Annotated in this window: 381 protein-coding genes, 1 tRNA gene, 6 pseudogenes and 1 riboswitch; of the genes and pseudogenes, 173 read left to right on the top strand and 215 right to left on the bottom strand. The window is 55.0% G+C overall.

Going from position 1 to position 406085, the window contains the following annotated elements; genetic code table 11:
- Window positions 1–434 precede the first annotated feature (434 nt).
- The 4 genes from ABLV08_RS08605 to ABLV08_RS08590 are packed head-to-tail and all read left to right on the top strand — an operon-like array spanning window position 435 to window position 5694.
- A complete protein-coding gene (locus ABLV08_RS08605) occupies window positions 435–2042 on the top strand; it encodes a BCCT family transporter (protein WP_348855752.1) in 1608 nt (535 codons plus the stop codon).
- A 37-nt stretch (window positions 2043–2079) separates the two neighbouring features.
- Window positions 2080–3204, top strand: a complete 1125-nt coding sequence (gene yeaW, locus ABLV08_RS08600; protein WP_020079182.1) for a carnitine monooxygenase, oxygenase subunit YeaW — start codon at window positions 2080–2082, stop codon at window positions 3202–3204.
- 18 nt (window positions 3205–3222) lie between these two features.
- A complete protein-coding gene (locus ABLV08_RS08595; protein WP_047054262.1) occupies window positions 3223–4671 on the top strand; it encodes an NAD-dependent succinate-semialdehyde dehydrogenase in 1449 nt (482 codons plus the stop codon).
- A 57-nt stretch (window positions 4672–4728) separates the two neighbouring features.
- On the top strand, window positions 4729–5694 hold the full coding sequence (locus ABLV08_RS08590) for a PDR/VanB family oxidoreductase (protein WP_032707732.1): 966 nt from the start codon (window positions 4729–4731) through the stop codon (window positions 5692–5694).
- 247 nt (window positions 5695–5941) lie between these two features.
- On the opposite strand, the gene ABLV08_RS08585 is transcribed toward ABLV08_RS08590, so the two are convergent.
- Genes ABLV08_RS08585 through ABLV08_RS08575 form a run of 3 tightly spaced genes read right to left on the bottom strand, consistent with a single transcriptional unit; the run spans window position 5942 to window position 9553 of the window.
- Window positions 5942–6970, bottom strand: coding sequence for an ABC transporter ATP-binding protein (locus ABLV08_RS08585; RefSeq protein ID WP_047054260.1), 1029 nt, complete (start codon window positions 6968–6970; stop codon window positions 5942–5944).
- A gap of 1 nt (window position 6971) precedes the next feature.
- On the bottom strand, window positions 6972–8546 hold the full coding sequence (locus ABLV08_RS08580) for an iron ABC transporter permease (RefSeq protein ID WP_348855751.1): 1575 nt from the start codon (window positions 8544–8546) through the stop codon (window positions 6972–6974).
- Window positions 8547–8569: 23 nt separating this feature from the next.
- Window positions 8570–9553 (bottom strand): iron ABC transporter substrate-binding protein, encoded by a 984-nt coding sequence (locus ABLV08_RS08575; protein WP_223848513.1) that lies wholly within the window; start codon window positions 9551–9553, stop codon window positions 8570–8572.
- Window positions 9554–10006: 453 nt separating this feature from the next.
- On the opposite strand from ABLV08_RS08575, the gene ABLV08_RS08570 reads away from it, so the two are divergent.
- From ABLV08_RS08570 to ABLV08_RS08555, 4 genes are all read left to right on the top strand, one after another.
- Entirely contained in the window at window positions 10007–10870 is an 864-nt protein-coding gene (locus tag ABLV08_RS08570; RefSeq protein WP_032711359.1) for a ChaN family lipoprotein, read from the top strand.
- Window positions 10867–11658, top strand: coding sequence for a TonB family protein (locus ABLV08_RS08565; RefSeq protein ID WP_227502108.1), 792 nt, complete (start codon window positions 10867–10869; stop codon window positions 11656–11658). The genes ABLV08_RS08570 and ABLV08_RS08565 overlap by 4 nt, the downstream gene beginning before the upstream one ends.
- Window positions 11659–11827: 169 nt before the next feature.
- Window positions 11828–14050, top strand: coding sequence for a TonB-dependent receptor (locus ABLV08_RS08560; RefSeq protein ID WP_032711355.1), 2223 nt, complete (start codon window positions 11828–11830; stop codon window positions 14048–14050).
- Window positions 14051–14078: 28 nt separating this feature from the next.
- Complete coding sequence (locus ABLV08_RS08555) at window positions 14079–15248, top strand: YncE family protein (RefSeq protein ID WP_032711353.1); 1170 nt, start codon at window positions 14079–14081, stop codon at window positions 15246–15248.
- Window positions 15249–15278: 30 nt separating this feature from the next.
- Here ABLV08_RS08555 and ABLV08_RS08550 read toward each other — a convergent pair whose 3' ends face one another.
- The 3 genes from ABLV08_RS08550 to ABLV08_RS08540 all read right to left on the bottom strand — a co-directional run bounded on the left by ABLV08_RS08550 (window position 15279) and on the right by ABLV08_RS08540 (window position 17777).
- On the bottom strand, window positions 15279–16001 hold the full coding sequence (locus ABLV08_RS08550; protein ID WP_015367280.1) for an RNA polymerase sigma factor FliA: 723 nt from the start codon (window positions 15999–16001) through the stop codon (window positions 15279–15281).
- Window positions 16002–16198: 197 nt separating this feature from the next.
- The gene (locus ABLV08_RS08545; RefSeq protein WP_042894795.1) at window positions 16199–17488 is read right to left on the bottom strand and encodes a flagellin FliC; all 1290 of its coding nucleotides are present in this window, start codon (window positions 17486–17488) and stop codon (window positions 16199–16201) included.
- 43 nt (window positions 17489–17531) lie between these two features.
- Window positions 17532–17777 carry a hypothetical protein gene (locus ABLV08_RS08540; protein WP_015367282.1) on the bottom strand — a complete coding sequence of 82 codons (246 nt, stop codon included), beginning with the start codon at window positions 17775–17777 and terminating at the stop codon, window positions 17532–17534.
- On the opposite strand from ABLV08_RS08540, the gene fliD reads away from it, so the two are divergent.
- The 5 genes and pseudogenes from fliD to ABLV08_RS08515 all read left to right on the top strand — a co-directional run.
- On the top strand, window positions 17771–19171 hold the full coding sequence (gene fliD, locus ABLV08_RS08535; protein ID WP_149271231.1) for a flagellar filament capping protein FliD: 1401 nt from the start codon (window positions 17771–17773) through the stop codon (window positions 19169–19171). The genes ABLV08_RS08540 and fliD overlap by 7 nt on opposite strands.
- Before the next feature lie 24 nt (window positions 19172–19195).
- On the top strand, window positions 19196–19606 hold the full coding sequence (fliS, locus tag ABLV08_RS08530) for a flagellar export chaperone FliS (protein ID WP_015704959.1): 411 nt from the start codon (window positions 19196–19198) through the stop codon (window positions 19604–19606).
- Window positions 19606–20013 (top strand): flagella biosynthesis regulatory protein FliT, encoded by a 408-nt coding sequence (gene fliT, locus ABLV08_RS08525; RefSeq protein ID WP_045397410.1) that lies wholly within the window; start codon window positions 19606–19608, stop codon window positions 20011–20013. Before fliS ends, fliT begins: the two co-directional genes overlap by 1 nt.
- 280 nt (window positions 20014–20293) lie before the next feature.
- Window positions 20294–20608, top strand: a complete 315-nt coding sequence (locus tag ABLV08_RS08520; protein ID WP_348855750.1) for a hypothetical protein — start codon at window positions 20294–20296, stop codon at window positions 20606–20608.
- Between the two features lie 15 nt (window positions 20609–20623).
- A pseudogene (locus tag ABLV08_RS08515) lies at window positions 20624–21079 on the top strand (DUF4225 domain-containing protein); the annotation flags it as partial.
- On the opposite strand, the gene ABLV08_RS08510 reads toward ABLV08_RS08515, so the two are convergent.
- Window positions 21080–21583: a hypothetical protein gene (locus ABLV08_RS08510; protein WP_262490792.1), complete on the bottom strand. Its 504-nt coding sequence runs from the start codon at window positions 21581–21583 to the stop codon at window positions 21080–21082.
- A 1006-nt stretch (window positions 21584–22589) separates the two neighbouring features.
- A complete protein-coding gene (locus tag ABLV08_RS08505; protein ID WP_228302114.1) occupies window positions 22590–23552 on the bottom strand; it encodes a hypothetical protein in 963 nt (320 codons plus the stop codon).
- A 47-nt stretch (window positions 23553–23599) separates the two neighbouring features.
- Here ABLV08_RS08505 and ABLV08_RS08500 point away from each other — a divergent pair.
- Window positions 23600–24179 (top strand): annotated as a pseudogene (locus tag ABLV08_RS08500) (tyrosine-type recombinase/integrase); the annotation flags it as partial.
- Window positions 24180–24211: 32 nt separating this feature from the next.
- Here ABLV08_RS08500 and fliE read toward each other — a convergent pair.
- Window positions 24212–24526: a flagellar hook-basal body complex protein FliE gene (fliE, locus tag ABLV08_RS08495; protein ID WP_015367290.1), complete on the bottom strand. Its 315-nt coding sequence runs from the start codon at window positions 24524–24526 to the stop codon at window positions 24212–24214.
- Window positions 24527–24825: 299 nt separating this feature from the next.
- On the opposite strand from fliE, the gene fliF reads away from it, so the two are divergent.
- From fliF to sra, 14 genes are all read left to right on the top strand, one after another.
- Entirely contained in the window at window positions 24826–26502 is a 1677-nt protein-coding gene (gene fliF, locus ABLV08_RS08490; RefSeq protein WP_015704955.1) for a flagellar basal-body MS-ring/collar protein FliF, read from the top strand.
- Window positions 26499–27491 carry a flagellar motor switch protein FliG gene (gene fliG, locus ABLV08_RS08485; protein ID WP_077203228.1) on the top strand — a complete coding sequence of 331 codons (993 nt, stop codon included), beginning with the start codon at window positions 26499–26501 and terminating at the stop codon, window positions 27489–27491. Before fliF ends, fliG begins: the two co-directional genes overlap by 4 nt.
- A complete protein-coding gene (gene fliH / locus ABLV08_RS08480) occupies window positions 27484–28185 on the top strand; it encodes a flagellar assembly protein FliH (RefSeq protein ID WP_348855749.1) in 702 nt (233 codons plus the stop codon). The genes fliG and fliH overlap by 8 nt, the downstream gene beginning before the upstream one ends.
- The gene (gene fliI / locus ABLV08_RS08475) at window positions 28185–29546 is read left to right on the top strand and encodes a flagellar protein export ATPase FliI (protein WP_348855748.1); all 1362 of its coding nucleotides are present in this window, start codon (window positions 28185–28187) and stop codon (window positions 29544–29546) included. Before fliH ends, fliI begins: the two co-directional genes overlap by 1 nt.
- 21 nt (window positions 29547–29567) lie before the next feature.
- Window positions 29568–30014, top strand: coding sequence for a flagellar export protein FliJ (gene fliJ, locus ABLV08_RS08470; RefSeq protein WP_015367295.1), 447 nt, complete (start codon window positions 29568–29570; stop codon window positions 30012–30014).
- Window positions 30011–31189 carry a flagellar hook-length control protein FliK gene (locus ABLV08_RS08465; protein WP_348855747.1) on the top strand — a complete coding sequence of 393 codons (1179 nt, stop codon included), beginning with the start codon at window positions 30011–30013 and terminating at the stop codon, window positions 31187–31189. The genes fliJ and ABLV08_RS08465 overlap by 4 nt, the downstream gene beginning before the upstream one ends.
- Before the next feature lie 162 nt (window positions 31190–31351).
- Window positions 31352–31840, top strand: coding sequence for a flagellar basal body-associated protein FliL (gene fliL / locus ABLV08_RS08460; protein WP_015367297.1), 489 nt, complete (start codon window positions 31352–31354; stop codon window positions 31838–31840).
- Between the two features lie 5 nt (window positions 31841–31845).
- Complete coding sequence (gene fliM, locus ABLV08_RS08455) at window positions 31846–32853, top strand: flagellar motor switch protein FliM (RefSeq protein ID WP_015367298.1); 1008 nt, start codon at window positions 31846–31848, stop codon at window positions 32851–32853.
- Window positions 32846–33262 carry a flagellar motor switch protein FliN gene (fliN, locus tag ABLV08_RS08450; RefSeq protein ID WP_015367299.1) on the top strand — a complete coding sequence of 139 codons (417 nt, stop codon included), beginning with the start codon at window positions 32846–32848 and terminating at the stop codon, window positions 33260–33262. The genes fliM and fliN overlap by 8 nt, the downstream gene beginning before the upstream one ends.
- Window positions 33262–33654, top strand: coding sequence for a flagellar biosynthetic protein FliO (fliO, locus tag ABLV08_RS08445; RefSeq protein ID WP_047044798.1), 393 nt, complete (start codon window positions 33262–33264; stop codon window positions 33652–33654). Before fliN ends, fliO begins: the two co-directional genes overlap by 1 nt.
- A 2-nt stretch (window positions 33655–33656) precedes the next feature.
- Entirely contained in the window at window positions 33657–34418 is a 762-nt protein-coding gene (gene fliP, locus ABLV08_RS08440; RefSeq protein ID WP_020079205.1) for a flagellar type III secretion system pore protein FliP, read from the top strand.
- A 17-nt stretch (window positions 34419–34435) separates the two neighbouring features.
- A complete protein-coding gene (gene fliQ, locus ABLV08_RS08435) occupies window positions 34436–34705 on the top strand; it encodes a flagellar biosynthesis protein FliQ (RefSeq protein ID WP_015367302.1) in 270 nt (89 codons plus the stop codon).
- A gap of 2 nt (window positions 34706–34707) precedes the next feature.
- Complete coding sequence (gene fliR, locus ABLV08_RS08430) at window positions 34708–35490, top strand: flagellar biosynthetic protein FliR (RefSeq protein ID WP_015367303.1); 783 nt, start codon at window positions 34708–34710, stop codon at window positions 35488–35490.
- 262 nt (window positions 35491–35752) lie between these two features.
- A complete protein-coding gene (gene sra / locus ABLV08_RS08425) occupies window positions 35753–35887 on the top strand; it encodes a stationary-phase-induced ribosome-associated protein (RefSeq protein WP_015367304.1) in 135 nt (44 codons plus the stop codon).
- 599 nt (window positions 35888–36486) lie between these two features.
- Here sra and ABLV08_RS08420 read toward each other — a convergent pair.
- Complete coding sequence (locus tag ABLV08_RS08420) at window positions 36487–37377, bottom strand: helix-turn-helix domain-containing protein (RefSeq protein ID WP_020079208.1); 891 nt, start codon at window positions 37375–37377, stop codon at window positions 36487–36489.
- Between the two features lie 100 nt (window positions 37378–37477).
- On the opposite strand from ABLV08_RS08420, the gene ABLV08_RS08415 reads away from it, so the two are divergent.
- Window positions 37478–37885, top strand: a complete 408-nt coding sequence (locus tag ABLV08_RS08415) for an MAPEG family protein (RefSeq protein WP_348855746.1) — start codon at window positions 37478–37480, stop codon at window positions 37883–37885.
- Between the two features lie 2 nt (window positions 37886–37887).
- On the opposite strand, the gene ABLV08_RS08410 is transcribed toward ABLV08_RS08415, so the two are convergent.
- Window positions 37888–38823, bottom strand: coding sequence for a LysR family transcriptional regulator (locus ABLV08_RS08410; RefSeq protein ID WP_020079210.1), 936 nt, complete (start codon window positions 38821–38823; stop codon window positions 37888–37890).
- 92 nt (window positions 38824–38915) lie between these two features.
- On the opposite strand from ABLV08_RS08410, the gene ABLV08_RS08405 reads away from it, so the two are divergent.
- Complete coding sequence (locus tag ABLV08_RS08405) at window positions 38916–39395, top strand: GNAT family N-acetyltransferase (protein WP_015704946.1); 480 nt, start codon at window positions 38916–38918, stop codon at window positions 39393–39395.
- A gap of 79 nt (window positions 39396–39474) precedes the next feature.
- On the opposite strand, the gene ABLV08_RS08400 is transcribed toward ABLV08_RS08405, so the two are convergent.
- Together ABLV08_RS08400 and ABLV08_RS08395 are read right to left on the bottom strand one after the other, a co-directional pair.
- Complete coding sequence (locus ABLV08_RS08400; RefSeq protein WP_047055924.1) at window positions 39475–40422, bottom strand: hydroxyacid dehydrogenase; 948 nt, start codon at window positions 40420–40422, stop codon at window positions 39475–39477.
- On the bottom strand, window positions 40419–41114 hold the full coding sequence (locus tag ABLV08_RS08395; RefSeq protein WP_348855745.1) for an RraA family protein: 696 nt from the start codon (window positions 41112–41114) through the stop codon (window positions 40419–40421). Before ABLV08_RS08395 ends, ABLV08_RS08400 begins: the two co-directional genes overlap by 4 nt.
- A 166-nt stretch (window positions 41115–41280) precedes the next feature.
- Here ABLV08_RS08395 and ABLV08_RS08390 point away from each other — a divergent pair, with 166 nt between their 5' ends.
- Window positions 41281–41997, top strand: coding sequence for an IclR family transcriptional regulator (locus ABLV08_RS08390; RefSeq protein WP_015704943.1), 717 nt, complete (start codon window positions 41281–41283; stop codon window positions 41995–41997).
- A gap of 39 nt (window positions 41998–42036) precedes the next feature.
- Here the strand turns inward: ABLV08_RS08390 and ABLV08_RS08385 are convergent, their stop codons facing one another.
- From ABLV08_RS08385 to ABLV08_RS08370, 4 genes are all read right to left on the bottom strand, one after another.
- Entirely contained in the window at window positions 42037–43371 is a 1335-nt protein-coding gene (locus ABLV08_RS08385; protein ID WP_015367312.1) for an MFS transporter, read from the bottom strand.
- Between the two features lie 58 nt (window positions 43372–43429).
- Window positions 43430–44698 (bottom strand): MFS transporter, encoded by a 1269-nt coding sequence (locus ABLV08_RS08380; RefSeq protein ID WP_015704942.1) that lies wholly within the window; start codon window positions 44696–44698, stop codon window positions 43430–43432.
- Complete coding sequence (locus ABLV08_RS08375) at window positions 44688–45743, bottom strand: amidohydrolase family protein (protein ID WP_020079213.1); 1056 nt, start codon at window positions 45741–45743, stop codon at window positions 44688–44690. The genes ABLV08_RS08380 and ABLV08_RS08375 overlap by 11 nt, the downstream gene beginning before the upstream one ends.
- Window positions 45744–46040: 297 nt before the next feature.
- Window positions 46041–47231 carry an MFS transporter gene (locus ABLV08_RS08370; RefSeq protein ID WP_348855744.1) on the bottom strand — a complete coding sequence of 397 codons (1191 nt, stop codon included), beginning with the start codon at window positions 47229–47231 and terminating at the stop codon, window positions 46041–46043.
- Window positions 47232–47401: 170 nt separating this feature from the next.
- Between ABLV08_RS08370 and ABLV08_RS08365 the strand changes: the two genes are divergently transcribed.
- Window positions 47402–48283 (top strand): LysR family transcriptional regulator, encoded by an 882-nt coding sequence (locus tag ABLV08_RS08365; protein WP_042892833.1) that lies wholly within the window; start codon window positions 47402–47404, stop codon window positions 48281–48283.
- On the opposite strand, the gene ABLV08_RS08360 is transcribed toward ABLV08_RS08365, so the two are convergent.
- Entirely contained in the window at window positions 48258–48764 is a 507-nt protein-coding gene (locus ABLV08_RS08360; RefSeq protein WP_348855743.1) for a DUF2938 domain-containing protein, read from the bottom strand. The genes ABLV08_RS08365 and ABLV08_RS08360 overlap by 26 nt on opposite strands.
- 74 nt (window positions 48765–48838) lie before the next feature.
- On the opposite strand from ABLV08_RS08360, the gene ABLV08_RS08355 reads away from it, so the two are divergent.
- Entirely contained in the window at window positions 48839–49237 is a 399-nt protein-coding gene (locus tag ABLV08_RS08355; RefSeq protein ID WP_077203216.1) for a helix-turn-helix domain-containing protein, read from the top strand.
- 655 nt (window positions 49238–49892) lie between these two features.
- Here the strand turns inward: ABLV08_RS08355 and flgL are convergent.
- From flgL to flgB, 11 genes are all read right to left on the bottom strand, one after another.
- Window positions 49893–50852, bottom strand: a complete 960-nt coding sequence (flgL, locus tag ABLV08_RS08350; RefSeq protein WP_348855742.1) for a flagellar hook-associated protein FlgL — start codon at window positions 50850–50852, stop codon at window positions 49893–49895.
- 21 nt (window positions 50853–50873) lie between these two features.
- Window positions 50874–52523 (bottom strand): flagellar hook-associated protein FlgK, encoded by a 1650-nt coding sequence (flgK, locus tag ABLV08_RS08345; RefSeq protein ID WP_015704937.1) that lies wholly within the window; start codon window positions 52521–52523, stop codon window positions 50874–50876.
- Window positions 52524–52705: 182 nt separating this feature from the next.
- Window positions 52706–53650, bottom strand: a complete 945-nt coding sequence (gene flgJ / locus ABLV08_RS08340; RefSeq protein ID WP_348855741.1) for a flagellar assembly peptidoglycan hydrolase FlgJ — start codon at window positions 53648–53650, stop codon at window positions 52706–52708.
- Window positions 53650–54750 (bottom strand): flagellar basal body P-ring protein FlgI, encoded by a 1101-nt coding sequence (locus ABLV08_RS08335; protein ID WP_015367323.1) that lies wholly within the window; start codon window positions 54748–54750, stop codon window positions 53650–53652. The genes flgJ and ABLV08_RS08335 overlap by 1 nt, the downstream gene beginning before the upstream one ends.
- 39 nt (window positions 54751–54789) lie before the next feature.
- Window positions 54790–55491: a flagellar basal body L-ring protein FlgH gene (gene flgH / locus ABLV08_RS08330; protein WP_015367324.1), complete on the bottom strand. Its 702-nt coding sequence runs from the start codon at window positions 55489–55491 to the stop codon at window positions 54790–54792.
- An 82-nt stretch (window positions 55492–55573) separates the two neighbouring features.
- Window positions 55574–56356: a flagellar basal-body rod protein FlgG gene (gene flgG / locus ABLV08_RS08325; protein WP_015367325.1), complete on the bottom strand. Its 783-nt coding sequence runs from the start codon at window positions 56354–56356 to the stop codon at window positions 55574–55576.
- Between the two features lie 34 nt (window positions 56357–56390).
- A complete protein-coding gene (locus ABLV08_RS08320; RefSeq protein ID WP_015704934.1) occupies window positions 56391–57146 on the bottom strand; it encodes a flagellar basal body rod protein FlgF in 756 nt (251 codons plus the stop codon).
- A 12-nt stretch (window positions 57147–57158) separates the two neighbouring features.
- Window positions 57159–58373, bottom strand: a complete 1215-nt coding sequence (flgE, locus tag ABLV08_RS08315; RefSeq protein ID WP_015367327.1) for a flagellar hook protein FlgE — start codon at window positions 58371–58373, stop codon at window positions 57159–57161.
- A 44-nt stretch (window positions 58374–58417) separates the two neighbouring features.
- Window positions 58418–59095: a flagellar hook assembly protein FlgD gene (gene flgD, locus ABLV08_RS08310; RefSeq protein WP_015367328.1), complete on the bottom strand. Its 678-nt coding sequence runs from the start codon at window positions 59093–59095 to the stop codon at window positions 58418–58420.
- A 12-nt stretch (window positions 59096–59107) separates the two neighbouring features.
- Entirely contained in the window at window positions 59108–59512 is a 405-nt protein-coding gene (flgC, locus tag ABLV08_RS08305; protein WP_015367329.1) for a flagellar basal body rod protein FlgC, read from the bottom strand.
- A 5-nt stretch (window positions 59513–59517) separates the two neighbouring features.
- Window positions 59518–59931 (bottom strand): flagellar basal body rod protein FlgB, encoded by a 414-nt coding sequence (gene flgB / locus ABLV08_RS08300; protein WP_348855740.1) that lies wholly within the window; start codon window positions 59929–59931, stop codon window positions 59518–59520.
- A gap of 159 nt (window positions 59932–60090) precedes the next feature.
- Between flgB and flgA the strand changes: the two genes are divergently transcribed.
- The 3 genes from flgA (at window position 60091) to flgN (ending at window position 61565) form a co-directional block, all read left to right on the top strand.
- The gene (flgA, locus tag ABLV08_RS08295) at window positions 60091–60741 is read left to right on the top strand and encodes a flagellar basal body P-ring formation chaperone FlgA (RefSeq protein ID WP_032711329.1); all 651 of its coding nucleotides are present in this window, start codon (window positions 60091–60093) and stop codon (window positions 60739–60741) included.
- Between the two features lie 63 nt (window positions 60742–60804).
- Complete coding sequence (gene flgM, locus ABLV08_RS08290; protein WP_015367332.1) at window positions 60805–61128, top strand: flagellar biosynthesis anti-sigma factor FlgM; 324 nt, start codon at window positions 60805–60807, stop codon at window positions 61126–61128.
- Window positions 61129–61130: 2 nt separating this feature from the next.
- Window positions 61131–61565 carry a flagellar export chaperone FlgN gene (flgN, locus tag ABLV08_RS08285; protein ID WP_032711327.1) on the top strand — a complete coding sequence of 145 codons (435 nt, stop codon included), beginning with the start codon at window positions 61131–61133 and terminating at the stop codon, window positions 61563–61565.
- 223 nt (window positions 61566–61788) lie between these two features.
- Here flgN and ABLV08_RS08280 read toward each other — a convergent pair whose 3' ends face one another.
- The 15 genes from ABLV08_RS08280 to flhD all read right to left on the bottom strand — a co-directional run bounded on the left by ABLV08_RS08280 (window position 61789) and on the right by flhD (window position 77504).
- Entirely contained in the window at window positions 61789–62193 is a 405-nt protein-coding gene (locus ABLV08_RS08280) for a flagellar protein FlhE (RefSeq protein WP_015367334.1), read from the bottom strand.
- Window positions 62193–64271, bottom strand: coding sequence for a flagellar biosynthesis protein FlhA (flhA, locus tag ABLV08_RS08275; protein WP_032711326.1), 2079 nt, complete (start codon window positions 64269–64271; stop codon window positions 62193–62195). The genes ABLV08_RS08280 and flhA overlap by 1 nt, the downstream gene beginning before the upstream one ends.
- Window positions 64264–65415: a flagellar biosynthesis protein FlhB gene (flhB, locus tag ABLV08_RS08270; RefSeq protein WP_015367336.1), complete on the bottom strand. Its 1152-nt coding sequence runs from the start codon at window positions 65413–65415 to the stop codon at window positions 64264–64266. Before flhB ends, flhA begins: the two co-directional genes overlap by 8 nt.
- Before the next feature lie 150 nt (window positions 65416–65565).
- Entirely contained in the window at window positions 65566–66210 is a 645-nt protein-coding gene (gene cheZ, locus ABLV08_RS08265) for a protein phosphatase CheZ (RefSeq protein ID WP_015367337.1), read from the bottom strand.
- 10 nt (window positions 66211–66220) lie between these two features.
- The gene (cheY, locus tag ABLV08_RS08260; RefSeq protein ID WP_015367338.1) at window positions 66221–66610 is read right to left on the bottom strand and encodes a chemotaxis response regulator CheY; all 390 of its coding nucleotides are present in this window, start codon (window positions 66608–66610) and stop codon (window positions 66221–66223) included.
- Between the two features lie 71 nt (window positions 66611–66681).
- Entirely contained in the window at window positions 66682–67731 is a 1050-nt protein-coding gene (locus ABLV08_RS08255; RefSeq protein ID WP_015367339.1) for a chemotaxis response regulator protein-glutamate methylesterase, read from the bottom strand.
- On the bottom strand, window positions 67731–68603 hold the full coding sequence (gene cheR, locus ABLV08_RS08250; protein WP_110916142.1) for a protein-glutamate O-methyltransferase CheR: 873 nt from the start codon (window positions 68601–68603) through the stop codon (window positions 67731–67733). Before cheR ends, ABLV08_RS08255 begins: the two co-directional genes overlap by 1 nt.
- Before the next feature lie 28 nt (window positions 68604–68631).
- Entirely contained in the window at window positions 68632–70242 is a 1611-nt protein-coding gene (locus ABLV08_RS08245) for a methyl-accepting chemotaxis protein (RefSeq protein ID WP_032714190.1), read from the bottom strand.
- An 83-nt stretch (window positions 70243–70325) separates the two neighbouring features.
- Window positions 70326–71996 carry a methyl-accepting chemotaxis protein gene (locus ABLV08_RS08240; RefSeq protein WP_015367342.1) on the bottom strand — a complete coding sequence of 557 codons (1671 nt, stop codon included), beginning with the start codon at window positions 71994–71996 and terminating at the stop codon, window positions 70326–70328.
- A gap of 132 nt (window positions 71997–72128) precedes the next feature.
- A complete protein-coding gene (gene cheW / locus ABLV08_RS08235; protein WP_015367343.1) occupies window positions 72129–72629 on the bottom strand; it encodes a chemotaxis protein CheW in 501 nt (166 codons plus the stop codon).
- A gap of 33 nt (window positions 72630–72662) precedes the next feature.
- Window positions 72663–74621 (bottom strand): chemotaxis protein CheA, encoded by a 1959-nt coding sequence (gene cheA, locus ABLV08_RS08230; protein WP_348855739.1) that lies wholly within the window; start codon window positions 74619–74621, stop codon window positions 72663–72665.
- A complete protein-coding gene (motB, locus tag ABLV08_RS08225) occupies window positions 74618–75541 on the bottom strand; it encodes a flagellar motor protein MotB (protein WP_047044759.1) in 924 nt (307 codons plus the stop codon). The genes cheA and motB overlap by 4 nt, the downstream gene beginning before the upstream one ends.
- Window positions 75538–76428 (bottom strand): flagellar motor stator protein MotA, encoded by an 891-nt coding sequence (gene motA, locus ABLV08_RS08220; protein WP_015704927.1) that lies wholly within the window; start codon window positions 76426–76428, stop codon window positions 75538–75540. Before motA ends, motB begins: the two co-directional genes overlap by 4 nt.
- Before the next feature lie 141 nt (window positions 76429–76569).
- Entirely contained in the window at window positions 76570–77151 is a 582-nt protein-coding gene (flhC, locus tag ABLV08_RS08215) for a flagellar transcriptional regulator FlhC (RefSeq protein ID WP_015367347.1), read from the bottom strand.
- Window positions 77152–77153: 2 nt separating this feature from the next.
- Entirely contained in the window at window positions 77154–77504 is a 351-nt protein-coding gene (gene flhD / locus ABLV08_RS08210) for a flagellar transcriptional regulator FlhD (RefSeq protein ID WP_015367348.1), read from the bottom strand.
- 1250 nt (window positions 77505–78754) lie between these two features.
- On the opposite strand from flhD, the gene ABLV08_RS08205 reads away from it, so the two are divergent.
- The 4 genes from ABLV08_RS08205 (at window position 78755) to ABLV08_RS08190 (ending at window position 83606) form a co-directional block, all read left to right on the top strand.
- The gene (locus tag ABLV08_RS08205) at window positions 78755–79678 is read left to right on the top strand and encodes an aminoimidazole riboside kinase (protein ID WP_047054247.1); all 924 of its coding nucleotides are present in this window, start codon (window positions 78755–78757) and stop codon (window positions 79676–79678) included.
- Between the two features lie 114 nt (window positions 79679–79792).
- Complete coding sequence (locus ABLV08_RS08200) at window positions 79793–81163, top strand: sucrose-specific PTS transporter subunit IIBC (protein ID WP_032714185.1); 1371 nt, start codon at window positions 79793–79795, stop codon at window positions 81161–81163.
- Complete coding sequence (locus ABLV08_RS08195) at window positions 81163–82563, top strand: sucrose-6-phosphate hydrolase (protein WP_348855738.1); 1401 nt, start codon at window positions 81163–81165, stop codon at window positions 82561–82563. Before ABLV08_RS08200 ends, ABLV08_RS08195 begins: the two co-directional genes overlap by 1 nt.
- 29 nt (window positions 82564–82592) lie before the next feature.
- A complete protein-coding gene (locus ABLV08_RS08190) occupies window positions 82593–83606 on the top strand; it encodes a LacI family DNA-binding transcriptional regulator (RefSeq protein WP_045386433.1) in 1014 nt (337 codons plus the stop codon).
- A 51-nt stretch (window positions 83607–83657) separates the two neighbouring features.
- Here the strand turns inward: ABLV08_RS08190 and cynS are convergent, their stop codons facing one another.
- The gene (gene cynS / locus ABLV08_RS08185) at window positions 83658–84128 is read right to left on the bottom strand and encodes a cyanase (protein ID WP_015704922.1); all 471 of its coding nucleotides are present in this window, start codon (window positions 84126–84128) and stop codon (window positions 83658–83660) included.
- A gap of 33 nt (window positions 84129–84161) precedes the next feature.
- Window positions 84162–84812, bottom strand: a complete 651-nt coding sequence (locus tag ABLV08_RS08180; RefSeq protein WP_015704921.1) for a carbonic anhydrase — start codon at window positions 84810–84812, stop codon at window positions 84162–84164.
- A 109-nt stretch (window positions 84813–84921) separates the two neighbouring features.
- Here ABLV08_RS08180 and cynR point away from each other — a divergent pair, with 109 nt between their 5' ends.
- The 4 genes from cynR to ABLV08_RS08160 all read left to right on the top strand — a co-directional run bounded on the left by cynR (window position 84922) and on the right by ABLV08_RS08160 (window position 88891).
- Window positions 84922–85809: a transcriptional regulator CynR gene (gene cynR, locus ABLV08_RS08175; RefSeq protein ID WP_049053163.1), complete on the top strand. Its 888-nt coding sequence runs from the start codon at window positions 84922–84924 to the stop codon at window positions 85807–85809.
- A gap of 220 nt (window positions 85810–86029) precedes the next feature.
- The gene (locus ABLV08_RS08170; RefSeq protein WP_015704919.1) at window positions 86030–86467 is read left to right on the top strand and encodes a DUF2231 domain-containing protein; all 438 of its coding nucleotides are present in this window, start codon (window positions 86030–86032) and stop codon (window positions 86465–86467) included.
- Window positions 86460–87764 (top strand): sorbosone dehydrogenase family protein, encoded by a 1305-nt coding sequence (locus tag ABLV08_RS08165; RefSeq protein ID WP_032711315.1) that lies wholly within the window; start codon window positions 86460–86462, stop codon window positions 87762–87764. Before ABLV08_RS08170 ends, ABLV08_RS08165 begins: the two co-directional genes overlap by 8 nt.
- A 194-nt stretch (window positions 87765–87958) precedes the next feature.
- Complete coding sequence (locus tag ABLV08_RS08160; protein ID WP_348855737.1) at window positions 87959–88891, top strand: LysR family transcriptional regulator; 933 nt, start codon at window positions 87959–87961, stop codon at window positions 88889–88891.
- A 613-nt stretch (window positions 88892–89504) separates the two neighbouring features.
- Here ABLV08_RS08160 and ABLV08_RS08155 read toward each other — a convergent pair.
- Window positions 89505–90011 carry a polyketide cyclase gene (locus tag ABLV08_RS08155; protein WP_043016095.1) on the bottom strand — a complete coding sequence of 169 codons (507 nt, stop codon included), beginning with the start codon at window positions 90009–90011 and terminating at the stop codon, window positions 89505–89507.
- A 133-nt stretch (window positions 90012–90144) separates the two neighbouring features.
- A complete protein-coding gene (locus ABLV08_RS08150) occupies window positions 90145–91053 on the bottom strand; it encodes a LysR family transcriptional regulator (protein ID WP_103770800.1) in 909 nt (302 codons plus the stop codon).
- 538 nt (window positions 91054–91591) lie between these two features.
- Between ABLV08_RS08150 and ABLV08_RS08145 the strand changes: the two genes are divergently transcribed.
- Window positions 91592–93568 carry an alkyl sulfatase dimerization domain-containing protein gene (locus tag ABLV08_RS08145; protein ID WP_201507245.1) on the top strand — a complete coding sequence of 659 codons (1977 nt, stop codon included), beginning with the start codon at window positions 91592–91594 and terminating at the stop codon, window positions 93566–93568.
- Between the two features lie 345 nt (window positions 93569–93913).
- Here the strand turns inward: ABLV08_RS08145 and arsH are convergent, their stop codons facing one another.
- Entirely contained in the window at window positions 93914–94612 is a 699-nt protein-coding gene (gene arsH / locus ABLV08_RS08140; RefSeq protein ID WP_047052018.1) for an arsenical resistance protein ArsH, read from the bottom strand.
- A gap of 85 nt (window positions 94613–94697) precedes the next feature.
- Between arsH and ABLV08_RS08135 the strand changes: the two genes are divergently transcribed.
- From ABLV08_RS08135 to arsC, 3 genes are read left to right on the top strand one after another with little or no spacing between them, the layout of a single operon-like run.
- The gene (locus ABLV08_RS08135) at window positions 94698–95018 is read left to right on the top strand and encodes a transcriptional regulator (RefSeq protein WP_348855736.1); all 321 of its coding nucleotides are present in this window, start codon (window positions 94698–94700) and stop codon (window positions 95016–95018) included.
- Window positions 95019–95062: 44 nt separating this feature from the next.
- Window positions 95063–96352, top strand: coding sequence for an arsenic transporter (locus ABLV08_RS08130; RefSeq protein WP_047041442.1), 1290 nt, complete (start codon window positions 95063–95065; stop codon window positions 96350–96352).
- Window positions 96353–96364: 12 nt separating this feature from the next.
- Complete coding sequence (arsC, locus tag ABLV08_RS08125; RefSeq protein WP_047041439.1) at window positions 96365–96790, top strand: glutaredoxin-dependent arsenate reductase; 426 nt, start codon at window positions 96365–96367, stop codon at window positions 96788–96790.
- A gap of 133 nt (window positions 96791–96923) precedes the next feature.
- Here arsC and ABLV08_RS08120 read toward each other — a convergent pair whose 3' ends face one another.
- The 26 genes from ABLV08_RS08120 to ABLV08_RS07995 form a co-directional block, all read right to left on the bottom strand.
- Window positions 96924–98060 carry a tail fiber domain-containing protein gene (locus tag ABLV08_RS08120; protein WP_348855735.1) on the bottom strand — a complete coding sequence of 379 codons (1137 nt, stop codon included), beginning with the start codon at window positions 98058–98060 and terminating at the stop codon, window positions 96924–96926.
- An 8-nt stretch (window positions 98061–98068) separates the two neighbouring features.
- Window positions 98069–98668, bottom strand: a complete 600-nt coding sequence (locus ABLV08_RS08115; protein WP_348855734.1) for a hypothetical protein — start codon at window positions 98666–98668, stop codon at window positions 98069–98071.
- 509 nt (window positions 98669–99177) lie between these two features.
- Window positions 99178–108504, bottom strand: coding sequence for a carbohydrate binding domain-containing protein (locus ABLV08_RS08110; protein ID WP_348855732.1), 9327 nt, complete (start codon window positions 108502–108504; stop codon window positions 99178–99180).
- A 66-nt stretch (window positions 108505–108570) separates the two neighbouring features.
- Window positions 108571–109161 (bottom strand): tail assembly protein, encoded by a 591-nt coding sequence (locus ABLV08_RS08105; protein WP_032722477.1) that lies wholly within the window; start codon window positions 109159–109161, stop codon window positions 108571–108573.
- Between the two features lie 52 nt (window positions 109162–109213).
- The gene (locus ABLV08_RS08100) at window positions 109214–109627 is read right to left on the bottom strand and encodes a hypothetical protein (RefSeq protein ID WP_348855731.1); all 414 of its coding nucleotides are present in this window, start codon (window positions 109625–109627) and stop codon (window positions 109214–109216) included.
- Between the two features lie 41 nt (window positions 109628–109668).
- A complete protein-coding gene (locus ABLV08_RS08095) occupies window positions 109669–110379 on the bottom strand; it encodes a C40 family peptidase (protein ID WP_348855730.1) in 711 nt (236 codons plus the stop codon).
- A 1-nt stretch (window position 110380) separates the two neighbouring features.
- The gene (locus tag ABLV08_RS08090; protein ID WP_348855729.1) at window positions 110381–111136 is read right to left on the bottom strand and encodes a phage minor tail protein L; all 756 of its coding nucleotides are present in this window, start codon (window positions 111134–111136) and stop codon (window positions 110381–110383) included.
- Window positions 111133–111471: a phage tail protein gene (locus ABLV08_RS08085; RefSeq protein ID WP_319840642.1), complete on the bottom strand. Its 339-nt coding sequence runs from the start codon at window positions 111469–111471 to the stop codon at window positions 111133–111135. Before ABLV08_RS08085 ends, ABLV08_RS08090 begins: the two co-directional genes overlap by 4 nt.
- Complete coding sequence (locus tag ABLV08_RS08080; RefSeq protein WP_348855728.1) at window positions 111471–114818, bottom strand: phage tail tape measure protein; 3348 nt, start codon at window positions 114816–114818, stop codon at window positions 111471–111473. The genes ABLV08_RS08085 and ABLV08_RS08080 overlap by 1 nt, the downstream gene beginning before the upstream one ends.
- Window positions 114819–115056: 238 nt before the next feature.
- A complete protein-coding gene (locus ABLV08_RS08075) occupies window positions 115057–115425 on the bottom strand; it encodes a phage tail protein (protein WP_348855727.1) in 369 nt (122 codons plus the stop codon).
- 64 nt (window positions 115426–115489) lie between these two features.
- Entirely contained in the window at window positions 115490–115957 is a 468-nt protein-coding gene (locus ABLV08_RS08070) for a phage tail protein (RefSeq protein WP_348855726.1), read from the bottom strand.
- Between the two features lie 34 nt (window positions 115958–115991).
- The gene (locus tag ABLV08_RS08065) at window positions 115992–116384 is read right to left on the bottom strand and encodes an HK97-gp10 family putative phage morphogenesis protein (protein WP_170926285.1); all 393 of its coding nucleotides are present in this window, start codon (window positions 116382–116384) and stop codon (window positions 115992–115994) included.
- A gap of 5 nt (window positions 116385–116389) precedes the next feature.
- A complete protein-coding gene (locus ABLV08_RS08060) occupies window positions 116390–116779 on the bottom strand; it encodes a hypothetical protein (protein WP_348855725.1) in 390 nt (129 codons plus the stop codon).
- Window positions 116760–117098: a head-tail adaptor protein gene (locus tag ABLV08_RS08055; RefSeq protein ID WP_032722463.1), complete on the bottom strand. Its 339-nt coding sequence runs from the start codon at window positions 117096–117098 to the stop codon at window positions 116760–116762. The genes ABLV08_RS08060 and ABLV08_RS08055 overlap by 20 nt, the downstream gene beginning before the upstream one ends.
- Window positions 117095–117412 carry a head-tail connector protein gene (locus ABLV08_RS08050; RefSeq protein ID WP_348855759.1) on the bottom strand — a complete coding sequence of 106 codons (318 nt, stop codon included), beginning with the start codon at window positions 117410–117412 and terminating at the stop codon, window positions 117095–117097. Before ABLV08_RS08050 ends, ABLV08_RS08055 begins: the two co-directional genes overlap by 4 nt.
- The gene (locus ABLV08_RS08045; protein WP_072383072.1) at window positions 117393–117656 is read right to left on the bottom strand and encodes a hypothetical protein; all 264 of its coding nucleotides are present in this window, start codon (window positions 117654–117656) and stop codon (window positions 117393–117395) included. Before ABLV08_RS08045 ends, ABLV08_RS08050 begins: the two co-directional genes overlap by 20 nt.
- Window positions 117657–117714: 58 nt before the next feature.
- Window positions 117715–119001, bottom strand: coding sequence for a phage major capsid protein (locus ABLV08_RS08040; RefSeq protein ID WP_072383074.1), 1287 nt, complete (start codon window positions 118999–119001; stop codon window positions 117715–117717).
- Window positions 119002–119076: 75 nt separating this feature from the next.
- On the bottom strand, window positions 119077–119997 hold the full coding sequence (locus tag ABLV08_RS08035) for a S49 family peptidase (RefSeq protein ID WP_348855724.1): 921 nt from the start codon (window positions 119995–119997) through the stop codon (window positions 119077–119079).
- A gap of 37 nt (window positions 119998–120034) precedes the next feature.
- Entirely contained in the window at window positions 120035–121300 is a 1266-nt protein-coding gene (locus ABLV08_RS08030; protein WP_032722457.1) for a phage portal protein, read from the bottom strand.
- Entirely contained in the window at window positions 121300–121479 is a 180-nt protein-coding gene (locus tag ABLV08_RS08025; RefSeq protein ID WP_047057811.1) for a hypothetical protein, read from the bottom strand. Before ABLV08_RS08025 ends, ABLV08_RS08030 begins: the two co-directional genes overlap by 1 nt.
- Window positions 121473–123182, bottom strand: a complete 1710-nt coding sequence (locus ABLV08_RS08020; RefSeq protein ID WP_348855723.1) for a terminase TerL endonuclease subunit — start codon at window positions 123180–123182, stop codon at window positions 121473–121475. The genes ABLV08_RS08025 and ABLV08_RS08020 overlap by 7 nt, the downstream gene beginning before the upstream one ends.
- Before the next feature lie 34 nt (window positions 123183–123216).
- Window positions 123217–123648: a P27 family phage terminase small subunit gene (locus ABLV08_RS08015; RefSeq protein ID WP_348855722.1), complete on the bottom strand. Its 432-nt coding sequence runs from the start codon at window positions 123646–123648 to the stop codon at window positions 123217–123219.
- A gap of 191 nt (window positions 123649–123839) precedes the next feature.
- Complete coding sequence (locus ABLV08_RS08010) at window positions 123840–124271, bottom strand: hypothetical protein (RefSeq protein WP_348855758.1); 432 nt, start codon at window positions 124269–124271, stop codon at window positions 123840–123842.
- Window positions 124268–124618: a hypothetical protein gene (locus ABLV08_RS08005; RefSeq protein ID WP_348855721.1), complete on the bottom strand. Its 351-nt coding sequence runs from the start codon at window positions 124616–124618 to the stop codon at window positions 124268–124270. The genes ABLV08_RS08010 and ABLV08_RS08005 overlap by 4 nt, the downstream gene beginning before the upstream one ends.
- A complete protein-coding gene (locus ABLV08_RS08000; protein ID WP_348855720.1) occupies window positions 124579–124941 on the bottom strand; it encodes an HNH endonuclease signature motif containing protein in 363 nt (120 codons plus the stop codon). Before ABLV08_RS08000 ends, ABLV08_RS08005 begins: the two co-directional genes overlap by 40 nt.
- Entirely contained in the window at window positions 124941–125228 is a 288-nt protein-coding gene (locus ABLV08_RS07995) for a hypothetical protein (protein WP_348855719.1), read from the bottom strand. The genes ABLV08_RS08000 and ABLV08_RS07995 overlap by 1 nt, the downstream gene beginning before the upstream one ends.
- A gap of 172 nt (window positions 125229–125400) precedes the next feature.
- Here ABLV08_RS07995 and ABLV08_RS07990 point away from each other — a divergent pair, with 172 nt between their 5' ends.
- Window positions 125401–125604 carry a hypothetical protein gene (locus ABLV08_RS07990; protein WP_348855718.1) on the top strand — a complete coding sequence of 68 codons (204 nt, stop codon included), beginning with the start codon at window positions 125401–125403 and terminating at the stop codon, window positions 125602–125604.
- A 10-nt stretch (window positions 125605–125614) separates the two neighbouring features.
- Here the strand turns inward: ABLV08_RS07990 and ABLV08_RS07985 are convergent, their stop codons facing one another.
- Genes ABLV08_RS07985 through ABLV08_RS07970 form a run of 4 tightly spaced genes read right to left on the bottom strand, consistent with a single transcriptional unit; the run spans window position 125615 to window position 127102 of the window.
- Window positions 125615–125764: a hypothetical protein gene (locus tag ABLV08_RS07985; RefSeq protein WP_186987202.1), complete on the bottom strand. Its 150-nt coding sequence runs from the start codon at window positions 125762–125764 to the stop codon at window positions 125615–125617.
- A 45-nt stretch (window positions 125765–125809) separates the two neighbouring features.
- Entirely contained in the window at window positions 125810–126286 is a 477-nt protein-coding gene (locus tag ABLV08_RS07980; protein WP_348855757.1) for a DUF2514 domain-containing protein, read from the bottom strand.
- A 32-nt stretch (window positions 126287–126318) separates the two neighbouring features.
- Entirely contained in the window at window positions 126319–126855 is a 537-nt protein-coding gene (locus ABLV08_RS07975) for a lysozyme (RefSeq protein WP_186599970.1), read from the bottom strand.
- Window positions 126833–127102: an HP1 family phage holin gene (locus ABLV08_RS07970; protein WP_023297382.1), complete on the bottom strand. Its 270-nt coding sequence runs from the start codon at window positions 127100–127102 to the stop codon at window positions 126833–126835. The genes ABLV08_RS07975 and ABLV08_RS07970 overlap by 23 nt, the downstream gene beginning before the upstream one ends.
- A gap of 943 nt (window positions 127103–128045) precedes the next feature.
- Between ABLV08_RS07970 and ABLV08_RS07965 the strand changes: the two genes are divergently transcribed.
- Complete coding sequence (locus ABLV08_RS07965; protein WP_338831277.1) at window positions 128046–129035, top strand: serine protease; 990 nt, start codon at window positions 128046–128048, stop codon at window positions 129033–129035.
- A 218-nt stretch (window positions 129036–129253) separates the two neighbouring features.
- On the opposite strand, the gene ABLV08_RS07960 is transcribed toward ABLV08_RS07965, so the two are convergent.
- The 14 genes from ABLV08_RS07960 to ABLV08_RS07895 all read right to left on the bottom strand — a co-directional run bounded on the left by ABLV08_RS07960 (window position 129254) and on the right by ABLV08_RS07895 (window position 138453).
- Window positions 129254–129604 carry an antiterminator Q family protein gene (locus ABLV08_RS07960; RefSeq protein ID WP_348855717.1) on the bottom strand — a complete coding sequence of 117 codons (351 nt, stop codon included), beginning with the start codon at window positions 129602–129604 and terminating at the stop codon, window positions 129254–129256.
- A gap of 12 nt (window positions 129605–129616) precedes the next feature.
- Complete coding sequence (locus ABLV08_RS07955) at window positions 129617–130648, bottom strand: DUF968 domain-containing protein (protein WP_348855716.1); 1032 nt, start codon at window positions 130646–130648, stop codon at window positions 129617–129619.
- Entirely contained in the window at window positions 130648–130851 is a 204-nt protein-coding gene (locus tag ABLV08_RS07950) for a hypothetical protein (protein WP_015367393.1), read from the bottom strand. The genes ABLV08_RS07955 and ABLV08_RS07950 overlap by 1 nt, the downstream gene beginning before the upstream one ends.
- Window positions 130848–131240, bottom strand: coding sequence for a DNA-binding protein (locus ABLV08_RS07945; protein WP_171825199.1), 393 nt, complete (start codon window positions 131238–131240; stop codon window positions 130848–130850). Before ABLV08_RS07945 ends, ABLV08_RS07950 begins: the two co-directional genes overlap by 4 nt.
- 342 nt (window positions 131241–131582) lie before the next feature.
- Window positions 131583–131816, bottom strand: coding sequence for a DinI family protein (locus ABLV08_RS07940; protein WP_015367395.1), 234 nt, complete (start codon window positions 131814–131816; stop codon window positions 131583–131585).
- Between the two features lie 153 nt (window positions 131817–131969).
- Entirely contained in the window at window positions 131970–132299 is a 330-nt protein-coding gene (locus tag ABLV08_RS07935; protein WP_032708415.1) for a hypothetical protein, read from the bottom strand.
- 1056 nt (window positions 132300–133355) lie between these two features.
- A complete protein-coding gene (locus tag ABLV08_RS07930) occupies window positions 133356–135278 on the bottom strand; it encodes a DNA cytosine methyltransferase (protein ID WP_348855715.1) in 1923 nt (640 codons plus the stop codon).
- Window positions 135275–135532, bottom strand: coding sequence for a hypothetical protein (locus ABLV08_RS07925; RefSeq protein WP_045389603.1), 258 nt, complete (start codon window positions 135530–135532; stop codon window positions 135275–135277). Before ABLV08_RS07925 ends, ABLV08_RS07930 begins: the two co-directional genes overlap by 4 nt.
- Before the next feature lie 2 nt (window positions 135533–135534).
- The gene (locus ABLV08_RS07920; protein WP_045389606.1) at window positions 135535–135879 is read right to left on the bottom strand and encodes a hypothetical protein; all 345 of its coding nucleotides are present in this window, start codon (window positions 135877–135879) and stop codon (window positions 135535–135537) included.
- Window positions 135876–136175: a helix-turn-helix domain-containing protein gene (locus tag ABLV08_RS07915; protein ID WP_348855714.1), complete on the bottom strand. Its 300-nt coding sequence runs from the start codon at window positions 136173–136175 to the stop codon at window positions 135876–135878. The genes ABLV08_RS07920 and ABLV08_RS07915 overlap by 4 nt, the downstream gene beginning before the upstream one ends.
- Before the next feature lie 13 nt (window positions 136176–136188).
- Window positions 136189–136734 carry a replication protein P gene (locus ABLV08_RS07910; protein ID WP_348855712.1) on the bottom strand — a complete coding sequence of 182 codons (546 nt, stop codon included), beginning with the start codon at window positions 136732–136734 and terminating at the stop codon, window positions 136189–136191.
- Window positions 136646–137629: a DnaT-like ssDNA-binding domain-containing protein gene (locus ABLV08_RS07905; RefSeq protein WP_348855711.1), complete on the bottom strand. Its 984-nt coding sequence runs from the start codon at window positions 137627–137629 to the stop codon at window positions 136646–136648. The genes ABLV08_RS07910 and ABLV08_RS07905 overlap by 89 nt, the downstream gene beginning before the upstream one ends.
- A gap of 51 nt (window positions 137630–137680) precedes the next feature.
- Window positions 137681–138235, bottom strand: coding sequence for a toxin YdaT family protein (locus ABLV08_RS07900; protein WP_012542198.1), 555 nt, complete (start codon window positions 138233–138235; stop codon window positions 137681–137683).
- A 2-nt stretch (window positions 138236–138237) separates the two neighbouring features.
- Window positions 138238–138453 carry a Cro/CI family transcriptional regulator gene (locus tag ABLV08_RS07895; RefSeq protein WP_012542199.1) on the bottom strand — a complete coding sequence of 72 codons (216 nt, stop codon included), beginning with the start codon at window positions 138451–138453 and terminating at the stop codon, window positions 138238–138240.
- 101 nt (window positions 138454–138554) lie between these two features.
- On the opposite strand from ABLV08_RS07895, the gene ABLV08_RS07890 reads away from it, so the two are divergent.
- From ABLV08_RS07890 to ABLV08_RS07865, 6 genes are all read left to right on the top strand, one after another.
- Complete coding sequence (locus tag ABLV08_RS07890; protein ID WP_012542200.1) at window positions 138555–138944, top strand: helix-turn-helix domain-containing protein; 390 nt, start codon at window positions 138555–138557, stop codon at window positions 138942–138944.
- 300 nt (window positions 138945–139244) lie between these two features.
- Window positions 139245–139367 carry a hypothetical protein gene (locus ABLV08_RS07885; protein ID WP_257850952.1) on the top strand — a complete coding sequence of 41 codons (123 nt, stop codon included), beginning with the start codon at window positions 139245–139247 and terminating at the stop codon, window positions 139365–139367.
- Between the two features lie 308 nt (window positions 139368–139675).
- Window positions 139676–139870 (top strand): DUF1482 family protein, encoded by a 195-nt coding sequence (locus tag ABLV08_RS07880; protein WP_348855710.1) that lies wholly within the window; start codon window positions 139676–139678, stop codon window positions 139868–139870.
- A 194-nt stretch (window positions 139871–140064) separates the two neighbouring features.
- Window positions 140065–142512 (top strand): 3'-5' exoribonuclease, encoded by a 2448-nt coding sequence (locus ABLV08_RS07875; RefSeq protein ID WP_348855709.1) that lies wholly within the window; start codon window positions 140065–140067, stop codon window positions 142510–142512.
- A gap of 69 nt (window positions 142513–142581) precedes the next feature.
- On the top strand, window positions 142582–142815 hold the full coding sequence (locus ABLV08_RS07870) for a DUF4224 domain-containing protein (RefSeq protein WP_071609812.1): 234 nt from the start codon (window positions 142582–142584) through the stop codon (window positions 142813–142815).
- Window positions 142799–143827 (top strand): tyrosine-type recombinase/integrase, encoded by a 1029-nt coding sequence (locus ABLV08_RS07865; RefSeq protein WP_047043804.1) that lies wholly within the window; start codon window positions 142799–142801, stop codon window positions 143825–143827. Before ABLV08_RS07870 ends, ABLV08_RS07865 begins: the two co-directional genes overlap by 17 nt.
- A gap of 102 nt (window positions 143828–143929) precedes the next feature.
- Here the strand turns inward: ABLV08_RS07865 and ABLV08_RS07860 are convergent.
- Together ABLV08_RS07860 and ABLV08_RS07855 are read right to left on the bottom strand one after the other, a co-directional pair.
- A tRNA-Ser gene (locus ABLV08_RS07860) sits at window positions 143930–144017 on the bottom strand.
- A 143-nt stretch (window positions 144018–144160) separates the two neighbouring features.
- Entirely contained in the window at window positions 144161–145789 is a 1629-nt protein-coding gene (locus ABLV08_RS07855; RefSeq protein ID WP_348855708.1) for an ABC transporter substrate-binding protein, read from the bottom strand.
- Window positions 145790–146054: 265 nt separating this feature from the next.
- On the opposite strand from ABLV08_RS07855, the gene yccA reads away from it, so the two are divergent.
- Both yccA and tusE read left to right on the top strand, forming a co-directional pair.
- Window positions 146055–146714 carry an FtsH protease modulator YccA gene (yccA, locus tag ABLV08_RS07850; protein WP_015367411.1) on the top strand — a complete coding sequence of 220 codons (660 nt, stop codon included), beginning with the start codon at window positions 146055–146057 and terminating at the stop codon, window positions 146712–146714.
- Between the two features lie 87 nt (window positions 146715–146801).
- Window positions 146802–147131: a sulfurtransferase TusE gene (tusE, locus tag ABLV08_RS07845; protein WP_015367412.1), complete on the top strand. Its 330-nt coding sequence runs from the start codon at window positions 146802–146804 to the stop codon at window positions 147129–147131.
- On the opposite strand, the gene yccX is transcribed toward tusE, so the two are convergent.
- On the bottom strand, window positions 147128–147409 hold the full coding sequence (yccX, locus tag ABLV08_RS07840) for an acylphosphatase (protein ID WP_015704915.1): 282 nt from the start codon (window positions 147407–147409) through the stop codon (window positions 147128–147130). The two genes, tusE and yccX, sit on opposite strands and share 4 nt — an antisense overlap.
- Before the next feature lie 182 nt (window positions 147410–147591).
- Between yccX and rlmI the strand changes: the two genes are divergently transcribed.
- Both rlmI and hspQ read left to right on the top strand, forming a co-directional pair.
- Window positions 147592–148794: a 23S rRNA (cytosine(1962)-C(5))-methyltransferase RlmI gene (rlmI, locus tag ABLV08_RS07835; protein WP_348855707.1), complete on the top strand. Its 1203-nt coding sequence runs from the start codon at window positions 147592–147594 to the stop codon at window positions 148792–148794.
- A 98-nt stretch (window positions 148795–148892) separates the two neighbouring features.
- Entirely contained in the window at window positions 148893–149210 is a 318-nt protein-coding gene (gene hspQ, locus ABLV08_RS07830; protein ID WP_015367415.1) for a heat shock protein HspQ, read from the top strand.
- 54 nt (window positions 149211–149264) lie between these two features.
- Here the strand turns inward: hspQ and ABLV08_RS07825 are convergent, their stop codons facing one another.
- The gene (locus ABLV08_RS07825; protein WP_015704912.1) at window positions 149265–149678 is read right to left on the bottom strand and encodes a CoA-binding protein; all 414 of its coding nucleotides are present in this window, start codon (window positions 149676–149678) and stop codon (window positions 149265–149267) included.
- Between the two features lie 157 nt (window positions 149679–149835).
- Here ABLV08_RS07825 and mgsA point away from each other — a divergent pair, with 157 nt between their 5' ends.
- Window positions 149836–150294 carry a methylglyoxal synthase gene (mgsA, locus tag ABLV08_RS07820; protein ID WP_015367424.1) on the top strand — a complete coding sequence of 153 codons (459 nt, stop codon included), beginning with the start codon at window positions 149836–149838 and terminating at the stop codon, window positions 150292–150294.
- A 30-nt stretch (window positions 150295–150324) separates the two neighbouring features.
- Here mgsA and helD read toward each other — a convergent pair whose 3' ends face one another.
- The gene (gene helD, locus ABLV08_RS07815) at window positions 150325–152379 is read right to left on the bottom strand and encodes a DNA helicase IV (protein WP_063420972.1); all 2055 of its coding nucleotides are present in this window, start codon (window positions 152377–152379) and stop codon (window positions 150325–150327) included.
- 123 nt (window positions 152380–152502) lie between these two features.
- Between helD and ABLV08_RS07810 the strand changes: the two genes are divergently transcribed.
- Window positions 152503–152949 (top strand): YccF domain-containing protein, encoded by a 447-nt coding sequence (locus ABLV08_RS07810; protein WP_020079238.1) that lies wholly within the window; start codon window positions 152503–152505, stop codon window positions 152947–152949.
- Window positions 152950–152966: 17 nt separating this feature from the next.
- Entirely contained in the window at window positions 152967–155102 is a 2136-nt protein-coding gene (gene yccS, locus ABLV08_RS07805; RefSeq protein WP_015367427.1) for a YccS family putative transporter, read from the top strand.
- On the opposite strand, the gene ABLV08_RS07800 is transcribed toward yccS, so the two are convergent.
- Window positions 155090–155713, bottom strand: coding sequence for a TfoX/Sxy family DNA transformation protein (locus tag ABLV08_RS07800; protein WP_026612357.1), 624 nt, complete (start codon window positions 155711–155713; stop codon window positions 155090–155092). The genes yccS and ABLV08_RS07800 overlap by 13 nt on opposite strands.
- Before the next feature lie 449 nt (window positions 155714–156162).
- Between ABLV08_RS07800 and sulA the strand changes: the two genes are divergently transcribed.
- Window positions 156163–156672 (top strand): SOS-induced cell division inhibitor SulA, encoded by a 510-nt coding sequence (gene sulA / locus ABLV08_RS07795; RefSeq protein WP_048228615.1) that lies wholly within the window; start codon window positions 156163–156165, stop codon window positions 156670–156672.
- A 352-nt stretch (window positions 156673–157024) separates the two neighbouring features.
- Window positions 157025–158077: a porin OmpA gene (ompA, locus tag ABLV08_RS07790; RefSeq protein WP_015704908.1), complete on the top strand. Its 1053-nt coding sequence runs from the start codon at window positions 157025–157027 to the stop codon at window positions 158075–158077.
- Between the two features lie 91 nt (window positions 158078–158168).
- On the opposite strand, the gene matP is transcribed toward ompA, so the two are convergent.
- Window positions 158169–158621 carry a macrodomain Ter protein MatP gene (gene matP / locus ABLV08_RS07785; RefSeq protein ID WP_015367432.1) on the bottom strand — a complete coding sequence of 151 codons (453 nt, stop codon included), beginning with the start codon at window positions 158619–158621 and terminating at the stop codon, window positions 158169–158171.
- 185 nt (window positions 158622–158806) lie between these two features.
- On the opposite strand from matP, the gene ABLV08_RS07780 reads away from it, so the two are divergent.
- Window positions 158807–160564: a Lon protease family protein gene (locus ABLV08_RS07780; RefSeq protein ID WP_032714175.1), complete on the top strand. Its 1758-nt coding sequence runs from the start codon at window positions 158807–158809 to the stop codon at window positions 160562–160564.
- Window positions 160565–160633: 69 nt separating this feature from the next.
- Window positions 160634–161152 carry a bifunctional 3-hydroxydecanoyl-ACP dehydratase/trans-2-decenoyl-ACP isomerase gene (fabA, locus tag ABLV08_RS07775; RefSeq protein WP_015704907.1) on the top strand — a complete coding sequence of 173 codons (519 nt, stop codon included), beginning with the start codon at window positions 160634–160636 and terminating at the stop codon, window positions 161150–161152.
- A 94-nt stretch (window positions 161153–161246) separates the two neighbouring features.
- Here the strand turns inward: fabA and rmf are convergent, their stop codons facing one another.
- The 6 genes from rmf to rlmKL all read right to left on the bottom strand — a co-directional run bounded on the left by rmf (window position 161247) and on the right by rlmKL (window position 169167).
- Window positions 161247–161414 carry a ribosome modulation factor gene (rmf, locus tag ABLV08_RS07770; protein ID WP_015704906.1) on the bottom strand — a complete coding sequence of 56 codons (168 nt, stop codon included), beginning with the start codon at window positions 161412–161414 and terminating at the stop codon, window positions 161247–161249.
- Between the two features lie 254 nt (window positions 161415–161668).
- Entirely contained in the window at window positions 161669–162232 is a 564-nt protein-coding gene (gene pqiC, locus ABLV08_RS07765) for a membrane integrity-associated transporter subunit PqiC (RefSeq protein WP_015367436.1), read from the bottom strand.
- Window positions 162232–163869, bottom strand: a complete 1638-nt coding sequence (gene pqiB, locus ABLV08_RS07760) for an intermembrane transport protein PqiB (RefSeq protein WP_015704905.1) — start codon at window positions 163867–163869, stop codon at window positions 162232–162234. Before pqiB ends, pqiC begins: the two co-directional genes overlap by 1 nt.
- The gene (pqiA, locus tag ABLV08_RS07755; RefSeq protein WP_032714173.1) at window positions 163859–165127 is read right to left on the bottom strand and encodes a membrane integrity-associated transporter subunit PqiA; all 1269 of its coding nucleotides are present in this window, start codon (window positions 165125–165127) and stop codon (window positions 163859–163861) included. The genes pqiB and pqiA overlap by 11 nt, the downstream gene beginning before the upstream one ends.
- A gap of 14 nt (window positions 165128–165141) precedes the next feature.
- Window positions 165142–167049 carry an ABC transporter ATP-binding protein gene (locus ABLV08_RS07750; RefSeq protein ID WP_049051543.1) on the bottom strand — a complete coding sequence of 636 codons (1908 nt, stop codon included), beginning with the start codon at window positions 167047–167049 and terminating at the stop codon, window positions 165142–165144.
- Window positions 167050–167061: 12 nt separating this feature from the next.
- Window positions 167062–169167, bottom strand: a complete 2106-nt coding sequence (gene rlmKL / locus ABLV08_RS07745; protein WP_020079245.1) for a bifunctional 23S rRNA (guanine(2069)-N(7))-methyltransferase RlmK/23S rRNA (guanine(2445)-N(2))-methyltransferase RlmL — start codon at window positions 169165–169167, stop codon at window positions 167062–167064.
- A gap of 98 nt (window positions 169168–169265) precedes the next feature.
- On the opposite strand from rlmKL, the gene ABLV08_RS07740 reads away from it, so the two are divergent.
- Entirely contained in the window at window positions 169266–170375 is a 1110-nt protein-coding gene (locus ABLV08_RS07740; RefSeq protein ID WP_020079246.1) for a YcbX family protein, read from the top strand.
- Here ABLV08_RS07740 and zapC read toward each other — a convergent pair.
- Both zapC and pyrD read right to left on the bottom strand, forming a co-directional pair.
- On the bottom strand, window positions 170372–170914 hold the full coding sequence (gene zapC / locus ABLV08_RS07735; RefSeq protein WP_015367442.1) for a cell division protein ZapC: 543 nt from the start codon (window positions 170912–170914) through the stop codon (window positions 170372–170374). The two genes, ABLV08_RS07740 and zapC, sit on opposite strands and share 4 nt — an antisense overlap.
- A gap of 169 nt (window positions 170915–171083) precedes the next feature.
- Window positions 171084–172094 carry a quinone-dependent dihydroorotate dehydrogenase gene (pyrD, locus tag ABLV08_RS07730; protein ID WP_015704900.1) on the bottom strand — a complete coding sequence of 337 codons (1011 nt, stop codon included), beginning with the start codon at window positions 172092–172094 and terminating at the stop codon, window positions 171084–171086.
- A gap of 248 nt (window positions 172095–172342) precedes the next feature.
- Here pyrD and ssuE point away from each other — a divergent pair, with 248 nt between their 5' ends.
- The 5 genes and pseudogenes from ssuE to ssuB all read left to right on the top strand — a co-directional run bounded on the left by ssuE (window position 172343) and on the right by ssuB (window position 176587).
- Window positions 172343–172918, top strand: a complete 576-nt coding sequence (gene ssuE, locus ABLV08_RS07725) for an NADPH-dependent FMN reductase (RefSeq protein ID WP_015704899.1) — start codon at window positions 172343–172345, stop codon at window positions 172916–172918.
- Window positions 172911–173910, top strand: a pseudogene (locus ABLV08_RS07720) (sulfonate ABC transporter substrate-binding protein). Before ssuE ends, ABLV08_RS07720 begins: the two are co-directional and overlap by 8 nt.
- Window positions 173870–175015, top strand: coding sequence for an FMNH2-dependent alkanesulfonate monooxygenase (gene ssuD, locus ABLV08_RS07715; protein ID WP_015367446.1), 1146 nt, complete (start codon window positions 173870–173872; stop codon window positions 175013–175015). Before ABLV08_RS07720 ends, ssuD begins: the two are co-directional and overlap by 41 nt.
- A gap of 10 nt (window positions 175016–175025) precedes the next feature.
- Complete coding sequence (gene ssuC / locus ABLV08_RS07710; protein ID WP_015367447.1) at window positions 175026–175817, top strand: aliphatic sulfonate ABC transporter permease SsuC; 792 nt, start codon at window positions 175026–175028, stop codon at window positions 175815–175817.
- Window positions 175814–176587 (top strand): aliphatic sulfonates ABC transporter ATP-binding protein, encoded by a 774-nt coding sequence (gene ssuB, locus ABLV08_RS07705; RefSeq protein ID WP_032714171.1) that lies wholly within the window; start codon window positions 175814–175816, stop codon window positions 176585–176587. The genes ssuC and ssuB overlap by 4 nt, the downstream gene beginning before the upstream one ends.
- A 97-nt stretch (window positions 176588–176684) precedes the next feature.
- On the opposite strand, the gene pepN is transcribed toward ssuB, so the two are convergent.
- Window positions 176685–179300, bottom strand: a complete 2616-nt coding sequence (pepN, locus tag ABLV08_RS07700; protein ID WP_015704896.1) for an aminopeptidase N — start codon at window positions 179298–179300, stop codon at window positions 176685–176687.
- A gap of 328 nt (window positions 179301–179628) precedes the next feature.
- On the opposite strand from pepN, the gene pncB reads away from it, so the two are divergent.
- The 4 genes from pncB to ABLV08_RS07680 all read left to right on the top strand — a co-directional run bounded on the left by pncB (window position 179629) and on the right by ABLV08_RS07680 (window position 185445).
- On the top strand, window positions 179629–180831 hold the full coding sequence (gene pncB / locus ABLV08_RS07695; RefSeq protein ID WP_015704895.1) for a nicotinate phosphoribosyltransferase: 1203 nt from the start codon (window positions 179629–179631) through the stop codon (window positions 180829–180831).
- Between the two features lie 164 nt (window positions 180832–180995).
- Window positions 180996–182396, top strand: a complete 1401-nt coding sequence (gene asnS, locus ABLV08_RS07690; protein WP_348855706.1) for an asparagine--tRNA ligase — start codon at window positions 180996–180998, stop codon at window positions 182394–182396.
- A 592-nt stretch (window positions 182397–182988) separates the two neighbouring features.
- A complete protein-coding gene (ompK35, locus tag ABLV08_RS07685; RefSeq protein WP_015367453.1) occupies window positions 182989–184068 on the top strand; it encodes a porin OmpK35 in 1080 nt (359 codons plus the stop codon).
- Window positions 184069–184254: 186 nt separating this feature from the next.
- On the top strand, window positions 184255–185445 hold the full coding sequence (locus tag ABLV08_RS07680; protein WP_015367454.1) for an amino acid aminotransferase: 1191 nt from the start codon (window positions 184255–184257) through the stop codon (window positions 185443–185445).
- A gap of 67 nt (window positions 185446–185512) precedes the next feature.
- Here the strand turns inward: ABLV08_RS07680 and ABLV08_RS07675 are convergent, their stop codons facing one another.
- The 7 genes and pseudogenes from ABLV08_RS07675 to cmoM form a co-directional block, all read right to left on the bottom strand.
- The gene (locus ABLV08_RS07675; RefSeq protein ID WP_015367455.1) at window positions 185513–186160 is read right to left on the bottom strand and encodes an MBL fold metallo-hydrolase; all 648 of its coding nucleotides are present in this window, start codon (window positions 186158–186160) and stop codon (window positions 185513–185515) included.
- Between the two features lie 13 nt (window positions 186161–186173).
- Window positions 186174–186725 (bottom strand): YcbK family protein, encoded by a 552-nt coding sequence (locus tag ABLV08_RS07670; protein WP_015367456.1) that lies wholly within the window; start codon window positions 186723–186725, stop codon window positions 186174–186176.
- Window positions 186726–186977: 252 nt separating this feature from the next.
- On the bottom strand, window positions 186978–188774 hold the full coding sequence (gene ldtD, locus ABLV08_RS07665) for a L,D-transpeptidase (protein WP_348855705.1): 1797 nt from the start codon (window positions 188772–188774) through the stop codon (window positions 186978–186980).
- A 184-nt stretch (window positions 188775–188958) separates the two neighbouring features.
- Window positions 188959–193407, bottom strand: a complete 4449-nt coding sequence (gene mukB, locus ABLV08_RS07660; protein ID WP_045367465.1) for a chromosome partition protein MukB — start codon at window positions 193405–193407, stop codon at window positions 188959–188961.
- Window positions 193407–194111 carry a chromosome partition protein MukE gene (mukE, locus tag ABLV08_RS07655; RefSeq protein ID WP_015367459.1) on the bottom strand — a complete coding sequence of 235 codons (705 nt, stop codon included), beginning with the start codon at window positions 194109–194111 and terminating at the stop codon, window positions 193407–193409. The genes mukB and mukE overlap by 1 nt, the downstream gene beginning before the upstream one ends.
- Complete coding sequence (gene mukF, locus ABLV08_RS07650) at window positions 194092–195414, bottom strand: chromosome partition protein MukF (RefSeq protein WP_015367460.1); 1323 nt, start codon at window positions 195412–195414, stop codon at window positions 194092–194094. Before mukF ends, mukE begins: the two co-directional genes overlap by 20 nt.
- A pseudogene (gene cmoM / locus ABLV08_RS07645) lies at window positions 195411–196215 on the bottom strand (tRNA uridine 5-oxyacetic acid(34) methyltransferase CmoM). The gene mukF and the pseudogene cmoM overlap by 4 nt, the downstream one beginning before the upstream one ends.
- 121 nt (window positions 196216–196336) lie before the next feature.
- On the opposite strand from cmoM, the gene elyC reads away from it, so the two are divergent.
- Complete coding sequence (gene elyC, locus ABLV08_RS07640) at window positions 196337–197116, top strand: envelope biogenesis factor ElyC (RefSeq protein ID WP_015704890.1); 780 nt, start codon at window positions 196337–196339, stop codon at window positions 197114–197116.
- Here elyC and ABLV08_RS07635 read toward each other — a convergent pair.
- From ABLV08_RS07635 to serC, 12 genes are all read right to left on the bottom strand, one after another.
- Window positions 197093–197986: a YcbJ family phosphotransferase gene (locus ABLV08_RS07635; protein WP_032706173.1), complete on the bottom strand. Its 894-nt coding sequence runs from the start codon at window positions 197984–197986 to the stop codon at window positions 197093–197095. The genes elyC and ABLV08_RS07635 overlap by 24 nt on opposite strands.
- Before the next feature lie 130 nt (window positions 197987–198116).
- Window positions 198117–198863: a 3-deoxy-manno-octulosonate cytidylyltransferase gene (gene kdsB, locus ABLV08_RS07630; protein WP_015367464.1), complete on the bottom strand. Its 747-nt coding sequence runs from the start codon at window positions 198861–198863 to the stop codon at window positions 198117–198119.
- Complete coding sequence (ycaR, locus tag ABLV08_RS07625) at window positions 198860–199042, bottom strand: protein YcaR (RefSeq protein WP_015367465.1); 183 nt, start codon at window positions 199040–199042, stop codon at window positions 198860–198862. The genes kdsB and ycaR overlap by 4 nt, the downstream gene beginning before the upstream one ends.
- A gap of 62 nt (window positions 199043–199104) precedes the next feature.
- Window positions 199105–200334 carry a winged helix-turn-helix domain-containing protein gene (locus ABLV08_RS07620; RefSeq protein ID WP_348855704.1) on the bottom strand — a complete coding sequence of 410 codons (1230 nt, stop codon included), beginning with the start codon at window positions 200332–200334 and terminating at the stop codon, window positions 199105–199107.
- Window positions 200335–200388: 54 nt separating this feature from the next.
- Complete coding sequence (gene lpxK, locus ABLV08_RS07615; RefSeq protein WP_032714164.1) at window positions 200389–201369, bottom strand: tetraacyldisaccharide 4'-kinase; 981 nt, start codon at window positions 201367–201369, stop codon at window positions 200389–200391.
- A complete protein-coding gene (gene msbA / locus ABLV08_RS07610; RefSeq protein ID WP_319840653.1) occupies window positions 201366–203114 on the bottom strand; it encodes a lipid A ABC transporter ATP-binding protein/permease MsbA in 1749 nt (582 codons plus the stop codon). Before msbA ends, lpxK begins: the two co-directional genes overlap by 4 nt.
- Before the next feature lie 45 nt (window positions 203115–203159).
- On the bottom strand, window positions 203160–205415 hold the full coding sequence (locus ABLV08_RS07605; RefSeq protein WP_320895667.1) for a ComEC family protein: 2256 nt from the start codon (window positions 205413–205415) through the stop codon (window positions 203160–203162).
- A gap of 205 nt (window positions 205416–205620) precedes the next feature.
- The gene (gene ihfB, locus ABLV08_RS07600) at window positions 205621–205908 is read right to left on the bottom strand and encodes an integration host factor subunit beta (RefSeq protein WP_004100704.1); all 288 of its coding nucleotides are present in this window, start codon (window positions 205906–205908) and stop codon (window positions 205621–205623) included.
- Between the two features lie 150 nt (window positions 205909–206058).
- On the bottom strand, window positions 206059–207732 hold the full coding sequence (rpsA, locus tag ABLV08_RS07595) for a 30S ribosomal protein S1 (protein WP_015367470.1): 1674 nt from the start codon (window positions 207730–207732) through the stop codon (window positions 206059–206061).
- Between the two features lie 137 nt (window positions 207733–207869).
- Window positions 207870–208553: a (d)CMP kinase gene (cmk, locus tag ABLV08_RS07590; protein WP_015367471.1), complete on the bottom strand. Its 684-nt coding sequence runs from the start codon at window positions 208551–208553 to the stop codon at window positions 207870–207872.
- Window positions 208554–208746: 193 nt separating this feature from the next.
- Window positions 208747–210030, bottom strand: a complete 1284-nt coding sequence (gene aroA, locus ABLV08_RS07585; protein WP_320895671.1) for a 3-phosphoshikimate 1-carboxyvinyltransferase — start codon at window positions 210028–210030, stop codon at window positions 208747–208749.
- A 75-nt stretch (window positions 210031–210105) separates the two neighbouring features.
- Window positions 210106–211194, bottom strand: coding sequence for a 3-phosphoserine/phosphohydroxythreonine transaminase (serC, locus tag ABLV08_RS07580; RefSeq protein ID WP_020079259.1), 1089 nt, complete (start codon window positions 211192–211194; stop codon window positions 210106–210108).
- A gap of 445 nt (window positions 211195–211639) precedes the next feature.
- Here serC and ABLV08_RS07575 point away from each other — a divergent pair, with 445 nt between their 5' ends.
- From ABLV08_RS07575 to pflA, 5 genes are all read left to right on the top strand, one after another.
- Complete coding sequence (locus ABLV08_RS07575) at window positions 211640–211867, top strand: hypothetical protein (RefSeq protein ID WP_045375643.1); 228 nt, start codon at window positions 211640–211642, stop codon at window positions 211865–211867.
- Between the two features lie 137 nt (window positions 211868–212004).
- Window positions 212005–213765: a 30S ribosomal protein S12 methylthiotransferase accessory factor YcaO gene (ycaO, locus tag ABLV08_RS07570; RefSeq protein ID WP_015367476.1), complete on the top strand. Its 1761-nt coding sequence runs from the start codon at window positions 212005–212007 to the stop codon at window positions 213763–213765.
- A gap of 380 nt (window positions 213766–214145) precedes the next feature.
- On the top strand, window positions 214146–215003 hold the full coding sequence (focA, locus tag ABLV08_RS07565; RefSeq protein WP_015367477.1) for a formate transporter FocA: 858 nt from the start codon (window positions 214146–214148) through the stop codon (window positions 215001–215003).
- A gap of 51 nt (window positions 215004–215054) precedes the next feature.
- Window positions 215055–217337 (top strand): formate C-acetyltransferase, encoded by a 2283-nt coding sequence (gene pflB, locus ABLV08_RS07560; RefSeq protein ID WP_015367478.1) that lies wholly within the window; start codon window positions 215055–215057, stop codon window positions 217335–217337.
- Window positions 217338–217528: 191 nt separating this feature from the next.
- The gene (gene pflA, locus ABLV08_RS07555) at window positions 217529–218269 is read left to right on the top strand and encodes a pyruvate formate lyase 1-activating protein (protein WP_015367479.1); all 741 of its coding nucleotides are present in this window, start codon (window positions 217529–217531) and stop codon (window positions 218267–218269) included.
- A 157-nt stretch (window positions 218270–218426) separates the two neighbouring features.
- On the opposite strand, the gene ABLV08_RS07550 is transcribed toward pflA, so the two are convergent.
- The 9 genes from ABLV08_RS07550 to lrp form a co-directional block, all read right to left on the bottom strand.
- The gene (locus tag ABLV08_RS07550; protein ID WP_015367480.1) at window positions 218427–219575 is read right to left on the bottom strand and encodes an MFS transporter; all 1149 of its coding nucleotides are present in this window, start codon (window positions 219573–219575) and stop codon (window positions 218427–218429) included.
- A 273-nt stretch (window positions 219576–219848) separates the two neighbouring features.
- Window positions 219849–220712: a dimethyl sulfoxide reductase anchor subunit family protein gene (locus ABLV08_RS07545; protein WP_015367481.1), complete on the bottom strand. Its 864-nt coding sequence runs from the start codon at window positions 220710–220712 to the stop codon at window positions 219849–219851.
- Window position 220713: 1 nt separating this feature from the next.
- Window positions 220714–221331: a DMSO/selenate family reductase complex B subunit gene (locus ABLV08_RS07540; protein ID WP_015367482.1), complete on the bottom strand. Its 618-nt coding sequence runs from the start codon at window positions 221329–221331 to the stop codon at window positions 220714–220716.
- 10 nt (window positions 221332–221341) lie between these two features.
- A complete protein-coding gene (dmsA, locus tag ABLV08_RS07535) occupies window positions 221342–223780 on the bottom strand; it encodes a dimethylsulfoxide reductase subunit A (protein ID WP_348855703.1) in 2439 nt (812 codons plus the stop codon).
- Window positions 223781–223974: 194 nt separating this feature from the next.
- A complete protein-coding gene (gene serS, locus ABLV08_RS07530) occupies window positions 223975–225267 on the bottom strand; it encodes a serine--tRNA ligase (RefSeq protein WP_015704878.1) in 1293 nt (430 codons plus the stop codon).
- 92 nt (window positions 225268–225359) lie between these two features.
- The gene (rarA, locus tag ABLV08_RS07525) at window positions 225360–226703 is read right to left on the bottom strand and encodes a replication-associated recombination protein RarA (RefSeq protein ID WP_015704877.1); all 1344 of its coding nucleotides are present in this window, start codon (window positions 226701–226703) and stop codon (window positions 225360–225362) included.
- A gap of 8 nt (window positions 226704–226711) precedes the next feature.
- Entirely contained in the window at window positions 226712–227323 is a 612-nt protein-coding gene (lolA, locus tag ABLV08_RS07520; RefSeq protein ID WP_015367486.1) for an outer membrane lipoprotein chaperone LolA, read from the bottom strand.
- A gap of 122 nt (window positions 227324–227445) precedes the next feature.
- Window positions 227446–231525, bottom strand: a complete 4080-nt coding sequence (gene ftsK / locus ABLV08_RS07515) for a DNA translocase FtsK (protein WP_348855702.1) — start codon at window positions 231523–231525, stop codon at window positions 227446–227448.
- A 135-nt stretch (window positions 231526–231660) separates the two neighbouring features.
- Window positions 231661–232155 carry a leucine-responsive transcriptional regulator Lrp gene (gene lrp, locus ABLV08_RS07510; RefSeq protein ID WP_000228469.1) on the bottom strand — a complete coding sequence of 165 codons (495 nt, stop codon included), beginning with the start codon at window positions 232153–232155 and terminating at the stop codon, window positions 231661–231663.
- Between the two features lie 532 nt (window positions 232156–232687).
- Here lrp and trxB point away from each other — a divergent pair.
- The 5 genes from trxB (at window position 232688) to infA (ending at window position 238584) form a co-directional block, all read left to right on the top strand.
- Window positions 232688–233656, top strand: a complete 969-nt coding sequence (gene trxB / locus ABLV08_RS07505; RefSeq protein ID WP_015367489.1) for a thioredoxin-disulfide reductase — start codon at window positions 232688–232690, stop codon at window positions 233654–233656.
- Window positions 233657–233770: 114 nt separating this feature from the next.
- A complete protein-coding gene (gene cydD, locus ABLV08_RS07500) occupies window positions 233771–235537 on the top strand; it encodes a cysteine/glutathione ABC transporter permease/ATP-binding protein CydD (protein ID WP_020079264.1) in 1767 nt (588 codons plus the stop codon).
- Window positions 235538–237259, top strand: coding sequence for a cysteine/glutathione ABC transporter ATP-binding protein/permease CydC (gene cydC, locus ABLV08_RS07495; protein WP_032707682.1), 1722 nt, complete (start codon window positions 235538–235540; stop codon window positions 237257–237259).
- Between the two features lie 42 nt (window positions 237260–237301).
- Window positions 237302–238006, top strand: coding sequence for a leucyl/phenylalanyl-tRNA--protein transferase (gene aat, locus ABLV08_RS07490; protein ID WP_015367492.1), 705 nt, complete (start codon window positions 237302–237304; stop codon window positions 238004–238006).
- 359 nt (window positions 238007–238365) lie between these two features.
- Window positions 238366–238584: a translation initiation factor IF-1 gene (gene infA / locus ABLV08_RS07485; RefSeq protein ID WP_001040187.1), complete on the top strand. Its 219-nt coding sequence runs from the start codon at window positions 238366–238368 to the stop codon at window positions 238582–238584.
- 83 nt (window positions 238585–238667) lie between these two features.
- On the opposite strand, the gene ABLV08_RS07480 is transcribed toward infA, so the two are convergent.
- The 3 genes from ABLV08_RS07480 to clpS all read right to left on the bottom strand — a co-directional run bounded on the left by ABLV08_RS07480 (window position 238668) and on the right by clpS (window position 241870).
- On the bottom strand, window positions 238668–239144 hold the full coding sequence (locus tag ABLV08_RS07480) for a hypothetical protein (RefSeq protein WP_032714159.1): 477 nt from the start codon (window positions 239142–239144) through the stop codon (window positions 238668–238670).
- A gap of 98 nt (window positions 239145–239242) precedes the next feature.
- On the bottom strand, window positions 239243–241522 hold the full coding sequence (gene clpA, locus ABLV08_RS07475) for an ATP-dependent Clp protease ATP-binding subunit ClpA (RefSeq protein WP_015367493.1): 2280 nt from the start codon (window positions 241520–241522) through the stop codon (window positions 239243–239245).
- A 30-nt stretch (window positions 241523–241552) separates the two neighbouring features.
- The gene (gene clpS / locus ABLV08_RS07470; protein ID WP_015367494.1) at window positions 241553–241870 is read right to left on the bottom strand and encodes an ATP-dependent Clp protease adapter ClpS; all 318 of its coding nucleotides are present in this window, start codon (window positions 241868–241870) and stop codon (window positions 241553–241555) included.
- Between the two features lie 324 nt (window positions 241871–242194).
- Between clpS and cspD the strand changes: the two genes are divergently transcribed.
- A complete protein-coding gene (cspD, locus tag ABLV08_RS07465) occupies window positions 242195–242416 on the top strand; it encodes a cold shock-like protein CspD (protein ID WP_015367495.1) in 222 nt (73 codons plus the stop codon).
- Window positions 242417–242484: 68 nt separating this feature from the next.
- On the opposite strand, the gene macB is transcribed toward cspD, so the two are convergent.
- The 3 genes from macB to ABLV08_RS07450 form a co-directional block, all read right to left on the bottom strand.
- Window positions 242485–244431 carry a macrolide ABC transporter ATP-binding protein/permease MacB gene (gene macB, locus ABLV08_RS07460; protein ID WP_348855701.1) on the bottom strand — a complete coding sequence of 649 codons (1947 nt, stop codon included), beginning with the start codon at window positions 244429–244431 and terminating at the stop codon, window positions 242485–242487.
- Complete coding sequence (macA, locus tag ABLV08_RS07455) at window positions 244428–245543, bottom strand: macrolide transporter subunit MacA (protein WP_045374057.1); 1116 nt, start codon at window positions 245541–245543, stop codon at window positions 244428–244430. The genes macB and macA overlap by 4 nt, the downstream gene beginning before the upstream one ends.
- A gap of 150 nt (window positions 245544–245693) precedes the next feature.
- Window positions 245694–247352 (bottom strand): ATP-dependent endonuclease, encoded by a 1659-nt coding sequence (locus ABLV08_RS07450; protein ID WP_045386697.1) that lies wholly within the window; start codon window positions 247350–247352, stop codon window positions 245694–245696.
- A gap of 396 nt (window positions 247353–247748) precedes the next feature.
- Between ABLV08_RS07450 and aqpZ the strand changes: the two genes are divergently transcribed.
- The 4 genes from aqpZ to hcr all read left to right on the top strand — a co-directional run bounded on the left by aqpZ (window position 247749) and on the right by hcr (window position 252237).
- Window positions 247749–248444: an aquaporin Z gene (gene aqpZ / locus ABLV08_RS07445; RefSeq protein WP_015704870.1), complete on the top strand. Its 696-nt coding sequence runs from the start codon at window positions 247749–247751 to the stop codon at window positions 248442–248444.
- A gap of 117 nt (window positions 248445–248561) precedes the next feature.
- Window positions 248562–249461 (top strand): lysine exporter LysO family protein, encoded by a 900-nt coding sequence (locus tag ABLV08_RS07440; RefSeq protein ID WP_348855700.1) that lies wholly within the window; start codon window positions 248562–248564, stop codon window positions 249459–249461.
- Between the two features lie 143 nt (window positions 249462–249604).
- Window positions 249605–251257 (top strand): hydroxylamine reductase, encoded by a 1653-nt coding sequence (hcp, locus tag ABLV08_RS07435; protein ID WP_015704869.1) that lies wholly within the window; start codon window positions 249605–249607, stop codon window positions 251255–251257.
- Between the two features lie 11 nt (window positions 251258–251268).
- Complete coding sequence (gene hcr / locus ABLV08_RS07430) at window positions 251269–252237, top strand: NADH oxidoreductase (RefSeq protein WP_048230734.1); 969 nt, start codon at window positions 251269–251271, stop codon at window positions 252235–252237.
- Window positions 252238–252516: 279 nt separating this feature from the next.
- On the opposite strand, the gene ABLV08_RS07425 is transcribed toward hcr, so the two are convergent.
- Complete coding sequence (locus ABLV08_RS07425) at window positions 252517–252951, bottom strand: DoxX family protein (RefSeq protein WP_348855699.1); 435 nt, start codon at window positions 252949–252951, stop codon at window positions 252517–252519.
- Between the two features lie 152 nt (window positions 252952–253103).
- On the opposite strand from ABLV08_RS07425, the gene poxB reads away from it, so the two are divergent.
- The 4 genes from poxB (at window position 253104) to ABLV08_RS07405 (ending at window position 258416) form a co-directional block, all read left to right on the top strand.
- Window positions 253104–254822: a ubiquinone-dependent pyruvate dehydrogenase gene (gene poxB, locus ABLV08_RS07420; protein WP_049052138.1), complete on the top strand. Its 1719-nt coding sequence runs from the start codon at window positions 253104–253106 to the stop codon at window positions 254820–254822.
- 38 nt (window positions 254823–254860) lie between these two features.
- On the top strand, window positions 254861–255862 hold the full coding sequence (gene ltaE / locus ABLV08_RS07415; RefSeq protein WP_015704864.1) for a low-specificity L-threonine aldolase: 1002 nt from the start codon (window positions 254861–254863) through the stop codon (window positions 255860–255862).
- A 10-nt stretch (window positions 255863–255872) separates the two neighbouring features.
- Entirely contained in the window at window positions 255873–257315 is a 1443-nt protein-coding gene (locus ABLV08_RS07410; protein ID WP_348855698.1) for a DUF2867 domain-containing protein, read from the top strand.
- 87 nt (window positions 257316–257402) lie between these two features.
- Window positions 257403–258416 carry an NAD(P)-dependent oxidoreductase gene (locus ABLV08_RS07405; protein ID WP_015367508.1) on the top strand — a complete coding sequence of 338 codons (1014 nt, stop codon included), beginning with the start codon at window positions 257403–257405 and terminating at the stop codon, window positions 258414–258416.
- A gap of 45 nt (window positions 258417–258461) precedes the next feature.
- On the opposite strand, the gene ABLV08_RS07400 is transcribed toward ABLV08_RS07405, so the two are convergent.
- Together ABLV08_RS07400 and ABLV08_RS07395 are read right to left on the bottom strand one after the other, a co-directional pair.
- Window positions 258462–259304 (bottom strand): N-acetylmuramoyl-L-alanine amidase, encoded by an 843-nt coding sequence (locus ABLV08_RS07400; protein WP_348855697.1) that lies wholly within the window; start codon window positions 259302–259304, stop codon window positions 258462–258464.
- Entirely contained in the window at window positions 259292–260431 is a 1140-nt protein-coding gene (locus ABLV08_RS07395) for a GGDEF domain-containing protein (RefSeq protein WP_126028467.1), read from the bottom strand. The genes ABLV08_RS07400 and ABLV08_RS07395 overlap by 13 nt, the downstream gene beginning before the upstream one ends.
- A gap of 365 nt (window positions 260432–260796) precedes the next feature.
- On the opposite strand from ABLV08_RS07395, the gene yahO reads away from it, so the two are divergent.
- The 8 genes from yahO to artJ all read left to right on the top strand — a co-directional run bounded on the left by yahO (window position 260797) and on the right by artJ (window position 267228).
- The gene (yahO, locus tag ABLV08_RS07390) at window positions 260797–261069 is read left to right on the top strand and encodes a DUF1471 family periplasmic protein YahO (RefSeq protein ID WP_020079275.1); all 273 of its coding nucleotides are present in this window, start codon (window positions 260797–260799) and stop codon (window positions 261067–261069) included.
- A 301-nt stretch (window positions 261070–261370) separates the two neighbouring features.
- A complete protein-coding gene (locus tag ABLV08_RS07385) occupies window positions 261371–262558 on the top strand; it encodes an outer membrane protein transport protein (protein WP_348855696.1) in 1188 nt (395 codons plus the stop codon).
- Between the two features lie 146 nt (window positions 262559–262704).
- Window positions 262705–263220, top strand: coding sequence for a lipoprotein (locus ABLV08_RS07380; protein WP_015704860.1), 516 nt, complete (start codon window positions 262705–262707; stop codon window positions 263218–263220).
- Window positions 263221–263446: 226 nt separating this feature from the next.
- Window positions 263447–264175, top strand: a complete 729-nt coding sequence (artP, locus tag ABLV08_RS07375) for an arginine ABC transporter ATP-binding protein ArtP (protein ID WP_015367515.1) — start codon at window positions 263447–263449, stop codon at window positions 264173–264175.
- Window positions 264176–264194: 19 nt separating this feature from the next.
- Entirely contained in the window at window positions 264195–264926 is a 732-nt protein-coding gene (gene artI, locus ABLV08_RS07370) for an arginine ABC transporter substrate-binding protein ArtI (RefSeq protein WP_348855695.1), read from the top strand.
- A 6-nt stretch (window positions 264927–264932) separates the two neighbouring features.
- Complete coding sequence (artQ, locus tag ABLV08_RS07365; RefSeq protein WP_015367517.1) at window positions 264933–265649, top strand: arginine ABC transporter permease ArtQ; 717 nt, start codon at window positions 264933–264935, stop codon at window positions 265647–265649.
- On the top strand, window positions 265649–266317 hold the full coding sequence (gene artM, locus ABLV08_RS07360) for an arginine ABC transporter permease ArtM (RefSeq protein WP_015704859.1): 669 nt from the start codon (window positions 265649–265651) through the stop codon (window positions 266315–266317). Before artQ ends, artM begins: the two co-directional genes overlap by 1 nt.
- 179 nt (window positions 266318–266496) lie before the next feature.
- Window positions 266497–267228 (top strand): arginine ABC transporter substrate-binding protein ArtJ, encoded by a 732-nt coding sequence (artJ, locus tag ABLV08_RS07355; protein ID WP_015367519.1) that lies wholly within the window; start codon window positions 266497–266499, stop codon window positions 267226–267228.
- Window positions 267229–267290: 62 nt separating this feature from the next.
- On the opposite strand, the gene ABLV08_RS07350 is transcribed toward artJ, so the two are convergent.
- The 12 genes from ABLV08_RS07350 to ABLV08_RS07295 form a co-directional block, all read right to left on the bottom strand.
- Window positions 267291–268763: a sensor histidine kinase gene (locus ABLV08_RS07350; RefSeq protein WP_338319237.1), complete on the bottom strand. Its 1473-nt coding sequence runs from the start codon at window positions 268761–268763 to the stop codon at window positions 267291–267293.
- Entirely contained in the window at window positions 268760–269476 is a 717-nt protein-coding gene (locus ABLV08_RS07345) for a response regulator transcription factor (protein WP_015704857.1), read from the bottom strand. The genes ABLV08_RS07350 and ABLV08_RS07345 overlap by 4 nt, the downstream gene beginning before the upstream one ends.
- Before the next feature lie 77 nt (window positions 269477–269553).
- The gene (rlmC, locus tag ABLV08_RS07340; protein WP_015704856.1) at window positions 269554–270681 is read right to left on the bottom strand and encodes a 23S rRNA (uracil(747)-C(5))-methyltransferase RlmC; all 1128 of its coding nucleotides are present in this window, start codon (window positions 270679–270681) and stop codon (window positions 269554–269556) included.
- A gap of 42 nt (window positions 270682–270723) precedes the next feature.
- Window positions 270724–271212 (bottom strand): YbjO family protein, encoded by a 489-nt coding sequence (locus ABLV08_RS07335; protein ID WP_015704855.1) that lies wholly within the window; start codon window positions 271210–271212, stop codon window positions 270724–270726.
- 182 nt (window positions 271213–271394) lie between these two features.
- The gene (gene potI, locus ABLV08_RS07330; RefSeq protein WP_015367524.1) at window positions 271395–272240 is read right to left on the bottom strand and encodes a putrescine ABC transporter permease PotI; all 846 of its coding nucleotides are present in this window, start codon (window positions 272238–272240) and stop codon (window positions 271395–271397) included.
- Window positions 272237–273190 carry a putrescine ABC transporter permease PotH gene (potH, locus tag ABLV08_RS07325; protein WP_045386674.1) on the bottom strand — a complete coding sequence of 318 codons (954 nt, stop codon included), beginning with the start codon at window positions 273188–273190 and terminating at the stop codon, window positions 272237–272239. Before potH ends, potI begins: the two co-directional genes overlap by 4 nt.
- Before the next feature lie 10 nt (window positions 273191–273200).
- Window positions 273201–274334 carry a putrescine ABC transporter ATP-binding subunit PotG gene (gene potG, locus ABLV08_RS07320; RefSeq protein ID WP_015367526.1) on the bottom strand — a complete coding sequence of 378 codons (1134 nt, stop codon included), beginning with the start codon at window positions 274332–274334 and terminating at the stop codon, window positions 273201–273203.
- 123 nt (window positions 274335–274457) lie between these two features.
- On the bottom strand, window positions 274458–275570 hold the full coding sequence (gene potF, locus ABLV08_RS07315) for a spermidine/putrescine ABC transporter substrate-binding protein PotF (RefSeq protein WP_015367527.1): 1113 nt from the start codon (window positions 275568–275570) through the stop codon (window positions 274458–274460).
- Window positions 275571–275900: 330 nt separating this feature from the next.
- Window positions 275901–276386, bottom strand: a complete 486-nt coding sequence (locus tag ABLV08_RS07310; protein ID WP_015367528.1) for a YbjN domain-containing protein — start codon at window positions 276384–276386, stop codon at window positions 275901–275903.
- Between the two features lie 88 nt (window positions 276387–276474).
- Complete coding sequence (gene rimK, locus ABLV08_RS07305; protein ID WP_045374099.1) at window positions 276475–277377, bottom strand: 30S ribosomal protein S6--L-glutamate ligase; 903 nt, start codon at window positions 277375–277377, stop codon at window positions 276475–276477.
- 66 nt (window positions 277378–277443) lie between these two features.
- A complete protein-coding gene (gene nfsA, locus ABLV08_RS07300) occupies window positions 277444–278166 on the bottom strand; it encodes a nitroreductase NfsA (protein WP_015704853.1) in 723 nt (240 codons plus the stop codon).
- The gene (locus tag ABLV08_RS07295) at window positions 278150–278440 is read right to left on the bottom strand and encodes a YbjC family protein (protein ID WP_015367531.1); all 291 of its coding nucleotides are present in this window, start codon (window positions 278438–278440) and stop codon (window positions 278150–278152) included. The genes nfsA and ABLV08_RS07295 overlap by 17 nt, the downstream gene beginning before the upstream one ends.
- A 191-nt stretch (window positions 278441–278631) precedes the next feature.
- Here ABLV08_RS07295 and ABLV08_RS07290 point away from each other — a divergent pair, with 191 nt between their 5' ends.
- Window positions 278632–278895, top strand: coding sequence for a GrxA family glutaredoxin (locus tag ABLV08_RS07290; RefSeq protein WP_015367533.1), 264 nt, complete (start codon window positions 278632–278634; stop codon window positions 278893–278895).
- 6 nt (window positions 278896–278901) lie between these two features.
- Here the strand turns inward: ABLV08_RS07290 and ABLV08_RS07285 are convergent, their stop codons facing one another.
- Window positions 278902–279285: an inner membrane protein YbjM gene (locus tag ABLV08_RS07285; protein ID WP_015367534.1), complete on the bottom strand. Its 384-nt coding sequence runs from the start codon at window positions 279283–279285 to the stop codon at window positions 278902–278904.
- A gap of 266 nt (window positions 279286–279551) precedes the next feature.
- On the opposite strand from ABLV08_RS07285, the gene ABLV08_RS07280 reads away from it, so the two are divergent.
- From ABLV08_RS07280 to ABLV08_RS07265, 4 genes are all read left to right on the top strand, one after another.
- Window positions 279552–281237, top strand: coding sequence for an aspartate:alanine antiporter (locus tag ABLV08_RS07280; protein ID WP_015704851.1), 1686 nt, complete (start codon window positions 279552–279554; stop codon window positions 281235–281237).
- A gap of 271 nt (window positions 281238–281508) precedes the next feature.
- Window positions 281509–281904 (top strand): hypothetical protein, encoded by a 396-nt coding sequence (locus ABLV08_RS07275; protein ID WP_348855694.1) that lies wholly within the window; start codon window positions 281509–281511, stop codon window positions 281902–281904.
- Between the two features lie 81 nt (window positions 281905–281985).
- Entirely contained in the window at window positions 281986–282720 is a 735-nt protein-coding gene (locus ABLV08_RS07270; protein WP_285177973.1) for a hypothetical protein, read from the top strand.
- Between the two features lie 84 nt (window positions 282721–282804).
- Window positions 282805–283038, top strand: coding sequence for a hypothetical protein (locus tag ABLV08_RS07265; RefSeq protein ID WP_285177972.1), 234 nt, complete (start codon window positions 282805–282807; stop codon window positions 283036–283038).
- 505 nt (window positions 283039–283543) lie between these two features.
- Here ABLV08_RS07265 and ABLV08_RS07260 read toward each other — a convergent pair.
- From ABLV08_RS07260 to ABLV08_RS07250, 3 genes and pseudogenes are all read right to left on the bottom strand, one after another.
- Window positions 283544–283852 carry a hypothetical protein gene (locus ABLV08_RS07260; RefSeq protein ID WP_285177970.1) on the bottom strand — a complete coding sequence of 103 codons (309 nt, stop codon included), beginning with the start codon at window positions 283850–283852 and terminating at the stop codon, window positions 283544–283546.
- 77 nt (window positions 283853–283929) lie between these two features.
- A pseudogene (locus ABLV08_RS07255) lies at window positions 283930–284157 on the bottom strand (phage regulatory CII family protein); the annotation flags it as partial.
- 32 nt (window positions 284158–284189) lie between these two features.
- Window positions 284190–284411 (bottom strand): hypothetical protein, encoded by a 222-nt coding sequence (locus ABLV08_RS07250; RefSeq protein ID WP_000804006.1) that lies wholly within the window; start codon window positions 284409–284411, stop codon window positions 284190–284192.
- Between the two features lie 92 nt (window positions 284412–284503).
- Between ABLV08_RS07250 and ABLV08_RS07245 the strand changes: the two genes are divergently transcribed.
- The 4 genes and pseudogenes from ABLV08_RS07245 to ABLV08_RS07230 all read left to right on the top strand — a co-directional run bounded on the left by ABLV08_RS07245 (window position 284504) and on the right by ABLV08_RS07230 (window position 287962).
- Window positions 284504–285097, top strand: coding sequence for a phage repressor protein CI (locus ABLV08_RS07245; protein ID WP_285177969.1), 594 nt, complete (start codon window positions 284504–284506; stop codon window positions 285095–285097).
- Between the two features lie 15 nt (window positions 285098–285112).
- Window positions 285113–286141 (top strand): hypothetical protein, encoded by a 1029-nt coding sequence (locus ABLV08_RS07240; protein ID WP_285177968.1) that lies wholly within the window; start codon window positions 285113–285115, stop codon window positions 286139–286141.
- The gene (locus tag ABLV08_RS07235; protein ID WP_348855693.1) at window positions 286138–286818 is read left to right on the top strand and encodes a hypothetical protein; all 681 of its coding nucleotides are present in this window, start codon (window positions 286138–286140) and stop codon (window positions 286816–286818) included. Before ABLV08_RS07240 ends, ABLV08_RS07235 begins: the two co-directional genes overlap by 4 nt.
- A gap of 95 nt (window positions 286819–286913) precedes the next feature.
- Window positions 286914–287962: pseudogene (locus ABLV08_RS07230) on the top strand (tyrosine-type recombinase/integrase).
- Between the two features lie 167 nt (window positions 287963–288129).
- On the opposite strand, the gene ABLV08_RS07225 reads toward ABLV08_RS07230, so the two are convergent.
- Both ABLV08_RS07225 and ABLV08_RS07220 read right to left on the bottom strand, forming a co-directional pair.
- Window positions 288130–288354, bottom strand: a complete 225-nt coding sequence (locus tag ABLV08_RS07225) for a hypothetical protein (protein ID WP_072201277.1) — start codon at window positions 288352–288354, stop codon at window positions 288130–288132.
- On the bottom strand, window positions 288317–288961 hold the full coding sequence (locus ABLV08_RS07220) for a hypothetical protein (RefSeq protein ID WP_348855692.1): 645 nt from the start codon (window positions 288959–288961) through the stop codon (window positions 288317–288319). Before ABLV08_RS07220 ends, ABLV08_RS07225 begins: the two co-directional genes overlap by 38 nt.
- Window positions 288962–289195: 234 nt before the next feature.
- Here ABLV08_RS07220 and ABLV08_RS07215 point away from each other — a divergent pair, with 234 nt between their 5' ends.
- Window positions 289196–289993 (top strand): SDR family oxidoreductase, encoded by a 798-nt coding sequence (locus ABLV08_RS07215; RefSeq protein ID WP_348855691.1) that lies wholly within the window; start codon window positions 289196–289198, stop codon window positions 289991–289993.
- Here the strand turns inward: ABLV08_RS07215 and ABLV08_RS07210 are convergent.
- Window positions 289986–290540 (bottom strand): TetR family transcriptional regulator, encoded by a 555-nt coding sequence (locus tag ABLV08_RS07210; protein WP_015704847.1) that lies wholly within the window; start codon window positions 290538–290540, stop codon window positions 289986–289988. The two genes, ABLV08_RS07215 and ABLV08_RS07210, sit on opposite strands and share 8 nt — an antisense overlap.
- A gap of 113 nt (window positions 290541–290653) precedes the next feature.
- Here ABLV08_RS07210 and ABLV08_RS07205 point away from each other — a divergent pair, with 113 nt between their 5' ends.
- Window positions 290654–291856, top strand: coding sequence for an MFS transporter (locus tag ABLV08_RS07205; RefSeq protein WP_015704846.1), 1203 nt, complete (start codon window positions 290654–290656; stop codon window positions 291854–291856).
- Window positions 291856–292668 carry a Cof-type HAD-IIB family hydrolase gene (locus ABLV08_RS07200; protein WP_015367542.1) on the top strand — a complete coding sequence of 271 codons (813 nt, stop codon included), beginning with the start codon at window positions 291856–291858 and terminating at the stop codon, window positions 292666–292668. Before ABLV08_RS07205 ends, ABLV08_RS07200 begins: the two co-directional genes overlap by 1 nt.
- Window positions 292669–292709: 41 nt before the next feature.
- On the opposite strand, the gene kdeA is transcribed toward ABLV08_RS07200, so the two are convergent.
- A complete protein-coding gene (kdeA, locus tag ABLV08_RS07195) occupies window positions 292710–293942 on the bottom strand; it encodes a multidrug efflux MFS transporter KdeA (protein ID WP_032714142.1) in 1233 nt (410 codons plus the stop codon).
- Between the two features lie 302 nt (window positions 293943–294244).
- Between kdeA and ybjG the strand changes: the two genes are divergently transcribed.
- Both ybjG and deoR read left to right on the top strand, forming a co-directional pair.
- Window positions 294245–294838: an undecaprenyl-diphosphate phosphatase gene (gene ybjG / locus ABLV08_RS07190; RefSeq protein WP_020079287.1), complete on the top strand. Its 594-nt coding sequence runs from the start codon at window positions 294245–294247 to the stop codon at window positions 294836–294838.
- Window positions 294839–294924: 86 nt separating this feature from the next.
- Window positions 294925–295683: a DNA-binding transcriptional repressor DeoR gene (gene deoR / locus ABLV08_RS07185; protein ID WP_015367546.1), complete on the top strand. Its 759-nt coding sequence runs from the start codon at window positions 294925–294927 to the stop codon at window positions 295681–295683.
- Between the two features lie 28 nt (window positions 295684–295711).
- Here the strand turns inward: deoR and dacC are convergent, their stop codons facing one another.
- Window positions 295712–296914 (bottom strand): serine-type D-Ala-D-Ala carboxypeptidase, encoded by a 1203-nt coding sequence (gene dacC, locus ABLV08_RS07180; RefSeq protein ID WP_348855755.1) that lies wholly within the window; start codon window positions 296912–296914, stop codon window positions 295712–295714.
- 256 nt (window positions 296915–297170) lie between these two features.
- On the opposite strand from dacC, the gene ABLV08_RS07175 reads away from it, so the two are divergent.
- Window positions 297171–297797, top strand: a complete 627-nt coding sequence (locus ABLV08_RS07175) for a glutathione S-transferase family protein (RefSeq protein WP_045364583.1) — start codon at window positions 297171–297173, stop codon at window positions 297795–297797.
- Between the two features lie 5 nt (window positions 297798–297802).
- On the opposite strand, the gene ABLV08_RS07170 is transcribed toward ABLV08_RS07175, so the two are convergent.
- Complete coding sequence (locus ABLV08_RS07170; protein ID WP_026612365.1) at window positions 297803–298906, bottom strand: PQQ-dependent sugar dehydrogenase; 1104 nt, start codon at window positions 298904–298906, stop codon at window positions 297803–297805.
- 104 nt (window positions 298907–299010) lie between these two features.
- Window positions 299011–299394 (bottom strand): biofilm formation regulator BssR, encoded by a 384-nt coding sequence (gene bssR, locus ABLV08_RS07165; protein ID WP_015367550.1) that lies wholly within the window; start codon window positions 299392–299394, stop codon window positions 299011–299013.
- A 257-nt stretch (window positions 299395–299651) separates the two neighbouring features.
- Between bssR and rimO the strand changes: the two genes are divergently transcribed.
- Entirely contained in the window at window positions 299652–300977 is a 1326-nt protein-coding gene (gene rimO, locus ABLV08_RS07160; RefSeq protein WP_015704839.1) for a 30S ribosomal protein S12 methylthiotransferase RimO, read from the top strand.
- A gap of 205 nt (window positions 300978–301182) precedes the next feature.
- Here rimO and gsiD read toward each other — a convergent pair whose 3' ends face one another.
- The 5 genes from gsiD to iaaA are packed head-to-tail and all read right to left on the bottom strand — an operon-like array spanning window position 301183 to window position 307447.
- On the bottom strand, window positions 301183–302094 hold the full coding sequence (gene gsiD, locus ABLV08_RS07155) for a glutathione ABC transporter permease GsiD (RefSeq protein WP_015367553.1): 912 nt from the start codon (window positions 302092–302094) through the stop codon (window positions 301183–301185).
- A gap of 1 nt (window position 302095) precedes the next feature.
- A complete protein-coding gene (gsiC, locus tag ABLV08_RS07150; RefSeq protein WP_015367554.1) occupies window positions 302096–303016 on the bottom strand; it encodes a glutathione ABC transporter permease GsiC in 921 nt (306 codons plus the stop codon).
- Window positions 303017–303062: 46 nt separating this feature from the next.
- Window positions 303063–304604, bottom strand: a complete 1542-nt coding sequence (gene gsiB / locus ABLV08_RS07145) for a glutathione ABC transporter substrate-binding protein GsiB (protein ID WP_015367555.1) — start codon at window positions 304602–304604, stop codon at window positions 303063–303065.
- Between the two features lie 33 nt (window positions 304605–304637).
- Window positions 304638–306491, bottom strand: coding sequence for a glutathione ABC transporter ATP-binding protein GsiA (gsiA, locus tag ABLV08_RS07140; RefSeq protein ID WP_015367556.1), 1854 nt, complete (start codon window positions 306489–306491; stop codon window positions 304638–304640).
- A gap of 14 nt (window positions 306492–306505) precedes the next feature.
- The gene (gene iaaA / locus ABLV08_RS07135) at window positions 306506–307447 is read right to left on the bottom strand and encodes a beta-aspartyl-peptidase (protein WP_230132960.1); all 942 of its coding nucleotides are present in this window, start codon (window positions 307445–307447) and stop codon (window positions 306506–306508) included.
- 179 nt (window positions 307448–307626) lie between these two features.
- On the opposite strand from iaaA, the gene moeA reads away from it, so the two are divergent.
- The 6 genes from moeA (at window position 307627) to ABLV08_RS07105 (ending at window position 315480) form a co-directional block, all read left to right on the top strand.
- Window positions 307627–308862, top strand: a complete 1236-nt coding sequence (moeA, locus tag ABLV08_RS07130; RefSeq protein WP_348855690.1) for a molybdopterin molybdotransferase MoeA — start codon at window positions 307627–307629, stop codon at window positions 308860–308862.
- A complete protein-coding gene (gene moeB / locus ABLV08_RS07125) occupies window positions 308862–309617 on the top strand; it encodes a molybdopterin-synthase adenylyltransferase MoeB (protein WP_059444694.1) in 756 nt (251 codons plus the stop codon). Before moeA ends, moeB begins: the two co-directional genes overlap by 1 nt.
- A gap of 156 nt (window positions 309618–309773) precedes the next feature.
- Window positions 309774–310673 (top strand): glycyl-radical enzyme activating protein, encoded by a 900-nt coding sequence (locus tag ABLV08_RS07120; protein ID WP_032711275.1) that lies wholly within the window; start codon window positions 309774–309776, stop codon window positions 310671–310673.
- Between the two features lie 3 nt (window positions 310674–310676).
- The gene (locus ABLV08_RS07115) at window positions 310677–313109 is read left to right on the top strand and encodes a formate C-acetyltransferase/glycerol dehydratase family glycyl radical enzyme (RefSeq protein ID WP_047049089.1); all 2433 of its coding nucleotides are present in this window, start codon (window positions 310677–310679) and stop codon (window positions 313107–313109) included.
- 150 nt (window positions 313110–313259) lie between these two features.
- A complete protein-coding gene (locus ABLV08_RS07110) occupies window positions 313260–314075 on the top strand; it encodes a Cof-type HAD-IIB family hydrolase (RefSeq protein WP_015367562.1) in 816 nt (271 codons plus the stop codon).
- A 139-nt stretch (window positions 314076–314214) separates the two neighbouring features.
- Complete coding sequence (locus ABLV08_RS07105) at window positions 314215–315480, top strand: DUF1479 domain-containing protein (protein WP_015704832.1); 1266 nt, start codon at window positions 314215–314217, stop codon at window positions 315478–315480.
- On the opposite strand, the gene ABLV08_RS07100 is transcribed toward ABLV08_RS07105, so the two are convergent.
- Window positions 315477–316550, bottom strand: coding sequence for a LacI family DNA-binding transcriptional regulator (locus ABLV08_RS07100; protein ID WP_020079297.1), 1074 nt, complete (start codon window positions 316548–316550; stop codon window positions 315477–315479). The two genes, ABLV08_RS07105 and ABLV08_RS07100, sit on opposite strands and share 4 nt — an antisense overlap.
- Before the next feature lie 296 nt (window positions 316551–316846).
- On the opposite strand from ABLV08_RS07100, the gene ABLV08_RS07095 reads away from it, so the two are divergent.
- Window positions 316847–318148 (top strand): MFS transporter, encoded by a 1302-nt coding sequence (locus ABLV08_RS07095; protein WP_213315410.1) that lies wholly within the window; start codon window positions 316847–316849, stop codon window positions 318146–318148.
- 15 nt (window positions 318149–318163) lie between these two features.
- Window positions 318164–320527: a glycoside hydrolase family 31 protein gene (locus ABLV08_RS07090; protein ID WP_348855689.1), complete on the top strand. Its 2364-nt coding sequence runs from the start codon at window positions 318164–318166 to the stop codon at window positions 320525–320527.
- Window positions 320528–320893: 366 nt separating this feature from the next.
- On the opposite strand, the gene ABLV08_RS07085 is transcribed toward ABLV08_RS07090, so the two are convergent.
- Window positions 320894–322486, bottom strand: coding sequence for an ABC-F family ATPase (locus tag ABLV08_RS07085; RefSeq protein ID WP_015367567.1), 1593 nt, complete (start codon window positions 322484–322486; stop codon window positions 320894–320896).
- A 179-nt stretch (window positions 322487–322665) separates the two neighbouring features.
- Between ABLV08_RS07085 and ABLV08_RS07080 the strand changes: the two genes are divergently transcribed.
- Window positions 322666–323448: a tyrosine-protein phosphatase gene (locus ABLV08_RS07080; protein ID WP_047054316.1), complete on the top strand. Its 783-nt coding sequence runs from the start codon at window positions 322666–322668 to the stop codon at window positions 323446–323448.
- 198 nt (window positions 323449–323646) lie between these two features.
- A complete protein-coding gene (gene ldtB, locus ABLV08_RS07075) occupies window positions 323647–324561 on the top strand; it encodes a L,D-transpeptidase (protein ID WP_015367569.1) in 915 nt (304 codons plus the stop codon).
- A 91-nt stretch (window positions 324562–324652) separates the two neighbouring features.
- Here ldtB and ABLV08_RS07070 read toward each other — a convergent pair whose 3' ends face one another.
- The 5 genes from ABLV08_RS07070 to mntR form a co-directional block, all read right to left on the bottom strand.
- Entirely contained in the window at window positions 324653–325369 is a 717-nt protein-coding gene (locus ABLV08_RS07070; RefSeq protein ID WP_020079300.1) for a GntR family transcriptional regulator, read from the bottom strand.
- 60 nt (window positions 325370–325429) lie between these two features.
- Window positions 325430–326806 (bottom strand): glycoside hydrolase family 1 protein, encoded by a 1377-nt coding sequence (locus ABLV08_RS07065; RefSeq protein WP_348855688.1) that lies wholly within the window; start codon window positions 326804–326806, stop codon window positions 325430–325432.
- A gap of 155 nt (window positions 326807–326961) precedes the next feature.
- Window positions 326962–328002 carry an aldo/keto reductase gene (locus ABLV08_RS07060; protein ID WP_015704826.1) on the bottom strand — a complete coding sequence of 347 codons (1041 nt, stop codon included), beginning with the start codon at window positions 328000–328002 and terminating at the stop codon, window positions 326962–326964.
- Between the two features lie 107 nt (window positions 328003–328109).
- Window positions 328110–329222: an anion transporter gene (locus tag ABLV08_RS07055; RefSeq protein ID WP_032707652.1), complete on the bottom strand. Its 1113-nt coding sequence runs from the start codon at window positions 329220–329222 to the stop codon at window positions 328110–328112.
- Window positions 329219–329686 (bottom strand): manganese-binding transcriptional regulator MntR, encoded by a 468-nt coding sequence (gene mntR / locus ABLV08_RS07050; protein WP_015367574.1) that lies wholly within the window; start codon window positions 329684–329686, stop codon window positions 329219–329221. The genes ABLV08_RS07055 and mntR overlap by 4 nt, the downstream gene beginning before the upstream one ends.
- Window positions 329687–329872: 186 nt before the next feature.
- Between mntR and mntS the strand changes: the two genes are divergently transcribed.
- Window positions 329873–329998, top strand: coding sequence for a manganase accumulation protein MntS (gene mntS, locus ABLV08_RS07045; protein ID WP_015367575.1), 126 nt, complete (start codon window positions 329873–329875; stop codon window positions 329996–329998).
- 268 nt (window positions 329999–330266) lie between these two features.
- Entirely contained in the window at window positions 330267–331844 is a 1578-nt protein-coding gene (locus ABLV08_RS07040) for a phosphoethanolamine transferase (RefSeq protein WP_045360002.1), read from the top strand.
- Between the two features lie 69 nt (window positions 331845–331913).
- On the opposite strand, the gene ompX is transcribed toward ABLV08_RS07040, so the two are convergent.
- Complete coding sequence (ompX, locus tag ABLV08_RS07035) at window positions 331914–332429, bottom strand: outer membrane protein OmpX (protein WP_015704823.1); 516 nt, start codon at window positions 332427–332429, stop codon at window positions 331914–331916.
- A gap of 352 nt (window positions 332430–332781) precedes the next feature.
- On the opposite strand from ompX, the gene rhtA reads away from it, so the two are divergent.
- The 6 genes from rhtA to ybiO all read left to right on the top strand — a co-directional run bounded on the left by rhtA (window position 332782) and on the right by ybiO (window position 339362).
- Window positions 332782–333669 carry a threonine/homoserine exporter RhtA gene (gene rhtA / locus ABLV08_RS07030; RefSeq protein WP_015704822.1) on the top strand — a complete coding sequence of 296 codons (888 nt, stop codon included), beginning with the start codon at window positions 332782–332784 and terminating at the stop codon, window positions 333667–333669.
- Window positions 333670–333907: 238 nt separating this feature from the next.
- Window positions 333908–334411: a DNA starvation/stationary phase protection protein Dps gene (dps, locus tag ABLV08_RS07025; RefSeq protein ID WP_015704821.1), complete on the top strand. Its 504-nt coding sequence runs from the start codon at window positions 333908–333910 to the stop codon at window positions 334409–334411.
- A gap of 390 nt (window positions 334412–334801) precedes the next feature.
- Window positions 334802–335548: a glutamine ABC transporter substrate-binding protein GlnH gene (gene glnH / locus ABLV08_RS07020; RefSeq protein WP_015367580.1), complete on the top strand. Its 747-nt coding sequence runs from the start codon at window positions 334802–334804 to the stop codon at window positions 335546–335548.
- 125 nt (window positions 335549–335673) lie between these two features.
- On the top strand, window positions 335674–336333 hold the full coding sequence (glnP, locus tag ABLV08_RS07015) for a glutamine ABC transporter permease GlnP (protein ID WP_015367581.1): 660 nt from the start codon (window positions 335674–335676) through the stop codon (window positions 336331–336333).
- Window positions 336330–337052 (top strand): glutamine ABC transporter ATP-binding protein GlnQ, encoded by a 723-nt coding sequence (glnQ, locus tag ABLV08_RS07010; RefSeq protein WP_015367582.1) that lies wholly within the window; start codon window positions 336330–336332, stop codon window positions 337050–337052. The genes glnP and glnQ overlap by 4 nt, the downstream gene beginning before the upstream one ends.
- 111 nt (window positions 337053–337163) lie before the next feature.
- Window positions 337164–339362, top strand: coding sequence for a mechanosensitive channel protein (ybiO, locus tag ABLV08_RS07005; RefSeq protein ID WP_348855687.1), 2199 nt, complete (start codon window positions 337164–337166; stop codon window positions 339360–339362).
- On the opposite strand, the gene rlmF is transcribed toward ybiO, so the two are convergent.
- The gene (rlmF, locus tag ABLV08_RS07000; protein WP_348855686.1) at window positions 339359–340273 is read right to left on the bottom strand and encodes a 23S rRNA (adenine(1618)-N(6))-methyltransferase RlmF; all 915 of its coding nucleotides are present in this window, start codon (window positions 340271–340273) and stop codon (window positions 339359–339361) included. The genes ybiO and rlmF overlap by 4 nt on opposite strands.
- A 97-nt stretch (window positions 340274–340370) precedes the next feature.
- Between rlmF and ABLV08_RS06995 the strand changes: the two genes are divergently transcribed.
- From ABLV08_RS06995 to ybiJ, 4 genes are all read left to right on the top strand, one after another.
- Window positions 340371–340985 carry a flavin reductase family protein gene (locus tag ABLV08_RS06995; RefSeq protein WP_015704818.1) on the top strand — a complete coding sequence of 205 codons (615 nt, stop codon included), beginning with the start codon at window positions 340371–340373 and terminating at the stop codon, window positions 340983–340985.
- A gap of 157 nt (window positions 340986–341142) precedes the next feature.
- The gene (locus ABLV08_RS06990) at window positions 341143–341406 is read left to right on the top strand and encodes a YdgH/BhsA/McbA-like domain containing protein (protein WP_074164477.1); all 264 of its coding nucleotides are present in this window, start codon (window positions 341143–341145) and stop codon (window positions 341404–341406) included.
- 119 nt (window positions 341407–341525) lie between these two features.
- Window positions 341526–341792 carry a DksA/TraR family C4-type zinc finger protein gene (locus ABLV08_RS06985; protein WP_015367587.1) on the top strand — a complete coding sequence of 89 codons (267 nt, stop codon included), beginning with the start codon at window positions 341526–341528 and terminating at the stop codon, window positions 341790–341792.
- A gap of 284 nt (window positions 341793–342076) precedes the next feature.
- Window positions 342077–342337 (top strand): DUF1471 family protein YbiJ, encoded by a 261-nt coding sequence (gene ybiJ, locus ABLV08_RS06980; protein WP_015367588.1) that lies wholly within the window; start codon window positions 342077–342079, stop codon window positions 342335–342337.
- Window positions 342338–342439: 102 nt separating this feature from the next.
- On the opposite strand, the gene ybiB is transcribed toward ybiJ, so the two are convergent.
- From ybiB to rhlE, 3 genes are all read right to left on the bottom strand, one after another.
- Window positions 342440–343408, bottom strand: coding sequence for a DNA-binding protein YbiB (gene ybiB / locus ABLV08_RS06975; protein ID WP_348855685.1), 969 nt, complete (start codon window positions 343406–343408; stop codon window positions 342440–342442).
- Window positions 343409–343458: 50 nt separating this feature from the next.
- Window positions 343459–345603 carry an ATP-dependent DNA helicase DinG gene (gene dinG / locus ABLV08_RS06970; protein WP_100279979.1) on the bottom strand — a complete coding sequence of 715 codons (2145 nt, stop codon included), beginning with the start codon at window positions 345601–345603 and terminating at the stop codon, window positions 343459–343461.
- 196 nt (window positions 345604–345799) lie between these two features.
- A complete protein-coding gene (gene rhlE / locus ABLV08_RS06965) occupies window positions 345800–347140 on the bottom strand; it encodes an ATP-dependent RNA helicase RhlE (protein WP_015704814.1) in 1341 nt (446 codons plus the stop codon).
- 259 nt (window positions 347141–347399) lie between these two features.
- On the opposite strand from rhlE, the gene cecR reads away from it, so the two are divergent.
- The 5 genes from cecR to ABLV08_RS06940 all read left to right on the top strand — a co-directional run bounded on the left by cecR (window position 347400) and on the right by ABLV08_RS06940 (window position 353116).
- Window positions 347400–348077, top strand: coding sequence for a transcriptional regulator CecR (gene cecR / locus ABLV08_RS06960; RefSeq protein ID WP_015704813.1), 678 nt, complete (start codon window positions 347400–347402; stop codon window positions 348075–348077).
- Complete coding sequence (hlyD, locus tag ABLV08_RS06955) at window positions 348074–349066, top strand: secretion protein HlyD (protein ID WP_015704812.1); 993 nt, start codon at window positions 348074–348076, stop codon at window positions 349064–349066. Before cecR ends, hlyD begins: the two co-directional genes overlap by 4 nt.
- Window positions 349059–350798, top strand: a complete 1740-nt coding sequence (locus tag ABLV08_RS06950) for an ATP-binding cassette domain-containing protein (RefSeq protein WP_020079305.1) — start codon at window positions 349059–349061, stop codon at window positions 350796–350798. Before hlyD ends, ABLV08_RS06950 begins: the two co-directional genes overlap by 8 nt.
- Entirely contained in the window at window positions 350788–351921 is a 1134-nt protein-coding gene (locus ABLV08_RS06945) for an ABC transporter permease (RefSeq protein ID WP_320895734.1), read from the top strand. The genes ABLV08_RS06950 and ABLV08_RS06945 overlap by 11 nt, the downstream gene beginning before the upstream one ends.
- A gap of 88 nt (window positions 351922–352009) precedes the next feature.
- Window positions 352010–353116 (top strand): ABC transporter permease, encoded by a 1107-nt coding sequence (locus ABLV08_RS06940; RefSeq protein ID WP_015704809.1) that lies wholly within the window; start codon window positions 352010–352012, stop codon window positions 353114–353116.
- Here the strand turns inward: ABLV08_RS06940 and ABLV08_RS06935 are convergent.
- The gene (locus tag ABLV08_RS06935; RefSeq protein WP_032712926.1) at window positions 353078–353488 is read right to left on the bottom strand and encodes a YbhQ family protein; all 411 of its coding nucleotides are present in this window, start codon (window positions 353486–353488) and stop codon (window positions 353078–353080) included. The genes ABLV08_RS06940 and ABLV08_RS06935 overlap by 39 nt on opposite strands.
- Window positions 353489–353619: 131 nt before the next feature.
- Between ABLV08_RS06935 and ABLV08_RS06930 the strand changes: the two genes are divergently transcribed.
- The 3 genes from ABLV08_RS06930 to ABLV08_RS06920 are packed head-to-tail and all read left to right on the top strand — an operon-like array spanning window position 353620 to window position 356584.
- Window positions 353620–354381: an endonuclease/exonuclease/phosphatase family protein gene (locus ABLV08_RS06930; protein WP_042895144.1), complete on the top strand. Its 762-nt coding sequence runs from the start codon at window positions 353620–353622 to the stop codon at window positions 354379–354381.
- Window positions 354378–355622, top strand: coding sequence for a cardiolipin synthase ClsB (gene clsB, locus ABLV08_RS06925; RefSeq protein WP_348855684.1), 1245 nt, complete (start codon window positions 354378–354380; stop codon window positions 355620–355622). The genes ABLV08_RS06930 and clsB overlap by 4 nt, the downstream gene beginning before the upstream one ends.
- Window positions 355619–356584, top strand: a complete 966-nt coding sequence (locus ABLV08_RS06920) for a lysylphosphatidylglycerol synthase domain-containing protein (protein WP_015367601.1) — start codon at window positions 355619–355621, stop codon at window positions 356582–356584. The genes clsB and ABLV08_RS06920 overlap by 4 nt, the downstream gene beginning before the upstream one ends.
- 93 nt (window positions 356585–356677) lie before the next feature.
- On the opposite strand, the gene ABLV08_RS06915 is transcribed toward ABLV08_RS06920, so the two are convergent.
- From ABLV08_RS06915 to moaA, 6 genes are all read right to left on the bottom strand, one after another.
- On the bottom strand, window positions 356678–357382 hold the full coding sequence (locus ABLV08_RS06915; protein ID WP_015367602.1) for a Bax inhibitor-1/YccA family protein: 705 nt from the start codon (window positions 357380–357382) through the stop codon (window positions 356678–356680).
- A 44-nt stretch (window positions 357383–357426) separates the two neighbouring features.
- Window positions 357427–357879, bottom strand: coding sequence for a molybdopterin synthase catalytic subunit MoaE (gene moaE, locus ABLV08_RS06910; protein ID WP_316515844.1), 453 nt, complete (start codon window positions 357877–357879; stop codon window positions 357427–357429).
- Window position 357880: 1 nt separating this feature from the next.
- A complete protein-coding gene (moaD, locus tag ABLV08_RS06905) occupies window positions 357881–358129 on the bottom strand; it encodes a molybdopterin synthase sulfur carrier subunit (protein ID WP_015367604.1) in 249 nt (82 codons plus the stop codon).
- Entirely contained in the window at window positions 358122–358610 is a 489-nt protein-coding gene (moaC, locus tag ABLV08_RS06900; RefSeq protein ID WP_015367605.1) for a cyclic pyranopterin monophosphate synthase MoaC, read from the bottom strand. The genes moaD and moaC overlap by 8 nt, the downstream gene beginning before the upstream one ends.
- Before the next feature lie 3 nt (window positions 358611–358613).
- Entirely contained in the window at window positions 358614–359126 is a 513-nt protein-coding gene (gene moaB / locus ABLV08_RS06895; RefSeq protein WP_015367606.1) for a molybdenum cofactor biosynthesis protein B, read from the bottom strand.
- Between the two features lie 23 nt (window positions 359127–359149).
- Window positions 359150–360139, bottom strand: a complete 990-nt coding sequence (moaA, locus tag ABLV08_RS06890) for a GTP 3',8-cyclase MoaA (RefSeq protein ID WP_059304916.1) — start codon at window positions 360137–360139, stop codon at window positions 359150–359152.
- Window positions 360127–360264: riboswitch (molybdenum cofactor riboswitch) on the bottom strand. It overlaps the preceding gene by 13 nt.
- 208 nt (window positions 360265–360472) lie before the next feature.
- Between moaA and yvcK the strand changes: the two genes are divergently transcribed.
- From yvcK to pmrB, 4 genes are all read left to right on the top strand, one after another.
- On the top strand, window positions 360473–361378 hold the full coding sequence (gene yvcK, locus ABLV08_RS06885) for a uridine diphosphate-N-acetylglucosamine-binding protein YvcK (protein WP_032712921.1): 906 nt from the start codon (window positions 360473–360475) through the stop codon (window positions 361376–361378).
- A gap of 110 nt (window positions 361379–361488) precedes the next feature.
- On the top strand, window positions 361489–363132 hold the full coding sequence (gene eptA / locus ABLV08_RS06880; RefSeq protein ID WP_348855683.1) for a phosphoethanolamine transferase EptA: 1644 nt from the start codon (window positions 361489–361491) through the stop codon (window positions 363130–363132).
- Window positions 363129–363800, top strand: a complete 672-nt coding sequence (gene pmrA, locus ABLV08_RS06875) for a two-component system response regulator PmrA (protein WP_032705592.1) — start codon at window positions 363129–363131, stop codon at window positions 363798–363800. Before eptA ends, pmrA begins: the two co-directional genes overlap by 4 nt.
- A gap of 4 nt (window positions 363801–363804) precedes the next feature.
- Window positions 363805–364902, top strand: coding sequence for a two-component system sensor histidine kinase PmrB (pmrB, locus tag ABLV08_RS06870; RefSeq protein WP_087867910.1), 1098 nt, complete (start codon window positions 363805–363807; stop codon window positions 364900–364902).
- A gap of 204 nt (window positions 364903–365106) precedes the next feature.
- Here pmrB and uvrB read toward each other — a convergent pair whose 3' ends face one another.
- From uvrB to bioB, 5 genes are all read right to left on the bottom strand, one after another.
- Window positions 365107–367122: an excinuclease ABC subunit UvrB gene (uvrB, locus tag ABLV08_RS06865; protein WP_015367612.1), complete on the bottom strand. Its 2016-nt coding sequence runs from the start codon at window positions 367120–367122 to the stop codon at window positions 365107–365109.
- A gap of 610 nt (window positions 367123–367732) precedes the next feature.
- Entirely contained in the window at window positions 367733–368413 is a 681-nt protein-coding gene (gene bioD / locus ABLV08_RS06860) for a dethiobiotin synthase (protein ID WP_063410642.1), read from the bottom strand.
- Window positions 368406–369161 carry a malonyl-ACP O-methyltransferase BioC gene (bioC, locus tag ABLV08_RS06855; protein WP_032712952.1) on the bottom strand — a complete coding sequence of 252 codons (756 nt, stop codon included), beginning with the start codon at window positions 369159–369161 and terminating at the stop codon, window positions 368406–368408. Before bioC ends, bioD begins: the two co-directional genes overlap by 8 nt.
- Complete coding sequence (bioF, locus tag ABLV08_RS06850; RefSeq protein WP_259925406.1) at window positions 369145–370302, bottom strand: 8-amino-7-oxononanoate synthase; 1158 nt, start codon at window positions 370300–370302, stop codon at window positions 369145–369147. Before bioF ends, bioC begins: the two co-directional genes overlap by 17 nt.
- Window positions 370299–371339, bottom strand: coding sequence for a biotin synthase BioB (bioB, locus tag ABLV08_RS06845; protein WP_049052508.1), 1041 nt, complete (start codon window positions 371337–371339; stop codon window positions 370299–370301). The genes bioF and bioB overlap by 4 nt, the downstream gene beginning before the upstream one ends.
- Window positions 371340–371424: 85 nt before the next feature.
- Here bioB and bioA point away from each other — a divergent pair, with 85 nt between their 5' ends.
- Window positions 371425–372714, top strand: coding sequence for an adenosylmethionine--8-amino-7-oxononanoate transaminase (gene bioA, locus ABLV08_RS06840; protein WP_015704793.1), 1290 nt, complete (start codon window positions 371425–371427; stop codon window positions 372712–372714).
- 70 nt (window positions 372715–372784) lie between these two features.
- Window positions 372785–373261, top strand: a complete 477-nt coding sequence (locus ABLV08_RS06835) for a kinase inhibitor (protein ID WP_015704792.1) — start codon at window positions 372785–372787, stop codon at window positions 373259–373261.
- 512 nt (window positions 373262–373773) lie between these two features.
- Here ABLV08_RS06835 and ABLV08_RS06830 read toward each other — a convergent pair.
- From ABLV08_RS06830 to hutI, 6 genes are all read right to left on the bottom strand, one after another.
- Window positions 373774–375156 carry an amino acid permease gene (locus tag ABLV08_RS06830; RefSeq protein WP_348855682.1) on the bottom strand — a complete coding sequence of 461 codons (1383 nt, stop codon included), beginning with the start codon at window positions 375154–375156 and terminating at the stop codon, window positions 373774–373776.
- 99 nt (window positions 375157–375255) lie between these two features.
- Complete coding sequence (gene hutH, locus ABLV08_RS06825; protein ID WP_015367622.1) at window positions 375256–376791, bottom strand: histidine ammonia-lyase; 1536 nt, start codon at window positions 376789–376791, stop codon at window positions 375256–375258.
- Window positions 376788–378476 carry a urocanate hydratase gene (hutU, locus tag ABLV08_RS06820; protein WP_032712917.1) on the bottom strand — a complete coding sequence of 563 codons (1689 nt, stop codon included), beginning with the start codon at window positions 378474–378476 and terminating at the stop codon, window positions 376788–376790. Before hutU ends, hutH begins: the two co-directional genes overlap by 4 nt.
- 142 nt (window positions 378477–378618) lie before the next feature.
- Complete coding sequence (locus ABLV08_RS06815; protein WP_045386626.1) at window positions 378619–379344, bottom strand: histidine utilization repressor; 726 nt, start codon at window positions 379342–379344, stop codon at window positions 378619–378621.
- A gap of 61 nt (window positions 379345–379405) precedes the next feature.
- A complete protein-coding gene (hutG, locus tag ABLV08_RS06810; RefSeq protein ID WP_020079323.1) occupies window positions 379406–380362 on the bottom strand; it encodes a formimidoylglutamase in 957 nt (318 codons plus the stop codon).
- Window positions 380359–381618, bottom strand: a complete 1260-nt coding sequence (hutI, locus tag ABLV08_RS06805) for an imidazolonepropionase (protein ID WP_188002848.1) — start codon at window positions 381616–381618, stop codon at window positions 380359–380361. Before hutI ends, hutG begins: the two co-directional genes overlap by 4 nt.
- A gap of 214 nt (window positions 381619–381832) precedes the next feature.
- Between hutI and ABLV08_RS06800 the strand changes: the two genes are divergently transcribed.
- Window positions 381833–383116: a putative acyl-CoA thioester hydrolase gene (locus ABLV08_RS06800; RefSeq protein WP_032714113.1), complete on the top strand. Its 1284-nt coding sequence runs from the start codon at window positions 381833–381835 to the stop codon at window positions 383114–383116.
- A 51-nt stretch (window positions 383117–383167) separates the two neighbouring features.
- On the opposite strand, the gene blc is transcribed toward ABLV08_RS06800, so the two are convergent.
- Complete coding sequence (gene blc / locus ABLV08_RS06795) at window positions 383168–383701, bottom strand: outer membrane lipoprotein Blc (RefSeq protein ID WP_020079325.1); 534 nt, start codon at window positions 383699–383701, stop codon at window positions 383168–383170.
- Window positions 383702–384092: 391 nt separating this feature from the next.
- Between blc and ABLV08_RS06790 the strand changes: the two genes are divergently transcribed.
- Together ABLV08_RS06790 and ABLV08_RS06785 are read left to right on the top strand one after the other, a co-directional pair.
- Complete coding sequence (locus tag ABLV08_RS06790) at window positions 384093–384305, top strand: hypothetical protein (protein ID WP_015367633.1); 213 nt, start codon at window positions 384093–384095, stop codon at window positions 384303–384305.
- A gap of 28 nt (window positions 384306–384333) precedes the next feature.
- Entirely contained in the window at window positions 384334–384888 is a 555-nt protein-coding gene (locus tag ABLV08_RS06785; RefSeq protein ID WP_020079326.1) for a helix-turn-helix transcriptional regulator, read from the top strand.
- Between the two features lie 53 nt (window positions 384889–384941).
- Here ABLV08_RS06785 and ABLV08_RS06780 read toward each other — a convergent pair whose 3' ends face one another.
- Both ABLV08_RS06780 and ABLV08_RS06775 read right to left on the bottom strand, forming a co-directional pair.
- A complete protein-coding gene (locus ABLV08_RS06780) occupies window positions 384942–385676 on the bottom strand; it encodes a MerR family transcriptional regulator (RefSeq protein ID WP_020079327.1) in 735 nt (244 codons plus the stop codon).
- A gap of 156 nt (window positions 385677–385832) precedes the next feature.
- Window positions 385833–387044: a diguanylate phosphodiesterase gene (locus ABLV08_RS06775; RefSeq protein WP_348855681.1), complete on the bottom strand. Its 1212-nt coding sequence runs from the start codon at window positions 387042–387044 to the stop codon at window positions 385833–385835.
- 310 nt (window positions 387045–387354) lie between these two features.
- On the opposite strand from ABLV08_RS06775, the gene ycgZ reads away from it, so the two are divergent.
- From ycgZ to ABLV08_RS06760, 3 genes are all read left to right on the top strand, one after another.
- On the top strand, window positions 387355–387600 hold the full coding sequence (gene ycgZ / locus ABLV08_RS06770) for a regulatory protein YcgZ (RefSeq protein WP_015367637.1): 246 nt from the start codon (window positions 387355–387357) through the stop codon (window positions 387598–387600).
- A gap of 65 nt (window positions 387601–387665) precedes the next feature.
- The gene (locus tag ABLV08_RS06765) at window positions 387666–387968 is read left to right on the top strand and encodes a hypothetical protein (RefSeq protein WP_348855754.1); all 303 of its coding nucleotides are present in this window, start codon (window positions 387666–387668) and stop codon (window positions 387966–387968) included.
- A gap of 47 nt (window positions 387969–388015) precedes the next feature.
- The gene (locus ABLV08_RS06760; RefSeq protein ID WP_015367639.1) at window positions 388016–388282 is read left to right on the top strand and encodes a biofilm development regulator YmgB/AriR family protein; all 267 of its coding nucleotides are present in this window, start codon (window positions 388016–388018) and stop codon (window positions 388280–388282) included.
- A gap of 60 nt (window positions 388283–388342) precedes the next feature.
- Here the strand turns inward: ABLV08_RS06760 and pgl are convergent, their stop codons facing one another.
- A complete protein-coding gene (gene pgl / locus ABLV08_RS06755; RefSeq protein WP_015367640.1) occupies window positions 388343–389338 on the bottom strand; it encodes a 6-phosphogluconolactonase in 996 nt (331 codons plus the stop codon).
- 180 nt (window positions 389339–389518) lie between these two features.
- Here pgl and ABLV08_RS06750 point away from each other — a divergent pair, with 180 nt between their 5' ends.
- Window positions 389519–390337, top strand: a complete 819-nt coding sequence (locus tag ABLV08_RS06750) for a pyridoxal phosphatase (protein WP_046884149.1) — start codon at window positions 389519–389521, stop codon at window positions 390335–390337.
- Here ABLV08_RS06750 and modC read toward each other — a convergent pair whose 3' ends face one another.
- From modC to ABLV08_RS06730, 4 genes are all read right to left on the bottom strand, one after another.
- Window positions 390338–391396 carry a molybdenum ABC transporter ATP-binding protein ModC gene (gene modC, locus ABLV08_RS06745; protein ID WP_348855680.1) on the bottom strand — a complete coding sequence of 353 codons (1059 nt, stop codon included), beginning with the start codon at window positions 391394–391396 and terminating at the stop codon, window positions 390338–390340.
- 2 nt (window positions 391397–391398) lie between these two features.
- A complete protein-coding gene (modB, locus tag ABLV08_RS06740; RefSeq protein ID WP_015367643.1) occupies window positions 391399–392088 on the bottom strand; it encodes a molybdate ABC transporter permease subunit in 690 nt (229 codons plus the stop codon).
- The gene (gene modA / locus ABLV08_RS06735) at window positions 392085–392861 is read right to left on the bottom strand and encodes a molybdate ABC transporter substrate-binding protein (protein WP_234276344.1); all 777 of its coding nucleotides are present in this window, start codon (window positions 392859–392861) and stop codon (window positions 392085–392087) included. Before modA ends, modB begins: the two co-directional genes overlap by 4 nt.
- 127 nt (window positions 392862–392988) lie before the next feature.
- The gene (locus ABLV08_RS06730; protein WP_015367645.1) at window positions 392989–393138 is read right to left on the bottom strand and encodes an AcrZ family multidrug efflux pump-associated protein; all 150 of its coding nucleotides are present in this window, start codon (window positions 393136–393138) and stop codon (window positions 392989–392991) included.
- 153 nt (window positions 393139–393291) lie between these two features.
- Here ABLV08_RS06730 and modE point away from each other — a divergent pair, with 153 nt between their 5' ends.
- The 7 genes from modE to gpmA all read left to right on the top strand — a co-directional run bounded on the left by modE (window position 393292) and on the right by gpmA (window position 401099).
- Complete coding sequence (gene modE / locus ABLV08_RS06725) at window positions 393292–394080, top strand: molybdenum-dependent transcriptional regulator (RefSeq protein ID WP_032712906.1); 789 nt, start codon at window positions 393292–393294, stop codon at window positions 394078–394080.
- A gap of 67 nt (window positions 394081–394147) precedes the next feature.
- Window positions 394148–395623, top strand: a complete 1476-nt coding sequence (gene modF / locus ABLV08_RS06720; RefSeq protein WP_126033335.1) for a molybdate ABC transporter ATP-binding protein ModF — start codon at window positions 394148–394150, stop codon at window positions 395621–395623.
- A 206-nt stretch (window positions 395624–395829) separates the two neighbouring features.
- Entirely contained in the window at window positions 395830–396846 is a 1017-nt protein-coding gene (galE, locus tag ABLV08_RS06715) for a UDP-glucose 4-epimerase GalE (protein ID WP_015367648.1), read from the top strand.
- 31 nt (window positions 396847–396877) lie between these two features.
- Complete coding sequence (gene galT, locus ABLV08_RS06710) at window positions 396878–397927, top strand: galactose-1-phosphate uridylyltransferase (protein WP_047046182.1); 1050 nt, start codon at window positions 396878–396880, stop codon at window positions 397925–397927.
- The gene (gene galK / locus ABLV08_RS06705; RefSeq protein WP_015367650.1) at window positions 397927–399075 is read left to right on the top strand and encodes a galactokinase; all 1149 of its coding nucleotides are present in this window, start codon (window positions 397927–397929) and stop codon (window positions 399073–399075) included. Before galT ends, galK begins: the two co-directional genes overlap by 1 nt.
- Complete coding sequence (gene galM / locus ABLV08_RS06700; protein WP_348855679.1) at window positions 399069–400112, top strand: galactose-1-epimerase; 1044 nt, start codon at window positions 399069–399071, stop codon at window positions 400110–400112. Before galK ends, galM begins: the two co-directional genes overlap by 7 nt.
- Before the next feature lie 234 nt (window positions 400113–400346).
- Complete coding sequence (gpmA, locus tag ABLV08_RS06695; protein ID WP_015367652.1) at window positions 400347–401099, top strand: 2,3-diphosphoglycerate-dependent phosphoglycerate mutase; 753 nt, start codon at window positions 400347–400349, stop codon at window positions 401097–401099.
- A gap of 111 nt (window positions 401100–401210) precedes the next feature.
- On the opposite strand, the gene aroG is transcribed toward gpmA, so the two are convergent.
- On the bottom strand, window positions 401211–402263 hold the full coding sequence (gene aroG, locus ABLV08_RS06690) for a 3-deoxy-7-phosphoheptulonate synthase AroG (RefSeq protein ID WP_015367653.1): 1053 nt from the start codon (window positions 402261–402263) through the stop codon (window positions 401211–401213).
- Window positions 402264–402577: 314 nt separating this feature from the next.
- Here aroG and ABLV08_RS06685 point away from each other — a divergent pair, with 314 nt between their 5' ends.
- Window positions 402578–402949: a YbgS-like family protein gene (locus ABLV08_RS06685; RefSeq protein WP_015367654.1), complete on the top strand. Its 372-nt coding sequence runs from the start codon at window positions 402578–402580 to the stop codon at window positions 402947–402949.
- A 114-nt stretch (window positions 402950–403063) separates the two neighbouring features.
- The gene (zitB, locus tag ABLV08_RS06680; protein WP_015367655.1) at window positions 403064–404002 is read left to right on the top strand and encodes a CDF family zinc transporter ZitB; all 939 of its coding nucleotides are present in this window, start codon (window positions 403064–403066) and stop codon (window positions 404000–404002) included.
- On the opposite strand, the gene pnuC is transcribed toward zitB, so the two are convergent.
- Both pnuC and nadA read right to left on the bottom strand, forming a co-directional pair.
- Complete coding sequence (pnuC, locus tag ABLV08_RS06675) at window positions 403999–404718, bottom strand: nicotinamide riboside transporter PnuC (RefSeq protein WP_015367656.1); 720 nt, start codon at window positions 404716–404718, stop codon at window positions 403999–404001. The genes zitB and pnuC overlap by 4 nt on opposite strands.
- Window positions 404719–404753: 35 nt before the next feature.
- Window positions 404754–405797: a quinolinate synthase NadA gene (gene nadA, locus ABLV08_RS06670; RefSeq protein WP_015704773.1), complete on the bottom strand. Its 1044-nt coding sequence runs from the start codon at window positions 405795–405797 to the stop codon at window positions 404754–404756.
- Window positions 405798–406085: the final 288 nt, after the last annotated feature.

Genomic DNA, 406085 nt, shown 5'->3' with positions numbered 1-406085 from the left:
GCGGGCTGCCCCGGCCTTCCGGGAACGTCTCAGCGATTTTGAGGCCACCAACACCAGCAGTTTCAGCCAGCGTGGTGAATAAATAAAAGGCAGGTCGCTCGGACCGTAGCCCGGGTAAGGCGTAGCCTCTACCCGGGAAAACTCGCGCCAACTCCCCTCTCTCCTCTGAATGCAGAAAACCCCACGATTGACAAGTGAACCGCATCACAGCGGCGAACTTTATTGATTCCTGAAAGGAAAGAACCTGCGCCAATTCACCTTTTATTATTTCCGTTCCGTGTTTTATTGCTTCACGAATCGGCCAATTGTTTAATTCATGTAACGAAGAAATAATCCAATTGTTAATAGCATTTTGCTACGAACCCTGACCCTACAGCGTGATAACAACGACAGGCTAAAGCCACCGACGGGCAACCGTGCCCAGGAGATCACTCATGTTGAGCAACGTAAAGAAAAAAGATGTGCCGCTGATTGTCATCAGCCTGGCGGCCATTGTTTTCATCGCCGCTACATTAAGTCTCTTCCCCCAACAAACCGCCCAGGCGGCTAATTCGATTTTTAACGGCGTCACCCGCCTGCTGGGTTCCGCGGTACAGGTGCTGGTGCTGCTGGCGCTGGGACTGGTGTTATATCTGGCCACCAGCAAATACGGCAATATCCGGCTCGGCGAAGGCAAAGCCGAGTACAGCACTCTCTCATGGCTGTTTATGTTTATCTGCGCCGGACTCGGCTCCTCTACGCTGTACTGGGGTGTTGCCGAGTGGGCTTATTACTACCAGACCCCTGGCCTGAATATTGCGCCGCATTCAGCAAAAGCGCTGGAATACAGCATCCCGTACTCTTTCTTCCACTGGGGCATTAGCGCGTGGGCGACCTACACCCTCGCCTCGCTGATCATGGCCTATCACTTCCACGTGCGGAAAAATAAAGGCCTCAGCCTTTCCGGGATCATTTCGGCGATCACCGGCGTCAATCCGCAGGGCTTTTGGGGCCGCCTGGTCGATCTGATGTTCCTGATTGCCACCGTCGGCGCGTTAACCATTTCGCTGGTAGTCACTGCCGCCACCTTCACCCGCGGCCTGTCAGCTCTCACCGGACTGCCGGATAACTTCACCGTCCAGGCGTTTGTGATCCTGCTCTCCGGCGGTATTTTCTGCATGAGTTCGTGGATTGGTATCAACAACGGCCTGCAGCGTCTGAGCAAAATGGTCGGCTGGGGGGCGTTCCTGCTGCCGTTGGTGGTATTACTGATCGGCCCGACCGAATTCATCACCAATAACATCATCAACGCCATCGGTCTGACGAGCCAAAACTTTCTGCAGATGAGCCTGTTTACCGACCCGCTCGGCGACGGCGCCTTTACCCGCAACTGGACCGTCTTCTACTGGTTGTGGTGGATCTCCTATACCCCTGGGGTGGCGATGTTCGTCACCCGCGTCTCCCGCGGCCGTAAGATTAAAGAGGTGATCTGGGGGCTTATCCTCGGCAGCACCGTCGGCTGCTGGTTCTTCTTCGGGGTGATGGAAAGCTATGCCATGCATCAGTTCGTCAACGGCGTGATTAACGTGCCGCAGGTCATGCAGACCCTCGGCGGCGAAACCGCCGTCCAACAGGTGCTGATGTCGCTGCCGGCGGGCAAGCTGTTCCTCGCCGCCTATCTGTTCGTGATGATTGTTTTCCTCGCTTCGCACATGGATGCGGTGGCTTACACCATGGCGGCGACCAGTACCCGTAACCTGCGCGAAGGCGAGGATCCGGATCGCGACATGCGCCTGTTCTGGTGCGTGGTGATAACCCTTATCCCGCTATCGATTCTGTTTACCGGCGCTTCGCTGGAAACCATGAAAACCACCGTGGTGCTAACCGCCTTACCGTTCCTTGCCATTTTACTGATCAAGACCGGCGGCTTTGTACGCTGGCTAAAACAGGACTACGCCCACGTGCCTGTGCATCAGATAGAAACCCATACGCCCGAGCCGATCGTTAAAGCCGAGACGCTGCCGGTTGGCGCGGTACTCAAAGGCGACGGCCAGTCGCTGTAAAAAACGCTTACTGACAATAATCACAAGGTGACCCTACATGAGCAATTTAAGCCCTGACTTTACCCTGCCGATTAACTTTTGTGCCAATCCGCAGGACGCCTGGACCATTCCGGCCCGTTTTTACACCGACAGCCAGGCGTTTGAGCACGAGAAAGAGCGTATCTTCGCCAATAGCTGGATTTGCGTCGCCCACGGCAGCGAAGTCGCCAGGCCGAACGATTACATTACCCGAGAGATCATCGGCGAAAATATCGTTATCGTCCGCGGGCGCGACAACATTCTGCGCGCCTTCTATAACGTCTGCCCACACCGCGGCCACCAGTTGCTGAGCGGCGAGGGTAAAGCCAAAAACGTGATTACCTGCCCCTATCACGCCTGGGCCTTCAAGCTGGACGGCAATCTCGCCCACGCCCGCAACTGCGAAAACGTGGAGAATTTCGATAGCGATAAGGCAACGCTTGTGCCGGTTCGCCTTGAAGAGTATGCCGGCTTTGTATTTATCAATATGAACCCGCAAGCGGAGAGCGTGGAAACGCAACTACCGGGGCTGCAGGACAAAGTGCTGGAAGCCTGCCCGGATGTTCATGAGCTGAAACTGGCGGCCCGCTTTACCACTCTTACCCCGGCGAACTGGAAAAATATCGTCGATAACTATCTGGAATGTTACCACTGCGGCCCGGCGCACCCGGGCTTCTCGGATTCCGTGCAGGTTGACCGTTACTGGCACACCATGCACGGCAAATGGACGCTGCAGTATGGCTTCGCCAAGCCCTCCGAGCAGTCATTTAAATTCGAAGAAGGCACCGACGCCGCGTTCCACGGCTTCTGGCTGTGGCCGTGCACCATGCTCAACGTCACGCCGATCAAGGGCATGATGACCGTCATTTATGAATTCCCGGTGGATGAAGAGACCACCCTGCAGAACTACGACATCTATTTCACCAACGAAGAGCTGACCGACGAGCAGAAAGCGCTGATTGAGTGGTATCGCGACGTGTTCCGCCCGGAAGATTTGCGTCTGGTGGAAAGCGTGCAGAAAGGGCTGAAGTCCCGCGGCTATCGCGGCCAGGGACGGATTATGGCGGATAACAGCGGCAGCGGGATCTCCGAGCACGGGATCGCCCATTTCCACAATCTGGTCGCCCAGGTATTCCAGCCGTAATCATTGAAGGAGTTGGCCATGTCCGTATTTCACTCAAATCTTTTTCGCCAGCAGGCGCTGATTGCCGGAAGCTGGCGCGACGCCGCCGACGGTACATCGCTTGCCGTCAGCAATCCCTCCACCGGCGCGACGCTCGGCCAAATCCCCAATATGGGACGAGCGGAAGCGCAGCAGGCGGTGGATGCCGCCGCAGCCGCGCTGCCGGCATGGCGCGCGCTTACCGCCGCCCAGCGCGCCGCGCTATTGAAGAACTGGCACCGCCTGATCCTCGAAAACAAGACCGCGCTGGCGCAGATAATGACCGCCGAGCAGGGCAAGCCGCTGGCGGAAGCGGAAGGCGAAATCGCCTATGCCGCCTCGTTTATCGAGTGGTTTGCCGAACAAGGGAAACGCGCCAACGGCGAAATAATCCCCTCCCCCGGCGCCGATAAACGCCTGATGGTGATCCGCCAGGGCGTGGGGGTCTGCGCGGCGATCACCCCGTGGAACTTCCCGGCGGCGATGATCACCCGTAAGACCGGCCCGGCGCTGGCCGCGGGTTGTACGATGGTAATTAAGCCTGCCAATGAAACGCCGTTTACCGCGCTGGCGATGGCGGAACTGGCGAATCAGGCCGGGATCCCGCAGGGCGTCATTAACGTTGTCACCGGCCAGTCGCGTGAGATTGGCGCGGTGTTCACCGGCGATGAGCGGGTGCGTAAGCTCTCCTTTACCGGCTCGACCGAAGTCGGCCGCGTGCTGATGCGCCAGTGCGCGGAATCCATCAAAAAGCTCTCTTTAGAGCTCGGCGGTAACGCGCCGTTTATCGTCTTTGACGACGCTGATATCGATAAAGCGGTCGAGGGGGCGCTGATCGCCAAGTTCCGCAACGCCGGGCAAACCTGCGTCTGCGTCAACCGCTTCTATATTCATCGCGCCGTCTACGACCAATTCTGCGATAAGTTCGTTGCCCGCGTCGCCGCTCTGAAAGTCGGCGATGGCAGCGAGTCCGATGTCCAGATTGGCCCGCTTATCAATGCCGATGCCGGACGCAAAGTGCAGTCCCTGCTCGACGACGCCATGAGCCGCGGCGCCACGCTGTTAACCGGCGGAAAAGCGCATCCGCTTGGCGGTAATTTCTTCACCCCTACGGTGATCGGCGACGTACAGCCGGGGTCACTGCTGCTGCAGGAAGAGATCTTCGGCCCGGTGGCCGCGCTGGTGAAATTTGAGGATGAGCAGCAGGTCATCGAGCAGGCCAATAACACCATCTACGGTCTCGCCTCCTATTTTTACAGCAACGATGCCGCCCGTATCTGGCGCGTCTCCGAGCAACTGGAATACGGCATGGTCGGCATCAATACCGGGCTGATTTCCAACGAAGTCGCGCCATTTGGCGGAGTGAAACAGTCGGGTCTTGGCCGCGAAGGCTCGGAACACGGAATCGAAGATTACCTGGAGATGAAGTATCTCTGCCAGGGGTTGTAAATGTCCTCTCCCGGCGACGGCACTGGCCACGCCGGGATTTTTTGATGGAGCTCCGCGATGTCTGATTATCAAATGTTTGAGACGATCGTTCGCGATGTTGAACAGATCACCGCCCAGGTTAAGCGTTTTACGCTGGTGTCGCCGACCGGCGCCCCGCTGCCGGGATTCAGCGGCGGTAGCCATATTATCGTCCAGATGCAGGATGGCGAGCAGCGCTACAGCAATGCCTATTCGCTCATGAGCTCACCGCTGGATACCACCAGCTGGCAGATTGCGGTGCGTCTGGAGTCGCCTTCCAAAGGCGGCTCGCGTTTTATGCATCAGCAGGTGCGACCGGGCGATACCCTGACGGTGTCCACCCCCAACAACCTGTTCGCCATCGAACCGCAGGCGCGCAAGCATCTGCTGATCGCCGGCGGCATCGGCATTACGCCGTTTTTAGCGCATATTCCTGAACTGGAACAGCAGCAGGCTGACTGGCAGCTGCACTACTGTTTCCACGACGCCGACAATAATGCTTTCGTCGATGCGCTCAGCGCAGCGCCGTGGCGCGACCGGGTCGATATTCACATATCAGCGCTCGGCAGCCGTCTCGACCTGTCGCGCCTGTTCGCCGATATCGAACCCGGCACCCACATCTATACCTGCGGCCCGGCAGCGCTTAACGAGGCGGTGAAAGCCGCCGCCGAACGGTATCAGGTTCCCGCCAGCCAGCTGCACTTTGAGCAATTTATCGTTGAAGATAAAGGCGGAGAGGCATTTACCCTGGTGCTGGCGCGTTCCGGACGCGAATTTACCGTGCCGCAGGAGATGACCATTTTGCAGGTGATCGAGAATAACAAAGCGGCGAAGGTGGAATGTCTGTGCCGCGAAGGGGTGTGCGGCACCTGCGAAACGATGATTCTGGAGGGCGAAGCCGACCACCGCGATCAGTATTACAGCGATGAAGAGAAAGCCAGCCAGCAGAGTATGCTGATCTGCTGTTCACGCGCTAAAGGCGGCCGGTTAGTGCTGGATTTATAGCACGCGCTCCGGCCAGCGCCGCTGGCCGGAGAGACAATCACAGTTCCAGCTCGCACCGCAATAAGAATGGACTGACCCCGCGGAAATATTCCAACGACCTACCACTCCATGGCGACGAGATCAGTGGCGCGGATACTAAAGCGTTCGCTGGTAGCGTAATTAGCACAATGTGCTACATCAGCAGCTAATAAACGCATTTCCGCGCCAAATCAATTTTTATCCCGGCTGAACGTTCAGCTTTTCGCCGCTACGCGCAAAATATCCGCGCCTGGCCAATAACCTCCAGACGAACCGTGGCGCCGGCTTGCCAGGCGGCCTGGCTGACGGTTTTCAACACCAACGGCATCGATTGCCCCGCCACCGTCACCGTCAGCGTCGAGATATGACCGGCGAAATCGACATCCACGATACGAAAAGCGCTCTCCTGCGGCGCGCACGGCGAAACCCGCAGTTGTTCCGGACGCAGCATCACGCGCCCGCGGCCGCTGGCGTGAGGATCGTCGGTCGGCAACTCGCCGATGGCGCAACGCGCGCGCCCTTCCGTGAGCTCGGCGTCGAGCACCAGCGCATCGCCAAGAAATAGCGCGGTGGCCTCGTCAACCGGACGCGAATAGACCTCGAACGGCGTCCCTACCTGAGCGAAACGCCCCTGTCGCATCACCGCGACCTGGCTTGCAAACGACAGCGCCTCCGTCTGGTCATGAGTGACCAGGATCGAGGCTACGCCAGCCTCGGCCAGCAGATCGGCGGTGGCTTTGCGCGTCGCCGCCCGCAGCCCGGTATCCAGCGCCGAGAAAGGTTCATCCAGCAACATCAGGGATGGCCGCTGGGCCAACGCGCGCGCCAGCGCAACCCGCTGCTGCTGGCCGCCGGAAATTTCATGCGGCCAGTGGTTCGCTAATGTCGCATCTAACGCCACCATCTCCATCAGTGCGGCCACCCGACGGCGTTTCTCTTCGCGACTGCAATCGAGTCCCCAGGCAATATTGTCCGCGACGTTAAGATGGGGGAACAGCGCCCCTTCCTGCGGCACGAAACCGATCCCGCGCTGATGCGCCGGCACAAACACGCCTTCGGCAAACAGGGTGTTGCCCTGCAGAACGATTCGCCCGTTATCCGGGGTTTCAAAACCGGCAAGAATCCGCAGCAGCGTGGTTTTACCGGAACCCGACGGGCCGACAATGGCGGTACGGCTTCCCGGCGCCACTGCCAGATTAAGGTTATCGAGCACCAGCGCGTCGGCGAAAGATTTCGAGATAGAAGACAATTCCAGCATGTTACAACCCTGCAATTTTTTTCGACTGCACATAAAGAACCGCCGTCAGCGGCAGCGAAATCACGATCATCAGCATCGCATAGGGCGCCGCGGCGACGTAGTCGATCTCGCTGGTCAACGCCCAAAAACCGGTCGACAGCGTGCGGGTGCCTAACGGCGATAGCAGCAACGTCGCGGTAAGCTCGTTGCTCACGCCAAGAAACACCAGCGCGGCGCCAGCGGCCGCTCCCGGCGCGGCCAGCCGCATGGTGACGCTCCATAAGGCGCGGGCCGGGCTGCGCCCAAGGCTACGGGCGACATTTTCCAGCTCAACCGGCGCCTGGGCGATACCGGCGCGCAGGTTAATCAGCGCTCGCGGCATAAACATCAGCAGGTACGCGAGGAACAGGGTCACCTCGGTCTGGTACACCGGACGGGCATAGTGGATGGTGACCGTCACCAGCGCCAACGCGGTGACGATACCCGGCAGTGAGCTGGTGATGTAATTACAGCCTTCCAGCAGGCGAAACAGCCGGCGCGGATAACGCGCGCCGAGCCAGGCGATAGGAATCGCGCAGGCGGTGGTCAGCAGCGCGCCGCCCGCTCCCAGCAGCAGGGTCTGGCGCAGCGAATGCCAAAGATCGGCATGCAGCCAGTTCTCCACCCCGCCAAGCCATAGCCAGCGGCACAACACCAGCAGCGGGACGCCCATCGCCAGCATCACCAGCGTCAACAGCAGCAGTTGCGCGCCCCATGCGGCCACATTGCCCAACGGACGACGCTTCTGTTCGCGCGCCGCGCCGGCGCCGATGCGCGCGTAACGCGCTTTGCCGCGCGAGACGCTTTCCAGTAGCAGAATCGCCAGACAACACAGCGCCAGCACCCCCGCCAGCATATTCGCCGCCGGGCCGCTAAAGGTGGACTGGAACTGGTCATAAATGGCGGTGGTGAAGGTATCGAAGCGAATCATCACATACAGGCCATATTCTGCCAGCAGATGCAGCGCCACCAGCAGCGCACCGCCGCAGATAGCCAACCGCAGCTGCGGCAGCACCACGCGGAAGAAAACCTTCCACGGCGGCGTACCCAACGAGGCGGCAACATCTTCCAGCGTCGGATCGAGACGACGGAGCACCGCCGCCACCGGCATGTAGATAAAAGGATAGTAGGCCAGCACCGAGAGGAACACCCCGGCGGACAGGCCGTGCAGCGAGGGAACCGCGCTGACCCAGGCATAGCTCTGGACAAATGCCGGGATAGCCAGCGGCGCGACCGCCAGCGCCGACCACAGCTGACGCCCGGCAAGCGCGGTGCGTTCAGTGAGCCAGGCCACCGCCACGCCCAGTACGATAGAGATAGGCACCGCCAGCAGCGTCAGCCACAGCGTATTGCTGAGCAGTTCAGCTACCCGCGGGCGAAACACCAGTGCTTTAATGGTCGGCCAGCCGGTCTCAATCCCCACCGCGGCCACAAAACCTAACGGCAGTAACGCCATTACTGAAAACAGTACAGCTAAGGCAACCATCGGAAATGCAGGACGCCTGCGCTCGGGCAGGCGTCCTGTTTTCTTTCCGAGTACCAGACTCAGGACAGACATAGATAAATCACTTCAGCATCAAATTACAGCAGGCCAGCCTGGGTCATCAGGTCGATCACTTTTTTGCTATTCAGCGTTGACGGCTCTACCTTCGGCGCGTCCAGCTCTTTCAGCGGCGTCAGTTTCGGGTTAGAGGCGGCATTCACGCCCACCGCATATTCGAAGGCGTTATTTGTGCGCAGCTCATCCTGACCCTGCTTGCCGGTGATCCATTTGATAAACGCCTGCGCCTGCTCTTTATGTTTGCTGGAAGCCAGTACGCCGCCGCCGGAGATACTCACGAAAGCGCCCGGATCCTGGTTTTTAAAGTAATACAGCCTGGTGTTTTTGCTGTTCTCGCCGGTTTTCGCCTGGTCGACAAAGCGGTAATAGTGGTAGATCACCCCACCGTCGATTTGTCCGGCGTTGACCGCTTTCATCACCGTGCTGTTGCCTTTGTAGGCCACGAAGTTCGTTTTCATCGCCTTCAGCCAGTCGAGCGTCGCTTTTTCGCCTTTCAATGCCAGCATGGCGCTGACGATGGCCTGGAAGTCTGCGCCCGATGGAGAGGCGGCCCAGCGCCCTTTCCACTCAGGTTTCGCCAGGTCCATCAGCGAATGCGGCAGCTGAGATTCGCTGATTTTCGCCGGGTTATAGACGAAAACGGTGCTGCGGGCAGCAATGCCAATCCAGCGGCCGTGCTCAGGACGATACTGCGGCGCGACCTGATTCAGCGTCGCGGCATCCAGCGGCGCAAACAGTTTGGCATTATCAACCAACACCATTGAAGGTGAGTTTTCGGTCAGGAAGACATCCGCCGGCGAGGCTGACCCCTCCTGCACCAGTTGATTACCCAATTCGCTATCGTCGCCGTTGCGCAGCGTGACTTTAATACCGGTTTCTTTGGTAAAGCCGTCAACCCAGGATTTCACCAGGTTTTCATGCTGGGCGTTATAAACCACAATGCCGTCGCCATTGTCAGCAGCCATAACCTGCGGAGCGGTAAACAGAGCCGAAGCAGCGAGCATCGCCGCGCAATATGCCGATAAGCGGAAATTCATAAGCTAATCCTTAGTATGGGTAGTCGAAAAGCCGTGGAGAAACCGGGTTGGCACGGATTAAATCACAGAGGAATGTGAATGATAATGAAAACAATTACCATCATTTTAAAAAAGTGAAAAACACCGCCAATTAGAATTTCCTGATGACAAAATGCTTATTTCAACACGCGACCGAAACAAACATTAAGACAACATTAAGCCAGCAGGTTTAAATATTATCGCTGTTTAAAATCTTGATCGTCTTCACAGATTCTCCCCGCGACACAGCAACGGCCAGCTGCTTGCCGGGTGAAATCATCACCCTTGCCAATAATTTTAAATGAGAATGATCTTGATAATCATTCTCAATATCACATATCATCCTGTTACAGTAGCAAGATACGAAGAAAAGACGACTAAAAAGCCGAAAATGGATATTTTATGTTTAAGGAACCCCTTTTAAAGACTCTGGTTATAGGCTGCGCGTGGTTACTGAGCGCCTGTCACAGCCCGGTTCACCCCCTCTCTCCTGCCGGGGAGCACGCGCTGGTAGAGAAGGCGAATATTCGTGATACCGCCAGCGGGCGCACCCTGACGCCGCAACAATTGCTGAACCAACTCGCCCAGGCGCCGCTGGTTATTGTTGGCGAAGAACATACCAACGCTCAGCATCACCAGATTGAGCGCTGGCTGCTGCAGAACCTCCACACCCTTCGCCCGCAGGGCAGCGTGCTGATGGAGATGATCGACCTAAGCCAGCAGGAGGCGGTCAATCGGGTCAAACGGGCCAGCCTCAGCGGGACGACCGTGAGCGCCACTCGCGCGGCGGAAACCCTGCGCTGGAACCCCGGCTGGCCGTGGGCGCTTTATCGCGACGTCGTGATGACCGCGCTGCAAGCACCTTATCCACTGCTGGCAGCCAACCTTAGCCGCCAGCAGGTGAGCGACATCTATCAGCATCCCACGTTTCCCCGCGGAACGCTCTCCAACAGCCCGCAGGTACATGAATCGCTATCGGCCATTATCTATCTGATGCATAACGGGCAAATCGATGGCGAGCAGGTCACCTCTATGCTCGCTATTCAGCAGCAGCGCGATCGCCTGATGGCGACGCAAATGCAAGCCGCGCCGCGCCCGGCGCTGCTGATTGCCGGCGGCTATCATGCGGCTAAAGATATTGGCGTACCGCTGCATCTGGCCGATCTCAAGGCGGAAAAACCGCTGGTGTTACTGCTGACCACCGACGGCACCACGCCGACGGCGAAGCAGGCTGATTACACCTGGTCGGTGGCGGCGGAAAAATGAATATCCCTCTCTCCACGCCATTGATAGCGTCGCGCCCTCGCTGGTTCACGGGAACAACGGCCAGCGTGCTGGGTCATCTGGCGCTGGCGGTGCCTTTTATCATTCATTTCGCCTCGCCGCCGGATGCCGCCCCCCCTGCCGCGGTGATGGTGGAGTACGCGCCGGAACTGGAAGTGTCATTGATTCATCCCGAGCTGCCGCCGGGCGTCACCCAGCAGCGCAAAGTCGAGGCGATGACCGAGCAGGAAACGGCCGCGGCGAAAGAGGCGCCGAAGCTGCATATTCACGAGAATGCGCAAATAAAGCTCTCCGCCAGCAAACCCCAACCGCAGCGGAAAAAGAAAATCGAGGTTAAAAAACAGTCCCGCCGTCAGCAGCAAGAGGAAAAGGGTAATTCAACCATCACCAGCTACGCCGCGCCCCCGGCGCCGGCCGTCCTCACTCAGCGCACCACCGCGCCGCTCGATAGCGATGCCGCGCGCCTGAGCGACAACAAGATCAGTTGGGAATCGCTGGTGAAAGGTAAAATCAACAAAATGCGCCACTACCCGGAAGATGCGCGCCGCCGTAAACGTACCGGTACCGTCATTATTACCTTCAGCGTCAACGAACGCGGCGAGGTGTTGCAATCGCAGTTGGCGAACTCATCAGGGACCCATTCGCTGGATCGCGCCGCGCTGATGGCGCTGGAAAATGCGCGTCCGCTTCCGCCGCCGCCAAAAGAGCTGCTGCGTAACGGTATTAATAAGGTCACCCTGCCGGTGGAGTTCGGCTTATTAAAAATATAAACCCAGGGTTCCCTGTTATTTATTCAGGCATCCTGGATGTTATTTATCACGGTCACTGACCGCTAATAATTTTTTATTTTGGGCAATGTGTCATCGCACTTAGCAATAAGCGCGATGCACGCTGCTGCCCTTTTTGTGCGTTAACTATTTATTACCTCAGGATTGGATTATGGAAAAATCACAAATAATCACGGGGCTCGTCACCGGGCTACTTATCGTCAACGGCCAGGCTTTTGCCGCCGAAAGCGAAGGGGAATCGGTTTTCTCTCCTATCACCATTACCGATAACCCGCTGGCGGAAAATACCGGCCAGGTCGGCTCCTCGGAGGAGAGCTATACCCGCCCCGGCGCTTACAGTTCGCGAACGCTCAATAAGAATCTGCAAAGCCTCGACGCCTCGCTGCGCAGCATGGCGGGCACCTATACGCAAATCGACCCGCTGCAGGGCACCATCAGCGTCAATATTCGCGGCATGAACGGGCTGGGCCGGGTAAACACCATGGTGGATGGTGTCACCCAGACCTTCTTCGGCATGGCGCCAGCTAACTACCACGGCGGGGCGAATACCGCCGCCGGGGTGCCGCTGGACCCCAACTTCCTGGCCGAAGTGGATATCACCCGCGGCAACAGCGCCGGTTCGCAAGGCGTCAACGCGCTGGCGGGCAGCGCCAACCTGCGCACCATCGGCATCGATGATGTGTTAAAACCGGGGCATCAGGTCGGCCTGCTGTCGCGTTTTTCCGTGGGCGATAACGGACTCGGCCGCACCGGTATGGTAACGGTAGCCGGCAAAACCGACACCTTCGATAACGGCGGCGGCCTTGGCGCGCTACTCGGCATCAGCGGCACCCGCACCTATGCGACCTATAAAAACGGCGGCGGACGCAGCAGCGAAGAGTTTATCGGCGAGGATAATAAATATTTGCGTCAGGAGCCGCGCTCGCAGCTATATAAAATCAATTTCAACGTTGATCAATTTAACCGCTTCGAGTTTTCCGGGCGTAATTACCGCAATAGTTTTACCCGTCGCGATATTAGCAGCGACGACTACTATCTGCGCTATAACTACGCGCCGCTCAATGAACTGGTCGAGTTCAATGTATTAGCCAGCACCAGCCGCGGCAATCAGGCATATAAACCGGAGTCGCTGTATAACTTTAACGACTCCTCGACCACCAATAAGTCCAACGCGCTGGACATGAACAACACCAGCCGTTTTCGTATTACCGACGATCTGTATGCCGCTTTCCAGCTCGGCGGCAAATTAATGGACACCCGCTATTCCCGCCGCTTCGTGCAGGATACCGAGACCGACCACAACGCCTTCGCCCCGGCGGGCAAGCAGAAGATCGCCTCGCTCTATAGCGGGCTGACATTAAACAAGGATATTTATCAGCTCGATCTTAATCTCAACTATACCCGCAGCCGGGTACAGGGCTATAAACCGGCCTGTGCAGATAACGAAAAGTGCTTCCCGCAAGGGGCCACCCAACTCAACGTCAAAGATAACGGTTTTAATCCCTCGGCGACCTTCTCCGCTCAGGTGACGCCATGGCTGCAGCCGTTTGTCAGTTGGAGCCGTTCCTCGCGTGCGCCGAACGTTCAGGAAGTGTTCTTCGCCAACGAGGGCGGCGCATCGATGAACCCGTTCCTGAAACCGGAAAAAGCCGAGACCTGGGAGGCCGGTTTTAACGTTATCAAACAAGGATTATTGAGCGAGCAGGATAGCCTGCATCTGAAAGCGCTGACCTACCGCTCGCGGATTAAAGATTACATCACCAGCGAATCCTTCCTGCTGTGCAGCAACGGCGGGCTGTGTAAAGATGTCGCCAATGCTTCGCCGGATTTCAACGCCAATATCTCGGTTAACGTCACCTCGCCGGTGACCACCGAGGGCTATGAGATTGAAGCCGGATACGACATCGGTTTTGCCTACGCCAATGTGTCGTGGAGCAAGCAGCGCACCGATCAGCCCACCTCTATTGCCAGCACGGTCTATAGCTTCGCCTATAGCGACCTGAGCGATCTCCCCAGCAGCTACGCCACGGTAGATGTCGGCGGGCGCCTGTTCGATCGCAAACTCACCGTCGGCAGCCTGGTGAAATTCACCGGTAAATCAAAACGCCTGAGTACCGAAGGCATTAGCCTCGACACCAATACGGTGCCTAAAGAGAGCATGCCGAATATCCCGACCATTATCGACCTCTATAGCAGCTGGCAGATGACCGAGAACGTGCTGCTGCGCTTTAGCGTGCAGAACGTAACGAATCGTGACTACTCCGAAGCGCTAAACCGTATGAACCAGAGTCTCGATAACGCCAAAGAGGGCGCGTCTGTTAACACCACCGCCCGCGGCCGCACCTATATTTTCGGCGGCGAAATCCAGTTCTGAGCCCTATTTGTCAACAAGGATAACCATCATGCCTAATCGCAACTTGATAAAACCGCTGGCTGCGCTACTGCTCGCCGCTCTACTCCCCCACCCGGCTTTCGCCATCGATCCGCCGCCGCGGGAAGCGTCGCGCTTTGCGATGAAAACCAATTACCTGCAGGAAGCCAACGAAGGGGTTTATGAGCTGGCGTTCGACAACGGCGACAACCTGCTATTCGCCGCGGCCACCGACCGGGTTAACCGCGCGGCCAATAAAGGTTATCTTTACGCCTTTAATCCGGCCACCCTGCAGGTTATCCAGCGCTATGATATGCCCTGGCGCGCCTTCTCGCTGGCGATGAATCAGCCAGCGCACGTGCTTTATGTCGGCCATACCCAGGCGGCTTCGCTGCGTATCAGCCAGTTCGACGCCGCCAGCGGTAAAATCACCCTCACCAGTCCGCGCCTGAGCTTCCCCACCGACGGCGCCGCCGATGCGCGCTTCGAACATCTGCGGCATATGGTATACAGCCGCGCCGCTAATCTGTTATTTGTCAGCTACAGCCATATGCTGAAAACCAAGGATGGAATGCGTCCGCTGCATAAATTGCTGATGCTCGACGGCACGACGTTGCAGCTGAAAGGTGAAGTCAAAGACGCCTATCGCGGCACCGCCTACGGCCTGACGCTGGATGAAAAGACGCAGAAGATCTACGTTGGCGGCCGCGACTATGTCAACGAGATCGATGCCAGAACCCAGCAGGTTGTCCGCACTATCCCGCTTAACGCGCCGCAGTTGGCCAGCGCGCAAAACCTGATCGTCGATTCCGACTCAGGGCGTATTTTCGTCGTCGCGTTCGATCACGACGATCGCAGCGGCCCTCATGACGGCCTGTATATTTTCGATCTGAAAGACGGCAAATCGCTGGGCTACGTGCGTACCGGCATCGGCGCTAACGCGGTGCGCTTCAATCCGAAATATAACGAGCTGTACGTCAGCAATTTCACCAGCGGCACCATCAGCGTTGTGGATGGCAAGACCTGGCGGGTGACTCATGAATTCCGCGCCCCGGTTTATCCTAATCAAATGGTGCTGTCGCCGGACATGGATACCCTGTACGTCGGCATTAAAGAAGGGTTCAATCGCGAGTGGGATCCTGAGGTATTTGTCGAAGGGGCGAAGGAGCGCATTCTGCGCATTGATTTGCGTAAATCGTAATCCGCTAACCACCTGTCCGGCAGGTGGTTATTAGCCTTCGTTGGCCAGCTTCGCGCGCAGGCGCTTAATCGCCTGGCTGTGCAGCTGGCTAACGCGGGATTCCCCCACCTCCAGCACCGCGCCGATCTCTTTAAGGTTGAGCTCTTCCTGGTAGTAGAGGGTAAGGACCATTTTTTCGCGCTCCGGCAAGGCTTCAATGGCCTCGATGACCCGCTGGCGCAGGCTGCCTTCCAGCAGATGATGTAACGGATTGGCCTCTTCGTGCCCTTCCAGCAGTCGTTCGGCATTCTCGCCCTGTTCTTCCCGCCATTCGTCATAGGAGAACAGCTGGCTGTTATTGGTATCCAGCAGGATTTGTCGGTACTCGGCAAGGGTGATACCCAGCCTCTGCGCAAGTTCGCTTTCCGTGGCCGGGCGGCCCAGATGCTGTTCCAGCTTCTGCATCGCCTGGGCGACTTCGCGGGCGTTACGCCGTACGCTGCGCGGCACCCAGTCGCGGCTACGCAGTTCATCGAGCATTGCGCCGCGGATACGTTGCACCGCATAGGTGGTAAAGGCCGTTCCCTGTAGCGAGTCGTAACGCTCGATGGCGTTCAACAACCCGATTCCCCCGGCCTGCAATAAATCGTCAAGCTCGACGCTGGCGGGCAGCCTGACCTGCAGGCGCAACGCTTCGTGCCGCACTAACGGAACGTAGCGCAGCCAGAGGGAATTTTTGTCCATCACGCCTTCGGCGGTATACAAATCGCTCACTATTTCTGAAACCTGCGGATAAGAGAGTCAGCGCTATTATGCGCAGGGGCAAAAATGCCAATCGCCGGAAAAACCGCATAAAAGCGTCTCTATTTACGACATGCTTTCTCATTCAGCCGTTTTGCCAGGCGGCTACGGGCAAAAAGCAAAAACCCCGCCGAAGCGGGGTTGCGATGCGACAGTAATCAGGCGTGCGATTAACGCAGCAGAGACAGGACGTTCTGAGTCGACTGGTTAGCCTGCGCCAGCACGGAGGTACCCGCCTGCTGCAGGATGTTCGCGCGGCTCATGTTGGACACTTCGGTCGCGTAGTCAGCATCCTGAATACGGGACTGGGACGCGGACAGGTTGTTCACGGTGCTGTTCAGGTTGTTGATAACAGAATCGAAACGGTTCTGTACCGCACCCAGGGAGGAGCGCAGTTGGTCAACCTGGGACAGCGCTTTGTCGAGGGTAGCCAGCGGATCGGCAGTTTTCGCTGAAGTCTGGATTTGATCGCCTTTCGTTACCTTACCAGTAGCTTCATCGATATTCGCTTTGAAGTAAGCATCGTTACCGTCTGCGTCCTTACCTTTGATGGCATAGCCGTTAGCATTGCCTTTCGCATCAGTCAGAGTACGTAACTCTTCACCAGTACCCAAACCTGAGACGGTTTTACCACCAGTAGTGGTGGTAACAGGTACGGTTGTCACTTTAGTTTCAGTACCAGTAGCTGTGATTTTAGTTGTTGCATCAGAAACATCGTAGGTATATTTACCTGTCGCAGGATCCATGGTCGCTTTGAAAGTATCAGCACCTTTCTTAACGTAGTAATCACCCGAACCACCCACGTCTTGATACAGATCCGCCGTATCAGCACCGGTGCTAGTCGTGGATACCGCTGTATTTGTTGTAGTAGATGTACCACCTACTTGAGTAACCGCGGTTGCACCGATCTGAGTTGCAGGATCCATCGGATTAGCCACGCTGAACTTATCCAGGCCCAGAGTCTTCGCATTGATATCTTTCAGATCGATATCGATGGTTTCGCCGTCGTTGGCGCCGACCTGGATGGTCAGCTTCTGGTCGCCGCTCAGGACTTTAACGCCGTTGAAATCGGTCTGTTCGGAGATACGGTTGATTTCAGACAGACGCTGGGAGATTTCATCCTGGATGGACTGCAGGTCGCTTGCGGAGTTAGAACCGTTCTGCGACTGTACGGTCAGACGGCGGATGTTCTGCAGGTTATCGTTGACTTCGTTCAGCGCGCCTTCGGTGGTCTGCGCCAGGGAGATACCGTCGTTAGCGTTACGGGAAGCCTGAGTCAGGCCTTTGATGTTAGCGGTGAAACGGTTGGAGATCGCCTGACCCGCGGCATCGTCCTTAGCGCTGTTGATGCGCAGACCGGAAGACAGACGCTCAATCGCCGTGCCCAGGGAAGACTGGGATTTGTTCAGGTTATTTTGCGCCATCAGCGACAGGCTGTTGGTATTAATTACTTGTGCCATTATATGCATTCCTTACGAGTCAGTTGCGTTCAGTGCAACGTGGTTAAAAGGTTCGGGCTTGCTTGCCCACGGCGTCAACCACCGTCCCTTCTGGTATCGACGTATCCTCTGCAACCTTTAGCCATTTTTTGAAAAATTTTTGCCCCTCCGCCAATGGCGAAAATAACGCGCTTTTTCCCTCTTCTATTACGCCATCGCCTTTTTCACTTTTTCGGTAAACTTTTTCTCCACTGGGCCGATAACGCAATAAGCGAATAACGTCATTAGTAAGGAGAAACACCAATGGCATCGATCAGTTCCTTAGGCATCGGCTCAGGACTCGACCTCAACGGTTTACTGGACAAACTCAGCAAGGCGGAACAACAGCGCCTGACGCCGTATACCACTCAGCAAACCAGCTATAACGCGCAGCTAACGGCTTACGGCACGTTAAAAAGCTCGCTGGAAAAATTCGATAACCTGAGCAAGGAGCTGGCCAAGCCGGAGTTTTTCAACAGCACCACCGCCACCAAGCACGACCAGTTCACCATCACCACTACCAATAAGGCGGTGCCGGGCAACTATAGCGTTGAAGTGCAGAAGCTGGCGCAGCCGCAAACCCTGACCACCCAGGCGACGATTACCGATCAGCAGGAAAAACTGGGTACCGCTGGCAATAGCAATCGCTCCATTACGATCACCGCCGGCGACCCGCCGAAAGAGACCACGATTCCGCTGAGCGACGACCAGACCTCGCTGCTGGAGATGCGCGATGCCATCAACGGCGCTAAAGCCGGCGTCACCGCCAGCATCATGCGCGTCGGCGACAATGACTATCAGCTGGCGCTGAGCTCCTCCACCACCGGCGAGAAAAACACCGTTTCGGTGCAGGTGAATAACGACGATAAGCTCGGCGCCATCCTCAACTACGACAGCAGCAGCAGCGGCGCGATGAAGCAGACCGTCGCCGGGCAGGATGCGGAGATCGTCGTCAACGGCACCAAAATTAAGCGCAGCACCAACTCGATTGCCGATGCGCTGCAGGGCGTCACCATCGACCTGAAAACCACCACCAAAGCCGGCGAACCGCAAAACCTGGTGATCAGCATCGATAAAAGCGGCACCGCCGACAAAATCAAAGAGTGGGTCGATAACTACAATTCGCTGCTCGACACCTTCGGCTCACTGACCAAATACACCCCGGTGAAAAGCGGTGAAGCGCAAAGCGCCAAGAACGGCGCGCTGCTCGGCGATAACACATTGCGCGGCATTCAGTCCTCGATTAAAAGCGCCCTCAGCGCCGCTCAGGACAACCCGGAGCTGAAAGGTCTTGGCAACCTCGGGATCTCAACCAATCCCAAAACCGGCAAGCTTGAAGTCGACAGCACCAAGCTCAATAAAGCGCTCGACGAGAAACCGGATCAGGTCGCCAACTTCTTCGCCGGCAACGGTAAAGACACCGGGATGGCTACCGAAATCCATAATGAAATCCAGAACTATATTAAAGCGGGCGGCATCATCGAGAACTCGACCAAAAGCATCAACACCAATCTCGATCGCCTGAATATCCAGATCGACACCGTTTCCGACAGCATCCAGAACACTATCGATCGCTATAAACAACAGTTTGTTCAGTTGGATACCATGATGTCCAAGCTGAGCAGCACGGGTAACTACTTACAACAGCAGTTCTCGTCCCAGTAACCCTTAATCAGGTAATGAAACAGCATGTATAACCGTAGCGGCACGCAAGCCTACGCACAGGTCAGTCTGGAAAGCAGCGCGATGAGCGCCAGTCCGCACCAGTTAATCGTAATGTTGTTCGACGGGGCGCTTAACGCCCTGCTTCGCGCACGCATCCTGATGAATCAGGGGGATATCGCCGGTAAAGGCCTGGCGCTGTCGAAGGCAATCAACATCATCGACAACGGGTTGAAAAGCGGCCTCGACCACCAGCAAGGCGGCGAAATCGCCGATAATCTGGCGGCGCTGTACGATTATATGAAGCGACGCCTGATGCAGGCCAACCTGCATAATGACGAAGCGGCGATCGTCGAAGTGGTCAAGCTGCTGGAGAATATCGCCGATGCCTGGCGACAAATTGGGCCAAACTATCAACCTGCTCAGGGTACATTGTGATGGAACGCCAACAGCAGCTTTTAGCCGCCTATCAGCAGATCCATACCCTGAGCAGCCAGATGATTGCCCTGGCGCGCGCCGGGCAATGGGAAGCGCTGGTGGAAATGCAGTTTGCCTACGTGACGGCGGTCGAGAAAACCGCCGAATTTACCGGCAAAGCGGGGCCATCGCTGGCTCTGCAAGAGATGCTCAACGCTAAGTTGAAGCAGATTATCGACAATGAGGGAGTACTGAAAGGGCTATTGCAACAGCGGATGGAACAATTAAAAACGCTGATCGATCAATCCACCCGCCAGAACGCGGTCAACAACGCTTACGGCCAGTTCGACGATCGTTCGCTCCTGCTTGGCGAACTGCAGTCCGATAACGTGGTCGCCATTAAGAGCAAAAGCGAAGAATTACAATAACAACAACCTTACAGCCTGATATTCCGGCCAGGAAGCGCATGATGGGTCTCACCAGGGCAATGCAGAGTGTTGCCTGGTAAGCCATCGGCGGGTTTTACAGGAGTGAATAAGCAATAATATATAATCAATTATTTCATTTACGCTTCATACATTCATCAATTAAATATTCTAAACATCGCGCCAGCTAAAATAAGCCACTCACAGGCTTAGGGAAATATGCCTGTAAAATAATCTATGTTATCTTGACCGGGTAAATCTGATATTACTCACGGGATAAAACATGGATGTATTCTTCGGGAAAACGCGTTTTTCCAATTACTTTATGACCATGGCGCAAGCTGAAACTAACGGATTAATGAATACCGCGCAGGCGGTTTCTGCTTATCACCTTCATGATCCCCTGACCCGAATCAGGTTTCAGGAAAGTGTTAAAAGATTTGCCCTTTCACAGATTAACATTATCCGTAATAGCAGTGATGATAAGCAGTGCCAGCAGTGCATTCAAGCAATCAGGCAAGAGCGGGGAAATCTGCTTATTCAGGACAGAATGTTGCGAACCGGTGAAGCCATGCTCACTGCCTCCGTGCGGTTCTAGCGGGAAAATGAAAAAGTCATCGGCTATATCATCGACGGAATCGGTGTTGTTCTTGGCGGTATGCAGGTTATCGGAGGAATAGGACTAGTGCTTGGTTCAGTAGGTACCGGAAATGTCATTGGTATTGTAGCTGGAGCAACGCTTGTATTCCATGGGGCGGGAACGATACGAGAGCATTTAGGTAAAGATAATTTTGCGATTAACGCATATCAGGATACAGCCTCCTTTTTAGGATTTGATAAAAAAGTAGGGTTACTAGCCTATCAGGTTGTTGATCTTTCAACGTCACTTTATGGAGCCTTTAAGCTAGCATTAAAACCCGAAGCATGGCGGCTATTTTATTATACCGGACCGGACTTTTATCGAAAAATAACTACGATGAGCGCCCCTGCGTTGGCTCTTAAAGGTGTTTCATCAACGGTAAAAGGAATACAAATAGGCAATACCATATATGAAATTGATAATAAGTAATCACTCGATTTTCAAGTAGATAAGATAAGCTTTAAAAGCCATCGGGAAAGGTGTTAATTTCCAAACAGCAATCAGGATAAAAATAATGATTAGCGGATAAGTAAAATCATTACTTTCGAAGTTAAAAATCCACGAAACGACTATGGCAAAGGCAATACAAACAACAATAACGCCGCCCCAAAAACGTTTTCGTAAACTGTCGATCAAAGTAGCATAGGTTTCATTGTTACTTTCTTGCCGCGTCATGATTTCACGTAAGCGGGCAATCTCTTTATCGGTGAAGCCATGTTCACGAAGATCATCTTCTGTTAGCTGCTTTCCCACGCCAGGCTCCTCCATGCTGGTTATATATTTGTCCAACGTTTCCGACTGAAGATACTCGTTATATCGCTCAACCAAATGCTCAGGTGTCATGCAGACAGCCGGGTTTACCACAGTCCGTGGAATATTGCCCCTGAAGTTGCCAGGGGTCAAGCGCGCGTTTATGCCATACAACAATTTCACGCCTGAGCCGCCAGAATGCTGTCAGTTTAAAAGAGATGCGTTACGCTACCGCCCCGCCTTCATCTTCCCAACGGCAGACCATGTGGTACATTTCCCGCTCGTCGTATTCATCGTGGAATCTATTCACAACTACCTCCAGAAGACCGTTAGCCATGCTCTAAGTTTAGTCACTGTTAAGGAGGGAGACAGATCAGAGGAAGTTGAAACGGCGGTTACTCGCTATCCTGTCGCCAGGTTTCATGAAACATCGCTATCGCGACAAAAGCTAAAACGACAAAAAATACAACGGCCTGAAGCCACAGCATAACGCCTCCGCGGAGCAAAATTTGCGCAGATTATTTGCCACCAGGCCGGAAAACGATAGTGAATTGCCATCCAAATTTAAATTTTCACCTTTCGCCGATAATACAAAGCAGATCTTTCTTGTACCTGACGGGGAGATACTAAATAACAGTAGAAACTTTTGGCGCTAAGCCAACGCTAAGGTAACAATCGTCGCAATGGTTCCCCAAAAGACCAACAAACCGAGAAAAATCCCAATCCACACCTTACGCCGTAATTGATGGTCTACTTTTTCGGACATCTGCTCTTCCAAATTAGAATTATTTTGGCAAGACAATACAGTTTGTAGTGCTAGTAGTCAGATCGTTTGTGTCGATCGATGAACGGCTATTGATCTGCATCCCCTATTAACTGTAATGATAATTTCAGATTACTCATTCACCAGTCGATGGGTCAAAATCAATGCAGAGGCGAGCAGTTTTTTGCCGTTGCCGCCGTAAATAGACAAAACCGCCAGCGTTAAGCATAGCGGTTTGCGGGAAGAGAATGCGCCGAGATTGTATGGCTAAACCGGCATCTCACTGAATCATCTCTCATGAATAGCGATATTTTGTCTCTTACAGTAGACAAACTCTCAGGTTGATTCGTCACCCACTATAGGTAACACAATAGAAGCCAATGTCTGGCCTCGCGTTCACCTAACAAAATTGCCAAATCGCTTTTATCAAGATCCAGTGGGTTGTGGTGGTGGGTTGCTCATCAACTCGTCACGAGTTAAATACGTTTTGCCACCACTTCTCGTGTAAGGGTTACTGGCTTCATAAAAATGATTACCGTTACTATCGAGAACGTCTGGGTTAACAACATTTGTGGCATAAAAATATTGTGGTGTAGAGGTAATGAATTTATAACGACTCCCGTACGCACCAGGAAGATAGTTCACACCAGTCAGATCTGAAGCTCTCACTGTTTCATTCGGATAGTAATCAGCCCCCATTGATAACAGTATCTGATCTTCCGGCCCCGTATCCGGTAGCCAAGCCTTTATCTGAGAGAAAACTGCCAGTATGTTTGCGCCTGAGCAATCATCATTGATACACACGATATCCGATCCACCATGCACAGGATGCATTTCATCATCGAGTTGATAAATCCGGTACGAGTTATCCGTGCTTAAATTTGCTGCATTATCAATATAATTGACTAAATCAAAATCGTAGCTTGCGGCCCAGGTTGGCAGCGAAGCAATTGTAATTTCTTTCCATTGAGCTTTGCTGATATCCGTTGGGTCATCAGCATCTGCAAAAAGAGCCCACAGCGCAATGTCACTGACAGCTACACGGACACCGCTGACAGGGTTAACTTCGTTATCTGCGGGATATACAACAAACCATGGGGTGATAGCGGTCCAGGGTCCTTCCAAATAGCCTTGAATATCAGGGTCGCCGCTGGCAATTATTGCATCCCGCCAGTAATCAGGAGCCGCCTCACCCAGGGGGACTCCCTGAACGACACTTCCGTGCAAAGGCCAAGTCCCACTGCTAGGAGAATTATATAATGCGGATTCATTTGGTAACATCATCGATGCAAATATTTCATCAACAAATATATCACTCATTTTCCCCCCTAGAATTTCTGGTGAACAGAGAAACTTATTCCCCTGAACGAAAAAGCATAGTTTGCTCATAACCAGAACATTTCCTTAGATGCGAAAAACTGTGATCTTGCCCGACCATAACCCTTGCGTGGGAGGACATAGACCTGAAGGCTGGGATAATGATCATCAGAAGGAACCTCACTTCTCAGAAGGAATTTACTCTTCCGAAAACAGAGGCTGGCACCGACAGAGTGATAAACCTGATTTCTCCGGCTGTCGATATCCTGAAAAATCAGGCGGAGATGACCAGGTTAAGAAAGCAGTATCAGATTGAGGTGAAACTGATGGAGGATGGGAGAAGCGAAATTCATCCATGTACTTTCGTATTCAACCCACAGATAGTGACGCGCAATGGCCTGGCTGGGCCATCATTATGCTGTCAGTTCTATCGGTCAAATGTGGGATACAGCGATAAGGCGTTCTGGGCCCTATCACCGCAAAGCATATCAGTCCAGGCATACATATGCGTGCTGGTCTTTAGCCGCGGGGGCTAACCCAGATTTCATCGCTAAACAAATGGGTCATGCAGATTCACAAATGGTTTATCGCGTGTACGGATCCTGGATGGCTGAAAATAACCAGGAGCAGGTAACAATGTTGAACCAGAAATTATCTGATTTTGCCCCATCCATGCCCCACACAATAGGCTCAAACTGACAAAGAATATATATTACATAGAGTTATCACACCTAAACTGGCATATTCATGATGTCCTGATAGGCCGCCACCAGCTTATTGCGCACCTGCACTCCCATCTGCAACGAAACTGAAGATTTCTGTAAATCGACCATCACATCATTCAGGCTGATACCCGGCACGCCCAGCTCGAAGTTTTGCGCCTGTTGACGCGCGGCCTGCTGGGTATCGCTGATTTTACCCAGCGCGGCGGTCAGTTCACTGGCAAAACTGACTCCCTGCGGTACGCTATTCTGCCCGTTATTTCCCGCCTGAATCGCCATCGCCTGCATCTGTTGCAGTACGCCTTCAATACCCTGAATCGCCATCTTTTCCTCAATACTGTCGTGATCGCCAGGCGCTATTTCACCCTGTACTTCTCCAATGCTGCACACCCTAACACAGCGATTTTTGCTTAAAGCGGTTAATTAGCCGCAAAAACCCCGGCTTATCGGGCAATCAGAATCATCTGATAAGACGAATAATGGCCTGCCCAGAAATGGGAGCGCCGCTATTGAGAAAAGATGTGTATCAGGGAGTCTGTTTTGTCACATAACGCTATCCATACCGTTCGTCAGCACGCCAGCGCGCGTCGCCGCCTGAACGCCAGCGAAGGATACCGCCAACCATGAGTGCCTCGTTATCCGCCGGCGAAAGCCGCGACAACGGCCTGCAGGCCATCTGGAGCCGTCTGCGCGCCAATCCAAAAATACCGCTGCTGGTGGCCGCCTCCGCCGCTATCGCCATTATCGTCGCGCTGCTGCTGTGGGCGAAAAGCCCGGATTATCGCGTGCTGTACAGCAATCTGAACGATCGCGATGGCGGCGCTATTGTCACCCAACTGACGCAGATGAACATCCCCTACCGCTTCGCCGAGAATGGCGCGGCGCTGATGATCCCGGCGGAGAAAGTGCATGAAACCCGTCTGCGTCTGGCGCAGCAGGGGCTGCCGAAGGGCGGCGCCGTTGGCTTCGAACTGCTGGATCAGGAAAAATTCGGCATCAGCCAATTCAGCGAACAGATTAACTATCAGCGCGCTCTTGAAGGCGAACTCTCACGCACTATCGAATCGCTGGGGCCGGTGCAGAATGCGCGGGTGCACCTGGCGCTGCCGAAGCCCTCGCTGTTCGTCCGCGAGCAAAAGTCCCCTTCCGCTTCTGTCACCCTGACGCTGCAGCCGGGCCGTGCGCTGGATGATGGCCAAATCAACGCTATCGTCTATATGGTATCGAGTAGCGTCGCCGGCCTGCCGGCTGGCAACGTCACCGTGGTCGATCAGGCCGGACGCCTGCTGACGCAGTCTGACGGCACCGGGCGCGACCTCAACGCCTCGCAGTTGAAATATGCCAGCGAAGTGGAAAGCGGCTATCAGCGACGCATTGAAACGATCCTGGCGCCGGTGGTCGGCAGCGCCAACGTTCGTGCTCAGGTGACCGCACAGATCGATTTCGCCTCCCGCGAGCAGACCGACGAACAGTACCAGCCGAACCAGCAGCCCGATAAAGCGGCGATCCGTTCGCAGCAAACCAGCAGCAACGAGCAAATCGGCGGACCGCAGGTGGGCGGTGTTCCTGGGGCGTTATCCAACCAGCCGAGCGCGCCGGCCACCGCGCCGATTGAAACCGCTAAACCGGCGGCCAATAACGCCAGCAACGCGACCAACACCCGTAGCGCCGCGGCCAACAGCGGCCCGTTAAGCACCCGACGCGACGCCACCACCAACTACGAACTCGATCGCACCATCCGCCATACCCAACAAAAAGCCGGGACGGTGGAGCGCCTGTCGGTCGCCGTGGTGGTGAACTACAGCCTCAACGCCGACGGTAAAGCGCAGCCGATGAGTAAAGAACAACTGGCGCAGATTGAAGCGCTGGTGCGCGAAGCGATGGGCTACTCCAGCAGCCGCGGCGATAGCCTGCAGGTGGTCAATACGCCATTTACCGACAATCAGATGACCGGCGGTGAGCTGCCGTTCTGGCAGAGCCAGGCGTTTATCGATTTGCTGCTCGAACTGGGACGTTATCTGCTGGTACTGCTGGTCGGCTGGGTATTGTGGCGCAAGCTGATTAAGCCACAGCTGCAGCAGCGTCAGGCCGCACAGCAAGCCGCGGTCGCCGCCGCCAGCGCGCCGGTCGCTAAAGCGAACGACAGCCATAAACCAAGCAATGAGGAGCTGGCGCTGCGCCGTAAATCGCAGCAGCGCGTCAGCGCAGAAGTCCAGAGCCAGCGCATCCGCGAACTGGCGGATAAAGATCCGCGGGTCGTCGCTCTGGTAATCCGCCAATGGATGAGTAACGAACTATGAGCCTGACCGGAACCGATAAAAGCGCCATTTTACTGATGACGCTGGGCGAAGACCGCGCGGCGGAGGTGCTCAAGCACCTCTCCTCCCGCGAAGTCCAGCTTTTGAGCGGCACCATGGCCGGCATGAGCCAGGTCTCGCATAAACAACTCGGCGAGATCCTGTCTGAATTTGAAGACGATGCCGAACAGTTCGCCGCCCTGAGCGTCAACGCCAGCGACTATTTGCGTTCGGTGCTGGTGAAAGCGCTGGGCGAAGAGCGTGCCGCCAGCCTGCTGGAGGATATTCTCGAATCCCGCGAAACCACCTCCGGGATGGAAACGCTCAACTTTATGGAGCCGCAGAGCGCCGCCGACCTGATCCGCGATGAACACCCGCAGATCATCGCCACCATCCTGGTCCATCTCAAGCGCGGCCAGGCGGCGGATATTCTGGCGCAGTTCGATGAGCGCCTGCGCAACGACGTAATGCTGCGTATCGCCACCTTCGGCGGCGTGCAGCCGGCGGCGCTGGCGGAGTTGACCGAAGTACTCAACAACCTGCTCGACGGCCAGAACCTCAAGCGCAGCAAAATGGGCGGAGTGCGTACCGCCGCCGAGATAATCAACCTGATGAAAACCCAGCAGGAAGAAGCCGTTATCGACGCGATGCGCGATTACGATGGCGAGCTGGCGCAGAAGATTATCGACGAGATGTTCCTGTTCGAAAACCTGGTGGAGGTCGACGATCGCAGTATCCAGCGCCTGCTGCAGGACGTGGACAGCGAATCGCTGCTGATTGCCCTGAAGGGCGCAGAGCAGCCGCTGCGCGAGAAGTTCCTCAAAAACATGTCGCAGCGCGCGGCCGATATTCTGCGCGACGATCTCGCCAACCGTGGGCCGGTGCGCATGTCGCAGGTGGAAAACGAACAGAAAGCGATTCTGCTGATAGTCAGACGGCTGGCGGAGAGCGGCGAAATGATTATTGGCGGCGGCGAGGACACCTATGTCTGATCGCATTAATTCCATGCCCTGGCAGCCCTGGTCGCTTAACGACCTCGGCGATGCAGGACCAGCTTTCGAACCGCCGCTACCGACGTTGGATAACGAAGCCTTGCAGCCTGACGCTCAGGAGGAACTGCAGCAGCAGCTTGCCGCCCTGCGCCTGCAGGCCGAGCAGCAAGGTCAGCAATCCGGTTATGCCGATGGCCAGCAAAAAGGCTATGAAGCCGGATTTCAGCAGGGACTTGAGGAGGGCCGCCAGCAGGGGCTGCTGGAAGCACAGCAGCAGCAACAGCCGCTGACCGACCACTGGCAGCAGCTGGTGAGCGAGTTTCAGCACACCCTTGATGCGCTCGATTCGGTCATCGCCTCACGCCTGATGCAGCTGGCGCTAACCGCCGCGAAACAGGTGCTTGGCCAGCCGCCGGTCTGCGACGGCACTGCCCTGCTGACGCAAATTCAACAGTTGATCCAGCAAGAACCGATGTTCAACGGCAAGCCGCAGCTGCGCGTACACCCGCAAGATTATGAGCGCGTTGAGCAGCAGTTAGGCACCACCCTCAGCCTGCACGGCTGGCGGTTGCTGGCGGATGGCGATCTGCATCCCGGCGGCTGTAAGGTCAGCGCCGAGGAGGGCGATCTCGACGCCAGTCTCGCCACCCGCTGGCACGAATTGTGTCGCCTCGCCGCGCCGGGAGATCTGTGATGACCGCCCGTCTCGGCCGCTGGCTGAATTCGCTTGAAGCGCTGGAGCAGCGTATCGCCCGAACGCCGACCGTACGACGCTATGGTCGTCTGACCCGCGCCACCGGTCTGGTGCTGGAGGCCACCGGCCTGCAGCTGCCGCTCGGCGCAACCTGCCTTATCGAGCGCGACGGCGGGGGCGGCGTGCAGGAAGTGGAAAGCGAAGTGGTCGGCTTTAACGATCAGCGGCTGTATCTGATGCCGCTGGAAGAGGTCGAAGGAATCGTGCCAGGGGCGAGAGTTTACGCCCGCAGCGCGGCGGACGGCCAGCACGCCGGTAAACAACTGCCGTTGGGCCCGGCGCTGCTGGGACGCGTGCTCGACGGCGGCGCCAGGCCGCTTGATGGCCTGCCCGCGCCGGAAACCGGCTATCGCGCGCCGCTGATTACCGCGCCGTTTAACCCGCTGCAGCGTACCCCTATCGAGCAGGTGCTGGACGTCGGCGTACGCACCATTAACGGCCTGCTGACCGTTGGGCGCGGCCAACGTATGGGGCTGTTCGCCGGCTCCGGCGTCGGTAAAAGCGTGCTGCTGGGCATGATGGCGCGCTACACCCAGGCCGACGTTATCGTCGTCGGCCTGATCGGCGAACGCGGCCGGGAAGTCAAAGACTTTATCGAGAATATTCTCGGCACCGAAGGACGCGCGCGTTCAGTGGTGATCGCCGCCCCGGCAGACGTATCGCCGCTGCTGCGCATGCAGGGCGCCGCTTACGCCACCCGCATCGCCGAAGATTTTCGCGATCGCGGCCAGCACGTGCTGCTGATCATGGATTCGCTCACTCGCTATGCGATGGCGCAGCGTGAAATCGCGCTGGCGATCGGCGAACCACCGGCTACCAAAGGCTATCCGCCATCGGTATTCGCCAAACTGCCGGCGCTGGTTGAACGCGCGGGCAACGGTATCAGCGGCGGCGGTTCGATCACCGCCTTCTATACCGTACTCACCGAAGGGGACGATCAGCAGGATCCGATTGCCGATTCGGCGCGCGCGATCCTCGATGGTCACGTGGTGCTGTCCCGACGGCTGGCGGAGGCCGGTCACTACCCGGCCATCGATATTGAAGCCTCGATCAGCCGCGCGATGACGTCACTTATCGATGACGAACATTATCGCCGGGTACGCACCTTTAAACAGATGCTGGCCAGCTTCCAGCGCAACCGCGATTTAATAAGCGTCGGCGCCTATGCCACCGGTAGCGACCCGCTGCTGGATAAAGCCATTACCCTGTATCCGCAAATGGAGACCTATCTGCAGCAGGGAATTTTCGAGCGCTGCGGTTATGACGAAGCCTGTCTGCAGCTACAGCAGTTGATTGTTTAACGCCATCGGAGACGCCACGCGATGAAAGCACAGTCCCCTTTGATTACCCTGCGCAATCTGGCCCAGGAGGCCGTCGAACAGGCGGCGCAGCGCCTGGGCCAGGCGCGCCAGGCGCAACAGGCCGCCGAGCAACAGCTGACGATGCTGCTTAACTATCAGGACGAGTACCGGCAAAAGCTCAACAGCACCCTTTCCGGCGGCATGGAAAGCTCGCGCTGGCAGAACTACCAGCAGTTCATTGCCACCCTCGAACAGGCTATCGAACAACAGCGCCAGCAGCTTCTGCAGTGGGGGCAAAAGGTGGATCACGCCGTGAAGCAGTGGCAGGACCATCAGCAGCGGCTGAACGCCTACGATACCCTGCACACCCGCGCGCAAAACGCCGAGCTGCAGTTGGAAAACAAACGTAATCAAAAATTGATGGATGAGTTCGCGCAACGCAGTACACAAAGGAATACCGCTTCATGAATCTCAATGCTTTGCCCGCCCTTAGCCTACCCGGCGACGCCAGCGCCCTGCCGGTTCTGGCGCTCGACGACGTTCAGCTGTCGTCTGCCTTTGCGCAACTGCTCGGCGCGCGCTTCACGCCCGCGCAAAGCGGCACGCTGCCGCCGGCGGCGCTGAGCGCCGACGATGAAAGCGCCCCGCCGCTAAGCCGTAACCAGCTTAACCAGCTGCTGGCGGCGCTCGGCGAACGCGGCGCGCTGCTGGTCAATGCGTTACCGCCATCGGCGGGAAACGCCGTCGACGCAACAGCGAAAAAAGAGGATAGCGGCCCGCATACGCCGCCGCTCAGCGAGGCGAAAACCTTAGATCCGGCGACGCTGCAGGCGCTGTACGCCATGCTGCCGGCGGCAATCGTCGCCCCGCCGCCGCAGACCGCGCTACCGCAGGCTCAACCAGCTGCGACCAGCGGCGATAAAACCGCGCTCCACATCGGCAACGCGGCGACTCAGCATGTCGCGAACCTGCCGGAAGCCGAACCGGCGGCGAAGCCGCAGCCGGGCACGGATCCCCTTAGCGGGCAAAATCTGCCTTCTCCTGTTGTGCAGACCGCGACCACGCCGCAGCACGATATGGCCGAACCTCCGGCGGAGAATACTCCGGCGCAGCCAGCCGCCGTCGCTTTCGCCGCCGCCAGCCCCAGCCAGAGCGCCACGCCCGCCAGTGCGCTGGTAACCGCGCCGCCGACGCCGCAGCTTAATGCCCAGCTTGGTAGCCCGGAATGGCAGCAGGCGCTGAGCCAGCAGGTGCTGATGTTCCACCGCAACGGCCAACAGAGCGCCGAACTGCGCCTGCATCCGCAAGAGCTGGGGGCGCTGCAGATCACCCTGCAGCTCGACGATAAACAGGCGCAGCTGCACATCGCTTCCGCACACGGTCAGGTACGCGCGGCGGTCGAGGCGGCTATGCCGCAGCTACGTCACGCGCTGGCTGAGAGCGGAATCAACCTCGGTCAGAGCAGCGTTGGCGGCGAGGCGACGCCGCAGTGGCAGCAGCAAAACGGTAACGGTGAAGGCCGCGCCAGCTACGCTGAACGCCATGGCGGCGGCAGCGATGCCGCGCCGATTGAGCCAGTCAGCGCCCCAGCAGCCCTGCAGCGAATGGCCAACCAGCTCAACGGTGTCGATATTTTCGCCTGAGGGGCGCTAAACGGCCAATCTGGCCCCCATTTGCCCGTTTATTCCGGCTATTGCCTCGCGCGTTAGCCGCGATAATACCTTTATATGTCATACGTGCGGCGCCGCCGCGCGTGATGCCCGTCAGCAACGCGGCGGGCGGAACAACAGGAATTTGATTTGGCTATGTCTCAAAACTCCCTTCCGGCAACCGCGCCCAAACGCCCCTTACTGATCATCCTGCTGACGATCGTCGCCGTGGCCGCCTGCGCAGCCGCAGGTTACAGCTGGTGGCTGCTGCAACAGCGCGACGGCGGCGCGCAAACCGCCATCGAAAAGGAAAAACCGCCCGCGCCGCCAGTATTTATGCCGCTGGATACCTTCACCGTCAATCTGGTGACCCCGGACAACGATCCGGACCGCGTACTGTATATCGGCCTGACGCTGCGCCTGCCGGATGAAGCAACCCGCCGCCAGCTTAATGATTTCCTGCCGGAGGTACGCAGCCGCCTGCTGATGCTGCTCTCGCGTCAGGAGGCCGGTCATCTGGCCAATGAGCAGGGCAAGCAGCAGCTGGTCGCGCAGATCAAAGAGACGCTGAGCGCGCCGCTGGTTAAGGGACAACCGAAGCAGGTGGTCAGCGATGTGCTGTTCACCGCCTTCATACTGCGGTAATCACCATGGGCGATAGCATTCTTTCACAGGCAGAGATCGACGCCTTGCTCAACGGCGACAACACGGGCGACGAGCCCGAGACGGTTGTCGGCGGTAAAGAGAGCGAGGTTAAGCCTTACGATCCGAATACCCAGCGCCGCGTGGTGCGTGAACGCCTGCAGGCGCTGGAAATTATCAACGAGCGTTTTGCCCGGCAGTTCCGCATGGGATTGTTCAACCTGTTGCGCCGCAGCCCGGACATCACCGTCGGGCCGATTAAAATTCAGCCGTACCACGAGTTTGCCCGCAACCTGCCGGTGCCGACCAACCTTAACCTGGTACACCTGAACCCGCTGCGCGGCACGGCGCTGTTTGTCTTCGCGCCGAGCCTGGTATTTATCGCCGTCGATAACCTGTTCGGCGGCGACGGGCGTTTCCCGACCAAGGTCGAAGGCCGCGAATTCACGCCCACCGAACAGCGGGTCATCAAACGCATGCTGCGCCTGGCGCTGGACGCCTACGGCGACGCATGGAGCGCAATCTATAAGATTGACGTCGAATATGTGCGTGCGGAAATGCAGGTCAAATTCACCAACATCACCACCTCGCCGAACGATATCGTGGTGACCACGCCGTTCCAGGTGGAGATTGGCGCGCTAAGCGGTGAATTCAATATCTGTATTCCTTTCGCCATGATTGAGCCGCTGCGTGAACTGCTGACCAATCCGCCGCTGGAGAATTCCCGCCAGGAAGATAGCCAGTGGCGCGAAACGTTGGTCAAGCAGGTGCAGCACTCCGAGCTGGAGCTGATTGCCAACTTCGTCGATATCCCGATGCGCTTATCGAAAATACTTAAGCTGCAGCCAGGCGACGTTTTACCGATAGATAAACCGGATCGCATTATCGCCCATGTCGACGGCGTGCCGGTGCTGACCAGCCAATATGGCACCTTAAACGGGCAGTACGCCCTTCGTGTTGAACACTTGATTAACCCTATTTTGAATGCTCTGAGTGAGGAACAGCCCAATGAGTGATCCTAAGCAACCGTCTGGCGCAGGAAAGGAATCCGTAGACGATCTGTGGGCTGATGCGCTTAATGAACAGCAGTCGTCTGAGAAATCCAGCGCCACCACCGATGGGGTGTTCAAATCGCTGGAGGCCCAGGATGCGCTCGGCAGCCTGCAGGATATCGATCTGATCCTCGATATTCCGGTGAAGCTGACCGTTGAACTGGGGCGCACCAAAATGACGATTAAAGAGCTGCTGCGCCTGTCGCAGGGATCGGTTGTCGCGCTGGATGGCCTGGCGGGCGAACCGCTGGATATCCTGATCAACGGCTATCTGATAGCCCAGGGCGAAGTGGTGGTGGTGGCCGATAAATTCGGCGTGCGCATTACCGATATCATTACCCCGTCCGAACGTATGCGTCGGTTGAGCCGCTAATGACCGCCCCCGTTACCGTGCAGGCCAGCCAACCGGTTACCGAACCGGCAATATCCGGCGGCTCGGCGCTCATGCAGGTAAGCAGCGCGCTCGGCGCGATTCTGCTCCTGATCCTGCTGGCCGGTTGGTTGTTCCGCCGTCTCGGCTTTGCGCCGCAGGCGCGCAACGCCCGGTTGCTTAACCTGCGCGCCAGCTGCCAGGTTGGCCAGCGCGAGCGCGTGGTGGTGGTAGAAGTCGATAATACCCTGCTGGTGCTGGGCGTCACCGCCCAGCAGATCACCCCGCTTCATCAGTTCCCGGCGCCGCCGCGCGATGAAGATAACACGGCGGTCACGCCTGCTAACGACTTCCGCCAGTTGATGCAAAACGTCCTCAAACGCCCGGAAAAATAGCCATGTTCCCTACTCTGTTCGCTTGCCTTCGCCGTCGAGCGCCGTGGCTCGCCGCCGCGTTACTGCTGCTGAGCCCAGCCGCCTTCGCACAGCTGCCGGGGCTTATCAGTCAGCCGCTTGCCAACGGCGGCCAGAGCTGGTCGCTGCCGGTGCAGACGCTGGTGCTGTTGACCTCGCTGACCTTCCTGCCGGCGATGCTGCTGATGATGACCAGTTTTACCCGCATTATCATCGTACTGGGTCTGCTGCGTAACGCGCTGGGCACGCCTTCCGCGCCGCCGAACCAGGTGATGCTTGGGCTGGCGCTGTTCCTGACCTTCTTTATCATGTCGCCGGTGTTCGACAAGGTCTATCAGGAGGCGTACCTGCCCTTCAGCCAGGACAAGATCGGCCTTGATACGGCGCTGGATAAAGGCGCGCAGCCGCTGCGCGAATTTATGCTGCGCCAGACCCGCGAAAGCGATCTGGCGCTGTACGCTCGTTTGGCCAACCAGCCGCCGCTGGCCGGGCCGGAGGCGGTACCGATGCGTATTCTGCTGCCCGCCTACGTCACCAGCGAACTGAAAACCGCCTTCCAGATTGGTTTTACGGTGTTTATTCCGTTCCTGATTATCGATTTAGTGGTCGCCAGCGTGCTGATGGCGCTGGGGATGATGATGGTGCCGCCGGCGACGATCTCGCTGCCGTTTAAGTTAATGCTTTTTGTGCTGGTGGATGGCTGGCAGCTGCTGCTGGGCTCGCTGGCGCAGAGCTTCTATTCCTGAACCGCCGGAGAACAATCATGACGCCGGAATCCGTGATGGCCATTGGCACCGAAGCGATGAAGGTCGCCCTGGCGCTGGCCGCCCCGCTGCTGCTGGCAGCGCTAATCAGCGGGCTGGTGGTCAGCCTGCTGCAGGCCGCCACCCAGATTAACGAGATGACCCTATCGTTCATCCCCAAAATTCTCGCGGTAGTGGCGACGATTATTATCGCCGGGCCGTGGATGCTGAACCTGCTGCTGGACTATATGCGCACATTATTCAGCAACCTGCCTAATATTATTGGCTAGCCGTGATCCCCTTTGACAGCGCGCAGCTTAGCGAATGGCTCAGCCAGTATTTCTGGCCGCTGCTGCGTATTCTGGCCCTCATCAGCACCGCGCCGGTGCTGAGTGAAAAGCAGATAAGCAAAAAGGTGAAAATCGGCCTCGGCGGCCTGATTGCGATACTGATCGCCCCAACGCTGCCCGCCAACACGATCCCCATTATCTCTGCTGCCGGTTTATGGTTGGCGATTCAGCAGATCCTGATCGGCGCGGCGCTGGGGCTAACGATGCAGCTGGCTTTCGCCGCGGTACGCCTCGCCGGCGAAGTCATCGGCATGCAGATGGGGCTATCGTTCGCCACCTTCTTCGACCCCAGCGGCGGCCCTAATATGCCGGTGCTGGCGCGACTGCTGAACCTGCTGGCAATGCTGCTGTTTTTAAGCTTTGACGGCCACCTGTGGCTGATCTCGCTGCTGGCCGACAGCTTCCATACCCTGCCGATCCAGAGCCAGCCGCTGAACGGCAACGGTTTCCTGGCGCTCGCCCAACTGGGTTCGTTAATCTTTATCAACGGCATGATGCTGGCATTACCGCTGATTTGTCTGTTGCTCACGCTCAATATCGCCCTGGGTCTGCTCAACCGTATGACGCCGCAGCTATCGGTATTCGTGATCGGTTTTCCGGTGACCATGACCTTTGGCATTATGACCCTCGGCATGATGATGCCGATGCTGGCCCCCTTCTGCGAACACCTGTTTGGCGAGATGTTCGATCGCCTGGCAGCCGTTATCGGCGGTATGACGTTTTAACCTTGCCGTTATTTCCCTCTTTTTCGCCGGACAAAATGGCAATAAAAACCGTTTACTGGGATAAAAGCCTGGAAAAACGTTTTTATTGCTACTAAGGTCCGAATGTTCATAGCGGCTTGAATTAAAAAATAGTCACCCTACAATAAAGCCTGAATTTAATTGTTAGTGAATTTTATTTTTTAGAAAAATTGAAACCTCGGGAAACGCAGAATATTTTCATGCGTGGGTTTAGTGCATCTTTAATAAAATAAGGAGCGACATCATGATTAAGGCGAAAGGTAACCGTATAGCGCGGCGCATATTAGGCCTGCCCCACTGGGAAAGTAACCGATTTAAAATCGTGCTGGCCGATACTGCCGCTGGCGGAAAATGGAAAGTGGTGAAGAAAAAGAAATAATCCTGACTGGCAATTGATCTATTCGCAACATAATTCCAAATTGCACAGTGCCGTAGCCCCGGTAAGCGCTCGCGCCACCGGGGATTTTGAGGCCACCGGCAGTTTCAGTTCACAATGGTACGGGTCGTAAACCGTAGGCCGGATAAGGCGCAGCCGCCATCCGGCGCGAAAGTAGCTCTTTACTCGCGGTTATTGCCCGGCGGCGCTACGCTTGCGCGGGCCTACAGATCACATGCCGTGGTAGATACTGTTATCGGTTTGCAACTTTTTTAATGGTTTTTCCCGGACGCGGCGCGTTGCGCCTTCTCCGGGCTACCAAATCGCAAAGCGCAGTAGCCCCGGTAAGCGCTCGCGCCACCGGGGATTTTGAAGCCACCAACACCGGCAGTTTCAGTTCGCAATGGTACGAGTCGTAAACCGTAGGTCGGGTAAGGCGCTAGCCGCCACCCGACAAAAAATATTCCTGTCGGTTTCCATTCTACATTTGACCATAGAAGATATAGATATTGCCTGGTTCGGAAAAACAAAAGAATTAATAAAACAATCAAGGAGAAATAACTCCTCTTTACTCTATAATTACTTTCTTTAAACGAATACGCTCACACAGCATGACGCAGCGCCCGTATTCCCTTTCCAGTCTGACGACGCAGCAGCGCAAGCAGCGTTGACACTTCCGAATAACCCACGTCAGCGGTAATCGTCTCAATATCTTTCCCCTCGGCAAGCAGCTGCTTTACTCGTTCGACCCGCAATTGCTGAAAAAAAGCCAACGGTGATTTACCCAGCGCGGCCTCCGTTCTGCGCTGCAAGGTTCGTGGATGCACGTTAAGCGCACCGGCGGCGGCCTGCAGGGAAAATCCCTGCGCCAGATGCGCCCGCGACCAGTGCTCAAAGCGGTTTATCAGGTCATCGGCATGCTGAGGATAACCTGCCGGCAGGCGTGAAACCTGAGGATGGCGGATATCAGCCGCCATCGCTGTCGTCAGCAAATCCGCAAGCGGCGGGCTGCTCTGGCGAATCAACCACAGCGCCAGCTCCACATGGCCCATCATAGCGCCGGGAAGCATTGGCGGGGCCGCATTGAGCCATGACGTTGTGGCGGCCTGCTCATTGAGCAAACGGCTATCAGCCAGGATAAAGGTATTTAAACAGGCAGCGGCAATTTTAACGCCGTGCTTCGCCATGTTTTGCAAAAACCGCTTAGCGGCAGCAATTTCGTGCCAGCCATCCGGTGGCGATTGTCGTGCGTGAACGTTGATCGCCGGCACCACAATCCAGTCGGGATAATCCAAACCCGATGCCTGATGAGCAGGAATACTCAGCCCATGGGCTGATTTAACCTGCCCGGTCATTGCAATCATTTGCACATCAAAGCGAGAAATATTCATGCTCTGGCGTCGCGCCATATCATTGGCCGCGGCGAACGTATCCAGCAACGTCGCTAAGCCGGTGTCGAAAACGCCATCCAGAGCCAGAATATTTATCTTCATGTCGTTAATGGTATTGAAATTGTCATTTTTGCATATGGTTCTATTTTAACCTTAGCCATAGACTTTCCTCTATCGTTATTAATTACCAGAGCCAAATAACATGAAAAATAACCCTGAACTGATTATCCTTACGTTAATTTGTCTGCTAACGGTTATGATGTGGATCCCCTATATTATTGCCAGAGCCACACGTGCTAACGTCGCGCCCGCAGCGGGTAATGGCCATTCGCCATCAATCGGGACGGCGCCCTGGGCGCAGCGTGCGCAAAAGGCGCACGCCAACGCGGTAGAAAACCTCGTTATTTTTGCCCCACTGGTTGTGGCCGCCGCGTTGCTAAACGTCAATAACGCCTTAACGTTAATTGCGGCTACAATTTATTTGCTCGCGCGCATCGTCCATTATATTGCGTATACCGCCGGGATCCCCGTTATCCGGACTCTCGCCTTTCAGACCGGTTTTGTCGCGACGGTTACTATTGCGATAGTTATTTTAAGTTCGGTTTTTTGAGGTTAAAAACTCCCGGCGTTCTCTGCCAACGCCAGGCTTTGTAGCGCCGTCTTCAGCCATTTGGTTGCCCCTCGCTGCCCGCCGCGTTTATGGGAAAAGATCTTCACGGTGAACGGGCTGATGGCGAACGGCAAAGGAAAAATCGCGATCGGGGCGGCATGAAGGAACTTCTCTGCGGCATAACGAGGAATCGCCATTAACAGATCGCTTTGCGCCACAATAAACGGCGCGCTAAGCATTGAGGGGGTTTTGAGCGCTATCTGCCGGGTATAGCCTAATTCCTGCAGACGTAAATCCAACACCCCCTGCTTTTCGTTCCACGGCGTGACCACCAGATGCCGCGCGGCGAGATAATCCGCCAGCGTCAGCGCCGTGCGACGGGTATGGCTGATAACCACATACTCATCCTCAAACCAGTCAATTTCCTCCAGTTCATGATGACGAATATCTTCAGCGGTGCTGAAGCCCAGCGCCAGATCCACCTCCCCCGCCAGTAGCTCCGTCAGCGCCGGGCTATGTGGCAAATAACGGAGCTCAAAACGCAGGCCCGGCGCTTCATGCTGCAGCTTTTGCATTAGCGCAGGGAAAATGCATAACGCGGTGAAATCGGTAATGGCTATCTGGATCCGCTCTGTGCTGTCGGCGGCACTAAATTCTGGCTGTCGCGTGAGTTCCTGATTAAGCAATTTCAATACTGAAGCGATGGAGGGCGCGAGTTGCGTGGCATAGACGCTCGGGCACATCCGATGCCCTTCGCGAAAAAACAACGGATCGTTCAGCGCCACGCGCAGCCGCGACAGCGCGTGGCTCAACGCGGATGTACTCATCGCCAGCTCATCGGCGGCGAGACGAACGGAACTGTGGCGATAGATGGCATCAAAAACAAGCAACAGATTGAGATCGAGGCGTCTGAGCGCCGGATGCATAATATTCATCATTGGGTGATTTCATTGCACTTAATTCTTCTGACAATACCCCCTATGCTTAGCGTCATCAATATCATTAACGTGTGAATACGAGAGGAAAAATAATGAGTATTACGATTCGACAGGCCCGTCCGGACGATGCTTCTGCCATCTACAACATGATTTATGAGCTGGCGGTGTATGAAAAAGCCCCGCAGGAAGTGGTTACTACCCCCGACGAGATCCGCGAAACCTTGTTTGGCGACGACAGTAAGACCGAAGCGCTGATCTGCGAAATTGACGGTAAAACGGCGGGCTATGCCGTGTTCTTCACCAGCTATTCAACCTGGCTCGGACGCAACGGTATTTATATGGAAGATTTGTATATCTCACCGGACTATCGCGGCCAGGGCGCGGGTCGAGCGCTGCTAAAAACCATTGCCCGGTATGCGGTTGCGCGCCGCTGCGGACGCCTTGAGTGGAGCGTGCTGGACTGGAACCAGCCGGCCATTGATTTTTACCTCAGTATTGGCGCCGCGGCGCAAAGCGAATGGGTCCGCTATCGCCTCGATGGCGAAGCGCTGGTTAATTTTGCGGAGCAATAACATTGGTTACAGCATCACTCAGCTTGCTCTTTGCAAAAAGCACAGCAGCCCCGAAAGAGCGGAGCTGCTGAAAGGCAAGTTAGTACGCTGTTTCAGTCTGCGATGAATCCTGCACTACCTGTAGAATATTGGCCGCGGCGGCGGTACCCATTTTGACGTAAGAGGCGTCGCTTACGCCGCCAACGTGCGGAGACAGAATGACATTTTCGACCCGCTCCCAGATGTGCGGCGTAGTGAGTGGTTCGCTGTTAAAGCTATCGAGCGCCGCCCAGCGCAATGCCCCCCCTTTTAATGCCGCTGCCAGCGCTGCATCGTCGATTAATCCGCCCCGCGCGGTATTAACCAGGATGGCGCCGGGTTTACACTGTGCCAGCGTAACGGCATTTATCATTCCCCGATTTTGCGGCGTTAAGGGACAATGAAGGGAGACAACATCAGCCTGCGCGAGAAGGTCTTCGAGTACATCAACACGTTCGCATCCGGGAGGAACCGTGGCGGCATAAGGATCGTAAGCCAACACCTTCATACCGAAGGCGCCGGCAATTTTCGCCACCCGACTGCCAATCGCCCCCAGACCAATCAGCCCCAGCGTTTTGCCTTCCAGTTCGAGCGATTTATGCGTCGATTTATCCCAGTGCCCTTCGCGCAGGCGGCGGTCAAGCGGAATGATTGACTTGGCACAGGCCAGAATTAATGCCCAGGCGTGTTCTGAAACCGCCGCGGCGTTAGCGCCTGTCGCCGCGCGAACCATGATGCCGCGCGCCGCCGCCGCTTCGACGTCAATGACATCAATGCCGCTGCCATGCTTGGAAATGACCTTCAACGCCGGAGCGGCATCCATCACAGATGCCGTAATCTTGCCATAGCGCACTAATATGGCGACCGGATTATGCTGCTGACATAATGCTATCAATTGGTTTTCTGTTGGTTGGCGGCCAGCAAACACGAGCTCATAATCTTCCAGCATGCCGAGCGCCGCTTCGGCCAAATCGCTGCCGGTTACCAGTACGACTTTTTTAGCGCTCATGGCAATGCCTCCCCTTCGCTCAGCATACCCGCCTGACGCAACGCATTCTCCAGCCAGTGTGGGCGAAGATCGCCATCGTGGATAGCCGACAGACGTTTGACTTCCCCTTCCAGTTTATCTTTCGCCAGCTCAATGATGGTACCTACTTCATCGCGGGGGATAACCACCACGCCGTCAATATCCCCTACCACCAGGTCACCCGCCTGCACCGCGGCGCCCGCGACCGAAATAGCATGATTGACCCGGCCTGGAATGAACTTGGTGGGACCACACGGATTAAGACCGGCTGCGAAAACAGGAAAGCTTTGTTTACTTAAGGTTTCAGCATCGCGAACTGCGCCGTCAATGATGATACCTGCGATGCCGCTGGCCTGCGCCTGCGTGGCCATGATCTCACCCAGTAAAGCGCAGGAGAGATCGCCCTTGCCGTCTATCACTAACACATCGCCAGGTTTGGCGACGGCCATCGCCGCGTGAATAGCCAGATTATCTCCCGGACGGACCTCTACGGTAATCGCCGGGCCGGCCACTGCCATGTGTGGCGCCAGTGGCTTGATACGGCCATGTAATGTGCCGCGTCGTCCGGCCACGTCGGCGAGAATCGCCGCCTGATATTCAGCGGCCTGACGGACCTCCTCCGCGCTAACGCGTTCAATATCCACATTGATTAATTTCTGTTGTGATGCAGGCATGGTTAGTCTCCATTTGTTTTACTATGTACAACACAGATGTACTATATAAAACAACTATACGAGCATTGCTTCTCTTTTCGCCAGCGCTGAGAGCGTGTTTGTGATGTAAACACGATGTTAATCACAAAATTCAGGTACAATTTTGTTCGGCCAAAAGGAGAAAATGATGGGGAATGAAGGCGTAATTGCCGTTGAAAAGGCGCTCGCTTTACTGGATTGCTTCCGGCCCGGTAATGACAGCCTGACGTTAACTGAGCTGGCCCAGCTTTCGGGATACCACAAAACCACCGTTTATCGCTTAATGAATTCGCTTGAGCGTATGAACTACATTATCCGGCATGATGATGGCACCTATACGCTCGGCCACCGTCTGCTCTATCTCGGCAAGCTTTATGAGCAATCATTTCAGCTTGCGAGAATTGTACAACCGGAATTGCAGGCGCTGTCTCAGGCCTCCAGTGAAAGCGCGAGCTGGTATGTGATAGAGGGCGGCCAACGCCTGTGTCTGTTCCGCGCCGAAGCGTCAGAGGGATTACGCCATAGCAACCTGCCCGGCAGTCAATTTCCACTGGATGGCTCCGCGATCAGCAAAGTTTTACGTCATTGGGGACTGGGTGAGGCGCTGTCGGAAGACGAAGAAACGCTGCCGTTCTATACCTCTGGCGCGCGCGATCCGCACACCGCGGCCTTCGCGATGCCGGTTTTTGGCGTCCACGATAACCCCATCGCGGCACTGGCGCTGACAGGACCGTCATCGCGTCTGACTGCGGACCGCAAAGAGAGCGGCCTCAGCCAGCTAATGCGCGAGACGGCCAACCGCCTGTCGATCAAGTTAGGAGCCAGTAAATCCTTCTGCGAGACGTTTTACGATATAAAAGAATAACGTATGTTGAAAAGGCGGGAAAAATCCCGCCTTTGCTTATTAATGGGTGACCGGTTTTTCCTGACCGGCAGGCTGCGAGTAACGGCGTCCCATGATCAGCACCGCGATACCGCCTGCCAGGCACAAGCCAGCCAGTGGTAGCATCGCCAGCGTATGGCTTCCTGTCTGTTCGCTAATCACACCATAGGCATTCACCATCACCACTCCGCCAATCAGATTAGCTATCGCGCCGATTGCCGCCAGCCCCGCGGCGGCTGAGGTGCTGCTCATCCAGCCTGAGGCCAGCGCCCAGAATGGCCCCTTCGCCGAATAAGCGCCAATTAATATGGTACTGAGAATAACAATGGTAATCGGCAGCGAGAGATTGATGAACGCCGCGAACACGCCAGCCGCAATCATAAAGAGGGTGAGAGCCGTGTGCCAGCGACGTTCATTAGTGCGATCCGAACTCCGACCCCAGACAATCATCAGCACCGAGGCCAGGCCATAGGGGATAGCATTAAGCAGCCCGGTAGTCAGGTTATCAAGATGGAAAGACTTCAGTAGCTGTGGCGACCAGACGCTAAGCGTGGTGCCAGCAGACGACGCGCCGGCATAAATCAGCGCCATGAGCCAGATTTGGCGGTGCTTCAACAGCTGCCATGTGCTGATGTGGCCGATCTGTTTCTGCTGTTGACGCTCTGCCTGAAGGGTGTTTTCCAGCCACGCTTTCTGCCGCTCGTTCAACCAGCCAGCCTGATGTGGGCGGTCCCGCAGGATAAAAAATGCGGCTATCCCCAGCAGCACCGCAGGCAGCCCCTCAATAATGAATAACAGATGCCAGCCGCGCAGCCCAAACCAGCCATCCAGCGTCAGGATCAAACCTGAAAGCGGTGAGCCAATAAAGTTAGCCAGCGGAATGGCCACCATAAAAGAGGCAATAATACGCGCCCGGTAACGCGAAGGGATCCACCAGGTAAGATAGAGCACCACGCCCGGGAAAAAGCCCGCTTCCGCCGCTCCCAGCAGAAAACGCACGATATAAAGGGAGGTTGTATTTTGCACCAGCGCCATGCACATCGATACCACTCCCCAACTGATCATTATCCGCGGGAGCCACAATCGCGCGCCCACCTTCTGCATCGCCAGGTTGCTGGGTACCTCAAATATAAAGTAGGCGACAAAATATAAGCTGCTGGCGAAGCCAAAAGCCGCCTTGCTCAGGCCCAGATCCTCATTCATCTGTAGCGCAGCCATACCTATATTGCCCCGGTCAATAATCGAGACCAGATAGCTTACGACCAGAAAAGGCAGGATGCGCCAGATAACCCGCCGCATGGTCTCTTTTTCCAGCGCATCGTTGTCGATAGCGCTATTCGGTGATTGTTCGGTCATTGTTTCCTCGCAGGGTTTCATTATGTTTATCAGGAAAACGATGTAGAGATATCATGCCTTACTTCAGCTTGACGCCTCTGGTTTCTGGCGCCAGCCACACCACCACCATTGCCGCCAGGAAGGCGACCACGGTAGTCGCCAGTCCCGCAGTGAAACCGCCGGCGCTGGCCACAGCGCCGATGAGCAGGGGCGCGATAAATCCGCCCAGCCGGCCTCCGTTGTAGGCGAGCCCCATCAGGAAGCCACGCGATGACGTGTCTCCGATGATTTCTGCAAGGAATGGTCCAGATCCGGCAAAAATCCCGTTAACACCAAAACCAGCCATGAAAATCGCCAGCATCAGAATGAAGGGTTGAGTGGTCACAAGGTAAAGCGCGACGGCAATGGCGCCCGTTAACAGATAAATCAGGAACATCGGACGGCGTCCCCATTTATCCGCCAGTACTGAAAAGACCAGAAAACCTGCGATCGCCCCGACCTGCAGCGCGAGCACAAATTTCAGGCTATGTAAAAAATCCAGATGTTTTACTTCTCGTAGATAGGTGGGTGTCCAGGTAAATACCCCCCAGAATAGATACTGAATAAAGAAGATAAAGACGAAAGCCAGCAGCAGGCCTTTCAGATTGTGTTTGCCCAGTTTCGAGGCAGGTTGAGTGCGCTTAGCTTTCCCCTGCTGTCGTGCAAGCCAAACCTGTGATTCCGGCGTGAACCAGGCCACCACGCTCATAATGAATACCGGCAGCGCGCCGATCATAAACAGATAGCGCCATGCGCCCTGCTCCAGGCCGCCGTTAACCGAGCTCACGATTGCCGTCAGGCTGATAGCCAGAATAGCGCCAACGGGTAAGCCCATTTGCATCAAAGCGCCGCCGCGCGCGCGCCGCTCTGGCCGCCAGGTTTCAGCAATCAGCGCCGCACCTGATGTCCACATTCCGCCCATACCCAGCGCACCGCAAAAACGCAAAAGTGCGAAATGCTGTTGATCGTGCGTAAAGGCTAACAGTCCGGAAAAGAGTGAATAGATGGCGATACAGGTCATGGCCGTTTTTACCCGACCAATTTTATCGGCGATAAAACCAAACAGGATCCCGCCGATGATCTGTCCACCGGCAGTGACGCTGATAAATAGTCCAAGTTCGCTTTTATTCACGCCAAACACCACTCCTAATACCGGCAATAATAATGAGAGTAGAAATGAGTCGTAGCTTTCAAATGCCCAGCCAAGGCCGCCCAGCGCCAGAGTTCGTTTCTCAGCCACGTGCTGAGGCAAAGCGTCAGGCGTCGCTTTAGTCGCAGTAAACTGCTTGAGCTCGCTTTTACTGGTCATTGATATTCTCCACAGAGGTTATCCGGTAGCAGGTTGCGGCAGTGCGCCAGAACAACTGCGCCTGTTCATCAGGGGAAGCCTGTTGCGCCAGGCGTTTGCACGCATTCCAGAAGACGCCGTAGCTGAACATGCCTTTGTCGACCGGAAAGTTACTCGCAAACATGCAGCGTTCCGCACCGAAAAGAGCAATGATGGTCTCAAACCACGGTTGCCATGCCTGTGCCAGCATTTGCGAATCCGGCGGCGTTTCTGCCGCTGCGAAGGGAAATCCCCTGACCGTCATACCAAATCCGCTAATTTTTACGCATACGTTCGGCAGTTCCGCCAGATGTCGCATACTGCTTCGCCACTGCTGAAACATGTCAGGATCTCTTTCTGAATAAGGCCCTACGCCGACAGGCCCGCCGCAGTGATCGAGCACAATCTGTAGCGTTGGTATTTGCCGCGCCAGCTCGGCAATTTCATCCAGTTGCGTGTGGTAAACCCACACATCAAGCGACAATCCATTTTGTGCGAGGCAGGCAGCGCCCCGGCGGAACGGTTCGCTCAGGGCCAGTCCTGCCGGTGGTGTAACCGGGCTGGACGTGACCCGCGGATCCGGATGCCAGGCCAATGGATTACGCATTCCGCGCAACCGCCCGCCTGATAAAGCCAGCGCGCTCTCGATGGCAGGCTGCATCGCATCGCCCGCCAGCAAGCTCAAGCCGCCGATGATGGCTTCACATCCAAGAGCGTTTGCATAATGTCCGCTGGCGAACATCGCGGCTATCCCGCTGGCAAACTCAATTTCACCAAGCGGTTTCAACGTTTCCGGCCCGTGGCGACGCAGCATAGAGCGGCATTGCACGTAGACCGAGGAGAAAACGCGATGCCCTGAGGTCTGGATATCGTCGCTGAACTCATGGGTGAGATAGCGTCCGGTTTGCCGATCCCAGAGATGATGATGCGCATCAATAATGGGCAGCTCGGGTTGTAGTGGCGGCTCACGATGTAACGCAAGCCACTCGTTTCTGACCGCAAGATGCGGTGCGGTAACGATCTCCATGAACACCTCGCAATTGTTGTACTATGTACAACCGTGTTTTATTTTACAAAACTACTATAACGAGGCTGGCGTGTTTTTATCCAGTTAACGATTGGTTTAAATGATGTAAATAAGAGGTGAATCACAGATGTTTAAAGTCGCTAAAGAAGGAGAACGTTGAGAAAAAACAAAAATAAATTTAATTTCAATAAGTTATAATGTCATACCGCTCGTCGCAGCCAGATATCTGGCAAACCTTACGTCTGCCAGACCCATTCACTCTGTCCATTTACGGATGACTATTCGATGAGTAAAGCGTTATATCGCCATGGGACTTTTCAGCTTCCAGACCAGCGCCATACCGCAGATCATCGCCACCGCCGCCAGTAATGCCAGTGACGAAAGACCAAACCTTGCCGATACCAGGCCGCCGACAAGCGCGCCAGTGCCGATGGCAGCATTGAAAATAGCGACATATAAGGCGGATGCAGGCTGCGTCGCCTCCCCTGCGCTTTGTAGCAGCCAGGTTTGCAAGCCAACGAACACGATAGCCATGCCCGCGCCCCATATGCCGAGCAATACCGCGGTGAACCAAAGAGGAAGCGAGGACAGGCTCTTCATCCCCAGCATCCCCAGCGCGCCTGCGCTGAGCAGCAGTGATGTCATAATCAGCAACCTGATATGTCGATCGATGAGTTTGCCGGCGATGAGATTTCCCAGCAGCCCGGAAAGTCCTGACATCAATAACAGCGCGGAAATCGTTGATGTCGGTATACCACGGGTTTGCGTTAGCAACGGCTCAAGATAGGTGAAGGCAGCAAAATGCGCGGAAATAACGCAGGCTGTAGCGCCGAACAATGAAAGCAGTAGCGGATTCTTAACTATCCCAACGTAAACCTTCAGCCTCAACGGCTGCGGAGCCGCCAGCGTGGGGAGCGTCCAGAGCAAAGCCACGGCGGTGGCTAATGAGAGTAGTGAAATCGCGCTGAATGCCTGTCGCCAGCCGACCATGTCGGCAATAAAGCTCGATAGCGGCACGCCCAGCACGCTGGCCGCCGAAACACCGGCGAAAATCACCGAGGTGGCCAGCCCCAGTTTATCAACCGGTACCAGTTGTACCGCCACGGTGCCTATTAGCGCCCAGAATGCGCCATGCGCCAGCGCCCCTGTCATCCGCGCCGTCATAAACGTCTGTATGGTGTGCGACTGCGTCGCCGCCAGACAAGAAAATGCGAGGATTAACATCAATACAATCAATAGCGCCTTCCGTGAAATCCGGGCGGGGATCGCGCCGGCCAGTAAAGCGGCCAGCGCGGCCACCCAGCCATAAGCGGTGACGGCAAGACCCGCTCCCGCCTGCGACTGATGCAAATCGTTCGCCAGCGCGCTGAGCATACCGACCGGCGCCAGTTCGCTGGTCACAATCGAAAATGCGCTGACTCCCAGCGCAGCTACGGCGAGCCATGCGCGCACTGGCGTCGGGTTGGCCTGTAAAACGAGGTCGTTCATGTCTTCTGTATCCCTGGGTAAATGGCTAAAAAAGAGTTGGCTTGCCTGATACGGTTGAAGTTCCGCGTCGTTGCTTATTGCCTTCTCTTGAGGTGAAGTGCAGTATCATTCCAGGAGAAGTGATAAAACAGACATGAAAACGGAGAGCCGTTTTCCAAAAATGGAAAATAATGAAAGCAGATTTTAACTGGGATGATACGCGGATTTTTCTGGCTGTGGCCCGCTCAGGTACGCTAAGCGGCGCGGCAGAAACTATGGATATGGGCATCGCAACCCTGTCACGAAGACTCGACCGGCTGGAAAAATCATTGGCTGTCCCCCTTTTCAGCCGGCATCAAAGCGGCTACCGGCTAACGGATGATGGCGAGGCGCTGCTGGCGCGAGCAGAGGCGCTTGAGCATGCAGGGCTCGCTTTTGGCGAGACGGCGAGGCTGCAGGGGAACGTGGCCGGACTGGTCCGGCTGGCTACCTCAGACAATCTGGCGGCGCATTTTATTCTGCCTTCACTCAACGGCTTGATGGAAAAATATCCCGACCTGCGGGTCGAGGTGCTCAGCGGCGTGCAATCCGTCAACCTGCATCGACGGGATGCCGATTTAGCCATTCGAATGGTCAAACCGGAAAGCGGCAACCTGACGCTGAAGCGTCTCGGGAAGGTAGGGTTTGGTCTGTACAGCGCCGATACCGGACTAGCAGGCTCTACTGACGCCGCGTTCAACCATGCTCAGTACATTGGCTGGCCAGAATCACACCAGCATCTGCCCGCCGCGCGCTGGATAACTCGGACGCTTCGCGGCAGGCCGTGCCGGGTGGAAGCCAACACGCTGCTGGCGCAGCTGTCGGCGGTTTCAGCCGGCCTGGGGCTGGGCGTGTTGCCACACTTTATGGCGCGGAAAAATGGCCTGCAGTGCGTGAATGCGGATATCGGCGTCGACCAAACCCTATGGCTGGTGATGCATTCCGATTTAGCCCATTCGCGGCGCGTCAGAGTGGTGGCCGATCATTTAATTGCCCTGTTTGATGAGATTAAAGATCAGCTGACATCGCCATAACTTTGTAAGCGCTCGCCGCCAGATACAGCCCGATTCCGTAGGCCAGGTGCGCCAGTAGGCTCAGCGAACGCGCCAGCCACGGTCGGGGAGTCCGTGAGGCCGCGACGCCAAAACCAAATGCGGGTTGCAGTATCAAGAACGGCGCCAATAAGGTTACGACCCCTGACAGCAGCGCTGTCGCCAGAGTGGGGGCATAAAACCAATCGGCGCCGCTCAACGCAAGCGGCACCGCCGCAAAAGCGATACCGATCAGATAATGGCATAACCAACCGATAAAACGCTCTCCATGTAGTGAAGGGGTTGCGCAGATGGTGTTATGCCGCACTTTCCCCCGCGAAAGCCATAACGCCCAGCGACCGACCAGCGCATAGTTCAGCGGCGCAATCTTGAGTATATGCTTCTGAAAGAGCGACCATAAATCCATGACTAACGTGGCGCCGAGGCCCGTCAGCAAAATTTGCACAGCAACAATCATCTTCAATTTATTCTTCCTTTTTATGAGCCAATGCTACTCTGTTGACCAGTGTGCAACTTAAAGCGAGGTTTAAGTCAATCATGAAAGAACTGGATATCCGCGAGGTCGCGACGCTGTCCGGCATTACGCCTTCATCGCTGCGGTTTTATGAAAAGAAAGGTTTGATCAAGCCGATTGGTCGTCATGGTCTGCGAAGGCAGTACCATGAAAATGTGCTGAATAAGCTGGAACTGATCGTGCTGGGACAGGCCGCCGGCTTTTCGCTTTCTGAAATAGCCGGGATATTTGACGCTGACGGCAAGATAGCCATTGATAACCAACGGCTTGAGCAGCGCGCGAAGGAGATAGATAACACCATTCGTCGGTTACAGCTGTTAAGCCAGGGGCTAAAACACGCTGCCCGCTGTACTGCGCCGGAACATATGCAATGCCCTGAATTTAAAAAAATTGTGGCGAAAGGAATTCGGCTCTTAAAATGATCGTCCCTGAGCGATACCGCTTTTTACTCAGATTACGGGGTAATTATGGCACCCCTAACAAGACGTGTAGTACCAGGTTACCGCCAACGAAGCAGACCCCACTGAGATATAAGCAACCTCAGTCCATCTTATGAAAATTGGAGTCCTGTTTTCATCTCAAACCAACCAAAAGGTAATGGCGATCACGACAACTGCGAATATCGCTGTCGATCCCCAGGCAAAAGAAGGCCAGAATGTTACTGCGAGCATCCCGAATCCAAGAATAAGTAGTACCGGGATCAGGGTGCTGGCAAAGTACTTAAATTGAGTAGACAACCATCGTTTTAAAAAATTATTCATCTGATAACCCGCATAATTACGTCAGCAATGTCATTGTCTGATGTTGGTGGGAGAAAGTGGTGATCGTTTATACCGATAACATGTATTTGATCTAGTTATATAAAAGTCGTGAGGATAATTATCCTCCACAGGGTTCATTGGGAAAAGGAAAAACAATTGACGAGAGATGACTTTTCAACCAAATAGTCGCTTGGGCGAGTTAGTTCCCGAGGCTCCCCCCACTTCCAGCTGATAAAAAAAGGGCACCTCACCCCGCGTACACAGAGAGAACGGGATGAGGTGCCAAGGTGCTAAATGAAAAAGCGGTTATTCGTGATTAGCGATTCATCTGAAACAGCGACATACCCTGCATATCGCTGAAAGTTTTATAAGATGCCTGCAGCGCCGCCTGCTGCATAAAATAAGAAGAGATAGATTCCGCAAGGTCGGCATCGGTCAGGGCGCTCATCTGCAGCTGGTTGGTCATATCACGCTCTTTACCGATGCTATCGAGCTGATCCATCTCCTGCAGCTGGTTACCCAGCTCGGCGCGCACGCTCAATACCTTGTTGTAGGAGTTATCGAGGCCGCGGTTGGCCTTCGCCAGCGCATCGTTCACCTGCTGTTTGGTGGCGTCATCGGCCCCCTGCAGCGGCGTTTTCAACGCCTCCAGCGCAATATCGATATTGGCGAACACATCGGCGACCGGCGCGCTGCCGTCCGGCTCCGGCTTCGGATTGCTGGTCAGCGCCATAAATACCGAATTACCGGTATGGCCGATGGTCATCGTACGGTTGGCGTCGACCTTCTGTTCAACGGTTTTATTGCCGCCCTGATAGCTAATCTTGCCGTTAGTATCGACAAACGGCGGCTTATCATTCTCATAGCCGCCAAACAGGTAGCGTCCGTTGCCGTCGGTACTGTTGGCCTGGTTGAGCAGTTGATCCTTCAGCCCCTGTAGCTGGGTCGCCAGCGAATCGCGGTCGTTATCGCTCTCGGTGCCGCCGGCGTTAACGATCAGCGCCTTGATATCAGAAATCGTCGAGGTGGCTCCGGAAAGCACGGTCTCTTCCATCGATACGCTCTGGCGGGCGAAAGTGCGCGCCAGGGTGTACTGATTGTTCTCGGCCTGTGATTGCGACAGCATCACCGCCCGCGATGCCGCCAGCGGATCGTCGGAGGGATTAATCACCTTCTTGCCGGTTGAAAGCTGCTCGGCGGCCTTCATAAACAGCGACTGATTGCCGGTGATGCCGGTCATGTTCTGTTGGTACATCATGCTGGTGCTCATGCGCATGCTGTCAGTTCCTCAATACAATCAACGAATATTCAGCAGCGCGTCGAACAGCGAGCTGGCGGTCTGGATCACCTGGGCGTTCGCCATGTAGTACTGCTGGAAACGCAGGAGCTCGCCATACTCTTCGTCGAGGTTTACCCCGGAGAGCGACTGCTGTTGACGGGCCAGTTGGGTGACGATACTGGACTGCGATTCGCTGCTCACCTTCGCGGCGGCGGTCTGGTTGCCCACGCCGCTGACGATCCCGGCGTAGGCGCCGCTGAGCGTCGCTTTGCCATCCACCAGGTTTTTGGTCTGCAGATCGAGCAGTTTTTTAGCGTTATCGTTATCGCCGCGGCCGCTGTCATCTTTACCGGCGGCGGCGATTTTCGCTGAATCGGTAATCGCCACTTTCAGGTTGCCCGCCACGTCGCTGACCGGCTTCACCGTAAAGCTATCTTTCTGCTGCGGGTTGCCATCAATACTGACTTCGAGACCATCAAAGCTCAGCGTCGGGTTACCGTCTGCATCTTTACCAGCGGTGGCGTTGACTTTGACGTTGTCGGGCAGACGGCTGACCTGCCAGTTGGCGCCGTCATACTCTACGCGGTAATCGTTGGCTTTTACCTTGCTGGTATCGGTATACGACACCGACAGCGAGGCATCGCCGGTATTGCGCGTGTTATCAACCACCCGCGCGCCGCTGAAGCTGAAGAAATCGCCCCCCTGCTCACCGTTGAGATCGAAGCCCTCGCGGTGCTGCTGGTTAAAGCTATCGGCCATCGCCAGCGCCAGTTGGCCGAGCTGATTGCGCACGCCGTCCAGCGTCTCGCTGCGAAAACGCAGTACGCCGCTCAGGCTGCCGCTGGTGATCTGCCCTTCCGGCACTTCGCTGGCGCCGCTGCCGCGGTTATAGCCGAGAGTCAGGCGCGAAGGGTCGCTGCTGGAAGGGATCGCTTCCACCTGATAGCTGTTGTTGCCCTGCACCAGGGTCAGGCCGTTGGCGAAGGAGACGGTATAGGCGTCGCCGTCCTGCTGGGTTACCTGAACGCCCACCAGTTGGTTGAGTTCGCTGACCAGTTGATCGCGCTGATCGAGCAGCGCGTTCGGTTCGCCGCTGGCGCTGCCGCGCAGGCGGGTAATCTCATCGTTAAGACGGGCAATCTGCTGGCTATAGCTGTTAATCTGCTGGGCGGTGTCATTAATCTGCTGATTAACGCCGCTATCCATGTCGCGCAGATATTTATCGGTATTATTAAACTGGTTGACCAGGCCGTTAGCCTTGCCCAGCACCGTCTGGCGCGCCGCGTCGTCGCCGGCGTTGCTCACCAGGTTCTGCAAATTGGTGAAAAAATCCTGCAGGCTCCCCGACAGGGTATTGGTTTTGCTGGCCAGCAGATTATCGATCTGCGAAATCTTTTCGTAGTAGGCGTTCTGCGAACCGGCCGCGCTCTGCGCGCCGCGCAACTGGTTGGTAATGAACTGGTTATATTCGCGGTTCACGCTGGTCACGGTCACGCCGTTACCGATAAAACCGTTCATGGTGGCCAGGCCGCCGTTTTGGGCCAGAATCGCCGTCTGCCGGTTATAACCCGCCACGTTGTAGTTAGAGATATTGTTGCTGACGGTACTGAGCGCCACCTGCGCCGCATTCAGTCCGCTCATCGCCGTATTGATTAAGCTATTGGACATCAGGGTTCCTTATGCTGCCAAGTCAATTCGCTCAGCTTGCCCTTGTTATCGGTCAGAGAAGTAAAAACTTGAGTAAATCTGCCTGCAAAATTCCGCAGCCGCTTTTATGCCGGATGGCGCTACGCTTATCCGGCCTACGCGCTGTGCGATTTGGTAGCCCGGAGAAGGCGCGACCTCCGAACCTAGAACAGATCGTTAATATCCGCGGCATAGGCTTTCACCGCCTGCGCCCCGGCGTGCTTCATCTGCTGAATCACGCTGACCAGCTTGCTGGCGTACTGCGGGTCGGTGGCGTAACCTGCGCGCTGCAGCTCGTGCGCCGCCTGCTCCGGAGTGGACGCTTCGGCAACCGAGGCATAGCGCGGGTTGTTGGTCAGCAGCTTGACGTAATCAGCAATCGCCGAGAAGTACGAATCGTAGACACGGAATTTGGCCTTCACCTTCTTCGCCACCCCCTGTTCAAACTCAGTGGTGGTGATCTCGGTAACCGGCCCCTTCCAGTTGCCCCCGGCTTTAATACCAAACAGGTTGTAGCTCGGCGTACCGTCAGCGGTCAGGATTTCGCGCTGCCCCCAGCCGGATTCCAGCGCCGCCTGGGCGACAATCAGCTGATGCGGGATCCCGCTCTGCTCGCTGGCGGCGCGCGCCGGCATTGACAGACGGGCAACGAAATTGCCGTTGTTGAGCGATAGCGGCGCGGCGGCCGGCGGCGCTTTCGGCACCGCCCAGCGGATCATCTGCTCCAGCGCCTGATTCGGCAGCGTCTGCAGCACCTCATTATCCAGCGCCATCGGCGCGGTGCCCGCCGTTTCGCTGGGGACCGCGTTGGCGTTGCTCATCTGCTTGACCATCATGTCGGCCAGCCCTAATCCCTTTTGCGACATCTGCTGAGCAATCTGCTGATCGTACATCGAGGTGTAGAGCCGGGTCTGGTCGCTGCTGAGTACGCCATCCTGCGGTAGCGCGGCGCGCATGCTCTTTAGCATCATCTGTACAAACATGCCTTCGACCTGCTGCGCCACCTGCTTAAGGTTGCCCTGCGGATCGGCGGCGGCATCGCGCTTCAGGCCGTTCAGCGCCTGGGCGTCATAGGCGGCGCCCGACATCGCCATAACATCGCTGGCCATTAGATAATTTCCAGTTTGGCGCGCAGGCAGCCGGCGCTTTGCATGGCTTGCAGAATCGACATCAGGTCGATTGGCGTCGCTCCCAGCGCGTTCAGCGCGCGCACCACGTTGTTGAGGTTGGCGCTGGCGTTGATTTTCTGCAGCGAACCGCCCTGCTGCTGCATCGAAATCTGGGTATTCGGCGTGACCACCGTCTGGCCGCCGCCGAACGGCGTCGTCGGCTGGCTGACGCTGGTTTGTCTGTCGACCACCACCGACAGGTTACCCTGAGCCACCGCGCAGGAGTCAAGGATCACCTCGCGATTCATCACCACCGAACCGGTACGCGAGTTGATGATCACTTTGGCGTCCATGGCGCCAACGTTAACGTTGATATTCTGGATCTCGGCGAGGAAACGCACCTGCGAGCTATTGCCCTGCGGCACCAGTACCTGAATGGTACGCGCATCGAGCGGCGATGCGGTGCCGCCGCCGCGCTGGCGATTAATCGCATCGCTAATCTGCTGCGCGAGGGTGAAATCTTCATCATTGAGCTGCAGGTTGAGCACCCCACCGCTGCCGAACGTGGTCGGCAGTTCGCGCTCGATGGTGGCGCCGTTGCTGATGCGTCCGCCGGCCAACTGATTGACCTGTACGCTGCTGCCGCCCGCCGCCGCGCCGGCGCCGCCCACCAGCACGTTGCCCTGCGCCAGCGCATAAACCTGGTTATCCACCCCTTTGAGCGGTGTCATCAGCAAGGTCCCGCCGCGCAGGCTTTTGGCGTTGCCCATTGATGAGACCACCACATCGATATTCTGCCCCGCGCGCGCGAAAGGCGGCAGCTTCGCCGTGACCATCACCGCGGCGACGTTTTTAAGCTGCATGTTGGTGCCCGGCGGCACGGTAATGCCGAGCTGCGATAGCATGTTGCTAAGGCTTTGGGTGGTAAACGGCGTTTGCATGGTCTGGTCGCCGGAGCCGTCGAGCCCCACCACCAGGCCGTAGCCGATTAAGGCGTTATCTCGCACGCCCTGTACCGTCACCAGATCGCGAATACGCTCCGCCGTCGCCGGTAAGCTGGCCGCGCCGATTAATAGCGCAATGATGAGTTTTTTAACCATGTGAATCTCTTTTCAGTAACAGCGCAAATGGCCCGCTCATTAGTACGGGGAGACGTTGAGGAAGAACCGCTGCAGCCAGCCCATCGTCTGCGCTTCATTGATGTAGCCGTTGCCGACATACTCGATGCGTGCGTCCGCCACCTGCGTTGAGGTAACCGAGTTGCTACCGCTGATGGTGCGCGGGTTAACCACCCCGGAGAAGCGGATGAACTCGGTGCCCTGGTTAATGGCGATCTGTTTTTCCCCCACCACGTGCAGGTTGCCGTTGCTCAACACCTGATTAACGGTGACGGTAATGGTGCCGTTGAAGGTGTTATTGGCGTTCGCCCCGCCTTTACCGCCGAAACTGTTATCGCCGGAAATATCCATATCGGCGCGGGCGTTGCCCAGCAGGCCGTCTAAGTAGCGCGGCGCGGTGGCGACGCCAAACTTGCTGGAACCGTTACGGCTGGCATTGGCGGAAGAACTCTTGCTGGCGCTGACGTTTTCCTGCAGCACAATAGTCAACGTGTCGCCAACATTGCGCGGGCGGCGGTCTTCAAACAGCGGCTGATAGCCGTAGTTCATCGGCTGCGCGGCCTGAAAAATTGAGCCGTTCGGTACCGGCGCGGTCGGCGGCGCGGGCTGCGCCGAGGTCGAACCATCGACCAACGGTTTATGCGGAATGTACGCGCAGCCGCTCAGCGTCAGCATCACCATGCCCGCCAGCAAGCGTTGTCCCTGGCGCGGCAGGGTGGCCATCGAATGTGTGGTTACCACGGGGTATCGCCTTTGTTACACCAAAAAAGCGACGGGCGCGGCAGGCGACGCCCGTCATCAAACATTACAGCTGGGTCAGTTTCTGCAGCATCTGATCCGACGTCGAAACCGCTTTGCTGTTGATCTCATAGGCGCGCTGGGTCTGGATCATATTAACGAGCTCTTCCGCCACGTTGACGTTAGAGGTCTCGACATAACCCTGGTAGAGCATACCGGCGCCGTTCAGGCCCGGCGTGCTCTCATTCGGCGCGCCGGAGCTTTCAGTTTCCTGGTACAGGTTCTCACCCACGCTTTCGAGGCCGCTGTCGTTAATAAAGGTGGTTAACGTCAGTTGCCCGACCTGCTGGGCGGCGGTCTGACCCTGCTGGGTGACACTCACGATGCCATCGCGGGCGATGGTAATGGTCAACGCGTTGGCCGGAATAGTGATCGCCGGCTGCACCTGGAAGCCGCTGGCGGTCACCAGTTGGCCGTTCTGATCGATCTGGAACGAGCCGTCACGGGTGTAAGCCTGGCTGCCGTCCGGCAGCAGCACCTGGAAGAAGCCCTGGCCTTTAATCGCCACGTCTTTGCTGTTGTTGGTCTGCGACAGGTTGCCCTGGCTATGCAGACGCTCGGTGGCGACCGGGCGCACGCCGGTACCGATCTGCAGGCCGGAAGGCAGCGTGGTCTGCTCGGAGGACTGCGCCCCCGGCTGACGCATGGTCTGATAAAGCAGGTCTTCAAACACCGCGCGCTGGCGTTTAAACCCGTTGGTGCTGACGTTCGCCAGGTTGTTGGCGATCACGTCCATATTGGTCTGCTGCGCATCAAGACCGGTTTTCGCAATCCATAAAGAGGGAATCATTGGTTATTTCCTTTGGCCGCGGGCCGACTGGCTATCAGCTTACTGACAGCAGAGAATTCGCCCGCTGTTCGTTCTCATCCACGCTGTGGATGACCTTCATTTGCATTTCAAAGCGACGGGCATTGGCGATCATATCGACCATGGTCTCCATCGGCTTGACGTTACTGCCCTCCAGCACGCCCGGCATGACCCGCACCTGCGGGTCGTTGGCCAACAGATTGCCGCGGCGCTGCTGGGTTTCCGGGGTCAGGCGGAACAGGCCGTCATCGCCGCGCATCACTTCGCGCGCATCGGCTTTCACCAGCTTCAGGCGGCCAATCTGCGCGATGGTGTTCGGTGGGTCACCGGGGTTCAGCGCCGAAATGGTGCCGTCGGCCGCGATAGTGATTTCCGCCGATGGCGGTACCTCAATCGGCCCGCCGTCGCCCTGCAGCGGCATTCCCTGCACCGTCAACTGACCGTTAGCCGAAACCTGAATGCTGCCGTTGCGGGTATAGGCTTCGCCGCCGCCCGGCAGGCTGAGCGCCAGAAAACCGTCCTGCTGCAGCGCCACGTCCAGCGGGCGCCCGGTGTAGTTCAGCGCCCCCTGGCTCATATCGGCGCCCGGCGTCGAGGCCGCCACCAGCGTGCGGGTGGCGAGGCTCGGCCCGTCAACCGGCACCGCGCGCAGCGCGGCGAGCTGGGCGCGAAAGCCCGGCGTCGAGGCGTTGGCGAGATTGTTGGCGGTAATCGACTGTTGCTCCAGCGTCTGGCGCGCGGCGCCCATCGCGGTATAAATCGCGTGATCCATAACTCAGTTCCGTTAGCGCAGGCTGACCAGCGTCTGCAGGATCGAATCCTGCGTCTTGATGGTCTGGGCGTTGGACTGATAGTTACGCTGGGCGACAATCATGTTCACCAGCTCCTGGCTCAGGTCGACGTTGGAAGACTCCAGCGCGCCGCTGGTCAGCTTGCCAAAACCGCCGCCGCCGGAGAGTCCCACCCGTGGCTGGCCGGAGGCGCCGGTCTCCTGCCAGACGTTATCGCCCTGCGACGCCAGCCCTTCCGGGTTGGAGAAGTTGGCCATCACAATCTGCCCCAGGACCTGGGTCTGTTGGTTGGAATAGATACCGACGACGGTACCGTCATCGTTAATCTGGAAGTTGGTGTATTCACCGGCGGCATAACCATCCTGCGCCACTTTACTCACCGAATCGCTACCGACGTTCTGCTGCATACTACCGGCGAAGCTGAGCGTGAAGTTCTGCGCCGGGGCGCCGTCTTTCGCGCTCATCGGAATGGTCATGCTGAACTCGCCCGCCTGGCCGTTAACGCTGACCAGGTTGCCGCTGGTATTGAACTCCATGGTGCCCGCGCTGACCGCAGCCGCGCTGCCGTCCTGGGTATAGACCTGCCATTTGTTATCGTCGGTTTTCACGAAATAGGCGTTGATGTTGTGGGCGTTACCCAGCGAATCGTAGGCGGTGATGGTGTTGACGTAGTTATAGCTGTCCTGCTTCGCCGGGTCGAAGGTCTTGTTCTCCGGCACTTTATGCGTCGACTTCAGATTGGCGACCATTTCGCCGGAAGTCGACGCTTTGGCGTTCATCATTCCTTCCGGAATGCTCAGCGGTACCGGGTTGGCGCCCTGTTGAATGGTCGGCGGCGTGCCGGCGGCCGGATAGCCGGTCAGCTGCAGCCCCTGCATATTGGTCAGATTGCGGTTTTCGTCCAGCTTAAACTGGCCGTTGCGGGTATAGAAAATACCGCCGTCTTTATCCTGCATGCGGAAGAAGCCGTTGCCGTTAATCGCCACATCCAGCGCGCGGCTGGTGCCGGTAGTGGTGCCGCCTTTAAAGTTCTGGGTGATCCCGGAAACTTTAACCCCCAGCCCGACCTGCGAACCGGCGAACATATCGGCGAACGACACGCTGCCGGATTTAAAACCCGCGGTCGCGGAGTTAGCGATATTGTTGCCAATCACGTCGAGATTGGTGGCCGCCGCATTTAAGCCGCTGACTGCCTGAGAAAAGGCCATGTTACTCTCCAAATATTGAGGATATCGATAAAATCAGGTGCGAATTACAGGATCTGCCGCACTTCTTCGAGACTGGCGTTACCGGCAAGGCCGAGATCCAGCTTCGCGCCGTTGCTGTCGTTAATCACACCGTTAACCATGCCGAAGTGCAGGCTACGCGCCACCAGCTGCTCGCCGTTGCCCTTGGCGTTAATCGCCACTTTATAGGCGCCGTCCGGCGCGGCGGTACCATCATCCAGCGAGCCGTCCCAGGTGAAGGCGTGCACCCCGGCGGTGAGGCCGCCAATCTCAATGGTCCGCACCACCTGGCCGTTGGCGTTGGTGATGGTTGCCGTCACCTGGTCGGCGGCGCGCTCCAGTTCGACGCCAAACGGCGTGGTGCTGACCTGGCCTTCTTTGCTGCCGACCAGAATGTTATTACCCGGTACCATCACGCCGTGGCCGATCAGCGCGCTGGCCTGCAGCGACTGGTTGCTGTTGATCTGCCCGGAGATCGCGCCAAGGGTGGTGTTGAGTTTTTCGATGCCTTGTACGGTATTAATCTGCGCCAGCTGCGAGGTCAGCTCGTTGTTCTGCATCGGGTTGGTCGGGTCCTGATTTTTCAACTGCGCCACCAGCAACGTCAGGAAGCTGTTATGCAGATCCTGGCTGGTGCTGCTTTTGCTGGCGGAATCAAGAACCGCGTTGTTGGTCGATTCATTGGTGGTTGCGGCAATAGCCATCGGGAGCTCCGGTTACTGACCCAACGTCAGGGTTTTCATCATCATCGACTTAGTGGTGTTGAGCACTTCGACGTTGGCCTGATAGCTGCGGGAGGCGGAGATGGTGTTAACCATTTCGCTTACCACATCGACGTTCGGCATCCGTACATAACCCTTAGCATCGGCCAGCGGATTACCCGGTTGATAAACCATCCGCGCGGGCGCCGGGTCATCGACCACCTGCGAGACGCGCACGCCGCCTGTCTGCTGCCCTGGTGCCGCGGCCACTTCGAACACCACCTGCTTCGCGCGATAGGGTTCGCCATCCGGGCCGGTGACGCTATCGGCGTTGGCCATATTGCTGGCGCTGACATTCATCCGCTGTGACTGGGCCGAGAGCGCCGAGCCGGAGATATCAAAAATATTGAGTAAAGACATTGGCCTTATCCTTGTTGCAGCACCGACATCATCCCTTTGATCTGACCGTTGAGCAGCGTCAGGTCGGTCTGATATTTCAGGCTGTTGTCAGCGAAGTTGGTGCGTTCACGATCCATGTCCACCGTGTTGCCGTCCATCGACGGCTGGTCCGGCACCCGGAACAGCAGATCCAGCTCCGGCGGCTGCATGGTCTGCGCCGGAATATGACGCACCGCCGTCAGGTTCAGCGCCATGCCGTTGCCGTTTACCCGCCCCTGTTGCAGGACTTTATTCAGTTGGCTGGCGAAATCGATATCCCGCGCCTGATAGCCCGGCGTGTCTGCGTTGGCGATATTGGCGGCCAGTATTTCCTGGCGCTGGGCGCGCAGGTTCAGCGCCTCCTGGCCAAAACGCAGAGCAGCGTCCAGTTTGTCGAGCATGCTCCCTCCGCAAGGTTAGAATTTGGAGCCGACAGCATAAACGCCCCCTGCGCCAACCTATCGCGGGAATAGGGGCAAAATGGGCCGCTATTTATCTGTTTAGTCCCTCGGGGCAGCCGTTACACTTAACCCCTTTCCGGGTGGCGTGAGGGGAACGCGATGAAAAGTAAAATCCTGCTGGTCGGCCTGCTGTGCAGCCTGAGCGCCCGCGCCGACACGCTGGCGACGCAAATCGAAAGCTTCATTAAAAGCAAATTCAACGATAATGCCGTGCAGGTGAAAGTGCTGGTGCGCACGCCGCCCGCTCAGTGGCCGCCGTGTGAATTACCGCAGTTGTCGCTGGCGCCCAATGCGCGAATCGGCGGCAATATCAGCGTCTCCGCCCGCTGCGGGCAGGAGCGGCGGTTTATTCAGACCCAAGTGCAGGTATTTGGCCGTTATCTGGCGGCGGCGCGCGGTATTAGCGGCGGAACGCCGCTGACCCCGGCGGATGTGGTGCTAAAATCAGGCAGGCTCGATACCCTGCCGCCGCGTACGCTGACCGACAGCAAAAAAGCGCTGGGCGCGGTGACGCTGCGGAATATCAGCCCAGGCCAACCGCTGACGCTCTCTATGTTGCGTCGCGCGTGGGTGATCAAAGCCGGTCAGCCAGTGCAGGTCATGGCCGAGGGGGACGGCTTTAGCATCAGCGGTGCCGGTAAGGCGATGAATAACGCGGCAGCCGAAGATAGCGTGCGCGTGCGCATGGTTTCCGGCAAAATCGTCAGCGGTATCGCCGGGGAGGATGGATCCATCCGTATTACGTTATAAAAAAGTAAAGGTTTGCCAGCCCCTGCCGATAACCCCATTAGAAACCCATTTTGGAGATGGACCATGAGTATCGATCGCACCCAGCGGTTACAGCCGGTTTCCACGGTGCAGCCGCGTGAAACCCCGGCCGACAACCCGCTTCAGCCGCGCAAGGCCGCCGCGGCGGAAACCGCCGTTAGCGCCACCAAAGTGAAACTGAGCGATGCGCAGGCGCGGCTGATGCAGCCCGGCACCCAGGATATTGATATGAACCGGGTCGAGGCTATCAAACAGGCGATTCGTAGCGGCGAGCTGAAAATGGACGCGGGCAAAATCGCCGACGCCCTGCTGCAGGATGCGCACAACGATATCCAGCGCCTTGCCGGTAGCAAAACAGATAAGGCCTGATGATGGACAGATTACGCACTCTGCTGGATAAACTGGCGGAAACCCTGCGGGCGCTGGATGACGTGCTGGCGCAAGAGCAACAATTGCTGTGTGCGGATGAACTGCCCGGCGTGGCGCTGCAGCGCGTCACCGATAGCAAGAGTCAACTGCTGGCGACGGTGGCCTGGCTTGAACAACAGCGCCCGGCGCTGGAAGCCAACCTTGCGCTACGCGCGCCTTACCCGGGCCATGAAAGCTTCGGCGAACGCTGGCGGCAGATCCAGCAGTTAAGCCAGAGCCTGCGTGAAAAGAATCAGCATAACGGTCTGTTGCTCAATCAACAGATCGCCCATAACCAGCAGGCGCTGGCAATTCTTAGCAAGAATAATAAATCGCTGTACGGGCCGGACGGTCAGTCGCGCGCCGCCAGTCTGCTGGGCCGTAAAATCGGCGTCTGACCCCCTTTCTCTGTATTTCCCCCATGGCGACGGTTATCCGTAGCGCCGTTTTTTGTCAGGTGGCGCTACGCTTACCTGACCTACGGCGGCATGTGATCTGTAGGCCCGCGCAAGCGTAGCGCCGCCGGGCAATAACCGCGGGTAACGAGCCATTTTCGCGCCGGATGGCGGCTGCGCCTTATCCGGCCTACGGTCTGTATTAATACAAAACTTTCCCCTGCAACTACTGATAATTAACGATAACCTGATTGGCAATCGCCCGCAGCGGCGGGTTTAACGGCCCGCGGGTCTGTACGGAATAGACAAAACGCAGCGGCCCATCTGCCGCCTCGCCTGCCAACGCGTGACTGGTGCCGCTGGCGCTGGTCAGCGGAATACAGCGATTCAGGCTACATAAATGTACCTGCAGCCCCGCCGGCTCCGCTGACAGCAGACGATAGCGCCAGCTAACGGTCTCAATGCGCGCATTGCCGCCAGGCAGCGTATTGGGCGGCAGCAGCGCGGCGGAAGAATCACTCATCCCGCCCTGTTCAAGGGTGACGCCGGGCCCTTCGGCAATCCATGAGCCCGATGCCGCGCCGGCGGTAACCGGCAATAAAAGGCACAATAAAGGAAGATAGCGCGTCATCAGGCCGCTCCAATGGTTGAGGTCATGCGAATCTGGCGATCGTCGTTGATCTCCAGGTTGGAAAGTACCGCCATTTGCGGCAGGCTACGGCGCAGGAAGCGCGCCAGCAGCGGGCGCAGCGCGTGGTTAACCAGCAGCACCGGCGGCGCACTGAGCATCTCCTGGCGCTGCAGCGCCTGCCGCGCCTGCTCAAGCAGGCGGTCGGCAAGCCCCGGTTCGAGACCGCCGCCGCCCTGCAGCGCCTGCAGCAGCAGTCGTTCCAGTTGGGTATCCAGGCCGATAACCTGAATTTCGCCATTGCCAGGGAACCACTGCTGGGCAATCGCCCGCCCCAGCGCCACGCGCACGACGGTGGTCAGCTCGTAAGGATCGCTTTGCGTCGGCGCATGTTCCGCCAGCGTCTCGATAATGGTACGCATATCGCGGATCGACACCCGCTCGGCCAGCAGATTCTGCAACACCTTATGCAGCGTGGTCAGCGATACCACGCCCGGTACGAAATCTTCGGTCAGCTTCGGCATCTCCTGCGACACACGGTCGAGTAGCTGCTGCGTCTCCTGGCGGCCAAACAGTTCGCTGGCGAACTGGCCGATGAGGTGGTTGAGATGGGTCGCCACCACCGTACTGGCCTCCACCACCGTATAGCCCTGAATTTGCGCCTGCTCGCGCAACGCGCTATCAATCCACACCGCCTCCAGACCGAAGGCCGGATCGATAGTTTTATCCCCCGCCAGCTCGCCGATGGTGTTGCCGGGGTTGATCGCCAGCCAGCGCCCAGGCTGCGCTTCGCCGCTGCCGATTTCCACGCCTTTCATCAGAATGCGGTAGCGGGCGGGCGCCAGTTCGAGGTTATCGCGGATATGCACCACCGGCGGCAGATATCCCATCTCCTGGGCGAATTTCTTGCGGATCCCGCGGATACGCCCCAACAGCTCGCCATTTTGCTGAAAATCGACCATCGGAATCAGCCGGTAACCCACTTCCATGCCCAGCGGATCTTCCAACTGTACGTCCGCCCAACTGGCTTCCGCGGCCTGAGTATTCTCCTGCACGATGGGTTCGTCGGCGACTTTCGGCGCCTGTTTGTCGCGCCCGCGCAGCCACCAGGCCAGCCCGAGCAACGCGGCGGTAAACAGCAGGAAAACCAGGTTCGGCATCCCCGGCACCAGCCCCAGCAGCCCAAGTACCGCGGCACACAGCAGCATGACCTTCGGGTTATTGAATAGCTGGCCGACCATCTGTTCGCCGACATCCTGATCGGTCGCCACCCGGGTAACGATGACCCCGGCGGCGGTAGAGATCACCAGCGCCGGAATCTGCGCCACCAGCCCGTCGCCGATGGTCAGCAAGGTGTAGCTTTCCGCCGCCGCGCCCAGCTCCATACCGTGCTGCACCACGCCGACCAGCAGTCCGCCGACCACGTTAATCACCATAATCATTAGCCCGGCGATGGCATCGCCGCGAACAAACTTGCTGGCACCGTCCATCGAACCGTAGAAGTCGGCTTCCTGCGTGACTTCCGCGCGACGTTTTTTCGCCTCCTCTTCGCCGATAAGCCCGGCGTTCATGTCGGCATCGATCGCCATTTGCTTACCCGGCATGCCGTCGAGCACGAAACGCGCCCCCACTTCGGCGATACGCCCGGCGCCTTTGGTGATAACCATGAAGTTGATCAGCACGAGGATAATAAACACCACGATACCGATGGCGAAATTACCGCCGACCAGGAAGTGACCGAAGGCCTCCACGACCCGCCCCGCGGCGGCGGCCCCGGTGTGCCCTTCCATCAAAATGATGCGCGTCGAGGCGACGTTGAGCGACAGGCGCAGCAGCGTCGAGAACAGCAGAATGGTCGGAAACGCGGCGAAGTCCAGCGTGCGCTGGGTAAACATCGCCACCAGCAGCACCATAATCGACAACGCGATATTGAAAGTAAAAAGCAGGTCGAGGATAAACGCCGGCAGCGGCAGCACCATCATCGACAAAATCAGCAGGATCAGGATCGGGCCGGCCAGAACCTGCCATTGCGTATCTTTAACATTCCCCGGCAAACGCAGCAGGGAGGCCAAATTAGCCATCAGAGTCACTCTCTTTTGCAAAATCCAGTGCTTCCGGCACCGGTAAACGTTGAGGTTTTTTCGGGATCAGGCCGCCCTCGCGCCGCCAGCGGCGCAGTTGATAGACCCAGGCCAGCACTTCGGCGACCGCGGCATAGAGGGTGGCGGGAATATGCTGGCCAATCTCGCTATGGCGATAGAGCGCGCGGGCCAGCGGCGGCGCTTCGAGCATCGGAATACGGTGTTGCGCTCCCAGTTCACGAATGCGCAGCGCAATCTCCCCCGCCCCTTTAGCCAGCACCTTCGGCGCGCTCATTTTTTTATCGTTGTACTGTAGGGCGACGGCATAGTGGGTCGGGTTAGTGACTATCACGTCCGCTTTCGGCACATCGGCCATCATCCGCCGCTGGGCAATCGCCCGCTGCTGTTGACGGATCCGCCCTTTAACATGCGGGTCACCTTCCTGATCTTTGAATTCGTCGCGGATATCCTGTTTGGTCATCTTCAGCTTTTTGAAGTGGCTCCACAGCTGATAAAAAACGTCAAACGCCACCATCGGCGTCAATCCGAGCACCACCAGAAATCCGCAATAGAGGATCATCTGCAGCGCATTGGCCAACGCGTCGAGCGGCTGTTGGGTCATCAGATGCAGCATCGCCGCCCAGTTGTGCCACAGGTACAGCCCGGTTACCCAACCGACCAGCGTGGCTTTGAGGATCCCTTTTAACAGCTCCGCCAGCACCTGGGTGGAGAACATGCGTTTCAGACCGGAAAGCGGATTCAGCCGTTTAAGATCGAATTTGAGCGACTTGGTGCTGAATAAAATGCCGCCAAGCAGCATCGGCGCGGCCAGCGCCACCAGCACCAGCCCGGCCATTACCGGCAGCAATGCCAGCACCGCCTGACGCAGCAGCATTCCCAGCTGGCGCAGCATTTGTTTGTCATTGCTGACCATCCCGTGGTCAAAGTGCAGGCCCTGCGTCAGCATCTCCGCCAGTTGGCGAGTGATATTGCTGCCGGACATCAGGATAATGGCGAGCCCGGCCACCAGCATCAGCACCGAGGTCAGCTCGCGCGAGCGCGGGATCTGGCCCTCTTCACGCGCCTTCTCCAACCGATGGGCGGTGGGGGCCTCGCTTTTTTCCAGATCGCTGTCTTCCGCCAAGCCTGCAGTTCCTGTGTCGGGAGGGTAAAGAATGGCGGTCAGCATGCCAAAAAAATAGCGAAGTCATTGGCGGAACAACGGCGAAAAAGAGGGGTTATTTCATGGATGAGGGAAAGGCGGCAGGGGCGCAGCGACTGCGCCCCGTCATATTCAGAAACCGAGACTATCTAGCAGATCGTCAACCTGCGCCTGGTTGGCGATGACGCCGACGCCGTTCTGGTCAAGCTGCGGGCCGTTGAGCAGGCTATCGTTGGCCCGTTTCTCTTTCACCGGCGGTTCCGGCATGTTTTCCATCAGCACCATCAGCAGCTGCTTTTCAATTTCCTGCACCACATCCATCATGCGCTTGATAACCTGACCGGTCAGGTCCTGGAAATCCTGCGCCATCATAATTTCCATCAGTTGGGCGTTGGTAAAGGATGTATGGCCCGGCACCTGATCCAGATACTCACGGGTGTCGGTCACCAGCGCGCGCGCGTCGTCCAGTTCGATCGGATTAGCGAACCACTCATCCCAGCGCGATTTTAGCGCGCTGGCGCCGGACTCCAGTTCGGCCTGGCGCGGCTGCGCCGCCTCCACGCAGCTCAACGCCCGTTCCGCCGCCTGCGCCGTCATGGTGACAACGTAATCAAGACGGTCGCGGGCATCCGGGATCGCCTCGGCCGCCTGGGCAATCGCCTGATCGAGCCCCAGCTCGCGCATGCTGTCGCGCAGCATACGGGTGAGCTGGCCGATACGGGAGATTATCTCTCCCGCGGTCGCTGCATCGCTGGCAGGCATTGGAATCTCTCTCATCGCCCTCTCCTTACATGCCCAATTTTTCAAAAATCTTGTTGAGCTTTTCTTCCAGCGTCGCCGCCGTAAAAGGTTTCACCACATAACCGCTGGCGCCTGCCTGCGCGGCGGCAATAATATTTTCTTTTTTCGCTTCCGCCGTCACCATCAATACCGGCATCGCCGCCAGCGCGGCATCGGCACGAATGGTCTGCAGCAGCTCCAGGCCGTCAACGTTAGGCATGTTCCAGTCGGAGACCACGAAATCAAAGCTGCTGGCTCGCAGCTTATTTAGCGCGTCCGCGCCATCTTCCGCCTCTTCGACGTTGTTGAAGCCGAGCTCTTTAAGCAAATTTCTGATGATACGACGCATGGTGGAAAAGTCGTCGACGACCAGAAAACGGAGATTCTTATCTGCCATTACTACCCCTGAACAGTGTCATTTTTAACTCACTTCACACCACGCCGCCGGGACTTCCCGGCGGCGTGAATTTAAATTCGCAGCGCCTGGCCGCCGGCGATCTGCGCCAGCATGCGTTGGCTCATGCGCTCCAGTTCAACCACTTCGTTGACCCCACCGCTGGCGATGGCCTCGCGCGGCATGCCGAACACCACGCAGCTCGCCTCACTCTGCGCCAGGGTATAGGCCCCGGCGCGATGCATCTCCAGCATCCCCTGCGCGCCGTCGTTGCCCATGCCGGTGAGGATCACCCCCACCGCATTGCGCCCGGCGTGGCGGGCCACCGAGCGAAACAGCACATCCACCGAGGGACGATGGCGATTTACCGCCGGGCCGTCGTGCAACTTGACCTGATAGTTAGCGCCGCTACGCGCCAGCTCCAGATGGCGATCCCCTGGCGCAATATAGGCGTGTCCCGGGAGCACGCGTTCGCCCTCTTCCGCCTCTTTCACCGTGATCTGGCACAGCTTATTCAACCGTTCGGCAAACGAGCGGGTAAATCCCGGCGGCATATGCTGGGTGATAAGCAGCGCCGGACTGGTGGCCGGCAACGGTTGTAGCACCTGACGAATCGCTTCGGTGCCGCCGGTGGAAGCGCCAATGGCGATCAGCTTCTCGCTGCTCAGCAGCGGTCCGTGGCTTAAAATGGCCGGCGGCTGGTCATTGGCCCGCTGCGGCAGCCGCGCCCGTGCGGCGGTACGGATCTTTTCGCCTATCAGTTCGCTGTAGGCCAGCATGCCTTCGCGGATCCCGAGCTGCGGTTTGGTGACGAAATCCACCGCCCCCAGCTCCAGCGCGCGCAGGGTAATTTCCGAACCTTTACCGGTCAGCGATGAAACCATCACCACCGGCATCGGCCGCAGGCGCATCAGCTTTTCGAGGAAATCGAGGCCGTCCATGCGCGGCATTTCGACGTCAAGCGTCAGCACCTGTGGGTTAAATTTTTTGATCAGATCCCGTGCGACCAGCGGGTCCGGGGCCACCGCCACCATCTCCATATCGGCGTGGCCATTGACGATCTCGGTCATCAACTGGCGCATCAGGGCCGAATCATCAACACATAACACTCTGATTTTACTCATTACTTCTCCTTGGTCAGCCCATACACGGTCTGTCCACGCAGGTAGAAATCCCGGCTGATCTGGCTGAAATTCTCGGAGTGACCGGCAAACAACAGTCCCCCCGGTTTAAGCAAGGGGACAAAGCGGCGCAGGATGCGTTCCTGCGTCGGTTTATCGAAATAGATCATCACGTTGCGGCAAAAAATCGCGTCGAACGACCCCGGCAGCGCCCACTCCGCCGCCAGCAGATTCAGCGGCTGGAAGTTGACCCGCGCCGCCAGCTCCTGACGCACGCGCACCAGCCCCTGATGCGGCCCGGTGCCGCGCAGAAAATAACGCTGCATCTGGATTGGTGTCAGAGTGCGCAGATCTTCATGGCGATAAATCCCCGCTTCCGCTTTCTCCAGCACCTGGGTGTCAATATCGCTGGCCCAGACCTGGCAACTGCCCGCACGTTCCCCGAGCGCATCACCGAGCGTAATGGCGATGGAATAAGGTTCTTCGCCGGTCGAGGCGGCGGTGCTCCACACGCTATAGTTCCCGGGACGCGAGCGCGCATGCTCCGCCAGAATCGGAAAGTGGTGCGCCTCGCGAAAAAAGGCGGTCAGGTTGGTGGTCAGCGCATTGATAAACGCCTGCCACTCGGCGCTGTGCGGGTCGCTTTCCAGCAGCGCCAGGTAGTCGCCGAAATCATGAATGCCCAGCAGACGCAAACGGCGCACCAGCCGGTTGTACACCATCTCGCGCTTATGCGCCGCCAGCACGATCCCGGCACGCTGATAGATAAGCTGGCTGATGCGGCGAAAATGTGCGTCGGAGAGCGGCAGACGCTGAGCCATCTGCGCCAGCGCCGATCCGCTTTCACGCGCCGCGGTTGATGTCGTCTGCTTCATGCCGACTCACCGGCAAAATACGAGCGGTTTATGCGGTTTGACAATCCAGGGTCTCCTTTACCGTGGATGAGGTTTCCGGCGCGACGAAGTTGTCGTCCGCCAGACGGAATACCGCCACTGCATCGGCGAGGGTAATCGCCTGCTCTTCCAGCGCAGCGGCGGCGGAAGCCGATTCCACCACCAGGGCGGCGTTCTGTTGCGTGACCTGATCCATCTGGGTAACCGCCTGCGTCACCTGCTCAATGCCGCGGCTCTGCTCATCGGAGGCGGAGGCGATTTCGCCCATGATGTCGGTCACCCGGGTGACCGAGCGCACGATGTCCTGCATGGTGGCGCCGGAATTCTCCACCAGCACCGAGCCGTGTTTGACGCGGCTGACGGATTCATCGATCAGTAGCTTAATTTCTTTTGCCGCCTGGGCGCTGCGGCTGGCCAGGTTGCGTACTTCACCAGCCACCACCGCAAAGCCGCGCCCCTGTTCACCGGCGCGCGCCGCCTCCACCGCCGCGTTAAGCGCCAGAATATTGGTCTGGAAGGCGATGCCGTCGATGACGCTGGTAATGGCGCCGATTTTTTGCGAACTGTTGGCGATGTCGTGCATCGTGGTGACCACGTCATCCGCCAGCTCGCCGCCTTTGGCGGCGGTGGAGGAGGCATCACGCGCCAGCTGCGATGCCTGGCGGGCGTTATCGGCATTCTGTTTTACCGTCGCCGTTAGCTGCTCCATACTGGCGGCGGTCTCTTCCAGCGAAGCCGCCTGTTGTTCGGTGCGCGAGGAGAGATCGTTGTTGCCTTCTGAAATCTCCTGCAGGCCGATAAGAATCGACTCCGCGCCGTCGCGCACCGCGCCGACGGTACCAATCAGCGACTGTTGCATGCGCTGCAGGCTGGCAAATAGCTGGCTGATTTCGTTACGCCCATAGACCTCAATCGGTGCGGAAAGATCGCCGCTGGCGATACGTTCGAAATGGCCGCGAATAATGTTCAGCGGCTGCACCAGCATAGTTCGCAGCCACCACATCGCGCTGAGGGTGACTACCAAGAGCATCAGCACCGCCCCGGCAACCAACCAGATTGACCAGCCGTAGGCCTGCTGACTGGAGGCGCTGGCTTCATCGGTCGTCGCCTTCGCCAGCTGCAGATATTGCACAAAGTCGGCCTCGAAGCGGTCCTGTATTTTCTGCGTCGGCTGGTCCATAAAGGCCTGCAGGTTGCGATTTTCGAGGAACACGATCAGTTCGCGCAGCGCGCCGCGTAGCTTCTCGTAGCTATCGCGCGTGGCATCGGCCAACTGCTGTTCCTGCTCATCCGCGCGAGGCGTGTCGAGGAACTGGTTAAAATAGAGATCGGCTTTTTGCAGCGAGCTGCGGGCGCCGCCCATCAGCGCATCCACCTGCTCCTGCGGCACCTTCAGCGCCGCGCGGGTACCGGCGCGGTTAAGGGTATTTCGCGCCTGTAGCAGCGATACCCAGCTCAGGCTAAGCGCATCGCGCTGCTGGCTACTGACGGTAATACGTTCAAGATTGTGGTTGTCGGCGCGCAGCGCGACGTAAGAGAGCCCGGTGCTGATCAGTTGCATGATGCAAAAGGAGATCAGCAGCAGGAAAAGACTGGTAGAGATACGGATTCGGTTAAACATAGCAATCTCCTTGGTAGCCGGTCTTGGCCGGCTTACAACGCAAGAGAGGCCGCCGCGTGTAGGGATGCGGCGGCCGGTACCCGTTAGAACGTCTCCCAGTTATCCTGGTAGTCGCTGGCGCTGGTTTTTTTATGCGTAGCGATGGCGGCAGGCGCGGTTTTATTGCTGACCGGCGCTTTATACTCCTCCTGCCCTTCCGACTTCAGACGGAAGACGGCAACCGACTGCGTCAGCAGGCTGGCCTGCTCTTCCAGCGCGGCGGCGGCCGAGGCCGACTCCTCCACCAGCGAGGCGTTCTGCTGGGTGACGCGATCCATTTCCGCTACCGCCTGGCCGACCTGGTCGATACCGCGGCTCTGTTCATCGGAAGCAGAGGCGATTTCGCCCATGATGTCGGTCACGCGGGTGACCGCATTGACGATATCGCCCATGGTGTCGCCGGCGCTTTCCACCAGTACCGAGCCCATATCCACACGGTTGACCGAGTCCTCGATCAGCGCTTTGATCTCTTTGGCCGCCTGGGCGCTGCGCTGCGCCAGGTTGCGGACTTCACCCGCCACAACCGCGAAGCCGCGACCTTGTTCACCCGCCCGCGCCGCTTCTACCGCGGCGTTAAGCGCCAGGATGTTAGTCTGGAAGGCGATACCATCGATAACGCCGGTGATATCGGCAATTTTCTGCGAGCTGCTGGCGATGTCGTGCATGGTTTCCACCACGTTAGCCACCACTTTGCCGCCCTTCTGCGCGGTTTCGGAGGCGCTCAGCGCCAGCTGGCTGGCCTGACGCGCGTTTTCGGCGTTCTGTTTCACCGTCGCCGTCAGCTGTTCCATACTGGCGGCGGTCTCTTCCAGCGATGCCGCCTGCTGTTCGGTGCGCGAAGAGAGATCGTTGTTCCCGGCAGCGATTTCCGACGCGCCGCTATAGATGGCATCCGCCCCCTGACGCACGCCGCTTACCGTTTCGATAAGCTCGTTCTGCATGTGCTTGAGGCTGGCGGCCAGCACGCCGATTTCATTACGGCTGGTCACCGGGATAGGCTGGGTCAGGTCGCCGGACGCGATCCGTTTGATGTGTTCAATCATGCGGTTCAGCGGGCGCACCAGGATATGGTGGATGCCCATCCACACGCCGACGATCGCCGCCAGCACCACGATGATGACCACAATTAAGGTCCAGATCGCCGAGCTATACGAGCTGTTGCTAGCGTCAACGGCGATTTGATACAGCTTGCCGTTTTGCTGCAGATAGGCGTTATAGGTCTGCTCGAAATCGTCCTGGTATTTTTGCGTCGGCTGGTCGAAGAAGGCGTTGATTTTACCCTCGCCCAGCAGCTGGATCAGCTCCGACAGCGCGCCGTACAGGATGCCATACTGCTGCTTAAGCTTTTCCGTCGCCTGAGGATCCTGACGCGGGTCCTGCGGGATTTTTTCATAGGCGGTGTAGTTGCGCTCGGCGCGGGCCAGCTCTTCTTTCGCTTTCGCCAGCAGCTCGTCGATAGTCGCGCCGCTGCCGATTTTGTTGGTATCCATCATGTAGCGGATCCCTGCGCGGTTCAGGGAGTTACGCGCCTGCAGCAGATCGACCCGACTTTCACTCAGCAGTAGCTGCTGCTGACGGATGGTTTGCAGGACGGTGAAGTTCTCTTTATCGCTTTTCAGCGACGAAAAAAACAGACCGCCTGAAATCAGCTGCAATGCGCCAAATAGCACCAGCACTAATAAGAGACTGGTGACGACCTTAATACGATTAAACATGTTTCCCCTTCCTGGAAGCCTGAACGGCCAGGCTTTACGTATGTGACTGAAAGGGTTATCGGCGTACGGAAGGGGAACTTTATGCCAGGCGGGGACTATTTTTACCGGGCGCGACCAGGCGCGCCCCGTTGCTTAGTGGCTTTTGGCGACGTTATCGACCAGCGCCATCTCTTCGCTGCTGAGCAGCTTTTCGATATCCACAAGAATCAACATGCGCTCGCCGAGCGCGCCAAGACCGGTGAGATACTCGGTCGCCAGCGTCACCGCGAATTCCGGCGCCGGGCGGATCTGTTCGGCGGTGAGAGACAACACGTCAGAGACGCCGTCGACCACAATCCCCACCACCCGCTGGCCGAAGTTAAGCACGATAACCACCGTGTTTTCATCATAAGAGACGCCCTGCTGGGCGAATTTTACCCGCAGGTCGATAATCGGCACGATCACCCCGCGCAGATTGGTGACGCCTTTGATGAAATCCGGGGTGTTGGCGATACGCGTCACCTGGTCATAGCCGCGGATCTCCTGCACTTTCAGAATATCGATGCCGTATTCTTCATTGCCGAGGGTAAAGATTAAAAACTCCTGACCTACCGTTTCGCCAGCCAATTTGCTGACGGTTGCTAATCCTGCCATGGTCTGCACCTGTTAATTTGATGAGATGAGTCGTTATGCGGCCGCTGCGCTCAGCAGCTTTTCCCGATTGAGCATTTGCAGCGCCGACACGTCGACGATCAGCGCCACGCTGCCGTCACCGAGGATCGTCGCCGCGGAAATTCCCGGCACTTTGCGGTAATTGCTTTCCAGATTTTTTACCACTACCTGATGCTGGCCGATCAGCTGATCCACCAGCAGCGCATAGCGGCGGCCGGCGCTTTGCAGAATCACCACGATGCCCTGAGTGGCCTCGGTTTTCGCCCCGGCGACGTCAAACACCCGGTAAAGCTCCACCAGCGGCAGATACTCGCCGCGAACCTGCAGCATCCGCTCGCCGCCGGCCATCGGATGCAGGTCTTCGGCCTGCGGCTGCAGCGATTCCATCACCGCATTGAGCGGCAGAATAAACACTTCTTCATTGACCTTGACCGACATGCCGTCGAGGATAGCGAGCGTCAGCGGCAGCAAAATACGAATCGAGGTTCCTTTGCCCGCGCGGGAATGGATTTCCACGTGACCGCCCATCTCCTGGATATTCCGTTTCACGACGTCCATGCCGACGCCGCGGCCAGAGACGTCGGTCACCTGTTCCGCGGTCGAAAAGCCCGGCGCAAAAATGAGCATTCCGACCTCTTCATCACTCATGCTGTCGCTGACCGCCAGCCCCTGCGCCGCCGCTTTGGCGAGAATTTTTTCGCGATTGAGCCCGGCGCCGTCATCGATCACTTCGATGCAGATATTGCCGCCCTGATGTTCAGCGGACAGAATGAGATTGCCCACCTCAGACTTACCTGCCGCCAGACGGGTTTGCGGATCTTCAATACCGTGGTCGAGGCTATTACGCACCAGGTGGGTCAACGGGTCGATAATGCGCTCGATCAGGCTCTTATCAAGTTCGGTGGAACTGCCCTGCAGCGTCAGTTCCACCTGCTTATTGAGCTTGCCGGCCAGGTCGCGCACCAGCCGCGGGTAGCGGCTGAATACATATTCCATCGGCATCATGCGAATCGACATCACCGATTCCTGCAGGTCGCGAGCGTTACGTTCCAGCTGGCTCATGCTGTTGAGCAGATCGCCATGCGTCACCGGATCCAGGTTACCTGAGCGCTGCGCCAGCATGGACTGGGTGATCACCAGTTCGCCGACGAGATTAATCAACTGGTCAACTTTCTCTACCGCCACGCGAATACTGGTCGATTCGCTGGCCTTCGCTCTCGGCGCTTTCGGCGGCTCGACGAGAGCAGGCTGCGGTTGGGCGACCGGCGGCGGCACAACTTCGGCCGATGGCAATGGTTTAGCGGCAGTGGTTGGCGGCGTGGTAAAGCTGATCTGTTCCGGCTCAAGAACGAAACAGAGCACCGCGCAGATATCTTCTTCGCTAGCGGTGGTCAGCAAAGTCACCTCAAGGCTATTGTCAGTTTGCTGCGGATCATGTACCTCGCCGAGGTTGCCAAGCTCTTCCAGCATCAGCGGAATTTCATTGGCTTTAAGCCCGGTTAAGCTCACGCGCATACCGCCGGCGATGGCCGTCGGCGCAGGCTGGGCCACGACGGGCGCAGCGGCAGGCGCGTCCTGCTGCTGCGCTTCCAGCGCCAGCTGCCGCAGCGCCTGGCAGATATAGTCAAAGCTCTCAGCGTCAGGCTGCTGCGAGGTTTTATAGGCGTCCAGTTGCTCCTGCATAATATCTTTGGTTTCCAGAAACAGATTGATAATTTCGGTGCTCAAGCGCATCTCCTCGCGCCGGGCGCCGTCGAGCAGGTTCTCCAGCAGATGGGTGGTTTCCTGCAATACGGAAAAGCCAAACGTCGCCGCGCCGCCTTTGATCGAGTGCGCCGCGCGAAAAATAGCGTTTAGCGGTTCGATATCGGGGGCCTGCGGATCCAACTCCAGCAGGTGTTGCTCCATGTCTGCCAGCAGCTCATCTGCTTCATCAAAAAAAGTCTGATAAAAAGCGCTAATATCCATGCTCATGGGGTCACCTCAGGGTGTGAATCGCGGTTAACCGGCGCGGGCGCGACCAGCTTTGGCAGCGTATCCGGCTGGCTAATTTCCAGCGCATTGCTTTCGCCATTTTCATGTTCGATGCTCTGCTGGGTCTCTTTGTTAAGCACCAGTACGGTAATGCGGCGGTTGATGGCATCATCGGCGCCGTGCTGTTTCAGGCTCATGGTCGCCGCCATACCAACCACCCGCAGCACTTTCCCTTCCGCCAGCCCGCCGGCAATCAGTTCGCGGCGCGAGGCGTTGGCGCGATCCGCCGACAGTTCCCAGTTGCTGTAACCGCGTTCGCCGCTGGCGTAGGGGATGTCATCGGTGTGGCCGGACAGGCTTATCTTGTTCGGCAAATCATTGAGGATTGGCGCAATCGCTCGCAGGATATCGCGCATATAGCTTTCCACCTGGGCGCTACCGGTTTTAAACATCGGGCGATTCTGGCTATCGATAATCTGAATGCGCAGTCCTTCGTCCATCATGTTGATCAGCAGATGCGGACGTAGCGCCTTCAGGCGCGGGTCTGACTCAATCAACTGATCGAGCTTGTCACGCAGTTTGTTTAGCCGTAGCTCTTCGGCACGTTTATCCGCGGTATTGATCTGCTTGCTGACTAACCCGACTTCACGGGTCGGGTCTTCGCCGCCGCCGGGGATCGGGCTGCTTTCCGAGCTGCTTTTATCGCCGCTGGTCAGCGCCACCTTCAGCGGCGTGCGAAAATATTCGGCAATCTGCGTCAGCTCCTGCGGGCTGGCGATCGCCAGCAGCCACATCACAAGGAAGAAGGCCATCATCGCCGTCATAAAATCGGCATAGGCAATCTTCCACGAACCGCCGTGATGGGCGGGCTGGTGCGATTTGCGCTTTCTGACCAGAACCACCGGGTGATTATGCTTCATGCTTCTTCACTTTCCGTCGCCTGCGCGGCGGGCGCTTTCACCTGGCGTACGTGCTCTTCAAGCTCGACAAACGACGGGCGCTCGGTGGTATACAGCGTTTTGCGGCCAAATTCGACGGCGATTTGCGGCGCGTAGCCGTTGAGGCTGGAGAGCAACGTCACCTTGATGCACTGCATCATCTTGACGGTCTCGGCGCTTTTTTGCCGCAGCAGCGTGGATAGTGGCGAGATAAATCCATAGGCCAGCAGAATGCCGAGGAAAGTCCCCACCATCGCGTTGGCGATGAGCGCCCCGAGTTCCGCCGCCGGGCGGTCCGCCGAGGCCAGCGCGTGCACAACGCCCATTACCGCCGCGACAATACCAAATGCCGGCAGAGAGTCGCCGACCATCGCCAGGCTGCCGGCGGGCACTTCGCTCTCCTGTTCGAAGGTTTCGATCTCTTCGTCCATCAGCGCTTCAATTTCAAAAGCATTCATGTTGCCGCTCACCATCAGGCGTAAATAATCGGTTATGAACTCCACCAGATGGTTATCGGCAAGGATGCGCGGATAATTAGCGAAAATTTCGCTTTCCTGAGGATTGTCGATATCGAACTCAAGCGACAGCATCCCCTGTTGACGGGATTTTGCGAGCAGCAGGAACAGCAACGCCATCAGATCCATATACAGCGCCTTGCTGTATTTGGAGCGACGTACCATTTTGGGCAAGGCCCGCAGCGTGGATTTGATGGCCTTTCCGTTGTTGCCGACGATAAACGCGCCGATGCCGGCGCCGCCGATAATCAGGAATTCCGCCGGCTGGTACAGCGCGCCAAGGTGGCCGCCCACCAGTAAATAGCCGCCAAATACCGCTCCCAGGACCACGAGATAACCCAATATCACTAGCACACGCATACCTCAAATTAACAATGTGGATGGCGGGCGAGGCAAACGCGCCCTGGCGTAAACCAGGCGGGGAATGGGGGGCGGCATACCGCCCCTGCGTATTACACGTCGAAATGGATTGCCGTAAGTCGTCGGAACGGCGACTTACATGACGCGTTTAGCCTGCTCGTCCAGCAGTTGAGAGGTTATATCGGCCAGTTGCGGAGAAAGTTTACGTCTTTTTACGGCGCGTGAAGGCGGTTGGCATAACGTGCAGACGAAATCGTGCTGCGGATGGTGCGCGTGGGTGATAAATGAGCCGCCGCAGTTGTTGCAGGCAGAGAGCTGCAGCATACCGCTATCAACAAAGCGCACCAGCGTCCAGGCGCGGGTCAACGCCAGTAGCGGCGCTTCGCCCGCTTCTTGCGGACACTGTTCGAGGTAAAGGCGATAGGCTTTGATCACCGCTTCTACTCCACTGCATTTGCCGCTCTTCAGCAGGAACAAATAGGCGTTGTAGAACATCGACGAATGAATATTCTGCTCCCAGGTCATAAACCAATCGGTCGAGAACGGCAGCATCCCTTTCGGCGGCGGGCTGCCGCGCAGCTCTTTGTAAAGTTTAATTAAGCGCCCGCGGCTGAGCTGAGTTTCACTCTCCAGCATCTGCAGACGCGCGCCGAGGGAAATCAGCTCCATGGCGAGCTGAATATCCTTCGCTTCCTGAACAATACTTTTCTCAGCCATTATCAAACACTTTTCTTCGCTGCAGCGCCTTCTTTGGCGCGGAGCTCTTGCAGCAGGTGACTGGAAAGCAGGATACCGGTATGGATCTGCTGGAGGTCATCAACGCGCGACTCTTTAGTCAATTGCTCGATAGTCTGATGGTCGCTGAAGCGCAGATTGCACACCAGCTGATTAGTTTCAGCCAGTTTCACCATCTGCGGTAACGTCAGTTGCGCCAGGGTATCAACCATGGTTTCGTCAATTCCCAGACGAAACATTGCGGATACTTTTTCATCGTTGATCAGCCGCTGTGCTAAAAATAAATACGACAGGTTGAAGTCATAAATATGCTTAAGTAATTCGGAGGTACCCATAATCCCTATCCCGATAAGCCATGTTAGAAAACATACACGGGGCGTGATACTTAATCGCCCGTGACCTCAGTTATTTCCCCAAGACGGCAATTAAAACGCTCACTCGCGATAGCTAAAAATTCAGCTAATCGTCAAACTCACCCCACTGTTAATAGTTTGTTACAGGTGCAAACTGGAGTGGAGGATGTAAAGAATTTGCTTCGAGAGAGTTGAATTGCCATGAAACTATTTTTAGAAATTCTATAAGAATATTCTTAAGGCGGCGCAACTCTACTCCCGAATCATTAGCACACACAATTAAGTATGGGGAAATTTTGAATATAATGAGACATTGATCACAAAAACAAAAAATAATACCGGTAACAACACCTCATTTCGATCACTTTATAACCAACATTCGATCATTTAACGATCACAAGTAAATGAATTACCTTAAAAAAAGTGTTATCAACCATTGCAATTAGTTTTATTTGGCACATTTAGAACAAAAAAATAACATTATAAAAATTGAAGAATAAAAATCTGAACGAGCGTTAAATTCAACGTAAATCATTAGTTTTTACGATAAAAAATAACCATGGTGTAATACAAGGATATTAGATCTAATACCCTGATAGCACCTACGGAAAACGTATAAAAATCGAACAGTAACAGTCTGAGGCTGCCTGTTTTTTCGGCTCAACGAATTGTACAAGATGCGCGCGACTTACCCCCAGTCGGGACGCCTGGCGCTATTTTTCCGCGCCTGTTTGTGGTTCAACTTCGCCAGATACGGATAATTTTTTTATAACATTTACCGCCTGGTGCATTACCCAAAATGGGTATTTTTTCCCGAGTTTCTTTTCTAACATTCCTTTAACGAAACGAGCTTATTACCACGTTAAAATAATAAAAAATGAGAAGTAATTAATGGTCTCACCCTCTCCCGTAAACCATCATGAATATATTTTTAAACCACCCAACAACGGCGAATGAATATTAATAAATAGGTATATGAGGATTTTTTCTCCGGCAATAAGCTCCTATCGTCCTGGCCCCCCCCCCCTATTATTGGTAGGGAAAAATGACACGTTCATTTGCAAAGCTGTAGTAAAGAAAAAATAGCTAGCACGAAAGGTGCAATATCTCGACTGGATCACATTTCATCGTTGCCGTTCGCATTTTCATCACTTCCTCGTTCCGTTGGATTTTCGGTTATGTTTAAATTAGCTAAACCGGTTTAACAAAGTTTAGCTAAAAGGAATATCAGTATGACCAGTAAAGTATGGGTACTCGGCGATGCGGTCGTCGATCTGCTGCCTGAGGGCGATGGCCGTTTATTACAGTGCCCGGGCGGCGCACCGGCTAACGTCGCGGTCGGCGTCGCGCGGCTTGGCGGCAATAGCGGGTTTATTGGTCGGGTCGGCGACGACCCTTTTGGCCATTTTATGCGTCAGACGCTGTGCCAGGAGAACGTAGATATCAGCCATCTTTCTTTAGATCCCGCACAACGTACCTCAACCGTCGTGGTAGCGCTGGATGAACACGGCGAACGCACCTTTACCTTTATGGTCCGTCCAAGCGCCGATCTTTTTTTACAACCAGACGATCTCCCGCCATTTGAGGCCGGCCAGTGGTTGCACGTCTGCTCTATCGCTCTCAGCGCCGAGCCCAGCCGGAGCAGCGCTTTCGCGGCGATGGAACAGATTAAACATACCGGCGGCAGCGTCAGCTTCGACCCTAATATCCGCAGCGATCTGTGGCAGGATCCCCAGTTGTTACGGCGTTGTCTCGACCGGGCGCTGGCATTGGCTGACGTGGTGAAACTGTCGGAAGAGGAGTTGGCCTTTATCAGCGGTAGCGACGATATTGCCCTCGGTATTGCGCGGTTCCGCGAGCGCTTTCAGCCAAAACTGCTGTTAATCACGCAAGGAAAAGCCGGGGTGCAGGCGCTGTTCCAGCAACAGCATATTCACTTCCCGGCCCGTCCGGTGGTCAGCGTTGATACCACCGGAGCCGGCGATGCCTTTGTTGCCGGGCTACTCGCCAGTCTCGCCGCTCACGGCTTCCCTGAAGATGTCGCCGCGCTGGAGCCGATCGTCGCGCTGGCGCAAACCTGCGGCGCGCTGGCGACCACCGCCAAAGGCGCGATGACCGCCTTACCGTACCAGGCCGATGTGAACCGCCAGTATTAACAATGAAAGCAGGCAAAATAATTAAAACGTTTTAGCAAAATTAGCAAAGCGGCCATTAGGGGCATTCCAGGCCCCCAATAGCCCATGATGATGACAGACTTTGTAGAGGGTACTATGGATTTTCAACAGATTTCTCGCGCTCTGCTGCCGCTGCTCGGCGGCAAAGAAAATATCGCCAGCGCCGCGCACTGCGCCACCCGCTTGCGTCTGGTACTGGTCGATGACGCGCTCGCCGACCAGCAGGCCATCGGTAAAGTTGAGGGGGTAAAAGGCTGCTTTCGCAACGCCGGCCAGATGCAAATCATCTTCGGTACCGGCGTGGTCAATAAAGTGTATGCCGCTTTTATTCAGGCGGCCGGTATTAGCGAGTCGAGCAAATCCGAAGCCGCAGACCTGGCGGCGAAAAAACTGAATCCGTTCCAGCGGATCGCCCGCCTGCTGTCGAACATCTTTGTGCCCATTATTCCGGCGATCGTCGCCTCCGGCCTGCTGATGGGACTGCTGGGGATGGTGAAAACCTACGGCTGGGTCGATCCGGGCAACGCCATCTACCTGATCCTCGATATGTGTAGTTCGGCCGCTTTTATTATCCTGCCAATCCTGATCGGGTTTACCGCCGCGCGTGAATTCGGCGGTAACCCTTATCTTGGCGCAACCCTCGGCGGTATTCTTACCCACCCGGCGCTGACCAACGCCTGGGGAGTGGCTTCGGGATTCCATACCATGAATTTCTTCGGCCTCGAGGTGGCGATGATCGGTTATCAGGGGACGGTGTTCCCGGTGCTGCTGGCGGTGTGGTTTATGAGCCTGCTTGAGAAGCAACTGCGACGCCTGATTCCCGACGCGCTGGATCTGATCCTCACGCCGTTCCTGACGGTTATTATCTCCGGATTTATCGCCCTGCTGATAATCGGCCCGGCCGGTCGTGCCCTCGGCGACGGCATCTCATTTATTCTCAGCACGCTTATTGCTCATGCTGGTTGGCTGGCAGGGCTGCTATTCGGTGGACTGTATTCGGTGATCGTCATCACCGGTATCCACCACAGCTTCCATGCCATCGAAGCCGGGCTGCTCGGCAACCCGTCGATCGGCGTCAATTTCCTGCTGCCTATCTGGGCGATGGCTAATATTGCCCAGGGCGGCGCCTGTCTGGCGGTGTGGTTTAAAACCAAAGATGCGAAAGTGAAAGCCATTGCCCTCCCGTCCGCCTTTTCGGCGATGCTGGGCATCACCGAAGCGGCGATATTCGGCATCAACCTGCGCTACGTTAAGCCATTTATCGCCGCGTTGATTGGCGGCGCGGCAGGCGGCGCCTGGGTCGTCTCCATGCACGTCTATATGACCGCCGTCGGCCTGACCGCCATCCCCGGAATGGCTATCGTGCAGGCCAGTTCCCTGCTTAACTACCTCATCGGGCTGGCTATCGCATTTGTGGTCGCCTTTATCGTTTCGCTGACGCTCAAATACAAAACGGATGCAGAATAATGTCGCAGCCTTCTTTGTTACCGTTGGTCCTGCAGGCCGTCATGAACCACCAGCCGCGCGCGCTGCGGGATAAGCACTATCCGCAGTGGCATCTGGCGCCGGTATGCGGACTACTGAACGATCCGAACGGTTTTATCCACTTCAATGGTCGTTATCATCTGTTTTATCAGTGGAATCCCCTCGCCTGCGATCACCGCTATAAGGGCTGGGGACACTGGAGTTCGCCGGATCTGCTGCACTGGCGGCACGAACCGATTGCCCTGCTGCCAGAGGAGGAGTACGACCGTAACGGCTGTTACTCCGGCAGCGCGGTAGATAACAACGGCATCCTGACGCTGTGCTACACCGGTAATGTGAAATTTAACGATGGCAGCCGTACCGCCTGGCAGTGTCTGGCGACGCAAAATCCCGACGGCACTTTTCACAAACAGGGCCCGGTGCTGGCGCTGCCAGCAGGCTATAGCGGCCACGTGCGCGATCCCAAAGTCTGGCGCGATGGCGATCGCTGGTTGATGGTGCTGGGCGCGCGCGATCTGGCCGACCGCGGCAAGGTACTGCTATTCAGCTCCGCTGATTTGATGCAGTGGAATAGCCATGGAGAAATTGCCGGTAGCGGACTTAACGGCCTGAAAGACGCCGGCTATATGTGGGAATGCCCGGATCTGTTCCCGCTCGGCGATCGGTATATTTTACTGAGCTGCCCGCAGGGATTGCCGCGTGAGGCACAGCGCTTCCTGAACACCTATCCGGCAGTCTGGATGCAGGGCCATTTCGATCAAACCGCCGCCACCTGGCGCCATGGCGCGATCGAAGAGCTGGATAGCGGCTTCGAATTCTATGCGCCGCAAACCACCCTGGCGGAGGATGGTCGCCGTCTGCTGGTTGGCTGGATGGGGGTTCCCGACGGAGAAGAGATGCAGCAACCTACGCGGGCCCACGGCTGGATCCATCAGATGACCTGCCTGCGGGAACTCAGCTGGCGCCACGGCACGCTGTATCAAAATCCCGTGCGCGAACTGGCGGCGCTTCGCGGCGAGGCGCAAGGCTGGCAGACCGAACCGCTGGCGCTGCAGCCGATGGAACTCGCCTTAGAGGTTGCGCCAGACGATGCGCTGACGCTGGATTTCGCGGGCGTGCTGCAGCTTTCGCTGGACAGGCACGGCGTACGTCTGGCCCGTCGAAGCCTGGTGGCCGATACAGTCGATTACCGTTACTGGCGCGGCACGGCGCATAAACTGCAGATCCTCATCGACCGTTCCAGCGTCGAAATCTTTATTAACGATGGCGTGGGGGTGATGAGCAGCCGCTTCTTTGCGGATTATCCTGGAAAACTGGTATTCAGCGGTGCGACGCCGAGGGCATTCTGCTGCTGGCCGCTGCGGCCATGCATGATAGAATAAGCGTTTTGCTTTCAGGCTCCTGGCTCGTGATGAAACCTAAACGCATTACCATAAAAGATATCGCCGAACTGGCTGGCGTCTCTAAAGCCACCGCCAGCCTGGTCTTGAACGGTCGCGGCAAAGAGCTGCGCGTGGCGCAGGAGACGCGCGAACGGGTGCTGGCTATCGCCCGCGAGCAGCACTACCAGCCGAGTATTCACGCCCGTTCACTACGCGATAGCCGCAGCCATACCATTGGTCTGGTGGTACCCGAGATCACTAACTATGGTTTTGCCGTGTTTTCTCACGAGCTGGAAACCCTGTGCCGCGAAGCCGGCGTACAGCTGCTTATCTCTTGCACCGATGAGAATCCCGGTCAGGAGAGCATGGTGGTCAATAATATGATTGCCCGTCAGGTCGATGGTTTAATTGTCGCCTCTTGCATGCATAGCGACGCCGACTATCTGAAGCTCAGCGAGCAGCTGCCGGTGGTGCTGTTTGACCGTAATCCAAACGACAGCGCGCTGCCGCTGGTGATGACCGATTCACTGGCGCCGACGGCGGAACTTATCGCCCGTATCGCCGGGCAACATGCGGATGAGTTCTGGTTTCTCGGCGGGCAGCCCCGGCTCTCGCCCTCGCGCGATCGGCTGGCCGGATTTAGTCAGGGATTAGCCCAGGCAGGGGTTGAGTTACGCCCGGAATGGATCATCAACGGCAACTATCACCCAAGCTCAGGCTATGAGATGTTTGCCGCGCTGTGCGCCCGCCTCGGGCGGCCGCCTAAGGCGCTGTTTACCGCCGCCTGCGGCTTGCTGGAAGGGGTACTACGTTATATGAGCCAGCATAACCTGCTGGATTCCGGGATCCATTTAGCCAGCTTCGATGACCACTATCTGTATGATTCGCTATCGCTGCGCATCGACACCATCCAGCAGGATAACCGCCAGTTGGCCTGGCACTGCTACGATCTCATCAGTCAGTTGATCGACGGTAAAACGCCACAGCCGCTACAGCGTTATCTGCCCGCCACGCTGCAAATGCGTTATCAGCCAGCCAGATAATAACGGGCCTGGATCGTGGTTCAGGCCCGTACTGTTAACGGTTAATTGTCATCAGAAAGGTTTCGTTGGCAGATACTTTCCATCGAAAGTAATCACCGCACGATGTCCGCCTTCCGGATCGCTGACTTTTTTCACATCCAGCTTAAAATTAATCGCGCTGATGATCCCGTCGCCGAATTTTTCATGAATGAGCGCTTTCAGCGTAGTGTCGTAGACCTGCAGCATTTCATAGAAGCGATACATCGTCGGATCCGTCGGCACGCGGTCCTCAATGGAGCCTCTGACGGGGATCGTTTGCAGCAGTAAAATATCATCATCGTTAAGTTCCAGTTTCGCTCCTACCATTTTCGCGACTTCGGCAGGCAGCGGATGCTGACCCAATAGCGCGGCCGTCACAAAGGCTTCTGATAAACCGGTGCCTTCAACCAGTTGTGCAAAGGAGAGATCCTTTTTGGCTTTAATCAGCAAAATTTTATTCGCTAACTCCAGACGAACTTCGCGGCTGACTTGTGACTGAATCATGGTGTGACCTCGTTATATCGTAGTGAAATGAAATTACTGACCGTAAACCGGCACCGCTCTGGTATCCGGATGACCGGCCAGCGAAATAAAAGCTCTGGCATTGCCGTCATAGGCGGCAATATCCCCTGTTTCAATGTCATATACCCAGCCATGTAGCGATAGACGTCCTTCATCAAGCGCCAGGCGTACCGCAGGATGCGTTTGAATATTCGCCAGTTGGGCAATGACATTTTCATGCACCATCGCCGCGGTTTTGGCCTGCGGATCGCGATGCTCGCGGGCATCGTTCACCACTTTTGCCGAATCCGCATATTGCAACCAGTGCTTGACGGCGGGGACATGATCCAGACAACTACACTGCGCAATCGCCGTCATCGCCCCGCAATCGGAGTGACCGCAAATCACAATATCCGTGACCTTCAGAACGGCAACGGCATATTCCACCGATGCCGATACGCCGCCGGGCTCCGGGCCGTAAGAAGGGACGATATTGCCGGCATTACGGATGACAAATAGATCGCCGGGTTCTCGCTGGGTGACCAACTCCGGAACCATCCGGCTATCGGAACAGGAAATAAACAGCGTACTGGGGCTCTGCCGGGAGGCTAAACTTTTAAACAGTTCAGCGCGTTCAGGAAATGCATCACGTTGAAATTTAAGAAAACCGTCAATGATTTCTTTCATGATAATGTCTACCTCGCTGTGGAATGTCAGGGAGGTTACGCGCCGCGTGGCATAAAATAAAAGTCTTGTTTATAATCAAACTCATCCAAAAAACTTATGGATTGTAAGTGTGAATATTCGCTACGTTAGATATTTCCTCGCCGTCGCCGAACATCAGGGTTTTACCCGTGCGGCGGAAGCCCTGCATATTTCACAACCGGCGCTCTCACAGCAAATCAGGATGTTAGAAGAGAGCCTGGATGCGCAGCTTTTTGACCGTAGCGGCCGGCATATTCATCTAACGGACGCGGGAGAAGTGTTTTTGCAGTATGCCCGTCAGGCATTTCAACTGCTGGATGAGGGTCAACGCGCCATTCATGATGTCGCAGACCTCAGCCGCGGTTCTCTACGTATTGCCGTGACGCCCACTTTTACTTCCTATTTCGTCGTCCCATTAGTGGCGGAATTTCATGCGCGTTATCCGCATATCACGCTGGATATTCAGGAGATGCCGCAGGAGAAGATGGAGGGCCTGCTGCTGGAAAATGAGCTGGATATTGGCATTGCCTTTGCCGGGGGGACCGCGCCAGAGATTGTTACCACCCCGCTGTTACAGGAAGTGCTGGCGTTGGTTGTCGCGGACCATCACCCGTTGGCCCGCGAAGAATCCCTAACCTTGAGCCAGCTCGCCGCGGAGGAGTTTATTCTGCTCAATCATCATTTCGCCACCCGGTTGCAAATTGACCACTGCTTACAGCAAGCCGGTTTTCACCCGCAGGTGACCATTGAAATGCACTCGATCAATGCCATCCTCGATATCATCCAGCGAACCCAATTAGTGACCATTCTGCCGCTAAATGTCGCCGCCCAGCGCACTGGCCTGGTGACCCGATTGCTTAAAGAAGCCGCGCTTGAGAGAACCGCGGTGTTAATGCAGCGCAAAGGCGCCCGACCAAAAGCTGCGGCGCGAATTTTCGCCGAAATAGCCCGGGAGCTGGCAGCCCAAATAGAAAGTTAAGCGTACGATGGCGCGGCCAGCATCTGGCCCGCCGCCTTCCTTCTGCAACAATCTTACCGTAGCCAGTATGACCATTTGCGCAAAACAGATTTCCCGCGATTGGCATACTGAAATTGTTAACAATATGTATAATTTTATCTGCTAAGCGGTATTCATTATTCCGGCTTGAACGTCAGCATTATTTTCATCCTACCTTATTCCCCCTGACAAGGAATTGACAATGAGTGAACGCTCTCATGACCGAGGTAATAGCCTTGCGATGGTCATATATAATCTACTCAACCCGGTGCCTTACGGCTTTTTTATCGCCGGTCTCATCTTCGATATTATTTATCTCTACAGCACTAACGTGATGTGGGGAAAATGCGCCAGTTGGCTTATTGCCCTTGGCCTTATTTTTGCCATCATTCCGCGGTTGATTAATCTGGTGCAGGTCTGGTTTTTTACTCCTCGACGCCCGGCGGCAAAAATTGATTTCTGGCTAAACCTTATCGCTATTATTGCCGCGTTGGTAAACTGTTTTGTTCATAGCCGCGACGCCTGGGCGATTGCGCCGCAGAACGTAATCTATTCATCGATTACCGTTATCTGTCTGCTTGTCGCCAATATTATCAGCTCCACTTGCCTGGCTAATAATAAGGGGATTCGCCATGAATAAAGTATTACTGCCCCTGCCCGTTATGCTCGCCACCGCGCTTGCCCTGTCCGGATGCGATGAGAAAGCGAAACTCAGCCCGGATCAGCAGGTAGGGCCCGATCCCGTAATGCCGAAGGCCCAGGATTTCCTGATGCCGCCGATGCAGGTTCCCCGCGGCGTGGGCTGGAAGAGAGATGGACAACCGGCGGTCGCCCAGGGGCTGAAAATAGAAAAAATAGCCGATGGATTCCTGCATCCCAGAATGGTCTATGTCCTGCCAAACGACGATATTCTGGTCGTTGAAAGCAACGGTCCTGGCGAGGAACCGCTGACTACGCCGAAACAGCTGATTGCCGGGATAGTGAAAAATCAGTCAGGCAAAGGTGGAAAAGGCGGGAATCGCATTACGCTATTGCGTAAAAACGCCAGCGGCTGGGAGAAACATATTTTCCTTGAACACCTGCACTCGCCTTTCGGCGTACAACTGATTGGCGATGATCTTTACGTCGCCAATACCGGCAACATCATGCGTTATCACTACCAGCCGGGGGCGACACATATCAGCGATGCGGGGAGCGAGCTGGCTGACCTGCCCAGCACCGTCAATCACCACTGGACCAAAGCGTTACTGGCAAGCCCGGATGGTAAGAAGCTGTATGTGGGTGTCGGCTCGAACAGTAATATCACTGAGAATGGACTGGATATTGAATATCGTCGCGCCACGGTTCTGGAGGTTGATACGGCAACCGGCGCAAGCCGTATCTTCGCCAGCGGTATCAGGAATCCTACCGGACTCGGTTGGGAACCGCAGACGGGCAAGCTTTGGGCTATTGCCAATGAGCGCGATGAAATCGGCGCCGACCTGGTGCCCGATTATTTAACTTCGGTGCAGGATGGCGGGTTTTATGGCTGGCCGTGGAGCTATTTCGGACAGCACGTTGACCGCCGCGTACAGCCGCCGCGCCCGGACATGGTCGCCAAAGCGATCAAACCGGATTATGCCCTGAGCTCCCACGTTGCGCCGCTGGGAATGCTGTTTTATACCGGAAAAATGTTGCCGCAAACCTATCAGGGCGGCGTGTTTATCAGCGAGCATGGCAGTTGGGACCGTTCGCCGCTGAATGGTTATAAAGTCAGCTTCGTCGCTTTTAAAGACGGCAAACCGGTCGGTAAACCACAGAGCGTGATCACCGGCTTTGTCTCTCGCGATGAGAAAGAGCTGTACGGCGCGCCGGTCGGACTCGCGCAGGATAATGAAGGGGCGTTAATCATTGCCGACGATGTCGGTAATACCGTCTGGCGCGTCAGCGCAAAATAAAATATCACTATCAATTTTCCGGCTTCCCGCGGTCAGGGGAGCCTTTTTTATGCCCTGAAATTATTATCCATAGATATTGCCGGGAATAATGGAGAAAACAAAGTGATAAGCTGAGTTATCAGGACCGATATCGTAGTTGACTACACCAGAACAGGTTGCTGAGAAACATTCATCATCAAAGAGACGTAGAGCAGATGAACCATTTATCCGCAATCAGAACATTCGTTAGCGCCGCTGACTATAAAAGTTTCAGCGCCGCCGCCAAAGCCTTAAATATTGAAGTATCCACCGTCTCTCGCCATATTTCTGAGCTGGAGGCGTATTTACAGGTGACGTTGTTTAACCGCTCAACCCGTGGATTAGCATTAACCGAAACTGGGGCATTTTTTTACTCGCACGCCCAACAACTGTTATTACAATGGGAGGAAACCCGTCAGTTAACTTCCGCACTGGATAAACAACCTTCCGGCCTGCTGCGGTTAAGCGTACCCAGTACCTTCGGCCGTGTGCACGTGATGCCTTTTGTTGATGAATTTCTTCGCCTGCACCCCAACATTTCGCTGGATATTAGTTTTAACGATGAAGTGCAGGATCTGATTGAAGCGCGCATCGACCTGAGTATTCGCATTGGCATTTTGCCTGACTCCTCGATTCATGCCCGTAAACTGGCTTCTCAGACGCGTTCAGCCTGGGCCAGCCCGCAGTGGATTGCGGAAAACCGCCCTTCTGCCACGCCGGGCGCCGACCAGCAGCAGATCAATATCGTGATGTTTTCTCGTCTGCATGGCGCCGGTTGGTATACCCGTAAGATGGGTTCAGAAGATGAATGGCAGCGCATCCCGATTAACTACCGACTGAGCGTTAGCGATAGCGCCGCCATGCTTTATGCCTGCGTCAATCACACCGGGATTGCGATTTTACCGAACTGGCTATCGCAGCAGGCTGAAGAACAAGGGCTCATTCAACGGGTATTCCCGGAGTGGGAATTTAGTATGTTCCCTGGCGAAACCGCCATCTGGATGCTGTACCCACAAAACAGGAGAGTGCCGCATAAAGTCCGAGCCTTTATCGACTTTATGGTTGAAAAGATTGGGATGCCGCCCTACTGGGAGGAGGAGATTCATTAACGACGAGAATGGGTGAAGCAGTGATGTGCCTGAGGAGCCCAAAGCAAAAAGGGGTTACCTTTCGGTAACCCCTTTTCATATTTGGCGGAAGCGTAGAGATTCGAACTCTAGAACCCTTTCGGGTCGCCGGTTTTCAAGACCGGGGGAATATTATTTAAAATCAATAAATTATCACAAATTACTGGTATATTTAGACATTATCACGCCCATATTTTTCAGTAAGTTATCCACTTCTCTGCAGATAGTATACCAACACTTTTTGTTTACCCTCTGTAATTTTCGGGGCTGGATACGGCGCGACTTGCTCCAAAATGCCCGGTATCGAAGACTATACCCACCCGGTAACCCCTGCAGACGGTTACTGGGTGATAGCATGTCATTTAATGACATTCTTTGTTGTATCTTAGACCTAATCTGACACTCTTAAGTCAGAGCCAAACATTATCTGAAAGTCCGCTCCGTGCCAGGAGGGGACATTACAGATATGGCCGCGCGGTGTCACTTGCGGGGGTTACATGATTTACCTGTAATCAAGTGCAATAGCAAACGGGCAAATATTCTTGAGGCTGCGGGGAAGTGCAGCCTCAGTGATATGACTGTGGAAAGCGGTTTATTATTTCTTTGCTGCTCGAATCAGGCCGTCAAGCCATTCCTGATGACCATTAAGCATTGGGTTCGGGCGGGTATTTGCCAGATCTTTTGCCGGGACTCCGTTCTGTGTTTCCTGCGTTAGGATACGGACCCTGTGACCGGAAAGATCCTCCAGTAGCCACGCATGATGGACATCGAGTCGTTGAGCGGTATCTTTTTCACCGGCCCATCCGTGCCATGCCAGACGAGCAGGTTTACCTTCAGCAGGTGGAACAAACTCCACAACCTGAGCTTCAACTGGGAAACCAAACGTGCTGAAGTAGAAGCGAACCCCATTTTCCAATTCTGGACCTTTGTTGTCATAAAAGCGCACATCGGCGGAATTTTTATAGTATTCCGGCCATAGCAATGGCTGACTCAGGAGCGGCCAGACATCATTGACGTTCAGACCTGAGATGATCATTTCATTAGAAACAAAGTTATCGGTAAAACCCGGAACAAAGCCTTCTGGCCAGTTAATCGCGTTCATAAATTTCTCCAATTGCTATAGTTGAGTGCACTGCGTGTGTCATTACGGCAGTAACGTGATGACAGTGATTATTGGTGCAATGGAGTTATAAGGCGAATTGTCATTACTTATATTCTTAATAAGATAAATTATATCAGGACGCGGGATGTTGGCTTACTTCTGCGCATAAAGCACGAATCCACTGATGACTTGGGTCACGATGGGTTCGCTCATGCCAGGCCATGCTCTTGGTAAAGCCGGGTACTTTCAGGGGCAAAGGGAGAATGATGAGATCGTTGTTAGTCAGGACCATGCGGCGAGGTACAACTGCAATCATATCAGTCACTTGTAATATATCAGGTATCACCTGAAAACTATTAACTGACATGCCTACTCGTCGTGTCAGACTGAGCTTAGCCAGTGCTTCATCTGTAACACCGGTGAAGTTACCTTCTGAAGACACCAGAATATGTTCCTGTTTGCAAAATTGTTCGAGCGTCATTTCTGAACTCGCTGCCAGAGGATGATGACGTCGTGCTACGCAGACATAATCTTCTTCATAGAGCGCTCTTCCATGCAGGTCTTCGGGGGTTGTTTGCGGTGTTATCAAAGCCAGATCAACTTCACCCCGAGATAACTGCTGATACATTCGCTCATTGTCCACGGGCCGCACGGCGATTTTAATATACGGTGCACGTTGTTTTAGCTCAGCCATCAACGGAACGACAACAGCCTTAAGTGCATAGTCCGTTGCGACGATGGTATAAGTCAGTTCTACCGTCACGGGATCAAATTTCTTTGGTTTCAGCAGGATAGCGATATCGGTGAGGATTTGTTTTACCGGCGTAGAAAGTTCGTTGGCCCGCATTGTGGGGACCATACCGTGGCTGGTGCGAACAAAGAGTGGATCGTCAAAGTAATCACGCAAGCGAATAAGCATACCACTGACGGCAGGCTGCGTCAGTGAGAGGCGCTGTGCAGCCCGAGTCACGCTTCCCTCATCCAGTAATGCATCAAGGGCCTTAAGAAGGTTAAGGTCGAGGGTTCTGATATCATTTTTCATAATGAACTAGCCTGACAGATATTAAAATTTTAATTCAGGCTAAATGCTCGGGAAAAGGTTGTCTAGAAGGTTTGCGAGTGTTTTCCTTTTGGGGGAACTTCCATTTCTGGATGGTAGGCCTTGTACGGATAAGTCCGCTCTTCAGCTCAGAGCAGACCTCCAGCACCAGGAGGATGTCTGTTTCGTGCCAAAACCGGACGTTGTCGGACTCAAATCCGCATCCTTATTTTTGGAATAGCATTATTTGTTCATCTAAAAATGAGAGTGTTCAATATATGCCCAACCTCGAAATAAACGAGCTTATGACTATAATTAATCAGTGAAATGTTGTGTCTTACCGCCTCAAACAGTCTGAAATGGATTTAAATCAGTATTTACATAACTAATAGATGTATATCTGTAGTTTCCAAAAAGCGATAATTATCAGTATGTTCAAGTCTTTTCCTTGCTGGATGTAAATTTTTTGTTATATTCATTTGTAGATGTAAATGCCCTTAACCTATCAAATGATTTTGATATCGCATCAGATGAGGAATTTATGAAATTGACCCCCATAGTGAAAGGTTTAGCCATAGCTGGCTTGTTGTCATCGATTAGCCTGTCAGCATGGGCGGAAGTCGCTGCAAAAGAAGCGACCGCTGCCACCAAACAAGCCAACGACGCCCTCTATAACCAACTCCCCTTCTCTGATAACACCGATTTCACCAACGCCCATAAAGGTTTTATTGCCGCACTACCGACCGAAGTGATTAAAGGCGAACAGGGTAACGTGGTATGGGATCCGCAACAGTACTCTTTCATCAAAGAAGGTGAAAAAGCCCCCGATACCGTCAACCCGAGCCTGTGGCGGCAGTCGCAGCTGATTAACATCAGCGGCCTGTTTGAGGTCACCGACGGTGTATACCAGATCCGCAATCTGGATCTTTCCAACATGACCATCATCGAAGGTAAAGAAGGCATTACCGTCGTGGATCCGCTGGTGTCGGCAGAAACCGCCAAAGTGGGCATGGATCTGTATTACAAAAACCGCGGTAAGAAACCGGTCGTCGCCGTTATCTATACCCACAGCCACGTTGACCACTACGGCGGGGTGCGCGGCGTAGTAGATGAAGCGGATGTGAAATCCGGCAAAGTGAAAATTTACGCGCCGTCCGGCTTTATGGAAGCGGCGGTGGCTGAAAACATTATGGCCGGTAACGTCATGAGCCGCCGCGCCAGCTACATGTACGGCAACCTGCTGAAACCATCGGCCACCGGACAGGTCGGCGCCGGTCTGGGCACCACCACCTCGGCGGGTACCGTTACCCTGATTGCCCCAACTAATATCATTGAAAAAGACGGCCAGAAAGAAGTCATTGACGGTCTGACCTATGACTTTATGCTGGCGCCGGGCTCGGAAGCACCGTCGGAAATGCTGTGGTTCATCGAAGAGAAAAAACTGATCGAATCCGCGGAAGACGTCACGCATACCCTGCACAACACCTATTCGTTGCGCGGCGCGAAAATTCGCGAACCGCTGCCGTGGTCTAAATACATCAACGAAGCAATTGTACGCTGGGGCGACAAGGCCGAGATTATTATGGCTCAGCACCACTGGCCGACCTGGGGCAACGAAAATGTCGTTAACCTGCTGAAGAGCCAGCGTGACCTGTACCGTTACATTAACGATCAGACCCTGCGTATGGCTAACGAAGGGCTGACCCGCGATGAAATTGCCGCTAAATTCAAACTGCCGGATAGCCTTGCCAACACCTGGGCTAACCGCGGTTACTACGGCTCTGTTAGCCACGACGTGAAAGCCACCTACGTGCTGTATCTCGGCTGGTTCGACGGCAACCCGGCCACCCTCGACGAACTGCCGCCGGAAGAAGCGGCGAAGAAATTCGTCGATTACATGGGCGGCGCCGATGCCATCATGAAGAAAGCGAAAGAGGATTATGACCAGGGTAACTACCGCTGGGTAGCCCAGGTGGTTAGCAAAATCGTCTTCGCCGATCCGAAAAACCAGGATGCGCGTAATCTGGAAGCCGATGCCCTTGAACAGTTAGGCTACCAGGCGGAATCCGGCCCATGGCGTAACTTCTACCTCACCGGCGCGCAGGAACTGCGTAACGGCGTGGTGAAAGGGCCAACCCCGAACACCGCCAGCCCGGATACCGTGCGCGCGATGACCCCGGAAATGTTCTTCGACTATCTGGCGGTACATATCAATGGCGAGAAAGCGGGTAACGCGAAATCGGTCTTTAATATCGATCTCGGCAGCGACGGCGGCAAGTATAAGCTGGAGCTGGAAAACGGCGTACTGAACCATACCGCCAACGCGGAAGCGAAAGATGCCGATACCACTATTGCCCTCAACCGCGCCACCCTGAATAAGATCATCCTCAAAGAGGAGACGCTGAAGCAGGCCGTCGATAAAGGTGACGCGAAAATCACCGGTAACGCCGATAAGCTCAATGAAATGCTGGGCTATATGGACAAGTTCGAATTCTGGTTCGACATCGTTACGCCATAACTGATTTGACGCCTAAATTGATATCTAAGTCCAGATATAAAGTCTGGACTTTTTTTGCCCTAAGATTTGCATACGCCATTATTTTCCCATCTCTTCAGGTTTAAATTTGAGTGTAATCTGAACAAATTTACCCTGAGGAAATGTTCGCAACACGGTCATTCTCACAGTGTATTGATTTAAATGGTGAACTTGGTATGCGGTGGCTGTTGGATTGTGTTTTGCTTCCTTTGCATGACGTTAATTTCAGCTTATCGCTCACAGCAGACATTCAGTTACATTCGTTCGCTCCGTGCCAATAGCGGACGTTGTTAAGCTCATGCAGTATGGATTCACGAAGAACAGACGTTATATTTTGTCCTGATTGACACGGGATGAAAGCTCATGATGGCTCTCTTTTCGCTCGCTGTAACGATCCGCAAGATAACCGGTTTGTCCCTTAAGCAGCAGTGTGATTTTAAACAGCTCCTCGGCTACATCGACGATGCGGTCATACCATGACGAAGGTTTCATTCGGCCGTTTTCGTCGAACTCTTGCCATGCCTTGGCTACGGAGGACTGGTTGGGGATCGTAAACATCCGCATCCACCGACCCAGAATACGCATCTGGTTCACTGCATTGAAGGACTGGGAACCACCGCAGACCTGCATTACCGCAAGTGTTTTTCCCTGCGAAGGACGAACTGCGCCTTCACTTAATGGTATCCAGTCAATCTGCGCCTTCATAACTGCGCTCATAGCCCCGTGCCGTTCCGGAGAACTCCACACCATCCCGTCACACCATCTGACCAGACCGCGCAGCTCGGTGACTTTAGGATGCGTGTCCGGTGCATCATCCGGCAGGGGTAAACCTGAGGGGTTAAAGATTTTTACCTCCGCGCCCATCGCCGTCAGCAGGCGACCAGCTTCTTCCGCGGCAAAGCGGCTGTAGGAGCGCTCTCTAACTGAGCCATATAGGATCAGAATCCGCGGCGGCTCGTGCAGGTGCAGGCGCTCGGCGATGTGTTGATCAAAGCATTCACTATTCAGGGCTGGAAATTGTTCCATTTTTCTACTCCGGAGAGATCAGAAGATTTCAAATTTAACATATATGATTTACCATATATATATTCTAAAGGGAACGGAGTGAAAAATGCTACAACCTGTTCAGCTTTTCAAAATCCTGTCGGATGAAACCCGGCTCGCCATCATCATGATTCTCCGGGAGTCAGGAGAACTATGCGTCTGTGATATCTGTGCAACCATTTCCGAATCGCAGCCCAAAGTCTCGCGACATATGGCTATCCTTCGCGAGGCTGGGCTGATTCTGGATCGTCGTGAAGGCAAATGGATCCACTATCGTCTGTCCCCCCACATACCGGCATGGGCTGCTGAGACAATCACGACGTCCTGGCAGTGTATGCGGGAGGATGTGCGTGAATGGCTGGATAAATCAGCCTGCACCTCATGCTGAGAAAAGAAAACACATTTACATAATCATATATAACGGAGTCTGAGATGCTTTTGGCAGGGAGTATATTTTTACTGACGCTGATACTGGTGATCTGGCAACCCAGAGGCTTGAGCATTGGCTGGAGTGCGAGTATCGGGGCTGTGCTGGCGCTAGTAACCGGTGTCATCCATATCACTGATATTCCCGTTGTCTGGAATATCGTCTGGAACGCGACAGCGGCATTTATTGCTGTCATTATCATCAGCCTGCTGCTCGATGAGGCTGGCTTCTTTGAGTGGACCGCACTGCACGTCTCCCGCTGGGGGAACGGACGTGGTCGCCTGCTGTTTACCTGGATAGTGTTGCTCGGTGCCGCTGTCGCTGCTTTGTTCGCCAATGATGGTGCTGCGCTGATCCTGACGCCGATTGTGATTGCGATGCTGCTCGCACTGGGGTTCAGCCAGGGCACGACACTGGCCTTTGTCATGGCTGCAGGATTTATTGCAGATACGGCCAGCCTGCCACTCATTGTTTCTAACCTGGTTAATATCGTCTCGGCGGACTTCTTCGGTCTGGGTTTTACGCAGTACGCTTCCGTTATGATCCCCGTGGATGCGGCAGCGATTGCGGCCACGCTGATCATGCTGCATTTCTTCTTCCGCAGGGATATTCCGGCAACGTATGACGTTTCGCTGCTGAAGAAGCCTGCCAGTGCAATCAAGGATCCGGCAACCTTCAGGGCGGGCTGGATTGTTCTGTTATTGCTGCTTGTCGGTTTCTTTGTTCTGGAGCCGCTGGGGATCCCGGTCAGTGCGATAGCAACGGCTGGCGCAGCAGTGCTGTTTGTGGTGGCGAAACGAGGCCATGCCATCAACACCGGGAAAGTCCTGCGCGGTGCGCCATGGCAGATCGTTATTTTCTCGCTGGGCATGTACCTCGTGGTCTATGGCCTGCGCAATGCAGGACTCACGGAGTACCTGTCTGGTGTGCTGAATCTGCTGGCAGACAAGGGGTTATGGGCAGCGACGTTCGGCACCGGCTTCCTGACGGCATTTCTCTCATCAGTGATGAACAATATGCCGACGGTGCTGATTGGCGCGCTGTCGATTGACGGTAGTACGGCGACTAGCGTCGTCAAAGAGGCAATGATTTATGCCAATGTGATTGGCTGTGATTTAGGCCCGAAAATCACCCCGATAGGCAGTCTGGCAACCCTGCTGTGGCTGCATGTGCTTGCCCAGAAAAATATGACGATCACCTGGGGATATTACTTCCGCACCGGCATTATCATGACTCTGCCCGTGCTGTTTATCACTCTGGCCGCGCTGGCGTTGCGGCTCTCCATCACTTTGTAATGAGATACAGATATGAGCAACATTACCATCTATCACAATCCAGCCTGTGGCACCTCACGTAACACGCTGGAGATGATCCGTAACAGCGGTAACGAACCAACCATTATTTATTATCTCGATACTCCCCCGACTCGTGATGAACTTAGCAAACTGATTTCAGATATGGGTATTTCAGTACGTGCATTGCTGCGTAAGAACGTCGAACCTTATGAGCAGTTGGGTCTTGATGAAGACAAATTTTCTGATGAGCAGTTGATTGATTTTATGCTTCAGCATCCGATCCTGATTAATCGGCCGATTGTCGTTACGCCGCTTGGCACTCGTCTTTGCCGCCCTTCAGAAATAGTGTTGGATATTCTACCGGAAGGCCAGAAAGGAGCGTTTATCAAAGAGGATGGCGAGACGGTCATTGACGAAACGGGGAAGCGGGTTAATTAATCTACCCACTTCAAAATATCGGACGCCTGTTTACGCTATGCGGGCGTCCGCTTTTCGCTCAAAGCGGACCGTCAGATTTGATTGCATTCTGCATGCACAAATTTTCAGTTGGGATCTGGACAAGTAAACATGATTACTGGGTTTCTAATGAAGATAATTTCTTCTCCAGTTCGTCTACTCGCTTAATCAATACTTTTACCGCAGCCAATGTGTCCATCATAATCACGTTGTTATCTAACTGAAGGCGGTCAAAATTCAACTGTTCTCCGTCCTTCATGTAGGACATAGCGACGTTCTTCACGTACTGATGGTCAACCTCCTGTGCCTGCTGCGCGATAATCCCCCGGCGCGTCCTTCCCTGCTCGTCGTCGTTATAGACGAACGTCACCAGTTCAAGCTCCCTGATGCGTTCGACAGATAGCTGGCCGTCGGTCGGTTTGATGTCGTGCTTCATGCGAGCGTCTGACGTTCCCTGGAACTGCACGTTCCCGTTCTGACTACCTGCGATCCTTCCGTCGCTGTAAAAGCTCCACCATTGCTGGTTAGCGTTGAATCCCTGGACGCTAAACGTCAGGCGGTGGTTAGTGCCGACCTGTTCTTCAAACCACGCCGTCGCCATCCCTGCTTCTGCGCCTTTGCTGTCTTTGCCTCGCACCTTGAACCGCCAACAAGCATTAGGCGACGTCAGGATCGTGCCGTTCGCTGGCGCGCCAGGTTCATCGAATCGCGTAGCAATGAATCCCCACCAGAGATTGCCTTCAAGGGTATTAGCTCCGAACGTCCGCTGATTACCGTATACACGCCAGCCAGGTGACACGGCAAGCGCGCCGTCTTCGGGGATGATGCGATGCGTGTAGTCAGCCGTACTATTGCCATAGTGAAAATCAATATAAGGCGTTGGTGCGGTTAGCTCGATATGAGACCCGGCAATCTGTACGCCGTTTAAATTTCCGTTAACCGTTAGGTTCTTGTCGACCGTCAGGTTGTTTTTAAAGGTGCTGCTTACATTCCACGTCTGCGCCTGCGTCCACGTATTGGCCACCGTCGTCTTCGCTACGTCCTTCAGCGCCGTGTCAATGTTCTGCTGTCGTGTGGCGTATTCGCTCAGGAATTGCGCCCACGATTTTACCGTCCCCGTTGTACCGTCCGGCTTCGTGATCGTCACGTTGCCAGCCCCGAACAAAAATTGTTGTTGGTTCGCAAGGTCTACATAAGTGCGGTCGAAGCACTTCTGAATACTGGCCGCCAATTCGTCACTAATGTTAGCCATAGTGCCCCTCAGTCATATTTACTGGAAAAAATGAACAGCGCCGTGGTCTGGTAAACAAAACCAGCAGGACCAGCGGATTGACCAGTGGGAATTGCGTTATTCGACAAGAAATTCCCATAGGCTCCAGTGAAACTTCTGAATATTGTCCACAGCTGTCCGGTTCGCTGAGAAATAAGCGAAGAGGCGCATGGCGAAACTGCAATAGGTTGCCCCATATTCCGCGGAGTCATATTCCCGATAATAGTTGCGGTTTGTACTTCTAAAGGTTTCATACCTGCGTGATAAACCATCCGGCCTGACGCATCAAAAATAAAACCGCCATACCTGGGAACATCTATAACCATATTTCCAAAGGCGTAGACCGTGATATTTCCTGTTCCTGTAGTTCGGATTATCTCAAGGCATTTAAACCCGTTTTGTGAAAATTCACGCGTGATACATACCGCGTCATTGTCAAAGCGAATGAAAAACATGCATTGCATGTTGTCGGGTATACGCGATTGAAAAACATATCCGTTATTACCAGGAATAACGACCCGGTCAATAAGATTCATCGGCGTAAAATCAGGACTCATCCACATGGCGCCGTTTTCATCAACAATTTGCATTCCATACATAATTAGGGACCGAAGAAAAAAACAATTCGTGACATGTTGGGATCCACGCCGTTCCACGACGCGGTCCCTCCAGAAATGGATACTGAAGGTGAACTGCCTGGCGTTCCTTTCCAGTCCGCTGTACCCACCACGTAATACCGTAGTGCTTTACCCGGTGGCGGATTTCCATAATTGACATAACCCGAAGCCTGCGTGTAAGAACCGAGAAAAAAAACCGGGGTGAATACCCCGGTTATATCCCTACCACTGGCGTCGTACATTCGAGCGCCGTAGCCCATTATTTACAGTCCTTATTAGTAAATCCGGTCGCCAGCCAGTGCCCTACGGGACGAACTGCCTGACCAGGTGCAACACGCACCTGCATGCGACCAAAGCGGTCATACCTGACCGCATTGATTTTTAGCTGGTACTGCCCGTTTACCGGATAGGTATTGATTTTGTATGTCACCGTGCATTCAGTTGGCTTGTAACGCTGGTCTGCACAACCACTAACCAGGATGCTAATACCGCCCACCAACAAAACGCAGGACACCGTTTTGATCAAAAACTTTAAGCCCTGATTCATCCAGTTGAATCCTCCCTTGACCAGGTACATTGCTGTTCATTTCGAAAGCCCCATTTTTTGGCAAACGCCAGCCGGTGGAGCCGGGTTGATAGTTTGTTGACTGCAGGCTGTCAGAAATCTGACCAAAGTTAATCGTCAGGTTACGGGCCATCGCCTGCTGAAAATAAGCGCCGTTCCCGTCGATACCGAAGACCATATTTTTTTGATCGCCGTTAGGCACATAAACGCCAAACGTATCAGCCTGGACCAGGAACTGTGACTGGCCGCTGCCATTAATCCCCAGCTGAAGACCAGCCACGTAGTTATTGCCACCTGAAGAAGTGCTGACCTTCACGCCCCACTGCGCTCCCAACTGGCCGTTTAAATCCGCCACGGTGGATGCCGTCTGCTGAACGGTTGCAGACATATCCCCGACCTGCGAGGTCAGCGTGGTGATTTGCTCCGTGGTTGATTTTTCCAGGTCGGCAACGGTTTTGTTCGTCGTGGTGATTGCCGCGCTGTTGTCGCCAATCATGCTGCGCATCTGGTTAAAGCCGTTTGCCATCGCTAGGCCGTTAGATGCGATGGTTTCGTCCTGCTTCGTGATACGCGACTCTGCATCGCCCACACGCGAGCCGAGGCTGGTGATTTGCCCTGCCTGCGCGGTGATATCCTTCCCTTGCTGGGTAACGGTCGCAGTAAGCTGGGTAACGGCGTTCGCTGCGCCGGTGGCTGTATCCTGCGCCTCCTGTGCGTCGGTCACATCGACAATGCTGATATCGTCCAGATACAGCGAATAACCGGCTCCACCGTTCGGCCCCCTGGTGGAAATCCACATCTGCGCAATGCTCCGGTCGGCACCGACGGTCGCTACTCCCGTCAGGAGAACCCATTTGCCGCGCGAGATGTTTGTCTCGGAGATACGGACGGCTTCCGGCCACTGGTTTGCGCCGCCATTCTCTCCGCGAGCAAAGAGGCCGACAGACACGTTCCATCCGTTCGGTATCGACATATCACTGGCCATGTACGCCCAGAGAGAAAACCGATACTTACCGCCACCACGAACAGCAAGCCAGTTCCCAATCATCTTGTCGCTGTTGCCGTTCTCGCCGTTGTTACGCGTGATTTTGAGCGACTTCTGGCCATTGCGGTAAACATCGGTCGAGACGCGCGCCAGCGAGCTGCTGCCCAGCTGCTGGTTTGCGGTGTACGACTCAAATGAGCCATCACACCAGGGGTTTAATCCCTGACTCTGCAGCGCACCGATTGAGGCGTTGACCGACGTGATCGCGCTGGCATTAGAGGCAATATCTTTTCCCTGCTGTGTCACGGTCGACTGCAGGTTAGATACGGCGCCAGCCGTGGCATCGAGATCGACCCGGTCCGTAATATCGATAACGTACACATCATCGATATAAATTTCGCCTGCATTCAAAAACGCGTTGATGCTGACCGACATGGTGCCGTCTTTAGTGGCGGTCCATGTGTTGCTGTACTCCTGCCATACTGAGCCCGTCGGCATGGTCGCTGGGTCGAAACGCGCCTCAGCGATTACAGAGCTATCGAGGTATGCAAATCGAACCTTGTTATTCGGCTGCGTGTTCGGTTGCATAGTCGACCCGGCTTTGGCACGAAGCCACGCGCCAAATTTATACGTGCGACCTTTAACGGCAGCAATTACAGAGTTATTCGATAACAGTGTTGGGCCCGTTGACGCCGCGTATTTAACGATCTTCTTACCGCTGTGCGGGTTGGTAGCTAACATGACCGTCGCGGGCGACGGCGCGGTCCAGTTGTCAAAGTCCCGCTCGAAACCTCCGTTTAAAATCAGGTTGCCCGTGATTTTGTTATCCACGTCAGCCATTGCTGCGTTCAGGCTTGCAGAAACGGCGGTCGTGGCGCTGGCATTCGCAGCAATATCCTGGCCCTGCTGCGTGACCGTCTGCTGCAGCTGCGTGACCGCAGACGTATTCGCATCGACGGCCACCGCATCGGTGATGTCATAGATGGCGATGTAATCAATCTGAATGACCGACGCGTTCGGGTAGCAGTAGAGCGCAAAAACAGAACCATCCACTGTCGCCGACGATGGCGCGCTAAACTCAGCGGCGTACGTCGCCCAGGTATCCGTGGCGGAGAACTGGCGGTTTTCATACGTCCCGGCCACATTCCCCAGGTAGTTAAACCGGCGAACCATGAAATTCATCGCGCCGGATACGCCCTTCGCCTTAACGATGACCTGGTAGCGGCGTGGGGTATTGTGTGGCAGCGGCGCTTTCTGGTTAGCAAAGAGGCCGGTATACAACGTGCTGTCGAGCTGCGTCATCTGGACGCCGGGTTTACCGTCGCCAAAGTCGCCAAACTCCACCTTGTTACGCGTATTCCCCTGGACACCCCACAGCGCCGATCCGCTCATAAAATTAAAATCGTTTGCCAGGTTCTCGCCGCGATTGAGCATCGCATTCACCGCGCCGGTGACGGAGGTGATCGCCTGGCTGTTCGTTTCAATTTTCCCTTCCGCTGCCGTGGTTCGTTGCGTCAGGGACTGAATTGCGCTGCTGTTCGCGCTCTGCCCGGATTCAAGGTTCGACACCCGACCAGTGATGGCCGTAATCGCCTGGCCCTGGCTGGTAATGGTGTTGCCCTGCTGCGTCACTTTCGCATCCAGCTGGGTGACAGCACCGGCGGCAGCGTCGGCGGCAGTCTGTGCGCCCTGCGCGGCGGTGATCTCCCGGCAGTGGAAATCAGTTGCATACCAGACGGAGCCAAACGGCGCGTTCTGGTTCACCTGCAGGAATGGGCGCATATATCCGCGCGGGAAGTTAGCCGGGACCGTCCAGAGGTATTTTTTCTCCGTCCAGGTCTGTGTGGGCGCAACGCTACCCGGTAAAGCAGCATAGGCCACGGCACCCGTATTCGGTCCCGTAGCCGAGCCGATGTACATGTTAAATGCGGCGTTAGAACCTGCCTTTGCCGCTACCCAAACCGAAATCTCGAATACCTGTCCCGCTTTTACCGGCCACGGTGGCGTATTGAGCTGGTGATCGCGTGAGGCCAGTCGCGCTACATAGCGACGCGGAGCGCCTGCCGGGATGTCAGCATCATACGGGATACCATCATCGTCGTTGCTGTCTACCGTATCCCTACGGGTAAAGCCCATCGACGGATATGCGGGGTCAAATGTCGGGTTCAAAATGTAGTCGCCACCGGCTGCCGTCTGCGAGTTCAGCGCTACATTAATCCCGGTGATCGCCGTTCCCTGCGATTCAATTTTCCCCTCAGCGTTGGTAACGCGTGTATCCAGTTTACTCACGGCATCGGCTGTCGCCGCTTTGGCCAGCCCTTCCTCAACCGTCGAAACACGCCCTTTCAGGCTGGTGATGGCCTGGTTCGCCGCCGTAATATCCTGGCCCTGCTTGGTCACGGTGGCGCTGAGGTCCTGTACTGTCGAGCTATCGGCCTTCTGGTCGATTCGTTTCCCCAGGTCTGTGTTAACGGTATCGATTCTGCCGGTCAGTTGCGTTAGCGATTTACCCTGGCTGGTAATCGTATCGCCCTGCTGGGAGACGGTTGTCTGCAGGTTGGTCAACGCTGTCGCGTTCGCGTTAATATTTTCCTGGTCGGTAATATCAATGACAAACATGTCATCGATATAGAGCTCCCCGGAGGCAAGGCGAGCCATAACGCTCATCTGCATAACGCCCGATTTATTCGCCTTCCACTTAGCAAATACCTCTGTCCAGACGGAACCAGTCTGCAGTTTTGTTGGGTCAATACGGGCTTCCTGAATCTGCGAATTGTCATTAAACGCAAACCGGAATTTGTTACTTTGCTCGGAGCCAGTAACGATAGCCGTCCCGTCTTTCGCTCGAGCGAAGCCTCCAAACTTATAAGTCCGGCCAGCGACGACCGTCACCATCGTGGTATTGCGTACCTCATCCAGCTGATCATTGTGAGCTTTGAGGTAAAGAATTTTTTTACCTGAGCTGGGTTGTTGGGCCGTATCCACACGAACATCGGTCGTTGAACCTGTCACCCAATTATCAAGGCCACGCTCAAACCCACCATTCGGGATTAGGTTTCCGGCCAGCTTGTTGTCTGCGTCCTGCTTCATCGCAGAAAGATCTGCTGACAGGCTCGTCGTCGCAGCAACGTTCGCAGCAATATCCTTACCCTGCTGCGTGACGGTGGCCTTCAGGCTATCCAGCGCGGCGGTGGTGGCTTTCTTCGCCACCTCGGCATTGGTGGCATCAATACGCCCACCCAGGCTGGTGATCGCGCTGGCGTTGGTGGCGATGTCGTCACCGTTCTTCGTGACCTGCGACTGCAGATCCTGCACCGCTGATGCATCGGCTTTACCGGCGATACCGTTTGAGGCGGTCAGCATGAAGCCCTGCAGGTAAACGCGAGCGGTCGACGGCGTCCATCCTCCGCAGGCCATGCGCAGGTAGCACCATTTCCCTTTGAAGTCATTCGGGATCGTGAACGTCAGCGTGCGGGTCTGGTAGCCGGTGGTGATGCCTGCAAACCAGTTGTTGTCCTGAGCAAGCCATGCGGTCGGGTTCCCCCAATTCTTAATCAGGCCCATCGTAAAATTCTGGGTCCCGATGCTGATCGTCGCGTCGTCCGTCTTGAATCCGAAGGTGAGCGTCAGTACCTGACCGGCTTCGACCGGGATTTTTGTTCCGTTGGCGATCCGCATCGCCGGCTCGGTCGTGGTGAGACCTTTCATCACCGCGTCATAGACCGGTGCACCCGCGCCTGTGCCGGACAGCTGCCAGTTATCCGCTTTATTAATCAGGTCGCCATTCAGCAGGAGGTTGCCGGTCGTAATCTGTGACTTGAGCGCCGTCGTCTGCTGCGCCGTGGTGGCCAGCGTATTCTCGGCAGTCGTGACGCGGGTCGTCAGTTGCTGGACGGCATCCGAGCTGGCGCTGTCTGCCGGTGCCTGGCTCCAGTCGCTCGCAATATTCCCGGATTCAAACATCGGAGAGCTGATCCACGCTTCGCGCGCTGCAGCTGCGCCGTCGAGTCTGGCCACAACGAGATACGCCGTCCCGGACAAGCCAGGTTTGCGTTTGTATTTAACCCAATAGCGGCTCCAGGACGTGGAGAGCGTCACGGTCACATCGCCGTTATACCCGGCTGGACGCTCCACAATAACGCCCTGGCTGGTTTCAGCGCGGATAGTGGCATCCGGCGTATTCAGGAAACAACGAACCGGCGTCTTGTCCGTCTTCGCTTTCGCATAGAACGACAGAACATACTCGGTACCGTCAACCGGCGCGGCCAGCGTGTAGTCGAGGACGGCAAAATCAGTCGCTCCGGCGGCACGCGTCAGGATGCGAACCGCGTTACCACGGTAACGTTCGGTTGCAGATGGCGATTTGCCGGTCAGTTCCCCGGAGTTGGGTATCAGGTTTACGCCGCCGATTCGGATGTTATCAACCTTCGATTCCACCCCGGCAATCTGGCTGGCGTTGGCCTGAACTTTACCGTCGATAGTCTGGACGTCACCCTCGATTTTCTGGATGGCCAGCGTATGGCCAGCAATGACGCCGTTCGCTGAAACAAGATCCGCTGCAACCTGATCCGTTTTCGAGGCAGTCGACTGCAGGTCGCTCGCCAGCGTATCCATGCGCTGGGTCGCCGCTGCCGTGGATTTATCATAATCGACGCGCAACGTATTCACGCGGGAGCCGATGGCCTTCTCCGCCGTCACGCGGATTTTCCGCTCTTCGAAAAGCAGGCCAGAAACCAGTTTATTCGGGTCTGTCCCTTCCTCGTTGCCGCGCAGCTGCACAGCCAGCTGGTTACGCTCCATTGCCTCAGCTGAGTCGGCAGCAGTCATCGCCGTTTTCAGGTCCTGAATCTGCGCCTGCGATGCACCAGGGGTCGGGCGCCCAACGGCCAGCCAGTCAACGGCATAATAGTTATCTGCGTCAGCCGCTCCACCCTGTGAGAAGTCGAGACGCAGGCGACGGATAGTGCCGGAGGCCTGCCACGGGATATCCGGGATCGCGATAGTGCTGATGCCGGTGGCCGGGTCAAAATCTGGTACGGGCAGTACCAGACGGCGTCCCTCGGTCCAGCCGGTTTCATCGGCGCCAATCCAGTAAAGCCGACCGCCCCAGGCCGGGTTGTTGATTTTCTTGATGCGCAGGCGGAGGTACTTATAGGCGCTGCCGTCAATCAGCGTGCCAGCGCCCGACGGGCTGCGCATGGTCGAAATGGCATCCGCAGGAAGGATCCACCCGTCGTCGGTTGTCGGGAGCGGTTTCGTGCCGCCGTCGTCAGAACTCCACCCCTCGTTGTCCTTGTCGAAATACCAGATTTTGAGACTGTCGAACTGCTCGCCGGTACCGGCTGAAATCGACGCCATCTGCTGCGCCATGCTGTCAAATCCATCCTGCATGGTGACGTTCGTCGTCTCAATCGCCGCTTCAACTTCACGTTTAGCACTCAGCAGGTTATCGGCGGCCTGCTTCGCCACGGCGGCATCGTCCGTTTCGGCTTTCGCCACTGCTGCAGCGGTATCGCTGGCCGCTTTCTGCGCCGTGGCGGTATCACCTGCAGCGCGGTCTTTCACTTCCTGCGCCAGCTTGTTGGTCGTGTCGTTGGTTTTGGCGATGTTGGTGGCCAGGTCCTTGCCCTGCTGCGTGACAATGGCCCCCTGTGCGGCGACATCCTTCGCCGCCTGGTCAGCGGTGCCCTGGGCGGCGTCCGCAGCTTGTTGCGCGGCGTCGGCAGCAGCGCTGTTGTCCTGGATGCCTTTGTTCAGTTCCTCGTATGTATCCGAGCCTTTAAGCGCGTCGTCGAGCTGCTGGTAATAATCAGAAACGTTATCGCTGGACATTCCATGCACCCAGCCGGTCCACGGCGAGGCATTGCCCAGGCGGTCAACCAGGCGCGCGCGGTACCAGAACTGCGTGGCAATCTGCAGGCCCATCTGCTGATAATGTTTGCCCGGATACGCTAAATCGGTCAGCGGCATCGCACCGTTACCGCTCTGGTCCGGGCTGTACTGCAGTTCGGTTCGCTGGGTATCTTCTGCGCCTGCAGGGAATTCCCAGCGAATTTCGATACCGGCGGTCAGTGAAACGGTCGTCAGCGCCAGCGGCGGCAGCGGCTCGCCGACTTTCCCGGTCAGGGTCTTCTCTTCCGAGTACGCCCAGCCACTGGAAATTTCCGCCGCGTTGATCGCACGGACGCGTACCAGATAGCGACCGGCATAAATGCCGCTAACCTCAAATGACGTGGTCGAGCTGCGCGGCACGTTAATCCAGTTGCCATCATTGCGGCGCCACTGCGCCTCATAGGCGATAGCATTTTGCACCGCGTCCCAATTGGCCTGCAGGGTTTCGACGCTGATACCCTGATTCACCACGGAGAAGGACGTCAGGAGGATGCCATCCGGCGGAGCCTGGTTGCCAGGCGGGATAACACTAATCGGGCGCTGGTCGATGATCGCGCCGGTATCGATACGCGGGAATTTATCCGGGTCGTGAGCCACGCCGGTGATGGTGAGCGTGCCGTTATTGTTGTCCTTTACACCGATAACGCGGTACTGCTGAGGCACCAGGTCGGTATATTCGACGATCCAGACGTACTCAGCCTCTGGCGTCTCGCTGTATGCCGTTGTGACCGTCACCTGCCGACGACCGTTCACCGACTGAATGGTCCGGGCCTGCGAGATACCCGACGGCAGATTCAGATGCAGGCGGTCACCCTCTTTTGCATCGATATCACGGTCGAGCGTGATGACGCGTCCATTCACCGCGCTGATACGACCACCATTAACTCGACCGGCCAGCCGTTCGTCGCCCAGCCCAATGATGTAACCCGGCTGCGGGATTCTGCCATCAAGGCCAACATCAATTTCGACCAGGCGGTCTTTGTTGTTGGTCAGAATGGCCCATAACCCTTTGCGATGGGCTTCACTCTGCCGCGTACATCCAATCGCTGTGACTTCCACCTGATTAAAGCTGTAACGGGAAACCAGTTCCGGGATAAATGCGGGTTCCATCGCATCGGCATAGGCGTTATCCGGGTCAGACCACGAAACCAGGGCATTAGTGTACCGCGACTTACTGGTGCTGCTGGAATACCGCGGGCTACCGATAATATTTGCGCGCGTATAGTTGAAATCGACATCACGCGGCATATCGGCCTGCACGATGATCTGTTCACCACTCCAGCAAGTCATCCCCCGGAAAATAGCGGCAAAATCACGCAGTACGGTGTAGGCGTCGTTACGCTCCTGAACATATACATTGCAGATATAACGAGGCTCCATGCCAGCGCCGCCCCTGCCATCGGGAACCAACTGATCGCAATACTGCGCAATCGGGTAAAGCGCCCATTTGGAGATATTCGCGCTGGTCAGACGATCGCCAAGACCGAAACGATCAGAGACAACAATGTCGTAATAAATCCACGCCGGGTTATCAGTCCATGCCCATTTGAAGCCCCCTGTCCATGTGCCGGTATATTCGCGCGTTTCCGGGTTGTAGTTATCCGGGACACGGATAACACGCCCGCGCGGCTCGCAGGAGATTTGCGGGATAGAACCATTGAACTGGCTTGAGTCGAATTCGATGTACAGCAGCGCGGTGTGTGGATAACGCAGTTTCGCGTCAATAACCTCGGTGTAACTCTGCAGCGTCATTATGTCGCCGATTCTGGCGCTGTTCGCGTCCGGCGTGACCTTGCGAAGCCGCAACGTCCAGGTGCTGCCTGACTGCGGTAAATCGATACGGTGGCTACGCTCATACCCGGAAGTGGTTTTACCCGTGACAGCGGTTTCCAGCACCGTCTGCCAGGTGCCACCGTCGGTCTGCAGGTCAATCGCATACTTGACGGTATTACCCACCACACCGTTATCATCTTCCTGTTTCAACAGGGAAGGCCATTTCAGGCGGACGCGAACGGCAGAAAGCTGGGTATTGGTGAATGTGTGGGTCCAGGCGGTCTCACTGGAAACCTCCGTCCCTACGGAAATTTCATTTTCAGTACCGGGAATACCCTGGATATAACTTTGTGCCTGTGTCCCAGGTCGGAATTCCCAGGCCACACCACTGAAGTTTTGCGAACCATCGGCATTCTCCAGAGGGGTACCGTCGAGATAAATATCTTTCCCGGTTAAACCACCCGCAAACACCCCCTCACCCAATGCGATAAGAACTTTGGCTTTTGCTACAGACTGTAAATCGTCCGGCTGTTCCGTCGGCGTGCGCTGTTTAGAGCTGCCACCCTTGCGCCCTTTAATTATGTTATTTGCCATATTGCGCCCATAAAAAAAGCCACCGCAAGGTGGCCTGAATTGGAGGGAATTACTTAATGAATATATTTATTGCTGGTCTTCGACATAGATACCGGCGGAAATAATCGCGCCGCCAATTCGCCGCTTACCATAAAGCAAACCAACGGGATAACCCTGTGAGGCGGTATTGGTTACACCGCCAAAGGCATAGCTGGCTTTATTATCGGGGGATTCTTTACGGGCAAGGCCTGCTGGCTGAGGTGAAAGCATCTGCACAACACCGCCTAGCATCATGGCTCCGCCTGCCATCATCACATTTACGCCCCACGCCTGACCGAATCCGAAAGTGGCTATAGCTCCAACCGCAACAATGACCGCACCTAAAATAGTCTGAAGAAAACCGGCTTTTTTGCTACCAATGACTACAGGGACAATGCGAATTACCTCTCCAGTTATCGGAAAACCTAAGTCATCTACCCCTATGTTTTTTTCTCCTTTAAATACCGCATAGGTTAATCCGCGCTCTTTGCTGGTAATCATAAATTTTTCAAAGCCGGGTATCGTTTTCGCCAGCGCTATGCCTGCTTCATGGATGCACGAAATAAGACGGTGATGGGTTTTTCCAAACTTTTTACCGAGCATCCCACTTAATTCAATACGCGTCATAACTTCTTGCATTTTTTCTCCCCAAAAAAAACCGCCTGACGGCGGTTCTTCTCTTAAAGATAAATTAAAAAGCCGTGGGGTATATTCCAAAATCACCATTGGTTCCATAACCAATCCGGTACATTAATGTTTTTCCATCAGTAACTGTCCCCGACTGCTCACTCATTCCACCACCACACATTCCTTTTGGCCATGCGCTAAATATATGTTTTCCTACTTCTGGATAAATCACGGCTTTTTGAGCGGTATCTAAATCAGCTATCTCTTTACCATCTAGATATACTCGCGTCATACAAGCGCTACCCATAACACCAGAGTCTCGCTTTATAATAACTTCGCCCGTGCCTTCTTTTTTAGAAAAAAACGATGAGTCCAATATTTGTTTGAAGGGGATATTTTGTGCCTGTTCATTTGTTACTGGTTTAGTTGCACACCCGCTAATTCCCACAATCACTAAAGCTAGTGCAATTTTTTTCATCTCGGTGTCCCTTTTGTTTTTAGTTCAAATCTCACAAAAGATTAACACAGAGAATGATATCGAACGATTTTCATCGTTCTGTCTAACCAGTATCCACCATACGGCACGCGCTGGCTGAGATGGCCATAAAGGTGGTGAAGCAGCATGTTACCTTCCAGCAGAATCCCGGCATGATTCCATTTGCCCGACTGCACCTGCATGATCACCATATCACCCGGCTGCGGGGGACCATCAAATTCACGGAATCCGCATTCATACCAGCAATCGTGGTAGAAGTTTTCGGGATAGTCGTTTTCCCACCAGGGATAATCAACGCGGTAATCGTGCAGCTCGATGCCGTGGTTCTGCCGGAAATAGCTCATCACTAAACCCCAGCAATCATAATGGCCAAGCACGAACGGACGCTCGAGGAGGGGCAACTCTCCGCGTGGGTGGATGGTACGCAGATCGCCTTCTGGCCAGCTGATAATATGCCAGGGGAGCAGCGTTGCATCGCACTGCGCCTTATCCAGTTCGCTGGGTTGCGTGGTCGCATCAGGATGACTGTGAACAATGCCGATAATCGTTCCCCAGTCCTCTACCTCTGCGTAATCTTCTGGAGACAAGACGAAATTATCATTCGACTCGCTGGCCAGGTTCCTGCAGGGGAAATAGCGCTCTACTCTTCCCCTTTGAGCAATCAATCCGCATGCCTCACGCGGATAATCAGCTGCCGCATGAGCCTGTATCGCCTTAATCGTTTTCTGGCGCATATCAGCTCCTTATCAGCGACGTACCAGGGAAGCCGCCGAACGGCAGCTCGTTATGCTCGCCAAAACGTAATTTGCAGGCAGTGAGTGTTCCGTTGCAGACGTCCTTCGATGGGTCATCAACCGGTTTGTTATTCTTGTCGAAATACTTTGTCCCGGCATAATCGCAGCCATCGCCACTACGGTATTTATTTCGAATACACCAGGTACAAACAGAATGATACTGGCGGGTTGGGATCAGCTTCCCCTGCACCCCCATCGGGCTATCGAGTGTGAACTCCACCGTTTCATCGGTTTCGAGTTGTTTGGCGTCAATGAAAAATAGCTGGCGCTTTTCCTGCGTCGGGTCCGCGGTTGCATTACCTTCAGGGAAGTTTCGCGCATCCAGATACTGCTTCTGCGTATCATGGATGGTGACCCGCGCCATCGCCAGATCGTCATAATGCAAACACAGCGCGGTAATTTTCCCGTCTACGTTACCCACCCTGAGCGTGGGCTGCGCATCGCTGCCCGTAGTGGATGATTCGATGCCATCAAGATCGCATGGCCATGCTTTATATTCTGTGCCTTGCCACCAGATACTTTTAGCTGGTAATTTCGACTCATCACCACCGGCTGCAATAATTTCCTCGGCTGAGTGCGGAATATTATAGCCGTGGAAGTATAAGACCTCGTCCATATTGAAAGAACGGCCATCAATTTCAAAAAGCCGGATTGAATCACCCGGCTCCAGCTTCTGATAATCTGCGTTAAGGCTCATGGTTTAAATCCCTGAATAAAGGTTGCCGACAGGGAGTAGTTCCCTCCACCCATCGGTACTGGTTTATATTGCTCACAACGGAAAAGCCCAATATCTTCAAGTGGTGGTGTCCACTGAAAAGATTTCGTACCGCCGTGCCGGTCCAGGAACAGTTTTATCGGTCGGATATAGTCTTCGGTACCGACAAAATTCAGCTCCCATTCCTGTGACCGGGTATTCAATCCATCCCCTGATACCTGCGCATATCCATCGCCGAACTGCGCCTTTCGGGTACGGAAATTCACGGTTTGCGTTGGGTTTACTCGGGGACTCCAGGTAAATATTTCTATCGCCATCAGCGTTGTCCTTTTACAGCGTTCCAGATAGCACCGCCTGGGCGCATATCTTTCGCCTGCAGCTCACGGTATTTCTTCTCAACGAACGACCCAATTTGCTGGCCAAACTCTTCAAAACCTGACGAGCTCTCGGTAGACGTCTTATCGCCGGAAATAGTGATCCAGACCTTTGGCCCTTCGGTGGTGCTGGCGTTCTGTCCGCCTCCGACCGCACGTACTCCCAGCGAGCCATCACCGGCACGCGTCAACGGCATAATGGCTTCCGGCCCTGCTTCACCAAATACACCGGCGCCTTTAGCAAAGGCGAAGAACTGCGGGGTATCGTGGACCTGATTGCTGTAGCCACTTAAGGAAGGTGAATCGTAGACGCCGCCTTTGGCGTTAAACTGGAAGCTACTACCCGCATTCTGGATCGCCGTCCCGGTACTGGCGCCAGCGGCGCCGGAGGCTGCACCACCCGCTATGCTGCTTCCAATTCCAACCACTCCCATGATGGTCTGCATGATGGAACTGGTGACGAGCGCCTGGGCGGCCATATCAATGAGATTTTTGATGACTGCCTGCGTCAACGAGGAAAACAGGCCAACCATGTTTTCCTTGAAGCTTTGGGTTCGCGTCAGCATGCTCGTTAAGAAATTCGTGGAGCGCTCATGTACCGTCTCGAATAACCCAACGGCCAGGCTCTGGAATTCACCCTGCGATCGATATAGCTCCAGCGAGGTCTGATACTGTGCATCGGCGGACTCCTTCGTCGCCTTCTGCATCAGCATTTCGTACTGGTCTTTGCTAATCGCGCTGCCCTGATAGTAAGACTGCAGTAGAGCCTGCCGCTGTGCTAGCTGATTACGAAGCGCTACCAGTGGATCAACTTCACCGGCGATATCCAGTTTAGGAGCCGCGATTTCGTCAGCCTGCGCCTGCAGTAACTCTTTGGCTGTATCCCTGGCCAGAGTTATTCGGGCAGTCTGGTAATCTTTTTCGGTAAGAAGACGGGCTTTGAAAAGCTCGGCAAGGTCCTGGCTGACTTCCTGTTCCTTGCGCAAGGTTTCCTGCGCCGGTGAATACTGTGCGGCCAGATCCAGTCGCTGCTTCTGGTAGTTCTCCGCATTCATCAATAGCGCGCGCTGAAGGTCGGCATCGCTGGCGCCATTCTTCTTCGCTGCTTCCTGCAGCTCCCTGTTGCTGTCTTTCTCCTGAAGGTTAATCCGGGCCAGGCTGGATGCATGGGCCTCTTCAATTTGTTGCCGTAGCGTTTTGAACTGGTCGACCTTAGCCTTATTACCCTTCCCGGAGCCGGTACCACCATCCCCGGTCCAGGGGTTCCCGTCGCCAGTCTCTTTAGGGGGCGCATTCAGCGCGCCTTTCAGGTCGTCTGTAAGGGACGTGATTTTTCCAGACAACCCAAGCTGGGCCAGCGTTTTAGCATCACTGACGCGCTTGATATTTTCCTCTGTTTTACGCAATCCCTCGTTAACGCTATCGAGGTCCGCCCGCGCACGCGTCTGGTCTTTTTTCACCCCATCCAGCTGGCCGAAGGGGTCAAAGCCTTTTAGGCTGCCAATACGGCTGTCGGCATCCTGAATCTCTTTAATCAGCTGGTTTCGCTGCACAACCTGGTTTTCATACTGATCCTCCAGGTCGAATTGCTTCACATTTAGCTGGTTGAGAGAGAGGCGCATCAGCGCTTCGCTGGTTTCAACGACGGCGTCTTTTAAATTAATGGCTGATTGCCGGGCCTCTTTTGCCCTCTCATGAAAATAAAGAATGGCTGAACCGGCCAGCATAGCGGCACCGAAAGGGCCACCGATTAAGTTAAACGCGCCTTTTGCCAGTCCTACGGCAACCGATGCCGTACGGGCGGATATCGACGTTTGCCGGTTAGCCGCCGCCAGCTTCAATTTCGCCTGGCTGGCCAGATTGGTTTGCTCAGTTTCCTGTCGGATAAGCCGGGTAAACTCATCCTGGTAACTGATATTCATCCCGTACTGTTTAGCCGTCCGCTCCATCTGCCGGTAGTAACCGAACTCGGCATCGTTTTGTTTCAGGATGGCTGCAGTTGAATCCAGCGTTTTACGGGCGATGTCTGCATCGGCAAGTGCTCTCGCTTTCACCGCCGCCTGGCTTTCCCGCCAGACAGAGATATTTTCCCGAAGCCCTGCGGTTAGTTTTGTGGAAAGAACCGGAATCAGGCTGTAAAGCGCAATACTGGAGACGGTATTAAAGTTATCCGCCAGGCCGTTAAGCGCCTCCGTAGCGGTCTGAATACCGCTGCGAAGTGGACCGTTACTGCTCTGGCCAATCTTAATGACCATCCCCTCAAACGCACTACTCAGCCCAAGAAGATCGCCGTTCAGGTTGTTAACCCTGATAGATGCCTGCTCATGCGCCGTTTGAGTACCGGTCAACGAGGCGGTCAATTCATCAAGCTTTGAACGGTTCTGTACGAGAATGGAAGCCGCGCTGAGGTTTTCCACGCCAAACAGCTTCACCGCCTGGGCCGTTGAAAGGTTCTTGCCTGCCAGCGTATTGAGCGCCTGGCTCAAGCCGACAACCGAAGGCTTCAGGGTTTTATCTGTTCCCTTTTCCAGATTCAGGATGACGTTTCGCAGCGCCGTTCCTGCCTCTCCACCTTTCACTTCACGCTCGGCCAGAACCTGAATGGCCGCATTCAGTTGTTCAAAACCGACGCCAGCCTGTGCAGCTGCAACGCCGCCATTTTTAATGGCTGCTGCCGTATCCGTAATTTCGGATGAACCGTACTTCGCGCCAGCGGCCAGAACGTTGATGTAACGATCCGCTTCCTGCGCACTGGCACCATACTGGTTCAATGAAAGCGCCAGCGTTTTCGTTGCATCCGGGAGCGTCGTTCCGGCGGCCTGCGCCAGAATCAGCGCGCTGTTCGTCGCCTGCTGCAGACCATCTGAAGTCTTAAGCAGCTCCGGTTTAGCCGATGCCATCAGCTTGAGCGCCTCAGCCGCCTGGCTGGCGCTGTACTCTGTCGTGCGCCCCATTTCCTGCGCGGCCAGATCCAGCGCTTTCATTTCATCAGCGGTCGCGCCGGTGATCGCCTGCAGGTCAGATAGCGCCTGGCCATACTGCCTGGACGTTGTGATGATCGTACTTATGGAAAGACCGGCGCCTGCCAGCCCCGCCAGCCTGCTGGCCATCCCGGATATCGACAGGCCGACCTTTTTATAGGCGTCTTCCGTCTTTTTCGCGTCCGCCTGGGCATTGCGGTTAAACCTTTTGGACTGGTTCTCCGCGTCGCCATACGCCCCCAAAAGCTGGGATTTAAAGTTGGCTGCGTTAAGGTGCAGCCCGACCGCTAAAGATGCGACGTCTGCCATTACATTAATGCCCTCATGACTGCCGCGCATTCCTCTTCCATCTTCGTCCGGGATGGCGCAGGTGTTGTTTCGGGAGGAGGCGCATTTTCATCGCCAGGGCGGCGGAAAATACCTTGTTTCAGGAAGTAAGCGCGCCAGTGGTACAGGGTGTTTGCCGGAAGTGCAGCAATTTTGGATGGGTCAGGCTCGCCCCAGCGGTCGGCCAGCCAGAAAATCAGCTCCAGCCAGGGCGAGTCATTTAGTTTTTTTCCGCTTCCTCCAGCTTGCCGATTGCGTGTTGCTTCACTTTTTCCACTGCGGCCAGCAGTTCGGGGTTTTCATGGGCCTTCAGCAGCTCGGCTGCCGTGGGTTTAAACTCATCCGGAATGGCCGTTCCATCCGCCTGAACCAGTGCATCGATGACGATCTGGATGACTTGCTCCGATGCCTCGCGCGCTGCGCCAGCTTTTGCGGTTTCAGCCATTTTCTCTTCGTAACTGATGAGGTAATCCCCGGTCAGGCGGCGGATGAATACGGTGGCGCCAAATAACTCGGTTTTAATGACGGTTGGCTCCGATTTAAGCAACGCGGATTTAAGCGCGGACAGGTCAAAATCTTTATCTTTCACAGGGAGTCCTTAAAAATAAAAAGCCACCCGGAGGTGGCTATCTGTTATTGGTAATAAGTGCTGATTATTCGCCGCCAGCATCGGCACCGGCAGTACCCCACTTAATGCTGTTTTGCTTACCTTGCACGGTGATTTGAATCACTTCACTCGCTGGCGCGGTGATTTCATTCATCTGCCAGCCAGACAACGCCAGCAGCATTGTTGCGGTACGTTTGTTCGGCAGCTCAACATAAAGCTGAATGGTCTCGCGGGCCTCTGCTGCATTAAGTAACGCCGTAAAGCTCGCATTCGCAGGATCGTCAATGAACCCCAGCGACTTTTCCGGGCCATCCGGCAGATCACTGATTGACTGCTTTTGCTTATCCTTCAGCGTGGTGCAGTCAACGAACCCACCTGTCTGGCCTATCGCGCCCAACGCTTTACAGTTATCAAGCGGCTTCAACGCCGCTAGCGCGTCGCCGGGTTTCCCCCATTTGGTTAGCGTGCCTGCAGGCAGCATTGCATACTCAGGCGATGTCTGATTCTCAGCCATGATTATTCTCTCTTATATGAATCGGTAGCGGTCGCTACCTGTTTTGAATACCGTTTCGAATTTCCACAGTCAGGACGCGCAAAACAGTCTGGACGTTGTAATCCAGGGCGGGTCGAATAAAGGGGTCTGCAACCTGCTTAACCGTGCCGAACTCCTGCGCCAGCGCCTTCATATGGTGCTGCTTGCTGGGGCCAACACGGAGCGTTACAACCGCATTCCCTTGCGCCTTTCGGGTAGAAGAGCGGATTTTGATTGAATCCCGCATGTGCTGCCCGGTCGACGTTTCGTCGAAGCCGGCATGCTGCTTCATATCCTCCTCAACTACCTTTAATGCCTCGCGACCGGCATCCCGTAATACCTTCGTCGCAACCTTTTCTCCCAGGGCGGTTAACTGCCGTTCCAGCTCATCCAGCCCTTTAACTTCCATCCGAATCACGATGTATCCTCCACATAGTGAATGATGAAGTCGCGAATCAGGCGGTACTGGATGCTGCGGTTCGTCAGCGTCGTTTTATCCTGTTGAATGCCACCACGCTCAACATACTGGACCGGGATGCTATCCAGCTGGCCATGAACGATTGACTTCCATTCCGACCAGATTTTTTTATCCAGCTGCAGCAGTGAGGTGTAATCATCAACACGATACAGATTCACCTGGATACGGGCCGATACGATCCCCGTCCGCAATGTTCCCGAGTACATTTCCGGGTCAGAGATACGCTGAAAGGTCACCCCTTCCTGGACCGTGTCCGGCAGTAAAAGCGGGTACGCATTCATGCCGGTGATGCGCTCCAGCTCATTTTTAATCGCCAGTTCTATCATGCCGCCCGTCTGCCTCCCCGGTAATGATGATCTGGTCCGTTTTTCGGTCGATATTTCGGACGGTATAAACCAGGTCTTTTGTCGTGATTTTCCAGTCGATATCGACCACCACGCCCGGATAGACGGTAAACAAGCAGGTTTCCATAACCTGCTGCTGGTCCATCGTGCGGACTTTTCTACCTGATACCAGCTCCCGCTTTGCCCAGGCCTTTCCCGATTCAACTAACTTTTCCGGCAGCGGTTCGCCCAACGGCCCACGACCGGACTGAAGATAGCTAATCGTAATGCGGCAGTTCATCTCTCCCGGTTTCAGGCTCATACGGTATGCTCCTGAATAGGGAAAAGGAGATACTTCACTGCTGTGGTTTCCAGCCATTGCCCGGTGTGGCCATTCAGGTATGCATCACTGACCAGATACTGGATGGCCAGCTTGATATCTTCGTCCGCGATGAATCCGCGTTTCATCTCTGGGAGCGCCTGCAGCTCTTCATCATTGCTGACCAACTTGCAGTAATAATCACGCTCGATGCTCCGCTGCGCGGCGTTAACCATCTGCGTGAGCATGGCGTCATGTTCAGTGAAGTCCAGCTCCAGTCGGAGTTGGTTTTTCACTTCATCCAATGTCAGTATCAAAGTCGTCATCTCCCGGTTTTGGTGCCATCGCGCGTTTGGCATCCTTCGGCCACACAGCGATATGACGCTCAACCAGCTCTTCCGCGTGCTTACTGTCAAACCATGCGATATCACCACGGGAATAGCGGCTATATGGGCCGAGGAACACGACGGATTTGCGTTCTGTCTGTGCGACCGCGGTCGCATGACTATCATCTGCAGCCGTTTCTTCCTGCTCTAAGGACTTATCTTTCTTCACAGCCATAGCATTCTCCTTAAATAGAAAAGCCCGCGTGAGCGGGCCTTATTGATGTATATTGGAATTAGAACAGGACGCCGGTACCCAGGACCAAGCCTTCCGGGTGACGGAAACCGATATCATGCTCAACAACAACACGAATCAGCGACTGGTTACGGGCAAAGGCGGATACCAGATTGCCTTCGGCATCTTTGTAAGTGGCCTCTTTGGAGAAATCGACCGTCATTGCGCCATCTTCACCGATGACAACATCGTTGAAGTCAGCGAAATAAATTTCTGATTCCTTGCCACTTTCGCCCAGGTTAACCGGAATCGCGCTGGTACGCTGGATCGGATAGCCTTTCAGCATGCCCTGCGCCATTTCCGGGTAGACTTTATTCCCGTTGCCGTCACGCAAACCAAACAGCTTCATATAGGTACGGTTCGACATGCCCCAGCCGCACTTAATCATGAGGCTGTTTCCATCCATCGCCATCAAAATAATCTTGTCCAGGTACTCATCAACCGTTTTCAGGTTAATCTCTGCAGCGGCTTCCCACGGTAGCAGGCGATTCCACTGCGTCGCGCGAGCCTTCATACCAATCGGTGTATCTTCGGTACCATCATCACGCATAAACGCTTTATCTTCGCGAACGGAGATAGCGGTCAGAATATCCTGCAGGACCAGCTGCTCAACGTTAAAACCGGCACGACCAATCAGCTGGTTCGAAATCGGTACCAGCGCGATCATGGTTTTTGCAGCCAGTTTTACGTCGTTGAATTTTGATTCAGACGCCTTCGCATCCTTCCCTTCACCGGTGTAACTGGCCGTTGCACCGCCAGCGGAGCGCGGTAACGACAAATTACCGTTAGGCAGTGGGATAGAACGGGCACCCAGCTTACGAACGATGGTGCGTTCACTCAGCAGCTCAATGACCTCGTTCTGCATGTTCTCCGGGATAAGTGCGCCACCAGAACCAGCTGCAGTTGAGATGGCCATCGATACAGACTGGTCATTCAATTCTTCAGCTGCAAATACAGCTGCATCACGCAAATCGCCCTTCGTAGCAGCAATCGACATCACCATGCGCGTCATGCCAGCGCCGGTGTATTGCTTCGGCTCCGCTTTGACAATGACTGCTGGGCCGTGTTGGGTAGCTTTGACTGGCTTCGCGACCACTGCAGCGGCGCGTTCCGCCGCCTCCATACGATCCATTTTGGCGCTGATATCAGTGAACTGCTGCTGCAGGTTAGCAAACTCTGTCAGCTGCTCTGCTGTCAGCGTACCGCCGTTCGCTTCAATGGTTGCCAGGGCCTGAACTTGTTCGTTGATACCCGCACGCTGACGACGCAATTCTTCAATCTGTGGCATTTTATTTCTCTCTTTTTTAGGTATAAAAAAAGCAGCCCGAAGGCTGCTTTCTGGTGGTGACGCGTTTGCGTCGGGTTACATTTTGGTTTGCAGATCCATCGCGGCTGCCTGCATCTGAATGGAGGTTTTTTGACGGGGTTGCTTATACTTCGCGGCGATCGCATTAATCGCCGACTGTGGGTCTGAGATTTCATCAGCAAGGCCTGCTGAAACAGCGCCTGGACCGAAATACAGCCCAGCTTGCGTATCAACGACGACCTGACGGTCGAGGCCGCGATATTCCGCTACTGACCCGGTAAATGTCTCGTACATTTCGTCAATCATCCCCTGGAACATGGCCTTCGCTTCTTCGCTCAGTGGCTCATGTTGGGTACCGTTATTTTTGTTATCTCCCCGGAAGACCGTTGTAAACGTCAGCCCCATTTTCTCTTCCAGCTTTGATGTGTCCAGGTGCTCCATAATCACACCGATGGAGCCTACACCACTGGTCTGGCTTACGATGATTTTGCTGCAGGCCGATGCGATGAAATACGCGGCTGAAAAAGCGTTGTAATTCACAATTGCCGTGATGGGCTTCGTCTCGCGAGACTGATAAATGTAATCAGCCAGCTCTTTACAGCCCACTGCCGCGCCGCCGCCAGAGTTAATATCCAGAACGATTTCGCTGATTGATGGATCGTTTAATGCCGCGTTCAGCTGGCTGCGGATTCGCTCATAGCTCGTCAGCTCCGTGCAGGCCTGCGTGATCTGTCCGCGACGCGCTACCAGCAATCCGTGAACAGGAATAACAGCCACGCCACCGGCTGGCTGTACCTGCTCCGATACCGGTGCTTTCTCCGGGTCCAGCGCTAACTGGATGCCGCTATTCTCTACCGTTCCCTGGATGCGGGGGATTAGTACCGCCTTTACTGAGTCCATCGTTTGTCGTGATACGTAATGCGGCACGCCAAAGACCATCTCCGCGAGGTGCGGAAGGTTAATTAATTTCGTTGTCATGGTTTTATACCGGGTAAGCCCGCGCTGCGGGTAGTATTCAGGATCGGGACAGGATGGTGTTGATTTCCGCCATCTGCTGCGCGGTCGGCTTCTTATCGCCAGGGATAATTTGCGCGCTGTCGACCATATTCAGCGGCGTCAGATATTTTTCACCACCGGCTATCGGCGGCAGGTTCTCCATACGGCGGATATCGTTAACCGACAACCAGCCCCACTGGCGCCCAAGCGCATAGGACTCATAACGCGATTTCTGGTCACCACGCAGTAAACCGGAGACGTTGAATTCGATATACAAGTCGCGGCGTTCGCTGGGCAGCAACAAATCGCGCTGCAGCGCGCCTTCATGGCGCTTCAACCATGCCAGCAGCGTATACATCACGAACTGCAGGCCCTGGTGCTCGATGTTGTTGTTGGTCGCTTTCGCCAGCATTTGCACCATATGTGGCGGGATTTTGTAGAGGCGGCAAACCTCTTCCACGCCCCACTGACGCGACTGCAGCAGCTGCGCTTTCTCGTTATCCTGCGAGAGCGATTTGTAACTCATCCCCTCCTGCAGCAGCGCCACGGAGAACATGTTGTGTATCCCGGAGTAGCGGTCGGTCCATTTCGCCAGCAGGCGGTCAATCGCGTCCTGACTTTTAATTGCTCCCGCTTCTTTTGGCCGTTCAATCACGCCGCTCATTGTGGTGCCACGACGGAACACGGCTGATGCATGTTCTTCAACTGCCAGATTCAGACCAAGAACGTCGGCGTTCGTCTGAATGGGAGAGGTACCGATATAGCCATCCAGCGAAAATACTTTCACATGGTGCATCATGCGCATTGGTAGGGTTTCGCCGATTTCCGGGATTTCGTAATACGGCATCCCATCCGGCCCCTTCAGGACAATCACCTTTTTCGGGTTAATTGGGATCAGCTCTTTCGGGTAGCCTTTTCCATCGCGGTCGATGATCGAGTAGCAATTTCCCTCCAGCCCCAGCAACCCCTGTTGCTGCTCAAAGTACTCGAATGAGGTGTCTTTTTTGTTTGGCTGGGAGTGAATCAGGTCATAAATCGGGTGGTCTGTCGCGCGTTGCCGCCCTCCATTTTTATCTCGTCGATAAAGTTCGACAGGCAGCTGCGCGACGGACTCCGCCAGGAGGGTTACGCACGCTCGAACAGCGGAAAGCGCAAGCGCCGTTTCCGGCGTAATCATGATACCGGCTTTACTCTGGCTGGAACTGACGCCGCCCAGCATCGCCTCCCAAAAACCGCCCCCTGATACGGACCGTTTTTGTCCACGAAACATCTGGGGAATGAACATTATTTCTCCCCGTTATTTTTAACGCTGGCAGATGCCGAGCGCGCGATTAAAAAAGACCAGAGCAGGCAGATGATCCCGCCGGTGATAAACCCCGCCGCAGGTAATACAAGCCAGGCTCCAGCAGAAACCAATAAAGCCCCGACAAGGCCAATAATGAAACTCAGAATTGTGATTAACACGCTACATCTTCCTCATCATATACCGATGTACCGCCACTGCTTTCATTCAGCATTGCGCGAGTCATAGCGTTAAATAACGCCGTGGCCCCATCGATTTTGCTTTGATTGTCTCCCTTTGTAGGGCGAACGAGATCGTCGCTACCAGGGATAAATTTCCCGATAACGTTGCTGATACACCAGGTAAGAATGGGATTGCCATCATGGTGGAATCGGCCACCGGCCAGAGCCGCTTCCAGCTCCTTCATTGCCGGTGACATATTGGTATAGTCCTGCCGGATATCGACGACAGTAAACCCGTTATCTTCCAACTGGTGGCGAAGCGCTGTTGCTCCTGCAGGGTCGATATCAATCTCGTCAATGCGGGTTTCACCCTGCATGTCGAGAATGCTGGCCAGAATCTCCCGATAATCAGCCTCAGCTCCATCTGTAGCCTCCAGAACCCTCATTTCATAGAATTTCTGGTATCGGTCTGCCGTCTTCAGCAGCTTTGGATCGGTTGTATTGATTGTGTCTTCTGGCACCCAAAATTTAGGCTTAATGCAGTAGTAATGCCGCTTGCCTTCAATTTCCCGCGTAAACAACCGTATCCCGGCGTTCATATCCAGCTTTTTCGCAAGGTCGAGACCGATGTTGCAGCTGTCGTTGGCAAATTCTGCCAGCTCAAGACTAGGGTCTTCAGCGGCCTTCCACTGCTCCATGTTGTAGAACGCGGATTTACCGGATACCCAGATATTGAGACGTTTGGTCTTAAAGGCATTAACCTTGCGGGGAACCTGTTTTGCTACTTCCAGAAGCTCAACCAGGTCGCTGTACTTAACCGAAACATCCAGATTTGGGTTAGCTTTGATTAAGTTTTTCGGGTCGGTCCAGTCATCGCCAGCATCCAGTTCGTAAATCATGCCAAACAGGCGATCATTACGGGTAATGCCTTCGATAACCTCTTTAACTTCCTTATCCTTGTCATAGCAAGGGGACTCAAGTGACGAACCGGCTGTCGTGATGATAAGCGTTAATGGCTGCGAACGGGCGCCCATACCCATCGTCATTGCTTCATACATATGATCCGTATCATGCTCATGATACTCGTCAATGATCGCACAATGCGGGCTATCGCCATCGCCGGGTTTCCCCGCCATAGGCGCAAAAACAGAACCATCCGGGCGGGTCAGGCTGTCGGTCCATACCGAAATATCAAATCTGGCGCGTAGTGCTGGCAGGCGGCTGGCCATCTGCCTGGCTGGGGTGAAAACCTTTTTCGCCTGCGCCATTGTTGTCGCACCGCAATACACTTCTGCGCTATTTTCACCATCAGCGCAGAACATGTAGGTACCAATCCCGGCAGCAAAAAACGATTTCCCGTTTTTCCTTGCTACCCGGATATACGCTTCGCGAAATCGGCGTTTTTTATCCTTTTTCGTGACCCAGCCAAAAATCGAACTGAATATAAAAGTTTGCCACGGTTCCAGCTTTAATTTCTGTCCGGCTAAATCGCCGCTGGAGTGAGGTAATAGCTGAACGAACCGGCAGGCTCTTTCTGCTAAATCCCGGTCGAATCGGTAAGGGTAGTTGCTATCGAGTGATTTCTTTAAGTCGTCAAAATGGCGCTGGCATGCCAGCCGGATAGCTCTGCAGGCGACTATTTTTCCGTCTACAATATCCCGCGCATATTTGTTCGCCACATTGACGTTTGGATATGCGGCCATGCTCCGTCCTTAAGTCATTAGGGCCGCACCACAATTAAAAATCGTCGAACTCACCGCTGGAATTATTATCTCCGGGCTGTTTCTTCAGGATGCGGCTATTGGGGTCCAGCTTTAATACAACGGAGAGTCGAATTAATTCGCTGATATAACGGCTGCGTGCTTTTACTGCTGCGCCAAGTTTCTGGCCACCGGCTGCGGTATCATCACCAAGGCCATCGCTTTTAATTTCCTGATTGGCGTCGTACAGCAGCTGCACGGTATTGCAGTACTCCATCAGCAAATAACAATCCTCCATCTGGAACGTGCCACGGCTAATCAAAATTTTGCACGTCCGTCTCCAGGCATCGATGGCCATATCGCCCAGCAGTTCATCTGGCGGAGTTACCGCTCTGGTAACAGGACTAACCTGGGTTCCTGTGTTGTTCGATTTTCTTCCAGCACCAGGTGATCGCATCCCCGTAGTCATTAAAAAGCCCCCCAAAACGTCCCAAAAAAAAATTCTTATTTCTCACGCGCAAAAATCTACCTGAAGCGGCAGTCCCGAAGCGCGAAAGGGGTTAGGGATTTGAGCCCCCTACCCCCTAGCGGCAGTTGCCTCAGTCGAGGTGGAAGTCGTCATTCAGGCTGCGGCCTGACCGCTTTAGTACTTCATCGTTATTATTCCTCTAACTCAGGAGCGATTCCGCCATCAGCCTGCAGCACACTATCAGGGATACAGCTTTCCAACGGCTGCATCTCAAAGATTTTGAGTCCATCGAAACCAAGGAAGGTTGCGTTGGTATTGATATTGCCGGTGATGACGTCGCTAACATCCATCAATAAAGCGTTAACGATGCTTTCTGTATCCTGCCGCCAGTAGTTCTCGATGGCCGTCAGTAACGGATCAGAACCATTGCTAACTGACTGCTCGCCAACCTGGTAGGTTTTCTTGTTGTCTTTCCCGGTGACACATACCAGCTTGCTGGTCTGCATGGATACCTGATCCGAGTTGTTCACCTTAACGGTGATCATAGCGACCTTATTGCCTTCATCGTTCGTGCTGGAGGCATAGAACATGGCTATGGTTAGCTCATTACGGTTATACATTATTGGCTCCGTTGACGGTTACGGCGGCGGCGGCCACGCGGTTGCGGTTGTTGGGCTGGTGGAAGTAGCTCTCCTTCCTTCGGCGGTTCTGCACTAAGTGGAACCGTTGGTTCGGCTTGCTCCTGCTGAGGTGGTGGCGCAGGCATCTCTTCTACCGGACCTCCGCCCATTTCAACCTTCAGCAAGGGCTTTTCCTCGAGTGTATGGCTGAAGTAAAGCGCTGTTACTCCGGCACCGAGGAATGACGTTCCGTTTTTCTCCAGGGCAACCAACTGCCCATCAACGTATTCAATTTTAAGATTCGTGGCGGTCATCGCGTTCTCTCTGTTGCTGTTTTCTTTCTGTGACATGGCCAGCACAACGACTCCAGGTTAGAGTCTTCATCAGTTCCGCCGTGGGCTTTAGGGATGATGTGGTCGACGCTGGTAGCTTTTGTGGCTATGCCGTGGCGTCGGCAGTTCTGACAAAGATATTTGTCGCGCTGGAGAACTCTGGCGCGGCGAATTTCCCACGGTCGGCCATAACCCCTTTCATGCCGACTTTTCCCAGCCTGATAATTGCGCCAACCATCGCCAGCATGTTGCTGTCGGTGGGCGTCACAATATCCACTGGCATCATTGGTTATTGCCGCGCACCCCCGGTGGCGGCATGGGCGTTTAGAGCGGGCTGGCATTAGCGGTTATTCTTAATCGCAGACCAGGCTTTACCACCCGGTCTAAACACAATATCTAAAGCGGTATCAATCCGCTTAGATATGTCGTTACTGACATCATCTATCGTCTTCAGGGCTGTGCTAGCATCCATATCAACTTTTATCGTAATGGTTGAAGTCTGTTTTTCCTTACCATCGGCGCCTGGCTTAATGCTCGATGCGGGGATTGTTGTACCGAATATTGAGCCAGAAACTAAATGGCCAGCAATGACGCCATTAACGTATTCAATCTTGATATTTTGCATCATGCACCTTTATGAATAAAAAAGCCCCGCATATGCGAAGCTACTGGTTAAATATCAGGGTGTTACTGTGAAAGCTCAGAATGTAAGGTTACGGCTCAGCCCATCGGTGGTGGAACACCGATGAATTTTGATAGCCGAGGGATGGCTGTTTTCCTCTGGTTAAGTGGAGATAATAATGAAATACAGTTTAGATACCGTTGGCAGTATTAAGAGAGCAGCACATGATCATGAACTTCATGTCTTTTTGGTCGGAGATGACGGCTCACAGCACAACTTTATTATTAAAGTGAAAGGCCGAGAGATAAGCAGCCTTACACTCAAGGACATTGAAGCAATGGCAATAGAGCACGCGCGTCAAAGCTTTGCTAATTGCAATTAATATGCGAGATTCACGGATCCTTTCTGTGTTTTAAAGCTGAATGAAGTTCTGCGCTAAGCGCATTAACTGAGCAGCTTGTAGATTTAATAGCATCCTCAAGCTGCTTTTTTAGTGCTTCCACTTTTTTCTCTAATACTTCTATTCGTTGTTCTGAAGTCATATATTACGCCCTAAATTTTATCCCCTCTAAGGGATATCATGAATTTTATCCCTTGGAGGGGATAGACGTTCGCACCGATTCGTAAATCCGCTCACAGGTCATTCCTGCTGTGTAGCGTTCGTCAGCGATTGCAGCATACCGTCGAGCTTCTTCTGCAAGGTTTCCAAGCATGTCGGCGAGCACTCCGGCGGTGGCGCCGGTTGTTTTGCTTCTGACGGTAGCGGCAAGACTTGCGGTGTGGCTTGCGGCGTCCAGGCGGGTGGCAAGGTTTTTTGCCTGCTGCCGCAGCTGGCTAACAGTATCAGAGAGATTAGCGGCAGCAGTACGCGCTGCAGCTGTTTGCGCTTGAGCATTTTTTACGGCCTCATCGCGGGCAATCAGACGCCCCTGTTCAATCATCCGGGCGGCGGTTTGCGCGTTAACTTCCTGGGACGATTCGGCGCTATTACGTTCTGCCCACCGCTTTTCCCATGCCCGATCGCTCCAGGCTAAACCAGCAACAAAGGCACCAGCAATAATCATTACGGCGATAGCTGGCTTTAAGTGGGCTGCATTCACTGGTCAATCCCCCAGCAAGTCAACGCACTTTCCTGATCACGGCGAGTTACCTGTCCGTAGCAGTTATTGGAGCGTACCCGGCAATCCTTCCCTCCGTCTTTTATCCACCAGCGAATCGCTTCACATGCACCTTTACGATCACCGGAGTTAATCCGTTGATAGAACGTAGACGGGAAGCATTTTCCGGGCCCGATGTTGTATGGACAGAACGAGGCAATGCCTACTTTTTGTGGCGGGGTCAAAGGGACATGGATATTCCGATCCACCCATGCCAGCGCTTTGTCGCGTTCTATCGCGTTTACCTGATCACATTTGGCCTGGGTCAGTTTCATACCCTGAGTGACGGGTTTACCATCTATACGCGTGGCCCCGCGGCAAATTGTCCAAATACCCTGACTGCCATCGCGATAAGCTGTAAGACTGTTTCCTTCTTTCTCATCAAGGAACTGATCCATCAATGTTGGAGCCGACGCACCAGCAGCAATGAGGGCCAGCATGGTGATGCTGAGCTTATTCCTCAACTTTGACGCCATAGCCATTCAATCTGTCCTCCCTTTCCTTTCGTCGGTAATACCAGTTGACCCCGCAGGTAATGACAGTGCATGCAATACCGACAATGATCGCCCAGTCACTCAGGGTCAGCCCCGCTATTTTGTCGGCCAAAATCCATACCTCTGTTTTGACTGCCCCGGCATATGCCTTAGTGGAAACACCGCAGCCCGTCAGTGCGGTCCCGGTGCCGTATGAAAGTCTGCTATATATGGTGCTCATTCTGGTCATAACCTCACCTCCGTTGATTACGGATGGCGCTTTGTGCGTGAAGGGGTCAGGCCCATCGGGCTGATTAGACAACGAGCCGTATCGATGATGATTCCCGTGAGCCTGAAATAAGAAAGGCCACGCAAAGCGCAGCCTTCAAATGATGTTTACCTTTTCTTTCTGAAGCGCCCTATTGATGGCGTAAAAAAGCCCGCCTGAAGGCGGGCAGGAAGTAGGCATTCTAGGTAGTAACGAAACGAAGGCACTCCTAATAGTCCGAGCTACCGATTTATCAGGAAGCATTCACTTTTGCCGTTACGTTCTATAAACATAGGAGGGCAACCGCAAAAGTAAACCTGCCATAAATCTTAAATATGCTTAGTGGCAGTGTGGTGCCTCCCGGTGAGCATGCCCCAGTCGGCATGGCCCGCGCTGCATTTACAGGTTTCTGAAACTGACTGGTCGCCCCTCCGCATAGGGGGGATTCACCACATCGGTAATTTATGGTCCAAGCATTCGAAGTTTTAATGTAAGAAACATAACAACTGGTACTTAATACCTCATTCCCCAAAGCCTTAGCTACAGAATGCAGCAAAGTGGCCTACAGCCTTATCACCAAAACTACTAGCGCTGCAACTCCAATAGTTCAAGCCACCGATTGAGGTTACTGAGCGCTTTCGTTAGCTCCACCTATGGGTTAACAGAGTTTTGGAAAGAGAAGGGACAGTCATAAGCCTCAGCTGGAAAGTGAGCTCTGAAGGTTACAACCTAGGCCAGTAATGTAAAAACACCGCAGTCAGCGTGGTTTTGACGATTAAGTAGTGTGACGAAGTGACCACTCTTAACACGTTACGATAGTTTTTGCGTACGCGTGAGCAGTTTTTTGTTGTTTCCACGCATTTGTCGAATTATTATTCGAATCGCTAAACACAGTATAAAAAACTATAACCCAGAAGAAGAGACAATGTACGCGAATCGAAAGGATTTATACGGTCGCTTAGAAGAGATGCGTGGCTCAAAAGTGATATGTTTTGTTACCGGTGACAAACCCGGTATGGAAACCCAGATTCATAGCGACGTATTTGACTACTTTGTTAACCATTTGGACATCCTCGGCGTAGTTCCCAAAATCAGTTTATTTATGTACACCCGAGGCGGAGATACCTTAACCGCATGGAGTTTAATAAACCTGATCCGTCAGTTTTGCGATGAACTTGAGGTTATCATTCCATCGAAATGTCTTAGTGCCGGGACAATCATGTCGCTTGGAGCTAACTCTATCATCATGACCAAACAAGCAACGTTAGGTCCGATTGATCCGAGTATAACGACCCAGCTCAATCCTTCAGTGGTCATTAACGGTCAAGAGATCAAGCTCCCAGTCAGTGTAGAAGACATTAAAGGTTATTTAGCTCTTGCTACAGATGAACTTAAAATTACTGACCAAGAGTCTCTAGCCCAGTTGCTGCTTTCGCTTGGTGAAAAAGTGCATCCATTGGTCTTGGGTAAAGTGTATCGTTCGAAATCCCAGATTCAGATGCTGGCATCGAAACTGCTGTCTTACCAAATTGATGATCCAGAACAAATTACAAAAATTGTCAATTTCTTGTGCAGTGACTCTGGAAGCCATGACTATACTATAAGTAGACGTGAAGCCGAAAACGAGTTAGGCCTGAACATTGAGAAGCCAGGACAGGAATTGTATGAGCTTATCAAAGAGATATACGAAGATATCAAAGAAGAATTAAAACTTGGGGAACCTTTTGTCCCTGCGGCGTTCTTAGGACAAAGCCAGGAAGCTGCATACAGTCTTCCGCGTGTTCTTGTCGAGGCGAAAGAATCTTGTTCTTACCAGTTCAGAACGGACGGTACGGTAAGAATCGTCAATGATGCAGGACAATTGTCCATTCAACATAATGTTACCGGTGAAGGATGGGGGAAATTTGATGACTAATACACTAACTCAAGGGATGGTTTACAAAACCTACTCGAGTAGTTCGGCACCTGGAGTGCCAAGCTCAAGCTCAGCTAATGCTCTAGGAATGAATAACACCGTTGTAGGTTTGAGTCAAAACTCAGGATCACTATCATCTAGCGCTTCCAATCAAACAAAGCGTAAGTAACGTGGTTGAATGGCGCACCAACTCAAGTGTAGATGCGCCATACTTATTATTATTGTCGAACTATCATACACATAACGCCATTGATAAATCCAAGAGCTGTTTGGAGTTTTTTCCTTGTAGTGCCATCTGAACATTTCTTCTTCTTAGCAATTGCCCTCAAAGATATCCCAAAGACGAAGTGAGCAATAATCAACTCATATTCGTCCGGCTTATACTTCTTTAGGCGTGCGACACAGCCATCAATCAAGATCCCTTCATCATCATCACATTGCAGGCGTAACTTCTTACCGTGCGGCAGTAGACCTTTAAATCCAGCAGCAATTGGTTGCCAGTCCACACCACTATTGTCGGATGCCGCCCATGCTCCCCAACGGTCCATTACTTCGTACATATCTCTCATTTTTAAAGTTCCTCAGGATAGAACGCCGAGCGCATAGGCCCGGTCCAGCAATTTAATAATCAATTCCGGCTGACTGCCGTACTCACGCTCGAAAGCAACTGGATCGTGATGAAGCGTCCGGTGATGCTTGCGGCAAAGAGGGATCGTAAAAATATCGTGTGCCTTGGTACCAACGCCGCCCTGCCCCCATCCGATAAGATGATGCGCATCGTCTGCCGACTGACCGCAGCACATACATGGCTGAGTCTTTACCCAGGAAATATAACCATCTGACACCCAGCGGATCCGCTTAGGTCTGGTGAATAAAGTGGCTGGTGCCACGGGTTCAACAACCACTGGCACCTCTGGTTTTACCGGGGCTGGTGGTTCAGGATGCCTGGCAACCTTAGCAACAAGCGGGGAAAGAATGCTGGTGGCCGGCACCGATGGGACGATTTCGCTTTCTTTGTAGACTGACTGGAAAACCTCTTCTTTAAGCCGAAGGGAACGGCGCGCCATCTCTTCTGTGATTTCGTCCCCTATTCCAACGCTGACAGCCCACCAACACAATTCAGCAAGTGACAGGGAGCGTTCAGGGTCAAATCCCAGTGCGATACGGGCAGCATCGATTATCAGATCTGCGTTATTGATACCTACCAGCCTATCAAGGGTTTGATCGGTCTGGTACTTCAGCTCGTTATCACAATGCCAGCATGCGACGATTGCCCCGGTTGAATGCCGGAACGTTACCAGCTCTGAATGGTGATAATCAGAATGTGGCCACTGGCAATGCTTAACCCTCTTAAGCAACCAGGATTCGAGACTATTCACACCACCAGCAGCCCTCACTACTCGCTCTTTCATAAAGAATGGTCGAATATCAGGATCATCTCGTAAAGGTTGCCCGGCGTCAGGAATGCGCCCGCTTGGTAGAGCCTTCATTTTTTCTGGCAGAGTCTCCACCAGCACGCGCCCACAGCTGAATAAAGACATCAACTCTTTACCGGGTTTAAGCAACACAATTCCCAGGTGCCGGGCAACATCAACATTTAGTAATGCGCGCATCAGTCCCTCCACATTTTTTGTGTGTAGGTTCTGTTAATGCGCGGTGGCTTGCTGGATTCCGGCAACAGCACACGGAGTTCCCATGAGATAAAGTCGCTCGACAGGCTTTTCTCAACCGGACAATTCTTTTTCCGGTAGCGTTCCGCCAGCTCCAGAGCCTGAGACTCTGAAAGTTGTTCATGGAGAAACCAGCTTTTCTTCATGGGCGGGCCTCGTACACTCGCAGGAACTCCAGCGCCCGTTCACGCGCCCCAGGTTCGTCAGCGATCATTTCCTGCAGCAGCTGCACGGCAAGTAATGGTTCCTTTCTTCCGACGACAGAAATCCCACGGGAAACACCGCGAGATAGTTTTATGAAGTTCTTTTTCTGTAACGCACGAAGGTGCAATGCAACAGCATTCGGTGAGCTAACGCCAAGAAGCCCGGCCAGTTCCTGAACGGTCGGCGGATAGCCATGCTGATTGATATATGCCACCAGCAGATCAAAAACTTCCTGCTGTCGTGGTGTCAGGTTGTGGAATGAAGAAAGACCAGCGCCATCAACATGATCGCCAGCCTGTTCCGCATCAGATATTAATTTTGTTTGCGCCATGGTTTCTCTCCGTGACGCAGCAGGTATAGGTTGTTCAGGCCTATGACGGGAGTGTAACAGAGCCCGGAGGAATCTGGTAACCCCCTCCGGTCTTTGCTCTTTCAATCATCTGCGAAAACAGCGAGAGAGTCCCCACGATCTCATCAGGCTGCAGAGGCATAAACGAAACAGTATCACCGCGACGGTACATTAAAGCGCGCCCACATACGGGAAAAGAGGTGAGACGGGCAACAATTACCCCGTCATCGCATCTGATTACTACATAGCCGGTGTTCGGCATTTGTTGTTTTTTAGCCACAGCAAAATCCTCAAAATAAACCAGGTCAGCCACTGGACCTCTACTCAATAGAACCAGTCGTCAGCACTTTCCCAGGTATCCTGAAGGATTTGCTCCACCCGCTTTTTGTCCCCATCCATCCCACCAAACACACTCAGACCATCAGTACCGGTTCGGCGAATGATCAAACTGCAGTTATTAAAGTTTTGGTCAAGCCTCCGCAGCAGCTCTTTCTCTAATGCCGGGACAGCGCCCTCTGGAAGCTTTTTGCGACGATCAATTGTGATTTCCACTTTCATAATTATCTCCTTACGCAAATACTGTATAAATAAACAGTATACCTGTTAAATGAAATGTTCAAGCCCTTGATGTCACTTTTTGCTAATCACATGCCCATGTTTAACTTGAAGTTTTCCCCAAAAAAAAACGAAACCCGCCGTAGCGGGTCGGGGTTAAATCACAGGGTTCGGGTCTTCCTCGACGTAATTTGCCCGGTTGATCAGGAACGTTAAAACGCCCTTCACGTCCACATCGTCTAGGGCATCGCCTTCTATCGCTTCACCATCTGAAGTAATGAGTGCGCGACCGCGAACAATGCCAAACTGAATTATCCCGCAGAAAGAAATCAGTACGTGATCTCCCTGCTTAGGACGGCGGGAAACATCAACAACGGCGAAACCCGCGCTCGTCTCTAACACGCGGCAATTTGCGTCAATCTGACACAGCCTATTTATAGTAAGTGTCTGTTCTGCGTAGTCTTTAGCTGGTGATGGGAAGCCCATAGAAGTACCTCACACAATATCACTGTATATATATACAGTAATACTATTAAAGAAAATTCTCAAGCAACCAGTAGCCTTTGGAAATCATACATCTATGTTTTCAATCGATTTTTTTATGAAAAGGAACATGAAGTTAGATTTTATTGGGAAAGAGTCTTGATGTGCTACCCCACCCATATCAAAGAATTTATCGTGCTGGGGTAATTTCATGGGCGTTTTTAAAATTATCTTCAATCATTTTTGGCGAAACACAAGATATAGGGTTTATTCTATTAAATTGTGATTGAGGAGGGAGGGAAAGAAGTCACTTTACAGGACCGAACCAAGGTGGCTAAGCTTTTTTGTTCTATAAATGAAGCACTCGATCAAATTTAAATTTTTTTTCTGTTTTATTGACTTCTTCTCCAAGCCTTATACGGCGTGCACTTAACGATTATTACGCCTGCGAAACCTCAAATTAACGTCGAAATCAACCCTTGTACTCAAAAGTTCCCATTACTAAAATACTCACCATATAGAGCACCTTATCGTAATGAATCACTATATATAGTGTTTATAGATAAGCTGACTTATAGATCGTTGTAAAAATGAAAAAGCCCGGCTGATTAGACCGGGCTTTTCAAGCGGAAGAAGAGTTTGCGGCTCTTTTTCCGTGCCAAATGTATCTGGCGACTGGACTTAGCTTAAACAATTGGACGGTATTCATCAAGCTGCTAAAGGCCCGCCCGTGTGCGCTAAGTATGTTAAGTACTGATTTTTAATATGATATTTAGCCTGGGTTTTTGGTGATTCGAAGACCCCACCCAAACCAATAACGTGCTGAATGTATCTGGCGACTACTGATACTGAAACTGCAAAGGCGATCCCAAGGGTGTTTGCAGCTAGGCACGAAAAAATAAGTGAAACCACCATGGTCAACTTAATTTTTAAAATCGTACCGCCGCTGGTCGTGATAGTTCAAGCGATCGTCGAGTACGTAAATCAGCGCCCATAAGCATGATTTTAATCAAAGGCCCGACATCGCGGGCCTTTTTCCCATATTTTCTGTATCAAATCTTACGCAGCAACTTTTCTCGAGCACATTTCAGGTAAGTTTGCCCTCACCAGAGCCTCTGCGAACGGAGGCGGCACAGCGTTGCCGCAGCGCGCAACTTGCTTATCCTTCGCATACTTAACGCCGCGGTAATCCTGGTCGATGATGTACCAGTCCGGGAAGCCCTGCGCGCGGTACAGTTCATGTGGCTGAAGCATACGCATGCCGATATCAACGATGCGGTAAGTTACCCCGGCGATTTCCACCAGCCCGGTGCTATCGGCTCCACAATACTCTTTAAGGAACGCTAGCACCTGTTGTGCGCGCTGCTCGTCGTAATGCTCAAAAGCGAGAGTGGTCTCAACTTCCCCGACGTGCTGGCCGCCGGCGGTAAGGGTCGGCATCGGTGCATCAGTCCGCTGTCCATCACGGCAGGTACCGCGCAACTTGACCAAGTGAGAGGCAACAACGGCATGGTGATCGACAGTCGTCACGGAATGGGCAGGTTCGTCAAGGCTGACGCCGGCGCCGGTATAGTTCCCGCCGTAGTGCTTCGCCAGGAATGCGCTCACCGTTGCGAATTTATTGCCGCCGGCGGTAACAGTGCCCAGCGGGTTGCCTAGTTGCAGCACGCGCGGCTCCTGCCCGGGGCGTTCGCCATATCCCATCTGAATCAGCGTCGGCGTCACCAACTGCGATTTGCCTCCACCGCCCGCCGTGATAGTCGCGTTCGGCACGTCCGCCCGGTGGCCGATGCTGGCGCCAAACTGCCGGGCAATAACCGGAGCGACGACGCAGGCACGGGACTCTTTCAGGATGGTGTGAGCGGGTTTATCGAGCGGACGTGGTTTCGCCTGATATTCGCTGCCGCCATTCCCAGCCATAAACGGTGCTAACGTCGGGACGGCGAGCGCGTAGCTGAGTTTTTTTGTTATGGTCTGAAGGGGTGCGCCTAACTCTTGACCACGAAAACAATCGTATTGCCCTTTTGTCGTAGTATGGTTGCACTTGACGATGAACGGCTCGGCACTGTCGATAACAAATCGCTGGATGCCCCGGGCAATGCGTCGGAGCGTATTTTTCGCCAGCGGCTTTTTGCGGCCAAAAATCGACGGCGCCGGGATGGACCAGTCGATGCATTCTGCAGCTGTGCGCCATGGTGCCAGTTTGCCAGAAATCACCGTCGGCGATTTCGGATCCCCGTGAGTAGCTGCCGGCCAGACTATCGGCTGCCCGTCCCGGCGCATAACCATGAAGAAACGTTTTCGGATAGTTGGCGCGCCGTAGTCGCAGGCGCGCAGTTCGCGATAATCGACGTCATAGCCCAACCCGGCAATCAAACGCTTTGCCTGTTCGCTATCCGGCGATAACTCCAGAAACTCGCAGCATTCTGCCAGCGCCGGATGGTTCACCGGGATACCATTTGTCAGCATGCCGACAAATGCCCGGAATGTTTCGCCGACGCGCGCCGGATCTGGACGGCTGTGGCCAGGGTAAACAGGACCGATAAAACTACCAATCATTTCATGAGGTAAATTTGGCTTCGGAGGGATTTCAATAAGTGGCCCCCAAGTTTTAAACTCTTCCACGTTTTCCAGCATCATTACCCGCGGGCCAACATCCAGCGCCCAGCGGATAACGATCCACGCCAGCCCACGAATTGCTTTTTCAACTGGTTTAGCCCCTTTCGCTTTGGAAAAGTGGCGGCAGTCCGGCGAGAACCAGGCCAAACCAACGCGGCGGCCGGCAGTCGCAACTTTCGGGCGGACTGAATAAACAGACTCGCAATAGTGCAGCGTGTCCGGGTGATTGGTGGTATGCATCGCTACCGCGTTCGGGTCGTGGTTTATCGCGATGTCCACACTACGCCCAATCGCTAGCTCGATGCCCGTCGATGCGCCGCCGCCACCAGCAAAGTTATCAACTATGATTTCACTATTAATCACGCGTATTTCTCCATGGCGCAGGCCAGCGAACCTGCCGCGGCAATAATTGATGGTACCGGCATTTTTTCCAGCCACATGCGGTTGATATGGTGCTGCAGTCGGCGCTGGTGGTGCGCCGGGAGTGTCCCGGCGTTTTCAATCTGAGAGAAGACCATAATGACTTCCGCTGGCCATACTGTTTCAGGCACTTCCACCAGCAGAAGACTTTCCAGCTCTTGCACGCGCTTGCAGGCATATTTAAGTGAAGGGTCCATACTCACCCCTCCTTTTTGTTGATTGAGGGGGCCACGGTTCGTGCATAAACAATGACGCCATCTTCCGGGCGCTTACGCGGTAAATAGATCTCGGGGCGAGGCCAGAGTGCAATAAAGCGTGATTCTCTGTTTTCCAGGCGGTGATACGCTTTCTCACTCATTACGCCGACCGGGCGAAAAGATTCCTCTTCGCGCTCGAGTTCGCCGATGCGCTGCTGCGCCTTCTCCAGGGCCTCTCCCAGAGCGTCTAGGTCTTCGAGCTTTACGAACAGAACGTCGTGGCCGAACTCTTTTGCATGGGCTGAGCGGCGCTTGAGGCTGGCTAACAACCGGGTAATATCAGTCATGCTGCGAACTCCCTACCTTTCGAACGTTGTGCCTGCAGCAGTTGTTCGAACCTCATTCTGATCGGGTTACCGCAACCAAACGGCATATCGTTTACTCTCCACATTGGGGAACCGTTTTTAGTGCCCGTCTGGACAATCCGTCCGGTACCCGCCAGTTGTCTAACCTGCCCACTGACAGAGCTGCCACTACGCCCCATTGCTCTAGCTATTTCGCCGGACGTCATATCCGGATTAGCCCTGAGGAATTCAAAGGCGGTTATTTCATTGCTATATTTGGATTTGATTTTTTTGGTCATGGTCAAAACTCGTTTACCTGGTTAAACCTGCCGCTTTGCGGCGTTTGTACTCTTCCATCAGAAGCTGTGCTGGTGTTGGCCCTGACGGATGTCGCGGCGCTTCAAGCTGTCGGCGAATCGGTGGGATCGAGAATCCATTAGCCAGATGCTTCGTCCACTTCTTGAGTAATTTTTCTGCCAGTTTTTTTAGTTCCCCCTCTGTGAGGTTTCGCTCAACTCCAGTTCTGCGCATCTCAACGCAGATGTGATACAGCACGTCCTGTTTCCAGGGGTATCTGTCGCTACCCGAATAGCGATAAGACTCATTGCGCCAGCGCTTGTATTCAGCCATCACAGCTTCGGATGTCAGGTTGAATGGGTTGGCTCCACTCGCCGAAACCAGCGCTACGAACTCAGCCAGATCCGGTGGCCATGTGTTACCCGCGGCGCAGCGCTCCATGCACTGACGGCAGACCAGGGTAATCTGGGCATCACTCATCGATCCAATTTGGGCAATCCACATATCCGATGGCGCCGCCCCGTTCTTCTGGGTCCACCGGTTCGAGAATATCTCTCCCATGACCGTCCATAGCCGCCATGCCGTATCCGCCGCCAGCAAGTCCGCGTTGCTTCTCCCAGAGTTCTCTGGCTTCCTGAATTTGCTGGACTGCCCGGGATGCGGTGTTAACTGATTGAATTCTTGCATTGCCGTTACCTCCGGTTGCTGGTTGTGGTTTGGATTTGGCTCTGGCATTTATCACGCTGCGGGCAAATTTCTGCTCCCACTGAACCTGAGTGAACACTTTCCCCTCGGACTTCCAGTACGCGGTGAACTCTGCCAGCTCTGTCGGCAGGTATGCCGGTTCGGGAAGCGCTATTCCCCAGGTAGCAGCCAGTCTCGGCCAGTCCTGTGACGGCAACCAAAGGTCGTGCATAGTGAATTTCCCGATCGGAATATCCAGACCTTGCAAATATTGAGGTTCCTGAAAAACATTTCCCTTGTGCGCGTAGAGAGTGGGGTTTGATCCTTTTCCCTTCCCTTCCATTCCTTTTCCGTCAGTGAGTCCTCCATGAGGATTCACTGAGTCCTCATGGAGGACTCCTTGATTAGGCGCTCTCTTTTCTTCCTTTCCTGCCTTAGCCTCAGTGAATTCTGGCGGAAGAGGTATTTTTGAGGCCGAAGGCCTGTTTATTTTTTGATGCTTAAGGAAACCTTTAATCTGCAAATAGCAGACATCATTCACTGAATACTCAGTGAGTAATCCATGAGTAATCAGTTCCTGTATTAGTGGTTCGCAATCGAGCGCGTCCGCAGGGAAGATTTGCATCTTCAACCGTTTTGGCGAACGCTCAAGGCATCCCATGTCGTTGGCGAAGTTGAACAACCCGATAAACAGGAGACGCGCTGGAATTGAACATTCCACCACCTTCTCATCTGTCCAGAATTCAGGTTTAACTGTTCTGATGCGGGCCATCTGAAACCTCTTATTAACCAGCTGGTGCTGGTGGTCATTGTAAAAACTCGATTAGAAAAACTGCGGCGCTACGGCGCTGATACTCGCCAGTAGTGGTCCCGCCGCATCTGCAGGGAGCATGTTAAAAAGTGCAATTGCAGCTTCGCGTATTTCACGCTCTAGCTTCTGCAGAGGTGCGCCAAGCAACTTGGCCTGGTGCGCTTCGCTGCATTCTTTGATTGCATTGGCCACCAGCTCGGTTTCAGTTAAGCCATGTTTTAGGCCATGTTTGCGCGCGATCTCTATCGGCATTGCATCAGCGATCGCCGCCGAAAGCTGGATGACATAACTGGTGTACTTCTCTGAACCGCCCTCGTTTTTCAGGTAGCGATACAGATTTTGTTTATTGACGCTGATACCGCGCCCGTTTTGTTTCTCCCACTGTTCGGCCACCAGCTGCGCGACGTGGTCTTGCGCACGCCCAGGTAATGAGGACTCCCATTCCTGAACGGCGGCCAAAATGGCTCGGCATTTCTTGCCGTCACGCCGACGGGGCAAATACTGATTTTCCGTTTTCAGTTGCATACTCATCACCGGAGTATGATTTTCAAAAGAGATGGTTTGCATGGTCACTCCTTAGGTATTCCATCCGTTGGATTCGGATATAGATCAGGACGTAATTCATGAGGCGTAACGCCCGTTGCATTAAAAACCTGTAAAACTCGCGATGAAGGCACAATACCTTTTGTTTTCCACTGACTTACTGCCATGCCGCTTACTCCAAGCGTTGATGCTAATTTATTGGCTGAGCCAGCTACTCGAATTGCGTTATCAAGGGCTGTCATATCTATCTCCTCGTTAAGTTAGGCATAATAAAGCATAGGTTTATATTCAATGCAAATTTTTAATTTATTGTGGCTATAAACTAAACCTTTACAATGGGCTTATGAAAAACACTGAAGAACTCAACAACCAACTGATTGCTCGTTTGGAAGAAATTACTCAAAGAGGGATCAGCAAGGCGGATATGGCTCGCATTGCTGGAGTTACACCTCAAGCGGTGAATGGGTGGTTTAAGAAAGGAGTAATCAGTAAAAAGTCCGCAATTGCCCTCGCGGAAGCTGCCAATGTGTCTGTAACTTGGTTGCTTGGAGAGAAGGTATCTGAAGATTCAGGCCTCAAGCCAAATGAGAGCAAAATGTTACGCCTGTTTAGGCAGTTACCTGAGGCAGAACAAGAGAGAATGATCGATACTTTTGAAGTCCGCCTAAAAGAAATCGATGATTATGTGGAGAAATATCTTCGTGGTCGATTTAAGGCTAGCGACACTAACTAACATCTCTGATCTCACCCCATGAAACCGGCAAATGCCGGTTTTTTTTTGCCTGCCGCGCAGCCTCAATCAATCCAACAGCTCCCCTGTCTCGATTAAAGCAAAAGTTTGCATCAACATAAATCCAATGTTGACATCAAACATAAACCAATGCTTTAATCATTCCATCACAGCAAGTCATCGAGGCAGGAAGCCCACGTAGTAGCTGCCGGCGGCATACGAAACACCGGATGAGATGACAGCAATAACACTCGCAGCAGGTTTCAACGTTCGGCGACCCGGCCTTAAGGGAAGGAAACAGTGATGGAAAAGGAATACGAAGCATATTTTGAAAGCCTGTCAGAAGGCGACGAAGTATTGAGTTTTGCAGAGTTCAAAGAGGCGCTTTCAGTTAAGCGAATTGATACGACTGCACCAGAGTTCTAATCACAAATTTTGCTTTGCACCACGGTGAATGCGGCTAAGCGCACGCGACACAGTTAAAAGGTAAACATGGGCGGTTTCCATGTTGCGGGAAAAAGCAGGTCGGCAGCAGTTGTTAACTGGCTGCAGCCACCGGGAGGCACCCGGCGCCGTGCTGCAAAGCCCCTACCCATCAATAAACGGGAGATGAATATGACAGATTTTGCCCGAGTACCGACTGGCCACCAGGCAACACGACTGAGCTGGTTTGAAGCAAGGCTACGTCAGCTTTGCTACCTGTTAGCCCAGAAAGGGAACCCTGAGGCTAAAGCATGAATACGCTGTTTGCCCTTGTCATTAGCGTGTGCGCCCTGACAGGCGAGTGCTCTGATGTCCTGATAGGCGTGTATTCATCTGAGACCAGTTGTAACAGCGATGCTGAGGCCCAGCAGGTAAAAGGCACATGCCAGCCATATAAAAAGGCATTGAAGACGGCTGACGACCAACAGCCTGCAGTAAGTTTCTGATTCGGGTTTTGAGAATGACTATTGAACACCACCAGCCTGAAAAAGGCCCATAAAGCACAAAACCCGCGCAAGGCGGGTTAAGTACCCCGGTTAGCCGACCAAAGCTTTCCGGATTCGAGTTTTGACAATGACCACTACCCAGAGGGAGCTTTCACAGTCCCGGGTATCTTACAGCCTTAAGGAACCCAAACGCAATGAACAACTACCCGTACCACATTAAAGCCAAGGTAAAAGCTACTAAAGCGAAAAACCTCTTTTGCTGGTTCACTGCTAAGTCTGATTCCCGCGCTGAACGCGAGATTTTGAATATCCTTGAAGACGCAGGTATTGAAGTTGGCCGCGGCGCCGACTACCAGCTCCCTGTCCGAACTAACTGGCTCATCGTTGATGACCTACCGGAAGAAGGTGTACTGGATGACACCTGGTGTGATCGCTACGAACTGGCGGAAGACGGGCTGACATGGCAAAAAATCGTTGCGCCGGCGGCCGCTGAACCTCAGGCGGCTAACGAACCGGAAAACAATGCCTCTTCCACCGATAGCGATGAAGAAGACTATTCGGCCAATGAAGATGCCCTGTTCAACCTGGCAGAAATGTCCTTCCGCACGCAGCTGCTTGCCCAGTACATGGCTGACGATCGCCACGTGTATCACATTAGCATTCCACATCGTGACCGCCTTTCCTTAATGGAAATGGATACAGAGAATCACGCTGTACAGAATCTGATCCTGGCTGCTGAAAATGTTCCGGAAATTAAGAAATACGATATGCCTGGTCTGTGGAAATTCACTAGTGCATTCAAAACCGTTTTCCCTGAAGGAAAGCGCTATGAGCTTGGTAAACAGGTTCAGTTTGCCAAATTATGGTTTGAGACGGCGCACATTGACCGCGGGATCCTAACTAAAGAATGGGCTGCAGGTAATAGTATTTCTGCCGTAAATCGCACGCCCTCCGGCGCGAACGCCGGCGGCGGTAACGCAACAGATCGCCTGACTCCGTTAACGCCCCTCGGCCTTGAATTCGAGATCTGCCTGGGATTGATAGCCCGTACCCAGGAGTTCGACATCTACAGCCCACCGCTGGACGTCGATATTAAGGCAAACAGCATGATGAATAAGATGGAAAACGCTGAGTTCCTGGCAACTCGAGAGCTTTTCATGTCCATGCCTGGTGGTCGCGATTACTCACGGGCCTGTAATGTCGCGACGGTTAAAACAACGCCAGAGGGTTTGTGGAAAGATCCGGTGAAACATCGCGAATATCTGAACCGTGTCATGACTGAAGCCGACCACGCTCACCCGGACGAGCTTATTGTTGATATCGCCTGCGGCCGTTCCTCGATGCCTATGCCAATGCGTAAAGTTGAAGAACCTGACAATAGTGATGCAGATAAGATGACCGGCGCGAATGATCAGGCCGATGATACGCCGGCGCGCGAACTTGAAATTAGGCCTCAGGTAGAACTGGCTATTTCCGGTAAAACTGCAGTAATGGATCTGTCAGAAGCATGTGAACTGCTTAACCTTTTAGAAATCGAACGGGATAATTTTATCAAATCCCTTTCATTCGACCTTTATTTTATGGAGGTAGGTGGTCTCTCCATTTCAGATGACGAAATTCATCACCTAACATTACAGGCACTGCATAAGTGGATTAAGGTTCCGGCCAGACGTGTGCGAATGCTTGAAGAAGCACTGGCGAACATCCGCACATCAAACGCAATGCCTGAAAACCCGGAGCAAGGTGATCTGCAGGACAAAACAAATCAGATATTAGCCGCTAACCGTGGTGAATATATCGAAGGCATCAGCAATCCTAACGACGGCAAATGGGTTACAGAAGATCTAACCAGAACTAATTCTACCGCAGAGGCCACCAGCGATGTGCAGATGGAAGAGAATTTCGGTAATGAAACCGAAGTTGTTAATGAAATTTCTGAAAGAGAAACAGCAGCTGAGACAGGTACAAGTAATGCTGACATTGGTAGCGAAACAACTACCGTAAATATTGAATCCGGTCATCATAATGATGTTGAAGAATTACCAGCAGATAATATTCACGTCATGGTTGACCTTGAAACCATGGGGAATAAACAAGACGCCCCTATCGTCGCTATCGGAGCAGTTGTGTTTGATCCGGCAACAGGCTCAATCGGAGAAAGTTTCTACAAAGTCGTAAGCCTGGAATCCTCAGTGAATTGGGGCGCCAAAATGGATCCATCAACCGTCATCTGGTGGCTTAAGCAGTCCTCTGAAGCGCGCTCGGCAATCGTGAATGATGATGCTATCCCGCTACATGATGCCCTGCTCCAGTTCGGTGAATTCATTTTTGAAAATATCCCGGGCGGTCGCAAAAAAGCACAGGTCTGGGGAAATGGCGCATCTTTCGATAATTGTATTCTGCGTTCTTCATTTGATTTCATCGCTGAAGAATACCCATGGGAATACTGGAATGATCGCGATGTTCGAACAATTGTAGAGCTCGGTAAAGCAATTGGAATCGACCCAAAGAAAACCATCCCATTTGAGGGAGAACGGCACAACGCCCTTGCCGATGCTATACACCAGGCCTGGTATGTTTCTGCAATCTGGCAGCGTCTCATTGAGGGTAATAGAGTGCTGCAAAAACTGACTCAAAACTGATTTTTTATTTTCAGAATTACGCCCACCAGCCAGTTATCTTTTACTGGCTGGCTATCTGAGGTGATAGCTATGTACGAACTCACACTGTCACCAGTGGAAATTGCTGAAATTACTGGATACAGACGGTACACAGAACAGCAGCGTCAACTTCGATGTCACGGCATTCCGTTTACTACGGATCGAAGAAATCGCCCAATTGTCCTGCGTAGAAGTCTGGCACCTAATATTACTGAATTGCCAAAGGTTGACGAGTATGTTGCAACAGAACCCAACTTTGACGCCATCTATGGGAAGACCACGTAAAGATCCGAAGGATATACAACTTCCGCCTCGGGTCACAAAAAATAAATATAGCTATGTCTGGAAACCAAAAGGTACAAAGAAAAGTATTAGTTTGGGGAAGATACGCGAAACAAGTATGTCAAAACTCTGGGCCAATTACGAAAAAGCAAAAGCTGAGCGCCATGACGTAATGACATTTGCCAAGCTATGGGGAATGTTCCTCGACAGCCCGACATTCACTGAGCTGGCGACTCGTACCCAAAGTGATTATCGCCAACACCAGAAGAAGCTACTGGCGGTATTCGGCAAGATGAAAGCAGACGACATTAAAATTGAGCAGGTTCGTATTTATATGGATAAGCGCGGCGTTTCCAGTAAGAACCAGGCAAATCAGGAAGTATCCAGCATGTCGCGGGTTTTTGGTTGGGGCTTTGAACGTGGCTATGTGAAGGGAAATCCATGTCGCGGGATCCGTAAGTTCACTCTCGCAGATCGTGACGTTTATATTCCAGATGAAGATTATCTGGCTGTTTACGAATGCGCACGAATAGAAGTAAAGGTTGCGATGGAAATATCTTATCTCTGTGCAGCCCGCGAAGGCGACGTTTTTGATTTGATAGTTTCCGAGCTAATGGAAGACGGGATTTTTATTGAGCAAAATAAGACGGGTAAAAAACAGATCAAGAAATGGACACCCCGTCTACGTGCGGCGATTGATTTGGCTAAAAAACATCTTATCGGAAAATCAGCAGCCGGTTATGTAATCCCTTCACCATCAGGTGGACGGATGAATAAAAAAACATTCAATACATGGTGGAATAACGCGAAAAAGCAAGCCGCGCTGAAACTGGGTCGACCTGTTCCGGGTACGTTCCACGATATTAAAGCCAAGGCGATTTCAGACTATGAAGGTAGTAGCAAAGAGAAGCAGATGTTTAGTGGACACAAAACAGAAAGCCAGGTTGTGACGTATGATCGTAAGGTCAAAATATCGCCGACGCTGGACGTTCCGATGATGAGCAAGGAGAAGTGAAAGCGGCAGTTGGGCAGCAAAATATACCAAGTGAATATACCAACACTATACCAACAGCCCAAAGCAACAAGGGGCTACCTTTCGGTAACCCCTTGTTTAATTTGGCGGAAGCGTAGAGATTCGAACTCTAGAACCCTTTCGGGTCGCCGGTTTTCAAGACCGGTGCCTTCAACCGCTCGGCCACGCTTCCGGTATGGGGCGCACTATAAACACCTCTGCCGATGCTGTAAAGCATCATTTTGTTCAACTGCCTTAAAAACAAACAAATCTGTGTTATTCGTCTGAATTTCAGGCAGTTTGCACAGAAATTCGGCGTCAAGAGCGCCCTTTGACTCAATGTTTTATGATGTACATATCTTTGGTGTAGTAGTAACCCAGCTTATCCGGCTCGAAGCCGCCGACCCACGGCTTCACTAAATGGGTACGTACATAGTGATAAACCGGAATCGCGGGCACATCCTCAGCCAACAGATCCTCCGCTTGTTGATAGAATTTGCCTCGCGCGGTGGTATCCGCCGCCTTCGCCGCATCATGCAGCGCTTTATCATAGGCCGGGTTACTGTACTGGCTGGTGTTTTCGCTGTCGCCGGTGCGGAAGTTATTCAGGAATGACGCCGCATCGTCATAATCGGCGATCCAGGCATAACGCACGGCATCAAAATTATGCGTATGCATGGTATCCAGCATGGTCTTCCACTCCTGGTTCTGCAGCTTCGCCTCTACGCCGAGATTTTTCTTCCACATCGAACTGGCGGCGATAGCAATGCGCTGGTGCGTCTCCGAGGTGTTATACAGCAGATTAAAGACCAGCGGATGGCTTTCATTAAAGCCCGCCTCGTTAAGCAGTTTTTTTGCCTCGGCAATGCGTTTGTCGCGCGGCCAGCTGGCGTAATCCAGTTGTTTCAGCGTGACGCCGCCGATATCGGGCTGGCTAATCAGCCATGCCGGACGTTGTCCCTGCCCCATCACCTTATCGGCGATGATATCTTTATCCAGCCCCATGTTGAGCGCCCGGCGCACTCGGGGGTCATTAAAGGGCGGTTTAGTGGTATTGAGTTCGTAATAGTAGGTCGCCAGCTGTGGCGCAACGTTCAGCTGCGAGCCCATCGTTTTCTTGAGTAACGCAAACTGGTTCACCGGCACCGTATAAACAATATCTATCTCACCGGCTTTATAACGATTCACATCCGCCGCTTCGGAAGTAATCGGCAGATAGGTCACTTTATTGATTACCGTATGTTCATTATCCCAGTACTTAGGATTGCGTTGCGCCACGATGCGCTCGTTGACGACCCACTTCGACAGCGTGTAAGGGCCGCTGGTGACAATATGTTCCGGTTTAGTCCATTTATCCCCAAAACGCTCCACCAGCACCTTATCAATAGGCACCAGCGACGGGTGAGCAAGCATCGCGAGGAAGGCGGCGTTAGGCTGGTTTAACGTGACCTGCAGCGTGGTATCGTCCAGCGCTTTTACGCCGAGAGTTTCCGGCGGCTGTTTCCCCTCCGAGATATCGCGGGCGTTAACAATATGCATATTGCCCGGATAGCTGGCGTACGGCGAAGCGGTGGTCGGTGTGACCAAGCGCTGCCAGCTCCAGACGATATCCTGCGCGGTAATCGCTGAACCATCGGACCAGGTGATCCCCGGACGCAGATGGAAAGTCCAGATGAGGTTATCTTTATTCTCCCACTTCAGCGCCAGCCGCGGCTGAATCTCGCCCTGCGGCGAAACGCTTACCAGCCCTTCGAACAGATCGCTAATGATATTAAACTCGACGTCGCTTTCGACCTTATGCGGGTCGAGCGAAGCGGGTTCATTACCGTTGTTCCTGACAAGCTCCTGTTTTGCTGCAAGTTCGGTACCCTGCGGGACCTGGGCGGCCATTGCCGTGGCGGCGCTGCCGAGTAAACCCAAAACCAGTAATGCGTGTGTGATGTGGTTATATTGTTGTCGTTTCATTTCCCTTGCCTTTATGCTTCGTTGATACCCCTTCCACACTTAGTCGCTGACTGGCAATAAGGCAATATTTTTCAGTGACCTATAAGATTCAGATCTGCTTTCCGCCGCTGAACGCATAAACATACTGCATTAATCTGTTTTACCAGAATAAAACGCTGCCCCACCGATACCGGGATCTGAGTAAAGATGGGTAAAAGCATTATGGCTTTCGGCTCGCTTTTCTTATGCTTCATAACTAATTACATCTGTCATAAGAGAGTGACTCATGGATCGTATAATTACCTCATCGCGTGACCGTTCATCGCTGCTCAGCACGCACAAAGTTCTGCGTAACACCTATTTTCTGCTCAGCCTGACGCTGGCGTTTTCGGCGATCACCGCCACCGCCAGTACCATGCTGATGCTGCCGTCTCCGGGCCTTATCCTCACCCTGGTGGGTATGTATGGTCTGATGTTCCTGACCTACAAACTGGCTAATAAGCCAAGCGGTATTCTGGCGGCCTTCGCCTTTACCGGCTTCCTCGGCTACATTCTGGGGCCAATGCTGAACGCTTACCTGTCCGCAGGCATGGGCGATTTGATCGGCCTGGCGTTGGGCGGCACCGCCCTGGTCTTCTTCTGCTGCTCGGCTTACGTGTTGACGACGCGCAAAGACATGTCCTTCCTCGGCGGCATGCTGATGGCGGGCGTGGTGGTCGTTCTGATTGGTATGGTGGCGAACATCTTCCTGCAGCTGCCGGCTCTACATCTGGCCATCAGCGCGGTGTTCATCCTTATCTCTTCCGGCGCGATTTTGTTTGAAACCAGCAACATCATCCGCGGCGGCGAGACCAACTACATTCGCGCCACCGTTAGCCTGTATGTTTCGCTGTACAACATCTTCGTCAGCCTGCTGAGCATCCTCGGCTTCGCTAGCAGAGACTAACCTTCTCTCCTGCAACACCAGGCCTCGCTTATGCGGGGCCTTATTTTTTGCTACACTGCGCGCAGTTTCCGCATTATGTGAAAAATCATGTTTATCTTTGAAGGCAGTGAAATAGAGACCGATAGCGAAGGCTATCTGAAAGAGACGACTCAGTGGAGTGAAGCGATGGCGGAGGTTATCGCCGCTCAGGAAGGGATCAGCCTGTCCGTCGAACACTGGGAAGTAGTGCGCTTCGTGCGCGATTTTTATCTGGAGTTCAACACTTCGCCAGCCATCCGTATGCTGGTCAAAGCAATGGCGAATAAATTCGGTGAAGAGAAAGGCAACAGCCGCTATCTGTACCGGTTATTCCCCAAAGGGCCGGCCAAGCAGGCGACGAAAATCGCCGGCCTGCCGAAGCCTGTAAAGTGCATTTAATAGAGAATAGCGAATTTTTGCCACTCTCTGGTGGGTTGATGGGGCTCGGTTAATACCCTGTCGACCCTTGCGCTACGCGGCCCGCCGGCCTTAAGCCAGGCAATCAGTTTTTCCACCTGCTCCGCTTCCCCGCAGGCCAGCACTTCTACGCTGCCATCATCCAGATTTCGCGCGTAACCGGTCAGCCCCAGCTGCAGCGCTTCACGCTGCGTTGAATAGCGGAATCCCACGCCCTGGACGACTCCGTGAACCCACGCCATCGTGCATACCTTCGCCATTATTACCCCCTCAACTGCGCTATCCTGATGCAGAGAATAGCAAATTCCCACCAGCATACTCACTTTTGCCTGACGCTAAAACATCCGCCCGGCGGCGGCAGGAATGGTGCTTGCCCCAGCCAGTTATGCTAATCTACGCGCCATTTTTCGGTGCCGACACTCCGTCGCTTAAAGGTAGCTCCATGACAGATTCCATTATCCCCCGCTTAGTATTAGCCAAAGGACGCGAGAAATCCCTGCTGCGTCGCCATCCATGGATTTTCTCCGGCGCCGTCGCCCGGATGGAAGGTAAAGCTCGCTCCGGCGAGACGATCGATATCGTTGATTCGCAGGGGAAATGGCTTGCTCGCGGCGCCTATTCGCCCTCCTCGCAGATCCGCGCCCGCGTCTGGAGTTTCGATCGTCATCAAGCTATCGATAATGCTTTTTTTGAGCGTCGCCTGCAGCAGGCGCAAACCTGGCGCCAATGGCTGGCCGAACGCGATGGTCTTGACAGCTATCGTTTAATCGCCGGGGAATCCGACGGCCTGCCAGGCGTGACAATCGATCGCTTTGGCGATTTCTTCGTCCTGCAGCTGTTGAGCGCCGGCGCGGAATATCAGCGTGCGGCCATCGTCAGCGCTCTGCAGACCCTGTTCCCGCAATGCTCGATCTACGATCGTAGCGATGTGGCGGTACGTAAAAAAGAAGGATTGGACCTGGCGCAAGGCCCGGTGGTAGGCGAACTGCCGCCAGCGCTACTGCCCATTACCGAACACGGTATGCAGCTGCTGGTAGATATTCAGGGCGGTCATAAAACCGGCTACTATCTCGATCAGCGCGATAGCCGTCTGGCGACCCGCCGCTACGTCGCCGATAAGCGCGTCCTCAACTGCTTCTCTTATACCGGCGGATTCGCGGTTTCTGCGCTGATGGGCGGCTGCCGCCAGGTCACCAGCGTTGATACCTCACAAGAGGCGCTGGATGTCGCCAGACAGAACGTTGAGCTGAATAAGCTGGATCTGTCGAAAGCCGAATTCGTACGCGACGACGTGTTCAAACTGCTGCGTAAATATCGCGATCAGGGGGAAAAATTCGATGTTATCGTCATGGATCCGCCGAAATTCGTCGAAAACAAAAGCCAACTGATGGGCGCCTGCCGCGGTTATAAAGACATTAATATGCTGGCGATCCAGCTGTTGAACCCAGGCGGCGTACTGCTGACCTTCTCCTGTTCCGGCCTGATGACCACCGATTTATTTCAGAAAATCATCGCCGATGCCGCAATAGATGCCGGGCGTGATGTACAATTTATAGAGCAGTTCCGTCAGGCTGCCGATCACCCGGTGATCGCAACCTACCCGGAAGGACTGTATCTGAAAGGGTTTGCCTGTCGCGTCATGTAACTTGAAAAGCGGAACATCGCCCACACGTTATTCTCATGACTCAAGAACATTTGAAGATGATGGATACAGTGGGCGCCAGCGTTTCCCGGGAGGTGACTATGATTGCCAGCAAATTCGGTATCGGCCAACAGGTTCGCCATACGCTACTCGGCTACCTTGGCGTAATCGTTGATATCGATCCAGAGTATTCGCTTGACGAGCCCGCCGCGGATGAAATCGGCGCCAACGATGAACTGCGCGCGGCCCCCTGGTATCATGTTGTGATGGAAGATGAGGACGGCCAGCCGGTCCACACCTACCTCGCGGAAGCGCAGCTCAGCAGTGAAGCCAGCGATGAACATCCCGAACAGCCGTCGATGGACGAACTGGCGCAGACTATCCGTAAGCAGTTGCAGGCGCCACGTCTGCGTAACTGACTGGCCTTCACCGCGATGTTTCTGTTAAAAACCCCGCAAATGCGGGGTTTTATTTTACTTCGCTAACCCTAGTCGGGGAATTTCAATGGCCGGACAGCGGTCCATCACCACATTTAACCCCGCTTCACGCGCCATCACCGCCGCCTGTTCATTAATAACGCCGAGCTGCATCCACAACGTCTTCGCCCCGATGGCCACCGCTTCTTGCGCCACACCCCACGCCGCTTCCGAGTTGCGGAACACATCAACCATATCGACTTTTTCCGGAACTTCCGCCAGGGTGGCGTAGCCTTGTTGACCAAGTAGGGTTTTACCTGCGACCTTTGGTGAAACCGGAATGACGTGGTAGCCCTGTTCCAGCAGATATTTCATTACCCGATAGCTCGGGCGATCGGGTTTGTCGCTGGCGCCTACCAGCGCAATCGTCCGGGTGGTGGTCAGAATGCTAGCAATATCGTTCTCTTTCATCATAATCCTCCTGCGCTTTAGCCCTAGTGTAAGCTAATCCATGTAAACCAGCCATCAAGCCTAACTCACAGATACGGCAAAATTTTTCTTTCCGACGCTTGCAGCATCAGTCACTTCCAGTACTCTGTCTGCAGGTTAATATAAGTGGAACCCAATTATGGAACTGACAACACGTACCTTACCCGCACGCAAACATATCGCGCTGGTAGCACACGATCACTGCAAAGATCTGCTAATGAAATGGGTCGAACGTCACCAGGCGCTACTGGCTCAGCACCAGCTCTATGCAACCGGGACCACCGGCAACCTGGTCTCACGCGCCACCGGGCTGGAAGTGAAAGCAATGTTGAGCGGACCGATGGGCGGCGACCAGCAGGTGGGCGCGCTGATTTCGGAAGGGAAAATTGATGTACTGATCTTCTTCTGGGATCCGCTCAATGCGGTACCTCACGATCCTGACGTCAAAGCGCTCCTGCGTCTGGCGACGGTGTGGAATATCCCGGTAGCCACGAATGCCGCCACCGCTGACTTTATTATCCAGTCGCCGGACTTTAATCAACCGATTGAAATTTTAATCCCTGATTACCAACGCTACCTTGCCGAGCGCCTGAAGTAATCCCCACGGCGGCCTGATGGCCGCCGACGATCAGGGCTTTCGCGCTACCGGCACGCCCAGTTCCTGCAGTATCTCAACAAATGACGAAGGCCGTTCTTTATTGAACAGCAGCCAGACCCGCAGGCGAGCGCGGGTTATCGCCACATACAGTAGCCGACGCTCTTCAGCATCCGGGAAATCTTCCGGCTGTGGCAACAACGCTTGTTCCATTACCGACTCTCTTGCCGGCGCCGGGAAGGCGTCATCCCCCTCCTGCAGGCCCAACACAATAACAAAGTCAGCCTGCTGGCCTTTGCTGGCGTGAATTGTCATAAAATCTAGCTGTAGATGCGGCCAGCGGGTCGCGGCTTTTTCCAGCGCGGCGGGTTTCAGATGGTGATAGCGTGCCAGCAGCAAAATTCGCTGTTCGGGTTTAACGTAGCCGCTCAACTTGTCGAGCAGATCGTCGAGTTTATGGTCGGGCAGCAGTGTCACCGCTTTCTTATCGCCAGCGGTCAGGCTATTCAGCGGCTTAGCCAACTGATGCGGGTTTTGCTGAATAAAACCGTTGGCAATCTCGCCGATACGACCGTTAAATCGATAGGTGGTATCCAGCGCGCAGCAATCTCCTTCACCAAAGTAGTGGTTAAACGCCGTGGTTAAAGAGAGCTGCGCGCCGCTGAAGCGATAAATCGCCTGCCAATCGTCACCCACGGCAAATAACGAGGTCTGTTTATTTTGCCGGCGCAGCGCCGCCAGCAATTCAGCACGCTGTGGAGAGATATCCTGAAACTCATCAACCAGAATATGTTTCCAGGGGCTCACAAAACGGCCTTTATCCAGTATGTTGACCGCCTGGTGTATAAGCCCGGAGAAATCAACGGCATTTTCCTCTTTCAACGCTGCTTTCCAGGCTTTCAGCAGCGGGGCCATCAGTTTCACACGCTTATTAAAAAGATCGCGAACTTCTTCAGGGGCGCAGGCGATCATCTCCGCCTGCGAGCCGCCGTGCATGCGCATTAAACTAACCCAGCGGTCAAGGCGGCCGGCCAGGCGGCGCAGCAGCACGCGATCCTGCCAGAAATCACCTTCGTCAATCTGCCACTCCATCTCATCCACCAGCCACTGACGCCAGCCTTTGGCCTGCGCTTTTTTCTCCTGACACTGCTGCTGCCAGGCCTTCAACAATAGCTTTTGCCGGGCGGCTGTATCGTTTTCCAGCTTACTGATCGCCGGCACTTTCTTGCTGCCCTGCTGAATAATATGTAACGCCAGTGAATGGAAAGTTCGCGCGGCAATCTCGTCAGTTCCCAACCGCTCCTGAATACGTTCATCCATTTCCTGAGCCGCCTGACGGCCAAAGGCCAGTAGGAGGATCTGATCCGCCGCTGCTTCGCCGCGATTTAATAACCACCCGGCACGAGCGACCAGTACCGACGTTTTGCCGCTACCGGCGCCAGCAAGAACCAGCAGCGAACGCTCGCCGTTAACCACCGCCCGCGCCTGCGCCGGGTTGAGCGGCGAAGACTCAATCTTATCGAAGAAACCGCGATACTGTTCCAGCATAGCTTCGGTATAGGCTTGATTATGCGCCAGGCGAGCCTCGTCGATATCGCTAAGCCAACATTGACACTGGCGCCACAGTTCGCGGCAATTATCGAATTCATCCAGACGGCTCTCAGGGAAAGGTAACCCGGTTAAAGCCCGGCGGATTTTATCCTGCACGTCCGCGACCTGCTGGCGCGTCAACCACTTACCTTCGGCGCTGGCTCGTTCAATTTCACTTAACTGCTGGCGCAGCAAGTCCGCGGCGATTTCGCTCATCTCCGCGCTCCACTGCTGCCAGAGATTATTGAGATGATGAAAGAAATGCTGCGTCTCAGTCCATTCGGTACCATGCAAACGCACAACTTTGCTTTCCGGCAGCACGAACTCCAGCTCGCCCCACACCAGGCCACGCTTACATTGAACTGACAATAACTGATTGAAAGGTATAAGATACTCATGACGATCGCCTGAGACTTTGACCCCGGCATTAAGCAACTGCACCCGATCATAAGGATGCTGTGCCATGCGTTTGCCCAATGTTGTCGCTTTAAGTTCCATATATCGCCAAATTTCAATCAGTTTGAATGTTTTTAAGTTTAACCGCCCGCGAGCAGGTGCTCCAGCGCAAAAAAACGTTACAATTGCCGGGTCTTATTATCCACAGGGTTAACCAGAGGGTTTATGCGTACCATTCTGAATATTTTGAACTTTGTTCTTGGCGGTTTCGCCACCACGCTCGGTTGGCTACTGGCGACGCTGGTCAGTATTATTTTGATCTTCACGTTACCGCTGACGCGTTCATGTTGGGAAATCACCAGACTATCGCTGTTCCCCTACGGTAATGAAGCCATTCATGTTGATGAACTGGAACCTGAAGCAAAAAACAGTTTACTGAACGCGGGCGGCACTATTTTGAATATTTTGTGGTTCATGTTCTTCGGTTGGTGGCTGTGCCTGATGCATATTTTCAGCGGTATTGCGCAGTGCCTGACCATCATTGGTATCCCCGTGGGGATCGCCAATTTTAAAATTGCCGCCATTGCACTTTGGCCGGTAGGACGCCGCGTGGTCTCCGTTGAAACGGCTCGCGCCGCGCGCGAAGCCAACGCCCGCCGTCGCTTTCAGTAATTGTACGGAACACTGTTATGTTAAGCCCCCTGCTCCGCCGTTATACATGGAATAGCGCCTGGCTATATAACGCCAGGATATTTATTGCGCTTTGTGGCACCACGGTTGCGCCGTGGTGGATTGGCGAAGTCAAACTCACCATCCCGTTAACGCTTGGGGTGGTTGCCGCGGCGTTGACCGACCTCGACGATCGCCTTACCGGGCGGTTACGTAATCTCGCTATTACGCTGGTCTGCTTCTTTATTGCCTCCGCGTCGGTGGAGTTACTGTTTCCATGGCCGTGGCTGTTTGCTATTGGGTTAACCCTGTCCACGACGGGTTTTATCCTGCTCGGCGGGCTGGGTCAACGCTATGCCACCATTGCTTTCGGCGCCTTACTGATCGCTATCTACACCATGTTAGGGGTCACTCTGTATAACAGTTGGTACCTGCAGCCGCTCTTTTTGCTGGCTGGCGCCATCTGGTACAACGTATTGACGCTCGCAGGGCATCTTATTTTTCCCATCCGCCCACTGCAGGATAATCTTGCGCGCAGCTATGAACAGCTGGCCCAATACCTTGAACTTAAATCCCGACTGTTCGATCCGGATATCGAAGATGAAAGTCAGGCCCCGTTGTACGATCTGGCGCTCGCTAACGGCAAGCTGGTTGCGATGCTTAACCAGACGAAAGCGTCTTTACTGACACGCCTGCGCGGCGACCGCGGGCAACGCGGCACTCGTCGCACCCTTCAGTATTATTTCGTCGCCCAGGACATTCATGAGCGTGCCAGCTCATCACATATTCAGTATCAGACGCTTCGCGACCATTTCCGCTACAGCGATGTGATGTTCCGTTTCCAACGGATGTTGTCAATGCAGGCGCAGGCCTGTCAAAAACTTTCCCGCGCCATTCTCTTACGCATCCCGTATCAGCATGATGCGCACTTTGAACGCGCCTTTATGCATCTGGACGCGGCGCTGGATCGCGTCCGCGCCAGCGGCGCGCCGCAAGATCAGGTCAAAGCGCTGGGTTTTCTGCTCAATAACCTACGCGCTATTGATGCGCAATTGGCAACTATCGAATCGGTGCAGACCAGCGTACTGGCCAGCAACCATCCCGAAAATCTGCTTGCCGACGATCGCCCTAGCGGGTTTAGCGATATCTGGTTACGACTGCGCAGCAATATGACGCCGGAATCGGCGCTTTTCCGCCACGCGGTGCGAATGTCACTGGTGCTGTGCGCGGGCTATGCGTTCATTCAGTTTACCGGCCTCAACCACGGTTACTGGATTCTGCTTACCAGCCTGTTTGTTTGTCAGCCGAACTATAACGCGACCCGGCATCGTCTGGCGTTAAGGATCATCGGTACATTGATTGGCGTCGCGATCGGCCTACCGGTGCTGCTGCTGGTTCCCTCGGTTGAAGGCCAGCTGCTGCTCATTGTACTAACCGGCGTGCTGTTTTTCGCTTTTCGCAACGTGCAGTATGCGCACGCCACTATGTTTATCACGCTGCTGGTACTGCTGTGCTTTAACCTGTTAGGTGAAGGATTCGAAGTCGCTTTACCGCGTATCCTTGATACGCTGATCGGCTGCGCCATCGCCTGGGCGGCAGTGACCTTTATCTGGCCTGACTGGAACTTCCGTAACTTACCTCGCGTACTGGATCAGGCCATCAACGCTAACTGCCGTTATCTTGACGCTATTCTCGAGCAGTATCATCAGGGGCGCGATAACCGTCTTGAGTATCGCGTTGCCCGGCGTAACGCACATAATCGGGATAGCGAACTGGCATCAGTGGTATCAAATTTATCCACAGAGCCTAAAGCCGACAACACGATGCGTGAAACGGCATTCCGCCTGTTGTGTCTTAACCATACCTTTACCAGCTATATTTCCGCGTTGGGGGCGCACAGGGAAAAACTGACGACTCCGGAAATACTGGCGTTACTCGATGATGCCGTCTGCTACGTCGATGATGCGCTGCATCATTCTCCCGCAGACGAACAGCGTGTTCAGCAGGCGCTCAGCAACCTGCAATCGCGAATTCAACATCTGGAGCCGCGAGCCGACAGTAAAGAACCATTGGTCCTGCAGCAGATTGGGCTACTGCTCGCACTGCTGCCGGAAATATGTCGTCTGCAGCGCCGGATTGCTGGTCAACCGGAATAATCCTCCACGCTGTATCCTTGTGTATTAGCCCACTCCCGTAGCTCCTGGCGCCGCTGCGCCGGGAGCGCGGCGGAATGAATGCCGGCAATCGCGCCCGCCAGGGACTCAAGGACATTGATTGATATTCCTTTATTATGCTCTCTCAATTTTAACCAGCTCTTTTCCGCCCCGAGTGTACGCAGCATTTTCACATCGGTTATTCCGGCATGGATCAACATCAACTCCATATGGAAGCTGATATTAGGCAAATTCTTTAGTCTGCCGGAATCACGCTGATGCTGCTTTTCGCTTCGCGCCGAATGCAATGACAGCTGCGATAGGTGAAACAGCATTTTACTGTCCTGCCATAGTGCTTCATCTATCCGGTAATACTTTAAGGCCACTGGCCGGCCATTCTTGCGCATCATCAGCATCGGGCTGTGATGTTCAACCCGATAAGAGGCGCTTTGTTCGCAAACCCTAAGATAGATTTCGCCCTCAGCCACCATGGCGAATACGGTATTTTCAATCGCCAGACTATACCCGCCGAATAAAGGCCGGCTACTGATTTTACCTAAGGGGGAAAGGCACTCCTGAAACTGGAGGAACCGTAATTTTGAAATTTTCTTCATGATCATTCCTTTGGTAATCATGCACATAAAAGTAATTTTATTAACGGATCCGTTATTGAAGAAAATAAGTGAGTTCGTTTTGTGCAGCAAGATGAATTTTGGCTTCATCTCAATCAGCTCGCTGTTTTGCGAGGCGCTTTCAGGAAAAAGTTATTCTGCAAATAGTGTTACAGAGACTCGCTGAATACTTAAGCAATGTTAATTGATGAACAGCATATCGGCCCCATTGACGACACGCCCGGCAGCCGTGAAGTAAAGATTAACGGAGGAAAATGTCGCCTGCGGGTTCAGCATAGAGACAGTGAATTCATATAAATAAGTCGCCGCAGCGATAATTCATAGCCGGGTAGAGTGCATAAAATATATGCAAAAATGGGAAAATGAGGTTGACGACGCCCCCTGGCAGATATACTGTATATGCATACAGTAACCCACAGGCGAGATAGACTATGTTTACTTCAGCTCACGCAAATCGTTCACCACTGACTTCGGCTTCAGTACGTCGCCCTTCGCACAGCGTCGTCGAACATTCAGCCACTGGGCTGATTAGTGAAATCGTCTATCGCGAAGATCAACCCATGATGACGCAGCTTTTGCTGCTACCTTTATTACAGCAGCTTGGCCAGCAGTCGCGCTGGCAACTGTGGCTCACTCCGCAGCAAAAGCTGAGTAAAGAATGGGTACAGTCGTCCGGCCTTCCGCTTTCAAAAGTGATGCAGATTAACCAGATGTCGCCCTGCAATACTCTGGAATCGATGATTCGCGCTTTACGTACCGGGAATTATAGCGTGGTTATTGGCTGGCTGACGGATGAACTTACTGAACAAGAACATAAACGTCTGGCGCTCGCCGCAGAAGAAGGTCATGCGATGGGCTTTATCATGCGCCCGGTGAGAAATACAAGCCAGCCTGGGAGACAATTAAGTGGGCTAAAAATTCACTCAAATTTATATCATTGAGTGAAATTAGGATTAATCCTGGAATTTTTTTTGCCTCGTCAAAAACCATTCTCGTAAAGTGGTTAATTTCACAGAGATCCCGGTGTGGTGCGGTTTTGCGACTTTTCACCGCGTTCACAAATTAACCATATTTGTTAAATATTGTGTATACAACCCTTTTTTTTCATATGCCTGACCGAGTTCACACTTGTAAGTTTCTAACTAAGTTGTAGACTTTACATCGCCAGGGGTGATCGGCTTACGCTGCATGTATCAGCATAGTTAACAACGAGTCACGCCCCCGGTGAAGGATTTAACCGTGAGGTCTTATGTACCTTCATGGCGAATTTTGGATGATAATGAGGCGCAAAAAATGAAAAAGACAGCTATCGCGATTGCAGTGGCACTGGCTGGCTTCGCTACCGTAGCGCAGGCCGCTCCGAAAGATAACACTTGGTATGCAGGTGGTAAACTGGGTTGGTCCCAGTTCCATGACACCGGCTGGTACAACAGCAACCTGAATAACAATGGTCCGACCCACGAAAGCCAGCTGGGCGCTGGTGCGTTCGGTGGTTATCAGGTTAACCCGTACCTCGGTTTCGAAATGGGTTACGACTGGCTGGGCCGTATGCCTTACAAAGGCGACAACGTTAACGGCGCATTCAAAGCTCAGGGCGTTCAGCTGACCGCTAAACTGGGTTACCCGATCACTGACGATCTGGACATCTATACCCGTCTGGGCGGCATGGTATGGCGCGCTGACTCCAGCAACAACCGTATCGGTGACAACCATGACACCGGCGTTTCCCCAGTATTCGCTGGCGGCGTTGAGTGGGCAATGACCCGTGACATCGCTACCCGTCTGGAATACCAGTGGGTTAACAACATCGGCGACGCTGGCACTGTAGGCGTTCGTCCGGACAACGGCATGCTGAGCGTTGGTGTTTCCTACCGTTTCGGTCAGGAAGACAATGCACCGGTTGTAGCTCCGGCTCCGGCTCCGGCTCCGGAAGTCACCACCAAGACCTTCACCCTGAAGTCTGACGTACTGTTCAACTTCAACAAAGCAACTCTGAAACCAGAAGGTCAGCAGGCTCTGGATCAGTTGTACACCCAGCTGAGCAACATGGACCCGAAAGACGGTTCTGCAGTTGTTCTGGGTTACACCGACCGCATCGGTTCCGAGCAGTACAACCAGAAACTGTCTGAGAAACGTGCTCAGTCCGTTGTTGACTACCTCGTAGCTAAAGGCATCCCGGCTAACAAGATCTCTGCTCGCGGTATGGGCGAATCTGATCCGGTTACCGGCAACACCTGTGACAACGTGAAAGCTCGCGCTGCACTGATCGACTGCCTGGCTCCGGATCGTCGTGTTGCGATCGAAGTTAAAGGTTACAAAGACGTAGTAACTCAGCCGCAGGCTTAAGTTTCCTACGATAAAAAACCCCGCTGATGCGGGGTTTTTTTTGGCCTGATTTTGAGTTCAGAGGAAAATCTCAAGCAACGTTGGCCGCTACTTACTCTTTTCCTAAGAGCACCTGCAGATCGTGCTTCAGGCTCGACATCTTGCTGGCATATTTTTCTTTATGCTCGGCGTCTTCAATTAGCTGTACGATGGTTTCTGATAATGTCTTGCCTCGCCGTTGCGCAAGCCCGGCCAGGCGTTGCCAGACAACGAATTCCAGATCGATGGACTTTTTCCGCGTATGCTGATGCTCGGCGTTAAAATGACGCTTGCGTCGTGCGCGAATAGTCTGCTTCATCCGGTTAGCGAGCTCCGGATTCATATGCTGATCGATCCAGGTATTCACCAGAACAGGTTCATTTTCGAGCGTCAGCAAGACATCGACCGCGGCTTGCGCAGCGCTGGCTTCAATGTAGCGGGTAATCAACTCACCTTCCCGGTGCTTCTTTACCAGATATTTCCATTTCCAGCCGCTTTCAAGGTTTTCCAGTTGTTGATATTTCATTGCGATCTCAATGTGACCGTGTAACTCATTTCAGGATATCAGTTTTTTCTGGATGTGCTGAGAATAAATCATCTTTCGTGAAGTGGACGATTCCATTATCAGCGTGATAAACGCAATCCTCCGTGTGCGCAGACGCGGTATCAGGTATAATCGCTCGTTTTACATCTGACTAAAAAACAGCGACTTTGACCATTACGAAACTTACCCGAAACGACCTCGCTCCTGATACGGAAAGTTATCAGGCGCTGTTTACCCAGGTCAATCTCGCCGAGACAGAGGCATCCCTCGCCGGCGATCTACAACCCCGTTTATTTTATGCGCTGGAACAGCTTCTGATCACGCCAGCCATTTCATCATTTATGCTGGTAAAGGCGCCGGAAGAGCCGGAGTATCTGCATTGGGTAGCCGAAGCCGCGCGCAGCCTGCAGCAGTCCACGACAGCGCTATGCGGTGTACGCTATCAGGTCAACGGCGGCAACGTAACCATGTCGCCGGCACAAAGCGCGGAAGACAATTTTGCCAGCAACGGTCCGGTTGAATCCGCCGACTGGATTGAAGCGGAACAGCTCTTTGGTTGCGTACGCCAGTTTAACGGCGAAATTTCGCTGCAGCCGGGTCTGGTGCACCGCGCGAACGGCGGCGTCCTGTTGCTCTCCCTGCGTGCGCTACTGGCCCAGCCGCTGCTATGGATGCGCCTGAAGAACATGGTGACCCGTCAGCGCTTTGACTGGTTGTCCATTGATGAATCCCGCCCTCTTCCCGTTAGCATTCCTTCCATGCCGCTGAACCTGAGGATCATTCTGATCGGCGAGCGTGATGCGCTGGCTGACTTTCAGGAGATGGAACCGGAACTCGCGTCGCAGGCCATTTATAGCGAGTATGAAGATAACCTGCAGATAGCCGATGCCGACACCCTGAAACTCTGGTGCCAGTGGGTCTGGCAACATGCTCGTCAGCTTTCGCTGCCTGGGCCGGCGGCTGACGCATGGCCGCTGCTGATTGAAGAAGGCGTGCGCGACACCGGCGATCAGGAGACGCTTCCGCTTTCCCCTCTCTGGATTGGCCGTCAGCTGCGTGAAGCGGCAGCCTTCTGCGAAGGCGAATGGATTAGCGGCACGGAGATGCAAACTATGCTTGAGCGCCGTGAATGGCGTGAAGGCTATCTTGCCGAGCGAATGCGCGATGAAATTCTTCTCGATCAGATCATGATTGATACCGAAGGCGAATGCATCGGCCAAATCAATGCCCTGTCGGTAATCGAGTTTCCAGGACACCCGCGCGCCTTTGGCGAACCTTCGCGTATCAGCTGTGTAGTCCATATCGGCGACGGCGAATTTATTGACGTTGAGCGTAAAGCTGAACTGGGCGGTAATATTCACGCCAAAGGCATGATGATCATGCAGGCGTTTATTATGTCCGAGCTCGAACTTGAACAGCAGCTGCCATTTAGCGCTTCACTAACCTTCGAGCAGTCCTACAGTGAAGTGGATGGCGATAGCGCCTCAATGGCTGAGCTGTGCGCGCTTATCAGCGCGCTGGCCAATGTGCCGATCAACCAGAGTATTGCGATTACCGGCTCGGTCGATCAGTTCGGTCGCGTCCAGCCGGTCGGCGGACTGAACGAAAAGATTGAAGGTTTCTTCACCATCTGCCAGCAGCGCGGATTAACAGGCAAGCAAGGCGTTATTATTCCGTCTGCCAACGTCCGCCATCTGAGCCTGGCACAGGAGCTTCGCCAGGCGGTGGCTGACGAACAGTTCTTTATCTGGGCCATTGACGACGTTACCGAAGCCCTGCCGCTTCTCACCCAGCTGCAATGGGATGGTGAAGGACAAACGCTACGACAAACCATTCAGGAACGGATTGCGCAGGCGATGCAACAAGAGACTCGCCATCGTTTTCCATGGCCGCTACGCTGGTTAGGCGGATCAAATTCGAACTGATCGGACTTGTTCAGCTTACACGTGTTAGCTATCCTGCGTCCCGAACTCAAAATAAGGCTTACTGAAAACATGGTAGATAAACGCGAATCCTATACAAAAGAAGATCTTCTTGCCTCTGGTCGTGGTGAACTGTTTGGCGCGAAAGGCCCGCAACTGCCGGCGCCGAGCATGCTGATGATGGACCGCGTCGTCAAGATGACCGAAACCGGCGGCAACTACGACAAAGGTTACGTTGAAGCTGAGCTCGACATCAACCCAGACCTGTGGTTCTTCGGTTGTCACTTCATCGGCGACCCGGTAATGCCTGGCTGTCTGGGTCTGGACGCAATGTGGCAACTGGTAGGCTTCTATCTGGGCTGGCTGGGCGGCGAAGGTAAAGGCCGTGCGCTGGGCGTAGGCGAAGTGAAATTTACCGGTCAGATTCTGCCGACGGCGAAAAAAGTCACCTATCGTATCCACTTCAAACGCATCGTAAACCGTCGCCTGATCATGGGCCTGGCGGATGGCGAGGTGCTGGTTGATGGGCGTCTGATCTACTCTGCAACTGACCTGAAAGTCGGTCTGTTCCAGGATACTTCCGCGTTCTGATTTATCTACCGTACTTATCCTGAAGTACTAAAAGGTCCTGAAGTACAAAAGGCGAAGCCTTCGCAATGCGAAGGCTTCTTTTTTAAAGAGACAGTCAGGCAGTCTGCACCCTGTCCTCCATGGCTTCTCGCCAACCTCCTAGCCAATGGGACCTCTGATTAAGGGTCTGGTAGGGACACATTTCTTTCGATCTGCCGGTAATGCCGGCCTGATATCCACGCTGATGTGCCCGTTCCAGGCGATCTCGTTTTTGTCTCTTCATGCCTCGTTTCCCTCATTATTTGATCTGGTGGAAAAGAAAACAGTGGTCACTAAATATGCAACCACGTATAACCTTTACCGCGAAACGCAGGCAGCGTCAATGCGCAAAATTCACGCCAGTGTCATATTTGTGAGCTATATGAAAGTTCATTTGTACAAAAATCGTGAGCCAGCACAACTATCAACCTGATGCGGCAAATAAAAAAGCCGCGGCGATTTTTCAGGTCGCGGCGGCTTTAATTTTATTAATTTTACTTATGGCAGGCGGTTCAACTCACTCGCAATCGCGGTGGCTTCCTGGCTCCAGGCCTGCGCCAGGGTCTTAACCATCGCGTCATAGCCATCCTGCTGTTGCTTAAGTTCAATATTGAACGGACGCTTGATTAACTGCCCCTGATGCTTAAGCAGCCATTCACCGCTAACAATGACCCGGCCGTCGTAGCGGCCGTGGAAGCCGCTAACGGAGACATTAAGCGTATCCTGCTCGCTGCCTAACGGCTGCGATGCCACCACCCAACCCGGCAGTTGATTGCTCAGATTCGCCACCAGCGTGGTACGTAACTGCTGGTCCAGCGGGCTCGCCCACAGATTGTTATTAGCAATCACATACTGCACATCGGTAGTCTGATAAACCACGCCATTCCCGGCCAGATAATCAGGGATACTGACCTGCTCAACCCACAGCAAATTCTTGCTCTGGTTGACGGCGCTTTGCGCGCCGCTCTTTGCTACCGGTAATTGATAGTAAGTTTTACTCTCACCACCGCTGCTGCAGGCCGTCAGTACGCATACCGCTGCCGCTACTAACCACTTTTTCATTATTTCGCTCCCTTCGGCTGCGGATCTTTTTTATCCTTGGCCTCAAATACCAGCGCATTGCTCTTGTCGTTGAGGGTTTTCAGTACCGGCTGCAGTTCACGAAGCACCTGATCCAGTCGCTGCATATCCGCAACCATCTTATTGTAGGCCGCCGAGCCTGGCTGGAAGCCCTGCATACTGCGGTTCAACTCGCGCAACGTACTCTGCATATCAGCTGGAAGCTGCTGCATCGACTGGCTTGAAGTGATCTTATTCAAGTTGTCGAGCGTAGTCTGGACACGCTGCATGGTTTTCTGGCTCTGCGCCAGGGTACTGGTCGCCTGCTCCAGCAGCGGGTTAATCGGCAGATTGTTAATCTTATCGAGCGCATCCATCAGACGCTGCTGGATCTGTGCCAGACCGCCGCTGACGGTTGGAATGATCGGATAGCCGCCGAACTCCTGAATCTTGCCGCGCGGAGGCGCTTTCGGATAGAAGTCGAGATCGATATACAGCGCGCCGGTTACCAGGTTGCCGGTTTTCAGCGAAGCACGAAGCCCGCGGTTGATCAGATCGTCAATATGCGCGCGAATGTTCGGATCGCCGCCCAGTTGATTGATCAGACGTTCCGGCTCGATACGTATTTCAACCGGGATACGATAATCATCGTTCAGGCTCTGTTTCAAACCGGGGATAAAGAACGGCACTTTGCCGACGGTACCAAGACGAATACCGCGGAATTCAACCGGCGCCCCTGGCTGCAGACCACGCACCGAATCTTTAAAGAACAGGACGTAATCGATATGTTGGGTGAACACCGAATCCTGAATACTCTTCTGATCGTCAAACAGGTGGTATTCCGTTTTATTCGCCACCGGCTCGCCGAGATCAAGTCCTTCCGGAATGTCAAAGCTCACACCGCCGCCAAACAGCGTCGACAGCGATCCCATCTCGACGCGCATTCCCGCGGACGTGAGGTCAACCGCGATACCGCTATCTTTCCAGAAGCGAACGTTGGTCGTCACCAGACGGTCGTTCGGCGCATTGATAAACAGCTGATAGGTGATGCGGCGCTTCTGCGTATCAAAGGTACTGGTTTCAACCGAACCGACGCGATAGCCGCGGAACAGCACCGGATCACCAGGCGAGAGTTGCCCGGCTTTGCTACTTTCCAGCAGAACACGGATACCTTTGGCATCCGGTGAAGCCAATGGCGGCGAATCCAACAGCGGATACTGCGGCGCCACAGAACCTTCTTTACCTGGCTGCAATTCGATATAGGCGCCGGAAAGCAAGGTGCCGAGGCCGCTAATCCCCTCGCGCCCCACCTGCGGTTTCACCACCCAGAACACCGAGTCTTTATGCAGCAGCTTCTGCATCCCCGAGTTCAGACGCGCTTTAATTTCTACATGTTTCAGGTCATCAGTCAGGATAGCGCTTTCCACTACCCCGACATCAACGCTGCGGCTCTTGATACGCGTTTTACCCCCTTCAATGCCTTCGGCGTTGGTGGTGATAAGCGTCACCTCCGGCCCCTGGTGGCTGTAGTGGTAAAACAGTATCCATGCGCCGATGAGCACAGTCACAATCGGAAAGATCCAGACCGGTGACCAGTTCTTCACCTTCTGCACTTTCGCTTCTCCGCTCTTATTTTCCATGCTGTTGCATTTCCTCATGGCTTGGATCTGGTTCACGGTCCCACAATAGACGTGGGTCAAACATCATGGCCGAGAACATGGTCATAACAACGACCAGCGCGAACATCACCGCGCCTATCGCCGGATAGATATTCATCAAGCCTCCCATACGCACCAGCGCCGAGAGTACCGCGATGACAAAAACGTCGATCATTGACCAACGGCCAACAAATTCAACCACTTCATAAATCAGGTGCATACGCTCTGAATCACGCGCGCCGTTTCCGTTCGCACTCCAGCATAGCCAGCCGATAGCGATCATTTTTAACGTCGGCACCATGATACTGGCGATAAAGATAACCAGCGCGACCGGGTAAGAGCCCTCACTCCACAGCAGAACGACGCCCGCCATGATTGTCGACGGCATTTTATCGCCCAGCAGATCGGTAATCATAATCGGCAGAATATTGGCGGGTAAATAGAGCACAAATGACGTCAACAGCAGCGCCAGCGTCCACTGCAGGCTGTTTTTACGCCGCGGGGTACCTTTGGTGTGACAGCGTGGACACTCTTTCTCATCCGCTGGCAGCACCGCCGTACAGCACGAGCAGGAGCGTAACCCCTGGCGAAGCCCCGGCACGCCAGGGCGCAGCGGCTGCTTAATGACCGGCATTGGCGCAATGTCGTCCCACAGCCAGCGGCGATCGACGCACTGAAACGCCCGCAATTGCAGCAGGCAGAACAGACACCAGGGAACAAAGCTCAGCCCAACGCCGATATCACCATAGGCCATGAGTTTAACGAAGCTGACCAGCACCCCGGCGAGGAAAATCTCCGCCATCCCCCAGCTTTTGAGGTGAAACAAAATCCGCGCCAGAAACGCCTTCAAGCGTGAAGGCATATGAACGCGATTGACCAACAATAAGATGGTCACCAGACAAAACGCCGGGACCAGTTGGACAAAGAGTAAAAAGAACGTACCGAGGCTGGCGTAATCCTCGGTGAACAACACATTAGGTATTTCCAGCAGCTCAATTTCGCTGCTGATCCCGCCGACTTTCATATAAACAAAAGGAAACAGGTTCGCCAGCAGCAGCATGAACAGCGCCACCAGCGCATAGGCCGTGGGGCGCTGCCGCGGCGCGTCCCACGATGTGGTGAGCGTGGTGCCGCAGCGTGGGCATGCGGCTTTCTGGCGATGCTCCAGCGGCGGCAAAGCCACCAGCAGATCACATTGTGGGCACAATATGTGCCGCGCAGCATGATGATGATCGCACATGAACACTCCTCAGCTTAAGCGCCGTTTTTGAGTCCTTCGAGATATTCCCAGCGTTCAAAGGCCGCTTCCAGGGCCTGTTCCGCTTCCGCTAACTGCGCCAGCACCTGCTGGGTCTGGTCATGCGGCTGGCCGAAGAAAGAAGGATCGGCAACTTTTTCCTGCAGCGTCTGCAGTTGAGTTTCCAGATCTTCCAGCTTCTGCGGCAGCTGTTCCAGTTCGCGCTGCAGGTTATAGCTTAGTTTGCTGGCGGAGCGTTTGACACTTTCTGCTTTCGGTTGAGCGACTTCCGCCGGTTTTTTTACAATCGGCTGTTTATTCGCCAGCGACTGCGCTTGCTGTCCGCGCGCGTCGTGATAACCGCCGATATATTGGCCGATACGCCCGCCGCCCTCGAAGATCCAGCACTCGGTCACGGTGTTGTCAACAAATTGACGGTCGTGGCTCACCAGCATCACGGTGCCCTGGTAGCCATCGATCAGCTCTTCCAGCAGTTCCAGCGTTTCGACATCAAGGTCGTTAGTCGGTTCATCAAGAATCAATAAGTTACTGGGTTTCAGGAACAAGCGCGCGAGCAGCAGACGGTTACGCTCCCCGCCGGACAACGCGCGTACCGGGGTCATCGCCCGTTTTGGATGGAACAGGAAGTCCTGCAGATAGCCCAGCACGTGACGCGGCTTACCGTTAACCATCACCTCTTGTTTACCTTCCGCAAGGTTATCCATCACCGTGCGGTCCGGATCCAACTCCGCGCGGTGCTGATCGAAGTAGGCGACTTCCAGCTTGGTACCGACGTGGATACGCCCGCTATCGGCCTGCAACTGGCCGAGCATCAGCTTCAGCAGCGTGGTTTTACCGCAGCCGTTCGGGCCAATCAGCGCAATCTTGTCGCCACGCTGGATTTGCGCGGAGAAATCTTTGACCAGCACTTTGCCGTCAACCTGATAGTTGACGTTTTCCATCTCAAAGACGATTTTGCCGGAGCGAGAAGCCTCCTCGACCTGCATCTTCGCGCTGCCCATCACTTCACGGCGTTCGCCGCGCTCGCGACGCATCGCCTTCAGCGCGCGGACGCGCCCTTCGTTGCGGGTACGACGCGCTTTAATCCCCTGGCGGATCCACACCTCTTCCTGCGCCAGCTTGCGGTCGAATTCAGCATTCTGCAGCTCTTCGACGCGCAGCGCTTCTTCTTTATCCAGCAGATATTGATCGTAATTGCCCGGATAGGTCACCAGCTTGCCGCGATCGAGGTCGACAATGCGCGTTGCCATATTGCGGATAAAAGAACGGTCGTGCGAAATGAAGATAATGGTGCCTTTGAAGGATTTGAGGAACCCTTCCAGCCAGTCGATAGTTTCGATATCGAGGTGGTTAGTCGGTTCATCCAGCAACAATACGCGCGGCCCGCTAACCAGCGCGCGGCCCAGCGCAGCTTTACGCAGCCAGCCGCCGGACAGCGACGCCAGCGGCGCGTCGGCGTTAAGGCCAAGCTGCTCGATCACTTCGTTGATACGGCTATCTAACTGCCACAGCCCCAGGTTATCCAGCTGTTCCTGCAGGCGGGCCAGCTCATTTAAATTTTTATCGCTCGGATCGGTCATCACCTGATGCGAAACATCATGATAGGCCTTCAGATACGCCGCCTGTTCGGCGATCCCTTCCGCGACAAAATCGTACACCGTACCTGCGACATTACGCGGAGGATCCTGCTGCAGACGCGCAACGATCAGATCTTGTTCATAAATAATACGCCCATCGTCCAGACCCTGCTCGCGGTTGAGGATTTTCATCAGGGTCGATTTACCAGCGCCGTTACGCCCTACCAGGCAGACGCGTTCGTTATCTTCGATATGCAGTTCAGCATTATCCAGCAGCGGTGCATCGCTGAACGAAAGCCAGGCGCCGTGCATACTAATCAGTGACATTCTTTATTCCTTTCAGGCCGCGGTAATCAGCCAGCAGTTGTGGATCTGACGGTTGCGGGCAAAATCCTGCGACAGCGTTTTTTGCGAAATTTCTTGCGCCTTCAGGCCAAGTGCCGCCAGCCCGTCATGATCCATACGGAAACCGCGTTTGTTATTCGAGAACATAATCGTGCCGCCTTTACGCAGCAGACGTTTTAGATCGGTCATCAGACGGATATGATCGCGCTGCACATCAAAGGCATCTTCCATTCGTTTGGAGTTGGAGAAGGTCGGCGGATCGATAAAGATCAGATCGAACTGCTCGGTGCTTTCCCGCAGCCAACCCAGCACGTCCGCCTGCATCAGGCGATGCGCACGGCCGGTTAAACCATTGAGACGCAGGTTGCGTTCCGCCCATTCCAGATAGGTGCGTGACATATCGACAGTCGTAGTTGAGCGCGCGCCGCCCAGACCGGCGTGAACGCTGGCGCTGCCGGTATAGGAGAACAGGTTAAGGAAATCCTTACCCTTGCTCATCTGGCCGAGCATACGACGGGCGATACGGTGGTCAAGGAACAGACCGGTGTCGAGATAGTCGGTAAGGTTAACCCACAGACGCGCGTTATACTCCTGTACCTCGATAAAGTCGCCCTTCTCCGCCATCTTCTGGTACTGATTTTTACCCTTCTGCCGCTCGCGGGTCTTCAGCACCAGTTTATTCGGCGCAATCCCTAACACCGCGATAGTCGCGGCGATAATATCGAACAGACGCTGGCGCGCTTTGTGCGCATCGACGGTTTTCGGCGGCGCGTACTCCTGCACCACTACCCACTCGCCGTAGCGGTCGATAGCTACGTTATATTCCGGCAAATCGGCATCGTACAGGCGATAGCATTCAATGCCTTCCTGACGCGCCCACTTTTCAAACTTCTTCAGGTTTTTACGTAAGCGGTTGGCAAAATCTTCCGCCAGCATCGCCGGCTTGCCGCCTTCGCTTTCCGCCAGATGATAGTTCTTCTGTACGCAGTCCAGCGGGCCGTTTTTGGCTTTAAACTGTTTATCGGCACGCAGCTGCAGGCAGCTCAGCAATTCCGGCGAGGCGCTGAAGACCGACAGGTTCCAGCCGCCAAACTGGTTTTTCATAATCCGTCCCAGCAGGCTGTGCAGGGCAATCAGCGCCGGTTCGCTTTCCAGACGCTCGCCGTATGGCGGGTTACTGATAACGGTGCCATACGGGCCTTTCGGCAGCGGATTATTGAGCTGCGCTACGTCTTTTACTTCGAAATTGATAAGCTCGCCAATACCGGCGCGGCGGGCGTTGCGGCGCGCGCGTTCAATCACGCGCTCGTCGACGTCTGAGCCGTAGAAGCGCGATTCATAAGCGGCCAGCCCCTGGCGAGCGCGCGTTTGCGCCTCGGCTTTCACCTCTTTCCAGATAGCGTCATCGTGTTGCGCCCATCCGCCGAAGCCCCAGTGGCCGCGGTGCAGGCCCGGCGCGCGATCGGTCGCCAGCATCGCCGCTTCAATCAGCAACGTGCCGGAACCGCACATCGGATCGAGCAGCGGCGTTCCCGCCACCCAGCCGGAGCGCATGACGATTGCCGCCGCGAGGTTTTCTTTGATCGGCGCCATGCCGGTGCCATCACGGTAGCCGCGCAGATGCAGACCTTCGCCGCTTAGATCCAGTGAAATATGCGCCGTTTCTTTGTTCAGCCAGACGTTGATACGCAGATCGGGATTCTCACGATCGACATTCGGACGCGGCAGATTTTTACGCGTGAAGCTATCGACGATAGCGTCTTTGACTTTTAATGCGCCATACTGACTGTTGCGGATTTCCTCATTGAGGCCGCTAAAATGCACCGCAAAGGTGGCGTCAGTGGTAAAGATCTCCGTCCACGGAATCGATTGAACCCCCAGGTAGAGATCCAGATCGCTATACACGCTGCACTCGCCGAGCGGCAGCATGATGCGCGAGGCCAGCCGGCTCCACATCAGGCTTTGATACAGCAGGCGCGTATCTCCCTGAAAATGAACCCCGCCCTGGACGACCTGGCACGCCGTGGCGCCAAGTCCTTCCAGTTCAGTTTTTAACAGCTCTTCAAGACCACGAGCCGTGCTGGCAAACAGAGATTTCATATCGTCACTTTTACTTAAAGAAAATTGGTGCGCATTATAGCCAATATGTGCCCTATGTCATAAAGTTAAAGGCTTATTTTTGAACCCAGGGGCAGCGTATGGTAACGCTATCGAAACTTTTTATTCATCCCGTCAAATCCATGCGCGGAATTGGCGTCACCCATGCCTTTGCCGATATTAGCGGCATGGCCTTCGACCGCATCTTTATGCTGACCGAAACCGACGGTACGTTTATTACCGCACGCCAGTTTCCGCAGATGGTGAAATTCCTGCCTTCGCCGCTTCATGACGGCCTGCACTTGACCGCGCCGGATGGCAGCAGCGCGCTGGTGCGCTTTGATGATTTCGCTCCCCAGGGCGAGCCGACGGAGGTGTGGGGCAACCATTTCACCGCCTTAATCGCGCCAGCCGCCATCAACCAGTGGCTCAGCGGCTTCTTCAACCGCGACGTCCAACTGCGCTGGCTCGGGCCGCAGCTAACCCGGCGAGTAAAACGCCACGACGCGGTGCCGCTCTCCTTCGCCGATGGTTATCCCTACCTGCTCGCCAATGAAGCCTCGCTTCGCGATCTGCAGCAACGTTGCCCTGCCAGCGTAAGCATAGAACAGTTTCGCCCTAATCTGGTGGTCACCGGCGCCGCGGCGTGGGATGAAGATAGCTGGAAAGTCATTCGCATCGGCGAGGTGGTATTTGACGTCGCCAAACCCTGCAGCCGCTGCATTTTCACCACCGTCAGCCCGGAGCGTGGGCAAAAACATCCGTCCGGTGAGCCGCTGGAGACGTTAAAGCGTTTTCGTACCGCGCAGGATAATGGCGATGTCGATTTTGGCCAGAATCTGATCGCCCGCAACAGCGGCGTTATCCGCGTGGGTGATGAGGTGGAAGTGCTGACACGCGGCCCGGCGAAAGTCTATGGCGCTGGCGATAGCGACGATACGCTGGCGGCCGATGCGCAGCCAAAAGCGACGGTTGAGATTGAGTGGCAGGGGCAACAGTTTACCGGCAATAACCAGCAGGTACTGCTGGAGCAACTGGAACAACAGGGCATTCGTATCCCTTATTCCTGCCGCGCCGGGATCTGCGGCAGTTGTCGTATCCGCCTGGAAGAGGGTGAAGTGAGTCCGTTAAAGAAAAATGCGGTCGCCGCGGATGGCACCATTTTATGCTGCAGCTGCGTACCGAAAACCGCGCTGCGCCTGGCGCCTTAAACCGCCTGCCCCAGGCTGTAGCTGGCCGCGCTCTGCGCCGGCTGCAGTCTGTCGTTCATAATTTTAATCACATCGCCTAACTGCATCACCCGCCCTGCCAGAGTCAATCCCGGTTGCGCCAGCAGGCAAAGCGTGGCGTTTTCACCCGGTTCGACCACCAGCAAATTGACCTGCTCGCCGGTATCGCTGATCCACACGCTGGCGGCGTCGCCGCTGGTCGGCTGCCAGTTCTGCTGGTGAGTAGTGAAATGCCAGCTCTTCGGCATCTGCGGTTTCAGAAAACGGATCGCGGTTAAGGCATTTAATACTAATTCGGCACGCTGCTCTTTGTTTAATTCAATATCGCGGCATTTTTCTTCAAAAGAAAAATAGAGCGCCGCGTCATCGACGCAAAATCCCGACGGTGCGAAAGCGTCAGGCGTTAACATGCGCCGGGCGAAACGTGAGCGAAATAACATACCATTGGCCAGATCGAGCATCATGCGGTCATGCTCTTCGTCGTAATACCAACGCCAGTTATCGTCAGGTTTAATCCGCATTTCTACCCCCGTCCTCTTCCACTTCCTTCTGCAAAGCAATGGCATCCTGCTACAGAATAATTTCTAAAATTAAGAAAAGACTAAAATGTCTAAATAAGCAACAATGAAGGAATATAAAACAACCAGGGCCGGAAATAAAGCCCTGGGGAAGATTCAGAAGGGGAAAAGATTAGATGTGTGTAACAATTTCTTTAATCAGCGGTGGCCCTTTAAAAATAAACCCGGAATAAATCTGCACCAGTGTGGCGCCAGCAGCCAGCTTTTCACGAGCGGCAATCACCGAGTCAATACCGCCAACTCCGATAATGGGCAAACGATCATTTAATTCCGTGGCCAGCATACGAATAATCTCGGTGCTTTTTAATTGTAATGGACGACCACTCAACCCACCGGTTTCATCACAATGCTTCATCCCCTGGACCAGTGAACGATCGAGGGTGGTATTGGTAGCAATGACGCCATCAATATTATGGCGGACTAAGCTGTCGGCTACCTGGATCAATTCTTCGACAGAAAGATCCGGGGCGATCTTCACCGCCACAGGAACATATTTTTGATGTTTCTGTTGAAGTTCGAGCTGCTTATTTTTAATACCGCTGAGTAAATCATCCAGCGCTTCACCATATTGCAGAGTACGTAACCCTGGGGTATTCGGCGAGGAGATATTAATGGCGATATATCCAGCGTATGGATAGACTTTTTCCATACAAATCAGATAATCATCTTTACCCTGTTCAACCGGGGTATCTTTATTTTTACCGATATTAATCCCCAGCACGCCGTCAAAATGCGCTTTTTTCACATTCTCGACCAGGTTATCAACGCCGTGGTTATTAAAGCCCATGCGGTTGATCAAACCTTCGGCATCGACGAGACGGAAGATCCTCGGCTTGTCATTGCCCGGCTGCGGACGCGGAGTCACGGTACCAATTTCGATTGAGCCGAAGCCCATCGCACCGAGCGCATCAATGCACTCGCCGTTTTTATCAAGCCCGGCCGCCAGCCCCAGCGGATTCTTGAAAGTCAGCCCCATGCAGGTAACGGGTTTCGACGGTACTTTTTGTCGAACCAGCATTTCCAGCGGCGTGCCGGTGACGCGGCGTAATTGTTGGAAGGTTACTTCATGAGCGCGCTCAGGATCGAGCTGAAAAAGAGCTTTACGAACGAAGGGATAGTACATGAACTCTCCTGGATTCCCGGTGTGCAAACCGGGGGCGTATTATGTTCGATCCGCGCCCGAAAGGGAATTGACCTGCGACAAAAAATCACGCGTCCAACGCAAACGTTTACTTCTCTGCGGCCTGTTATGCGCATTTTGGCAATTTAACCCCGGAAAAATCATTTAGGGAAATAAACGCCCTCTGTCACACTGCCACAAAATGTTATCAATTATAGATAAATGCAAACATTTGGTTATAAGGAGAGAGTATGCGCGTTATTACACTCGCGGGCAGCCCCCGCTACCCTTCTCGCTCAAGCGCATTGCTGGAGTACACCAGAGAGAAACTTACCGCGGCCGACATCGAAGTCTATCACTGGCATTTACAGAATTTTGATCCCGAAGATCTGCTTTACGCCCGCTTCGATAACCCCGCGCTACATACCTTAAATGAACAACTGGCCGGCGCTGATGGCCTGATTATCGCCACCCCCGTCTATAAAGCCTCTTTTTCCGGCGCACTGAAGACGCTACTGGATTTGCTCCCCGAACGCGCTCTGGAAGGCAAAATTGTCCTGCCGCTGGCGACAGGCGGCACCATCGCCCATATGCTGGCGGTCGATTACGCCCTGAAGCCGGTGCTTAATGCTCTCAAAGCGCAGGAGATCCTCCATGGCGTATTCGCCGATGACAGCCAGGTCACCGATTATCAACATAAACCGCAGTTCACACCGAATCTGCAAAACCGTCTCGACCAGGCGCTGGAGACCTTCTGGCAGGCGCTGAATCGCCGCAACAGCCGCATCCCGGGGCTAAAGACGTTACAGGGGGTTGAGCATGCTTAATCCTCTGCGTGCCCTGACTCTCGGCGGGCTACTCGCGCTTTCCTTTATTACGCATGCGGCCCCGCAGGCGCCGGAAGCGTTACGCATCGGCTACCAGAAAGGCAGCGTCAGTATGGTGCTGGCGAAGAGCCATCAACTGCTGGAACAGCGCTACCCGCAAACTAAGATTTCGTGGGTCGAATTTCCTGCCGGGCCGCAAATGCTGGAAGCGCTGAACGTCGGCAGTATTGATATCGGCAGCACCGGCGATATCCCACCGATTTTCGCTCAGGCTGCCGGCGCCGATCTGGTCTATATCGGCGCTGAGCCTGCGAAACCGAAAGCGGAAGTGATTCTGGTCGCCGATAACAGCCCAATCAACAGCGTGGCTGAACTGAAAGGCCGTAAGGTGGCGTTCCAGAAAGGCTCCAGTTCGCACAATCTGCTGCTGCGCGCTCTGCAGCAGGCAGGGCTGAAATTCAGCGATATCCAGCCAGTGTATCTTGCCCCCGCCGATGCCCGCGCCGCTTTTCAGCAGGGTAATGTTGATGCCTGGGCTATCTGGGATCCCTATTACTCTGCGGCGCTGCTGCAAGGCGGGGTACGGGTACTGAAAGATGGTAGCGACCTGAAGCAAACCGGTTCGTTCTATCTTGCCGCCCGTCCTTATGCCGAAAAGAACGGCGCCTTTATCGAAGGGGTGCTGGCGACCTTTAGCCAGGCGGATGCCCTGACCATCAGCCATCGCCAGCAAAGTATTGCCCTGTTGGCTAAAACGATGGGGCTACCCGAAGCGGTGATTGCCAGCTATCTCGACCATCGTCCGCCAACTGCGATATCGCCGGTAAGCGCTGAAACGGCCGCTCGCCAACAGCAAACCGCCGATCTGTTCTATGAGAACAAGCTGGTACCGAAAAAAATCACTATTCAAAACCGTATCTGGCAGCCTGCCCCCGCACAAGGAGCGAAATCATGAGTCTGAATATGTTCTGGTTCTTACCCACCCACGGTGACGGCCGCTATCTGGGCACCGACGAAGGCGCGCGCCCGGTAGACTACAGCTATCTGCAGCAAATCGCCCAGGCCGCCGACCGCCTCGGCTTCACCGGCGTACTGATTCCCACCGGGCGCTCGTGCGAAGATGCCTGGCTGGTTGCCGCTTCAATGATCCCCGTCACCCAGCGGCTGAAGTTTCTTGTCGCGCTGCGCCCAAGCGTGGTCTCCCCCACCGTCGCCGCGCGCCAGGCGGCTACCCTTGACCGGCTCTCTAATGGCCGGGCATTGTTTAATCTGGTCACCGGCAGCGATCCGAATGAATTAGCTGGCGATGGGGTATTCCTCGACCACACCGAACGCTACGAAGCCTCCGCCGAGTTCACCCATATCTGGCGCAAACTGATGGAAGGTGAAACCGTGACTTTCCACGGCAAGCACCAGCACGTGCGCGGCGCGAAACTGCTCTTCCCACCGCAGCAGCAACCGCGACCGCCGCTCTACTTTGGCGGCTCCTCGGACGTTGCGCAGGATCTGGCCGCCGAACAGGTCGACCTCTACCTGACCTGGGGCGAACCGCCGGCGCAGGTGGCGGAAAAAATCGCCCAGGTGCGTGAGAAAGCCGCGCGCCTCGGCCGCAGCGTCCGCTTTGGTATTCGTTTACACGTCATCGTCCGCGAAACCAATGAAGAGGCATGGCAAGCGGCGGAGAGCTTAATCTCCCATCTGGATGACGAGACCATCGCCCGCGCGCAGGCCGCCTTCGCGCAAACCGATTCTGTTGGCCAACATCGCATGGCGGCGCTGCACAACGGCCGTCGCGACAAGCTGGAAATCAGCCCGAACCTGTGGGCCGGGGTCGGGCTGGCGCGCGGCGGCGCGGGTACCGCGCTGGTTGGCGATGCGGCAACCGTCGCTGAACGTATTAATGAATACGCTGAACTTGGCATCGACAGTTTTATCTTCTCCGGCTACCCGCACCTTGAGGAAGCCTGGCGAGTCGGCGAACTGCTGTTCCCACTGCTTGATGTCAACGTCCCGACGATCCCTCAGCCGCAAAACCTGCGTCTGCAGGGCGAAGCGGTAGCGAATGAATTTATCCCGCGTAAAGCGGCGCAAAGTTAGGGAGCGAACTATGGCAGCTTCTTCGCAGAAACTTCTGTTACGCCTCGCCCCCTGGTTTTTACCGGTGGGCACCGTGCTGATCTGGCAATTGGCGTCATCGGTAGGCTGGCTCTCAACCCGTATTCTCCCCTCTCCGGAGGGGGTATTGAAAGCCTTCTGGACGCTCTCGGCCAGCGGCGAACTGTGGCAACACCTGGCGATCAGTTCCTGGCGCGCCTTACTTGGCTTCGCCATTGGCGGCTCCATCGGCCTGACGCTCGGGCTCATTAGCGGGCTCTCGCGTTGGGGCGAACGCCTGCTGGATACGTCCATCCAGATGCTGCGCAATGTACCGCATCTGGCGCTAATCCCATTGGTGATTTTGTGGTTTGGTATTGACGAAAGCGCCAAAATATTTCTTGTCGCGCTGGGGACGATGTTTCCGATTTACATCAATACCTGGCACGGCATCCGCAATATCGATCGCGGTCTGGTGGAAATGGCGCGTAGCTATGGCTTATCAGGATTTGCCCTCTTTCGCCACGTGATCCTTCCCGGCGCCTTGCCCTCGATTATGGTCGGCATTCGCTTCGCCCTCGGATTGATGTGGCTGACGCTTATCGTCGCTGAGACCATCTCCGCGAATGCCGGAATCGGCTATCTGGCTATGAACGCCCGCGAGTTTCTGCAAACTGACGTGGTGGTGGTCGCCATAATTCTTTACGCCATTCTCGGCAAGCTCGCCGATTTTAGCGCGCAACTGCTGGAACGCGTCTGGCTACGCTGGAACCCGGCGTACCGTCTTCAGGAGGCTAACGCATGAATACTGCTCGTCTTAATCCCGGGATCCCGCTGTTACTCAATGGGGTCAGCAAACGCTACGGCGACAATGTCATTCTCAATGAGCTGGATTTACATATTCCTACCGGGCAATTTGTCGCGGTGGTCGGTCGCAGCGGCGGCGGTAAAAGCACCCTGTTGCGCCTGCTGGCCGGGCTGGAAAAACCCAACGGCGGCGAACTACTGGCAGGCGCGACGCCGCTTGCGCAGATTCAGGATGATACGCGTATGATGTTCCAGGACGCGCGGTTGCTGCCGTGGAAGACGGTTATCGACAACGTTGGACTTGGGCTGAAGGGCCAGTGGCGCGATGCCGCCCGCCAGGCGCTGGCCAGCGTCGGGCTGGAAGAGAGAGCCGATGAGTGGCCGGCGGCCCTCTCCGGCGGGCAAAAACAGCGTGTTGCGCTGGCCCGCGCGCTGATCCATCGCCCACGTCTGCTGCTGCTGGATGAACCGCTGGGAGCGCTTGACGCCCTCACCCGTCTGGAAATGCAGGAATTGATTGTTTCGCTCTGGCAAGAACACGGCTTTACCGTGTTGCTGGTAACTCATGATGTGAGTGAAGCGGTGGCGATGGCCGACCGGGTGCTGTTAATAGAAGAAAAGAAAATTGGCCTCGATTTGAGCGTGGATATTCCACGTCCGCGGCGGTTCGGCTCGGCGAAGCTGGCGGAACTGGAAGCGCAGGTACTCGATCGGGTGATGAAGCGCGGCGACAACGAGCGTGCGCCGCGTTTGTTTAGTCATGGCTAACTGACGTTCCCGGCCCGCGCTTCGCTCGGCCGGGCTACCAAATCGCACAGCGCTGTAGCCCCGGTAAGCGAGAGCGCCACCGGGGATTTTGCGGCCGTTACGCCAGCGCTTTGCTGATCTTCTCGAACAGATCGCCGGAGAGATTCTCCAGCCCTTTCAGCTGTTCCAGCGCCGCACGCATCTTGGCCTGACGTTTCTCATCGTAGCGTTTTAGACGAATCAGCGGCTCAATCAGACGCGACGCCACCTGCGGGTTGCGGCTATTGAGCTCGGTCAGCATTTCCACCAGGAACTGGTAACCGCTGCCGTCTTCGGCGTGGAACGCCGCCGGGTTGCTACTCGCGAAGGCGCCGATCAGCGAACGTACGCGGTTCGGGTTACTCATCGTGAATGAACGGTGCTTGAGCAAGCCGCGTACCGTCTCAACCACATTGGCCGCCGGGCTGGTGGACTGCAGGATGAACCACTTGTCCATCACCAGGCCGTCCTGGTGCCACTTATCGTCATACTCCTGCATCAATGCATCACGGCACGGCAACTCCGCCGCCACCGCCGACGACAGCGCAGCCAACGCGTCGGTCATGTTGTCAGCATGGTGATACTGGGCTTGCACCAGCTTATCTGCCAGTTCAACATCGCCAAAAGCCAGATAGCGCAGGCAGGTATTGCGCAGGGAACGTTTACCGATATCGGCATGGTCTACGCGATAGCTGTCGAGCTTGTTGGCGTTGTAAACCACCAGCAGCTCATCGGCCAGCTCTTTCGCCAGCGTACGGGTCAGCGCTTCGCGCACCGCCGCGATGGCAATCGGATCGATGATGGTGAACAGTTCGGCGATTTCGTTGGCCGACGGCAGCGTTAAAATTTCCGCCGCCAGCGCCGGATCGATCTTCTCGTCGAGCAGGATCGCGCGGAAAGCGTCAGCGACGTGGATCGGCAGCGACAGCGGCTGCCCCTGCTGATGACGGTTAACGTTGAGCTTGATGTAGGTCGCCAGCAGGCTCTGCGCGGCATCCCAACGCGAGAAATCGTTACGCGCGTGGCGCATCAGGAACGTCAGCTGCTGGTCGCTCCACTTATATTCAAGTTTGACCGGCGCGGAGAATTCACACAGCAGCGCCGGTACCGGCTGGAAGTAAACGTTATCAAAGACGAACGTCTGTTCCGCCTGGGTGACATTCAACACGTGGTGCACCGGATGGCCGCCCTTCTGCAGCGGGATCGCTTTGCCTTCGTTATCGTACAGCTCGATACTGAACGGGATGTGCAGTGGCTGCTTGTCGGCCTGTTCCGCGGTCGGCGGCGTACGCTGGCTGATAGTCAGGGTGTACTGCTCGGTTTCCGGGTTATAGTCGTCATGCACGGTAACGACCGGCGTGCCGGACTGGCTGTACCAGCGACGGAAATGCGACAGATCGACGTTCGAAGCATCTTCCATCGCCTGCACGAAATCATCGCAGGTGGCGGCGCTGCCGTCGTGGCGCTCAAAGTACAATTGCATTCCTTTCTGGAAATTGGCTTCGCCGAGCAGGGTGTGCAGCATACGGATCACTTCCGCGCCCTTTTCGTAAACCGTCAGGGTGTAGAAGTTGTTCATCTCAATAACCATATCCGGACGGATCGGGTGCGCCATCGGGCTGGCGTCTTCAGCAAACTGCAGCCCACGCATGGTACGAACGTTGTTGATGCGGTTCACCGCGCGCGAGCCGAGGTCGGAACTGAACTCCTGATCGCGGAATACGGTCAGCCCTTCTTTCAGGCTAAGCTGGAACCAGTCGCGACAGGTCACGCGGTTGCCGGTCCAGTTATGGAAATATTCGTGACCAATGACGCGCTCAATATCGAGGTAATCTTTATCGGTCGCGGTATCGGTACGGGCCAGCACGTATTTAGAGTTAAAGACGTTGAGGCCTTTGTTCTCCATCGCCCCCATATTGAAGAAGTCGACGGCGACGATCATATAGATGTCGAGGTCATATTCGAGACCGAAACGGGTTTCGTCCCACTTCATTGAATTCTTCAGCGAGGTCATCGCCCACGGCGCGCGGTCGAGGTTGCCGCGGTCAACGTACAGTTCAAGGGCGACTTCACGCCCGGAGCGGGTGGTGAAGGTGTCACGCAGCACGTCGAAATCGCCGGCCACCAGCGCGAACAGGTAACAGGGTTTTGGGAATGGATCCTGCCACTGGATCCAGTGACGGCCATTGTCCAGCTCGCCCTGCGCGACGCGGTTGCCGTTGGAGAGCAGGAACGGATATTTCGCTTTATCGGCAATGATTTTGGTGGTGAAGCGCGCCAGCACATCCGGGCGGTCGAGGTACCAGGTAATGTGACGGAAACCTTCTGCTTCGCACTGGGTACATAGCGCTTCGCCTGACTGATACAGGCCTTCCAGCGCGGTGTTCGCCGCCGGGCTAATTTCGTTGACGATAGTCAGGGTGAAGCTGTCCGGCAAACCGCCAATCACCAGCTGATTATTTTCTTCTTTATAGTCGTTCCACGGCTGGCCGTTCACCTGCAGTGAAATCAGGGTCAGGTCTTCGCCATCCAGACGCAATGGCACATCAGACGCAGCCGCGTGACGGGAAACCTTACTCTCGGCCGTGACAACGGTTTTCGCGGCATCCAGGTCAAAGGTCAAATCAATATCGCTAATCAGATAATCCGGCGCACGGTAGTCGTGGCGGTATTTGGCTTGGGGCTGTTGTGTCATAAAAAACCTTTAGCGTGTCTGTAAAGTATCGGCTCCAGTCTATTCCTGTTGCGCAGATCGCGCTATGCAGAATCTTCATCTTTTCAACGTTCAACACGAAAATCGCTACATATTGATAACACATGAGGCACGAAATGCGCTCGACCCGGCGCAAAGCTTGTGGTGTGATCCGTGTTCAATATATTAAACTAGGCCTCGCAAATGACCGTCAGCGTTACCGTCGAGCCATCGCAGCAGGACAGCACCGGGTATTAAAGGTATACTCCGCCTCCTTTTTTCTGCTTTGGTTTGAATGGAACGCCCCAGTGAGAGGATGCTACTGCGCACCATGACACAATTCACTTCTCCTGTACTGCACTCGCTGCTTGATACGGATGCCTATAAGCTGCATATGCAGCAGGCCGTCTTCCACCGCTACTATGATGTGGAGGTGGCGGCAGAGTTCCGCTGCCGCGGAGACGACCTGCTCGGCATCTATGCCGACGCGATTCGCGAGCAGGTTGAAACCATGCGCGACCTGAAGCTGCAGGACGATGAGTATCGCTGGCTGTCCACCCTGCCGTTCTTCTCGCAGGACTATCTCGCCTGGCTGCGCGACTTCCGTTACGACCCAAGTCAGGTCACCGTCATCAACGATCATGGTAAGCTGAATATTCGCCTCGCCGGGCCGTGGCGCGAAGTGATCATGTGGGAAGTGCCGCTGCTGGCGGTCATCAGCGAACTGGTGCACCACTACCGTTCGCCGGAAATCAGCGTCGGCCTGGCGCTGGAGACGCTCGAACATAAGCTTGCCGACTTCGCCGACATGACCGCCGACATCGATATGTCGGCATTCCGCCTGATGGATTTCGGCACCCGCCGCCGCTTCTCCCGCGAAGTACAGCAGGCTATCGTGCAGCGCTTGCAGCAGGAGCCGTGGTTTGTCGGCACCAGCAACTACGATCTGGCCCGCCGATTGAATTTAACCCCGATGGGTACCCAGGCGCACGAATGGTTCCAGGCCCACCAGCAGATCAGTCCAAACCTGGCCAGCAGCCAACGCGCGGCGCTTGCCGCCTGGCTGGCGGAATATCCGGATCAGCTGGGTATTGCCCTGACCGACTGCATCACCATGGACGCTTTCCTGCGTGATTTCGGTCCTGAATTCGCCACCCGCTATCAGGGGCTGCGCCATGACTCCGGGGATCCGCTGGAGTGGGGCGAGAAAGCAATCGCTCATTATCAGAAATTGGGTATCGACCCGATGAGTAAAGTGCTGGTGTTCTCCGATAACCTCGACCTCGGCAAAGCGGTCGATCTGTATCGCCACTTCTCCTCGCGGGTGAAGCTCAGCTTCGGTATCGGCACCCGTTTGACCTGCGATATCCCACAGGTTAAACCGCTAAATATCGTGATAAAACTAGTAGAATGTAACGGCAAGCCGGTGGCGAAACTCTCCGACAGCCCGGGTAAAACCATCTGCCACGATAAGGCGTTCGTCCGCGCCCTGCGCGAGGCGTTTGACCTGCCGCCGATTAAAAAGGCGAGTTAATTTCAACAAGGAGCCTGGCAGGCTCCTTTTTCTTTATTAATTATTATCAAATTATCCCTTTATGATGCGAATTCTGCTTGTCTGATGGAAGATGACAGGTAACATAGATATCCCCCCGTTGCAGGGGAAGAGACTTTTTTATTGGACTATATAGAGAGAATATTATGAGCGTTGTGCCTGTAGCCGACGTACTCCAGGGCCGCGTTGCCGTTGACAGCGAAGTCACCGTGCGCGGATGGGTGCGTACCCGCCGAGATTCTAAAGCTGGCTTTTCTTTCCTCGCCGTCTATGACGGTTCCTGCTTTGATCCTGTACAGGCCGTTATTAATAATTCTCTGCCCAATTACAATCAGGAAGTGTTGCGCCTGACCACCGGCTGCTCGGTTATCGTCACCGGTAAAGTCGTGGCCTCCCAGGGTCAGGGACAGAGCTTTGAAATCCAGGCCTCCAATGTGGAAGTCACCGGCTGGGTTGAGGATCCGGACACCTACCCGATGGCGGCGAAGCGCCACAGCATCGAATATCTGCGTGAAGTGGCGCACCTGCGTCCGCGCACCAACCTGATTGGCGCGGTAGCGCGCGTACGTCACACCCTGGCGCAGGCGCTGCACCGTTTCTTCGACGAACAGGGTTTCTTCTGGGTATCCACCCCGCTGATCACCGCTTCCGATACCGAAGGCGCCGGTGAAATGTTCCGCGTATCAACGCTGGATCTGGAAAACCTGCCGCGTAACGACCAGGGTAAAGTCGACTTCGATAAAGACTTCTTCGGTAAAGAGTCGTTCCTGACCGTTTCCGGTCAGTTGAACGGTGAGACCTATGCCTGCGCATTGTCCAAAATCTATACCTTCGGCCCAACCTTCCGCGCCGAAAACTCCAACACCAGCCGCCACCTGGCGGAGTTCTGGATGCTGGAGCCAGAGGTAGCCTTCGCCAGCCTCAACGATGTTGCCGGTCTGGCGGAAGCCATGCTGAAGTACGTCTTCAAGGCGGTGCTAGAAGAGCGTGCGGATGACATGAAGTTCTTCGCCGAGCGCGTAGATAAAGACGCCATCGACCGTCTGCAGCGTTTTGTCTCTGCTGATTTCGCCCAGGTTGATTACACCGACGCCGTCACTATCCTGGAAAACTGCGGCAAGCAGTTTGAGAACTCGGTGTATTGGGGCGTGGATCTCTCCTCCGAGCATGAGCGTTATCTGGCCGAAGAGCACTTCAAAGCGCCGGTGGTCGTGAAAAACTATCCGAAAGACATTAAGGCGTTCTACATGCGCCTTAACGAAGACGGTAAGACCGTCGCCGCAATGGACGTTCTGGCGCCGGGCATCGGCGAAATCATCGGCGGGTCCCAGCGTGAAGAGCGTCTCGACGTGCTGGACGCGCGTATGGCCGAAATGGGTCTGAATAAAGAAGATTACTGGTGGTATCGCGACCTGCGTCGTTACGGCACCGTACCGCATTCTGGCTTCGGACTGGGCTTCGAGCGTCTTATCGCCTACGTAACCGGCGTACAGAACGTTCGCGACGTGATTCCTTTCCCACGTACGCCACGTAACGCCACATTCTAATCGCGTTTCGCTAAAACACGGACAAGGCCGGCGCAAGCCGGCCTTTTTTTATGTCAATTTTCGTGAACGAATTTCAACAAACTTAAACATCAACCTTCACAATTCGTAATTATGTTACTCACTATTTCCTTACCCTTCGTACGTAGATTTCGCACCTTATGTTAAGACACAAGTGAATACACTGATTGATTTGATTATTTTTTAATCATTCTGCGCACGTTATGCAAAAATAGCGTCTGAGCAAAAAAGGGACCGAATTGAGCTAAAAAATAATCAAATCTGTCTTTATCGAAAATATTCATAACTAATTCATATAGATATATATGAGAAGGTGACAATCTTCGCAAAGTGGAACGGAATTTTGATTGAGTTCACAAAGTTCCAAAAAATACACATTTGGTTACATGTTTTTTCTTCTAGTAACCAATTTACGATATTGGTAGCATTTTCCGGCTAGCGAAACGGCACTACCGATGGAAAGATGCCTTCAGACACCAAACTATCTTCAATAGTTCTGTAAATTTTCATTGACGGAAATTATTGCTGGCGGTGGCAAGTGTCATATAAAAAATATTAATGAGGGTAATAAATAATGATGAAGCGCAATATTCTGGCAGTGGTGATCCCTGCCCTGCTGGTAGCCGGTGCGGCCAACGCTGCGGAAATCTATAACAAAAATGGTAACAAACTGGATTTCTACGGAAAAATGGTTGGCGAACATGTCTGGACCACCAATGGTGACACCAGCAGCGACGACACCACCTATGCCCGTATCGGCCTGAAAGGCGAAACCCAGATCAACGACCAGTTGATCGGTTACGGCCAGTGGGAATACAACATGGATGCGTCCAACGTTGAAGGTTCCCAGACCACCAAAACCCGTCTGGCTTTCGCCGGTCTGAAAGCGGGTGAATATGGTTCATTCGATTACGGCCGTAACTACGGCGCCATCTACGATGTTGAATCCGCAACCGATATGCTGGTTGAGTGGGGGGGCGACGGCTGGAACTACACCGATAACTTCATGACCGGACGTACCAACGGCGTGGCCACCTACCGTAACTCAGACTTCTTCGGTCTGGTGGACGGCCTGAGCTTCGCGCTGCAGTATCAGGGTAAAAACGATCACGACCGCTCCATTCGCAAACAGAATGGCGACGGTTTCAGCACCGCGGCAACCTACGCGTTTGATAACGGTATCGCGCTGTCTGCAGGTTACGCTAACTCCAACCGTAGCGTTGACCAGAAACGTGACGGCAACGGTGACAAAGCTGAAGCATGGGCAACCTCTGCCAAGTACGATGCTAACAACATCTATGCCGCAGTTATGTACTCCCAGACTTACAACATGACGCCGGAAGAAGATGACCACTTCGCGGGCAAAACTCAGAACTTCGAAGCCGTAGTTCAGTACCAGTTCGATTTCGGTCTGCGTCCGTCCCTGGGCTACGTGCAGACTAAAGGTAAAAACCTGCAGGCTCGCGGTGGCTTCGGCGGCGGCGATGCGGACCTGGTTAAATACGTAGAACTGGGTACCTGGTACTACTTCAACAAAAACATGAACGTGTACGCGGCGTACAAGTTCAACCAACTGGATGATAATGCCTACACTCGCGCAGCTGGCGTAGCCACCGACGACCAGGCTGCGGTTGGTATCGTTTACCAGTTCTAATCTGTAGTACACCCCTTCGTGATATGCCTAAAAAGCAGGACTTCGGTCCTGCTTTTCTGCGTTACTAAGACGAAGATCGTAACTTGCAAAAACCTTCTCGCTTTTTGTCGCAAACGGTTGGCAATTTGTAAATCTACCGTTACCCTGATAGCGGATTTCCCTCAGTAATCACAATGGAACCTCGTCATGTTTGAGAACATTACAGCCGCCCCTGCCGACCCTATTCTGGGCCTGGCCGATCTGTTTCGTGCCGATGACCGCCCAGGCAAAATTAACCTCGGAATTGGTGTTTACAAAGATGAGACAGGTAAAACGCCTGTTCTGACCAGCGTAAAAAAAGCCGAGCAATATCTGCTGGAAAATGAAACCACCAAAAACTACCTCGGTATTGATGGTATTCCGGAGTTTGGTCGCTGCACTCAGGAGCTGCTGTTCGGTAAAGGAAGCGCAATTATCAACGATAAGCGCGCCCGCACCGCCCAGACCCCAGGCGGTACCGGCGGCCTGCGCGTTGCGGCTGATTTCCTTGCCAAAAACACCGACGTTAAACGGGTATGGGTAAGCAATCCAAGCTGGCCAAACCATAAAAGCGTTTTCGGCGCCGCCGGGCTGGAAGTGCGCGAATATGCTTATTATGATGCCGCCAACCACCAGCTTGATTTCGACGGCTTGCTGGCCAGCCTGAACGAGGCGCAAGCGGGTGATGTCGTACTGTTCCACGGCTGCTGCCACAACCCAACCGGCATCGATCCGACGCTGGAACAGTGGCAACAGCTGGCGCAAATGTCTGCTGAAAAAGGCTGGCTGCCGCTGTTTGACTTCGCCTACCAGGGCTTCGCCCGCGGTCTGGAAGAAGACGCTGAAGGCCTGCGCGCGTTTGCCGCTCTGCATAAAGAGTTGCTGGTCGCCAGTTCTTACTCGAAAAACTTCGGCCTGTATAACGAGCGCGTTGGCGCCTGTACGCTGGTTGCCGCCGATCAAGACACCGTCGATCGCGCGTTCAGCCAGATGAAAGCGGTGATCCGCGCCAACTACTCTAACCCGCCGGCGCACGGCGCCTCCGTGGTGGCGACGATTCTCAGCAACGACGCGCTGCGCGCCATCTGGGAACAAGAGCTCACCGATATGCGCCAGCGTATTCAGCGCATGCGCTTACTGTTTGTGAATACCCTGCAGGAAAAAGGCGCCAGCCGCGACTTTACCTTCATCACCAAACAGAATGGGATGTTCTCATTTAGCGGCCTGACCAAAGAGCAAGTACTTCGTCTGCGTGAAGAGTTCGCTATTTATGCGGTCGCATCCGGGCGTATCAACGTTGCCGGCATGACGCCTGATAACATGTCGCCGCTGTGCGAAGCCATTGTCGCGGTGCTGTAATTTTCAGCCGTGACGCATAAGAAAAAGGCCGCAGACGCGGCCTTTTTTATTTCTTTGAGGTCAGGCATTACCAGACCGGCATTTCATCCTGCAGGAACGGATTGTGAAGTCGCTCATATCCCAGCGTCGACAAGGGGCCATGACCGGGGATAAACGTCACGTCGTCGCCCAATGGCAACAGCTTACGTTTAATCGCATCAATCAGCTGGCCATGGTCGCCGCGCGGGAAGTCGCTGCGCCCTACTCCGCCTTTGAAAATCACATCGCCGGAAATCAGCAGACGAGAGGCATCGTCAAAGAAAACCACGTGCCCCGGCGTATGACCTGGACAGTGCAATACCTGCAAAGCGATATTGCCGACGGTCACCACATCGCCTTCATTTAGCCAGCGGTCCGGCTGCAACGGCTGACACTCATCCAGCCCGAACATACGGCTTTGCGCCGGCAATCCTTCCAGCCAGAACTCATCTTCTTTTTCCGGTCCAATAATTGGCACACCGTAATGTTGCGCCAGCTCGGCTGCGGCGCCGACGTGATCCAGGTGACCATGCGTCAACAGGATCTGCATCAGGCTGACGCCTGCCGCCGCCACTTCTTCCTTGATGCGCTCGGCATCGCCGCCAGGATCGACCAGCGCGGCAAGCCGGGTTTGTTCACACCAGATTAAAGAACAGTTCTGGGCGAACGCCGTGACCGGAATAATACGATAGTTCATGATGCTCCTTTCGTTACCAGTGCCGTACCGGACCGGTATCAATATGCACAAAGTTGCTACGTGGGTAGTATCCTACACCACCTGAGCGCATAGATAACGCCGCTTTGCGAATATTGCTTAAGGCAACGCCTTCAATGTGGAAATCCATCGCCTGGCCTTTGGTGTGATAGCTGTGTTTCGCTACACCACGGCTTCGTGCGCGAAGTTCATCGTTGGTATCGACGGAGCGATAACCGGAGATGAGCTGGACAGGCTTGTTGGTGCCGAGTAGTCCCTGCAGGCGATAAAGCTGATCGAACAATCCTGGGTCAATAGACTTAATTTTGTTCGCGCGGAAATCACGGAAAAAGTGGTTAAGTCTTGCTAATTCATCCTGAATATAGCCTCTACCATCGAAAAACTCCGCCTTGAGTGATTCACCGGTGTGCAGGTTATTCAGCGTCAAAATACGCGGTCGGGGGGTCGAGAGGGTGGCAAATGCCGGCGCAGGGAGAATGGCGGCAGCACCGAGGGCAGCGCCACCCAACGCCAGCAATCTGCGGCGATTAGCGTCAAATTTGTCCATGATAATCAGGTCTACAGGTAAATGAATCGTAATATACTTTTCCGCTAAAATGTCCTTGGCTGGGTCGTATTGACCGCCGCAACACATTTTTGCGGATTATATGTATATGCACTTCTGGCGCACGAAAGGCACCTTACCGGGCATTATTGCCAACGTCAAGGCAGCCTCACCCCAGGAAATACGGGCCTTGTAGACGACCAGGGCCCGATTTCGTTCAGTGCTAGGACAACATTTTTCGCAGAACTACTTCATTTACCTGATTAATTGTTCCGCTTTTGGCAGAATTTGTGCGCTGGATCGCGCGGTGAGATCGTAATTGTAAATATCTGTTCGATATTGTGTACGTCCATCAGCGCCAACAAAGGCGGTTAAATAATATAAATTAACCGGAATATTTTGCCGAATATTGACGTAGCGCGTATCCCCCTGCTTCAGCGCGTCGGAAATACGTGAATCATTCCAGCCCGCATCCTGCAATAGCATATTCGCCAGTTCAGAGGCTTTATTGACGCGAACGCAGCCCGAGCTCAACGCGCGAACATCTTTCTGGAACAGATTGTGGTTCGGCGTATCGTGGAGATAAATAGCATCCGAGCTTGGCATATTGAACTTATACCGCCCCAGCGAGTTGCGTGCGCCCGGCGCCTGCTGGAAACGGAACGGTAGATTCTTCTCGGTGATGGTAGACCAATCGACACCATACGGATCGATAGCTTCTTTGCTGTTCCAGCCGCGCATCAACGTATAGCCATGCTGCTCCAGATAGCCCGGATTGTTACGCACCTTCGGCAGAATATCTTTGCGCGCCAGCGTCGGCGGCACGTTCCACGGCGGGTTGACCACCACGTTGTTCAACGCGCTGCTCATCATCGGCGTTTTACGATCCGGACGACCGACAATGACCCTCGATGCCAGCACCTGACTGCCGTCCTGATAGTAGACCAGCGAGAACGCTGGAATATTGACCATGATGCCGGTGGACAATTTGCTCGGTAGCAAACGCAGACGCTGGATATTCAGCGCCAGCACCCCGGCACGCTGCGCCGAAGAGACGTTCAGCCAGTCGCGGGTGGACTGGCCGATGACGCCATCAGCGCCCAGCCCCTGCCAGGCTTGAAAGCGCTTAACGCCTTCTACCAGTTGGCGGTCGTAAACGCCGCGCGCGGCAGATTTTGCTTTCGATTTCGGTTTCGCCGATGGGCTAACCACATCGCCCGGTAAGGCGATTTTCGCCGAATCATCCAGCATGCCGGTACGCTGCAGGATTTCACGCAGCGCGCCGATATCGTTACTCCACTCTCCCGGACGAAGCGAGGCGTTGCTGGTCAGTTGTGGCCACGGACGGTTATCCGCCACCAGCGTCAGCAGCGCCTGATGCATTGCTTCATATTGTGAATGTTGTGGCGCCAGTCCGGCAATAAACTGCGGTAGCGAACCGTTATCCAGCGCCAGCTGCCACTGGTTAATCACCGACAGCGGCGGCGTCGCCATTTTGTACGGCGTTGAGCCATACAGCCAACGGTTCCCCTGCATCGGAATACCGCTAATAAAATGCAGATATCCCATCATGGCGTCGGAAAGCACGACATCGCGAGCCATGCCGCTGACGGACGGATCCGTCAGCAGGCTCACCCAGGTGGTGAACTGCGGCTGGAAACCGGCGATAGCGACCTCTGCCAGCTGCTGCTGGAAGGCCTGTACCGCTTCGCGGTTCTCCCACATGGGTTTCATGTCGCGGGCAGCGTATAGCGCAACCAGCGGGTTGATATAAACCGGATGATAACCCGACGGCAGTAAGGCCTCGATTTCAGTGCGGCTTTTCGCCACCGCATCCGCCGCCAGCGGCTGCTCGCCGGCCATTTGCGCGACCGCAGCGGATTGACCGTCGTTTTGTACTAATGCCGAAGAAAGATCGCCCACCGTCGCAGAGCTATCTGTGGGTATGACTTCAGGCTCTGCGGCCTGGACATTGAACAGCGGAGCAAATGCAAAAGCCAGGCTCAAGCTGAGCACTGACAATTGACGACCATACCGTTTTTTTAGCAACATCCCTTGCCCCCTGTTGACACATTGCCGCCCGCCAAATGGGGCTTTCTCTCAGTATATAAAGGCGAAAACGCTTTTGCCTTGCCAAATGTAAAGAAGTTTAAAGATCACATGTTGTAAGAATACTGTACAGAAAAACAAAAAGGGCGACAAATTGTCACCCTTTTTCCTATTAATCGACGCCCTTTCAGGAGGCGTCAGCGGTTCCAGGCAGCGCTTCCGGTACCGGCGCGGCAAAACCGCGCAGCCCGACAACGTGTACATGTTCGTGATTATTGAACACTTTACGCACCAGTTTATAGGTGGTGCCTTTTTCCGGGCTGATATTTTCCGGAGCCGCGATAATCAGCTGCATCTCCAGACGTTCGCACAGTTCGAACAGCGTGGCGATAGAGCGAGCATCCAGACGCGCAGCTTCATCGAGGAACAGCAGACGGCAAGGCGAGATATCCTTGCCGCGCAGGCGACGGGATTCATCTTCCCAGCTCTGCACCACCATCACCAGAATCGACATCCCGGTGCCGATCGCTTCACCGGTCGACAGCGCGCCGGACTCCGCACGCAGCCAGCCGTCTGAACCACGGTTAACTTCCACTTCCATCTCCAGATAGTTGCGGTAGTCGAGCAGTTCCTCACCGATGGTTTGCGGCGTACGTTGCCCCATGTCAATCTGCGGATTCAGGCGCTGATACAGTTTGGCCAGCGCTTCCGAGAAGGTCAGGCGATTGCTGTTAAACAGATCCTGATGTTGCTCATGCTGTTCAGACAGGACATCCAGCAGCGTCGAGTGGGTCTCGCGCACGTTGACGTTCAGACGCACGCTGTTGACCTGGCCGAACGATACGCTCTGCAGCCCCTGGTTGAGCATGCGAATACGGTTCTGTTCACGCTGGATGGTCTTGCGAATGATATTCGCCACGCTGCGGGAGCTAATTGCCAGCTTCTGTTCGCGGTTGGTCAGCTCTTCGGTCAGACGGCTGAGCTCGATTTCCATCTGCTCGATCGCTTCTACCGGATCGTCAGTGCGAATAATATCCTGGCGGATTCGCTCGCGCAGATGCTGATAAACCGCAACGAAGAACTGAATTTTGCGCTCCGGACGTTTCGGATCTTCCGAAATACGCAGGACGTCTCGCAGGTGTTCGTTATCGGCGACCGCCAGACGCAGCGCGCCCAGCGCCTTATCCGACATCGAACGCAGTTCGTCGGCGGAGAGATAGGCCAGCTCGCGGCGGTGCAGACGACGTTCCACGCCGTTGTCTTTCACCAGACGCATCACCGCGCACCATCCCGCTTTAGCGCTCACCACCTGCTCGCGCATTTCGCAGTAATCGCGCTCCAGCTTGCGCAGTTTGCGGGTCAGGTTGTCCATCTCCGCTTCGCAGAAGGTCAACGCTTTCTCCAGCTGATTACGGCGGGAGCGGTTGTTGCTCAGCTGCATATGCAGCTCATCACGACGCGCACGCGCACGCTCTTCCGCGCCGGCATCGGCACGTACGCCGATATCCTGCAATTCTTTATACAGATCGTTGAGCAGCTCTTTCTTGGTGTCATACGAGCTTTTCAGCGATGCCAGCACCTGGTTGTACTGGTTCAACTGCGCAACGTGGCTACGCATCGCTTCGCGAGCGCGGCTACGTTCGGATTCTGCTTGTTGCAGGCGCTGGCGCAGCTTTTCGTTGAGATCGCTGTTGCCGCTGAGCATCTCCGCCGAGTCAGAGTAGCTGAAGTGGGCGCGGCGCTGCACGACTTCCGCCAACGCGAAAGCCTGCTGGCGCGCATCGCGCTGCATTTGCTGTGAGTAGGCATAGTCTTCTTTCAGCTGTTCGAACTGTTCCGGGTCGCTCTGCAGTACCGAGACGATCGGTTCCAGTTTCGCCAGCTGATTGCCATGCTGCTGGATAAAGCGCGCCGCTTCCTGCGCTTCGTCCAGACGCTCCTGGATTTCATCTACGCGATCGGCCAGCGTCTCATCGGCCAGCAGATTCAGACGCGGCAGCAGGCGGTTAAGCGCCGACACGCCCTCTTTCGCCTGCTCGTACTGGACGCGGTTCTGCTGGTTATCACTTTCATGCGCATTCAGCGCACGCTCGAGTTCGCCGCGGCGGCTATTGAGTTTACGGATCTCTTCTTCCGGATCGTCATCGAAGGCAACCGCCAGATGGCTACCGATGAAGCGGCTGAAGGCCTGATGCAGGCGCTGCGTTTTCTGCACGTCAAACGACAGCGTAGCAAAACGCTCGGAGAGACTTTCACGCTCGGCGTGCAGCGTTTCGATGCGGTTTTCACGGGCGGCGCGGCCAAACAGCGGCAGCGTCGGGAAGCGCGAATAGCGCCACTGGCGGTCGGCAATCTTCACCACCACCGCTTTTTCCAGCTCATCGACGCTGAATACGCTGTCATCGAAGGACTGCGGATCGCCTTCGATCAGATACAGGTCTTCCGGGCAATCTTCCAGCCCTTCGAGCTGCTCCGCCACCTGTGACAGATCCGGAACCACGATCGCATGGCGCGATGGGCCATACAGCGCGGAGAAGTACGGCGCATCGTCGAGGCTAACGTCGTCATAGATTTCCGACAACAGCACGCCGCCAAAGCGCTCCGCTAGCGCGTTCAGACGCGGGTCTTCAGAGCCGCCCGGTTGGCTAAGACGCTCAATTTCTTCGTCAATGGCGCGCTTGCGGGCGCCGACTTCATCGCGCTCAACAATGGCTTCGCGCTCGCGCTCCAGCAGCTGCTGCAGGTATTCGGTGACGTCCTGGCTTGATTCAAACTGCTCGCCGCACTGCTCGCACAGTTGGTTGAGGCTGTTTTGCGCCGCCAGCCAAATCGGCGCCCGGCGCATCAGCGTCTGGGTACGAGACTGCAGCTGCTCAAGCTCCTGACGCAGAGCCATGCGCTGTTCCTGAGCGTTAGAGACGCTGTCGGCCAATGAGGCAATGCGCGCTTCCAGCTCCTGATGCAGCGTTTCCAAATCGTCAATATCGTAGCGTTTGCCCTGGCGCTTACAGAATTCGGCCAGCTGGCGCTCGGCGTCTTGTTGTTCACGCAGACGCTGTTCCAGCTCGTTGAGACGGCTACGCAGCCCATGCGCCTGCTCCGCCAGATGACGCTGGTTGACGCCGTCGCGTAGTAATTCACGCGCCACATCCCAGGCTTCATTACGCGCCAGCGGCCCGTTGATCGCCGCAACCAGCTGATATGCTTGTTCAAACTGGCTGTGCGCGGTTTGCGCCACGCTCATTTTCTGTTCCAGCGACAGCATTTTTTCCGTCGCTTCCAGCTCTTTCGCCTGGAACGTTTCCAGCCATTCGTCGGCGCTGTCGGCGGTTAAATCCGGCAGGTGACACAGCGCGCGCGCGCGTTCCAGCGCCTGTAGCGCCTGATTGTACTGAATGGCGCGAGTCTGCTGCACGTCGAGCGCCTGCTGGTAATCGGCGAGCTGGCTTTTCAGCTCATCCACTTCCAGTTCGGCGGCCTCGGCGCGGGCTTCGTTCTCTTCCTGCTGGTCGGCGGCTTCCGCCACCACTTCATTTTGCTCTTCCAGACGGATCTGCAGTTCGTCGAGATCCGCCTCGTAGCGCTCGATTTTTTCCTGCTGACGCAGCGCGGTTTGTACCAGGTTCAGGTGATCGCTGGCGGCCTGGTAGTCGGCTTCCAGATCGCCCTCTGCGCCGTTGTGCTCCTGCAGCTCGCGTGCCATATCGACATGTTTGTACTGCTCTGCCGCCAGCTGCGAACGCGAGGTAAAGAGCTCGCGACGGTACTCCAGCGCTTTATCCAGATGGATGCGCCGCTCGTTGGCGTGACGCATGTAGTCCGCCGCCACGTAGTTGGTGGCTTCACTGATAAGGTGCTTAAACAGATCGCGATCGGACTGGGTAACGCGAATCGCTTCCAGCGTCATACGGTTTTCACGCAGCGCCGCTTCCATATCCTGGAATGCCTTACGTACGCCGCTGTTTTCCGGCAGCAGGTAATCGCGCAGGGAGCGGGTAATGGTGCTGGAGATCCCGCCGTACAGCGAGGCCTCAATCAGGCGGTAGTATTTGCTACGATCGGATGCTGAACGCAGACGACGCGCTACCACGCCCAAATCAAACATCAGCGAGTGATATTCGGTAATCGAGTTAAACTGTTTGAACTGCACCCCTTCCATCGCGTCGAGCTTCTCTTTCAGCTCGTTGAGGCTCACGACGCGCGCCTGGCGCTCGTTAAGGGTTTCGGTCAACAGTTGGGTCGGCTGGATCGAGGTTGGCAATCCCTGGATGGCAAATGGCTTAATATCGACTTTACGGTCGCGCCCGGCAACCTGCTGCAGACGCACGCCAACCACCACGCGCTGGTGGCGCGAGTTGATCACGTCAAGCACCGAGTAACAGACGCCGGCGCGCAGTTTACCGTGCAGGCCTTTATCGCGCGAACCGCTGGTAGCGCCCGCTTCGGTGGTGTTACGGAAGTGCAGCAGGGTTAAATCCGGGATCAGCGCCGTGACGAAGGCCGCCATGGTCGTGGATTTACCGGCACCGTTACCCCCGGAAAGGGTGGTTACCAGCTCATCAAGATCGAAGGTCCGGGCAAAAAAACCGTTCCAGTTAACCAGCGTCAGCGAGCGAAACTTACCGCGTTCAATCATTATTCTTCCTCCCCGCTATCCGGCTGATTCTCTTCATTCTCATCATTGAGCTGCAGGTGATTCTCCAGCGCCATCGCTTCGCCGTCGCGGATCATGCGCAGCTGCGCTTCGCGCGGATCGTCGCCAACGCGCACGTCAGCGCCAAAGCGGAATACCGATTCGGTGATGCGGAATTTACTGCTGTCGTGGCCCATAAACCACACCATGCCGAGGCGGCGCAGGCGGTTGAGGGACGCGCGCATTTTTTCCTGCAGCTTCTGGCGGTCGAGGTCGGAACCGGTGGAACGGTTGTTGACCAGCTTCAGCAATTTGCTTTCGTCCGCCAGCGTCAGCAGCTCATCGTAGAGCTCTTGCTGAGTGAAGATGCCTTCATTAGCCAGACGTTCGGGGCTGAGGTAGAGGTAGCACAGAATTTTGCCGACCATCATATCCAGCTCTGATAATACCGAGCGCGGGATCAACGTCGTGGAGCGCGGACGCAGGTAGAAGAACCCCTCCGGCGCGCGAATCAGCTCAACGTTGTAGCGCGCGTAAAACTCTTCCAGGTAATCCTGAAAATCCATCAAAAATGCGTGATTATCCAGCTCATCCAGGCCAATGTGGCGGCCCGCACGCAGGGCGCTGTCCAGCGCCGGAAATAACGGATTGGCCAACGCCTGCGCCAGCTTAGCTGGCATCACTTGTTCAATATTTGTCAATGACATGCGCCTGTACCTTGGCTCCGTAATCATTAATCGGCTGCCATTTTGCCGGCAGTCCGGTGAAATCTGCCTGGGCGACGCCCAGCTGTACCGCCTGGTCAACAACGATTCGCGCGACGTCAAAGTGACGCGCGCGCGGATACTGCGCCAGAAACTCTCGCGCCACCAGGCCGAGATCCAGCGGCATACCCTTCTCTTTGTAGACCGCCAGCTGCGCTTCAATCAGCGCGGCCAGCTGCTCGCGAATTTCGTTGAACTCTTCGAATTCAAGGTCTGCCGGCAGCTCGCCGGTGACTTCTTCATCGCGCAGCGCCATCTCTTCATCGCGCATATCCAGCAAACGGTCGGCGCTGGCATAGGTCAGCGCCCACGGAGCGTCGAAGTAGGTCTGTACCGACTGACGCAAACGCTGGGCGAACACGCGGTTTTTATCCATATCGATGGCGGTACGGATAAATTTATGTACGTGACGATCGTAACCGATCCACAGGTCGATAGCCTGTTGACCCCAGCTGACAATACGGTCGAGCTTGCTTTGCAGGTCGAACACCAGACGGTCGACAAAATGCAGATCGTCGCGCGCGATGGTGGCGTCCTGGATACGCAGCAGGTTGGCCTGCAGCTTATCGCCCGCCGCATCCAGAGTATCTTGCAATTCGCGCAGAGTACCGGAGGTTTCGGACAGCAACAGTTCGCAGCTGGAAATCGCCGCGCGCCAGTCTTTGTTCAGCAACTGAGCGATATCGTCTTTCACCTGCTGTTGCTGCTCATCCATGATGCGTTGAGTCAGATCGATACTATCGAAGATTTCCGCCACCGAATATTTCAGCGGCGCAAAGACGTTGCGATGCCAGTGGAATTCATCGCCGCCCTCATCCGCGGAATCCGCAGCCCGCTTCAGTTCGCCGGCCACAATCGACAGCTGCATCGACAAACGCAGGGTGGAGAATTCACGCTGGCGAATATAGTAGTCGGTAATGCCAATACCTAACGGCGTCAGGCGGTAGATCGCATTCCCTTCCGTTATTTCGCTGGTAAAGCGGTTCAGCAGACGCTGGCGCACCATATCGTTGATGGCGTTATTGGCGCGCTGGCTGATGGTTTCGCTGGTCTGCTCAAACGCATCACTGACGTGGCGGAACGCGTCCACCAGTTCTCCCTCGGTCATTTCCCCTTCCAGCCGCTCGCCGTTCAGCGTGGCGACAGCCAGCAGAAAAGAGAGTCTGTCGACCGGCAGCGAGATGGAAAAATCATTTTTCCTGGCCCAGGCAACCAGTTCGGGGACTGTCTGGGAAAATTCACTCATAGTTTATCCTTGCATCTGCGGCTGTGCGCCTGGATCTTTCTTAAGCGCAGTGACATGAATATAGCGGCCCAGGCTGATATACGGCTCCTGGCGACAGTAGCGCGTTTCCAGCTCCAGCAGCGCAGTAAAGCTGTCATGCTGTTTACGTTTCTCACGCAGATAATCATGAAACACCCGCACGCCGGTTTTACCGGTTATCTGCCAACCGAGAGCTTCCAGCCAGCCGTATACCTGCTGCGGATCGCGCGGATAATCCGGCGACAGCGTGCGTTTTTTCTTTTTCGGCATGCCGATTTGCACGTAGTCGAAGTTTCCCGCAACCATATTGTGCATCAGCAGGCCGTTAGCATTGTAGAACATTAACGACAGCGCGCCGCCCGCGCGCAATACCGACCACAGCGTGCGCAACATTTCCTGCGGTTCCGCGACCCACTCAAGCACCGCATGAAACAGTATCAGATCGACGGGGCTTTCCAAATGCTGAGCAATATCCTGCGCCGCGCATTGTACAAAATGCATGTTGTCGATCACACCTTTATCGCAGGCGGCCTGCTGAGCACGAGCCACCATTTCGGCGGAAAGATCGCATAGCGTCACGTGATGGCCTAATTCCGCGACGCGGATCGCCGTTTGCCCTTCGCCGCCGCCGGCATCAAGTACCCGCAACGGCCCTGGCCCCATCTGCGCGAGCAGCGGTTCCAGATCCTGCCAAAGGATCGCCTGGCGCAGTTGGCCTTTGGTGGTGCCATAAATATTGCGCGAAAACTTTTCAGCGATGTCATCAAAATTGCGATCCTGCACGGACGACTCCACAAGCCAACACAAAACCGCTATTTTGTCATACCCACGGCGATAATGAAGCGATCTGTTATAAGATCCGTATATAACTTTGGTTATATGGTTAAAAAAGGAACCATTCGGGATGCTTTTCACACTGAAAAAGGTATTGGGCGGCATGATGCTGCCGCTTCCTCTGCTGTTATTGCTGATGGCGATCGGCATCATTCTGCTATGGCGCAGCCGTTTTCAAAAAACCGGCAAAGCGCTGGTCACCCTGAGCTGGCTGTTGCTGACGCTGTTAAGCCTGCAGCCGGTGGCCGACGGGTTGTTAAAACCTATCGAAAAAAGCTACCCGACCTGGCGTGGCGGCCAATCCGTTGAGTATGTCGTGGTGCTGGGCGGCGGCTATACCTGGAATCCGCAGTGGGCGCCGAGCTCCAATCTGATCAACAACAGCCTGCCGCGGCTGGCTGAGGGGATCCGGCTGTGGCGGGAAAACCCAGGCGCGAAAATGATCTTTACCGGCGCGGCGGCCAAAACCAACCCGGTTAGTACCGCCGAGGCGGGGGCGCGCGTCGCCGAAAGCCTCGGCGTACCGCGCAGCGCGATTATCGTCCTTGACCGACCAAAAGATACCGAACAGGAGGCGGCTGAAGTAAAAAAAGCCATCGGCGGCGCGCCATTCCTGCTGGTGACATCCGCCTCGCATCTGCCGCGAGCGATGATATTTTTCCGCCATGCCGGACTGAATCCATTACCGGCGCCAGCCAACCAGTTGGCGGTGGAATCGGCGCTTAACCCCTGGGAACGCGCGCTGCCGTCACCGTATTGGCTGATGCACAGCGAACGCGCGATTTACGAGACCCTGGGACGAAGCTGGCAGTGGCTGAAGGGAGCGTCAGGCGATCCAGGGCAGGATTGATTTCGCGGCAAGCGAGAAACGGGCGCGATCGAAGCGCCCGGTATTCACCAGATTTTCGACTTCATCCCATAACTGATATAGCCAACGCCGCCAGACGAAAGACTCCGCTACCGGCGCCCGCTGCAGGTAGCGCCATAGTAACTGCTCCCCTAATCCGCCGTCGGCGAGGCGGAACAGTTCGTACTCCCGCGGCGCCCACAGCATCATCCCCGGACCGACCATCGCCAACAGCTGATCGCTGCGCGCGTCTTTGAGCATACTTCGTAGCGTAAAGCAGCCATGGACCAGTACGCAGTTATCGTTGAAATCGCTAAACAACTGCGGCAGGCTCTCACGACTGCGGAATAAAATGCGCTTATCCTGCATCGTTAGCCCGGTGTCATGATAGAGGTTGAGCGTGCTCCACAGCATTTCTACCCGCTGGCGATACCAGTGCGGCCAGAGGTTTTCCTGAGTGCTATCGACCATCCCCACACAGCCGCCGCTATCATGCCGATGCCACGCCAGTAACCCCTCGACAATCTGATCCTGCAGCTGCTCCCAACGCTCGGGCGTGCGCGCTGGCGCTTCCACTGAAACGCCGCGTAACCGTTCAATGAGCAATACGTCAGGTCCCGGATGTTCTTCATGCGTCATGACGCCGTATACCACCGGCATACGAACGGTGCCGCTACGGGCAAGCAGCGAAATTTTCCACGCCAGCTGGCGCGCCACGCCGGGCGTGGTAAAGCTTTTCGCCAACAGCGGCATTGGGTTTCCCTGCGCATCATACAGCGACCATAGCGCTGACGAGGGTTTCTCGCTAACGCACTCCACGCGGCTTAGCTTCTCGCCAAGCAGGTGGCTCAGTTCGGCTCGCAACTGTTCCATCATAGATACCCTCATGAAGACTACTGTTTTCATAATGAGCGTCTGGGGGCGACTTGTCAGCGGATAAGATCAAAAATGGGCTAATTAGAGGCAGAAATATGTCCCCTTCAGCCGAAGGGGACGGCAAGGATTAACGCAGCTCGGCGCGGACGCGCTCCAGATCTTCCGGCGTATCAACGCCGGTGCCAGGAACCACTTCCGCCACCGCGACGTGGATTTTTTCGCCGTACCATAGTACGCGCAGCTGTTCGAGCATCTCAATTTGCTCCAGTGGGCTTGGCGCCCAGCTGACGTAGCGGCGAATAAAACCGGCGCGATAAGCGTAAATACCAATATGGCGCAGCAGGGAATCACCAATTTCTTCGCGCGATTTTGCAAAACGATCGCGATCCCAGGGAATAGTCGCTCGAGAAAAATAGAGCGCATAGCCGTCGGCATCCATGACCACTTTGACCGCATTCGGGTTAAATGCTTCTTCGGCATCGTGGATAGGCACCGCCAGCGTTGCCATCCCGCTGGTGCTGGCCGCAAGGTTTTCCGCCACCTGGCGCACGATCGCCGACGGGATCATCGGTTCATCACCCTGAATATTGACGATGATAGTGTCATCGCTGAAAGCACATTTTTCAACGACTTCCGCCAGACGTTCGGTGCCGGACTGATGATCGGCGCGGGTCATGCAAACCTCGCCGCCCGCGGCTTCAACCGCACGCGCGACATCTTCATGATCGGTGGCGACGATAATGCGATCCGCGCCGGATTCGCGGGCGCGTTCCAGTACATGGACGATCATCGGCTTACCGTTGATATCCTGCAGAGGTTTCCCCGGCAGGCGCGTGGAGGCAAATCGCGCGGGAATAATGACGACAAAACTCATGGCTGGCTCTCTTCTACCGCGAGCGAGCGCGCTTCGTTTTCAAGTAGTACCGGGATCCCGTCGCGCAGCGGGAAGGCCAAGCTGTCGGCTTTGCAGATAAGCTCTTGCTTATCCTGGCTGTAGTACAGCTTACCGTTACAAACCGGGCAGGCGATAATTTCGAGTAAACGGTGATCCATGATTCCTCCTGATGGACCGAATAGATTTGGCAGCAGCATATCACAGGATGGTAGCCCGCGTATCACGCGGCATCAACACCCCAACCTTGCCGCTGGTTAGCAAATAGCGCCGCGGGTAACTGGCGCAGCACAACCTCTTCTGCCCCTTGCCAGCGCGCAAAATCATTAATTGCTCGCTGGAGTCCGCTCTCCAGCCTGGCAGTCACTTTAACCCCCTCTTCCAGCCACAGCGAAAAGATCTCCAGCACGCCGCCCTTACGGTGCAACTTGCTGTCCATCCTGCCAACCAGTTTGCCCTGATGCAGCAACGGTAGTACAAAGTAGCCGTATTGCCGTTTCGGCGCTGGGGTATAACATTCCAGCCGATAGCTGAAGTTGAATAACTGCTCGGCGCGTTTACGGTCCCAGACTACCGGATCAAACGGCGAGAGCACGGCGCTGTGGCTGGCGGTTAACTTACCGCCGGATGCCGATTCCAGCACAGCTTGCAGATCGCGGTGCAGCCACATCTCACCCAGTTCCTCAACCATCACCGGCACCACCAGCCCCTCATCCTGCCAGCCCTTCAGCAGCGCCGGTAATGCAGGCTGGCGTAGACGATAATAATCGGCCAGCCACTGTGGACGAAAAACGCCCAGGCTGCGCGCGCTGTTACGTAGCATAATAGACTCGGCCTCCTGGCGGGAGAGCGCGTCGCGCTCGTCATCCCAGTGCGGCATCGCCCGATGGGTTAAATCATAGACGCGATGAAAGTTACGCCGCTCAACGACCATCAGTTTGCCGGCGGTGAACAACCCTTCCAGATGACGTTTATGTGGTTTCCACTCCCACCAGCCGCTGGCGCCTTTACGTGGATGGGAAAAATCCGCCGAGCGAACCGGGCCATTTTGCGCAATATGCTCCAGCAACTCTTCTATGCTCGCGGCATGCTCGAGCATCCACTCTTTATGGTATTTCCAGCCCATCTTGTCGGGATTCAACATCCGGTGGCGCACGAGGGCGAAATCGCTGCGTGGCAAAAAACAGGCTTCATGCGCCCAGTATTCCATCAGTTCGCCGCTACGCAAGGAATCATCCAGCCAGTGCTGCGGATAGCTACCAAGGCGGCTAAACAGCACCAGATAAGGGCTACGGGCGACCACGTTGATCGTATCGATTTGCAGCAGCGACATCTGCTGGATGGTGGAAAGGATGTCAGTCTGGCGAGCGCGACGTCGGGGCTTTTTCAGTAACCCCTGCGCCGCAAGATGAAGATGGCGAGCCTCTTTTAGCGATAGTTGCAATACCGACATGCAGGTTCTCCGTAGGGGATTCAAGCACAGCGGCGAGCAAAGCCAGCACGCAGGTTAACGTTGCGCCAGCGTCACTAAGTCCGCGAGCAACCGCTGTGCGCGATCATCGGTCATTATGGCGTCAACCGGCAGATACCACCAGTTAGCGGCGGCGAATTCACGGCATTTTACCGCGTCTTTCTCGGTCATCAACAACGTCTGCGACGGGGTTACCAATGCGGCGACTGCGCTTTGACTCAGCGCCTGATGATCCGCCAGCGCCACGGTTTTCACCGGCCGCACGCCGCAGTTTTCTAGCGTCGCGAAAAAGCGCGGCGGATGGCCAATACCGGCCATCGCTACTACGTTATCGAGGGTCGCAACATCGCGACGCTCGCCGGTAAGCAGGTTCACCGCCATGCCGGGACGCAACTGCATCGGAATTTCACCCGGGCGGGCGACCCCGCCGTTGACGATAACGGCATCGACACTTTGCAAACGGGATGCGCGCTCGCGCATCGGCCCGGCCGGCAGCCACCAGCCGTTGCCAAAGCGGCGTACACCGTCAATCACGACAATTTCTACATCCCGCGCCAGCTTATAGTGCTGCAGACCGTCATCGGTAACAATAATTTGCAAATCGTGGGCGGCCAATAACGCTTTTACCGCGTCGCTGCGTAGCGGAGAAACCGCTACCGGCGCGCCGGTACGCTGATGAATCAACACCGGTTCATCGCCCGCCTGCGCCGTACTGGTCGCGTCATCCAGAACCAACGGATAGCTGTCGGCTTTGCCGCCGTAACCGCGAGACACCACGCCGACGCGAATGCCTCGCTGCTGTAGTTGCTCCACCAACCACACTACCACCGGCGTTTTACCGTTGCCGCCGGCGGTCAAATTACCGACTACGACAACCGGCACCGGCGCGCGCCAGGCTTTTTTCCACCCCAGCTTATAGCTGAGGCGAATGAAAGCGCTCACCAGGCCATACAGCCAGGAGAGCGGCAGCAATAGCCGCCATAGCGGCGATTCGCCGGACCAGATGCGCGCTATCATTGACCGAATTGCATCTTATGTAGCTGCGCGTAAACGCCTTTATGCTCCAGCAGCTCCAGATGGCCACCGCGCTCAACGATACGCCCATCTTCCACAACCACGATTTCGTCAGCCTGCTCGATTGTCGACAGACGGTGGGCGATAACCAGTGATGTACGGTTTTTCTGCAGTTCATCCAGTGCCGCCTGAATCGCACGTTCCGACTCGGTATCCAGTGCCGAGGTGGCTTCATCGAGGATCAGGATAGGGCTGTTGCGCAGCAGCGCGCGCGCAATAGCGATACGCTGACGTTGACCGCCGGAGAGCATGACGCCATTCTCGCCGATAATCGTGTCCAGGCCATTATCCATCTTGTTGATAAAGTCCATCGCATAGGCCATACGCGCCGCTTCTTCAATTTGCTCGCGGGTGTACTCTTCGGTACGCGCATAGGCGATGTTATTGGCGACGGTGTCATTGAACAGGTGCACGTTCTGCGAAACCAGCGCCACCTGGTCACGCAACGAGCTCAGTTTGTACTCGCGCAGATCGTGGCCATCCAGCAGAATTTGCCCCTCGTCAACATCATAAAAACGGGTAATCAGGCTGGCAATGGTGGATTTACCTGAGCCGGAACGCCCTACCAGCGCTACGGTTTTTCCCTCCGGAATGCTCAGATTAATGTTACGCAGCGCGGCAACTTCGCGACCAGGATAGCTAAAGGTGACGTTGTGGAATTCCAGGTTACCTTTGGCGCGCTCAATCACGCGCGTGCCTTCATCTTTCTCCTGCTCGGAATCCAGAATGGAGAACAGCGTCTGACATGCCGCCATCCCACGCTGGAACTGCGCGTTGACGTTAGTCAGGGATTTAAGCGGACGCATTAGCGCAATCATCGAAGAAAAGACCACGGTGATGGTACCGGCGGTCAGGGTTTCCATGACGCTTGGGAAGCTCGCCGCATAAAGCACAAAGGCCAGAGCCAGAGAGGCAATCAGTTGAATGACCGGGTCGGAGATAGAGGACGCGGAGACCATTTTCATCCCCTGCAGGCGCATCTTATTACTGACCTTGTCAAAACGCTTGGTTTCAACGGCCTGGCCGCCGAACATCAGCACTTCTTTATGCCCTTTGAGCATCTGTTCAGCACTGGTGGTCACCTGCCCCATGGTGTTCTGCATATTCTTACTGATATTACGAAAACGCTTCGAAACCACCCGAATCGCGACTGACACAATCGGCGCCAGCACGATAAGAATCAGCGACAATTGCCAGCTGTAATAGAACATCATGGCGAACAGGCCAATAATTGAGGCCCCTTCACGCACTACGGTTATCAACGCGCTGGAGGAAGATGAAGCAACCTGTTCGGAGTCGTAAGTGATACGCGACAGCAACGTCCCGGTGGACTGTTTGTCGAAGAAGGCGACGGGCATGCCCATCATATGACCGAACAGGCGGCGACGCATCGTCATTACCACTTTGCCGGAAACCCAGGAGATACAGTAGCTCGAGATATAGCTACTGATGCCGCGAAGCACCATCAAACCGATCACCACCAGCGGCATCCATAACAGCACTGAGCGATCCGTTTTACCAAAACCATCATCCAATAACGGTTTAAGAAGCGATAACATGAAGGTATCACTTGCCGCGTTAAGCACCAACGCCACGGCCGCTACGATTAGCCCGGCTTTAAACGGCGCTATCATCGGCCAAAGTCGGCGGAAAGTCTGCCACGTGGAGAGATCTTTATCGTTCTGCATTCAATAAACCAGCTTATGTTGAAATAGCCGCATATTCTACCCGTTCTACGCCTCTGCGCCAAACCACTGATGATACCAACGAGGTAAAAGTTGATCCCGTAAGCTCTGGATTTGCCAACCATCTGGAGAAAAAATAAGCGTAATTTGCCCTGAGTGCGGAGTATCAAACCACAGATACCCCTGTTGGCGATAACGCTGCACGACCTTACTGGAAGGCATCTTCCAGGCATTGTACCGCGCTGCCGATGCGATGGCCGCCTCTCCTCCTACCCGCTGCAGTAATGTCAGACTGGATGATGTATTACTACCGTGGTGCGGAACCTGAATAAGTGTAGACGTAAGATGCTGCCAGTAATGACTCATCATTTTCTGTTCGGCCGGAATTTCGATATCACCGGTAAGTAAAACGCTGCGCTTGCCGTCATCGACCCTAACCACACAGGAACCATTGTTTCCTTTATGCTCACCCGCAGGCAACGGCCAAAGCGCCTGAAATCGAAGCCCTCGCCAGCGCCAGGTTTCTCCTCTGTGGCAGGGTAGATGTCCACGCAGCTTAAGCGGACTGCGAATCACGAGATGCGGCCACGCCTTAATGAGCGCATTCAGACCACCGCGATGATCAAGATGTTCGTGGCTCAGGATGACCCCTTCCGGATGGAGACCGCGCCAGCGCAACCAGGGCACGATGAGTCGCTGGCCGCTATCGCCTCCCGGCCAGGCGGGGCCGGTATCGTACAGCATTGCCGCCCCTTGACGCTCAATGACTATCGCTAACCCTTGTCCGACATCCAACATCGTCACTCTCCACTCGCCTGGCGTCGCGGTGCGCCAGAAGGGCCAACTGAGTAGCGCCACGCCGCTCATACAGAGTAACGGCATCTGACGCCAGGCCTGAAAACGCCATGCCAGGAGCGCCAGCCACGGTAGTACACTGATCGCCAACCATCGTTCGTCAAGCGATAACCATCCGGCAGGCAAATGGCGTAAGAACCAGAATAATATTGCCAGCAGACGATCGGCGAGTTGCCATAACGCCATTTCAAGCAACACCGGGCCGCTTAGATGCAGTAGCATCGCCGCTAAAATCAGCGGGACTATCAGAAATGTCACCAGCGGAACGGCAACCAGGTTTGCTATCAATGAAGTCAGGCTAATCCCATGAAAAAGCCCTATCTGCAGCGGCGCCAGCAGTAGCATCAGGCCGCATTGCAGGTGGCCCAGCGCCAACAGTTGCCGCCACGGTGAACGACAGCGGAGCCGGCGAAGCGGCGCAAGCTGATACCAGAAAATCAACGCAGCAACCGCAAACACCGATAACCACAGGCTTTCTGAAATCATCGCCAGCGGATCAGCCAACAGTATTGCCGCAATACAACAGCAAAAGATTTGCCACGGCGACCAACGCCTGGCCTGTAGCCTCAACAGACATCCTGCGCTTAAGGCCGCACAGGTACGCAGCGCCGGGGGTTGCATGCCGGTAAGCCAGGCGTAAAACAGCGCGCAGCCTAATCCGACAAGCAGCGGTATCCGCCAGCCTATCCAGCGGCACGGAAGAAAGAACTGTATTCCACGAACCAGCAACCAGCCAAGCGACGCCCCCAGCGCAATATGCAGGCCGGAGATAGCCATTAAATGGGAGGTTCCCGTCTCCTGCATTAATCTTTTTATCTCATCCGCAACTGCCAGGCGCTCCCCCATTCCCAGCCCCAGCATCACCGTTTTCCATGGATACTCAGCGAGTGTGCGGTTTAACGAGGCCAGATAGCGAGCCCGGAAGCTACAACGTGAATCAAGCGATGAGGCATTTAGAAAACGTCCGCTAAGCGGGCGATGCTGTGCAAGAGCGTAGCGCTGACTATCGAAGCCGCCCTCATTTAACTGCCCATGCACCGGACGAGCGCGGATGGTCATCAGCCAGCGCTGCCCAACGCAGCCTGCTTCAGGCAGTTCGCTGCCGTAGAGGGTAATCCCAACCGCAGGATATAAACGCCGACCCTCAAGACGAATTATCTTACCTTGCCAGCTCGACAGGCCATCACCGCCTACCAGCTCAATAATGGCCTGTCGGTTGCGTCCGGGAATATGCTCAGTGGGCCACAGCGCTTGCCGGGCATGTAATATTCCCCATACGAAAAATAGCAACGTCAATGCGGCATACGTTGTGCAAGGTTTGCGCAGCGTTGCAATGATTAGCGCAGCGCCAATCAAGCACCAGACGCTTAGCATATTCGGGAGCGCCGGTAGCCAAAGCAGCGGCGAAATTCCGATTATGGCGCAGCCTGCCAGATGTGGTAATCGCATAACACCTCCCTGTTATCGGGGAGTGTCAGACAATTCGCCACCGTGATCATGCATAAAAGAATGGCGTTGCGTCGCGCTATCCGGGAAATGTTGGCGCTTGCTATCAGGTAACAAAAGTTTTGCGAGCGGACGCGAAAAACAGACATAAAAAAAGCACCCTCAGGTGCTTTTTTATTAAGTAAGTCTTTGCCTGATGCGGAAAAACTTACTCTTCGTAAATATTGGCGCGGTCGCGTAGTTCTTTCCCGGGCTTAAAGTGAGGAACGTATTTACCTTCCAGTTCCACTTTATCGCCAGTCTTCGGGTTACGCCCGGTGCGAGGTGCTCGATAGTGCAGAGAGAAGCTGCCGAAACCGCGGATTTCAATGCGCTCACCTTGAGCAAGCGTTGAGGCCATATGCTCCAGCATTTCTTTAACAGCATCTTCCACCGCTTTCGCCGGGATATGAGATTGCTGGCTGGCAAGTCTTTCTATCAATTCTGACTTGGTCATTTTTCCTCCGGTTTCCTTTAAGGCAAAGTTAGCTTACAGCTTAAACAAGGGCGGCCGTAGCCGCCCTTTGTGCTTGATTACAGGACGAATCCTACAATCTGTCAAGTAAACTCGTCATTATTCAGGCCGTTGTGGCCTGAATAACTAAGATTACTCGCCTTTAGCTGCTTTGAAAGCTTCAGCCATTGCGTTGTTAGAGAAGTTTGCATCTTCCTGTTTGTTAACAGTTGCGATTGCATCTTTCTCGTCAGCTTCGTCTTTCGCACGAACAGACAGGCTGATTGCGCGGTTTTTACGATCAACGCCGGTGAATTTAGCTTCAACTTCGTCGCCAACGCTCAGAACCAGAGTTGCATCTTCAACGCGGTCACGGGATGCTTCAGAAGCACGCAGGTAACCTTCAACGCCGTCAGCCAGTTCTACGGTTGCGCCTTTAGCGTCAACTGCAGTTACTTTACCGGTTACGATAGCGCCTTTCTTGTTCAGAGCAACGTAGTTGTTGAACGGATCTTCCGCCAGCTGTTTAACGCCCAGGGAGATACGCTCACGTTCTGCGTCAACCTGCAGTACAACTGCAGCGATTTCGTCGCCTTTTTTGTATTCACGAACTGCTTCTTCGCCTGCAACGTTCCAGGAGATGTCAGACAGGTGAACCAGGCCGTCGATGCCGCCGTCCAGGCCGATGAAGATACCGAAGTCAGTGATAGACTTGATTTTACCTTCAACACGGTCGCCCTTGTTGTGGGTTTCCGCGAACTGCTGCCATGGGTTAGATTTGCACTGCTTCAGACCCAGGGAGATACGACGACGTTCTTCGTCGATATCCAGAACCATAACTTCCACTACATCGCCAACGTTAACAACTTTGGACGGGTGGATGTTTTTGTTGGTCCAATCCATTTCGGAAACGTGAACCAGGCCTTCAACGCCTTCTTCGATTTCAACGAAGCAGCCGTAGTCGGTCAGGTTGGTCACGCGACCGGTCAGTTTGGTACCTTCCGGATAACGCTTAGCGATAGCTACCCACGGATCTTCGCCCAGCTGTTTCAGGCCCAGGGATACACGGGTACGCTCGCGGTCGAACTTCAGCACTTTAACAGTGATTTCGTCGCCAACGTTTACGATTTCGCTCGGATGCTTAACGCGTTTCCAGGCCATATCGGTGATGTGCAGCAGGCCGTCAACGCCGCCCAGATCAACGAATGCACCGTAGTCAGTGAGGTTCTTAACGATACCTTTGACTTCCATGCCTTCCTGCAGGTTTTCCAGCAGCTGATCGCGCTCTGCGCTGTTTTCGGATTCGATAACGGCACGACGAGAAACAACGACGTTGTTACGTTTCTGGTCCAGCTTGATGACTTTGAATTCAAGCTCTTTGCCTTCCAGGTGCAGCGTGTCGCGCACCGGACGAACGTCTACCAGGGAACCCGGCAGGAACGCACGAATACCATTCAGCTCAACAGTGAAGCCACCTTTAACTTTGCCGTTGATAACACCGACTACAGTTTCAGCGTCTTCGTAAGCTTTTTCCAGCGTGATCCAAGCTTCGTGACGTTTAGCTTTCTCACGGGACAGCAGGGTTTCACCGAAGCCGTCTTCTACTGCATCCAGAGCAACGTCAACTTCGTCACCAACCTGGATTTCCAGCTCGCCCTGGGCGTTTTTGAACTGCTCAGCCGGGATGGCGGACTCAGATTTCAGACCAGCGTCAACCAGTACGATATCTTTGTCGATAGCAACAACAACACCACGAACGATGGAACCCGGGCGGGTTTCGATTTCTTTTAAGGATTCTTCAAATAGTTGAGCAAAAGATTCAGTCATGTTTAATCTTCAGGTTTCATATTTAACGTCCACCTGGCTCCGTGCCGGATGGGGTTGTTTAACATACCCGCTAACACTCCGTTGCTGCGGGGGTACTGCTATAATTCGGAGGCCTGCGACGCTTTGCCAGTTAACGGTTAAGCGATAGCCAGTTTTTCGCGCGCATATTGTAGCGCTTTTTCAATTACTTGCTCAATGCTTAGTTCAGTGGAATCGAGAACTAATGCATCAGCGGCCGGGACAAGCGGCGCCACAGCACGATTACGATCGCGATCGTCACGCTCTTTTATCTCGGACAAAAGACGTTCAAAGTTAACACTAAAACCCTTCTCCTGCAACTGTAGCAGGCGGCGCTGGGCACGTTCTTCCGCCGACGCATCAAGGAAAATTTTAACCGGCGCATCCGGGAACACGACGGTGCCCATATCGCGGCCGTCGGCAATCAGGCCAGGCAGTTCGCGGAAGGCGCGTTGACGGCGCAGCAGCGCTTCACGTACACGTGGGAAAGCCGCGACCTTAGAGGCGGTATTGGCCACTTCCTGGGTACGGATCTCTGCGCTGACATCCTCGCCTTCCAGCACCACTTCCAGGTTGCCGTCAGTAGAAATAAAACGCACATCGAGATGAGCTGCCAGCGGAACCAGCGCCTCTTCTGACTCGACGTCTACGTGATGATGTAAGGCTGCCAGCGCAAGAACGCGGTAAATGGCCCCGGAATCCAGCAGATGCCAGCCAAGCGCTTCCGCCATTGCCTTGCACAACGTGCCCTTACCCGCACCGCCAGGTCCATCAATGGTGATTACCGGAACATTTGCCGTCATCTTTTTCTCCTTCAGCAAGGCGCATGAATATAAACGCCGCGCATTATACGCATCAATGCGCCAGAAAGTGAGCATTGCGTGCAAATTACGGAATAGAAGAAATTAAATGTAGAAGAATTGCGCAATTATAGCGGGCTGGCAGAATACCAGCCCGCAAGATGACAAAGCTTTACCTTAAAGGACAGAACAGACTTTACGCGAGGGTACTAATTCGCGCCAACTGCTCGAAATAATCCGGGAACGTTTTCGCCGTGCATTTCGGATCAAGGATAGTGACCGGTGTCGCCGATAAGGCCACCAGCGAGAAGCACATCGCCATGCGGTGATCGTTGTAAGTACCGATTTCAGCAAATTTCAGCGTCTCAGGCGGCGTAATACGAATATAATCTTCGCCCTCTTCTACTTCGGCGCCCACTTTACGCAGTTCAGTGGCCATCGCGAACAGGCGGTCGGTCTCTTTCACCCGCCAGTTGTAAATATTGCGCAGCACCGTGGTGCCTTTCGCGAATAGCGCCGCAGTGGCGATGGTCATTGCAGCATCCGGGATATGGTTCATATCCATATCGACAGCATTCAGCTCACCGCGGGTACAGGCGATGAAATCGTCGCCCCAGGTAATTGTCGCGCCCATTTTTTCCAGCACATCGGCAAAGCGAATGTCGCCCTGAACGCTATTGCGGCCAATCCCGGTCACTTTTACCGTACCGCCTTTAATCGCGCCGGCAGCAAGGAAATACGAGGCTGAAGAGGCATCACCTTCCACCAGATAGTCGCCCGGCGACTGATACTGTTGCTTGCCGCGTACGACAAAGCGCTGGTAGTTGTGGTTTTCAACGTCAACGCCAAAGGTTTTCATCAGGTGCAGCGTGATGTCGATGTAAGGTTTGGACACCAGGTCGCCTTTAATCGCGATCGTCGTGTCCTGCGGCGCCAGCGGCGCAGTCATCAGTAAAGCGGTAAGGAACTGGCTGGAGACGCTGCCATCGACTTCCACCTGGCCGCCGTTGAAACCGCCGCGCAGGCGCAGAGGCGGATAGTTTTCCTGCTCCAGATACTCAATTTGCGCGTCCCCCTGGCGTAAAGCATCGACCAGGTGGCCTATCGGTCGCTCTTTCATCCGCGGCTCCCCGGTCAGCACAATATCGTTGTCGCCGAGGCACAACGCCGCCGCCAGTGGGCGCATCGCCGTACCAGCATTACCGAGAAACAACTCCAGCGCGCCGCTGGCCTGAAGCGGACCGCCGTTGCCGGTGACTTCACAGCGAGTACGATCGGCGGACAGGGTATAGTGAACTCCCAGGGCGTTAAGCGCATTAAGCATGTGGCGAACATCATCGCTGTCCAGCAAATTGGTCAGCACGGTGGTGCCGTGGGCTAATGCCGCCAGCAGCAAAGCGCGGTTAGAGACACTTTTTGACCCGGGTAGGTTTACGGTGCCATCAACGCGCGCAATGGGTTGTAACGTCAGGGATTCCATGAAACTCGACTCTCAAAAAAACAGAATAAAAACCCCGCAGACCGGCCGCGGGGATGAAAATAAAGCGCTCAGCAATTAGCCGCGACGACGTTCGAAGTCCTGCATAAAGTCGGTGAGCGCCTTGACGCCGGCCAGCGGCATCGCATTGTAGATAGAAGCACGCATACCGCCCACCACGCGGTGGCCCTTCAGCGCATGCAGACCAGCCGCAAAAGATTCTTCAAGGAACAGTTTGTCCAGCGCGCTATCCGCCAGTTGGAACGGCACGTTCATCCGCGAGCGGTTGGCCGCGGCAACATCGTTACGATAGAAATCGCTATTATCAATCACGCCATACAGCAATTCAGCCTTCTGCTGATTGATTTTATCCATCGCAGCGACGCCGCCCTGCTCTTTCAGCCATTTAAATACCAGCCCCGCCAGATACCAGGCGAAGGTCGGCGGCGTGTTGAACATTGAATCATTGGCGTTCAGCACGGTGTAATCAAGGATCGATGGACAGGCAACGCTGGCTTTACCCAGCAGATCTTCACGCACGATAACCAGCGTTAACCCTGCCGGGCCGATATTCTTCTGCGCGCCAGCGTAAATCACGCCATAGCGGCTGACGTCAATTTCATGCGACAAAATACTGGAGGAATAATCCGCGGTAACGACCACATCATCGCCAAAGTTTGGCGTTTCGTGGATAGCGATACCGTCAATGGTTTCATTTGGACAGAAGTGCAGGTAAGCCGCGCCCGGCGTCAACTGCCATTCGCTCATCGGTTTAACGGCTCGCAGGCCGTCAACGGTGGTTTTCGCATCAATAACGTTTGGCGTGCAGTATTTTTGCGCTTCTTTCACCGCACTTGCCGCCCAGTAGCCAGCATCCACATAATCTGCTGTCGTTTTGTCACCCAGCAGATTTAACGGGATCCCGGCAAACTGGCCGCGACCGCCGCCATGACAGAACAACACTTTATAGTTGGAAGGGATGTTGAGCAGATCGCGGAAATCCTGTTCTGCCGTTTCAGCCACCTGGATAAACTCCTTACCACGATGGCTGATTTCCATTACCGACGTCCCCAGTCCGTGCCAGTCGCACAGTTCCTGTTGCGCCAGTTTGAGAACTTCTGCCGGCAGCATTGCCGGGCCCGAACTAAAGTTATAGACCTGAGCCATTTCCCCTCACCACGTTGCTATATTGTCTGCACGCGAACCGTCGCGGGCATAAGTTATTCCTGTGGCTATCGGTTTTATCATTCAGTGACACACACCGCAACGAGTAAAACTCGCCACCCCGAAAACGAGCCCGCCATCACACAAAAGAATTGACCATCTTGACGTCATTAAACCGACATAATCGCTGCAAGCAGATCGCTTTTGCCTCTCTTTCCGCCATCCATTCCGGATTTGGACTGAGGCATAAATAATTATCATCTACATTCACAGGAATCGATCTCGCCATCGTGCAATCCGTCAACTCATTTAATACTTGAATATTATCTTAATTCTTCATGAATTATGTTTCTGCGCGAGCTCTGCCATTTACCGCCGCATTTCCAGATCATTAAAATTTTTATACCAGCCGATGGAGACTGGTATTAATCACTTTAAAGGAATAGTTATGCGTGAATTAACCTGTAACGAAATGTCTGATGTTAGCGGCGGCTTTGGCCTGTTATCCATTCCGGCAGCCATTGGTTTGCTGGTCAGCATCCCGACGATTGTCATCGGCGCGATTACCGGCCCCTTTACGCTGGGAGCTGGCTTCGCGGTGATGGCGGCAGGCATCGTTGGCACCAGCCTTGCCGGCGCGGCCATGATCGTTAGTATTTGTACACCAGTACTGTAACTCGTGATGGCATGTGGAGTTTCTCCGCATGCCATTTACCGCTCTTCTCTTTTTATCCGTTAGCGCGGCGAACGACATAGCCACTTACCTACAAAACCCGTATCATTGCCCATCCTGCCAACAATAAACGAATTGCTATGACCCAGACATTTATCCCCGGCAAAGATGCCGCCCTGGAAGATTCCATCGCTCGCTTCCAGCAGAAACTGCTCGACCTCGGATTTGATATTGAAGAGGCCTCGTGGCTGAACCCGGTTCCACATGTGTGGTCCGTTCACATTCGCGATAAAGAGTGTGCGCTGTGCTTTACCAATGGTAAAGGCGCGACTAAAAAGGCGGCGCTGGCATCCGCGCTGGGCGAATATTTTGAACGTCTGTCCACCAACTACTTCTTTGCGGACTTCTGGTTAGGCGAAACCATCGCTAACGGTCCATTTGTTCATTATCCGAACGAAAAGTGGTTCCCGCTGACTGAAGACGATGAAGTACCGGAAGGCCTGCTGGATGCCCGCCTGCGCGCCTTTTACGATCCGGACGATCAGTTGACTGCCAGTATGCTCGTAGACCTGCAATCCGGTAATGACGAGCGCGGCGTTTGCGGCCTGCCGTTTACCCGTCAATCCGACGGCGAAACTGTTTATATTCCGATGAATATCGTCGGCAACCTGTATGTCTCCAACGGCATGTCAGCGGGCAATACCCCGAATGAAGCGCGCGTACAGGGCTTGTCTGAAGTCTTTGAGCGTCACATTAAAAACCGCATCATAGCAGAGAGCATCAGCCTGCCGGAGATCCCGGCTGAGGTAATGGCGCGCTATCCGGGCGTCGTTGAATCTATCGCTAAACTTGAAGCTGAAGGTTTCCCGATCTTCGCTTACGATGGCTCATTGGGCGGCAAATACCCGGTTATTTGCGTGGTTCTGTTTAACCCGGCTAACGGCACCTGCTTCGCCTCTTTCGGCGCCCATCCGGATTTCGGCGTGGCGCTGGAGCGTACCGTCACCGAACTGCTACAGGGCCGCAGCCTGAAAGACCTCGACGTCTTTACCCCGCCGACTTTTGATGACGAAGAAGTCGCCGAGCACGCCAACCTGGAAACTCACTTCATTGATTCCAGCGGCCTGATCTCCTGGGATATGTTCAAACAGGATGCCGACTATCCGTTTGTAGACTGGAATTTCTCCGGCACGACTGAAGAAGAGTTCGCCACCCTGATGGCTATCTTCAAAGCAGAAGATAAAGAAGTCTATATCGCCGACTACGAACATCTGAGCGTCTATGCCTGCCGAATCATCGTTCCAGGGATGTCCGATATTTATCCGGCGGAAGACCTGTGGCTTGCAAACAACAGCATGGGCGCGCATCTGCGCGACACTATTCTCTCCCTGCCGGGTAGCGAGTGGGAAAAAGAAGATTATCTGGCGCTTATTGAGCAAATGGACGACGAAGGTCTTGATGACTTCACGCGCGTACGCGAGCTGTTAGGACTGGCAACCGGCAAAGACAACGGCTGGTATACCCTGCGCATCGGTGAGCTCAAAGCGATGCTGGCGTTGGCCGGCGGCGACCTGGATCAGGCGTTGATTTGGACGGAGTGGACCATGGAATTCAATGCCTCCATCTTCAGCCCTGAGCGCGCCAACTATTATCGTTGCCTGCAAACGTTGCTGCTGCTTAGCCAGGAAGAAGAACGCCAGCCGCTACAGTATCTGAATGCCTTCATCCGTATGTATGGCGCGGATGCAGTAGAAGCCGCGAGCGCCGCTCTGAGCGGCGAAGCGCCGTTCTATGGCCTGCAGGCGGTCGATAGCGATCTGCACGCTTTCCCGGCGCATCAATCTTTACTGAAGGCCTACGAAAAGCTACAACGTGCAAAAGCGGCCTTCTGGGCCAAATAACCCTTTATAGGTAAAAAATAACGTACGGAGCCGACAGCGGCTCCGTTTTCTTATGATTTGTGCCAAAACCATGCCATTTTGTAGCCCATGAGTTAACTTTAAGTAAAAAACAATATTTGGTGATATTTAGATTGTTAATTTTAATAAAAATACTCCATTCTAATTAACCGTAATCAATGGTCACCCATGGAAATTTTCAACATTATTTATAAATATTAAAATTTAGTTTTTTATTAAAAATCAAAAAGATAAATCAATAACAGGCTAATTCCACACGCAAAATGGGCCTATGACTCCGGTAGGATATGATCTACATCAAATTCCCTTCTATAATGCTTTGTTAGTATCACACCGCCAACTTATATAAAGAGAGAGTTAGTGTGAAAGCTGACAACCCTTTTGATCTTTTACTCCCTGCCGCGATGGCGAAAGTCGCCGAAGAAGCAGGTGTCTATAAAGCGACGAAACATCCGCTGAAGACGTTTTATCTGGCGATTACCGCCGGTGTCTTCATCTCCATCGCTTTTGTGTTTTATATCACGGCGACCACCGGTACCGCCGCAATGCCATTCGGGATTGCCAAACTTATCGGCGGGGTATGCTTCTCACTAGGTCTGATTCTTTGCGTTATCTGCGGTGCTGACCTTTTCACCTCTACCGTACTGATCGTCGTGGCGAAAGCCAGCGGGCGTATTACCTGGGGTCAGCTGGCAAAAAACTGGCTTAACGTCTATGTTGGAAACCTCATCGGCGCACTGCTATTCGTATTATTAATGTGGTTATCCGGCGAGTATATGACGGCCAACGGCGGCTGGGGCTTAAATGTTCTGCAAACTGCAGACCACAAAATGCACCATACGTTTATTGAAGCCGTCTGCCTGGGTATCCTGGCGAACCTGATGGTTTGTCTGGCTGTCTGGATGAGTTACTCCGGCCGCAGCCTGATGGACAAAGCGATGATCATGGTGTTGCCGGTTGCGATGTTTGTCGCCAGCGGCTTTGAACACAGCATCGCTAATATGTTTATGATCCCGATGGGTATCGTAATTCGCAACTTTGCAAGCCCGGAATTCTGGACCGCTATCGGTTCAACTCCGGAGAGTTTTTCTCACTTAACCGTTATGAACTTCATCACTGATAACCTGATTCCAGTCACTATCGGAAACATCATCGGCGGTGGTTTGTTGGTTGGGTTGACATACTGGGTCATTTACCTGCGTGGCGACGATCATCATTAATGGTTGTCTCAGGCAGTAAATAAAAAATCCACTTAAGAAGGTAGGTGTTACATGTCCGAGCTTAATGAAAAGTTAGCCACAGCCTGGGAAGGTTTTGCGAAAGGTGACTGGCAGAACGAAGTCAACGTACGTGACTTTATCCAGAAAAACTACACCCCATATGAAGGTGACGAATCCTTCCTGGCTGGCGCAACTGATGCGACCACCAAGCTGTGGGACAGCGTAATGGAAGGCGTTAAACAGGAAAACCGCACTCACGCGCCTGTTGATTTCGACACTTCCCTCGCATCCACCATCACTTCTCACGACGCGGGCTACATCGAGAAAGCGCTCGAGAAAATCGTTGGTCTGCAAACTGAAGCCCCGCTGAAACGTGCGATTATCCCGTTCGGCGGTATCAAAATGGTTGAAGGTTCCTGCAAAGCGTACAATCGCGAACTGGACCCGATGCTGAAAAAAATCTTCACCGAGTACCGTAAAACTCACAACCAGGGCGTTTTCGACGTATATACCCCGGACATCCTGCGCTGCCGTAAATCCGGCGTACTGACCGGTCTGCCGGATGCTTACGGCCGTGGTCGTATCATCGGTGACTATCGTCGCGTTGCGCTGTACGGTATCGACTTCCTGATGAAAGACAAATTCGCCCAGTTCAACTCGCTGCAGGCGAAACTGGAAAGCGGCGAAGATCTGGAAGCAACCATCCGTCTGCGTGAAGAAATTGCTGAACAGCATCGCGCGCTGGGTCAGATCAAAGAGATGGCGGCTAAATATGGCTACGACATCTCCGGTCCGGCGACTACCGCTCAGGAAGCTATTCAGTGGACCTACTTCGGTTACCTGGCCGCCGTTAAATCTCAGAACGGCGCGGCAATGTCCTTCGGTCGTACTTCCAGCTTCCTGGATATCTACATCGAACGTGACCTGCAGGCGGGTAAAATCACCGAGCAAGACGCGCAGGAAATGGTTGACCACCTGGTCATGAAACTGCGTATGGTTCGCTTCCTGCGTACCCCGGAATATGATGAACTGTTCTCCGGCGACCCGATTTGGGCAACGGAATCTATCGGTGGTATGGGCGTTGACGGCCGTACTCTGGTAACCAAAAACAGCTTCCGCTTCCTGAACACCCTGTACACCATGGGGCCGTCTCCGGAGCCGAACATCACTATCCTGTGGTCTGAAAAACTGCCGCTGAGCTTTAAGAAATTCGCCGCTAAAGTATCCATCGATACCTCTTCTCTGCAGTACGAGAACGATGACCTGATGCGCCCGGACTTCAACAACGACGATTACGCTATCGCATGCTGCGTAAGCCCGATGATTGTTGGTAAACAAATGCAGTTCTTCGGCGCTCGCGCTAACCTCGCGAAAACCATGCTGTATGCTATCAACGGCGGCGTTGATGAAAAACTGAAAATGCAGGTTGGTCCGAAATCTGAGCCGATCAAAGGCGACGTCCTGAACTTCGACGAAGTTATGGAGCGCATGGATCACTTCATGGACTGGCTGGCTAAACAGTACGTCACCGCGCTGAACATCATTCATTACATGCACGACAAGTACAGCTACGAAGCCTCTCTGATGGCACTGCACGACCGTGACGTTATCCGCACCATGGCGTGTGGTATCGCAGGTCTGTCCGTTGCTGCTGACTCCCTGTCTGCTATCAAATATGCGAAAGTTAAACCGATTCGTGACGAAGACGGTCTGGCTGTTGACTTCGAAATCGAAGGCGAATATCCGCAGTTTGGTAACAACGATGCTCGCGTCGATGACATGGCCGTTGACCTGGTTGAACGTTTCATGAAGAAAATTCAGAAACTGCATACCTACCGCAACGCTATCCCGACTCAGTCCGTTCTGACCATCACTTCTAACGTCGTGTATGGTAAGAAAACCGGTAACACCCCAGATGGTCGTCGCGCTGGCGCGCCGTTCGGACCAGGTGCTAACCCGATGCACGGCCGTGACCAGAAAGGCGCTGTAGCCTCTCTGACTTCCGTTGCTAAACTGCCGTTTGCTTACGCTAAAGATGGTATCTCATACACCTTCTCTATCGTGCCGAACGCGCTGGGTAAAGATGACGAAGTTCGTAAGACTAACCTGGCGGGCCTGATGGATGGTTACTTCCACCACGAAGCGTCCATCGAAGGTGGTCAGCATCTGAACGTGAACGTCATGAACCGCGAAATGCTGCTCGACGCGATGGAAAACCCGGAAAAATATCCGCAGCTGACCATCCGTGTATCTGGCTACGCAGTACGTTTTAACTCCCTGACTAAAGAACAGCAGCAGGATGTTATTACCCGTACCTTCACTCAGACCATGTAATTCCCTGTCTGACTGAAAAAGCGTACAATAAAGGCCCCACATCAGTGGGGCCTTTTTAACACGTGATTCCCTGCCGCAGCCTGCTTTGCCAGTTATCTATACTTTGGGTACCTGTCAAAACAGACTTAACACAGCCGGTTTGAGCTGTGCATCACAGGCCCTGGAGGGCCGAACCCGGAGATATCACCGCAATGTCAACTATTGGTCGTATTCACTCCTTTGAATCCTGTGGCACCGTCGATGGCCCAGGCATCCGCTTTATTACCTTCTTCCAGGGCTGCCTGATGCGCTGCCTTTACTGCCATAACCGCGACACCTGGGATACCCATGGCGGTAAAGAAATCACCGTTGAAGAATTGATGAAAGAAGTGGTGACCTATCGCCACTTTATGAATGCTTCCGGCGGCGGCGTCACCGCCTCCGGCGGCGAGGCGATCCTGCAGGCTGAATTTGTCCGCGACTGGTTCCGCGCCTGTAAAAAAGAAGGTATCCACACCTGCCTGGATACCAACGGCTTCGTACGTCGCTACGATCCCGTGATTGACGAGCTGCTGGAAGTCACCGATCTGGTGATGCTTGACCTCAAGCAGATGAACGATGAAATCCACCAGAACCTGGTCGGCGTTTCTAACCATCGTACGCTGGAGTTCGCACAGTATCTGTCGAAGAAAGGGATTAACGTGTGGATCCGCTACGTGGTGGTTCCCGGCTGGTCTGATGATGACGATTCCGCACATCGTCTGGGTGAGTTTACCCGCGATATGGGTAACGTCGAGAAAATCGAACTCCTGCCCTACCATGAGCTGGGTAAACACAAATGGGTGGCAATGGGCGAAGAGTACAAACTTGACGGCGTACACCCACCGAAGAAAGAGACCATGGAGCGGGTAAAAGGCATCCTGGAGCAATATGGCCATAAGGTGATGTACTAAACTAGCAGCGGGCCGGAGGTACTCTCACCACGGCCCGCAACTATAATAGTATCAATCCCGCCGATAACGCCTCATCATGAGCGCGATACCGTCTGCCCGCAGAAATATTCATTAATCAAAACGGACTACGCGCGGCCTTCGCCGCGCGCCAGATTGGTTACGCGTGTGCCACCGGCGTCGGGTGATGTCCGGCTTTGCGCAGCAGGGTCAGCAGATAGATAAACGATACGCTGGCGATCATGATAAACAGCAGATTATCCGAGAAGTTCTGCATCAACATCGCCGTCAGGGTCGGCCCCAGCAGGCTGCCGATGGTATAGCTCATCAGCAGCGCCTGGTTCATCGCCACCAGTTGATGGTGTTCAACCTTCTCGCAGGCCCAGGCCATCGCCACCGGATACAGAGTAAAACCGGATGCGCCGAGCACAAAAAGCGCTGGCGCCATTGCCGCCTGGCTCAGCATCGCCAGACAGCCCAGAATCACCACAAAGACCTGTACGCGCAGCACCAGCAGGCGGCCATAGCGGTCAGCCAGACGCCCGACCGGCCACTGCCCGAGAATGCCTGCGCTAACCATCACCGCCATCCAGAAACCAATACCCGAATCGCTGACGCCCTGATGATTTAGCCACAGCGGCATCAGGCCGTACAGTGAACCAAGCACGATGCCGGAAATGATGCAGCCATTCACACCGTGGCGCGCCTGACGCAGTTTCAGCATCGGCCAGATACGTACCGTTTCATGCGGCTCGTCGGCCTGGCTCATAATACGTGTAAACATTAGCGGCAGGATCGCCGCCAGCGCCAGGCCGGTAACCCACGGCAGCACGCTCATTAAATCGGTCGGTAATTTGCTGACCATCAGTTGGCCCAATACGGTACCGATGTAATAGACCATCATGTACGCCGCCAGCAGTCGACCGCGGCTGCGGGAAGTACCGCTGCACACCAGCGCGCTTTCGACCACCACCCAAATCATTGCACAGCCCACGCCGGCGATAAAACGCCAGCTCAGCCATGTCCAGAAGCCGAGTGTGATACCCAGACCAACGCAGCCGACGGCAAAAATTAATGACGCCAGATAATAGCTACGGTTAAACCCCAGACGTTTAATGACCCAGCCGGCAAATAGTGTTCCCACCAGGTTACCGGTGAAATAAGAAGAGCCGACCATCCCAACCTGCCAGGTTGGCATATTTTCATGGGCGAGCCACAGCGGGACAAGCGTATTTAAAACCGCGATTGCCAGCGTCAACAGAAGCAGGCCACAGAGCAACATTTGCACTGGGCGAGTGTAGATGGTCATGGGTATTAACCGTGAGGAAGTTCAGATTTCGTGCGCATCATGCCACTGCTGTAAACATTGTCAATCCGCCAGAATTCAGGCCTGACGCGGTTTTCAGGGCAACGATAGAAGTTTTTTATCCAGCGGAACGGCAACGGAATTATTCTTTATATTATTCCATTGTTTTTATTAATTTATTGGAAAACTATAGTGGGAATATCAGTAGAAAAATTTCATGAATCAACCGCATTTTTTAATCACGCCGGAATAGGCTTCCGGCGTGATTTCACGTTATTAACTGGCGATAGCCATACCGACGGTCATATGCAGACCATAGAATACGCCGCGGCCAATCATCTCGCCGACCAGCACCAGCACAAACGCCAGCCCCAGCAGCGGCAATGCGGGTTGATAACCTTTAAGCTGCGGTACAATCCAGCAGACCAACGCCAGCACTAACGCGACCGTCCGCCATGCCATTAAGGAACCATAATTCGGCACCAGCGCCGAGGCCTGTTGGATTGAACTATGGATCGTCGCCAACTCGCTGCCCTGAATCAGCGCGACGGTCACGCTAATCACCAACGCCACCAGCATGATCACCGGCAATAAACGCATCGCCCAACCGTCCACACCCGCGACACGTAGCAGCAGGTAACCCAACAGCGGCCCGCCGATAAACAGGGTCAGGAAGAAGTTGAGCGGTGTCCAGATGGTGTACCAGGTGGGTACGGTATCAATAGTGTTATATACGCGGATCATCATCCAGACAAAGATGACGCCGAGGATCATGGTGACGACCAGCCACAGATTACGCAGCCCAGACGGAAGTTTATTTACCACCGCCAGCAGCCAGCCAATCCCGCCGACAGCGAAGAAAAGCGCGCCGCTGGCTATTTCATTGCTTAACGATGATGCGCCAACGCGGTTCAGCGAATTAAACGCACGCATTGGCGAACCAAGGTGCATGGTGGAGGCGATAAAACCGATCCCCATTAACACCCATAGCCCAAACATGCTCATTATCACCCGCCGCTGCTGCTCGCGCGAAAGTTCGCCCTTCATCAACGCCAGCGCGAGAACGATAAAGCCCCCGGCGACGCATTGACCGAAGACCGTGAAAATCATCAGCGGCCATTCATGCCATCCATTTCCCATTTTAGACCTCCTTCGGATTGGCCAGATAGCCGGTGGTATCGCCGCACGGACGGCTGTTGGCGTTTGGTTTTATCACAATGCTCGGCCTGGTGAAGTGCGCCGACGGCAGCGGCGCCACGGCGGCCAGTTGGCCGTGCTTTTCACGCAGTTCGGCAATCGGCCCGAAGTCCAGCGCCCGCAGCGGGCAGGACTCGACGCAAATCGGTTTCTTGCCTTGTGCCACACGCTCGTGACAGCCGTCGCATTTGGTCATATGCCCTTTAGCGGCGTTGTACTGCGGCGCGCCATACGGGCAGGCCATATGGCAGTAGCGACAGCCAATGCACACCTCTTCATTGACCACCACAAAACCATCTTCGCGCTTGTGCATCGCCCCACTTGGGCAGACCTTGGTGCACGCCGGGTCTTCGCAGTGGTTACAGGCGATGGAAAGGTAGTAGGCAAAAACGTTCTGATTCCAGACGCCATTGTCCTCCTGCCAGTCGCCGCCGGCATACTCGTAGATACGACGGAAGCTGACGTCCGGCGTCAGGTTCTTGTAGTCTTTACAGGCCAGCTCGCAGGTTTTGCAACCGGTGCAACGGGCGGAATCGATAAAAAATCCATACTGAGTTGTCATCGGTTACTCCTTACAGCTTTTCAACCTGGACGAGGTTGGTATGCGATGGGTTGCCTTTCGCCAACGGCGACGGACGCTGGGTGGTCAGCACGTTAATGCTGCCGGCCTGATCCACGCGTGAGGCGTCCGGGTTATACCAGGCGCCCTCGCCCAGCGCGACGACGCCCGGCATCATACGTGGCGTCACTTTCGCTTCGATATGGACTTCGCCGCGGTCGTTGAAAATACGAATGCGATCGCCATTGACGATGCCGCGTGTCTTCGCATCGATCGGATTGATCCACATTTCCTGACGGCAGGCTGCCTGCAGGACATCAACGTTGCCATAAGTTGAGTGGACGCGAGACTTGTAGTGGAATCCCGTCAGCTGTAACGGATATTTAGCAGTCAACGGATCATTGTAATTTTCAAACCCAGGAGTGTAGATCGGCAGCGGATCGATGACATCGCCTTCCGGCAGCTCCCAGGTCGCAGCGATTTTAGCGAGCTCCTGGGAATAGATTTCGATTTTGCCCGATGGCGTGGTCAGCGGGTTGGCCTGCGGATCGTCACGGAAGGCTTTATACGCCACATGATGACCTTGCGGGTCACGCTGCTTGAAGATGCCCTGCTGGCGGAAAGTATCGAAATCCGGCAGTTCGGGAATCGCTTTACGCGACTGCTCATACAAATAGCGCATCCAGCCTTCCTGAGTGCGGCCTTCGGTAAATTTCTCCGCCACCCCCATGCGTTTCGCCAACTCGGTGGTCATCTCATAGATGGTTTTGCATTCGAAACGCGGTTTGATTGCCTGGTCGGCAAAGATGACATAGGACATATTGCCGCAGGAGGCGTCCAGCGCGAAGTCCATCTGCTCAGAGGCGGTACAGTCCGGCAGCAGAATATCGGCGTATTTCGCAGACGACGTCATGTGGCAGTCGATGACCACGATCATTTCGCACTTCTTATCGTCCTGCAGGATTTCGTGGGTGCGGTTGATCTCGGAGTGCTGGTTGATAAGGCAGTTCCCCGCGTAGTTCCAGATCATCTTGATCGGCACGTCGAGCTTATCTTTGCCGCGTACGCCATCACGCAGCGCGGTCATTTCCGGACCACGTTCAATCGCGTCGGTCCACATAAACATAGAGATGCTGGTCTCTACCGGGTTTTCCAGCGTCGGCATGCGCTCGAACGGCAGGCTATATGAACCTTCACGCGCGCCGCTATTGCCGCCATTGATCCCAACGTTGCCGGTCAGAATGGCGAGCATGGAGATGGCGCGGGTGGCGATTTCGCCGTTGGCGTGACGCTGAGGTCCCCACCCCTGGCTGATATACGCCGGTTTCGCCGTCGCTATCTCGCGAGCCAGCTTCACAATGCGCTCACGCGGGATCCCGGTAATGGTGGATGCCCACTCCGGCGTTTTAGCGATACCGTCGGAACCCTGGCCAAGGATGTAAGCTTTATAATGTCCATTCGCCGGCGCATCGGCAGGCAGGGTTTTCTCGTCGTAGCCGACGCAGTATTTATCGAGGAAGGGCTGATCGACCAGATTTTCAGTAATCATCACCCAAGCCAGCGCTGAAATGAGCGCCGCGTCGGTTCCCGGTCGAATCGGGATCCATTCATCTTCACGCCCGGCGCCGGTGTCGGTATAACGCGGATCGATAATGATCATACGGGCATTGGATTTCTGCCGCGCCTGCTCAAGGTAGTAAGTCACCCCGCCGCCGCTCATGCGCGTTTCGCCAGGGTTATTGCCAAACAGCACCACCAACTGACTGTTTTCGATATCCGACGGGCTATTGCCATCGGCCCAACCGCCATAGGTGTAATTCAAACCAGCCGCAATCTGCGCCGATGAATAGTCGCCATAATGATTGAGATGGCCGCCGCAGCAGTTCATCAGACGAGCAATCAGCGTTTTTCCTGGCGGCCAGGAACGAGTCAGAGTCCCGCCGAGCGTACCGGTTCCGTAGTTCAGATAAATAGATTCGTTGCCATAATCTTTAATCAGGCGCTGCATATTGCTGGCGATAGTGTCGAACGCCTCTTCCCAGCTAATTTGTTCGAATTTTCCTTCACCGCGTTTGCCGACGCGCTTCATCGGATATTTCAGCCGGTCAGGGTTATAGACCCGACGGCGCATAGAGCGGCCTCGCAGACAGGCGCGAACCTGATGCAGACCGTCGTAGTTATCATCGCCGGTATTATCGGTTTCTACGTACTTAATAGCGCCATCAACCACGTGCATGCGCAGCGGACAGCGGCTGCCGCAGTTTACGGTGCAGGCGCTCCAGACCACTTTCTCACTCACTGGCGCCAGCGTATCAGCGGCGTGCGCAATACGCGTGAAGGGCAAGGTCAATGCGTTGCTGGCCATCGCCAGGCCGCCTATCGCCGTGGTTTTCATTAAACCACGTCTGCTAACTTCGGCAGCCAGTAAAGCATCGGGGGCTTTGATTTTCATAGATACTCGCTTTGGTTGCTCACAATAAGCTGACAATCGTTATATAATTTTATATATATCGGATTTTATTGGCTTTTTATGCTGTATTAATCCAAAGGGAGTATCACCGGATTTACTGAGGGGATTATTGCCCGGTATCAATAAGGATATAAAAAAAGCGCCCGCAGGCGCTTTTAAGGAAAGAGCAGAAAAGATTAACCGATATATTCGAGGCCACGCATATACGGGCGCAGAACTTCCGGGATCTCGATACGGCCATCGGCCTGCTGATAGTTTTCCATCACCGCAACCAGCGTACGGCCAACCGCCAGACCAGAACCATTCAGGGTATGAACGAGACGAGTCTTTTTGTCGGACTTGCTGCGGCAACGCGCCTGCATACGACGTGCCTGGAAATCCCAGACGTTGGAGCAGGAAGAAATTTCGCGATAGGTATCCTGCGCCGGAACCCACACTTCGAGGTCATAGGTTTTACAGGCGCTAAAGCCCATATCGCCGGTGCACAGCGCCACCTTACGGTACGGCAGACCCAGCAGTTGCAGAACCTTCTCAGCGTGGCCGGTCATCTCTTCCAGCGCCGCCATGGAGTCTTCCGGACGTACAATCTGCACCATTTCAACTTTGTCGAACTGGTGCATACGGATCAGACCGCGAGTATCACGACCATAGGAACCCGCTTCAGAACGGAAGCACGGCGTATGGGCGGTCATTTTGATCGGCAGATCGTCTTCGTCGATAATTTCGTCGCGAACCAGGTTGGTCAGCGGCACTTCGGCGGTCGGAATCAACGCGTAGTTGCTGCTATCGGCTTCTTCTTCCAGCGGACGAGTATGGAACAGGTCGCCGGCGAATTTCGGCAACTGGCCAGTACCATACAGCGTGTCCTGGTTCACCAGATAAGGAACATAGTTCTCGCTATAGCCGTGCTGTTCGGTGTGCAGATCCAGCATAAACTGCGCCAGCGCGCGGTGCAGGCGGGCCAGCTGGCCTTTCATCACCACGAAACGGGAACCGGTTAGCTTAACGGCGGCGGCGAAGTCCAGCCCCCCGTGCATTTCACCCAGCGTAACGTGGTCGCGCACCTCGAAATCGAACTGACGCGGCGTACCCCAGCGGCTGACTTCAACGTTGTCGTTTTCGTCACGGCCCACCGGCACGTCATCGTGAGGAATATTCGGGATCGCCAGCGCGATATCGCGAATTTCCGCCAGCAGCGTTTCCAGCTCGGACTTTGCGGCATCCAGCTGTTCGCCAAGCTTGTTCACTTCCAGGCGTAATGGCTCGATATCTTCCCCGCGCGCTTTCGCCTGGCCAATGGATTTCGATCGGGAGTTACGCTCCGCCTGCAGGTTTTCGGTTTGAACCTGCAGAACTTTACGACGCTCTTCAAGAGCGCGCAGTTTATCTACATCCAGCTTAAAGCCCCGGCGTGCCAGTTTTTCTGCGACTGCGTCTGGCTCGGTACGCAGCAGATTGGGATCGAGCATGCTTATCCTGTGCTTATCGAATTTAAATAGGAAAAGTGGCCGCAAACTACGACCACGGAAATAGAGGTAATAACCTTACCGCAACGCCACAATTAGCGGTAGCGTTTTATCTGGCTATTTTGATCCAGTTCGGCAAGCCAGGCGAGCTTTTCAGCGATTTTGCCCTCGAGCCCCCTGTTTGTTGGCTGATAATAGCGCGTTTGCGCCATTTCCTGCGGGAAATACTGCTCGCCAGCGGCGTAGGCGTTAGGTTCATCGTGCGCGTAGCGGTACTCCTGGCCATAGCCCATTTCTTTCATGAGTTTGGTCGGCGCATTGCGTAAATGTACCGGCACGTCGTAATCAGGGCGATCGCGGGCATCGGCCAGCGCGGCCTTAAAGGCGGTGTAGACCGCGTTGCTCTTCGGCGCACAGGCCAGATAAACAATCGCCTGAGCGATAGCCCGCTCACCTTCCGCCGGCCCAACGCGAGTAAAACAATCCCACGCGGAAATGGCTACCTGCATGGCGCGAGGATCGGCGTTGCCGACATCCTCAGACGCGATAGCCAGACAACGGCGAGCAACATACAACGGATCGCCGCCTGCGGTAATAATCCGTGCGTACCAGTACAGCGCCGCATCCGGCGCGCTACCGCGCACGGACTTATGTAACGCGGATATAAGATCGTAAAAACGGTCGCCTTTATTATCAAAACGCGCGCTACGCTCGCCGGCAATTTCGGTAAGCAGTTCCGCTCTCAGCACTCGCTTGCCCGAATCGTCGTTTTCAGCCATATCGGCCATCATTTCCAGCGTGTTCAACGCCCGGCGCGCATCGCCGTTGACCAGCTCGGCAATCGCCTTGCGGGTTTCATCCGGCAGGATAATATCTTGCCCACCGTAGCCTCGCGCTTTATCGCTCATCGCCTGGTTGAGCACCTGCTCGATATCGTCCGTGGTCAATGATTTGAGCAAGTAGACGCGAGCGCGGGAGAGCAAAGCGGAATTAAGTTCAAATGACGGGTTTTCGGTCGTCGCGCCAATAAAAGTAATAGTGCCGTCTTCGATGTGCGGTAGAAAGGCATCCTGCTGACTTTTATTAAAACGATGCACTTCATCAACAAACAGGATAGTGCGTCGACCAGCGTTGCGATTTTGCCGCGCACGTTCTATAGCTTCGCGGATCTCTTTGACGCCAGATGTAACAGCCGAGATACGCTCGACATCAGCATTGGCGTAGCGAGCGATCACTTCCGCAAGGGTAGTTTTACCCGTGCCCGGCGGCCCCCACAGGATCATCGAGTGCAGATGCCCTGCCTCAATCGCCCGCGGCAGCGGTTTACCCGGCGCCAGCAGGTGCTGCTGGCCAATGTACTGCGCTAAATTTTCTGGCCGCATACGGGCGGCCAGAGGTTGAAATGCATTATCGGAAAAATCGAGCGAAAAGTTGCTCACATTCGCCTCTACTTACGTTGATCGTCCACCGTCACCCCTTGCGGCGGCGTAAAAGTGAACTTAGATGCATCGACGGCGCCATTCTGCTGCGACTTCAGCTGATAGCTGCTGCGCTGGTCGTCTTGCTCGACGGCGCTGAACTGATGGATAGTACCGTCACGGCCCACATTGATTGTGAACTGCTTGAGGTTGCCGTTACCGCTTTTCGGCGTCAGCACAAAATCATCGCCGTTTTGTTTGATGTTGTATTGCTGCCAGTCCGCTGACTGGTTGCGGGCGATCAGCATGAACGGCGTGTTACTGGTCGCGTTTTTCAGCCAGGTCGCGGTTGCCTGCTCCACAAACGGATTATAGAACCACAGCGTTTTCCCATCCGATACCAGAATACTTTCATCCGGCTGGGTCATATGCCAGTTGAACAGATTCGGGCGTTTCACCCACAAATCGCCCTGCCCGTCCTGCACGGCATTACCGCTTGCGTCGGTCACTTTCTGAGTGAAGCTGGCATGGAAGCTGCTGACTTTATCCAGACGGCTTTTTAAGTCGCCGGCAGCGTCTGCCCAAACCTGGCTTACCACGAAGCCAGACAATAATGCACAGGTGATGGCAAGTTTCTTCATTGTTGATCCTTATTGTGCGTCACTCCCGACGCGGGAGCCTGTTCTGTCCCTACTGTAGAGCCGTTGAGAGCAACGGAATAGCAGAACAGGCTGATTTTGCGCTTATTTACCGAACTTTGCACTTACTCGAAGGGCGGCGGTGCCAGGACTTCACGGTTACCGTTATGGCCTTGCTCGCTGACGATCCCCTGAGCTTCCATCTGCTCAATGATACGCGCCGCGCGGTTATAACCGATACGGAACTGACGCTGCACCCCCGAGATCGAGGCTTTGCGCTTCTCGGTTACGAAGTTGACCGCCTGATCGAACAGCGGATCCAGCTCTTCCCCGCCATCAAAGCCGCCACCACCGCCTTCGCTTTCGCTATCAGAGGTAATACCGTCAACATACTGCGGACGACCGCGCGCTTTCCAGTCCTGCACCACGGCGTGTACTTCCTGGTCACGGACAAACGCGCCATGGACGCGAACCGGCATCGTGGAGTTCGGCCCGGAATAGAGCATATCCCCCATGCCCAGCAGCGATTCTGCGCCCCCCTGGTCAAGGATGGTACGCGAGTCAATCTTGCTCGATACGGTGAAGGCGATACGCGTCGGAATGTTGGCCTTGATAAGACCGGTAATCACGTCAACCGACGGACGCTGGGTCGCCAGCACCAGGTGAATGCCCGCCGCGCGCGCTTTCTGCGCCAGACGCGCAATCAGTTCTTCCACCTTCTTACCGACGGTCATCATCAGATCGGCGAATTCATCCACCAGCACCACGATGTACGGCAGTTTTTCCAGCACCGGATGCACGGCGTCCATACTGTCGCCCGGTTTCCAGTAAGGATCCGGGATCGGGCGTCCCATGCGTGCGGCCTCAGCGATCTTCTCGTTGTAGCCCGCCAGATTACGCACGCCCAGCGCCGACATCAGCTTATAACGGCGCTCCATTTCATTGACGCTCCAGCGCAGCGCATTGGCGGCGTCTTTCATGTCGGTGACCACTTCCGTCAGCAGATGCGGGATACCTTCGTACACCGACAGCTCAAGCATTTTCGGGTCGATCATGATGAAACGAACGTCTTCCGGCTGCGCCTTATAGAGCATGCTGAGGATCATGGCGTTCACGCCGACCGATTTACCAGAACCAGTGGTACCGGCAACCAGCAGATGCGGCATTTTCGCCAGATCGGCCACCACCGGATCGCCGGCGATATCTTTGCCCAGCACCACGGTAAGCGGCGATGGGTTCTCGCGGAATTTCGGACAATCGAGCACTTCGCGCAGGTATACGGTCTGGCGTTTTTTGTTCGGTAATTCCAGGCCAACGTAAGGTTTACCCGGAATAACTTCCACCACACGCACCGCCACGGTCGACAGCGAACGCGCAAGGTCGCGCGACAGGTTAGAGATACGCGCGGCCTTCACCCCCGGCGCGAGGTTCAGCTCGAAACGAGTGATCACCGGACCCGGCGAGTAGTTCACCACATCCGCTTTAATGCGGAAATCGGCGAGACGCGCTTCAACCAGACGCGCCATCTGCTCAAGCGCAAAGGTATCAACAGGTTCAACTTCACTCGGCGGCGGCGTCAAGAGATCCAGCGACGGCAGCGGCGTTGTTGGTCTTTGCAGTGGACGGCTGTCGCCATTACGCATCAGTAGCGGATGAATAAGGCTATCCTGAGGCGACGGCGCGGGCTGCTGATAAGACTGCTGAGCAACCGGCTGTTGTTGCTGCATTGGCTGCTGCGCAGGCTGGTAAGCCTGCGGCTGCGGCGCTACCGGCTGATGGTGTACGGGCGGCTGCGCAGGTTGATAACCCTGCTGTGGCGCGGCTGCCGGTTGTTGATAATGCTGAGCCGGTTGCTGGGGCTGCACTTCCGGCGTCGGCGTAAACAACGGCTCGCTTGGACCATCATTGACCAGCGTTTTCATCGGCGAGAACTCATAGTCCGCCGGTGAGAAGGGATTGGCTCCCGGCGGCTGCTCGCTGGCATAGCGCTGCTGCTGGGTCGCGGCAAACTGGCGCGCCAGTTCGGCTTCAGCGGCAGCGTCTTCGTCCTGCTCATCGCTTTCGGATTCCCAGGACTCGCCATAGCGCTGTTGCTGGGTAGCGGCAAACTGACGCGCCAGCTCGTCCTGTTCCAGCGCATCGGCTTCTTCGTCGCTCAGCGGCTCATTATCGTAATGATGTTCAAGCTCGGCCCGACGCGCGCGCTCTTCAGCAATACGCTGAGACGGCAGCTTAATGCCATAGGAAGCAAGCTCCCGACGCGTCGGCACACGGACGCGATTCGGACGCGGCAATTTCGGACCAATGCCTTCTTTTACCTGTACCCGCGGGCCGCTGGATGCCGGGCTGAAAACTGGCGCTGCGTCAGCGGCGGTTGACGCCACTGAGGCGGCTACGGCTGCGCTGCCAGAAGTGGTGGCCTGATGAACGCCTGCGGCGACGGCCGTCACGGCGGCGGCATCAACTGACGGTTTGGATGGGGCAGCCGGGGTGGTGATCGGTTTGGTCGCCACCGGGCTCGCCGGTTCAGGGATTGGCTGATACCAGGATTCCAGCAACTCACGCTCGCGCGCGCGCTTCTCTTCGACTTCCTCGAAGTAGTACATCGGCGGGCGTTTAGTTTCTTCCTGAGGAGTCTCAGACTCAGCGGCTGGCGCCGGTTCCTGATGATAAACAGGTTGTTGAACAGCCGGTTCAGGCTGGTATATCGGCTGCTGCGGATGCGCGGCTTCCGGCTGGTAAACCGGTGGCTGCTGCGGCGCATACTCAGGCTGATACACAGGCTGTTGTGGATGCGCGGCTTCCGGCTGGTAAACCGGCGGCTGCTGCGGCGCATACTCAGGCTGATACGCCGGCTGCTGTGGATGCGCGGCTTCCGGCTGATAAACCGGCGGCTGCTGCGGCGCATACTCAGGCTGATACGCTGGCTGCTGTGGATGCGCGGCTTCCGGCTGGTAAACCGGCTGCTGCTGCGGCGCGTATTCCGGCTGATACACTGGCTGCTGCGGATGCGCGGCTTCCGGTTGATAAACCGGCGGCTGCTGCGGCGCATACTCAGGCTGATACGCCGGCTGCTGAGGATGCGCGGCTTCCGGTTGATAAACCGGCGGCTGCTGCGGCGCATATTCAGGCTGATACACCGGTGGTTGCAGGTGAGCGGCCTCCGGTTGGTATGCCTGACCTGTCCCCTGCTCCGCCCATGCCTGCGGCGCAACGACAGCGGCGGAGGCGGCGCCGATCGGGTCGGCCACCGTATGGCCGTTCAGTAGCGGATCGTAAGGGTCTAAATCGCCAGGACGCGCGGCGCTGGCGCCTGAGAACAGGACATCATCCGCAGCGACAGGCGCGCCGCTGGCGCTGTATTGTACTGCTTCCGCATCATCCATTCGTTTACCGGAGAACAGCGCGGCATCGGTTTTACGCCCCATCGGGTTGGCGAACTTTTCCGCCAGACGCTTACGACGCGCTAGCGCGCTGCGTAAGATGCGGGCGCGACGCGATTCCCGCGGCTGTGCGGTATCGTCGTCTTCTTCATCTTCATATTCATCATCTTCATATTCTCCTTCATCAACCCAGGTATCGTCCCGACGGGTACGATTACTGGCAAAGGTAAGAATAGAAAGGATTGCGCCGCCGAGTTTCTCGGCAATGCTGACCCATGACCAGCCGGTAAACAGCGTTAAACCCGCGGCCCAGATACAAAGCAAGGCGATAGTGCCGCCGCTGCTGTGCAGCAAGGGTTGTAAGGTGGTGCTAAGCAGGCTGCCAATGACGCCGCCTGAGGCAAAGTACCAGATATCGTCGGCGTTAATTGCCGCCAGGCCGCAGGAGGTGAGGATCAGCGCCAGCGCGCCGATCAGGCGCAACGAAACAGCGAAGTAATCGACATACTCGTCATTTTCCTGATGACGCCATGCAAACCAGCAGCCGCCGATGATGATCACGGGGATGGTGTAGGCCATTACGCCAAAGATGAAAAATAACGTGTCCGCCAGCCACGCGCCGGGCATGCCGCCCAGATTATGGATAGGCTCATGCCAGGCGGTCTGTGACCAACTGGGATCGGATGGATTAAAGCTCAGTAATGCCGCCATCAGCCAGATGGCAAAAAGAGAGCAAAGGATGAGTAACGCCTCAAGAACGCGGCGCCCGCTGCTTAGCTTCGTTAGTTTGACTTCTTTGTCTTCGGTGTATTCCTGGCTCAAGAAAGGCTCTCCAGGTATCAGGCAATTTCCTGCCTGCTGCTAAAACGGACAACAGCGCCGGGTCTCCCCGGCACTGTTGCTGTATGGATTAACAGGAGTGTAATCAAACTACGTCGATTTTGCACCTGTTCCGTGTTAGCGCGTCTTGATTACCAGACGATTACTCTGCTTGACTTCTTCCATAACCACGTAGGTACGGGTGTCGTTTACGCCCGGCAGGCGCAGCAGGGTTTCGCCCAGCAATTTACGATACGCTGACATGTCCGGTACGCGGGTTTTCAACAGATAGTCAAAATCACCGGATACCAAGTGACACTCTTGAATTTCTTCAAGTTTTTGTACTGCGGCGTTAAATTGCTCAAACACATCCGGCGCACCACGATTCAGAGTAATCTCAACAAATACCAGAAGTGATGCATCCAGATAATGCGGGTTGAGCAGCGCCGTATAGCCCTGAATAAAACCCTGTCTTTCCAGTCGACGCACACGCTCAAGGCAAGGCGTCGGAGAAAGTCCCACCCGTTTGGAAAGCTCGACGTTGGAAATACGCCCGTCTTTTTGCAGTTCATTCAGAATGTTACGATCGATGCGGTCGAGATCTTTGCCAGGGCGTTTCTTGCTATCTACCATTATTATTGTCTCTCTGTATTCCTTCCCTACTCCTGTTCTGACTCTGCGCCTTCACTGCCAGAGCCCATCCCGTTATTACCCGTACGACGTTGAGTAACCCAGGGGTACGTGAGAAGCCCGTTGCCTGATGGCAGTCACCGACATCACGCATGGCGTCTGTCCACACCATGCGTAGATTTCGCTGACCCGGATAAAAATGGCATTTGCGTGCATGAACATTCGCCGCACGCGAAACACTGCTTTTCTTCTTCCATGAATGTTTTCGCAAAAGCACAGGGGATTGTCAAAGCAAAACATCGATTTTTAGTACAAGATGCCAGATATTCATCATCAACCCCCTCTGAATCTCATGTTTTCATCTTATAATCAGGGCGCTAACAGTAGAATTAATTATATTTTCCGCTCGTTAAATCGCCAATCCATCGGCGGGTTCTATTGCACATATCGTTAACAAAATCGCTACGCTCTTTTTTTACGCCCGCAAATTCCCTACAATCCAGCCCAATGTATGCCAATAAAATATGGGGATCTCATGGGCACAGCCAAACACAGTAAACTGCTTATTCTAGGTTCTGGACCTGCAGGATATACCGCGGCGGTCTATGCTGCGCGCGCAAACCTGCAGCCGGTGCTGATCACCGGCATGGAAAAAGGCGGTCAGCTGACCACCACCACTGAAGTGGAAAACTGGCCAGGCGACCCAAACGATCTGACCGGTCCGCTGCTCATGGAACGTATGCACGAGCATGCCACCAAGTTCGAAACTGAAATTATTTTCGATCACATCAGCAGCGTCGATCTGCAGAACCGTCCGTTCCGCCTGGTCGGCGACAGCGGCGAGTACACCTGTGACGCGCTGATCATCGCTACCGGCGCTTCCGCCCGTTACCTCGGCCTGCCTTCTGAAGAGGCTTTCAAAGGCCGCGGCGTCTCTGCCTGCGCCACCTGCGACGGTTTCTTCTATCGTAACCAGAAAGTCGCGGTCATCGGCGGCGGCAACACGGCGGTTGAAGAAGCGCTGTACCTGTCCAACATCGCTGCTGAAGTGCATCTGATCCACCGTCGCGACACCTTCCGCGCGGAAAAAATTCTGATCAAGCGCCTGATGGATAAAGTGGAAAGCGGCAATATCGTACTGCACACCGATCGCACCCTGGAAGAAGTCACCGGCGACCAGATGGGCGTCAGCGGACTGCGTCTGCGCGATACCAAAAATAGCGATAACGTTGAGACGCTGGACGTCGCCGGTCTGTTTGTCGCCATTGGACACAGCCCGAACACCGCTATCTTTGAAGGTCAGTTAGCGCTGGAAAACGGTTATATCAAAGTACAATCCGGTATCCACGGCAACGCCACGCAAACCAGTATTCCTGGCGTGTTCGCCGCGGGCGACGTGATGGACCATATCTACCGTCAGGCGATTACCTCCGCCGGCACCGGCTGTATGGCGGCGCTGGACGCGGAACGCTATCTGGATGGTTTAGCTGACGCTTGCAAATAATCTTTACAAGTCAGTAACAAAGGTAAAGAAGGCGACGAAAAGTCGCCTTTATTTTTGCCCCGTTGTAACATTGCCGTGCCCAAAAATCTCATAACGACACCTGCTAAGCGCGCAATGAATAAAACCCGTCAACAAGAGTTAACCCGCTGGTTAAAAGAAAAAAGCATTATCTCCCGTCGCTGGTTGATGATTTCTCGCCTGCTGGGCGTCGTGAGCGGTCTATTGATCGTCGCTCAGGCGTGGTTCCTGGCGCGAATACTTCACCGAATGATAATGGAAAATATCCCGGCGACGGCGCTGCTGCTGCCGTTTACCTTGCTGGCGCTGGTGCTGATCCTGCGCGCCTGGGTGGTGTGGCTACGCGAACGCGTCGGCTTCCACGCCGGCCAGCATATCCGTTATGAAATTCGCCGCCAGGTGCTTGACCGTCTTCAGCAGGCGGGCCCAGCCTGGATTCAAGGAAAACCCGCCGGCAGTTGGGCGACGCTCATCCTTGAGCAAATCGACGATATGCATGATTACTACGCGCGCTATCTGCCGCAGATGACGCTGGCCGCCTGCGTGCCGCTGCTGATTGTTATCACTATCTTCCCCAGCAACTGGGCAGCCGCGCTAATTTTACTCGGCACCGCCCCGCTGATCCCGCTCTTTATGGCGCTGGTCGGGATGGGCGCCGCCGATGCTAACCGGCGCAATTTCCTTGCGCTCGGTCGCCTTAGCGGCCACTTCCTCGACCGTCTGCGCGGCATGGAAACGCTACGCCTGTTCAACCGCGGCGAGGCGGAAATTAACAATATCCGCGATGCGTCGCAGGATTTCCGCCAGCGGACGATGGAAGTCCTGCGTCTGGCCTTTCTCTCCTCCGGCGTGCTGGAATTCTTTACCTCGCTCTCTATCGCGCTGGTGGCGGTCTATTTCGGTTTTTCCTACCTCGGCGAGCTCGACTTCGGCCACTACGGCGTCGGCGTCACGCTGATGTCCGGTTTTTTAACCCTGATTCTGGCCCCGGAGTTTTTCCAGCCGCTACGTGATTTAGGCACATTTTACCATGCCAAGGCGCAGGCCATTGGCGCGGCGGATAGCCTGAAGACTTTTATGGAAACGCCGCTGGCGCAGGCTGAACGGGGCGAGAAAACGCTAAGCGATCATGAACTGATTCGCCTCGAAGCCCGCGATCTGATGGTGAAATCGCCGGAAGGCAAAACGCTGGCAGGCCCGCTGAGTTTCACCCTGAACGCTGGCGAGCGCGTGGTCCTGGTCGGCCAGAGCGGTTCCGGTAAAAGCTCGCTGCTGAATACGCTGACAGGCTTTCTTCCCTATGAAGGTTCGCTACAGGTTAACGGCGTGGAGCTGCGCGATCTCGATGCTGAACGCTGGCGCCGGCTAATTAGCTGGGTCGGTCAAAACCCGCAACTGCCCGCCGCCACGCTGCGTGAAAACGTGCTGCTAGCGTGGCCAGAAGCCACGGAAGCGCAACTGCAGCTAGCCCTGGATAAGGCCTGGGTCAGCGAATTTATTTCCCAATTGCCACAAGGTATTAATACCCCGTTAGGCGATCAGGCTGGCGGCCTCTCGGTCGGCCAGGCTCAGCGTATTGCCGTTGCGCGCGCGCTGCTGGTGCCGTGCCGCCTGTTGCTGCTTGATGAACCAGCGGCCAGCCTTGACGCTCACAGCGAACAGCGTGTGATGCAGGCGCTATCTAACGCTTCTACCCAGCAGACCACGCTGATGGTTACTCACCAACTGGCAGGACTGGCCGAGTGGGATGCTATCTGGGTAATGCAGGATGGTCAGATTGTCGAGCAAGGCGGCTATGCGCAGCTTTCTGCCGCTGGAGGCGCGTTTGCCTCACTGTTAGCCCATCGCCAGGAGGAAATTTAAATGCGCGCACTGTTACCCTATCTGGCGCTATACAAACGCCACAAATGGCTGCTGACCCTCGGCGTGGTGCTGGCTATCGTCACTCTGCTGGCAAGTATCGGGCTATTAACGCTTTCCGGCTGGTTCCTGTCGGCCTCTGCGGTGGTCGGGGTCGCCGGGATTTACAGTTTTAACTACATGCTGCCTGCCGCAGGCGTTCGCGGCGCGGCAATTATTCGTACCGCCGGCCGCTACTTTGAGCGTCTGGTGAGCCACGATGCCACTTTCCGGGTATTGCAGCACCTGCGCGTCGCCACGTTTAGCAAACTACTGCCGCTCTCCCCTGCCGGGCTGGCGCGTTTTCGTCAGGGTGAGCTGCTCAACCGCATCGTGGCAGATGTCGATACGCTGGATCACCTCTATTTGCGCGTGATCTCGCCGCTGGTTGGTGCACTGGTGGTCATCCTGGTGGTGACCATCGGCTTAAGCGTACTCGATGTCACCCTGGCGCTCACGCTTGGCGGAATTATGCTGGCGACGCTACTCCTGCTGCCGCCGCTGTTTTACCGTGCTGGTAAGCCGACCGGGGAGCAGATCACCCAGCTCCGCGGGCAGTATCGCCAGCAACTCACCTCCTGGCTACAGGGGCAAGCCGAGTTAATGCTGTTTAATGCCAGCGATCGCTACCGTAAACAGATGGAAAAAACGGAACAGCGCTGGCAGGAGGCGCAGCGCCGCCAGGCTGAGCTCACCGCCCTGTCGCAGGCGCTGATGCTGCTGATTGGCGGCATCGCAGTGATCGCCATGCTGTGGATGGCCTCCGAAGGCGTTGGCGGTAATAGCCAGCCGGGGGCGCTGATCGCCCTCTTCGTGTTCTGCGCCTTAGCGGCATTTGAAGCGCTGGCGCCGGTCACCGGCGCCTTCCAACATCTCGGCCAGGTCATCGCGTCCGCTCGCCGCATTACACAGATTACCGAGCAGCAGCCCGAGGTGACGTTCAGCCAGCAGGCGCCGCAAAGCTTCTCCCAGGTAGCGCTTACCCTGAATGAGGTAACCTTCAGCTACCCGCAGCAGTCGGCCCCGGCGCTAAAAGATATTTCTCTGCAGGTCGCGGCAGGCGAGCATATCGCCATTCTTGGCCGTACCGGCTGCGGTAAATCGACTCTGCTGCAGCTATTGACCCGCGCCTGGGATCCGGCCAACGGTCAGATTCAGCTAAATGGCCAGCCACTTAGCGAGCTGTCTGAAACGACACTGCGCCAGGCGATGAGCGTCGTGCCGCAGCGGGTGCATCTCTTCAGCGCGACGCTGCGCGATAATCTGCTGCTCGCCGCGCCGCAGGTCAGCGACGCCAGGCTTGCCGATATCCTGGCGCGAGTCGGCCTGGAGAAATTGCTTGAAGATAGCGGCCTGAATAGCTGGCTTGGCGAAGGCGGACGTCAGCTTTCCGGCGGCGAATTACGTCGACTGGCTATCGCCCGCGCGCTATTGCACGATGCGCCGCTGATGCTGCTTGATGAACCCACCGAAGGCCTGGATGCAACAACGGAAAGCCAGATCCTTGATTTACTTAGTGAAGTGATGCGCGATAAAACCGTGTTGATGGTCACTCACCGTCTGCGCGGGCTGGCGCGTTTTAATCAGATAATAGTCATGGACAACGGCCAAATTATTGAGCAAGGTAGTCACGCAGAGCTGCTGGCGAAACAGGGCCGTTATTACCAGTTTAAGCAACGTCTGTAAGCTATTATTGTCAACAATTGCTGGTGCGTATTGAGGTCAAAAATGCGTCTGGTTCAGCTCTCTCGTGACTCTATCGCCTTCCCTTCCCCGGAAGGCGCTCTGCGTGAACCAAATGGCCTGCTGGCGCTGGGTGGCGATCTCAGCCCAGCCCGTTTGTTGATGGCCTATCAGCGCGGTATTTTTCCATGGTTTTCTCCCGGCGACCCTATTTTATGGTGGTCGCCCGATCCACGCGCCGTACTGTGGCCGGAGCAATTCCACTATAGCCGTAGCATGAAACGTTTCCATCAACGTTCGCCCTATCGGGTGACGCTCAATCACGCCTTCGGCCAGGTTATCGAGGGCTGCGCCAGCCATCGCGATGAAGGCACCTGGATCACCCATGGTATCGTTCAGGCCTATCACCAGTTACATGAACTCGGTCATGCTCACTCCATCGAAGTATGGGATGAGGATAGGCTGGTCGGCGGCATGTATGGCGTGGCGCAGGGAGCGCTGTTTTGCGGCGAGTCGATGTTCAGCCGGGCGGAAAATGCCTCCAAAACCGCGCTAATGATCTTCTGTCAGGCTTTTGCCCAGGGCGGTGGCAGATTAATTGACTGTCAGGTTCTTAATGCGCATACCGCCTCTTTAGGAGCGATTGAAATCCCGCGCCGCGATTATCTCGATTACCTTTCCGTATTACGCACCTATCGCTTACCGGAGCGATTTTGGGTACCAAGGGTGCTATTTACCGGTAATGGATAAATGTTTTCAGCACATTTCTTAGCGCGGTGGTATAATTGCGCGGTAGAGTAGCTTCTGCCTGTTGCCCCGCCGCCGTTTGGGAATATTAAGAGTCAGATAACGCCCATCGTTCTGTCACTGCCCTTTACGTTTGCGCCTGTCATGTGGTTTTACCGCGTGTATTCCGGGCAATGCGCCAAAACTACTTCGGCGATTTATACCCGTCATGTTTTAAGCTGCAGGCGCTGGCTGCGCGCAATTATTTACCGCCAGCCTGCGACGCGAACTGTTTTGGGTATACGTAAAACTTTACATACTTGCTGAACTTCGGCATTATCTTGCCGGTTCAAAACTACGGTAGTGATACCCCAGAGGACTAGATGGCCAAAGAAGACAATATTGAAATGCAGGGCACCGTACTTGAAACGTTGCCTAACACTATGTTCCGCGTAGAACTGGAAAACGGTCACGTGGTAACTGCGCATATTTCCGGTAAAATGCGTAAAAACTACATCCGCATTCTGACGGGCGACAAAGTGACTGTTGAGCTGACCCCGTACGACCTGAGCAAAGGCCGCATTGTCTTCCGTAGTCGCTAATTGTTTCCGCCGCTAAGGCGTCAGATGCTGAAGGCCGGGCTCCTGCCCGGTCTTTTCATTTCAACTTCCCTCACAGCGACTTATTATTGCGCCTCTGTAATCAACGGCAAGGTGTCGTTTTGCGCTTCTTTCGGTACCTGAGCGCTGATTTTATCGATGCCAATAAAATCGGAAGCGAACCCAGCATATATCATTAAGCCATATTCGGTGGTAATGGTTTTCTCGGTAGTGTAGTTCTGTGACTGCGTCATCACATCCACCTTTTCCCCTTTGTTGGTTTTCATCATCATACCAACACGCTGGATAATTAATGCGCACTCCGGTATCTGCTGCGTCTTCATCTCTTCCGCGGAGATATCGACCGTTTGCACCCGGGTAAACTGGCCCGCTTCGTTGGGGAAAAAAGCGTTATAGCGTGATTGTCCTGGGATTTTCACCAGATAGAAGGGATGTTCAGCACCGGTAAAACGATAACTTCCCGTCATATCCGGACATTGCGCCTGAGCGGTAATAGAAAACAGCGCCAGTGAGGCGCAGAGCAATAGCTTGCCGGGTTTCATGGTTCATCCTTGTGATGTGATCCGTCCTGCTCCACGCTAATAAAAAAAGACCGGGCTGTCACCAACCCGGTCTTTATCACTGAACAATTCAGAATTTATTAATGCGCCGCTTCCGGTTTGTGCTTCTGCGCGCTGTGGAAGCCGTAGGTCAGCACATTGTTGGCTTTATCCAACTCAACGGTAACCTGGCCGCCATCCACCAGCGAACCAAACAGCAGCTCGTTTGCCAGCGGTTTCTTCAGGTTGTCCTGAATCACCCGCGCCATTGGACGCGCGCCCATTGCCCGGTCATAGCCCTTCTCAGCCAGCCAGTCACGCGCTTCCTGACTCACTTCCAGCGATACGCCTTTCTGATCCAGCTGTACCTGAAGTTCGACGATAAACTTATCGACTACTTGATGGATCACGGTGGTAGAGAGGTGATCGAACCAGATGATGTTGTCGAGACGGTTACGGAACTCCGGCGTAAAGATCTTTTTGATCTCTTCCATCGCATCGGTGCTGTTATCCTGCTGAATAAGACCAATCGATTTACGCTCGGTTTCACGCACCCCGGCGTTGGTGGTCATCACCAGCACCACGTTGCGGAAGTCCGCTTTACGACCGTTGTTATCGGTCAGCGTACCGTTATCCATCACCTGCAGCAGGATATTGAAGACATCCGGATGCGCTTTTTCGATCTCATCAAGCAGCAGCACCGCGTGCGGATGTTTGATAACCGCATCGGTCAACAGCCCGCCCTGATCGAAACCGACGTATCCCGGAGGGGCGCCAATCAAACGGCTGACGGTATGACGTTCCATATACTCGGACATATCAAACCGCAGCAGTTCAATACCCAGCGCTTTCGCCAGCTGCACGGTGACTTCGGTTTTCCCAACCCCGGTCGGCCCGGCGAACAGGAAAGAGCCAACCGGTTTATGCTCATGTCCAAGCCCGGCACGCGCCATTTTGATGGCTTCGGTCAGCGCTTCAATCGCTTTATCCTGACCAAAGACCAGCATTTTCAGGCGGTCGCCAAGGTTTTTCAGCGTATCGCGATCGCTGCGGGAGACGCTCTTCTCCGGAATACGCGCGATGCGCGCAACCACGGATTCGATATCCGCCACATTGACCGTTTTCTTACGCTTGCTGACCGGCATCAGCCGCGCCCGCGCGCCCGCTTCGTCGATCACGTCAATCGCCTTATCCGGCAGATGACGATCGTTGATGTATTTCACCGCCAGCTCGACCGCCGCACGCACCGCTTTGGCGGTATAACGCACATCGTGGTGCGCTTCATACTTCGGTTTCAGGCCGTTGATGATCTGCACCGTCTCTTCGACAGAAGGCTCGGTCACGTCGATTTTCTGGAAACGACGCGCTAAGGCACGATCTTTTTCGAAGATGTTGCTGAACTCCTGGTAGGTCGTGGAGCCAATCACCCTGATCTTGCCGCCGGAAAGCAGCGGTTTAATCAGGTTAGCCGCATCAACCTGGCCGCCGGAGGCCGCCCCTGCGCCGATGATGGTATGGATCTCATCGATAAACAGGATGCTATTGGTATCCTGCTCAAGCTGTTTCAGCAGCGCTTTAAAGCGTTTTTCAAAATCGCCGCGATATTTGGTTCCTGCCAGCAGCGAACCGATATCCAGTGAGTAAATAGTGCAATCCGCCATCACTTCCGGCACGTCGCCCTGGACGATACGCCAGGCGAGCCCTTCCGCAATCGCGGTCTTGCCGACGCCGGATTCTCCCACCAGCAGCGGGTTGTTCTTACGGCGGCGGCACAATACCTGAATAGCACGCTCCAGCTCTTTATCACGGCCGATCAGCGGATCGATACCGCCTACGCGTGCAAGCTGGTTGAGATTGGTGGTGAAGTTTTCCATACGATCCTCCCCGCCTGCTTGCTCTTCGTTACCCGGCTGGCTCGCATTGTTTTCCGAAGGCTGGCTGGGCTCGTCTTTGCGCGTACCGTGAGAGATGAAATTCACCACATCAAGGCGGCTGACTTCATGTTTACGCAGCAGATAGGCGGCCTGCGACTCCTGCTCGCTGAAAATCGCGACCAGTACGTTAGCGCCGGTCACTTCGCTGCGACCGGAGGATTGGACGTGGAAAACCGCACGCTGCAGCACGCGCTGAAAGCTTAGCGTCGGCTGGGTGTCTCGCTCTTCTTCCGTAGCCGGAAGGACGGGAGTGGTCTGTTCGATGAAGGCTTCAAGTTCCTGACGCAAAGCGACCAGGTCCACGGAACAGGCTTCCAGCGCTTCGCGTGCCGAGGGGTTGCTGAGCAAAGCCAGCAACAAGTGCTCGACGGTCATAAATTCATGACGGTGCTCGCGCGCTCTGGCGAAAGCCATGTTTAAACTGAGTTCCAGTTCTTGATTGAGCATAGGCACCTCCCCCAATTTTCATGCCTGTAATCAGGCTTTCTCTAGCGTACACAGCAATGGATGCTCGTTCTCCTTGGCATACTGGTTCACCATAGCGACCTTGGTTTCCGCAACTTCGGCGGTAAAAACGCCGCAAATCGCCTTACCTTCATAGTGAACCGTGAGCATCAGTTGCGTTGCACGTTCTACATCATAAGAAAAGAATTTTTGTAACACGTCAATAACAAACTCCATTGGAGTGTAGTCATCATTGACTAATATCACTTTATACATAGATGGTGGTTTAAGCGCATCACGAACTTCATCTTCTACCAGTTGATCGAAGTCCAGCCAATCTCTCTTACTCATCGTCAATGTTCGTCATCGGTTGCTGTTGCCAACAGGCCGCGGCCTGTCGATGATCTGAGGTTATGCACGTTACAAATCTACAATAGATCATAGATAACTATCATCTATTGCTTCCATCCGCGACGCCTGTCACATTCCCCAGCAATAGCGTTAACTGCTTCAAATTTTGACGCATTTTTCACCGTCCACCCTCGTCAATTGCTTGACGCATTTCCGTATTTCTCTAAATTGTACTGGCGAGAGTTGGCGAGCAATTGTACAACTCGTGACTCCCTACCGGTTCATTCCATCTTACTTATAAAGATTTACGAAGGATGTCGAAGTATGGAAATGGGTACTGTTAAGTGGTTCAACAATGCCAAAGGGTTCGGTTTCATTTGCCCTGAGGGCGGCGGCGAAGACATTTTCGCCCATTACTCCACCATCCAGATGGATGGTTACAGAACGCTAAAAGCCGGGCAATCCGTTCGGTTTGATGTTCACCAGGGGCCGAAAGGCAATCACGCCAGCGTGATTGTTCCTGTGGAAGCAGAAACGGCTGCATAACTCTTTTGCTTCATTGTGTACATCCTGCTAATAAAATGCCAGTCCTTCTGACTGGCATTTTTATCACCTTACTCTCGTGCCAACGCATCCACAGGGTCTAATCGCGCGGCATTACGCGCCGGCAACCAGCCAAACAGCACCCCGGTCAACGTCGAACATAAAAATGCGGTCAATAGCGCCAGCGGCGAAAAACCGATTTCCCAACCGGGTAAGAACAGTTGCAAAATGAACGCAATCATCAACGATAAACTCACGCCGATGGCGCCGCCCACCAGACAAACCAGCACCGCTTCAATAAGAAACTGCTGCAGAACATCCCTGGCCCGGGCGCCAACCGCCATTCTGATGCCGATTTCACGGGTACGTTCCGTCACTGACACCAGCATGATATTCATCACCCCGATTCCGCCGACGACCAGCGCGATCACCGCCACCAGGGTCAGGAACAGCTGTAAAGTATGTGTGGTCCTTTCCGCCGTTTTCAAGACACTGTCCATATTCCAGGTGAAAACATCTTTTTTGCCATGGCGGAGCTCCAGCAACCGCACCAGCTGCTGTTCAGCGGTGGCGCTATCGTAGCCCTCCTGCACGCGGACGGTTATCGAGTTTAACCACGATTGCCCCATCACCCGTCCGGCCATCGTGGAGTAAGGCAGCCAGACGCGAAGAATTTTGCTGCTGCCGAACATCGATTGCTTCTCATCGGCCACGCCGACAATCGTCGCCGGCATATTACCGACCAAAATCACCTCGCCAACCACTTTCGCCTTGTGAGGAAATAGCTGGCGGCGGGCATTGCTATCCAGCACCACCACCTGCGCCCGGCTATTCAGCTGCAGCTCATTGAACGTATTTCCCTCGCTGAACGTCATACCGTAAACATTGAAATATTGCGCGCCAACGCCTTCAGCGCTGGCGGCCACATCGATATTATTGGCGCGCAGACGCAGGCTTTTCGATACCGCCGGCGTCGCAGAGCTCACCCACGGCTGTTTTTGAATTGCCAGCAGATCATCATATTTTAACGCCTGCTGATAACGCGGATCGTCATCGCCAAAATCTTTGCCGGGGTAAACATCGATGGTATTGGTGCCGATAGCGCGAATATCGGCTAAGACCAGTTGTTTCGCCGCATCGCCAACCACCACAATAGAGACCACCGAAGCGATACCAATAATGATGCCGAGCATAGTAAGCAGCGTACGCATTTTATTCGCCGCCATCGCCCGCCAGGCCATCACCAGCGCCTCGCGAAAACCGCTACTGAACTGACGCCAGACGGAAGGCTCCGCACGGGATTCGGCGCGAAGCACGCCGCCTTTCTCCGGCGATGACGGCGGCGGGTTACGCACAATTTCACCGTCGCGCAGCTCGATGATTCTCTCCGCCTGAGCCGCGACCTGCGGGTCGTGGGTGACGATAATCACCGTATGCCCTTGCGCCTTTAGCTGATGCAGGATGGCCATAACCTCTTCGCCTGAGCGGCTATCCAGCGCCCCGGTCGGTTCATCGGCGAGGATCACCTCACCGCCGTTCATCAGGGCGCGCGCGATACTCACGCGCTGCTGCTGGCCGCCGGATAGCTGCGACGGGAAGTATTCCGCTCGCTCGCCCAGACCTAATCGGGTGAGTAAATCTCGCGCCCGTTCAAGACGAATCCGGCGCTCTTTACCGGCATAGATAGCAGGGACCTCGACGTTTTGCGCCGCCGTGAGGTGCGATAACAGATGGTAACGCTGGAAAATAAAGCCGAAGTGCTCGCGGCGCAGCCTGGCCAATTCATCACCGCTCAGATGCGCCACATCGACCCCGGCAACCTGATAGGTGCCGCTGGTGGGCTTATCAAGGCAGCCAAGGATGTTCATCAGCGTCGATTTCCCGGACCCTGAAGCCCCGACGATCGCCACCATTTCCCCGGCGGCAATACTGAGGGTTATCCCCTTCAGCACGTCAACTTCACTGTCGCCAGAGGGGTAACTGCGGCGAATATCACGCAGGTCAAGCAGCGCCGTCATTTTGTCGCTCCGGGCGTGCTTTCGCTGATAATCACCTCATCGCCCTCTTCCAGCCCTTTCGCTACCGCCACATCGGTATCGTTACGCGCGCCAATAACGATTTCACGCTCTTTCACTTCCCCGTTGCGCAGCAGGCGCACGTTGTAGCGGTTATCGCCGATGGCGTCGCCCAGCGCGCTGAGGGGAATAGTAATCACGTTTTTCACTTCCGCTAGCTGGATATGCACCTGCGCAGTCATTTCAAGACGCAGGATCCCCTGCGGGTTAGGGACTTCAAAACGCGCATAATAAAATATGGCATCATTGACCTTTTCCGGCGTCGGCAGAATATCCTTCAGCGTACCTTCGTAACGAGTCAGAGGATCGCCGAGTACCGTAAACCAGGCTTTTTGCCCCGGCTTAAGATGGATCACGTCAGCTTCCGAAACCTGAGCTTTGACCAGCATGGTACTGAGGTCCGCCAGGGTCAGGATGTTTGGCGCCTGCTGGGCGGCAATCACCGTCTGTCCCTGCAGAGTAGTGATTTGCGTCACTTCGCCGGACATCGGCGCGAGGATACGCGTATAGTCGAGGTTGGTTTTCGCGGTGTCGAGGGTCGCCTGGTTGCGTTTGATCTGCGCTTCGATGGTGCCGATTTGCGCCTCTTTCACCGCCACATCGGTGGCGGCGGTATCCAGATCCTGGCGAGAAACCAGCTGGCGCTGCGCTAACTGCTGCTGGCGCGCTAATGTTACCTGCGCGAGCTTGCGTTCGGCCTGCGCCTGTTTCAACTGCGCGCGCAGTTCCATGAGCGTCGCGTCGACTTCTTTAATCTGGTTTTCCGCCTGCTCCGGGTCGATAACCCCCAGTAGCTGGTCTTTCTGCACTTTATCGCCAATATTGACGCGCAGCGTTTTCAACTGGCCGCTGACCTGGGCGCCGACGTCGACTTTACGCAGCGCATCTAATTTGCCCGTCGCCAGTACGCTCTGCTGCAGGTCGCCTTTACGCGCCACCAGCGTTTGATACTGCGGCAACGGCGCATTCAGAATACGCCATCCCCAGATGGCCGCAATCACTACCACCAGCGCCAACAGCCACCAGACTTTCCTGCGTTTTCCATTCAATGTCATAAAAAATTCCTGATCTATTCCCCGCAGCTCGGACGATGATTCTAACGGAAGCAGCGGCGAACAGAAGCCAGAATTTTAGCAATGCTTAATGTTTATTGATGTTAGGCTGCGGCGAGTCTTGCGTAACATGGCACGGTTTTCGCCGCTGGCCTAATCAGCGCGACCACGCGCCAGCCACAGCACGCGGGAAAACATCTTTTTCAGTAATGTCGGGACGGCGTCTACTCCCCGCCGCCCGGCCTCCATCGCGACCTCTATCGCCAGATCGGGTTTCGATGAACGATGTATGGCTTTTGTTATCACCCGGCGCATGTTCATCGGCATATTCTCCGGGATCTGCGCCACACGGTGGTATACATCGTCGAACCCCTGACGATACATAAAGTGTTCCATGTCCATTGCCGGAAGCATGGTTAAGTGCACTCGTTCCAGTTCGTTATCATTGTTGAGCAGCCCACGTACCGTAGCGGCATACTTCTTTCCTGCCTCATCGCCATCAACCAACACATGCCATTCAATCCCCATCCGGCGGGCGAATTTTATCAGCGGCTTGAGCCCGGATTGGGCGAATTCAATCACCTTCACCCCTTCAGCATCGAAATGATGCCCGCACTGGCGCGCCAGTTCGTTGATAACCCAGGTTTCCGTTTCGCCTTCCACCAGTAACCAGCAACGGGCAAACAGCGATGACGCGCGGTTGAAGCGAATGTGAAACGCAATGCGGCGACTATCTTCCGCATTCATCCCGCCGGGACCGAGCCGCCACGCCGAGACGCGGGACGATTCACGCACCAGCCGACACACCTGCTCAACCGGCGTCAACGACAACAGCTCGCCGGAATTGGTCGTGGTCACTCGCTGCAGTGGCAGCAGATTCAGCAAATGCCAGGCGACCGAGAGCATGATCGGATGCAGACGCGTTTCCGGGTCCTCAATCAGCAGCAGCGGCCGCGCATCGCGATCGAGTCGGACGGTTCCCTTCGCCTGCAATAAAGTGGAGAACAACCCAAGCAAGATCACCCGATGACTGCGACCGCCGGGTTTATCAATCATTCGGTTAATAATATCGAGATAGCGCCAGCTGCGTTGTTCGTCATGAGAACGTCGGCGCATCAGGCGATTGCGGCTTTGCGCGCTGCTCTGCTCGGCGAAGTAATGTTCCAGCAGTTGCACCATCGCCGACAGCCCTTCGCGGATTTGTCCATCGGTAAGATTTTGCGGATGATTGACCAGTTCGCGGGAGAGAAAATCCAGTTGCCTGGCGGTAATCTCAATTTGCGGCGAATGCGGCACGGTTCCGTTGTGAATTCGGCGCATAAAGCGGGCGTCGCGCAGGCGCAATACCGGCATTAAGCGCACCAGGTGGCGCGCCAGATCGTCGATATCATGCATCTCCAGCGCCTCTCCCTGGCAGTTAATAAAACTACGCAGAGTCATCACGCTGCCGTCATCAGCCAGCTCACCCTCAAGGCGATAGAAAATGCGCTGATAGCCGTCATCACAGGGCACCCAGCAATCGCTAAGGGGGCGAAAACGGCGTACGCGATGGCGCCCGGGTTCATTTTCGCGGAAGGTTAAAATGATATGCAGATGATGCTCCCGCCCCTGAATATCGCCGGGGGGAAACCAGAAGTCATCGCGCACGAAATGGTACAGGTCAAACTCAGGCGATAAAAGCAGCGTCAGAGCGTCCAGCAGACTGGATTTCCCCCAGGCGTTCTCGCCGATTAGCACATTGTTTTGCTCAAGCATCAACGATAAACGGTTGATACCGCGAAATCCGACGATCTCTACACGCTCAAGATGCATATCCCCTCCACCTGGCGCCACATTCTCCTTCAGTAATCAGCAGTATAGCGAGGCCGGGGCGACATGGCATCCTTTGCGCAAAGAGTGAACCATAGCCCGTTGGGGCATAAGAGTTTGTAAGGTTACAACACTTAATTTCATTTAATTAATTAAATAATTCATCATTGTGAGTAGTTTATTTTTCAAATTTATGTTCTACACTTGCATAATTCATGCATGGTGAAAGGAAGACCATCTCATTGCTCTAAATCAAATTACATCAATTTATTTAACTAGTCCGAGGGTGGCGTTCGTTCCTAAAATAGCGGCGCTTTATTTTTATCGTCATTCTTTGCGTCGATAAATAAAGACCGGCACGTCATAACGTGTTCGTTTACATTATTATTTGAGGTGGTTATGTTCAGAAAATTAGCAGCAGAGTGCTTTGGCACATTCTGGCTCGTATTCGGCGGCTGCGGTAGCGCAGTGCTGGCAGCGGCTTTCCCGGAACTGGGAATTGGTTTTGCCGGCGTGGCCTTAGCCTTTGGTTTAACCGTATTAACTATGGCGTTCGCCGTGGGCCATATTTCCGGCGGTCACTTTAACCCGGCGGTGACTTTAGGTCTGTGGGCTGGCGGTCGTTTCCCGGCTAAAGACGTAATTGGTTATATTGTCGCACAGGTTGTCGGCGGTATTATTGCCGCCGCCGTGCTGTACGTTATCGCCAGCGGTAAAGCCGGTTTCGACGCTGCCGCGAGCGGCTTCGCTTCAAACGGTTTCGGCGAACACTCCCCAGGCGGCTACTCCATGCTGTCCGCTATCGTTATCGAAATCGTGCTGACCTGTGGTTTCCTGCTGGTTATTCACGGTGCGACCGATAAAAACGCCCCGGCGGGCTTTGCGCCGATCGCTATCGGCCTGGCGCTGACCCTTATCCACCTGATTAGCATTCCGGTGACCAATACGTCCGTTAACCCGGCGCGTAGCACCGCGGTCGCTATCTTCCAGGGCGGCTGGGCGCTGCAACAGCTGTGGTTGTTCTGGGTGATGCCAATCATCGGCGGTATCCTCGGCGGCGTGCTGTATCGCACCCTGCTCGAAAAACGCGATTAATCCTCGCGAGAAGCCCGGCGATGCCGGGCTTTTTCTTTTTGTCGACAGCTTTACTCGGCCTGGCGAATTGGGTAGTGTCATTGGCGCTATTCTTAATTTGCAAGGACCTTGCCGTTCATGTTTTCGGGACTATTAATCATTCTGCTGCCGTTGATTGTCGGCTATCTGATTCCTCTGCGTCACCCTTCCGCACTTAAACTGATTACCCGGCTGCTGAGCTGGATTGTTTACGTGATCCTCTTTTTCATGGGGATTAGCCTTGCCTTCCTCGATAATCTCAGCAGCAATCTGTTGTCGATACTGTATTACTCTGCGGTAAGCATTGTGGTTATTATTCTGTGCAATATTGCAGCACTATTATGGCTGGATAAAAAAATGCCGTGGCGGGTCAAGCATCGTCCGGAAAAATTACCCTCGCGCCTGGCGATGGCTCTCGAGTCGCTGCAGCTGCTTGGCGTCGTACTAATTGGTTTCCTGCTGGGGTTAAGCGGCCTCTCATTTTTACAACACGCGACCGAAGCCAGCGAATATACGTTAATTTTCTTGTTATTCCTTATCGGTATTCAGCTGCGTAATAATGGAATGACATTACGGCAAATTGTGCTTAATCGCCGCGGAATGATTGTCGCGGTCGTGGTCGCGGCGAGCTCATTATTTGGCGGAGTGATTAATGCCCTTATTCTTGGTCTGCCCATTAAAACCGGTCTGGCGATGGCGTCCGGCTTCGGCTGGTACTCCCTTTCCGGGATCCTGATGACCGAATCCTATGGCCCGGTCATTGGCAGCGCGACATTCTTTAACGATCTGGCCCGCGAACTGCTGGCGATAATGTTAATCCCCGGCATGGTATTGCGTAGCCGCTCTACCGCGCTTGGGCTGTGCGGCGCAACCTCAATGGACTTTACTCTACCGGTGCTACAGCGCTCAGGCGGCGTAGAAATCGTTCCTGCAGCTATCGTACACGGTTTTATCCTTAGTCTGCTGGTGCCGGTACTGATGGCGTTCTTCTCAGCCTGATCCCCCGTGGCGGTAGATTCCCTACCGCCAAAATTGCGCTAAATCAATCTCCCTTTAAGTTGTGTCAGAAATACCTTTTCTCCGTACAGCCACAGGCATAATCTTAAACATGTATCTAAAATATAACTTTAAAAGGTGTGATCATGTTTTGTGTGCAATGTGAACAAACTATCCGTACGCCGGCAGGAAATGGCTGTTCTTACGCGCAGGGTATGTGCGGTAAAACCGCTGAGACCTCTGATTTGCAGGATCTGTTGATTGCTTCTTTGCAGGGTCTGTCCGCATGGGCCGTTAAAGCGCGTGAATATGGCATCATCGATCATGAGGTGGATAATTTCGCCCCGCGCGCGTTCTTCTCTACTCTGACCAACGTGAACTTCGACTCACCGCGTATCGTTGGTTACGCCCGTCAGGCGATCGCCATGCGCGAGGCGCTGAAAGCGCAATGCCTGAATATTGATGCCAACGCTTCGGTCGACAGCCCGGTAGCCGATCTGCAACTGGTCAGCGATGATCTGGGCGATCTGCAGCGTCAGGCGGCGGACTATACGCCAAATAAAGACAAGGCCGCGATCGGCGAGAATATCCTCGGCCTGCGCCTGCTGTGCCTGTACGGCCTGAAAGGCGCCGCGGCCTATATGGAACACGCGCACGTGCTCGGTCAGTACGACAACGACATTTACGCCCAGTATCATAAAATCATGGCGTGGCTGGGTACCTGGCCTGCCGATATGAACGCTCTGCTGGAGTGTTCGATGGAAATCGGCCAGATGAACTTCAAAGTGATGAGTATCCTCGACGCCGGTGAAACCACGAAATATGGTCACCCAACGCCGACTCAGGTCAACGTTAAAGCCACCGAAGGTAAGTGCATCCTGATCTCCGGACACGACCTGAAAGATCTCTATAACCTGCTGGAGCAGACTGAAGGCACCGGCGTAAACGTCTATACCCACGGTGAAATGTTGCCGGCCCACGGTTATCCGGAGCTGCGTAAGTTCAAACACCTGATTGGCAACTACGGCAGCGGTTGGCAAAACCAGCAGGTTGAATTCGCCCGCTTCCCGGGCCCCATCGTGATGACCTCGAACTGCATCATCGACCCAACCGTCGGCGCCTACGACGACCGCATCTGGACCCGCAGCATCGTCGGCTGGCCGGGCGTCAATCATCTGGAAGGCGAAGATTTCTCCCCGGTTATCACCCAGGCGCAGCAAATGGCCGGCTTCCCGTACAGCGAAATCCCGCATCTGATCACCGTCGGCTTCGGTCGCCAGACGCTGCTCGGCGCGGCGGATACGCTGATTGATCTGGTTAGCCGTGAAAAACTGCGTCACATCTTCCTCGTCGGCGGCTGCGACGGCGCGCGCGGCGAACGTAACTACTTCACCGATTTCGCTACCAGCGTACCAGACGACTGCCTGATTTTGACCCTCGCGTGCGGTAAATACCGCTTCAACAAACTGGATTTCGGCGATATCGAAGGCCTGCCGCGTCTGGTCGATGCCGGTCAGTGTAACGATGCCTACTCGGCGATTATTCTCGCGGTAACGCTGGCGGAAAAACTGGGCTGCGGCGTAAACGATCTGCCGCTGTCGTTGGTGCTCTCCTGGTTCGAACAAAAAGCCATCGTCATCCTGCTGACGCTGCTGTCGCTGGGGGTGAAAAACATAGTCACCGGTCCGACCGCGCCAGGCTTCTTCACCCCGGACCTGCTGGCTATCCTCAACGAGAAATTTGGTCTGCGTTCCGTCACCACCGTAGAACAAGATATGCAGCAGTTGCTGAGCGCATAAGGAGTCACCGCATGACAATGCCAACCGATCAGTGCCCGTGGCGGATGCAGGTTCATCATATTCAGCAGGAAACGCCTGATGTGTGGACCATTTCGTTGCTGTGCCACGACTACTATCCCTATCGCGCCGGGCAGTACGCGCTGGTCAGCGTGCGCCATTCGGCGGATACGCTGCGTGCCTACACCCTCTCCTCAACGCCGGGGGTCAGTGAATACATTACGCTGACCGTTCGTCGTATTGATGATGGCGCAGGCTCACAGTGGTTAACCCGCGATGTGAAACGCGGCGACTATATCTGGCTGTCGGATGCGATGGGCGAGTTTACCTGTGAAGATAAAACAACCGATCGTTTTCTGATGCTGGCCGCCGGCTGCGGCGTGACGCCGATTATGTCGATGCGCCGCTGGTTAGCGAAGTATCGTCCGCAGGCGGATGTGCAGGTTATCTTTAACGTACGTTCGCCGCAGGATGTCATTTTCGCCGAAGAGTGGCGTCAATACCCGGTCACGCTGGTGGCGGAACACGACGCGACCCCGGGCTTCGTCGCCGGTCGTCTCACCCGCGAACTATTGCAAAGCGTGCCGGATTTAGCCAACCGTACCGTAATGACCTGCGGCCCGGCGCCTTATATGGAGATGGTCGAACAGGAAGTGACGGCGCTTGGCGTGACGCGTTTCTTTAAAGAGAAGTTCTTTACCCCGGTGGCGGAAGCCGCTACCGACGGATTGAAATTCACCAAGCTGCAGCCGGCGAAAACGTTCTACGCGCCGGTCGGCACCACGTTGCTGGAAGCGCTGGAGAGCAATAAGGTACCGGTGACCGTCGCCTGCCGCGCTGGCGTCTGCGGCTGCTGCAAAACCAAAGTGGTTGCCGGGGAATATAGCGTTACCAGCACCATGACGCTGACCGATGCCGAAATCGCCGACGGCTACGTGCTAGCCTGCTCCTGCCACCCACAGAGCGATCTGGTTCTCGCCTGAGGTCAAAACCCCAGGGGGCGCTACCGCTTACCGGGGCTACAGGGCCGTAGATACTGTTATCGGTTTGCAACTTTTTTAAGGGTTTTCCCGGACGCGGCGCGTTGCGCCTTCTCCGGGCTACCAAATCGCAAAGCGCTGTAGCCCCGGTAAGCGGTAGCGCCACCGGGGGATTTTGAGATCACCAGCACCAGTAGTGTCAGCCAGCGTGGTGAATAAATTAAAGGCAGGCCGCACGGACCGTAGGCCGGATAAGGCATTAATGCCTTATCCGGCACTTTTTTACCGCCAGGCCGACTGACCGGCCAACGAATAACGCCCAGCCCCTAATAGCGCAATCGCCAGTGCGCCGATAAAGAAATAGACCAGGCTTTCAATCGCCCATGCGCCGACCGCATCCAGCGCGAACGTTTTACCTGTCCCAACCATCAGCCAGGCCACCGCCATGGTAAATGCCAGCACCAGCGCCGCCGGGCGCGTCAAGACGCCAAGAATAAGTAAACAAGGCGCGACGACTTCCCCCACCAGCACGCCGTAGGCAATGAACCCCGGTAGCCCTTTCGCGACCTGCATCCCGCTAATGCCATCCACGCCGTCGATGAGCTTATGCAGACCGTGAAACAACATTAAGCCGCCAACGGCAAGTCGTAACAAGAGTTTACCGGCATCTTCATGCGACAGCGTTTTATTTACTACGTTTAACAATCCCTTAACCATTTGATGTGCTTCCTGTTTTACACCCTGTGTGATCCCAGAGTATGCACAATATTCCACCAACAAAACCAGTGAAAAATAAGGGGCAATTGGCAACGTAACCTGTAGTTTCATCTAAGCTTGATAGCGTTATCACAAAAAGGAGATGGAAAACCATGAAACAGACCGTAGCGTCATATATTGCCAAAACGCTTGAACAGGCCGGCGTGAAACGTATTTGGGGAGTGACCGGGGATTCCCTCAACGGCTTGAGCGACAGTTTAAACCGCATGGGGACCATCGAATGGATGCCGACCCGCCATGAAGAGGTTGCCGCCTTTGCCGCCGGTGCCGAAGCCCAACTCACCGGCGAGCTGGCGGTGTGCGCCGGTTCCTGCGGACCGGGCAACCTTCATCTGATTAACGGTTTGTTTGATTGCCATCGTAACCACGTACCGGTGCTGGCTATCGCCGCCCATATTCCGTCGAGCGAAATCGGCAGCGGTTATTTCCAGGAAACGCATCCGCAGGAGCTGTTCCGCGAATGTAGCCACTACTGCGAGCTGGTCTCCACACCGGAGCAAATTCCGCAAGTTCTGGCTATCGCCATGCGTAAGGCGGTGATTAACCGCGGCGTGTCTGTGGTGGTCCTGCCCGGCGACGTGGCGCTGAAACCGGCCCCGGAAAGCGCCAGCAGCCACTGGTATCACGCTCCGCAGCCCACGGTCACTCCGGCGGATGAAGAGCTGCACAAGCTGGCGCAACTGATCCGCTACTCGAGTAATATTGCCCTGATGTGCGGCAGCGGCTGCGCCGGCGCGCACCAGGAGCTGGTGGAGTTTGCGGCAAAAATTAAGGCCCCTGTCGTCCATGCCCTGCGCGGGAAAGAGCACGTCGAATACGACAATCCTTACGATGTTGGCATGACCGGGCTTATCGGCTTCTCTTCCGGTTTCCATACCATGATGAACGCCGACACGCTGATCCTGCTCGGCACCCAGTTCCCTTATCGCGCGTTCTACCCTACCGACGCCAAAATTATTCAGATCGACATCAACTCCGGTAGCATCGGCGCGCATAGTAAGGTCGACATGGCGCTGGTGGGCGATATCAAATCGACACTGAAAGCCCTGCTGCCGCTGCTGGAAGAGAAAACCGATCGTCGCTTCCTCGATAAAGCGCTGGAGGATTATCGCGAAGCGCGTAAAGGGCTTGACGATCTCGCCAAACCCAGCGAAAAAGCGCTCCATCCCCAGTATCTGGCGCAGCAGATTAGCCGCTTTGCCGACGACGACGCGATCTTTACCTGCGACGTCGGTACCCCCACCGTCTGGGCGGCGCGCTATCTGCAGATGAACGGCAAGCGCCGCCTGTTGGGTTCGTTTAACCACGGCTCGATGGCCAACGCCATGCCGCAGGCTATTGGCGCCAAAGCGACCGCGCCGAATCGCCAGGTCATCGCCATGTGCGGCGATGGCGGTTTCAGCATGCTGATGGGGGATTTTTTATCGCTGGCACAGATGAAGCTGCCGGTGAAAATCGTTATTTTTAATAACAGCATTCTCGGCTTTGTAGCGATGGAGATGAAAGCCGGCGGCTATCTGACCGACGGTACCGAGCTGCACGACACTAATTTCGCCCGCATTGCCGAAGCCTGCGGGATCAAAGGGATACGCGTCGAGAAAGCCTCTGAGGTTGATGAGGCGCTGCAGACCGCCTTTAGCACCGACGGTCCGGTATTAGTCGATGTGGTGGTAGCGAAGGAAGAGCTGGCGATCCCGCCGCAAATTAAGCTGGAGCAGGCCAAAGGATTTAGCTTGTATATGCTGCGGGCGATTATCAGCGGACGCGGCGATGAAGTGATCGAACTGGCGAAAACCAACTGGCTCAGGTAAAACAATGCTATCACCCTGAATCAGAACAAGGATATGCCGTGATAGATCTTCGCAGTGATACCGTAACTCGCCCCGGGCGCGCCATGATGGAGGCCATGATGGCCGCCCCGGTCGGGGACGATGTGTATGGCGACGACCCGACCGTCAATGAACTCCAGCGCTATGCCGCTGAGCTTGCAGGCAAAGAGGCGGCGCTGTTTCTGCCTACCGGCACCCAGGCCAACCTCGTTGGCCTGCTTAGCCACTGCCAGCGCGGCGAAGAGTACATCGTCGGCCAGGGCGCGCATAACTATCTGTATGAAGCCGGCGGCGCAGCGGTGTTGGGCAGTATTCAGCCGCAGCCGATCGATGCCGCGGCGGACGGTTCGCTGCCGCTGGATAAAGTCGCGGCCAAAATTAAGCCCGACGATATCCATTTCGCCCCCACCCGCCTGTTAAGCCTGGAGAATACGCACAACGGTAAGGTGTTGCCGCGCGGCTATCTGCAAGAGGCCTGGACGTTCACCCGCCAGCGCAATCTGGCGCTACATGTCGATGGCGCGCGTATCTTCAACGCCGTTGTAGCGTACGGCTGCGAGCTGCGCGATATCGCGCAGTACTGTGATTCGTTCACCATTTGCCTGTCAAAAGGGCTCGGTACGCCGGTCGGTTCTCTGCTGCTGGGTAGCGAAGCGTACATCCGCCGCGCCATTCGCTGGCGTAAAATGGTCGGCGGCGGGATGCGTCAGGCAGGCATTCTGGCCGCTGCCGGTCTGTACGCGCTGCAGAATAACGTAGCCCGTCTGCAGGAGGATCACGACAACGCCGCGTGGATGGCGGAACAGCTACGCGCCGTCGGCGCTGATGTGATGCGTCACGATACCAACATGCTGTTCGTACGCGTCGGCGAGGAGCAGGCTCGGGCGCTCGGCGAATTCATGCAGGCTCGCGGCGTGTTGATCAACGCCTCGCCAGTCGTGCGTCTGGTCATGCATCTCGATGTTAATCGCCAGCAGTTGACGGAAGTGGTCGGTCACTGGCAAGCCTTTTTACAACGCTAAGGAGTCAGGCGTGTCGCAATCTATTCTGGTGCTTGGCGCCAGCGGCTATATTGGCCAGCATCTGGTGCGCGAATTAAGCGCACGAGGTTATCCGGTGTTGGCCGCGGCACGCCATATCGACAGGCTGCAGAAGCTCGATCTTCCCGGCGTCACCTGCCACGCTATCGACCTCAATCAGCCGCAGGATCTCCAGGCACTGCTTCGCGGGGTCGATACCCTTTACTATCTGGTGCATGGCATGGGCGAAGGCGGCGATTTCATCGCCCATGAACGTCGGGTCGCCATTAACGTGCGCGATGCCTTGCGTCAGACGCCGGTGCGCCAGGTGATATTTCTCAGCTCGCTGCAGGCTCCGGCGCAGGAGCAGTCCGACCATCTGCGCGCCCGCCAGGTGACGGCCGATGTCCTACGCGAGTCAGGGATCCCCGTTACCGAGTTACGGGCCGGTATCATCGTCGGCGCCGGATCCGCCGCTTTTGAAGTGATGCGCGACATGGTTTACAACCTGCCGGTGCTGACGCCGCCGCGCTGGGTACGCTCACGCACAACCCCCATCGCGCTGGAAAATCTGCTCTACTATCTGGTGGAGTTACTTAACCATCCGGCTCGCGAGCACCGCGTCTTCGAGGCCGCCGGCCCGGATATTCTCAGCTATCAGCAGCAGTTCACCCATTTTATGGCGGTCAGCGGCAAGCATCGCCTGTTGATCCCTATCCCCTTTCCGACCCGCTGGATTTCGGTGTGGTTCCTGAACGTTATCACCTCGGTGCCCCCCACCATCGCTAAAGCGCTGATTCAGGGTCTCAAGCACGATCTGATCGCCGACGATCGTTCGCTTCGCGCGCTGATCCCGCAAACCTTGATTCCCTTCGATCAGGCGGTGCGTCGTACTTTGAAAGAAGAAGAACAGCTGGTGAACTCCAGCGATTGGGGCTACGACGCTCAGGCTTTCGCCCGCTGGCGGCCGGAGTATGGCTACTACCCAAAGCAGGCTGGCTGCACCGTTAGCACCCAGGCAAGCCGTAAGGCGCTATGGCGAGTGGTGAACCAAATCGGCGGTAAAGAGGGTTATTTCTTCGGCAACATTCTGTGGAAAATCCGCGGCGCCATGGATCTGCTGGTCGGCCATCGTTTAGCAAAAGGGCGGCCGCAGCATGATTATCTGCAAACTGGCGATACTGTCGACAGTTGGAAAGTGATTATTGTGGAAGAAGAACAACAGCTAACCCTATTGTTTGGCATGAAAGCCCCCGGTCTTGGTCGTTTAAGCTTTACCATTAGCGATAAAGGCGACCATCGTGAACTGGACGTTCGCGCCTGGTGGCATCCGCACGGCATGCCCGGCCTGTTCTACTGGCTACTGATGATCCCGGCGCATCTGTTTATTTTTCGCGGCATGGCGCGACGCATCGCCCGCCAGGCCGAGCAAATCACAGGCAAAAACGAAGATTAAGCGTTATTCTTTCATGATTCTCATTGCATACTCGGGAGAATCACGGAAAAATGCGCACGAAATTCTTTTCTGGGACAGTAGATTGATATGAAGGTACTGGTTACCGGTGCGACCAGCGGATTAGGCCGTAATGCGGTGGAATATCTGCGCAACAAGGGCATCAGCGTGCGAGCGACCGGGCGCAACGAAGCAATGGGTAAGCTTCTGAGCAAAATGGGCGCGGAGTTTATTCCTGCCGATCTCACCGAACTGGTCTCTTCGCAGGCTAAAGTGATGCTCGCCGGTATTGATACGCTATGGCACTGTTCCAGCTTTACCTCGCCGTGGGGTACCCAGCAAGCCTTCGATTTAGCTAACGTTCGCGCAACGCGCCGCCTTGGCGAATGGTCCGTTGCCTGGGGCGTACGCAATTTCGTCCATATTTCATCGCCTTCGCTCTATTTCGATTATCACCACCATCGCGATATTCAGGAAGATTTCCGCCCACACCGCTTCGCCAATGAATTCGCCCGCAGCAAGGCGGCCAGCGAAGAGGTTATCAACCTGCTGGCGCAGGCGAACCCGCATACCCGCTTTACGATTTTGCGCCCGCAAAGCCTGTTTGGGCCGCATGATAAGGTCTTTATTCCGCGAATGGTGCAGATGATGCGCCACTACGGCAGCGTGCTCTTGCCGCGCGGCGGTAACGCGCTAGTGGACATGACTTACTACGAAAACGCGGTGCATGCGATGTGGTTGGCCAGTCAGCCGCAGTGCGACCACTTACCTTCCGCGCGGGCGTGGAATATCAGCAACGGCGAGCCGCGGACGCTGCGCAGTATCGTGCAGAAGCTCATCGACGAGCTGGGCATCAAGTGCCGAATCCGCTCGGTGCCCTATCCGATGTTGGATATTATTGCCCGCAGCATGGAGCATTTCGGCAATAAATCGGCAAAAGAACCGGCTTTCACCCATTATGGCGTTTCGAAGCTCAATTTCGACTTTACCCTCGATATCAGCCGCGCTCAGCAGGAACTTGGCTATCAGCCGATCGTTACCCTCGATGAAGGGGTTACCCGCACCGCCGCGTGGTTAAAAGACCACGGTAAACTACACGATTAAAACCGACGCTTACGGCAGCAAGTCACCCGGTTTGCTGCCAAATACTCATCCTTGTCCATATTTTTCCAGCAACGCCTCGGCGATCGCCTGCGTTTGCGCATCGGCCACGCCGTCCCAGCGTGCCGGCCTGAAGTGCATCTGGAAGGCCATAATCACCCGTTTTTGCTGCGTCGGGGTCATCTCCGGGGTGACCTGATAGCCGTAGCGCGACAGCAGGTCTAACAATTCTCCGCTATCAACCGGCTGCCAGCCTGGACGCCCTTGCAAATAAAAGGTGACGCGTGAATCATCAGGCCAGGCGCCAATTCCCTGCTGCGCCAGCGCCCGCCACGGGAACAGCGGGCCAGGGTCGTCCTTGCGCTGCGGCGCGATATCGGCATGAGCCACGACGTTTTGCGGCTGAATGTGATAGCGGGCGATGATATCTTTCGCCAGCGGGATAAGCGCGTCAATTTGCGCCGGATTAAATGGGGTAAAACTTTTTATATCGCCGTTTTTTTGCCAGCCGCGATTTTCCAGCTCAATACCGATAGAGGTATCGTTGATACGCGTGCTGCCGCGCCAGAAGCTGATACCGGCGTGCCAGGCTAAATCTTCCTCCGGCACCAATTGCCAGATACGCGGTTTACCGTGGTGCTGAGGCGGCTGCTCGGGAATTAAATAGTGCGAACTAACCTCTTTATCGGTCAGGGTCGCCAGCGAGACATCAAAGTTATCGGCGGTATAGTGAATGACCAGGACTTTAATACGCGGATAGGAGGCCTGCGCCGGATGACGGGTATCCAACTGATAACCCTGTTTGTCGACAATACCCTGCTCCTGCACACAGCCTGTCAGCAGCAAAGCGGCAAGCGCAAGCTGGATAATGCGCTTTGCTAATAAGACCATCGATTACGTCCTTCTTGCTTGGCTTTATACAGCGCAGCATCCGCCTGCGCGATTAACTCTGACGCCGGGACGCGCCCGTCCGAGGCGACAATACCCATACTGACCGTCACTAGCGGCCCGGCATCGGATTTGGCATGCGGCAGCGCCGCTTCGCGAATCTTCTGTTGGATCCGCTGCGCCACCGCCGTGGCGCTATCTAATGATTGCAGCGGCAGGACAATCACAAACTCCTCGCCGCCATAGCGCGCCACCATATCCTCCTGCGCGCGTACCGACATTTTCAGCACGGAGGCGATGCAGGAGAGGCAGTAATCTCCCGCCTGGTGACCGTAGTGATCGTTATAACGTTTAAAAAAGTCGACATCGAGGATGATCAGCGCCAGCGGCTCTTTACGTTCCCAGGCTTGCGCTAAAAAATTGTCCAGCGCCCGGCGGTTGGCGGTCGCCGTCAAGGCATCCTGATTAGCCATGTTTTCCAGCCGGTTAATCAACTGTATATTCTCCTGATGGGTGTTCCAGGCCTCGTCATACCAGCGCTGCAGTATCTGACGACCGTACACCATAATGGCGGTACATATTCCCCAAAGGATCAGAAAACGTAAATCGACGCCATGATGTATTTGCACGCCAGCGAGTAATGAAGTACCCCATAAAGGAATAAGGTAAGCCACAAGGCCCACCGGGAAATAATAGAGCGCGGCAAGACCGGTGGTCATTAAAATAACCAGCAGCGGCCACGCGAACGGCAGCGACCAGAAAATGATGAAGCAGTAACTACTCACCGACCAGCATAAACTGAGGATCAACAAGATTGCGGAGATCACTTTTGTGGCATAAATACCGCTTAATATCCGCCCGGAGATAACCATCATGCAAAGCGCCAGCGAGAAAACGATAATGGCCCCAAGCGCCATCTCCAGATAAGGAATAATATCATGGTGAGTCAAGCTCTGATGATCAAACTCGGTAAACAGAACGTTGCGGAAGATGACCATCAAGGCAAAGGCGATATTGACGAACGCTAACCACGGCATGCTGCGCGACAGCGCGTGTTTTTGCACATTTTCGCGATTGGCCCACAGCATTGCTCGATCCTGGCGCGGATCCAGCCGTTGTTCGGTCGGCATAGCTACTCCTTTTTTAGCGACTGGACAAGCAGTTGAGCTGCCCGCTGTGTCTTTCTCTTTATGATAAACCATCAACCCCGGAATGTCTGTTGCTGGCCGCTTCAGCCTCTCGCCGCTTAACGTCATTTTCAGCTAACGTCAGATGAAAATGGTCTTAGACTCAGACAAAGTCTATTACGCAAAAAAAAGCAAGCGTTATCAATGAGAACCCTGTCATCTTTTCTTTAAAAAATCGTTAATTTTAGGTCATAAAAATGCAGCATTTCGCTTGAAAAAAAGACGGGCTTGATTCAATCTGATGGCGCTCATTGGTTAGTTAAAACAAGAGCATGATGATAGCAAGATAAACAATGGAGATTAATAATATGAAATATGCAGCTTTAGTGGCAGGTGCAGCATTGTTTTTAACCGCGAACGCGTTTTCTGCAGAAATTCTGAGCAAAGAAGATTTCGCTAAGGTAGAGGGTCAATACCAAAAAATTGGCACCATCTCCTCTACCGGACAAACTGCGCCAAGCGATGCGCGCGAAGAACTGATCAAAAAAGCCGATGAAAAAGGCGCTGACGTTGTGGTGCTCTCTTCCGGTAACACCGATAAGAAACTGCACGTATCCGCGAATATCTATAAGAAGAAATAATTAGTCATTGCCGATATAGAAACATTATCATCGCATGGTGATAATGTTTCTGACTTATTACTCTGCGAACGTTTATTTTTATACTCTTTTCCCATTTACCCCTCGTTAATAGTCATATCAAATATGCGCCATCATCAGGATGGTAATTCGCATAGCGTTTAAAAATAGCTAAACCACTCCGTTATCGGACTCGCAATATATCCCCTGGACTATCAGTAAAAATTTGACGCTAAAAAAGATATGTCCTCTATACTTTTGGGCATAAGAACATGCTCGCGTCTTAAATTACCGCAGGTGGCAAATGAAAAAAATCGCATTCCTTATTTCTGGGTTGCTCTGCTCAGGCTTCACCCATGCCAGCGCACTCTATTTTTATGAAATCGGCACCGAAGACGTCGGCCTGGCAGGCGCAGGTCAGGCCGCCCGCGCGCAGGACGCCTCCACCATCGTCACCAACCCAGCCGGCATGACCCGGCTTCCTGACCATATGTTTACCGGCGGCGCGCAGGTCATGGGCGGCGATATCCCGTATCAGATGAATAACGAACACGGCGGTAAGAGCCCTGGTAACGTGATGAATCTGTTTCCTAACGCCAGCGGCTTTTACGCACAGAAAATTAACGATGATTTATATGCCGGGATTGGCTTGTACGGCAACTACGGTTTAGGCATCGATTTTGGCAACTGGGCCGGCGATCGTCTTATCAAGAAAAGCACCATGGTGGCGATGACGCTGAGCCCGTCGCTGGCGTGGAAACTTAACGATCGTCTCTCTGTCGGCGCATCCGCTAACCTGAACTATGGTTATTTATCGCTGACGCGTAACGTCGACGGTAATGACGAGAAAGATAAAGACCATGACTGGGCGATGAGCTACCGTCTGGGTCTGCTGATGCAGTTAACCGACCAGACCCGCGCCGGCATTACCTGGAACAGTAAAACGGATTATGACTTTAACGTTAAAGGCAAAGCGCGTTTCCCCAATTTACCGAACGTTTCGTATGATTTGCCTATCTCCGCCCAGGTCCGCGCGCCGCAGCAGATCATGCTCAGCATGGTCCACGATATTAATAAACAGTGGTCGGTGATGGGCGATCTCGGCTGGCAGGACTGGAGCCAGTTCGGCAGCCCGCAAATCACCGTTGCCGGTCACGAAAGTAGTAAAAATAACCGCCTGAAAGACTCCTGGCATACCGCCGTCGGCGTGCAGTACCGGCCGACCGAGCAGTGGCGTTTGAACGCCGGCGTCGGTTTCGACAGTACGGTCTATGATTCGCAAAGCGACACCGCGCTCTCGCTGCCAACCGGCGATGAGTGGCGCTTCGCCACCGGCGCGCAATACCAGATAACCCCCGCCAGCAATATCGGCGTCGCGGTCTCTTATCTGCACATGCAATCTTCCCACGTAAAATCACCGGAAATCGTCTCCGGCAGCTACGATCACCCTTACCTGTGGTTCGCCAGTGTCAACTATAGTTATCAATTCTGATACGCCGGCTGCCCGCGCAAGAGGCGCGGACAGCCGATGGTCGTTGTCACATCAAGGTCTTAGCTCTTTGCGTCAAGTACAATTGTCGCGCTTACGCTATGCTTTAGCAGAATCTAACAACGTAGTGAGTTCATAAGGAAATCATCATGCGCTACAACATTCTTGCACTTGTTTTGCCTTGCGCACTGGCGCTGAGCGCCTGTACCACCGTGACCCCGGCTTATAAAGACAACGGCACCCGCAGCGGTTCCTGCATCGAGGGCGGCCCGGACGAGGTAGCGCAGCAGTTCTATGATTATCAAATCCAGCATCGTAATAACGATCTCACCGCGCTGCGCCCGTATCTGAGCGACGATTTGGCTAAACTGCTGAACGACGCTCGTCAGGACCCATCGCGTAACGGGCTACTGCAATCAAATCCATTCTCCAGCAGTTCCACCCCGGCGGATAGCGCCGACGTCGCCAGCGCCTCAACCATCCCGAACCGCGATGCGCGCAATATTCCGCTGCGCGTTGAATTAAAACAGGGAACCCAGAGCTGGAAAGATGAAGTGCTGATGATTCAGGAAGGCCAGTGCTGGGCGGTTGACGATGTCCGCTACCTCGGCATAAACAGCCACGCTCCGGCCGGCTCGCTGCGTCAGAGTCTTGAGAAACGCTAATTTCGGCGTTAAAGCCACCTCGCTGAAACGATAACCCCGGTAAAATGTCGGTATTCCGTGTGGTAATGCCGACATTTGTTCCCCCCTACCACACGAACCCATATTTTGTGCTAACTTTAGTGATAAATGTGGTTTACATTTAACTTTTAACGCATAAATATTGCATAACTATTCTGTCAAAGGTACTATTTGCGGCCTCAATAGCTATTTGTATCAGACTGCCCAGATGAGTATTAAACTAAACGGCATTAATTGCTTCTACGGCGCGCACCAGGCGCTGTTCGACATCACGCTGGATTGCCCGCAGGGGGAAACGCTGGTGCTCCTCGGCCCAAGCGGCGCCGGTAAAAGCTCGCTGCTTCGCGTACTCAACCTGCTGGAGATGCCGCGTTCCGGTACCTTAAACATCGCCGGTAATCAATTCGACTTCACCAAAGCGCCGTCTGACAAAGCTATTCGCGAGCTGCGCCAGAATGTCGGGATGGTCTTCCAGCAGTACAACCTGTGGCCACACCTGACCGTGGTGCAAAACCTGATCGAAGCCCCGTGCCGCGTGCTGGGCTTAACCAAAGATCAGGCGCTGGCGCGCGCCGAAAAACTACTTGAGCGTTTACGCCTTAAACCTTACAGCGACCGCTATCCGCTGCATCTGTCAGGCGGTCAACAGCAGCGCGTAGCGATTGCCCGCGCGCTGATGATGGAGCCACAGGTGCTGCTGTTTGATGAACCCACCGCCGCGTTGGATCCGGAAATCACCGCCCAGATCGTCAGCATCATTCGCGAACTGGCGGAAACCGGAATCACTCAGGTTATCGTTACCCACGAAGTGGAAGTGGCGCGTAAAACCGCCAGCCGCGTGGTGTATATGGAAAACGGGCATATCGTTGAGCAAGGGGATGCTAACTGCTTCGCGCATCCGCAAACCGACGCCTTTAAAAACTATCTTTCACATTGATGTTTTCGGGGAAATAACGATGAAAAAAGTACTGATTGCCGCTCTGCTCGCGGGCATGAGCCTTTCCGCTACCGCAGCCCAGACTATCCGTTTCGCCACCGAGGCCTCCTACCCTCCGTTTGAGCTGGTAGACGCCAACAACAAAATCGTCGGCTTTGACGTCGATCTGGCTAACGCGCTGTGTAAAGAGATGGACGCGACCTGCACCTTTACTAACCAGGCTTTCGATAGCCTGATCCCAGGGCTGAAATTCCGCCGCTTCGACGCCGTCATGGCCGGTATGGATATCACCCCTGAGCGTGAAAAACAGGTGCTGTTCAGCACCCCGTATTATGAAAACTCGGCGCTGTTTGTCGGCCAGCAGGGTAAGTTCACCGGCATTGACCAACTGAAAGGCAAAAAAGTTGGCGTGCAGAACGGTACTACTCACCAGAAATTCATCACTGATAAGCATCCGGAAATCACCACCGTTCCTTATGACAGCTACCAGAATGCCAAACTGGATCTGCAAAACGGCCGCATTGACGGCGTCTTCGGTGACACGGCGGTAGTGACCGAATGGCTGAAGAGCAATCCGAAGCTGGCCCCGGTGGGTGATAAAGTGACGGATAAAGACTACTTCGGTACCGGCCTCGGCATTGCGGTTCGTCAGGGCAATACCGAGCTGCAGCAGAAATTTAACGCTGCGCTGGAAAAAGTGAAGAAAGATGGGACGTACCAGACCATCTATAGCAAATGGTTCCAGAAGTAACGCTGAATGAACGAATTTTTTCCATTAGCAAGCGCCGCCGGGATGACCGTCGGCCTTGCCGTTTGCGCGCTGGTCATTGGCCTGGTGCTGGCGATGCTTTTCGCCGTGCTGGAGTCGGTGAAATGGCGCCCTGTGGCATGGCTGGCGACCGGCATCGTGACGATTTTACGCGGCCTACCGGAAATCCTGGTGGTGCTGTTTATCTACTTTGGTTCCTCACAGCTGCTGCTGACGCTGTCTGACGGTTTTACTCTTAATCTTGGGTTTGTGCAGATTCCGGTACAGATGCAAATTGAGAATTTCGACGTCAGCCCGTTCCTCTGCGGCGCCATTGCGCTTTCCCTGCTGTATGCCGCCTATGCCTCGCAGACCCTGCGCGGCGCCTTGAAAGCGGTGCCGCAGGGGCAGTGGGAGTCCGGCCAAGCGCTTGGTTTGTCGAAGGCGGCGATATTCTTCCGCCTGGTGATGCCGCAGATGTGGCGCCATGCCCTGCCGGGCCTGGGCAACCAGTGGCTGGTGCTGCTGAAAGATACCGCGCTGGTCAGCCTTATCAGCGTCAACGATCTGATGCTGCAAACCAAAAGTATTGCTACCCGTACTCAGGAGCCGTTTAACTGGTACATCATTGCGGCAGCTATTTATCTCGTCATCACCCTGTTGAGTCAATACATTCTCAAACGTATTGATCAGCGTGCGACGCGCTTCGAACGGAGACCAGGTTGATGCTCGATTACTTACCCGAACTGCTGAAAGGGCTGCATACCAGCCTGACGCTGACGGCGGCATCGATCGTCGTGGCGCTGATCCTGGCGCTGATCTTTACCATTGTGCTGACGTTAAAAACGCCGGTGGTGGTGTGGATCGTCCGCGGCTATATCACCCTGTTTACCGGGACACCGCTGCTGGTGCAGATCTTCCTGATCTACTATGGACCAGGACAGTTCCCGTCATTACAGAATTACCCGGTGCTGTGGCATCTGATCTCTGAGCCCTGGCTGTGCGCGCTGATCGCTTTGTCGTTAAACAGCGCGGCTTATACCACCCAGCTGTTCTATGGCGCCATCCGCGCCATTCCGGACGGCCAGTGGCAGTCCTGCAGCGCGCTGGGGATGAGCAAGAAGGATACGCTGGCGATTCTGCTACCGTATGCTTTTAAACGCGCCCTCTCCTCGTACTCTAACGAAGTGGTGTTGGTCTTTAAAAGCACCTCGCTGGCTTACACCATCACGCTGATGGAAGTGATGGGTCATGGCCAGCTGCTATACGGGCGCACCTATGACGTGATGGTCTTCGGCGCAGCCGGTATCATTTATCTGGTGGTGAACGGCCTGCTGACGCTGCTGATGCGTCTGGTGGAAAGAAAAGCGCTGGCCTTCGAGCGCCGTAACTAACATCACGAAATGCATAAACAGTAATATATGAAACGGGTAAGTGCTAATGCTTACCCGTTTTTTTTATAACCAATAAAATAAACATACAACTTTATTGCATATAAATTCATTTAGTGGCATTGTGAACTTCAGCCGTAAACCGGCACAACATCATAAGATTGACCGACGGGAGTCCCACTATGAAAAAGTTAGTTCTGGCCGCACTGCTTAGCTCTTTCGCCTTTGGCGCCGCTGCCGCGGAAAAAATCAGCTTTGGCGTTTCCGCGACCTATCCGCCATTTGAATCCATGGATGCGAATAACCAGATTGTCGGTTTCGATCTCGATCTGGCCAAAGCGCTGTGTAAGCAAATGCAGGCTGACTGTACTTTTACCAACCACGCTTTCGACAGCCTGATCCCGGCGTTAAAATTTAAAAAGTATGATGCGGTGATCTCCGGTATGGACATCACGCCTGAGCGTAGTAAACAGGTCGCGTTTACCGACCCGTACTACGCCAACTCGGCGCTGGTGATCGCCAAAAAAGACGCGTACCACTCTTTTGATGACCTGAAAGGTAAGCGTATCGGCATGGAAAACGGCACCACGCACCAGAAATACCTGCAGGATAAGCACCCGGAAGTCAAAACCGTCGCTTACGATAGCTACCAGAATGCCATTATCGACCTGAAAAACGGCCGTATCGACGGCGTCTTCGGCGATACCGCGGTGGTCAACGAATGGCTGAAGACCAACCCGCAGTTAGGCGCGGCGACGCCGAAAGTGACCGATCCGCAGTATTTCGGTACCGGCCTCGGCATTGCGGTGCGCCCGGATAATAAAGCGCTGCTGGAAAAACTGAACGCAGCGCTGAAAGCGATTAAAGCTGACGGAACCTACCAGAAAATTAGCAACCAGTGGTTCCCGGAGTAAGATCTACGCTTCCCGGCTTACGGTGCAACCGTCTGAGCCGGGCCTATCGGCAGCGCTCTCCCTCACAGCGGCAGGGTAAACTGGAAACAGGCCCCTGCCGGTACTTCCAGCAGGCGAATTTCCCCCCCGTGCAGTTGCAGCATCCGGCGAACAATCATCAACCCCAGCCCGCCCCGTGAGGCGCTCTGCTGCCCTGGTTCCAGTACCGATGGCCGCTCAAACAGATTGGCCCGTAACTCACCGGCGACGCCCGGGCCGCTATCGGCCACCTCGACCACCACCTGCGCCCCCTGCGGGCGCGAGGAGAGACGAATTTCGCCCCCGTGCGGAGTATGGCGAATGGCGTTATCCAGCAGATTGGTTAATACCCGCTCCATCATCGAAAGGTCTGCCTCAACCAAAGGCAAGCCTGACGCCAATTCCAGGCGCAGACGGATTTCGCGGGTGGCAATCGCCAGATCGAATTTTTGCGCCACGTCCTGAATCAGCTCGGCAAGGATAAACTTTTCCGGCTGCGGCTTAATACCGCCATGTTCAAGGCGTGCCAGCTCAAATAGCTGCTGCGACAGATGACGAACTTTATTTCCCTGGCGTAGCGCGATATTCAGATACTGCTTACGCTCCTGCGCCGTCAGGCGATCATCCTTTAGCGATAACGTCTCCAGATATCCCAGCAGCGAAGTGAGCGGCGTGCGCAGGTCATGCGAAATATTGGCAATAAATTCCCGGCGCTGACGATCGCTATCAGCCAGCCGATCCCATTGCCCGGCGATCTGCTGCGCCAGTTCGATAAAGCGGTTATGCAGCAGCGCCACTTCATTTCCGGGATGCGGGTCCGGCGCCTGCGCCGCCAGCGCTTTGATTGCTCGAATGCTGTCGCTGTCTCCGGCTGCCACCTGCGCCGTCAGCTGGCGTACCGGGCGTGTTACCCAATACCACGCCAGGCCGCCGGCCAACAGGCCAAACAGCGCCACCAGCAGCAGGGTCCATAGCAGCAGGCTCCACAGCGTCTTCTGCCAGGCGTTTTGTGCCAGTTCATTAAAAGTTTCGCCCTGCAGGATAATGTAGAGATAGCCGCGTAGCTGGCCGTCAAGGCGCAGCGGCGCGGCGCTAAACACTTTTTGCTGGTCCATGCTGCGCGGATCGTCACCATAAATTGGCCACGCGCCGCCGGAGAGAAACGCCTGCACCGGCGCCATGGCAATGCGCTGGCGTTTAATGTGCCCCGGCGGCGCGGCATCCGCCAGCAGCTCGCCATCCGGCGAAACGAGGTACAGCTCGACGCTTGGGTTAAACACCATCAGACGGTCGAATAGTGGTTTCAACGCCGCGCGATCGACCTCGCCGCGCGCGTTGAGCAGCGGCTCGCGGGCGGCGATCTGCTGCGCCAGACCGGCTGAAAGCCGTTGCACCATGACGTTACCATACTGCGCGCTGCTATAGAGCTGGAGTAGACAAACGGACAGCGCACACAGCAGCAGCAAGGCGATAAACACCAACGATAACCGCTGGCTGAGGCTGAGTCGGCGGATCATGACTGCGCCCCGGCGCTATAGGGCGCAAATTTATACCCCTTCCCCCAGACGGTAAGAATAATGTCCGGCTCTGCCGGGTCGCGCTCTATTTTCGTACGCAGACGATTAATATGCGTGTTGACCGTATGTTCGTAGCCTTCATGCTGATAGCCCCAGACGCTATCCAGCAGCGCCAGACGCGAAAAAACTTCACCGGGATGGCGGGCAAAGTAATAGAGCAGATCGAATTCGCGCGGCGTGAGGTCTACCAGTTCACCGCGCAGCCTGACCTCCCGGGACAGCGGGTCGATATTCAGGCCGTGGCAGGCGATACGTCCGGCATCCATCAAGAGATTTTGTCCCATCGCTTCCTGACGGCGGAAAACCGCCTTCACCCGGGCAATCAGCTCCAGCAGAGAAAAAGGTTTCGCCAGATAATCATCGGCCCCCATTTCCAGCCCCTGCACGCGCTGGGTTTCGCTCGAACGGGCGCTAATAATAATCACCGGTAGATAGCGCGTTTGCTGACGGATGCGACGGCAAATCTCCAGCCCGTCGACGTTGGGCAACATCAGGTCAAGAATCACCGCATCCCAGACGCCGTTATCCAGCTGGCGCAGCGCCTGCGCGCCGTCCGCCTCGTGCACGATTTGGTACCCTTCATCCTGCAGATTCAGGCGCAACAAAGCCGCAATATCATCATCATCTTCCACCAGCAGGATTTTTTTACTCATCAGATTCGCTCCACGAATTTCACGCTCGTTTCATAAAGCTTACCCGATTTCAGCCGCTTAAAGAGTTCACATTTTGTTTAAACTTCACGAACCAGCAGCGTCAGCACTTCATAATGCGCGGTATGTGGAAACATATCGAACAACTGCACTCGCTCAAGGCGATAGCCCTGCAGACGATCAATATCTGCGGCCATCGTCCGGGCGTTACAGCTCGAATAAATGATATACGGCGGCGCCATGCGGCTTAGATAATCGCACAGTTCGGCGCCGATGCCGCGCCGCGGCGGGTTGACCAGCACAAGCTGTGGAATATCGTCTTCATGCGTCGCGAATTGCGTGGAATCCAGCGCCTGAAAATGAAGATTGGTTAATCCCAATTGGGCCGCGGATTGCTTCGCGCAGGCGATGGCTTCCGGGGCGATTTCGATACCGGTAAGGCGCATCTGCGGGGTTGCGCAGTGCAGGCCGAAACCGCCGACGCCGCAAAACAGATCCCACATGTGGTTGACCGGCAGCGCGCGTACCCAGTCGCGGGCGGTAGCATAGAGCTGGCTCGCCACCGTCGGGTTGGTCTGGAAAAAGCTTTGCGGGCGGATCCACAGCGGTACGCCGTTAAAGTTCTCCGCCAGCGCCTGTTGATCGCTGAGGAAAATCTCCTGCTCCCCTTCCATGATAGCCATATGCACGGGCTGAATATTGGCGGTAATCACCTTAAGCTGCGGCAACTGCTGCTGTAACCACGGCAGCGCGGCGCGCAACTGTTCAAGCTTTGCCGCAGAGCGCAGAACGAAACGCAACATCATGCCGCCGTGCTGGCTTTCTGTCAGCAGCAAATACTTCAGTTCGCCGCGCTTGCGGGCAACGTTATAGGGGGTGAGTCCGGCGCGGGCGATAAACGGCTTCAGCGCGGCGAAAACCGGTTCAAAACTCGGCGGATAAAGCGGACAATCGGTGAGATCTTCCGGCGTGCCATCACGATGCAGCATGCCTAGCAGCGGGCGCTCTACGCTACCGCTTACGACCATTTTCGCTTTGTTGCGAAACGCCGTCTCCGGACCTGAAACCGGAGCAAGCCATGTCGCCGCTGGATGACCCGCCAGCAGTTCGCGCAGGTTAGCCATTTTATCGGCGAGCTGTTGCGTCAATGGCAATTCCAGCCACTGACAAGAACGGCAGCGGCCCGCGTCGTAAAGTGCGCAATGCATAAGAAGACCTTCAAGAAAACCGGGGCGGGGATTGTATCACCGTTATTGCAAGCGGAAAAACCGTCGGCACGACGCAGGGATAAACAATAGCGCCAGCACCAGCAGATCCGGCAGCTTCTGCAGAAACAGCGCATGGAGAATTTCCCGCTTTGACTCCCCGGCCACGCTGAACAGTTCTGGATAGCCGTAGCCAATCGAGGCCGCCCACAGATAAGAGATGACGATAATTTGCGTCAACAGGTAGAGCCAGCGCGCCCAGTTGCGGCCTTTCACCAGCGAAAAGGCGCACCAGATCTCGATAAACACCAGCGCCAGGCTCGCCAGAAACACCAGCGTCAGGGCCCAGGTTTGCACGCTACGATGGACAAAATCGGCAATCCCCTGCACGCCAAGCTGATTGAGGATCATTAACAGGTCAAGACCGCGAATTAAGATAATAGCAAATGCCGCCACCTGTACCAGCGCAGGGACGTTAAGACGAGCATGAGACGATCGAGTTTTTGTAAACAATCCCAACGTAAAGTCATCCATGAAAACGGCGCCACGAGTGCGGCGCCAATGTTAACTCTATTGCAGAGATTATACCCTAAATAATTCGAGTTGCAGGAAGGCGGCAAGTGAGTGAATCCCCAGGAGCTTACTCTAGTAAGTGACTGGGGTGAACAAACGCGGCCAACGCACATGCAGCTTGAAGTATGACGGGTATAGGGGGTTCAGCCCCTTCTTGCACGCTGGATATCACGCACTCGCTGCTTTTCTGCGCGAGCCATTAAATACCAGGCGATAAAACCGACAATTCCCACCACACCGAGGATTAAGGTCGCCAGGGCGTTAATTTCCGGGTTAACGCCCATCCGCACGCTGGAGAAGACCAGCATCGGCAGCGTCGTCGCCCCCGGCCCGGAGACGAAGCTGGCAATCACCAGGTCATCAAGAGACAAGGTAAACGCCAGCAGCCAGCCGGAAATGACCGCGGGCATAATCATCGGCAAGGTTATCACGAAAAACACCTTCAGCGGCGCGGCGCCAAGATCCATCGCCGCCTCTTCGATTGACCTGTCCAGCTCGCGCAGACGTGAAGAGATCACCACCGCCACGTAGGCAGTACAGAAGGTGACATGCGCCAGCCATATCGTCAACATGCCACGATCCGATGGCCAGCCGATGGAATGCCCCAGCGCGACGAACAGCAGCAGCAGCGACAGCCCGGTAATCACATCGGGCATCACCAGCGGCGCGGTGATCATAAAAGCAAAACCGTTGGAACCGCGAAAACGGCCAAAACGCACCAGCACCACCGCGGCAATTGTACCGAGGATCGCCGCCGCCGTCGCCGCGCAGGCGGCAATGGTCAGGCTTAACCCCACCGCGCTCATCATCGCGTCATCATGAAACAGCTCGCTATACCAGCGCGTCGACCACCCCGCCCATACCGTCACCAGCTTCGAACTGTTAAATGAATAGATAACCAGCATCAGCATCGGCGCATACAGGAAGGTAAAACCGAGCACGAGGATCAGAATCCGCCATGGCGAACGTACTACCGGTAAGTCATTCATCCATGATCTCCCATCTGTTTTTGCTGATGCTTGTGGAACCACATGATCGGCACGATCAGCAACAGCAACATCACAATCGCCACCGCCGATGCTACCGGCCAGTCGCGGTTATTAAAGAACTCCTGCCACAGCACGCGGCCAATCATAATGCTGTCGGGGCCGCCGAGCAGTTCCGGGATGACGAACTCGCCCACCGCCGGAATAAACACCAGCATCGAGCCGGCGATAATGCCGCCTTTCGTTAACGGAACAATCACCTGGAAGAAGGTCTTTAACGGCCTGGCGCCGAGATCCAGCGACGCTTCCACCAGCGAATAGTCGATACGCGTCAGCGCGGTATAAATCGGCAGCACCATGAACGGCAGGTAGGCGTAAACGATACCGATGTACACCGCCAGATTGGTATGCAAAATCTCCAGCGGTTGATCGATAACTCCGAGCCACAACAGGAAGTTATTGAGCACCCCGTTGCTTTTCAGCAGCCCCATCCATGCGTAAACGCGAATGAGGAACGAAGTCCACGAAGGTAATATCACCAACAGCAGCAGTATATTGCGCGTCGACGGCTTGCTATGCGCCACCGCCCACGCCAGCGGATAGCCCAATAGTAGACAGCAAAAGGTGGAAATTGCCGCCACCTGCAACGACTGCAGATAAGCCTCAAAGTACAGCGGATCGTCGGTCAGTTGCAGGAAATTGCCGAGGTTGAGCGTCAACGTCAGTTGACCGTCGGCCCACGACAGTAACTCGGTATAGGGCGGGATCGCCCGCGCCATTTCGGCCAGACTGATTTTAAAAACGATCAGGAATGGCAGTAAAAACAGCAGGATTAACCACAGATACGGCAGCGCAATCACCAGCTTACGCCCGTGAGCCATCTGCTGGCGCGCCAGCCACAGGGCAAAACCGCCGGTTTTTTTGCCGCCGGCTAGAGGTTCTAATGTGCTCATCGCCCTCTCCTTACACCGTCAGAACAACGCAGCTATCGGCATCCCAGCACAAGCGAACTTCATCACCCCAGGTCGGCATGCCTTTGCGATGGCGATGTTCGTTTTGCAGCTGGGCGCTGATCATCTGCCCGCTTTTCAGACGGACATGATAGATAGACAGATCGCCGAGATAAGCGATATGGATAACCTCGCCTACCGCAAAGTTAAAGCCGTCTGCCGGTGGTTCGTCGCAGAGCATGATTTTCTCCGGACGCAGCGCCACCCAGACCGGCACGTTATCCACCACCGAGGCATCCGGATCGACTTTCAGCGGATGCACCAGCCCCGGCGCATTCAGTACCAGACCATCTTCCAGCCGCTCTTTGACCAGCCCTTCGAAGACGTTTACCGAGCCGATAAACTCGGCGCTATAGCGGGTCGTCGGATGTTCATAGATCTCCTCCGGCTCGCCGATCTGCACGAACTTACCGCGGTTCATGATGGCGATACGGCCCGCCATGGTCATCGCCTCTTCCTGGTCATGGGTGACCATCACGCAGGTGACGCCGACGCGCTCAAGAATATCCACTACCTCAAGCTGCATCCGGTCGCGCAGTTTTTTATCCAATGCGCCCATCGGTTCATCAAGCAGCAGTAATTTCGGCCGCTTCGCCAGGCTTCGCGCCAGCGCCACGCGCTGACGTTGGCCGCCGGAAAGCTGGTGCGGCTTGCGTTTGGCGAACTCCTGCATATGCACCAACGCCAGCATCTCCTGGACGCGGGCGTTAATCTCCGCCTTTGGCAGCTTGTCCTGCTTAAGACCAAAGGCGATATTTTGCTCCACCGTCATGTGGGGAAATAGCGCGTAAGACTGGAACATCATATTGATCGGCCGCTGATACGGCGGCACGCGCGCCAGGTCGACGCCATCCAGCACAATCTGCCCGGCGGTGGGCAACTCAAAACCTGCCAGCATACGTAGCAGCGTCGATTTCCCGCAGCCGGACGCGCCCAGTAAGGCAAAGATTTCGCCTTTATAAATAGTGAGGTTGACATCATCGACGGCGTGTTGCCCATCGAAGGATTTGGTTAAATTACGGATTTCCAGCAGCGGGGTCAGCGCTTTGGGGGCTTTCGCCTGTGGGCGGGGCATTGCGTCATTCACTCGGGTGCTCTCCGGCAAATACAATCACCGTATGGCCCGGTTGCCATACATTCTTCAGTTCTATGTCCGCCAGCGAACAGCAGGTCAGACCTTTACAGGCCCGGCGTACCGGGCCTGACGGCGTTATTTTCCGCTTTTCACTTTGGTCCACGCGCGGGTGCGCACGCGGTCAATCTTCGGATCCTGCACCTTGAGGGTGAACAGCTTGGCGAAGACATCCTCTGGCGGGTAAATCGCCGGATTGTTGCGGATGTCGGCGCTGACCAGCGGCGTCGCCTCTTTGTTAGCGTTAGCGTAGTAGACGTGATCGCTGATATGCGCAATAACCTCCGGACGCAGCAGATAGTTCAGGAACTGATAGGCTTCGTCTTTATTTTTGGCATCCGCCGGCATGGCGAAGACATCAAAGAAGGCCAGCGCCCCCTCTTTCGGAATAAAGTAGGAGATATTGACGCCATTCTTCGCCTCTTTCGCGCGATTCGCCGCCTGCCAGACATCGCCCGCCCAGCCGATAGCGACGCAAATATCACCGTTTGCCAGGTCATTGATATATTGCGAAGAGTGGAAGTAACGGATATTGGGCCGCAGCTTCAGCAGCAGATCGGTTGCCGGTCCGGTGTAATCATCGGCTTTGGTGCTGTTTGGATCTTTGCCGAGATAGTTCAGCACCGTCGAGAAAATCTCTTCGGGGGCATCAAGGAAGGAGACGCCGCAGCTTTTCAGCTTCTCAAGGTTTTCCGGCTTAAGCACCAGATCCCAGCTGTTCAACGGTACGTCTTTACCCAGCGCCGCTTTCACTTTATCGACGTTATAGCCGATGCCGGTGGTCGCCCACATGTATGGCATCGCATATTTATTATCGGGATCGTGACGCGCCACCAGTTGTAAAACTTTCGGGTCGAGGTTTTTCCAGTTCGGCAGTTTGCTTTTATCCAGCGGTTGGAATACCCCGGCCGCCAGCTGGCGTTCAAGGAAGCTTGCCGACGGCACCACCAGATCGAACCCGGTGCTGCCGGCCATTAATTTACCTTCCAGCACCTCGTTGGAATCAAATACGTCATACACCACTTTAATACCGGTCTCTTTTTCAAAATTGGCAACCGTGTCCGGCGCAATATAATCAGACCAGTTATAAACGTGCAGCGTTTTTTGTTCCGCTGCGAGCGAGCCGGCAGAAACGGCCATCAGCGCACCCGTAATCACACCTGTTAACCATTTTTTACCCAAGGCGGTCATATCTCTGTTTCCTTCTCAAGGCCCGTTAATTCACGGACGCAATAGACGAACCTGAACGCATGCAAGAATCATGCATATTTTTCATTGCCTGAGATAAGGAGAGGAAACCTCTCCCTGATTGGCTGCCCGCAAATGGACGCCTCGCCAGAATAACTGTAGCCAGAATAAGAGGATATAGCCCAGGCAAAAAAACGCCCTGGATCATATTTCCAGCCAATAAAGGTCTACGAGATAAAAGCGAAGCGCTAAAACAGCAGTGAATAATTCTTTAAAGACGGGTTTGAGACAGAATAAATAAGCAACCGCCATCGCAGCGGCTGCTTTTATTAATTAGTGCAGAAAATGGTATTGTACTTCTTCGGCTGCGGCCTCTTCTTCCTGCTCTTCCGCTTTATACAGCAGTTGATTGGCGCCGGCTTCCAGAATGACCATCGAGACCTGCTCTTCGCTCTGGCGGAAGAACCAGGCAAACTGTTCGAGAGTGACGCCCGCGCCAACGGGCAGCGCCTGGCAGACCACCAGCTTCGGCAGGTTATCATCCTGAATATCAAGGAACGCTTTTACGGTCAGCGAACTGGCGTTAATCGCCGACAGATCCGCCGACAGCGGCAGCAGCGCAGAGGGCTTCACTTCCGCCAGCGCCGAAAACAGCACCACGTTGTCCAGCAGGTCGATTTTGGCATCGAAAATACCGTCGAAATTCTGCATATGCGGCAGGTGCAACGCCTGGCAGGAGTCGCACTCAAAAAAACTGATGCCTAACTCGTCGAGCCAATGACGTAATGTATCAAGACCCGGAACGACCAGTGAATCCATAGTGCCTGTGACCTCTTGCTGGATAAAAAACGACGCATAGCTTACGCAAAAAATGCGTCGCATTCCATGAAAGGATAACGAAGTGACGCTACCCTCCCATTTTTAGACAATATCCAGGCGTGGCCTGGCGCTCGATCCACGCGATCATTCGCCCGGCAATATCGACGTGAGTGGTGGTTTCAATCCCTTCCAGCCCCGGCGAGGCGTTAACTTCCATCACCAGCGGACCGCGGTGGGCGCGCAGAAGATCCACGCCAGCCACGTCCAGACCCAGCGTTTGCGCCGCTTTAATCGCCATCTCCCGCTCCTGATCGCTGATCGTGGCCGTAGTGGCGACGCCGCCGCGGTGCAGGTTAGAGCGAAAATCGCCCTCCTTCGCCCGCCGTTCAATCGCCGCCACCACCTCATCGCCAACCACCAGGCAGCGGATATCGCACCCTTTTGCCTCAGCGATATATTCTTGCACCAGAATGTGCGCATTGAGGCCCCGGAAGGCGTCAATCACGCTTTCCGCCGCCTGTCGCGTTTCCGCCAGCACCACGCCAATCCCCTGCGTCCCCTCCACTAACTTCACCACCAGCGGCGCGCCGCCGACCATGGCGATCAGATCGCTGGTGTCGTCCGGCGAGTGAGCAATACCGGTGACCGGTAGATCGATTCCCTGACGCGCCAGCAACTGCAGCGAGCGCAGCTTATCGCGGGCGCGGGTAATCGCCACCGACTCGTTTAGCGGATAGCTGCCCAGCAGTTCGAACTGCCGCAGCGCGGCGGTGCCGTAATAGGTGATCGCCGTGCCAATACGCGGAATGACTGCATCAAAATGGGGCAACTGTCGCCCTTTGTAGTGAATCGAGGAGGCAACCGGGCTGACGCTCATATAGCAGGAGAGCGGATCGAGGATCTCGACCTGATGCCCGCGTTTTTGCGCGGCTTCACGCAAGCGGCGGCAAGAATAAAGCGTTCCATCCCGGGATAATATAGCGATTTTCACCCAACACCTCTTAGAAAATAACTGGCGGCCAGCACTCTGCGTTTGCAGGTTGAAGTGTATAGGGAATCAGCGCGTTGCCCAGCCCTGTTTATGCAAATAATCGAGAATAAACGGCCGGCTCTCTTTGATGATGGTGCGGCGGATATGATCGCTCCAGGTATCGCGGCGGGTATTGCTGCCGCGCGTCAGATAATAGTCCGCCAGCTGTTCGTCATACTGCGCCAGCACCTGTTGATCAAGCGGCTGGTAGTGATTCTCATGCACCAGCATCGCAGGCGGGATACGCGGCTTAACCTGCGGGTCGTCAGCAGGCCAGCCAAGGCACAGGCCAAACAGCGGCAACACGTGTTTCGGCAGCTGCAGCAGCTCGGTTACCGCGTCAATGTTATTACGCAGGCCGCCAATATAGACGCCGCCTAATCCCAGGGATTCCGCGGCGATTAAGGCATTCTGCGCCATTAGCGCGGTGTCGACGACGCCCAGCAGCAGCTGTTCAGCCAGTCCCAACTGCGCTTGCGGGCAAATTTGCAGGTGGCGGTTGAAATCGGCGCAGAATACCCAAAACTCCGCTGCCTGCGCCACGTGCTGCTGGCCGCCGGTCAACTCAACCAGCTGCTCACGCATCTGCGGGTCGGTAATGCGAATAATCGAGGTACATTGTAAAAAGCTGGAGCTGGAAGCCCCTTGCGCCCCGGCAATGATCGCCTCACGCTGTTGGTCGCTAATCGGCGCGTCGGTAAAATGGCGGATGGAACGGTGGTTACGCAGCAGATCAATGGTCGGCGTCATGGTGTTTTTCTCGTTCGGACGGGGTAGAAGATGAGGTCTTATTATCGGTCAACTGCGGCGCGACAATTTTCGCTATTCGCCACATTAAGGCTATCGCCGCCGGGATCATCAGCAGGATCCCGGCAAAGATCATGATGAGCGCCGCCGTCGGGCTGGCAAATGGCGCAGGCAGTTGAACATACTGGTTTAATGACAGCCAGGCCAACGTCAGCAGCGCCATGCCGACGAGCTCAACAATCAGAATACTTTTGGGTAATGCGGCAGGCGATCGCATAACGCTCCTCAATATACTCATGCCGCGCACAGCGCATCGCTGGCGCATCTGTATAGGGTCTTGCAGCAGATGATATTGATCAAGCATAACCCGCAACCATCGCTATAAAAGGTAAAACCTTCTTCCCCTTGCTAACGGAACGCGGCATCATAGCCACATTCGCCATCCGGCTGAGATTTAAGGAGAGAAGCATGTTTACCGTTATTTTTGGTCGCCCAGGTTGCCCGTACTGCGTTCGCGCTAAAGAACTGGCTGAGAAACTGAGCACCGAGCGCGATGACTTCAGCTATCGCTACATTGATATCCACGCGGAAGGCATCAGCAAAGCCGATCTGGAAAAAACCGTCGGTAAGCCGGTAGAAACCGTACCGCAGATTTTCGTCGATCAGAAACACATCGGCGGCTGCACGGATTTCGAAGCCTGGGCGAAGGAAAATCTCGGCCTGTTTGCCTGAGAGACTTCACTCTTCCGTTGAGTGCCTGCGTCTGGCGTCCAGCCAGACGCAAATAAATAAAAAGCATAGCGCCCCGAGCGCGCACCAGAAGACCGCGCTAAAAAGCCACGCCAGTTCCTGCCAAAACGATCGATGAGTAATAAAGAACATCCGCATCACCACCAGACAAACCGGTGCCGCCAGCATGGCGCCAATCAGCGGACGTATGACGCGCCTTCCGGGGGATAAACAGCTCGCCACGGCGCCAGGTAGCACAAAGAACAGCAGTCCAAGCTCGGGGTTGCCCGTTTGCCGAAAAGCCCCTTTCATATGCAGCAACAGCGATAAACAGACCACAATAAACAGAAAGAACCCACAAATTATACCGGCCCACGCGCGCTCAGATTTCACGACATCCTCCTGATTTCGCCTCTAACTATCTTTCACTTCATCCAGTCAGAAATAGCATTCTGGCAGTCCATGCTTATAACGCTCCCGTCAGAGTAAAACGATTGTGACTAGCCGCAGCAACCAGGAAAGATTAAACTAGCGGCACTGTTTTATCGGTATTAACGGGATGCCAGAATAACGTTCGGCATAGTGCGAACGCTTGAGCAACCTTAGACCAAAAAACCATTTCCTTCAACAACTTACTAGTAAACGAGAAGTTGGCTTTCGTGAATATAAACGTCGCAGATTTGTTAAACGGGAATTACATCCTGTTATTGTTTGTTGTACTCGCACTGGGTCTTTGCCTGGGGAAACTTCGCCTCGGGTCAGTACAACTTGGTAATTCCATTGGCGTTTTAGTCGTTTCTTTATTATTAGGTCAGCAGCACTTCGCCATTAACACAGATGCGCTAAATCTTGGCTTTATGCTGTTTATTTTCTGCGTCGGCGTCGAAGCGGGCCCCAACTTTTTTTCGATTTTTTTCCGCGACGGCAAAAACTATCTGATGCTGGCGCTGGTGATGGTGGCCAGCGCGATGTTAATCGCTATGGGGCTGGGCAAATTGTTTGGCTGGGACATCGGCCTGACCGCCGGGATGCTGGCGGGCGCTATGACCTCCACCCCGGTGCTGGTGGGCGCTGGCGATACCCTACGCCACTTTGGCCTGCCCAGCGATCAGCTGGCGCAGTCGCTTGACCACCTGAGCCTGGGTTACGCCCTGACTTACCTGGTTGGCCTGGTGAGCCTGATCGTCGGCGCGCGCTATATGCCGAAGCTGCAGCATCAGGATCTGCAGACCAGCGCCCAGCAGATCGCCCGCGAGCGCGGTCTGGATACCGACTCCAAGCGTAAAGTCTATCTGCCGGTTATCCGCGCCTACCGCGTCGGCCCGGAATTGGTCGCGTGGGCGGACGGCAAAAATCTTCGTGAGCTGGGAATTTACCGCCAGACCGGCTGCTATATCGAGCGTATTCGTCGTAACGGTATCCTGGCGAACCCGGATGGCGACGCGGTACTGCAGATGGGCGACGATATCGCGCTGGTTGGCTACCCGGACGCCCATGCCCGCCTCGACCCAAGCTTCCGTAACGGTAAAGAGGTGTTTGACCGCGACCTGCTCGATATGCGTATCGTCACCGAAGAGATTGTGGTTAAGAATCATAACGCCGTCGGCCGCCGCCTGGCGCAGCTGAAGCTGACCGATCACGGCTGTTTCTTAAACCGGGTGATCCGCAGCCAGATTGAGATGCCAATCGACGATAACGTGGTGCTCAATAAAGGCGACGTGCTGCAGGTGAGCGGCGACGCCCGCCGCGTAAAAACCGTCGCTGACCGCATCGGCTTTATTTCGATTCACAGCCAGGTGACCGATCTGCTGGCTTTCTGCGCCTTCTTTATCGTCGGCCTGATGATCGGCATGATCACTTTCCAGTTCAGCTCGTTCAGCTTCGGCATCGGTAACGCCGCCGGCCTGCTGTTCGCCGGCATTATGCTTGGCTTCCTGCGCGCCAACCATCCGACCTTCGGCTATATCCCGCAGGGCGCATTGAACATGGTTAAGGAGTTCGGTCTGATGGTGTTTATGGCCGGGGTCGGCCTGAGCGCCGGCGCGGGTATTAATAACGGTCTGGGCGCCATTGGCGGGCAAATGCTGGCTGCCGGTCTTATCGTCAGCCTGGTGCCGGTGGTGATCTGCTTCCTGTTCGGCGCCTATGTGCTACGCATGAACCGCGCGATGCTGTTCGGCGCGATGATGGGCGCGCGCACCTGCGCCCCGGCGATGGAAATTATCAGCGATACCGCGCGCAGCAACATTCCCGCACTCGGCTATGCTGGCACTTACGCTATCGCCAACGTGCTGCTCACCCTTGCCGGTACGCTGATCGTCATCATCTGGCCGGGCCTTGGCTAGCCCCGGCCGAAAATTTTTAACTTTTTCGCAAAAAAATCGGTGATGAACAGAACTTTTTCCCAGGATGTCAGTCATAACTAGTGCCACTGCTTTTCTTTGATGTCCCCATTTTGTGGAGCCCATCAACCCCGCCGCTTAGGTTCAAGGTTGATGGGTTTTTTGTTGCCTGTTATTTTATCCCTTCCAAATCACCTACTTACTCAATACCTGATATGCCAATGGCGGCAAAGTGGCGACAGAGAATATCTATCTAATGTGGAGGACAACAACAGTGGCATCAGAGAGAAAATCCAAGTACGATTCTTTAAACCTTCACGTTCCTGAAGACCTAAAGCAGTCTTTCATTGATGGTTTTGACGAAGTTGGTTTACATGCCGGCACTGGGCATTGTTTCTCCTCCAAACCAACAACCATCAAGGAATATCTAAGTGTTATTTTTGAGTGTGGGAAGACTTATGCCCCATTAGTTCTTAAGGTACTGGATATGCTACAAAGAAAACACAGTATAAAAATTGAAATTGCTGCTGATCGTAAGTTATTTGATTTGAGGGGCGTTTCTACAGAAGATGCTCTTAAGCTTATTGAAGCAGCAAGTTCCGTTCGTGTATCACATTCTGAGAATGTTGAAATTGTGAATGCTGAGTCAACCACCGAAATTTCCAAATAAAAATAGCCATGCTGAATAGTGGTTATTCGATACAGATTATACGTTCTTTAATGGTAACCTGTAATTACTATTGGTATCATCATGAAAATTAACTTACTATCTGGTGCCGCTGCGACAGGTTATCTAATGATCTGTAGCTCCCTATATCTTTGGGTTTTTTGGTTACATTTTGATATCAATATACTTCAATTTATAGATGCAGCAGACATTATAAAAGCAGCCGCTATACCATCCATCCCATTAATTTCAATAATGATTTTTAATATAGCTTTACAACAATATAATGTTGTAGACGCTGAAACGCGCGAAAAATATAAGGCTGCAGGGGGTGGGTTCAAAGCTTACTCATATGCAGCAACTGCTTATATTATTTTTATAGTTTTATTTGGATTGGGTGTATTAAGTTTTTCTGTCTATAATTTGTTTACAGGTACTGTCCCTACTAAGTATGCCAGTGCAGCACTTTTGATAGGCTGTTTTTTTACCTATTACCTAATAAGTAAAGAAAAACTATTTGAAGATTTCGGAAAATTGCGTCTTTTAGTAATCGTCTTTCTATGCTACTTCCCTTCGCATTTAATGCATCAGGCGATTGGAGATGCTAAAGATATCATTGCCGGCAAGGATACTTTTTTAGTTTCTAGCAACCTAAGCTGCTCAAAAAACAAACATGACAAGTTCCGATACATTGCAACTTTATCTGATAAAGTATTCTCACTAAATCTTACTGATCAATCGCTATGTATTCAACATTATGAGTTCTTATCATTGATACGAGAAAATGCACAATCTTTATCAGATACTGATGCTAAGTAGCAGATAGCTGTATGAAGCTAACCTTAACTTTGCTAGCTATCCTTCACTACTTCATTAACATAATTATTCAAGGAGAAAAATCAAATGAACAAAATTGTGACCCTCATTTATGCCTCTGGGGCTACCAAAAAAGTCTCCGTGCCAGATAACGTAACTTCTGTGACTATCCCGTCAGATAAATCGACATATCCACCTGAAGATACTCAGGCTCAAATTGAACAATTAGCACATGAAGAAAAAATCTACTGGTTTGCGCGGGAATCACAGGACGCAATCAGCTTTGACCGAGTGAAATGCATTCTTCTCAACATTGTATAATTTTCATTTTTTCAGTTTCTTAAAATCCAGTATCCTTTCTACAGCCCGCGCGAGTCCTTGAGTCGCGGGCTTTACTTTATCCGGTTTACCACCTCATCTTGATCTTCTTAAACTAACGCAAAATTAAATTTAATTATATTTATCAAATAGTTAATGTTCACCTTAAATCCTCCGCAGATCCTCTAAACTGAAAAACACTGAAATTCTTTTCAATCCTTTCAGTTTTGGATTTCTGGTAAGCCGCTAGCGCTGGCGCGGTGTGGCGGTCTGGTTTGTAGAAAAATAAAACTGAAAAATTTTTATGATCCAGAAACCGCAGGCGGGTGCGGTGTAGCGCCGTTTTCGTCACGGAAAGATTTATTTTGTCAGGCTCACGCGCTGCCAGCGCTCTGCTGTGCGCACGATCTGTTTTGCGTGTTGCGGTGGATTGTTTGGCCGCGAAAAGGCCGCTGCGACCATTACGCGGCGTTTTATGAGGGCATAAAAAAACCGCATTCCGCGGGCTTTAATTCTGGCTGGGGCAGGACGTATACTGGCCAATCACCGGCGAGTATTTACCGTTAAGCTGATCGGCTTTCTGGCCAGCGCCACGGATAGCGCCAGCATTCTTGGGGGCACCCGTGTTACTGTGGGTATGGCTGGCCGTCTGTTCCGCCAGCTCCTTCAATACGTCAAGGGTATCCAGCATCAGCTGTGCCACGTTGATACTGCCGGAACCAATCCACACTACCGGCGCAATTATCTGCTGCTGAATCGCCGCAACACTCTTGCGGATTTTCCCTATCTGCTCGGTCAGATCCCCGCCAGCTTGCACTGTATGATTACCGGCAATTCTGCTTTCAGCATTACCGCTGACACTGGCCAGCCAGTTCCCTTTCACCGCCTGGCTGTAATCTCCGGCAGCATCCCATCCAGTAAACGCGCATCTTCGGTGTAATCTGTAATAGCTAAAAGCTCGTCACAGGTTAAACGGTGCGGCTGTGCTGGGTTTAATTTGTTGCGCAGGATCTGTGGCCTCATGCCAACAGCAGCGGCCACATCTTCCAGATTGTGCTCAATTGCAAATGCTCGGCAAGCCGCATCAAAGTGAGCATGTTTAGAGGTCTGATAATCAAACATAGTCATTGCCCTCAGGCGGTCTCAAAATTGAACTAATTGATGGACACATTGCAATCTGAGAGTGCATCGATAGTCATAGCGGCGATGTTGATCATAACTTTTTCGCGCTTTTTATCTTTGCGTAAGCGGTGCCGTATCAAACGCCCATCCGCTAACATGTCATTGATTGTGTCTATAGATAACCCTGTGAGTTCACTGTACTTTTCAATTGAAATTGAAGGTACGGCCAACGATATTGAAATATTAGGTTTCATGGTGCATGATTCCTTGTTTCTTGATTAACTGCCTTGAACTGTGACAAGTACCCAATTGGGAACATGGCGAATACCAGGATCGTAAAAGAGATATGTCAGCAATAAAGTACCCAAATGAGATCCCGCTAAATTTTGAGAGCGGAGGGCGAGAAGCTATCGAAAGGCTAGTTTCAGCATATGGCTTTACAACGCGCCAGGCTCTAGCTGATCACCTGAAAGTATCTAAAAGTACTTTGGCTAATCGATATCTTAGAGATCCCTTCCCTTTGGACTGGATCATCCAATGTGCCATCGAAACCGGAGCAACACTCACTTGGTTAGGAACTGGACACGGGCAAGAATTTGAAAGCGAAGAAAGTGAAGTTTTAAAAATTTCCAAAGTAACACTTATTGATAATAAAATTTTCGATGCAGGTCATTTATTTGTAGATAAAACCCTGCTTCCTCACTTTAATGATTTACTTGCAATAGAGGACGAAGATTGCACAAATATTGCACATGTAAATAAAGAAAATATTGAAGATGGCAGATGGTTGGTTCAATACCAAAATAACTTTAAGATAAAACAAAATTTTCTATTGCCTGGAGGTAATCTTCGGGTAACAGACGATGATTTAACATTTGATTGTAAAAGAGAAGATATAAAATTAGTTGCAAAAATCTTCTCACAATATCGTACTATTTAACCTTGAGGCACAGCAATGGATTTTGTTAAAAAACTAGAGTTTGGAAATTACACTCTCCGTTTTGGTGATGATGTTTTATTAGACTACTATGATGAAATCGTTTTCCCATCTTTTTTAGAAATGGCAAACATTCGCAGAATATCTGATAAATCAGAGTTCTTTTTCATTGATACTGAATGTGTCATACTTGATGAAGAAGCAACGCCCCCAGTACTAGGAATTAAAGGGCGGATTATTAAAAACACATTACTAACCAGAGAACAGGTATTTGATGGTGCTGATTTAGTCGAAGATCATGATGAACTTGAAACAGCACCTAGCTCTTTCTTTCTTCTAATATTAAATACGCACAGATTGATTCTTTGTAAGGAAGTTAGTGGTGCCCCTACAATTCAAAACTTCCAGTCAACTAGTCAGTGCTTCTTAAATATAGAATATGAGAAATACATATCTCATTTATACGAAACTGCACAAAGAGAACGCGAAGAAAATCCTGACTTACCTCGAGTTACTAAAAAAGCCTTACGGAGTGAAATCGAACGACCTAAGCTAAGAATCACACCTTTAACTGATGAACAAAGCTTAGAACAATTCATTGAAAACTTTAGAAAAATCCAAAATGTCTCAGTAAAGCTACTCCCTACGAATCAAGAGGAAATTGATAACGACGAATTTTGGGAGTCACTTGAAAGCGCTGGAGACGAAATGGGCAGTATTTCTACGTCAATTCGTTTTTCAAACACCGATTCGGGTTTGAACCATGATGCTGTTTTAGAACAACTAACATCAGCAACTAGATTAGCAAATTCAGGAATAAATATTAAAGGATATGATAACGAAGGTGATATAATCAAAGGCAGTAATGATGATTTTGTTTTATTAAGTGAGATGAATGAATTATCAAAAAACACGGAAGTGGCTGCAAATGAAAGTTATGAGCGATATGAAGTTCTTGTAAATGAAGGTAAGATATCGCTACCCAGATCTCTTTCACAAAAGACGATTAGAATTATTAGCAATATATATGAAAGGTTTGGCAGATGATAAATAAAATAGATGCTAAAGAAATAACCCAAGAAAAAAGTCTTTGGGATGTTTACTTGCTTTGCAAACGGATTACCATTAGTACTTTCCATGTTTGCATTTTGCTCGCAGCGTCTATTTTTTTATTGACAAACTCTTTTTTCATTGAGAAGGATATGTCTCACTTAGTATCTGACATTAGAAACTGGTCTTTGATTGGTTTCAACTTTGCAGTGACAACCCTAGGTTTTCTTATTGCAGGCTTCACTATATTTGCAACACTATCCAAACCCGATATGTTTCTTCAAATGATGTCAGTACAACATAAAAAAACACAAATGCCCACGTTAAAATATAACTTCATGGCATTTATGAAAGTTTTTATTTCTTTTATTACGTTTACTTTCATATATCTAGTTATAATTCTTTTCTGTCAAGCAAATGGAATGATTGGCAATATTATTGATTTATTTCCATACTCAACAGTGATAAAAGAATTAATTATCAAACTCGGATATTGTGTTATAGGGACTAGCCTTATTTACTTAGTATTAGTAGTAAAGACTTTTATTTTTAATATTTATGCCATCATAATGAATAATATCCGCTGGGAATTATATATTAAAAGAAAAGAGCAAAGGTCTTCCAGTAACAAAGGAAAAATCGATACGAATACAGATATTACTAAAGTGCACTAATCCCAATCACATATCATATGTATGATTACCCGATCATCACACACTGATACTGTACAAAAACAAAGTATAAATGCTCTCCATTGGAGGGCTTTTTTATGGCAGTACGAAAACTCACAACAGGAAGAAGGCTTTGCGAGTGTTACCCCATGGGACGCACTGGCAGGCGCGTTCGCAAGCAGTTTACCACTAAAGGTGAAGCTCTAGCTTTTGAACGCTACACCATGGAGGAAACTGAAGCAAAACCATGGCTGGGTGAATCAGCAGACCGCCGAACACTGAAAGATGTGGTTGAGTTGTGGTTCAAACTCCATGGCAAATCGCTGACCGCTGGACAACACGTCTATGATAAGTTGCTACTGATGGTTAACGCTTTGGGTAATCCCTTGGCAACTGAACTCACATCAAAAATGTTTGCTCACTATAGAGATAAACGCCTCACGGGTGAAATCTACTTTAGTGAAAAATGGAAGAAAGGTGCAAGCCCGGTCACCATTAACCTAGAACAAAGCTACCAAAGCGTTTTTAGCGAACTTTCCCGACTGGGTGAATGGCCGTGCCCAAATCCACTTGAGAACATGCGTAAATTTACCATCGCCGAAAAAGAGATGGCATGGCTTACCCATGAACAGATCGTTGAGTTGCTGGCTGATTGCAAACGTCAGAACCCGGTTCTAGCACTTGTAGTCAAAATCTGCCTAAGCACAGGTGCACGCTGGCGTGAAGCGGTAAATCTCACAAGGTCACAAGTAACTAAGTACCGTATTACTTTTGTTAGAACGAAAGGAAAGAAAAACAGAAGTATCCCTATAAGCAAGGAACTTTATGACGAGATCATGGCACTTGATGGATTTAATTTCTTCACTAACTGCTATTTTCAATTTTTATCGGTCATGGAAAGAACTTCGTTCGTACTTCCACAAGGTCAGTTAACCCACGTTCTGCACCATACATTTGCAGCACATTTTATGATGTCTGGCGGGAATATCCTTACACAACAGAAAATCCTCGGTCACCACGACATAAAAATGACCATGCGTTATGCTCACCTGGCTCATGATCATTTTGAAACAGCCCTGCGCTTCACCCGTTAGCTACTCTGCCTAATGGCGACAAAACGGCGACAGCGGTTGGCATTGCCCAGTAATTTCCACTCCTTACAACCAACCTAACTTATTGATTGTATTACAAATTATTATTTTCACTAACCCATTTTCATAAATGGGTTTTTTGTTGTCTGAAGTTGGCACTTTTCGAGCTAGACTGAAACCAAAACCGCTCTGAAGATATCAGTTGCGTACTGACCTTAATCATTTACTGAATTTTTGCCTTTAACCAGTCGGCCAGAAAAATAATTAGGCAAATCAGAACAAAACAAATCGCAAAGCCACCCAGCTTGAATAGCCAGCCATCCAGCGCAATAAGACTAACAAAAGCCATAATTGAGCAAATCCCCCTCCCCATTGCATCAATCATATTGATGCAATGCACGCCAATTCTTTTATAAGAATGGCTGGCCGAGAATTTTACAGATTTCATTTTCTATTCCTTTACATTGCATTGGATGGCTCTCTATGTACTTGAGATACGGTTCTAGTGGTTCTTCGACCAGAAAGTAGACCATATCAAGATTCGTTGGTGAAACTATCATATAGGTTGATGAATACCTGTCCTTCATCCTACGAGAAGCTCTCGCTGCCTCTTCGATTATCCCCTGCATAATAACGGCACTTAAAGCAAACGATGCCGAGCCCCGCAGAACGTAGTTTCCAATTCTGGTTGTTTTCAATTGCGCAATTATTTTTTCGGATAAAGTCAGGGACAGGCAAAACTGAGCCCCCGTACGTGTTCCCAGTTTTGCGTCAGAATATCCAATCCTGTCATTAATCGCTTTCTTCCCTTTGTCATCGAGTTTTGCATAAAAATCCGTGCTCACAATGGTGATTAGCTGCCTGATTGGTTGATCGTTCGATATCAATGCTCTGAACGCCCTAATAAAACGCTCCGTTTCATATTCATTACGCCTTTTAAGATCACGCCCCAAGACTCCTGAACCTTCTACCGTTCTTATTGCTGATAAATAAAATCCTTCGGAAAGGGAAGTTAAACCATCAACAATTCCCCTGGCAATTAGCTTTGCATCCATGAAACCCATCTCAATAACCATAAGATGATAAAAGGCTAATCACTTTTACGCTCAAGAACCAGAAAAAAATATTTATTTTTTCAATTAAAACAACATGTTAAATGATTAAGTAACAGGTTTATTTTACGGCCAGAACTCAAAAATTACTGCACTGATTTTAATACTACCCCCTCCTTGCACAGTCTATTTTTTCACCCATACTTTGCTGATCCACTCCCACATAAGGCGCTCTTCATGTTGCTTAAAGATAAGACCGTGGTGATTTTCGGCGGCAGCGGCGCGATTGGCCGCGCGGCGGCGCTCGCCATGGCGAAAGAAAGCGCGCGGATCTTTCTGGCCGCCCGGCAGGCGGATAAGCTGGAAAAGGCGGCGGCTGAGATTCGCGCTGCAGGCGGGAGCGTCGAGACCCTGCAACTGGATGTGCTGGATGGCGGGCAAACCACCGCGCAGGTGGCCAACCTGGCCGGGCGAACCGGCGGGATTGACATCGTAGTTAATGCCACCGGCTTTTTCCACAATCAGGGGAAAACGCTGGCACAATTATCCCTTGCCGAGTATCACCAGGGTTTTGTCCCCTTTCTTGATGCCCAATTTACTATTGCCCAGGCAGTGGCGCCGTGGATGGGTGGCGAACGCGAGGGCGTCATTATTACCACTATCCCTCCTTCCGCGACGATGGCCATCCCTGGACACCTCGGCCATATCGTCGGCTGCGCCGCAATGGAAGCCTTTATCAAAGCATTGGCCAGCGAACTCGGCGCCAAAAAAATCCGCGTGCTCGGCGTACGGTCACACGCGATAGCGGATGCGGCGCTGGCGGGTTCTTATACTGCCGAGGTGTTTGCGCCTAAAGCACAGGCGCTGGGCTTGAGCGTCGAACAGTGGCTGGGTGGTGCGGCGCACGGCACGATGCTGCAGCGGTTGCCGACACTTGAGCAGATAGCCGGAGTCATCACCTTTCTTGCCTCACCGTTGGCGGCGGCGATGACCGCCACGGTGGTTAACGTCACCGCCGGAGCGACGCTTAGCTAGCGCTATTCTCCCCCGCCAGCCGCCCGACCATTAAGCGAATCGCCGCTTTCGACAGCGGCGCGCTATCGGTCACGAAGTGCAGCGTCATCCCCTCGATAAACGCATCCAGCCCGCGCGCCGTCGCCGGTTCAAACCACTGCTCCAGCGTCTGCTGGCTGCGCAGCATCCAGCTCTGCATGACCGTTTTCAGTGCTGGTCGGCTGCTGCAAAACGCGTACAGCTGGTACATTAACTCCATATTGCGCGCGGTGGTCACTTGGGCGCTGAAGATCAGCTCGGCGATAGCGTCGCAGGCCTGTTGGCGGCTGCCGACGCCGTCGAAAAATTGCTGATACTGCGCCGACATTTCGACGGTGAAGTTACGAAACGCCTCCTCAATCAGCGCCTCAATACCGCTAAAATAATAGGTCAGCGAGCCCAGCGGTACCCCGGCGCAGCTGGCAATTTTACGGTGCGTTACCGCATGAATTCCGTGCGCGGCGATGGTATCCAGCGTCGCCTGCAGGATGCGCTCGCGCCGCTGCGGATCGTTCGGTCTGCGGGTCATCGGTGTGTTTTTCCCCTCTGTGCGCTACGCAGGTCAAGCGATAGCGGAATGTGTACAAATGTACACAACCTTGCTACTGTTGTCTGCAACTCTTCTTTCTCGGGCGTTTATGGATGACGGCGCAAACTTCTCGCAAAGCCCTCCAGCTTCGGCTGTGGGCGCTATTTATGTTCTTTTTTATCCCCGGCTTATTGATGGCCTCCTGGGCCACCCGTACGCCCGCGATTCGCGATTTACTAACCCTTTCCACTGCTGAAATGGGAATGGTGCTATTTGGCCTGTCGATTGGTTCAATGAGCGGTATTCTCTGTTCAGCATGGCTGGTGAAGCGCTTCGGTACCCGTAAAGTCATCCGCACAACTATGTTGTGCGCCGTGGCGGGCATGCTGGTGTTAAGCCTGGCGCTGTGGCTCGCCTCTGCGCCGCTGTTCGCCTTTGGGCTGGCTATCTTTGGCGCCAGCTTCGGCTCGGCGGAAGTGGCGATTAACGTCGAAGGCGCCGCCGTTGAACGGGAAATGAATAAAACCGTGCTGCCGATGATGCACGGTTTTTACAGCTTCGGCACCCTCGTGGGTGCCGGCATCGGTATGGCGGTGACCGGTTTTGGCCTGCCCGCCGCGCCGCATATTCTGATCGCCGCTCTGGTGGCGATTGCCCCCATCGTTATCGCCATTCGCGCCATCCCCGACGGCACGGGCAAAAACGCTGCCGAATCCGCCCATAGCGAGGCCAAAGGCCTACCGGTCTGGCGCGACGTGCAGCTGTTGCTGATCGGCGTGATCGTGCTGGCAATGGCCTTCGCCGAAGGTTCCGCCAACGACTGGCTGCCGCTGCTGATGGTCGACGGCCACGGCTTTAGCCCCACTTCCGGTTCGCTGATTTACGCCGGTTTCACCCTCGGCATGACCCTCGGCCGCTTCACCGGCGGCTGGTTTATCGACCGCTACAGTCGCGTCACCGTCGTACGCGCCAGCGCGGTAATGGGCGCACTGGGTATCGGGCTGATTATTTTTGTCGACAGCACCTGGGTTGCCGGGGTATCTGTACTGCTGTGGGGACTCGGCGCTTCGCTCGGTTTCCCGCTTACCATTTCCGCCGCCAGCGATACCGGCCCGGATGCGCCGAAACGCGTGAGCGTCGTGGCGATTACCGGCTATCTGGCTTTCCTCGTCGGGCCGCCGCTGCTGGGCTTCCTTGGCGAACATTTTGGCCTGCGTAGCGCCATGATGGTAGTACTGGGTCTGGTCATGGTGGCGGCGCTGGTAGCCCGCGCGGTAGCCAAACCGCAGCCTGAACCTGTGATGGAGAATAGCTAATGAGCATCAAACTGATTGCGGTAGACATGGACGGCACCTTTTTAAGCGATGCCAAGACCTATAATCGCCCACGTTTTCTGGCGCAGTATCAGCGCATGCGCGAACAGGGCATTCGCTTCGTGGTCGCCAGCGGCAACCAGTATTACCAGCTGATATCGTTCTTCCCCGAGCTGGTCGATGAAATCGCCTTCGTCGCCGAAAACGGCGGTTGGGTGGTGAGCGGTAAAGAGGATATCTTTAACTGCCAGCTGCCGACGACGCATTTCAACGCCGTCGTCGACCACCTGCAAACGCTGCCGCATATCGAAATTATCGCCTGCGGCAAACGCAGCGCCTATACGCTCAATAGCTATAACGACGAGCTAAAAGCGGTGGCGGCGAAGTACTATCACCGTCTCGAACTGGTGGATGATTTTAACCATCTCGATGACGCGATCCTCAAATTCGGTCTGAACGTGCCGGATCATCTGATCCCGGAAATTCAGCCGAAGCTACACGCGGCGCTGGGCGATATGGTTACCGCCGTCGCCACCGGCTACGGCAGTATCGATTTAATCATCCCTGGCGTGCATAAAGCCAACGGCCTGCGCATTTTGCAGGAGCGCTGGGGCATTGATAACCATGAGGTGGTGGCCTTCGGCGATAGCGGCAATGATATTGAAATGTTGCAGCATGCCGGTTTTGGTTTCGCCATGGCGAATGCCAAAGCGGAGGTCAAAGCCGTCGCCAGTCATCATGCCCCGCATAATAACGAAGAAGGCGTATTGCATATTATTGATAAGGTATTGAATCGCGAAGCGCCGTTCGCCTGATGAGAACCCGGGTGCCTTTGGGCATCCGGGTTTACTACGTATCACGCCTGCTGCGAACTGCCGACGCTTTTATCTTTCAGGAAGTAAATAATCAGCCCCAGCCATAACACCCCACCCAACAGGTTAAACAGGCTGAACAGGCCGTTACCGCCAAGCTCATACGCATGCTTGCTAAGCTCTATGCCCACGGTAAAGATCAGCATCTGCAGCATACCCATCGCCGCCGAAACCGTCCCTTTACTCATTTCGCTGGCGAACAACGTTAAGCGCACCAGCCCGGCGTTAGCCAGGCCAATCCCGAAAGCGTAGAAGCTTAAACCAGCGGTCATCCACAGATAAGCATGGGACGAGACCACCGTGGCCGCCGCCGACAGGAGCAGGCCAAACATAATCGGCCAGCCGCCCATAATAATCAGCGAACGTACCGAGCGGCGCGAGGTCAGACGCGCCAGCACCAGGTTGCCGGCGATCAGCGCGCCGAAAATCGGCACCTGCAGCATGCCGTACTCATAGCTGGTGGCCTGCTCGCCGCTGATGATAATCACCGGCGATTGCGCAATCCACGCCAGCAGCGGCAGGCTAACAAAACCGGTCGCCAGCGCGCCGGCGACAAAGCGCAGGTTTTTCAACACCAGACGATAGTCGCGGCCCAGCTCTTTTACCGACAGTTTTTCCCCCAACCGCGTCGCCGTTTCCGGCATCGCCCGCTGCAGCCCCACAAAGGAGATGGCCGCCAGCACGGCGAACAGCACAAACATCATCTCCCACGGCAGCATATGCACCCAGGCAGCGCCGACCAGCGGCCCGAGCAGTGGCGCAATCAGCGCGACGTTAGCCATCAGGGCGGTGATTTTGATACACACCGCCTCCTCAAACGACTCCTGGATAGCCGCATAGCCCACCGCGCCGATAAAGCACAGGCTGATGCCCTGCAGGAAACGCAGCAGGGTAAATTGCTCAATGGTTTGCGCCAGCAGCGTCGCCAGACAGGTGACGATAAACCACACCACCCCGGTCAGCATCACCGGACGGCGGCCAATACGATCCGACAGCGGCCCCAGCAGCCACTGCAAAAACATCCCCCCCGCCAGATAGGCGGTCATAGAGGTGGGGACCCACTCATTGCCGACCTGAAACTCCTGCACCACCGCGAGCATACCCGGTTGGATCATATCGTTGCCGATATAGGTGGAGAATTCATATAACACAAGGCACAGCGGGAACAGTAACGCCTGACGACCGAGGCGCTTACCTGATAACGAATAATTCTGCATGCAATCTCTTAATTAAAAAAAATCGCGCAAAGTTTAATGAAAGTCGACCCGGGGAGATAGTGAATTGTGAGTGACAATGAAAAATATCGCCAGCCCGCGGTACTGCATGAAACGAATATTTATATTTCGTTTATGTTTCAATGAGATTACAGGCGATATACTCGCTTTGGCGAAATACCGGCAAGGGCATCTCACGGATATATTTCGTAACAAACTGATAATTAAGACAATGCTGCTTTACCCTATCGTTGCCTTTCAATAAGGTGAGCAGCTTATTGCCATCGTAACCAGAGACTGGAAGCATGCTGGAAAATATCAACTACGCGCTGTTTGCCCTGATTAACGCCACCCCGTCCTCCTCGTGGTGGGCGATTGAGGTCGCCACGTTTATTGCCAAAGACTTAATTATCATTGTGCCGCTGCTGGTGGTGGCGCTGTGGCTGTGGGGGCCAAACCAACGTCAGTTGGTATTTAAGGTCATGCTGGCCCTGGCCCTGAGCCTGTCTATTTCGTGGGTTATCGGTCATCTGTTTCCACACGACCGGCCGTTTGTTGACGGCGTCGGCTATAACTTCCTGCATCATGCGGCGGATGACTCGTTCCCAAGCGATCACGGCACCGTCATCTTTACCTTCGCGCTGGCGTTTTTATTCTGGCACCGGGTGTGGTCCGGCACGCTGCTGCTGGTCATCGCCTCGGCGATTGCATGGTCGCGCGTCTATCTGGGAGTACACTGGCCGCTGGATATGTTGGGCGGGCTGCTGGCCGGCATGTGCGGCTGCCTTGGGGCGCAACTGCTGTGGCAGAGCGGCGGTCATGGCCTCTACCAATGGCTGCAGCGCCTGTATCGTCTCTGCTTCTCGCTGCCGATTCGTAAAGGCTGGGTACGCGGCTAACGTCTGACAGGTGACGAACCCCTCGCCGCCGGGTAAAATCAAGCTGACGCCCTGCCCTTGCAGGGCGATTTTAGCTCAGAGGGTATATGGAAACTCGTCGTGACGAACGCATTAACCAGCTAATTCAGGCACTCAAGCGCAGCGATAAACTTCACCTGAAAGAAGCAGCTTCGCTGCTTGGCGTATCAGAAATGACCATTCGTCGCGATTTAAACGGCCACAGCGGCCCGGTGGTGCTGTTGGGCGGTTACATCGTGCTGGAACCGCGTAGCGCCACGCACTATCTGCTGAGCGATCAGAAAACCCGTCTGGTGGATGAAAAACGCCGTGCCGCGCGCCATGCCGCCGGGCTGCTTGAAGCGCATCAGATGGCCTTTTTTGACTGCGGCACCACGACGCCATGGATAATCGACGCCATCGATAACGAGCTGCCGTTTACCGGCGTGTGCTACTCGTTAAATACCTTTCTCGCTCTGCAGGAAAAACCGCTGTGTCGCGCTATTCTGTGCGGCGGCGAATTCCACGCCAGCAACGCCATCTTTCTACCGCTCAGCCTGCAGGATACCTTGAGTCATCTCAGCCCGGATATCGCCTACTACTCCGCCGCCGGTATCGACTGCGAACAAGGCGCGACCTGTTATAACCTGGAAGAGCTGCCGGTGAAACACTGGGCCATGAACAACGCTCGCTACCATGTGCTGGTGGTCGATCACAGTAAGTTTGGCAAAGTGCGGCCGGCGCGGATGGGGGAATTATCGCGTTTTGACGTCATCGCCAGCGACGTTCGCCCGGATGACGATCTGTTGGCGCTGGCGAAAGAAAAGCAAATATCACTGCTGTACTAACCGCGCCCCGTAGGGCGCGGCCTGTCGCTTAAGAGAACCAGCTGCCGAACCAGCCGTGCAGTTTCATCAGCACGAAGTCTACCATGCGGCTGAAGAAGCCGCCCTCTTTCACGTCTTCCATGACGATCAGCGGTCGCTGTTCGATAGTTTTGTCATTGAGTTTAAAGTCGATGGTGCCCACCACCTGCCCTTTCGCCAACGGCGCGGTGAGCTGCGGCTCAGTCAGGTTGTAGCTGGCTTTCAGGTTTTTCAACTGCCCGCGTGGAATGGTCACCGATCCGGCTTCGCCGGCACCCAGTTTGACTTCATTACTGTCGCCGAACCACACGCGCTGGGAAATAAAGGTGGTATCCGGTTTGATTGGCGTGACGGTTTCATAGAAACGGAAGCCCCAGGTCAGCAGTTTTTCGGACTCGTTAAAACGAATACGGTCGGTTTTAGTGCCCAGCACTACCGCGATAAGGCGCATATCGCCCTGGGTGGCGGAAGAGACCAGGTTGTAGCCCGCGCCGGCGGTAGTGCCGGTTTTTACGCCATCGGCATTGAGGTTGGTGCTCCACAGCAGACGGTTACGGTTTGGCTGACGGATTTTATTGAAGGTGAACTCTTTCTCTTTGTGTACCGCGTACTCTTCCGGCACATCATGGATCATCGCTTTAGTCAGCAGCGCCATATCGCGCGCGGTACTGAACTGCCCCGGCGCGTCCAGGCCGTGGACGGTTTTAAAGGTGGTGTTGGTCAGGCCGATTTTCTGCGCGTAGCCGTTCATCAGATTGACAAACGAATCCTGGCTGCCGGCGACATAGTCGGCGATGGCGATGCTGGCATCGTTACCGGACTGAATTATCACGCCCTTATTGAGGTCTTCAACCGATACCTGCATGCCTGGCTTCAGGAACATCACCGAGGAGCCACGCAGCGCCGGGTTGCCCGTGGCCCACGCATCGCGGCCAACGGTAACCGTATCGGTCAGTTTGATTTTGCCTGCTTTCAGCGCCTGGCCTACCACGTAGCTGGTCATGATTTTGGTCAGGCTGGCCGGGTCGAGTTTCTCGTCGGCATTGCCTTCACTCAATACTTTGCCGCTGGCATAGTCCATCAGGATCCAGGCTCGCGCATCAATCGATGGCGCATCCGGAAGTTGATCCGCCGCCTGCACTGCAGGGGCCACGAGAAGTAAAAGCGCGCAGCCTGCCGCGAGGCCGCGAAGGGAAAAAGCATCATGCGTCATAAGAGCCACCCAAGTATCCTTTCCAAACAAAATATGCCGCAACACTCTTGCCGCACAGCACAAGGCGGTGAGTAAAGCGTACAAATGACCTTAAAGAAACAGCGAGTTGGTAAAGTTTTTAAAGTTTACGCAATAACGACGCTGCCTGCTGAAAACAAGGCAATTTTTTTGATCGTGATTGCCTTAATATTAACTTTATTCCAACATGATTGCTCACCATGTTGCAACGGCGATTAAATAACATGCAGGAGCGGATATGATTACGTTATGGGGCAGAAATAACTCGACCAACGTGAAGAAAGTGCGCTGGGTGCTGGCGGAACTGGATCTTCCTTATCAGCAGATTCTGGCGGGGCTGGAGTATGGTCTCAATCACGACCCGGAGTATCTGGCGATGAACCCGAACGGCCTGGTGCCGCTACTCAAAGACGATGCCAATGGGCTGGTGCTGTGGGAATCCAACGCCATTATTCGTTATCTTGCCGCGCAGTACGGGCAAAACCGTCTGTGGGTGGAGTCGCCTGTGCAGCGCGCGCAGGGTGAAAAATGGATGGACTGGGCCAATGCTACGCTGTCCCCGGCGCACCGTCCGGTATTAATGGGGCTGGTCAGAACGCCGCCGGACCAGCGCGATCCGGCGGCCATTGAGGCAGGTATTAACGCCTGTGAAGGGCTGTTCGCCATGCTCGACGATGAACTGGCGAAGCATGCCTGGCTTTCTGGCGATGAGTTCGGCCTTGGCGATGTGGCGGTGGCGCCGTTCGTTTATAACCTGCTTTCCATCCTCGACAGCTGGCAGCCGCGGCCCCATCTGCAGCGCTGGTATCAGCAAATCCAGCAGCGCCAGGCCTTCCGCGACGTCGTCATGATCCCGGTCACCTGAGGTCATTACTCCGGGCTGACCTTGAGCAGTTCACCGTCGGGCTCGTCGGTTAACAGATAAAGATAACCGTCGGGCCCAACGCGCACATCACGAATGCGTTTGCCGCGATCTTTTAATAGCCGCGTCTCCTCGCTGAGGGTATTGCCGTCCACCGAGAGCACAATCAAGGACTCATCCTTCAGCGCGCCGATAAACAACTTATGTCGCCACTGCGGGAAAGTTGACGCGTTGTAAAATGCCATCCCGCTCAACGCCGGGGAGACCGGCCAGACATGCAGCGGCGCCTCGGTATTCGGCGCGCTCTTTCCTTTAGCTTCCGGGATAGGTTGACCGCTATAGTTAATGCCGTGCGTCGCCAGCGGCCAGCCGTAGTTTTTCCCGGCGAGGGGAATATTGATCTCATCGCCGCCGCGCGGGCCATGTTCGTTCAGCCACAGCGTATCGCTCCACGGATTCATCGCCATCCCCTGCGGGTTGCGAATACCATAAGCCCAAATTTCCGGTCTGATGCCAGTACGGCCGACGAAAGGATTATCTTTGGGGATTTCCCCCTGTTCGGTCAGGCGTACCACTTTTCCCTGCAGCTTATCGAGATCCTGGGCCGTCGGGCGCTGATTATTTTCGCCTAAACCGATAAACAGATGACCTTTGCCATCGAAGACCATCCGCCCGCCGAAATGATTGCCAGTGGAGAGCTTCGGCTGCTGGCGGAAAACGGTTTTAAAATCTTCCAGGTTTTGCAGGTCGGCGCTGAGGCGGCCATACCCCACCGCCGTCCCCGCTTTGCCGTCATCGCCAGCTTCGGCATAGCTCAGCCATACCCGGCGCGACTGAGCAAAATCCGGCGCCAGAACCACATCCAGCAGGCCGCCCTGGCCGTTGGCCCACACCTTCGGCACGCCGCGAATGGGCGCCGATAATCCTTGATCGAGCTGCCAGCGTTTAAGTTCGCCGCCGCGCAGGGTAATCAGCACGCCTTCATTGTCCGGCAGGAATGCCAGTGACCAGGGGTGGTCGAGGTTATCCTGCAGCACTTCAACGCGCGGCGCGGCCATCGCCGCCATGGGCAGCAGCACAGTCATAAGTGTTATTTTGAGATATCGGCGCATGGCGCACTCCTTTCGTCAGCATTGCTGATAAGGGTAGCCAGCGTGGGCGGTCAGGCAGGGATTTTTACATAAACTTTAACAGGGGGGAAAAATCCCCCCTGGATTCAGGCGTGGGTCATTGGCGCTGAGTTATTCAGAATGTGAATATTCATCGTCAATCCCGACAGACAGCGTTCTAGCTTCTCTACGTTAACGGCAATATAAGCCGGGCAATCATGGTGCCCGCTCATCAGGCAAACCGCCGCCGAAGCGACGGACTCGCCGGCAAGGCGGAAGGCTTCCATCTCTTCCGGCGCGATGGCGTGCTGCAAACGCGGCGCGTGTACGCGCAGTTCATGGCATAGCTCAAACAAGTTATCACGCAGATGGTCATTTTCGCTGACTGACATATAGCCTTTCGCTTTACGAAGCTGGAGATAAGCCGCCAAATCGATATTGGCATTAATCAGCTTATTCAAAAGGTTAGTGTAACGTCTGTCAACGCTCATCACGGTCCTCCTCTGTCGTCCATTACCATAATCATAGTATGGTCATTTTTTGCGCGGAATCATGAGCGAGGTCAATAATCACACAGCAATTAACATTATTTACAATGTTACAACCTGGGCGGCCAACAACGCGGCTTAAACGCCTCCGCTGCGCTAACGCTTTTTCATCATTCATCGCCGCCTGGCTATACTCTTTTTCGCAAAGATCTGTAGAATTCCTGCCCTGACCATTCCAATAAATGAACATTTTTTAAGCTATGAGCAATGTCACGCACCAGCCGAAAATCGGCTTCGTCTCCCTGGGCTGCCCGAAAAACCTGGTAGACTCAGAACGTATCCTCACCGAACTGCGTACCGAAGGGTATGATGTGGTTCCCAGCTACGACAACGCCGATATGGTTATCGTCAACACCTGCGGCTTTATCGATAGCGCCGTGCAGGAGTCGCTTGAAGCGATCGGCGAAGCCTTAAAAGAAAACGGCAAAGTGATCGTTACCGGCTGCCTCGGCGCGAAAGAAGATCAAATCCGCGAAGTGCATCCGAAGGTGCTGGAAATTACCGGGCCGCATAGCTACGAGCAGGTGCTGGAACACGTTCATCACTATGCGCCAAAGCCGAAGCACAACCCGTTCCTCAGCCTGGTGCCGGAACAGGGCGTCAAGCTGACGCCGCGTCACTACGCGTACTTAAAAATTTCTGAAGGCTGCAACCATCGCTGCACCTTCTGCATCATCCCGTCAATGCGCGGCGATCTGGTGAGCCGCCCGATTGGCGAAGTGCTGGCGGAAGCCAAACGTCTGGCCGACGCCGGGGTGAAAGAGCTGCTGGTGATTTCGCAGGACACCTCCGCCTATGGCGTTGACGTCAAGCACCGCACCGGTTTCCACAACGGCATGCCGGTGAAAACCAGTATGGTCAGCCTGTGCGAAGAGCTGGCGAAGCTCGGCATTTGGGTGCGTCTGCACTACGTCTACCCGTATCCGCACGTTGACGATGTGATTCCGCTGATGGCGGAAGGCAAGATTCTGCCGTATCTCGATATTCCGCTGCAGCACGCCAGCCCGCGCATTCTGAAACTGATGAAGCGCCCGGGTTCCGCAGACCGTCAGCTGGCGCGTATTAAACAGTGGCGCGAGATCTGCCCGGATCTGACCCTGCGTTCCACCTTTATCGTCGGTTTCCCGGGCGAAACGGAAGAAGATTTCCAGATGCTGCTCGATTTCCTGAAAGAAGCGCGTCTGGACCGCGTTGGCTGCTTCAAGTACAGCCCGGTTGAAGGCGCCACCGCCAACGAACTAGCGGATCAGGTCCCGGAAGAGGTGAAAGAAGAGCGCTGGAACCGCTTTATGCAGCTGCAACAGCAGATTTCCGCCGAGCGTCTGCAGGAGAAAGTGGGCCGCGAAATTATGGTACTGGTCGATGAAGTCGATGAAGAAGGCGCGATTGGCCGCAGCATGGCCGATGCCCCGGAAATCGACGGCGCGGTCTATCTGAACGGTGAAACCAACGTTAAACCGGGCGACGTGCTGCGGGTGAAAGTCGAACACGCCGACGAATATGACCTGTGGGGTTCCCGGGTCTAATCCCGCTTCCCGGATAGCGGCTTACGCCTTATCCGGGCTACCAAACCGCTCAAACCCGTAGCCCTGCCAGGCGTAGTGCAGGCTGGGATAACCCGGATAGCGGCTTACGCCTTATCCGGGCTACCAACCGCTCAAACCTGTAGCCCTGTCAGGCGTAGCGCAGGCTGGGCTAACCTACCAACTTTGCTCCCGCCGCGTTTGTCTCCTACCCCTTTATCTTCGGATCCAGCGCATCGCGCAGGCCGTCGCCCAACAGATTAAACGCCAGCACCGTCAGGAAAATGGCGATCGCCGGGAATAACGCCACATGCGGCGCCATCACCATATCCGCGCGCGCTTCGTTCAGCATCGCCCCCCACTCCGGCGTCGGCGGCTGGGCGCCAAGGCCGAGGAACGACAGGCTGGCGGCGGAGATAATCGACACGCCGATGCGCATGGTAAAATAAACCACTATCGACGATACCGTACCGGGCAAAATATGGTTGAACAGAATGGTCGTATCGCTGGCGCCGATACTGCGCGCCGACTCAATAAACGTCTGCTGCTTCAGCACTAACGTATTACCGCGCACCAGGCGGGCGAACGCCGGAATTGAGAATATCGCCACCGCGATAATCACGTTGGCCATCCCGCTGCCCATCACCGCCACTACCGCAATCGCCAGCAGAATGCCGGGGAAGGCAAACAGCACGTCGCAGATACGCATGGTGATGCGGTCCCACCAGCCTTCGTAGTAACCGGCCAGCAGGCCGAGCACGGTGCCAATTAGCGCGCCAATTAGTACCGCCAGAACCCCTGCGGCCAGCGAAATTTGCGCGCCGACCAGCACACGGCTGAAGATATCGCGCCCCAGCGAATCAACGCCGAACCAGTGAACCATTGACGGCCCTTCATTGAGCCGGTCGTAATCAAAATAGTTTTCCGCGTCATACGGCGCTATCCACGGCGCGATAATCGCGACGATAATCAGCAGCAGCACAAATAGGCCCGCCGCCATCGCCACCGGCTGGCGACGAAAACGCCGCCAGAACTCGTGCCACGGCGTGCGGATCTGCCCGGGCTTAACGCCCGGCATGGCGTTGATAACCGCTTCCCTTCTCCAGTTGAGCAATCGCACCTTACTTGTACCTGATAGCCGGGTTAATGGCGGCATACATTACGTCCACCACTAAGTTGATAAGAATGAACTCCAGCGAAAACAGCAGCACTTCCGCCTGGATCACCGGGTAGTCGCGCATCTCCACGGAATCGACCAGCAACCGGCCAAGCCCCGGCCAGTTGAAGACCTTCTCCACCACAATGGAGCCGCCGAGCAGAAAACCGAACTGCAGACCCATCATGGTCACTACCGGGATCATCGCGTTGCGCAGGCCATGCTTCAACACCACCAGCGTTTCGCTCACCCCTTTAGCCCGCGCGGTACGCATGTAATCCTCATGCAGCACGTCGACGAACGACGCGCGGGTGAAGCGCGCCATCACCGATGCCACCGCGGCGCCAAGGGTCAACGACGGCAGAATATAGTGCCGCCAGCTGTCGGCGCCGACCGTCGGCAGCCAGCCCAGCTCGACGGAAAAAACCTGCATCAGCAGCATGCCGAGGGCGAACGCCGGGAAGGAGATACCGGTTACCGCCAGCGCCATCCCCAACCGATCCGGCCAGCGATTGCGCCACACCGCCGCGGCGATGCCCGCCGCCATGCCGAACAGCACCGCCCAGCTCATACTGGCAAGCGTTAACCATAGCGTCGGCATAAAGCGGCTGGCGATTTCGCTGGTCACCGGGCGGCGCGAAGCCATCGAGATACCGAAATCACCCTGCAATACATTGGTGATGTAGTGCCAGAACTGCACGTGCAGCGGCTGATCGAGCCCCAACTGTTGGCGAACCATCGCCACCACCTGCGCATCGGCTTCCGGCCCGGCGATCAGCCGCGCCGGATCGCCCGGCAGCATATGTACAAACAGGAACACCAGAACGGCGACGATAAACAGCGTCGGAATGAGCCCCAGCAGGCGCTTCAGAACGTAATTCAGCATCGCCCCCTCCCATTTCGGCAGAAGGAACGCGTGAGCATAAGCACTATCACTGCGTCAGATCCGCCTGCTCGAAGCTAAAACCGGTATCCGGTTGAATATAAAACCCGGTCAGGTTTTTGCTATGCGCCGATACCAGCTTTTCCACCACCAGCGGCACCCACGGCGACTCTTTCCAGATAATGTCCTGCGCATCTTTATAGAGTGTGGTCTTCTGTTGCGCATCGGTCGTTTTCAGCGCCTCGCTCAGGTCTTTATCGACCTGCGGGTTGCTGTAAAACGCGGTGTTAAACAGGGTCGGCGGCCAGTTTTGTGAGGCGAATAGCGGCGACAGCGCCCAGTCGGCTTCGCCAGTCGACGCTGACCAGCCGGTGTAGAACATCCGCACCCCGCTCTCTTTCTGCCCCTTGCCTTCAACCTGCGCCGCACGCTGTCCGGCATCCATCGCCGTCACTTGCGCTTTTATACCCACCTGCGCCAGCTGCTGCTGGGTAAACTGCAGCACCTTCTGCGCGGTGCTGTGATTATGCGATGACCACAGCGTGGTGCTAAAGCCGTTAGGGAAACCGGCTTCTTTCAGCAACTGACGGGCTTTCGCCGGGTCGTAAGGCCATGCGCTGTAGGTCTGGGCGTAAGCAATAGAAGGCGGTACGACGCCGGTCGCCGGGGTGGCGTATCCGGCAAACGCGACCTTAACCAGCGCCTGACGGTTAATCGCATAGTTAATGGCTTCCCGCACCTTCGGATTATCGAACGGCTTCTGCGTTACGTTCATGCTGATATAGCGCTGCATAATCGACGGGCTGGCCACCAGCTCCAGCTTGCTGTTTTTCGCCAGCAGCGGCGCTTGCTCGTAAGGGATCGGGAAGGCGAACTGCGCCTCGCCGGTTTGCAGCATCGCCGCACGGGTGTTGTTATCGACCACCGGGCGCCAGGTAATGGAATCCAGCTTCGGCAGCCCCGGCTGCCAGTAACCGTCAAACTTGCTGACTTTGACGAAATCGGTCTGGTTCCAGGTATCGAGCTTATACGGCCCGGTACCTACCGGGTGGAAGCCGATCTCCTTGCCATATTTTTTCAGCGCCGCCGGCGAAATCATCGCCGTCGCCGGATGGGCAAGAATATTGATAAACGCCGAGAACGGCTGTTTGAGCGTGATTTTGACCGTCGTCGGATCCACCGCCTCGGTGCTGGCGATATTCTTGTACAGGTTATAACGTTTGAGATGGTTATCCGGATTGCTGGCGCGGTCGAGATTCGCTTTCACCGCTTCGGCGTTAAAATCGGTGCCATCCTGGAATTTCACCCCGCTGTGCAGCTTGATGGTATACACCAGACCATCCGCCGAAACGGTATAACTTTCCGCCAATACGTTTTGCAGTTTCATCTCTTTATCAAGGCCGAACAGGCCTTGATAAAACGACTTCGCCACCGCCTGCGATAACGTATCGTTCGCGTCATAGGGATCAAGGGTCGTGAAGTTGGAACCGACCGCCACTACCACATCTTTCGCGGCGAAGGCCGGCGTCGCCGCCAGCGCCGAGGCGATGCCAAGCGCCAGTAGCCATTTGCGTGTAACAGGTTGAGTCATGTTGTTATGCTCCTGCAAGAGTGCGTTAGGTTGTTATCGGCTCAGTACATCGGCGGGCTCACGGGCGACATAATGCCCCGGCGCTACCAGCTGTAACGGCGCGCTGTCGATTTCTTCTCCCGGTTTATAGATATTCCCCGGCAGCTCGTCAGAGAGTAATACGCGCTGCGGTTGACGATGCGCCGGATCGGCGACCGGCACCGCCGCCATCAGTTTACGGGTGTAAGGATGCTGAGGGTTCTCAAACACGGCGCGACGCGGGCCAATCTCCACGATCCGCCCGCGATACATCACCGCTACGCGGTGGCTGATGCGCTCCACCACCGCCATGTCATGGGAAATAAACAGAAATGCGATGCCCATTTCACGCTGTAAATCGAGCAGCAGATTAATAATCTGCGCGCGAATAGACACGTCCAGCGCCGACACCGACTCATCGGCGATCACCACTTTCGGATTGAGCGCCAGCGCGCGGGCGATGCAGATACGCTGCCGCTGACCGCCGGAAAACTCATGCGGATAACGCCACGCGTGTTCCGCCTCCAGCCCCACGCGCTGCAACAGCCAGGCGACGCGTTCGCGAGCCGCATCCCCTTCCAGCAGACCATGCACGCGCAGCGGCTCCATAATGGAATAACCGACCGTCTGCCGCGGGTCGAGCGAAGCGTAAGGATCCTGAAAAATAAACTGAATATCGCGGCGCAGCGTCTGTAGCTTGCCGCCGGACAGCGCATCAATACGCTGGCCGTTAAAGGTGATGCTGCCGCCCTGCGCTTCCACCAGCCGCAGCAGCGCCCGCCCGGTGGTCGATTTACCGCAGCCGGATTCGCCGACCAGCGACAGCGTTTCGCCCGGCCACAGGTCGAAACTCACTTTTTCCACCGCATGCACTTCGCGGGTGACGCGGTTGAGAATACCGCCGCGGATCGGAAAACGCGCGACCAGGTCGCGTACCTGTAAAATCGGTTTGCCGGCTACCACGGTATTCTGTTCCGGCTGCTGGGTCACACCGTCGTTGAGCAGCGGGAAGCGTCGCGGCAAATCGCTGCCGCGCATCGAGCCGAGCTTCGGCACCGCCGCCAGTAGCGCCCGGGTATAAGGATGCTGCGGGGCGCGAAAAATATCCTCGACGCGCCCGCTTTCTACCGCTTCGCCGCGGTACATCACCAGCACGCGATCGGCGATTTCCGCCACCACGCCCATATCGTGAGTGATAAACATCACCCCCATCGCCATCTCTTTTTGCAGCGCGGCGATAAGCTGCAGGATCTGCGCCTGAATCGTGACGTCCAGCGCGGTGGTGGGTTCATCGGCAATCAGTACCGCCGGGCGACACGATAACGCCATGGCGATCATCACCCGCTGGCGCATGCCGCCGGAAAGCTGATGCGGGTAACGTGAAAGCATCGCTTCCGCCTCCGGAATACGCACCCGTTCGAGCATCTTTTTAGCTTCCCGCAGCGCCTCGTCATGGCGCAGCCCCTGATGTAGCCGAATAGACTCGGCGATCTGTTCGCCAATGGTGAATACCGGGTTCAGCGAGGTCATCGGCTCCTGAAAAATCATCGCCACGTCCGCGCCGCGAACCTGACGCATCTGCCCCGCCGTTTGTGCATTAATATCAATCACCTGACGGTTGCGTCGACGCAGCAGCAACGCCTCGCTGCTGACTTCGCTGACCGCCCCGTCGAGCAGGCGCATCAGCGCCAGGGCGGTCACCGATTTTCCGGAACCGGACTCGCCGACAATCGCCAGCGTCTCGCCGCGGCGGAGACTAAATGACAGGTTACGCACCGCAGAAACGCGCTGCCGCTGCTGGCTAAAGGCGACGTTAAGATCGCGTACCACCAGCACATCGTCTTCATCAATTTCATGACTTTGCGGCAAACTCGCTTCTCCTTTTATTCGCGATAAATTCCAATCGTCGGCGTATCACCCGCATAACACCACGCCCGGTACATCCCTTCACTGTTGAACGGCAGCACCACATTCCCCTCGCGGTCGATGGCGATAAGGCCCCCGCTGCCGCCCAGCGCCGGCAGTTTTTCTTGCACCACCCGCTCGCAGGCCTCAAACAGGCTGAGATTGCCGTACTCCATCAACGCTGAAATGTCGTAAGCGGCGAGCGTGCGCATGAAGACTTCGCCGGTGCCGGTGCAGGAGACCGCGACGCTGGCATTATTGGCATAGCAGCCCGCGCCCGGCACTGGGCTGTCGCCGACGCGTCCGGGCAGTTTATTGGTCATTCCGCCGGTGGAGGTCGCTGCCGCCAGATTACCGGCCAGGTCCAGCGCCACCGCGCCGACGGTACCCATTTTGTGGCGTTCATCGAGCGGCGCGGCATGGTGGTCGAGAATAATCTCGCCGCCCTCTTTCGCCTGCTGTAACTGCAGAAGCCGCTCGGTGCTAGAAAATAACTCGTTTTCAACCAGCGCCATGCCGCGCGAGGCGGCAAACTTTTCCGCCCCTTCGCCGATAAGCAGCACGTGCGGACTTTCTTCCAGCACCAGACGCGCCGCCAGCACCGGGTTACGCAGATGCTTTACGCCAGCCACCGCGCCGGCCTGCAGGCTATAGCCATCCATCACGCAGGCATCCAGTTCGTGAGTTTGATCGTGGGTAAACACGGAACCTATTCCGGCGTTAAATAGCGGGCACTCTTCCAGCAGGCGTACCGCTTCGGTCACCGCATCCAGCGCGCTGGCGCCTGCTGCCAACATTTTTTGTCCGCTATCGACGATGGCCGACAGCGCGGCCACATACTCGCGTTCGCGCGACTGAGTCATCTGCGCGCGGCTAATCGCGCCGGCGCCGCCGTGGATTGCTATTACCGCCTTACCCATTCAATCTTTCCTTTGCCATAAACTGTATAGATATCATTATACTGACTAACCTTTTATACGTTTTTTGAATATAGAAAGAGCATCCGGTGATGTAAAGCCTCGTACCGCAGTGGCATACAGTCGCCGGCGCTTTTCTGCCATAATAGGCGTTTTCGACGTTTTGCCAGCAGGAGTAACCCATGGATTTTACCGCCGGACTGATGCCGCTCGACACAGCCCTGACTCAGATGCTCGACCGTATTTCGCCGCTGCAGGCCACGGAAACCCTGCCGCTGCTGCAGGCCTTTTCGCGCGTGACCGCCCATGATGTCGTTTCGCCGCTGGACGTACCCGGTTTTGATAACTCGGCGATGGACGGCTATGCTGTGCGCCTGGCCGACCTCACCGACGGCGCGGCGCTGCCGGTTGCCGGTAAGGCCTTTGCCGGCCAACCGTTCCACGACGCCTGGCCGGCGGGCACCTGTATCCGCATCATGACCGGCGCGCCGGTGCCGGAAGGCTGCGACGCCGTGGTGATGCAGGAAGAAACGGAACAAAGCGACGCCGGCGTGCGCTTCATCGCGCCGGTAAAAGCCGGGCAAAATATTCGCCGGCGCGGGGAAGATATCGCCAACGGCGCGGTAGTATTCCCGGCGGGTACGCGTCTCACCGTAGCCGAGCTGCCGGTGCTGGCATCGCTGGGCATTGCCGACGTCGAGGTAGTCCGTAAAGTGCGCGTCGCGGTCTTCTCGACCGGGGATGAACTCCAGTTGCCGGGCCAACCGCTCGGCGATGGCCAGATTTATGATACTAACCGCCTGGCGGTACATCTGATGCTCGAACAGCTGGGCTGCGAGGTGATCAACCTCGGCATTATTCCTGACGATCCGGCAAAGCTGCGCGACGCCTTTATCGCCGCCGACCAGCAGGCCGATGTGGTAATAAGCTCAGGCGGCGTCTCCGTGGGCGAAGCCGATTACACCAAAACTATCCTCGAAGAACTGGGCGAGATCGGCTTCTGGAAGCTGGCGATTAAGCCGGGTAAACCGTTCGCCTTCGGCAAGCTCAGCAACAGCTGGTTCTGCGGCCTGCCGGGCAATCCGGTTTCCGCCACCTTAATCTTCTATCAACTGGTACAGCCGCTGCTGGCCAAGCTCTCCGGCAACCGCGGTCAAACCCAGCCGATGCGTCTGCGCGTGCGCGCCGCCAGTCGGCTGAAAAAATCGCCGGGCCGCCTCGACTTCCAGCGCGGCGTGCTGCAACGCAATCCGGAAGGCGAACTAGTGGTGAGCACCACCGGCCATCAGGGCTCGCACATTTTCAGCTCATTCAGCCTCGGTAACTGCTTTATCGTACTGGAGCGCGAACGCGGCAACGTCGAAGCGGGCGAATGGGTCGAAGTCGAGCCCTTTAATCATCTGTTTGGGGGGCTGTAATGGCCGTTGAGCTGAGCGACGAGGAGATGCTGCGCTATAACCGGCAGATCGTACTGCGAGGGTTTGATTTCGACGGTCAGGAGCGCTTAAAAGCCGCTCGCGTACTGGTCGTCGGCCTCGGCGGGCTCGGCTGCGCCGCCGCTCAATACCTGGCGGCAGCCGGGGTGGGTCAGCTCACCCTGCTGGATTTCGATACCGTTTCATTATCCAATCTACAACGCCAGACGCTGCACAGCGACGCAACCATCGGCCAGCCCAAGGTCGATTCTGCCCGCAATGCGCTGGCGCACATTAACCCGCACGTCCGGCTGGTCACCATCGATGCAATGCTGGATGACGCGGCGCTGGCAACGCAGATTGCCGACCACCATCTGGTGCTGGACTGTACCGACAACGTTGCTATTCGCAACCAGCTCAATGCTGGCTGCTTCCAACACAAAACCCCGCTGGTCTCCGGCGCGGCAATTCGTATGGAAGGGCAAATCAGCGTCTTTACCTATCAGGACGGCGAGCCCTGCTATCGTTGCCTGAGCCGCCTGTTCGGCGAAAACGCCCTCACCTGCGTCGAAGCCGGGGTGATGGCGCCGCTGGTCGGCACTATCGGTTCACTGCAGGCCATGGAGGCGATTAAACTGCTGACCGGTTACGGCACCCCCGCCAGGGGAAAAATCGTGATGTATGACGCGATGACCTGCCAGTTTCGCGAAATGAAGCTGATGCGCCACCCGCAGTGCGAGGTGTGCGGTTCACGCTAAACTCCAGCCGCCGGCGAGGCAGGTCGCCGGTTATTTTGTGAACCACGCCGTTCTTTTTTTCCCCATCTCTACTACCCACTCTGATTGTTGATTTGCGTCAATATAACTTTCATTCGAAAGTTATTTAATCTTCATATGCAAATAAGAGGGTAAATCATGATCTTCAACATCCAGCGCTACTCCACCCATGACGGCCCGGGGATCCGTACCGTCGTATTCCTTAAAGGCTGTTCGCTGGGCTGCCGTTGGTGTCAGAACCCGGAAAGCCGCGCCCGCAGCGAAGACCTGCTGTATGACGCGCGGTTGTGCCTTGACGGCTGCGAACTATGTCAGCAGGCGGCGCCGGAGGTGATTACCCGTACTCTGGACGGCCTGATTATCCATCGGCAAAACGTCAACGACGACCATATCGCCGCGCTACGCGACTGCTGCCCCACTACCGCGCTGACGGTCTGCGGCGAGGAAAAAAGCGTGGCGGAAATTATGGCGACGGTGCTGCGTGATAAACCATTTTACGATCGCAGCGGCGGCGGCATCACCCTTTCCGGCGGCGAGCCCTTTATGAACCCGACGCTGGCGCAGGCGCTGTTCGAAGCCAGCCATCAGGCGGGCATTCACACCGCCGTGGAAACCTGCCTGCACGTACCGTGGAAGTACATTGAACCCTCTTTACCGTTTGTCGATCTGTTTCTGGCCGACCTGAAGCACGTCGATGACGCCGTCTTCCAGCAGTGGACCGACGGCAGCGCCCGCCGGGTGCTGGATAACCTGCAGCGCCTGGCGCAGGCAGGGAAAAAAATCATCATTCGCGTCCCATTAATTCAGGGATTTAACGCCAGCGAAGCCGACATTACCGCGATTACCGATTTTGCCGCCGACCGTCTTCAGGTCAGCGAAATCCATTTCCTGCCGTACCACACGCTGGGAATGAATAAATACCAACTACTCAGTCAGCCCTATACCGCACCGGACAAACCGCTGGCCGCTCCCGAGCTGCTGGCCTTTGCGCAGCAGTACGCGCAAAGCAAAGGTTTAACGGCGACCCTACGAGGATAACTTATGACCACCTTAAAACTGGATACTCTGAGCGCCCGCATTCAGGCGCATAAAATGGCGCTGGTGCATATCGTTAAGCCGCCGGTTTGTACCGAGCGCGCCCAACACTATACCGCCGCCTATCAGCAACATCTCGATAAACCGATCCCGGTACGTCGCGCGCTGGCGCTGGCCCATCACCTGGCGGAACGCACTATCTGGATCAAGCACGATGAGCTGATCGTCGGCAACCAGGCCAGCGAAGTTCGCGCCGCGCCGATTTTCCCGGAATATACCGTCAGCTGGATTGAGAAAGAGATCGACGATCTCGCCGACCGTCCGGGCGCCGGCTTCTCGGTCAGCGAAGAGAATAAGCGCGTATTACATGAAGTGTGCCCATGGTGGCGCGGGCAGACCGTTCAGGACCGTTGCTACGGCATGTTTACCGATGAACAAAAAGCGCTGCTCGCTACCGGTATTATCAAAGCCGAAGGTAACATGACTTCCGGCGATGCCCACCTGGCGGTCAACTATCCGCTGCTGCTGGAAAAAGGGCTCGACGGCATGCGCGCGAAGGTCGCTGAACGCCGCTCGCGTATTAATCTGACGGTGCTGGAAGATCTGCACGGCGAACAGTTCCTGAAGGCGATCGATATCGTGCTCGCGGCAGTGAGCGAACACTGCAAACGCTTCGCTACGCTGGCGCGCGACATGGCGGCGCAGGAGCCGCGTGAATTGCGCCGCGACGAGCTGCTGGCGATCGCCGAAAACTGTGAAATTATCGCCCACGAGCCGCCGAAAACCTTCTGGCAGGCGCTGCAGCTCTGCTACTTCATTCAGTTGATCCTGCAGATTGAATCCAACGGCCACTCGGTCTCTTTTGGCCGCATGGACCAGTACCTCTATCCATACTACCGCCGCGACGTTGAACTGCAGCAATCGTTGGATCGCGAACAGGCCATTGAGCTGCTGCATTGCTGCTGGCTGAAGCTGCTGGAGGTCAACAAAATTCGCTCGGGCTCGCACTCCAAAGCTTCCGCCGGTAGCCCGCTGTACCAGAACGTCACCATCGGCGGGCAAAATCTGGTCGACGGTCAACCGCAGGACGCCGTCAACCCGCTGTCGTACGCGATCCTCGAATCCTGCGGCCGCCTGCGCTCGACCCAGCCGAACCTCAGCGTGCGTTACCACGCCGGGATGAGCAACGACTTCCTCGACGCCTGCGTGCAGGTGATCCGCTGCGGTTTCGGCATGCCGGCGTTTAATAACGATGAAATCGTCATTCCGGAATTTATCAAGCTCGGCATTGAGCCGCAGGACGCCTACGATTACGCCGCTATCGGCTGTATCGAAACCGCGGTCGGCGGCAAATGGGGCTATCGCTGCACCGGCATGAGCTTTATTAACTTCGCGCGGGTGATGCTGGCGACGCTGGAAGGCGGCCGCGATGCCACCAGCGGCCAGGTGTTCCTTGCCCAGCAACATGCGCTATCGAAAGGCAACTTCGCTAACTTCGACCAGGTACTGGAAGACTGGGACACCCAGATCCGCTATTACACCCGTAAATCCATCGAGATTGAGTACGTTGTCGATACCATGCTGGAAGAGAACGTCCACGATATTCTTTGCTCAGCATTAGTCGATGACTGCATAGAACGGGCGAAAAGCATCAAGCAAGGCGGCGCGAAATATGACTGGGTTTCCGGCCTGCAGGTCGGGATTGCCAACCTCGGCAACAGCCTGGCGGCGGTGAAAAAACTGGTCTTCGATCAGGGCGTTATCGGCCAGCAGGAGCTGGCGAAAGCGCTGGCGGAAGATTTTGCCGGCCTGACCCACGAGCAGTTACGTCAGCGGTTAATCAACGGCGCGCCGAAGTACGGCAACGATGACGACAGCGTCGACATTCTGCTGGCCCGCGCCTATCAGACCTATATCGACGAGCTGAAGCAGTACCATAACCCGCGTTACGGCCGCGGCCCGATTGGCGGTAACTATTACGCCGGTACGTCGTCTATCTCCGCTAACGTCCCGTTCGGCGCGCAGACCATGGCGACGCCGGATGGCCGCAAAGCGCACGCGCCGCTGGCGGAAGGGGCCAGCCCGGCCTCCGGTACCGATCACCTGGGGCCAACGGCGGTTATCAGTTCGGTAGGCAAACTGCCGACCGGCGCGATCCTCGGCGGCGTGCTGCTCAACCAGAAGCTGAATCCTTCCACGCTGGAGAACGAGTCTGATAAGCAAAAGCTGATGGTGCTGCTGCGTACTTTCTTTGAAGTGCACAAAGGCTGGCATATTCAGTACAACATCGTGTCACGCGAAACGCTGCTGGAAGCCAAGAAACACCCTGACCAGTACCGCGATTTAGTGGTCCGCGTCGCCGGATACTCGGCGTTCTTCACCGCCCTGTCGCCGGATACTCAGGACGATATTATCGCCCGTACCGAGCATACGCTGTAAGGAAAATACCCGGCCGGCGCTGCGCTGAGCCGGGTGACATCTTCTGTACCCGTTGATAATTGGATAAACTTTCATTCGAAATAAATTTGTGCTCCCCATCACATTGTAATTAGAATGTTACTGGTCGAAGTTAAGCCAGGAGCACCTCTTATGACCGTTAAAGTTATCGTCACCGATATGGACGGAACTTTTCTCAATGACGCCAAGCAGTATGACCGCCCGCGTTTCCTCGCGCAGTTTGCGCAGCTTAAACAGCAAGGTATTGAATTTGTTGTCGCCAGCGGTAACCAGTACTATCAGCTGATCTCATTTTTCCCGGAAATCCGCGAGCAGATTTCGTTCGTCGCAGAAAACGGCGCTCTGGTTTACGAGCATGGCAAACAGGTGTTCCACGGCGAACTGACCCGTCACGAATCACAGGTGGTGATTGGCGAACTGCTAAAAGACCCGCAGCTCAACTTTGTCGCCTGCGGCCTGCAAAGCGCATACGTGAGCGATAAAGCCCCGGACGCCTTTGTTGAGCTGATGTCGAAGCACTACCATCGTCTGCAGCGGGTAAGCGATTACCATCGCATCGACGATACGCTATTCAAATTCTCCCTCAACCTGCCGGATAGCGATATCCCACAGCTTATCGATAAATTGCACGTCTCGCTGGATGGGATCATGAAGCCGGTCACCAGCGGCTTTGGCTTTGTCGATTTGATTATCCCCGGCCTGCATAAAGCCAACGGCATCAGCCGCCTGCTCAAACGCTGGAACCTTTCGCCGCAGCAATGCGTAGCAATTGGCGACAGCGGCAATGACGCCGAAATGTTAAAACTGGTGAAATATGCTTTTGCTATGGCCAACGCTGCCGACAGCATCAAAGCCATCGCCGGTTTCACCACCGATGACAATAACCACGACGGCGCGTTGAAGGTGATTCAGGCCGTTCTCGATAAGACCTCCCCTTTCAACGACTGATCCTGTGCCGGGGTATCCGCCCCGGCTTTTCCATTTTGTGCGCCGCTGCATAATTTTAAACTTGCATTAACTCTAATTTAACTTAAATTAACGTTTGTAAGATTTAATACCTTCGAATGAAAGATACAGCGAGGTGATTATGGCTGCTCTCCCTACCCACGAAACATTACCTGCCGACCATAAAGCGGCGATTCGCCAGATGAAACAGGCCTTACGGGCGCAAATCGGCGATGTTCAGGCAGTGTTCGATAAACTCTCGGCGCGTATCAGCGAGCGCCTGGACGAGATTAACGCCCTGAAAGCCGCGGGCCAGGAGGTCTGGCCGACGATCCCGTTTAGCGATATCGCCCAGGGTAAAGTGAGCGATGCGCAGCGCGAGGCGATTAAGCGCCGCGGTTGCGCGGTTATCAAAGGCCACTACCCGCGCGAACAGGCGCTGGCCTGGGATAACGCGATGCTGGAATACCTGGACCTGAACCATTTCGACGACGTTTACAAAGGGCCCGGCGACAGCTTCTTCGGTTCGCTGGAGGCTTCGCGCCCGGAGATCTATCCGATCTACTGGTCGCCCTCGCAAATGCAGGCGCGCCAGAGCGATGAAATGGCGGCGGTACAATCCTTCCTTAACCGCCTGTGGCGCTTCGAACAGGACGGCAAACGCTGGTTCGATCCGGATGTCAGCGTGATTTACCCTGACCGCATCCGCCGCCGCCCGCCGGGAACCACGTCAAAGGGGCTGGGCGCGCATACCGATTCCGGGGCGCTGGAGCGCTGGTTGCTTCCCGCCTATCAGCAGGTTTTCGCCAACGTCTTTAATGGCAATATCGACGCCTACGATCCGTGGGACGCGGCGCATCGTACCGAAGTGGAAGAGTACACCGTCGATAACACCACCAAATGTTCTGTCTTCCGCACTTTCCAGGGTTGGACAGCGCTGTCGGACATGATCCCCGGTCAAGGGCTGCTGCACGTGGTGCCGATCCCGGAGGCGATGGCTTACGTTCTGCTGCGTCCGCTGCTGGATGATGTGCCGGAAGATGAACTATGCGGCGTCGCGCCGGGCAAGGTACTGCCGATCTCTGAGCAATGGCATCCATTGCTCATCAAAGCGCTAAGCTCGATTCCCGCGCTGAATGCCGGTGATTCCGTCTGGTGGCACTGCGATGTCATTCACTCGGTCGCGCCGGTGGAAAATCAACAGGGCTGGGGCAACGTCATGTACATCCCGGCCGCGCCGATGTGCGAGAAAAACCTCGCCTATGCGCAGAAGGTAAAAATCGCGCTGGAAAAAGGCGCCTCGCCGGGGGATTTCCCGCGTGAAGATTACGAATGCGACTGGCAGGCGCGCTTCACCGTTGCCGATCTTAACGATCACGGCAAACGCGCATTGGGCATGAAGATCTAATCATCATACAGACCTTGCTGTTCTACGGCGGTATGGCTCTTGCCTGGCCGGATCCGCCGCACCGAATCGCGTACCACCAGGGCGCCGTGCAGCAGTAGCGAGCCGTGCGGCGCTTCCGGGCGCAGCAGACGCTGCTGCAAAAGATGCACCGCCTCGCTGCCGAGCTCATCCCGCGGCACATGAATCGCCGTTAGCGGCACGTCCTGAATCGCCGCCAGATTAAAACCGTCGATACTCATCACCGAGACATCCTGCGGCACCCGCAGGCCTCGTTTTTGCAGCGCGCTGACGGTACCGGCGGCCATAAAATCGCCGCCCACCAGAAACGCCGTCGGCATCGGGCGCCCCTGTAAAGCATCGAGCCAGGCCCCGACCTGCTCTTCCGTTTCTCTGGCGCTAAAGTTGGCGACGCTAATCAGGTCGCGGCTACCGGTAAATCGCAGGTTGCGCGCGCGCCACGCCTCCTTGATACCCACCAGCCGTAGCTCCATGGTATAGCGGCGCAGGCACATCACGTTCATTACCGCCTGATGGCCCATATCAAACAGATAACGAGCGGCGCACTGGCCAATCAGCCGATGGTCAGGCGCAATAGAAGGAAGCCGCATCCCTTCATCCCGGCAGTTAATTAATACGCAAGGTTTGCCAAGATCCGCCGCCAGCGCGTGGATATGCCGATCGTCGATACCCAGCAATACCGCCGCCTGGGTGTCGGTCTCGTTCATGCGGGCCAGAAACAGATTGGCGTCGCTGTCGTTTTCTTCCAGCGCGCAATAGCGCAGACGTACTTCATGCGGCGCCAGCGCGTTATTAATACTCTGGATGACGCGGTAGTAGAAAATATCTGAACGTTCGTCGAAGGCCCGTTGCGGAGCAAAAATCAGCAGGTTGTTGAGCAGTAGCCGCCCGGCAGCCAATCCCTGCATCACCCCCAGCTCGCGGGCGCAGGCCAATACCGCCTGACGGGCCTTTTCGCTGGTATTCGCTTTTCCGGCTAAGACGCGCGAAACCGTACTGGCTGACAGCCCGGTGCGGGCGGCAATTTCGGCGACTCGCAGCTTTTTATCCATTCTGTGATCCAGCTCCAATTCAAAAATGAAAGAATTTTCATAGTCGCCAAACCCTGACCAACAAGCAAATACTCCGGAAAATTATGAGAACTACGTCATCTCATGAAAAATTTTGCATAAATAGCGCTACTGCCCGCCGTCTTTCTCCCTTATTTTGAATTGGTCCAATATCTTCCATACTAGTTATACCAATAGATATTGAAATAAAAACAAATAATTCAAATAGTTAGAACTATTACGTGACGACTCAGCGGCTGAAGCGTCATTTCCCCCTACAACGTCTTGTGGAGAGTTCTATGAGTCAAGGCCTCAACAATGATATGGCAGTCAGCAAAACGCGCCGGGTGGTGAAAAACCTGCGCTGGTGGGTGCTGGTGCTGTTTTTACTTGGCGTCACCGTCAACTACATCACACGTAACTCGCTGGGGATTATCGCCCCGGAACTGAAAGCCACTCTCGGTATTACCACCGAGCAATATTCGTGGATCGTCGGCGCATTTCAGCTGGCTTATACCATCTTCCAACCGCTGTGCGGCTGGCTTATCGACGTCATCGGGCTCAAGCTGGGCTTTATGGTTTGCGCCACCTTGTGGGCGGTAGCCTGTATCGCGCACGCCGGAGCAGGCAGCTGGCTGCATCTGGCTATTTTACGCTTCTTTATGGGCGGCGCGGAGGCGGCCGCCACCCCGGCTAACGCTAAAACCATCGGCGAGTGGTTCCCGAAATCCGAACGGCCGATCGCCGCCGGCTGGGCTGGCGTCGGCTTTTCTATCGGCGCAATGCTGGCGCCACCTATCATCTACTTCGCCCACGCCTCCTTCGGCTGGCAGGGCGCGTTTATGTTTACCGGCGTGCTGGCGCTGCTGTGGGTAGTGCTGTGGTGGGCGTTCTATCAGAGCCCGGAAAAGCACCCGAATCTCAGCAAAGGCGAGCTGGAGTACATCAAGCAGGACAACGAAGCGCCGCCGGTGAAGCTACCCTTTTTTACCGCGCTAAAAACCGTCTCGAAGAACAAACGTTTCTACGGTATCGCCATCCCCGCTTTTATGGCCGAGCCCGCCTGGGCGGTACTGAGCTTCTGGGTGCCGCTGTACCTGGCGAAAGAGCACGGTATGGATCTTAAGCAGATAGCGATGTTCGCCTGGCTGCCGTTCCTCGCCGCCGATCTTGGCAGCGTGGTCAGCGGTTATCTCACCCGCCTGTACGTCCGTTGGTTCGGCTGTACGCGAGTCAATTCGGTCATCGCCAGTTCCGTGACCGGCGCGTTTCTGATGCTCTCGCTGGCCCTGGTGGCCATTACCCGCGATCCCTATATCACCATCATCCTGATCTCCATTGGCGGTTTCGGCCATCAGATCATCTCCTGCATGCTCAGCGCGCTGGTGGTGGAGTCTTTCGACAAGGGACAAATGGCCACGGTCAACGGTATGCGCGGCTCCGCGGCGTGGATCGCCAGCTTCCTGTTCTCATTATTAATCGGGGTGACCGCCGACAAAATTGGCTTCAACCCGCTGTTTATCGCCATGGGTTTCTTTGACCTGATTGGCGCCGTTTTCCTGGTGGCATTTATTGCTGAACGTCGCGCCAAGCGCGCCTGAGAGTGGATGTAAAATATGAAGACGTTGAAACACTGGAGTTTGCAGCAACAGCTGGAGCATCACGTTGAATTGACCGTTGATGGTCAGCACACTTTGTGTCTGTACGTGCTGGAAGAGAATTTATTCCGCGTCCTGCTGAAGCGCCAGGGCCAACTGGCGCTGGATCGCACCTGGAGTATCGCCCCGCAGCAGGATGTGCCGTGGGAAGGCCGCGCGCGGGATGACCTCAGCGGTTTTAGCCTCCCGGCCTGGCAGATGAGCGAAGCGGATGACACGCTGACCATCGCCACCCGCCAGCTGCGCGTTACCGTCCATCAGCCGCTTTGGCTGGAGTGGAGCTATCGCGACGAGGCCGGTGAGTGGCAGACGCTCGCCAATGACCGCCCAACCAGCGCCTATCTGGCAAACGCCCACGGGGATGGCGTCGCCCATTATCTTAGCCGCCGCAAAGATGAACGTTTCTACGGGCTGGGTGAAAAAGCCGGTGACCTGCAGCGTAACGGCAAACGCTACGAAATGCGTAACCTCGATGCCATGGGCTACAACGCCGTCAGCACCGACCCGCTGTATAAACATATTCCGTTTACCATCACGCAGCGCAGCGATATCAGCTACGGCCTGTTTTATGACAACCTGAGCAGTTGCTGGCTGGATCTGGGCAATGAAATCGACAACTACCACACCGCCTATCGCCGCTGGCAGGCGGAGGCCGGCGACATCGATTATTACCTGTTTACCGGTAAGCAGGTGCTGGATGTGACCAAAGCGTTTGTCCGTCTGACCGGTAAAACGTTGTTTGGGCCGAAATGGAGCCTCGGCTATAGCGGCTCGACGATGCACTATACCGACGCACCTGATGCGCAAAATCAGCTGATGAACTTTATCCGCCTGTGCGAGCAGCATGCAATCCCCTGTGATTCGTTTCAGCTCTCTTCCGGCTATACCTCAATCAACGGCAAACGCTACGTCTTTAACTGGAACTACGACAAGGTGCCGCAGCCAAAAGTGATGAGCCAGTCGTTCCACGATGCCGGGCTGAAACTGGCTGCCAATATCAAACCGTGTCTGCTGCAGGATCACCCACGCTATGGCGAAGTGGCGGAACGCGGCCTCTTCATTCGCGATTCGCAAACCGATGCGCCGGAGCGTTCCAGCTTCTGGGACGATGAAGGTTCGCATCTCGACTTCACCAACCCGCACACCGTGACCTGGTGGCAGGAAGGCGTGACCACCCAGCTACTGGAGATGGGTATCGATTCGACCTGGAACGATAATAACGAGTATGAGGTGTGGGACGGCGAGGCGCGCTGCTACGGCTTTGGCCGCGAAATCGCCATTAAGCATATTCGCCCGGTGATGCCGCTGTTAATGATGCGCGCCTCGCTGGAAGCGCAGCAACGCTTTGCGCCGCAAAAGCGCCCGTATCTGATCTCCCGCTCCGGCTGCGCCGGGATGCAGCGCTACGTACAGACCTGGAGCGGCGACAACCGCACCAACTGGGATACGCTGCGCTATAACACCCGTATGGGATTAGGGATGAGTCTTTCCGGCTTGTTTAACGTCGGCCATGACGTCGGCGGATTCTCCGGCGATAAACCCGAGCCAGAACTGTTCGTTCGCTGGGTGCAAAACGGCGTGATGCATCCGCGCTTTACCATTCACTCGTGGAATGACGACCAGACGGTCAATGAACCCTGGATGTACCCGGAAATCACCCCGGCGATCCGCTCTGCCATCGAGCTGCGCTACCGTCTGCTGCCCTATTTGTACACCCTGTTATGGCAGGCGCATGCCGATGACGAACCCATGCTGCGCCCGACCTTCCTCGACCACCAGCACGATACCCAGACCTTCGCCGAGTGTGATGACTTCATGCTGGGGCGCGATCTGCTGGTGGCAAGCGTGGTGGAGCCTGGCGCCCGTCAGCGCCAGCTGTGGCTGCCCGATAATCAGGACGGCTGGTACGATTTTTACAACCACCAGTGGTTCGCCGGTGGTCAGTGGGTGACGCTGGACGCACCGCTGGAAAAACTGCCGCTGCTGGTCCGCGCCGGCGCCGGTCTGCCGCTCAGTGAACGTATCAGCCACGTCGATGCGCAAAAAGACGATCGTCGCGAACTGCAGTTGTTCCCACTGAAAGGTACCGGCTCAACCCGCGGTTTGCTGTTTGAAGACGACGGCGAAAGCTGGGGCTATAAAGAGGGTGATGCGCTATGGCTGGAGTGGGAAATGACCTGCAGCGCCAACAGCATAAACCTGAAGCTCGACGCTCGCGGCAACTATCGCCCAGCGTGGAAAGCGCTGAAGCTGTCATTACCGGCGGGAGAAAAACGCCAACTGCTGGTGAATGGCGTCGAAGGGACCGAGTGGAGGCTCTGACCATAGGCCGGCTGAAACTGCCGGTATTGGTGGTCTAGAAATCCCCGGTGGCGCTACCGCTTACCGGGGCTACAACACTGTGCGGTTTGGTAGCCCGGGTAACGGACAGTTTCAGAAGCCATAGGTACAAGATAGAGACCTTAAGCTCACAATGGCACGGACCGTAGGCCGGATAAGGCGCAGCCGCCATCCGGCGCAAAATCGGTTCTTTACCCGCGGTTATTGCCCGGCAGCGCTGCACTTGCGCGGGCCTACAGATCACATGCCGGGGTAGGTCGGGTAAGGCGTTAGCCGCCACCCGACAAAAAAACGGCACCGCGGGTAGCCCGGGTAAGGCGTAGCCGCCACCCGGGTAACGGAGAGGGATTACTCGATACCTTTACTGCGCAGGTAATCTTCGTAGTTGCCGCTGAAATCGATTACGCGTTCTGGGGTGATCTCCAGTACGCGAGTCGCCAGCGAACTCACGAACTCACGGTCGTGAGAAACGAAAATCAGGGTGCCCTGATACATCTCCAGCGCCATGTTCAGCGATTCGATCGATTCCATATCCAGGTGGTTAGTCGGTTCATCCATCACCAGGATATTCGGTTTCTGCATCATCAGCTTACCGAACAGCATGCGACCTTTCTCGCCGCCGGAGAGGACTTTCGCCGGCTTTTTGATATCGTCCTGGCTAAACAATAGACGACCGAGGATACTGCGTACCGCCTGCTCGTCATCGCCTTCCTGTTTCCACTGGCTCATCCAGTCAAAGACCGTCAGGTCGTTCTCGAAATCTTCGGCATGATCCTGAGCGTAGTAGCCGATACGGGCGTTTTCCGACCACTTGACGGTACCGTTATCCGCTTCCAGTTCGCCGACCAGGGTTTTCAGCATCGTTGATTTACCGACGCCGTTGGTCCCCAGTACCGCCAGCTTTTCGCCAACTTCCAGCAGCAGATTAACCCCTTTGAACAGCGGGCCGTTATCAAAGCCTTTCGCCAGCGCTTCCACTTCCAGCGCGTTACGGAACAGTTTCTTATCCTGTTCGAAGCGAATGAACGGGTTCTGACGGCTGGAGGCTTTCACCTCATCCAGCTTAATTTTATCTATCTGACGGGCGCGAGAGGTCGCCTGACGCGATTTTGAAGCGTTGGCGCTAAAGCGGCTAACAAAGGCCTGCAGGTCGGCAATTTGCGCTTTCTTCTTGGCGTTATCGGCCAGCAGACGCTCACGCGCCTGGGTCGCCGCGGTCATATATTCGTCATAGTTGCCCGGATACACGCGCAGTTCGCCGTAATCGAGATCCGCCATATGAGTACAAACCATGTTCAGGAAGTGACGGTCGTGCGAAATGATGATCATGGTGCTGTCGCGTTCGTTCAGCACCTGCTCCAGCCAGCGAATAGTATCGATATCGAGGTTGTTCGTCGGTTCATCGAGCAGCAGGATATCCGGATTGGAGAACAGCGCCTGCGCCAGCAGGACACGCAGTTTCCAGCCCGGCGCGACTTCGCTCATCGGGCCGTAATGTTGCTCCACCGGAATACCGACGCCGAGCAGCAGTTCACCGGCGCGCGCTTCGGCGGAATAGCCGTCCATCTCGCCGTATTTTACTTCCAGGTCGGCCACTTTATAGCCGTCTTCCTCGCTCATTTCCGGCAGCGCGTAGATGCGATCGCGCTCTTGCTTCACTTCCCACAGCTCGCCGTGGCCCATGATAACCGTATCCAGCACGGTGAACTCTTCGAAGGCGAACTGATCCTGGCGCAGCTTACCGATGCGCTCGTTCGGGTCGAGAGATACGTTGCCCAGCGTCGGCTCAAGATCGCCGCCGAGGATCTTCATAAACGTGGATTTGCCGCTGCCGTTGGCGCCAATCAGGCCGTAGCGGTTGCCGCCGCCAAATTTGACGGAGATGTTTTCAAACAGCGGCTTACTGCCAAACTGCATGGTGACGTTGCTGGATACTAGCACGAGGATATCCTGAAAATAGAGAATTAGGGATGTGATGAACCAGACATTATGCCAGCAAATGGTTCACTTTTCACGGCTTGCGGTAAAAAGCCCGCCAATAACTATGCTATGGTCAGGGTTTTACCGCAAAATGACCGATTGCTAAGACATAATAATTATCCGCAATTCAGAGGGAATTTATGACCACCCGCACCAGCCATCCTGCATTTATCTCGCTTCAAGGCGGCATCAACTTTCGCGACCTCGGCGGTCAACGCGCGGCCGACGGCCGGCGCGTACGTTCAGGCAAACTGCTGCGCTCAGGCTCGCTGCACAACATGACGCCGGAGGATCTCAATCATCTCAGCGCCATTCCGCTGAGCCGGGTGCTGGATTATCGCGATCCGACAGAGGTCAATCGCAGCCCCGATCGGCTGAATAGCGAAGCCTTTTACCTCAACGCCCCGGCCAATCCGCTTTCCAGCAGCGTCAATGCGAAAGTCACCGAGTTTAACGCCGCGACCCTCAACACCATGGACGGCGAGCAGTTTATGCTACAGCTCTACCGCCAGTTACCGTTTAATAACGCCGCCTATCGCCAGTTGACGCAATGGCTAATGGAGCCTTTTGACGGCGCCCTGCTGCAGCACTGCGCCGTCGGTAAAGACCGCACCGGCGTCGGCTGCGCCCTGACGCTGTTCGCGCTCGGCTGTGATAGCAATACGGTCATGGAAGAGTATCTGCTGACCCAGGGGATGCTGGCGCAGGTCGAAGGATTCCTGCTCGACACCTTCGGCGAAGGCCTTAATGAGCACGGGCGTAAAAATCTCGCCGCCATCATGACCGTCCAGGAGTCATATCTGGCGACCGCGTTGTCCAGCATTGAACAGCATTACGGTCATGTCGACCGCTGGCTGGAACAGGAATACCGCCTGACGCCGCAGGCGCGTGAAGCATTGCAGTCGCGGCTGCTGGAAGATTAATCCACGTTTCATTAACCAGACGATTCGCCGTGAAAGCGGCGCGTTGCGCACTACACTAGTAGCAACAGGAAAAAATTGTGATTTCGTACACATCTGATTTACCTGTTTATCGGAAAGCACATATAATGCGCTCCCATCTACTATCTGAATATCTAACAAGGCCCGTGTGGCGTTGACACCGCGCACGACATGAAGAATATGAAATTATCGACACTCTTAGCGGCAGCCTTCGCCATCGTGGGCTTTTGCAACACAGCTTCAGCTGTTACCTATCCTCTGCCAACCGACGGCAGCCGTCTGATTGGCCAGAACCAGGTCATCACTATTCCAGACGATAATAAACAGCCGTTGGAATATTTCGCTGCCAAATATCAGATGGGTCTGTCCAACATGTTGGAAGCGAACCCGGGCGTGGATACCTACCTGCCAAAAGGCGGTACCGTGCTGAATATTCCGCAACAGCTGATTCTGCCGGACACCGTGCATGAAGGCATCGTCATCAACAGCGCCGAGATGCGTCTGTACTACTACCCGAAAGGCACCAATACCGTGATCGTACTGCCGATCGGTATCGGCCAGTTGGGTAAAGATACGCCGATCAACTGGACGACCAAAGTTGAGCGTAAGAAAGCGGGCCCGACCTGGACCCCGACGGCGAAAATGCACGCCGAATACGCCGCGGAAGGTAACCCGCTGCCGGCAGTCGTACCAGCAGGCCCGGATAACCCGATGGGCCTGTACGCGCTGTATATCGGTCGTCTGTACGCCATCCACGGTACCAACGCCAACTTTGGTATCGGCCTGCGCGTGAGCCACGGCTGCGTGCGTCTGCGTAACGAAGACATCAAATTCCTGTTTGAGAACGTGCCGGTCGGCACCCGCGTGCAGTTTATCGATGAGCCGGTAAAAGCCACCACCGAACCGGATGGCAGCCGCTACGTCGAAGTACACAACCCGCTGTCGACCACCGAAGCGCAGTTCAAAGGCGGCGAAATCGTGCCTATCAGCCTGACTCAGGCCGTGCAGTCGGTGACCAGCCAGCCTGACGTTGACCAGAGCGTAATGGATCAGGCGATCCAGAACCGTTCAGGGATGCCGGTGCGCCTGAACTAAGTTCAGCTAGCACATGAAAACGGCGGGCCTGGTGCCCGCCGTTTTTTTATCTGCATCTGCTAAGCGCTGCGCCAGCAGGGAGCTCTCCCGGTTAGCCGTTATTGACCAGAATGACCCCGCCATGATCGTAGCGGTAGTGACAGTGCGCGTACTCCAGCGGCGTACCGTCTTCCAGATAGATAACCTGCTCAACCTCCAGCACCGGGTCGGTCGGCTCGCAGTTAAGATGTAATTTATCCAGCTCATCCGGCTTCATCGCCCGTACCACCCGATAAGACCCCATCAGCTTCAGCCCCAGCGTCTCCTGCACGTAACGAAACACCGAGCTTTGTAGATGGCTTTTATTGAGCCCCGGCACCAGCGCCACCGGCATTACCGTTAAATCCAGCGAAATCGGCTCGCCGTTAAGCAACCGCAGGCGGACAAAGTCATACACCGGCGCATCGGCGTCGATCAGCAGCGAACTCTGTTCCTTCTCGCTGGGAAAACGCAGTTCAAAGCGCACGACTTCGCTTTGCACCTCGCCGAGATGCTCCCAGGTTTTGGTGGCGCCGAAATAGTCGCTGCCGGGCAGTTCCCACTGCGATAGCTGGAGGAAATTTTTCCGCACAAAGGTACCCTGCCCTTTGCGGGTGTAGATAAGCCCCTCGACAATCAGCTGACGCATTGCCTGCTGGATCGTCATCCGGCTGGTATTGAACTCTGCCGCCAGCGCAAACTGGTCAGGTAACGGCGCGCTGGCAGGATACTGCTGGCTAATGATCCGCTTTTTTATTTCCCGCGCGATATTAAGATACTTCGCCGTCATTCTCCGATCCTTTACTATTTTGTGAGGGGCTGGGGGGCAGCATACACCGCCCGCTCGCCGTTACATCTCTTCGCCATTACTGTGGATAACCCGCTTCAACCACGCGTAGCTTTTCTTCGGTACCCGCTTAAGATCCTTGAGATCGTGGTTTTCACGATTGACGTACACCACGCCGTAGCGTTTACGCATGTCGCCCTGCGAGCTAAGGATATCGATTAATCCCCAGCCGAGATAGCCTATCACCTGCGCCCCGTCTTCAAACATTGCCGCTTTCATGGCGTTAATGTGGTCACGGTGGTAGGCAATGCGGTAATCATCGGCGACCTGATTTTCGCCGTCCCAGGATTCGATCACCCCAATCCCGTTTTCAATTGGGAAGACCGGCAGCCGCCAGTCGTTGTAATAGCGGGTAATGATCGTGCGGAATCCCAGCGGATCGATCTGCCAGTTCCATTCCGTCGCTTTCAGGTATGGATTGTCCTGATTACCGAACAACATATAGTTGTTCACCGCCGTACCTGGCGGAATCGCGTCGCTATTGAGCGTGCGGCTGGCGTAGTAGCTGAATGCCAGATAGTCGACCTTCACCCTCGCCATCAACGCGATATCTTCAGGGCGATAGATATCGTCAAAACCTTCACGGGCGACAAAATGCATCACTTCCGGACTATAGCCCTCGCCCGCGTACGCGCGCAGCAGGTTCTGATTTAAAAACTCGTCCAGTTGCTGGGCGCACAGAATATCGCGCGGCTTACAGGTTGCCGGATAGACCAGCGCATGGGCCAGCATTCCGCCCATCAGACACTGCGGTTTGGCCTGATGCAGATAGTCGGTGAGATGGACGTGCGCCATCATCACGTGGTGCTGGATCTGGTAGAGTTCGCGCAACGTTTTATCGCCACGCAGATAGCCGGTGATCAGAAAAGCCTCCGGCGAATGGTAAAGATTCTGTTCGTTGAAGGTCAGCCAGTACTTCACCTTATCGCCGTAGCAGTCGATCATCTTCTGGCCATAGCGGATAAAAGCGTCCATTACCCGGCGATCGGTAAAACCGTTATAGCGCTCCGCCAGCGACAAGGGCATATCGAAGTGATAGAGGCAGATCATCGGTTCAATACCGCGGGCAATGAGCTCATCAATAAACTGATGGTAGAACGCAATCCCCTCTTCATTAAACTCGCCATCTCCCTGCGGACAGACGCGGCTCCAGGCAATCTGGAAGCGATAGCAGTTCATGCCCAGATCCTGCATTAAATCAAAATCTTCGTGGAAGCGATGGTAGGAGTCAGTCGCTACCTTCCAGTCCGAGGCGAACTCCGACGGTTCACGGATATCGTACACCGACATCCCCTTCCCCCCCTCATTCCACGCCCCTTCGGTCTGCATGCTGGAGACCGAATTACCCCATAAAAAATTGGCCGGTAGTTTGTCTTTCATGGTTCGCCTCTGTATATGACTAGTCATTTAAATGTTATGACTAGTCATATACAAAAAAACCACTGCCGAAGCAAAAGCAGGATCGTTTTCTGTGAGCCATACAAACAAAAAAGATCGCCGCAAGCGGCGATCTTTATAAGCACGAAAAAACAGCGTTACTGCGCGTCAAGCTGCTTACGGCGATATTCCCCCTGGCGCTCCAGCATCCAACCCGGATACTCGCGCGGCAGCGCGCTGACCGCGTCAAGCTGGCGCAGCTCATCTTCACTCAGGCGAATAGCGGTGGCGGCAATGTTATCCTGCAACTGCTCGGCCCGTTTGGCGCCAATAATAACGCTGGTGACCGCCGGCTGATGCAGTAACCACGCCAGCGCAATCTGCGCCACCGAGACCCCTTTCGCTTCGGCTATCACCTGCATAACGTCAATGCAGTCAAAGGCGCGATCTTTATTCACCGGCGGGAAATCGAACTCCAGTCGACGACCGCCCGCTTCCGCCTGACCATCGCGGCGATATTTACCGCTCAGCAGACCGCCCGCTAGCGGGCTCCAGACCATCAGGCCGAGACCTTCGCTTTGCATCATCGGCACCAGTTCGCGTTCCAGCTCACGCCCGGCAATCGTGTAGTAAGCCTGCAGAGAAGCAAAGCGCGAGAGCCCGAGGCGTTCCGCGATGCCCAGCGCTTTGGCGATTTGCCATGCCGCCCAGTTAGAAACACCGATATAGCGCACATGCCCCTGCTGCACCAGGGTGTCCAGCGCCGACAGCGTCTCTTCAATAGGCGTCGCCGGATCGAAACCGTGTAATTGATAGAGATCGATATGATCGAGCTGCAGGCGGCGCAGGCTCTCTTTCACGCTGCCCATAATGTGGTAGCGTGAGCTGCCGCGCGAGTTCACCCCAGCGGTGCCGGTTTCGCCGAACACTTTGGTCGCCACCACCACGTTTTCACGCGGTATCTTCAGATTCTTTAACGCCTGGCCGGTGATCTCCTCCGAGCGTCCTTCTGAATAAACGTTGGCGGTATCGATGAAGTTGATGCCCGCATCCAGCGCGCTGCCCACCAGCTGTTCGGCTTCCGCCTGGCGCAGCTGGCCGATTTTTCCCCACATCCCCTCTTCGCCGCCGAAGGTCATGGTGCCAAGGCACAGCTCAGAGACAAACAGGCCGGTATTTCCCAGTTTTTGATAACGCATAGCAGTCTCCTCATTCGGATGATTAACGTCAGCCAGATAGTTATAGCCCGAGCGTCGTCATCGCGAATGGGGTGTTCCTGCCCGTTTCTTGCCCAATCCTCTGAAAATCAGCGCCACAGCGCGAGCATGGCGTAACCAGTGAGCGCCGCCCAGATCAGCAGCGGAATGGAATAAAGATGAAAACGCCACCAGATCCGGCGGTCGCCGGCCATCCGCAGCGCAATCAGGTTCGCCAGCGATCCGGGCAGCAGTCCAAAGCCGCCGACGTTCACCGCCCAGGCTAACAGCATCGTTGGCGGCACGTAATTGAGCAGCAAAATAGTCGACGGCACGTTGCTGATAAACTGCGACAGGCCAATTGCCGTCAGCCATAGCCCGCCATGCGAGAGCTGGCCGACGTCGTTCAGCCACTGCTGCAGCACCGGCAACTGCGTCAGCAGATGAACGTCGATAAACATCGCCATAAACACCAGCAGCAGCGACCAGTCGACGTTGATAATCACCGCTCGCGCCAGCAGCAGGAACCCGACGGCAATGATCGACAGTCCCCAGAGTTCCTGCTTCATCTCCAGCGCCGCCAGAAAGATAAGGTAGAAAGCGAGGCAGCTCCACACCAGCCTCGGCCGCCACTCCGGCGCTTTGTCGCTACTTTGATAATTGAGCCGAGCGGCGGGGAAACAGAACCAACACAGCACCAATAGCGTGATCATCATCGCCGCCGCCAGCGGCAGCATCTGGCCGATAAAGGCAAGAAACGATAGCCCGGAGCGGCCCCACAGTAAAATATTCTGCGGATTGCCGATGGGCGTTAATAAAGAGCCGGCGTTAACCGCCAGTGCTTCAAAAATAATCAGCCGGTTCACCGGGATGGCGCACCATTTTTTCAGTGTTAACGTGAGGGGAACGACAATGAACAGCGCGACGTCGTTGGTCAAAAAAGTGGAAAGCAGCGCGGCAGCCAGCACCATGAAGATGGCCAGTTGGCGTTCGGTGACGAAACGGCGCGCCATTTTGCGCCCCAGCACATCAAAATAACCGCTCAGTTCAATCCCTTTGGTCAGCAGCATTAGCCCACTAAGGGTGATGATCGTGTGCCAGTCGATAGCCTGCCCCCAGCGCTGAGGCGCGAAAGGAACAAACAGGCTAAGGATAACGGCGATAAGTAACAAAAGATGCAGGAAACGGTCGCGAGCGAGCGACTGCACAAGGGGGAGATTCATTCTGCGTGTAATCTCTGGGTAAACAGCTTAAATTGCGCCAGCGTCTCTTCGCTAACGTGGTGTTCCATTCCCTCGGCGTCGCGGCGGGCAATCTCCGGACTCACGCCAATCGCCAGCAGAAAGTTTTCCACAATCTGATGACGCTCACGACTTTCATGGGCTAGTTTTTCCCCTTCCGGGGTTAAGAAGATCCCGCGCCAGGGGATCTGTTCGATCAAGCCGACGCTCGCCAGACGTTTAAGCATTTTCGCCACCGTCGGTTGCGAAACGCCAAGACGCGCAGCCATATCCACCTGGCGCGCTTCGCCCACTTCGTTGATCAGATCGGAGATCAGCTCCACATAGTCATCTATCAGCTCGCGACGATGCGCTTCGCGCACCTGACGAAACCCCTCTACGTGTTCTTCGACATTAACCAGCTGCGTCACTTTTTTAGTTATGGGCTTACCTGCGCGACGGTTCATTGTGCTTCCTCGTTGGTGTGACGCGTCAAGCATCATATAAAAGGATCCACATTGTAATGGATTGCGCCCGTAGCACAAAAAAATAACATTTTAGCCATAGCTATAAAATATAGCCTGTGCTATATCTGTATGTAATGCAAACAGCCATCACGGATTTGACGGCGCGAAAACGCAGGAGGAATAACCATGAACGAATTCAAGAGGTGCTTAAACGTGTTTAGCCATTCACCCTTTAAAGTACGCTTAATGCTGATCGGCATGCTGTGCGACATGATCAACGGCAAACCGCAGCAGGATAAACCTAACCACTAACGCGGCGTCGCGGTACGCCGCTTCATTTTTTTGTCATTTTTCCCCGTTAACCTACCCGGTTGCCTCGCCTTTCAGCGCTTTTTTCAAGTTTTGTAAGCTTTCTCGCAAAACAATCTGTTATGAATAGTTGACCTTACCATTCGCAGGCCCTATCGTTTGTCAGCCCTGCCACTACTGCGGCTCGCAGAGACCCTCTTCACGCACTGTCCAGCAGGTTTTACCCCCTTGATGCCAGGGGACGAACATGGCGTCTTGTTGATTACGAATTATGAATGTCACTCTGAAAGAAACGCTGGCCGCCCGCAGACTGGCCCTGAACCCGTGGACAGGATTCTACTTTTTACAGTCGCTGTTGATAAATCTGGCGCTTGGGTATGAATTTAGCTTGCTCTATACCGTTGCGTTTACCTGTGTACTCCATCTGCTTTGGCGCACCTTTCCGCGGGTACAAAAAGGGATAGTTGGCCTCTATTCCCTGCTGGCCGCGATGTACTATCCCTTCGGCCAGGCTTACGGCGCGCCAAACTTCAATACGTTGCTGGCGCTGCACGCCACCAACGTGGAAGAGTCGACGGAAATTCTCACTATTTTCCCGTGGTACAACTATTTGCTGGCGGTATTTATCTTCGCCCTCGGCGTCATTGCCGTACGGCGGAAACCACAGCCGCCCGCGCGCCTTGGCAAAGTGGAATATCTGGGGTTGCTGTTTAGCATCGGTATCTTCTTCCTGCAACCTGTGCAGAATCTGGCCTGGGGCGGCGTCTTTAAAGTCATTGATAGCGGTTATCCCGCCGTGCGCTTCGTAAAAGACGTGATCGTTAATAACAATGAAGTGCTGGATGAACAGGCGCGGATGGCGCAGTTGGCGAACATGAAAGATAGCTGGCACGTGCTGGCGGTGAAGCCGAAGTACCATCTCTATGTCGTGGTGATTGGTGAGAGCGCGCGCCGCGATGCGCTTGGCGCTTTCGGCGGCCACTGGGACAACACGCCGTTCGCCAGTTCGGTCAACGGCTATCTGTTTAAAAACTACGTCGCCGCCAGCGGCTCCACGCAGAAATCGCTGGGCCTGACCCTCAATCGGGTGGTAGACGGTAAACCCCAGTATCAGGATAACTTCGTCACCCTCGCCAACCGCGCGGGCTTCCAAACCTGGTGGTTCTCCAATCAAGGGCAAATTGGTGAATACGACACCGCCATCGCCAGCATCGCCAAACGCGCCGATGAGGTGCAGTTCCTGAAAAATGGGGATTTTGAAGCCAATAAAAATACGCAGGATGAGCAGTTGCTGAAACTGACCGAGCAGGTCTTATCAGTCGAGCGCAGCCAGCCGCAGTTGATCGTATTGCATATTATGGGCTCGCACCCGCAGGCCTGCGATCGTACCAAAGGCAAGTACACCACCTTTGTGCAGTCAAAGGAGACCTCATGCTATCTCTACAGCGTGACGCAAACCGACGCGCTGTTGGCGAAACTCTACGGCCAGCTACAGAATTCCGGCAGCTCTTTCTCGCTCACCTATTTTTCCGATCACGGTCTGGCATTTAAAGAACGCGGTAAGGCGGTGCAGTATCTCGCCCATGATGACAAATATCAGCAGAACTTCCAGGTACCGTTTATGGTGCTCTCCAGCGACGATAAAGCGCATAAGATGATTAAAGCCCGCCGCTCGGCGAATGATTTCCTCAGCTTCTTCTCGCAGTGGACCGGCATCAGCGCACAGGAAATTACCCCACGCTATCGCTTTATCTCGGAACAGAAAGCCGGACCGGTGTATATCACCAATTTCCAGTTACAGAAGGTGGACTACAACCATCTGGGCAGCGACGAGTTTACCGTCAACTAAACGGTATCGCCGAATCACAGACAAAAAAAATCCGCCCCTTGAGGCGGATTTTTTATATCACCGAAGTGATTAGAAGCGGTAACCTACGCCAGCAATCCAGGTGCCGACGTCAACGTTACGAATGCGAGACTGCTCGTAGGAGAAGTCCAGGGCAACGTTTTCGATCGGGTTGAACTGCATACCAGCGCCGTAAGAGAAACCGTAGTCGCTCATGTCGGATTTGTGGTTCGGGAAGTTGTTGTTCTGGAACTTACCGTAGCCAACACCGATTACGCCGTAGATGCTCGCCCAGTCGTTCAGACGGTAAGCCGGACCAGCGGTGATGCCGTAGTACTGACCTTTGTTGTAAGTACCGTTGCTGGTGTTGTCTTTTTCGGTGTAGGTGAAGGAACCGATAACGCCCAGCGGGTTGTTATCTTGCTCGTAACGGTACTTAAGGTTGAAACCGCCTGCTTTGTTAGCTTTACCCTGCATGTCGCTCTGAGCGTAACCACCGGTAACGGTAGAAGTTGCAGCGAAAGCAGTAGTACCTACGGATGCAGCCAGAACAACGGCCAGTGCTGAAAGACGTGCAATTTTATTCATAACCACCTCAAATGTGTTTCTAATAAGTCCTAAGTCTTAAATATATCAAAAACTTTTGGGAAACTCTTTTGACTTTACATTGTCTAACATACTTTTTCATGTAAGCAAAAGTTTCCACGATTTCGTAACAATCTGGAAATCAAACACTTTTCGCGCAAAAAGTGCTTAACGTTTACCAGCCGTAAGCGCTGTGCATCCAGATTATTCTTAGTCGCGAAGGCATTCCCCTACGCATTTTACGCCATTGTACTGTTTTTCCACCCTCTTTTTTCAACAATCGCTAAACCGTTAAGCGGTTATTCCAGTACACTGGAACCTTTACCTCTTTTGACAAACCCTGACAGGAGAAAGGATGCCCGGCTCGTCCCGTAAAGTTCCGGCGTGGTTGCCGATACTGGTTATTTTGATCGCCATGGTCTCCATTCAGAGCGGCGCATCTCTGGCGAAATCGCTCTTCCCGTTGATTGGCGCACCGGGAGTCACCGCTCTACGCCTGACGCTCGGCACTTTAATTTTAGTCGTTATTTTTAAGCCGTGGCGACTGCGCTTTGCCCCGCAGCAGCGGCTACCGCTGTTCTTTTACGGCGTGGCGCTAGGGGCGATGAACTATCTCTTCTATTTATCGCTTCAGCGGATCCCGCTTGGCGTCGCGGTCGCGCTGGAGTTCACCGGGCCGCTGGCGGTGGCGCTCTTCGGTTCACGCCGCCCGCTTGATTTCGTCTGGGTGGCGCTGGCGGTGCTCGGGCTGTGGTTCCTGCTGCCGCTTGGGCAAAACGTAGGGGAAGTGGATTTAGTCGGCGCGCTGTTCGCGCTCGGCGCCGGCGCATTCTGGGCGGTCTATATTCTTACCGGCCAGCGCGCGGGTGAAGAACATGGCCCGGCGACGGTGGCCATGGGCTCGCTCATCGCGGCGGTAATTTTTGTGCCCATCGGCGTCGTCCAGGCCAGCGATACGCTGCTGCAATGGTCGTTGCTGCCGCTGGGGCTTGGCATCGCCATTCTCTCCACCGCCCTACCCTATTCGCTGGAAATGATCGCCCTGACCCGGATGCCCACCCGTACCTTCGGCACGCTGATGAGCATGGAGCCGGCTCTGGCGGCGCTGTCGGGAATGGTGTTCCTCGGCGAGACGCTAACCCTGACGCAAACTCTGGCATTAGGGGCCATTATCGTTGCCTCAATGGGTTCCACGCTGACCATGCAGCGGCAAAGCAAAATCGAGAAAGTCGATATAAATTAAGATTTTGTTACCGCACTGGCCCGTGACGGTATCGGGCCAGCCGTCTCATGCTAACAAATTGAATTAAAATGTTTTTTTAAATAGCCAACAACTCTGTGCTATCAAACTGATATGGACAGCCGATGCCTCATACCCGATATCCCTTGCTATAATTAGTCCCGAAGTCATTTGGGACAAACGCTCTACATAATTCAAATTTGAAGTATGACGAGTATCAATATCAAGAGGATATGAAACTATGAGTACCGCAAAACTGGTTAAAACTAAAGCGTCTAACCTGCTCTACACCCGTAACGATGTGGCAGACAATGAGAAGAAAGCGACTATTGAGCTGCTGAATCGCCAGGTGATCCAGTTCATCGACCTGTCTCTGATCACCAAGCAGGCCCACTGGAATATGCGCGGTGCCAACTTTATTGCTGTCCATGAAATGCTGGATGGTTTCCGCACTGCGCTCACCGATCACCTTGATACGATGGCTGAACGTGCCGTTCAACTGGGCGGCGTCGCACTGGGCACCACTCAGGTCATCAACAGCAAAAGCCCGCTGAAAAGCTACCCGCTGGATATTCACTCCGTTCAGGAACACCTGAAAGAGCTGGCGGACCGTTACGCCATCGTGGCCAATGATGTGCGTAAAGCGATCAGCGAAGCGAAAGATGAAGACACCGCCGATATCTTTACCGCGGCTTCCCGCGACCTGGATAAATTCCTGTGGTTCATCGAAGCGAATATCGAATAAGCGTCTACCGCCGTCAGCGCCCGCTGGCGGCTTTTTCCTTTTCTCCCACGCTCCCCCCCGCAATCGCTTAGCTCGCCCACTTTTGGTGCATATGTATGTACACAATACGTACTAAAGTAAAACAATTGTAATAATCACCTCACACAATCGTTACAGCAAGATTGTTTTCCCATCAGGGTTTGCGTTAAAAATGCTCTGGTTATTCGCTACGTTTATATTGCACCAAAATGATGCCCCGTCACGGTGCGTTTGCTGTATCGAGTAACCGAAATTGTGCAAGCAATATGAAAGCTCCTGTTGAAAAACAATAGCTTGTAAAACTGGCACGATTTTTTCATTAGGCTACACGTTCTCGCAGGGGCTCGTCCCGTGGATAAAAAAGGAAATACTATGAAGTCTGTATTAAAAGTGTCACTGGCTGCACTGACCCTGGCTTTTGCGGTTTCGTCTCACGCCGCAGATAAAAAACTGGTAGTCGCCACCGATACGGCGTTTGTTCCGTTTGAATTTAAGCAAGGTGATAAATACGTCGGCTTCGATATTGACCTGTGGGCCGCGGTCGCTAAAGAGCTGAAACTGGACTACACCCTGAAACCAATGGACTTCAGCGGCATCATTCCCGCGCTGCAGACCAAAAACATCGATCTGGCGCTGGCGGGGATCACCATCACCGACGAGCGTAAAAAAGCAATCGACTTCTCCGACGGCTACTACAAAAGCGGCCTGCTGGTGATGGTGAACGCGAAAAACAATGACATTAAAGATGTGAAAGATCTGAACGGCAAAGTGGTCGCCGTGAAGAGCGGCACCGGCTCCGTTGATTATGCGAAAGCCAACATCAAAACCAAAGATCTGCGCCAGTTCCCGAACATTGATAACGCTTATATGGAACTGGGCACCGGCCGCGCTGACGCGGTACTGCACGACACGCCAAACATCCTGTACTTCATTAAAACTGCCGGTCAGGGCAAGTTCAAAGCGGTAGGCGAATCGCTGGAAGCGCAAAGCTACGGTATCGCCTTCCCGAAAGGCAGCGACGAACTGCGCGAAAAAGTGAACGGCGCGCTGAAAACGCTGCGTGAAAACGGCACCTACAACGAAATTTACAAAAAATGGTTCGGTACTGAACCAAAATAATAATCAGGACGACTTCCCGCGGCCAATCCGCCGCGGGCTCCACGGCGCCAGGGTCTCTTTGCCCGGCGCCGTATTCGCAGAGGCTTTCTCTGCTTTCGACACGGTAACAGTAACAGGAACACATTATGCAGTTTGACTGGAGTGCCATCTGGCCCGCCATTCCTATTTTGCTGGAAGGCGCCAAAATGACGCTGTGGATTTCGGTCCTCGGCCTGGTTGGCGGCCTTATCATCGGTCTGGTGGCCGGTTTCGCCCGCTGTTTCGGCGGCTGGATAGCCAACCACATCGCGCTGGTATTTATTGAAATCATCCGCGGCACGCCTATTGTGGTGCAGGTGATGTTCATTTACTTCGCGCTGCCGATGGCGTTTAGCGACTTACGCATCGACCCGTTCACCGCCGCGGTGGTGACCATCATGATCAACTCCGGGGCCTATATCGCGGAAATCACCCGCGGCGCGGTGCTGTCCATCCATAAAGGTTTCCGCGAAGCGGGTCTGGCGCTGGGACTCTCCCGCCGCGAGACCATCCGCCACGTGATCCTGCCGCTGGCGCTGCGCCGTATGCTGCCGCCGCTCGGTAACCAATGGATTATCAGTATCAAAGATACGTCGCTGTTTATCGTTATCGGCGTCGCCGAACTGACCCGCCAGGGCCAGGAAATTATTGCCGGTAACTTCCGCGCACTGGAAATCTGGAGCGCCGTTGCCGTCATTTATCTGATCATCACCCTGGTGTTGAGCTTCATTCTGCGTCGTCTTGAAAGAAGGATGAAAATCCTGTGATTGAATTTAAAAACGTTTCCAAACACTTTGGCCCGACTAAAGTGCTGCACGATATCGATCTGAAGATCAACAAAGGCGAAGTGGTCGTGATCATCGGGCCGTCCGGCTCCGGTAAATCCACGCTGCTGCGCTGCATCAATAAACTGGAAGAGATCACCAGCGGCGATCTTATCGTCGATGGCCTGAAGGTGAACGACCCGAAAGTTGACGAGCGCTTAATTCGCCAGGAAGCCGGAATGGTATTCCAGCAGTTCTATCTGTTCCCGCACCTGACGGCGCTGGAGAACGTGATGTTCGGCCCGCAGCGCGTGCGCGGCGCGTCGAAAGCGGCGGCGGAAACGCTGGCGAAAGAGCTGCTGGCGAAGGTGGGTCTCGCAGAACGCGCGCACCACTATCCATCCGAACTCTCCGGCGGCCAGCAGCAGCGAGTCGCCATTGCCCGTGCGCTGGCGGTGAAACCGAAAATGATGCTGTTTGATGAGCCGACTTCGGCACTTGACCCGGAACTACGCCATGAAGTGCTGAAAGTCATGCAGGACCTGGCCGAGGAAGGCATGACGATGGTCATCGTAACCCACGAAATCGGCTTTGCTGAAAAAGTGGCATCACGGCTGATCTTCATCGATAAAGGCCGCATCGCCGAAGACGGCGACCCGCAGGTTCTGGTGAAGAACCCGCCAAGCCCGCGTCTGCGCGAGTTTTTACAGCACGTAGCCTGATGCGCCCGGCTCTCCCCGGTAAGGGGAGAGCCGCTTTCCAGATTCATCCCACCGCTCCTTCTCCTCTGACCCCTTCTATACTTAGCAGTTTGAGATGCAATGGAGGCGCCCATGCCGTGGATCCTACTGTTGCTCGCTGCGCTGTGGATTTCGCCGCTGTCGGCGGCGTCATTGCCCGGCATTCCGGCGGCGACAACCGACAAAAGCACAGCCAGCGAGCCTGACCTCGAACAAAAAAAAGCCGCCTGGGCGGCATTAGCTGACGTGCTGGATAATCCAGACTCGCGGCAGGAGTTAATCGCTGAGCTGCGCAAAGCCGCCGCTACCCAGCCCCCTGCCGCCGCCCCCACGCTGACCCCGCCAGAAGTCAAAGACGAGCAAACCGTTCTGGAAAGCGTGACGGAAATTAGCCGCCAGTATAGCGAGCGCCTGTCGTCACGGTTTTCGCAGCTATGGCGCAATATCACCGGCTCGCCGCATAAGCCTTTCCATGCCGATGCTTTTCGCAATGCCGCTGGCGACTTCCTGCTGCTGGCCGGGCTGGTATTTGCCTTCTGGTGGTTAGTACGCCTGGCGGCGCTGCCGCTGTACCGCAAAATGGGCCATTGGGGAAGGCACAAAAACCGTGAGCGCAACAACTGGCTCCAGTTACCGGCAACCATCGCTGGCGCTTTTATCATTGACCTGCTGCTGCTGGCGCTAACGCTGTTTATCGGCCAGCTGTTAAGCGATCGTTTAAACGGCGGCAACCGCACCATTGCTTTCCAACAAAGCCTGTTTCTTAACGCCTTCGCGCTGATCGAGTTTTTTAAAGCCATTCTGCGATTGATTTTTTGCCCGCGGATTGCCGATTTACGCCCCTTCAATATCAGCGACGAACACGCAATCTACTGGAACTTACGCCTCAGCGCCCTGAGTAGCCTGATTGGTTACGGGCTGATCGTAGCGGTGCCGATTATCTCCAATCAGGTTAACGTGCAGATTGGCGCGCTGGCCAACGTCATCATAATGTTGTGCATTACGGTGTGGGCGCTGTATCTGATTTTCCACAACAAACGCGCCATCACTCAGGGGCTTATCCATCTTGCCGACCGCTCGCTGCCGTTCTTCAGCTTGTTTATTCGCGCTTTTGCTCTGGTCTGGCACTGGCTGGCCTGCGCTTACTTTATCGTGCTGTTCTTCTTTTCGCTCTTTGACCCCGGCAACAGCCTCAAATTTATGATGGGCGCGACGCTGCGCAGCCTGGCTATCGTCGGCGCCGCGGCGCTGGTATCCGGTATTTTGTCACGCTGGATAGCCAAAACCATCACCCTGTCGCCAGAAACCCAACGCCACTACCCGGAGCTGCAAAAACGGCTCAACGGCTGGATCTCCGCCTCGCTGAAAGCCGCGCGGATCCTTACGGTATGCGTGGCGGTGATGCTGTTGCTGAGCGCCTGGGGTCTATTTGATTTTCAGCAATGGCTTCACAATGATGCCGGGCAGAAAACGGTGGATGTCCTGATTCGTATCGCGCTGATCCTGTTCTTCTCCGCCGTCGGCTGGACCCTGCTGGCAAGCCTGATTGAGAACCGCCTGTCATCGGACATTCATGGACGCCCGCTGCCCAGCGCCCGCGCCAGAACGCTGCTGACGCTGTTTCGCAACGCGCTGGCGGTGGTCATTACCACTATTACGATAATGATCTTATTGTCGGAAGTGGGGGTGAACATCGCGCCGCTGCTGGCGGGCGCCGGGGCATTAGGATTGGCTATCTCTTTCGGCGCCCAAACGCTGGTCAAAGATATTATTACCGGCATCTTTATCCAGTTTGAAAACGGGATGAACACCGGCGATCTGGTGACCATCGGGCCATTAACCGGCACGGTGGAACGGATGTCGATCCGCTCGGTGGGCGTGCGCCAGGATACCGGGGCGTACCATATTATTCCCTGGTCTTCGATAACCACCTTCGCCAACTTTGTGCGCGGGATCGGTTCGGTGGTCGCCAACTATGATGTCGACAGGCAGGAGGATTTGGATAAAGCCAATCAGGCGCTGAAGGCGGCGGTAGACGATCTGATGGCGCAGGAGGAGATCCGCGGGCTGATTATTGGCGAACCGTCGTTCGCCGGGCTGGTAGGACTAAGCAATACCGCGTTTACGTTACGCGTCAGCTTTACGACGCTGCCGCTGAAGCAGTGGGCGGTACGCTTTGCCCTCGATACCCAGGTGAAGCAGCATTTCGATCGCGCCGGCGTGCGTGCGCCGGTACAAACCTGGCAGGTATTGCCGCCGCCGGGCAACGTAACCCCGGCGGCAGAGACTTAAAATGGACGGCGGCGCTTTGCGTCGTCCATAAAGCTCCAGGCGATAAAGCGGCTCTGTTTCTGCCCCTGCGCCATCTCTTTTTTCACCACTTTCACCGCGCAGACTTCGGTCAGCAGGCGATACAGCGGCGGCAGATTGTCGCCGCGGGAGACCAGCGAGGTAAACCATTTAACCTGGCGGCCGAACTGCTGGCTTTCACGGATCATCTGCGAAATAAAGGCCACTTCGCCGCCTTCACACCACAGTTCCTGCTGCTGGCCGCCGAAGTTCAGTACGCTATCTTCCCCCAGCCCCAGATTACGGCGTTTACGCTCGCCACCGGCACGCGCGCTGGCGGCGGAATCGTGGAACGGCGGGTTGCAGAGGGTCGCATCATAGGTTTCATTCTTATGAATGATGCCGGTAAAGATTGCCTGGCCCTCTTTCTGACGACGCAGACGAATTTGTCGCGTCAGCCCTGGGTTGCCGTTGATAATCGCCTGGGCGCTGGCAAAGGCCTGCGGGTTGACTTCGCTACCGGTAAAGCGCCAGCCGTATTCATGCACGCCAATCAGCGGATAGATGCAGTTCGCGCCGGTACCGATATCGAGAATGGTGGCATTTTTCGGGATCTCGCCGCTATCCTGCGCCAGCAGGTCGGCCAGATGGTGGATATAGTCCGCGCGTCCCGGCACCGGCGGGCACAAGAAGCCGTCAGGAATATCCCAGTGTTTTACCGCGTAAAAGTGCGCCAGCAGCGCCTTATTCAGCGCCTTCACCGCCAGTGGATTAGCAAAATCAATGGTTTGCTCACCTACCGGATTCAGGGTGATATAGCTTTGCAGCTCGGGATGAGTCTGGCACAGCGCTGGCAAATCATAGCGTTGGTGATGACGGTTACGCGGGTGCAACCCCGGCTTTTCGGCTTTCATGGCAATCTCCTTTCAACAGCCGCGTAAGATACCCGTTGACGGCGGCGCGGTAAATAAGGGAGTCTGGATATCTTCTTATTTCGCTTTCTGGTGCTCTATGTACTTCTATCAACCTGCCGAAGGCCACGGCCTGCCGCACGACCCGCTGAATGCCATCGTCGGGCCGCGCCCCATCGGCTGGATCGCTTCGCTCGATAGCGCAGGGCAACGTAATCTCGCCCCCTACAGCTTCTTCAACTGCTTTAACTATCGGCCACCGATCATCGGTTTCGCCAGCGGCGGCTGGAAAGACAGCGTGCAGAACATTGTTGAAACAAAAGAATTTGTCTGGAATCTGGCTACCCGGCCACTCGCCGAAGCGATGAATGAAACTTCCGCCACTATTCCACGTCATGAAGATGAATTCCTGCGCGCCGGATTGACCGCCGCGCCGAGCCGGATCGTCCGCGCCCCGCGCGTGGCGGAAAGCCCGGTCAACTTCGAATGTCGCCTGTCGCAGTGTATTCAGTTAACGCGCGCCAGCGGTGAAGCCATCGATAGCTGGCTGGTGCTCGGTGAAGTGGTCGCCGTGCATATCGATGAGTCGCTGCTGGAAGACGGGATTTATCAAACCGCGAAAGCGCAGCCGATTTTACGCGCCGGCGGGCCGACGGCCTACTACAGCATTGATGAAAGCCAGCGCTTCGATATGATCCGCCCGGACGCTCGTTAACTTTAGCGTAGCAAGGATAATACATGCCGCCGCGGGCGAATGCCCGGCGGCAATAAGCGCGTAAAGTGCTTGTTTGCCCACTATTATTTATCCGGTGGTTCTGCTCATCACGACCTAAACTTAAGGTATGTCCCATGCTGTTAATGAGGATATAGCCATGAGAACCTTTCTGCTCGCCCCCGCTTTTATCGCCCTTGCTCTTCTCTCCTCACCCACACAGGCCAACAACCCCGAGACCGCTGCCGTGGCCGTTGGCCCGCTGCGCCCGTCCGGCTCAGTTTCCGCCTCCGGCGCCAGCACCCTCGACGACTTACAGGCGCAACTGGCGCAAAAAGCCCACCAGCAGGGGGCGATTGCCTGGCGAATAAACGCCGCTGGCGGCGGCAACAAATTAGCCGGCACGGCGATTATTTATAAATAATCCTTCTGCCCGCGCCGGGAATACGCAGGCGGCAATGCCGGCGCCCGGGACTTGGCTGCGCATTTTTTGCCCCCATATTTTCTATACTGTTTACAGATTGCTAATACGAGGAGCGCATCATGGCATCAGGTTGGGCAAACGATGGGGCCGTCCAGGATCAAATTGACAGCACGGTAAACGATGCCGTCGCCCGCGCCCGCAGCGAGCTTCCTGGCGGAGAGAGCAACAAATTTTGTGAAGAATGCGGAGAGCCCATTCCGGAAGCGCGGCGTAAGGCGCTCGCCGGGGTCAGATACTGCGTGAAGTGCCAGCAGGATAAAGATTTACACAACAATACATATTCAGGATATAATCGTCGTGGCTCCAAAGACAGCCAGCTACGCTGACCTTCCTTTACCGTTCATTACCGCTGATTGCGCTATCTTTTCACGCACGTTTTTTGGCGAAAAAAGTGGCAAAATGTGCCTTTAGTTGCCATGGCAACTAGTTTGTCCTTCTAGCGCAGCAATAGCGTAAAATAATTTATTAATAATCAATAAATTATTCTTCATTCAAAAAATTCGATGAAGACTGTGAATTTCCTTCGATTTTATCTCGCGACAAAAAACGTGATACTTATCACATCGACGGAACATCGTCCCCCTACAGAACACACTGCGAGAGATTAATTATGAAAAACATCAAATACGCTGCCGCTGCTATCGCCCTTTCCGCTCTGTCTTTCGGCGCATTCGCCGCTCAGCCGGTAACCCCAGCCCAGGCAGAAAGCATGAATAAAATCGGCGTTGTTTCCGCTGAAGGCGCAACAACACTGGATGGTCTGGAAGCCAAACTGGCTGCTAAAGCCGATGCCGCTGGCGCAACCGGCTACAGCATCACCTCCGCTAACACCAACAACAAAGTTAGCGGTACCGCGGTTATCTACAAATAATCGCAGCAATACTCTGAAATGCCACTGAATTAACCCTGAAAAGACCTTTTAAATACCCTTGTTTGCCCGTCCGAGCCACCGGACGGGCTTTTTTTTGTCCGTTTACCAGCGTTCGGCAACCTGCGCCAGGCCATTAGCGAGCGAAGTCGCCTGACCGGTGGCAACCAGGCAGCAGGCAAGCTGAATTTTCAGCGACTGCGGAACCGGCTCGCTACCGCTCACGCAGCGCTCAATCCAGCGCGCGGTGATTTCAGGATCTTTGGATTCCGGCAATGCCACTTTTTCCTGCACAATCTCGTCGGCCCGCTCATGCAACACTCTGGTTCCCGCCGCATCAATCAGGTTAATTTGCGGGCAGCGCTGCGGGTTGGCATAGACTTCACCTTCGGTACCGTGCATCAGCAGCGCCCGGCCACCGATCTGCGTAAAGAACGCCGCGACCTTGCCGACATATTCCGGATGCGACACGCTCGACAGACGCAGCGCGGCATCTTCAGCGAACGGCGTCGCCAGCTTGGCCAGCGTATGCGCGCTGTTGCGCACCCCCATCCGCCAACGCAATGCCAGCTGCTTTTCCAGCGGCGGGCACAGCGCTCCGACCGGGATATAGACCGGCTCATGGCTGTCGAGACGCGCCTGGGCCTGACCCGCGTGGGTGGTGGCCGGGATCCCCATCAGCGCAAAAATGGTCTCGGTCAGGATGCGGGTTGGATCATGACTGACGCCATGAACCACCACCGGGAAACCGAGTTTATGCAGTAGTACCGCCAGCTGCGGCGTCAGGTTGGCCTGTTTGCGCGCGCCGTTATAGCTGGGGATAACAATCGGCATCGGTTTCGCTACCGGCGGCGTCAGGCGGATGGTCTGTAGCTGCATCGCCTCATAAAAGCCCTGCATTTCGGCTTCGCCTTCGCCCTTGATGCGCAGCGCAATGAGAATAGCGCCCAGTTCCAGATCGTCCACTTCACCGTTTAACATCCGCGTATACAGCGCACGGGCCGTGACTAAATCCAGGTCGCGAGCGTGATTTTTGCCGCGCCCGACTTCTTTGATGATTTTGGTGTAATCCATCGACTTGCTCCCTCCAGCGGTAGGCTCCGCCGACCGCACCGCTTATGCGCTTAGCGGCGTCGGCGACGCGTCTGTTTTGCTTTGCTTTTTACTATAACCTCGGGAACGCCCGGCTGCTCTATGGGAAATACCGGTAACGCATTTAACAATCGCGCGCCGTAATTTTTAGTCAGCAGGCGCTTATCGTAAATAATGACTTCGCCCCAGCACTGATGGCTACGGATCAGGCGCCCGACCTGTTGAATCAGGTTGAATGAGGCGCTCGGCAGGCTTTGCACCTCAAAGGGATAGCGGTTGAGGCTTTTCAACCACTCGCCTTCGGTGATCACCACCGGGCTGTCGATCGGCGGGAAGGCGATTTTATGGATATGCACCTGGCTTAACAGCTCGCCCTTTAAATCCAGCCCTTCGGCAAAAGATTGCAAGCCAACTAACACGCTGCGCTCGCCGCCTTCAACGCGTTTACGATGCAGCTCGACAAGTCGATAGCGCGGCTGATCGCCCTGCACCAGCAGCATCAGGCGCAGATCGGTAACATGTTCCAGAAAGCGATTCATGGCCCGCCCGCTGGCGAACAGCACCAGCATACCAAGATGCTTTTTGCTCTCGACCTGCTCACGGAAAAAAGCCGCCATTTCGGCGATGTGCTGCTCTTCATTATCAATAAGCGGCTCATAGTGCATTTGCGGAATAATGATTTTTCCCTGTTCGACGTGATTGAACGGCGAGTCCAGCGCCACGAAACGATCGCCCGCTTTCTCTTTCAGACCGCTCATCTCCTGCAGGCGCGAGAAGCTATTCAACGAACGCAGCGTCGCCGAGGTGACGACAATATGCGGCACGCTGCGCCACAGCAGACGTTCGAGCTGATCGCTGACGCGGATCCCCACGCAGTGGAACCAGACATGGATCTGGCCATCGCGAATCTCGCGGGTGGCCCATTTGGTCACCGGCGCGCCGGAAGACTGCGCCATTGAGGCCAGCCGCCACAGCTTGCTCTGGCTTTCGAACATGCCAAGGGCCCGGTTCATCTGCAGCAGGATACGATGCAGGCGCACCACGTCGTGGCTGCCGGTCTTTTCGCTGAGATCGTTGAGAAACAGCTCCGCCAGCCCGCGTAGCATTTCGGTGAGCTTGGCCAGCCGCTGGCAAATCTCCATCACTTCCTGCGGCAGTTCGCCCATCGGGAAGCGATGCTCCGCCTCCTGGGCGGCAGGCATATAGAGATTGAGAATATTATTGAGCGAGGCGATAAGCTCATATAGCTCTTCGCAGTGTTCATTTAATCGTTCCGGATTGGCCAACGGCGGCGTGGTCTTCGGACGGAACTGCTCCATGCAGGTCGCCACCAATTTGCTGAACAGATCCAACTGTAGCCGGTACCAGGGCGCGGTTATCTCCGCGCTCATCTCTAAGGCGTCGCGGGCGACGTCCGGCAGATGGTGGCCTTCGTCGAGCACCAGCAGAAGGTTTTTCGGCTCTGGCAGCACCGCTTCGCTCTCCATGGCCGCCATCACCAACGCATGGTTGGCCACCACCACTTCCGCTTCCTGGATTTCGCGCCGGGCGACGAAGAATGGGCATTCGCGGTAGTAGTGGCAGTTGCGGTTAAGACAGCTGGCTTTATCGGTGCTCAGCCGCCCCCACAGGGCGTCATCAATGGGCTTGTCGGTATGATCGCGCAGGCCGTCCCATTTATAGCCGTCGAGATCGGTTTTCAGCGTCGCGCAGAGCTTTTGTTCGGCCTGGTTTTTTGGCGTCAGATCGTCATCGAGGAACGCCAGCAGATCCTGCTGCGTCGCCTCGGTACTGGCCAGCGCCGCCAGATTACGCGGACAAACGTAGCGGCCACGGCCAAAGGCGGCGGTAAAGCGTAGGTCGGGAATAATCTTGCGCAGCAGCGGCAGGTCTTTACTGTAGATTTGATCCTGCAGCGCGACGTTGGCGGTACTGACCACCAGCGTTTTTTGTTCCTCACGGGCAATGGCGATGCCGGGGATCAGATATGACAGCGTTTTGCCGACGCCGGTCGGCGCTTCGATAGCCAGATGCCGCCCCTCTTCCCCGGCGAGCGTTTTCGCCACATCGGCGATCATCTGCCGCTGCGGGGCTCGGGGGATAAAGTCCGGGATCTGTTCCTGAAGCGCCTTATACCAGGCGGCGATTTGCGCTTTAAGCGCAGCGGTCAAAGCCATGAGAAAACCTGAATACTGTATAAACAGCCACTATTGTGCCATTTTTGCCGGCCAGGAGGTATTGCTTTCTGTAGAGGGTGGAATCGCGCTCGATAAAAAACGCAATGAACGGTAAAAAAAACGGCCCGCCGCCGCGCACGCGGAGAGACGGGCCGTTATGATGCCTGGGCGCTTTATCGTCCCAGGCAGCAGCATATTATTCGCCGGCAGGTTTACGCGGGCGACGGCGACGCGGTGGTTTACCGTCCTGGGTACGCGCTTTCGGCGCTTCGCCATCCTGACGGCGCGGCGCCTGCTGGCTACGGCCCTGGCTCTGACCACCGCGTCCCTGCCCCTGACCGCGGCCACCGCCGCCACGCTGCTGACGACCATTTTGAATCGGCTCCGCTTTAATCGACGGATCCGGCTCGTAACCGGCAACAGCAATACGCGGGATCTCTTTTTTCAGCAGGCGTTCGATATCACGCAGCAGCTTATGCTCGTCCACGCAGACCAGCGACAACGCTTCGCCGGTCGCCGCCGCGCGTCCGGTACGGCCAATCCGGTGCACGTAATCTTCCGGCACGTTTGGCAGCTCATAGTTGACCACGTGCGGCAGCTCTTCGATATCGAGCCCGCGCGCGGCGATGTCGGTGGCGACCAGCACACGAATGCCGCCGGATTTAAAGTCAGCCAGCGCGCGGGTACGCGCACCCTGGCTCTTATTGCCGTGGATGGCGGCGCTACGGATACCGTCTTTATTCAGCTGCTCCGCCAGATGGTTGGCACCGTGCTTGGTACGGGTAAAGACCAGCACCTGCTGCCAATTGCCTTCGCCAATCAGCTGCGAGAGCAGTTCACGCTTACGTTTCTTATCCACAAAGTGAACGTGCTGGGTGATCTGCTCAGAGGCGGTGTTGCGGCGCGCCACTTCGACTTCCAGCGGGTTATGCAGCAGTTTTTCCGCCAGCGCCTTGATCTCATCAGAGAAGGTGGCGGAGAACAGCAGGTTTTGACGACGCGGCGGCAGTTTAGCCAGCACGCGGCGGATGTCGTGGATAAAGCCCATATCCAGCATGCGATCGGCTTCATCCAGTACCAGCACTTCGACTTTATCCAGGCTGACCGCATTCTGATGTTCAAGATCCAGCAGACGGCCTGGGGTGGCGACGAGGATATCGACGCCGCCGCGCAGCTTCATCATCTGCGGGTTGATGCTCACGCCCCCGAAAACCACCAGCGAGCGGATATTGAGATATTTGCTGTAGTCGCGGACATTCTCACCCACCTGCGCCGCCAGTTCGCGGGTCGGCGTCAGGATCAGGGCGCGCACCGGACGGCGCCCCTTCGCGTGCGGCTGATCCTGGGTCAGGCGCTGCAGCAGCGGCAGCGTAAAGCCGGCGGTCTTGCCGGTCCCGGTCTGGGCGCTGGCCATCAGATCGCGGCCCTGCAGTACTGCCGGGATCGCCTGCTGCTGGATGGGGGTCGGCTCAACGTAGCCCTGCTCGGCGACGGCGCGCAGGATATCGGGATTCAGGCCAAGGGAATCAAAAGACATAACAACTCCGAACCGCCCCGACCCGTTTAAGGGCGTAGTTTTCAGGGAGATTATTGCGATAGAGATGGCAAAAACCACAATGCCATGAAGGGGCGCAGTTTAGCAGATTTTGTGACGAACCGCATAAAATATCCCCGCAGGAATTACCAGCAAAATAATACTCGCTTGCGCCGGATAATTTTTCGTCTTCACCATGGTGGACAGTTCAGCGAATCGCCCCTATTCTTAATCAATCGATTGATTAATTTTTTAGAGTGCGATGAACAGTACCTCCGTGACCAGTAAAGGCGAACAAGCCAAAAGCCAGCTTATCGCCGCCGCCATCGCGCAATTCGGCGAATATGGCCTCCATGCGACGACCCGCGATATCGCCGCGCAGGCCGGGCAGAATATCGCCGCTATCACCTATTATTTCGGTTCGAAAGACGACTTGTATCTCGCCTGCGCACAGTGGATCGCCGACTGTATCGGCGAGAATTTCCGCCCGCATGCCGAGGCGGCCGAAGCCCTGCTCGCCCAGACGAAACCTGACAAACCGGCGCTGCGGGAATTGATCCTGCGCAGCTGCCGCGATATGAGTCTGCTGCTGACCCAGGACGACACGGTCAACCTCAGCAAGTTTATCTCTCGCGAGCAGCTCTCCCCTACCGCGGCTTACCAGCTTATCCACCAGCAGGTTATCGCCCCGCTACATAGCTATTTGACCCGGCTTATCGCCGCCTGGACCGGGCGCGATGCCAACGATACGCAGATGATTCTGCACACCCACGCCCTGCTTGGCGAGGTGCTGGCCTTCCGGCTCGGGCGGGAAACCATTTTACTGCGTACCGGCTGGGCGCAGTTCGATCAACAAAAGGCTGAACAAATTTTTCAGGTGATCACCTGTCATATCGATTTCATTCTGCAAGGGTTAGCGCAAAGGAGCCTGGGATCATGAAAAAACCCGTCGTCGTTCTATTGGTCGTCATCGTGCTCGCCGCGCTCGGCGGCGGCTGGTGGTGGTATCAAAGCAGCCAGGCAAAAGATCTCACTCTCTACGGCAATGTCGATATTCGCACTGTGAATATGAGCTTCCGCGTCGGCGGGCGGCTGGCAACCCTGAACGTCGATGAAGGCGATGAAATTCGCCGTGGGCAAACCCTCGGCGAACTTGACCGCGCGCCATATGAAAACGCGCTGCAGCAGGCGCAGGCCAACGTCTCCACCGCCCAGGCGCAGTACGATTTGATGATGGCGGGTTACCGTGCCGAAGAGATTGCGCAGGCGGCGGCCGCGGTTAATCAGGCGCAGGCCGCCTGGGTCTATGCGCAGAATTTTTATCAACGTCAGCTCGGCCTGCGCGCCAGCAGCGCGATTTCCGCCAACGACCTCGAAAACGCCCGTTCTTCACGCGATCAGGCGCAGGCGACCTTAAAATCGGCGCAGGATAAACTGCGTCAATATCGCGCCGGTAACCGCCCGCAGGAAATTGCCCAGGCCAAAGCCAGCCTTGAACAGGCGCAGGCGGCCCTGGCGCAAGCCAAACTGGACCTGCATGATACCGTACTGACCGCGCCGTCCGACGGCACCTTGATGACCCGCGCCGTCGAACCTGGCACCATGTTAAACGCCGGCGGCACGGTGCTGACGCTATCGTTAACCCATCCGGTTTGGGTACGCGCCTACGTTGACGAGAAAAATCTCGGCCAGGCGCAGCCGGGGCGCGAAGTACTGCTGTATACCGATAGCCGGCCGAACAAGCCCTATCACGGTAAAATCGGCTTTGTCTCCCCCAGCGCCGAATTCACGCCAAAGACCGTAGAAACACCGGATTTGCGCACCGATCTCGTCTACCGCCTGCGCATCGTGGTGAACGACGCCGACGCCGCGCTGCGCCAGGGCATGCCGGTGACCGTCTCCTTCAGCAACGGAAACGGGCATGAGTAAGGACGCGATAACTTTAACCGGACTGACACGCGGTTTTCCCGGTATGGACCGACCCGCAGTCGCGCCGCTGAACTGTACGATTCACTCAGGCTACGTCACAGGGCTCGTCGGCCCAGATGGCGCAGGTAAAACGACGCTGATGCGAATGCTGGCCGGTTTACTTAAGCCTGATGAGGGCAGCGCCAGCGTAATCGGCTTCGATCCGCTGAAGGACGACGGCGCGCTGCACGCGGCGCTCGGCTATATGCCGCAGAAATTCGGCCTGTATGAAGATCTGACGGTGATGGAAAACCTGAACCTGTACGCCGATCTGCGCAGCGTCACCGGCGAGGCGCGCAAGAAAATATTCGAGCGCCTGCTGGAATTCACATCTCTTGGCCCTTTCACCGGGCGATTAGCCGGCAAACTCTCCGGCGGCATGAAACAAAAGCTGGGGCTCGCCTGTACATTGGTAGGCGATCCTAAAGTGCTGTTGTTAGATGAGCCCGGAGTCGGGGTCGACCCTATCTCGCGCCGCGAGCTGTGGCAGATGGTGCACGAACTGGCCGGCGACGGCATGCTAATTTTGTGGAGCACCTCTTATCTCGATGAAGCCGAGCAGTGCCGCGATGTGCTGCTGATGAACGAAGGTAAATTGCTTTACCAGGGCGAACCGAAGGCGCTGACGCAAACCATGGCCGGGCGCAGCTTTCTGGTCTCCAGCCCGCAGGAAAACAACCGCCGCCTGTTGCAGCGGGCGCTGAAACTGCCGCAAATTAGCGATGGCGTGATTCAGGGCAAATCGGTGCGTTTGATCCTGAAAAAGGCAGCCCGCATTGATGAGGTTCAGCAAAACGGCAACATGCCGCCGCTACAGGTGGCCGAAACTGCGCCGCGTTTTGAAGACGCCTTTATCGACCTGTTAGGCGGCGCCGGAACCGCCGAGTCGCCGTTAGGAGAGATTATTCATCACGTGGACGGCAACAAAGACGAAACGGTCATTGAAGCACGGTCGTTAACGAAAAAGTTTGGTGATTTCGCCGCCACCGATCACGTCGATTTCCAGGTTAAGCGCGGTGAGATTTTCGGCCTGCTTGGCCCTAACGGCGCCGGTAAATCCACGACCTTCAAAATGATGTGCGGCCTGCTGGTGCCGACCGACGGAAAAGCGCTGGTGCTGGGGATGGACCTCAAGGTTAGCTCCGGTAAAGCACGTCAACATTTAGGCTATATGGCGCAAAAATTCTCGCTGTACGGCAACCTCAGCGTCGAACAGAACCTGCGTTTTTTCTCCGGCGTTTACGGCCTACGCGGCCGGGCGCAAAATGAAAAAATCGCGCGCATGAGCGATGCCTTTGGCCTGAAAAGTATCGCCGGCCACGCCGCCGACGAGCTACCGCTCGGCTACAAGCAGCGGCTGGCGCTGGCCTGCTCGCTGATGCATGAACCCGACATTCTGTTTCTCGATGAACCCACCTCCGGCGTCGACCCGCTAACCCGCCGCGAGTTCTGGCTGCATATCAACAGCATGGTCGATAAAGGGGTCACGGTGATGGTGACTACCCACTTTATGGATGAGGCGGAATACTGCGACCGCATCGGGCTGGTCTACCACGGTAAGCTTATCGCCAGCGGCACGCCGGACGCGCTGAAGGCGCAGGCGGCGAATGACAGTCAGGCGGATCCCACTATGGAACAGGCGTTTATTACCCTGATTAACCAATGGGACAAGGAAAACGGTCATGAGCAATAGCATTCTTTCCTGGCGACGGGTTCGCGCGCTGTGCGTCAAAGAGACCCGACAGATCGTCCGCGATCCCAGCAGTTGGCTAATTGCGGTGGTGATCCCCCTGCTCCTGCTGTTTATCTTCGGCTACGGCATAAACCTCGACTCCAGCAAACTGCGGGTCGGCGTATTGCTGGAGCAGCAGAGCGTAGAGGCGCTGGATTTCGTCCATACCATGACCGGCTCACCCTATATCGACGCCACCGTCAGCGATAATCGCCAGCAGTTGATTGAGCTGATGCAGGCCGGGCGCATCCGCGCGATGGTCGTCATTCCCGTCGACTTTGACCGTCAGATGGCCCGCGCCGGCGCCAATGCGCCGATTCAGTTAATTACCGACGGTAGCGAACCGAATACCGCTAACTTCGCGCAGGGCTACGTCGAAGGTATCTGGCAGATTTGGCAACAGCAGCGGGCAGAAGACCGCGGTGAGACCTTTGAACCGCTTATCGATGTGCAGATGCGCTACTGGTTTAACCCGGCGGCCATCAGCCAGCACTTTATTATCCCCGGCGCAATTACCATCATCATGACCGTGGTCGGCGCGATATTGACCTCGCTGGTGGTAGCGCGCGAATGGGAACGCGGCACCATGGAAGCGCTGCTATCCACTGAAATCACCCGCGCCGAACTGCTGCTGTGCAAGATAATTCCCTACTATTTCCTCGGCATGCTGGCGATGTTGCTGTGTATGCTGGTATCGATATTTATTCTCGGCGTGCCCTATCGCGGCTCGCTGCTGATTCTGTTTGTCATCACCAGCCTGTTTTTGCTTAGTACGCTGGGAATGGGGTTACTGATCTCGACCATTACCCGCAACCAGTTTAACGCTGCGCAGGTCGCGTTGAACGCCGCTTTTTTACCATCGATTATGTTGTCCGGGTTTATTTTCCAGATAGACAGTATGCCGGCGGTGATCCGCGCGGTGACCTACGTGATCCCGGCGCGTTATTTCGTCAACACCCTGCAAAGCCTGTTTCTGGCGGGCAATATTCCGGTGGTGCTGCTGGTGAACGTGCTGTTTTTGATTGCTTCGGCGGTGATGTTTATCGGCCTGACGTGGCTGAAAACCAAACGGCGTCTGGATTAACCCTGCGCTCGAATTTTGCCCGGTGGCGCTACGCTTACCGGGCCTACGGTAAGTTTCGGTCGCCCGGGTCCGACATGAGGAAGGTTTTATGTTTCATCGTTTATGGACATTAATCCGCAAAGAGCTGCAGTCGCTGCTGCGCGAACCGCAAACGCGGATGATTTTAATCATGCCGGTGCTGATTCAGGTATTGTTGTTTCCCTTTGCCGCCACGCTTGAGGTGACCAACGCTACCATCGCTATCTATAACGAAGATAGCGGCCGCCACGCGGTGGAGCTCACCCAGCGCTTTGCCCGCGCCAAAGCCTTTACCCACGTCCTGCTGCTGAAAAGCCCGCAGGCGATTCAACCGACCATCGATGAACAAAAAGCCCTGCTCGTGGTGCGCTTCCCGGCGGATTTCTCGCGTAATCTCGACAACTATCAAACCGCCCCGCTACAGCTACTGCTCGACGGGCGTAACTCCAACAGCGCGCAAATCGCCGCTAACTATCTACAGCAGATTGTTAAAAACTATCAGCAGGATCTGCTGCAGGACAAAGCGAAACCGAACAACAGCGAACTGGTGGTGCGCAACTGGTACAACCCGAATCTCGACTATAAATGGTTCGTGGTGCCGTCGCTTATCGCCATGATCACCACCATCGGGGTGATGATCGTCACCTCGCTGTCGGTGGCTCGCGAGCGTGAACAGGGTACCCTCGATCAGCTGCTGGTCTCACCGCTCGCCACCTGGCAAATCTTCGTTGGCAAAGCCGTTCCGGCGCTGATAGTCGCCACGATGCAGGCGACTATCGTGCTGGCGATAGGTATCTGGGCTTATCAGATCCCGTTTGCCGGCTCGCTGCTGCTGTTCTATTTCACCATGCTGATTTACGGTCTATCGCTGGTGGGCTTTGGCTTATTGATTTCTTCGCTGTGTTCAACCCAGCAGCAGGCATTTATCGGCGTGTTCGTCTTTATGATGCCGGCGATTCTGCTATCCGGCTACGTTTCACCGGTAGAAAACATGCCGCAGTGGCTGCAAGATTTGACCTGGATAAACCCAATCCGGCACTTTACCGATATCACCAAGCAAATTTATCTGAAGGATGCGAGTCTGAAGATTGTGTGGGGAAGTTTGTGGCCGCTATTAGTCATAGCGGCCACCACCGGCTCAGCGGCGTATGCGATGTTCCGAAGAAAGATTGCCTAGTTTTTTATCTTTCGCCAGCAGCGATACCACCGCCGGGCCTGCCAGTATGACCAGCCCGGCGAGGGCCAGCAGCAGGTTGTTGTGCAGCACGCGCGACAACAACCAGAGCACTATCATGGCGGCGCCGAAGTACCAGGTCGTGGTGAGTTCCTCAAGGAAGTCCCCGACATCGCGCCAGCGCGCTTCATGGTGACGCTGTAAAAACAACATCGCCAGCAGCGTGACGCCGTACAATACGCACAGCCCTAATCCGACGCGCACCAGCGCGCCGCTCAGCCAACCCATCACCAGTACTGCCACGACCAGTAGATGCAACATAATCTGCCAGCAACTAAGACCCGTTGCGACGCGTACACGTTGTTGCCACTTCATGGCTTCTCTCCTGAAGGATTTTTCTCTGTTACTCAGAGTACCGCACTTTACGGAAAATTCCGTATCACCGCATCTTTTTGTGACGTCTACTACACTATTTTATTCAGGAAAGTGACATTAACTGGAGAATTATGGCTAAGCCAACGTCGCGAATTTCGGTGAACGTGCTGACAATTAACACCCACAAGGGCTTTACGGCGTTTAATCGGCGTTTTATTTTGCCCGAACTGCGCGAGGCCGTTCGCAGCGTCAGCGCCGACATAGTTTGCCTACAGGAAGTGATGGGCGCGCACGAAGTGCACCCTTTGCATATCGAAAACTGGCCTGATACCACCCATTACGAGTTTCTTGCCGACACCATGTGGAGCGATTATGCCTACGGGCGCAATGCGGTCTACCCGGAAGGCCATCACGGCAATGCCGTACTGTCGCGCTTTCCCATTGAATATTATGAAAATCGCGATATCTCGGTCGGCAATGGCGAAAAACGCGGCCTGCTTTACTGTCGCATCGTACCTCCGCACAGCGGCACAACGATCCACGTTATCTGCGTGCATCTCGGTCTTCGCGCGCACCAGCGGCAGGCTCAGCTAACGATGCTGGCGGAGTGGGTCAATACGCTACCGGCAGGCGATCCGGTGGTGGTGGCAGGCGACTTCAACGACTGGCGCCAGCAGGCTAATCAGCCCTTAAAAGCGCAGGCAGGGCTTGAGGAGATTTTTACCCGCGCCCGCGGGCGGCCGCTACGCACCTTTCCGGTCGCTTTCCCGCTGCTGCGCCTCGATCGTATTTACGTTAAGAATGCACATGCCAGCCATCCGAAGGCGCTGGCGCTTAAACACTGGCGGCATCTGTCCGATCATGCGCCCCTGAGCGTGGAGATACATCTGTGAAATGTCGCTGGCAGGAAGGCAATCGTATTACCCTACTGGAGAATGGCGACCAGTATTATCCGGCGTTATTCGCCGCCATTGGCCGCGCGCAGCGCAAGGTGATCCTTGAATCCTTTATCTGGTTTGAAGACGAGGTGGGCTGGCGACTGCATGCCGTGCTACTGAAAGCCGCCCGCCGGGGTATTCAGGTGGAAGTGCTGCTCGACGGCTACGGCTCGCCGGATCTTAGCGATGAGTTTGTCGGCGAACTCACCGCCGCTGGCGTGGTCTTCCGCTACTACGATCCGCGCCCCCGGCTAATGGGTATGCGTACCAATTTATTCCGCCGCATGCATCGAAAAATCGTGGTGATTGACGACACAACGGCGTTTGTCGGCGGCATCAACTACTCTGCCGAGCACATGAGCGATTACGGGCCGGAGGCAAAACAGGATTATGCCGTGCAGGTTGAGGGGCCGGTGGTGCTCGATATTCTACAATTCGAGCTGGAGAACCTGCCCACCAGCGAGGCAGCCCGCCGCTGGTGGCGTCGCCGTCGCCACCAGCCGGAAATTAACCAAACCCCTGGCGAAGCGCAGGCGCTATTTATCTGGCGCGATAATCACGAACATCGTGACGATATTGAACGTCACTATCTGAAGATGCTGACCAGCTCCCGCCGCGAGGTCATCATCGCCAATGCCTATTTCTTTCCCGGCTACCGTCTGCTGCACGCCATGCGCAATGCCGCGCGGCGCGGCGTACGGGTCAAGTTGATTGTCCAGGGCGAGCCGGATATTCCGATTGTTAAGTTTGGCGCCCATCTGCTGTACCACTACCTGATTAAAGGCGGCGTTCAGGTGTATGAATACCGCCGCCGTCCGCTGCATGGCAAGGTAGCGCTGGCGGACGACCACTGGGCCACCGTCGGTTCCAGTAACCTCGACCCGCTGAGCCTGTCGTTGAATCTGGAGGCCAACCTGATTATCCACGACCGCGAGTTCAACCAGACCCTGCGCGATAACCTCAACGGCCTTATCGCCAGAGATTGCCAGCAGATAGATAAGTCTATGCTGCCAAAACGCAACTGGTGGCGGCTCGGCGTCAGCGTGCTGGCCTTCCACTTTCTGCGCCACTTCCCCGCCTGGGTCGGTTGGCTGCCGGCGCATACCCCGCAATTAGCCAGGGTCAGCCCGCCGGTGCAGCCGGAAATCGAAACCCAGGACCGGGTAGAAACGCAAACCAGAGACAATCCGCTATGAGCAAATCGCATCCCCGCTGGCGGATGGCGAAAAGAGTGCTGACCGCGCTCTTTTTTATCGCCGTCATCGTATTGCTGGTAATTTACGCGCAAAAGGTCGACTGGCAGGATGTATGGAAGGTCATCCGCGGCTACGATCGTCTGGCGCTATTTAGCGCCGTTGGGTTGGTTATCGTCAGCTACCTGATTTATGGCTGCTACGATCTGCTCGGGCGAGCCTGGTGCGGCCACAAGCTGGCAAAAAAACAGGTGATGCTGGTGTCGTTTATCTGCTACGCCTTTAACCTGACGCTCAGCACCTGGGTCGGCGGGATCGGGATGCGCTATCGGTTGTACTCGCGGCTGGGGCTGAACGGCGGCACTATTACCCGTATTTTCTCGCTTAGCATTACCACCAACTGGTTGGGCTATATTCTACTGGGCGGCGTCATTTTCACCGCGAATCTGGTGACGTTGCCGCCGCACTGGTACATCAGTCAAACCACGCTGCGTATTATTGGCGGCGTTCTGCTGCTTTTAACCCTGATCTATCTTTTCGGTTGCGCCTTCGCCAAACGCCGCCACATGACGATTAAGGGACAGCGGTTGGTGCTGCCCTCTTTTCGTTTCGCTCTACTACAGATAGGGATTTCAGCGGCGAACTGGATGGTGATGGGGGCGATTATCTGGCTGCTACTGGGCAGCGAGATTAACTATTTTCTGGTGCTGGGCGTGCTGCTGGTGAGCAGTATCGCCGGCGTTATCGTTCATATTCCCGCCGGGATTGGCGTGCTGGAGGCGGTGTTTATCGCCATGCTCTCCGGCGAGTCGATTTCGAAGGGGGCGATAATTGCCGCTCTGCTGGCGTGGCGCGCGCTGTACTATTTTCTGCCGCTGCTGCTGGCGACCATCGCCTATCTGGTGCTGGAGAGTCGGGCGAAAAAGCTGCGGCAGAAGAACGAGCGCAAGCTGGCCCGCGGATGAAACGGCCCGGTTGCGCTTACCGGGCGACATTTTTGCGGATTGCCTGGATTGGTAGCCCGGATAAGGCGCATCGCGCCGCTATCCGGGATGATATTAACGGCGGTTGCCGAAGATACGCAGCAGCATCAGGAACAGGTTGATGAAGTCCAGATACAGCGTTAAGGCGCCGAGAATAGAGTATTTACGCAGCGTGGCGCTATCGCGGGTATCAATCTGCTCGCCGATGTTTTTCAACTTCTGGGTGTCGTAGGCGGTCAGGCCGACAAACACCAGCACACCAATGTAGGTTACCGCCCACATCAGCGCTTCGCTCTTCAGCCACAGGTTAACCAGCGACGCCAGCACGATACCAATCAGCCCCATAAACAGCATGCTGCCGAAGCCGCTCAGATCGCGCTTAGTGGTGTAACCATACAGGCTCATCGCCCCGAACATCCCGCCGGTCACCACAAAAGTGCTGGCGATAGACGAATAGGTATAAACAATAAAGATGCTCGCTAACGTTAGCCCTGTTAACGCCGAATAAAGCATGAACAGCGTCGTCGCCATACCCGCGCTTAAGCGCTGCACCATCCCCGAGAGCACAAACACCAGCGCCAGTTGGGCGATGATCAGCCCGAAGAAAGTGATTTTGCTTGAAAAGACGAACATCATGACCGCCGGGGTATTCGCCGCAAACCACGCGATAAACGCGGTTAACAACAACCCGACCGTCATCCAGCCGTAAACCTGCGCCATGTAGGTCTGCAGGCCGCTGCGGCTCTGAACAATGGAATCGGAACGAGGGAATCTGTCCATGACTATCTCCTGATTAACAAGTTTCTCTCAGTAAGCGTATCACACTACCAGCGCTCTGCCGCCTGATGATCGCTGTCGCGGGCATCGACCCAGCGTTCGCCATCCGGCGTCGCCTCGCGTTTCCAGAACGGCGCGCGGGTTTTCAGGTAATCCATGATGAACTCGCCGGCGGCGAAGGCGCTGCCGCGGTGGGCGCTGGTCACACCAACAAAAACAATCTCTTCGCCCGGCCACATTTCGCCAATGCGATGGATAATCGTCACCCGGCCAAGCGGCCAACGTTCCCGCGCCTGTTCGACGATTTCCGCCAGCGATTTCTCGGTCATGCCCGGATAGTGCTCCAGCGTCAGCGCTTTCACGCTGTCGCCGAGATTGTGATTACGTACTTTGCCGGTGAAGGTGACCACCGCGCCGTCTTCATCGCGCTCGGCCAGCCACGGATACTCATCGCCGACGCAAAAGCGCGCCGGGCTTACCACGATACGAGTCTGCGTCATCTTAGCCCCCGGTGACCGGCGGGAAAAACGCCACTTCGTCGCCGCTCGCGACCGGATGGTCAAACGAGGTCAGCGTCTGGTTGACCGCCGCCAGCAATTTTCCTTCTTCCAGCGCCAGCGCCCAGCGGTCCCCGCGCGCGGCAAGCTGCTGACGCACGGCTTCAACGGTCGGCAATTCGCTGGCGTCGAGAGTCAGGGTATCGGTGCCAACCAGTTCGCGCACCTGGGCAAAAAACAGGACGTTAATCATGGGCTTCCTCCACCTTAAAATCGCCGGACTTGCCGCCGCTTTTCGCCAGCAGACGTACCGGGCCAATAACCATATCTTTCTGTACCGCTTTACACATGTCGTAGATGGTCAGCGCGGCAACCGAGGCCGCGGTCAGCGCTTCCATTTCTACGCCGGTTTTACCGGTCAGGCGGCAGAGTGACTCAATGCGCACGCGGTTATGCTCCGGCTGCGCCTGCAGGTTCACTTCTACTTTGCTGAGCATCAGCGGATGACACAGCGGGATCAGCTCCCAGGTACGTTTCGCGGCCTGAATCCCGGCGATACGCGCGGTGGCGAACACATCGCCTTTATGGTGGCTGCCGTCGATAATCATCGCAAGCGTTGCGGCCTGCATTTCGACGTAAGCCTCAGCGCGCGCCTCACGCACCGTTTCCGCTTTGCCGGAGACGTCAACCATGTGGGCTTCGCCCGCGGCGTTAATGTGGGTCAGTTGTGACATAAACTATTTCTTTAAATGAGGAATGAAGTTGCACGGGCGAGTGCGCGCATCCAGCTGTGGCGCGATAATATTTTCCCACGCGGTGGCGCAGGCCTTGGTCGAGCCCGGCATCGCGAAAATCAGCGTGCGGTTGGCAACGCCAGCAACGGCGCGGGACTGCAGCGTCGAGGTGCCAATCTCTTCAAACGAAAGCATACGGAACACTTCGCCAAAACCTTCGACCTCGCGGTCAAACAGCGGCAGCAGCGCTTCCGGCGCCTGATCGCCGTCGGTAAAACCGGTACCACCGGTGATCAGCACCACCTGCACCTCATCGCTGGCAATCCACGCCGAGACCTGGGCGCGAATCGCGTAGCGGTTCTCTTTCACAATCGCCTTATCGACGAGGGTATGTCCCGCTTCGTGCAGCGCATCGCGCAGCCAGTGGCCGGAGGTATCGTCCTCTTCGCCGCGGCGGTTGGAAACGGTAAGAATAGCAATACGGGTCGGGATAAACTCAGCGCTAGCCTGGCTCATCTGAATGCTCCTTTCGAAAACGATTATCCGCCAATATACGATAGATTCTGCGTAATACCGGTGTTGCCCTGGTGCAGGAAATGGGTCTGCTTTTTATGGGTTAAGGCTTCGGCTATCCGCGCTTCCAGCTCGGCCTGCTGCTCGTCCTCGGCCATCAGGTCGCGCAGATCTACGCCGCCTTCGCCAAACAGACACAGGTGCAGTTTGCCAACGGATGAGACGCGAAGACGGTTACAGGTGGCGCAGAAGTCTTTTTCATAGGGCATGATCAAGCCGATTTCGCCGGCGTAATCCGGATGGCAAAAGACCTGTGCCGGGCCATCGCTTCGCTGACGGATCTGATGGATCCAGCCGCGACGCAGCAGTTCATCGCGCAGCACCATGCCGGAAATGTGGTGACGGCGGAACAGGTCGCTGCCCTCGCCGGTTTCCATTAACTCAATAAAACGCAGCTGAATACGACGTGGTTTGATCCACGCGAGGAAGGTGTCGAGCTGGTGATGGTTGACATCACGCATCAGCACGGTGTTGACCTTAACCTTTTCAAAACCGGCGGCAAAGGCGGCGTCAATACCGTCCATCACCTGCTGGAATTTATCCTGACCGGTAATGGCATGGAACTGGCGAGCGTCGAGGCTATCGACGCTGACGTTTATCGCCGTCAGCCCGGCATCGCGCCAGCGTTCGACATCGCGAGCCAGACGGTAACCATTGGTGGTCACCGCGATCTGACGAATCGCGCTGTTTTCACGCACGGCGGCAATAATCTCGGTAAAGTCGCGACGTAAAGAGGGTTCGCCGCCGGTAAGGCGGACTTTTTCCGTGCCAAGGGCGGAAAAAGCGCGCGTCACGCGGCGCACTTCGTCTACGCTAAGAAAGCCCTTGTTGGTCACGGCGCCGGGCTTGTAGCCATCCGGCAGGCAGTAGGTGCAACGAAAGTTACACACGTCGGTAATCGACAGGCGCAAGTAATAAAACTTACGCGCAAATGCATCAGTAAGCTGTGAGGCCATATACACCTTTCCAAGTACGGGAGGCGTGGTCATTTCTTTCCACGCCCTGGCGACAGCGCGGCTGCCGCGGCCAGAGCACCATATCTTGCGACACAGGTACCAAGGCTAGAGTGTTAGTTGGTTATGCCGATAGTAGCGCTTTAACGATGGTTTCGCCATTTTCATTTTCGCTATATAATCATCTATATATCGCTAATATCTTGCATTTTCAGTACAGAATAGCCAAAAATCACACTTTAACATTGATATCGGTCAGTTTGACGGAAACCGGGCATTATCTTTTAGGGGTAGATCGGAGACGCTAAACCCGAACATTGAACAGAAGGAATTCGTATGCGCAATCGCACTTTCGCCGATCTGGACCGCGTCGTCGCCCTTGGCGGAGGCCACGGTCTGGGGCGGGTGATGTCGTCGCTCTCGTCGCTCGGCTCACGCCTGACTGGCATCGTGACCACCACCGATAACGGCGGATCAACGGGGCGAATTCGCCGCTCGGAAGGGGGGATCGCCTGGGGCGATATGCGCAACTGCATTAATCAATTAATCGCCGAACCCAGCGTCGCTTCCGCGATGTTTGAATATCGTTTTGGCGGTAATGGCGAGCTTTCCGGGCATAACCTCGGAAATCTGATGTTAAAGGCGCTGGATCACCTGAGTGTGCGGCCTTTAGAGGCGATCAATTTGATCAGAAACCTGCTTAAAGTGGATGCTTTCCTGATTCCGATGTCGGAGCAACCGGTCGATCTGGTGGCGCTCGATCATGAAGGCCATGAAGTGTATGGCGAAGTGAATATCGATCAGTTGGATCACATCCCGCAGGAACTGATGCTCAGCCCACCGGTTCCGGCGACTCGCGAAGCGGTTGAGGCCATCGCCGAGGCCGATCTGATCCTGATTGGGCCAGGGAGCTTCTACACCAGCCTGCTGCCCATTTTACTGCTCGACGAAATGGCCCAGGCGCTGCGGCGGACCCCGGCGCCCATGGTGTTTATCGATAACCTGGGTAAGGAACATAGCCCTGCCGCCAATCTAACGCTGGCGGACAGAATGACTATTCTGGAACATTACGTCGGCAAAAAAGTGATTGATGCCGCCATCGTCGGGCCGAAAGCCGATGTTAAGGGTATGGAAGAACGACTGGTGATTCAGACCGAGCTGGACGCCAGCGATGTCACCTATCGTCATGACCGCGTGCTGCTACGCCAGGCGCTGGAGCAGGCTATTCAGGCATTAGGTTAATCCTCAAGCGGCACTATTTTAAACAAGATGACGCCTCAGATTAAAATCTTAAGGTTGTCTTAAAATATCGCTGTCAACATAACGAACATCTCCTACTACGGGTATTCGTTATGTCGTTTATTTCTTTACGTCGGCCGGTACTCAGCCGCACGGCTTATTTGACTCTCTTTGCCTGTTATATCGGTATCTTTCTTAACCTGGCCTTTTATCGCCAGGTTTTCCCGCTACTGCCGGTAAACAATCTCCATAACTGGCTGGTTTTCCTTAGCATGCCGATCGTGGCAATTAGCGTGATGAACATCATCACCACCCTCGCCTCGTTCTTAAAGCTCGACCGGGTAGTCATCAGCCTGTTTATTCTGCTGAGCGCCTCGGCGCAGTACTTTATCTGGACCTTCGGCGTGGTGATCGACCGTTCGATGATCGCCAATATCTTCGATACGACACCTGCGGAAAGTTTTGCCCTGCTGTCGACGAAAATGGTCATCGTGCTGGGTCTCTCCGGGCTATTGATGGTTCTGGTCGCCTGGTGGATTAAAGTTCGCAGACCGGCCTCTTTCTGGCGCGGCACAGCGATGCGTCTGCTCAATATCGCCATTTCAGCGCTGCTCATTGTGCTGGTGGCGGCGCTGTTCTACAAAGATTACGCCTCGGTATTCCGTAACAATAAGGAGCTGGTGAAATCTTTAAGCCCTTCCAACAGCATTGTGGCGCTGAACTCGTGGTATGCGCATAACCGGATGGATAACCTGCCGCTGGTGAAGATCGGCGAAGATGCCAAACAGAAAGCGGTGATGCATAACGGCGCGCGTAAAAATCTGACCATCGTGGTGCTGGGCGAAACCTCGCGCGCCGAGAATTTCTCGCTGGGCGGCTACGATCGAGAAACTAACCCGCGCCTGAAGCAGGACGACGTGGTGTACTTCCCGAAAACCACCTCCTGCGGCACCGCAACCGCGGTTTCCGTCCCCTGCATGTTCTCCAATATGCCGCGCGCGCATTACGATGAAGAACTGGCGCACCATCAGGAAGGCGTTCTGGATATTTTGCAGCGCGCCGGTGTTCAGGTGCTATGGAACGACAACGATGGCGGCTGTAAAGGCGCCTGTGACCGCGTACCGCACCAAAACGTCACCAACCTGAACCTCAGCGGCGAGTGCATTGATGGCGAGTGCTACGATGACGTGCTGTTCCATAATCTTGATAGCTATATCGATAATTTACAGCAGGATGGCATTATCGTTCTGCACACCATTGGTAGTCATGGCCCGACCTATTACAATCGCTACCCGGCTGAATTCAAAAAATTCACCCCGACCTGCGATACCAATGAAATCCAAAGTTGTACGCAACAACAGTTGACCAATACCTACGACAACACCATTTTGTACGTCGACTATGTGGTTGATAAAGCGATAAAATTGCTGCAATCAAAACAAGATAGATTCACCACCAGTCTGGTGTATTTGTCTGACCACGGCGAATCGCTGGGTGAAGATGGCGTGTATCTGCATGGCCTGCCGTACTCCATAGCGCCGGATACGCAAAAACACGTGCCGATGCTGCTGTGGTTGTCGCCGGATTATCAGCAACGCTATGGCGTATCCAGCCAGTGTTTGCAACAGCAGGCGAAGACGAACGATTATTCACAAGATAATCTGTTCTCTACCCTGCTTGGCCTGCTCGGGGTAGACAGCCGCGAGTATCAGGCAAAAGACGACCTTTTAACGCCATGTAGAGAGACCGGCAGATGAAAATCTTAGTCATTGAAGACGATGCGCTCCTGTTACAAGGGTTAATTCTGGCCATGCAAAGCGAAGGCTATGTCTGCGATGGCGTCGCCACCGCGCATGAAGCCGCGCTGTCGTTAGCCAGCAACCATTACAGTCTGGTGGTGCTCGACCTGGGCCTGCCGGATGAAGACGGTCTGCATTTCCTGGCGCGTATGCGCCGGGAGAAATTCACCCAACCGGTGTTAATCCTCACCGCCCGCGATACCGTGGGCGACCGCATCAGCGGGCTGGATACCGGCGCTGACGATTACCTGGTGAAACCTTTCGCGCTTGAAGAGCTCAACGCCCGCATTCGCGCGCTGCTGCGTCGCCATAATAATCAGGGCGATAATGAGCTGACCGTCGGCAACCTGCGCCTTAATGTGACCCGCCGTCAGGTGTGGCTGGCCGGCGAATCGCTGGAGCTGACGCCAAAAGAGTATGCTCTGCTCTCGCGCCTGATGATGAAAGCCGGCAGCCCGGTACATCGCGAAATTCTCTACAATGATATCTACAGCTGGGATAACGAACCGGCCACCAATACCCTCGAAGTGCATATCCATAATCTGCGCGACAAGATTGGTAAAGCGCGGATCCGCACCGTCCGCGGCTTTGGCTACATGCTGGTGAATAATACGGAGTCAGAATAACGCTATGGCACTGTTTGCGACCGAAACCTGGACCATGCGCCACCGCCTGCTGCTGACCATCGGCGCGATTCTGGTGGTCTGCCAACTGATCAGCGTATTTTGGCTATGGCATGAAAGCAAAGAGCAAATCCAGCTGCTGGTTGCCAGCGCCATTGAGGGTCATAACAATCAAAGGCACGTCGAACATGAGGTACGCGAAGCGGTCGCCAGCCTGCTGGTGCCAAGCCTGCTGATCATCGGTCTGGCGCTATATATCAGCCTGGTGGCGGTGAAGAAAATCACCCGTCCGCTATCAAATCTGCAAAGCGAGCTGGAAAGCCGGACGCCGGATAATCTGCAACCCATTATTTTGCAGGAGTCGGTGCCGGAAGTGACCGCAGTGACCATGGCGATTAATCAACTGGTGTCGCGGCTGACCCTGACGCTCGAACGGGAGCGTCTGTTTACCGCCGACGTCGCCCACGAACTGCGTACCCCCCTTGCCGGGCTGCGCCTGCATCTGGAGCTGCTGGCAAAGGTACACGGCGTCAGCGTTGATCCCTTAATTCAACGTCTCGATCAGATGACCAACAGCATTTCGCAGCTGCTACAACTGGCGCGCGTCGGGCAGTCGTTTTCCGCCGGGAGTTACCAGCAGGTGCATTTGCACGAAGATGTGGTGGAGCCTCTGCAGGATGAGTTGGCAACGATGCTTGAAGCGCGCCAACAGACCCTGGAGATAGAAAGCGGCGCAGGCGCGGATCTCATTTCCGGAGATGCGACCCTGGCGCGGGTGATTTTACGCAATCTGGTGGAGAATGCGCACCGCTATAGCCCCGTGGGGTCGAAGATTAAGATTTCGGTAAAACCGGGAAATACGCCGATTCTGGCAGTAGAAGATGAAGGGCCGGGCATTGATGAGGCCAAAAGTGGCGAGCTGAGTAAAGCGTTTGTCCGCATGGACAGCCGCTATGGCGGAATAGGCCTCGGTTTAAGCATTGTCACCCGCATCGCTCAACTACACGATGCGCAATTCTTTTTACATAACCGCCAGCCCGGACCGGGCGTCCGCGCCTGGGTGCTATTCCCGCGCAGCGCGCGTCAGAAGGTTAATACCCATTGATGTAAGAAGGCGACCACAATCACAAAGGCGGTCGCAATGGCCAGATATTCACGGTTGGTCAGTTTTTGCATGGCGCTATCCTCATTAAACTGAGGATAGTGTCGCTGAAGAAAATTAAGCCAACATTAAGATCCTACGATAATAGCGTGACGGCAATTGCAAATTGCGCATTGCCGTCATTTTTGCACGGCTCCCCTATCACCCTTATGATGCCGCAATAAACAGTTCACGTAGCTGATGCAATTGATCGCGGATCTGCGCGGCTTCTTCGAACTCAAGGTTCTGGGCATGCTGCATCATTTGCCCTTCCAGCTCGTGGATTTTCTGCTGCAGCGCTTTCGGTGTCAGTTCGACGCTATCGGCTTCCACCGGAGAACGGGCTTTGCCACGGCCTTTGGCTTTGGTCTTCGCGATGTTCTGACCCAGCGCCAGAATATCGACCACTTTCTTATTAAGACCCTGCGGCACAATACCGTGCTCTTCGTTATAACGCTGCTGCTTCTCGCGGCGGCGTTCGGTTTCACCGATCGCCTTCGCCATCGATGGCGTGATTTTATCGCCGTAAAGAATCGCCTTACCGTTCACGTTACGCGCCGCGCGGCCGATGGTCTGGATAAGCGAGCGCTCGGAACGCAGGAAGCCCTCTTTATCGGCATCAAGTATCGCCACCAGCGATACTTCCGGCATATCCAGCCCTTCGCGCAGCAGGTTGATCCCCACCAGCACGTCGAACTCGCCAAGACGCAGATCGCGAATAATTTCCATACGCTCGACGGTATCGATATCGGAGTGCAGATAGCGCACCCGTTCACCGTGCTCTTCCAGGTATTCGGTTAAATCCTCCGCCATGCGTTTGGTCAGCGTCGTCACCAGTACACGCTCATTGATCGCCGCACGGGTACGGATTTCTGATAACAGATCGTCGACCTGCGTCGCCACCGGCCGCACTTCGATAACCGGATCCAGTAGGCCCGTTGGGCGAACGACCTGGTCTACCACCTCATCGCCGGATTTTTCCAGCTCATAGGGACCCGGCGTCGCTGAAACGTAGATGGTCTGCGGTGCCAGCGCTTCAAACTCTTCGAACTTCATCGGCCGGTTATCCAGCGCTGACGGCAGGCGAAAGCCATATTCCACCAGCGTCTCTTTACGCGCCCGGTCGCCACGGTACATACCGCCGATTTGCGGGATAGTCACGTGCGATTCATCGATAACCAGCAGGCCATCCGCCGGCAGGTAGTCGAACAGCGTCGGCGGCGGCTCGCCCGGCCCGCGCCCGGAGAGAAAGCGCGAGTAGTTTTCAATCCCCGAGCAGTAGCCCAGCTCGTTCATCATTTCGAGGTCGAACTGAGTGCGCTGGCTCAGCCGCTGCTCTTCAAGCAGTTTATTGTTCGCCAGCAGGACCTTGCGGCGGTCAGCCAGCTCGTCTTTGATCTCTTCCATTGCCTGTACGATACGCTCGCGCGGCGTAACGTAGTGGGTCTTCGGATAGATGGTATAGCGTGGAATGGACGATTCGACGTGGCCGGTCAGCGGGTCAAACAGCGATAGCCGCTCGACCTCTTCGTCAAACAGTTCAATACGCAGCGCGATATCATCGGATTCCGCCGGGAAGACATCGATAACCTCGCCGCGGACGCGGAAAGTGCCGCGCTGGAAGGCCTGATCGTTGCGGGTGTATTGCAGTTCCGCCAGCCGACGCAGGATCGCCCGCTGGTCGATCAGCATGCCGGTGGTCAGGTGCAGCATCATCTTCAGATACAGATCCGGGTCGCCAAGACCGTAGATGGCGGAAACCGAAGCCACCACCACTACATCGCGCCGTTCGAGCAACGCTTTGGTGGCCGACAGACGCATCTGCTCAATGTGTTCGTTCACCGAGGCGTCTTTTTCGATAAAGGTATCCGAGCTCGGTACGTAGGCTTCAGGCTGGTAATAATCGTAGTAGGAGACAAAATACTCCACCGCATTCTCGGGAAAGAACTCTTTCATCTCGCCATACAGCTGCGCCGCCAGGGTTTTGTTCGGCGCCAGCACCATCGTCGGGCGCTGTAAGTCAGCGATAACGTTGGCGATGGTGAAGGTTTTCCCCGAACCGGTTACCCCAAGCAGGGTTTGATGCGCAAGGCCATCTTCCAGCCCCTCTTCCAGACGGCGGATGGCTTCGGGCTGATCGCCGGAAGGACGGAATGCGGAGTGCAGCTTGAATGGTTTGCTCATATTTCAGGACCTGAAGATGGGATTGGCCAGCAGGTGTTTAATTCTACCCTTCAGTTTCATTTTTGCCAATAAATAATACTGGATATAAAAACAGTATCGCATTATTGTATGGCGGCAAAAGGACGCGCGGTCGTCCGACTGCGGGCGTAAAATGCGCGCTTTGCGGAATAATCCACCAGCCTGTGTGGTTATCCCCAGAAACATTTATCATTTAACATTTGTCAAGCAAGGTAATGAATCTTTTATGGCAGCCGGTGACACTTTTCTGACAGCCATTGCTTTTATTTAACTTGTTGAAATAAAACATAATTTATCAAAAGACGGGTTTCGCGCCAATTTGCTCGCAGGCCGCGTACTCTCTAGCTTACCGCAAGTTTTCTAACTCTAATACACAAGGTTATCCACAGGAATAGTGGATAACTGCCTGCAGGCCGCGAGGTCTGCCACCCGGCAGAAAAGTCTCATCGGACCAAAGCCCGTGGCTAAAAAAAATTATCGAATTTTTTTTGATATTTATCAGCTAAAGACGGCTGGATTTTTTGCGTTTTCTGGACCACATTTCATCGTCCTGTCAACAAAAAATAGAGCCGTCTCGCAGGTTTATGCAGGGTTATTGCAGGGGGCTCAGATCCAGGTACTGCGCGAGATCCTGACGCTGCGATGCGTCGTCAAGCCAGGGAATTTCCCCCAGCAGCGGCGCTGGCAATACCCGCGTTAAGGTTTGCAGATATTCGCGATGGCGTTTACCCGGCGGCTGGATATCGTTGGCGATCCAGCCCACGAGCGGCAGCCCGGCTTCGCGTACCGCCTGGGCGGTGAGCATCGCGTGATTGATACAGCCAAGTTTGACGCCGACCACTAAAATCACCGGCAATTGCTCCTGCTGCGCCCAGTCGGCGAAGGTCAGGGTTTCCGAGAGCGGCGTAAACCAGCCGCCCGCCCCTTCCACCAGCACCCAGTCGGCCAGGCGCTCCAGTTCGCGTAAACCGCTGGAAAGCGTCGTCGCGGCAATCGGTCGCCCTTCATCGGCGCTAATAATATGCGGCGAGGTCGGCTCGGCAAAAGTATAAGGGTTAACCTGTTCATAGCGCAGCGCCACCCGGCTATTACACTGCAGGGCCAGCGCATCTTCATTGCGTAACCCTTGTGCGGTCAGGTCGCTCCCGGAAGCCACCGGTTTATAGCCCGCGGTGTTAAATCCCAGCTGATTCGCCGCCTGCAACAGCGCGCTACTGGCGACGGTTTTACCGACTTCAGTATCGGTTCCGGTGACGAAGAAACGTTTAGTCACGTTCAATGACTCCTGTAAAAAGATGATACGTCAGCGGGCACTGGCCCTGCTGTTGCGGCCAGGCGAGCTGCAGTTCGCGCAGCTTGCCGCGGCTAAGCGGCGCAGACGCCCGCCCCTGATGTAAGTGGGTAGCGCCAATGCCCTTTAGCGAGCGCATGGCGCTTAGCGCATCGGCGAACGGTAAGCTAATCTGATGCACGACGCCTTCGGCGCGCAGGCCGCTCAGCGCCGCCCTTACCGCCTTTTCGCTGAGAAAACGGTTGGCATGGGGATGTTCATCGACCGCCCGCCACGCTTGATTGAGCTCTGGTAGCGATCCGGCGAGCAACGTGGTGAACGCCACCCGTCCGCCGGGCCGCACCACCCGGTACAGCTCGCCGATTGCCGCGCTTAGCTCGTCACACCACTGCACCGCCAGGTTACTCCATGCCAGATCGAAGCAGGCATCCGGCAGCGGCAGCGCTTCGATATCGCCCTGTAGATAATGCTGCGCGGCGCCGTTGCGTTGCGCCTGCGCCAGCATCCCGGCGGAGAGATCCAGCGCGGTAACTTCGCTTCCCGCTTCGCGCCAGTAACGGCTCATGCTGCCGGGCCCACAGCCAGCGTCCAGCACTCGGGCAAAATCGCTCCTCGCCAACTGGCGCAGCAGCAATTCAGCGCTGCGGCGCTGCAGCTCATCATGTTGCGTATAGCCGCTGGCCGCGCGACCAAACGCCGCGGCCACAGCCTGCTTATTCACCGTGGCCATGCAGCACCTCCAGTAAACGCGCAATGTCCTCGGCCTGATGAGCGGCAGTCAGAGTCAGGCGCAGACGCGCGCCGCCGGCGGGAACCGTCGGCGGACGAATGGCGGTAGCCCAACAGCCGGCCTCGCGTAGGCTGGATGCCAGGGCTAGCGCTCGCGCGTTATCGCCAACGATCAGCGGCTGAATCGCGCTCCGGGAATCGGTCAGCCCCAGCGAAACATCGCCCATTCCAGCGCGGAACTGACGGATGCGGGCGCTCAAGAATTCCCGCCGCTGCTGGCCCTCATCGCTACGAATGATCCGCAACGCCGCGCTCAGCGCTACCGCCTGCGCCGGCGGCATCGCGGTGCTGTAGATGAGATGACGGGCAAACTGCAGCAGATAATCGGCCATCGATTCACTGCACAGTACCGCCGCGCCGCTCACCCCAAACGCCTTGCCGAAGGTGACTACCAGCAGCTCCGGGCGAACCGCCTGCGTATGACAGCTTCCGCGCCCTTCATCGCCAATCGCCCCGATTCCGTGAGCATCATCAACCAGTAATAATGCGCCGGCGCTGCGGGCTGCCGCCTGAATGTCAGCCAGCGGCGCGCTGTCGCCGTCCATACTGAAAATCCCTTCGGTAACGACTAACTGCTGGCCGTCCAGCGGTTTCGCCAGCAGTTGAGCAAGCTGTTGCGGGTCATTGTGGGTAAAGCGGCGCAGCTGCGCCGGGCTGAGGCTTGCCGCCTCCAGCAGGGAGGCATGGCTCAGGCGATCGGCCACAATGCGATCGTCTTTTTCCGCCAGCGCGGCAATCAACGCCTGATTCGCGGCAAAGCCGGAGATAAACAGCAACGCGCGCGGATAGCCCAGCCAGTCGGCAAGTTCCTCTTCCAGCGCGCGATGCGCCTCACTATAGCCGCTAACGTGGCCCGATCCGCCGGAACCGACGCCATAACGTTCCGCCCCCTGCTGCCAGGCGGCGATAATCGCGCCATGCTGGCTCAGGCCCAGGTAGTCATTACTGGAGAAGTTGAGCCAGCGCTCCCCTTCACGCTCCAGCCAGCGTCCGGCGCCGTGGCTTACCGGCAGGCGGCGGCGAAAAGCCTCCTCCGCCCGCCGTTCGTCCAGCGCCCGATCGATTCGTTGCTGCCAGCTCATAGCGCCGCCGCGTTGTAGTATTCCTCAGTGTCCGGGGTGAGTAAGGCCTGCTCCAGGCGCTGCTGCTGCTCATTATCACCTTCCAGCACCGCCGTCTGCTGCGGGTTGATGCCCAGCTTGCGGAACAGCTGCAGGTCTTTATCTTCTTCCGGGTTTGGCGTCGTCAGTAGTTTGCAGCCATAGAAAATCGAGTTCGCCCCGGCCATAAAGCACATCGCCTGGGTCTGCTCGTTCATCTGCTCGCGCCCGGCGGAGAGACGCACGTAGGAGGTTGGCATCATGATGCGCGCAATGGCGATCGTGCGGATGAAATCGAAAGCGTCAACATCGTCGTTATCCGCCAGCGGCGTACCTTTGACCTTCACCAGCATGTTGATCGGCACGCTTTCCGGCGGCGTTGGCAAATTGGCCAGCTGCAGCAGCAGCCCGGCGCGATCGTTCACGCTTTCCCCCAACCCGACGATCCCACCGGAGCACACTTTAATCCCGGCATCGCGTACCTTATCCAGCGTATCCAGACGTTCCTGATAGGTACGGGTGGTGATGATGTTGCCGTAAAATTCCGGCGAGGTGTCGAGGTTATGGTTGTAGTAATCCAGCCCCGCGCCAGCCAGGCGCTGCGCCTGGCTATCGGTAAGAGTGCCGAGCGTCATACAGGACTCCAGCCCCAGCGCCTTGACGCCTTTCACCATCTGCTCCAGATACGGCATATCGCGATCATTAGGGTTCTTCCACGCCGCGCCCATGCAGAAGCGGGTCGAGCCGGCGTTTTTCGCCTGACGCGCTGATTCCAGCACCTGCTCGACTTCCATCAGGCGCTCGGATTCAAGACCGGTTTTGTAGCGTGCGCTTTGCGGGCAATATTTACAATCTTCCGGACAAGCGCCGGTTTTAATCGACAGCAACGTACTGACCTGCACCTGACGCGGGTCAAAATGCTGGCGGTGGATTTGCTGCGCTTCAAAGAGCAGATCGATGAGTGGTTTATTAAATAACTCAGTAACTTGCGACATTGTCCAGCGTGCGTGGTGAGTCATTGGCCTCTCCAAAAGGTTTTGTTAATTTGCGGTTCGGTTTATACTCGTAAACCTAAATGTTTTCAAAATGGTTTACAAGTCGCTTATGACACTGGACGATCTCGCTTTCGATCGGCGCCACATCTGGCACCCCTACACCTCTATGACTTCCCCCCTGCCGGTCTACCCGGTGGTTTCCGCCCACGGTTGCGAGCTGTCCCTCGCCGGCGGCGAACAGCTGGTTGACGGCATGTCCTCCTGGTGGGCGGCGATCCACGGCTACAATCACCCGCGCCTGAATGCAGCGATGAAAGCGCAGATCGACCAGATGTCGCACGTGATGTTCGGCGGGATCACCCATCCGTCGGCGGTGGCGCTCTGTCGCCAACTGGTGGCGATGACGCCGGAATCGCTGGAGTGCGTTTTCCTCGCCGATTCCGGTTCGGTGGCGGTAGAAGTGGCGATGAAAATGGCGCTGCAGTACTGGCAGGCTAAGGGCCAGCCGCGCCGTCGTTTCCTGACCTTCCGCAACGGCTATCACGGCGACACCTTCGGCGCGATGTCGGTCTGCGATCCGCAGAATTCGATGCACAGCCTGTGGCAGGGCTACCTGCCGGATAACCTGTTTGCCCCCGCGCCGCAAAGCCGCTTCGACGGCGAGTGGGACGAGATGGATATGGTGCCGTTTGCCCGCCTGATGGCCGCGCATCGCCACGAAATCGCCGCGGTGATCCTCGAACCGGTAGTCCAGGGCGCCGGCGGGATGCGCATGTACCATCCGGAGTGGCTGAAGCGAGTGCGTAAAATGTGCGACCGGGAAGGGATTTTGCTGATCGCCGATGAGATTGCCACCGGCTTTGGCCGTACCGGCAAACTGTTCGCCTGCGAGCATGCCGGTATCTCCGCCGATATTCTGTGTCTGGGTAAAGCGCTGACCGGCGGTACCATGACCCTTTCCGCCGCCATCACCACCCGAACAGTTGCTGAAACCATCAGCAATGGCGAAGCCGGCTGCTTTATGCACGGCCCCACCTTTATGGGTAATCCGCTGGCCTGCGCGGTGGCAAGCGAAAGCCTGCGCCTGCTGGAGAGCGGCGAATGGCAACAGCAGGTAGCGGCGATTGAAGCCCAGCTGAAGGCCGAGCTGGCTCCGGCACGAGAGTCAGAATGGGTCGCCGACGTGCGCGTACTCGGCGCGATTGGCGTGGTTGAAACCCGTCATCCGGTGAACATGGCCGCTCTGCAGCGCTTTTTCGTTGAGCAAGGGGTATGGATCCGCCCGTTTGGCCGGCTGATTTATCTGATGCCACCGTACATCATCAGCCCACAACAGCTGACTCGCCTGACCCGTGCGGTCAATATGGCGGTACAAGAAGAAACATTTTTTAGCGAATAAACAGCGGAATTGCGCCGTCGGGAAAGCTACACTTCTTTGTTAATCAGCGCATTATCAATGAGGATGAAGCATGAAACTGACCAGTCACGATCTGCAAGACGGCGGCAAGCTGCCTAATCGTCACGTATTCAACGGTATGGGGTACGATGGCGATAATCTTTCGCCGCATCTGATGTGGGACGACGTTCCCGCAGGAACCAAAAGCTTTGTCGTCACCTGCTACGACCCGGATGCGCCGACCGGTTCCGGCTGGTGGCACTGGGTGGTAGCCAACCTGCCTGCCGATACCCGGGTTTTACCGCAGGGGGCTGGTTCCGGTCAGGCGGAGCTACCGGAAGAGGCCATTCAGACCCGCACCGATTTTGGTAAGGCCGGCTACGGCGGCGCGGCGCCGCCGAAGGGTGAAACCCACCGCTACATTTTTACCGTGCACGCGCTGGATATCGATAAGATTGATGTCGATGCCGAGGCGAGCGGCGCGATGGTCGGCTTTAATGTCCATTTCCATTCGCTCGCAAGCGCTTCCATCACCGCTCTGTTCAGTTAATTATCCCCCGGATAGCGGCTTGCGGCTTATCCGGGCAACCCGCGGTGCCGGTATATTGTCGGGTGGCGCTGCGCTTACCCGACCTACGGTCCGTGCGGCCTGCCTTTAATTTATTCACCATGCTTGCTGAAACTGCCGTTGTTGGCGGCCTCAAAATCGCTGAGACGTTCCCGGAAGGCCGGGGCAGCCCGCATGGATGCGGGCTGAGGGCCGTGTTTTGCAAGGACGCTGCCTCGGCCCGACCCGAAGCCTGCAGGGATAAGTCGAAGGTACCACGAAGTGGCGATTTTGGCGGCCAGAGCCCGGGGGTACAGGGGGCGGCGGCGACTGGCCGCCCCCTGTGCGCTCCCTGCGCCATGAGGGACATAACGCAGAAGAAATATTGGGAGCGCAATGTGTCAGAATTAACACAAAGCACATGTTTTCCCCGACCAAAACCGTTGCAAACCGATAACAGTATCTACGGTCCAAACGTAGCCCCGGTAAGCGCAGCGCCACCGGGGAGATTGACCTTACTGTTCCGTGGCCACCTGCAGCGCGGTTTTACGCACGCGTGCATACCACACCACCGTCAGCAGCCCCAGCCAGACCAGCCCGGCTAACAGCGCCACGCGCGTCTCTTCCACCATTCCCAGCACGGCGATCACCAGCCCCATAAACAGTAGCGTCAACAGCGGGCCAACCGGCCAGAAGGGGATCGGGAATTCGATCTTACTGCGCTCTTCGGCCGACAAACCGCGGCGCATCGAGAAATGAGAGAGCAGGATCATCAGCCACACCCAGACGGTGGCGAACGCCGCCAGCGAGGCAATCAGGACAAAGACCTGTTCCGGCATCAGATAGTTAAGCACCACCGCCACCAGCAGCGCCACGCCCATCACCACAACCGTCATCCAGGGTACGCCGTTGCTGGCGACCCGCTGGAAGCACTTCGGCGCAAGCCCCTCTTTTGACATACCGTACATCATGCGCCCGGCGCCAAAAATATCGCTGTTAATCGCCGAGATACTGGCGCTAATCACGATGATATTCAGCACGGTCGCCGCCGCCGGGATCCCGAGGCCATCAAAGATCAGCACAAACGGACTGCCCTGCTCACCAAAACTATTCCACGGGAAGATCGCCATCAGCACCGCCAGGGTGCAGACGTAAAACAGAATAATACGCAGCGGAATGGTGTTGATGGCCTGCGGGATGACCTTCTTCGGGTTCTGCGCTTCCGCCGCCGTGACGCCGATAATCTCTACACCGCCGAAAGCGAACATCACGATGCCAAGCGAGGCGATGATCCCCTGCCAGCCATTTGGCGCAAAGCCGCCGTGGCTCCACAGATTTTCCAGCCCAGTGGCCGGGAAACTATGGCCAAAGCCAAAGAAAATAATCCCCGCGCCCGCCGCCATCATAGCGATAATCGCCACCACTTTAATCAGCGACAGCCAGAACTCCATCTCGCCGAACACCCGCACGTTGCACAGGTTCATCGCGCCAATAAAGAAGATGATGCTGAGGATCCAGATCCAGCGCGGCACATCGGGGTACCACAACCCCATATAGATACCGAATGCGGTGACGTCGGCCAGCGCCACGATCACCATTTCAAAGGTGTAGGTCCAGCCGGTAATAAATCCGGCCAGCGGCCCGAGATACTGGCGAGCGTAGCTGCCGAAGGAGCCGGAAACCGGATTGCGCACCGCCATTTCACCCAGCGCGCGCATGACCATAAAGACCGCCGCGCCGCCGATCAGATAGGCCAGCAGCACCGCCGGACCCGCCGCCTTAATGGCGGAGGCCGAACCGTAGAACAGCCCGGTGCCGATAGCGGAACCGAGCGCAATAAAACGAATGTGTCGGGCATTCAGCCCGCGCAGCAGATGCGGTTTGTGTTGTTGTTGCATATACAGGTGTCCTGGTTTTTTTATATGACGACAAATATGCGATGTAGGACGGCCGGGGGGATGACATCCCCCCGACGCGGGTACAGAGAACAACGGTGATTAATTCAGGCCAGGCAATACGGCAGGCAGCAGACGCGTCAGGTGACGTGCGGCCAAAAGCTCGGTGGCATTTTCAATATCAGGAGCGAAGAAACGGTCTTGGGTATAATGCGGCACGCGTTCGCGCAGCAGATGACGCGCCTCTTCCAGCAGCGGACTGGTGGTCAGCCCTTCGCGCATATCCAGCCCCTGCGCCGCCGCCAGCCACTCAACGGCCAGCACCCCGCGGGTGTTTTCCGCCATCGCCCACAGGCGACGACCGGCAGCCGGCGCCATCGAGACGTGGTCTTCCTGGTTCGCGGAGGTGGGCAGGCTGTCAACGCTATGCGGGTGCGACAGCGCTTTGTTTTCACTGGCTAAAGCCGCCGCCGTGACCTGGGCTATCATAAAGCCGGAGTTGACGCCGCCATTTTTCACGAGGAACGGCGGCAGCTGCGACATATGGCTGTCCATCATCAGCGCGATACGACGCTCGGAGAGCGAGCCGATTTCCGCGATCGCCAGTGCGATATTATCCGCCGCCATCGCTACCGGTTCGGCATGGAAGTTACCGCCGGAGATGACGTCATTTTCGGCGGCAAAGACCAGCGGGTTATCGGAGACCGCGTTCGCTTCGGCTAACAATACTTCCGCCGCCTGGCGGATCTGCGTCAGGCAGGCGCCCATCACCTGCGGCTGACAGCGCAGAGAGTACGGATCCTGCACCTTGGCGCAGTTATGATGCGACTGCGAAATCGCGCTGTCATCGGTCAACAGGTGGCGATACAGCGCCGCCGCATCAATCTGACCACGCTGGCCGCGCACCTCGTGAATACGCGCATCGAACGGACGACGCGAACCCAGCGCCGCTTCGGTGGTTAACGCCCCGCAAACGACCGCGGAGGCGAACAGATCCTCGGCTTCGAACAGGCCGCGCAGCGCAAAGGCCGTCGACGCCTGGGTGCCGTTCAGCAGCGCCAGACCTTCTTTCGCCGCCAGGGTAATCGGCTCCAGCCCCGCCTGACGTAACGCTTCCGTCGCCGGCAGCCATTCGCCGCCGCGTACCCGCGCTTTGCCTTCGCCAAGCAGCGTCAGCGACATATGCGCCAGCGGCGCGAGGTCGCCGGAGGCGCCGACGGAACCTTTCGCCGGGATCCACGGCGTCACGCCGGCATTGACCAGACCAATCAGCGCCTGGATCACGCTCAGGCGGATCCCGGAGAAACCGCGGGACAGGCTGTTAATCTTCAGCACCATAATCAGGCGCGCCAGGTCATCGTCCAGCGGCTCGCCAACGCCTGCCGCATGGGATAGCACCAGCGAACGTTGCAGGTTCTCCAGATCTTCCGTCGAGATACGGGTCTGCGCCAGCAGGCCAAAACCGGTGTTGATACCGTAGGCGGTCCGCCCTTCGGCAAGGATGGCGTTAACGCAGGCCACGCTCTCATCAATCGCGGCAAACGCGCTGCTATCGAGGGTAATGTTCAGCGGGTGGCTGTAAACGTCGCGGAGCTGCGACAGGCTCAGTTGCCCCGGAATTAGCGTTAAAGATTTCATTTAGCGTTCCCCTGCGTTGCCGCAACCATCGGAAGATTCAGACCCTGTTCCACCGCGCATTCAATGGCGATATCGTAACCCGCGTCGGCATGACGCATTACGCCGGTCGCCGGGTCGTTATGCAGGACGCGAGCGATACGCGCCGCCGCTTCATCGGTACCATCACAGACGATAACCATCCCGGAGTGCTGCGAGAAGCCCATGCCTACGCCGCCGCCGTGGTGCAGCGACACCCAGGTCGCGCCGCTGGCGGTGTTAAGCAGTGCGTTGAGCAACGGCCAGTCAGATACCGCATCCGAGCCGTCGCGCATGGCTTCGGTTTCGCGGTTCGGGCTGGCGACGGAGCCGGAATCAAGGTGATCGCGGCCAATCACGATCGGCGCGGAGACTTCGCCGCTACGCACCATTTCGTTAAAGGCCAGCCCCAGCTTCTGCCGCCACTCCAGACCTACCCAGCAGATACGCGCCGGCAGTCCCTGGAAGCTGATGCGCTCGCGCGCCATATCCAGCCAGTGGTGCAGATGCTTATCATCTTTAATGATCTCTTTCACCTTCGCGTCGGTTTTGTAGATATCCTGCGGATCGCCGGACAGCGCTACCCAACGGAACGGGCCGATACCGCGGCAGAACAGCGGACGGATATACGCCGGCACGAAGCCCGGGAAATCGAAGGCGTTGCTGACGCCCATTTCCTGCGCCATCTGGCGGATGTTGTTGCCGTAGTCGAAGGTCGGTACGCCCATTTCATTAAAGGCCAGCATCGCCTGAACGTGGTCGGCCATCGAGCGTTTCGCCGCCAGGATAGTGCCTTGCGGATCGGATTCGGCTTTCTGCTGATACTCCTCCCAGCTCCATCCTTTCGGCAGATAGCCGTGCAGCGGGTCGTGGGCGCTGGTCTGGTCGGTGACCATATCCGGGCGCACGCCGCGTTTCACCAGTTCCGGAACGATATCCGCGGCGTTGCCGCACAGCGCGATGGAGATAGCGCGGCCTTCGGCGGTGTATTTTTTGATGCGCGCCAGGGCGTCATCCAGAGAAGTGGCCTGTTCATCCACGTAGCGGGTACGCAGACGGAAATCGATGCGGCTCTGCTGGCATTCAATGTTCAGCGAGCAGGCGCCTGCCAGCGTCGCAGCCAGCGGCTGCGCGCCGCCCATGCCACCCAGACCGGCGGTTAACACCCAGCGACCTTTCAGGCTGCCCTGATAGTGCTGGCGACCGGCTTCGACGAAGGTTTCGTAGGTGCCCTGTACGATGCCCTGGCTACCGATGTAGATCCAGCTGCCGGCGGTCATCTGGCCGTACATTGCCAACCCTTTGGCATCCAGTTCGTTGAAGTGTTCCCAGGTGGCCCAGTGCGGGACCAGGTTGGAGTTAGCGATCAGCACGCGCGGCGAGTTTTCATGCGTTTTAAATACGCCGACCGGTTTGCCGGACTGCACCAGCAGGGTCTCATCGCTTTCCAGGTTTTTCAGCGCCTTCACGATAGCGTCATAGCATTCCCAGTTGCGCGCAGCGCGACCAATACCGCCATAGACCACCAGCTCATGCGGGTTTTCGGCGACATCGGGATCGAGGTTGTTCATTAACATACGCAGCGGCGCTTCGGTCAACCAGCTCTTGGCGGTAAGCGTCGTGCCTCTCGGGGCACGTACGTCCAGCTGGCGATATTTGCTTTGCGACATCGGGGTTTCTCCTGACAATTAACGTTGTGTACGTAGATACATATACTTGTCTATACAACTCTACGCAAGCCAGGATTTAACAGAAATGATACAATTTTGTTATATTGCGTCAGCAATCACGTTTTGCTGACGCCAGGGAGAATTACGAGCTGAAATGGCCCTGCAGACGGTAGCGCGCGCCGGGAAACAGCAGGCGAGCGTGTGAGACAATATGCGTCGTCGACCAGGTGCGGCGGCGAATAAGCAGGCAGGGATCGTGCGGCAGAATGCGCAGCAGCACGCACTCTTCTGACGTTGCCTGCACCGCCTCGACGATATGTTCGCCTTCGGTTAACGGCGCGATGAGCGATAGATAATCATGCGGCGTGGTGGCGGTGTAATCCTGTAATAGATAGTCCGGCACCACCGCGGCATTGACGCAGCGATCTTCAATTTGTACCGGGACATCATTTTCAAAATGCACCATCAGCGAATGAAAGATACGCGTGCCTTCGGCGACGTTGAGCGCCTCCGCCTGGATAACATCCGCTTCGGTCTCCTCTAAAAGCAGCACCTCACAGCGGTGCTGGTGACGGCGGGAGGCAATCTCATCGGCAATGCTGCGCACTTCAAACAGCGCCGACTGCCCTTTCGGCTCAGCGACGAAGGTACCGACGCCCTGTAGCCTCACCAGCAAGCCTTCATCCGTCAGCTCACGCAGCGCGCGGTTGATGGTCATGCGGCTGAAGCCGAACTGGGCGACCAGTTCAGCCTCCGAGGGAATTCGGTCGTGCGGACGCCACTCGCCGCGGTGGATCTTTTCGCTGATCGCCTGCTTCACCTTTTCATAGAAAGGCGCGGGCGCGGAACGAGGTTGTTGTGCAAACATGGCCTGGCTTTCCTTATGCGTAATAAGCGGAGCGGCGAAACGAAAATAATAGCGCGGATCGCTAGCGCCACCAATGGGCGATTTGCCATGCCAGACGGGCCGCCGCGCGGGCGCCCTGTCCGTCGATGTCAAATTGCGGATTAAACTCGACCAAATCCACCGCCTGTAGCTTACCGCTGCGGCACAACGGCTCAACGATCCGCAGCAGGGTCGCCAGCGGCACGCCCAGCGCCGCCGGCGCGGAAACCGCCGGCATTTCGCGCGCCGGTAGCACGTCGAGATCGATAGTCAGATACAGACGGTCGAATTGCGCGATATTGCGCTCAAGCTCCGGCAACACGCGTGTTTCGAAGGCTGCCAGCACCTCCAGATCTTCAACGATAGCCACCTGGCGGCGCGCTGCTTCATCCCATAGCGCCTGGGTGTTCGCCGCCCGGCTAACCCCGATGCAGGTATAGTGAAAACCTCGCTGCTGCGCTTCACACTCCAGCGCCAGCTGGCGGAACGGCGTCCCGGAACTGGCGCATTCGGCAAAGCGTAAATCCAGATGCGCATCGAGATTAATAATGCCCACTTTTTCGCCCGGGAAGGCGTCCAGTACCCCAGCGCCGTGGCCGAAGGCCGTCTCGTGACCGCCGCCCAGCACCAGCGTGCGTTTGCCGGCGCGTTGACAGGCGGCCACCGCCTCGCGCAGCGCCTGATGCGCGGCTTCTAACTGTTCACCGTCGACGCTAATCGTGCCCATATCCACGCAGCGGTCATGGCCCTGATGACTGGCCATATTGGCCAACGCCCGGCGTAGCGTTTCCGGACCATGTCCGGCGCCGGTGCGCCCTTTATTACGCCGTACGCCTTCGTCGCAGGCGAAGCCGAGCAGCGCGATATCGCCAGGCATCTCCTGCGGCGCGAAGCGTTCCGCGCGGGCGATGGTCTGGAACAGGCGCAGCGCATTGGGCGCCTCCGCGCTATCATCACGCCCCTGCCAAAGGTTCGCGGGCGTAGCTTGCCACAGCATCATTGCAGTTCTCCTCGTACCACGCGCCCCCAGAGCGGCGCGCGCCCCGGCTCATACACCATCTCGACCGGATGCTCGGCATCCCAGATAGCGAAGTTTGCGACAAATCCCGCCGCCAGCTGACCATGGCTCTCCTGTCGCCCCAGCGCCCGCGCGGCATGGCGAGTCACCCCGGCCCAGGCCTCTTCCGGCGTTAAACCAAACTTGACGCAGGCCATGTTCATCGCCAGATGCAGGCTAGCGAAGGGGCTGGTGCCCGGGTTGAAATCGGTCGCCACCGCCATCGGCACCTGGTACTTGCGCAGCAGTTCCACCGGCGGTTTGCGGGTTTCATTGAGGAAGTAGAACGCGCCGGGGAGCAGGGCTGCCACGGTGCCGCTTTCGCGCATCGCCGCCACGCCCTCTTCCGTCAGATACTCGATATGGTCGGCGGAAAGCCCATGATAGCGGCTCACCAGTTGTGCGCCGCCCAGTGACGAGAGCTGCTCAACGTGGCCTTTTACCGGAATGCCCAGCGCCTGCGCGGCCTGAAATACGCGCTCGGTTTGCTGTGGACTAAAGCCGACGTTTTCACAGAAGACGTCAACGCTTTCAAACAGCCCCTCTTGCCACAGCGTCGGCAGTATGGTCTCGCAGACCAGCGAGATATAGCCATCGGCGTCGCCATGATATTCCGGCGGCGTGGCGTGGGCGGAGAGCAGCGTCGCCGACAGTTCCACGCCATTGTCGTCAGCCAGTTGTTGGGCGACCCGCAACATTTTGCGTTCGTTTTGCAGATCGAGACCGTAGCCTGATTTAATCTCCAGTGTTGTCACCCCTTCACGCAGAAGGCGCTCCAGACGCGGCTGCGCCAGCGCCAGTAGTTCAGCTTCGCTGCTTTCGCGCGTGGCGCGCACGGTGGAGTTAATGCCGCCGCCGTTGGCGCTGATGGTTTGATACGACACGCCGTTCAGCCGCTGCTCCCACTCCTGCGCCCGGCTGCCGCCAAAAATCAGGTGCGTGTGGCAGTCAATAAGACCCGGCGTCAGCAGCCGGCCTTCGAGGTCGATACGACGCCCCGCCGGGGCGTCAGCGTCGTCGACGATCGCCTCGATACGGCCGTTACGCACCAGCAGCGCATGGCGCTCCAGCAGGCCGTATGGTTGAGAAGAATCAGGATTCAAAGTGGCGAGACGCGCGTTTCGCCAGATAACGAGTTCAGAGGTGGCTTCAGTCATAGCATTCAACTTGTCATGGGTTGTATAGACATTTATTTTCATAACGCCGGTAATGTCAATAAAAGCGCGGGTAAATGTTATTTTTTTTGTGACTAAAGACGTTCCATCAGCGCTTCGCGTTGCGTAAAGAAGTGAAGTTTTTGAACTGGCATCTTCCCGTTTCGTTCAAGTTAGTATAAAACAGCAGGTTTTAAAGGACTTATACCCTGTCACGCACAAAGGGTATGTAACTTTGCATATTATCGCCCGGAGCAACATGAACACATATTCCGTTTCCCGTCTGGCGCTGGCGCTGGCCTTCGGCGTGACGCTGTCCGCCTGTAGCTCGACGCCTGCCGATCAAAAGCCCTCAACGCAGACTGCACCGGGCAATACCGCACGGCCGATTCTTAGCGCCGATGAAGCGAAAAACTTCACTCAAGCGGCCTATTTTCAGTCGCTGACGCCGAATGCCGCCACGTGGACGCCATCCGCTATCAGCCTGCCGGCGCAGCCTGATTTCATCGTCGGCCCGGCGGGTGCCCAGGGCGTGACCCACACGACTATTCAGGCCGCGGTCGATGCGGCGATTGCCCGTCACTCTGCCCGTCGCCTGTTCATCGCCGTTATGCCAGGCGAATATGCGGGTACTGTCTACGTGCCTGCCGCGCCGGGCGCGCTGACGATTTATGGTACCGGTGAAAACCCTGCCGACGTCAAAATCAGCGAAGCGATTGATTCCGAAATGGACCGCAATAGCTGGCGTCATCTGGTCAATCCGGGCGGCAAATACATGCCAGGCAAGCCCGCGTGGTATATGTTCGACAGCTGCCAGAGCAAATCCGCCGCCACCGTCGGCGTGATGTGTTCCGCGGTCTTCTGGTCGCAGAATAATGGCCTGCAGCTGCAGAACCTGACCATCGCCAACAATCTCGGCGACAGCGTCGATGCCGGTACCCATCAGGCAGTGGCCTTGCGCAGCGATGGCGACCAGGTGCAGATCAACAAGGTCAACATTCTTGGCCGCCAGAACACCTTCTTTGTGACCAATAGCGGCGTGCAGAACCGTCTGCAGGATAACCGTCAGACCCGTACGCTGGTAACTAATAGCTATATTGAAGGCGATGTGGATATCGTTTCCGGTCGCGGCGCGGTGGTATTCGATAATACCGATTTCCGCGTCGTGAACTCGCGTACGCAGAAAGAAGCCTACGTTTTCGCGCCGGCAACGCTGAAAAGCGTAACCTACGGCTTCCTGGCGACCAATAGCCGCTTCACCGCGTCCGGCGATAACGTCGCGCAGCTGGGCCGCGCGCTGGACGTCGACGGCAACAGCAATGGCCAGGTGGTGATTCGCGATAGCGTCATCAATGAAGGCTTTAACATTGCTCAACCATGGGCGGCGGCGGTCGGTTCTAACCGCGCTTTCAGCGGTAACGTTGGCGCGCAGGATGATAAAGGCAACCCGCAGCGTAACCTTAACGACAACGGCTTCAACCGCATGTGGGAATATAACAACCGCGGCGTAGGCAGCTTTGTGGTTGCCGCTCCGAAACAGTAATATTATCGGCCCGCGCTCACCGACGCGGCGCGCCCTGCAGCAGGCGATAGTTTAAGCCTTCGCCTGCTGCACCCACACCAGTTTGTTTACCGCAAAACCGAGCTCAGCGGCCAGGGCAAGGTACTGCTGTCGAATGTGGGACGGAATATCCGGGGTGCGCGAAAGCAGCCATAAATAGTCGCGGTTTGGACCGCTTACCAGCGCGTACTGGTAGTCCTCGTCGAGCGCGATCACGTTATACCCGCCATAGAAGGGGCCGAAGAAAGAGACTTTCAGCGCTGCCGTAGTGGAAGCGCCGGTAAAATAGGCTTTGCCCTCGCTCTCGCGCCAGCGTTTGTTGCGCGGGTCAAATCCTCGATTGAGTACGCGAATGCCGCCGTCGTCACGCATACTGTAGGTTGCCGTCACCTGCTCCAGACCTCGTTCAAAACGGTTTTCCAGACGCGCGACTTCATACCAGCGCCCCAGATAACGGCTGGCGTCAAAATGGTTTATCGGTTTTACCCCTTGAGGTGGCGTTGGGGTTTTACAGGCGACCAACGCCAGCGATACCGCAACCCCGGTCAGAATTGGCCATAGTTTCATCGCATATCCTCCTTTTTCTCTTTCCTGGCAGACAAGTATAACCCCGCGCAGAGAGCATTCGTCGTTTTTCAGAGAGATTTACCGCCTTGTCTGTACAAGAAACATGAGAATAAAAAACATACATATCAATAACATAATTAAAAACACATTCACTAACCGCTAATTTGTACAAATTATTCCATAGAAATTTGTACAACTTTCCTCTGAGCGTCTATAGTTGACGGGTAGCTCGATTTTACGCGCGCGCTCGGGTCAGCACTCTGCGCCAACGCCGCGGTTATTTTGAGGTGGTTCCTGTTTTACCGTTGCCTGTCCGCAATGTTTTGGCGTAAACGATGTGCAAATCGTTTACGCCAGCGGCTTTTATTTATCGCGTGGGAGATTCAGGCTTATGCATATCAAAAATACGATCCCTGTGCAGTTTATAGCTAACTGCGCATTGCTGAAAAACATAGAAAATAGCTTATTACAGGAAAATAAAACCGTTGACGATCTTCAATTAATTAGTGAGATTAATCAACGGTTACAAATAGAAAGTAATGAAATACTTGCTGATATCTATTTACAGGCGCTGGATATTCTGCGCTGTGGTATTCGTCATTAATTCGTCCATCCGCTTCGTGGAGACCAAAATGTTCAGTAAACACACGCACATTTGTTCCGAACGCTATGACCTGTGGATTGACAACCACTTTCTGATGAGTGGTATCAGCCTTATTCTGCGCACGCTGCCAGAAAGTTGCTTTCGCAAAAAGCATGTTTTCTTTACCAGCGATAGCTATTTCTCGGTGTTGCAACACAAATACAATCGTCGGGAAACGATTTTTATTTTATTAACCGAAGGCAACGATCTTAATTTCCTTAGCGAACTGCCAATGTTACGCATCCCCGCCAGATCGACCCCTGCTGAATTAAAAACATTTCTCAATCAACCGACCCGTTATTATAAATCGCATACTTCTCCTGGCGAACTGATACAGTTTACCGAGCGAGAAAAGAAGGTCATTCAGCTCATCAGTAATGGCGAAGCCATTGCCAGTATTGGTCGCTCGCTAAACTTGCATATTAAGACAATTTATCAAATCCGTTTGAATCTGATAAAAAAACTGGGCTGCAGCGGCAGGACCGATTTCTTTAATATCAGCCGTAGCGCAACATTTAAGTCCTGGAGTCAAATCCATCTGTGAGCACGCGCGACGTAAGCAAACAGCAACCTGCCTCACTTGCAAGGCAGGTTTTTTTATTCGTTACCGTGGAAGTGAATACTAAAGCCCTGTTCCTGCCAGTGGCTCAGCAGCTCCAGTTGCAGCGGCGAGGCGGGGCGCCCGGTCCAGACGAAAATATGTTGTCCAGGAAACAGCTCCGGGCGGGGAGATTCTAACGGTTCCGCCAGCACGTTAACATGCCAACCGCGTTGCGAAAGACGCCAGGCTTCCAGCCATAGGCCGGTGCGGTCTTCATTCCCCCACCCCACCAGCAGCGTCTCCTTGCCATTTTTTTTACGCGATTCCGCTAAAAACAGCGCCACGCAATCAATCAATATGCCATCCAACATGCTGCTGATGACCATTGAAGTGTTTTGATCGAGCTTCAGCCGCTGGCGCACCGGCGCGAACAGGCTATCAAGCAGGGTGTCGACGGGATGCTGATGGCTTAATGCGGTGATTTTGGCGCGGATTTTTGCCGGCTGCATATAGCGCAGGATACTCATCATCTCTTCCTGCAACTGTGCGGATTCGTCACGGGCGGCAGGTAGCTGGCCTTCCAGCAGCGCTTTAACCTTGCCCACTGAAACGCCACGTTCTATCCAGCGCTTAATTTCTTCGATTCGCTGAATATCTTCTTCATCAAACTGACGGTGCCCGCCTTCGCTACGCTGCGGTTTCAGCAAACCGTAACGCCGCTGCCAGGCTCGAAGGGTGACCGGATTGATTCCGCAACGCTCGGCTACTTCACCGATACTGTAAAAAGCCATAAGCCGCCTTATCTCAACCTGATACTTTAGCGCCTAAACTAACGAATTTAGGCATACTGTACAACTCTCTTTTCTTGTACAGATAAAGATATCAGGTTGCAGCTCACAGCGTGCGGGAAAAAGGATGAAAGTATGTTTACGCTATCCCAGGAGGGATCATATTTTCCCCGGCCAGGCGATAGCCGGCAGACCGCCCAGTCGCGGGCTGGCAAACAGATTTCCCTGGAAATGAGAAATACCCGCCGCCTCCAGCCACATCCACTCCTCCGCCTGCTCAACGCCAACCACCGATACGGCAATTTCCAGCGAGTGGCAGCATTTAATAATCGCCTGCACGATAGCCTGACGCGGCCCGTCACGATGGATGTTGCGGATCAGCTGTTGGTCAATTTTAATTCGATCCGGTTGATATTGCGCCAGCAGCGATAGCCCGGCAAAACCAGCGCCAAAGTGATCGATAGCGACGCGTATTCCCGCCCCCTTCAATTTGCGTACGGCATCGGTAAACTCATCCATTCGCGAAATCACTTCACGCTCGGTGAATTCAACAATAATTTGTTCCGGAATCAAATCGTTGCGCTGAATTTCCGTTAGCAGGAATGGCACCGCATCCGCCACTTTCACCAGCGTCATCGGCAGTAGATTGATGGTCAGCGTACGTTCACGCAGGCCTAACTTACCGGCAATGGCCAGCGCAACCCATTTACTTTGCAGATCCGCGACGTAAATCTCATCGCCTGACAAACCGGCAAAATAGGCTGCGGGCGGTTCTCCGTCAACGGTACGCAGCAGCGCTTCCCAGGAGATTATTTCGCAGGCAAAGGGGTCAACCACCGGCTGAAAAGCAAAACAGCATGATTCAGCGCCGTCGATACAAGGTGCGGCCGGATAAAACGTGCTCTCATCAGCAGTAAAATCCCAGCTATCAGCTGCCGGAATTTCATAATAATTCTCTTTTTCCGTCGCTTCGACAAAGGTACGGAAAAAATGCAGCGCCCTGTCGTCGTAAGTCAGTTGATATTTTGTCGTCCCCTTATCCAGCACGTTCTGTAGTACCGCGTCGCGATCGTGTTCCCTTAAATCAAACAGCTCCATGCCGACCTTACCAAAGCGGCGAGCCGGCGCGTAATCGCACAGAAGCTCAACCAGATTGTAATGACGCGGGTCGGCGCAAATATGTCGATAGATTTGCTGTACGTTTTCTTCCGGTCCCTCAATGAGTTGGAAAAAATGCGTACCATTAAAAAGTAAAATACCGGTGACATCCGCCTGACCATTTCTCTCGTTAGCCGCAGCAACCATCGACTCGAGCGATTTGAATGAGACATCGTCGCAGATATGGCTGCGATAAATGATGGTGGTGAGCATAGCGGTTCCAGATGAGAGGTATAAGCATTCACAGTAGCAGTTACTGTTCGATACGTCTTGCTAAACAAGTATTTATATTAACAAAAATTGAACACACAACGCCGCCATGCCGCATAATCTTGTACAATCCGTCACGCTTAAAACCCTCATTGCAATTTTACACAAAATAAAAAAAACAACAAATTTATCAATAATTTTCAATCAACTATACTCTAGGCACGATTTATTGCGCAATACGCTATGTACAAGTTACAAATTATTGTATAAGTTTACTCACAGTTAACAGATGAGTGAAATTAAAGGAGCGCATATGCAGCAGAATGGTTACATTCCAGATACAGCGAACGCGATAGCCCAGTATTTCAACAAAGCATCGTTACCTTCTCAGCAGGAGACGCTGGGCGAAATCGTGATGGACATTCTCACCGAAGGGCGGCATTTAAACCGCAAAGCGCTTTGCACCAAGTTACTGAGCCGTCTTGACGTCGCACGAGCCCCGGAAGAAGAAAATCATTATCAAACGTTGATTGGCCTGCTGTTTGAGCGTCAGGAGTAAACGCTGACTGTCGGCCTGCACCTGACCAGGCCTACAGGAACAACCTGGCATGCAGAGGGACGATGATGAAAAGCAGTCAATCAGATCGGGTTAGCGATGAGATTATTGGCGAAGCAGTTTTATCTCTTCTTAAAACAAACCGGTCAATTAATATTCCGACGCTGCTAGTCAAACTTCGGTTAATGCAGGCAGCGGAAACGAACCGCCAGCGAAGGAATGCAATTATTGCCGTTATCGATGAAATTAGCGTCAGACTCACGACGCGCGGTAATCACGCGCCGGTCATTAAAAAGATTAACGGCCAGTGGGAAAACAGAGCCGTTGTTTTGGATAGTAACGTCGAACCGACGGGCAAAAAAATACACTGATCCCCGAACAAGTTTAATAAACAAGTGAGAATATGATGAGACAGACTATGCATCAGCAATCAGATATTTACGCAGGACTGCAGGATACAGCGCTCTCAGAATATTTCCGCAGCGCCGGAGATAAATTAGTCGATGAATCTGCGGTAATGTCGCTGGCAATCGACAGTATCCTCAGCTCAGATGGGCATCTGAGCAATAAGGCGCTTATTTTATGGTTGATCAATGCGCTGGAAACCACCGATAACGTGGTTACCGCGGATGTGATTCGCAAGACGCTGGAAATTGTCGTCGGCTATACGATGGATGATATTTAAAGCTGTCAGTCCGAATAAAAAAACCTCGCCAGCGCGAGGTTTTTTTCTATCAATAGCAAATTAATGCGCGTTAACCACTACCCACATAGGGCCCTGACCAACGGCATAACGCCCTTTCTCTTTTAACAGCCCCTGCTCGCCGGCAATTTCATAAACCGCGATATGATGCGATTTCTGCCCGGCGGCAATCAGATACTTACCGCTGTGATCGAGATTAAAGCCACGCGGCTGCGCTTCGGTCGGCTGGTAGCCTTCAATAGACAGTACGCTACCATCTTCAGAAACGCTAAAGATGGTGATAATGCTGGCGGTACGATCGCAGGCATAAAGATGTCGGCCATCCGGCGTAATATGGATATCCGCAGCCCAACGCACGCCGGTAAAATCTGGCGGCATCATATCCAGCGTCTGGACGCACTCAATTTTCCCGTGCGGATCTTTAAGCTCCCACACGTCAACGGAGCTGTTCAGCTCGTTCACGCAGTAGCCATACTGCTGGTTCGGATGGAACACCATATGCCGCGGACCGGCGCCTTCCACGGTAGTAACTTCCGCCGGCTCCTGCGCGGCCAGATAGCCGTCATCGCTCAGATTAAACAGGCAAATACGATCCTGCTTCAGCGCCGGTACCCATAGCGTGCGGTTGTCCGGTGAAATATTGGCCGAGTGGCAGCCCTCCAGTCCCTCGACAACGGTGACCGTTTCGCCCGGCAGGCCGTCAATCAATGGCGTCACGCTCACGCAGCCCTGATTGTAGGATGCGCTGAAAACAAAACGGCCCTGATGGTCGGTGGAGATATGCGTCGGGCTCCCCGGCAGCGCGGCTTCGCCGGCGAAAGTCAGCGCGCCATTATCTGGCGCAATGCGGTAAGCCAGGACGCGAAACTCCGGACGCACGCCGACATAGAGATACTCTTTGTTCGGGCTTACCACCATCGGCTGCACCTGGCCCGGGGCATCAACAACCTGAACCAATGTCAGATTTCCCTCAGCATTGAGGCTCCAGACGTGAATCTGATGGCTCTCCGGGCTGGCGGTATATACGGTTTGTTTCATGACTACTCCTTTCCTCACTGCTCGTGAAACTGCTCGTGGACATCGTTATACATTTCATCCGGCGGCGCAACGATGAATGGTATAGACGCTTTTAACGGTAGATGCTGAAAAATTTGCCCCTGAGACGAAGCCGTGTACCATCATGGCAGACCCTTTTTCACCATTTACCGGAACCAACTCATGACCTCACGCGTGATCGCCCTCGATTTAGACGGCACCCTACTGACCTCGAAAAAAACGATTCTTCCGGCGTCGCTCGATGCGCTGGCTCGCGCCCGGGAGGCTGGATATCAGGTGATCGTCGTAACCGGCCGACATCACGTCGCTATCCATCCTTTTTATCAGGCACTGGCTCTCGATACACCTGCAATTTGTTGTAATGGTACCTATTTGTATGATTATCATGCAAAAAAGGTTCTCGAAGCCGATCCGATGCCGGTGGATAAGGCCCTCAGCCTCACCAGCCTGCTCGCCGAACACGATATTCACGGTCTGATGTACGTCGATGACGCCATGCTTTATGAACGTCCGACCGGCCATGTGATCCGCACCACTAACTGGGCGCAGTCGCTGCCGGTTGAACAGCGCCCGGTTTTCACCCAGGTGGATTCTCTGGCGCAGGCGGCGCGTGAAGTACAAGCGGTATGGAAATTCGCCCTCACCGATGAAAATATCCCGAAACTACAGGCCTTCGCGCAGACCGTCGGCCAGAAGCTGGGCCTGGAATGCGAATGGTCGTGGCACGATCAGGTTGATATCGCCCGCGCCGGCAATAGCAAAGGCAAGCGCCTGGCGCAGTGGGTCGCCGCGCAAGGATTATCCATGCAGGACGTTATCGCCTTTGGCGATAACTACAACGACCTCAGCATGCTGGAAGCCGTCGGGACCGGCGTAGCGATGGGTAACGCGGTTGAAGAAGTCAAAGCGCGGGCGAAGGTGGTGATCGGCGAAAACGAAACCACCAGCATCGCCGACTTTATCAATCGTAACCTGCTGTAATCAGGCCGCGATCGATACGCTCTTAATTTGCGCATACAGCCACTGGCCTGGGCTGACACCCAGGTCATCCCGCGCCCACGGGCTAATTCGCGCCCATAGCGTTTTGCCGCTGACCGTAAGCTGTACCTCAATCTGACCGTTGGTTTCCCCACAGCTAACGACCTGCGCGCGCAGAATATTCCGGATACTGGTTTGTCGTGGATGCTCCAGCACCAGCGACACATCCGACGCCTGAATACGAATACGCGCCGCTTCGCCCGGCTCCCGCGCCAGCTGATTAACCCATAGTTGCTGATCGCCCAGCGCCAGCGCAGTCATTGCATATTGCGGATGCTGCGCGATCACCGAGACGTTAAGAATCGTGCTCTGCTGCTCCTGCGGCAGCCACGGATGCATCACGCTGCTGCTCCACACCGTTTCGAGATCGCCAAACGCCTTCACTTTTCCCGCTTCCAGCACCAGCACGTTATCGGCCAGGTGCTGAATTTCATCCAGCGAGTGGCTGACATACAGCATCGGGATATGGATCTCGCGCGCCAGCCGCTGTAAATAGGGGAGTAATTCGCGCTTGCGCGGAATATCCAGCGAGGCCAGCGGCTCATCCAGCAGCAGCAATTCCGGCGCGGTCAACAGGGCGCGGCCAATCGCCACCCGCTGTTTTTCCCCGCCGGACAAACTACCGGGCAGCCGTTCGAGCAGGTGCTCAATGCCCAATAACGCCACCAGCTTATCAAATTGCGCGGCCATGCTTTTAGCCATCCCATATTTCAGGTTACCGCGCACTTTATAGTGCGGAAACAGCCGCGCGTCCTGAAACACATAACCGATACGCCGCTTCTCCGGCGCCAGGCAGATGCGCTGTCGCGCGTCATTGAGTACCCGGCCATTGAGCACAATGCGCCCCTGCTGCGGCTGCGTCAGCCCGCTGATAGCATTAATCAATGAGGTTTTTCCCGCGCCTGAGACGCCGAAAATAGCGGTAATGCCGCTGGCGGGCAGGGTTTCATGCACTTCGAGGCAGTGGTTGCCCAACGTCTGGCTAAAATCGAGCTCCAGCATAGTTATTTTCCCATCCGCTTACGGCTAAGGCGCGCCAGCCATTCAGACACCAGCAACGATACCAGCGCCAGAACAATAGAGATGATGCATAACCGCGCGGCGGCGCCTTCGCTACCGGGTGTTTGAATCAGGGTATACATCGCGGAAGGAATGGTGCGCGTTTCGCCAGGAATGTTTGAGACAAAGGTGATCGTCGCGCCAAACTCTCCCAGCGAACGGGCGAAAGCCAGCACCGTACCGACAATAATGCCCGGCAGGGTCAACGGCAGCGTGATGGTGAAAAATACCCGCCAGCGATTAGCCCCCAGGGTGCGCGCCGCCTGTTCAAGCTTCACGTCCACCCCTTCAAGCGCGAGGCGTATCGCCCGCACCATCAGCGGAAATGACATCACCGCCGCCGCCAGCACCGCCCCCCGCCAGCTGAAGGCGAAGGTCAGACCAAACCAGTCGTATAACCAACTGCCGATAAAGCCGCGTCGCCCCATGGAAATCAGCAACAGATAGCCGACCACCACCGGCGGCAGCACCAGCGGTAAATGTATAATGCTATCGAGTAACGCTTTGCCGGGAAAATGGCGGCGCACCAGCAGCCAGGCGAAAAAGATCCCAAAAGGTAAGCTGCAAACCACCGCCAGGGATGAAACTTTCAGGCTCAGCAGTACCGCCTGCCATTCGGGATCGCTTAAAATCATTGCTGTGTGGTGAATCCGTAACGTTTAAAGATAGCCGAGGCTTCCGGGCCTTTGAGGTAGTCATAAAACGCGGTTACGGTAGCATTTTTATGCCCATCAACGATAGCCAGCGGATACTCGACTTTTTTGTGCGAATCCTCCGGGAAGGTGCCCACCACTTTGACCCCCTTGCTGGCGACGGCATCAGAGCCGTAGACGATGCCCAACGGCGCTTCGTTGCGCTCCACCAGCGCCAGCGCGCCGCGCACGTCTTCTGCCGGCGCGAGCTTCGGCGACAGCGTCTCCCAGGCCCCCAGTTTTTGCAGCGCTTCTTTGGCATAGATCCCTGCCGGTACGTGGTCCGGATCGCCGACCGCCAGACGTCCGCCTTGCAGCAGGCTGGCCCAGGCGGTTTTAGCATTAATGGTGATATCGCTGCGATCGCTGGTTTTCGGCGCGACCACCACCAGGCTATTGCCCAGCAGCGTGGTGCGGGTTGCCTTATCGATTGATTTTTTATCTACGGCATAGTCCATCCATTTCTGGTCCGCAGAAATAAACAGATCGGCGGGCGCGCCGGCTTCAATCTGGCGCGCCAGCGTGGAGGAAGAAGCAAAGGAAGAGACTACTTCAACACGGTGCTCTTTTTTATAGGCTTGCGCGATATCCTGCATAGCGTTGGTTAACGACGCCGCGGCAAAAACGGTAATTTTGCCGTCCTGCGCCAGCGCATGACCAGAAACGCAGAGCGTTAAAGCCGCTCCGGTCAGAAAACGCGACCATTGACCTGCCATTGGAAACTCCTGTGTGTTCGTTATGTAGCGAATAATATAACGACTATGCTCAGGATTTCCCAGCGCGATTTAGGGGTAATCAGGATAGGTACAAAAGAAAACGCCCGGCGAGCCGGGCGTTGGGGAATCAGTGATTTTGCTGGCTGCTGTCTTTATGACCGACGCCGGAGAAAATGTTGAACACTTCGCCGAGACCGTAAATCAGACCGAGGATGACCGCCATCACCACAGGTACCATGACGACAGCAAATACCAGACTTTTCAACAGCTCTAACATGGTTGGCTCCAGATAGTACGAATACTTCATTGTAACCATTTCAGCCGGAAAAACACGCCCCATTTGTGCGGTGCCTCACCGCCGCTGCGGCAGATGGCTGTTGCAAGATGGGCGCTATCGTTCACAATACGCTTTTTACGTCAGGAATTGATTATGCAGGCCGAAATCCTTCTTACGCTTAAGCTTCAACAGCGCCTGTTCGCCGATCCCCGCCGGATAGCCTTACTCAAGCAGATTGATCGGACTGGCTCAATTAGCCAGGGGGCGAAGAACGCCGGTATCAGCTATAAAAGCGCATGGGATGCGATCAACGAAATGAACCAGCTTAGCGAACAATCGCTGGTCGACCGCGCCACCGGCGGTAAAGGCGGCGGCGGCGCGGTGCTGACCCGCTATGGACAGCGGTTGATTCAGTTATACGATCTGTTGGCGCAGATTCAACAAAAAGCCTTCGACGTACTAAGCGACGATGACGCCCTGCCCCTCGACAGCTTGCTGGCGGCGATTTCCCGCTTCTCGTTACAAACCAGCGCCCGCAACCAGTGGTTCGGCACCATCACCGGTCGCGACCACCAGCAGGTACAGCAACATGTCGACGTGCTGCTGGCGGACGGCCAGACCCGTTTTAAAGTCGCCATTACCGCTCAAAGTGCCGACCGCCTCGGGCTCACTGAAGGCCAGGAAGTGCTGGTGTTGCTGAAAGCGCCGTGGGTCGGCATCACGCTTGACCACGCAGTGGCGCAGCAGGCAGACAACCAGCTTACCGGGCGCATCAGCCACATTGAACGCGGGCCGGAGCGGTGCGAAGTCATCATGGCGTTGCCGGATGGGCAAAACCTGTGCGCCACGCTGTCAACGGCGCAAACCGACGGCTTGCAGGAAGGCGCGCAGGCGATCGCCTACTTCAATGCCGATCGCATCATTCTGGCAACCTTATGCTAATGGCATTGACTTTATTGCCGTGAAGACGTATCCCTGAAGCACAACGCTGCAAAAAGTGGGATACACAATGTCATCATTGCAAATTTCGCAAGGCACGTTTCGCCTTAGCGATATAAAAACCTTACATATCGATCGCCTCACGCTGCGCGCTGGCGAAAGCTGGGCTTTCGTCGGCAGTAACGGTAGCGGTAAATCGGCGCTGGCCAGAGCGCTGGCCGGTGAACTGACTCTGTTAAACGGGCAGCGCGAAAGCGCATTTCAGCGTACTACTCGCCTCTCCTTCGAACAGCTGCAGAAACTGGTCAGCGACGAGTGGCAACGTAACAACACCGATATGCTCAGTCCCGGCGAAGAAGATACCGGTCGCACCACCGCGGAAATCATCGAAGATGAAAGACGCGACCCGGAACGCTGTGCCCGGCTGGCGGAGCAGTTTGGTATTAGCCACCTGCTGACGCGGCGCTTTAAATATCTGTCGACGGGCGAAACCCGCAAAACGCTCCTCTGCCAGGCGCTGATGAGCGACCCCGACCTGCTGATTCTCGACGAGCCGTTTGATGGCCTGGATGTCGCTTCGCGCCAACAGTTGGCCGACCTACTGGCCAGCCTGCATCAGGCAGGCATCACCCTGGTACTGGTACTCAACCGCTTCGATGAGATTCCAGAATTCATTGAATATGCCGGCGTGCTGGCGGATTGCACGCTGAGCGAAACCGGCGAGAAACAGGCGTTATTACAACAGGCGCTGGTTGCCCAACTGGCGCATAGCGAAAAACTTGCCGGTATGACGCTACCAGAACCGGATGCCCCCGCCGCCCGGCACGACTTAGCGGCGAACGCTCCGCTTATCGTCCTTAACGACGGCACAGTGTCGTATAACGATAAAGCGATCATTAACCAGCTAAGCTGGACGGTGAACCCCGGCGAACACTGGCAGATTGTCGGCCCCAACGGCGCGGGCAAATCCACATTGCTGAGCCTGATCACCGGCGACCATCCACAGGGTTACAGCAACGACCTGACGCTATTCGGCCGCCGTCGCGGTAGCGGTGAGACTATTTGGGATATCAAAAAACATATTGGCTATGTCAGCAGCAGCCTGCATCTGGAATACCGTGTCAGCACTAACGTGCGTAATGTGATCCTTTCCGGCTACTTTGATTCAATAGGCATTTATCAGGCGGTCTCTGATAAACAACACAAGCTGGTCCAGCGCTGGCTGGATATTCTCGGCATTGATAAACGCACCGCCGACGCGCCGTTCCATAGTTTGTCATGGGGGCAGCAGCGGTTGGCGCTGATCGTTCGCGCGCTGGTCAAACACCCAACCCTGCTGATACTCGATGAACCGTTACAGGGATTAGATCCGCTGAATCGCCAGCTGGTACGTCGTTTCGTCGATGTTTTAATTGGCGAAGGGACCACGCAGCTGCTGTTTGTATCGCATCATGCCGAAGATGCCCCTGACTGCATTACCCACCGCCTGGAGTTCATTCGTAGTGGAGACGGTTACACTTACCGCCTCGGTCCGCTTGCAGAATAGCGCTATACAGGGGTCTGCGGACCCCTGTATTTTTTCAGAGAAATAACCAGAAATTAATACAACATGCTGTTTTATAAATAATTAACTAAAATAAACCTGAATGTCACACCAAGTGTAAACGATTCCACCATTTTGGCCTGTGTCACACTTTTCCCTTCTTTGTTATGCTATCTTCCTCTCACACGATAAGCCTATTGGAGCGAATCATGAAAGTACTGGTCACAGGTGGTAGCGGTTACATCGGAAGTCATACTTGCGTACAGCTGCTGCTGCAGGGACATGATGTGATTATTCTCGACAACCTCTGCAACAGTAAACGCAGCGTATTGCCGGTCATTGAACGTCTCGGCGGCAAGAAAGCCACCTTTGTCGAAGGCGATATTCGTAATGAAGCGCTGATGACGGAAATTCTGCACGATCACGCCATCGAAGCCGTGATCCATTTCGCCGGCCTGAAAGCCGTCGGCGAGTCCGTCGCCAAGCCGCTGGAATATTACGACAATAACGTCACCGGTACACTTAAGTTAGTTTCCGCTATGCGCGCAGCCGGCGTTAAAAACTTTATTTTCAGCTCCTCCGCGACCGTCTACGGCGACCAGCCGAAGATCCCTTATGTTGAAAGCTTCCCGACCGGTACCCCGCAAAGCCCCTACGGTAAAAGCAAACTGATGGTTGAGCAGATCCTCGCCGACCTGCAGAAAGCCCAGCCGGACTGGAGCATCGCGCTGCTGCGCTACTTCAACCCGGTCGGCGCGCATCCATCAGGCGATATGGGCGAAGATCCGCAGGGCATTCCAAACAACCTGATGCCGTATATCGCGCAGGTTGCCGTTGGCCGTCGCGAATCACTGGCGGTATTCGGTAACGACTATCCGACCGAAGACGGCACCGGCGTGCGCGACTACATCCACGTGATGGACCTCGCCGACGGTCACGTCGCCGCCATGGAAAAACTGGCGAACAAAGCTGGCGTACATATCTACAACCTCGGCGCAGGCGTCGGCAGCAGCGTGCTGGACGTGGTCAACGCCTTCAGCAAAGCCTGCGGTAAACCGATTAATTATCACTTCGCGCCGCGCCGCGATGGCGATCTCCCGGCCTACTGGGCTGATGCCGCCAAAGCCGACCGCGAGCTGAACTGGCGCGTGACGCGCAACCTTGACGAAATGGCGCAGGACACCTGGCACTGGCAGTCCCGTCATCCGCAGGGTTATCCGGACTAATAGCCTAAAGGTAAGGCTCTAAGGAAATACCATGACGCAATTTAACCCCGTCGACCATCCGCACCGTCGTTATAACCCGTTAACCGGGCAGTGGATTCTGGTTTCCCCGCATCGCGCCAAGCGCCCCTGGCAAGGGGCGCAGGAGACGCCGGCAAAACAAACGTTGCCCGCGCACGATGCGGATTGTTTCTTGTGCCCGGGCAATACCCGCGTCACCGGCGACACTAACCCGAATTACACCGGCACCTACGTGTTTACCAACGACTTTGCGGCATTGATGACCGATACGCCGGATGCTCCGGAGAGCGACGATCCGCTAATGCGCTGCCAAAGCGCCCGCGGCACCAGTCGGGTTATCTGCTTCTCGCCAGACCACAGCAAAACGCTGCCGGAACTGAGCATTGGAGCACTGGAAGGCGTGGTTAAAACGTGGCAAGAGCAGACCGCGGACCTTGGGAAAAGTTATCCCTGGGTCCAGGTCTTCGAAAATAAAGGCGCGGCGATGGGCTGCTCCAACCCGCATCCTCACGGCCAGGTATGGGCCAACAGTTTCCTGCCCAATGAGGCGGAACGTGAAGACCGTCTGCAAAAGAAATATTTCGCTGAGCAGGGTTCACCGATGCTGGTGGATTATGTGCAACGCGAACTGGCCGACGGCAGCCGTACCGTTGTAGAAACCGAACACTGGCTGGCCGTGGTCCCGTATTGGGCGGCCTGGCCATTTGAGACGCTGCTGCTGCCAAAAACGCACATCCAGCGTCTGACCGATTTAACCGCAGCCCAGCGCCACGACCTGGCGCTGGCGCTGAAAAAGCTGACCAGCCGTTACGACAACCTGTTCCAGACCTCCTTCCCCTACTCCATGGGCTGGCACGGCGCGCCGTTTAATAATGAAGATAATCAACACTGGCAGCTGCACGCTCACTTTTACCCGCCGCTGTTGCGCTCCGCCACGGTGCGCAAATTTATGGTCGGCTACGAAATGCTAGCCGAAACCCAGCGCGATCTCACGGCGGAGCAAGCCGCCGAAAAGTTACGTGCCGTTAGCGATATCCATTTTCGTGAATCAGGAGTTGAATAATGAGTCTGAAAGAGAACACCCAGGCGCTGTTTGCTGAACAGTTTGGCTACCCTGCCAGTCACGTCATTCAGGCGCCGGGCCGCGTCAACCTGATTGGCGAACATACCGATTACAACGATGGTTTTGTGCTGCCGTGCGCCATTGACTATCAAACCGTTGTCAGCTGCGCGCCGCGTTCCGACCGTATCGTGCGGGTCATTGCCGCCGATTATGACAACCAGCGCGACGAGTTTTCCCTCGATGCGCCTATCGTTAGCCACGACACCCAGCAGTGGTCCAATTACGTACGCGGCGTGGTCAAACACCTGCAGAAGCGCAATAACCACTTCGGCGGCGCCGATCTGGTCATCAGCGGCAACGTACCGCAGGGCGCGGGGTTAAGCTCCTCGGCTTCGCTGGAAGTCGCCGTCGGCACCGTGTTCCAGCAGCTGTATCATCTGCCGCTCGACGGCGCGCAAATCGCCCTTAACGGCCAGGAAGCGGAAAACCAGTTCGTCGGCTGTAATTGCGGCATTATGGACCAGCTTATTTCGGCGCTGGGTAAAAAAGATCATGCGCTGCTGATTGACTGCCGCACCCTTGGCACCAAAGCGGTGTCGATGCCGAAAGGCGTCGCGGTGGTGATTATCAACAGCAACTTTAAACGCACGCTGGTCGGCAGCGAATACAACACCCGCCGCGAACAGTGTGAAACCGGCGCGCGTTTCTTCCAGCAGCCCGCTCTGCGTGACGTTGAGCTTGCGCAATTTAATGCCGTGGCCCACGAGCTGGACCCGATTGTGGCAAAACGCGTGCGCCATGTGTTAACCGAAAACGCCCGTACCGTCGAAGCGGCGAGCGCGCTGGCAAACGGTGACCTGCAGCGCATGGGCCAACTGATGGCAGAGTCTCACGCCTCCATGCGCGATGATTTTGAAATCACCGTACCGCAAATTGATACGCTGGTTGAGATTGTCAAAGCGGTTATCGGCGACCAGGGCGGCGTGCGCATGACCGGCGGCGGCTTTGGCGGCTGCATCGTTGCCCTGATACCGGAAGCACTGGTTGAAAAAGTACAGCAGGCGGTAGCCGCTCAGTATGAAGCGAAAACCGGCATTAAAGAGACTTTTTACGTCTGCAAACCATCCCAGGGAGCCGGCCAATGCTAACGCCAACTCGCGAACTCGCGCCCGACGGACAGCCGTGGAACGTGATAACGCTACGTAATAACGCCGGGATGACCGTAACGGTGATGGATTGGGGCGCGACGCTACTCTCCGCGCAAGTGCCTCTTGCCGATGGCAGCCTGCGCGAAGCGTTGCTTGGCTGCGCCACGCCGCAGCAATATCGCCAGCAGGCGGCATTTCTGGGTGCATCCGTCGGCCGCTACGCTAACCGTATCGCCAATAGCCGCTTCACGCTCGATGGCGAGATCGTGAATTTAACCCCGTCGAACGAGGCCGGCCACCAGCTCCACGGCGGGCCGGACGGCTTCGACAAGCGCCGCTGGCAAATTGTCAGCCATGACGACAGCCAGGCGCTATTTGCGCTCGACTCCGCCGATGGCGATCAGGGCTTCCCGGGCCATCTGCAGGCAACCGCGCGCTATCGCCTGACTGGCGATAATCGTATCGCCATTGAGTACCGCGCCACCGTTGATAAGCCCTGCCCGGTCAATATGACTAACCATGTCTATTTTAATCTCGACGGCGTGCAGGGCGATGTGCGCCACCACCGCCTGCAGATCTTCGCCGATCAGTATCTGCCGGTAGAGAGCGACGGTATTCCGTATGGCGATTTGCGCGACGTGGAGTACACCAGTTTTGATTTCCGCGCGCCGAAGGTGCTTGCCGGAGAGTTTCTTGCCGATGCTGACCAGCAAAAAGTGAAAGGTTACGATCACGCCTTTCTGCTGCAGGCCAAAGGCGACGCCCGCCAGCCGGCGGCGCATGTCTGGTCGCAGGATAAAAAGCTACAGCTGACGGTGTATACCTCGGCCCCGGCGCTGCAGTTTTATTCCGGTAACTATCTCGGCGGCACGCCATCGCGCGGCAGTCAACCTTACGGCGACTGGCAAGGGCTGGCGCTGGAAAGCGAGTTCCTGCCGGACTCCCCCAATCATCCGCATTGGCCGCAGCCAGATTGCGTATTACGGCCCGGCGCCGAGTACGTTAGCCTGACGGAATATCAGTTTATCGCCGGATAACGCCATAGCCCTCCCTGCGGAGGGTTTTTTTTCGCCTTTTTGCTGTAATTTGCACCGCTAAAAGACAAAAAGCTAACCTGTGTTTTACAAGCATCTTACACTGCGTCACTATTTTCGCTATGGTTAGGGATAAGCATTGCCGTGAGGCAAATCACGGCAATATAATGAGAATAGTTATCAATCAATAAACACATACACCACAGTAGTCGGGTTGCGTGTAGGAGGAGTAAGAGAATGGCTGTAACTAAGCTGGTACTAGTTCGTCACGGCGAGAGCCAATGGAACAACGAAAACCGTTTCACCGGTTGGTACGACGTTGACCTGTCTGAAAAAGGCGTTAGCGAAGCGAAAGCGGCGGGTAAACTGCTGAAGGAAGAAGGCTTCAGCTTTGATTTTGCTTATACCTCCGTGCTGAAACGTGCCATCCACACCCTGTGGAACGTGCTGGACGAACTGGATCAGGCCTGGCTGCCGGTTGAGAAATCCTGGAAACTGAACGAACGTCACTACGGCGCGCTGCAGGGCCTGAACAAAGCCGAAACCGCTGAGAAGTATGGCGACGAGCAGGTTAAACAGTGGCGTCGCGGCTTTGCCGTCACCCCGCCGGAACTGACCAAAGATGACGAACGTTATCCGGGCCACGATCCGCGTTACGCGAAGCTGACCGATGCGGAACTGCCGACCACCGAGAGCCTGGCGCTGACCATTGACCGTGTCGTACCTTACTGGAACGAAACCATTCTGCCGCGCCTGAAAAGCGGCGAGCGCGTCATTATCGCCGCTCACGGTAACTCCCTGCGTGCGCTGGTGAAATACCTCGACAACATGGGCGAAGACGAGATCCTTGAACTGAACATCCCGACCGGCGTACCGCTGGTGTATGAGTTCGATGAAAACTTCAAGCCGATCAAACACTACTACCTGGGCAATGCTGACGAAATCGCTGCGAAGGCCGCGGCTGTCGCTAACCAGGGTAAAGCGAAGTAATAAGCGACTGAATAATTTCAGCCATAAAAAAAGCGTGGGATTTCCCACGCTTTTTTATTTTTAGCCATTGCAGGCCTAACGCGAACGCAGCCAACAATGGCAAAGTACAGGCTAGCCGCGGCGCGCTTTAACCGCATCTGCCAGCTGGCGCAGGATGGTCTCGGTATCTTCCCAGCCGATGCAGGCGTCGGTTACGCTCTTGCCGTAGGTCAGCGGTTCGCCGCTTTCCAGGCTCTGATTGCCTTCCACCAGGTGGCTTTCAATCATCACGCCCATAATCGCGTTTTCACCGCCGGCAATCTGCTGGCACACATCGGCGCCGACTTCCATCTGCTTTTTAAACTGCTTGCTGGAGTTAGCGTGGCTGAAGTCGATCATGATTTGCGCCGGCAGACCGGCTTTTGCCAGACCCACTTTCACTTCGGCAACGTGCTGAGCGCTATAGTTCGGCTCTTTACCGCCGCGCAGAATGATATGGCAATCGCTATTGCCGCTGGTGTTCACAATAGCGGAATGGCCCCACTTCGTTACCGATAAGAAACAGTGCGGCGCGCCAGCAGCGTTGATCGCATCGATAGCGACCTTGATGGTGCCATCGGTGCCATTTTTGAAGCCAACCGGGCATGAGAGGCCGGAAGAGAGTTCACGATGCACCTGGGATTCAGTGGTACGCGCGCCGATTGCCCCCCAGCTCATCAGGTCCGCCACATATTGCGGGGTGATCATGTCAAGGAACTCGCCCGCCGCTGGCAAACCGCTGTCGTTGATTTCCAGCAGCAGCTTACGCGCGATACGCAGCCCGTCGTTAATGCGGAAGCTGTTATCCATGTGCGGATCGTTAATTAGCCCTTTCCAACCGACGGTGGTGCGCGGTTTTTCAAAATAGACGCGCATAACGATTTCCAGCTCGCCTTTAAGCGCTTCACGCAGTGTCAGCAGACGGCTGGCATACTCTTTCGCCGCGGCAGGGTCGTGAATAGAGCACGGACCAATTACCACCAGCAGACGATCGTCGTTGCCTTTGAGGATGTTGTGAATCGCTTTGCGAGCATGTGCAACGGTATTAGCAGCATTTTCGGTAGCGGGGAATTTTTCCAGGAGCGCAACGGGAGGTAATAATTCGTTGATCTCTTTAATGCGTAAATCGTCGTTCTGATAATTCATCTTCTTTCCAGGCGTTGCCATACTTATACAATGAAATGCAATCCTTCCAATCTATCTCTTCGGTCAAAAAGTGTAAACGTGATTTTACACTGACGATGGAATAATCCTGGAATTAGGGAAAAATACGCCATAAAGTAGCGAAATCCTGCCAGCCAACTACAATTTTTAACTGCAACATCCAATTAAATGTTTATTTTCAGTATTATATTTTAAATCCTCACGCTAAGGCGGAGTGTTAAACCATAGCACCGCAGATCCCTGGCACATCTATGTTGGCGCGTTTAGCTAACAAATCGACTAAGCAGGAGTATCCGATGAATATGAATAAACTCACAGCCCTACTTCTCACCGCCACCTTAAGCTTAGCCAGCGGCGCCGCGCTGGCCGCCGATAGCGGCGCGCAATCGAACAACGGTCAGGCCAATTCCGCCGCTGATGCCGGACAGGTTGCGCCCGATGCCCGTGAAAACGTGGCGCCAAATAATGTCGATAACGACAAAATTAACTCCGGCGGCACCATGCTTCATCCTGATGGTTCGACAATGAATCATGACGGGATGTCGAGCGACGAGGTCCATAAAAACAGCATGTGCAAAGATGGACGCTGTCCGGATACGGATAAAAAAATGGAAAGCGGCAATGGCATGAACAACGATGCCAGCAAAACGGATGGCACCTCGCAGTAATTGAAACGGGTGAGATATGGGATCGAGGTGGCAGTGCTCACCTTGATCCCTTTGTTCGCTGAATTTCGGTAAGATGTCATAGTGTAATAATGATAACTATTAAGGGATGACATCATGGCGCATGCACATTCACCGACCCCTGCTGGCGAAAACAGTAACGCCAACCGGCTGCTTTGGGCTTTTATCGTAACCGCCGGTTTTATGATTATTGAGGCCATCGGCGGCGTCATTTCCGGTTCCCTGGCCCTGCTCGCCGATGCCGGACATATGCTCACCGACTCCGCCGCCCTCTTGTTCGCTCTGCTAGCGGTACGCTTCGCCAGCCGGCCGCCAAATAGCCGCCACACTTTTGGTTGGCTGCGTTTAACTACTCTCGCCGCCTTCGTCAACGCCATCGCCCTGGTGGTCATTACCATTTTCATCTTCTGGGAAGCGGTACAGCGTTTTAACCATCCGCAGCCGGTGGCGGGAAAAACCATGATGGTCATCGCCGTCGCCGGACTGCTGGCCAATATCCTCGCCTTCTGGATCCTGCACCGCGGCAGCGCCGAAAGTAATCTTAACGTCCGCGCGGCGGCACTGCATGTGCTGGGAGATCTATTGGGTTCCGTCGGCGCCATCGTGGCCGCTATCGTCATTCTGATGACCGGCTGGACGCCGATTGACCCGATCCTCTCGGTGCTGGTGTCGTGTTTAGTACTGCGCAGCGCCTGGCGACTGCTGCAGGAGAGTATGAATGAGTTGTTGGAGGGCGCGCCGCGCTCGCTGGATGTCGAAGCATTAGGCCGCGATCTACGCCGCTCGATACCTGAAGTCCGCGACGTTCACCACGTTCACGTCTGGCTGGTGGGGGAAAAACCGGTGATGACGCTGCACGTACAGGTCGTGCCGCCGCACGATCACGATGCGCTACTTGATAGCATCCAGCATTTTATTGAGCATAAATATGAAATTGAGCATGTGACGGTACAGATGGAGTACCGTCCCTGCAGCGGCCCGGAATGCCACCTGAATCTGGCGCATTCCGGACATGAGCATCATCATCACCATTAACGTGAAAGCGCGTGAGAACCCCGCTCACGCGCGCTGTTAATCCACATCCGGCTGCCATTCAGGGCAATGAACGTCAGCAGCAAATATTCCAGCGACATCGCATACACGCCCTGTAGAGCGAATATCACCACGCTAATGACGTTGATGATCACCCACAGCAGCCAGTTCTCAACGTATTTACGCGTCATCAATACCATCGCGGCAATCGACAGCACCATCATGCAGGAATCCCAGAATGGGAAAGCATCGGGTTCCAGCGTCGGCATCGCCACCTGCAGCCCGAGCATTTGCATCAGGTTGACGGCGATACGGGTCAGGAAGGCAAACACCGGGTTAATAAACACCGTCATCAGACCGATAGCCACTACGCAGCCCGCCAGCCAGGCCAGCGCTTTTGGCAACGGCAGCCAGCGAATTTTCAGTTCCGCTTCGTTATCGCTGGTCTGCCTTGACCACGCGTACCAACCGTAAACGTTCGCCGCGAAGAAAAACAGCTGTAGCAGCAGGCTGGCGTACAGCTGGATCTGGAAGAAGATGATCGCAAAAAGCGTCACGTTCACCAGGCCGAAGGCATAGTTGCTAATCTTTTCCAGGCTCGCCAGCCAGATGCACAACAGGCCGGCGATGGTCCCCACCGCCTCAATCCACGACAGATCGTAGCCACCGGCGCCGATCGGTATATGCACTAAAATATTCTGCGTACTGAAAAAATCCATTTTATCCCCTAAGCGTAACGCGACGCGGTAATGAGTTATCCCCGTAGTGTAGCCGCAAATTCCAGCATACGGTTAAGCGGAATTAATGCCCCGGCACGCAGTTTGGCGTCAACGTGAATTTCGTGTTCAACGCCGCCCTGCTCTAACCCTTCCGCTATCGCTTTCAGGCCGTTCATCGCCATCCAGGGGCAATGGGCGCAGCTGCGACAGGTTGCGCCCTCACCTGCCGTAGGCGCTTCCAGCAGATCTTTTTCCGGTACCGCCTGCTGCATTTTATAGAAGATCCCGCGATCGGTGGCCACGATAAGCTGGCGCTGCGGCAGGCTTTTCGCCGCAGCAATTAATTGGCTGGTTGATCCTACCGCATCCGCCATGTCGACAATCGCCTGCGGTGATTCCGGATGCACCAGGATCGCCGCGTCGGGGTAGAGCCCCTTCATGCGCGCCAGCGCCTGGGTTTTAAATTCATCATGGACGATGCAGGCGCCCTGCCAGCACAGCACGTCGGCCCCGGTCTGGCGCTGTACATAGCGACCAAGATGGCGGTCCGGCGCCCAAAGTATCTTTTGTCCGAGGCTATCGAGATGTTCAATCAATTCCACGGCGATGCTGGAAGTCACTACCCAGTCGGCGCGCGCTTTTACCGCCGCTGACGTATTGGCATAGACCACCACGGTGCGATCCGGGTGAGCATCGCAAAATGCATTAAAGTCATCAATGGGACAGCCGAGATCCAGAGAACACTCCGCATTCAGCGTCGGCATCAGGATGGTCTTTTCCGGACTAAGAATTTTGGCCGTTTCGCCCATAAAACGCACTCCGGCAACCAGCAGCGTGGAGGCCGGGTGACGCGCGCCAAAACGCGCCATTTCCAGCGAGTCGGCAATACAGCCGCCGGTCTCTTCGGCCAGTTGCTGAATTTCAGGATCGGTGTAGTAATGCGCCACCATCACGGCGTCGCGTTCACGCAGCAGGCGTTTAATTTTCTCGCGGTAAAACACTTTTTCGTCACGGTTCAACGGTTGTGGTTTTGGCGGGAAAGGATAAATCGCCGTTTCAGGATCAAACATTACGCTCATCATGCAATCTCGTTTTACTGGCTTAACTTTGAAACCGTAAATATCGCTTTGTATCGCCTTAATACGGTCACTATGTTTTATATGCTAAACAAGATAGCCGATCGCAAGCGAAATGTCGTGATGAATTTTGTATTCCCCGGGGACGATGCTGCGCATCTTCCCGGGCTACCGGTTCGTGCGCTATGGAGTCACGGTAAGCGTAGTGCGAACATGGAGATGATTGTGGAGAATGACGCATAGCAAAAAGGCGCCTTTAGGGCGCCTTTTTACATTGGTGGGTCGTGCAGG

The sequence above is a fragment of the Klebsiella sp. CN_Kp088 genome (assembly GCF_040064335.1).
Lineage (GTDB): Bacteria > Pseudomonadota > Gammaproteobacteria > Enterobacterales > Enterobacteriaceae > Klebsiella > Klebsiella aerogenes.
This window is presented reverse-complemented; position numbering and strand designations above follow the sequence as displayed.

Excerpts from the sequence above, each read along its gene's own strand:
- ABLV08_RS08605 (WP_348855752.1), top strand. The coding sequence starts at position 435 with ATGTTGAGCAACGTAAAGAAAAAAGATGTGCCGCTGATTGTCATCAGC.
- yeaW (WP_020079182.1), top strand. The coding sequence starts at position 2,080 with ATGAGCAATTTAAGCCCTGACTTTACCCTGCCGATTAACTTTTGTGCC.
- ABLV08_RS08595 (WP_047054262.1), top strand. The coding sequence starts at position 3,223 with ATGTCCGTATTTCACTCAAATCTTTTTCGCCAGCAGGCGCTGATTGCC.
- ABLV08_RS08590 (WP_032707732.1), top strand. The coding sequence starts at position 4,729 with ATGTCTGATTATCAAATGTTTGAGACGATCGTTCGCGATGTTGAACAG.
- ABLV08_RS08585 (WP_047054260.1), bottom strand. The coding sequence starts at position 6,970 with ATGCTGGAATTGTCTTCTATCTCGAAATCTTTCGCCGACGCGCTGGTG.
- ABLV08_RS08580 (WP_348855751.1), bottom strand. The coding sequence starts at position 8,546 with ATGTCTGTCCTGAGTCTGGTACTCGGAAAGAAAACAGGACGCCTGCCC.
- ABLV08_RS08575 (WP_223848513.1), bottom strand. The coding sequence starts at position 9,553 with ATGCTCGCTGCTTCGGCTCTGTTTACCGCTCCGCAGGTTATGGCTGCT.
- ABLV08_RS08570 (WP_032711359.1), top strand. The coding sequence starts at position 10,007 with ATGTTTAAGGAACCCCTTTTAAAGACTCTGGTTATAGGCTGCGCGTGG.
- ABLV08_RS08565 (WP_227502108.1), top strand. The coding sequence starts at position 10,867 with ATGAATATCCCTCTCTCCACGCCATTGATAGCGTCGCGCCCTCGCTGG.
- ABLV08_RS08560 (WP_032711355.1), top strand. The coding sequence starts at position 11,828 with ATGGAAAAATCACAAATAATCACGGGGCTCGTCACCGGGCTACTTATC.
- ABLV08_RS08555 (WP_032711353.1), top strand. The coding sequence starts at position 14,079 with ATGCCTAATCGCAACTTGATAAAACCGCTGGCTGCGCTACTGCTCGCC.
- ABLV08_RS08545 (WP_042894795.1), bottom strand. The coding sequence starts at position 17,488 with ATGGCACAAGTAATTAATACCAACAGCCTGTCGCTGATGGCGCAAAAT.
- fliD (WP_149271231.1), top strand. The coding sequence starts at position 17,771 with ATGGCATCGATCAGTTCCTTAGGCATCGGCTCAGGACTCGACCTCAAC.
- ABLV08_RS08540 (WP_015367282.1), bottom strand. The coding sequence starts at position 17,777 with ATGCCATTGGTGTTTCTCCTTACTAATGACGTTATTCGCTTATTGCGT.
- fliS (WP_015704959.1), top strand. The coding sequence starts at position 19,196 with ATGTATAACCGTAGCGGCACGCAAGCCTACGCACAGGTCAGTCTGGAA.
- fliT (WP_045397410.1), top strand. The coding sequence starts at position 19,606 with ATGGAACGCCAACAGCAGCTTTTAGCCGCCTATCAGCAGATCCATACC.
- ABLV08_RS08520 (WP_348855750.1), top strand. The coding sequence starts at position 20,294 with ATGGATGTATTCTTCGGGAAAACGCGTTTTTCCAATTACTTTATGACC.
- ABLV08_RS08505 (WP_228302114.1), bottom strand. The coding sequence starts at position 23,552 with ATGAGCAAACTATGCTTTTTCGTTCAGGGGAATAAGTTTCTCTGTTCA.
- fliE (WP_015367290.1), bottom strand. The coding sequence starts at position 24,526 with ATGGCGATTCAGGGTATTGAAGGCGTACTGCAACAGATGCAGGCGATG.
- fliF (WP_015704955.1), top strand. The coding sequence starts at position 24,826 with ATGAGTGCCTCGTTATCCGCCGGCGAAAGCCGCGACAACGGCCTGCAG.
- fliG (WP_077203228.1), top strand. The coding sequence starts at position 26,499 with ATGAGCCTGACCGGAACCGATAAAAGCGCCATTTTACTGATGACGCTG.
- fliH (WP_348855749.1), top strand. The coding sequence starts at position 27,484 with ATGTCTGATCGCATTAATTCCATGCCCTGGCAGCCCTGGTCGCTTAAC.
- fliI (WP_348855748.1), top strand. The coding sequence starts at position 28,185 with ATGACCGCCCGTCTCGGCCGCTGGCTGAATTCGCTTGAAGCGCTGGAG.
- fliJ (WP_015367295.1), top strand. The coding sequence starts at position 29,568 with ATGAAAGCACAGTCCCCTTTGATTACCCTGCGCAATCTGGCCCAGGAG.
- ABLV08_RS08465 (WP_348855747.1), top strand. The coding sequence starts at position 30,011 with ATGAATCTCAATGCTTTGCCCGCCCTTAGCCTACCCGGCGACGCCAGC.
- fliL (WP_015367297.1), top strand. The coding sequence starts at position 31,352 with ATGTCTCAAAACTCCCTTCCGGCAACCGCGCCCAAACGCCCCTTACTG.
- fliM (WP_015367298.1), top strand. The coding sequence starts at position 31,846 with ATGGGCGATAGCATTCTTTCACAGGCAGAGATCGACGCCTTGCTCAAC.
- fliN (WP_015367299.1), top strand. The coding sequence starts at position 32,846 with ATGAGTGATCCTAAGCAACCGTCTGGCGCAGGAAAGGAATCCGTAGAC.
- fliO (WP_047044798.1), top strand. The coding sequence starts at position 33,262 with ATGACCGCCCCCGTTACCGTGCAGGCCAGCCAACCGGTTACCGAACCG.
- fliP (WP_020079205.1), top strand. The coding sequence starts at position 33,657 with ATGTTCCCTACTCTGTTCGCTTGCCTTCGCCGTCGAGCGCCGTGGCTC.
- fliQ (WP_015367302.1), top strand. The coding sequence starts at position 34,436 with ATGACGCCGGAATCCGTGATGGCCATTGGCACCGAAGCGATGAAGGTC.
- sra (WP_015367304.1), top strand. The coding sequence starts at position 35,753 with ATGATTAAGGCGAAAGGTAACCGTATAGCGCGGCGCATATTAGGCCTG.
- ABLV08_RS08420 (WP_020079208.1), bottom strand. The coding sequence starts at position 37,377 with ATGAAGATAAATATTCTGGCTCTGGATGGCGTTTTCGACACCGGCTTA.
- ABLV08_RS08415 (WP_348855746.1), top strand. The coding sequence starts at position 37,478 with ATGAAAAATAACCCTGAACTGATTATCCTTACGTTAATTTGTCTGCTA.
- ABLV08_RS08410 (WP_020079210.1), bottom strand. The coding sequence starts at position 38,823 with ATGATGAATATTATGCATCCGGCGCTCAGACGCCTCGATCTCAATCTG.
- ABLV08_RS08405 (WP_015704946.1), top strand. The coding sequence starts at position 38,916 with ATGAGTATTACGATTCGACAGGCCCGTCCGGACGATGCTTCTGCCATC.
- ABLV08_RS08400 (WP_047055924.1), bottom strand. The coding sequence starts at position 40,422 with ATGAGCGCTAAAAAAGTCGTACTGGTAACCGGCAGCGATTTGGCCGAA.
- ABLV08_RS08395 (WP_348855745.1), bottom strand. The coding sequence starts at position 41,114 with ATGCCTGCATCACAACAGAAATTAATCAATGTGGATATTGAACGCGTT.
- ABLV08_RS08390 (WP_015704943.1), top strand. The coding sequence starts at position 41,281 with ATGGGGAATGAAGGCGTAATTGCCGTTGAAAAGGCGCTCGCTTTACTG.
- ABLV08_RS08385 (WP_015367312.1), bottom strand. The coding sequence starts at position 43,371 with ATGACCGAACAATCACCGAATAGCGCTATCGACAACGATGCGCTGGAA.
- ABLV08_RS08380 (WP_015704942.1), bottom strand. The coding sequence starts at position 44,698 with ATGACCAGTAAAAGCGAGCTCAAGCAGTTTACTGCGACTAAAGCGACG.
- ABLV08_RS08375 (WP_020079213.1), bottom strand. The coding sequence starts at position 45,743 with ATGGAGATCGTTACCGCACCGCATCTTGCGGTCAGAAACGAGTGGCTT.
- ABLV08_RS08370 (WP_348855744.1), bottom strand. The coding sequence starts at position 47,231 with ATGAACGACCTCGTTTTACAGGCCAACCCGACGCCAGTGCGCGCATGG.
- ABLV08_RS08365 (WP_042892833.1), top strand. The coding sequence starts at position 47,402 with ATGAAAGCAGATTTTAACTGGGATGATACGCGGATTTTTCTGGCTGTG.
- ABLV08_RS08355 (WP_077203216.1), top strand. The coding sequence starts at position 48,839 with ATGAAAGAACTGGATATCCGCGAGGTCGCGACGCTGTCCGGCATTACG.
- flgL (WP_348855742.1), bottom strand. The coding sequence starts at position 50,852 with ATGCGCATGAGCACCAGCATGATGTACCAACAGAACATGACCGGCATC.
- flgK (WP_015704937.1), bottom strand. The coding sequence starts at position 52,523 with ATGTCCAATAGCTTAATCAATACGGCGATGAGCGGACTGAATGCGGCG.
- flgJ (WP_348855741.1), bottom strand. The coding sequence starts at position 53,650 with ATGGCCAGCGATGTTATGGCGATGTCGGGCGCCGCCTATGACGCCCAG.
- ABLV08_RS08335 (WP_015367323.1), bottom strand. The coding sequence starts at position 54,750 with ATGGTTAAAAAACTCATCATTGCGCTATTAATCGGCGCGGCCAGCTTA.
- flgH (WP_015367324.1), bottom strand. The coding sequence starts at position 55,491 with ATGGCCACCCTGCCGCGCCAGGGACAACGCTTGCTGGCGGGCATGGTG.
- flgG (WP_015367325.1), bottom strand. The coding sequence starts at position 56,356 with ATGATTCCCTCTTTATGGATTGCGAAAACCGGTCTTGATGCGCAGCAG.
- ABLV08_RS08320 (WP_015704934.1), bottom strand. The coding sequence starts at position 57,146 with ATGGATCACGCGATTTATACCGCGATGGGCGCCGCGCGCCAGACGCTG.
- flgE (WP_015367327.1), bottom strand. The coding sequence starts at position 58,373 with ATGGCCTTTTCTCAGGCAGTCAGCGGCTTAAATGCGGCGGCCACCAAT.
- flgD (WP_015367328.1), bottom strand. The coding sequence starts at position 59,095 with ATGGCTATTGCCGCAACCACCAATGAATCGACCAACAACGCGGTTCTT.
- flgC (WP_015367329.1), bottom strand. The coding sequence starts at position 59,512 with ATGTCTTTACTCAATATTTTTGATATCTCCGGCTCGGCGCTCTCGGCC.
- flgB (WP_348855740.1), bottom strand. The coding sequence starts at position 59,931 with ATGCTCGACAAACTGGACGCTGCTCTGCGTTTTGGCCAGGAGGCGCTG.
- flgA (WP_032711329.1), top strand. The coding sequence starts at position 60,091 with ATGAAAAGTAAAATCCTGCTGGTCGGCCTGCTGTGCAGCCTGAGCGCC.
- flgM (WP_015367332.1), top strand. The coding sequence starts at position 60,805 with ATGAGTATCGATCGCACCCAGCGGTTACAGCCGGTTTCCACGGTGCAG.
- flgN (WP_032711327.1), top strand. The coding sequence starts at position 61,131 with ATGGACAGATTACGCACTCTGCTGGATAAACTGGCGGAAACCCTGCGG.
- ABLV08_RS08280 (WP_015367334.1), bottom strand. The coding sequence starts at position 62,193 with ATGACGCGCTATCTTCCTTTATTGTGCCTTTTATTGCCGGTTACCGCC.
- flhA (WP_032711326.1), bottom strand. The coding sequence starts at position 64,271 with ATGGCTAATTTGGCCTCCCTGCTGCGTTTGCCGGGGAATGTTAAAGAT.
- cheZ (WP_015367337.1), bottom strand. The coding sequence starts at position 66,210 with ATGAGAGAGATTCCAATGCCTGCCAGCGATGCAGCGACCGCGGGAGAG.
- cheY (WP_015367338.1), bottom strand. The coding sequence starts at position 66,610 with ATGGCAGATAAGAATCTCCGTTTTCTGGTCGTCGACGACTTTTCCACC.
- ABLV08_RS08255 (WP_015367339.1), bottom strand. The coding sequence starts at position 67,731 with ATGAGTAAAATCAGAGTGTTATGTGTTGATGATTCGGCCCTGATGCGC.
- cheR (WP_110916142.1), bottom strand. The coding sequence starts at position 68,603 with ATGAAGCAGACGACATCAACCGCGGCGCGTGAAAGCGGATCGGCGCTG.
- ABLV08_RS08245 (WP_032714190.1), bottom strand. The coding sequence starts at position 70,242 with ATGTTTAACCGAATCCGTATCTCTACCAGTCTTTTCCTGCTGCTGATC.
- ABLV08_RS08240 (WP_015367342.1), bottom strand. The coding sequence starts at position 71,996 with ATGTTTAATCGTATTAAGGTCGTCACCAGTCTCTTATTAGTGCTGGTG.
- cheW (WP_015367343.1), bottom strand. The coding sequence starts at position 72,629 with ATGGCAGGATTAGCAACCGTCAGCAAATTGGCTGGCGAAACGGTAGGT.
- cheA (WP_348855739.1), bottom strand. The coding sequence starts at position 74,621 with ATGAGCATGGATATTAGCGCTTTTTATCAGACTTTTTTTGATGAAGCA.
- motB (WP_047044759.1), bottom strand. The coding sequence starts at position 75,541 with ATGAAGCATAATCACCCGGTGGTTCTGGTCAGAAAGCGCAAATCGCAC.
- flhC (WP_015367347.1), bottom strand. The coding sequence starts at position 77,151 with ATGGCTGAGAAAAGTATTGTTCAGGAAGCGAAGGATATTCAGCTCGCC.
- flhD (WP_015367348.1), bottom strand. The coding sequence starts at position 77,504 with ATGGGTACCTCCGAATTACTTAAGCATATTTATGACTTCAACCTGTCG.
- ABLV08_RS08205 (WP_047054247.1), top strand. The coding sequence starts at position 78,755 with ATGACCAGTAAAGTATGGGTACTCGGCGATGCGGTCGTCGATCTGCTG.
- ABLV08_RS08200 (WP_032714185.1), top strand. The coding sequence starts at position 79,793 with ATGGATTTTCAACAGATTTCTCGCGCTCTGCTGCCGCTGCTCGGCGGC.
- ABLV08_RS08195 (WP_348855738.1), top strand. The coding sequence starts at position 81,163 with ATGTCGCAGCCTTCTTTGTTACCGTTGGTCCTGCAGGCCGTCATGAAC.
- ABLV08_RS08190 (WP_045386433.1), top strand. The coding sequence starts at position 82,593 with ATGAAACCTAAACGCATTACCATAAAAGATATCGCCGAACTGGCTGGC.
- cynS (WP_015704922.1), bottom strand. The coding sequence starts at position 84,128 with ATGATTCAGTCACAAGTCAGCCGCGAAGTTCGTCTGGAGTTAGCGAAT.
- ABLV08_RS08180 (WP_015704921.1), bottom strand. The coding sequence starts at position 84,812 with ATGAAAGAAATCATTGACGGTTTTCTTAAATTTCAACGTGATGCATTT.
- ABLV08_RS08170 (WP_015704919.1), top strand. The coding sequence starts at position 86,030 with ATGAGTGAACGCTCTCATGACCGAGGTAATAGCCTTGCGATGGTCATA.
- ABLV08_RS08165 (WP_032711315.1), top strand. The coding sequence starts at position 86,460 with ATGAATAAAGTATTACTGCCCCTGCCCGTTATGCTCGCCACCGCGCTT.
- ABLV08_RS08160 (WP_348855737.1), top strand. The coding sequence starts at position 87,959 with ATGAACCATTTATCCGCAATCAGAACATTCGTTAGCGCCGCTGACTAT.
- ABLV08_RS08155 (WP_043016095.1), bottom strand. The coding sequence starts at position 90,011 with ATGAACGCGATTAACTGGCCAGAAGGCTTTGTTCCGGGTTTTACCGAT.
- ABLV08_RS08150 (WP_103770800.1), bottom strand. The coding sequence starts at position 91,053 with ATGAAAAATGATATCAGAACCCTCGACCTTAACCTTCTTAAGGCCCTT.
- ABLV08_RS08145 (WP_201507245.1), top strand. The coding sequence starts at position 91,592 with ATGAAATTGACCCCCATAGTGAAAGGTTTAGCCATAGCTGGCTTGTTG.
- arsH (WP_047052018.1), bottom strand. The coding sequence starts at position 94,612 with ATGGAACAATTTCCAGCCCTGAATAGTGAATGCTTTGATCAACACATC.
- ABLV08_RS08135 (WP_348855736.1), top strand. The coding sequence starts at position 94,698 with ATGCTACAACCTGTTCAGCTTTTCAAAATCCTGTCGGATGAAACCCGG.
- ABLV08_RS08130 (WP_047041442.1), top strand. The coding sequence starts at position 95,063 with ATGCTTTTGGCAGGGAGTATATTTTTACTGACGCTGATACTGGTGATC.
- arsC (WP_047041439.1), top strand. The coding sequence starts at position 96,365 with ATGAGCAACATTACCATCTATCACAATCCAGCCTGTGGCACCTCACGT.
- ABLV08_RS08120 (WP_348855735.1), bottom strand. The coding sequence starts at position 98,060 with ATGGCTAACATTAGTGACGAATTGGCGGCCAGTATTCAGAAGTGCTTC.
- ABLV08_RS08115 (WP_348855734.1), bottom strand. The coding sequence starts at position 98,668 with ATGCAAATTGTTGATGAAAACGGCGCCATGTGGATGAGTCCTGATTTT.
- ABLV08_RS08110 (WP_348855732.1), bottom strand. The coding sequence starts at position 108,504 with ATGGCAAATAACATAATTAAAGGGCGCAAGGGTGGCAGCTCTAAACAG.
- ABLV08_RS08105 (WP_032722477.1), bottom strand. The coding sequence starts at position 109,161 with ATGCAAGAAGTTATGACGCGTATTGAATTAAGTGGGATGCTCGGTAAA.
- ABLV08_RS08100 (WP_348855731.1), bottom strand. The coding sequence starts at position 109,627 with ATGAAAAAAATTGCACTAGCTTTAGTGATTGTGGGAATTAGCGGGTGT.
- ABLV08_RS08095 (WP_348855730.1), bottom strand. The coding sequence starts at position 110,379 with ATGCGCCAGAAAACGATTAAGGCGATACAGGCTCATGCGGCAGCTGAT.
- ABLV08_RS08090 (WP_348855729.1), bottom strand. The coding sequence starts at position 111,136 with ATGAGCCTTAACGCAGATTATCAGAAGCTGGAGCCGGGTGATTCAATC.
- ABLV08_RS08085 (WP_319840642.1), bottom strand. The coding sequence starts at position 111,471 with ATGGCGATAGAAATATTTACCTGGAGTCCCCGAGTAAACCCAACGCAA.
- ABLV08_RS08080 (WP_348855728.1), bottom strand. The coding sequence starts at position 114,818 with ATGGCAGACGTCGCATCTTTAGCGGTCGGGCTGCACCTTAACGCAGCC.
- ABLV08_RS08070 (WP_348855726.1), bottom strand. The coding sequence starts at position 115,957 with ATGGCTGAGAATCAGACATCGCCTGAGTATGCAATGCTGCCTGCAGGC.
- ABLV08_RS08065 (WP_170926285.1), bottom strand. The coding sequence starts at position 116,384 with ATGGAAGTTAAAGGGCTGGATGAGCTGGAACGGCAGTTAACCGCCCTG.
- ABLV08_RS08060 (WP_348855725.1), bottom strand. The coding sequence starts at position 116,779 with ATGATAGAACTGGCGATTAAAAATGAGCTGGAGCGCATCACCGGCATG.
- ABLV08_RS08055 (WP_032722463.1), bottom strand. The coding sequence starts at position 117,098 with ATGAGCCTGAAACCGGGAGAGATGAACTGCCGCATTACGATTAGCTAT.
- ABLV08_RS08045 (WP_072383072.1), bottom strand. The coding sequence starts at position 117,656 with ATGGCTGTGAAGAAAGATAAGTCCTTAGAGCAGGAAGAAACGGCTGCA.
- ABLV08_RS08040 (WP_072383074.1), bottom strand. The coding sequence starts at position 119,001 with ATGCCACAGATTGAAGAATTGCGTCGTCAGCGTGCGGGTATCAACGAA.
- ABLV08_RS08035 (WP_348855724.1), bottom strand. The coding sequence starts at position 119,997 with ATGACAACGAAATTAATTAACCTTCCGCACCTCGCGGAGATGGTCTTT.
- ABLV08_RS08030 (WP_032722457.1), bottom strand. The coding sequence starts at position 121,300 with ATGTTCATTCCCCAGATGTTTCGTGGACAAAAACGGTCCGTATCAGGG.
- ABLV08_RS08020 (WP_348855723.1), bottom strand. The coding sequence starts at position 123,182 with ATGGCCGCATATCCAAACGTCAATGTGGCGAACAAATATGCGCGGGAT.
- ABLV08_RS08015 (WP_348855722.1), bottom strand. The coding sequence starts at position 123,648 with ATGACTACGGGGATGCGATCACCTGGTGCTGGAAGAAAATCGAACAAC.
- ABLV08_RS08005 (WP_348855721.1), bottom strand. The coding sequence starts at position 124,618 with ATGTCACAGAAAGAAAACAGCAACAGAGAGAACGCGATGACCGCCACG.
- ABLV08_RS08000 (WP_348855720.1), bottom strand. The coding sequence starts at position 124,941 with ATGCCAGCCCGCTCTAAACGCCCATGCCGCCACCGGGGGTGCGCGGCA.
- ABLV08_RS07995 (WP_348855719.1), bottom strand. The coding sequence starts at position 125,228 with ATGATGCAAAATATCAAGATTGAATACGTTAATGGCGTCATTGCTGGC.
- ABLV08_RS07990 (WP_348855718.1), top strand. The coding sequence starts at position 125,401 with ATGAAATACAGTTTAGATACCGTTGGCAGTATTAAGAGAGCAGCACAT.
- ABLV08_RS07985 (WP_186987202.1), bottom strand. The coding sequence starts at position 125,764 with ATGACTTCAGAACAACGAATAGAAGTATTAGAGAAAAAAGTGGAAGCA.
- ABLV08_RS07980 (WP_348855757.1), bottom strand. The coding sequence starts at position 126,286 with ATGATTATTGCTGGTGCCTTTGTTGCTGGTTTAGCCTGGAGCGATCGG.
- ABLV08_RS07975 (WP_186599970.1), bottom strand. The coding sequence starts at position 126,855 with ATGGCGTCAAAGTTGAGGAATAAGCTCAGCATCACCATGCTGGCCCTC.
- ABLV08_RS07970 (WP_023297382.1), bottom strand. The coding sequence starts at position 127,102 with ATGACCAGAATGAGCACCATATATAGCAGACTTTCATACGGCACCGGG.
- ABLV08_RS07965 (WP_338831277.1), top strand. The coding sequence starts at position 128,046 with ATGTACGCGAATCGAAAGGATTTATACGGTCGCTTAGAAGAGATGCGT.
- ABLV08_RS07960 (WP_348855717.1), bottom strand. The coding sequence starts at position 129,604 with ATGAGAGATATGTACGAAGTAATGGACCGTTGGGGAGCATGGGCGGCA.
- ABLV08_RS07955 (WP_348855716.1), bottom strand. The coding sequence starts at position 130,648 with ATGCGCGCATTACTAAATGTTGATGTTGCCCGGCACCTGGGAATTGTG.
- ABLV08_RS07950 (WP_015367393.1), bottom strand. The coding sequence starts at position 130,851 with ATGAAGAAAAGCTGGTTTCTCCATGAACAACTTTCAGAGTCTCAGGCT.
- ABLV08_RS07945 (WP_171825199.1), bottom strand. The coding sequence starts at position 131,240 with ATGGCGCAAACAAAATTAATATCTGATGCGGAACAGGCTGGCGATCAT.
- ABLV08_RS07940 (WP_015367395.1), bottom strand. The coding sequence starts at position 131,816 with ATGAAAGTGGAAATCACAATTGATCGTCGCAAAAAGCTTCCAGAGGGC.
- ABLV08_RS07935 (WP_032708415.1), bottom strand. The coding sequence starts at position 132,299 with ATGGGCTTCCCATCACCAGCTAAAGACTACGCAGAACAGACACTTACT.
- ABLV08_RS07925 (WP_045389603.1), bottom strand. The coding sequence starts at position 135,532 with ATGGACCCTTCACTTAAATATGCCTGCAAGCGCGTGCAAGAGCTGGAA.
- ABLV08_RS07920 (WP_045389606.1), bottom strand. The coding sequence starts at position 135,879 with ATGACTGATATTACCCGGTTGTTAGCCAGCCTCAAGCGCCGCTCAGCC.
- ABLV08_RS07915 (WP_348855714.1), bottom strand. The coding sequence starts at position 136,175 with ATGACCAAAAAAATCAAATCCAAATATAGCAATGAAATAACCGCCTTT.
- ABLV08_RS07910 (WP_348855712.1), bottom strand. The coding sequence starts at position 136,734 with ATGGGAGAGATATTCTCGAACCGGTGGACCCAGAAGAACGGGGCGGCG.
- ABLV08_RS07905 (WP_348855711.1), bottom strand. The coding sequence starts at position 137,629 with ATGGCCCGCATCAGAACAGTTAAACCTGAATTCTGGACAGATGAGAAG.
- ABLV08_RS07900 (WP_012542198.1), bottom strand. The coding sequence starts at position 138,235 with ATGCAAACCATCTCTTTTGAAAATCATACTCCGGTGATGAGTATGCAA.
- ABLV08_RS07895 (WP_012542199.1), bottom strand. The coding sequence starts at position 138,453 with ATGACAGCCCTTGATAACGCAATTCGAGTAGCTGGCTCAGCCAATAAA.
- ABLV08_RS07890 (WP_012542200.1), top strand. The coding sequence starts at position 138,555 with ATGAAAAACACTGAAGAACTCAACAACCAACTGATTGCTCGTTTGGAA.
- ABLV08_RS07885 (WP_257850952.1), top strand. The coding sequence starts at position 139,245 with ATGGAAAAGGAATACGAAGCATATTTTGAAAGCCTGTCAGAAGGCGAC.
- ABLV08_RS07880 (WP_348855710.1), top strand. The coding sequence starts at position 139,676 with ATGAATACGCTGTTTGCCCTTGTCATTAGCGTGTGCGCCCTGACAGGC.
- ABLV08_RS07875 (WP_348855709.1), top strand. The coding sequence starts at position 140,065 with ATGAACAACTACCCGTACCACATTAAAGCCAAGGTAAAAGCTACTAAA.
- ABLV08_RS07870 (WP_071609812.1), top strand. The coding sequence starts at position 142,582 with ATGTACGAACTCACACTGTCACCAGTGGAAATTGCTGAAATTACTGGA.
- ABLV08_RS07865 (WP_047043804.1), top strand. The coding sequence starts at position 142,799 with ATGGGAAGACCACGTAAAGATCCGAAGGATATACAACTTCCGCCTCGG.
- ABLV08_RS07855 (WP_348855708.1), bottom strand. The coding sequence starts at position 145,789 with ATGAAACGACAACAATATAACCACATCACACACGCATTACTGGTTTTG.
- yccA (WP_015367411.1), top strand. The coding sequence starts at position 146,055 with ATGGATCGTATAATTACCTCATCGCGTGACCGTTCATCGCTGCTCAGC.
- tusE (WP_015367412.1), top strand. The coding sequence starts at position 146,802 with ATGTTTATCTTTGAAGGCAGTGAAATAGAGACCGATAGCGAAGGCTAT.
- yccX (WP_015704915.1), bottom strand. The coding sequence starts at position 147,409 with ATGGCGAAGGTATGCACGATGGCGTGGGTTCACGGAGTCGTCCAGGGC.
- rlmI (WP_348855707.1), top strand. The coding sequence starts at position 147,592 with ATGACAGATTCCATTATCCCCCGCTTAGTATTAGCCAAAGGACGCGAG.
- hspQ (WP_015367415.1), top strand. The coding sequence starts at position 148,893 with ATGATTGCCAGCAAATTCGGTATCGGCCAACAGGTTCGCCATACGCTA.
- ABLV08_RS07825 (WP_015704912.1), bottom strand. The coding sequence starts at position 149,678 with ATGAAAGAGAACGATATTGCTAGCATTCTGACCACCACCCGGACGATT.
- mgsA (WP_015367424.1), top strand. The coding sequence starts at position 149,836 with ATGGAACTGACAACACGTACCTTACCCGCACGCAAACATATCGCGCTG.
- helD (WP_063420972.1), bottom strand. The coding sequence starts at position 152,379 with ATGGAACTTAAAGCGACAACATTGGGCAAACGCATGGCACAGCATCCT.
- ABLV08_RS07810 (WP_020079238.1), top strand. The coding sequence starts at position 152,503 with ATGCGTACCATTCTGAATATTTTGAACTTTGTTCTTGGCGGTTTCGCC.
- yccS (WP_015367427.1), top strand. The coding sequence starts at position 152,967 with ATGTTAAGCCCCCTGCTCCGCCGTTATACATGGAATAGCGCCTGGCTA.
- ABLV08_RS07800 (WP_026612357.1), bottom strand. The coding sequence starts at position 155,713 with ATGAAGAAAATTTCAAAATTACGGTTCCTCCAGTTTCAGGAGTGCCTT.
- sulA (WP_048228615.1), top strand. The coding sequence starts at position 156,163 with ATGTTTACTTCAGCTCACGCAAATCGTTCACCACTGACTTCGGCTTCA.
- ompA (WP_015704908.1), top strand. The coding sequence starts at position 157,025 with ATGAAAAAGACAGCTATCGCGATTGCAGTGGCACTGGCTGGCTTCGCT.
- matP (WP_015367432.1), bottom strand. The coding sequence starts at position 158,621 with ATGAAATATCAACAACTGGAAAACCTTGAAAGCGGCTGGAAATGGAAA.
- fabA (WP_015704907.1), top strand. The coding sequence starts at position 160,634 with ATGGTAGATAAACGCGAATCCTATACAAAAGAAGATCTTCTTGCCTCT.
- rmf (WP_015704906.1), bottom strand. The coding sequence starts at position 161,414 with ATGAAGAGACAAAAACGAGATCGCCTGGAACGGGCACATCAGCGTGGA.
- pqiC (WP_015367436.1), bottom strand. The coding sequence starts at position 162,232 with ATGAAAAAGTGGTTAGTAGCGGCAGCGGTATGCGTACTGACGGCCTGC.
- pqiB (WP_015704905.1), bottom strand. The coding sequence starts at position 163,869 with ATGGAAAATAAGAGCGGAGAAGCGAAAGTGCAGAAGGTGAAGAACTGG.
- pqiA (WP_032714173.1), bottom strand. The coding sequence starts at position 165,127 with ATGTGCGATCATCATCATGCTGCGCGGCACATATTGTGCCCACAATGT.
- ABLV08_RS07750 (WP_049051543.1), bottom strand. The coding sequence starts at position 167,049 with ATGTCACTGATTAGTATGCACGGCGCCTGGCTTTCGTTCAGCGATGCA.
- rlmKL (WP_020079245.1), bottom strand. The coding sequence starts at position 169,167 with ATGAAATCTCTGTTTGCCAGCACGGCTCGTGGTCTTGAAGAGCTGTTA.
- ABLV08_RS07740 (WP_020079246.1), top strand. The coding sequence starts at position 169,266 with ATGGTAACGCTATCGAAACTTTTTATTCATCCCGTCAAATCCATGCGC.
- zapC (WP_015367442.1), bottom strand. The coding sequence starts at position 170,914 with ATGCGGATTAAACCTGACGATAACTGGCGTTGGTATTACGACGAAGAG.
- pyrD (WP_015704900.1), bottom strand. The coding sequence starts at position 172,094 with ATGTACTATCCCTTCGTTCGTAAAGCTCTTTTTCAGCTCGATCCTGAG.
- ssuE (WP_015704899.1), top strand. The coding sequence starts at position 172,343 with ATGCGCGTTATTACACTCGCGGGCAGCCCCCGCTACCCTTCTCGCTCA.
- ssuD (WP_015367446.1), top strand. The coding sequence starts at position 173,870 with ATGAGTCTGAATATGTTCTGGTTCTTACCCACCCACGGTGACGGCCGC.
- ssuC (WP_015367447.1), top strand. The coding sequence starts at position 175,026 with ATGGCAGCTTCTTCGCAGAAACTTCTGTTACGCCTCGCCCCCTGGTTT.
- ssuB (WP_032714171.1), top strand. The coding sequence starts at position 175,814 with ATGAATACTGCTCGTCTTAATCCCGGGATCCCGCTGTTACTCAATGGG.
- pepN (WP_015704896.1), bottom strand. The coding sequence starts at position 179,300 with ATGACACAACAGCCCCAAGCCAAATACCGCCACGACTACCGTGCGCCG.
- pncB (WP_015704895.1), top strand. The coding sequence starts at position 179,629 with ATGACACAATTCACTTCTCCTGTACTGCACTCGCTGCTTGATACGGAT.
- asnS (WP_348855706.1), top strand. The coding sequence starts at position 180,996 with ATGAGCGTTGTGCCTGTAGCCGACGTACTCCAGGGCCGCGTTGCCGTT.
- ompK35 (WP_015367453.1), top strand. The coding sequence starts at position 182,989 with ATGATGAAGCGCAATATTCTGGCAGTGGTGATCCCTGCCCTGCTGGTA.
- ABLV08_RS07680 (WP_015367454.1), top strand. The coding sequence starts at position 184,255 with ATGTTTGAGAACATTACAGCCGCCCCTGCCGACCCTATTCTGGGCCTG.
- ABLV08_RS07675 (WP_015367455.1), bottom strand. The coding sequence starts at position 186,160 with ATGAACTATCGTATTATTCCGGTCACGGCGTTCGCCCAGAACTGTTCT.
- ABLV08_RS07670 (WP_015367456.1), bottom strand. The coding sequence starts at position 186,725 with ATGGACAAATTTGACGCTAATCGCCGCAGATTGCTGGCGTTGGGTGGC.
- ldtD (WP_348855705.1), bottom strand. The coding sequence starts at position 188,774 with ATGTTGCTAAAAAAACGGTATGGTCGTCAATTGTCAGTGCTCAGCTTG.
- mukB (WP_045367465.1), bottom strand. The coding sequence starts at position 193,407 with ATGATTGAACGCGGTAAGTTTCGCTCGCTGACGCTGGTTAACTGGAAC.
- mukE (WP_015367459.1), bottom strand. The coding sequence starts at position 194,111 with ATGTCATTGACAAATATTGAACAAGTGATGCCAGCTAAGCTGGCGCAG.
- mukF (WP_015367460.1), bottom strand. The coding sequence starts at position 195,414 with ATGAGTGAATTTTCCCAGACAGTCCCCGAACTGGTTGCCTGGGCCAGG.
- elyC (WP_015704890.1), top strand. The coding sequence starts at position 196,337 with ATGCTTTTCACACTGAAAAAGGTATTGGGCGGCATGATGCTGCCGCTT.
- ABLV08_RS07635 (WP_032706173.1), bottom strand. The coding sequence starts at position 197,986 with ATGGAACAGTTGCGAGCCGAACTGAGCCACCTGCTTGGCGAGAAGCTA.
- kdsB (WP_015367464.1), bottom strand. The coding sequence starts at position 198,863 with ATGAGTTTTGTCGTCATTATTCCCGCGCGATTTGCCTCCACGCGCCTG.
- ycaR (WP_015367465.1), bottom strand. The coding sequence starts at position 199,042 with ATGGATCACCGTTTACTCGAAATTATCGCCTGCCCGGTTTGTAACGGT.
- ABLV08_RS07620 (WP_348855704.1), bottom strand. The coding sequence starts at position 200,334 with ATGTCGGTATTGCAACTATCGCTAAAAGAGGCTCGCCATCTTCATCTT.
- lpxK (WP_032714164.1), bottom strand. The coding sequence starts at position 201,369 with ATGATAGCGCGCATCTGGTCCGGCGAATCGCCGCTATGGCGGCTATTG.
- msbA (WP_319840653.1), bottom strand. The coding sequence starts at position 203,114 with ATGCAGAACGATAAAGATCTCTCCACGTGGCAGACTTTCCGCCGACTT.
- ABLV08_RS07605 (WP_320895667.1), bottom strand. The coding sequence starts at position 205,415 with ATGCGATTACCACATCTGGCAGGCTGCGCCATAATCGGAATTTCGCCG.
- ihfB (WP_004100704.1), bottom strand. The coding sequence starts at position 205,908 with ATGACCAAGTCAGAATTGATAGAAAGACTTGCCAGCCAGCAATCTCAT.
- rpsA (WP_015367470.1), bottom strand. The coding sequence starts at position 207,732 with ATGACTGAATCTTTTGCTCAACTATTTGAAGAATCCTTAAAAGAAATC.
- cmk (WP_015367471.1), bottom strand. The coding sequence starts at position 208,553 with ATGACGGCAAATGTTCCGGTAATCACCATTGATGGACCTGGCGGTGCG.
- aroA (WP_320895671.1), bottom strand. The coding sequence starts at position 210,030 with ATGGAATCCCTGACGTTACAACCCATTGCGCGCGTTGATGGCACCGTA.
- serC (WP_020079259.1), bottom strand. The coding sequence starts at position 211,194 with ATGGCTCAGGTCTATAACTTTAGTTCGGGCCCGGCAATGCTGCCGGCA.
- ABLV08_RS07575 (WP_045375643.1), top strand. The coding sequence starts at position 211,640 with ATGCGTGAATTAACCTGTAACGAAATGTCTGATGTTAGCGGCGGCTTT.
- ycaO (WP_015367476.1), top strand. The coding sequence starts at position 212,005 with ATGACCCAGACATTTATCCCCGGCAAAGATGCCGCCCTGGAAGATTCC.
- pflB (WP_015367478.1), top strand. The coding sequence starts at position 215,055 with ATGTCCGAGCTTAATGAAAAGTTAGCCACAGCCTGGGAAGGTTTTGCG.
- pflA (WP_015367479.1), top strand. The coding sequence starts at position 217,529 with ATGTCAACTATTGGTCGTATTCACTCCTTTGAATCCTGTGGCACCGTC.
- ABLV08_RS07550 (WP_015367480.1), bottom strand. The coding sequence starts at position 219,575 with ATGACCATCTACACTCGCCCAGTGCAAATGTTGCTCTGTGGCCTGCTT.
- ABLV08_RS07545 (WP_015367481.1), bottom strand. The coding sequence starts at position 220,712 with ATGGGAAATGGATGGCATGAATGGCCGCTGATGATTTTCACGGTCTTC.
- ABLV08_RS07540 (WP_015367482.1), bottom strand. The coding sequence starts at position 221,331 with ATGACAACTCAGTATGGATTTTTTATCGATTCCGCCCGTTGCACCGGT.
- dmsA (WP_348855703.1), bottom strand. The coding sequence starts at position 223,780 with ATGAAAATCAAAGCCCCCGATGCTTTACTGGCTGCCGAAGTTAGCAGA.
- serS (WP_015704878.1), bottom strand. The coding sequence starts at position 225,267 with ATGCTCGATCCCAATCTGCTGCGTACCGAGCCAGACGCAGTCGCAGAA.
- lolA (WP_015367486.1), bottom strand. The coding sequence starts at position 227,323 with ATGAAGAAACTTGCCATCACCTGTGCATTATTGTCTGGCTTCGTGGTA.
- lrp (WP_000228469.1), bottom strand. The coding sequence starts at position 232,155 with ATGGTAGATAGCAAGAAACGCCCTGGCAAAGATCTCGACCGCATCGAT.
- trxB (WP_015367489.1), top strand. The coding sequence starts at position 232,688 with ATGGGCACAGCCAAACACAGTAAACTGCTTATTCTAGGTTCTGGACCT.
- cydD (WP_020079264.1), top strand. The coding sequence starts at position 233,771 with ATGAATAAAACCCGTCAACAAGAGTTAACCCGCTGGTTAAAAGAAAAA.
- cydC (WP_032707682.1), top strand. The coding sequence starts at position 235,538 with ATGCGCGCACTGTTACCCTATCTGGCGCTATACAAACGCCACAAATGG.
- aat (WP_015367492.1), top strand. The coding sequence starts at position 237,302 with ATGCGTCTGGTTCAGCTCTCTCGTGACTCTATCGCCTTCCCTTCCCCG.
- infA (WP_001040187.1), top strand. The coding sequence starts at position 238,366 with ATGGCCAAAGAAGACAATATTGAAATGCAGGGCACCGTACTTGAAACG.
- ABLV08_RS07480 (WP_032714159.1), bottom strand. The coding sequence starts at position 239,144 with ATGAAACCCGGCAAGCTATTGCTCTGCGCCTCACTGGCGCTGTTTTCT.
- clpA (WP_015367493.1), bottom strand. The coding sequence starts at position 241,522 with ATGCTCAATCAAGAACTGGAACTCAGTTTAAACATGGCTTTCGCCAGA.
- clpS (WP_015367494.1), bottom strand. The coding sequence starts at position 241,870 with ATGAGTAAGAGAGATTGGCTGGACTTCGATCAACTGGTAGAAGATGAA.
- cspD (WP_015367495.1), top strand. The coding sequence starts at position 242,195 with ATGGAAATGGGTACTGTTAAGTGGTTCAACAATGCCAAAGGGTTCGGT.
- macB (WP_348855701.1), bottom strand. The coding sequence starts at position 244,431 with ATGACGGCGCTGCTTGACCTGCGTGATATTCGCCGCAGTTACCCCTCT.
- macA (WP_045374057.1), bottom strand. The coding sequence starts at position 245,543 with ATGACATTGAATGGAAAACGCAGGAAAGTCTGGTGGCTGTTGGCGCTG.
- ABLV08_RS07450 (WP_045386697.1), bottom strand. The coding sequence starts at position 247,352 with ATGCATCTTGAGCGTGTAGAGATCGTCGGATTTCGCGGTATCAACCGT.
- aqpZ (WP_015704870.1), top strand. The coding sequence starts at position 247,749 with ATGTTCAGAAAATTAGCAGCAGAGTGCTTTGGCACATTCTGGCTCGTA.
- ABLV08_RS07440 (WP_348855700.1), top strand. The coding sequence starts at position 248,562 with ATGTTTTCGGGACTATTAATCATTCTGCTGCCGTTGATTGTCGGCTAT.
- hcp (WP_015704869.1), top strand. The coding sequence starts at position 249,605 with ATGTTTTGTGTGCAATGTGAACAAACTATCCGTACGCCGGCAGGAAAT.
- hcr (WP_048230734.1), top strand. The coding sequence starts at position 251,269 with ATGACAATGCCAACCGATCAGTGCCCGTGGCGGATGCAGGTTCATCAT.
- ABLV08_RS07425 (WP_348855699.1), bottom strand. The coding sequence starts at position 252,951 with ATGGTTAAGGGATTGTTAAACGTAGTAAATAAAACGCTGTCGCATGAA.
- poxB (WP_049052138.1), top strand. The coding sequence starts at position 253,104 with ATGAAACAGACCGTAGCGTCATATATTGCCAAAACGCTTGAACAGGCC.
- ABLV08_RS07405 (WP_015367508.1), top strand. The coding sequence starts at position 257,403 with ATGAAGGTACTGGTTACCGGTGCGACCAGCGGATTAGGCCGTAATGCG.
- ABLV08_RS07400 (WP_348855697.1), bottom strand. The coding sequence starts at position 259,304 with ATGGTCTTATTAGCAAAGCGCATTATCCAGCTTGCGCTTGCCGCTTTG.
- ABLV08_RS07395 (WP_126028467.1), bottom strand. The coding sequence starts at position 260,431 with ATGCCGACCGAACAACGGCTGGATCCGCGCCAGGATCGAGCAATGCTG.
- yahO (WP_020079275.1), top strand. The coding sequence starts at position 260,797 with ATGAAATATGCAGCTTTAGTGGCAGGTGCAGCATTGTTTTTAACCGCG.
- ABLV08_RS07385 (WP_348855696.1), top strand. The coding sequence starts at position 261,371 with ATGAAAAAAATCGCATTCCTTATTTCTGGGTTGCTCTGCTCAGGCTTC.
- ABLV08_RS07380 (WP_015704860.1), top strand. The coding sequence starts at position 262,705 with ATGCGCTACAACATTCTTGCACTTGTTTTGCCTTGCGCACTGGCGCTG.
- artP (WP_015367515.1), top strand. The coding sequence starts at position 263,447 with ATGAGTATTAAACTAAACGGCATTAATTGCTTCTACGGCGCGCACCAG.
- artI (WP_348855695.1), top strand. The coding sequence starts at position 264,195 with ATGAAAAAAGTACTGATTGCCGCTCTGCTCGCGGGCATGAGCCTTTCC.
- artQ (WP_015367517.1), top strand. The coding sequence starts at position 264,933 with ATGAACGAATTTTTTCCATTAGCAAGCGCCGCCGGGATGACCGTCGGC.
- artM (WP_015704859.1), top strand. The coding sequence starts at position 265,649 with ATGCTCGATTACTTACCCGAACTGCTGAAAGGGCTGCATACCAGCCTG.
- artJ (WP_015367519.1), top strand. The coding sequence starts at position 266,497 with ATGAAAAAGTTAGTTCTGGCCGCACTGCTTAGCTCTTTCGCCTTTGGC.
- ABLV08_RS07350 (WP_338319237.1), bottom strand. The coding sequence starts at position 268,763 with ATGATCCGCCGACTCAGCCTCAGCCAGCGGTTATCGTTGGTGTTTATC.
- ABLV08_RS07345 (WP_015704857.1), bottom strand. The coding sequence starts at position 269,476 with ATGAGTAAAAAAATCCTGCTGGTGGAAGATGATGATGATATTGCGGCT.
- rlmC (WP_015704856.1), bottom strand. The coding sequence starts at position 270,681 with ATGCATTGCGCACTTTACGACGCGGGCCGCTGCCGTTCTTGTCAGTGG.
- ABLV08_RS07335 (WP_015704855.1), bottom strand. The coding sequence starts at position 271,212 with ATGGATGACTTTACGTTGGGATTGTTTACAAAAACTCGATCGTCTCAT.
- potI (WP_015367524.1), bottom strand. The coding sequence starts at position 272,240 with ATGAATGACTTACCGGTAGTACGTTCGCCATGGCGGATTCTGATCCTC.
- potH (WP_045386674.1), bottom strand. The coding sequence starts at position 273,190 with ATGAGCACATTAGAACCTCTAGCCGGCGGCAAAAAAACCGGCGGTTTT.
- potF (WP_015367527.1), bottom strand. The coding sequence starts at position 275,570 with ATGACCGCCTTGGGTAAAAAATGGTTAACAGGTGTGATTACGGGTGCG.
- ABLV08_RS07310 (WP_015367528.1), bottom strand. The coding sequence starts at position 276,386 with ATGGATTCACTGGTCGTTCCGGGTCTTGATACATTACGTCATTGGCTC.
- nfsA (WP_015704853.1), bottom strand. The coding sequence starts at position 278,166 with ATGACGCCGACCATTGATCTGCTGCGTAACCACCGTTCCATCCGCCAT.
- ABLV08_RS07295 (WP_015367531.1), bottom strand. The coding sequence starts at position 278,440 with ATGCGATCGCCTGCCGCATTACCCAAAAGTATTCTGATTGTTGAGCTC.
- ABLV08_RS07290 (WP_015367533.1), top strand. The coding sequence starts at position 278,632 with ATGTTTACCGTTATTTTTGGTCGCCCAGGTTGCCCGTACTGCGTTCGC.
- ABLV08_RS07270 (WP_285177973.1), top strand. The coding sequence starts at position 281,986 with ATGAAAATTAACTTACTATCTGGTGCCGCTGCGACAGGTTATCTAATG.
- ABLV08_RS07265 (WP_285177972.1), top strand. The coding sequence starts at position 282,805 with ATGAACAAAATTGTGACCCTCATTTATGCCTCTGGGGCTACCAAAAAA.
- ABLV08_RS07250 (WP_000804006.1), bottom strand. The coding sequence starts at position 284,411 with ATGAAACCTAATATTTCAATATCGTTGGCCGTACCTTCAATTTCAATT.
- ABLV08_RS07245 (WP_285177969.1), top strand. The coding sequence starts at position 284,504 with ATGTCAGCAATAAAGTACCCAAATGAGATCCCGCTAAATTTTGAGAGC.
- ABLV08_RS07240 (WP_285177968.1), top strand. The coding sequence starts at position 285,113 with ATGGATTTTGTTAAAAAACTAGAGTTTGGAAATTACACTCTCCGTTTT.
- ABLV08_RS07235 (WP_348855693.1), top strand. The coding sequence starts at position 286,138 with ATGATAAATAAAATAGATGCTAAAGAAATAACCCAAGAAAAAAGTCTT.
- ABLV08_RS07225 (WP_072201277.1), bottom strand. The coding sequence starts at position 288,354 with ATGAAATCTGTAAAATTCTCGGCCAGCCATTCTTATAAAAGAATTGGC.
- ABLV08_RS07220 (WP_348855692.1), bottom strand. The coding sequence starts at position 288,961 with ATGGATGCAAAGCTAATTGCCAGGGGAATTGTTGATGGTTTAACTTCC.
- ABLV08_RS07215 (WP_348855691.1), top strand. The coding sequence starts at position 289,196 with ATGTTGCTTAAAGATAAGACCGTGGTGATTTTCGGCGGCAGCGGCGCG.
- ABLV08_RS07210 (WP_015704847.1), bottom strand. The coding sequence starts at position 290,540 with ATGACCCGCAGACCGAACGATCCGCAGCGGCGCGAGCGCATCCTGCAG.
- ABLV08_RS07205 (WP_015704846.1), top strand. The coding sequence starts at position 290,654 with ATGACGGCGCAAACTTCTCGCAAAGCCCTCCAGCTTCGGCTGTGGGCG.
- ABLV08_RS07200 (WP_015367542.1), top strand. The coding sequence starts at position 291,856 with ATGAGCATCAAACTGATTGCGGTAGACATGGACGGCACCTTTTTAAGC.
- kdeA (WP_032714142.1), bottom strand. The coding sequence starts at position 293,942 with ATGCAGAATTATTCGTTATCAGGTAAGCGCCTCGGTCGTCAGGCGTTA.
- ybjG (WP_020079287.1), top strand. The coding sequence starts at position 294,245 with ATGCTGGAAAATATCAACTACGCGCTGTTTGCCCTGATTAACGCCACC.
- deoR (WP_015367546.1), top strand. The coding sequence starts at position 294,925 with ATGGAAACTCGTCGTGACGAACGCATTAACCAGCTAATTCAGGCACTC.
- dacC (WP_348855755.1), bottom strand. The coding sequence starts at position 296,914 with ATGACGCATGATGCTTTTTCCCTTCGCGGCCTCGCGGCAGGCTGCGCG.
- ABLV08_RS07175 (WP_045364583.1), top strand. The coding sequence starts at position 297,171 with ATGATTACGTTATGGGGCAGAAATAACTCGACCAACGTGAAGAAAGTG.
- ABLV08_RS07170 (WP_026612365.1), bottom strand. The coding sequence starts at position 298,906 with ATGCGCCGATATCTCAAAATAACACTTATGACTGTGCTGCTGCCCATG.
- bssR (WP_015367550.1), bottom strand. The coding sequence starts at position 299,394 with ATGAGCGTTGACAGACGTTACACTAACCTTTTGAATAAGCTGATTAAT.
- rimO (WP_015704839.1), top strand. The coding sequence starts at position 299,652 with ATGAGCAATGTCACGCACCAGCCGAAAATCGGCTTCGTCTCCCTGGGC.
- gsiC (WP_015367554.1), bottom strand. The coding sequence starts at position 303,016 with ATGCTGAATTACGTTCTGAAGCGCCTGCTGGGGCTCATTCCGACGCTG.
- gsiB (WP_015367555.1), bottom strand. The coding sequence starts at position 304,604 with ATGACTCAACCTGTTACACGCAAATGGCTACTGGCGCTTGGCATCGCC.
- iaaA (WP_230132960.1), bottom strand. The coding sequence starts at position 307,447 with ATGGGTAAGGCGGTAATAGCAATCCACGGCGGCGCCGGCGCGATTAGC.
- moeA (WP_348855690.1), top strand. The coding sequence starts at position 307,627 with ATGGATTTTACCGCCGGACTGATGCCGCTCGACACAGCCCTGACTCAG.
- moeB (WP_059444694.1), top strand. The coding sequence starts at position 308,862 with ATGGCCGTTGAGCTGAGCGACGAGGAGATGCTGCGCTATAACCGGCAG.
- ABLV08_RS07120 (WP_032711275.1), top strand. The coding sequence starts at position 309,774 with ATGATCTTCAACATCCAGCGCTACTCCACCCATGACGGCCCGGGGATC.
- ABLV08_RS07115 (WP_047049089.1), top strand. The coding sequence starts at position 310,677 with ATGACCACCTTAAAACTGGATACTCTGAGCGCCCGCATTCAGGCGCAT.
- ABLV08_RS07110 (WP_015367562.1), top strand. The coding sequence starts at position 313,260 with ATGACCGTTAAAGTTATCGTCACCGATATGGACGGAACTTTTCTCAAT.
- ABLV08_RS07105 (WP_015704832.1), top strand. The coding sequence starts at position 314,215 with ATGGCTGCTCTCCCTACCCACGAAACATTACCTGCCGACCATAAAGCG.
- ABLV08_RS07100 (WP_020079297.1), bottom strand. The coding sequence starts at position 316,550 with ATGGATAAAAAGCTGCGAGTCGCCGAAATTGCCGCCCGCACCGGGCTG.
- ABLV08_RS07095 (WP_213315410.1), top strand. The coding sequence starts at position 316,847 with ATGAGTCAAGGCCTCAACAATGATATGGCAGTCAGCAAAACGCGCCGG.
- ABLV08_RS07090 (WP_348855689.1), top strand. The coding sequence starts at position 318,164 with ATGAAGACGTTGAAACACTGGAGTTTGCAGCAACAGCTGGAGCATCAC.
- ABLV08_RS07080 (WP_047054316.1), top strand. The coding sequence starts at position 322,666 with ATGACCACCCGCACCAGCCATCCTGCATTTATCTCGCTTCAAGGCGGC.
- ldtB (WP_015367569.1), top strand. The coding sequence starts at position 323,647 with ATGAAATTATCGACACTCTTAGCGGCAGCCTTCGCCATCGTGGGCTTT.
- ABLV08_RS07070 (WP_020079300.1), bottom strand. The coding sequence starts at position 325,369 with ATGACGGCGAAGTATCTTAATATCGCGCGGGAAATAAAAAAGCGGATC.
- ABLV08_RS07065 (WP_348855688.1), bottom strand. The coding sequence starts at position 326,806 with ATGAAAGACAAACTACCGGCCAATTTTTTATGGGGTAATTCGGTCTCC.
- ABLV08_RS07060 (WP_015704826.1), bottom strand. The coding sequence starts at position 328,002 with ATGCGTTATCAAAAACTGGGAAATACCGGCCTGTTTGTCTCTGAGCTG.
- ABLV08_RS07055 (WP_032707652.1), bottom strand. The coding sequence starts at position 329,222 with ATGAATCTCCCCCTTGTGCAGTCGCTCGCTCGCGACCGTTTCCTGCAT.
- mntR (WP_015367574.1), bottom strand. The coding sequence starts at position 329,686 with ATGAACCGTCGCGCAGGTAAGCCCATAACTAAAAAAGTGACGCAGCTG.
- mntS (WP_015367575.1), top strand. The coding sequence starts at position 329,873 with ATGAACGAATTCAAGAGGTGCTTAAACGTGTTTAGCCATTCACCCTTT.
- ABLV08_RS07040 (WP_045360002.1), top strand. The coding sequence starts at position 330,267 with ATGAATGTCACTCTGAAAGAAACGCTGGCCGCCCGCAGACTGGCCCTG.
- ompX (WP_015704823.1), bottom strand. The coding sequence starts at position 332,429 with ATGAATAAAATTGCACGTCTTTCAGCACTGGCCGTTGTTCTGGCTGCA.
- rhtA (WP_015704822.1), top strand. The coding sequence starts at position 332,782 with ATGCCCGGCTCGTCCCGTAAAGTTCCGGCGTGGTTGCCGATACTGGTT.
- dps (WP_015704821.1), top strand. The coding sequence starts at position 333,908 with ATGAGTACCGCAAAACTGGTTAAAACTAAAGCGTCTAACCTGCTCTAC.
- glnH (WP_015367580.1), top strand. The coding sequence starts at position 334,802 with ATGAAGTCTGTATTAAAAGTGTCACTGGCTGCACTGACCCTGGCTTTT.
- glnP (WP_015367581.1), top strand. The coding sequence starts at position 335,674 with ATGCAGTTTGACTGGAGTGCCATCTGGCCCGCCATTCCTATTTTGCTG.
- ybiO (WP_348855687.1), top strand. The coding sequence starts at position 337,164 with ATGCCGTGGATCCTACTGTTGCTCGCTGCGCTGTGGATTTCGCCGCTG.
- rlmF (WP_348855686.1), bottom strand. The coding sequence starts at position 340,273 with ATGAAAGCCGAAAAGCCGGGGTTGCACCCGCGTAACCGTCATCACCAA.
- ABLV08_RS06995 (WP_015704818.1), top strand. The coding sequence starts at position 340,371 with ATGTACTTCTATCAACCTGCCGAAGGCCACGGCCTGCCGCACGACCCG.
- ABLV08_RS06990 (WP_074164477.1), top strand. The coding sequence starts at position 341,143 with ATGAGAACCTTTCTGCTCGCCCCCGCTTTTATCGCCCTTGCTCTTCTC.
- ABLV08_RS06985 (WP_015367587.1), top strand. The coding sequence starts at position 341,526 with ATGGCATCAGGTTGGGCAAACGATGGGGCCGTCCAGGATCAAATTGAC.
- ybiJ (WP_015367588.1), top strand. The coding sequence starts at position 342,077 with ATGAAAAACATCAAATACGCTGCCGCTGCTATCGCCCTTTCCGCTCTG.
- ybiB (WP_348855685.1), bottom strand. The coding sequence starts at position 343,408 with ATGGATTACACCAAAATCATCAAAGAAGTCGGGCGCGGCAAAAATCAC.
- dinG (WP_100279979.1), bottom strand. The coding sequence starts at position 345,603 with ATGGCTTTGACCGCTGCGCTTAAAGCGCAAATCGCCGCCTGGTATAAG.
- rhlE (WP_015704814.1), bottom strand. The coding sequence starts at position 347,140 with ATGTCTTTTGATTCCCTTGGCCTGAATCCCGATATCCTGCGCGCCGTC.
- cecR (WP_015704813.1), top strand. The coding sequence starts at position 347,400 with ATGAACAGTACCTCCGTGACCAGTAAAGGCGAACAAGCCAAAAGCCAG.
- hlyD (WP_015704812.1), top strand. The coding sequence starts at position 348,074 with ATGAAAAAACCCGTCGTCGTTCTATTGGTCGTCATCGTGCTCGCCGCG.
- ABLV08_RS06950 (WP_020079305.1), top strand. The coding sequence starts at position 349,059 with ATGAGTAAGGACGCGATAACTTTAACCGGACTGACACGCGGTTTTCCC.
- ABLV08_RS06945 (WP_320895734.1), top strand. The coding sequence starts at position 350,788 with ATGAGCAATAGCATTCTTTCCTGGCGACGGGTTCGCGCGCTGTGCGTC.
- ABLV08_RS06940 (WP_015704809.1), top strand. The coding sequence starts at position 352,010 with ATGTTTCATCGTTTATGGACATTAATCCGCAAAGAGCTGCAGTCGCTG.
- ABLV08_RS06935 (WP_032712926.1), bottom strand. The coding sequence starts at position 353,488 with ATGAAGTGGCAACAACGTGTACGCGTCGCAACGGGTCTTAGTTGCTGG.
- ABLV08_RS06930 (WP_042895144.1), top strand. The coding sequence starts at position 353,620 with ATGGCTAAGCCAACGTCGCGAATTTCGGTGAACGTGCTGACAATTAAC.
- ABLV08_RS06920 (WP_015367601.1), top strand. The coding sequence starts at position 355,619 with ATGAGCAAATCGCATCCCCGCTGGCGGATGGCGAAAAGAGTGCTGACC.
- ABLV08_RS06915 (WP_015367602.1), bottom strand. The coding sequence starts at position 357,382 with ATGGACAGATTCCCTCGTTCCGATTCCATTGTTCAGAGCCGCAGCGGC.
- moaE (WP_316515844.1), bottom strand. The coding sequence starts at position 357,879 with ATGACGCAGACTCGTATCGTGGTAAGCCCGGCGCGCTTTTGCGTCGGC.
- moaD (WP_015367604.1), bottom strand. The coding sequence starts at position 358,129 with ATGATTAACGTCCTGTTTTTTGCCCAGGTGCGCGAACTGGTTGGCACC.
- moaC (WP_015367605.1), bottom strand. The coding sequence starts at position 358,610 with ATGTCACAACTGACCCACATTAACGCCGCGGGCGAAGCCCACATGGTT.
- moaB (WP_015367606.1), bottom strand. The coding sequence starts at position 359,126 with ATGAGCCAGGCTAGCGCTGAGTTTATCCCGACCCGTATTGCTATTCTT.
- moaA (WP_059304916.1), bottom strand. The coding sequence starts at position 360,139 with ATGGCCTCACAGCTTACTGATGCATTTGCGCGTAAGTTTTATTACTTG.
- yvcK (WP_032712921.1), top strand. The coding sequence starts at position 360,473 with ATGCGCAATCGCACTTTCGCCGATCTGGACCGCGTCGTCGCCCTTGGC.
- eptA (WP_348855683.1), top strand. The coding sequence starts at position 361,489 with ATGTCGTTTATTTCTTTACGTCGGCCGGTACTCAGCCGCACGGCTTAT.
- pmrA (WP_032705592.1), top strand. The coding sequence starts at position 363,129 with ATGAAAATCTTAGTCATTGAAGACGATGCGCTCCTGTTACAAGGGTTA.
- pmrB (WP_087867910.1), top strand. The coding sequence starts at position 363,805 with ATGGCACTGTTTGCGACCGAAACCTGGACCATGCGCCACCGCCTGCTG.
- uvrB (WP_015367612.1), bottom strand. The coding sequence starts at position 367,122 with ATGAGCAAACCATTCAAGCTGCACTCCGCATTCCGTCCTTCCGGCGAT.
- bioC (WP_032712952.1), bottom strand. The coding sequence starts at position 369,161 with ATGGCCACGGTGAATAAGCAGGCTGTGGCCGCGGCGTTTGGTCGCGCG.
- bioF (WP_259925406.1), bottom strand. The coding sequence starts at position 370,302 with ATGAGCTGGCAGCAACGAATCGATCGGGCGCTGGACGAACGGCGGGCG.
- bioB (WP_049052508.1), bottom strand. The coding sequence starts at position 371,339 with ATGACTCACCACGCACGCTGGACAATGTCGCAAGTTACTGAGTTATTT.
- bioA (WP_015704793.1), top strand. The coding sequence starts at position 371,425 with ATGACACTGGACGATCTCGCTTTCGATCGGCGCCACATCTGGCACCCC.
- ABLV08_RS06835 (WP_015704792.1), top strand. The coding sequence starts at position 372,785 with ATGAAACTGACCAGTCACGATCTGCAAGACGGCGGCAAGCTGCCTAAT.
- ABLV08_RS06830 (WP_348855682.1), bottom strand. The coding sequence starts at position 375,156 with ATGCAACAACAACACAAACCGCATCTGCTGCGCGGGCTGAATGCCCGA.
- hutH (WP_015367622.1), bottom strand. The coding sequence starts at position 376,791 with ATGAAATCTTTAACGCTAATTCCGGGGCAACTGAGCCTGTCGCAGCTC.
- hutU (WP_032712917.1), bottom strand. The coding sequence starts at position 378,476 with ATGTCGCAAAGCAAATATCGCCAGCTGGACGTACGTGCCCCGAGAGGC.
- ABLV08_RS06815 (WP_045386626.1), bottom strand. The coding sequence starts at position 379,344 with ATGTTTGCACAACAACCTCGTTCCGCGCCCGCGCCTTTCTATGAAAAG.
- hutG (WP_020079323.1), bottom strand. The coding sequence starts at position 380,362 with ATGATGCTGTGGCAAGCTACGCCCGCGAACCTTTGGCAGGGGCGTGAT.
- hutI (WP_188002848.1), bottom strand. The coding sequence starts at position 381,618 with ATGAAAATAAATGTCTATACAACCCATGACAAGTTGAATGCTATGACT.
- ABLV08_RS06800 (WP_032714113.1), top strand. The coding sequence starts at position 381,833 with ATGAACACATATTCCGTTTCCCGTCTGGCGCTGGCGCTGGCCTTCGGC.
- blc (WP_020079325.1), bottom strand. The coding sequence starts at position 383,701 with ATGAAACTATGGCCAATTCTGACCGGGGTTGCGGTATCGCTGGCGTTG.
- ABLV08_RS06790 (WP_015367633.1), top strand. The coding sequence starts at position 384,093 with ATGCATATCAAAAATACGATCCCTGTGCAGTTTATAGCTAACTGCGCA.
- ABLV08_RS06785 (WP_020079326.1), top strand. The coding sequence starts at position 384,334 with ATGTTCAGTAAACACACGCACATTTGTTCCGAACGCTATGACCTGTGG.
- ABLV08_RS06780 (WP_020079327.1), bottom strand. The coding sequence starts at position 385,676 with ATGGCTTTTTACAGTATCGGTGAAGTAGCCGAGCGTTGCGGAATCAAT.
- ABLV08_RS06775 (WP_348855681.1), bottom strand. The coding sequence starts at position 387,044 with ATGCTCACCACCATCATTTATCGCAGCCATATCTGCGACGATGTCTCA.
- ycgZ (WP_015367637.1), top strand. The coding sequence starts at position 387,355 with ATGCAGCAGAATGGTTACATTCCAGATACAGCGAACGCGATAGCCCAG.
- ABLV08_RS06765 (WP_348855754.1), top strand. The coding sequence starts at position 387,666 with ATGAAAAGCAGTCAATCAGATCGGGTTAGCGATGAGATTATTGGCGAA.
- ABLV08_RS06760 (WP_015367639.1), top strand. The coding sequence starts at position 388,016 with ATGCATCAGCAATCAGATATTTACGCAGGACTGCAGGATACAGCGCTC.
- pgl (WP_015367640.1), bottom strand. The coding sequence starts at position 389,338 with ATGAAACAAACCGTATATACCGCCAGCCCGGAGAGCCATCAGATTCAC.
- ABLV08_RS06750 (WP_046884149.1), top strand. The coding sequence starts at position 389,519 with ATGACCTCACGCGTGATCGCCCTCGATTTAGACGGCACCCTACTGACC.
- modC (WP_348855680.1), bottom strand. The coding sequence starts at position 391,396 with ATGCTGGAGCTCGATTTTAGCCAGACGTTGGGCAACCACTGCCTCGAA.
- modB (WP_015367643.1), bottom strand. The coding sequence starts at position 392,088 with ATGATTTTAAGCGATCCCGAATGGCAGGCGGTACTGCTGAGCCTGAAA.
- modA (WP_234276344.1), bottom strand. The coding sequence starts at position 392,861 with ATGGCAGGTCAATGGTCGCGTTTTCTGACCGGAGCGGCTTTAACGCTC.
- ABLV08_RS06730 (WP_015367645.1), bottom strand. The coding sequence starts at position 393,138 with ATGTTAGAGCTGTTGAAAAGTCTGGTATTTGCTGTCGTCATGGTACCT.
- modE (WP_032712906.1), top strand. The coding sequence starts at position 393,292 with ATGCAGGCCGAAATCCTTCTTACGCTTAAGCTTCAACAGCGCCTGTTC.
- modF (WP_126033335.1), top strand. The coding sequence starts at position 394,148 with ATGTCATCATTGCAAATTTCGCAAGGCACGTTTCGCCTTAGCGATATA.
- galE (WP_015367648.1), top strand. The coding sequence starts at position 395,830 with ATGAAAGTACTGGTCACAGGTGGTAGCGGTTACATCGGAAGTCATACT.
- galT (WP_047046182.1), top strand. The coding sequence starts at position 396,878 with ATGACGCAATTTAACCCCGTCGACCATCCGCACCGTCGTTATAACCCG.
- galK (WP_015367650.1), top strand. The coding sequence starts at position 397,927 with ATGAGTCTGAAAGAGAACACCCAGGCGCTGTTTGCTGAACAGTTTGGC.
- galM (WP_348855679.1), top strand. The coding sequence starts at position 399,069 with ATGCTAACGCCAACTCGCGAACTCGCGCCCGACGGACAGCCGTGGAAC.
- gpmA (WP_015367652.1), top strand. The coding sequence starts at position 400,347 with ATGGCTGTAACTAAGCTGGTACTAGTTCGTCACGGCGAGAGCCAATGG.
- aroG (WP_015367653.1), bottom strand. The coding sequence starts at position 402,263 with ATGAATTATCAGAACGACGATTTACGCATTAAAGAGATCAACGAATTA.
- ABLV08_RS06685 (WP_015367654.1), top strand. The coding sequence starts at position 402,578 with ATGAATATGAATAAACTCACAGCCCTACTTCTCACCGCCACCTTAAGC.
- zitB (WP_015367655.1), top strand. The coding sequence starts at position 403,064 with ATGGCGCATGCACATTCACCGACCCCTGCTGGCGAAAACAGTAACGCC.
- pnuC (WP_015367656.1), bottom strand. The coding sequence starts at position 404,718 with ATGGATTTTTTCAGTACGCAGAATATTTTAGTGCATATACCGATCGGC.
- nadA (WP_015704773.1), bottom strand. The coding sequence starts at position 405,797 with ATGAGCGTAATGTTTGATCCTGAAACGGCGATTTATCCTTTCCCGCCA.